This window comes from Shewanella aestuarii, assembly GCF_011765625.1.
In the GTDB taxonomy this organism is placed as follows: domain Bacteria; phylum Pseudomonadota; class Gammaproteobacteria; order Enterobacterales; family Shewanellaceae; genus Shewanella; species Shewanella aestuarii_A.
The window spans coordinates 3,296,759-3,758,131 of the sequence record NZ_CP050313.1 but is presented as its reverse complement, the minus strand read 5'-3'; the positions used below and the strand labels follow the sequence as shown (position 1 = coordinate 3,758,131).

The following is a 461,373-nucleotide window of genomic DNA, read 5'->3' as shown; positions in this document are numbered from 1 at the left end:
AATGAAAAACCAAGTAATGGTGAAGATTTTGATGTCGTAAAAGAAGAAAACTTCAAAGATAACTGGCGCTATGCTGTGGGTACCACTTATAGCATTAATCATGATTGGTTATTGCGTGCAGGTGTTGCACTTGATCAAACGGCCGTCAATGATAAAGACCGTACTACCACCATTCCTGATACTAACCGTTTATGGTTTAGTGTTGGTGCTGGTTACCAAGCGACAGAAAAATTAACAGTTGATTTTGCCCTAACTTATATAAAAATGTCTGGTGATGCACCGATTAATGAAACGCAAAATTTACTCAATTTAGCGCAAATTAATTTTAATGGCGACGCAACCGGTGATGTTTGGTTAGCGGGCGTGCAGTTTAGCTACAAGATGTAATGTCAGTTTTAGCCAACAAAAAATCCAGTGATGTTTATCACTGGATTTTTTTACTCAAGATATCATACCAATCGTCATAAATAACTGATCATTCTCGCTTATGAAATACCTGATAACTGTGTTAGATTTTTTGATTGTGAATAACTACTTATCAAAAAAATTGTCTTGTTATCACGCATTTTTTCTACGCTATTTCTGGCCACTTATTTACTGTGATTGGTATCAGATAGTAAGGCGACTAATTTTCAGCGCTTGCTTAATTGCTGTTTGTCATTGAGTTTTGTCTATACTCAGCTTCGATAGCTTGCAGAATATCTAGGAAATCTTTTAGGTGCCGATACATGGCTTTTTCTGCACCCTCGCCATCATTATTAATGACTGCTTGAACCAATTTTGAATGCATTCCTGGTGGATGAATATCATCGGTAGGCGGCTGAAATTTTTGGGTTATATTGCCTACAAGTTCTATTAGCGATTTGCTAATCGCCATCAGGTAGCGGTTTTCACACATTTCAGCAAGAATGAAATGGACTTTACGACGTAAATAAATCGTTTCTGGATAGGCTAATGTACTACTTTCTTGCTCGCAAGCTGCGATAAGTTTTTTAGCGTATTCAGGGTTACAATTTTCTGCCGCTAGCCGGGCAATAATAGGTTCGATTTCAAGCCTAGCTTTACAGATTTCGGTAAAAGACATTTGATTCATAAAAAACAAGTCTTCAGTCGCTGTCGTTAGACGTTCAAAGGTCATTTGTTTAACAAAAGCACCACCCATTGCGCCTTGTTTAATGACAACTAAGTCACTGGCTTCTAAGGCTTTAAGCGACTCTCTGACTACAGTTCTGCTTACTTGAAAGTTTTCAATCAGCTCACGCTCTGAGGGCAATTTATCACCTGCGACAAACTGTCCGTCAAAAATAGCAGCTTTTAGTTGTTGAAAAACTTCTTCAGAAGCTTTTACTTGTTTAATCGGTTTAAAGTTATTCAAGATAAATCCTCAAGTGAACGCCTGCAGATTGTAGCATAGTGATATAAATTATTAGTAGCTCCACGCTATCTGAACTCGTGTTTATTGATTGAGTTCCTCTTATATTATGAACATTCATTTTACGGTTATTTTGTTTTAATACTGTACATCAATCTGTGGGTTACTATTTTTAAAAGGTGTGACAAATTGACTGGCTGAGATGACAGCAAAACAATTGCAAGGTAAAGTATGATAAATCACATAAAAGGACTGGTGATTGATTAGCCATGTTAATGTTACACAATCACATAAAATTAATAATAAAGAGATAGTTACATGCAATCTAAAAAATACATTGTTGCATTAGATCAAGGAACAACTAGCTCCCGCGCTATTGTGTTTAACCATCAAGCCGACATTGTGGCGGTATCTCAACGAGAATTTCGACAACATTATCCGCAAGCGGGTTGGGTTGAGCATGACCCTATGGAAATTTGGTCTTCACAAAGTTCATCATTAGTTGAAGTATTAACCCGAGCAGGGATCAGTCGTCATGATGTGGCTGCCATCGGCATTACCAATCAGCGTGAAACCACAATTGTGTGGAATAAGCACACTGGTAAGCCGATTTATAATGCTATTGTTTGGCAATGTCGCCGCAGTCAATCAATTTGTCAGCAGCTCAAAGCGCAGGGGGCTGAGTTATTAATCTCCAAGAAAACAGGGTTAGTATTGGACCCTTATTTTTCTGCTTCAAAAATTAAATGGATTTTGGACAATATTGATGGTGCGCGTGAGCAAGCGCTAGCAGGAGATTTATTATTTGGCACGGTTGATACGTGGTTAGTGTGGAAGCTGACTCAGGGGAAAGTACATGTTACCGAGCCAACGAATGCCTGTCGAACCATGTTATTTAATATTCACACCCAAGAGTGGGACGATGAATTGTTAAATTTATTTGGTATTCCGCGTTCGATGCTGCCTGAGGTTAAATCATCATGTGAAGTTTATGGTTATACCGAATTGGCTGGCGGTAATGGTATTCCTGTAGCAGGAATGGCTGGAGATCAGCAGTCGGCGCTTTTTGGTCAGTTATGTTTACAGCCGGGGATGGTTAAAAATACTTATGGCACAGGCTGTTTTCTGTTAATGAATACCGGTGATAAAGCCGTAGAGTCTACACATGGTTTATTAACTACTGTAGCGATTGGCGATAAAGGCCAAGCTTGTTATGCGCTTGAAGGTTCAGTTTTCATGGGCGGGGCCATTATTCAATGGCTACGAGATGAGTTAGGGATCATTCAAGATGCTTGTGATACTCAGTATTATGCTGACAAGGTAAGCGATACGAATGGTGTGTATGTCGTCCCTGCGTTTGTTGGTTTAGGCGCGCCTTATTGGGATGCTGATGCAAGAGGTGCAATATTAGGCCTAACACGTGGAGCGAATCGGAATCATATTATTCGTGCTGCACTTGAATCTATTGCTTATCAGTCTCGTGATTTATTGGATGCGATGATTAAAGACTCTGGCGTTGAATTAAAACAAATTCGTGTTGATGGTGGTGCAGTAGCAAATGACTTCCTTATGCAATTTCAGTCAGATATTACCAATGTTAATGTGCTTAGACCGCAAGTGACTGAAACAACTGCTATGGGAGCGGCATTTCTTGCAGGTCTTGCTGTTGGTGTGTGGGAGTCGACTGAAGAACTACAATTTATGTTAGCCACTGACAAAGTGTTCAGTGCTAACATGGCTGATGAGCAAAGGGATAAGTTATATCAAGGCTGGCAGCGTGCAGTGAAACAAGTCAGTACTCATTAATTCATCTGTGTTGATTACACTTCCACATCAATATGTTTAATCAATGATTTGCCCTGCTTAGGGAGTGGGGCATCATCGTCGGTAATATCGTTAGCATCAATGGCATCTACTTTGTCAATTGATTGATCAATGTGAGCTTTTTTATTTAGCAAAGGTGGCAATTGTGATTGAGGCGCTTCGTGGCTGTCGGGATTTATCGCACTGCAAACATCAACTTGTTTAACATTGCGCTTGTTAGTGCTCACTAAGCGTATTGGTGTTGCTAACATTGAATATATACTGTCTAAACTCATGGTGCTCTCCTTAATCATGCTGCTTATCGTCCTGATAAGCAGTGTTTATTGATTTACTATATCATTTGAATACTCTTTTACCTTGACTCACATCTTGATATCGGCCGGATGTGGAGAAAATTTAATCATAAACAGGTGTTTTATTTATTTTGTTTGATCGCGAGCGAATCCCAAATCACCGCATAAACAGCAATACAAACGGGTAAATTTTTAATGACAGTTAACTGAGTCATGTGGATTTATTGATGATTTGCTCACTAAATTATCGTTTCACGGCTTCAATTGTGACTTGATAATGTGGTTAACGTCGGCACAACTTGTTCATCTATGCTTTCATTGCAGATCAAAACTGCTTAAATAATCTCCTATATGTGTCTGGTTTCATTCATTAACTGTTCGTTAATACCCTTTTATTCAGCTTTTTTTTACTGCATTTCTAGTCAGTTGAAAATTCGCTGCCAACCCGCTTGGTGTCTGGATTTATTAAATGGTCACATCCCTTGACAACCCTTGTGTACTATCCCTAAACTTAGCTTTGGTGGGAAAAAGTGGATCATAGTGGATCAAAATAGAAAAATAGGGATTAAATAGACGTGTTTCGAGGTGCCAGTGCAATCAATATGGACGCAAAAGGACGGATCGCAATACCTGCGAGATACCGTGATGCGTTACGTAATGGCCATGAAGGTACACTTGTATTAACCGTTGATACTAACTCTCCTTGTTTATTGATCTATCCGCTACATGAATGGGAAGTCATTGAGAGCAAATTATTGTTGCTGTCAGACATAGATCCTACGGAACGTTCCTTTAAACGAAAACTATTGGGCTATGCCCAAGAATGTGAACTAGATGGCCATGGACGTATAGTGGTTCCACCGCTACTGAGAAGCTTTGCTAATTTGGAAAAGAAAACCATGTTAGCTGGCCAATTAAATAAATTTGAGTTGTGGGAAGAAGGTGCTTGGCAGCAGAGAATGGCTGATGACCATGAGCTAATTAGCGGTCAAAACTTAGCTAATCATCCAAGATTATCCTCGTTTACCCTGTAACGTAATGAAAAGAAGACCCTAATGAGTCAAGAGTTTGCTCACTTAACTGTATTACTAAAAGAGACCGTAGAGGGTCTTAATATCCACCCTGATGGCATCTATATAGATGGCACATTTGGTCGTGGTGGGCACTCAAGATTGGTGATGAGTCATTTAGGGCCAAATGGCCGTTTAATTGCCATCGACCGTGATCCACAAGCAATAGAAGCGGCTAAGCAATTTGCTGATGATCCACGCTTTCAAATTGTTCATGGCGGTTTTGGTCAACTTGCTGATTATATTGAAGACTTAGGTCTAGTGGGCAAAGTTAATGGGGTGCTTTTAGATTTAGGCGTGTCTTCACCACAACTTGATGATGCCGAGCGTGGCTTTAGCTTTTTACGTGACGGCCCATTAGATATGCGTATGGATAACAGCCAAGGCCAAACAGCTGCGCAGTGGTTAGCTCGTGCCGAAATTGAAGATATGGCTTGGGTATTTAAAACCTATGGTGAAGAGAAAAACGCCCGTCATATCGCCCGTTGTATTGCCGCTGATCGTGATGAAAAGCCGTTTTTACGCACCAAAGATTTGGCCGATTTAATTGCGCGGATCACTAAGAATAAAGAGCGTAACAAGCATCCCGCTACTCGAGTTTTTCAGGCAATTAGAATTTATATTAACAGTGAACTTGAGCAAATCGATCAAGCTCTGGAAGGGGCATTAAAAGTGTTAGCGCCTGAAGGGCGTCTATCAGTGATTAGCTTTCATTCATTAGAGGATCGCATGGTGAAGCGTTTCATTCGTCGCCATAGTCAAGGAGAGAGTGTGCCACATGGGCTGCCGATTACCGAAGCGGAAATCAATAAATCGCGCACTTTAAAAGCTGTCGGTAAGGCGATGAAACCATCAGATGAAGAAATTGAGCAAAACCCTCGTTCACGCAGTTCAGTATTGCGTGTCGCAGAGCGTTTGCCTTACTAAGGTTAGTGATTGTGAGTCAGTCACCACTCAATTTACCTCGGATTATATTGCAAGATATTTGGCAACATAAATGGTTGTTGCTGTTAAGTATTATTGTGATGATAAATGCAGTAGGCGTGGTTTATACCAGTCATATTAGCCGTAAATTGACCTCAAAATGGGATCAACTTTTACAAGAACAAGATCGCCTTGATATTGAATGGCGAAATTTATTATTAGAAGAGCAATCACTGTCAGAGCACAGCCGTGTAACACGTATTGCCACTAAAAATTTGAATATGGCTCGTCCACTTCCTAAAGAGGAAGTGGTTGTTAGGGCTCAATGAGCATAGGGAATATGTCTAGACAAGCAAAACGTAAGCAAAACCCGACCTTAATTCCATGGCGTTTATACGTTGTGGTGGGCTTTGTGTTTGTGCTTTTTGCCAGTTTAATCGCCAGAGCGGCTTACATTCAGATTATAGAGCCAGACAAATTGCGCCATGAAAGTGATATGCGCACCTTACGCACCACAAGCAATCAAGTACAACGTGGACATATCACTGACAGAAATGGTGACATGTTAGCTGTGAGTGTACCTGTGAGGGCGGTATGGGCCGATCCCAAACATGCTCATGATCAAAATGCTTTTGAAGACATGCGCCGCTGGCAGGCTCTTGCCGATGTATTGCAAGAACCAGTTGATAAGCTAGTGAATAAAGTTAAGCGTGATCCAAAAAAACGTTTTGTTTATTTAAAACGTCAAGTCACACCTGCTGTTGCTGAATATATTGAGAAACTCAAAATAGGCGGTATTTACCTGAAAGCAGAGTCACGTCGTTATTACCCTGCCGGTGAAATTGCTGCGCAGCTGATCGGTATCACTAATATCGATGATGTGGGGATTGAAGGCATTGAAAATACCTACAATACTTGGTTAACCGGCACACCATCAAAGCAAAAGGTGCGTAAATCTCGCGACGGTCGAGTCGTTGAGCGCCTAGACATTGTTCAAGAGGGTGAGAATTCGAATGATATCGTGTTGAGTATTGATCAACGTATTCAACAATTAGCTTATCGAGAGTTAAAACGCGCCACTGAAATGTATCAAGCCACTTCTGGCTCTGTTGTGGTGATTGATGTGCATACTGGCGAAGTGTTGGCGATGGCTAATACACCTTCTTATAACCCCAATTCACGTGATAATTTACAATCGCACCGCATGCGTAATCGTGCATTAACGGATACCTTTGAGCCGGGCTCCACCGTTAAGCCATTTGTGGTCGCCGCGGCACTCGAAGCGGGAACCGTTAAAAGTAATGAGCTGATACCTACCTCGCCTGGTTGGATGCGAATTGGGGGGCGACAAGTGCGCGACTCCAATAACTATGGCGATATGTCACTTGCAAAAATTTTAGTTAAGTCCTCTAACGTAGGCATTAGTAAATTAGCCTTATCTATGCCTGTGCAGCAATTACTCGGCACTTATCAGTCAATGGGATTAGGGAATTACTCCGGCATTAATTTAACCGGAGAAAGCGCTGGATTAATTCATGACCGTCGTCGTTGGTCTGACTTTGAGCGAGCCACCTTATCTTTTGGTTATGGTTTCACGGCTACACCACTTCAGTTAGCGCGAATGTATGCAACCTTGGGCAGTGGTGGCGTATTATATCCAGTTTCGATTTTAAAGTTACGTGAACCGCCTCAAGGTCAACAGGTGTTATCAGAGCAAGTGGCAAAAGATGTCATGCAAATGTTGGTTGGTGTCACGGAGGCCGGTGGTACGGCAAGACAGGCCCACATCGAAGGTTATCCTATTGCAGGAAAAACCGGTACCAGTCGTAAAGCGGTTGCTGGCGGATATGGTGATGACTATGTGGCATTGTTTGCCGGAGTTGCACCGGTACATAATCCGCGATTAGCCATTTCTGTGGTGATTAACGAGCCTAAAGGCGACAAATATTACGGTGGCGATGTGGCAGGGCCAGCATTTGCGAAAATTATGTCTGGTGCACTGCAAATGCTAAATGTTGAACCCATAAGTGAACGCGAAGCCGTCAAGCTCGCGTCTGCGCCAAGGAGCGCAGAATGATGTTACTAAGAGATTTACTTGCGCCCTGGTTTCATTATGCCGGGGCTGAGTCCATTAATGGGTTGACATTAGACAGCCGACATATTAGTGCTGGAATGGTGTTTGTGGCATTACCAGGTTACCAAGTTGATGGTCGCCAGTACATAAATGCTGCCATTTTGCAGGGTGCAACAGCGGTGTTAGCACATACCGATGAACCAAAGCAGCATGCTCAAGTGGATTATGTTGGCGCAGTGCCTGTGATTCATTTTTGTCAGCTTGTGCGCCAGTTATCTGCGGTAGCCGCACAATGTTATCCAATTGCTCAACCATTGAAAGTGATTGGTGTAACAGGCACAAATGGTAAAACCTCAGTTAGCCAAATCATTGCCCAGCTTGTAACCCTATATCATCAAAAAGCGGCTGTAATGGGAACCTTAGGTAATGGATTATGGGGGCAGCTAGTTGATAGTGGCAATACCACCGCCGATGCTATTACTGTGATACGTCAATTAGCGGATTATGCTCAACAAGGTGCAGATGTATGTGCTATGGAAGTGTCGAGTCATGGTTTGGTGCAAGGGCGTGTTGAGGCTGTGCCTTTTAAAACGGCAGTGTTCACCAATTTAAGTCGAGATCACCTTGATTATCATGGTGATATGTCATCATATTCAGCGGCTAAAAAGCGTTTGTTTCAGTTTGCTTCTTTAGAAAATGGCCTGATTAATATTGATGATCCTGTTGGGGCAGCTTGGTTGGTAGAGTTAAACAATTCAACCCTAAAATCTTTCAGTATTGATAACCCAATCGCTGACTTCTATTGCCAAAACACCATTTATGATGATGCGGGTATTCACACCACCTTGGTTGTTAATCATCCGCAAGGTAGCAAGAGCTTCCCATTAAGTGCTTCTCTTTTGGGAAAATTTAACCTTGCAAACTTAATTGCCGCATTAGCTGCCTTATCGTTACAGGGCTTTTCTATGGTTGAATTGGTTAAGTTGGCTGCCAAAGTTCAGCCAGTTGCTGGTCGTATGGAGCGATTTTCGGTCCCGAACAAGCCAACTTTAGTGGTTGACTATGCCCATACCCCCGATGCAATAGAGCAAGTATTACAGGCCTTACGTGTGCATTGTAAAGGTCAGTTATGGTGTGTATTTGGCTGCGGTGGTGACCGTGACAAAGGTAAGCGTCCTTTAATGGCACAGGCGGCAGAAAAGTTTGCCGATAAAGTCATGGTAACCAGTGATAATGCCCGTAGTGAGCAGCCTCAACGCATTATTGATGATGTGATGGCGGGGTTAATGCATCCGCAAAATGCCTTGTGTGAAATTGATCGCGTAACGGCGATTAAGCAGGTTGTGTCATTGGCTCAGGCAAACGACATCGTATTGTTAGCGGGTAAAGGCCATGAAACTTATCAAGAAATTGCTGGAAAACGTCTGCAATATGATGAACGAGCTTTGGCCCAAAAATTAATGGAGGAGCAGGCATGATCACTCTTTCATTGCAGCAAATTACCACTGCATTACAAGGTAAATTGATTAATTCCAATGACACTTCGATTGGTTCCGTGAGTACTGATAGTCGTCAATTTGAGGACTGCGGCTTATTTATTGCCTTAAAAGGCGAACGTTTTGATGCCCATGATTTTGCTCAAGCTGCAGTGAATAATGGCGCCAAAGCCTTACTGGTTGAGCGTGAACTTGCCATTAATATTCCGCAAATTATCGTTGCAAATACGCATAAGGCTCTTGGGCAGTTGGGGGCGTTTGTTCGTCAACAGGTTAAGCCCATAGCGCTTGCGTTAACGGGGTCAAACGGTAAAACCAGCGTCAAAGAAATGGTGGCAACAATTTTATCGCAGCAGTTTCAGGTGCTATTTACTGCGGGTAATTTTAATAATGATATTGGCGTACCATTAACCTTATTACGTTTATCAATGGGCGATCAATATGGCGTGTTCGAGCTGGGTGCAAACCATAAAGGTGAAATTGATTACACCAGTAAGCTAGTGCAGCCTAAAGTTGCACTGGTGAATAATATTGGCAGTGCTCACCTTGAAGGTTTTGGGTCAATTGAAGGCATTGCTCAGGCCAAATCTGAAATTTTTAATCATCTTCAGGCTGACGGCGTAGCGGTAATTAATGCTGACGATAAATTTGCAGCATTTATGATGCAAAAAACGTCAGCCTTCAAGCAACTGCTTTTTTCACGCCAAGCTCATACCCAAGCTGATATTTGTGCAAGTCATTTGATTGCCAATGCACAAGGATGCTACAGCTTTAGGATTAATTATCAAGAGCAGCAAGTTGATGTGCAATTGCCATTAGCGGGTGAGCATCAAGTCAGTAATGCTCTGGCTGCAAGCGCTATGTGTCTTGCTCTAGGGCTCGATTTACGCTTTATTGCACAAGGGTTAAGTCTGCTTGGACCGGTAAAAGGCCGTATGCAGCCGAAAACTTTGGGGCGCTTTTTAGTGGTGGATGACAGTTACAACGCCAACCCAAGCTCAGTCAGCGCTGCTATTAATTGGTTGCAACAACGTGATGAATATCGGTGTTTAGTGCTGGGAGATTTGGGCGAATTAGGCGACAATGCTGCCCTTTTGCATGCAGAGGTGGGTCAACAGGCAAAATCTGCAGCGATTAATGCTTTGTATTGCTGTGGCACTTTGTCCAAACATGCCAGTGATGCTTATGGTTGTGAACATTATCAAGATGTAGAGCAGTTATCTAAGGCATTGATAATAAAATTAAATGACTTGTCAGGCAGCGTGACAGTGTTAGTAAAGGGTTCTCGAAGCGCAGCGATGGAGCGTGTGGTCGATTTGTTAGTAGATGCCTTCGGGTGTGGGGAGTTAGTGTAGATGCTGGTTTATCTGGCCGAGTATTTAACCCAGTTTTATAGCGGGTTTAACGTATTTTCTTATGTAACGTTTCGAGCCATTTTAGGCTTGTTGACGGCATTAGTGTTTAGCTTGTGGTGGGGACCAAAACTGATCGAGCGTTTGCAATTATTGCAAATCGGTCAGGTTGTGCGTAATGACGGCCCAGAATCGCATTTTAGCAAGCGTGGCACGCCAACAATGGGTGGCCTATTAATTCTTGCTGGCATTTTTATCAGCGTTTTGTTGTGGGGCGACTTATCAAGCCGTTACGTGTTGGTTATGTTGTTTGTATTAGGCACTTTTGGTGGCATTGGTTTTTTAGATGATTACTTAAAAGTGGTTAAGAAAAACTCCAAAGGGTTAATTGCCCGTTGGAAATATGCCGGGCAGTCGATTGCTGCATTAGTGGTGGCGTTTTATTTATATGCTTCTTCTGCGATACCTGGAGAAACCCAGCTGGTTGTTCCGTTTTTTAAAGATGTCATGCCGCAACTTGGCGTACTGTTTATCTTTTTAGCGTATTTTACCATTGTCGGTGCGAGTAATGCGGTGAACCTAACCGATGGTTTAGATGGTTTAGCCATCATGCCTACTGTGATGGTTGCAGGGGCATTTGCACTTATCGCTTACCTTTCTGGCCATGCACAATTTGCTAATTACTTACACATTCCTCATTTACCTGAAGCGGGTGAGTTAGTGATTGTGTGTACCGCTATAGTGGGTGCTGGTTTAGGCTTTTTATGGTTTAACACCTATCCAGCGCAAGTTTTTATGGGTGATGTTGGTTCATTAGCTCTGGGCGCGGCCTTGGGAACGATTGCTGTGTTAGTACGCCAAGAAATCCTGTTGATCATCATGGGTGGCGTGTTTGTGATGGAGACGGTATCGGTGATATTGCAAGTGGGATCATACAAGCTACGTGGGCAACGTATTTTCCGCATGGCACCAATTCATCATCACTACGAATTGAAGGGCTGGCCAGAACCTCGCGTTATTGTGCGTTTTTGGATTATTTCACTGTTCCTTGTGTTACTTGGTCTTGCGACCTTGAAGTTAAGGTAAAACATTATGCAATCAGCAAATTCGCACATCGTTTTAGGGCTAGGTGCAACAGGCCTCTCAGTTGTGCGTTACCTCGTATCCAAAGGGATTACACCATTGGTGATGGATAGTCGTCGTCATCCTCCTGGTGAAGATGTGTTAGCTAAAGAATTTGCTGATGTTGAGTTAATCGCAGGCGGATTTGATTGCAGGTACTTAGTGCAGGCAAGTCAAATCATTATTAGCCCTGGTATTGCGGTCGATACACCAGAGGTTCAAGCTGCGCGCGATATGGGCATTGAAGTGATTGGCGATATAGAGCTATTTGCCCGTGAAATTGCCGATCGTAAACCCTGTGTTATCGGCATTACGGGGTCAAACGGTAAGTCAACGGTAACCACGTTAGTGTACGAGATAATGTTTGCCTCAGGATTGAATGTGGTTATGGGTGGCAATATTGGTATTCCTGCACTCGATTTGCTTGCGTTGAACGCTGACTACTATGTGCTGGAATTGTCTAGTTTTCAATTAGAAACCACTTATTCGCTTAATTGTATTGCTGCAACTTGTCTTAATATCAGTGAAGATCATATGGACAGATATTGCAGCATAGCGAGTTATCGTGAGGCCAAGCTCAAGCTGTATCCACAAAGTCGGTTTGTGATGTATAACCGCGATGATCCGTTAACCTTCCCATTTGAACCGATGAACCAAAATACCTTTGGTTTAGGTATGCCTGAAGAGGACGATTGGGGGATCAGTGATGGCAAGATTTTTCATGGTGACAGCGAGATCATGAATCTTAATGATGTCAGCTTAATTGGCTCTCATAATCATGCCAATGTCTTGGCGGCGATGGCATTGGTTGATGCTTGTGGTGTAGATAAAGAATATATGATTCAAGTTGCGAGCATTTTCAAGGGATTAAGCCATCGTTGTGAGTTGGTTGCGGTTGTTGATGGGGTGACTTACATCAATGATTCAAAAGCCACCAATGTAGGTGCGACAGTCGCTGCGTTAGATGGATTAAATACCCATCTTGGCGAAATATTTCTGATAGCCGGTGGCGATGGTAAAGGCGCTGATTTTAGCCCGTTATCCCCTGCATTAGAGCATGTGGCTAAGGTGATTACCTTGGGTAAAGATGGCGATAAAATTGCTCGTCTTAAAGACGATAGTATTCAAGTTGCAACCATGAAGGAAGCTGTTGATACCGCAGCTCAGTTAGCGTTTTCGGGTGATATAGTCTTGTTGTCACCAGCTTGTGCCAGTTTAGATATGTATAAAAGCTTTATGGCGCGTGGAGATGACTTCAAACAATGCGTGGAGCAATTAGATGGCCAATAACGAGCAGCAATTAAGCTTGTTTAAGCAAGGCCTATCTTGGTCTTGGCCATCACTGTTGAGCGATAGAAACTCGTCTAGCATCGAGCTGTATGATCGCAGCTTTATTGTGGCAATTATTGCCTTAATGTGTTTTGGCTTTGTCATGGTGATGTCTTCTTCAATGCCAGAGGCGGAAAAACTAACCGGCAACCCATTTCATTTTATCAGCCGCCACGTGTTGTATTTAATTGGCTGTGTAGTGATTACTTTTTCGGTGCTAAGAGTTGAAGTGTCTTACTGGGAAAAGCACAGTGGTATGTTGATGCTGGCCGTTTTGTTACTTCTAATTGCCGTGTTGTTTGTTGGTACATCCGTTAATGGAGCAAGGCGCTGGTTATCAATTGGCCCGGTTCGTATTCAGGTAGCGGAAATCGCTAAGTTTGTCTTTATCGTTTACATGGCGGGGTATTTGGTGCGTCGCCACGGTGAGCTTAGAGAAAACCGCAAAGGCTTCTATAAACCGATTGCTGTGTATGGTTTATTTGCATTATTGATTTTATTGCAACCCGATTTGGGCACAGTGGTGGTGTTGTTTGTGTGTACGGTTAGCTTGCTTTTTTTAGCCGGTGCAAGACTAACAGATTTTATGGTGTTGATATTATTGGGTGTGGGTACTTTTGTATTGTTAGTGCTATTTGAGCCCTATCGCATGCGACGAGTGACTTCCTTTATGGACCCATGGGAAGACCCTTTTGGTAGCGGTTATCAGTTAACCCAATCATTAATGGCCTATGGGCGCGGTGATTGGTTAGGGCAAGGTTTAGGTAACAGTATTCAAAAATTAGCTTATTTACCAGAAGCACATACGGACTTTATTTTTGCAGTAATAGGTGAAGAGCTCGGTTTTGTTGGGATTGTCATGGTATTAGTCATGCTTTTTTTTATTGCATTAAGGGCTATTCGATTGGGCAATTTATGTTTGCAAATGCAGCGCCCGTTTGAAAGTTATGTGGCTTATGGCGTGGGTATTTGGATTTGTTTTCAAACGGTGGTTAACGTGGGTGCCAGTATTGGTATGCTACCAACAAAAGGGCTAACGCTACCGTTTATCAGTTATGGTGGCAGTAGCTTATGGGTAATGACAGCTGCCGTTATGTTATTGGTGCGCATTGATCATGAAAGGCGTTTAAGTTTGGTTCAAGCAATTCAAGGGAGGGCTAAATAATGGTTGCAACAACTCGCGCTGTGGCAACTAGCCCTTCTCCAAAATTATTAGTGATGGCCGGTGGTACCGGTGGTCATGTGTTTCCTGCTTTAGCGGTGGCCAAATACTTAGCGGCAAAAGGTTGGCAGGTTCGCTGGTTAGGAACTGCGGATCGCATGGAAGCTCGTTTAGTCCCACAACATGGTTTTGATATTGAGTTTATCGATATCAAGGGGGTTCGGGGGAACGGATTAATGCGTAAGCTTGCTGCGCCTTTTAAGGTCATTCGTTCGATCTTTCAAGCAAAAGCTGTGATTGATGACTTTAAACCTAATGTTGTATTAGGTATGGGCGGCTTTGCCAGCGGTCCTGGTGGGGTTGCAGCGAAATTGGCGGGCATTCCGGTGGTATTGCACGAGCAAAATGCGATACCGGGTTTAACCAATAAGTTGTTATCAAAAATTGCGACAAAAGTGCTTTGTGCGTTTGCTAATACCTTTAGTGTCGATGTTAAGAATGTTGAGGTAGTGGGTAACCCTATTCGTCAAGAGTTAATTGCACTTGGGGCAGGCGATAAAGTGGTTAATGCTGAGGCTTTAAAAGTGTTAGTGGTAGGCGGCAGTTTAGGTGCCAAAGTGTTAAACGATACTTTGCCGCAGGTTGTTGCAAGTTTAAGTAAACAGCATTCAATAACAGTATGGCATCAAGTGGGTAAAAATAATTCAGACACGGTTAAATCAGCGTATCAGCAAGTGAATCAACTTGATTCGGTTAACGTTGCGGAATTTATCGATGATATGGAAGCTGCCTATCGTTGGGCTGATGTTGTGGTTTGTCGCTCAGGAGCATTAACCGTATCTGAGCTGGCCGCCGTTGGTTTACCAAGTATTTTAGTGCCTTACCCACATGCGGTGGACGATCATCAAACAATTAATGCATCCGTGTTAGTGGATGCAGGGGCGGGATTTTTATTGCCTCAAACGCTTTTAAACGCAAAGTTGCTCGAAGAAAAGCTGCAACTACTTGCAAGTGACAGACAAACATTGCTTCTTATGGGGCAAAAAGCACGCGGCGTTGCTGTTTTAGATGCAACACAACGGGTCGCCGATATATGCGCCGCGGTAGCGAAGAAGGGTTAACATGACAAAGACAGAAAAATACGCACAACTACGCAGCATGATCCCTGAAATGAGACGGATCAAGCGCATTCATTTTGTTGGCATCGGTGGTGCTGGCATGGGGGGAATTGCGGAAGTATTAGTTAACGAAGGTTATCAAATTAGTGGTTCTGATATCGCAGTCAATAGTGTCACCGAACGTTTGGCTGGCTTAGGGGCCAAAATTATTATTGGCCACCTAAGTAGCAATGTGGATGCGGTTGATGTCGTGGTGGTTTCTACAGCCATTGATAAACAAAATCCTGAAATTCTTGCTGCGCAAGAAAGCCGTATTCCGATTGTACGCCGTGCTGAGATGCTTGCCGAACTAATGCGCTATCGGCATGGTGTTGCTATTGCTGGTACCCATGGCAAAACCACGACCACGAGTTTAATTGCTAGCGTTTATGGTGAAGCTGAGCGAGACCCAACGTTTGTGATCGGCGGATTATTAAATAGCGCAGGTACCAATGCTCGTTTAGGTAAAAGTCGTTATTTAATTGCTGAAGCGGATGAGAGCGACGCGAGTTTTTTACACTTGCAACCTATGGTTAGCGTGATAACCAACATTGAAGCCGATCACATGGATACCTATGGTGGTGACTTTGAGGTATTGAAAACCACTTTTGTGGATTTTTTACATAATTTGCCATTTTATGGTGTAGCAGTGATGTGCGTTGATGACCCTGTCGTAAAAGACATTTTGCCTCGTGTTGGTCGTCAAATTGTCACTTATGGTTTTAGTGAAGAAGCTGATGTGCGTGCCAGCAATTTTGTCCAACAAGGACACCAAAGCCGTTTTAGTGTGCACCGTAAAGATAAAGCAGATTTAGATATAGTGTTAAATCTGCCAGGTCAACACAATGTGTTAAATGCATTGGCCGCTATTGCCGTGGCGACAGAAGATGAAATTGATGATCAATCGATTATCAAGGCGTTAGTGAAGTTTGAAGGTATTGGTCGTCGCTTCCAGCATTTGGGCGAATTTACCACACCAAATGGCAAGGTGATGCTGGTTGATGATTATGGTCATCACCCAAGTGAAGTGTTAGCAACCATCAAAGCGGCTCGAGCAGGTTGGCCAGATAAGCGTTTGGTGATGGCTTATCAGCCTCATCGTTATACTCGAACACGCGATTTATATGAAGATTTTGTTGATGTGTTGTCACAAGTAGATTGTTTATTGTTGTTAGATGTATATGCTGCTGGAGAGAATCCGATCCCGGGGGCAGATGGCCGGGCATTGTGTCGCTCAATTCGAGTTCGGGGACAGGTTGATCCTATCTTTATTGCCGGGCCTGAGCAGCTTGCTAGCGTATTGCCTGATGTACTCAAAGAAGGTGATTTAATGTTAACTCAAGGTGCTGGCAATATTGGCGCATTATCAAAAGAGTTAGCTGCAACTCAGTTGGGGTTTGTTATGAACGATACGAGCGCGTCTGTAGAGTAGTTTTTGTACAGCTATACGGTTGAAAAATCGTACTTTTATACGGTCATGAAGCGCTATATAATGACCAGTTTGTTGCAGGATCAAAATCGGCAATTTTCGGGAGTAATTATCGGTGTCGTGGGGTGATAAAGGACGCCAGTTAAAACACAAACTAATGCAAGTTGATTGGTATTTGTATTTTGGTTTGTTGTTTTTACTCAGTGTGTTGGCAACCATTACATGGAGCGGTTTGAAGCTACATGAAATATTAAATGATGCTGATGCTTTGCCGATTGAAGCGATTGCAATAAAAGGTGATAGGCAATTCACCTCTGATGAAGAAATTCAGCAGGCCTTGCAGTCTTTAATGCAGCGTAGTTTTTTTAACGCTGATGTATTAACTGTTCAACAAGCATTAGAAAATTTGCCATGGGTTTATAAAGCGTCTGTTCGACGTGAGTGGCCGGCAAAGTTTAAAGTGACATTGCAAGAGCAGCAGGCCGTAGCGCACTGGAATGGTGAAGCATGGCTTAATGTCCATGGTGAGGTATTTAACGCTCTTGCCAAGCCAGAGGTAGCTAGTTTGCCTATGTTATCTGGTCCAGATGATATGGCAGAAGAAGTATTAACCAACTTTATTCAGTTGGATGAGTTATTAAAAATAAACGGCTTTCAATTAGCCAGTTTGCATTTGAGTCCACGTCATGCGTGGCAAGCCGAATTAGCTAACGGCATTAAAATTGAGCTAGGGCGAGAAGATAAAATGTCAAGAATGCAGCGCTTCATTAATGTGTATCCCACATTAATACAAAGCGAAAAAACACTGGCCCGAGTGGATTTACGTTATGACACAGGTGTTGCTGTGGGCTGGGATGATACCAATAAGAGAACGGACAATAAATGACCAAGAATCAGGAAAGAAACCTCATTGTAGGACTAGATATAGGGACATCAAAAGTCGCCGTGATCATTGGTGAGGTTTTACCCGATGGTGAAATTAGCGTTATCGGTCTAGGTAATCATCCTTCACGCGGTATGGACAAAGGCGGCGTGAATGATCTTGATTCTATTGTTCGTAGTGTGCAGCGCGCTTTAGACCAAGCGGAATTAATGGCTGATTGTCAAGTTGCTTCAGTTTATTTAAGTATTTCGGGCAAGCACATCGCTTGCCAAAATGAAAACGGCATGGTGTCGATTAATGATGAAGAAGTGACTCAAGAAGACGTTGATAACGTGATCCATACTGCGCGTTCGGTAAAAATACCGACAGAACGTAGGATTTTACATGTTATCCCACAAGAGTTTTCAATCGACGTGCAAGATGGCATTAAAAGTCCAATCGGTATGTCGGGTATGCGCATGGAAGCTAAAGCGCATATCGTCACTTGTGCCAACGATATGGCCAAAAATATCACTAAAAGTGTTGAGCGCTGTGGTTTAAAAGTCGATGACTTAGTTTTCTCTGGTATCGCATCTGCTGACTCTGTGCTCACAAATGATGAAAAAGACTTAGGGGTTTGTATTGTCGATATTGGTGGCGGCACAACTGATATTGCGGTTTATACCAATGGTGCATTGCGCCACTGCGCAGTTATACCGGTAGCGGGTAATCAGGTGACCAGTGATATCGCAAAGATATTTCGCACACCATTAACCCACGCAGAACAAATCAAAGTGCAATTTGCTAGCGCGCGCAGCTCAATGGTTAGTCGAGAGGATAGCATTGAAGTACCTTCTGTTGGTGGTAGACCATCAAGAAGCATGTCGCGCCATACCTTGGCTGAAGTTGTAGAGCCAAGATACCAAGAATTATTTGAGTTAATACTGAAGCAACTACAAGATAGCGGCTTAGAAGATCAAATTGCTGCTGGCATAGTATTAACTGGTGGAACATCGTCCATTTCTGGTGCGGTTGATATCGCAGAGGCAACTTTTGGTATGCCGGTACGCGTGGCATCGCCATTACCAGTAAAAGGATTATATGAATACGTAGAGCAACCGATTTACTCAACAGGGATAGGGTTGCTTCACTATGGGGCAAGAAGGGTAATAGAGCGTCAGTTCGAACGACCCGACCGCCAAGGGGTGACTAGCTTTTTGAATCGGGTGAAAAGCTGGTTTAAGGGTGAATTTTAAATAACGCAGACGAAACGGAGATCAGATAATGTTTGAGATCATGGATACACATTCAGACGAAGCGGTGATCAAGGTCATCGGTGTCGGTGGTGGCGGCGGAAACGCGGTCGAACATATGGTTAAGCATAGCATCGAAGGAGTTGAGTTTATCGTAACTAACACAGATGCGCAGGCATTACGTAAATCAGGTGCGGGTTCTACTATCCAGCTTGGACGAGATGTCACTAAAGGGCTTGGTGCTGGCGCTAACCCTGATGTGGGTCGTCAAGCCGCAGAAGAAGATCGTGAAAATATTCGTGCCGCAATTAAAGGATCTGACATGATCTTTATCGCAGCAGGCATGGGTGGCGGTACAGGTACAGGTGCTGCGCCAGTGGTTGCTGAAATTGCCCGTGAAGAAGGTATTTTAACGGTTGCTGTGGTTACCAAACCTTTCCCGTTTGAAGGTAAAAAGCGTATGGCTTATGCTGAGCAAGGTATTGCTGAGTTAGCCAAACATGTTGATTCATTAATCACCATTCCTAACGAAAAATTACTAAAAGTGTTAGGTCGGGGAACTACATTATTGGATGCTTTTGCAGCAGCTAACAATGTATTACTAGGTGCTGTTCAAGGTATTGCTGAGTTAATTACTCGCCCAGGTTTAATTAACGTCGATTTTGCCGATGTTAAAACCGTGATGTCTGAAATGGGCAATGCAATGATGGGCACGGGTGTGGCAACAGGCGATGATCGCGCAGAAGAGGCCGCTGAGGCCGCTGTTGCAAGTCCATTACTAGAGGATATTGACCTAGCGGGCGCACGCGGCGTATTAGTTAATATCACAGCAGGCATGGACATTAGCATTGAAGAGCTAGAAACTGTGGGGAACCACGTTAAGGCTTACGCTTCTGATAACGCAACCGTGGTAGTCGGTGCCGTCATTGACCCTGAGATGAGCGAAGAGCTTCGTGTAACGGTTGTTGCAACCGGTATTGGGGCAGAGAAAAAACCTGATATTCAATTAGTTCAAAAGCATGCGACCCATCGTCCTGAGCCAGTTGCGATTGAACCTCGCCCGGAGCCAGTTGAAGAACCAGCAATTGCTCAGCCAACTTACAGCGCACCAAAAGGAAATGCCGTTCCAAAACCTGCACAACAGCCTCGTGCTGATGCAGATTACTTGGATATTCCTGCGTTTTTACGTAAGCAAGCTGATTAACTCAAAAGGATAACTACGGACTAGACAAGTATATATTCGCAGATGTTAACAAAATAGTGCACGTGTAATAGCCAGTAATGATGTTGCTGCTGTATATTGGAGGTTATTCACATTTTTTTGTGAATGGCAAAAGATATGCTAAGATGTCGTACCAGCTATGCATGGTATTTTTAGTTTGTTTTTTAAGCTTATGTTTTTATTGTTATTTACGGGTAAATGAATGATTTTTCAAAGAACTGTTCAAAAAATGGTGAAGAGTACTGGTGTTGGATTGCATTCCGGCAACAAGGTGACTCTGTGCATTATGCCCGCACCAGTTAATACAGGGATTGTACTGAAACGTACCGATCTGACTCCTGCAGTGTCTATACCTGCGAGAGCCGATTTAGTGCGTGAAACCACTATGTGTACAGCCCTTGTAAATGATGCCGGTGTTCGTATTTCAACAATTGAGCATTTATTTGCGGCTCTCGCTGGTCTTGGCATTGATAACGCAGTTATCGAAGTTGACGCACCAGAAATCCCGATTATGGATGGCAGTGCAAGCCCGTTTGTGTTTTTACTGCAAAGTGCAGGCATAAAAGAACAAGCGGCGCCTAAAAAATACCTGAAAATTACCAAACCAATTCGTGTTGAAGACGGTGATAAATGGGCAGAGTTAACGCCATTTAAAGGCTTTAGAGTTAATTTCAAAATTGACTTCGCTCATCCTGAAATTGCTCGTAGCCAACAACATATGGTGATGGACTTTTCGACATCCGCGTTTGTAAAAGATATTAGCCGTGCAAGAACTTTTGGGTTTATGCGTGATATTGAGTACCTTCGTGCTAATAATTTAGCATTGGGTGGCAGTATGGAAAATGCTGTAGTGCTTGATGAATACCGCGTCCTCAACCCTGATGGTCTGCGTTATGATGACGAGTTCGTAAAGCATAAAATTCTAGATGCATTTGGAGACCTCTATGTAGCAGGTCATGCCATTGTTGGTGAATTTACAGCGTTTAAAACCGGTCATGCATTGAATAATCAACTCGTCAGAGCATTACTTGCCCAGCAGGATGCTTGGGAGTTGGTTAGCTTTGACAAGGAAGCAGACGTCCCCGTTAGCTTTATGGTTCCAGGTAATGCCGCACTTGCTTAGTTGTTAGATTGCCTATTACGGCTGGCCAATGCAGCCAGCCGTTTTAGTTTTTCACCCAATGATCCCTCAATATGTTCCGCCAACGCCTCAATATGTTGAGCCGCTGTAGGACTAATATGTTTTGGATTTGTTTGGGGTATATTCGTTCTCATTGCTAACGCTGGGTTGACTTTAACCTCAATTGCAGTGAGCATGGGTAACGTTTCAGCCTGAAGTTCTCTTAGTAGTTTAGGCTTTTGAAAATTAATTCGTGCAGCCCAAGCTGCCGATGTTGTTTCAATAACAAGAACACCCTGGCGTAAATTGGCAACTTTAAGTTGTTCCGCCACAGGACCATCGATAATTTGTTTTACATAGTGATTCAAATTGTTGAGCAGTTCTGCTTTCTCAGCAAGTTCAGGTAGTTTACCTGCGCCGTGTAATAAGTTGCTGAGATCCTGAGGGGACTTTTTCATATGATAATAAGATGGCTGAGTTAGGCTATGAGTGTAACAGTTTTTATTCAAGGTCGGAATGGCGTCACTCGCTGGCAACCCAGTAAGCGTTGGTTCCTTTTACCTATAATGTTGGTTGTCACGGGCACCGCACTATATCAATATAGTGAAACCCGCTTTGCTCATCAGCAAGCTAAAGTTGATGAAAACCAACAACTGCGTGAGCAACAAAAGCAGCAAGTCATTGAGCTCAAAAATGCAACCGAAGTCCAATTGGCAACTCTAGTAACGCATGTTGCTAAAATGCAAGCCAAAATCACCCGTCTTGAGGCCTTAGGTCAGCAAGTCGCCCAAAATAATCTATTAGATGATCAGTTTGATTTCAGTGCCGAAGTCGGTATGGGGGGATTGAGTGATTTGGGCACAGGTATCGAATTAAGCCAGCTTATTAATGATATGGATAAGCTGGCATCAAGAATTGATAATAATTATCTTCAGTTGTCACTACTTGAAACTGTGTCAACAAATCTCCATATAGATGAAGAGCGTTATATATCAGGGCGGCCAATCGATAAAGGTTGGTTATCTTCGCCCTATGGTTTACGCAATGACCCTTTTAATGGTCGTAGAACAATGCACAAAGGTATTGATTTCGCGGGTCGAGAAGGGGCCGATGTTATTGCAACTGCAGCAGGTGTAGTAACTTGGTCAGGAAGTATGTTTGGTTATGGCGAGTTAGTGGAAATTGATCATGGAAATGGTCTTCGTACTCGCTATGGGCACAATAAATCTCTGTCAGTAAACGTAGGTGACGTCGTTGCCAAAGGCGATACTATCGCCAAAATGGGAAGCACAGGTCGTTCAACCGGCCCTCATGTGCATTACGAAGTGCTTCGCGGTGGTCAGCAAATCGATCCACAAAAATATGTCTACCGCAAAGCAAGTTAATAATATTAACGGTTAATGCGCTCCGAAGAGCCAAACCTACAAGAGATAAGTGATTAAGATGTTAGGTAAATTACTGACAAAAGTATTTGGAAGCCGAAACGACCGAACCTTGAAAAGCCTTGGCAAAGTCGTTACTAAAATTAATGCCTTAGAAGCTGAGTATGAAAAGCTCACTGATGAAGAATTAAAACAAAAAACTGCAGAGTTTCGTCAGCGTATTGAGTCTGGTGAAACCTTAGATGGCATCATGGCTGAAGCCTTTGCAACAGTGCGTGAAGCGTCAAAGCGTGTGTTTGAAATGCGCCACTTCGACGTGCAGCTCCTTGGTGGTATGGTGTTAGACAGTAATCGAATTGCAGAAATGCGTACCGGTGAAGGTAAAACATTAACCGCAACCTTGCCGGCATATTTGAATGGTTTAACAGGCAAAGGTGTTCACGTTATTACAGTGAATGACTACCTTGCGCGTCGAGATGCTGAATTCAACCGTCCACTTTTTGAATTTTTAGGTTTGACCGTTGGCATTAACGTAGCTGGTTTAGGTCAAATTGAAAAGAAAGCTGCTTACAATGCTGATATAACATACGGTACCAACAACGAGTTTGGTTTCGACTATCTTCGTGACAACATGGCGTTCTCTCCACAAGAGCGTGTTCAGCGCCCATTGCATTACGCGTTAATAGATGAAGTCGATTCAATTTTAATTGATGAAGCTCGTACCCCGTTAATCATTTCGGGTGCAGCCGAAGATAGCTCAGAACTATATATCAAAGTTAACCTACTCATCCCAAGTCTTATTCGTCAAGATAAAGAAGATACCGAAGAGTATGTTGGCGAAGGCGATTTTACTATTGATGAAAAAGCCAAACAGGTTCATTTAACAGAGCGTGGGCAAGAGAAGGTTGAACAACTTTTAACTGAAAAAGGCATGCTAGCAGAAGGCGATTCACTGTACTCTGCTGCCAATATTTCACTGCTTCACCATATCTATGCTGCTTTACGTGCGCATACATTATTTGAGCGAGACGTCGATTATATCGTGCAAGATGGTGATGTCGTTATTGTTGATGAGCACACCGGTCGAACCATGCCAGGACGTCGTTGGTCTGAGGGTTTACATCAAGCTGTTGAGGCGAAAGAAGGTGTTAACATTCAAAATGAAAACCAGACCCTAGCTTCCATTACCTTCCAGAACTACTTCCGCCAATATGAAAAATTAGCAGGTATGACAGGTACGGCAGATACAGAAGCGTTTGAATTCCAGCATATCTACGGCCTAGATACCGTTGTTGTGCCAACAAACCGTCCTATGGTTCGTAATGATATGCCTGACTTGGTCTATCTAACGGCTAAAGAAAAATACGATGCCATTGTTAAAGATATTCAAGGTTGTCGTGAACGTGGTCAACCTGTCTTGGTTGGTACTGTTTCAATTGAACAATCTGAAATTCTTCATGGTTTATTAAAGAAAGCCAAAATACCACATAGCGTACTTAATGCTAAATTCCATGAAAAAGAAGCAGAAATTGTTGCTCAAGCAGGTAGTTTAGGTGCAGTAACCATTGCAACTAACATGGCTGGCCGTGGTACAGATATCGTATTAGGCGGTAACTGGCACATGGAAGTTGAGGCATTAACAAACCCAACAGATGAACAAAAGAAAAAAATTAAAGCAGATTGGCAAGTGCGTCATGATGCAGTGTTAGCCGCAGGCGGTTTACACATTTTAGGTACCGAACGTCATGAGTCTCGCCGCATTGATAATCAGCTGCGAGGTCGTGCGGGACGTCAAGGCGATGCGGGTTCTTCACGTTTCTACTTGTCTATGGAAGATAGCTTAATGCGCATCTTCGCTTCAGATCGTGTATCAGGCATGATGAAAAAGCTAGGTATGGAAGAAGGTGAAGCAATTGAGCATCCATGGGTATCGCGTGCAATTGAAAACGCTCAGCGTAAAGTAGAAGCTAGAAACTTCGATATTCGTAAACAATTACTTGAATATGATGATGTAGCAAACGATCAACGCCAAGTTGTCTATTCGCAACGTAATGAGTTGATGGATGCTGACAGTATTGAAGATACCATCCGAAATATCGAGCAAGACGTAATATCGGGTGTGATTGATCAATATATTCCGCCTCAATCTCTAGAAGAGTTATGGGATGTTGCAGGACTTGAACAGCGTCTAGCAAATGAGTTTGCTTTGAAACTCCCAATCCAAGAGTGGTTAGATAAAGAAGACGATTTACATGAAGAAACATTACGTGAGCGTATTGTGAAAACATGGACAGATTCTTATAAAGCGAAAGAAGAAATGGTAGGCCCGCAGGTTTTACGTCAATTTGAAAAAGCCGTAATGCTGCAAACATTAGATGGTTTATGGAAAGAGCACTTAGCAGCCATGGATCATTTGCGCCAAGGTATTCATTTACGTGGTTATGCACAAAAGAATCCTAAACAAGAATATAAACGTGAATCGTTTGAACTCTTCCAGCAAATGTTGGAAACGTTAAAACATGATGTAATTAGCGTTTTATCTAAGGTTCAAGTGCAAGCTCAGTCCGATGTAGATGAAATGGAACAGCGTCGCCGTGAAGAAGAAGCCAAAATTCAACGTGACTATCAACATGCATCAGCACAAGCGTTAGGTGACAGTGAAAAAGCAGCTGCGCCAGCCAAACCTCAAACAGTTATACGTGAAGGTGAGAAAGTTGGCCGAAATGATCCTTGTCCTTGTGGCTCAGGCCAAAAGTATAAACAGTGCCATGGAAAATTAACCTAAGAGCTAAAATGCCATAATTGCATTTGCCTGATAAAAGCAGCTAAATAGTAGCTGCTTTTTTTATGTCAAAAGCCCTGATTGATGGTTTGGAAGTGACAAATGTGGATAACTTTGGGGGTAAGCGGTGCGCAAAATGTATGTAAGTGGATAAATTTAAAAAAGATCGAAAAAACACAAACTTTTTGCACAAAAGCCCTTGCGCTAAAATCTTATCTGCCTATAATGCGCATCCACTGACACGGCAGACAGCAATAGCCAACACCGAGCCAGCTTGATTTGATTAGCAAATAGGCAATCAAATTAAGGCGAAAAGAAAGTTTGAAAAAACACTTGACGCCACAACGGGAATGCGTAAAATACGCAGCCCTGACCGGTTGAAACGGTCAACGCTCTTTAACAATTTATCAAGTAATCTGTGTGGACATTCACAGGTATTGAGTTATTCGAAATTGCTTCTTAGGAAGCAATCAAAAATTTAAATCTCAATAGAATGTTCATACTAGACAAGTTAACTCTTTAAATAGAGTTAGCGCATGACAGTAGAATTCATTGAGTCGAACTTAGTTCGAAAAAACTTTTAATTGAAGAGTTTGATCATGGCTCAGATTGAACGCTGGCGGCAGGCCTAACACATGCAAGTCGAGCGGCAGCGGGAAGATAGCTTGCTATCTTTGCCGGCGAGCGGCGGACGGGTGAGTAATGCCTAGGGATCTGCCCAGTCGAGGGGGATAACAGTTGGAAACGACTGCTAATACCGCATACGCCCTACGGGGGAAAGGAGGGGACCTTCGGGCCTTCCGCGATTGGATGAACCTAGGTGGGATTAGCTAGTTGGTGAGGTAATGGCTCACCAAGGCGACGATCCCTAGCTGTTCTGAGAGGATGATCAGCCACACTGGGACTGAGACACGGCCCAGACTCCTACGGGAGGCAGCAGTGGGGAATATTGCACAATGGGCGAAAGCCTGATGCAGCCATGCCGCGTGTGTGAAGAAGGCCTTCGGGTTGTAAAGCACTTTCAGTAGGGAGGAAAGGTTAGCAATTAATACTTGTTAGCTGTGACGTTACCTACAGAAGAAGGACCGGCTAACTCCGTGCCAGCAGCCGCGGTAATACGGAGGGTCCGAGCGTTAATCGGAATTACTGGGCGTAAAGCGTGCGCAGGCGGTTATTTAAGCCAGATGTGAAAGCCCCGGGCTCAACCTGGGAATTGCATTTGGAACTGAGTAACTAGAGTCTTGTAGAGGGGGGTAGAATTTCAGGTGTAGCGGTGAAATGCGTAGAGATCTGAAGGAATACCGGTGGCGAAGGCGGCCCCCTGGACAAAGACTGACGCTCATGCACGAAAGCGTGGGGAGCAAACAGGATTAGATACCCTGGTAGTCCACGCCGTAAACGATGTCTACTCGGAGTTTGGTGTCTTGAACACTGGGCTCTCAAGCTAACGCATTAAGTAGACCGCCTGGGGAGTACGGCCGCAAGGTTAAAACTCAAATGAATTGACGGGGGCCCGCACAAGCGGTGGAGCATGTGGTTTAATTCGATGCAACGCGAAGAACCTTACCTACTCTTGACATCCAGAGAACTTTCCAGAGATGGATTGGTGCCTTCGGGAACTCTGAGACAGGTGCTGCATGGCTGTCGTCAGCTCGTGTTGTGAAATGTTGGGTTAAGTCCCGCAACGAGCGCAACCCCTATCCTTATTTGCCAGCACGTAATGGTGGGAACTTTAGGGAGACTGCCGGTGATAAACCGGAGGAAGGTGGGGACGACGTCAAGTCATCATGGCCCTTACGAGTAGGGCTACACACGTGCTACAATGGCGAGTACAGAGGGTTGCAAAGCCGCGAGGTGGAGCTAATCTCACAAAGCTCGTCGTAGTCCGGATTGGAGTCTGCAACTCGACTCCATGAAGTCGGAATCGCTAGTAATCGTAGATCAGAATGCTACGGTGAATACGTTCCCGGGCCTTGTACACACCGCCCGTCACACCATGGGAGTGGGCTGCAAAAGAAGTGGGTAGTTTAACCTTCGGGAGAACGCTCACCACTTTGTGGTTCATGACTGGGGTGAAGTCGTAACAAGGTAGCCCTAGGGGAACCTGGGGCTGGATCACCTCCTTACCTATACGACTAACTCAATATTTGCTGAGTGTTCACACAGATTACTTGATAGAAGAAAAGAGAAATTACGTTGGGTCTGTAGCTCAGCTGGTTAGAGCGCACCCCTGATAAGGGTGAGGTCGGTGGTTCAAGTCCACTCTGACCCACCAAAATCTTTCCTATTCTGCGTTGGCTGATAAGTCGTTTAGTAAACTAAATGTCGTCATCAACCGCCTTGATTAGAAATGATTTGGTAATAACGTAAACGTAATTCTCAACTGCATGTAAATGGGGCTATAGCTCAGCTGGGAGAGCGCCTGCCTTGCACGCAGGAGGTCTGCGGTTCGATCCCGCATAGCTCCACCATTTACACTGTATATGGATAGAGATGCCAAAGATAAATGAGAAATTTATCTTTGGCTTTTTTAAGCCCGTTCTTTAACAATTTGGAAAGCTGATAGTATTTAATTACATGAGTCTGTCATGTGATTACTTACAAATCGTTTAATACGATAAGTATTAAACATTGAGTTCTCAAAACACTGTTTAAGTGTCTTGAATATTCTAAAACTAAGGCGATTTCGTGTGCGAAAGTGCATGAATTATCAAAGTAAAAACCAGCTAGTTGCAATACAGCTCAAGTGAAACTCATTTGGGTTGTATGGTTAAGTGACTAAGCGTATACGGTGGATGCCTTGGCAGTCAGAGGCGATGAAGGACGTAGTAACTTGCGAAAAGCGTTGGCGAGCTAGTAACAAGCATTTGAGCTAACGATGTCCGAATGGGGAAACCCAGTTGCATAAGCAACTATCCTGCAGTGAATACATAGCTGTAGGAGGCAAACCCGGGGAACTGAAACATCTAAGTACCCGGAGGAAAAGAAATCAACCGAGATTCCCCTAGTAGCGGCGAGCGAACGGGGATTAGCCCTTAAGTCAGTGGGGTGTTAGTGGAATGTGTTGGAAAGCACAGCGGCACAGGGTGATAGCCCCGTACACGAAAACTAACCATTGATGAAAACGAGTAAGGCGGGACACGTGATATCCTGTTTGAATATGGGGGGACCATCCTCCAAGGCTAAATACTCCTGACTGACCGATAGTGAACCAGTACCGTGAGGGAAAGGCGAAAAGAACCCCTGTGAGGGGAGTGAAATAGAACCTGAAACCGTATACGTACAAGCAGTGGGAGCGGTTCTTGAGACCGTGACTGCGTACCTTTTGTATAATGGGTCAGCGACTTACGTTTTGTAGCGAGGTTAAGCGAATAGCGGAGCCGTAGGGAAACCGAGTGTTAACTGCGCGTTTAGTTGCAAGGCGTAGACCCGAAACCCGGTGATCTAGCCATGGGCAGGTTGAAGGTTGAGTAACATCAACTGGAGGACCGAACCGACTTATGTTGAAAAATGAGCGGATGACTTGTGGCTGGGGGTGAAAGGCCAATCAAACCGGGAGATATCTGGTTCTCCTCGAAAGCTATTTAGGTAGCGCCTCGAGCGAATACCATTGGGGGTAGAGCACTGTTAAGGCTAGGGGGTCATCCCGACTTACCAACCCTTTGCAAACTCCGAATACCAATGAGTACTACTCGGGAGACAGACGGCGGGTGCTAACGTCCGTCGTCAAAAGGGAAACAACCCAGACCGTCAGCTAAGGTCCCAAAGTTATTGCTAAGTGGGAAACGATGTGGGAAGGCTTAGACAGCTAGGATGTTGGCTTAGAAGCAGCCATCATTTAAAGAAAGCGTAATAGCTCACTAGTCGAGTCGGCCTGCGCGGAAGATGTAACGGGGCTAAGCAATACACCGAAGCTACGGGTTTGCACTTAGGTGCAAGCGGTAGAGGAGCGTTCTGTAAGCCGTTGAAGGTGAAGGGGTAACCCACGCTGGAGGTATCAGAAGTGCGAATGCTGACATGAGTAACGATAAAGGGAGTGAAAAACTCCCTCGCCGAAAGACCAAGGGTTCCTGTCCAACGTTAATCGGGGCAGGGTGAGTCGACCCCTAAGGTGAGGCCGAAAGGCGTAATCGATGGGAAACAGATTAATATTTCTGTACTTCCGCTAACTGCGATGGAGAGACGGAGAAGGCTAGGCTAGCGCGGCGTTGGTAGTCCGCGTTTAAGGTAGTAGGCGGTGTTCTTAGGCAAATCCGGGAACACATAACGCTGAGAGCTGATGACGAGTCACTAAGGTGATGAAGTAGTTGATGCCATGCTTCCAGGAAAATCTTCTAAGCTTCAGGTTAGCGGGAATCGTACCCCAAACCGACACAGGTGGTCGGGTAGAGAATACCAAGGCGCTTGAGAGAACTCGGCTGAAGGAACTAGGCAAAATGGTACCGTAACTTCGGGAGAAGGTACGCTCCTGGTGGTGATGAGACTTGCTCTCTAAGCTGCTGGGAGTCGCAGATACCAGGTGGCTGCAACTGTTTATCAAAAACACAGCACTGTGCAAAATCGCAAGATGACGTATACGGTGTGACGCCTGCCCGGTGCCGGAAGGTTAATTGATTGGGTTATCGCAAGAGAAGCTCATGATCGAAGCCCCGGTAAACGGCGGCCGTAACTATAACGGTCCTAAGGTAGCGAAATTCCTTGTCGGGTAAGTTCCGACCTGCACGAATGGCGTAATGATGGCCACGCTGTCTCCAGCCGAGACTCAGTGAAGTTGAAATTGCGGTGAAGATGCCGTATACCCGCGGCTAGACGGAAAGACCCCGTGAACCTTTACTATAGCTTGGCACTGAACATTGACCCTACATGTGTAGGATAGGTGGGAGACTTTGAAGCATGAACGCTAGTTTGTGTGGAGTCGTCCTTGAAATACCACCCTTGTAGTGTTGATGTTCTAACTCTGGCCCCTAATCGGGGTTGAGGACAGTGCCTGGTGGGTAGTTTGACTGGGGCGGTCTCCTCCCAAAGAGTAACGGAGGAGCACGAAGGTTGGCTAAGTACGGTCGGACATCGTACGGTTAGTGCAATGGCATAAGCCAGCTTAACTGCGAGACATACACGTCGAGCAGGTACGAAAGTAGGTCATAGTGATCCGGTGGTTCTGAATGGAAGGGCCATCGCTCAACGGATAAAAGGTACTCCGGGGATAACAGGCTGATACCGCCCAAGAGTTCATATCGACGGCGGTGTTTGGCACCTCGATGTCGGCTCATCACATCCTGGGGCTGAAGTCGGTCCCAAGGGTATGGCTGTTCGCCATTTAAAGTGGTACGCGAGCTGGGTTCAGAACGTCGTGAGACAGTTCGGTCCCTATCTGCCGTGGGCGTTGGATGATTGAAGGGAGCTGCTCCTAGTACGAGAGGACCGGAGTGGACGAACCGCTGGTGTTCGGGTTGTTATGCCAATAGCATTGCCCGGTAGCTACGTTCGGAATCGATAACCGCTGAAAGCATCTAAGCGGGAAGCGAGCCCTAAGATGAGTCATCCCTAGGTCTTTAAGACCTCTAAAGAGCCGTTCGAGACTAGGACGTTGATAGGCATGGTGTGTAAGCGTTGTGAGGCGTTGAGCTAACATGTACTAATGACTCGTGAGGCTTAACCATACAACCCAGATGGGTTTTACTTAAAACGTTCCAGACGTTTAAAGCACTTCCTCCTTCCGTGGAGGTCGTACTGATACTTAGTATTAGGATAAAGCACTTAAGCAGTGTGAACTCAAATCAGCTTTCCGAATTATTATTTAATGCCAAGGCGTTAAATAGACAAATTTGTCTGGAAACCATAGAGCTGTGGTCCCACCTGATCCCATTCCGAACTCAGAAGTGAAACACAGTATCGCCGATGGTAGTGTGGGGTCTCCCCATGTGAGAGTAGGTCATTTCCAGATGCCAATTAAAGCCAAAAAGCCCGTTACTAGCGTAACGGGCTTTTTGCATTTTGATTTTTCATATCGAATAGTACTTATTAGTAACGTAACCGTCTAGCGAACCACACCTCGCATCGATAATCTGACTATTTTAAAATACCTGCTCAATGATAAATTTGGAGCAGGTGATGAAAACACACAGAACAGCTGCACAGTGGTTAGAGCTACTTCAGCAGCGCAACAATTTTAAAGGCACCAATATTGAATTCTGCCAACACCATAATGTCGCTATTACCACTTACTATAAACGTAAGATTCTGGGCAACTATGTCCATGTGAGTGAAGGTTATTTCAGGAACTAAATAATAAAAGGTTATGGTGTTTGTCTGCAGCATATTCTTTTTAGCTTTGAGCTCCCACTGGCATTAATTTTAAAGGCATCCTCACCATGCTTTGTCAGCTTAATTCTTTTGTTACCCTTATATTACTGATTGATCTCATCAGTAAAAACTTCCTATGTAGACTATATTTACCCTCGTACTAGCTGAATATATTGATTAATGATTTTTATGCATGAGCTGTATGTGAAAAATGCACTTTAGTGATATATATAAATCGCTTATGATCGTTTTATCAAAGTAAATAGGAATCCATTATGTTTAATGCACTTGTTCTGACCCAAGAAGATAAACAGACTTTAGCGCAAGTAAGTCAAATTTCTGAAACCGATTTGCCTGAAGGTGAAGTTTTAGTTGATGTAGCTTGCTCATCATTAAACTATAAGGATGGTTTGGCCGTAACTGGTGTGGGTAAAATTATTCGCAATTTCCCTATGGTTCCAGGGATAGATTTTGCCGGAACGGTTTTGGAGTCAAGTGACCAGCGCTACAAAGCAGGTGACCAAGTTATTTTGACCGGTTGGGGTGTCGGTGAGAACCACTGGGGTGGTTTAGCAGAAAAAGCGCGTGTTAAAGCGGATTGGTTAGTGCCGATGCCAAGTAATTGTGATGCAGTAAAAGCGATGCAAATTGGCACTGCAGGTTTAACTGCAATGCTTTGTGTGCAGGCTTTACAGAAAGCTGGTGTTAAACCCAGCGATGGTGAAGTTTTGGTCACAGGCGCAAGCGGCGGTGTAGGTAGTGTGGCTGTTACCTTGTTGGCTCAGCTTGGTTATGAGGTAGTCGCCAGTTCAGGACGTGTTGAAGAAAATGCTCCGCTATTAATCAAGTTAGGCGCTAAAGAAGTGATTGAGCGTAGCGAACTTGATATAGATGCTACACCATTAGAAAGACAGCGTTGGGCTGGTGTAGTCGATACTGTTGGTAATAAAGTGCTTGCGACAGCATTGGCACAAATGAACTATGGTGGCGCTGCTGCTATTTGTGGTTTAGCTGGCGGTTTTGCTTTACCTACAACGGTAATGCCTTTTATTTTACGTGGTGTTAATTTGCTTGGTATTGATTCAGTTGCTTGCCCATTTGAAAAACGTCAATCTGCATGGCAAGAGGTGATAAAACTATTACCTGAAAGCTACTATCAGCAAGCTTGTCAGAGTATTTCTCTTGCACAAGTTCCTGATTTTTCGCAGCAGATTATTAAAGGTCAAGTTACAGGCAGAGTACTAGTAAAGCTTTAATCACTCGCTCGATTTTTTAACTTATTACATTTCTAATTTAGTAAGCGTTTATGGGTGGCGACAATAATTTCTTGTCGCAGCCACTTTTGTGCTTTGTCTTGTTCGCATCTAGAGTGCCAAAATAAGTGATAATCTAAATTAGGTATTTTAAATGGCAAAGGTTTCACCTTTAGCTGATGCCTATGAGCTACAATTTCTGCCATCCCTTCAGGTAAGGTGATGATCAGAGGGTGATGTGTTGTATGGCTAGGGCGCTATCAATATGGGGCGTTCTAAGTAATTCTGTTCTTGATGGGTATTGGCTTATAGCATTATCAAGCATAGCTTTTACCCCATCACTTATGGCAATGGTAGCGTGAGGATAATGTAAATAATCTTCTAAGCTAATCTCATGATTTGCTAATGGATGATTAGCTGAGAGTAAGCAGCTGACACCGACCTTTCCAAGAAATTCACTTTGTAAATTCATTGTTTGATCGATGGCACGACAAATCGCCATGTCTGCCCCTTTTATACTTAACTGAGCCTGTAATTCTTTGTGTTGTACGGGTAGCACTTCTAACCTGATTTTTGGCGCTTTTTGATAAATCTCTGGCAAAATAAAGGGGACTAATGCTTGCATGGCATAATCGGTTGCAGCAATGGCAAACTGCTGTTGACATTCTGCTGGGTTGAATGTTTTAGGTGATAATATTTCAATTAATTGACCGGTGGGCTGGTGTAATTTTTGATAACATTCAAGTGCAAAGTCAGTTGGTAATAATTGCTGACCTACTCGGGTAAATAATGGATCATTCAACATATCCCTTAATCGAGCAAGGATACGGCTTGTGGCAGATTGACTTAAATGTAAACGCTTTGCGGCTAGGGTAACACTGCGCTCTTCCACTAATACTTGCAGTGCAATTAACAGGTTAAGATCTCGGCGATATATCTCTTCTAATTCCAGCATATTATTAAAAACTCAAATGATTAAGCGCTGTAAAGCCTTATTCTAATACTTGACTGACTATGGCAAGTAAACCAATAACAAATACAAATGCTAGGATGACTCCCATGATGATAAAGGGTAGAGGTGATTGCTGCTGGAAATCTCGATGACGATTTTGCTCTGTTTGGACACCAAAAAAAGCGGCAACGGTACTGCTAAATACTCGCCAAATAGACAAGACTATAATTGCTCGGGTTTACTAGGGGTGGGAATATCGCTTAACGGCTTGTCTTTATGCCCATATAGAAGTTCGATCAAATCGATAAAATGAAACTGACCAGAGCGACTATTGCCCGTAATCCAGTTCTTCCAGCTTACATCATGTTGTTGAGTTGCGCAGCGATTCGTAGGGTGATTGCTAGGCAAGCTTGTATTATATGTCGTATCACTTTTACAAACGCAAGCTTGTGTTGCGTTAGAGTGAGTTGAAGTAGGTAATGCAAAACTGCTAATCATCAGTAATGAGGTGGTGGCCAATAACACGGATACAGACTTCATCGGCTTAGTGCGAAAGCGAGTTAACAAACGATGTGGGCGCTGTTCCATGTTAGGGATCCTTTCCATTGAATGACTAAGATTGTTAAATGATATATTTAGTTAAATGTTAAATTTTGTTATCTCAACTGCTTATATACATTCTCTATTACGATCTTGAAGCATAGTACCAATCAGACAAAATTAGATATCTCAAATGCTATTTTAAAATTGTATACAACTTCGCAAGATTATAACAAATTAGTACAGATTATGTACATTTATCAGCTGATAATTTTAAAAATCAAACTTGTTGTGCCGCGTTGGTAGCGTTTTTTTGTTGTTTAACTAGAGCCTAGCAACGCCACAGGGTAAACTATCGCCAAATTTACTCAGCTGTGAGACCAAGATGCAACCATATTTAATCGCTCCTTCAATCTTATCTGCCGATTTTGCTCGCCTAGGTGACGATGTTCAAGCTGTACTTGAAGCCGGTGCCGATGTTGTACATTTTGACGTAATGGATAATCACTACGTACCAAACTTAACCATTGGCCCAATGGTTTGTACGGCGTTACGTAATTATGGGATCACAGCTGATATTGATGTGCATCTAATGGTTAAACCCGTTGATCGTATTATTCCTGATTTTGCTAAAGCCGGTGCTTCCATTATTACTTTTCACCCAGAAGCGTCTGAGCATATTGATCGTACATTACAGCTAATTAAGGAATCGGGCTGCAAAGCTGGTCTAGTGTTTAACCCAGCGACTCCCTTACACTATCTAGATCATGTTATGGATAAGCTAGATGTTATTTTATTAATGTCGGTAAACCCAGGTTTTGGTGGTCAATCCTTTATCCCTTCAACGTTAGATAAATTACGTCAAGTGCGTGAGCGCATTGACGCCAGCGGTTATGATATTCGTCTGCAAGTTGATGGCGGTGTTAAAGTGGATAATATCGCTGAAATTGCTGCCGCAGGTGCTGATATGTTTGTTGCTGGCTCAGCCATTTTTGGCAAGCCAGATTACAAAGCTGTAATTGATCAGATGCGTGATGAGTTAGCTAAGGTTTAGTTTTGGCCAAAAATTGTTGATTTATATGACAGATTTTCAAAAGATAACCGCGATAGCCTTTGATTTAGATGGTACGTTAATCGACAGCGTGCCTGATTTAGCCGCGGCGACTAATGCGACTTTGGCTGAGTTGGGGTTGCCTTTAGCGACTGAATTGCAGGTGCGTAGTTGGGTTGGTAATGGCGCTAAAGTATTAATGACTCGCGCATTAACCTATGCCCTTGGTCAGACAGTCAGTGAGCAACAGCTGCTGCAAACCATGCCAATATTTATGCACCACTATGGTTTGAATCTTGAAAAGCATAGTAACTTGTATCCTAAAGTGTTAACAACGCTAAAAGCATTAAAAAATGCTGGATACCATTTAGCTATTGTTACTAACAAACCCTACGAGTTTACTATTCCGTTGCTTAAGGCCTTTGAGTTAACTGAGTTGTTTGATTACGTGCTTGGTGGTGATTCGTTAGCTAAGATGAAACCAGATCCCATGCCTTTAATGCATCTAATAAGGCAGTGGGATATTCAACCTGAGCAGTTATTGATGGTTGGGGATTCAAAGAATGATATTTTAGCCGCTAAGTCTGCCAATGTGGCCGTTATTGGGTTAACCTACGGCTACAACTACGGTGAGCCTATTAGTGCCAGTAATCCTAATCTGGTTTGCGATGATTTTGGCCAAATTGGTCAATGTTTACTTTCTAAATAATTTTTTAAATACAGTAATTGGAGCATATACACCCATGACTAAACCCATTGTTTTCAGCGGCGCTCAACCTTCTGGTGAGCTTAGTATTGGTAATTACATGGGCGCGTTACGTCAATGGGTTGGTATGCAAGATAGCCATGATTGTATTTATTGCGTAGTAGATTTACACGCAATTACCGTTAGACAAGATCCAGCCAAATTGCGTGAAGCCTGTTTAGATACCCTAGCTATTTATTTAGCCTGTGGTATAGATCCTAAAAAAAGCACTGTATTTTTACAATCTCAAGTACCTCAGCACACACAGTTAAGCTGGGCATTAAACTGTTATACCCAAATGGGTGAGCTTAGCCGCATGACACAGTTTAAAGATAAGTCGCAAAAACATGCTAACAACATCAATGTGGGTTTGTTTGATTACCCCGTGCTTATGGCTGCTGATATCTTACTTTACCAAGCTAATGAAGTGCCGGTTGGCCAGGATCAAAAACAACATTTAGAGTTAACCCGTGATATTGCGACCCGTTTTAATAATGCTTACGGTGAGACCTTTGTTGTACCAGAGCCATTTATTCCAACAACAGGTGCTAAGGTCATGTCACTGCAAGAGCCGACAAAGAAAATGTCAAAGTCGGATGAAAACCGTAACAACGTGATTGGTTTACTTGATGATCCAAAAGCAATTATGAAGAAAGTCAAAAAAGCCATGACGGATAGCCAAGAGCCTCCGGTGGTGCGTTTTGATGTGGATGAAAAGCCAGGTGTATCCAACCTGCTAAGCTTGATGTCAGGTTGTAATGGCCAGTCTATCGCTTCTATTGAGAAAGAGTTTGAAGGCAAGATGTATGGCCATTTAAAGGTCGCAACTGGTGAAGCCGTTGTCGCCATGCTTGAGCCATTACAAGCGCGTTTTCATGAGTTTAGGGCTGACCAAGCTTATTTGGATGAAGTGTTAAAATCAGGAGCGGAAAAGGCCCGTGCTCGTGCTGAAGTTACTCTTAAGAATGTGTATGAAAAAATCGGTATGATTGTTTAATTTAAGGTTATTTTTCAGCTAAAAAAGCCTCAATCAAGAGGCTTTTTTATTGGTTAGTGATTGAAGTCGTATTTTTCAATGTTTATTTATCATCACTGGGCTGCACATACTCAAACACTTTAATCACTTTGCGTACGCCAGCGGTATTACGGGCAATATCAACGGCTAAATCAGCTTGTTCGCGCTCAATTAATCCAAGTAAAAATACTTCACCATTTTCAGTAATTACTTTAACGCGAGTCACGTCTAAGTTTTTCTCGTTTAGCATACGACCTTTAACTTTGGTCGTTACCCAAGTGTCATTACTGCGTGTAGTAAATGACGTTGGATTGCCAATGCGAATTTGATTGTGTATTTTACCGCCAATTTCAAGACCTTGTACAATCTTAATTGCTTTGTCACGCAGCATTGAATTAGGCGCTTGGCCTATCATCAATACATTCCCGTTCATTACTACACCGGTAATATTGGTTTGTTTATAGATATCCTCTTGCTTGGACAAGGCGCTGGCAATCTCAAAGTCTGCGTTAGTATCGCTGATCTGAGTAGACAGGCTACGATTATCGTTCACCATTTTTGCGCCGCCAACAGCACCAACCATTACCGCACCAGCACAGCCTTGCAATAAGGTGATGACTGACATGATAATTACAAGCTTGATCATGCTTGATCGTCCTGCGGGAATAAGGTGCGGTCGATGTTGTCACATAAGCAATGAATAACTAATAAGTGAACTTCTTGAATACGCGCAGTCACATTAGAAGGAACACGGATCTCAACATCGCCTACGCTCATAAGCCCAGCCATCGCACCACCGTCTTTACCAGTTAACGCAACAATGGTCATATCACGGCTTAGAGCCGCTTCCATAGCTTTAATGACATTGCCTGAATTACCACTGGTTGAAATGGCCAGTAAAATATCACCAGGTTGACCTAAGGCTAAAATTTGCTTAGAGAAAATTTCATCATAACTGTAGTCGTTAGCAATGGCGGTAATGGTTGATGTGTCACAGCTTAAGGCAATTGCAGGTAAAGGTGGGCGTTCAATTTCATAGCGGTTAAGTAACTCAGCAGAAAAATGCTGTGCATCACCCGCACTACCACCATTACCACAAGACAGAATTTTATTGCCGCCAAGTAAGCATTGCACCATCATCTCAGCTGCTTTTTCAATTGACTCAGGTAAGGCTTCTGCAGCATCAATTTTAGTTTGAATTGATTCTGTGAAGCTATCTTTAATACGTTCTAGCATGCAACAATCCTTACGATAAAAAATTTCTACTAAAGCCAGATAGGTTTGAGTTTATTGACCTAAGTAATCTGCCGCTATAATGCCATAAATCAATGCGCTGGTAACTATTGAAGGCTAAAAACATCCTTTAATCCAATCAATTTGGTTGTGATTAATGGCGACCAGATCGAATCGACAAGGGGGATTAATCGCTTGTTGTTGTAAATAGGCATTGGCGCTTAAGCGAATACGTTTTATTTGTTTGGCACTGATGGCATTAATCGCGCCACCAAAAGCCGTTGATTGGCGATATTTAACTTCAACAAACACCAAAGATTGTTGATCTTGCATCACTAAATCAATTTCACCGAAAGGAAAACGGACATTTGAAGCCACAAAGCTTAACCCTTGGCGCTGCAAATACTCACGAGCTTGTTGCTCTGCAAGTTGCCCAGAGTTTGTCTTTTTCCCTGATATCATAGTGGCGTAAGTCTGCCTTGCTGATATTTACCCCATGTTAATTTACGTTCGATTACGCCATTAGGTTGAACCGATAATGCACCACTGCGGCCATTGTATTGATAACCGGGGAAAGCATGCATTTGTGCTAAACGATTAACTAAATCCAGTGCATCAAAGCCCATTGCATATAAGCGTTTTTGGCTATTGTTCCAATTGGACCATAATGTTTCTACCATGCGTGTTTCATCATTAGCTTGTAATAACCATGGAATATCACTAATCATGACTTTATTAAGCTCTTGTGCCGATTGGTTTGACTCATTTTCTAGTCGGCCACGGCTTGAGGTATAAAGGGCGACAGGCTCAGCAAAAACACTAAAGTTAACATCTAAAAACGCTTTTAATAGGGTTAAGTTTTGTGATTGTGACACCATGTAAATGGCATCAATATCTTGGCGAGAGCGGAAGTCTGCTTCAAGCTTACTGCCCAATAGCTCTTTCATGCGAGCAATACGAGCTTGGCTATTTTTAACCCCTAATGCTTCTTGCACTGTTAGCTTCATTTGATCACCGGGATCAAAATAGTGTACCTCTGCGGTCGACTCACTCAAGCTTTGCCAGGCTTGGTTGAAGCTTTCTGCCATACGCTTGCCAATGGCATCATTACTGACAAGCAAAAGGGGTAATTCAACGCCATCAGCAAACAGCTTTTTAGCGGCATCACTGGCTTCCTGAGCGGGAGATAATGAAAAATAAAATTGGTTATCAATGGCGGTAAATTGCTCTGTTTGGTTCAAATACAACTGCGGAATTAACGGTTGTTTGTTTTGGTTTATGCGTTGAAGTTCTTCAACTTCATTGGGTAATAAAGGGCCAATAACAAAGTCGGCTCCTTTATCCAGAGCTTGTTGGTAAGCGAGTTCGATACCCGCTTGAGTATCAATAAAATGCAAGGTGACCTTGCTATCAAACTCATTCATATAACTGGCCATGATGCCCATTCTAATCGGCTCGGCTACCGAGGCTCTAGGGCCTGATAAAGGCAATAAAATGGCAATGTTTTGTGGCTTAAATGGTTTTGCATTCAGTGCTTGTTCTAAATCGGATGGCAGTTTGAGTGCCCCAGGATGTTCAGGGTTATTACGTTGCCATTCTCCTAAGTATTTCACCAACTGCGTCGGTTCTACCGCATAATGCTTAGCGATATAAGTTAATTGTAACCAACCAGAAAACGTGGGGTTAGAGGCTTCTTGCATAAAGGTTTTAATCGTTTCTTCATGCAAAGGTTGTAACACCTGCCAGATGACGTCATTGACTTGAGTCATTTCGGTTTTCGGCAGGTAATTACTTAACATGCTCAGCTGCCTAACTTGATCAATCGGTTGCTTAGTTTCTCGGTAAAGCCGTGCTTTAAATTGGTGGTATGTTGCCATTTGCCAACGAGGTAACTGCCAATGAGCTGGATATTGTAGCTTTGCTAGTGCGGCCTCAGGCGTCACGGTTTTTTCAGTGATACGTGCGGTTAAATAAACGTGCTCAGCTAAAATGGTTGGCTCTTTTACCATCAACTTTTGCATTGATGTAAGAATATTGGCAGCTGCGCTATAGTTACCGTCATTAATATAAGCATGCGCGGCTAACAATAAATAGCGATCACGTTTTTCATCTAAGGTGCTTTTGGTTGCCTCAGATAAATATACGCTAGCAGGTTGCTCAACCGATACTAGTGATGAGTTAATCAGCGTTTGCTGTTCTTTGGTAACCGTACAGCCAGCTACTAATAAGGCAACAGTGGCGGCAGATATAAATTTAATTGAAATCAGTCTTTTTAACACAGGGCTTCACTCTGGTAAGATACTGGCTTTAGTTTAACCTGCTCTTTGGCTTGGCGAAAGTCTTGCTGACGGAGTTTATTGAGGTAGTTATGGATCAAACCGCAGCACTTTATATTGTTCCCACACCCATCGGCAATTATGCAGATATCACTAGCCGTGCAATTGAGGTGTTAAATCAAGTGAGTTTGATTGCCTGTGAAGATACCCGTCACAGCGGAAAATTATTAAGTCATTTTGGAATATCGACTCGCAAAACCGCGATTCATGATCACAATGAGCGTGACCGCGCCCAGTGGATTGTTGAGCAACTAGCTACAGGGCAATCAGTCGCATTAATTTCTGATGCAGGTACGCCATTAATTTCAGACCCTGGCTATCACTTAGTGAAGCACGTGCGTGAAGCGGGTTATAAAGTGGTGCCCTTACCAGGAGCTTGTGCAGCCATCACTGCGTTGAGTGCATCTGGCTTACCTTCAGACCGATTCAGTTTTGAAGGTTTTTTGCCCGCCAAAGAAAAAGGCCGCTTAGATAAATTATCTGCCTTGCAGCAAGACCCTCGAACATTGATTTTTTATGAGTCGCCACATCGAATAGTACAAAGTCTTGAATCTATCGTGAAGGCCCTAGGTGAAGACCGACAAATTGTGATGGCACGCGAAGTGACTAAAACATTTGAAACTTTTTTGTCGGGCACTGCTGCAGAAGTATTGGCGATGGTGATGGCGGATGATAATCAGCAAAAAGGCGAAATTGTGCTGATGTGCCATGGTTTTATTCAACAGCAAGATGAGGACGCTGTGCCTAAAGTCGCGATTGAAACGTTAACTTTGTTGGCGGCAGAATTGCCGCTTAAAAAAGCTGCGGCGATTGCGGCGCAGATACATGGGCTAAAGAAAAATGCCTTATATAAGCTAGGATTAGAGTTAGACCTCTAGTTAACAGCCAATATACATTGGCTTGAGACGAACCTTGCGCTATAATCCGCGCCGAGTTGGCTAGACAGTTGCCGCGTACTTAGGTGCGGGGAGGAAAGTCCGGGCTTCAAAGAGCAGGGTACCAGGTAACGCCTGGGCGGTGTGAACCGACGACAAGTGCAACAGAGAGAAGACCGCCAACTTAGGTTGGTAAGGGTGAAAGGGTGCGGTAAGAGCGCACCGTGCGGCTAGCAATAGTCCGTAGCAAGGTAAACTCTACCCGAAGCAAGACCAAATAGGGTTCCGTATGGCGCTGCTCGCGTTGGAACCGGGTAGGTCGCTTGAGCCTGCGAGTGATTGCAGGCCTAGATGAATAACTGTCCACGACAGGACCCGGCTTATCGGCCAACTCGACCTTTCTATGTAGAAGGCCTCACAGTAATGTGAGGCCTTTTATGTTTCTGCCTGTGCTACAAACTGTGCTACAAAATGGTACACCTAAAATCCCCTATACCTTCCAGCGCAACGGGGTCTATTACTTGAGGGTTCGCATACCCAAAATTATTCGAGAGAACACTCATCCTCCGCCTATCATAAGGCAAAGCCTACAAACGAAATCCTCAACAATAGCTATTACGCTGGTTAATAAATTAAATGTAAGATACCAATCGTAATAAATAACTGAGTATTCTAGTTTGTGCAAAACCTGATAACGGCATTTTTCTATGCTATTTCTCCACTTATTTATTGTGATTAAACCCGAACTACAGCTGATGTTTAAGTTTGGATATCACCATAGCAAACTATCTGATCTCGTCCATGTTGTTTAGCGTGGTACATGGCTGCATCTGCTTGTTTTAGTATATTATTTTCGGTTGCTGAATCTGTTGGAAATATAGTGATGCCGATGGACAGTGAAAGGTTAGGTAATGTTTTACCTTTGAATTGTAATGATGTATTCCTTGTCACTCGGCGCAGCCGTTTTGCGATCTCTATGCTGTCTTGTTGTGATGTTTGAGGCAGTAAAATAACAAATTCTTCGCCACCATAGCGGCAAGCAATATCTTCACTGCGGAGGATTTCAAGGATACTTTTTGATAATGCTTGCAGCACATAATCTCCTGCATCATGTCCATGAATATCGTTGTAGCGTTTGAAGTGATCGGCATCAATCATCATGGTGGCTAGTTGAGTGTTGTTACGCTTGGCGGGGCTTACCTCTGATTTTAGAGCCTCATCTAAGTGTCGACGATTGAATAGTCCCGTTAAAGGATCGTGTAATGCTTGAGTTCTGAGTTCGTCGAGTAAAATTAAGCCAGCTAATGCAAGGCTTAGGTTTTCTCCTAAGGTGGATAGGGTTGTGCGATTTAATTCTAAATAGTTATGTTCATCGCTATAAAGCTGTAACAAACCGAGAGTCTCTCCCCTAGCGGTTAAAGGAATACAAAGTTGGTTTGCTGCTAACTGATGGTCGGTATTATGGGCGCAGCCGATAGCATTGATTTTCTTATAGTAGGGCCTACCTACTTTTAAGGCCCAGCAAGAGTCGTGGGAGAATGTATGATGTGTTGTGCTGTTATTTAAATTCCATGACGTTACATTGGTAAACAGTGCTTTAGAGGAGTGGTATATGGCTAATGCGCCACTTGCTTTGGGAAATAACTGCTGACATGATGATGTCAGTATCAGGTAAAGCTCTTCGTAATCTGTACATGCACTAAATAACGCACTGATATCATTAAGTGCGGATATTTCTTGGGTTCTTTCTTGGACTTTACGTTCCAGAACTTGATGCTCCTCTTCAATACGTCGGTTGATGTATTTGGCGATTAACAAGCCTGTGCCTGTCACTATCAGTAATGCAATGGTGCCCGAAATATAAAAAAGCGTACGATAAATAGAAAGGTTTTGGTAAACCTCGGTTTGCGGCATCGCCACACGAAGTAATAACGTGGAATTGTTAATTTGTAGGCTTTTGGTTGTATATAACAGATTCGTTTTTAAAGTGTTGCTATAACGCCAGGAAATACCAATGCTGTTTAGGTTTTGTATCACACTGAGTACTTCCGGTCGTTGGCCATGGTTTTCTAAGGCTTCAGCCTCTTCTTGTTTTAAGGCGCTATCTGCTAGCACTTCACCTTGAAGATTAATTAACGTCAGGCGTTTACCCGTTATTTGGCTAATTGTGTTGATTTGTTGGATGATGTTAGCGGTGGTGCCATGATTTTCAAGATAGTGAACAGCATGGTTAAGTGTGAGTAGTTGATCTTCTTGATGAGAAAATCTGGCGTATTCTTCTAACTGCCTGCTCATCAAATAACTGGAGTAAATAATAAGTAAAATGACAATGATGACAGGAAGGGCAATCAGCTGTTTGTAGCTTAGTTGGTTCATTTATAGCCCTATTTTACTAAAATTTTATAACAATCCTTCTTATTATGAGTGTTTCCTTAGGATGGCAGGCATTATTTAGTGTAGATAATCCTTAGTAAAATGCCATTGCTGATCAACATTTCACTTTAATGACAATAATAAAAATCGACAGGAAGATGGCATTAACCTTTTATGCTAAACACCAAGTACTGAATGAAGTGAAACGGCCGTGACATTGATCAAGTTAAGATATTGATTAATGTGATTCAGATAACGCTAACTAGACTTTAGTCTAATGCATGTTTGCTTGACCTCTGAAGGTAAGTCGATGACACTCCAGTCTACCCTTTGATGGGCTTGAGCTTTTTGTTTCCCTTAGATTAAGCCACATCATTTCATTATAATGAGACTGGATATCCGACATGCTGATTTTCTTTATCTGTATCGCCTTGCTCGTCCTCGCCTATAAGTTCTATAGCCCTTTTGTAGAACGTCAAGCTGGGATCGATCCAACGGCCAAAACCCCGCAAACACGCTTTAATGATGGTGTGGATTATGTTGAAGTTCATCCTGTAAAAGCGTATTTAATTCAATTTTTAAATGTGGCTGGTGTAGGTCCAATTTTTGGACCAATTTTAGGGGCGCTATATGGTCCTGTTGCACTGGTTTGGATTGTTATTGGTAATATTCTTGGTGGTGCAGTACACGATTATTTTTCTGGTGTGCTGAGTATTAAAGAAGACGGTAAAAGTTTACCTGAAATCGCAGGCCATTATTTTAACGTGTTTTTTAAAGGCGTGATGTTAGTGTTCACCGCTATGCTGCTGTTTTTTGTTGGCGTAGTGTTTATTATGAGTCCTGCTGGATTACTCAGTAACCTCTCCTATTTTGAAGGTACTTTTTTAAGTGGTAACACCTTTTGGGTGTTGGTCATTCTAGGTTACTACTTTTTAGCCACCTTGCTGCCAATTGACAAAATCATTACCAAATTATACCCAGTATTTGGCTTGTTAATGATTGTGATGACACTCTCTTTAGCCGTGGCATTATTAATGAATGCGCCTCATTTACCCATAGCGGAAGACTTTTTGGCTTATTTTGATCATAGCCATTACAACAATGACTTATTAGAGCCAAATCCAAATGGATTGCCAGTTTGGCCATTATTATTTGTCACTATTACTTGTGGTGCTATTAGTGGTTTTCACTCAACACAAGCACCGATAATGGCACGCTGCTTAACCAACGAAAAATATGTTCGCCCAGTTTATTATGGCGCAATGATGTCTGAAGGTATTGTGGCTTGTGTATGGGCTACGGCGGGTATTGCTGCTTTCCCTGGTGGCTATGTTGAACTTAAGCAAATACTTGATCAAGGCGGCCCTGGTTTAGTGGTTAACCAAGTTGCAACCAGTTATTTAGGCGTAATGGGCGGTATTATGGCGATTATTGCCGTGGCGATTTTCCCTATAACATCGGGTGACACAGCCTTTAGATCGCTGCGTCTGACAATTATTGATGCGTTTAATATTCCACAAAGTATGCGTAACCGTTTATTGCTTGCGGTACCCATTTTGGTGATAGCTTACTTTATGACTAAAATCGATTTCTCATTAATTTGGCGCTACTTTGCTTTCTCTAATATGCTGCTTTCAACAAGTGTGTTGTGGTTAGCTACAAAGTATCTATTTGATCGCGGTACTTTCCATTGGATTGTGAGTATTCCAGCCATTATTGGTACAAGCGTTACCGTGTCGTACATTATGACTGCTGGGATTGGTTTAGGTATGCCGATTGAGCTTAGCAAGCCGATTGGTGCTGCTGTCGGTGTTGTAGTGCTAATCGCGCTGATTATCGCCCATCAAAAGCGTAAAGCTGTGCCAGCTTAATTAAATAATTGATAACCTTTGCTCTAATGTAGAGTAGAGGCGCCATAATAAAAACCTTGCTGCAGTATCGTGCAGCAAGGTTTTTTATTTGGGTAAAATGAGGTGTTCTAACGCTTTAAAAGTGACTCTTAATTTGGAAGCGCCACTCCCAACTATTCACCTCTGCGCCACTGGTAAATGGTTTGGCTATGTCGATGTGGGCGATGTTGCCATAACTGGATTTTGAGGAGTAAATCCGCGCACCAATACCAATACTGCCGATGATGCCGCTAACTTCATTAAGCTCATCAGGCCCGCCAAAAGCTTGGCCTACATCGCTAAATATAGCCCATCCTAGTTCAGCTAGTTGGTATAAATTAATGTTGGGGTAATTACGCAGTTCTGCGGTAAATAGCCACTGGTTGTCACCATATTGGTAATCGTTAGGGTAGCCTCGAATGCCTGTTTCATCGCCAAGTGCAAATGGGCGGTCTAAGTAGTTGTTGGCCGATGTTGAAATTCTGGCTTTGCTGTAGGCTGTCCATTTAGGGGAAATCAGATAAAAATATTCGGCGGTTAAGCCAATATTATAAAAGTCTTTTTTGCTGGTTTGTATGTCGGCTTGACCAGCTAGATTTAAGATGAGCAATTGATTATCCGTTTGCCAACCGCGCTGACTTGATAAGTTTATGTGGTAGCCAAGTGATGCACCATCGGCGATATCATTCGTTTCAAAGCCGATAGAGACTTTATGGTGCCAGCCTAAATTGATATCTTCATTGGTGTGAATTAAATAAACGTTGTTAAATACTTTATAATCATCTTGCAAATATTCGTAACCAATCCATGGATAGATAAAGTCACGATTATAAGGCAGTGTCATATCGGGATAATCATTGAGATTTTCAAATTCATGTTTATCTTGCACTAGGCCAAAAGTGATTCGGCTTAAATCGTTGACGGTTTTGTCGAGTAAATAACCATAACTCACTGACGTATAATTGATTTGATGGGCAAAAAAGGCGATGTCTTCCCCATTTTGGCTAATCGTATCGTTGCGTAACTCATCAGTCCAATACGCCCCGTATGAATGCTGAGTATCTAAGCTATAAAAAGGTTTATTAAATGATAATTGAGTCGCTTGACCATCGCTATTATCGTAAAAGTTGGCTGATATATTACTGTGTTTGATAAAGGTAAGCGGCATATCAAATGCAAATTTATAGCCAGTGCGATCTTTATCTACTTTATATTTAACGTCAGTTTTGATCCCTAAACCCATCAAGTTGTCTTCTTTTACACCAAAAGAATATTTAGTATTACCACCACTTTTACTATAACTAACCGTGGGTAATAACGACCAGTTATCCCAAGTTTCAACCAATACAGTGTCGCCTTCATCTTCGGTGGCATGGGGATCTTTTTCAGTTCGGGTAATTTGGGCATCACGAATGTAAGGCTCTCTGCGCAGTAATCGTTGTGCTTCGGCTAGCTCTCTGTCGGAAACCAGTTCCCCTTCAGCGAAGGGAAGGTTATTTAGAATGGTGTGCTCAGTCGTATTAGTATGGAGATAGTTGGCCCAGCGATGAATAAAAAAACTATCGGGTTTTGATTCATCGAAAATAGGGTTGCTCGACACGACAATTTTGGCGACTTTTTTCGGCTCATGGTGAGAGGCTGATGCTAAATTAGCGTCAGTATTTGTTGCATTGACGAGTTTGCTCACGGGCTGTGAGGGTTGCTTGTCTTCCCCAAGGTTCGAGTCATAATGACGGGGCTCATCGGTCGTTAACATTGTGGGTGTGCTGGCATAAACTTGAGTAGACAAGCAAGCGGATATCAGACACCTTCCCCAAGCTTTTAGCATTATACACCCTCAATTATTTGGGTTATTGTTTTACTTATAATAGTTCAATATCAGCCTTTTAGTGGATGTCGGTCAAGTATTGTTTTTTCTTATTTATTACAGTGAGCGTCTTGGCGGAACCACCACATTAGCAAAGATGAGCCCCGCAATAAGTGACATAAAAATCAAGAACACTTGTGAGCCAATATGGGCCTGATTGAGCATGGTTTCACCTGAAATAAGTGCATTTAAGCCAATGTAGGTTTTACTGCCTGGGACTAAGATAACAATGCCTTGAAGTAGCGCAATGGATACGGGGGCTTTCATCCAGCGAGCATATAAATTGGAGTAAACCCCAACAGCCAACGCTCCCACAAAAATACCAATAGATTCACCTAAGTAAATACCACCTAACATTGCGGAGAAAAATGCCACAATGCCAGCAAAAATTCCCCAAGGAGAATCCTTCAATCGTGCTTTAAAGATAATCACCAATGACATAGACAGCAAAGGAACTGCTGACCAAATGGCCCAGCGTGGCAATGCTGCAGGCTCAACATAAGTTGCCTCGCCGAAAATGGCTTTACCTATGGTCATGCCAAGCACAGCGCCAAAGTAAAGCTTAAACAACTGCATAACGGCATCCATGATCCTTGCCGTGCCTGAGATCAAATCGCGCGCTGCGAGCTCAGCCAATCCAAGGGTGAGTGCCAAGCCGGGAATAAAGATAATGATCCCTGAAAGAATCGATACTGGGAGGTTAATACTTGAATCGAATTGCGCAATACCGCAGGCAATAATGGCACACACTACCGCTGCTAGCGGCTCAAGCATTTCTGCAACACGTTTTGAATGCTCAGCCCAAAATACTAGCCCATAAATGATGAGGCCCAACATACCTGACCAAAATACGTCATGCCAACCTGTTCCCATCAACATAGCAAATGCCCCGCACTGGTACCAAAAGCCAGCATGGTTAATGCGTGTCCGTAGGGGTTAGGTTTGTTGGCTATTTCTTCTAAACGTTCGAGCGCCTCTTTTAAGGTGCGCTGACCTGAACTGAGTTCTTCAACCAATTCGAATGTTCTGGCAAGCGATCCTAAATCTAAGTCTCCCGGTTTTACTCGTGCCACATGATTATATTCTTGTTCAGTATCATGCTGTAAGACGAAAGTCATCGAGGTTGGCGAAATTAAAAAATAACCATCAATGCCCAAGGTGCTTGAAACGGTTTGTAAGTGCGATTCTAAGCGATATGCAGGGGTACCAAATTTATGTAATGCTTTACCTAACTTTATGATAAATCTACGCTTCTCTAAAAAGTCTGCATTGTCCAATTGCTGTGTCCGTTTAGGTGAAATCTCAGGGTGCATGTAAACGAGCGCATCTTAACCTAACTTGTGCCTAAAAGGTTAAAAACCGACAATTTTTTTACAGATAAAAGAGGAGACTTTTTTGCTAAAAAAGGAGACCAACTCCAAGGAAGAATGCGATTAAACCGTATTTAATCGCATTCTTATGAGGTTAATGGTTAAGAGTGACTATCTTCGATGATAGTTGAAGAGGCTTTAAATAAGTGGAATGCTGCCCAAATTAAGATGATCATTGAAATGCTTAGTGCGTATCTTAATGATTCCTCTCCAAATTGTGGTACTAAGATGTCACTAATCATGCCGACCACTAGCGGGCCGCAGCCTTGTCCTAAAATGGCCATAGTTAGCATAGTCAACGCGACGGCAACCGCTTTCATCTTCGGGCCTGCGATGGTTTGCAATGCCGCAAATGATGGTCCCGTGCCTGATGATAAGGTAAACACACCTATAAACAATAAGCCAAGTGCCAGTGTTGAGCTATCGACTAAAAAACAACCGATAAACAATGGAATAACAACTATGGAGCAGCATGCCATCCATTTAACTTCCCAGCGTTGATCTTTGGCAATCAATTTAGGTGCTAAAAATGCGCCTGCTAATGTACCAAATAGGGTTCCAAAACCCATAACTGAACCATAAAGCACTCCTACTTCTTCTAGGCTCATACCATGAGTGCGGATAAGAAACGAGGGTAACCATTGTACAATACCGTAATTGCCAAACGCGCCCAGAGAAAGCCCAAGCATAAGATTGCGATACGTTCTTTGTTTGAGAAGGTATTTAATGGTTTCTACAAAATTGAGTTTATCGTCTGTAATAGTCGAAATGGGATTAAGCGTTCTATGTGTATCTTTAACCGTCAACCAAAGCCAAAATCCTACAAGAACTCCGGGTAGGCCGATAATGATAAAGGTCATTTGCCAACCTACACTATTGGCAAGCACCCCTCCTAGGATTAGCCCTGCTAAAATGCCAACAGTGCCACCGGCTTGAAAAATGCCAATAGCAAAAGCTTTTTCTTTACCCGGGAATAAATCTCCTAGTATTGCATGACTGGCTGGAATGCAGCCTGCTTCACCAACCCCCACTCCGATCCGGGATAAAAGCAGTTGGATGAAATTCACTGACATTCCGCACGCAACTGTCATTAAGCTCCAAAACCCGACACTGATTGAAATTATCAGTGGACGATTGGATTTATCAGCAAGCCTAGCAATGGGGATACCGAATACTGCGTAGAAAAAAGCGAAAGCGAATCCTGTTAATAAGCCAATTTGTGTATCTGAAAGGTTTAAATCATCCTTTATCGGTTCAATTAATACCGATAATACAAAGCGATCCATATAAGCGAGTGCGCATACAAGAGCTAGCATGAACAGTACGTAATAACGGTTGGTTGGGCTCTCTATAGGAGGGGCTAACTTATTTTCTACACTTAACCCGCTCGCATCAATGGTGCTGTTGTTGCTTTTCATAAATTATCCTTTGTTCTTATTGTTCTACTTTAGCCATGTCAAAGGTGTTGTTTACATGTACAACATGGTTAGTACTGTTGCCCCGTTATTTTTTAACTCTCATTAATAGGGCATTTAATTAGGTAAATAGTCTGCAAGGGTATTGGTTTGTTTTGTTCGTTAGATAAACCTGATGCGACTGTTGAACGAACAACGCTTGTTGTTAATTTGTTATCTAAATGTTTGTTGGTAACGTAAAGGGTTAGTTGCTTGATAAACTATCAATTGCATTACATTTCTTTGAAATACTTTTATTAATTGATACTTGTCAGTCCAGCTGTGCCTCGCTTATTGATTTGGGAGAGTTATATTTACCATGGTGTCACACAAAATAAACAAGTTTGTAACCTAGGTGACAGATTTGACTTGGCTAGTTTGATACCCATATAAGGAAGAAAAAATAAATGCGTTGGGGCGCATTGTTTGCAAACAAGAACACTCTGGTGAACATAAATTCAACAATAAAGGTGCGACGATGAAAAGAACAAAATTAGGTATCGCAATAAGCGTAGTGTTATTGGGAATTACGACCCCTACACTTGCTCAAGAAAATGAAGCAGAACAGCAAACAGAGAAACAAGCTGAATCAAAAGGCATTGAAGTTATTGAAGTGACTGCCCAAAAGCGTGTGCAAAACTCACAAGAAGTGCCTATTGCTATGACAGCGGTAAGTGCTGCAGACATGGAGCGCATGGGCGCTACAGAAATCAAAGATATTCAATTTTCCACCCCTAATTTAACGATTACTGGTGGTAACCCTAATCAGCAGAGTTACGGTATTCGCGGTATCTCGGACAGATCGCGCAACCCAGGTTATGATCAACGTTTGGGGGTGTATGTAGATGGTGTTTGGGTTGGTAAGGGGGCGGCGTCAAATCAGTCTGCGCTCGATATAGAATCCGTTGAGGTTCTTCGTGGTCCTCAAGGTACATTGTTTGGTAAAAATACGGTTGCAGGCGCTATCAATATTAATACCAAAAGACCTTATGATGAACTTGGTGGCACTCTTTCCGTCGATGCTGGCAATTATAATTACACCAATATCACTGGCTCTATTAATATTCCAATTGCCGAGAATGTAGCGGCTAAGTTTTCAGTTAATAAAATTGATCGAGACGGTTATATAGACAACCTTTTTGAACAAGCGAAGTATAAAGATTTCAACAATTTGGATTCAATGGCAGCTCGTGCTCAGTTGTTGTGGAATGTTAGTGATGCTACAGAGGTGTACATCACCGCAGATCACTTTCAATCTGATTTCAGAAATGTTGGCTCAGAGCAGACCCCTGAAGCGGACCCATTTGCGCCGAAACCTTATGAAGTTAGCTTGAATACAGCTAATAACTTCGAGGTAGAAGGCGTTGGCGGTGTCAGTGTGACAGTTGATCATACTTTTGAAAATGACTTTAACCTTACTTCAATTAGTGCGTATCGTTACGAAAAATCAAATTATGATGATGTTGATCAAGACTTTTTGCCACTCGATATCGCTACTTCTTATTTGGATGACGATTCTAAACACTTCAGTCAAGAACTTCGTTTGGCGTCACCTGATGAGGGAGATTTCAACTATTTGGTCGGCTTGTACTATCTTAAGCAAGATATTGACGGTTTAGGTGGCTCTAGTTTAATGAGTGCTTTCTTTGTAGATTGGAATGCCGAAGTGAACAATCAATCATGGGCTGCATTTTTCCACACTAACTATGATCTGACAGAAACTTTACAGTTAACAGCGGGCGTTCGCTATACGCAAGAAACCAAAGAAATTGACTATTTTCAAAAGGATAGTACTGGTTTTTTCCTATCACCACAGACAGGGCTTGAGGTTTCTGAATCTTTTGCCGACGATAGAAAGGCGACAGATGTATCACCTAAAATCAGTTTAAACTGGTTTATTAACGATGACACTATGCTTTACGGTGGTTATTCAAAGGCTTATAAGAGTGGCGGTTATAACGCTGACTGGATTGTTACAACAGAAGGAATTGAATTTGATGATGAGCAAGTGGATGCTTATGAGTTAGGTATAAAAAGTACCTTATTTGATAATAGCTTACGTCTTAATGCCGCGCTTTTCTATTCAGACAACAGCGATTATCAGGTTCAGGCAATGACGCCACTTGCCTCTGGAGGCTCGATTCTTACCATTACCAACGCTGGTGAGTTAACAAGTCAAGGTGTTGAGTTAGACTTTCAGTACATTGCGACAGACTGGCTGCGCGCATGGGGTAGCTTTGGCTACACAGATGTTGAGTTCGACAAATTTGAGGGCTGTACAAGAGGTGGATTAGCTAACCAAGATTGTTCTGGTAATCGTCCTGCTGAAGCGCCTAAGCTAAACTATAACCTTGGAGCAGAAAGCTTCTTTGAAGTAGGAAGTGGCGAGATTTTTGCTAATTTGCAGTATTTTTGGCGTGATGAGATGTACTCAAACCCTAGCAACGACTTAAACACGCTAAACGAATCATACGGTGAGTTAAGCGGTCGTGTTGGTTGGAGATCAAACTCTAATGCTTGGTCTGTGTCACTTTGGGCGAAAAACCTAACAGGTGAAGAGAAACAAATCTTCAACGTACCATCGTTCCTTCAAGCTGATACAGCCGTCTACAACGTGCCACGCACCTACGGTTTATCACTTAAATGGAACTTTGGTAGCTAACTGCCATCGGACATCTACAGATAGATCGCATCTAATTTGTATGATGGCCACAATTAGCCCTTTGTTGCATAACAAAGGGCTAATTTAAAATTGACAAACATGCTTAATCTGGGAACCAATTAATGATGCTTTGAGGATTAATAGTTTAGTATTGTTCAAAGGTTTTAAACGTTCACAACATCTTAAGATAATGACTTACCGAGTAAAAGTGACCTATAACTTCTAACAAAAAATATTCAATTAGCGTTGATAGACACGGATAGTCTAACTTTGAAGCAGATTTTGAGCCCCAATCAGAATCTGCTTTTTTTTTCGTCGAGTACAAATTTAAATGCGTGATATTTTTTTTAGTTTCTCAATATCTAAAATCTGAATTTTACCGTAATGGTATTCAATGATGCTGTCGTCGGCCCAGTCCTTAAGCAATTTATTAATTGCTTGTCTGGTTGCACCGACTAAAGAGGCCAGCATCTCTTGAGTCAAATCAAGCTTATTGGTTTCTGTTGTTTGATTGTCAGAATGACTTTTACTTAATGCGAAAGGCAACAATAATAAAATTTGATTCGCTAAACGGCGCTCTAAATTGAAAAATAATCCGTATTCATACAGGTGAAAAATCTCTCTTAATCGAGTAGAGATATTTTGAATCACATATTTGTAAATAATGGGGTATTTTTCAGCAAGTACGTCAAAATCTTTGGCAGTTAATCTGGCTAATGTCGTGTCACCAACAGCAACAACATCATTGGGGCGTTCCCCTTTATCAATGACGGATAAATAACCAAAACAGTTATCAGGTCCGTATATCATCATAGTGGCTTCTTTACCGTTATCAGCGATAATTCTAAATCTGACAGACCCACTTACCACTTGGTATTGATGAGTGCAGGTATCTCCTTTGCGATAAACATATTCACCATCTTTAAAGGTTTGTAGTTTACATTTTGCTTTAACTTCGTCTTGAATCTCTTGAGGTAGTAATGCAATCCAATTAGTCTGCGTTGCCATATCAATGATTACCTTTTATTTTTCTTTTAGTTATTCAAACTGAAAGCTGTTCACATCAGCTAGGGTATACAACAGTTTACTTCATACCATGTTCAGCAGAGGGTTCAAAGTGAAATTCAACATTGTTAATTTTTGTCACAAATGAAATCTCTTACAAATTTTGATTCAACTTCTTAAATGTCACCTCAATTACAGTATTAGGCAAGTAAACAAATCTATAATAAAGCTCAATTTAACTTTATTACTACAAGTTGTTAAAAGGTCGCTAAAATGACGAAGCAAGTATTAGGCAAGAATCCATTAGGTTTACCTTTCTCTCCTGCTGTATCAGCAGGCGGTTTTATTTTTTTGTCTGGCCAGATGGCCTTTGATGCACAAAATAAATTGGTTGATGGCGATATAACTGAGCAAACCAAGCAAGTTTTAACCAATATAAAAAACTTATTAGCTGAATTAGACCTTGGTATGGATGCTATCGTAAAAAATACCATTTGGTTAACGCATGTTGAAGATTTTGCTGCATTTAATCAGGCATATGCCGAATTTTTTCCTAATAATCCACCTGCACGCGCTACCGTTAGATCTGACTTATTAATCCCAGGTGCACGTATTGAAATTGAAGCATTAGCAATAAAAAGCTAGTCCCTCATTTCTTCTTCAATTCTTGAGGGGTAGATATGAATGTCATTATAGTCGGCAGCGGGTTGCTAGGTGTGAGTACGGCTTATCATCTGCATCGGCAGGGCCATAACGTTACCGTGATTGATAGGCGTGAAAGTGCTGGGCTTGAAACCAGCTTTGCCAATGGCGGCTTACTGACGCCCAGTTTATCAGACCCTTGGAATGCTCCGGGTGTATTTTTTAATATGCTCAAAATGATTGGTAAAGAAGACTCACCATTATTATTAAGGCCTAAAGCACTACCTTCATTAGCATTTTGGGGGTTGTCATTTCTGAAAAACTCTAGCCGTAAAACATACGAGCAAAGCATTTTTCGTAATACACGCATGGCCAAATATACCCTAGACGTGCTTGATAGCATGACGACAGAAATGGGCTTGTCTGATCTTGGCGGCGGTAATGGTACTCTAAAAGTATGCCGTCATAATGAAGAGTTGGATGAAGTGCTCGCCATGGCAGAGTTTTTAAAGCCAGAAGCGGTAAAGTTTTCAATGTTAACCCGTGAAGAAACTTTCGAGTTAGAGCCTTCATTAGCTCCTTTAAACGATAAGCTGGCAGGCAGTATATATTTTCCCGAAGATCGTTTTGGGGATGCCCACCAATATTGTGTTGAAGTGTCAAAATACCTTGAAAACGCAGGAGTAAGGTTTTTGTACAGCACAACTGTTAACGATATCCATAAACAAAACGGTAAAATAACCCACCTTGATACCAGTCAGGGCCAGTTAGATGCTGATGCATTTGTATTGGCAGCAGGGAGTTATTCGCCGCTATTAGCCAGTAAAGTGGGCATTAATTTACCCGTGAAGCCCTGTAAAGGCTATTCATTAACCCTTGAATTAGATGGTTGGCAAGGCGGACCTAAAGTGCCAGTCATTGACCATTCATTACACGCCGCTGTGGTACCTATTGGTAATCGCATACGGGTTGCTGGTACCGCAGAGTTTAATGGCTATGATAAAGACCTCAATGCTGGGCGTTTACAGAACCTTTATGATCTTCTTCATGCTATTTATCCAGAATCAACCCCCTTTGTTAGCCCTGAAACCACCAAACACTGGACAGGGCTAAGGCCGGTTTCTGCATCTGGCGTGCCATTAATTGGCCGCTCAAAAATTGGTAACTTGTATATAAATACTGGTCATGGGCATTTAGGTTGGACTATGTCCGCAGGTTCGGGCAAGGCGCTGGCTGATTTAATGAGTGGTATAACACCAGAAATCACATTGGATGATTATGCGGTGAACTAACTAGGGATTTAGTCACAATAAATAAGCGTGGTAAATCAGAGTGGTTTTCCACGCTTTTTGCTATTTATTGGTTAGTTGCAAAGACATTTATAACGAATTTTGATTAACAAATTCATTATTTGGCATATAGTGCTCTTTTACATCATTTAAAAGGACAGCAAATGAGTGCAAGTATTTCGGGTTTATACATTGGCTTAACTGCCATTATGGCTATTTATTTTAGTTTACGCGTGGTAAAGCTTAGACGAGGGCTAAAAATTGGTATCGGAAATGGAGGAAATCAAGACTTAATTCTAGCCGACCGAGTGCATAAAAACCTAATAGAGTACGCACCTTTTGCTATGCTGTTAATGTTGCTTGCTGAGCTAAATGGTTTATCAGCACCCATACTGCATGTGTGTGGTGGTTTGTGGTTATTTGCTCGTTTATTACATGCCATTGGATTAACCCAAGGTAAAGGCGGATACCATTTTGGTCGCTTTTGGGGAATTTTAATTTCATGGATTGTCATTATTGGTTTAGCGGTGATTAATATCGGTTTCTTTTTTGGCTTATAACTTGAGTGGTTGATTAGGTGGGAGTTTTACAATTCCCACTGTATTTATAAGGTTTTTTGTTATTGTTCCTCAGTAAAAATATTTCACATCTGCTGATTTTTTAGTCACACTTACTCTTTGCCAACTGGTATACTCCGCGACCGTTTATCGACGTATCCATCAATATTTAGGTTACACGCATGCAAGTTGAGTCAACATTATTTAATTATCCAAAGTTTTGGGCTGAATGTTACGGAACCGCGCCGTTTTTGCCTATGTCTCGTAAAGAGATGGACAAGCTGGGCTGGGATAGTTGCGACATCATTATTGTCACCGGTGACGCCTATGTTGATCATCCTAGCTTTGGGATGGCAGTGATTGGCCGCATGCTTGAAGCGCAGGGGTTTCGGGTGGGGATTATTTCTCAGCCAGACTGGTCAAGCAAACAAGACTTTATGCAGCTTGGCAAGCCGAATCTATTTTTTGGTGTGACCGCTGGTAACATGGACTCGATGATAAACCGTTATACGGCAGACAGAAAGTTACGTCATGATGATGCTTATACCCCAGGAAATATCGGTGGCAAACGACCTGATCGTGCGGTGACCGTTTACACCCAGCGCTGTAAAGAAGCCTTTAAAGAGGTGCCCGTGGTGATTGGCGGTATTGAAGCCAGTTTACGCCGAATTGCGCATTATGATTATTGGTCAGATAAAGTGCGTCGCAGTGTCATTTTTGATGCCAAAGCTGACATTCTAATTTATGGCAATGCTGAGCGACCGCTGGTGGAAGTTGCCCACCGTTTAGCCAAAGGCGAAGCGATTAATCAAATTGATGATGTTCGCGGCACCGCGGTAATGCGAAAAGAGCCCATGCCCGGTTGGCGTGGCATGGACTCACGTAAAATTGATCAGCTTCATAAAATCGACCCTATCCCTAATCCCTATGGGGCAGATGATGTTGGCTGTGAAAAACTGTCAGGCCCATCAGATAAAAAAATCTTTGATAACGATGCTCCTAAAGCGATTAGTATTCAGCCACCACGCCCAAAACCATGGGATAAAACATACGTATTGTTACCCGCCTATGACAAAGTTGCGGCTGATAAATATTTATATGCCCATGCATCACGTATTTTACATCAAGAGCAAAACCCTGGTTGTGCACGGGCATTATTCCAACCCCATGACGCACACCGTGGCGTGTGGGTTAATCCGCCCGCATGGCCATTAAATACCGACGAAATGGATGCGGTATTTGATTTGCCTTACCAGCGTGTTCCGCACCCAATATATGGCAAAGAAAAAATCCCTGCCTACGATATGATCAAAACCTCAATTAACATCATGCGAGGGTGTTTTGGCGGCTGTTCATTCTGTTCAATTACCGAACACGAAGGACGTATTATTCAAAGTCGCTCACAAGAATCAATTATTAAAGAAATCAAAGATATTCAACAAAAAGTACCCGGGTTTACAGGGGTGATTTCTGATTTGGGAGGCCCAACGGCCAACATGTATCGTTTAGGTTGCACCAGCGAAAAAGCTGAAAAAACCTGCCGAAGATTGTCATGTGTCTACCCCTCAATATGTGGCCATTTAGGCACAGATCATAAACATACTATCGATTTATACCGCGCGGCTCGCGATGTGCCGGGGATTAAAAAGGTATTAATTGCCTCCGGTGTGCGATATGACTTGGCCATTGAAGACCCAAGCTACATTAAAGAGTTGGCTAAGTATCATGTGGGTGGCTATTTAAAAATTGCTCCAGAACATACCGAAGAAGGCCCGCTGAGAAAAATGATGAAGCCGGGCATGGGTACTTACGATAAGTTTAAAGAGCTATTTGATAAGTTCTCTAAAGAAGCGGGCAAAGAGCAATTTTTAATTCCGTATTTTATTTCTGCTCATCCAGGCACTACTGATGAAGATATGGTGAATTTGGCATTGTGGCTAAAAGGGCAAAAGTTCAAGCTTGACCAAGTGCAAAACTTTTATCCATCACCCATGGCCAATGCTACGACCATTTATCACACTGAGCTGAACTCACTTAAAAATGTAAAGCACACCAGCGAGCAAGTCAGCGTACCCAAAAAAGGCCGTCAACGCCGTTTACATAAGTCGTTATTGCGTTATCACGATCCTGCAGGCTGGCCATTGATCCGTGAGGCACTACTTGCCATGGGTAAAGCCCATTTAATTGGCAACGGCCCGAATCATTTAGTGCCGCCAGAAACACGTAACGAGCAAAGCCGTACTAAATGGGGGCAAAAACCGGCAAACAGTAAAGCCAATCAAGGCGGTCAAAAAGCAATGACACGATTCTCCGCAAATCAGTTTGAGGATCGTAAATCTGGCGCAATCGCTGATGCAAAACCTAAAGGTAAGTCAAAACCAACGGCTAAGGAAGGTCAGGGTAAAGCTGCAACGGGTAAAGCGGCCGGCAAATCAGGGGCAACTAACGGTTGGGCAACCCCTTCAAAGCATAAACGAATCCCATCTGCGGCTAAAGCAAGCAATAAGCGTTAACTGCCAGCGCACAATATCAAGCTGCTTAGGAAACTAGCAGCTTTTTTATTGACCAAATATCAGTGGTTTCCTTCAGGTTAAATTAAATAAACCCTGCTAGTGTGGGGGGCAATAATTATTCTTAAATAGGCACAATAATGACAACAACACCTATCACAAAAGCATTGGCTTTTTCTATTGCAACCTCAGCAGTTTTTTCATCAGCTGTCATTGCGGCAGATAGTACTCAAAACCAGTATTTTGATGCCATAGCAGCTCATTGCGGCAAAGCCTTTGCGGGTGAAGTGACCGCGGGTAATAGTGCAGATGATGCCTTTACCGGTAAAAAACTTATCATGCATGTGCGTGAGTGCAGCGATACCGAATTAAAAATCCCTTTTCATGTGGGTGATGATCATTCACGCACTTGGGTTATTACCAAAACCGCCAGTGGTTTACGCTTAAAGCATGATCATCGCCATGAAGATGGCACTGAAGATAAAGTCACTATGTATGGTGGTGATACAGCGTATTCGGGTAGTGCTACCCAGCAGTCATTTCCTGTGGATGCAGAATCAATCGCCAACTTTAATGAAAATGGTTTAACTGCATCAGTGACTAACGTGTGGCACATGTATATCGAGCCAAGTGTATTCACTTATCGTTTAACACGAGAAAATCGTGATTTTAGAGTAGATTTTGATTTAACCAAGCCAGTGGCGCTGCCGCCAGTGCCTTGGGGCATGAGTAATGTTGTTTTAACCATAAGTCTGCATAAATTACCGTGCACTGCTTCGTTAAATGATTTGATCCTAATGTCATGGATCTTCGCCCAAACCAAAGGGCAAAGCGCTTGAGTCTTGCTTGATGGACCATATAATTTTTCATCATCACAGCGCATAAAAATGGCGACCATTAAGTCGCCGTTTTTATTTAACCCTTTAGGCTTAAAGTGATTATTTAGCATCAAAAGTAAATGATTGACCCGCTAAGGCGGCTTCATACATTAGGCCGCCTTTGGCTGCGGTGAAGATCGCCATGCCATTCATATAGCTGGCTGCTGCGGTGTGGTTACTGCCGCCTTGACCTGCACTAGCTGAATTTCCTGTCGTACCTACTTGGGCACTTGCACCTAAGTTAATCGCAACTGCCGAAGCTTGTGCGGTAAATTCAAAACTGCCACTGGTGAAATCATTATAAGCTTTGGCATCTTTAAAAAAGATGATTTCACTGTAGGCTTGCCCCCCAATTTGAAAGCCTACAGATAGCTGACTTAAGCTTGAATTACCTGTGTGCATGCCACCTTTGTAAACTCTGCCTTTGCCGTAGGCTGCGCCAATGCCAAAGCCACCTTTACCCACAGTGGGGAAAATGGCATAGCCATAAGCTGTGTTAAAAAATGCTTGTGTTTCTGCCGCTTTTTGAAAGTTGGTAATAGCTTCTGTGTAGCTATCATCTTTTGCGAAACTGCTAGGGCTAAAGATTAGCGTTGCACTGATTAGGGCCATAGTGAAAAAAGCGTATAAACGTGTCATAAACACCTCAAATTAAGTAACGATAAAGCGTGTTGATAAGTTATCACATCTATCTAATGTAAGAGTGGTTTTATTCTATCTTATGCCAATACTCAGAGCAGCATGCTAGTGGGTGTAAAGAGAGCAATAATTGATTATTTGTTGATGTGAGTGTCAGGATTGTTATGAATGACATCTTGAATAAATGCTTTTTCGGTATCATCTAGAATTTGCTGGCTCGACAGGTTGCCATGAGTTATGGGTACAGCTTGGCCTGATACACCACGCAAATAGGCTGCGCGGGTAATTTGATGGAGCCCATAAAAAGCGAACACATATACTGTGACTAACATGCTTAATCGTGTGGTGGCTTGAGCAAGTAACGATAATGAATCACCAATAACAAACGGTAAATACACCAGCGACAAGCGAATAATCCAATTAACTAAGATGCCAATTACCAGTAGGCAAATCCAACGAAAACGGATATCGCTAAGGCATAGGCCATTATTGCTTACTAGTTGCTTACGAAACTTGGAGAGGAGTTGATAAATTAACACAAAGTAAATAATGGTTTGTGCGACCAATAAAAGAGGCAAAATAATTGCCAACATATTGATTTGGCTGAGGTCAGCAAGGGATTGAATCGCATTATCGCTTATTTTGGGATTTATTCCGACTCGAAATAACATCGCCGAACTGGTCATTAATGCAGCCATTAATGTTATAGAAAAGTGTTTGGCGTAACTCGGGTGGTAGTGATTGCCGTATAAACTTTGTTTGCTGTAGATATAAAGCAGCGGCATTAAGATAAAATAAACAGGGATAATAAGCGTTAACATTAAATGGATAGGAATGGGGGTTGTTTCACGGGTAATGAGTCCGGTGAAAAAATAAAACCCAATCAAAGCAAATATCATGGCTAGCGCTTTGTGGCTATTGTTATGGCTGTGGTAAATGTAACGGATATAAAAAGCTACACCGATGCAGTGAATACCGCCCAGTAATGAAAGCCACCAATATGCTTGAAAAAATATCTGTTGATTATTCATTGCGACTTAACAGGATGAAAAGCAAATCATACCTTAATTTTAGGTATATTAAGTATACTAGCTAAGGTAAGCGTTAACCTAATTTACGTAAATGCCGGTTACTTAGTCCAGCAGGGGGCTTTCCTGGTGCGGGTTGTCGCTCTGCTAGTAAATGTTTTATTGCCATAATGGGATGCGGCAGTAGCATTCTTGGGCCTGCATATATCATTATTTCACGTACTTTCTGTTTCATTTCCGGTTTATAGCAATGTACAGGGCATTTGTTGCAGGTGGGCTTTTGTTGGCCATATGGGCAGCGATCTAAACGCGTTTCAGCATAACTTAGAATTTCACAACAGGAGTCGCATAAGCCTTTAGCAGGTTTGAGTGGGTGATGTGCTTTGCAATAAATTTCAACCATTGCCCCAATGGTGCGAAATTCAAAAAGTAATTTACCAGAAAGTACTGCTGAAACTGTCATGAAATAACCTAGCAATTTGCTCAACTAATAAAAGTGTAATCTGCAGTTTAATCCTAAACAACTTATTCACTTTACAGCGTGAGCTAGAGCATAGATTTGCCAAAATTGATTAACTGATCATGTTAATTATCCCATTTGGGTTTTAATCAATGCTTTGTTACAGATAATTTGCATAAATACTTGATATTATGGTGTTGATTGGATTATTAATAACAATGACTGCTTAAAAAAGCAGCGGTGAGTTTATGCCACAGCCCTCAGGGCAAGCTTGGTATATCCAGTCGCCTTAATTAATCCGCGCAATTCGCGTGCAGCAGGATGATATCGAATGAAATTTATTGTAATCATTATTCTAATTGCGATTGGAGTATATTTATATAATCGTGCCAAAAATAGAGCACAAGAAGAACAAGCTGAACAGAAGCCATCAGCACCATTGAATCGTGCTGATGCTGAAATTGATGCAATAGACGAGCAAGGCACGCCTGAAGTCGAGCCAAAGCTTGTTGACCCTGTAATAAGCGAAGTGGTTGATAGCGTGCCAGAGCCAGAGCCAGAGCCAGAGCCAGAGCCAGAGCCAGAGCCAGAGCCAGAGCCAGAGCCAGAGCCAGAGCCAGAGCCAGAGCCAGAGCCAGAGCCAGAGCCAGAGCCAGAGCCAGAGCTAGAGCCAGGGCCAGTTAAAAGCGGCTTAGCCTCAACGGGGAGTTGGGCAAGTGATGTCTTTAACAAAATTGTGCAAACCGCAAATGAGGCCGACAATCCACAACGTGAGTTTGATGCATTAGTGGCGGTTATAGGCCACAGCTATAAAATGCGCAAGCAGGCTGATTACTGCCAGTATGGCGCCAATTTAAAAGCGGATTATCTGGCTGTTTTTGAAGTATTATATCAACAAGATAAAGCAACTTTTGCCGATGCTAAAGCACCTGCTCATATGCAGTTAGCTACTCTATTAAATGATGTTGGTGAGTTTGATCAAGCAATAGCGGTTTGTCAGCATGCGCTTAAGCATCAGCTGTCAGATGGTACGGTGACTGGATTTGAAGGCCGTATTACTCGCATTGAAAAAGCGAAATTAAAGGCATTATCTTGATCTGTCGTTAGCGATATCAGGTATGATATTGCTAACTGATTATATTATACCAATCGTATTAAATAACTGATCATTCTAGCTTGTGAAAATACCTGATAACTACGTTAGATTTTTTGATTGTAGAATAACTACTTATCAAAAAAATCTGCCTTGTTATCCCGCATTTTTCCTACGCTATTTCTGGCCACTTATTTACTGTGATTGGTATTAAAGCGGACTCAGTCCGCTTTTTTTATGCTAAAAATTTCTCAAGGAATTCCATATGGCTAAAATCCGTCAGCTTATTTCAGCTCAATTTATTAAACGCAGCAGTTTGTTGGTGGTTGCTATTATGCTATTAACCGGCTGTATTCGCAGCCCTGAATGGACGCTCTTTTACTTTGCAGACGAAACCTTGGCGGTGTCGCAGCCTGCTCAACATCAATACATAAAAGGTTACTATGACACCTTAGAGCAATGTCAGGCCAAAGGGGCAGGGCTGCTACGAATTAATGGAATATCAGGTAATGAGAAGGTCGATTTTGTTTGTGGTCAGCAATGTGAAACCCATGACGATAATCGTATTTCGTGTTTGCAATTAATTAGCGACCAAACGTTTTTACAGCAGTTGCAATAGGAACACAGCATGCGCTTTAAACAGGATTTTTTTGAAAAGCTGGAAGGATTTTATAGCCAAGTTTATCCGCAACCCATATCCAATCCACATTGGCTTGGGTGGAGTGACAAAGCCGCTGAGCTGATTGGTTTAACCAAGCCTAATGACGAGTTGCTCATGCAGCTGTCTGCGCATCATGCTGCTGACGGTGCAACTTATTATGCTCAAGTTTATAGTGGCCATCAATTTGGCGGCTATACCCCCAAGTTGGGTGATGGACGTTCGATTATTTTGGGTGAGGCCATAGGGCCAAATGGTGCTTGGGATGTGGCACTAAAAGGCGGCGGGCCGACACCTTATTCACGTATGGGTGATGGTCGGGCCGTTATGCGTTCTGCGGTACGTGAGTTTATGATTTCAGAAGCTCTTGCTGCGCTTAATGTTCCTACTACTCGAGCATTAGCAGTGATAGGCTCTGATTTACCGGTTTGGCGTGAAGGTCAAGAAACCGCAGCTATCACAGTAAGACTGGCAAAATCACATATCCGATTTGGGCATTTTGAATATTTTAGTTACACCGAAAAAGCGGAAAAAACCAAATTAACTCAGCTGGTGGACTTCACCATTACACAACATTTTCCGCACCTATCCACTGATAAAGCAGGCTATATAGAGTGGTTTAACGAGGTAGTGGCATCGACGGCCAAAATGATTGCTCACTGGCAAAGTATTGGTTTTGCGCATGGAGTGATGAATACCGACAATATGTCGATTTTAGGTGATAGCTTCGATTTTGGGCCATTTTCATTTTTAGATACATTTAAAGAAGACTTTATTTGTAATCATTCTGATCATCAAGGTCGCTACGCTTTTGGTCAGCAGCCCGCAGTCGGCTTTTGGAATTTGCAGCGCTTGGCTCAAGCATTAACACCTATTATTGAGTCAGATGATTTGATTCACGCCCTTAACCAATATCAACGTCATTTGGTTGATTATTATCTTAGTTTTATGGGGCAAAAAATGGGCCTGCCGACATTTGATTTTGTTGATAATCAAGTTAAAGAGGCTGCTAGAAAAGAGCAGCAACAGCAAGATTTACACTTAATTGGTGAGTTCACTACAATGCTGGAGCAAAACCAGCTTGATTATACAAACAGCTTACGCCGCTTTGGTGAGCTCGACCCAAACAGCCAACATAGCTCGTTGCGTGATGACTTTGTTGATTTAGCTAAATTTGATACTTGGTATCAAGCCTATCAACAGCGGGTTGCTCAAGTCGCTGATATTGATGCTTGGCAACAACAACGAAATGCCGTGAACCCCAAATATATTTTGCGTAATTATTTAGCGCAAGAGGCGATTATTGCCATTGAAGAGCAAGGTGATAATAGTAAATTAATACAATTGCAGCAGTTATTAGAAAACCCTTTTGATGAGCAACCTGATATGCAAGATTTTGCCAAACGCCCACCGGATTGGGGGCAAGGGCTTATCATGTCTTGTAGCAGTTAATTAGGGCATGTTCCTTATACCTTTAGATAAGCTTATTTTAGATCTAAACCTTTTAGTAGTAACAATCATGAAAATATATTCCACCAGTCTTGATAAAGATAATTTAAGTTTGCTTATTTGTGCCAAGGTCGATTTTGAGCAATTTGAACAGTTTGCCGAGCCCTTAGCGCAGGCGTTAGATTGCCAAATACGTGAGCGTCAATGGGGGGCTGACCGTCATCAATGGCTGCTTGACTTTGAAGGAAGTCAATTATGGCTTCATTATGAGTTTTATGGCGACATCTGCTGGTTGAGTACCGAGCGAGCAGATGAGTTTGATGTATTGGTATACTTGCAAACCTTATTGAAGCCGTTAATTTTAGACCCTAGCCAACCTTAGAGCGTGAAGCTCTACCACTGCATAAATTAGGTAACCAGATGACAGATAACCAGCAAGGCGAGTTTCACTTTCAAGCCTTAACACCTGATTTAATTTTAGATGCCGTTGAAAGTGTCGGTATATACCCTGAGACCGGTTTGCTAGCCTTAAACAGCTATGAAAATAGGGTTTATCAATTTAGATGTGATCAGGGGAAACGCTATGTGGTGAAGTTTTACCGCCCGCAGCGTTGGTCAAACGAACAAATACAAGAAGAGCATCATTACGCTCTTGCCCTTGCTGAAAACGAGGTGCCCATCGCAGTGCCTTTAATCATTAATGGCCAAACGCTACATCATTATCAGGGGTATCGAATGGCCTTGTTTCCCTCAATGGGCGGGCGCGCGTTTGAGGTGGATAATTTAGAACAACTAGAAGTGGTTGGTCGCTTTATTGGTCGTATCCATCAATACGCCAAAAAAGAGCAGTTTACTTATCGTGAGCCATTAACACTTGCTTTATTAGGTCATGAACCATTGGCATATTTACGTCAATCCGGCATGGTTTCCTCTGCAATGGCCAATGCTTTTTTTACTGTGTGTGAGCAAGTGCTAACTAAGGCGGAAGCGATTTGGAAAACCGTGCCATTTGATAGTATTAGGCTACATGGTGACTTGCACCCGGGTAATATTCTTTGGACACCAGATGGCCCGGGATTTGTGGATTTAGATGATGCTCGCCAAGGGCCTGCTGTTCAAGATATTTGGATGATGTTAACGGGCGACAGGCAACAGCAGACGTTGCAATTGGATATTTTACTTGATAGCTATCAAGAGTTTGCTGATTTTGATATGCGCCAATTAGCGTTGATAGAACCACTACGGGCGTTAAGAATGATCCATTACAATGCATGGCTGGCCAAACGATGGCAGGACCCTGCTTTTCCAATGAACTTCCCATGGTTTGGTGATGTCAAATATTGGGAGCAACAAACGCTTGCGTTTAAAGAGCAACTATCGGCGTTAGATGAGCCGCCATTAAGTTTGTACCAATCGTCATAAATAGCAGATCATTCTCGCTTGTGAAAATACCTAATAACTGCGTTAGGTTTTTTGATTGATGGTATTTTGTTCGAGCTAGACATGTTTTCACTGACAGATTGGATTGACGTCTCGTCATTGCCGACAATGTCATAAAATTTCAACCTCAAAATTAAATTACTTTAATCTACAGTGGTGACTGTAATTTGTTACAAATACAATCAATTTAGTTTCGACATCATCTTGTGATTTTATTGGGTGCTGCATACTATGGCGTCACTCAATTGCGATAAAGACCTAATTATAGGCAATTCAATAAAGGAATTAACATGAAAAAAGCATTACTAATGGCAGCTGCACTTCTATTTGCTCCAATGGCAGCGATGGCGGCTGATTATCAAGAAGGTGTTCATTACACTGTGATCAACGATGGCCCAGGTTCTGCTAAGCCAGAAATCACCGAGTTTTTCTCTTTCTTTTGCGGCCACTGTTATAACTTCTCAAAAACAGTATTACCAAAAATTGAAAAAACCTTACCAGAAGGTGTTGCGTTTAATCAGGCGCATGTGGAATTTATTGGTCGTGAAATGGGCGTAGAAATGTCTCGTGCATTTGCTATTGCACATCAATTAAAAGTTGAAAAGAAAATTGAAGCCGCTATTTTTGAAGCTATTCATGACAAAAAACAGCGTTTTACCAACCTAAACGATATTCGTTTACTATTCATTGCTAACGGTGTTGAGGGTAAAGATTTTGATGCGGCAGCGAAATCATTTATGGTGAATGCACAAATGTCAAAAATGAAGCGCGATACAACTAACGCTAAAATTTCAGGTGTACCATCATTAGTTGTTAATGGTAAATATCGTGTTGAGACGGGGGCGATTAAGTCATATGACGAGCTTCTCGACATTGCTTATTACTTGGCGACCAATAAGCCTTAATCATACTTGTTGTTAAAAAGGAGCTTAGGCTCCTTTTTTATTACCTAGCGTTTCAGAACCTGTTGAAGCCATTGACAAAAATAAGGCAAAAAAAACCGTACGTTTAAAAAACAGTACGGTGTTGAGCTAAATAGCTCGTTTTACCCTGAGTAACGAAACAAATAATATCGGAGCGTCAAAAAATTGGCAAGCGACATTTTTCTGTCGTTACGTGTTTTTTATATATTAGATTATCAGGGCTTAGTGCGGAAACAGTGAATGAATAACAGCTTGTAACCATTAAAACTATTTTAGGTCATTATTGAGCCGCTTTTATGCAACTATTTTGCAACGCTGATGTCGAAGAGAAATAGGATGTAAATCCCAATCATGAATAAATTATTTGTTGAAGTCATTTAAGGTGATGTGGATTAAGGTAAAACTCAGAAAATGCCAATAAAGTAGCCATATACCATTGTGAGATCACTCTTAACTTGAAATTGGAGGATGTATGAGAATATTTCCTGTTTATGCACCTAAGCTGATTGCTAAGCACGCGATCGTTTTTTTCAAGGGTGTGGTTTGGGTGAAAGATCTTGGGCGATTAGAGTTTAATCAAGGTAGGTTTGTTACCCCTAAAAAAAGCCTGCCACATGTTAAGCAGGCTATTTCTGAATTAAATAAACTGATTGAGTCACAACATCCGCAATCAGCTTAATATCATTAATTATCGCTATTCAATAAACCAACAAGGCTGTTGACCTTATCACTCCATGAGTTAAGGTCTTGCTGCAATTGTTGGTTTTTTTCTGTTAGCTCAATATTCTTTTGCTTCTCTTCTTCAAGCTCCATTTTTAGTAGCTCAGCATTTTCTAGAGTTGCCTGGATTTTGGTTTCCAGTTGGGACAATAATTCAAGGCTCATGGGGAGTCCTATTGGTTTCTGGATGGAACCTTGATTCTAGCAGTGACAAGGCCTTGTAGAACAGTCTTTATCGCTAAGTGACCAAAAAATAGACTTAAAATAGTACTTTTTTGTATTTGCATGTGATTGTTACTCATTGGGGTACTGCGATTGTTCAAATCATGGTATTTTTTAACCATCCATTCTTAGTTAATTTTTGTTAAGAGCGCAGTATGATCAACCGAATCGATGTTCACCAACGCATGAGCAGTATTGTTATCCATAACCAAACGGTTTATTTGTGTGGCCAAGTTGCTACTGATAAATTTGCCGATATCACGACTCAAACCACAACAATGTTAAAAGAAGTCGATAAATTGCTGCTACAAGCCGGTAGTCAGCGAGATCATATTTTATCAGCCACTATTTATTTAAAAGATATGCAAGATTATGATGCAATGAATAAAGTGTGGGATAGCTGGTTGCCAGAGGGGCATGCACCAGCAAGAGCTTGTGTGCAAGCGGCTATCGCCGAGCCAGAGTACTTAGTGGAAGTCTCAGTTATCGCTGCAATCGTTTAAATTGAAAAAATATACTGATGCTTGTTACGTTGAATTGACGTAATCTTCGCTACGATATCCAGGCTTTTAGCTGTGATTACTTGACTTTGTTATCCGGCATCCATAGTCTGCAAGCTCAGTTTTTAAGGTGGTATGCAATGGACATAAAATATAATTTAAAACCCGCTTCAGAGCGCCGCACTGAGCAGTTTACTCCAGAAGGTAATGTTGGCTTTGGTAAGCTACGTACTGACCATATGTTTTTAATGGATTACCGTGATGGGCAGTGGTGTGATCCGCGTATTGTGCCTTATGGACCATTCGAAATGGCACCCGGTGCAATGTCTTTGCATTATGGGCAATCCATTTTTGAGGGCGCTAAAGCCTTTATGCATGATGATGGTGAGATTTATACGTTTCGCTTGAACAAAAATGCTGAGCGAATGAACAATTCTGCAAATATTGTTTGTATTCCAAATATTGATGAGGCAATGCAGTTAAAAGCCATTAATGCATTAATTGATGTAGAGCGCTTATGGTTTCCAATGCAAGAAGGGGCATGTTTATATATTCGTCCTTTTATCTTTGCCACTGAAGACCGTTTATCTGTTAGTCCTAGTCAACAATACACCTTTTGCGTCATGTTAAGCCCATCGGGTGCATATTATGCCGCAGGTGTGAATGACGGTATTCGTTTGCTAATTACCACAAAGTTTCACCGAGCTGTATCGGGTGGAACTGGAGCATCAAAAGCCGCAGGTAATTATGCTGCTTCGCTGCGTGCTGGTAAGGCTGCTGCAGAGTATGGCGCAGCGCAAGTCTTGTATCTAGATGCCACTAATCAACAAATTGAAGAAGTGGGCGCAATGAACCATTTCCATATTCTGAAAGATGGTACCGTGATTATTCCCAAGTTTACTGACACCATTTTGAAGTCGATTACCTCGCAATCCATTATGGATATGAGTGAGATGCTAGGTTGTCAAGTTCGTCAAGAAACTGTCATGTTAGATAAGTTTATTGCGGATATCGAGTCTGGTGAAATTATCGAGGCCGGTGGCTTTGGCACTGCGGCGGTGGTTTCACCTGTGACGTCATATATTTTTGAAGATAACCGTATATTAACGGTTGGTGACGGTAAAGTTGGTAAGCATATTAAAAAGATTTATCAAGTCTTTACTGATATGCAAAAAGGCAAAATAGCTGGCCCAGACGGTTGGGTAAAACGTGTTGAGCGTGTTGAACCTTAATTGTTAAGCACATTCAAAAAAGGCTCTTTGGAGCCTTTTTTGTTGTGAGTGAGTTTATCTGACTTAATTGAAACAGCATGGCCTAGGTAAACTTATGATTGTTCTTGTTGTAATCGAGCTAAGCAGTCATCAGCAGCTAATGGCTTGCTCAGTAAGAAACCTTGGACTTGATCACAGCCCCCTTTGCGTAAAAAAGCCAATTGTTCATTGGTTTCTACTCCTTCAGCAACTACATTCAATTCTAAGCTGTGAGCTAAGGTGATAATTGCACTGGTAATCGCTGCGTCATCTGGGTCTTCGATGATATCCCTGACAAACTCCCGATCAATTTTTAATGTGTCGATAGGAAAGCGTTTTAAGTAACTTAAACTTGAGTAGCCTGTACCAAAGTCATCGATAGATATGGTTAAACCGATCGCTTTGAGCTGGTTTAAAATTTTAACTGAATCTTGTGGATTACCCATGATCATTGATTCAGTTAACTCTAACTCCAGAGCGCTTGCTGGTAAGCCTGATACGGCAAGTGCGACCTCAATGGTCGGAATGATGTCGGCTCTTAATTGTCTTGCCGATAAGTTAACAGCAACTGAAATATGTTCAAACCCATGTTGATGCCATTTAGCAAGTTGGCTACAGGCTTGATTTATTGCCCAGTGGCCAATTTCATTTATCATACCTGTTTCTTCTGCTAAAGGAATAAACTCTGCCGGGGAGATAAATCCGAGTTCTTTACTATGCCAGCGAAGCAGGGCTTCTAAGCCAATTATTTTTTCAGTTTTAACATCAAATTTAGGCTGGTAAACCAAAGATAACTCTTTTAGCTCAATTGCCTGTTTTAGACCCGCTTCGAGTTCAACATGGCGAGTGGCGTATTGGTTTAACTGAGATGTATAAAACTGGAAGTTATTTCGTCCAAGTGATTTAGCATGGTACATGGCCGTATCTGCAAACTTAATTAGCGAAGTTGTCTCAGTCGCATCGTCAGGGTATAGACTGATGCCTATGGAAGGCGAAATGGTAAGGGTTTTATCGTCTAATAAAAAAGGCTGTTCAAATGCTTGTAGTACTTTGTCGGCAATAATGGTTACAGCTTCAGATTTTTTAACTCCTTCCAAAATAAGGGTAAATTCATCCCCGCCAAGTCTTGCCACTGTGTCTCCCTCGCGAACCGCATTTTGTAATCGGCTTGACACGGCTTTTAATAATAAATCGCCTATGTGATGTCCCATAGAATCATTGATAAGTTTAAAGCGATCTAAATCTAAAAACAGCAATGCCACAATTTGCTGATTACGATGTGCTTTGGTGATGGCGTGATTCAGCCTGTCTTGAAACAAGGTGCGATTTGGTAAGCCTGTCAAGGGGTCAAAATTGGCTAGCACTCGTAAATCTTCTTCAGCCTTTTTACGTGAAGTAATATCTGTAAATACAGCAACAAAGTGGCTGGTTTCCCCTTTATTATCGATAACTTGGTTGATCTCTAACCAAGCTAAAATGCCTTTGCGATTTTGGGTGCGAATAAGAATTTCGCCAGCCCAATGCTTATGGCGAAGTAATTGAGCTTCAACACTTAGATAAAAATCTCGGGTTTGTTTGCCTAGCGCCAAATATAAGAAGTGTTTGCCTGCAACTTGTTTATGACTAAAACCGGTAATACGGCTAAAAGCGGGATTGACGGAGCGAATACGATAATCCAACTCGCCAACTACCACAGCTTCGTTCATGCTAAATAGCACTTGCGATGACAGTTTTAATTCATTTTCAGTTTCTTTTCGACTGGTGATGTCTTTATGGGTGCCAGCCATGCGGATGGGTTCATTTTTGTTGTTGCGTTCAACCACTTGACCTCGGTCCAATAACCATGACCATTTACCCGGTTCGGATTGTACGCGGTATTCCGCTTCAAAAAATTCGCTGTGCCCTTCTAAATGGTCTTGTAATAGTTTTTCGACTCTAGGTTTGTCTTCCTGGTGAATATTGTCAATGAGCGATTTTTGCATAGACTCTTGACTAACATTTGGCACCACATTGGTACGATAGACTTTATTTTCTTTAATGTTCCAGTCCCACATGCCATCACCAGAAGCCCAAAGTGCTAATTTTAAGCGTTCTTCTGATGCTTGAATGCTTTGTTCGAATTCTCGTTGCTTTTCTAGCTTGTTATGGCGCGAATACATCATATAGCCAAGTAAACAAAGTCCGATAACCCCGTATAGTAAGTAGGCCAAATGACTCATGTAAAAAGGTGGAACAACAGCAAGTTGAACCGTTAATGCGTATTCATCAAATGCGTTACCCCCTAAAGCGTGACGCACGATTAACTCGTAATTCCCTGGAGGCAGATTTGTGTAAGTAATATTATTATTGGATAAGTCATGCCAAGCGGAGTCAAAACCACTTAAAAAATAACTGAAACGATGTAAGTTGTTATAGCTAAAGTTGAGAGCGGAAACTTCAAAGGTGATGAGTTGTTTCTCGTAAGGCATTTCAATTTTTGGGGCATGGCTTAAATCTAAGATCGGGTAGCGAGTATCACCTATGGTGTATTTGGTTAAGGCAAGTTTTACCGGTTGTCGTGCTTTGGGAATATTATTGGGCTCAAAATAGTTTAAGCCATTAATTCCGCCAAACCACATGCTACCATCTTGCTCTTTGAAGCGAGATTCGCCATTAAATTCGTTAGCCTGTAAGCCTTCATAAATATTAAAAGTAGTAAACTTTTGAGTTGTTGGGTTGTAACGTGAAATACCTGAGTTGGTGCTTAACCAGATATTTTGTTCATTATCTTCCAATAATCCATAAACTGTGTTGCTGGCTAAATCACCGTTTACATCTAAACGTTGAAATTTAAAAATACCATAATCTGTGGTGAGTTTGTCTATACCACTATGAGTCGCTACCCAAAAGTCACCATTTTTAGTGCGTAAAAAGTCTCGCACACGGTTGTCACTTAAACTAAAAGGATTGTCGGGTTCGTTGCTGACAAAGACTAATTGTTTTTCTTCTGGTTTTAATCTGACTAGCCCTCCCATTGTTCCTATCCAAAGATAACCTTCACTGGCATGGAGGGTGATGATTTGATATTGATATGGAGAGTATTCTTTTTGGAAACCAAAGTTATAAGGCAACATTTGTTGCTTTGTTCGAGAAATAAAATATAAGCCGAGATCACTTGCAATCCACACGCGTTTTTTATCATCTATTGCTAAACTGCGAAAGTGGGTGTCGTTATGTAAACTGGGATCTTTGGGTTTGATTTGAATGAGGGTGTCTTGTGGATCTAATGTAAATACCCCCATGTTGGTTGCGATCCATAGGGTTTTAGCATCATCTTCTAAGATATCGGTAATATGTAGGTTAAGTTCAGGTTCTGGAATATTCAATAACTCTGAAAATTGTTTGTTTAGGTACACATATTGTAAATCTGTGTTCAAGTATTTAAGACCTGCACCATCTGTGCCTATCCATAAACGTTGTTTATGATCTCGATAGATAGTCCGGATCATATTACCGACGCGAGGGTTTACATCTGTTGCGTCATACAAATGACTAAAGTATTGATGATTTAAATTCAGTTTATCAATACCTGAGTAGCTGGTGCCTAACCATAAAATGCCGTTAGGGTCTAACATCAAAGTTTGTAGAGTGTTTTCACTGAGCGTGTTGCGCTTATTTGGTTGATATTTATGGTGGGTGCTTTGCCAATGTTTGCCATCAAAACCTAATTGAATTAAACCAGAGTTATCACCTATCGCCCAAATTTGATTTGAATTATTAACAATAAAGTCATTGATACTATTTAATTGACCTGAGCTTGGTCGCTGCCAAATAAGCTCTTTTTGGTGGGTATCTAAATTGTAGCGCCAGATTTGGTTCTCGATAGCCAGCCAAACTGCAAAGATTGATGTTGCCCTAATGCGATTAACTTGCATATCACTGGGAATATCTAAACGGTTAATCGTATTACTATCAATAGCGTAGGTCCCACCCATTTTTGTACCTACGATAAGAAATTTATCATCCACATTAGCTAAACTGGTGATTTGAGGCTCTAATTGGCTACCTAGGCTAATTGGGTTAGTTTTAAAGGTCTTTAATGACATGGAGTATAACCCAAGACGGGTACCAATCCATAGGCTGTCACCAATCACAGCAAGCTGGGTAATTTGACGATTCTTTGTACTATTGCCTAAGTTGAAGCGGGTAAATTTACCTGTTTTGAGATCTAAGCGGTTAAGGCCATTGTTAAATGTTCCTATCCATAAACTACCATCAGGGGATTGCAAAATATCAGTAATATAGTTATCTGAGATAGTGTCAGGGTCATCTGAACGCTTGAGGTACAAAGTAAAATCAACGCCATTATAACTATGCAAGCCATCTTGAGTGCCTATCCACAACATGCCAGCGCTGTCCATAAATAGCTTAGTTATGGTGTTTTGGTTGAGGCCTAGTTGGGGATTAAAACGTTCAAATTTGATTTCACTAATACTGTCATATTTACCCTGTGACTGAGCCATACTAGGCGACGCTAATACAAGTGTAAGCAGCATTATGTTGGAACAGATAGTTGCAAGTATTCGTGAAATCAAACGACACCTTTGGTTTATATTTTTTATCTTTGCTAAATTTTCAATACTATTTTTAGAAGCATTGAAAATTCAATTATTAATCAATCGACGACATACAAATGTGATCATGAGCTAGCTGACTCAGATTATAGTTCAGATTATTAATGGTGCTGTGTGTTTTTTGTGTCTGATTGTGCCATTTTCTCATTGGTGTATTGCAGCATAATACTTTGGATTTGTTTATCTTTCTCTAACCAAAGATCATTTAACCAGCGTTGAAAGTCTACTCGGTAATCGGCTTGAGAGAAATAAGCTTTAGCGTCAACCTGTGGTACAGGCAAAACTTCAACTTTCATTACGACTTTTCTCACCCGCCCGTTCATGACACCAAACAACACATCTTCGTCAGGGGTTGAGTCAGGGTAAACTAGGGTGATGTTCAGTAGGTTGGTAAATTGCTCACCCATTGCAGACAAGGTAAATGCGATACCGCCAGCTTTAGCGCGTAATAAATGTTGGTAAGGTGATTGTTGGCGTTGCTGCTTTTCTTGAGTAAAGCGGCTACCTTCTACATAGTTAATGATAGAGGTGGGCAAGTGCTTAAAGCGTTCGCATGCTTTACGTGTTGTGGCCAAATCTTTGCCCTTTAACTTGGGGTTTTTCTTTAATTTAGCAGGGCTAGTGCGATGCATAAAGGGCATGTCTAGCGCCCAGCAGCCAAGTCCCATAATAGGAACATATAACAGTTCTTTTTTTAGAAAAAACTTTAGCATTGGGATATGGTTTCGAAGTAAATAGGTTTGTGCAGCAATGTCAAAACCACTGATATGATTGCTAATTAATAAGTACCAACCATTTTTGTCTAGCTGTTCTAAACCTTCAACGTCCCATTCCATTTTTGAAATTAGCGCTAAAATCCCACCATTACAAACAGCCCAGCACCACATGAATCGGTTCATGATATGCGATAATCCAAGTCGCACCGTTTTAATGGGAAGTAGTAGTTTAATGATGCCGCCAATCGTCAGCAATGAGCCCCATATAGTGGTATTTATAATGAGTAATGTCAGGCTAATAGTAAATAATATTGGGCCTGGTAAAAACGATAGCATCGACTTTATCCTTTTTGCTTTGCTTGAGTGCTTTTTGAAACCTTAACTATATCGATAGCAGAGCTTTGTTTAAATTGAGTTAATTGCTGATCTTTTTGCTGCCAGATTTGATTTAATTGTTCCTGAAAATCAATTTTAAATTGGCGATCATTAATATAATCTCCGCGCATCCTTGTTGGAATGTCACTGATTTGAATATCAACTTTAATATGCTTGGTTTGACCGCATAAGTATTCCCAAAAAGATGGCACTTTTTCGGGATAGTAAATAGTAACATTGACTAACTTATTAATATGTTCACCCATGGCGGATAAAGCGAAAGCCATCCCCCCAGCTTTGGGTTTTAATAAATGTTGATATGGCGAATCTTGTTTTTGATGCTTAGTAGGGTTTATTCGAGTGCCTTCGACAAAGTTCATAACGCTTACTGGCTTTGTTTTGAATTTTTCGCAGGCTTTGCGGGTTATTTCAATATCTTTGCCTTTTAGTTTTGGGTTTTTTCGCAGTTTTGCGTTGCTGTAACGGCGCATAAATGGAAAATCAAGCGCCCACCAAGCTAACCCGAGCACTGGCACATATAACAATTGCTGTTTGAGAAAGAACTTTAGGAACGGAATTTTTCCATTGAGTAGGCGTTGTAAGACTAAAATATCAACCCATGATTGATGATTAGCAATTACCATATACCATTGCTTTTTATCAAAGTCGTTAGAGCCAGTCACTTCAAATTTTACGGGATGAAACAGCTTTTCAGTCAAGGTGTTAACACTTATCCATGCCGAGGCACAATGGTCGACCACGTAACTACAAACCTTATCAATCCAATTCAAAGGAATAAGCTTTATTATTCCAAAAGTTAAGATAGGAATAACCCAAAAGAGTGTATTAATGACATAGCATAAGAATGCTAAAGATCCTTTTATTTGCGAAAACAACGACATTTACCCCTCCTATAAATGGAGACCTATGTTACTCGTAGATGGGCATTTGCTCAATCGGTAGTGGTTTTAATTTTGCTATTGTCGACTTAAACTTGCTAGTAGCCTGTCCATGGCGCGATAACCTAATGCTTGAGCGATATGACTACGGTCAGTATTCACGCTGTTTTGTAAATCAGCAATGCTACGAGCAACGCGCTGGATCCGATGAAAGCTGCGTACTGATAAGCCTAATTTCACAACACTTTGTTCTAGAAATGCTAAGTCGTTTTGGCTGATCCCACTGTGTTGTTTTAATTGTTTTGGGCTTAATTCACTATTTAACACGCCACTTCGCTGTAATTGCAGATCTCGGGCAAGTTGTACTCGTTTGGCAATGGTCGCGCTGGTTTCAGTTGCTGTGTGATTTTGAGTTAACGAACCCGCCGGCAATTTGGGTACATCAATGGTTAAATCAAAGCGATCTAAAAAAGGTCCTGACAAGCGCGATAAATAACGCATAATTTGATCCGGGGTGGCTCTGGCATGTTCGGTGTCGCCGCAAGGACTAGGGTTCATTGCGGCAATTAATTGAAAGCGGCTTGAAAAAGTTAGCTTTGCTGCCGCCCTTGATATAACGACTTCGCCGGTTTCCATTGGCTCACGTAAACAGTCGAGTACTTTTCTTGGAAATTCGGCTATTTCATCTAAAAAAAGAATCCCGCGATGTGCTAGCGATATCTCGCCGGGTTTGGGGTGGCTTCCTCCGCCCACTAACGATATTGATGAGCAAGTATGATGTGGTGCACGAAACGGTCGATTTAAAAAATTGTGCGGTTTAATTGTTAATGCCGCAACCGAATGAATGGCGGCCACTTCAATGGCTTCTTCATAAGATAACTTGGGCATTAAAGGGATAATACGATTGGCTAACATGGACTTACCTGTACCTGGCGGACCCAGCATTAACATATTGTGGCCACCGGCGGCTGCAATTTCTAGTGCATGCTTGGCTTGATGCTGGCCAATCACTTCGCTCATACAGAGATAGCGATCATCTTCGGGTTCATCCTCAATCCATTGCGGTAAATTATCTAATCTAGGTAACTCCGATTGGCCATGCATAAAAGCGGCTAGATGTTGTAAATGACTGACAAAATAGCAGTGCTGATAGCCTACTAATTCGGCTTCATAGCGATTATCCAATGGCATAAACAAGTGATGGTGCTGACTTTTAGCCGCTATAATTGCCGGCAAAATACCAGCGCAGGGCCTAATTTGGCCTGATAAGGCAAGCTCTCCAATAAATTCATATTGATTGAGGTGTTGACTAGGAATTTGTCCTGAGGCGGCTAAAATACCAATAGCAATGGGTAAATCGTATCGTCCCCCTTGTTTTGGTAAATCAGCAGGCGCAAGGTTGATGGTAATTCGTCGCTGTGGCATTTCAAATCCGGCATTGATCAATGCACTGCGAACTCTTTCTTTTGCTTCTCTGACAGACGTTTCGGGCAGTCCCACTAAATTAAAAGCGGGTAATCCATTGCTCAGATGAACCTCAACGGTGACTTTGGGGGCTTCTACGCCACAACAGGCGCGGGTGTTTACGCAGGCAATTGCCATTAACAAATCCTTTTGTTTATATCCTGATCCTGAGGATGTTTTAATTTGCTGGTGAGTGACTTGATTTATCGGTATCGATAAATGCCTGTCTAAGTGTAGCCTAATATTTTTTAATTGGTGTGTTTGGGGTTATTAGGCGTGTTAGTGAGTAAATATGTTAGGCCAACCTTAACTGTTAAATTTAGTCGAGCATACTCATCATTATGCTTTAACTTTACTGCACGGATTGATGCTTTCGCCTTCAGGTTTACTCTAAAGGCGATTTATTGGTCGAGGTTATATTACCTGTAAAAAAGCATTGATTAGCGGATCATCAGTGCGTTTCTCTTTACAGCAACAACCTAAAATAAATCCGGGGATTTCAATGGGCGAGGCTATAAGTTGGATGCGTCCACGCACAGGACTGTTTTGAATGACGACTTCAGGGCTAATACCCACGCCACAACCTAACGCGACCATTGAGGCAATGGCTTCTTGCCCAGACACTTGAGCATAGATATTAGGCTTAAATCCCATTTGCTTAAACCAGTTATCCACACGGCGACGCCCTGGTCCATGGTCAGGAATAATAAACGGTAGTGCCTCCCAGTTAATGTTTTCTTGGTTAACCATTTGCTGAACTTGGCAAGGCATGGTCGGTGCAATAATCGATAATGGAACATGGTCTATTTTACTAAAGTGTAAGGTGGGCGCTAAGGTTTCGGGTAAGGCCATAATGGCAATATCGGCACGGTTTTGTTGTACTTCGTTAATTGAGTTAGCTGGGTCACCGGTGGTTAGAGTGATTTCTACATGGGGATGTTCACGACGGAATCTATCTAGCAAGCTAGGTAAATGACTATATGCTGCGGTAACAGAGCAAAATAAATTCAGCCTGCCGCGCAACACATTTTGCTGTGGATCAATTCGCTGTTTGAGCTGTGTCCATTCCGATAAGGTTTGTTCCGCAAAGCGTTTAAATTCAGTGCCAGCATGGGTGAGGCTAACACTGCGATTATCCCGTTCCAGTAATTTACTGCCCACTTCTTCTTCAAGACGCTGCATAGCCCGGCTTAATGTTGATGGGCTGACATGGGTTTGCTCGGCTGTTTTGGCAAAATGCAAACTATTGCATAAATGCAGATAAAGTTTTAGCGATCGAATATCCATAGCACCTCATATAGCAGCTTAATATTTATGTTGTTTGCTACAGCAAACTATACCATTTCACATATTGCAATAACAAATGTCAAATATATCATTTTAAGCAATCTAAAGCTTGCGCTATAGTGATTTCAATCACAACTTTTGATGGTCTGAATCGTCAAAATGTTGAGTGTCAAATTTCTGAATTGTATAGGTGGTATATCAGATGGCTAACTATTTTAACTCTTTGAATTTACGTCAGCAATTAGCCCAATTAGCTCAATGCCGCTTTATGGACCGCAGTGAATTTTTAGACGGCTGCAATTATATTAAAGATTGGAACATTGTGATTTTAGGTTGTGGTGCGCAAGGCCTTAACCAAGGTCTAAATATGCGTGACTCAGGCTTACAGATTTCTTTTGCATTACGCCCTCAAGCCATTGCAGAAAAACGTGCATCTTGGCAAAAAGCCACCGATAACGGTTTTAAGGTGGGCACCTTTGAAGAGCTGATTCCAGCTGCAGATTTAGTATTAAACCTAACGCCAGATAAGCAACATACCGACGTAGTAAACACAGTTATGCCGCTAATGAAGCAAGGTGCGACATTATCTTACTCGCACGGTTTTAATATTGTTGAAGAAGGCATGCAAGTTCGCCCTGATATTACCGTTATCATGGTTGCGCCTAAGTGCCCTGGCACGGAAGTGCGTGAAGAATATAAGCGTGGTTTTGGTGTGCCAACACTGATTGCTGTTCACCCTGAAAATGATCCTAACGGTGACGGATTAGACATTGCAAAAGCTTATGCTAGTGCTACCGGTGGTGATAGAGCTGGAGTGTTATTGTCATCATTCATTGCTGAAGTGAAGTCTGACTTAATGGGTGAGCAAACTATTTTATGTGGCATGTTACAAACAGGTGCTATTTTAGGTTACGAAAAAATGGTTGCCGATGGAGTTGAGCCAGGCTATGCCGCTAAGCTAATCCAGCAAGGTTGGGAAACCGTCACTGAAGCATTGAAGCATGGTGGTATCACTAACATGATGGACCGCTTATCAAACCCAGCTAAAATTAAAGCCTTTGATATGGCTGAAGAATTGAAAGAGATTTTAGCGCCATTATTTGAAAAGCACATGGACGACATTATCAGTGGTGAGTTTTCTCGCACTATGATGGCTGACTGGGCAAATGATGATGCCAATCTATTACGCTGGCGTGCTGAAACTAACGAAACCGCATTTGAAAATGCCCCCGTTTCGGATGTGCATATTGATGAGCAAGAATACTTCGATAAGGGTATTTTCTTAGTTGCGATGATCAAAGCCGGTGTTGAATTAGCCTTCGATACTATGGTGGCTGCAGGTATTGTTGAAGAGTCAGCTTACTATGAGTCTTTACATGAAACACCATTGATTGCTAACACGATTGCCCGTAAACGTTTATACGAAATGAACGTGGTAATTTCAGATACCGCTGAATATGGTTGTTACTTATTTAATCATGCCGCAGTACCGCTGTTGACTGATTATGTAAAAGCCATGTCACCAGAGTTTTTAGGTGCAGGCTTATCATCTACTTCAAATGGTGTTGATAATCGTCGTTTAATTGAAGTGAATGAGGCTATTCGCAATACAGATGTAGAGTTTGTTGGCGCTGAGCTTCGTGGCTACATGACAGATATGAAGCGTATTGTTGAAGCTAGCTAGTTTGTTGGCTGTCTATTTAAAAAGTTTTTGTAAAAATGTACTGATGTAGTACCTGTTCAGTTTAGGTTAAAAGATTAACCATGAGTTGTCGGACAGGCATCAATGAGGGTGGTATTTTCAGGTATATCACCCAAACAAATTTTTCTAGGTTGTTGATTGTTGCTATTTATGAACAGCCCTAGATGTTTAGTTTGTTGTTTGCATTGTCTCGGCAGGGAAGCTGAATTTTTTTTACAAAACCGATTTTTGCTTGTGTTAAGTAAACTATCTATGTTATCACTTGTTGCACAGTTGAAATTCAACAACACTTTTAGGAAATCAGTTCGATTATGTTTAACCAAACAGCCCTACTCATTATTGCAATTATTACCGTGGTGATTATTAAATCACAGCGGGGGCTGCATTTGGCAAAACGACTGACCTAATCGTCATCAAAATACCAAAACCCCCGCTCTGAAAGGACCGGGGGTTTTTTTGTTTTATGGTGTGATGAAAATCAATTCAAGGGATTACATTTTTTAATTGCGATAAGTAGAGATAACGATATGGAAGCAGGGCAGAAAATCAGAGGCGCAGATGCCGTCATCAAAGTGTTAGCCGCGCATGGTGCCACCACGGTATTTGGTTACCCAGGTGGCGCAATTATGCCAATTTATGATGCCCTCTATGGCAGCCCTGTTGAGCATTTGCTTAGTCGTCATGAGCAAGGGGCTGCATTTGCCGCATTAGGTTATGCCAGAGCCAGTGGCAAAACAGGCGTTTGTTTTGCAACCTCAGGCCCTGGTGCCACCAATTTAATTACCTCTCTTGCTGACGCACTATTAGATTCTGTGCCATTAGTAGCAATAACCGGTCAGGTATCAACGGCGGTGATTGGCACAGACGCATTTCAAGAAATCGATGTGTTGGGTATGTCGCTTTCATGTACCAAGCACAGTTTTATGGTGACTGATGTCAATGAGCTTATTCCTACTTTATATCGCGCCTTTGAAATTGCTGCCTCTGGTCGCCCAGGTCCTGTATTAGTCGATATTCCTAAAGATATACAACTGGCTGAGCTTGATTACAAAACGCCTTTACAGTCAGTAGAACTTGAGCCTGCTTTTAACTCAGCCGATATTCATGCCGCTGCTGAGTTAATCAAAAACGCTAAAAAGCCCATGCTGTATGTGGGAGGCGGTGTGGGTATGGCTGGCGCTGTGGGTCATTTACGTCAATTTATCGACCAAACCCAGATACCTTCAGTGGCTACTCTGAAAGGGCTTGGCAGTATAGCTCACGGCACTGATGGTTACCTTGGTATGTTGGGGATGCATGGTGGCAAAGCGGCAAACCTGGCTGTACAAGAATGTGATGCATTAATTGTGGTTGGCGCTCGTTTTGATGATCGGGTGACAGGGCGCTTAGCTAGCTTTGCCAGTCATGCCAAAGTGGTGCATTTAGATATTGACGCCGCTGAACTAGGCAAATTACGTCACGCAGACGTCGCGATAAGCGCAGAGTTGCGCCAAGTATTACCGGCATTGGCAGACGCGTTAGTCGACCAGATGAGTATTGAACCTTGGCGTAAGACTGTTTCCGACATGTCACGCGAACATCAATGGGACTACAATCACCCTGGGGAGCTGATATACGCCCCTGCCATGCTTAGGCGATTAGCCAATAAACTACCAGAAGACAGTGTTGTTAGTTGTGATGTGGGTCAGCATCAGATGTGGGTCGCTCAGCATATGTGGTTCCGTCGTCCCGAAGATCATTTATCCAGCGCTGGTCTTGGGACAATGGGCTTTGGTTTGCCTGCTGCTATTGGCGCTCAGGTTGCCCGCCCTGATGCGACAGTCGTAACGGTATCGGGCGACGGTTCATTTATGATGAATGTGCAAGAGTTAACGACCATTAAACGTCGTCAATTACCGGTTAAAATTTTACTTATCGATAATCAAAAGCTGGGTATGGTTAAGCAATGGCAACAGCTGTTTTTTGAAGAGCGTTACAGCGAAACCGACTTATCCGACAACCCTAATTTTGTCTTAATGGCATCAGCATTTGATATTCCGGGCCGAACCATTACCCGTGCCGAACAAGTTGAGCAAGCTTTAGATGACATGCTTAATAGCGAAGGCCCTTATATGCTGCATGTGGCGATTGACGACAGCTTTAATGTGTGGCCTTTAGTCCCGCCTGGGGCAAGTAATTGTGAGATGATGGACCAAATGGAGAAGCAAACATGATGATGCATAACCTAGAACTCACCGTGCAACAACGTCCTGAAGTGATTGAGCGCGTTTTACGTGTTACACGTCATCGCGGCTTTAAAATTACGCAAATGCAAATGCACACTAATGAAGATAGCAGCTTAGCGATTGAGCTGTGGGTTGAAGCAGAACGTGCGATTGAATTATTAAGCAATCAGTTAGATAAACTGATTGATGTGACTCAGTGTAAAGTGTCAACTATCGCGTCGTTAGATAAAACTGTTAACGCATAACCGAATTGTAAAATGATGCGCCTCGAAACAAATGGCGCACGACAAATCAACAATGAAAAGGAACTTATCAATGCCAAAATTACGCTCAGCAACCAGTACCGAAGGTCGTAACATGGCTGGCGCCCGTGCGCTATGGCGTGCAACCGGCGTGAAAGAAACCGATTTTGGTAAGCCTATTATTGCAATTGCCAACTCTTTTACCCAGTTTGTACCGGGTCATGTGCATTTAAAAGATATGGGCCAATTAGTGGCTGGCGCGATTGAAGAGGCCGGCGGGATTGCTAAAGAATTTAATACCATAGCCGTGGATGATGGTATTGCCATGGGACATGGGGGCATGCTTTATAGCTTGCCATCGCGCGAACTTATTGCTGACAGTGTTGAATACATGGTCAATGCCCACTGTGCAGATGCACTCGTGTGTATTTCTAACTGCGATAAAATCACTCCAGGCATGTTAATGGCGGCACTTAGATTAAATATCCCAGTGGTGTTTGTGTCTGGCGGCCCAATGGAAGCCGGAAAAACTAAGCTATCAGATAAAATCATCAAGCTTGATTTGGTTGATGCTATGGTCGCCGGTGCGGATACCAATGTTAGCGATGCCGACAGCAAACAAATTGAGCGGAGTGCTTGTCCAACTTGTGGCTCATGTTCTGGCATGTTTACCGCTAACTCAATGAACTGCTTAACCGAAGCATTAGGTTTATCACTGCCGGGTAATGGTTCGTTATTAGCGACCCATGCAGCGCGTCGAGAGCTATTTTTAGAAGCAGGTCGCCGAGTTATGGATCTGGCTACCCGTTATTATCGTGATGACGATGCCAGTGTATTGCCTCGTAGTATTGCCTCATTTAAAGCTTTTGAAAACGCCATGGCGCTAGATATCGCTATGGGTGGATCATCTAATACCGTATTGCACTTAATTGCTGCGGCCATAGAAGGCGAAGTCGATTTCACTATGGCTGATATCGATAGAATGTCACGTCAAGTGCCGCATCTTTGTAAAGTTGCGCCATCAACACCTAAATATCACATGGAAGATGTGCATCGAGCCGGAGGGGTCATGGGAATTCTAGGTGAGCTTGATAGAGCTGGTTTACTGCATACCGATGTATCGCACGTTGCAGCAGATAACGGCGGTAATTTAAAGTCGGTATTAGCCAAGTATGACATTGCCCAAACGCAAGATGAAGCGGTACGACGTTTTTACAGCGCCGGTCCAGCAGGCATTCCAACACAAACGGCTTTTAGTCAAGATTGCTATTGGGACAGTGTTGATGATGACCGTAAAGAAGGTTGTATTCGCACTCGTGAAAACGCCTTTAGCCAAGAAGGTGGTTTAGCTGTGCTGTCAGGTAATGTGGCTGAAAACGGCTGTATTGTAAAAACGGCTGGCGTTGATGAAGAAAACCTAACATTTGTGGGCACAGCAAGGATCTATGAAAGCCAAGATGACGCTGTAAAAGGAATTTTAGGTGGTGAGGTTGTTGCTGGTGATGTGGTGGTTATTCGCTATGAAGGCCCTAAAGGTGGCCCTGGTATGCAAGAAATGCTGTATCCAACGACTTACCTTAAGTCTCGTGGTTTAGGCAAAGCTTGCGCCTTGATCACTGATGGTCGTTTCTCTGGCGGTACTTCAGGGTTATCTATTGGTCATATTTCACCTGAAGCAGCATCTGGTGGCACCATTGCCTTGATAGAAAATGGCGATACCATTGAAATTGATATTCCTTCACGCTCAATCAAATTAGTTGTTTCAGATAGCGAGCTGGCTCGTCGTCGCCAAGCTATGGAGGCGAAAGGTCCATTAGCATGGAAACCGCTATCACGTGAGCGTTATGTTTCCTTGGCACTTAAGGCTTATGCTTTATTAGCCACCAGTGCTGATAAAGGCGCGGTACGTGATCGCAGTAAATTGGAAGGTTAATCTATGCAATCTGTGGCAACCGCAACACAACTGGAGTTATCGCCCATGCCCTTAGCTCAACAATATTTGCAGAAAATTTTGTTATCGTCAGTGTATGACGTTGCCAAGGTGACCCCGCTATCAAGCATGAAAAAACTATCAACTAGGTTTGGTTGTGATGTGTACTTAAAGCGGGAAGATATGCAGCCTGTACACTCGTTTAAATTACGTGGTGCCTATAACCGGATAGCACAACTTACCGCAGAACAAGCTGCTTGCGGCGTTGTGTGTGCCTCAGCGGGAAATCATGCTCAAGGGGTTGCAATGTCGGCAGCCAGTATTGGCATTAATGCGGTGATTGTAATGCCAACCACGACACCCGACATAAAAATTGATGCAGTAAAACGCTTAGGTGGCACAGTCGTGCTGCATGGGCAGGCTTTTGATCAAGCTAATGATTACGCCAAAGCGTTATCTGAAACCGAAGGTCGCGTGTATATTGCCCCTTTTGACGATGAAGCCGTGATCGCAGGTCAAGGCACTGTCGCTCAAGAAATGCTACAACAGCAACGTGATATTGATGTGGTATTTGTACCTGTGGGCGGTGGTGGCTTAATTGCGGGTATTGCGGCTTATTATAAGGCTGTGATGCCACGGGTTAAAATTATTGGCGTGGAACCCGAGGATGCAGCTTGTTTAAAAGCGGCCATGGATGCCGGTGAACCAGTCACACTGAGTCAGGTGGGGCTATTTGCCGATGGCGTTGCGGTTAAACGTATTGGAGAAGAGCCATTTAGAGTCGCTAAAGACTATGTTGACGATGTGATTACCGTTACTTCAGATGAAATTTGTGCAGCAGTCAAAGATATTTTTGAGGATACTCGCGCTATTGCAGAGCCTGCTGGGGCGTTATCTACTGCTGGGATGAAAAAGTACCTGCAACACTTAGTCAATGAGGCAGATAAACCATTGAAGGTCGCCTCAATTTTGTCGGGTGCGAATGTTAACTTTCATAGCTTGCGTTATGTGTCTGAACGTTGCGAATTGGGCGAGCAAAAAGAAGCGGTACTGGCTGTCAAAGTGCCTGAAAAACCAGGCAGCTTTTTACGCTTTTGTGAGCTGCTAGATAAACGCGCCATGACCGAGTTCAACTATCGCTTTAGTAGCCGTGATATGGCTGTGGTATTTGCGGGGATCAGGTTAAGTGGTGGTCAAGCCGAGTTAACGGATATTATTGCCAAGCTGACATTGGAAGGCTTTGACGTGCAAGATTTATCGAATGATGAAACGGCAAAGCTGCATGTGCGCTATATGGTGGGTGGCCATCCCCCAGAACCCCTTGAGGAACGCCTATTTAGTTTTGAATTTCCTGAACATCCAGGTGCACTACTAAAATTTTTAACCACCTTGCAAAGTAAATGGAATATTAGTTTATTTCATTACCGTAATCATGGCGCCGCTTATGGTCGTGTATTAGCGGGCTTTGAAGTACCGGCATCGGATGATCTGGCTTTTGCTCGATTTCTAACTGACTTAGGCTTTGTGTACCAAGAAGAAACCCAAAGTCTTGCTTACCAATTATTTTTAAATTCCAAAAGTAAATAATCCATAGTAACTGGCACCTTTATTGATGCCAGTATGCTATCTTGCAAGACCTGCTGGAAATGACATATCACAGCATATTAACTAAAACGAGAAGATACTCGTTGGTTTTAACATTTTATGTAGGGTAATTTTTTTCGACTAATACTGCTCAAATAATAGAGTAGTGGCACCTAGTTAAGGAGACCTTGATGTTGCCCGTAGCACAAATTTCTGCGTTTAATCCACCCCGTCGTATTTTAATGGGCCCAGGCCCTTCTGATGTTTATCCCGAAGTATTAGCCGCGCAAGCTCGGCCAACCATAGGCCATTTAGATCCATTGTTTGTCAGCATGATGGATGAGCTAAAGCAATTAATTCAATATGCGTTTCAAACTAAAAATGAAATGACGTTAGCCGTTTCAGCCCCTGGCAGTGCAGGCATGGAAACCTGTTTTGTCAACCTTGTCGAGCCTGGCGAAAAAGTCATCGTGTGCCGTAATGGTGTGTTTGGTGAACGTATGCGTCAAAATGTGGAGCGTGTCGGCGCGATTGCAGTGGTAGTTGATAATGAATGGGGTGAACCTGTTAGTGTGCCTGCCGTTGAAGCTGCACTGCAAGCAAACCCAGACGCCAAGTTTTTAGCTTTTGTTCATGCTGAAACCTCAACTGGCGCATTGTCAGATGCCAAAAGCTTATGTGCTCTAGCACAACAATATGGCTGTTTGAGCATAGTGGATGCGGTAACCTCACTAGGCGGTGTCGAGCTATTGGTTGATGAATGGGGAATTGATGCCATTTATTCTGGTAGCCAAAAGTGTCTATCTTGTGTACCTGGTTTGTCGCCAGTGTCTTTTTCAGCTAAAGCGGTGGAAAAATTAAAAAACCGCAAAACACCAGTACAAAGTTGGTTTTTAGATCAAACTTTAGTGATGGGCTATTGGGGCAATGCCAATGGCGGTAAGCGAAGTTATCATCATACTGCGCCTGTGAATGCCCTTTATGCCCTACATGAGTCATTACGATTACTGGCAAACGAAGGCCTAGAAAACGCATGGGCTCGTCATCAAGCGATGCATTTAAGTTTACGGGCAGGACTTGAACAGCTTGGACTTAAATTTGTGGTGGATGAGGCTTATCGTCTACCACAATTAAACGCAGTTTATATTCCGCAAGGCATTGATGATGCGGCTGTGCGTAAACAGTTGCTTGAAGTTTATAACCTTGAGATTGGTGCAGGTTTAGGGGCGTTGGCTGGCAAAGCTTGGCGTATCGGTTTGATGGGCTTTGGCGCACGAGCTGAAAATGTTGCTCTATGCTTAAAAGCATTAGAAAGTGCATTAAAATAAACTGTTATTTTTGATAAGCGCCTTGATGGCGCTTTTTTATTGTTTTTATTTTGCCAAGCGGTTTAAAAAAACGCTATGCTCAACAATTAACAAAACAATAACAATAATCAGAGCCAGTCAATGCGCAGTATTAGGTCTATCTTTGCTATTTTTGTCGGTTATATCAGTATATCTGTATATGCAGTGGCAAATAATGACAGTCAAAGCCATCACGCTTTACAACCGCAAACTGTTACTATTGCTTCAGCGATGTTTCGTCCACCATATATTTTACCGGATGAGCGCTCGGGTTATGAGTTAGATATCATTCGTGCTGCATTTGCTGATCAGCATATCAAAGTGTTGTTTCAATTCTCATCTCGTAATCGGCAAATGCTTCATTTTGAGCAAAAGAAAGTCGATGCCATCATGACGGTGAATAAGCATACTGGAGTGAGTGGTTTTTTATCTGATGAATATATTCAATATAAAAATGTGGCGATTAGTTTGGCCAAAAAAAATATTCAATTAACGGGTATCGCTGATCTGGCAAATTATAGCGTGGTGGCGTTTTTGAATGCGCGCAATGTATTAGGTCAGGTCTTTCATGATATGGCTGAACAAAATCGAGCATATCTCGAGGTATCACCGCAAATAAAGCAAAACAAAATGTTGTATTTGAATCGGGTAGATGTGGTGATTGCTGATGGGTATGTGTTTCAAGAGCTTAATCAGCAAATTAGAAGGGATGTGGATATTTCACAACCTTTGCACTTTCATAGGCTGTTTGATGGTCCAAATTATTCGATGAGTTTTCATGACCCAGAATTAAGGGATAGTTTTAATTTGGGGCTAGCCAATATTCGCGCTAATGGGCAATACCAGCAAATCAAATTACATTATTTACAAGATTACCAACATTAAAAAAGCCTCCAACGAGGCTTTTTAATGTATTGTTTAGGCTGAGTTTAAGCTGAGTCTAATCAGCTAAACGCTTTTCTAATTCAGCGACTTGTGCTTGCAATGCTTCTAATTTTTCTCGGGTTTTTAACAGCACATGCTGTTGAACTTCAAACTCTTCTCTTGATACGACGTCTAGCTTCATCAATTGGCTTTGTAAAACTTGCTTACTGCGCTCTTCAAACTCAGCGGCAAATTGTTTTACGCCAGTCGGTAAGTTCTCACTAAGTTGTTTAGCGAGTTCTTCAATTTTTTTGGGATTGATCATGCTTTATATTCCTTCACCGATATTGCTGCCATTGTAGCTTAGCTAGCTAAGAACACCAAAACTTGCTAGGTAAAATGTTAACTCGTGGGCGATATCTGCTATGATCTGCCCTCGATTATTCTTCTAAGGAACCCAATATTAATGAAACTCAATCCCGGACAAAACGATGCGGTGCATTATGTATCAGGTCCTTGCCTTGTGCTTGCTGGTGCAGGCAGTGGTAAAACACGGGTTATCATTAATAAAATTGCTTACTTAGTCGAAAAGTGTGGTTATCAAGCGCGTAATATTGCCGCGGTGACTTTTACCAATAAAGCTGCTCGCGAGATGAAAGAGCGTGTTGCTCAATCAATGGGGCGTAAAGAAGCCCGAGGTCTGTGGATTTCAACTTTCCATACACTCGGGTTAGAAATCATCAAGCGTGAACATAAAGTGGTTGGTTTAAAAGCCGGTTTTTCATTGTTTGATGACCAAGATACCTTCGCATTATTAAAAGAGCTCACCGAGAATGAGCTGGACGAAGACAAGGATTTAATCAAAGCGCTGGCAAGCGCCATTTCCAATTGGAAAGGCGATTTAGTCGTGCCTGAACAAGCGATTAAGCGCGGTGGTGATGAGCGCACTCAGTTATTTGCTAAGTTGTATCAGCGCTATGCCCAGCATATGAAATCCTATAACGCGCTTGATTTTGACGATTTAATCCTCTTGCCGACCTTGTTACTACGACACAATGAGGAAGTGCGTACTCGCTGGCAAACACGGATTCAATACTTGCTGGTGGACGAGTATCAAGACACCAATACTAGTCAATATGAACTGGTGAAACTACTGGTTGGCGAGCGAGCCAGATTTACCGTTGTTGGTGATGATGATCAGTCTATTTATTCTTGGCGTGGCGCTAAACCGCAAAACTTAGTATTACTGGGAACCGACTTTCCTAAATTGCGATTGATTAAGCTTGAGCAAAATTACCGTTCTAGCCAGCGTATTTTACGGGCAGCAAACATATTGATTGCCAATAATCCCCATGTTTACGAAAAATCCTTATTCAGTGAATTGGCTTATGGTGAGCCATTAAGAGTCTTGTTTGCGGCTAACGAAGAGCAAGAGGCCGAACGCGTCGTGGCTGAAATTATTCGGCATAAGTTTGTTGGACGCACGCAATTTGGCGATTATGCCATTTTATATCGTGGCAACCATCAGTCGCGATTGTTAGAGCGTGCGCTAATGACCAACCGTATTCCATATAAGCTCAGTGGAGGCACTTCGTTTTTTGCCCGAGCAGAAATTAAAGACATCATGGCGTACCTCAGGCTTGTGGTAAATCCAGATGATGATAATGCATTCTTACGTGTGGTGAATTTGCCTAAACGCGGTATTGGTCCTGCCACACTTGAGCGCTTGGGTAACTATGCCAACCAAAAACATATTTCGCTATTTGAAGCCATTTTTGACGCTGAGCTTAATCACCATCTTGCTCCAGCGGCCATGGCGTCCTTGTATCAATTTGGAAAATTTATTGTCGATACTGGTGAAATAGCCAAGCGTGGAGAGTCTGTTGATGCCATTAAGCAGCTGATCCGCAGTATTAATTACGAAGATTATTTGTACGAAACCAGCACCAGTGCAAAAGCCGCTGAAATGCGGATGAAAAATATTTCTGAACTTTATCGCTGGGTGACAGAAATGCTTGAAGGTGATGAACTTGATGAACCTATGACCTTACCTGAAGTGGTCACTCGGTTAACTTTGCGTGACATGATGGAGCGTAATCAAGAAGACGAAGGTGGCGATCAAGTGCAGTTAATGACACTCCATGCCTCAAAAGGCTTAGAGTATCCTTATGTGTTTATGGTGGGCGTTGAAGAGCGTATTTTGCCGCATCAGTCCAGTATTGATGAAGACAACGTTGATGAAGAGCGCCGGTTAGCCTATGTGGGAATTACTCGGGCACAAAAAGAGTTGTGGTTTACCCTGTGTAGAGAACGGCGTCAGTTTGGTGAAACCATGCGCTGCGAACCGAGCCGTTTTTTAATGGAATTACCCCAAGATGACTTAATTTGGGAAAATCGCAAGCCCAAACAAACCGAACAGCAAAGAGTAGAAACCGGTAAAGCCAATATTGCTAATTTACGGGATATGTTTAAGAAATAAGTTTGCAAGGCTCAGCAAGTGCTAGCGCCCGACCTTGGCCTAAACGGTAACCGAGTTGCTTAAATTGATGTACTTGTTGTTGGGTGTCGATTGCCGTTGCAATAATTTTTATATTTAATGCGCTTGCTGCGAGTTGATATGCTTTTACTAACTTTAACTGTTGCATATTGATTAGGTGTTTGCTGATCTCTGGGGCAAGCTTAAGCATAGTAATAGGCAGAAAGCTTAAGCTACTGAGTGAGCTGTAACCTGTTCCATAATTATCAATACCAATATTCACACCAAGTTGATGAATAATTTCAAAGGCGTTGATATGGTTTTCAGTATTTTTTACAAATGATTTTTCATCAAAAAATATAGTCAATTTAGTTAAATTGATTGCGCTAGATTTTAAGGTGTTTTTCAGTCCTCTAATGGCATATTTATGTTTAACATGTTGACTTGAAATAACCATGTGCAACTCAGTTTTTTCACCGTATTGCGCTTTTAGTGCTGCGTAATCTTGATTGAGTTTTTGGAAAATATAATCATCTAATATCACTGCTAGCTGCGAATTGAATGCCAGTTGACATAATTGATGATGATTTTTGATACCGTGAACGTTATGAGTCCAACGGGTTTGCGGTTCGATTGCAATAATGTTTTTTTGGTCAATATCGTAAACAGGGCTATATTCCACTGTGATTTGACCTTGTTCTATCGCGGCTTTAAACTGCTCAATTAAATCATTTTGCTGTTCATTCTGCTGGCTTAGCTGGCTATCAAATATGACGTAACAGCCTTTACCATTAGATTTTGCTTGATACATTGCGCGATCAGCATCGCGTAACAGTGATTCGGTGGTATCTAGCGCATTATTGTTCGAGAAGACAATACCGATACTCGCACCCGAGATAAATTTTTGTTTAGCGAGCAAATAAGGTTGTGAAATTTGATGCAAAATACGCTCGCTAACTTCTATTGCATCTTGCGAGCCGTGAATAGAGTCTAATAACACCACAAACTCATCACCGCCCATGCGCGCAAGCGTGTCGTTGTCCCTAATACAAGATTTTAAGCGATGCGCTGTTTCGATTAAAAAGCGATCGCCTTCTAAATGACCAAAGGTATCATTAATCGCTTTAAAGCGGTCTAAATCTATAAACAATAAGGCGAATTGTTCTTTGTTATGACGTCTTATATGCTTGATAGCTTGTGATAATCGTTCAATTAAATAACTGCGATTAGGTAAACCTGTTAAACCGTCATGTTGCGCATCATGTAACAGTTGCGCTTCCATTTTTCGGCGTTGATTAATTTCGACTTGTAGGTCGGTATTTACCTTGGCCAATGCCTTTGTTCTTTGTTGAACTTTCTCTTCTAAAAGCTCATAGCTGTGCTTCAAAGATTCAACAGCTTGCTTCCGCTCCATTGCATTAGCGATGTGCTGTGATACAAATGTGAGTAGCTCTACGTCTTTTGTTTGGTAGGTTTGATCTGAATCTAAACTATAAATAGTTAATGCGCCTACCACTTTGCCATGGATTCGAAGTGGGATACCAATCCATTGTTGCATATAATGGGTTCTATTAAGCTCAGGTGATTTTGCATAAATCACGCCTTGCTCAATCATTAAGCGAATATCTGTTGCAGTAAATAAACAAGGTTTTTTCACCTGTAAAATGTATTCGGTTAACCCATCTTGCATTGGTCGTTTGGATGGATATTTAGAATCCATCTGAGAAACATAAAAAGGGAATGACAGCATGTTGTCATCGACTAATGAGATAAAGCAATTTTTAGCAGGTAATAGCTGACTTATAATCTGATGAATGCGTGTATAAAAGTCTTGATGAGGAACATTTGACGCTGATAAATCGGCAATTTCGAATAATGATTTTTGCAGTTTTTCAGCTTTTACACGTTCGGTTACCTCTAACTTTAAACTGTTATAAGCCTGGCTTAGTTCTTTTGTGCGTTCTTGAATGGCTTGTTCTAGTTGTTCATGGTGCAGTAAACGCTCCATGACCCCTGAAATGTGATGACTAATAAACCCCATTAACTCTAGTTCAAGATCACCGTAGGTAATAAGTTCATTATAACTTTGAACAACCAGTACCCCATGCACTAAACCGTTATTTTTGATCGGTACACCAAGCCATTGATGACAAGGTGATCCCATACCTTGAATTTCGCCCATTTCAATTAAGTGATCAAATCCTGCGTTATCGCAGAGTAGAGGCTCTCCTTGCCTTAATACATAGCCGGTAATGCCACGCTTTAAAATGGCGGAAATTTCTTCATCAGGGTAAAGTTCACAGGGATGAGGATCTTTTTCATCAGCAAAAAAGGGTAAACTAATTAAACCCGTTTTTGGGTTAAGCGATGCAATAAAAAAATTGTCTGCAGGAACAAGTTTTTGTAAGTGTTGATGCACACCAGCATAAAAATCATCTAAAGAGGCGGCTTTGGTGGCAATGTTGGATATACCCAAAAGTGCATGTTGAATGATTTCAGAGCGTTTATATTTTGCAGCTAAGCGTTTTAAGCGAGCGACCTTGCGTTGTAGTAGATCAATATCGCCGGCTGTTTTTTGGCAAATAATATCCTTATTCATTTAAATTGCCACGCTACCCTATAAATGTTAAATAAAATCAAAAAAATAGTAAAACATATTTTTAACACAGATATTAGTGTGATCCAAGTAATATTCTTGGCCGTAGAAACACTTACAAAGGTCCAGATTAGTCAAAACTTAAGCACTCAGTTAAAAAAAGTAAATCAGAGCTAGACGTAGAGCTAAATTATCCCTACTATATGCGTCGCTAACCAAGGCGAGCGCCCATAGCTCAGCTGGATAGAGCGTACCCCTCCGGAGGGTAAGGCCGAAGGTTCGAATCCTTCTGGGCGCACCATTCGGTAATATGCTTTATAATTAGCATAACCGAAGAGGTTTTGCTTTAGGTTAGTAAGATTGAAATCAGTGGTGATTGTAGCTCAGTTGGTAGAGTCCCGGATTGTGATTCCGGTTGTCGTGGGTTCGAGCCCCATCAGTCACCCCATTCAATTTGTTGTTTTATTTATATCTCGGTGATTAGCGCAGCCCGGTAGCGCATCACGGCTCTTTGTAAGAGCGGAGCAGAGGGTTTACCCTCATAATATTTGCTCAAATACTTGGACAATTTCTCGGTGATTAGCGCAGCCCGGTAGCGCATCTGCTTTGGGAGCAGAGGGTCAGAGGTTCGAATCCTCTATCACCGACCACCTTCACGTTTTTGGTAACGACTTTAGCTTTTCGGCTAGATAAATATCAGACTTGTTAGCAAGTAAAATATCGGTGATTAGCGCAGCCAGGTAGCGCATCACGGCTCTTTGTAAGAGCGGAGCAGAGGGTTTACCCTCATAATATTTGCTCAAATACTTGGACAATTTCTCGGTGATTAGCGCAGCCCGGTAGCGCATCACGGCTCTTTGTAAGAGCGGAGCAGAGGGTTTACCCTCGTAATATTTGCTCAAATACTTGGACAATTTCTCGGTGATTAGCGCAGCCCGGTAGCGCATCTGCTTTGGGAGCAGAGGGTCAGAGGTTCGAATCCTCTATCACCGACCACATTACATAGAAATCCCTATCAGCTTGCTGGTAGGGATTTTTTTATGTCTGAATTAATTTGAAATGCTATAAAATCAAGTAGTAAAACCATTGCTTATGGACGTTCAGGTTTATCTAATGGGGACTTGGAAAGCGGATTTTTGCTCATTTTGTCATGACAGCATTAGTGAGTAATCTGTTAGATTCATTACTTTAGTTAACTGTGATGCAACTTGTGTTGTCTTGTTTGTATCGGTAGAGGACAGAACGTTGCAACATATAATAATAAAGCACTGGACGTTTTCACGTGCAGTGCTTTGTTAATTGCGCCTAATTCGATGTAGACGCAATAACTATTAACTAATGATTAAGCTGCTTTTAACTGACTCGCTTGCACATCATCATTTACCGCATCTGCGATTACTTTGTTTAATTCGCCAATAGGTAAAATAGTACGGCCGTATTCGGCATTTAAAACCTGTGCCATAGCAAAGTAAATTGCGCTTGCGCCACAGAAAATACCTTCGATACCTGCAATTGTGCCAATCAATTCTGAGCCAGTAAAATCGCGCGCTGCAAGCAAGAAAAATAATATCGTTAATGACCCAAATACAATTTGTTTTGCACGCGGGTAGCGTAAAGAGCCAACAAACATAAAGGCGGTAAAGACGCCCCATAAACCAAGATACCATCCCATAAAGCTTGCTGGGCTTGCTTGTGAAATACCCATTTGAGGCATAATCATTAAGCCAACTAATGTTAACCAGAAAAGACCGTATGAGGTAAATGCTGTGGTACCAAAAGTGTCACCACATTTGAAGCACATCATGCCTACAATCACTTGGCCAATACCACCATAAAAGATACCCATTGCTAAGATCATCGCGTCAATTGGGAAAAATCCAGCGTTGTGGATGTTGAGTAAAATGGTAGTCATACCAAATCCCATTAAACCTAATGGTGCTGGATTGGCAAATTGTGTCGACATGGAAGCTCCTAAGAGATGTGTAATGCTTTGCTAATCATATTTAGCAAAACATAGGAAGTTGTAAAAATTCGAGCGCATTCTATGTGAGGAAGTTGAGTCAGGCAAATTATGCCTTATCCAAGGTAGACGTAGTTGATATGATTGCTTTAAAGTGGATAGACATTGTTGATTGTGATATTAATAATTAATAATCAATATTATCAATTGCTTGTTGCTTATTTGCTTGGCTGTTTCTGATGGTGAGTCGACCTACTTTGTGTAAGCATGGTTGACTTTGTTACGACAATCTTGAATTGAGACCTTGATCACGAGTTGCTGCTTAGTGTGACTATTGCAGCAAAAACTGCCGTTTTATGACTTTTATAGCCGCAGTTTACAAACCATAACTTGCTGTTTTTTTGGTCAGGATCACAGTCTAAAATAATAGTTAGTTAAAGATGATTTTATTTTTCATCGAGCCTTTTATGTAAAAAGTTTGTTGTTATTTTAGGGGTGTTTGTTATGGCTGCTGAGTGGGTTCACCACGCCAGAAGTATAAGAGCTGCTTTATACATCAAGCGTGGCATAGTTAAAGGATTAATCTTCGACGCGAACACCCCATACATCATGCTCGTCAGCATGAATGATTTGCACCCAAATTTGATCACCTGGCTTCACATCAAATTCATCCGTTAGGTAAACTTTGCCATCCACTTCTGGCGCATCCATGTATGAACGTCCAATGGCGCCTTCAGTATTAACTTCGTCAATTAGAACTAAGTACTCTTGCCCAATACGCGCTTGCAGCTTTTCGGCACTAATTTTGGCTTGAACAGCCATAAAGCGTTGTAACCTGTCTTCCATCACTTCTTCAGGAACATGATCTGGCAATTCGTTTGCTTTAGCACCTTCTACTGGCGAGTACTTAAAGCAGCCTACTCTGTCTAATTGTGCTTGCTCTAAAAACTCGAGTAACTCTTGAAACTCTTCTTCTGTTTCACCAGGAAAGCCAACAATAAAGGTTGAGCGAATCACTAGTTCTGGACAGATTTCACGCCATTTTTTAATCCGCTCTAATACTCTATCTGAGCTGCCTGGGCGCTTCATTAACTTCAGAATACGTTTATTGGCATGTTGGAATGGAATATCGAGGTAAGGGAGTATTTTACCTTCTGCCATTAACGGAATAATATCGTCTACATGAGGATAGGGATAAACATAGTGTAAGCGTACCCAAACGCCTTGCTTAGCCAATTGCTCGCACAGTTGTTGCATATGAGTTTTAACTGGCATGCCATCCCAAAATGCAGTTTTATGTTTTACATCAACGCCATATGCTGAGGTATCTTGTGAAATGACCAATAGTTCTTTCACTCCAGCATTGGCCAAGCGTTGTGCTTCGCCCAATACATCACCAATAGGGCGGGAGTCCAAATCACCTCGCATTGAGGGGATAATGCAGAAGGTGCAGCGATGATTACAGCCTTCAGATATTTTCAAATAGGCATAATGCTTGGGGGTTAGCTTAATGCCATGATCAGGCACTAAATCAATTAAAGGATTATGTTGTGGCTTTGCAATATGTTGATGAACTTGTTTGAGTACCTCATCATATGCGTGAGGCCCTGTTACACCCAAAACGTTCGGGTGTAATTCAATAATTTCATCTTTTTTAGCCCCTAAACATCCGGTCACTAATACCTTGCCGTTAGCGGCTAACGCTTCACCAATGGTGTCGAGAGATTCTTGAACCGCGGCATCTATAAAGCCGCAAGTATTAACAATGACCATATCTGCATCTTCATAGGTTGAGACAACATCATAACCTTCGGTGCGTAATTGGGTCAGAATACGTTCAGAGTCAACAAGGTTTTTGGGGCAACCGAGGCTAACAAAGCCTATCTTTGCAGCGCTAGCTGAAATAGGTTGTTCATTAGTGTTAATGGCTTGCTCTGCTATGACCTTTTTTGGGGTATTAAGAGTGGTGGTTTGTTTGGGGTCATAGTGGTTAACAGTCATGTTGCCTCTTTATGAATTGACAAGTCGAAATGAATAAATAATGGTCAAGTTTAAGAGGCGAGATTATACATAAGTATTTAAGGGAATACAGCTAGGCACAAGGGAAGAAATAATAAGATTATCCTGACCTGCAAGCTGTTTATTCCGTTGCAGGGCAAGGTTATTTATTGAGTGACTTGACTTAAGCCCTGACGGTTTTGCTTTGCTTGTTGTTGTGTTTTTCGACGTTGCAAGTACAAATACAGCCCCGTAAATGCAAGGAAGACAGGCATTAAGCCTAGAATACACCAAATAATACGCGTAAATAAGCCGCCAAAATAGCCGAAGTGAAGCTTGCGGAAGCTATCAAGAAATACCAATAAGAAACCAGCTTCTCGAATATCTTGTTTTGAAATTAATTCACCTGTTGATTTATCAAAACTCACAATACTGCTGTATTCACTATTGAGAGGGTTTGCTGTTTCAACTGAGCCGTAAAACGTAATATCTCTATCTGGTTCGTGTGGCATGGCTAAATAACCGGCTTGAAAGGAGGCTATTTCTTTAGTTGACTGTCGTCTGAGAGCTTCAAATGAAATATCAGGACTATGCAATGGTGCGGTTATATAAAGGTGTTTACCATCTCCGTGCTCAGTCACTTCATGGATGATACCGCTGATATTCCAATAAGCGCCGGTAAAGGCCAGAATAATTAATATAGGCGAGCTGATAATACCAATCATTTTGTGAATGTCGCTGTATAGAATGCGCTTTACCGCATTAAGACGCAGAGTAAACAGCTTGGCCCAAAATCGGCGATAAATGATGATGCCGCTAATACCTAAAAATAGCATGATGAGTGCCATAACAAAGGCGACAGAAGCCCCTTTTACGTGCAGTAAAAATGAATAGTGCAGTTCTAATAACCAGTCGGTTATATAGTGATCCATTGGTTGTGGTGTTGACAGTAATTTATTTTGGTATTGGTTAACGTAGACCTTATACCAGTCTTCTGTTCCACGCTTGATTAGGTATGCAGCATCAGAACGAGATTTATCATCAAATAATTCCCAACCACCTAGTTCATAGTCTGGGTTATTGCCAAGTACTGAGGTCATTAGTGTATCTAAAGACTGCCTATTGCTCGATTCCGACTCATTGACAGACATGTGAGTAGGACGAAGTAAGGTGTCTATTTCTACTTTAAAAACCAATATACTGCCTGTTATAGACATGATCAGAATCGGTAGCATGGCGATTAATGCACCATATGAGTGCCATTTAAAAAGGGTCTTTCTCATGTTGTCCTTCAATACATCACATTTGGTTAATATATTTGGGCACTGTTCAGGAAACCCCAAACAGTGGCTTATTATGGGTAAATGGACTATTATCGGTCACCGTTTCCAAGTCATATTCGTTACAGTTTCCAGCTGATAGTTGCGCTATAGTTAGCTGGTGCACCATAAAATCCCTGAGCCCAATAAAGACTGGTTAGATATTTTTCATCGGTGACGTTATTGGCATTAACGGCAATGTTTAAGTTGTCAGTAATGTCATATTTAGCCATTAAGTCCACAATGGAGTAGGCTTTTTGTTCAGTAATAATTTCTTCACCTGCATTTTCAAATCCATCTCCGACAACACCTTGTGAGCGATAAATGTCATCTTGCCAACGCATGTTTATCCCCAGTGACAAGCCGTCTATAAAAGCAACATCATAGGTTGCCGCTAACTTAAACATTTTACTGGGTGTATAAGCTGCTACATTGTCGTCACCTTTAATATCAAAGTCGGTGTAGCCAATGCTGGCATTTAGACCAGGATAAATTTCTCCGGCAATATCAATCTCAAAACCACGACTACTAATGCCATCGGCACCAATGTAACGTTGTTCAGTTGGTGGAAGGTCAATGGTGCGTGGGTCAAGTGTGGCTAAGTTAGTTTGCTGAATATCGAAGTAGGCTAACGTTGTGATGAGGTTGCCATTAAACAATTCGCTTTTTAAACCAATTTCTTGGCTTTCACCTGTGACGGGGGCAAGGGTATTGTCGTTAACGTCTAGTTCACGTTGTGCAGTAAATGTTTCGGTGTAGCTTGCATAGGCTAACAGCTCTGGAATAAAGCGATAAGTTAAGCCTAAATAAGGAATAAATTGCGCATCTTCAACATCTTGAATATTACCATATGATTCGCCTTCTGCTTTCCAGTCGTTGTATCGCCCGCCAGCAATTAAGTGAAAGTCTTCAAGTAGATTGAACCTGCCGGTAAAGTAAGCGGCTTTTTGAGTTGCGCTAACATCGCTGCCGCGTAAACCATCAGCAAAGGTGGGTTTAGGGGTATTGCCATCCCAAGTATTTAAGTCAGGCATTGCTGGAAAACCATTGCCAGTGGTGTAGTCGTAAAGTGAGCTGTCCGTGTAATCTAATTTTGCATAATTGACGCCAAATACAAGCTGATGTTCGCGGCCAAATAAGCTGAAGTCGCCGTCAATATATAAGTCTGCTAAGTTGTGTTTATCGTCTAGGTCGTACTCACTGCCATAACCGGTTAAACCTAGTTCAGTGTTTTTGTCTGGGGTTCCATATACATAAAACAGCTCGGTATCTTCGTCTGTAGTTTTATATGAGTAGGTTGCACGTAATCGCCAGTTATCAGAAAAATAATGGCTAAGCTCAAGTACGGTATTTTGCTTTTCTACTTGCCAATTTGACCAATCAGCAGAGGTGTTGGTTGAACGATCATAATGGGTGGCACTGCCATCGGTATAAAATAAAGGGAGTGCGCCCCAGTTGTTGCCATTGGCATCATTGTCAATATAACTGTGGCTTAATGATAGATTGGTGTCATCACTAATCTTTGCTTCAATAAAGGCATACAGCACAGTTTTATCAGTTTGGTAGCGGTCTAAATATGAGTCTTTGGTTTGTTTTACTGCAACCACTCTAGCGGCGAAAGTATCATTCAAGTTACCACTTGCATCGGCTTTAAGGCGCAAGTTGTCCCAGCTACCGTAACTTGCAGATAAATTAACTTGGTTGTCTGCCGTTGGGCGTTTACGGATGAAGTTAACGGTAGCAGAAGGGTTACCCACACCTGTCATTAAACCGTTGGCGCCACGGATAACCTCTACACGATCATAAATAGCGGTATCTTCATCTGCATGATTGTTGCCAGAGGTAAGCGGCAGGCCGACACCGTCAATTTGAAAGTTGGTTACATCAAAACCACGTGCGGTGTAGTAGGTGCGGTCGGTTTCAATTCTTTCTACGTTAATACCTGTTGCGGTATCTAAAGCTGAATTAATATCATTTAATTGGAAGTCACGTATTTGTGCTCCGGTAATGACAGATACTGATTGCGGAATGTCACTAATCGCTAAGTCTAATCGTGAAGCTCCACTTGCTGAATGGGCATTGTAACCCTTAATATAACGACCTTTTACTTCGATAACTTCCAGTGGTTGTTGACTGGCACTTTCCTGTGCACTTGGTGAAGCTTCTTGAGGTTCTGATACTTGAGTGTTGTCGTTAGCGTTGGCTAACGTACTGAATATATAAAGTAGAGATAAATATACCGGACTGAATTTCATATTTTTCATCTTAGGTTGTAACCATTAGGGCGTTATGTTGAGTACCCTTGTAAAGGTTGTAAGTCTTTTGTGTGAAAAATAGTACATGAAATCGTGCCAGATTCAAATGATAATCATTATCATTTACATTCGTGGGAGTTTGTAAAGGCTGGTGGCGAAATGGCTTATTTAAATCAGTTCTGTGATTGGTTTTATTAGGGCTTTAGTTGGTGGATGGAAGTAAACGTTGCATAAAAAAACACCGGCTTGAATATTGCCGGTGTTAAGTATGAGGGATGTTGATTTGCGAATGGTGGGCTATTTCTAAGTTAGTCTTAACCTGTGTTAAGAATAATCAATCAAGTTATACTGAGCGCGTAATACTTCAATAATATCCGCTTTGGGGTTACTAGAAAGCTCAATTTTACTGCCGGTGACTTTTTCTGCTACGCCGGTATATGTTTCAGACACCATCATCATGGCTGATAAGGGTAAATCGTTATCACGAGCCAAAACTTCACGTTCTGGCATTCTGTCTTTGTTCAGTAAAATGTCTGCATCGTCAAAGTGATTTAACAGGAATTGACGGAAGCCTTCTTTAGAGTTTTCAACAATTTTACCGTCACGATAAGCTGGGCCATCCCATATACGTGATGAATCAGGGGTGCCAACTTCATCCATGTAGATTAATTTTGAGTTACCGTTTTTGTCTGTCACGTAGCCGAACTCAAATTTAGTATCAACAAACACTTGATCGAGTTTAGCTAACGCATCAGAGATCACTCCAAAGCCTTGCTTTAAAAGCTTTTCGTATAGATCAATATCTTCAGGCTTTTCAAAACCGAATGCAGCGTAGTTCGCTTCAATATCGCTGCGACTTATATTGACGTCGTCTTGAGCTGGTACACCAGGAATACCCGTTAAAATGCCTTTTGTTGATGGCGTGATTAACAATTCAGGTAGTTTTTGATCTTTGGTTAAGCCTTCGGGTAAGGTTATGCCGCAAAATACACGCTCACCTTTCGCATAAGCGCGCCACATGGAACCAGTAATGTATTGGCGGCAAATTGCTTCAACCTTAATTGGGCGCGCTTTTTGGACAATCCATACAAATGGGTGTGGAATATCAAGAATATGGCTATCTGCTAAACCATTTTCAGCAAATAGTTTAAACCAGTGGTTTGAAATGGCGTTCAGTGCTGCGCCTTTACCTGGAATACCTTGTAAATTACCTTCTCCATGAAAAATACAGTCAAAGGCTGAAATTCGATCGCTAATAACCATAATGGCTAATGGGGTATCTTCTGGGACATCGTAGCCTTTATCACGGATTAAGCGGCGACTGTCGGCATCGGTTAACCAATAGACACTGCGTACTTTTCCGCTGTGTACCGGTTTGTCGGTGCGAATGGGTAAATCGTTGTTAACGGCGAGTACAGAATCAGCAAGACTCATGACGAGTATTCCTCAGATTTGAGTGTAGGGGGTATTTTTATGGAGGCTATTTTACCTGTATTCCTCAGTTTTGCCACGTAAAAAGGCATCGTATAAATAGGCTTTTTTTATAGGAGAACAATCGCAAGGGACGCCAGATTTGTAGCTGACTTTATGCAGAAATTAAGGCAGTATTCATGCTTTAAATTTACTGGTTACTATTGTGGGCCAACCTCAAGCTGAAAACACAGCCAAACTTGGGCTGATTTTTGTATCAATCGCGGTATTTTTTTGGGGGATTTTACCTATCGCCCTAAAGCTATCTGGACAATTTATTGATGCTATTACCTTAACTTGGTTTCGGTTTTTAATGGCGTTTGTCGTCACATTACTTATTCAATGGCGTTTTGGTAATTTACGCCAATTTACTGCGCTCTCTAAAAGTCAGTGGCTAAAGCTCTGCTTGGCTGGCATTTTGTTGATGTTTAACTATGTGTCATTTGTATACTCGCTTGACTATTTAGCTCCGGGTGCCGCGCAATTAAATTTTCAAACTTCGCCGTTTTTTTTAGCATTTGGTGGGGTGTTATTTTTTAAAGAGAAAATCAGTGCGGTGCAGTTGAGCTGTTTTGCCACCTTAGCACTGGGCATGTTGTTATTTTTTCATCCTCATTTGAGTTTTACTGACACTGATAATCATCAGGTCATGATTGGCGTGATGATAGTGCAGTTTTCGGTAATGTCGTGGACGAGTTATGCTTTGTTGCAAAAGTCATTAGCTAGTCAGTTATCCCCGAGTAATATTTTGCTCTTTATCTATTTTCTGGGAATTGGCGTGATGGCTCCGTTTAGTAGTTTTGGTCATTTCAATCAAATGAACACTGAACAGTGGGGCGTTGCTATATTTTGTGGCGCCAACACTTTGATTGCTTATGGATGCTTTGCTCAAGCCATGAAATATTGGCCTACAGCACAGGTCAGTGCCATGATTGCCTTGACACCAGTATTGAGCTTTAGCGCCACGGCTCTTGTTGTTAGTTTTGGCTGGTGGGTCGATGTGTTTAGCGCTGATAATATTGATGCTTTATCGTTATTAGGCATAGTGTTGATTATTGCATCAGTATTTGCCGTGCAAATTTGGCCGTTGATGGTCAAACGTCAGCATGTTAAAGCAGGTATTCAGTAGCTTTGTGACCGTCTGTGTTGTGATGCCGCTTACCAGAGTGGAAAAGGTTTTATCTGGTAAGCTTGGCAAAACATTAGCGGTTAAAACTTAGGTTTATATTCAAAAGCGGCTTGGGCTTTGCTGTCGCTAAATATCTCTATAGTCTGTTTTTTATTAAAAAATCCATTAACGATATTATTGGGAAACGACTGAATGCAAGCGTTAAAGTTAGCCACATTTTGGTTAAAAATACGCACTGCAGCACCGACGTTGTCTTCTTGTTCAGTAATCTCATACATAAATTTAGCGAATGAGTCAGAGGCTTTTAGCTCGGGGTAAGCTTCGACAGCAACATGGATGCCTTTGATAAGTTCTTGTGATGTTTGATCAACATGATTTTGTAACTTGGTATCAATGTTATTGTTTTGGAGGGCATTGATACCTTGGCGCAGAGCAGTAATTTTTGGCAATAACTCTTTTTCATAATCTTGGTGTTGTTGCAGTACTCGCTCAAGCTCAGGAATAATGCGACTACGCTGCCTTTCTTGAGTAATCACATCAGCCCAGCCTCGTTGCACAGCGTTGTGTTCTTTCACAATGATATTGTAGATACTGAACACGGCTATCGCGAGCACAACTAAGATAGCCATCATAATCAAAAATGCATTCATAATTTTCCTTATTTTAAAGGGCTGGCACTGTGTTTGATAATTTGGTTAACAAAGCCAAATATACTATTTACTGTGGACAATGATGTCTCATTTAGCAATTCTTGTTTAAATTTTTCTGGTTGGCTAATGTCATAATCCATTGCTGGTTCGAGCAAATTGGTATGCTTTTGATTGATCAATAAGCTGCCATCGTAAGCAAATTCAATGGTTAAATCATTTAGTTCATTGGCTAATTGCTCACAGGCGATGACCACCACGGGTTCTAAAAATTTTGCGGCATTAAATTCTGATTCAGCTTGTACCCGAAACCTTTTTTCAAACTCTCTGGAAGCGGGCATGAAGTTTTGCTGCCACTTTTTTGTTAGCCGAGATTGGCTAATAACTAAATGGCTGGTGTTATTGATTATGGGGAAAATAACCCCTTGACGATAATAGTGATCATACACGGTTCTGGTGCGCGTTCTGGTGCCACCTTTGCCATCTGACACTTGATAAGTTTCTGTTCTTTTGTCGACATAATGATGGTAAACCACACTGGCACGTATTAGGCCGAGGTCAGAGTGAAAATCAATTTCTTTACCCCACTCTAGGCGTTGTGAGTAGTTACCACGCTGAAAATCAACAAATTTATGCGTCATGGCATTTAAATAGTTGGCATCGCAATCGGTCATATTATAAAGATGCTTTAAGGTTTCATCTCGCAATAAGTTAGATAGTTTACTCAAGCTATTTTTACGGCGAATCAGCTTAAAAATTGCAATGATGACGCCAATAGCGCATAAGCCAAAAACGAACAGATCAGTACCAGTAAAAGCGCCTTGTTTACTTTGTCCTGCAAGGTAAAGCCAATAACCTATGCCGGTTAATAACGATATCAATCCACCAAGGTACAAGCGATTGTTATTAAATTTAAGCTGATGAGGATAAGCAATGGCTTGGTTTAAACAGTCTTTAACCACATCGATAGACTCTGAATGTGACACACTGACCGTTAGTTTTTTAATAAACTTTGCTAGAGCTTGGTTGTTGATGGATTTACCGTTCATTTTTGTCGATGGTGTTGCTGACATGGTAAATCCTTGTGTTTATTCATAAGGATATATTACAAGTAGAATCGTATCTGTAAAGTGGTGGGCGTTTAACTTTGAGTTGTTGTGGATTGAATTAGGGGGGGGCTTTAAGCAATGCTGGTTATAAAAAATGGAGCTCAAAGGCTCCATTTTTTATTCAGACAACTGAATGATTAGCTATTATCACGTGGCTTGCGTGGACGACGGTCGCCAGAGGGACGGTCACCGCGTGGGCGATCGCTACGTGGGCGACGTGGCGCACCACGGCCTGAATCAACAAAAGTTTCATCACCGGCTTCGCGAATGTTTAATGGGCGACCACAAACACGCACTTTACGTAAGTGAGTTAATACTTCTTTTGGCATGCCATCTGGTAAGTCAACGGTTGTCACTTGATCGTATAACTGAATTTGACCAATATAACGACTGTCGATGTTAGCTTCGTTAGCAATCGCACCAACAATGTTACCTACACCAACGCCATTTTCACGACCTACATCGATAACATAACGGTTCATTTTAACATCTGGATTGTCTTTAAGGCCTTCAGGCGAGCCAAAGCTTGTTGGCGATGAAGGACGACTTCCACGCTCACGACGACCACCACGATCTTCACGAGGAGCACGTTCATCACGTGAGTCACGTTGACGCTCTTGGATAGGCGGCAATTGAAGAGGACGTTCTTGCTGAACTTGTTGAAGTAGTGCAGCAGCTAATAAGTCTGTATCAACTTCAAGTTGAGAACATAACTCTGCAACCGCATTTTTCATGAAATCTAAGTCACCATTTAAGGTTTCTTGAATTTGCTCACCTAAACGCGATAAACGACGCTCTGCAACCGTTTCTGGGCTAGGGATCTTCATTGGCGAAATGCGGCTGTTAGTTGCTCGTTCGATAGTGCGTAGCATACGCATTTCACGATGAGTAACAAAAAGAATCGCCATACCTGTACGACCAGCACGGCCAGTACGACCAATACGGTGAACATAAGCTTCAGAATCGTATGGAATATCGTAGTTGACAACGTGACCAATACGCTCAACGTCAAGACCACGAGCCGCAACGTCAGTTGCAATTAGAATGTCTAATTTGCCACGTTTTAGCTGCTCAACAGCACGTTCACGCGCTTGTTGGTTCATATCACCGTGAAGTGGTGAAGAGGCATAACCGCGAGCTTCAAGTTTTTCAGCCAATTCAACACAGCTATTACGTGTACGGACGAAAATGATAATACCTTCAGTATTTTCAACTTCTAAAACACGTACCAATGCTTCTAGTTTATTGTGTTGCGATACTTGAACAAAACACTGCTCGATTGACTCAACCGTAGTGTGGCTAGCGGCAATGCTAATATTAACTGGATTGTTTAAATGCTTGTTAGCAACACGCTTAATTTGCTCAGGCATAGTTGCTGAGAACAACGCAAGTTGGCTATTAGCTGGCTTATGCTCTAATACCCATTCGATATCATCGATAAAGCCCATTTTTAACATTTCATCAGCTTCATCAAGTACCAATGCTTTTAACGCATCTAACTTTAATGTGCCACGACGCATGTGATCCATTACGCGACCAGGGGTACCCACAATGACTTGTGGACCACGTTTAAGGGCGCTTAATTGTTGATGCATGCTTTGACCACCATAAATAGGTAGTACGTGGAAGCCTTTCATGTGTTTTGCATAACTACCAAACGCTTCAGCAACCTGAACGGCTAGCTCGCGTGTTGGCGCTAATACTAAAATTTGTGGTGCATTTAGACGGATGTCTACTTTGTTTAGTAGAGGCAGTGCAAATGCGCCTGTTTTACCAGTACCGGTTTGCGCTTGGCCTATAATATCTTTACCTTCCATAAGAGGGTCGATACTAGCCGATTGGATTGGTGTTGGTTTTTCGTAACCTAGCTCATCAAGAGCACGCAACAAATTCTCAGACAGGCCGAGTTCGCGGAAAGTTCTTTCATTGGATGACATTGGGTGTAGCCTTGTGGATGTGCACGAAATTCGGATGTTCGCGCTATGTTTCACAGACAGAAAATCAACCCCGTGTCGATTTCCCGCGCCGATAAGGGGCGATATTATAGCAAGGATTTACCAATTTGACTAATAAAATATCTATTCAATTTTAAAATTGGCCTGATTCTTGATTTTTCGCACCTATCACATCGTTTTTAATCAGTTGCAATTAAGCTATTTTGCTGACTGATAAAACTGTAGGCCATTTCAGTAACACTTGCCAAAAAATTCAAATCCAGCGTGTCTATCGTATCGTCAGTTGTATGGTATTGCGAGTGAGGCGGGACACCAAAATATATCCAAGCAATACCGGCTTTATGGAACGGGTAATGGTCAGAGGCTTTTAACCAGTTCATACGCTGGATGCCAGAGCCTGCAAGTTTTGCATAGCTTAAGCGAATGCATAAACTATGTTTTTGGCTTAATTGATCTTTTATTTGTGCAAAATGGACAAAATTTTGCTCTCCCTCAATATAAATCGCTCGCGGCCGAGAAGGGTGGCCAATCATATCAAGATTCATCGCAAGTTCTATTTGCATATTTTTAGTTTCCGTTAGTTGTTTGACTAACGCGTAACTGCCATATAATCCTTGCTCTTCCGCATCGGTGGCGACCAGCATTAAATTAACATCTTTTGGTCGGTGTAAATGCCAGTGTTTAGCAATGGCCAATAAGCCTGCCACCCCTGAGGCATTGTCATCTGCGCCATGAAACACCTTGCTGCCTTGTTGGCCTAAATGATCATAATGTGCGGTGATCACCCGCCATTTATTGCTGCTGATTTTGCTTGGTATTATGCCAATAACATTGATTCCTTGCCGAGATGAAAATTGGTAGTCGTATTCAAATGGCACTCTATAATCTTGCCCCCAAGGTACTAAGCCAATTTCTGCAAAGCGTTGGCTAATATAGCTTTGGCTAAGCAGTGAACCTTGTGTATTGGTTTTACGCCCAGCAAATTCAACGGAGGATAGCACTGTTATATCTTGGGTCATTTCCTCAATATTGGCCCATTGTGGGGCAAGGGGGAGGTTGCAGGACATTGAGGTATTGCTACACGCCGTTAATGATAACAAGGTGCACGTTAATAAACTGATGATTGATGTTTTAATTGCGGGGCTGTTGCTGGAACTATTTAATAGAGAACCCAAGTTGAACATCAATGCCATCTGGGGTTCTCCTTAAATATTGATTATTTGGCTGTTTTTACCGTAGCAGCTTTTACTTTAGTTGCTTTAGTTGCTTTAGGCTTGCTTGGTTTAACTTTATCTGTTGATGCGTTTGCCGATCGCTGCTTATGTAAGGCTAGCATAGATTTTAAAAAACGCGCCGTATGTGAAGTCGGGTGCTCAGCAACCTCTTCAGGGCTACCTGCGATTAAAATTGTGCCACCGCCAGAACCGCCTTCTGGGCCTAAGTCAATAATCCAATCTGCGGTTTGAATCACATCTAAGTTGTGTTCAATGACCACAATGGTATTGCCGTGCGATTTCAAACGATGCAGTACATCTAGTAGTAATTGAATGTCTGCAAAATGCAAACCTGTAGTCGGTTCATCTAAAATGTACAGTGTTTTACCTGTATCGCGTTTTGATAATTCTTTAGCTAGTTTTACCCGCTGCGCCTCACCTCCGGAAAGGGTTGTCGCACTTTGTCCTAAACGAATATAAGACAAACCGACATCCATTAAGGTTTGCAATTTACGCGCAATCGCAGGGATCGCATCAAAGAAAATACGGGCTTCTTCAATGGTCATTTGCAACACTTCGTGAATGTTTTTACCTTTGTATTTTACTTCTAAGGTTTCGCGGTTGTAACGCTTACCTTTACAAGAATCACATGGCACGTAAACATCAGGCAAAAAGTGCATTTCTACTTTTATTAAGCCATCGCCTTGGCAGGCTTCACAGCGACCACCTTTAACATTAAATGAGAAACGGCCGATTTGATAACCTCGAGTTCTAGCTTCTTGAGTGCCGGCAAAAATTTCTCTGACAGGCGTAAAAATACCTGTGTATGTGGCAGGGTTTGAGCGCGGTGTGCGACCAATAGGGCTTTGATCAATATCCACAACCTTGTCGCAATGCTCCATCCCTTTAATGCTTTTGTAAGGTGCAGGCTCATCAACCGTGGCGCCATTAAGCATCCTGTGAGCAATTTTAAAGAAGGTGTCGTTAATTAAGGTAGATTTACCTGAACCTGACACACCGGTGACGCAAGTAAATAAACCCACCGGAATGGTTAAATCTACATTTTTTAAGTTGTTACCTGTTGCCCCTAATAGCTCAATAACATTGTTAGGATCGATTGGTGTGCGCTGTTCACTGATATGAATCTGCTTTTTACCTGAAAGATATTGGCCTGTGACAGATTCACTGCAATTGATAATCTCTTTGAGTGTGCCTTGAGCGATAATTTCACCCCCATGAACACCGGCTCCAGGGCCAATATCAATAACATGATCCGCCATACGAATAGCATCTTCATCATGTTCAACCACAATGACAGTGTTACCTAAATCACGTAGGTGGATAAGCGTGTTAAGCAGTCTTTCGTTATCTCGCTGATGTAAACCAATGGAGGGTTCGTCGAGTACGTACATCACGCCGACTAAACCGGCACCAATTTGGCTAGCCAAGCGAATACGTTGTGCCTCGCCACCTGATAAGGTGTCTGCCGAGCGAGATAGGCTTAAATAGTTAAGGCCGACATTGACTAAAAAGCCCAATCGCTCGCCAATTTCCTTTAAAATTTTATCGGCAATTTGGGCGCGCTGGCCGCTAAATTCTAATGACTCAAAATATGCTTTTGCTTCACCAATTGACCAAGTGGTTAATGCCGGTAGATTTAACTCGCCAATAAAAACATGACGCGCCTCTTCACGTAACCGAGAACCACCACAGCTATTACAAGGTTGCATATTGATGAACTTGGATAGCTCGTCGCGTACTGAGTTGCTTTCAGTTTCACGATAACGGCGATCCATATTATTTAAAATGCCTTCAAAGGGGTGGTTGCGAACCACAACGTCGCCGCGGTCATTAATGTATTTAAAGGCGATATTTTGCTTACCTGAACCATATAAGACGATTTTTTTTACTTTATCGGTTAATTGCTCAAATGGCGCTTCAACATCAAAATCAAAATGTTCTGCTAGTGAGCTGAGCATTTGGAAGTAATAGAAATTACGACGATCCCAACCACGAATTGCTCCGCCCGCAAGGGATAACTCACTGTTGGTAATGACTCTGTCTGGATCAAAAAATTGTTGAACACCAAGGCCATCACAAGTTTGGCAAGCGCCAGCTGGGTTGTTAAACGAGAAAATCCGCGGCTCAAGCTCAGCCATTGAATATCCACAATGTGGACAGGCAAAGTTGGCTGAAAAAATGAGCTCTTCAGCACTACTGTCTTCCATTGATGCAATTTTTGCGATACCACCTGAAAGCTCTAAAGCGGTTTCGAATGACTCTGCTAAACGCTGCTTTAGATCTTCCCGAACTTTAAAGCGGTCAACAACTACTTCAATCGTATGTTTGACATGTAAATCCAACGTTGGCGGGTCGGTTAAGTCACATACTTCGCCATCAATACGTGCTCGAATATATCCTTGGGCTGATAAGCTTTCGAGTAACTTTACATGCTCACCTTTACGATCGTTCACCACAGGTGCTAACAACATTTGGCGACTGTTTTCAGGTAAGGCGAGTACTTTATCAACCATTTGACTGACAGTTTGTGCTGATAATGGCTGGTTGTGAGTTGGACAGCGAGGCTCGCCTACTCGGGCAAATAACAAGCGTAGATAATCATAAATCTCGGTAACTGTGCCAACTGTTGAACGTGGGTTGTGCGAGGTGGATTTTTGCTCAATAGAGATAGCTGGGCTCAAGCCTTCAATGTGGTCGACATCAGGTTTTTCCATCAAGCTTAAAAATTGGCGAGCGTAAGCGGATAAAGATTCAACATAACGACGCTGCCCCTCAGCGTATAAAGTGTCAAATGCAAGAGATGATTTTCCTGAGCCAGATAACCCTGTGATAACAATCAACTTATCCCTTGGAATTGTCAGATTGATGTTTTTTAAATTGTGGGTTCGGGCACCGCGGATTTCAATATTTTCCATCGACTCGCTCTATTTTAGCTAAGGGGATAAATGAGGTTTAGTATCGCACATTACCTTTCATTAGAGAAAGATGCATGGCGATTGCTTGCTAAGCCTATACGTATATTCAGGAGACATGGATTTAATTAAGTAAACTGTGATTTCCTTTTGAGCATGTGATTCAGGCTATGGTAATATGCGCGATTGTTAAAAATTGTCAAAAGGGTGTATGAATGGCCAGTAATGGATTGTCGGGCATGGAGAAAAAGGTCGCGTTTTCGCTAGCCAGTGTATTTGGTTTGCGAATGATGGGCTTGTTTATGATCATGCCAGTATTTGCGTTATATGGGCAACATCTTGAAGGTTTCTCACCGTTATGGGTCGGTATTGCGATTGGTGCATATGGTCTGACTCAAGCTATTTTACAAATTCCTATGGGCATACTGTCTGATAAGTATGGGCGTAAGCCTATCATTATGGCTGGATTGGTATTGTTTGCTATAGGTAGCTTGATTGCTGCTTCGTCAGATCATATTTACGGGGTGGTATTTGGGCGTGCTGTGCAAGGGATGGGTGCTATTGCAGCTGCGGTGTTAGCATTAGCTGCTGACTTAACCCGTGATGAACAGCGTACTAAGGTGATGGCTGTGATTGGCATGTGTATTGGCTTTTCATTTGCACTGTCACTACTTGTTGGCCCTATTGTGGCGCAAAGTGTAGGCTTAACTGGCTTGTTTTTGTTGACCAGTGTGTTGGCGGTTGTCGGGATTATTATTGTGCAGTTTTTTGTTCCCAATCCAATAAGCCAAGCTCCTAAGGGCGATACTCTCGCAACGCCAGCTAAGCTTAAGAAGATGCTGTTTGACCCGCAATTATTCCGTCTTGATGCCGGTATATTTATCTTGCATTTAGTGCTAACCGCAGTGTTTGTTGCCTTGCCTTTAGATTTAGTTGATGCAGGCTTGGTAAAAGAAAAACACTGGATGCTTTATTTCCCTGCATTTATCGGTGCGTTCTTTTTAATGGTGCCGTTAATCATTATTGGTGTTAAGAAAAACAACACTAAAACCATGTTCCAGTTGTCGTTGTTAATTATGATGGCAGCCTTGGCAGCAATGGGCTTATTTGCTGACAATTTATGGGTATTAAGCATAGCTGTTGTTTTATTCTTTACAGGCTTCAACTATCTTGAAGCGTCATTGCCTAGTTTGATTGCTAAATTTTGCCCTGTTGGTGAAAAAGGGTCTGCCATGGGCGTGTATTCAACTAGCCAATTTTTAGGTGCGTTTTGTGGTGGCATGTTAGGCGGTGGTGCTTATCAGTTGTTGGGGGCTTCAGGGGTGTTTTTTGTTGCGCTTGCGCTGATGTTTTTATGGCTATTATTAACCTTTGGTATGGCTAAACCCGTGTTATTAAAGAGCTACACATTACAGGCGGCTATTAAAGACAAACCTCATGCTCAAACTATGGCGGCGCAATTATCGCAGTTAACAGGTGTTGCAGAGGCGATAGTTGTATTAGAAGATAAAGTTGCTTATTTGAAAGTGAATGACGATTTCAATTTAAGCGAAGCTAGAGCTGTGTTAGGCTCTGTCAATTAGATCAATTTTGATCAGAACGAATAGTAATATAGAGATAATCGCAGGAGATTTCGATGGCCAGTCGTGGTGTGAATAAAGTCATTTTGGTGGGTAACTTAGGTAAAGATCCTGAGGTACGTTACATGCCAAACGGTAATGCCGTTGCCAATTTTACTGTAGCGACTAGCGAGTCGTGGAAAGACCAACAAGGTCAAGTACAAGAGCGTACTGAGTGGCATAACATTGTTATGTATCGTCGTTTAGCTGAAATTGCTGGAGAGTACCTAAAGAAAGGCTCGAAAGTGTATTTAGAAGGCAAATTGCAAACCAGTAAATGGCAAGACCAAACGACAGGTCAAGACCGTTACAAGACTGAAATTAATGCGATGGAAATGCAAATGCTTGATAGCCGTAACAGCGGTTCAGGCATGGATAATAATCAAGGTTATAATCAAGCCCCAGCACAGCCACGCCCAGCACCACAGCCTCGTCAAAATGCGCCACAACAGCCGCAGCAGTCTGGTCAATATAATCAAGCGCCAGCAGGCAGTTATCAGCAGCCAGCAGGTGGTTATGGTCAGCAGTCTGCACCACAAGTGGCGCCACAACAAACTTATGCACCAAAGCCTCAAGCGCCTCAAGGTAACTTCCAGCAAGCTGCGCCACAGCAAGCTCCTGCTCAGCGCCCTGCACCGCAGCCAGCACAAAACTTTACTCCAGATTTAGATGAAGGCTGGGATGACGATATTCCGTTCTGACCAAAGACAAAAATATAAATGATTGATAAAAGGATCTGCTTTGCAGGTCCTTTTTTGCTTCTAGCGTTGTTCTTTGAGTTATGTACTTTTAAATGATTAACCATCGCGATTTTAGTCGTTATGAGGTGCTCTAATCCTGGTGTATAGTCAATTGCATGTACTTAAAAAGTAATGCAGTAGGGGTTGCAATGATTGATTCTCAAACAATAAACCAAGTTGTATTTGACGCGCCCGGTGAGGCTGATGTGATGCATTTCATGCAAGCTCAGATTAGCCCTTTGCTTGCAGGCCAGGTTCGGATTCAGGTGTATGCAGCAGGCGTTAATGGTCCTGATATTAAACAACGTATGGGAGCTTATCCACCGCCTGTTGATGCTAGTCCTATTTTAGGATTAGAAGTGGCAGGGGTCATTTCAGCCGTAGCCGATGATGTGACGATATGGCAAGTTGGGGATAGTGTTTGTGCGTTGGTGCCAGGTGGTGGTTACGCTGAGCAGGTAAATACTTATGCGTTGCATTGTTTACCTATTCCAAGTGGTCTGAGCTACACCGATGCGGCAGCATTGCCAGAGACCTGCTTTACGGTTTGGGGAAATATGTTTATGCGCGCCGGATTAAAGGCGGGTGAGTCGGTGCTTATTCATGGTGGTTCTGGCGGTATTGGCACCACAGCGATTCAAATGGCAAGCCAGTTAGGTGCTAGGGTTTTTGTGACCTCAGGCAGTGATGATAAGTGTCAGTTTTGTTTAGCTCAAGGAGCTGAGCATGCCATTAATTACAATCAGCAGCATTTTGTCGAGCCAATATTGGCGCTCACGGATCAGCAAGGTGTGGATGTGGTAGTTGATATTGCTGGCGGTGATTTTATTAATGATAATTTAAAAGTGTTAGCCATGGATGGGCGGATGGTGTCGATTGCAATGCAACGAGGCCCAAGAGCTACCGTGGATATTTTCAGGTTAATGGCCAAGCGCATAGTGTGGACCGGTTCTACTTTACGACCGCAAAGTGTGACTGCTAAGGCTGAAATTGCAGCAGGATTATTGGCAAATGTATGGCCATTAATTGAAAAGGGTAAGTTGCAGATCCCTGTTGATAAGGTATATGATTTTAAAGAGGTTGTTGAGGCGCATCACTATATGGAATCAGGCCGCCACAAGGGAAAAATTGTATTACAGATGATTTAGCCTTTTTGCTTCATTTAAAATAAAAATACTGAAAAACTTGATGCAAGGAATATTTGGGCTAATCTCGAGTTATCAAAATGGTTGCCTATTTTTTAATAGGGGAATTTTGAGAAAAGACAGTCGCAAGGTGTAGATGTTTGTTATTGAAAAGATGATTCTGTAAAAAGGCTTTTTTAGTAATCAGTAGATGCAATTTGAACTTAAAAGGGTTTTTGGCAAATTTTCTCTATAAATGTGAAAATTTCATCTCAATAGGCATTGATTCTCTGCATTTTTCTGTTTAAATACCCTCATTATTAAAGCATTAATAATGTGATGCTAAGTAGCGTTAGCGCTTAGTGGTTTCTTTGAGTATATGTGTTGATTTAAGGGCGTTAGCATATATGTATAACACAGCAAAAAAACAACTTTGGGTTGGAGAATTAAGAACGGCAAGAGGAAATACCATTGTCTTTCAAGATAGCCAACTTCCAGAAGCGTCAACAGGGCGAGTCTACTTATATAATACGGTACGTAAAACAATTGTTGAGTATGTGGAAGATATCGTAAAAGTTAACTTGCACGATTTAGATGATGCACAAGTTAAAGCGGCTTTAGAACAGTTTGGCGATGAGTGGAAAGAGGCTAGAGCAGCGTTTATGGCTAAGCATCAATCTCGAATTGATTTGTCTAAAGTACCTGATACTGCGCCACCTAAAAAGGTTAAGCCTACTCCAGAGCCTGATGAAATCGTTGCAGATGACGACATTGATGACTTTGATGATAGCGATGATGCTGACGATGATTATGATGAAATGGGCGACAACCTAGACGATTAATCAACAAAAAAACCAGTAGTTTAGGCTACTGGTTTTTTGTTTGTTACTGTAAAAGATGGGTTGTTACAGTTTTAAGTCAACTGGCGGAGCGATAAAGCCTTGATGAGCATCTAGGCGCAAGTCGGTAAAGCGATTTAATTGCTCAGTTTGTTGTATGCCGGTAACAATGACTTGGATATCCAGTCCTTTAGCAACATTGACTAATGCGCGGCAAAGTTCGCTGTTATGCTGACTTTCTTCGATATATGCAAAGGACTGATCCAGTTTGACATAACTTGGTCGCAGGTTTTGTAAATACGTCATAGAGCCAAATTGGCGACCAAAGTGGTCGATGCCAAAGTGGGCTCCGCAATCACGAATAATCTCGCACAAGTGCTCGCAAGACGCTAAGTCGCTGTATACGCTTGCCTCGGGGATCTCAAAGCAAATACGTTCAGGAGATTTATGCCCGCGTAAAAATTGTTTAATCCAGCGATGAAATTCACGATCACTGATACTTTGATTCGTTAAGTTAATGGCTACGGGTTCAAAATTTCGGTCAAAAATCTTATGGTCGTTTAAGGTTTCTATTAAACTACGATCCAATGAGGTTCCTAACGATAAAATTTCAATGAAAGGCATAAATTGGCCTGCGTGCAGCAGGTTTTCGCCAATTTGTAATTGGCAATAAATTTCTCGCTGACACACTTCGTTATTGCTGTTGAGCTGAATAGGCTGCCAGCGAAATTGGAAACGATTCTGGCTAATGGCTTTAGACAGGTTATTACGCCACTCATCACGGGTATATAGTTGCTGGTGGCTATTTTCGTACCAATGGAATACTTTGTGTTCTTGAATTGATTTTTGTAGTGCATTATCGGCTTGAGCCAAAATATCACTCACAGTCATTTGTCCTAATCTTTCCGCAATACCAATATTAAATTGCTCATTAGGTTTGCATCCCGCTTTAGAGATTTCTTTATTAATCGTGCGGATCAGGCATTGCAAGTATTTGGTTAGCTGTTCATGTTCGTTGTCTTCAATTAAAAAGGCAAATTCATATGCTGCAATTCGTGCGATCACCGATGGACTGACTTCATCGAGATTATGCTGTAATTTTTGCGCCAACAATTTGATGGTTTCGTCTCTAACCTGATAACCATATTGACTATGGACCTCTTCCAACCAGTCCATTTTTACTAAAAATAATGCACCTGAACTTGGCTCATTTAACCAGCCGTTAATGCGGCTCACAATGTATTGGCGATTGGGTAAGTCAGAGACTTGGTCGACTAAGTTTTTTTTACGTAATGCAGACACTTCTTCATCAAGCGAGTTAAATACCTGCTTTAACTGTGCCGACATACTGTTGAAAGCTTGTACCAGCTCTTTGAGTTCGGTGGTTTTGGGTGTGGGCATATCTGGGCCAAATTGACGATTTGCAATTTTTTTGGCGTGTTCTTGTAAGTGGTGAAGTGGCTTTAAGATCATGCTTAAGCCTACTCGAGCAAAGACTATTGCAACTAAGAATAAAATGGCAAATACAATAATAATGTTAGAAATAATGCGCCATAGCTCATGGTAGCCAAACCCGGGATGTGCGGTGATTTCAAGTTTTGCCAGCTGTAACCAGCCGGAGGTAATGATATTTTCTTTAGAGATAGGCGTAAAAATATCTAAATCGATAAACCACTGTGGAACATCTTTAACCCTAATAGCGTTATTCCAAACTTGTTGTTTGCCATCAACAAGCCAAGTTAACTTGATTTGTTGATAGTAACCACCTTCAAATAACACATTGACCATGGTTTCAGTTGCAGCAGGATCGCTCGCTTCCAAGGCGGGAACTAGCATTAACCCTAAAGAATGGCTCGCATTATTGAGATCCGACTCCATTTGCTTGGTTAAAAAGCTCTGCGTTTCTGTAAATTGCACATATGCCAAACTAGTTATCGTTAGCAAGAAAAGTACAAAAAGTAACGCATAAATCTGCCTGAACAGGGTCATGTGATCACTACTCCATGTTGAGTTTAGGTTGACGTAGACGATCAACGCCTAACCGGTGTGTTAAATCATTCCATTTTTCTAATCGAGATGATGAACCTGCAAGCTCACCTCGACCTTTTTCTTTATTCAGCCATAACTGTTTACCGTTAAAGCTGTACACAGGCAGTAAATCTACGCGTTGTGTTGCAGGTTTAATTTTTTTATCTAAGTTATCGAGTACCAATGGAATTGAACTGGGTGTTTCATAATAGGCCAACACCATATGGTACTGGTTTAATGTTGTTGCCTTTACCATGGTGATACGCAGCTTGTCTTCAGGAATGCCTAATTGAAGCAGGGTAAAGTATTTGGCGATTGAAAAGTCCTCACAATCACCGCCATTCACACCAATAAACTCCATAGGGGTGGCCCAATAGTTTGATTCTCCCCATAACGCTTTGTCACTGACAAAGCGGAATAGGTTAAAAAACTGGTTGACGTTTTCTAGCTGCTGTTTTTCAGGTAATGATTGTGAGTTATTGACGATATCAAACCAAGCTTTTGCTCTCAGTCCTGCTCGCTCACCGTATCGATTAACGAGCGTGGTGGTGATTTTTTTTTCGTCCAGTTTTTTAGGCGCTGCAGCATATAAAGACGATAAAATACAACAGGCTGCGAGTAATAATATACTGCAGCCTTTGACTGTCATCGATATACAATGCGTTGTAGCATTTCCCAAAAGACCATTACCTTAATTCTGAGTTAGGCGTTATTCGATTTGCTCATCAACCGTATAAATGTGCCACTTCATATTTGCCATTGTGTCTTCACCAGTCACTTCTGCCACAACCCTGCGATTACGCATTTCGGCTTCTGGTGTGCCACTGGTATCAACTGGTTTATCAAAACTATAGCCAATAGCTGTCAGTCTACTTGACTCAATACCAAAACGTTCCTCTAATATTTTAGTAACAGCATTCGCTCGGTTTTGTGACAAGGCTAAGTTGAGTTCATAGCTACCGCGGTTGCTACAGTGACCTTCGATTACAGCTCTAGTTTGTGGATACTGTTTTAAGAGTTTCGCAACGCGCTCGATTTTGTCGTAGTATTTGGGCTCAATAACATCAGAGTTATTGGCAAATAATATTTCTAAATCTTGACGATCATTCACCGCCTTTATTGCACCGCAGCCATAGTTATCGATATCAGCCCCAGTTAGTGTGCCTGCGCACCTTTCTCGAGCTTCAATCACACCATCACCATCTTGATCATTTAAATTGAAGCCTTGCTTAGTTGGCGTATCCATGGTGACAATGTCATTCATTGAACAAGCTGAAGTCGTTGCGATAACGAGTAATAGAATAAAATAACGCATTATTTAACGCCTCCTTCGTATTTATTTTCACCCATCCATACATCAGGACGTGTCACTCTTAATGAGTCAAGTAATCTACCTGTTGAATTGAGCACACGATATTGGGCGATAATTTCATCATACTCTGTTTGTAAGTAGTCTTTACGCGCTTCGAATAATTCATTCTCCGTATCTAATAGGTCCAATAGCGAGCGTTGGCCTAAATTAAATTGCTGTGCATATGCTACTTGAGTTTGTTTTGCGGCGATGACGTGCTCACGAATAAATTGCTTTTGTGGCGCTAACATTTCAAAGGCATTCCATGCTAATGTTGCACCTTCAACAACTTGGCGATGTGCACGCTGTTGGATTTCTTTTGCCTCATTAATTTTGTATGCAGCCTCTTTGTCACGTGCTAAATCTTTTCCGCCTGCAAATAAGTTATAGCGCATTCTTACCATGGCGACTAAATCATTACTGTGACCATTAACGTTTTGGCTGGCGATAGTGCTGTAGCCATCTTCGCCGTTAACGTCATTGTTCCAGTTCCCACTTAATTCTAGATTGAATTTTGGATAGTAATTAGATTTAGCTGAGCTACGTTCTTGTTGAGCTGCATTTATATCACTTTGAGACGATTTTAAAATTGGATGACTAGATGATGCTAGTTTGACACTGTCATTTAAGCTAGTCGGCAGCATATCTGCATCCGGCACAGGTAATATTAAGTTTTGTGGTTCTAACTCAACAATGCGCATGTATTGTGCTTTAGTATCATGAAGGTTGTTTTTAGCTGAAATAACATTGGCATTAGCTCGCGCTAAACGACCAGTAATTTGTGAAAAGTCGGCAATTGATCCTAACCCAGAATCTGTTCGTTGCTTTATTTGATCATAAATTTCTTTATGACTGGCTAAGTTTCTTTCAGATAAAATGAGCACCTGTTGGGCGCGAATATAGTTCAAATAGGCTTTTGCAACATCTAAAGCCATATCTTCTGCGGCAGCAAACAGCGCCCACTGCTCAGCGCTAGCTTCATATGAGTAGCGATCTACTTCGCTGCTGGTATAAAAGCCATCAAACAGCATTTGTTTGATACTAAATCCAGCTTCACCGCGCTCAAGCTCCATTACACCATCATCCAAATTATCATTAGCTGGCTGGACTTTGCGGCGAGTAGAAGGGCTGTCAGTTTGCTCCCACCCATAACCTGCGGTGATATCTACCGTTGGCATATAGCCTGATTGCGCTTGATTAACTTGTTCTTCACGTGCTTTAAAACGGTTAAAAACAATGCGTAATTCAGGATTGGTATCCAAAGTATGTGCGACCGCTTGTTCTAGCGTTTGGCTGAATGCGGTTGGTGCTATCAGTATCGATAAAGCCAGTGATAAAGCACTGTACTTTAAGTGTCGATTAGTCGTCTTGCTCATTTAAAAAACCCTCCTGGTTCTTTAGCGCTCTCGAAGAGCGGTATCTTTCGCCCTTAATATGGGATTTAAAATGTACTCAAGTATGGATCTTTTCCCAGTAATAACGTCCACCGAAGTGAGCATGCCGGGAATAATTGGCATCTGCGTGCCATCAGCTTTTTGTAAATTCGATTCTTCAGTTCTAACACGTATAGTATAAAAACTATTGCCTTCTTCATCTTGTGAAGTGTCGGCGCTAATATGTTCTACTGTGCCTTTTAGGCCTCCATAGCGGGTAAAGTCATAGGCTGTCACCTTAACGATTGCCGGTAAGCCGGGGTGTAAGAAGGCGATGTCCTTAGGTGCAATTTTAGTTTCGATTAGCAGTTTATCTTCCGATGGCACAATTTCAATAATTTCTTCACCAGGCTGAATAACTCCACCTAATGTATTGATGTGTATAGACTTAATGGTTCCGGTGACAGGCGAGGTAATGACGGCTTTGCTCACTTTATCAAAGGCACCAACTTGGGCTTCGTTCATCCGAGAATAACGGGTTTGCATTTCATTTAATTGCGCACGTAAATCTGCAGCATACACAAAAACTGCCTCACGGCGCTTTAAAATAGATTCATCCATTGAGGCTTTAACTTTTGGCCTTAATAATCTTAAGCTTTGTAATTCACCTTTAATATCGTTAACCGTGCGTTCAAGCTTTAACAGTTCAACCTCTGGCACAATTCCTTTTTGGGCTAGGGGTCTTGTGAGTTCTAATTCTCTGGAAACCAATTGAAAACTGGTGGTTAATGTCGATATTTTAGAGGCAAGCTCTTCGGTTTCCTGTTGGCGCTGCTGAATTTGGCGCGCTAAGATTTCAAGTTGATTGCTTAAGTTATCCAATCGACCTGAATACTCTTCTTGCTGACGTAAAACTAATGCCGGCTCTTTTTCTATTAGCGTGTCTGGAAAGACTAAATTCTGCTTTGTTATTTTGACTTGTTCACGCCAGTCTGATGACATATCAGAAATAACAATGCTGTCTAATTCTGTGCGCATTCTGATGATATTGGTTTGCAAGCCAAACACTTCTTGTTCTTGTTGAGCAAAATCAGAACGAAAGCGAGTATCGTCAATTCTGACAAGAGGTTGGCCTTTGGTCACAAGTACACCTTCTTGGACAAACACCTCTTGTAAAATACCGCCATCTAAACTCTCAATAATTTGGACCTGCGATGACGGTATAACCTTACCCTGACCAGTGGTGACCTGATCTAACTCAGAAAAGAATGCCCAAACAAAAAAGCAAAATAGCATGGCTGCTAATGACCAAATAATCAAACGATGCCCCGATGGTGCATCGGTCATCATGGCGCCATAAACGTCGTCTACCATTTCTAAATCTTCAGTGGTGAGGTTTTTGCTCATTAGCTTTTACCTCCCGCTAACATGCCGTTGTTGAGTTTTTCAAGCACTTCAGCTTTAGGGCCGTCGGCAACAATATGCCCACGTTCAAGCACGATAATTCTGTCAACTAGATTAAGTAAATGCATTTTATGGGTGATGAGTAATAAGGTTCGATGCATACTCACTTGTGCCATTGAACGGATAAATTGCTTCTCAGCGCGAGCATCTAAACTGGCTGTTGGCTCATCCATTAATAAAACTGGTGGATCATTGAGTGTGGCTCTTGCGAGTGCCACAGTCTGGCGTTGTCCACGGCTTAACGATAAGCCGCCTTCGCCTACTTGTTGATTTAAGCCTTCCGATTCTAGGTTGGTGAATTGACTCACCCCTGATAATTGTACTGCACGAATTAATTGATGCTCGCTGACTTGACGAGATCCAAATAAGATATTGTCGCGAATACTGCCATGAAATAAGGTGACATCTTGGGGTAAATAGCCAAAGTTGCGGCGTAAATCTGAAGGGTGAATTTGCCCTGAATCGATTCCATCATAACGTAAACTGCCTTGGGTGGGTTTATAAAGCCCCAGCAATAATTTGGCTAAAGTACTTTTACCTGAGCCATTGCGGCCGATAATGGCAATGCGCTCCCCTGGTTCAATCCGGATTGACATAGGATAAAGGATAGGTTTTTCAGCTTCAGGAAAACTAAAGCTAATGTTATCAGCCGCAATTTTACCATTAAGACGTTCTACGCTAACAAGGTGGCCTTTATTTTCAAACTCATCTTCTTGTTCCATTATCTGGTCAAGCTGGCGCAATGAGCTGACCGTGTGGTTACCACGGGTAATTAATGCAGCCAGTTGAGCCATGGGGGAAACCGCTCGGCTTGATAACATTACTGCAGCAATAATTCCACCCATAGATATTTCATTTTCTGCAAGTCGGTACACGCCAACAATGACCACAAATATAACACTTATTTGTACGGTGAAATTGGCAAAGTTAGATACAAAATTGGTGAGTTTTTTGGTTTTTAATGACCAATTTGCTGTGTGCCCAATCATTTGCTGCCAACTTTTTTGCACTATGCCCTCTGCGCCGTTGGCTTTAATGGATTCGATGGCGGTTAAACTTTCGATTAAGTGACCATGTTTTAAGCTAGCAAAGCGGTTGCTTTCTTCTATGGCCGCTTTGAGTTTTGGTTGAGCGTAAATTGTAACGGCGATAATTAATAAGCCTGCAATAACAGGGATTGCAGCCAAATCGCCGGCAACAATATAGATGATAATGACAAATAACAGTGCAAAAGGTAAATCCACTAACGAAGTAATGGTTGCTGATGCTAAAAAGTCACGAATACTTTCAAACTCGCCTAGTTGTCGAGCCATTCCGCCGACACTGGGAGATCGTTTGGATAGTGGAATGCCAATGGCTTTTGCAAATAGTTTTGAAGAGACAATGATGTCTACTTTTTTACCTGCAACATCAATTAAATAGCTTCTTAATTGGCGCATAACAAAGTCGAATATAAACGCAATGCCAGCGCCTATCGCGAGTACCCATAGTGATTCAAATGCTAAGTTTGGCACCACTTTGTCATACACATTCATAATGAATAGTGGGGATACAAGGGCGAACAGGTTAACCAATACCGATGCGATGAGCGCATCTCGATAGATAGGGGCTGAGTCAACAATGCTCTGTTTTAACCAATGTACGCTGTTGTCATGGATGTGGACATCAACGTGTTTATCGCCTCGATATTGTTGTTTAATTAAGAATAAATAACCTACATAAAGGCTTTCTAACTCTTCTATTGTCAGCGTTTCTTCGCCACCGGTTTCAGGTAGTTGGATTAACGCTCGGTCTTGTTTAATATCAATTTCACGTAAAATACAGGCTTTTTTATCTTTTAACAGTAATATGCAGGGTAAAAGTATTGGGGTGATTTGAGTTAAATCTTTACGTGATAACTTTGCCGACAATCCAGCACGATTTGCCGCTTGCGGTAGTAAATCAGGTGATAGCACAGCTCCGCTCAATGGTAAGCCTGCAGCAAGTGATTCACTCGAGCATGGGCTACCAAAATGTTCGGTTAGTAAAACAAGCGAATCCAGTAGCGGATCGACTGTCACGCGTTGTGATGCCGATATGGTCCACTGTTCTTGCAGGTTTTTAGAAGCTGATTGCGCCAAAAACTTATCCTTAAGTGCTTATTATTGTTATTTTTATCGATGCAAAAATACCTTACGCCGTATATTACTATAAGACGTAAGGTAATTGCTTATCTTTAAGGGATTATATTGCCACTATTGTCATCAAGTGGCGGTAATCCATAAGCGTTAACTGCAGCAGAGTTACTGCTATCGGTATCCACGATCAGTGCGCCATCGTTCAGCAAGCCATTAATCACTTCACCATTGTCAGTTGTATTGTAAACAGCTGATAAATCAATACCGTCAAGAATAATGGTTTGATCGATAACACCATTATTGTCAGCATCGATTTCAATTGTAGTACTGCCACCGTTAAAGCTTATTGTTAAGAAGTTTTCTAGGTTATTGACCGTTTCACCTTGTAGTAGATCGCTTAGGTCTAACTTATCATGATTGATTTCAAAATCTTTGATTGTATCGGTGCCTGTATCATCTTGTGTCCATACAAAAATATCATCACCTAAACCACCGATCAAAGTATCATCTCCAATCCCACCGATAATGATGTCATTACCTGACTGACCATCTAAGAAATCATTACCATCTCCTCCTAATAATTCAGAGCTCTCTGAACCTCCACGGATTGAGATGGATGTATCGATACCATCTTGTATAACAATTTCAAGACGTGGCTCGAAACCTTCGGGTAGTGCAACTTTTGTTTGTACAATCCAATTATCTAAATTGAATTGCCCATCCAATTCTGAAAATGCAGTTGGACTTATGCTCCAGGTGCCGTCGCCATTATCTGTGAATTCAATTTGTGAATCACCATCTCCTTCATAAACTATAGCCTGAGCATCTGCGGGAAACCCTGATAATGTAATACTCTGAATACTTTCGCTTCCATCGGCATCGGTAAAACTATAGTTGACATTTAGAGGGTAAACATATGCAGTTTGAGTGACACCTTCAGTAGTTATTCCCACTAATGTGGAGCCATTGCCTCCATTAGATTCACCAGAAACAACAAAACTAAAAGAGTTAAATGCTATACTACTTTGTAAGGTCATATTACTTATATCATTTGCATCTTGAGGGAATGTGTAGGTTTGTACAGTGGTAGTGCCATCAATGTTATGCATAGTGAAAGTTAGCGTCTGACCCGATGCGTTTTTGAATGCGAGTGATATATCCGTTAAGTAACTAGGTAAATCTATTTTTAGATAATCATCATTGTTTATTCTAAAATCGCCCCCGACTCCAACACCGATACCTTGACCTTGACTAATTTGTAAATATTGTCCAGTTTCGGTTGTAATAGTTGTTCCGTCTTCGTATATGATGGATGTGATATTGCTATTACTAGGATTTCCATCAGATGAGTATGTTTGTGCACCACTACCAGTACCAATATTGACATAGGAAACTTCACCCACTGAAGCTCCTAAGTTATCTCCAGCTATATCGGCAATTGGTGTTATCGTTCCTGTTACTGTTGCTGTAGATTCTTCTCCATCTATATCTTTGATTATATAATCGAAGCTTACTGTTCCACTATAGTTAGCTTCTGGTGTGAAACTAATTACGCCACTGTCACTGATATTAATTGTTCCATGTTCGACATTGATAACCTGTTCCCTTCCAGTTAATTCAATGCCGTTTATAGATTTAATACTAATATCATCGCCTTTATCATTTAATAAAAGTTCTAACGGGCTAAAGACATGATCTTCTTCAACTGTAAAAAAGTCTGCATTAGCAGTTGCAATTACTTCGTTGAGGTTGTTTTCAGATAAGGTGATAGTGGCATTTGTGGTACCACCGGCGCCATCAGTCATCGTCACTAAGTAGCTACCCGAGTTCGGGTTTTGCTCAAAGTCGTTGACGGCAGAGGCTGCGCCCAATGCGGTAATGGTGATCACCCCATTGCTGTCAATGCTGTAGAAGCCATCTTGACTGGTACTGTGTAAGGAGCCATCAGTATATTGGAACTGATAGTTAACCACGCCGTCAGCATCACTGCCAGCCAGTGTCGCTACCGTTGCGCCTGCCACCTGATTTTCATTGTAGCTGAAGCTTTGATTGTTAAAGCTGCCATCTTCGTTGAGGTTGTTTTCAGATAAGGTGATAGTGGCATTTGTGGTACCACCGGCGCCATCAGTCATCGTCACTAAGTAGCTACCCGAGTTCGGGTTTTGCTCAAAGTCGTTGACGGCAGAGGCTGCGCCCAATGCGGTAATGGTGATCACCCCATTGCTGTCAATGCTGTAGAAGCCATCTTGACTGGTACTGTGTAAGGAGCCATCAGTATATTGGAACTGATAGTTAACCACGCCGTCAGCATCACTGCCAGCCAGTGTCGCTACCGTTGCGCCTGCCACCTGATTTTCATTGTAGCTGAAGCTTTGATTGTTAAAGCTGCCATCTTCGTTGAGGTTGTTTTCAGATAAGGTGATAGTGGCATTTGTGGTACCACCGGCGCCATCAGTCATCGTCACTAAGTAGCTACCCGAGTTCGGGTTTTGCTCAAAGTCGTTGACGGCAGAGGCTGCGCCCAATGCGGTAATGGTGATCACCCCATTGCTGTCAATGCTGTAGAAGCCATCTTGACTGGTACTGTGTAAGGAGCCATCAGTATATTGGAACTGATAGTTAACCACGCCGTCAGCATCACTGCCAGCCAGTGTCGCTACCGTTGCGCCCGCCACCTGATTTTCATTGTAGCTGAAGCTTTGATTGTTAAAGCTGCCATCTTCGTTGAGGTTGTTTTCAGATAAGGTGATAGTGGCATTTGTGGTACCACCGGCGCCATCAGTCATCGTCACTAAGTAGCTACCCGAGTTCGGGTTTTGCTCAAAGTCGTTGACGGCAGAGGCCGCGCCCAATGCGGTAATGGTGATCACCCCATTGCTGTCAATGCTGTAGAAGCCATCTTGACTGGTACTGTGTAAGGAGCCATCAGTATATTGGAACTGATAGTTAACCACGCCGTCAGCATCACTGCCAGCCAGTGTCGCTACCGTTGCGCCTGCCACCTGATTTTCATTGTAGCTGAAGCTTTGATTGTTAAAGCTGCCATCTTCGTTGAGGTTGTTTTCAGATAAGGTGATAGTGGCATTTGTGGTACCACCGGCGCCATCAGTCATCGTCACTAAGTAGCTACCCGAGTTCGGGTTTTGCTCAAAGTCGTTGACGGCAGAGGCTGCGCCCAATGCGGTAATGGTGATCACCCCATTGCTGTCAATGCTGTAGAAGCCATCTTGACTGGTACTGTGTAAGGAGCCATCAGTATATTGGAACTGATAGTTAACCACGCCGTCAGCATCACTGCCAGCCAGTGTCGCTACCGTTGCGCCTGCCACCTGATTTTCATTGTAGCTGAAGCTTTGATTGTTAAAGCTGCCATCTTCGTTGAGGTTGTTTTCAGATAAGGTGATAGTGGCATTTGTGGTACCACCGGCGCCATCAGTCATCGTCACTAAGTAGCTACCCGAGTTCGGGTTTTGCTCAAAGTCGTTGACGGCAGAGGCTGCGCCCAATGCGGTAATGGTGATCACCCCATTGCTGTCAATGCTGTAGAAGCCATCTTGACTGGTACTGTGTAAGGAGCCATCAGTATATTGGAACTGATAGTTAACCACGCCGTCAGCATCACTGCCAGCCAGTGTCGCTACCGTTGCGCCCGCCACCTGATTTTCATTGTAGCTGAAGCTTTGATTGTTAAAGCTGCCATCTTCGTTGAGGTTGTTTTCAGATAAGGTGATAGTGGCATTTGTGGTACCACCGGCGCCATCAGTCATCGTCACTAAGTAGCTACCCGAGTTCGGGTTTTGCTCAAAGTCGTTGACGGCAGAGGCCGCGCCCAATGCGGTAATGGTGATCACCCCATTGCTGTCAATGCTGTAGAAGCCATCTTGACTGGTACTGTGTAAGGAGCCATCAGTATATTGGAACTGATAGTTAACCACGCCGTCAGCATCACTGCCAGCCAGTGTCGCTACCGTTGCGCCCGCCACCTGATTTTCATTGTAGCTGAAGCTTTGATTGTTAAAGCTGCCATCTTCGTTGAGGTTGTTTTCAGATAAGGTGATAGTGGCATTTGTGGTACCACCGGCGTCATCAGTCATCGTCACTAAGTAGCTACCCGAGTTCGGGTTTTGCTCAAAGTCGTTGACGGCAGAGGCTGCGCCCAATGCGGTAATGGTGATCACCCCATTGCTGTCAATGCTGTAGAAGCCATCTTGACTGGTACTGTGTAAGGAGCCATCAGTATATTGGAACTGATAGTTAACCACGCCGTCAGCATCACTGCCAGCCAGTGTCGCTACCGTTGCGCCCGCCACCTGATTTTCATTGTAGCTGAAGCTTTGATTGTTAAAGCTGCCATCTTCGTTGAGGTTGTTTTCAGATAAGGTGATAGTGGCATTTGTGGTACCACCGGCGCCATCAGTCATCGTCACTAAGTAGCTACCCGAGTTCGGGTTTTGCTCAAAGTCGTTGACGGCAGAGGCTGCGCCCAATGCGGTAATGGTGATCACCCCATTGCTGTCAATGCTGTAGAAGCCATCTTGACTGGTACTGTGTAAGGAGCCATCAGTATATTGGAACTGATAGTTAACCACGCCGTCAGCATCACTGCCAGCCAGTGTCGCTACCGTTGCGCCCGCCACCTGATTTTCATTGTAGCTGAAGCTTTGATTGTTAAAGCTGCCATCTTCGTTGAGGTTGTTTTCAGATAAGGTGATAGTGGCATTTGTGGTACCACCGGCGCCATCAGTCATCGTCACTAAGTAGCTACCCGAGTTCGGGTTTTGCTCAAAGTCGTTGACGGCAGAGGCTGCGCCCAATGCGGTAATGGTGATCACCCCATTGCTGTCAATGCTGTAGAAGCCATCTTGACTGGTACTGTGTAAGGAGCCATCAGTATATTGGAACTGATAGTTAACCACGCCGTCAGCATCACTGCCAGCCAGTGTCGCTACCGTTGCGCCCGCCACCTGATTTTCATTGTAGCTGAAGCTTTGATTGTTAAAGCTGCCATCTTCGTTGAGGTTGTTTTCAGATAAGGTGATAGTGGCATTTGTGGTACCACCGGCGCCATCAGTCATCGTCACTAAGTAGCTACCCGAGTTCGGGTTTTGCTCAAAGTCGTTGACGGCAGAGGCCGCGCCCAATGCGGTAATGGTGATCACCCCATTGCTGTCAATGCTGTAGAAGCCATCTTGACTGGTACTGTGTAAGGAGCCATCAGTATATTGGAACTGATAGTTAACCACGCCGTCAGCATCACTGCCAGCCAGTGTCGCTACCGTTGCGCCTGCCACCTGATTTTCATTGTAGCTGAAGCTTTGATTGTTAAAGCTGCCATCTTCGTTGAGGTTGTTTTCAGATAAGGTGATAGTGGCATTTGTGGTACCACCGGCGCCATCAGTCATCGTCACTAAGTAGCTACCCGAGTTCGGGTTTTGCTCAAAGTCGTTGACGGCAGAGGCTGCGCCCAATGCGGTAATGGTGATCACCCCATTGCTGTCAATGCTGTAGAAGCCATCTTGACTGGTACTGTGTAAGGAGCCATCAGTATATTGGAACTGATAGTTAACCACGCCGTCAGCATCACTGCCAGCCAGTGTCGCTACCGTTGCGCCTGCCACCTGATTTTCATTGTAGCTGAAGCTTTGATTGTTAAAGCTGCCATCTTCGTTGAGGTTGTTTTCAGATAAGGTGATAGTGGCATTTGTGGTACCACCGGCGCCATCAGTCATCGTCACTAAGTAGCTACCCGAGTTCGGGTTTTGCTCAAAGTCGTTGACGGCAGAGGCTGCGCCCAATGCGGTAATGGTGATCACCCCATTGCTGTCAATGCTGTAGAAGCCATCTTGACTGGTACTGTGTAAGGAGCCATCAGTATATTGGAACTGATAGTTAACCACGCCGTCAGCATCACTGCCAGCCAGTGTCGCTACCGTTGCGCCTGCCACCTGATTTTCATTGTAGCTGAAGCTTTGATTGTTAAAGCTGCCATCTTCGTTGAGGTTGTTTTCAGATAAGGTGATAGTGGCATTTGTGGTATCACCGGCGCCATCAGTCATCGTCACTAAGTAGCTACCCGAGTTCGGGTTTTGCTCAAAGTCGTTGACGGCAGAGGCCGCGCCCAATGCGGTAATGGTGATCACCCCATTGCTGTCAATGCTGTAGAAGCCATCTTGACTGGTACTGTGTAAGGAGCCATCAGTATATTGGAACTGATAGTTAACCACGCCGTCAGCATCACTGCCAGCCAGTGTCGCTACCGTTGCGCCTGCCACCTGATTTTCATTGTAGCTGAAGCTTTGATTGTTAAAGCTGCCATCTTCGTTGAGGTTGTTTTCAGATAAGGTGATAGTGGCATTTGTGGTACCACCGGCGCCATCAGTCATCGTCACTAAGTAGCTACCCGAGTTCGGGTTTTGCTCAAAGTCGTTGACGGCAGAGGCTGCGCCCAATGCGGTAATGGTGATCACCCCATTGCTGTCAATGCTGTAGAAGCCATCTTGACTGGTACTGTGTAAGGAGCCATCAGTATATTGGAACTGATAGTTAACCACGCCGTCAGCATCACTGCCAGCCAGTGTCGCTACCGTTGCGCCTGCCACCTGATTTTCATTGTAGCTGAAGCTTTGATTGTTAAAGCTGCCATCTTCGTTGAGGTTGTTTTCAGATAAGGTGATAGTGGCATTTGTGGTACCACCGGCGCCATCAGTCATCGTCACTAAGTAGCTACCCGAGTTCGGGTTTTGCTCAAAGTCGTTGACGGCAGAGGCTGCGCCCAATGCGGTAATGGTGATCACCCCATTGCTGTCAATGCTGTAGAAGCCATCTTGACTGGTACTGTGTAAGGAGCCATCAGTATATTGGAACTGATAGTTAACCACGCCGTCAGCATCACTGCCAGCCAGTGTCGCTACCGTTGCGCCTGCCACCTGATTTTCATTGTAGCTGAAGCTTTGATTGTTAAAGCTGCCATCTTCGTTGAGGTTGTTTTCAGATAAGGTGATAGTGGCATTTGTGGTACCACCGGCGCCATCAGTCATCGTCACTAAGTAGCTACCCGAGTTCGGGTTTTGCTCAAAGTCGTTGACGGCAGAGGCTGCGCCCAATGCGGTAATGGTGATCACCCCATTGCTGTCAATGCTGTAGAAGCCATCTTGACTGGTACTGTGTAAGGAGCCATCAGTATATTGGAACTGATAGTTAACCATGCCGTCAGCATCACTGCCAGCCAGTGTCGCTACCGTTGCGCCCGCCACCTGATTTTCATTGTAGCTGAAGCTTTGATTGTTAAAGCTGCCATCTTCGTTGAGGTTGTTTTCAGATAAGGTGATAGTGGCATTTGTGGTACCACCGGCGCCATCAGTCATCGTCACTAAGTAGCTACCCGAGTTCGGGTTTTGCTCAAAGTCGTTGACGGCAGAGGCCGCGCCCAATGCGGTAATGGTGATCACCCCATTGCTGTCAATGCTGTAGAAGCCATCTTGACTGGTACTGTGTAAGGAGCCATCAGTATATTGGAACTGATAGTTAACCACGCCGTCAGCATCACTGCCAGCCAGTGTCGCTACCGTTGCGCCTGCCACCTGATTTTCATTGTAGCTGAAGCTTTGATTGTTAAAGCTGCCATCTTCGTTGAGGTTGTTTTCAGATAAGGTGATAGTGGCATTTGTGGTACCACCGGCGCCATCAGTCATCGTCACTAAGTAGCTACCCGAGTTCGGGTTTTGCTCAAAGTCGTTGACGGCAGAGGCTGCGCCCAATGCGGTAATGGTGATCACCCCATTGCTGTCAATGCTGTAGAAGCCATCTTGACTGGTACTGTGTAAGGAGCCATCAGTATATTGGAACTGATAGTTAACCACGCCGTCAGCATCACTGCCAGCCAGTGTCGCTACCGTTGCGCCTGCCACCTGATTTTCATTGTAGCTGAAGCTTTGATTGTTAAAGCTGCCATCTTCGTTGAGGTTGTTTTCAGATAAGGTGATAGTGGCATTTGTGGTACCACCGGCGCCATCAGTCATCGTCACTAAGTAGCTACCCGAGTTCGGGTTTTGCTCAAAGTCGTTGACGGCAGAGGCTGCGCCCAATGCGGTAATGGTGATCACCCCATTGCTGTCAATGCTGTAGAAGCCATCTTGACTGGTACTGTGTAAGGAGCCATCAGTATATTGGAACTGATAGTTAACCACGCCGTCAGCATCACTGCCAGCCAGTGTCGCTACCGTTGCGCCTGCCACCTGATTTTCATTGTAGCTGAAGCTTTGATTGTTAAAGCTGCCATCTTCGTTGAGGTTGTTTTCAGATAAGGTGATAGTGGCATTTGTGGTACCACCGGCGCCATCAGTCATCGTCACTAAGTAGCTACCCGAGTTCGGGTTTTGCTCAAAGTCGTTGACGGCAGAGGCTGCGCCCAATGCGGTAATGGTGATCACCCCATTGCTGTCAATGCTGTAGAAGCCATCTTGACTGGTACTGTGTAAGGAGCCATCAGTATATTGGAACTGATAGTTAACCACGCCGTCAGCATCACTGCCAGCCAGTGTCGCTACCGTTGCGCCCGCCACCTGATTTTCATTGTAGCTGAAGCTTTGATTGTTAAAGCTGCCATCTTCGTTGAGGTTGTTTTCAGATAAGGTGATAGTGGCATTTGTGGTACCACCGGCGCCATCAGTCATCGTCACTAAGTAGCTACCCGAGTTCGGGTTTTGCTCAAAGTCGTTGACGGCAGAGGCCGCGCCCAATGCGGTAATGGTGATCACCCCATTGCTGTCAATGCTGTAGAAGCCATCTTGACTGGTACTGTGTAAGGAGCCATCAGTATATTGGAACTGATAGTTAACCACGCCGTCAGCATCACTGCCAGCCAGTGTCGCTACCGTTGCGCCCGCCACCTGATTTTCATTGTAGCTGAAGCTTTGATTGTTAAAGCTGCCATCTTCGTTGAGGTTGTTTTCAGATAAGGTGATAGTGGCATTTGTGGTACCACCGGCGCCATCAGTCATCGTCACTAAGTAGCTACCCGAGTTCGGGTTTTGCTCAAAGTCGTTGACGGCAGAGGCCGCGCCCAATGCGGTAATGGTGATCACCCCATTGCTGTCAATGCTGTAGAAGCCATCTTGACTGGTACTGTGTAAGGAGCCATCAGTATATTGGAACTGATAGTTAACCACGCCGTCAGCATCACTGCCAGCCAGTGTCGCTACCGTTGCGCCTGCCACCTGATTTTCATTGTAGCTGAAGCTTTGATTGTTAAAGCTGCCATCTTCGTTGAGGTTGTTTTCAGATAAGGTGATAGTGGCATTTGTGGTACCACCGGCGCCATCAGTCATCGTCACTAAGTAGCTACCCGAGTTCGGGTTTTGCTCAAAGTCGTTGACGGCAGAGGCTGCGCCCAATGCGGTAATGGTGATCACCCCATTGCTGTCAATGCTGTAGAAGCCATCTTGACTGGTACTGTGTAAGGAGCCATCAGTATATTGGAACTGATAGTTAACCACGCCGTCAGCATCACTGCCAGCCAGTGTCGCTACCGTTGCGCCTGCCACCTGATTTTCATTGTAGCTGAAGCTTTGATTGTTAAAGCTGCCATCTTCGTTGAGGTTGTTTTCAGATAAGGTGATAGTGGCATTTGTGGTACCACCGGCGTCATCAGTCATCGTCACTAAGTAGCTACCCGAGTTCGGGTTTTGCTCAAAGTCGTTGACGGCAGAGGCTGCGCCCAATGCGGTAATGGTGATCACCCCATTGCTGTCAATGCTGTAGAAGCCATCTTGACTGGTACTGTGTAAGGAGCCATCAGTATATTGGAACTGATAGTTAACCACGCCGTCAGCATCACTGCCAGCCAGTGTCGCTACCGTTGCGCCCGCCACCTGATTTTCATTGTAGCTGAAGCTTTGATTGTTAAAGCTGCCAAGATCATTTACCGGCGTCACTTCAATGGTCAAGGTGGCGGTACTGCCGGTGTTGGTCGTGTAGGTAATGACGGGGACTTCACCATTCCAGTTGGCATTTGGGGTAAAGGTATACGAGCCATCTTGATTGATAACCAGTACGCCACCATCAAGAGTCACTTCTGAATCCGCAGGATATTCAACCCCGCCGACTTCAAACGACACCACAGACAAATCATTATCAATATCGCTGTCGTTATCTAGCACATTGCCTGTTGCAGCCGTGTCTTCTGCGACTGTATTGGTATCATTTTCAACAACAGTTGCATCATTGACCGGCGTCACTTCAATGGTCAAGGTGGCGGTACTGCCGGTGTTGGTCGTGTAGGTAATGACGGGGACTTCACCATTCCAGTTGGCATTTGGGGTAAAGGTGTACGAGCCATCTTGATTGATAACCAGTACGCCACCATCAAGAGTCACTTCTGAATCCGCAGGATATTCAACCCCGCCGACTTCAAACGACACCACAGACAAATCATTATCAATATCGCTGTCGTTATCTAGCACATTGCCTGTTGCAGCCGTGTCTTCTGCGACTGTATTGGTATCATTTTCAACAACAGTTGCATCATTTACCGGCGTCACTTCAATGGTCAAGGTGGCGGTACTGCCGGTGTTGGTCGTGTAGGTAATGACGGGGACTTCACCATTCCAGTTGGCATTTGGGGTAAAGGTATACGAGCCATCTTGATTGATAACCAGTACGCCACCATCAAGAGTCACTTCTGAATCCGCAGGATATTCAACCCCGCCGACTTCAAACGACACCACAGACAAATCATTATCGATATCGCTGTCGTTATCTAGCACATTGCCTGTTGCAGCCGTGTCTTCTGCGACTGTATTGGTATCATTTTCAACAACAGTTGCATCATTTACCGGCGTCACTTCAATGGTCAAGGTGGCGGTACTGCCGGTGTTGGTCGTGTAGGTAATGACGGGGACTTCACCATTCCAGTTGGCATTTGGGGTAAAGGTATACGAGCCATCTTGATTGATAACCAGTACGCCACCATCAAGAGTCACTTCTGAATCCGCAGGATATTCAACCCCGCCGACTTCAAACGACACCACAGACAAATCATTATCGATATCGCTGTCGTTATCTAGCACATTGCCTGTTGCAGCCGTGTCTTCTGCGACTGTATTGGTATCATTTTCAACAACAGTTGCATCATTGACCGGCGTCACTTCAATGGTCAAGGTGGCGGTACTGCCGGTGTTGGTCGTGTAGGTAATGACGGGGACTTCACCATTCCAGTTGGCATTTGGGGTAAAGGTATACGAGCCATCTTGATTGATAACCAGTACGCCACCATCAAGAGTCACTTCTGAATCCGCAGGATATTCAACCCCGCCGACTTCAAACGACACCACAGACAAATCATTATCGATATCGCTGTCGTTATCTAGCACATTGCCTGTTGCAGCCGTGTCTTCTGCGACTGTATTGGTATCATTTTCAACAACAGTTGCATCATTGACCGGCGTCACTTCAATGGTCAAGGTGGCGGTACTGCCGGTGTTGGTCGTGTAGGTAATGACGGGGACTTCACCATTCCAGTTGGCATTTGGGGTAAAGGTATACGAGCCATCTTGATTGATAACCAGTACGCCACCATCAAGAGTCACTTCTGAATCCGCAGGATATTCAACCCCGCCGACTTCAAACGACACCACAGACAAATCATTATCGATATCGCTGTCGTTATCTAGCACATTGCCTGTTGCAGCCGTGTCTTCTGCGACTGTATTGGTATCATTTTCAACAACAGTTGCATCATTGACCGGCGTCACTTCAATGGTCAAGGTGGCGGTACTGCCGGTGTTGGTCGTGTAGGTAATGACGGGGACTTCACCATTCCAGTTGGCATTTGGGGTAAAGGTATACGAGCCATCTTGATTGATAACCAGTACGCCACCATCAAGAGTCACTTCTGAATCCGCAGGATATTCAACCCCGCCGACTTCAAACGACACCACAGACAAATCATTATCGATATCGCTGTCGTTATCTAGCACATTGCCTGTTGCAGCCGTGTCTTCTGCGACTGTATTGGTATCATTTTCAACAACAGTTGCATCATTTACCGGCGTCACTTCAATGGTCAAGGTGGCGGTACTGCCGGTGTTGGTCGTGTAGGTAATGACGGGGACTTCACCATTCCAGTTGGCATTTGGGGTAAAGGTATACGAGCCATCTTGATTGATAACCAGTACGCCACCATCAAGAGTCACTTCTGAATCCGCAGGATATTCAACCCCGCCGACTTCAAACGACACCACAGACAAATCATTATCGATATCGCTGTCGTTATCTAGCACATTGCCTGTTGCAGCCGTGTCTTCTGCGACTGTATTGGTATCATTTTCAACAACAGTTGCATCATTTACCGGCGTCACTTCAATGGTCAAGGTGGCGGTACTGCCGGTGTTGGTCGTGTAGGTAATGACGGGGACTTCACCATTCCAGTTGGCATTTGGGGTAAAGGTATACGAGCCATCTTGATTGATAACCAGTACGCCACCATCAAGAGTCACTTCTGAATCCGCAGGATATTCAACCCCGCCGACTTCAAACGACACCACAGACAAATCATTATCGATATCGCTGTCGTTATCTAGCACATTGCCTGTTGCAGCCGTGTCTTCTGCGACTGTATTGGTATCATTTTCAACAACAGTTGAATCATTGACCGGCGTCACTTCAATGGTCAAGGTGGCGGTACTGCCGGTGTTGGTCGTGTAGGTAATGACGGGGACTTCACCATTCCAGTTGGCATTTGGGGTAAAGGTATACGAGCCATCTTGATTGATAACCAGTACGCCACCATCAAGAGTCACTTCTGAATCCGCAGGATATTCAACCCCGCCGACTTCAAACGACACCACAGACAAATCATTATCGATATCGCTGTCGTTATCTAGCACATTGCCTGTTGCAGCCGTGTCTTCTGCGACTGTATTGGTATCATTTTCAACAACAGTTGCATCATTTACCGGCGTCACTTCAATGGTCAAGGTGGCGGTACTGCCGGTGTTGGTCGTGTAGGTAATGACGGGGACTTCACCATTCCAGTTGGCATTTGGGGTAAAGGTATACGAGCCATCTTGATTGATAACCAGTACGCCACCATCAAGAGTCACTTCTGAATCCGCAGGATATTCAACCCCGCCGACTTCAAACGACACCACAGACAAATCATTATCAATATCGCTGTCGTTATCTAGCACATTGCCTGTTGCAGCCGTGTCTTCTGCGACTGTATTGGTATCGTTGATCAGGGTGCTTGGAGTATCAATTGGCGTCTCAGTAAGAGTTTCAAAGCTGGTAATGAATGGGCTAGTCGTCACTGCATTAGTATCGAAGCCTGCTTCAGCTTGGGTTTCTGAAGCGGTTCGTTCTAATGCAACATACCCTGAATCGCCTAGGTTTTCAGGTGTATTGCCTGCAGCGGTTTCCGGTAATTCTGCTGTTGGGTCTTCACCAGAAGCGATTAATGCCTGTAACGCTTCAATTTCCGCTAAAGCATCGGCATCCGCTGCAAATTCATCTTCAGTAGTGATGTCTGTTGCTTGTAATGCAGGGACTAATTCGGGTGAATCATAATCACTATTGAACACTGTGCCATCTTCAAAAGTGATGATTACTGTTTTGCCTTCAGGAATTGATAACTCAACACCTGCAGGAATAGACTCACCAGCTGATAATGTTTTAATTTGATTATATAAGATGTAAGTCACATCACCTTCAGCAGAAGAAAGTGTTGCGTTCTTTGTGATTATCATTTTGTCCATTCCTAGCTCCCAACAGCCAAACTCACCAAAATTTTAAAAAAAATCATGCGGTTAAAAAATTTTTGTGCATGTATTTTAAAATCGATACCTTTTACACCTGATTAACAATTATAGTCCATTTTCTTATCGTTGGTCAATTTTTTGACACGTTTTATTGGTTTTGTAAGTTGTTGAATATATGTGATAAAATTAAATCCATTACAATAGTTAAGTTGACATGGCGGTATTTGGTATGTGGATAAAAATTAAGTAGTCTCGAGTTACTAGCTAGCTTTATGATTTGTTTGATTTTTTATTATTTTTTACTTTGGTAATGTAGGATTGATAAAAAAAGCCTGCGCGATGGGCAGGCTTGTGAAGTTAAATTAAGTAGCGAAAATTAATCAATAGAGTGTGCTGCATGACGATAGCTTTGCATTGCCATGATGTTATCACCAAGCTGTTCTTGGGTTTGCGCTAACGCTAGCCAGTTAGCTCGTGACGGGGCTATGCGGCAAGCATTAGACCAATGCGTTTTGGCAAGTTGCATATCACGGGTTTGTTGTGCCAACTTTGCCATACAAATCTGATAGTTAACATTATCCTGATGAGATTGTTCAAATTTACCCAGTAACTTTCGAATATCAGCATCATGAGCTGTGGTTATTTGTGGCACAGCATCAAATAAATAGTCAACTGGGTTAGTCTTAATATTTTTATATAATATTTTTAGCGCATCATGGCTACGCTGATGTTGACACAGTCCCAATAAGTAACTGACTAAGGTTGTTGGGTTTTGTCGCTCTGATTTACTTAACCAGCCCCAAGTTTTCTCTAATTCTTCATTAGATTGCTCTGCAGCTTGTTGAAGCAAAATATTATTTGCTTGTTCAGTAAGCTGAGTTAGTTTTTCATCGGTTAGTATCTTGCGCTTAGCAAGCAAAGGCAATATGAGTTTCACCGCTGACCAATCTTGTTGAGCCTGGTAAAGGTCTAACGCAATTTTTAGGACAGGATCTTTGCTTTTACTGGTCGGATTAAGCTGGTTTAACAGCTCTCGTGCTTTGTCAAGTTCACCTTCTTGCAGTAAATAGCGAGTACGGGTTGTCAGTGCCGCTACTTTAGCTAAGGGGTCGGCTTCTGCTTTGGCTAAATAATTATCTCGTTCTGTGATTTTATGCTGATGCTGTGCAGCGCGAGCGGCAGCAAAGTAATTCAGTGCGGGTAATTCACCACTGGCTGCGCCTTTGATCATAGCTTTTTCAGCGGATGGCCAATCTTCTTCGGCAAGCGCCAGCGCCCCTATTAAAGTTTGTTTTTTTGCTTTTTTTACGCGCCAACGCTCTGGTAGGTAACGGCTACTTAATGCCAAGGTTAACAGCCACATTATCAGCTTTTTACTGACTTCTAAGGTAATAAACAAAGCGATTAAGGCAAATAAACCAAAGATAATGCTGGTTTCAATTTGATAGTCCCAAATGGCAATATAAATATAACCTTTAGCTTCTAAAATGTAGGGGGTTACACATAAGCCAACCAAGATGATAATGACATAAGCTAAGATCTTTATCATAAGCTTGGCTCCTCAGTTGGCATCATATCGCCATAGCTAACAAGCTGTTGAATTAGTGGGGTCGACTTAAATTGGTAGCCATGAATTGATTCAATTTTTAACTGCGAAACTTGCTCTAATTGTTTAATCACGTGTTGGGTATTGCTGTCGCTATTATCGAAATATTGCTTGGTCCAATTCAGTGCATAATTTACTGAATTTTGATAAGCCTTTTGATCATAGTTGTATAAGGCCATTTGAGATTGAAGAAGCTTATGACGCACATTTTCAACTAAGTACCAGTGTTGCTCTACAGGCAGTAATGGCTCTAAGTCTGTGGTGCGTTCACGAATGGTAATAAAGCCATCCATAAACTGCTTAAATGATTTGGCTAAATTGGTTTGCCAGTCATCAATTGAGTCGGTAATTGGCGCTGCCAATGGGTCTGGCTGGATCTCAGTATCTACTTGATTTAGCGGCAAGCGGCTAATTTGTTCGATTAACGCATCAATTTTATAGACTGCACCACTAATATCAGTCGTTTTAATCGCTTTAGTTGCGGCAATATCTTGCGCTAAGGCTTTGCGAAGTTGATGTAAAGCAGGATCTTTCATGGCTTCAATGCGGTTATCTGCGGTTTGCAGTAAAAGAGATGCGGTTTGTGGATCCTTTTCAAGCCACAACTTACGTCCGGCCATCCCGATTAGATATTCAGCTTCCGCAGCCATCCAATGGTTTGGACTGCGCTGGGCAACAATTGCGATACGTTGCTGCAATTGTTGTTGAGCTTGTTTTAATTCGGCCAGTTGTTGGTATGCCTTGGTATAATCGCTCTGTTGGCGCTCTAATTGCTCAATACGTCGGGTTGGCGTAATTAATGCTTGTTTTATTTCAAGGGTTAACGCTTGTTCTTGTTGGGTTAGCGTGGCTAGTTCAGCGTTTATCATTTGTTGTTGTGCTTGTTGAACATCAAGTTGCATATAGAGCCAATAACAACCACTGATGGCCGCACCAGCAGCAAGCCAACTAATAAAAATACTTAATCGTACCCACCACGAACTGCTATGTCTGCGATGGCGACTAGAAGGCCTTGGGGAGCGTTTGACGGCGGCACTTTTTTGAGAGTCGTCTTTTGCGGGCTCTGCAGATGATGAGTTTTTATGATCTGCGGGCATTGATTCGGGGGTGTTATTTTCCATGAACTGTCCTTGAAAGCAAAATACGACAAATTAATAGCGATAATCATGGCTATTTTTAACCTAGTGGCGGCAATTGACTTAGTTTTGTTGACTTAGCTTGGCAAGCTCAAAGCCCTGAGTATAGCTTGAGTATTTGCTCCATTTGCATTGGTTATATTGCTTAAACCGTACGCATTTGCCTGTAATTCCACGCGATTACTCGGCACTATGATATGACATGAACGCAGCCATGCAAATAATTCTTTTGGCATAAGCGCAATTAAGTTGGCTAATATCTCACCGCTAGTAACAACAATGGTATCGATTCCAAACGCCTGCCATTGTTGGCAAATGGCTTGGTTGTTATAGTGCGGTAGGGTTCGCTGATAGACTTCCCAGTAATCAACCTGCGCACCTCTAAGCCGTAATTGTTCCGCGAGTGTTTCTCTACCGCCATTACCTCTGACGATAATAAATGATTTTTTATCAACATTTTGTAGTTGAACTAGCGATAATAAGCCTTCACTATCTTGGCTAGATTCTGGCGCGGTAAATATTGACAAACCGAGTTTTGTCAGCGCATCAGCAGTAGCTTGGCCAACAGCAAAGTATCGTGCTTGCTTGGGGAAGTGCTGCTGTAGTTTTTCAGCGGCATAAGTTACAGCATTCGTGCTGATAAAAATGAAATTATCAGTGCTGTAAAATTGCTTTGGGACAGGGGATTGAGTTGCTTCAACCCCCAAAAGAGGGGTGACTAAATGAGCAACTTGACGGGTTTCAAGTTGCTCAATCATTTCTTGATTACGACCATCGGGTCGCGTCAACAAGACTTTCATCGCAAAGTTTACTTGGCGTAAACCGCATCAAGAATTGGTTTTGCACCGCGACTTAATAGATCATCCGCTAATGCTTGACCTAACTCAATGGCTTGAGTTTTATTACCAGTCACTTGGCCGGTAATAATTTGGCTTCCATCTGGGTTACCCACTAAACCGCGTAATGTCATAACATCACCTTCGATTTCAGCATACGCGCCAATTGGAACTTGGCAACCACCTTCTAAACGAGTATTCATTGCTCGTTCAGCAAGAACGCGGTAACGAGTTTCTAAATGCTCAAGGGGCGCTAATAATGCTTTAACACGCTCATCATCGGTGCGACACTCAATACCTACAGCTCCTTGACCATTAGCCGGTAAAGACTCTTCAGAAGAAATAAAGCCCGCGATACGCTGCTCTAATTTTAGGCGGATTAAACCTGCAGCAGCAAGAATAATGGCATCATAATCACCACTATCAAGTTTCGCTAAGCGGGTTCCAACATTGCCGCGTAAGTCTTTTATCACCAGATCTGGACGAGCTGCGCGAATTTGACATTGGCGACGTAAGCTTGAGGTGCCAACGACTGCACCTTGTGGTAATTCTGATAAACTCTTGTAAGTGTTTGATACAAAAGCATCACGTGGGTCTTCACGTTCACAAATAACCTGCAAACCTAAGCCTTCAGGAAAGTCGACTGGAACGTCTTTCATCGAGTGCACAGCAATATCGGCACGGCCTTCAAGCATGGCGACTTCCAACTCTTTAACAAATAAGCCTTTACCACCGACTTTAGCAAGTGGTGTGTCTAAAATCACATCACCTTTTGTGCTCATTGGCAGCAACTCAACCACTAAACCTGGGTGAATGCGCTCTAATTCAGCTTTAACAAACTCAGCTTGCCACATGGCCAGTGGACTTTTACGAGTAGCGATACGAATAGTGTTTTCAGACATAGCAAAATTTATCCATCAGATAACATTAATTGCGTTAATGCTAACATTTGATTGCGGAATTTGTCATAACCGGATGTAAATTGTTTGAAGTCCCACTGCATTTTTTGCTGACTGAGGTCATTCAATCAGTAAAAACATTGATTTCATATTGAGCTGAATGCTAGTTGAAATGATAAGTAACAATATAACGCCTTTGTCACAATAATCAGCTATATTTGAACCGCGTCACATTTATGCCGTAGAATGTACGGCCAGCTACGTAATACCTAAAGGCTTAATTAAGGCCTGAAAAATATCACCATTGAATGGAATCTTATCGTTAATATGTCGCAATGCTATGAACTTCAACAGGTTAATAAGCTTAATTCGTTAAGAATGCAACGAGTGAACCAAGTGTTGTCGTTAACACAGCAGCAGTTATTTTTACTTATTCCTTATTTATTCCATCACAACTCCAGCTTGCTTCCCGGTTTTATCAATCCACTTACCGCCAGTGGTATTGCAAGCTTTAGCAATAGCGGCGCCGTGAGAGCCGCATGTCATTATGTTGAAATTGATTATATTGAACTTGATTCAAACCAGCCTTATGCCTTTGAAGGTATTTATGCCATGGGCAGTTCCGCCAGTTTTGGTCAGCATGCTAATAGTGATGTCGACGTATGGTTGGTTTACCAGTCAGGTCTGAGTCAAATTGACCTTGATTTAATTACCCAAAAAGCCACAGCCATTACCCAATGGTTCGCCAGTTTTGATTTTGAAGTTAACTTCTACACCATTCATCCCTTTCAATTTCGAGAATGTGGTCTTTATGATAACTGCTTACCCGTGGGTGAAGATAACAGTGGCTCAGTTCAGCATTGGTTGCTATTAGAAGAGTTTTATCGCTCGCATATTAAACTGGCAGGTAAAACCATTGCTTGGTGGCCAGAGGCATCGGGTGATGAATTATTAAATTTGGGAGAGCTTGCGAATATTCCTGCTAGTGAATATTTTGGCGCCTCCTTGTGGCAGTTATACAAAGGATTACATAAACCTCATAAAGCCTTACTAAAAGTATTACTACTTGAAGTTTATGCCAGTGAATACCCTGCGAATAACATGATTTCTAAGCAAATTTGGCAAGCTTGCCTTGCTGATGACTTTAGCGATGAAAACGATGCATATTTAAAACTATACTACCGCATTGAAGATTATTTAATGGGTCGACGAGAAGTTAGACGCTTAGAAATTATGCGTCGTTGCTTTTATCTTAAATGTGGTGTGGCATTGTCAGACCCGCAAAAAAGTCGTCATGATTGGCGTTTTAAAAAGCTGTCGCAATTGGTGACTGATTGGCGTTGGCCAAGCAGTTTGTTAGTGACTTTAGATAACGCCTCCAGCTGGCATTCGGGCCAATTACAGTGGTTTAATCAGCAACTAAACGAGCTAATGCTTATTAGTTATAAAAACTTACTTCAGTTTGCTTCTAAGTATGAGTTAAGTGACCGCATGAGAGTGGAAGAGCTTGGTTTACTTGCACGCAAGTTGCATAGCTTTTTTAATGATGAAACACATCTACTGCAACCCTTAAATCGTTTATGGAGCCAAGGGATTGCTGAGCAGTATTTAGCGGTATTGTTTTCTAAAAAAGATGCTCGCTATCACTTATATCGCGGGGTAAGCCAGCAAAAGCAACTTATCGGTCAGCAAGCACTATTTTCAGCTGACACTGTCACTGATTTAGTTGCTTGGGCTGTGATGAATGGACTGGCTGTGAAAAAGACACAATGGATAGCATTTGAATGTAGTAAAAATTATGCCCTTAAGCTGAGTTATCTAGCTTTTAAGTTAACCACTGAATTAACCTTAGCAACAGATGTCACCAAGCGTGATTTATGCCAGCCTTGGTTTTATCGGCGCATTATATTTGTTGCCAATGTTGATAATGATTTAACGGCCAATTGGCACGGCCAAGAAATTATGGCTGATTACATGAATGGTGATATTTTCTCGTTCGGTCGAGGTAAACTCAATATGCTGTCCAGTGTTGATATTGTCTGTTTAAACAGTTGGGGAGAGTGGCATAGTCATCGATTCAGCGGTGAAACCGCGTTACTCGAAGCGATTTCATTTATTGCACTGGGTTTAAGGCGAGCTAGCGATAATACTCATTTATCAGTGATTAGTTGTGCGGCAAAACTCTCCAAACAATTACGTGATCAACTTAAGCAGCTATTATTGCAGTGTTATCACATGATCCAAAGAGTCACCGATAGCCAAACCCTAATGTTAGAAATGCATTTAGGGGATAATAAATACGGATTGTACTTTAACTCCCTTGAGATGATGTATCGTCTTTTGGATAAGCCCTCTGAACTATTTCATAAAAATGTGAGTCGACCGATTGTGTCATTGCCACGTCCAGAATTACCCGAGGAGCCTTATTCAAAAGTGCCGGCAATTATTCAAAATTATCTTGCTAAAGGCTCAATTCAGATATTTTTACGCCAGTTGAATAAGCAGTTAGAAGTGATTCAAGCTGATGAAGATAACCAATTACGTCAGTTTGTGATTGATAGCGTATCACTGCAAAGCTATGTGACTCAGCAGAGTATACGTTTTGTAAAAAATCATCATAAAGAGCAGCAAACCTATTTTAATATGCCGCAGTTTTATCAACTAGTCAGGATAAATGGCCAGCTTAAAGTGGTACCATTTGGGGTGAAAGAGGATGAAATGGGCTCTGCTTTTTAAACACAGCCCATTTGTCATTCAAGCTAGATTTGCTTTAGATATTGATGACAATGCCGCCTTGTTTGGCAATGGCATCCAGTACAAAAGGAATAAAAGCAAGGTTGTTGCGGGTATCTAACCATTGGCCATCTTGGTAAGTGAAGTGATATCCGCCTGTTCTTGTCGCTAACCAAATCTCGTGCAATGGTTCCTGTTTATTTATCACTATTTGCGAACCATCTTCAAAGGTTAACTGCACCACGTTGCCGCTATAATTAACATCAACATCCGCATCTTGTTCATCAATCGCTTTGTCAATGGCGCTATCAATGGCGCTGAAAATTTCATCAGCCAATTGGTGAAACTCTGTATCTGTGATTGCCATGCATTTCTATCCTTTGCTTTCTGCGTTATGAATGCGATTATAAGGCCATAATTGATTAGATGCATAGATGTTGAGAAAAATGAGACTGCTTTTATTACTTTTGCTTGCTAGCCTAGTCGTCACTGCATGTGGCCAAAAAGGGGCGTTATATAAAACTCCCGCTTCAGAAGTGAATCAAACTTCTGAACCCGCTGTTGAAGCAAATGCGACAAAAGAGCCGGCAGAAATACCTAACAACACAGAACAACCGCATTAATAAAGGAAGCGCATTGTGGATTTTTTTACCTACCAAAATAATAAATTATTTGCTGAAGATTGTAATGTAGATGCGCTCGCTAAAAAACATGGCACGCCGCTTTATATTTATTCTCGTGCCACATTAGAGCGTCACTGGCACGCATTCGATAAAGCGGTTGCTGACCACCCTCATTTAATTTGTTATGCGGTTAAGGCTAATTCAAACCTTGGTGTATTAAATGCTTTGGCGCGTTTAGGCAGTGGTTTTGATATTGTGTCCGGCGGTGAGTTATCTCGGGTCATTCAAGCTGGCGGCGATCCTCAAAAAGTGGTGTTTTCAGGGGTGGGTAAAACCGTTGCTGAAATGGAGTTAGCCTTAAACTTGGGCATTTATTGTTTTAATGTTGAATCAAGCGCTGAGCTTGAGCAACTAAACGAAGTGGCCGGTAGAATAAATAAAGTTGCCCCAGTATCGCTACGTATTAATCCTGATGTCGATGCTGGTACTCATCCTTATATTTCAACCGGACTGAAAGAAAATAAGTTTGGTATTGCGATGGACGAAGCGGAGCAAGTGTTTGCTCGTGCTGCACAATTAGCGCATTTACAAGTTAAAGGGGTCGATTGTCACATTGGTTCGCAGCTAACTGAAATAAAACCCTTTTTAGATGCTATGGATCGCATGCTAGCCTTGATTGATAGGCTGGCTGAGCAAGGTATTGTGATTGAGCATTTCGATGTAGGTGGTGGTTTAGGCGTACCTTACAATGATGAAACGCCTCCACATCCTGATGCGTATGCAGCGGCTTTAGTTGAGCGTTTGGGCAACAGACCATTAAAACTCATTTTTGAACCTGGTCGTGCCATTGCTGCTAATGCGGGTATCTTTGTGACCGAAGTTTTATACCTTAAAGAAAACAGCGATAAGCGCTTTGCGATTGTTGATGGAGCAATGAATGACCTTATTCGACCATCACTTTATAGCGCATGGCAAAATATTATTCCGGTACAGCAAACTGACGGGCAAACCTATGCCTACGATGTGGTTGGCCCTGTGTGTGAAACCGGTGACTTTTTAGGAAAAGATCGCCAGTTGTCGGTCAAAAAAGGTGACTTGCTTGCTGTACGTTCAAGTGGCGCGTATGGCTTTGTTATGTCATCAAACTATAACTCTCGTCCTCGTGTGGCAGAGGTTATGGTTGACGGTGACAAAGATGTGTTAGTTCGAGAGCGTGAAACACTTGCACAGTTGTGGCAAGGTGAACACTTACTCCCTTAAAATACCTCAAAAACTGGTACAAGCCTCTGTGGTAAGTTTACTCAATATCACAGAGGATATAATAAGTTTGATAAGGAAATTCCCTTGATTCAATTTACAAAAATGCATGGGCTAGGCAACGACTTTATGGTGGTTGATGGCGTGACTCAAAATGTATTTTTTTCGCCGGACCAAATCCGTCGTTTGGCCGACCGTAACTTTGGTATTGGTTTTGACCAATTATTGTTGGTGGAGCCGCCTTACAATCCAGACTTAGATTTTCATTATCGTATTTTTAATGCTGACGGCACTGAGGTTGAGCAGTGCGGCAATGGCGCACGTTGCTTTGCTCGATTTGTCCGTAATAAAGGCTTAACCAATAAAAATAAAATCCGCGTTAGTACCAGTTCGGGCAAAATTACTTTACGGGTAGAGCGTGACGGCAATGTTACGGTGAACATGGGCGTGCCTATTACTGAGCCATCCCAAATTCCGTTTAAAGCTAAAAAGAGTGAAAAAACCTATTTATTGCAAACGCCAATACAGACATTTTTATGCGGTGCGATTTCTATGGGGAATCCTCATTGTGTGTTGGAAGTGGAAGATGTTGATTTTGCGGCAGTTGAAGAGATAGGTTCAATGTTGACCAATCACGAACGTTTCCCTAAAGGGGTTAACGTTGGTTTTATGCAAGTTGTCAGCTCAAGCCACATTAAGCTAAGAGTATACGAGCGTGGCGCTGCAGAAACCTTAGCCTGTGGCACAGGCGCCTGCGCAGCAGCAGCGGTTGGTCAGTTGCAAAATAAGCTTGAAAAACAAGTGCGAGTAGACCTTCCTGGTGGCACATTAATCATTAATTGGGAAGGCGAAGGCAAACCGCTATGGATGACAGGCCCGGCAGAACATGTATATGATGGTCAAATTCAACTGTAATTTTCACTAACAGACGATAAGTAGTTTTTATGAGCGATATAACCTCGGTAACCGATGCAGTCTTAACTAATGACATGATGACTGTTGAACATGGTTCAAGTATGGATGCCCTTGGCAGTGATTTAAGTGCTGAAATGTTAGCGCATCTTAGTCATCAAGTGCTTGATGAATCATTAGTCAGAGATTACCTGTTAGATAATCCAGAGTTTTTTAATCGTCATCCTGAATTACTTGTCGCAATGCGAATGAGTCATCATGAACGCGGTACTGTATCTTTAGTTGAGCGTCGCCAAGAAATTCTGCGTCAGCGGGTAAGCCAGTTAGAAGAAGAAATTACTGCATTAATGAATGTCGCTAAACAAAATGAGCGGATATTTTTATTTAACAATGAGTTATCATTCAAACTGCTTGCTTGCCAAGAGTTAGGTGAAGCACGCCAATTGCTTTCAGAAGGGTTAAAGTCTGAATTTGGCTTTACTCATGTCCGATTAATTACGGTACATGACATTGATAACGAATTAGCCAACATTTGGCGCAATCGTATTCATAGCGGTTATTATTTTGGTCGTTTAACTCAATCAGAATCTAAGCGATTATTTGGTAGTGAGGTGGGCTCTGTGGCGCTGACCCGATTATCAGATGATAACGGTCAGGTGATTTTTGCCATTGCCAGTGCCGATCCCGCCCATTTTCATCCGGGGATGGATTCGTTGTTGTTTAGTCAATTACAACGGCTACTCGATCATATATTACCGAAGTTTTAAACGCCTTTTCATGTCACAGTAGGAGTTGTCACGATGGCAAAAACGGATTGGGTTGCCGCGTTTATACAATACCTTACTTCAGAACGGCAATTATCAGCTTACACTACTCGTAATTATGTGTTTGAGCTCAATCGTGCTCAAGCCCTGTTGCATAATGATGTTTTGTTGCAAGACGCTAGCCGTGAGCAACTGCAAGCTGTGTTGGCTAAATTGCACCGCCAAGGGCTTAGCCCTCGAAGTATTTCCTTATGTTTATCAGCCTTAAAGCAGTTTTATGCATTTTTATTGCGGGGTAACAACATAACGATTAATCCCGCAAAAAATCTGAGTGCACCTAAGCAAAATAAACCCCTACCTAAAAATATGGATGTAGATGCAGTTAGTCATTTACTCGATATTGATATAAATGATCCCTTAGCCGTGCGTGATAAAGCGATTATGGAGCTGTTTTATTCTAGCGGTTTACGTTTAGCTGAGCTTGCAGGGCTAAATTGTGCAGATATTCAGTTAGACAATGCTGAAGTTAAAGTGCTGGGTAAAGGGGATAAGCAGCGTGTGGTACCGATTGGGAAACTTGCAATGCAAGCCTTAGCGCAGTGGCTTAAAGCTCGGCAACAAATGTCAACCCTTGATGCTGGTGATGCGTTATTTGTCAGTAATCAGGGTAAGCGATTATCCCATCGCAGTATTCAAGCGCGGATGAATAAATGGGGGCAGCAACAGGCATTATCAGTAAAAGTGCATCCGCATAAATTAAGACATTCATTTGCAACCCATATGCTGGAATCAAGTGCAGATTTACGTGCAGTACAAGAATTATTGGGCCATGCTAACTTATCAACCACCCAAATTTATACCAGCTTAGACTTTCAGCATTTAGCGAAAGTGTATGATGGTGCTCACCCAAGGGCCAAAAAAGGCAAGGAGAATGGATGATGCAAACCAGTCATTATCAAGCTGCAAGATTAGTCCAATATCAAAGGTTAAAGCCATTTAAAGCCATAAGTTTTGATTTAGATGACACGCTTTATAATAATCGTCCTATTATCGAAAATGCGGTTGCCGCATCGTTTGCATTACTTAATCAAGCATATCCCAAAACCTTAAGTTGGAGTGCCCATGATTGGCAGACTTGTAAATTGGAACTATGTCAGCAGATGCCCGAGCTGAATCATGATACCAGCGCTGCGCGTTATGCCACGTTACGACAAGGTTTAGTGCAATTAGGTTACTGTGAGATTGAAGCCAGTAAAGGTGCCCAATTGGCGATGGAATGCTTTCAGTTTCATCGCAGCGATTTTAGTATTGATGCTGAAGTGCTAGCGGTGCTTGAAAAGCTCGGTGCTCACTATCCGCTAATTGGCATTACCAATGGCAATGTGGATGCAAGTCGCATTGGTTTAGATAAGCTGATGAAATTTGTGTTGCATCCGGGGCACGGCATAAAAATGAAGCCCGCTCAAGATATGTTTAAGTTAGCCTGTCGACAATTAGATATTGATGCTTCGCAGTTATTGCATATAGGCGATCATCCAGTATCGGATATTGTTGGAGCGAAAATGGCGGGTTGTCAAACCGTTTGGTTAAATCCATGCCAGCAAGATAGGTTTAAAGAGGTCTCCTCATTATTGCCTTGTGTGGAGATTTCCAAGTTAAATCAGTTAGAAAGCTTTTGTTGTGGTAATGTTGATTAACGTTAATTGTTGTGATTTAATCAATATTGTAAATGCTAGGAAAATCAAATAATTCAAGGAAGATACATGAAAACAAAATTTAAATTTAGCATGTTAATGATTTTATCTATTTTAAGTTTATCAGCATGTTCAATTAAACAGAAAATTGATCCTATAGAAGTGACAAGTTCTACAGAAGTTTGCATTGTTGAAAACAAAGATGTAAGACAAGGGTTTTTAGAAGAGTTTAAAAAGGTGCTCCAGCAGAAAAAAATAAAGTATCGTTTAATTCAGGAGTTGGATGCGCAAAATGGTTGCGAGTGGACAGCTACATATACTGCAAATTGGGCTTGGGATTTAGCGCTGTATATGGTGTATGCTGAAATAAAAGTTTTTCATCAAGGTCGGTTGGATGGTGAAGCTATATATGACGCTCGTATGGGTGGTGCAAATATGAATAAGTTTATCGATGCAGAGCCAAAGATTAGAGAGCTTGTTGAGCAGTTGATGCAGCAAAAACAAGTAAGTAATAAACTAGATGGTGTGAGTCCATTTAATCAATATAAGATTGCGATTTAAGATTTAGATTATTTAGAATGTCAGTAAGTCGTTAAAGGTTTACTGACATCTTCTTTTGGTTTAATTAAGATTTATTCTTAGGTTTGAGCAGTAATCCTGCTCGCTTGTTCATATTATCAACCTGTTCTTTACTTGCTCGCATATCAGCATCACCGACTCTGAAGTAGGTGCCTGTGTAGGGATCTGGGCCGATGAAAATGGGTCTGAGTTTGACATCCACTTCGGGTACATGAATACGAATAAGCTTTTTATTCAATATTTCAATAATTTGTACATCGGTGGGTGACAATATGTTGTGACTCACCTTTTGTGGGTCGTGTAATATTTTCCAGATATCACTCAGCATTGGAATGGGGTTTACTATGCCTTCAATGGTAAACTCACCCTGGTGTTCTTTTACCCCTAAAATGATTTCACCGCCTAAGGTATTGGCAAAGGCGCTGTAGGTTTCCCACATATCCTCTGGTATTTTGCCATTCCCATCACGGCCACTGGCCAGTTTAAACTCAACTTGAGCCGATTCACGTAAATTGGCAATATCATCTAATGCGAATGTGGGGTAATGATGTGTTGTCATATTGGTTAAGCACAATAAGTGGGTCTTTTAAGGGTAAGAAACAATGGCATAAAAAGAAAGCGGGTGAGTTGTATTTCACAATGAAACTCATCCGCCATCGTCGATGCTGAGATAGACTTTGTGCTTATCGTTAGCGCTGACTTAAGGCTCTTGCGCAAAACATACCTACTAGCATGGCCACAACAAAGCCAATGAATTTAGCGTCTACGCTGACTAAGTTTACAATCGCTGGGCCAGGGCAAATACCCACGAATCCCCAACCTAAACCAAATAAACATGCACCCGTAATCAGTTTTTTATCAATATGTTTTTTAGTAGGCAAAAAGAAACTTTCGTCAAAAAGAGGTTTAGATTTAGGTTTAACTAACAAAGCAAAACCAATACCAAATACGCCAAGACCGCCGCCCATTACTAAGGCTAGACTTGGATCCCACTGACCAAAAAAATCTAAAAAATTAAGTACTTTATTGGTGTCTACCATTTGTGACACTATTAGCCCTAAACCAAATAAACTACCTGAAATAAAAGCCACTAACCCATGTAATGAGAGCAATTGTTTTTTCATCTTAAGCTCCCACTATATGACGGCTAACAAACACCACAATCGTGGCAACTAACATAAAGATCAGCGTAGCCACTATTGAGCGAAGCGATAATCGACCTATTCCACAAATACCATGACCACTGGTACAACCCGCGCCAATATACGTGCCAAAACCTACTAAAAAACCGCCAATTAACGTGAGCGGCCAGCTTGCAGTTAACATTGTTGGCATCGACAAATTAAGCCAAGGGGCAATTAAGCCGCTGAGAATTAAACCGCCAATAAATGCCCAGCGCCAAAATGCATTTTGTCCTGTACTCATAACACCGCTAATAATACCGGATATACCAGCCAACCGGCCGTTTAATATCAATAGTAACAATGCGGCAAAACCTAATATTGCGCCGCCGATAAGGGCGCTAATGGGAGTGAATTCGGTCATAATTTCCACAAATTTGATTTGAAATAATAAAGGCAAACACAATAACCACAGTTTACCATAAGCTTATATAAATGAAGATTAATGTGTGTTTAACTTGATGCAGTTATACTAGCGAAAAATTATTTAGAGATACTGAGTAAGGTAAATGAAATTAGTACAGGTTGATAAAGTTCAATATCGCAAGATGACCAATCAAGTGCAGTTTGGCTTAATTGCCATTTTGGCAGTTTCGTCGCTTGCATTTGGGCAGCTATTAATTGCATTTTTAGGGGCTCCGCCGGTTGCTAGTGGTGAGTCTACAGGTAATTTTTACCTAAACTTTGGCGGCGTCATCTTGGGTTTGATGCTGTGTACTTTAGTGGTAAAGCATGGGCGTAAAAAGCCGCAATTTGCTGATGTTTATTATGTTTGGCAGTTAAAACAACTGCAAAATAAAATTTATCGTAAACTTAATGCGGTGCAGCAAGCGGCCAGTGATAATGATACAAAGGCTGTGACTATTTTATTGTTTTATTACCAAAGTCTCGCCTTAGTGTACCAACTAGACAACAATACCCTGACCCTATCAGATGTAAACCGTGAGTTAGCTAAATTAAATCAGCAAATTGAAACCAACGGCCTAGTTTGTGATATTGATGATTTTCGTAGTGACTGGCTAACAGAATATTAATATTGATGTTTATACAAAAAACGCCAAACAGCATTGTTTGGCGTTTTTTTTATTAAATTTGACTGCCATTAACCGTTAGTTGCACATCGATATTCCCGCGTACCGCATTTGAATAAGGACACACTTGATGAGCCGTTTTTACTAACTGCTCAGCATCTGCTTGAGGTAAATCAAGCTTCACAGCTAGTGCAACTGTTAATGCAAAACCGCCCGATGTATTTGGGCCAATTCCTACCGTTGCCGTGGTGGGAGCAGACTTAATCGCTACTTTTCCTTGTTGGGCAACGTGTAAAATCGCATTCGAAAAACAGGCCGCGTAACCTGCAGCAAATAATTGCTCTGGGTTTGTGTGTTCACCACTGCCGCCCATTTCTTTTGGGTAACTTAACCCCAAATCTAATTTTTTGTCATCTGTCGTCACTTGGCCATTACGACCAGCTAAAGCCGTTGCAGATGTTTTGTATAGTGTTGTCATAAGAACCTCATAATAAGAAATTAATTTAAGTTGTACACAATCTAATTGGGTGCACTTTACCCTGTGCTATATTTAAATGCAACTAAGTTGTACGCAATTTAATTTGTTGTTGATGCGGCATCATGTGAAATCTGCTCGGCAGACTTCACTTAATATGGTTAAAAAGAGAGGTAAAAAGTGAGTTAGGCAATTTGCATATTGGCAGGGGTCAGCTCATTAACAGATTGAGCGCGCTGCATTAAAAAACTGATAAAAGTCTGTAGTGACTGACTTTGTGCTTTATCAGCTAAGCTAACAATGCTAAATCTGGCATTAAGTTTTGGCATCAGTTGCGGACTAAGTTGTACTAAGGTGCCAGCATTTAACTCATCGCGTACAGCGATTTCAGGGGTGAGGGCAACCAGTTCGGAATTGCAGATAGAATCCTTTATGGCATGGAACTGTTCAAAACGCACCAAACCAGCAAAATCTTCACGGTGCAATTCAAATAAGTCGTCAAATTGGTTCGCAATATTGATGGGTAGATGTCTTGGAATAGCGAGTGGGTAGTCGCGAAATGTTGTCAGATAAAGTCTTGGAAGTTTGGTCAGCGGGTGATCAGGGCGGCAACAGAAGATGACTGGAAAAGGTGGTAACTCAATAATATTGAAGTTTAGGTTGCTATCAAGGTCTGTTAAGCGAGATTCAGCTACAAATACGTCAAGTTCGCCCTCTAATAATTGCTCTGATAATGATTGCCAGCCAGCGACTTTTAAATCTAATGTCATATTCGGTTTAGCTCGAATGTACTCTCCCAATACGGGGCCGACTAAACTGTTTGATGGAATAGGGCTAGCGCCTATTTTTATTTCAAGTTCATTGTCACCATGAAAACAGGCTAGCTGTTGTAGTAATTTGTCGTGCTCGTTGAGAATGGCTTGGCAATGTTTAAGAGTCATCATGCCTAAAGGCGTAATAGCCATATTTTTTGAATCACGATCAAATAACTTACCGCCAACTATAGATTCTAATTTTTGAATGCTTCTAGACAGTGATGGCTGAGTGATATTTAATTTTTTGGCGGCACGATTGAAGTGTTGAAATTCAGCTAGGGTTACAAAATGCTTAATGTTACGTAATTCCATATTTTCTCATGCCTTACTTAATCAGTTTTTATTTGTTCCAATTTGGGAACAATTGTTATTATTTTTTCAAAACAAAACTGTTTTTCTGTCGTTAATTGCACCAAAAACTGGTTTTATATTGTTAAATCAAGGTGCCTGATAGTGTCGTCCAGTATTATTGTTGACATGTTTCATTTTGTAACTCAGACCCTTGATTGTAAACGCATCCAGCCATTATTAATCTCTTATATTGATTATTTTTATATCTAATAAAAATCAAGTCTCTGTTTTGTATTGTTATTTTGTTTTTGCGGTTTGTTGCAGTATAGGTGGTGTATACGTATTAGCTATAGTTCGATGCATTAAATGAATTAGCCCTTATGCCCAATAAGCGTTACATATGGGTGTGACAAATTTGTTAACAGTTTGTGCATTCAGACATTGATTATAAGGCAAGACAATGAAACTAAAAAAAGTACATATAATGACCCTGGCGGCCATTTATGCCGGTGCTGCAGGAGCAAGTGCTGTCAGTACAGATACAGGTAATTCATACTCCGCAAATATAAAGCCAATCGTGATCACCGATGCGATAAAAAAATACAACGATAATAAGCACAAAGATCGTGTGTCAGGTGAAGTAATAGCTGAATCTCGAAATAGTAACGGCCGTAACGTTCATCGTGCTATTTCAAGTGCTGACAGAAAAGTTCCTTTTGTTTATGAAGATAATATTGTCGGTGAGCAAACTTACATTATTCAATTATCGGACAAACCTGTTTCTTTATATAAAGGTGGTGTCGCAGGATTAAATGCAACTTCACCTAGAGTAAATAAACTTCCGGCTGCTTTAAGCCCACAACTGCATGATAAAGTTGATTTAAACAGCAGTGACGTGCGTTCTTATCGTAGTTATCTTGCTGACAAACAAGCCGGTATTACCTCTCAAATTTCTAGCTTAGTCGGCAACGCTAAAACCATCGCGAACTATCAACTTGCTTTTAACGGTATGTCGATGCGTATGACCCAAGAACAAGCTGCTCGTGTTGCTGACTTGGATGGTGTGGTTAGCGTAACTCGGGAAATCATTTATCAACTACAAACTGATGTAGGCCCGCAACATATTGGGGCTGACAAGTTTTGGACTGGTGAAGTAACTGGTGAAGCCTTCACTGGTAAAGGGATTGTTGTTGGTGTGCTAGATACTGGTATTAACTCTGACCACGTCTCATTTGCGGCTCAAGGTGATGATGGTTATGTGCATCAATTACCATCACGTTATACAGGCTACATAGGTGACTGCGAACTTGAAGAGTTTGCCGGCATGTGTAATGACAAGTTAATCGGTGTACGTTCTTATCCAGTGATTACCGACACTTATAGTGATGCAAGTTTTCAGCCTGATAAGGGGTGGTGGGAAATCGATGGACCGCTAAGACCTGCAAACGGCGAAGATTATAACGGCCATGGGTCGCACACCGCTTCTACTGCTGCTGGTAATATATTATTAGATCGTACATACATGGTGCCAGATGTTGGCGTAACCAGTGACGGTAAAGAAACCAATTTAGTACTGCCGCGTATGTCAGGTGTCGCACCACATGCTAACGTGATCATGTATCAAGTTTGTCATCCAGGGGATGGTAGCTTTAATAACTTTACAGGTTGTCCTGGTTCTGCACTACTTGCCGGTATTGAAGATGCCATTGCTGACGGTGTTGATGTTGTTAACTATTCAATTGGAACAGCTTACGGTGCTTTCCCTTGGGAAGACCCAATGGAAATGGCATTTTTAGCTGCACGTGAAGCCGGTATTTCGGTATCTGCATCTGCGGGTAACTCGTTTGACCCATCGCAAGCTGCTCAACGTCGTGGTGCTATTGACCATCTATCGCCTTGGGTGACCTCTGTTGCGGCAACCACTCATACTCGTGAATTCAGTGTAGAAGGCAAGATGCTAACTGGCGCAACTGGCGGTGAGCAGGAGCTACCAGAGCTTGTTGGTGGCGGTATCTCAGAAGGCTATACAGGTCCTGTGGTTGAGGCTAAAGCATACGGCTGGCAATATGAGAAGTGTAATGATCCATTCCCAGCTGGATTTTTCGATAACTCTCCAGAGGGTATACCTTACGACACCGCGCCTATCGTAGTGTGTAAGCGTGGCGACATTGCCCGTGTTCAAAAAGCCATTAACGTTGCTGAAGGTGGCGCTGGTGGTTTCATTTTACGTAATGCGAGTGCAAACGAGTCGGTTAATAATGATCCTTATGTGATACCAGGTATTCACTTGCCTTACAGTGGTTACTACGGTGATGCATCAACCAACTGGTTTGGTTTATCACGTTGGTTATCTAGAGGGACCGACCATCAACTAACCATCACCCCATCAAATGTGGTGACCAAAGAGCGTGTTGCTAATACTTTGGCTGACTTCTCATCACGTGGCCATAACTTCGATAACCCAGAAGTGATGTCACCTAATCTTGCTGCGCCTGGCGTTGATATTTATGCGGCATGGGCTGATGATATGCCATTTTCTGGCGTAGGTGTGCCAGGCGATTTTAACAGTATCAGCGGTACTTCTATGGCTGCGCCACATGTTGCTGGTGCTATGGCATTGTTAAAGCAAGCTCAGCCAAGCTGGACCCCTGCACAAATTCAGTCGGCATTAATGATGACGGCTAATTTAAGCGACGTGACTCGCACAGTCGAAACCTACCCATTTGTTGACATAGAGCCAGCAGGCTTTAGCGATGCAGGTAGTGGTGTGATTAACGTTGCACGAGCTTATAAAGCCGGCTTAGTGATGGATGAAACCGGTGATAACTATCGTGCGGCTAACCCTAAAAATGGTGGCACAGTTAATACCCTAAACGTACCGTATTTTTACAATGAAAGCTGTAGTGGCACTTGTACCATGATGCGTACCTTCACGGCCACAGCTGATGGTAGCTGGACAGTTGATGCACAGTCATTAGCGATGGACGGTGCAGACATGTTATCGCTTGAAGTATCACCCAAGACATTTAGTCTTCGTAAAGGTGAAACTCAGGCCATCATGCTGACAGCTAAAGTATTAGAAGTACAAGCGCCAGGTGCTGATTCATCATCATTACGCTTATTAGGTGATGTGGTTATCACTCCTGACAACGCAGATATGCCAATGCAGCACTTACCTGTAAGCATTCGCTATAGCGGAACAAGTATGCCTGAAAACGTGATGGGTAAAATCCATCGTCAGCAAGGTCATATTTTAACGCCTGAAATTCACAGTGAAGAAATTCAAACCTTCAACAGCCGTGTCAATGGGTTAGTTAAAGCTGAATTGTTTAATGTGAACATGCAACGAAGTGACGTGCGTAACCTCGATAGTACAGCTCAATCACGTATCGATGATGGCCAAGTGGTTAACTTTTTTGAAGTACCAGAAGGCACTAAGCGTATTGTGTGGGAAGTGATTAAAGCTGACTATAATGCTTACGCATCAATTGATATTGGCATGGACGTTAATAACGATGGTGACATCCAATGGGATGAGGAAGCCATTTGTTACTCACGCATTGATAACAATGATTACTGTGCTATCAATAATCCAACGCCAGGCACCTACTGGGTTTATGGTTCAAACTATAAATATACCTATGAAGATGAGGCTAATTTAGCCGATAACATGGTTTTTGCATTAGCCATTATTGGTGATGATAACTCTGGTAATCTAACAGCGGTTGGTCCTGATTCTTCAAATGGTATTGATCCATATCGTGTGCAACTCAATTATGATTTAGCCGATGCGCAGGAAGGCGATGTTTACTATGGTTACGTGGGTATTGGTAGCGATAGCTATAACGATGATAATCTGGGGTATATTCCAGTTCAGCTTGTTCATAGCGGAGCAGATACCACCATTGAAGCAAGCCAAACAAGTGCTAAAACTGGCGATATAGTTAACTTCGAAGTGTCTTTAGCGCCTAATTTATTGGGTGGTGAGCGTCAACTAACCTTAAACACTGAACTCGCTTCAGGGTTCCAGTTGCTAGAAGACAGCATTAAAGTTGCCGGCTTACCTCAATACGCTGAAGATATGACAATTGACGGTAACACTATCAGCTTTAATACAATGCAGCCATCGTCAGCGGATGTGCGTCGTCATTATGTATTTACTACCAGTGTGGAAGATGCGACGTGTCGTATTCCTGCACAGATGCAAGAAGGTAGTGACACTTATGTCGATATTCCTTCACAGTATGGTTTTGGAGACTTAGGTTTAACAGGTTGGTCTAATCAATATCTGAGTATCCCAATGTCATCTAATGGCTTACCTCATGTGCCTTTATATGGTGCAGAGCAAGATATGCTGCATGACTTGTTAGAAATTTCACCATTTGGTTATGTGAAGTTTGATGAAATGCCAGATTTCTACAACTATCACTTTGAATTTAATGATGAATTTCAAAACTTCCCTGACACCATCGTTGCCCCATTATGGCGTGGTGATGTCATGATGCCAGAAGTGGCATTCCGTGAAGATATTGGTGCGGTAACCAACCGAGTATATGGCGCGGTAATTGATGACTACTACGTGTTCCAGTGGAAAGGCGGTCAAGAACTTTATAACCGTTTTACTGGTAACCGTAACCCAGACCCATCAGCTTACTTTGATGTTGAAACCATTATCTCAACTAAGCTAGATTTTGCACCAGGTGCCCATGAAATCATGTTTGGTTATCAAGCAATTAAAACAGCTAACGCACACTTTGGTTCAATTGGTCTCCACGGTTATTACGGTGAACGTGGTACCTTTGGCCCTGTTGAAGGTTGGTTGAATGATGGCTTTGCATATAACAATGTCGATGAAAAAGTAGCGGAAGGCATGCTAGTTTGTGCTGACTATCAAGGTCCTGAAAGTTCAGGCTTAACCTTAAGTTTCTCTGCTCGTGTATCTGCAGCGGCAGTTGGTGTTGATAATGCGGTCACTGTTACTAGCCAATATGCTGACTCTGAGTTAGTGACGGTAAGTCAAAGCGTATTATCGCCAAGTAACATTCAAGTGGCAGGTTTTGCTGATCAAACTATGAATGAGAACACTTCTATTACTTTAGATGTTGTTTATTCAGACCTTAAAGCAACTGTTAACGGCATTATGGTTGCAGGTGATAACATCTCAGCCGCCGTTGAAGGTAATAGCATTACTATTACTCCAGATGCTGATTGGTATGGTGAAACCATGGTAACGGTTACTGTGCATGATATGGCTTACCCATCTGATCAAGCGTCAACTACCTTCTTGTTAACGGTAGCGTCAGATGGTATCGAAAATGGTTGTACTGATCCAAGTGCGACTAACTATGATGCAAACGCCAATACTGATGATGGGTCATGTACCTTCCCGCCAGAAGTGGTTGAAAAGAAAAAGTCTACAAGTGGTGGTAGCTTAGGCTTCCTAGCATTAGGTGTATTAGGATTGATGGCAGGACGTCGTCGTAAAGTTCACTAATTACTAAGCATGTTAAGTAAATAACACCTATAAGAAGGCCCTCATCCGAGGGCCTTCTTTTTTGTGACAATTATTATTAATCGATGGTTAACGCGACAATTTTTAATGGATGATTTTCATCAAATGCAGGAAAGTCTTGATGACAATCTAACCATTCAAAATGGGTCACATCACGGCCTTGTTTTTTAACACATCTGACTAAGCTATCAAACCAAGTTTGTCGTTCAACTTTAGCCACATTATTACAGCACACTATGGTGCCACCAGCTTTAGTGGCTAACATGGCAGGTTTAAATAGACCTTGATAATCGTTAATTAAATCTACTGTGCCAAAAGCGCTTTTGGCAAACCGAGGTGGGTCTAGAAACACCATATCAAACTGGTTTTTTGCTAACTTGGGGTATTTAGGTAATTTTTGATTACGACGCCCACCCACTGGTAAGCCTGCTAATTGCCTGACTGCGGGAAAAGCATCGCTTTGGATAAATTCACACACTGCGCCTACTTGATTCAAAATAGCATTTTTTTTACCCGCATCTAATGCAAATGATGAAAAGTCGATATTCATTACCCTTGACGCACCACCGACCGCAGCAGCTGTACCAATCCCGCAAGTATATGAAAACAAATTGAGAACGGTTTTATCCTGGCTATGTTTTTTGATGTACTCACGGCCAATACGCATATCTAAAAATAGCAGAGGGTCTTGCCCTTCATGACGAAGTTTTGAGGTAAATGCAATGCCATTTTCATGAAAAACTTGCTCAGATTCCGCAAAGGCTTGAGTGTCATCTTCAAGTAAATTTACTACTCGTGAGTTTTTATGTGAACGATCGTTGTACACCATTGGGAAATCAGCATGTTTAGAAAGTTCTGTGCGAATCTCAGCTAATTGTTCGGTTGATAAAGCGTGATGGAAAGTTTGCACCAACCAGGCGTCACCATAGCGATCAATATTGAGTCCGGTTTCACCTTCAACTGTGCCGTGAAATACTCGATAACAATCTGTTTGATCGCGCTTGGCTTGTTTAAAAAATTCAGCGCGTTGCTTGAACGCATTCGCGAGAGAGGACTGTAATGACATAATGGTGCTCGTTAGCATTTGAAGGGAGAAGCGAGATTATATCAAGCTTTAGCTGTTTTGTGGGTATTGGTTGCTCATTCCTATTTAGCAGAAACCTTTAAATTATTTAAAATAATAGACTCAGACAATTAGAGCTTTGAGTCATCAGTATCAAATTTTTGGCCATCGAACTTAACATGATGCGACAGCGTCCACATATCCCGTCCCCGCAACAAGTAGATGACAACACAAAATTATTATCACCTAGACCGTTCAACAGATTTGCATGGCTGTAAAACGTCAGTTGGCCCAAACCTTCTTATAGGACAATGCTGTTTTATCGAATCTGTCGAGAAAACCCGGTGATCCGAGCGAAGCGAAAGTCGCGGGGATGAATCGATAAATTAAACTTTCTCTTGGATATATTTTCGAATTGTATCAACGGAAATATTGCCTACTGAGCAAACGAAATATCCGTCAGACCAGAAAGAGTTATCTGTCCAACTGCTTTACAAATTCTCCGGCATCACTCTAAGAAGTTATTTTCAATATTTAACGACTAAAATCAAATGTAGAGTGATTAGATACTTACAATGTGAGTTGGTTTGGTATTCCACTTGATAACCCCTGTTTACACAGTAGTCTATACAGTATCCTGCGCAGTGGTATATACAGTGTATGAAAAAAACACTCAGATACAACTTTAGGCTTAAGCCGACAGTAGAGCAAGAAGCCAAACTCGCTGAGTTTGGGGCATACGCCCGTGGCGTATGGAACTTGTTGTTATCTGAAAATGTGCGTCGATATCGATATGATAAAACGTTTTTGTTTTACGACGAAATGGCTGGGCTGCTCCGTGACTTGAAAAAGTTCGATGAGTTTTCATGGCTTAAAGCTTTTGATTCTGCGGCTTCTCAGCAGGTAGCTCGTGACCTTGATACAGCACTAAAAAATTCCTCTAACAAAGGCCGAGCTCAGCAATTTCCGACTTTCAAAATTAGCTTTAAACTGAAAAGACTTCACGACGATAGCTTTCGATGTGTCAATAATAACGACTGCATCCGCATTGAAAAAGGCGCGATTAGCATTCCGAAAGTTGGCAAAATACCAATTGTTTTACACCGAAAATTAGCCAGCAAAATTAAGACGGCAACTGTCAAAATGCGCCACGGAAACTGGTATGTATCACTGACTCAAGAAGTTGAGTGTAAGAGCGCAAAACAAGTTTTATCAACGCTTGTGGGATATGACATTAATAGCCAATACACTGTTGTTGGCTCAAATGGTTGGTACGTTAAAAACCCGAAAGCTTTCAAGAAAGCATCCTCAAAATTAAAACAAATTCAAGTCCAGTTGAGTCGCCGAACGAAAGGCTCAAATCGCTGGCAAAAAAGCAAATCTCGTTTAAATAAACTTCACGGAAAAATCTCTCGCCAGCGCTTAGCGTTTGCTCACGAAGTATCATGTTCGATAGCCAAGAGCAGTGATATTATAGTGTTTGAGGATTTGAACGTGAAAGGAATGCAGCAATTTAACGGTCAGATGGTTAACGATAATGTGATGGGGTTAATCACGGAGTTAACCAAATACAAGGCTGAATTGAATGGCGCTGTTTACCATGAAATAGGTCGATACGTGAAATCGTCAGGCATTTGTAGCGAATGTGGACACGAACATAAATTCGATTTAAGTGTGCGAGAATTTTCCTGTGAAAGATGCAAAGCAATGCAGTGCAGAGATTTGGCCGCTGCTAAATCTGTTGCAGATACAGGCGAAAAAGATTTAATGGCGAGTGGGATACTTGTCAGGGCGCTGCCCAAATCTCAGCAGAAATCACCTCCTAAAACGAAAGTCTTTGAGTGATCAGAGTTTGGTGTGGGAACTGAGAAAAAAGAAGCAACCTAGTCGTCAAAAAACTAGATTGCAGAAGCCCCGTGATCAAAGCGAAGCGATGTCGCGGGGTTGTTCACTGTTGAAGATGCTTTAACGCTGCTTGCATGGCGAACTGATAACCTTGTGCACCTAAACCGCAAATCACGCCTACGGCTTTATCTGATAAAAATGAGTGATGACGGAATGGCTCGCGAGCATGCACATTAGATAAATGTACTTCAATAAAGGGAATGGCTACGCCTAATAATGCATCGCGAATGGCAACACTGGTGTGGGTAAAGGCGGCAGGATTGATAATAATAAACTGTGCGTCAGTGGCATGAATAGCGTTAATAATTTCAAATTCAGCATTGGATTGAATATGTTCAAAATCAATTCCCGCATTTTGTGCTATTTGCTGCACATCATCTACGATAGTCGCTAATGTTTGATGACCATAAAGCCCTGGCTCTCGACGGCCGAGTAAATTTAAGTTAGGTCCATTAATTAATAATACTTTGACAGCTTGGCTCATGGGCGTCTCTTTTTGAAGAATAATGTTTTATTGAGTTTTAACGTAACTTGCTGATTGAGTAAACCTCAATCTATTCATTTTAACATTAATAAAATAGCGGATTAGTCAAAGCTAGGCTTACCTTGACGCAGTGCTTTGGTGGCTCCACGTTTCGTTTTGGCGTCAACGCGGCGACGTTGGCTCGCTTTGGTTGCTTTTGTTGCAATCCGTTTTTTGGCCACAATGGTGACGCTTTTGACCAGCTCTATAAATTGTTCCAGTGCTTGCTGGCGATTAAAATCTTGACTACGTGATTGCTGACATTTAATGATGATTTTACCGCTTTGGGTAATACGATGATCAGCCTTCACTAACAATTTTTGTTTATAAAAATCAGGCAAAGATGATTGATGGATATCGAAAATTAACTGAGCCGCAGTCGACACTTTATTAATGTGTTGTCCACCGGCACCACTTGAGCGAACAAATTGCCACTCAATTTCTTTATCTTCGATACTGACGCTGTGAGAAATTTTAATCATAGCTTGTAGTATAACTTTTTTAGATTAAAAATAGTTATATATTGCAGATGGACATTTTTGTTATGCTTTACGCTAATGCCGTATCAACGCTGTGCAAGCGCAGCGATAAAGCTGGAGTTGTCTATGCTTTGCCAAATTTCCGATATCACCAAAGGGGTTATAAGTCTGTTTGTGAGTGGCCGTATTTCTGCAGAAGATTACCGCATCCGTTTGCAGCCAGCGATTGAATCTTACCGTAAAGATTGGGGGAAAGTGTGTTTATACATTGAGGCCGATGTGTTACTTGAAGGGTGGGAATTCGGTTCATTGGCGGGGAGTGGTGAAGTACAATTTCCTCAATTTGATGCACTCGTGTTTGTGGGTGGCCCTGATTGGGTGGGAAATTCGGTCAGATTACTGGGCCCCTTTATGCAGGGTGAAATAGCATGGTTTCCATTATTAGAAAAACATGATGCAATTAGTTGGATTATTAAGCACTCACAGCAATAATAGTTTGCTCATCATTAAGGTTTCATCAATAATTTGTTTGTTAGCTCGTCACTTAAAGCAAGGAAGTATTATGTTATTAAAAAAATTATTAGCCACATCAGTCGTTTGCATATTTGCATTAGGTATTACCGCTTGCTCCCCTGAAGTAGGTAGTGAAGCCTGGTGTAAAAAAATGGAAGACAAGCCAAAAGGTGATTGGTCAGCCAATGAAGCCGCTGATTATACCAAGCACTGTGTGTTTTAATAAAACTTAAAACAAAATCTTTTAAGCCCAATCTCTGGATTGGGCTTTTTTTGCTTTTAGTATTAATACCTTACTTAATTCAAGGTTATTCATCGTTGAGTCGCCTTAAGCATTTAAATGTCGATAAAATTAAAATCGATCGATCATTTTTAAATGACGCAGATACAGATCCTAAAAGTGTTGGCATTTATCAAAATATTGTGGCGTTAGCCCAAAGGTTGGATATTGATGTGGTTGCTGAAGGAGTTGAAACGCTTGAATAACTGCAGTTTTTACATCAATTTGGCCCGATATATATGCAAGGGTATTTATTTCAAAAACCGCATATAAAATCAGAACAACTAACAGCTCACGCTATTAAAAATATTGTTTTACAAAACCATTAACGCCTTTGTCATCCAAAGGCCTGTAACTTAGGCAATTGTTACACAAGTGATGATCTTTTATTGATCAATAGCATCGTTTATTCGTTCACGGCGTGCTTGCTCTTCTTCATATGCCGCTTGGATTTCATCTAATATTGAGTCAACGTCAGCGCTGTGGGTGTCTTCTGCAAATAGACCTGTCAGCTCTGTTTCAGGTAATAAGTCACCTTTTTCGTATAGGTGCCACATTTCCTTGGCGTATTGAGTATGTTTTAACTGCGGAGCAAATTGCGAATAGTAACGTGTCATGTTGTTTACATCACGGGCGTGCATTGCTTTGGCATTGTTATTGGCTGAAGCGTCAATCGCTTGTGGTAGGTCGATAATCACTGGGCCTTGTGCATCTAGCAATACATTAAATTCGGATAAGTCACCATGGACAATGCCTGCACAAAGCATACGGGTGATGTAGTTCATCATGGTGGCATGATCGCGACAAGCCTGCGCTTCAGTAAGAATGACATCATTTAAACGTGGGGCGACATCACCTTGAGCATCAGTGATTAGCTCCATCAATAACACACCCTCAAAGCAGCCATAAGGTGTCGGCACTCTGACGCCTGCTTCATCGCATTTGTATAATGCATCGACTTCAGCGGTTTGCCAGGCCTGCTCTTGTTGCTCACGTCCATAGCTTGAACCTTTTTCCATAGCTCTGCTACGGCGGCTGTTACGAGACTTACGGCCTTCTTGATATTGCGCGGCTTTTTTAAAGCTGCGTTTAATGGCTTCTTTATAGACTTTCGCGCAGCGGATATTCGTACCACTGCGGACCATATAAACTGTTGCTTCTTTACCACTCATTAACTGGCTGATGACTTCATCAATTAAACCATCGTTAATGAGTGGTTGTATTCGTTGGGGAGTTTTCATTGCGCCGTTATACCTTAGTTCGGCACTGGTTGGAATCTCTTGGTGGGTAAATATTTCTCTGGTTATTTATATTTAGCCCTTATTCCGAACAAGTTGAGCGAGATTTAGGTAAGAAAACTTACTGATACTCATAGTGTTTTAACAATATCTCGCCATCCGTCTTAGCTGAATCGCTGTGAGTGATAACCTTTCAGCTTGTAAGGCTAATTTCTCTATGTGCTTGAGATCACATTTTATGAGGTTATACTTGAAGAGTATTTGTTAAAAAAGGAGGCGTTAATGTACGAGATAGGACTTTCAGATGAAGTGGTGAAATCAACTTATGCCACGATTCAAAAAGGGGCATTTCGCGCCGATGGTAAGTTGTGGATTGCAGATGATCAACTACATTTTTCACCGTTTGATAAAGACTTAGGTTATGGCCCTTATCATATTCCTTTGGCAGACATTAAAGGGGTAAGCAAAACGTGGGGAAAAGGAGCGGGCGTTATTCCTGTTACCTCAAACGCGATAAAAGTCGATTTGGTTGATGGTAAAGATTTAAGCTTTATTCTTGCATCACCTAAAGAGTGGATCAAGCAGCTCAGTTAGCGGTTAAGTCCATTGGGGCGCTTAATTGATTGATAGAGTCAAAAAAGGCCGAACCTTATTTTAATCTAAGAGTTCAGCCTCATTTTATACCAAACTGGTTAACTGTTTAGGTAATTGCTTTGTGTCATTAAGCAAATGCATCTTGCAATGCTGGTACTACTTGCTTTTTACGGCTTAACACGCCATCTAACCATACACGGCCATCAACAGTTGCTTTGCCATAGGCTTTTTGGGTTAGCTCGGCATCATCAGATACCACTAACATTTCAGAGCCTTCTTTCATGATATCGGTAAGCAGTAGCAATACGCTATGGCGATTACCTTCAACTTTTAGTGCTGCAATATCGGCTTCTAAATCAGCTTTAATGGCATCAAATACTGATAAGTCGATAACTTCTAACTGGCCAATACCTACTAAGTTACCGTTCATATTGAAGTCTTTAAAATCACGCATCACTAAATCACGTGCTGGCGTACCCTCAACGGCTGATTTGACTTTGAACATTTCCATGCCCAAGGCTTTAAAATCTTCAATGCCGGCGATTTCAGCTAATACTTCAACGCAGCGAATATCTGCGGTGGTGCAGGTGGGGGATTTAAAGATAACCGTGTCACTTAAAATGGCGCACATCATGATACCTGCGATGTTTGCTGGGATTTCCACTTGGTAGAAATCGTACATCATCTTGATCACTGTGTTACTACAACCCACAGGACGGATCCAGCATTCCAATGGTGTTGATGTGGTTAAATCACCGAGTTTGTGGTGATCAACAATCCCTACGATAGTCGCCTCGGCAATATCATCCGGTGCTTGGGTAATTTCAGAATGGTCAACAATATAAACATTTTCACCCGCGTAGCTTGTTTTGAACTCTGGTGCATCAAAACCAAACTTGTCTAAAATGAACGCGGTTTCGGGTGATAATTCACCTAAACGTGCAGCAATTGCTGGCTCGCCAATTTGATTTTTTAAGTAAGCTAATGCGATTGCACCGCAAATTGAATCTGAATCAGGGATCTTGTGACCCACTACATACATTGACATGGTTAAGGCTCCTATAAATTTGCGCCGATTTTAGCAAGATTTATTAGCTTGACCAATCCTTAGACGAAAAAAAGCCCTAGGCGGAGAGTCCTAGGGCTGTTGAGCTTAACTGTGTTTGTCCACGAAAAGGTGTTTTGAGCCTACATTTTATCTTTAAGCGGCTTGAACTGCGGCCTTTACAGGTGTGCCACTTAATGCGTAACCACCTTTTAAGTGGGCGATATGTGTAAAGCCAAGGCGCTGCATGGCTTGTGCAGCGGCCAATGAGCGACTACCACTGCGACACACTAATACCCATTCAAACTTATTGTCAGCTTGATGTTGTTGCATAAATTGCACTAACCGGGTTAAAGGGACGTTTTCGCAAGACTGCATAGACGGCTGTAACACGTATTCGTGGGGCTCACGTATATCAATCAATTTAACTTTAGCAGCGTTTAGGGCTAGGTCTAAGGTCTCGCGGTTATATTCAGTAATTGGACTGAGCTTGCTTGCACATTGGCTTTGAAGGGCGCCACAAATAATTTCACTGCCCACATTATCATTTAGCTGGCTGTCTAGAATCTGTTTTTGCGCGACAAATTCGTCAACAGAGACCACGCCTTGAATCACTTGCTGTAATAACGGGTTACGTTGGCATTCTGCCATCATATGGGTGGCAAACTCATTATGATAATCATGACTTGGGCAAATCAGGGTTTGTGGTGCTAATAGTGAGCTAAGTAATTGAATACTTTGATACATGGATTCACTGCAGCTATTGGTAAAATTAGTGCGGCCCAAGGTATTCATTAAAATAGTGTCACCACAGAAGGCAAATAGGGTGTTTTGTGCCAAAGTGTCGTGCTTTCGCAATGGCGTACATAGTAATAAGCTAATGCTGTCATTTGTGTGGCCTGGGGTTGGCACTTTCACTAACCATTTATCTGCTACTTCAATATATTCAAATTGTTGTTTGTTATCACGCAATCTCAACGGGGTTTGTGGCCAGCCGAGTTGATCACATTGATGATCATTAAGATGTTGTGCGCCTAGCAAGGTTCGCCCGGAAACATGGTCGGCATGTCCATGGGTGTCTAGTATGGCTTTCACTGTGAGTTGTTGGCATTGGAGTAACGTGTCTATACGCTGAGTTAGTTCAGGTAACGGGTCGATAATCAATGCCTGTTTTGCTTTGGCATCGGCATAAATCCAAGTACAACTGGCTCCAGAACGCAACTGCACTAGTCCTTGTAGCGGCGTTTTATGGTTAAGTGCATCATTGAGATTGGTATCATCTAGCACCATGCAACTTTGGCTGAGTGCTTTGGCGGCAAATAAGATGCGCTCACAAGCTTGGTTGATTTGCTTCTGTGTCATGGCTGGGCCAAATGACAGTCTAATCGCTGATTCACTTTGCCATGCAGGCAGCCCCATTGCATCAAGGACAAAGCTGCGTGTGACTTTTGATGAGCAGGCTGAACCTGAGCTAACACGAATATTGGCAGCATCAAACAAATCCATGATTTCTTTACTACTAAAACCTTTAATCGCAAAGTTAAGGGTGGTCGGCACGCTGTTAGCAAAGCTGTGATTAAACACAATTTGCGGAAAGGCTTGTTGTAGTGTATCTGCTAACTGTTGGCGATATTGATGTAAAGTGTTCTGGGGAGCGAAGCTAGAATCTGCTTGAAGCAATTGCTCAAAAATCACTTTAAAGGCAGCCATGCCCGGTAGGTTTTCTGTACCTGAACGCAAACCGCTTTCTTGGCCACCTCCTGCAATAAAAGGGGTGAATGGGGTGTTTTGACGGATATATACAAAGCCAATGCCTTTAGGTGCATACAATTTATGGCCGCTAAATGGCGCGTAATCAATGCTGGTGTGCTCAAGATTGAGCGCCGTTTTACCTAATGCCTGCACGCAATCTACCATCCAAAATGTGCTTAGACTGGCTTGACGTATGGTTTTTTCTAATTGTTTAAGGTCTTGAAATACCCCTGTTTCATTATTGACCGCCATGGTGCATATCATCAGCGACTTGGCAGCATGTTGGGCAATAAATGATAAATCTAAATTACCTAGACTATCTACAGGAATAGCAACGACTTTGGCGTTAATGTCAAGAATGTGATTCCAGTGTTTAAGTGATTCCGGCACGGCTTTATGTTCAGTCGCACCGTAAAGTAAATAATAGTTTTCACCAGTTTGATTATTTGCTTTTAGCTGAGTACGGGCAGCGACTAATGCTGAAATAATCGCAGTTTGTATTCCTTCTGTTGCACCGCTGGTAAAAATGAGTTTACCGTTACCGGCCCCGATGACTTGTTTGGCTTTTTGACGAGTTTGCTCCATTAGGTCTTTGGCTTGTAAGCCTGTGATATGGCTCGAACTTGGGTTACCAAATTGATGTTCCATGGCTTGCAATGCCGCTTGGGCAGCTTGAGGTAATACCTGTGTAGTGGCATTTGCATCTAAGTAAATCAGACTTAAGTTGTTGTTATTCATTGTTTACTAATCCATTTGTTTATTATTGTTGTTATAGGCGAACACTATATTTCTTTTTGTTATAAGTAATTTCGCGTGGTTATAATAGCGGTTTTTTACATGGATTCAACATTTAAAATGTAAGGTTAATCGCGAGACTAGATGTTGGTAATGGCTTAGGTGCCGTGATTTGTGGTGAGACAAGAATATCGAGGATGATAAGTAGGATGATTTTGAATTAAAGAAATATCTTATTCAGGCATATTTCAAAAGCAACAATGTAATTTTTACATCAAGATAGTCGTTCATTAGCATTAATTAATCTGTGTTGAGTGGTTGAAAAATGAACCGCTGCTAAACTTAATTCATACCAATGCGATTAAGCATTAAGTGAATTCTCACTTTCGAGTGTGGGAGGCGACTATGCAAACCCGTGAAATGGCCTTATTAATTCAGGATGCGGTGTTATTGCCAGCGGGAAGGCTTGAAATTCGAGTGGCATTACCTGCTGAGCTGGCAATGGTTGTTATGGTTCTAAAAGGGCAATGTGGCTTAGCGTTTGGTGCGCAAAAGTCCAATGATACTTTGCCCTGTTATGCCACGGTCACCGAATGTGACATCATTGATTTTAATCAACTTGAAGACAATACATTGAGCATTGTACTTGAAGGAAGGCAGCGGCTTAAAGTGTTATCAGCAGCGATGCGAAGTGATGGTATTTGGATAGCGAGAACCTTACCTTGTCAAAATTGGCGTGATGAACCTATTGTGGGGGAATTTGAAATAATCAGTGCTGCATTAGAGCAGTTTTATGAGGTTAATCCCGATTTGCTTGAACTTTATACCCAGGTGCATTTAGAAGATGCGACATGGGTTAGTCAGCGCTGGTTAGAAGTCTTGCCTATGTACAATCGTGATAAATTGTTATTGGTTGAGCAACCTGATTGCCATAAAACCATGGACTTTGTACTGCAATTATTGCGATCCCATGTGGATGTTTAGCATATTCGAGTAAGGTGGATGGGGATAACCTGTTAAACTGACAGCACTTCAAAAATACTGTTATCAATTGTATGTCGTATAAACCTTCTGACACTAAACGAGCCAATGCAGGCTGCGCTACCTCCAAAGACGCTAATGACAAGGTATCCAATCGTTGCGGCGCTATTGCTGCGCAGCCGTCTTTTGTCGTGTTACCTCAACAACAAAACCCACAACATCACACAGTGATGGATTTTCTGATTGCTAAATTTCCGCAGATTGCTGCAAAGGTATGGCTAGATAGAGTCACCAGTGGCAAAGTCCATTGGCTAAATGGTGAGTTGATTTCTGTCTCAACTGCTTATGTGCCTAGTGCTAGAGTTTATTATTATCGTGAAGTGGAAGCGGAAACTCAGGTGCCGTTTTCAGAGGTTATTTTGCATCAAGACGAGCATAAAATGATCGTCTATAAGCCGCATTTTTTACCCGTTACCCCCGGAGGTAATTACGTTAATGAATGTTTAGTGCATCGGCTACGTAAGCGCACGGGGATTGATACCATTGCTCCTGCTCATCGTTTAGATAAAGACACTGCAGGGGTGATGTTAATGACAGTGAATCCTGATACTCGTCATGCGTATCATCAATTATTTGTTGATGGCGCAATTCAAAAGCATTATCAGGCATTAGCGATGTTGACAGCAGATATCTTGAAACAATATCAGCAAGGTCAGCTAAAACTCCCGCATATGTGGACGGTTAAAAATCGTATTGAACCAGCCGATCCCAGTTTTATTATGCAAATCACGCCAGGCGAGGTGAATAGCCATTCACAAATCAGTCTGGTAGCCATTCATAACAATATTGGTTTGTTTGAGCTCAGTCCGATCACGGGCAAAACCCATCAATTACGAGTGCACATGCAAAGCCTTGGTATGCCATTGATTAACGACAGGTTTTATCCTGTGCTTCAGCCCAAAGGGCCTGATAACTTTGCTAAACCATTAAAGTTATTGGCACAGCGATTGCAATTTATTGATCCAATTAGTCAACAGCATAATGATTGGTGCTGTGAAGGGCTTGATTTATCATTAATTTAAATATTTACACTACCTTAACATCCACAGGCAGGCTATATTGAAGATAACTTGCTGGATTTAGGTGGTTTCATGGAACGAATTAAGTATGGTTTAATCTTTTTAATTACGCTGCTTCTGAGCGTTGCATTATTACGTTTTACTGACCATATATTAGCCAAGCAGCTGATTGGTCGTGACGCAGCCATGTTAACCGATAAGTTTGAGCGTTTAATTAAAACAAGTGCTGCACAGTTAAATGCTTTACCTGATATTACATTTGACTCATTTGAGTGTAATGACGAGGTTGAAGCACAGTTAAAGCGTACCGTGTTTGATGCTAGTTTTATTCGTTGGGTAGGAGTAGCCAAAGGGCTAAATATTTATTGTGAGTCTAACGAAGTCATCCGCGAAGTTCACAAAGTAAAACACCATCAAATTAGTGAAACATATAGTTTAGGGGTATTGGAGTCTATAACAGGGCAGCATCTTGAGCTGATACTGATCCGCAATATGGGCGATATTTTTTATGTGGCTAGTTTGATCCCTTTAGAGCCTCGCTATTTTGTGCCCATGAGCTGTGAACACTGTTTAGAATATAAAATATCTTTTGATTCGAGTCCTTTTTTAACATTTGGTTTTGAAAGTTTTGATGGTGATTATTTTATTAGTGAAGAGGTTGTTTTAGCTTCGTCCTATTTTGAAGCAAAGTTTCAGTTATCTGGCAATCGTGAGTTTTATGAGCAATATACCTACTTTTCTTGGTGGATGATTTTACTCATTGCTGGCATTGTTGCCTCCTGGGTGACATATGTAGCAAGTTTATGGTTTAACCATGCTCAATCTATTCATAATCAAATTATTCAAGGGATTAAGCGGTCTGAGTTTATTCCTTTTTATCAACCTATTGTGGACTCCCGCAACCAAAAAGTGATTGGTGCCGAAGTGCTGATGCGTTGGCAACGTCAAGATGGTAGCTTAATGCCACCGAATCAGTTTATTCCCTACGCAGAAGCTAATGGTTTAATCGTGCATATGACCAAGGGGTTGCTCGGGCATGTGTTTAATGATGTAAAACAACTTGCCAGTAAACGAGATGCCTTATTTTTTAGCGTTAATATTGTGCCTGAGCATTTGGATAATGATGATTTGTATCAGATGCTAAAAGGCGTGGTTGAATCAGGTGAATTGCAACAGCATAGTATTTCATTAGAAATTACTGAGCGCTTACCTATAAAAGATTTAGTTGCTGCGCGTAAAATGTTAGATAAGTTTTACGCGATAGGTATTGATTTAAAATTAGATGATGCTGGTACCGGTTACGGTGGTTTTAGCTATGTGCAACATTTAGGGATCAGTACCCTAAAAATTGACAAGATGTTTGTTGATACCATAGGTCGTCAAGACAATTTTAATACTAAAACCATTGAAGCAATTATTTCATTTGCACAAAAATCCAATTTAAATATGATTGCTGAAGGGGTAGAAGATGATAAGCAAGTTGCTTATCTAAGTGAGCAGGGTGTTTATTTTATTCAAGGTTATGTTTACTCAAAACCGCTGCCGGCAAAACAGTTTTTTCATTAATGCTTATAAACACTAAAATATAAAATGCCTTATCAACTTGATAAGGCATTTTTCGTTGCTAGTTGCTAGTTGCTAGTTGCTAGTTGCTAATTGCTAATTGCTAATTGCTAATTGCTAATTGATTGATATTGAACAAGCCTTTCTAATTAGACTGTTTGGTTGAATGACCAAATCTTATTTAGCATGTTTTGGGCCTTGCTTGTTTTTCATTGGGTCACCCTTATAACCAAGCGCTTGCCAATCTAAACGAGTCCCCTTGTTGTGGCAGTCATTACATTGAAGAGCCTGCTCTTTAGGTGAAACCATATGGTTGATGCGCCACCACATTTCAGTTTCAACAAAGTCATGCTCGCCACTGTAACTTAAGCCTTTTTCAATCATGGTGGTGTTCGCTTCCATGCCTAGCTTGGATGCTAAATCCCAATCAAATTTATCCCAATAGCCATTTTCACCAAACACTTTAGGGGTAATTAATATATTCAATTTGGTGTCATATATTTGCTTACCTGTATGTACTTTGAATGGATAAATTTTGGCTTTGCTGTCGTTAATGTTGCCAAGTGGGTAGGCCAATTTGATGGTTTGACTTGGGTCAATTTTATCGCCAGCCATATACGCATCGGCTTTACCATTAAACCAAGCATATTGTGGTGGTACCATTTTTTGCCAAATAAAGCTGCCTTTCTTATTCATAAAGGTTTTTTTGCCATTTTCGTCTTTAACTTCAGCTAATTCTTGGCCAGCGGTAGACCAGTCCCAACGCATTTTTGTCGGTTCATTTTTGGCAAAGAACGGAATGTGGCATGTTTGACAGGCAACCGTTGCTGTATGAGTATTGAGCTTTTTGCTGTCATGTGGCGCACTGTCATGGCAGTTTTCGCAACCGATAGGGTTTTCTCCGCCCGGTGATACGCCCATGGCATTGCCTGATATTTGATGGCTTGCTGTGGTGTGGCAAGTTTGGCATTGAAAATCATTACCGTCGGTATCCATGTGGACATCTGTGTCTTTTTCTGGGTAAGACATAGAAGAGTCGAGATCGCCATGCTTAACCGCATCACCACCACCGCCATAGAAGTGACAAGTGCCGCAATTATCACGCACAGGTTGACCGACATTTTGGGCAACACGGGTTAAGTCAACCTTGGCCATTGGCTCACCCGCACCTGCTGGTTCTTTGATATAGGTTCCGGTAGTGTCGTGACACACTAAACAATCCACCTTGGTCATATCGGTAAAATCAAAACTGTTATCTTTCCAGCCGTAACCTGCGTGGCAGCTAGTGCAGCGTGGTTCATTACCAGCAATTGAGACACAAAAGTTATTAATACTATTCTTTTTGCCACGCATTACGGTGCGATCGGGCAACTCTTGCTTTAATTCCCAAGTCCAATGGGAAGATTTCATAAACTCTTTTGCATGATCTTCATGACATTCAATACATTGCGTGGTGACTTCAGTGCCTTGTGTAAATGGCCCTTTAAGTACTTCTTTATGATCAAATGCTGCGTGAGTGGCGCTACTGGCTAACAGTAACATCCAAGCCATTGATATTTTTTTCATGATTTAAATCCTTACCCTGAGGGGCGAGGCCCCCGGGAAGTGCAATTAAAAGTTAACAGTCAAAGAGGCGTTTACATCGTAAGCGGTATCCACTACAGGCAGCATGGAGTAGGCGGTACCAGCAATGACATCATCCACTTTTTGAGGTGCGCCAACCGGGGTGCCGCTGCCTGTGTATTCAAAGTCGTAATACAAGCCTGCTAACTTGATAAACATTCTTGGGTTGATATCAAAAATGTAATAGGCTTCAGCGACATGGCCTCGAGTAGCTAATTTGCTACCAATGGGGTCATCTTGGGCTTGGGTAAATGGGGTCCAATATTCTGAACCATAGTTGTACTCTAGACCGAATTTACCGCCCGGAGCGGGCATTTGCATCCCGATATAAACGCCGTAACCATCTTTGGTATCCGTATCGACAGTTTCTTTTGGTACCATAATGATTTCAGTACCCGTGCTATTTAGCTCCGCTTCAAACACAGCATCATTTAACATGCCGCCAAATAAACCGGCATTGCCATTAGGTTCTGCACGCGTCCAACCGATAGAAGCAAACCATTTGTAATCATTTTCAGTTTCTCTAGCATAACCTAAGCCACCTAAGAACATGTCACCAATAACACCACTAGGCTGAACACGGGTGACAAAGTTGAAGTTTTCAAACTTTTGCATGTCTTGATACATAGTCGGAGCAAATATTCCCGCTAATTGGGTGGGAAATGCCATGGTGCCCTTGAAGCCATCGTTGATATCTTTAGCGCCAAATAAGGTCATTTGCAGGAAGTTAGTGCCGTCATTAATCACATCAATATTGAAGCCACCTAAGTGGGTATCTTTAGTGATAATGTCGCCAAACATCTCGCCATTACCAAACTGAGACTCAAATCCTTGGCCATAACAAAAACGTACGACTTGGCCTTCAATACCGGTGATTTCACCTAAGTTATAACCCAATGTTGCACCATCAAAATTAAAGTTAACTAAGTGCCCAGATGGCGTGCCGCCGCGCATTTCATTTTCACGATAATGACTCGGTGGGCCATAGGTTGAAGGGCGACGTCCAATAGAGAGGTAAGTATTGCTACCGTTAATATTTTTCCAATCAAAATAAGCGCGCTCTACTCGTAACCAATCGCCACTGGTGTTGCCACTACTGGTGCCATCCATGGTAAATGAGTTCCATGAATCAAATACCTTAACCCCGGTAGAGTCGCCCCAGTTTTTATACATGCTGAGTCGGCCTGCAAAACTGACGTTATCCCATACTTTTGCTTTGAGATCTAAACGTAAGCGAGTGGTGTAAAGTATGTCGTTATCGATATCTTGTTGGGTTTGAGGGGCAAGAACATAGGGCATTACGCCTTGTAACATGCCACTTTGAAATGCCGCAGCTAACTCCGGGTTTGCGGCCATCATTTTACCTAGCGGTGAAGTAGCACTGCTAGGGTCGCCAAACGCACCAGACATGGCTTTAGCGCCAAAATCTGAAAAGTTAACTTTCATTGCTGGATTCCAAGTGACATTTTGAAAGTGCAATGAATGCGCTTTGGTCCGAAAATCACCTGTAATTTGAATTCTATCTAAAGCGGTGTGGCGTTCGGTTTTATCTACCCGCGAATTGAGATCATCAAGTTCTTCGGTAATGTCTGCTAGTTGCTGTTTAAGATCGGCGATTTTTTGGGCGTCGATATCTGCTGTAAAACCAGCCCCGCTAAAAAGCAGTGCATTAGCCACTAATATTGAAATGAGAGTACGCATAATATTGCTCCCTAAAATTTGGTTGTTTTTTGTGCTTTCAACCAAATTTTGATTGTCAGAGTCCCTGAGGCTAAGCCCCAATATTTTTTGATTTCAAGATGTAATCTGTGCCTATTACGACACCTTGTTTAACCCTAAGTGGCTATTAACCGCAGGTTTGTGGCTGATCTGAATCCGCAGCGTGGTCATATAAAAACTGCTGAATATCTTTCAAATCTTTCTCTGATAAGGCTTTAAATACTTCAGGTTTGGCTTTGTGTTGATCGCGTTTGAAAAAGCGATCCCATTGACTCATGGTTTTTGCCATCGGGGTTAACTCTGGTCCTTCTGTGCCGACACTATGACAAGCTTTACATTCTTTTTTATAAAGGTGTTTACCTTTTTTCGGATTGCCACCCTCAGCCGCCATTGCTTGACTACCAAGTGATAAAAACAGAGCCATTGCAATGGCAACTTTTAGATTGATTTTCATTGTTCACATCCTCATCTAGGGTATGGGGTTCACCCCAATTACTTTTAATTTAAAACCGTGTCCTTGTTGTTAAGAATGTTACCTAAAAGTAGGTAGTGTTAATTTGAAGTAGATCAAGTTAATGAGAAAAATCTAATTGATAAAAATTTAATTGAAAAAAATCTAATAGACTGGGTGTGATCAAGCTCATAGGAGATGATTAAGTTTAGTGATAGGCGGATATAGCGAGTATGGCTGTGTTAAATATGGGGCATTTAAGCTAATGCATAGATAGATTTTATGGTTAGCACTAAAGCACTTAATGTGCACAGGATCAGCGTTGCGGTGCGGGTTTTATTTTTATCCACTTTGCCAACAAGCCGCCCTGCAACGAAATAACCCGCAACGACAGAGGGAATTAACATCACAGATAGCCACATATGCTTCCATTCAACCAAGCCGACCAAAACTAAAATAAGCAGTGCAATTACCGAGCTAAAAACAAAATAGGCAGACAATGCCGCCCTAAATTGACTGGCATCTTTACCCGACAATAAAATCGCCAGTGGTGGACCGCCAATCGCCGCAATATTGCCAAAAATACCCGATACCACACCTGCAATAAACAAGGTAAGTCGATTTACCGGCGCTGAAAACTTAAACACACTTAACAAAACCGCGGTAAACACAATGCCAGCGATGGCCAAGCCTAATACCGCTTGCTGGGCGAACAGTAATAATGCGGCGCCTAGAAATCCCCCAGGAATTCGACCGATAAGCGCATATTGCAATCCGTTGAAGGCTAAGTGAGCTCGCTCTCTATATAAGGTCATTAATGAAATAACAAATCCCATCACAATTATCGGTATAGGCACGAGTTGTGGGTCAACAATATACAGGAGTGGACTGGCAACCACGGCTAAGCCAAAACCAATTAAGCTTTGGGTTAATGCACCGCAAAAAATAATCACTGACGCTAAAATCAATGTGGTGGGATCAATAAATGACATAAAATGGAACTCGTTATAAGCGTCTGATTGAGTATGGGTTACAAAACGGAACATACAGAATTAAGAAAGGCGTAAAAACAACATTCCACCAAGATAACTATCCTACACATAGGATAGTTATCTTGGTGGAATGTGATTGAAGAGTTTGGGTAATTCTAATTTGCAGAAATTACTCTAAGTCTTCCCATTCAATACCCATTTGATCCATTAATGCTTTCGCTTCACGCGGGATGCTATCTGGCTCATCTTTTGATAAATCATTATCATCAGGCAATGGTTGACCTGTGTAGGCATGCAAAAATGCTTCACAAAGTAATTCGCTATTTGTCGCGTGGCGCAAATTATTCACTTGGCGACGGGTGCGCTCATCGGTCAATACTTTCAATACTTTTAAAGGAATTGATACGGTGATTTTTTTTACTTGTTCATTCTTCTTGCCGTGCTCGGCATATGGGCTAATATAGTCGCCATTCCACTCAGTCATTAACTCACCCTTTACTATAAATTCGCTGCAGATTTTAAACCCTTACAATCTCTAGTCAAATTATTGCTGTGTTTTAGTGCACATTGCAAATAGATTTCTTGATGTTTAGACGTCTAAACGGCTATTTTTGTTGACCTGAGTAGTTCTGTTAGGTAAATTTAGCCATCTAGACATCTCTTTTGTGTGTTCATCGTGTTAGGAGTCAACCATGACCAAGTCTTGTAAACAACATAACAGTGCTACCGTCGCCGTGCGTCAGGGCATTGAGAGTGACACACAATATGGTGCTGTTGTTCCGCCAATTTATTTATCGACCAATTATTCATTTGATGGCCATAAAAATCCGCGCGAATTTGACTATAGTCGCTCAGGTAATCCTACTCGTTGCATTTTAGGTGAGGCTATTGCCAAGTTAGAGCATGGCGCAACGGGGGTGGTGACTTGCACTGGTATGGCTGCTATTACCCTAGTAACCAGCTTATTAGGTCCAAATGATTTACTTGTTGTTCCGCATGATTGCTATGGTGGCAGTTACCGTTTATTTACCAACTTAGCTAAAAAAGGCCAATTTAAACTGGCGGTGGTCGATCAAACCAACGAACAAGCTTTGGCTGAGGCTATTGCTAGAAAGCCCAAAATGGTCTGGTTAGAAACGCCATCTAACCCACTACTACGTGTTGTCGATATCGCTGAAATCGCTAAAGCGGCTAAACAAGTCGGTGCATTAGTAGCAGTAGACAACACCTTTTTGTCTCCTATTTTGCAACAGCCACTTAATTTAGGCGCAGATATTGTGATTCACTCAACCACTAAATATATCAATGGGCACAGTGATGTTGTCGGTGGTGCTGTGGTGGCAAAAGATGCCGAGTTGGGAGAGCTACTACATTGGTGGTCGAATACTTTAGGGTTAACAGGCTCAGCGTTTGATAGCTATTTAACCTTACGCGGTATTCGTACGCTTGCGGTGCGTATTCGCGAACATCAAGTCAATGCCCAGCGTATTGTTGCGCTGTTAAGTCAAAGTGATGTTGTTGCAAAAGTGTATTATCCGGGGTTAAAAGACCATCCAGGTCACGAAATTGCGGCGAAACAACAACAAGGCTTTGGTGCTATGTTAAGTTTTGAACTCAATGGCGGTGAAGCAGAAGTGGTTGCCTTTTTATCTGCATTAACTTTGTTCAGTGTTGCTGAAAGTTTAGGCGGGGTGGAAAGTTTAGTGGCCGTTCCTGCCACCATGACGCACAGAGCAATGGAGCCAGAGGCTCGCTATGAGGCCGGTGTTAAAGATACATTATTAAGGTTGTCTGTTGGTATTGAAGATGGCGATGATTTAGTGGCAGATATTCAAGCCGCATTAGCTGCAGTCGCAGCGTTGTAGTGGGTGCTTAAGGAGTTACAAATGGCGCGTGGTCATTTACATAAATTTGGTGGTTCAAGTCTTGCTGACGCCGATTGTTATCGACGTGTCGCTCATATTTTACTGACTCATGGTAACAGTGATGACTTAATTGTGGTGTCAGCCGCTGGCAAAAGTACCAATTTTTTATACAAGTTACTCAATTTGCGTGAAAGCGGTCAGTTGTGGCAAGAAGAGCTACAAGTGCTGATTAGTTATCAGCAAACCTTGATCGAACAGTTATTGTCTAATGAGCAAGCGCGCGATTTACGCGAGCGTTTATCAACGGATAAATCTCAATTAATTAGTTTGCTATCGCTTGAGCAGCGTAATGAGTACCAGCTTAATCAAGTTGTCAGTTTTGGTGAACGTTGGTCTGCTAGACTCATGGCGGCCTTGTTACGTGAATCAGGTGTGGCGTCTTCTCATGTTGATGCTTGCTCTATTTTAGTCGCCGATGAAGGCTCTGTGCCTAATATTCGTGTTGATGAATCGCGTGCCAAGGTGCAAGCATTATTAGCCGCTCACCCGAATGAAAGATTAGTGATCACCGGCTTTATTTGTGCCAATGGTCAAGGTGATACCTTATTATTGGGGCGTAATGGTTCTGATTTTAGTGCGACTTTAATTGCCAGTTTAGCTGACATTGGCCGTGTCACCATTTGGACGGATGTTGAAGGAGTATTTAATGCTGACCCGAATAAAATCAACGATGCCAAACTATTAAAAAGCATGTCGCTTGCTGAAGCCGATCGTTTAGCACGACTTGGCTCGCCGGTGTTACATTCACGTACTTTGCAGCCATTGTTTGATACCTCGGTCAGCTTGGCTGTGCGCTCAAGCTATGCTTCGCATACCGATTTCACCTTAATAGCCCCACAAAGCTCATCTGCAAGTGCCCCAGTAGTAACAAACCTCAATGAGGTGGTGTTATTTAGCTTTAAATCTAGTGCCAGTATTGAGCCATTATTAGCTATTTTTGCCCAAGCGGGTTTAACCCCACTGGCACATTGGGTGTTGGCTCAGCAAAAGCTAGAGTTAGCCTTTACGCTTGAAAGCCAAAAGCAAGTTCAGTCATTATTGGCCAGCTTTGCAGCTGAGTTTGTGATTGAAGATTTGCAAATACACAGCGATTTAGGTTTGGTGGCCTTGGTGAGTGCTGACGCTGAGTTATACCGTAGAAGCTTTGCGCGTTTGCTCAGCCGTGATGCTAAACCTATCTATCAAGATGGCTTAAGTTTGGTTACTTTAGTGCCACAAGCACAAGTGAACTTATTAACTCAAAAAGTGCACCGCCGCTGCGCTGGCCCTAGAATGCGCATAGGGGTATTGCTACTGGGCGTGGGTAATATTGGTGAAGCTTGGATTGATTTATTTAAACGTGCGCGCTTTGGTTTAAATAAAGAGCTGGAAGCCACGGTAGAATTGGTTGGTTTAGTGAGTTCTCAAAAAGCCTTGATTGATAACGCAGGTGTGGACTTAGACAACTGGCAGCAACAATATGAGCAACAAGCACAACCATGGAATTATGATGGTTTATTTGAGCAAATTGAGCAGCTATCTTGTGATGAAGTTGTTGCATTAGATATCAGTGCCAGCGCCTCATTAACCTTGCAGTACCCTGAGTTATTTGCCAGAGGTATTCATGTGGTTAGTGCTAATAAATTAGCCGGTTCTGGGCCATTACCTTTTTATCGTGAATTGAAACTGCAATTAGGTAATCGTCGTTTATTTTGGCGCTACAATGCCAGTTGTGGTGCCGGTTTGCCTATTCAGCATGCGCTTAATGATTTACGCAACAGTGGTGACACCATTGAAGCTGTAGGCGGTATATTTTCAGGTACATTATGTTGGTTATTTGAAAATTACGATGGCAGTAAGCCATTTTCAGAATTAGTCACCCAAGCAAAAAGCTTAGGGATCACTGAACCTGATCCTCGCGATGATTTATCTGGACGAGATATGCAGCGCAAATTGCTTATTTTGGCGCGTGAGATTGGTTTGGCAATTGAACTGGAAGACATTACCTTAAACTCATTAGTGCCAGCCCATTTAGCTGAGTTAACCTTGAATGAGTTTATGGCGCGCATTACTGAGCTTGATGATGACTTGCTACAGCAATTTAGTGCGGCTGCCGAGCAAGATAAGGTGCTGCGTTATGTCGCATCACTTGATAAAGCCGAAGGTAAATTGAAAGCTGAAGTAGGAATTCAATGGGTTGATCGCAATCACCCCTATGCCAATTTAACTCCTGGTGATAACGTATTTGTTATTCGCAGCGCATTTTATCAAGGTAATCCATTGATTATTCGCGGCCCGGGTGCAGGTAGGGAAGTTACCGCAGCAGCAGTGCAATCAGATTTAGTGCAAATCTGTCGAGATCTATTGCAAGAGTAAAGCCTATTTGCCAAGAGGTTATCTACTTAAAAGCAAGGCTGGTTAGCGGTCTTGCTTTTTTTTCATCGTTATCTTGCTAAATTGTCACTGTGGTTCAAATCATTCTATGTACTTTTATTCTTGACATCAGAGTCAGTTAAATTACTATGTAGACATGTAGACGTCTAAACGTCCGTTTAAACAAACCGAGAATTACACCCATCGATGCCACCATCGAAGCAGTTGAAGGAATAGAACATGGCTTTTCATCATGCCCAACACTCACAGTCGTTAAATCAGAGCTTATCTGAGCTAAGCGATATCAATGTGTCATTTGAGTTTTTTCCGCCTTCAACACCAGAGATGGAAACCATTTTATGGAACTCAATTCGTCGTTTAGAGCCGCTTAACCCTAAGTTTGTCTCGGTTACTTACGGCGCTAACTCTGGGGTGCGGGATCGCACCCATAGTGTGATTGAGCGTATTCAAAAAGAAACTAACTTATTAGCGGCACCGCACCTCACTTTAGTTGACGCCAGTGATGAAGAGTTAATTGAGTTAGCTAAGCATTACTGGAACTCTGGTATTAAAGATATTGTCGCGTTGCGCGGTGATTTACCTGAAGGCAGCCCAAAACCAACTCGATTTGCCAATGATCTTGTTAGTTTATTGCGCTCGGTCGCTGACTTTGATATTTCAGTTGCGGCCTATCCTGAAGTTCATCCAGATGCCCGTAACGCCCAAGCTGATTTAATCCATTTGAAAAAGAAAATTGATGCGGGTGCAAATCGTGCTATCACCCAGTTTTTCTTTGACGTTGAATCTTATTTACGCTTTCGCGATCGCTGTGTCACGGCGGGTATTGATGTCGAAATCGTCCCTGGGATTTTACCTGTCACTAACTTTAAGCAAACCAAACGCTTTGCCGATATGACCAATGTTGCCATTCCGCAATGGTTAAGCCGTCAATTTGAAGGATTAGACAACGACCCTGGTACTCGCCAATTGGTTGGTGCTAACGTGGCGATTGATATGGTCAAAGTGTTAGCTCGTGAAGGCGTGAAAGATTTCCACTTTTATACCCTGAATCGTGCAGAATTAACCTATGCGATTTGCCACACCTTGGGTGTTCGTCCTAAACCTTAGATGTTCGCACTAAACTTTAGGTATTTATCCTAAAAGTGGGTTCAAAAGCATCAATTAATTTTTATCGCCTCAGTTGTATTGCGACTGAGGTTTTTTGTATCTGAATTCTGTCACTATTATTAATATGCTGCTTGTTTGAAAATTCATCTATAGTGAAGTGACATTAACAAAGATGGATTTTGAAAAGGCATAACCATGAATAAATCGTTAATCGCTGCCACGTTTGTATGCAGTGTCGTTAGCCTACCAGTGAATGCATCTGTCCCCGCGACAGTGCAAGTGTGTGTGAGTTGCCATGGCGCTCAAGGCCAGGGATTAGAGGGTGTAGGGCCAAAGCTAGCTGGGTTATCTTCAGCTTACATGGCAGCTCAAATTAAGTTATTTCAGTCTGGCAGTCGCCAAAACCCATTAATGCAACCAATGGCAATGATGCTTCAAGGTGACAATATACAGGTTGCCGCCGATTATTTTGCATCTCAGCCAGTTGGCGACATCAGCTTACTTTATCGTGGTGACAAAGTCGCGATTACCGATCCTGCCGAGAAACTGGCATATCAAGGGGATTGGTCACGGGATCTACCTGCTTGTTTCTCGTGTCATGGTTCATCTGCCATTGGCGCAGAACAGTTTCCTCGTTTAGCTGGCCAACAAGCGAGTTATATTAAAAGCCAGCTTGAAGCTTGGCAAAAGGGCACTCGTAAGGGGGATGCCGATAATATGATGGCCAATGTCGCTGGCAAATTAACCGCTGCCGAAATTGACCAACTTGCGCAATATCTTGCCTCGCTGAAGTAAGGATACATTATGAAGTTTCGAGCAAAATATATTTTAAGTGCAGCGGCATTAGTGGGATTCAATATTAATGTTATTGCCGAGGAACTGCCTGATCGCCAGCAAGCTTTACCTTCAATGCCCAAACAAGCTGATCATTTATATCTTGAATCAGCGCCTTTAACCGATATTCCCGAAGGTGAGTTTGGTGATAAAGTCCGTTTGGGCTACCAATTATTTGTGAATACTCAATTATTGCGTGATAAAAATGTGGGTAACGATCTTAATTGTGTCAATTGTCACTTAAATGCAGGTAATAAGGCCAATGCGTCTCCTTTGTGGGGCGCTTATTTTGCGTATCCCGCCTATCGCAAAAAAAATGACAAAGTGAATAGTTATGAAGAGCGTCTGCAAGGCTGTTTTACGTATTCAATGAATGGCAAAGCACCAGAATCAGGCAGTAAAGAGCTAGTGGCATTGTCTGCTTATTCGTATTGGTTGGGGATGTCTGGGTTAATGCGTCAGCACAATGTTGCAGGCCCTGTGCCTGAGTTAAGCGATAGTGAATTAGTCAAAGGCGCCAAGCGCGATGATTTTATTTTACCCGAGCTCATCTCAAGTAAAATGGACCCAAATGCCTTAGCACAACTTCCTGGACGAGGTTATCCTGCTGTCCCAAAAGCTGAACTCGCTTATTCGCCAGAGCGCGGTGCAGAAGTTTATCAAGCCCATTGTCAATCTTGTCATGGCCAAGATGGTCAAGGACAAATGATTGCTGGCATTGCTGCTTTACCACCGTTATGGGGAGCGCAGAGTTACAACTGGGGGGCAGGTATGCATCGAATTGGCACCGCAGCAGATTTTATTTATGAAAATATGCCGTTAGGTAAAAGTGTCCAATTAACACCTCAACAGGCTTGGGATGTTTCATCCTATATTAACTCGCAAGAGCGTCCTCAAGATCCGCGTTTTAAAGGTCAGGTGAGTGACACTCAAAAGCAATATCATCAGCATGATGGCTATTACGGTAAAACAGTTGCAGATCAGGTTTTAGGGAGTGCTTCTTCAGCTAATTTTCCTAAAAAGTAATCGAGTTACTGCTTCGTATCTACTCAATAACGCCCTAGAAATAATTTTATTACTAGGGCGTTTAAGTGTTTAACCATTAATTGGAGCCCTTTTTTGTCAGATAAAAATTGTCCAATTTGCCAGCAAAGTAACCAGTGCATGATGGCAAATGGTGGAGATGTTTCAACCTGTTGGTGCTTGACTACAGATTTTTCTGCTGTCGATTTGATTGAGCAATATCAGCAACAGCATCCCCAAATTCTCCTCGATAAACAGCAATGCGTATGTCAGTCTTGTTTAGATAACATCGCCTCTGCTCAGCACCTCTCCAAAGCCAGTGTTCAAATTTTTACCCCATAATTGTATTTTCTAATGTTAGCTATTGATGGTTAAGTAGATCCTAGGAGAGGATTTGCAGTAAGGTTTAGATACTTATAAGGCGATATGAAAAATACCTGCAGATCACCTTTACTATAAATGTTCTGGATAAACTTGTTTAGTTAATGGTTTAGGTACTGCAATTTAAAACAGGGGATTGTTGCAAAAAATACGCTAATCAAGGTACTCTAAAAAATTGCTGAAAATAGACCTTAATTTTAATTTTCGCAGCAAGCAATAATCATAAATAACAATAAACATAATAATTAGCTCATCACGAGGTTTTTAATGGAAGCGGTCACAAGTATTGTAAATTGGATCAACGGCATTGTATGGGGTATTCCCATGCTGGTGATGATTTTAGGTGTTGGGTTATTTTTATCTATCGGTTTAAAACTGATGCCTATTTTAAAATTAGGCACAGGCTTTAAGTTACTTTGGTCAGGGCGTACCACTGATGATAGTGAAAAAGGTGATGTGAGCCCTTTTAACGCCTTAATGACCTCACTTTCTGCCACCATTGGTACTGGTAATATTGCAGGGGTGGCAACGGCTATTTTTATTGGTGGTCCAGGGGCACTTTTTTGGATGTGGTGTACTGCGCTGGTTGGTATGGCAACTAAGTTTTCAGAAGCCGTACTAGCGGTTAAGTATCGAGAAACCGATGCCAATGGTGACCATGTTGGCGGTCCTATGTATTACATCAAAAATGGCTTAGGCAAAAAATGGGCATGGCTAGGAAGCGCCTTTGCCTTCTTTGGTATGTTTGCAGGCTTTGGTATTGGCAATACAGTGCAATCAAATTCGGTAGCAGATGCGCTTAGCAGCAACTTCAGCGTACCAAGTTGGGTTACAGGTTTAGTATTAATGGTGCTTGTTGGTGCGGTTTTGATGGGAGGAATTAAACGTATTGCCGAAGTTGCAGGTAAGTTAGTGCCATTAATGACTGTATTCTACATTACTGCAGGTTTGGCGGTTTTAGTGGTGTATATAGACCAAATTCCTGCTGCGTTCGAGCTCATTATTCACAGTGCATTTAATCCCGTGGCCGCACAAGGTGGCTTTGCTGGTGCCGCTGTTTGGGCTGCAATTCGCTTTGGTGTGGCGCGTGGTGTGTTTTCAAATGAAGCTGGTTTAGGTAGTGCACCTATTGCTCACGCTGCGGCGAAAACTAATAACCCCGTAAAACAAGGGTTAGTAGCTATGTTAGGTACCTTTATTGATACCATCATAGTATGTTCAATTACCGGTTTAGCCATTATTGTATCAGGTGCATGGACATCAGGTGAAAATGGTGCAGCGTTAACCTCTTATGCTTTTTCCCATGCTTTACCTTTAGGTAATTATATTGTCGCAATAGCTTTAGCTATTTTTGCCTTTACCACCATTTTAGGCTGGAGTTTTTACAGTGAAAAGTGTGTGCAATATCTGTTTGGTGAGAAAGCGGTTAAACCGTTCCGCTTAATCTTTACGCTTGTTGTCCCTATTGGTGCAATGAGCTCATTAGAATTTATTTGGCTGTTGGCGGATACCTTAAATGCCATGATGGCATTACCAAACTTAGTGGCGTTAGTGTTACTTAGCCCTGTGGTATTTGGCTTAACCCGTGAGTATTTTTTAAAGCAACGTGAGTTAAAAGCTAAAGCGTAATTGATTGACAATAGATAAAAACGGCATACCTTGGAGTGTGCCGTTTTTATTTGGTTTATTTGAGCTGGTTATAAAAACGTAACTGCATGATTTAATGTAGCTAACAGTAATCAAGCGGGTTAATCCGAGTTGTTATCAAACTCCGCATCTTCGAATAATTCAGCTTCTTGAGTATTAATGGTTACTTTACTGAATGAGCGAGCAAAGTGACGTTGTACCCCTTTCAAATCAATATTTCCAATACCTGATGCAAATCCAAACCATGCATATAAACCGCTAATGTCTTTAAACATGGGAGGTAAATATTTGGGCTGGGCAATTAACCCATTCTGATAGGCTTCAAATAGCACTGGAATATCTTCGATAGCAAGCTTGCCTAAAAATAGCATTGGGATGAGTTCGGGTAAGCCGCTACTGATGGCGCTACGAATAAAGTTGATATTTTCAACGTAGCCGCGAACATAAGAAATATCTTTAGTAAAAAAGCTGCCGCCTTGCACCATGCCGCCACGAAAAACACGTTGCGTAACACGGTAACTGTCCTTTGAGCTTAAATGCTGGTTTCTAAAATAGCGATAGACCTCGATAAAGTCTGCACCTTGTTCGGCCATGTCTACCGCAGAAACACGGTCGCTGATCCGTCTTGCCCTGCCTGGGTTTGAGCTTAGGGTTAGCATTTCCATTAACACAGCTAACCCTTCTTGTGAGGCCGTAACTCGTGGTGAGCCAACACTGAGCCATGTGGCGTGGGGCTGAGCGCGTCCATTGAGTGTGGTGCCGACGTGTACCCAGCCTTCATGTACTTCATATACATTCATGTCAGATTCACTAAACATTGCGCGGGTATTTATTTTGACCGTATCTCCACCAACTGCAGCATCCGATACAATACCGTCACTCAGCTTGACGTGGATTTGATCATCATGAAAGTAATTCACTAAACGTTGGCTGAGATGATCAACTGCTTGTGGGGCTGTGATGATTTTTGGGTGTTGTTTACTCATGTGTCTTGCTGCGGGCAGCGAAAAAATATGACTTAGGCGATCGCCAAGCTGACGTAAAGTGTTTCTATCGCCATGCAGCTTATGGCTAGCACTTCCATAAAGTTCTTGGCTAAGTTTGCCAAAAGTAGGCTTGCCACGGTTGTTGAGCATGTCGATCACAATCAGGTATTGTTCAACGTTGGCGATTAAAATTTTGCCCAGCTTATCTTGTTTACCCAGTCTTTTGATGATCGCTGTGCGTAACTGTTTTAGTTCTTGCTGCGTGTTGTCGGTATTGAATGAAAGTGGCACATTGTCATAAAAATTAGCTTCGATTTTTGGCAAAGATTTGGTTTGTTGGGATAAAAAATGATCTTCAACATGACGCGGCCATTTAATGGTATCAAGAATTTTAATAGGTGCCTGAATTCGAATGAGCTCATCTGAAAAACGCCGAATATCTTGTTGGTAACGAATTTTAGTCTCTGTCATTTCCCAGCCTTTGGCGATAAATAAAATTTTATATAGGGTGGGATAATCTCACTAAATGCTGCTAAGTAGCTATTGAAAATTTACAAATTATCGATAAGTTAGTGGTATTTGTTGGTGAATATTATTCAATACTGAGTGGCTGTGTAGCTATGGTGTTGATGTTAATTAAGCTGAGGTTGAGGCTGCAGGAAATACGAAAGTTGGCTGGTGTCGTCGTGATAACTTTGGGGCGAAAAAATGTAAACCACCGTGTAAACGGTGGTTTATTTAGCTAATCTAGTTAAAAAAAGTCATCATCACCTATGGCTTTGCGCAGTTGCGCTTGTTCTAAATAGTCTTCCAAGCGGCGTTTCACTTCCCGTTTATGGCGTAAGTTTTCAGCTGATTTTGGATTACGTGGTGAAGTCATTGCTTCAATTTCTGTATCATCTGGAACTCTTTCACTAAGATTAGCCATAACAAAACCCTCATAACTAATATAAAGCTAAGTGCTAAATCAATAAGCACTTTCTAACGAAAAAACTCTCTGCAGAAAAGCAAAATATATTGCTCGTATTGAACAGTTTTTTTTACCTTCACATTTTAGCTTAGCAGCTATTTTCACGCTTGCTAATCTTGCCTTGAATTGTTGAACAAATGAGAACAACAATGCCACCCTATGGTGGCATTGTCAGTATTGAGCTAGCGCTCATAGAATTAGCGTCTATTGTTGATAGGTTTACATTTCAAAGCCATATGAATAGCCAAGAACCACTTTGGCATCATCGTCCTCAAGATCAGTATCAGATACCATAAATGAGATGGTGCCAAAATCAGTTTCAGTGCTGACGCTGAGGTTGTAATCAGAGTATGCGCTGCCGTCAAACAGGTCTTTAACCACATCACCATGTGAGTAACCATAGTGAAGACCAAGGCTTACTTTCTCGGTTAATGGGAAGGTTAAGTTGACTTGTGCATAACCCCAATCTGTTTCACTGTCTGCGCCTGAAACATCAGATTGAGCATTAACCACTCTTGAATACCCTACATCTAACCATTCCCATGCTAATGCAAAAGAGACTTCACCAAAGTTGTAACTGCTATCTGCATCTGGATAGGCATAGTAAAGATAGCTTAGGTCATAAGTGACATCCTCACCTATGCTACCGCCATAACCGAGGTATAAATCAAACTCGTAGGTAGCAGCGTCACCAAAATCAACATTTGATGCCCAACCACCGGCATAAAATCCTGATTCATGAGCGTAATCAATACCACCTTGAACGGCGACTGAATCATCAGTTTGAGTCACACCACGCCACAAGTAGTTAGATGTAGCGCCAATATTACCTGACACTTCAGCTAATGCTGAACTGCTGACAAACACTGTGCTTGATAAGATAACTGCTGTTAATAGTGATTTTTTCATCTTCTTCCCTCAAAGTTTTATTGTTCATTTAGTGCTTTGTTTTTAAGTCCAGAGTACTAAATGTTTGATTATCTGATTTATTTGAAAGCGAAGGTTGTGCCACTTTTGAATTTCGTTTTATTTCAATAGCTTATATTGCACCGCATCATTATGTTGCATACTTGTTGCTTTGTAATGGTGCGCCATTGCACATGAGTTGTGCAAAATTGAGGCATTAAAAAACCTCCATTAAGGAGGTTTTTAGATTGAGGGCTAAATTAATTAACACTGTCTTTCAGTGTTTTGCCTGCTTTAAACTTAGGAACAGTTGCCGCTGCAATTTGAATTTCTTTACCCGTTTGTGGGTTGCGGCCTGTACGTGCAGCGCGCTGTGAGGTTTCAAATGAACCAAAACCAACGATAGAAATTTTGTCGCCATTTTTCATTGCTTCAGTCACGGCTTCTTCAAAAGATTTTAAGGCGCGGCCAGCTTCAGCTTTAGTTAGATCTGCATTTTCAGCAATTTTTGCAATTAATTCGCTTTTGTTCATATTGATATTCTCTGCTTTCCATAGAATTGTATTTTTAAAACGTTATTAACATGCCATAAGCATTGTGGCTTTAAAAGTCTTTTGTCTGATAAAAAACAAAAAGAGTGCTAAATGTGCGCTCTATCTATTCTTCTAGCAATTTAAACAGGATGCGTTTGACTAAGTTAGGCTCAAATGGTTTGTCACAAAGCGCATTAACCCCAGCGCTTGATACATTAGTTAAGTGAGCATCATTGGCTTCTGATGACACCATTAAAATAGGAATGTGTGATTGTTGGCTTTCATTGCGGATATATTGAGTAAGTGCTAATCCATCTACACTGGGCATGTTGTAATCAGTGATTACTAAATCATACATGTTGTTTTGCATCAAATTGATAGCCTGTGCACCATCTTCAGCCTCGGTAATAATTTGAATACCTAAATTACCAATAGTGCGTTTGATCACATTACGCGCTAAGCGGCTGTCATCCACTACAAGCACTCTGAGGTTATGAACATCAAAATGGGTTAAATCCAGTTCGTCATGGCTGATTAAGTCAATGGTTGAATTTAATGCGGTTGCTAAATGATCGGCACTAAAAGGTTTTGGTAAAATTGCCACAACGCCAGACTGACGAAATATTTCTAACTGCTCTCGGCGACACTCGCTAGAGACCAGCATAAATTGAATATCTTCTAGCGCTGGCGTCTGTTTGATGTGTTGAAGCAAGTCGGTTGCTTCTCCATCGCTAAAATGTAACGCACTGGCGACAAGATCAGGCTTATGGCGCATGATCATCTCCTTGGCCTCGGCTAAGTTGGTGGCGGTTTGAATACTAGAAACACCTTCTTGCTGCAACTTCGACATAATTATTTTTCGTTGTGTGTCGGAAGGTTCTAGCAATAAAATTGATAACTCACTTGGAGATAAACTGTGCATTTTTAAGACTCTTTATAATGTGTATCACTTTGCGGACTATACCACAGGTTATTTTTAGCTTACCTAGGAAGTATTAAGCTTGGGTGTTAATCGATGAACGATTAAAAAACTGTCGACTTTTTGAACTTAGTCCCGCCCACCATTGAACAACTAGCAAACTGATTGCGCTGCTCACTACTAACCAAATAGGAATAATTTGCCCTGCAAACTCTACTTTTACGTCTTCAGGGGTAATTTGATAAGCAATAAATGCCGTTGTGGCTAAGGCTGCAAATATTAAAGTTTGTAGCCCGAGATGAACCCAAAGTACCACCTTAGCCCATTTGGCTTGTAACAATAATCCAGCAAGAACTGGAAAACCGCCCAAGGTGACAATATCAAAGGCTGCTAATTGAGTGGCGCGCCATAAAGCAAATAAGGTCATCACAGTATAGATAAGGATAAGCACAATAATGCTTAATGGCGGTTTTATCGCGGATTTAATCATATCTAGCCTTTAATTTTATTGTTAGTCAGCCTAACGAGAATGATTTTGCGATAGAATAACGTAATTCGACTGAATATGGGAAAGATAGATGACTGAGCAACAATTTTGGCAACTGGTAACTCGTGATTATGCCGAGCAGTCTTCTGAGCAAATAGTGCATCAACTAGAGCAATCACTAACCTTGCTCGATAATGATAGCCTAAAAGCGTTTGATAAAATGTTTGGGCAACAACTGCGCCGCAGTTACACTTGGTCAATTTGGGGCGCGGCATACATTATTACAGGCTGTGATTCAGACTATGCCTTTGCTGAGTTTCGTTGTTTTATCTTGTCCCTTGGCAAAGACTGGTATGACAAAATTGTTGCAGATCCAGATAGTCTAGGTGAGTTGACGGATTGGCCAACTAAAGATAACTACGCTTATCCCTTTATTGAAGATTTTGATTTAATTGCAGGTAAGCTGTATGAAGATCGCAGCGGGCAAGAATTACCTTTTGTGCCTTCAGGCACGAAAACCCCTGCGGGAAAGAAATTTTCGACTAAACCCAAAGTGTTAAAGCAAACCTATCCTAAGCTTAGTGCAAGGTTTCCTTTTTAGCCTATGTTTTTAAACAACAAAGCCCTGAAGTATTCAGGGCTTTGTATCATATCGATAAGTTATCGTTTGCAGGCATAGCTTTCTTGGTCGTATGCGAATCCAAATTTATCACAGATTTTTGCCACATGTTTATCTTCAGCTTTCGCTAATTGATTCGATAACATCTGCTCTTGTTTTTGTTCATAGACATTTTCAGATTGTAATGTTTGCTGATTTAGCTGAACAGTTTGAATCTGTAATGCTGCACTGGTGACATTGTGGCTTAATGGCTCTGCATGGCCTGTTGTCGCGACAGCAATACCCACAATGAAAGTGGCTAGCATGGCTGCATAGGAAATACGTTGAATAGTTGGCGAAAGTGTTTTCATTATCTATAACTCCGTAGAAAGATATTAATCAGTCACGATGTTAGATCCTTGAACAATCGTAAGTTGTTAGTCATGTTTCCCTTGGCGGGTTAACTTGATTGCCATAATAACGTGAGCAAGTTGAATGTAAGCTGAACAGAGTAATATTTATGTAATTTGTGTTTATAAACCAATAGCCTCTAGGTGAAACTTGGAGGTCAACTCAAACTCGTTAATGTGTATTTTGTTAAGCAACTATTCAGGTTCGTTTTGCTACCGTTAATGCAACAAAGGTTAATGACATTTTTAATGAAGATTTTGGAGTCTGATCATGAACATGAAATATCTACTAATTGCCGGTGCATTAATGAGTCATATTGTAATGGCTGAAGAGGCGGAAATTGCTAATCCTGTTACTGAAAACGGTGTGGTCAAAATTGAATGGCAAGATCCGAAGTCTTATCGTGATTTAAAAACTTCAAACGAGATACAGTCGCGTTTTGAAAATCGCTTTTTTGAAACCATCACTAAAAATCTTAATAAAGAAGCAGAGAAAACCTTAAAGCCAAATCAAAAGTTGATTATGCAAGTTTCTGATGTGGATTTAGCTGGGGATATGCGCCCTACTTTTGGTGCTACCATGGGTGACTTACGTGTGGTTAAAGATTTATACCCACCTCGAATGACATTTACTTACCAAATACTAGAGGGTGAGCAAGTGGTGATAGCCGGTGACGAAAAACTAATGGACATGAATTTTATGAGTAATATAAGACGCATTAATGAGCGTCCATTTGATGCCGAAACCAACATGCTTAAGCATTGGCTGAAAAAAACGGTTGAGCCACAACTTTTGGCCCCCGTATCTCAGTAATATCGAATCACTTTATGATATGGCGTAAGCTGTAAAAAACGATAAAGCTCAGTATTTACTGAGCTTTTTTGCATTTAAATCTAGCAACAAACTAAATCGAAATGGCTTATTTACTTTGCTGTTTAAAGGCTTGTATGGTTTGCAATAAGCTGGCAAGTTTTTTGACAAACGCTTCCAAGGTTTCTGGCGCGATGTGAGTACTCGATTGCATCTGCTCAAACTCATTAGCTAACTCTTGCACATAAGGTAAAAAGCGATTGCTTTTTTGGCTAAAGCCTTGTTCTTCTGTAAAAATTGCAACAAATTTTCCATGACCCGCTTTGCGTAATTCATCTAAACGGTTATCGCAGTCAATTGCTTGTCTGTATGCGATTTGCAGGTTTTCTTTTAACTGTTGAATGACTTTGGTGTATGGCATAAGAGCCTCTGATTTTAACGGCACATTTTGTAAATTATAAGGTTCAGCTATGGATGCAACAAGGAAAAGTCTTGTAAAGTAGCTAATTCAAAGATCTCCTAAATCACCTAGAGGCTATTTAGTCATGGAACCGTCTATTTTTATGCAGCAATTTGTCGCGCCTTGTGGTTATTTATCAAAATTAAGGGTGATGTTCACTCATACATTAAGCATCAGCTTATTTGCCTTCATGGGTATCTTCTATAGTGGTCATGCATTTGCTGCAAAAGAGGATAAACCACCATTCTATAAAGTGACTTGGCAAGGGCAGCACGCTTTCTTACTTGGCTCTATCCATGTGGGAAAAGCAGATTTTTATCCTTTGGCAAATCAAATTGAGCAGGCCTTTGAACAATCAGATGTGTTAGTGGTCGAGGCCGATGTGGCAAAGGCTGATACCATGAGTTTGCTGCAACAATTTGGTTCGGCTGATGAGGTTTTGTTAACTCAAGCTCAAGCCATCAGTGCCGAATTTTGTCAACAAGCACAGCAGTTATGCCGCGGTTTGGAGCAATTTGCGCCTTGGCTGCAAGCTGCGCAAATTAGCTTAGTTCGTTTTGGCGCGTTAGGTTATAGCGCTGACGAAGGTGTCGATGCCAGATTTGTCGCGAGTAGGCAAAACAAACCTTTGCTTGAACTGGAAAGTGTGGCGTTTCAATTTGAGCTGATTTCCTCCTTTAGTGATAACACACAAATTCAAATGTTAGATGAGGCCATTAATGCCAGTGATGATGAGATGTTAGCGCTTATTTCAGCTTGGCGCGACGGGGATGAAGCTAAATTGGCGGCCATTATGGAATATCAAGCCGGCGAGTCTGACGAGCTCATATCCAAATTATTGTGGCAGCGAAATCATTCAATGAGCACAACTATGTTGACATATATGGAGCAACATTTAACTCAGCAGCTGTTCTTTATTGTAGGGGCGGGGCACTTGGTGGGGCAGCAAAATATTCCTGACTTACTTAGCCAAAAAGGCGCTGTTGTCACCGCGTGTTGGCGACAAAATTGCCAATAACCTTTGGTTTAAAATAAAGCTTCTGGAGCCGGTGGCTTGCGTATTTATTTTCACTAATGCGCAAGCTAAATAGGCTTAAGTTAAATCTGGGCTTTGGCGGGGGACGTTGCCAAAAAGTGCACATATCGACCTAAAGAGATATAAGGTTCTCGTTGAGAGTAAAATAATTCCATTTCGATTAATTGTTGTTTATCAAAATTTTCGGGTAATTTGTGTTTTAAGTAATCGTTGATCACCCTGACACCGGATTGTTGTAACATAGTCAATTGCCATTGACTAAACCATTGGCGCACATCCTCAATATACAATGGGTGGGTTGGTGTTAAGCCGACTTTCTTCTTCACTTTCATGTCGCGTTTAACATAGTCAAAGTTGCCCGATACTAGGCTGTGAAATCGCATTGCTTCTTTGTTATAAAACATCAGCGAAAACAAACCTTCAGGTTTAAGAAGGTCTAATAAGCCTGCCAAAGTTGATTGGGCATCAACAAGCCATTCTGCTACGGCGTGACATAGAATGACATCAAATTGGCCATATTCCTCTGCCTTAAGAGCTTGTATTGGGCTATGTACTAAGGTGATATCAAGCGGTGTTGGTGAGGCGTCTATTTGTGATTGCGCCTGTGCCAGCATTTGCTGAGAAATATCACAAAGCACAATTTTATGCCCTAGTGCGGCGAGTTTTTGGCTAAAAAAGCCAAAACCACCACCGGCATCTAATATGCGTAAAGGTTGTTGGCTTCTTGTTTGTATTTCGGGTGCTAAGTCTCGCCATAATACCGCCGAACGAATTTCACCTTTGGTGGTGCCGTATATGTTTTTGGTAAATTTTAGACTGAGCTTGTCAAAGTTCTTATCTTGCACGAGATGGCTTATCACGATAAATGGGGCAGATATTTTGCTACGACAAGATAATTGGGTAAAGGGCTTTTGTTGGCAGCCAAGATAAAAATCAATAAATTGTCGCTGACTGATGTTAATTGACGATATAATAACGGGCTGTGGCGCAGGTCGCGTTGTTTTTTAGGATATGACACTTTGACTTTTGATTACCAAGCCGACTTAAAAGCGATGCCATCGCTTTTATCTTTATACCGAAAAATATTTTTCAGTCGCAAACCTGGGTGGGATCAAAAACCACTTCCTACCATTGCAGTGAATGCGAAAAATGTCACATTGCAAGCGGATAAAATTCGTCAGTATGCCAATGTGTGTGGCTTTGATTATGATGGTAATGTCATACCACCAACCTACTTATACGTGTTGGCATTTCGCTTACATGCGGTGATTTTTACCCATAAAGCAATCACTTTCCCATTGCTTGGTATGATCCACCTCAAAAACCGCATCAGCCTGTTTAGACCGACTAAAAGCGATGAAGTTTTTAATGTTCAATGCAATCTACTGAGTAGTACCACAACTGATGCCGGTCTTGAGTTTGAACTCGAGTCTAACATTTATGTGGGTGATGAACTGGTGTGGCAAGCGCAATCTACCTATTTGTATCGTATTGAATCGGGTAAGCGTCGACCTCGTCCACCACGTGCATCTGATATGGCATGGCAAGATGTGCAGCAATGGCGATTAACCGAAGATTTGGGCCGGAATTACGCAAAAGCATCAGGTGATTATAATTTAATTCATTTACATCCTTTGTTGTCAAAACGCTTTGGTTTTGAGCGTGTGTTAGCCCATGGTATGTGGTCTAAAGCTCGCTGTATGGCGCATTTAATGCAATTTGTTGGTGATAGACCGTTTAACATAGATGTTGAATTTAAGCTTCCGGTATTTATGCCTTCTGAAGTGACCTTTGCTTATGAACCACTTGAAAACGGTAAGCGTTTTGAGATGCGAGATGTTAAAGGTAAGCGTCCACATTTATACGGCACAATGACTTATTTAGATTAATGCTATCGCGATAATCATCTGGACATAAAAAACATCAGCCAATGCTGATGTTTTTTGTTCTAGCGTTGAAAATCATTATCTAGACTTCCATGTCCGAGTTCGATAATTGATAGTTATTTTTGATAAATATGCACATCGCGTTGCGGGAACGGGATGCTAATACCTTCGGCATCAAAGCGCATTTTCACTTCACGGGTGACATCCCAATACACATCCCAATAGTCGTTAGGGTTTACCCAAGGGCGAACAACAAAATCAACTGACGAATCGCCTAAGGTATGTAATTTTACAATGGGTTCAGGCTCACTTTGCACTTTAGGATGCTTAGCTACGATGTCTTTTAGAATGGTTTCAGCATGTTCAATATTGTCGCTATAGCTGATGCCAAATACCATATCGACTCGACGTTGATGCTCGGCAGTAATGTTGTTAATGGTGTCACCCCAAATTTTATTGTTTGGAATGATGAGTCTCTGGTTATCAAGTGTTTTTATGGTTGTCGAAACCAAGCTCATATGGCTTACTCGGCCAGTTACTCCAGCGGCATTAATTAAATCGCCAACATCATACGGCCGATAAACTAAAATCATCATCCCAGAGGCAAAGTTAGATAACGTATCTTGTAAAGCAAAACCAATAATCACACCAGCGATACCAAAGCCAGCCAATAATGGGCCGAGTTCAAATCCAAGTTGCGATAGCGCCACCAATAAGCCAATAGCAAAAACCGCTTTATGCGACAGCGATATAAAGAAGTCCTGTAACAATTTGCTAAAGTTAAGCTTAGAGGCGCTAACTGCTTTAGAAACTACTTGGGTTACGATTCGACCAATTAGGCTTGCTAAAAATAAGATCAAACAGAACACTATAACTTTAAAGGTAACGCTTGGGCCATTATCAAGAGCTTGATGCTTGGCAATGGTTAGCCATTCTTCTATTAGGTTAGAGGCAACATTAAAGTTGAGTACATCTTGGGTAATGTCACCAGAGACACTAAATAAGGTTTGTTTGATCTTTGCAGTATCCTTACCTAACGCATCAAGTAAATCTGCTGCTGTGGATAAACTGGTGCTGTTTTGATCCAGACGTTCTTTTAAATTAATAACTCGTGTTTTTTGCTCTGCTGAAATATCAGCTCCCGCTTGTGCCGCTTCATCAACAGCTTTTTTGAGTTCGGTTTGAGTGTAAGACACTAGGCTTTCAAATCGGTCAGCGCGTTGGATGACATTTTCTGTAAATCTTGTTTTAGCCTCTCCAACATCTAACGATAGTGATTCAGCCCAATTTAAGGTTTGTAATTCAGCTTTTAGGTAATGGTCTCTTTCAAATTCTCGACCAGAAATTTTTAATAAAAGCGTATCATCAAGGCTAGTGCCATCAAGCTGATTTCGAAGTGTAGTAATATCTTTATCTAAGTAAATACTGACGTTTTGCAGAAAATCTAATTGCTGATTAATTAAAGGAATCAAAAAAGCACGATCAACTTGTGGGGCATTGGTAAGGTTGTTAATTAAGCTTCTTAATTCAAGGGTTTTATTTTTAATGCGATATTCGGTAATCGCCCTAATTTCTCCCTTAGTTTGTGGCAATATTTGAATATCGCTTTGAATTAAGGTTTGCAGTTTGGCAATTTGTTGCTGGGTATCAGTATCAACGCGGTAGGTTGTTACCTCTTCGACTGCTGCGGTATCTGCCCATGATGTCATTGAGGGGAAAACGCTTAAGCTGAGAAGCCCAATTAGCGCTAAATGTCTTAGCATAATGTCAATCCTGTGAAAGTTAGCAAAAAAATTTACATAATTGTAGTTCAAACAGGCTTATAGAAGAACGAGTTATATGAGTTTTAGCAGTTATATTTAAATTTTTATTTTGAACTGGCCGATATTACCAATCTAGTTGCTATAATCTCGCCCAACGTTTGTGGTAGCAATGATAAATCAATTCACCACCAACATCTTTCACATTAATTAGGGCTCGAACAAGATTGATCCGCGAAAGATCAGCCCGCCAAGACAAGCAGTATTAGCTGCTTTTAAAGTCATAATCTCGAGGATTTTTCATGCAACTTCAGTGTGCTTTATGCCATAAGAATTTTTCCATTACTCATGTGGTTCACAATCGAGGTAAAGGTCTGTCGGCTCAAATTCAATGTCCGCACTGTAATGCTTGGCTTGGAAGAAATAGATTATTGACTACAGGTAAAATTGTTGGATTTTATACTGCAGTTGGTGCCGGAATAGCAGGATATATGATGGGTGATGTAAATCATATTGTTACCCCAATCATTATTTTGTCACTTATATTAGTTGGGGTAACACATATTATGGATCACTTGTTATTGATCGAGGCACCTGAAAAAAATGATGCGACTAATGACTAGTCAATAACTTGAACTTGGCCTTCTAAAGACGCTTCTACCCAGTAAATACCACCAAGAACGACGATGCCAATAATGGCCATGGTGATGATAAGGCCAAAGTTTTCACGTAAGAATTTTGTCATGATGAGTTCCTATGTTTTGCAACAAAATAATGAATGTTCATAGTAAAGAGGGCAGCTTAAGTTTATCTTAATTTATCTTGTGCTATGTTCTAACTGGCTATGACAGCACATTATGATTAGATAAAGTGATTTGTAACAATCTAAAGGTTGCAATTATATTATGCTCTCTTAAAATTACTTTCCGATTTAACAATGATTTTGAAGGAACTGTTTGTGAGATTTAACGCAAAGTTTAAGCAAAATATCGCAATTTGGCTAAGTGCCATTTTGTTGGTGTTGGCTTTTGTTGCGTCAAAGCACAGCGTTGAAGATCACGATCATGGTGTTAATAATCACCACTGTACCTTGTGTTTTCATAAGTACCAGCTCAACAAAGTTGTTCATTCAAGTTCCTTTGAGCTTGAGGTTCAAAAACAACATTTCCATATTGTTATAGTCCTATTCCTATCCGTTTTAACGACTACTACCACTCAGTACCATAGCCGCGCGCCTCCTGTTTATTCATAAATCCATAATATCAAAATTTTAAAAATATATTTTTCACATGGTTAATTGACTATGTGAGTGTGAATTTATGGCTTTAACGTAACCAATTACGTTGGGGCGATTGGGAGATCGTATGTCTGTTTTAAAAACACCTTTATCATTAGTTTCTGTTGGCTGTGCAATGGTTTCAGCTTCTGTATTCGCTCAAGATTCAAGTTTAACTAATCCAAATATTAGTGCAGTGCTTGATGGTTATTATCAAAACGGTGATAGAGGCCTAGGTGGTCGCAGTGAAGGTTTTGGACTTGGGGAAACTGAGTTAGCTATTAGTGCTAATATTGATGATATGTTTTATGGCAAAATGACCGCTATTTTTGCTGTTCATGATGATGAAACAGAGCTCGAGTTAGAAGAGGCCTTTATTCAAACAATGGGAATGGGTGCAGGTTTTGATGTTCGTGCGGGTCGTTTTTTATCTGATGTAGGTTACTTGAACAACCAACACCCACATTCGGATGCCTTTGTTGATCGTCCAGGTGCTTACCGTGCCTTTATGGGGGCCATTACTTTGATGATGGTGTTCGCTTAACCTATGTTGCACCAACAGAATTATTTTGGACCATGGGCGTAGAGGTATTTAAAGGGAAGAAGATGCGCGCTGCTGAGGTGAGTGAAGAGCATGATGAACATAGTTTAGAAGAAGAGCATGCTGAGCGTGATTACAAAACAATTGGTGTCTATTCGGCCTTTACCAAGTTAGGTGGTGATATTGGTGCATCTAGCTCTTGGCAAGTAGGTTTAAGTTATTTACGTAACGAGAATGGGATGGGCTTCATTGAAGAAGAGCATGATGACCTACATACTGAAGCAGAGGAAGAACACCGCGGTCATAGCCATAATGCCGTTTTCACCGGTGAAAATACCTATATTGCTGACTTTGTATACAAGTGGGCTCCAGATGGTAATTACAAATATCAACATTTAACATTAAGTGGTGAATATTTCCGTGTTACTGATATTTTCTCATTTGAAGAACACGACCACGATATTTTGAGCACTGAAAAGAGTGATGATTATCATGAAGGTTGGTATGTCAGTGGTGTTTATCAATTTACACCTCATTGGTCTGCCGGCATACGTTATGGCGAAGTTGATACTTATGAAGCTCATGATGGTCACTTAGATAAACAAAACCTCAAAGAAACTGAATTGAGTCTTGCGTGGCATCACAGTCATTTCTCTACTGTTCGTTTACAGTATACTAACCAGAAAGGAACTAACTTTGATGGTTTCGAAGATGACAACATCATCACTCTACAATATGTAATGGCATTAGGAGCTCACGGTGCGCATCAATTCTAAACTGATAAAGGCAGCCGCAGGATTTGCAGTATTAGTTTGCTCAACTGCGGCCCATGCCGAGTTAAACGTGTTTGCCTGTGAGCCAGAGTATGCCTCATTAGTCAAAACATTAGCACCAGATGCTGATGTTTATTCAGCAACAACAGCAATGCAAGATCCGCATCAAGTGCAAGCTCGCCCAAGTTTGATTGCTAAAATGCGTCAAGCCGATTTGGTGGTTTGTGCAGGTGCTGATTTAGAGATTGGTTGGCTGCCAATGCTGCAAATGAAAGCATCAAATAGCAAGGTTCGTTCAACAGATGAAGGACTATTTTATGCTGCTGAACATACTGAAACTTTAGATCAACTTGACAATGTTGATAGGTCAATGGGGATGTACACAGCAAAGGTAATCCCCATTTACATTTTGACCCAATAAAAATGCTTGAGGTTGCCAAAGGTCTATCGGAAAAATTAATCCAATTAGACCCGCAAAATAAAAACCAGTATGAAATGGCTTTCACTGATTTTAGCGAGCAGTGGCAAGCTAAAATACCTCAATGGCAAGCGCTAGCTAAACCATTAAAAGGCAAAAAGGTGATTGGCTACCATTCCAGTTTTCGTTACTTGTATAACTGGACAGGAATTGAACAAGTAGCTGATTTAGAACCAAAGCCGGGTTTAGCACCTACCAGCAGCCATTTAGCAACGCTATTGGCTCGAGCTGAAAAAGGTGATGTTATGGCAATTGTGGTGGCTTCTTATCATGACGAAAGAGGGGCGAAGTGGTTAGGCGAGCGTGCTGATTTACCCGTGCTAGTTTTACCAATGTCTGTTGGCGGTAACGAGCAGAGTACTGATTTGATCAGCCTCTATGATAGTGTGTTAGCACTATTAAATGAGGCTAATTAACTTATGTTTAATGGCGAGCTCGTCTCCATTCTAATTCCCGCTTTTGTGGCGGGTTTATTAGTGTTATCTACCCATGTGGTACTAGGGCAACAAGTGTTAAAGCGTGGCATTATCTTTATTGATTTAGCCATTGCTCAAGTCGCGGCCTTAGGGCTATTGTGTCGCATATTGATCATGATATCGAGCAGTTGCCGTTTTCACACGTCTGGATGCCAGCGTTATTTGCGTTATTGGGTGCTGGCATTATTGCTTGGCTGGCACGCAAATTTGAAGATGAGCTTGAAGCCTTTATTGGTTGTTTTTATGTGTTAAGCGCTGTGGGGGCAATGTTGCTTTTAGCCAATGACCCTCATGGTGCTGAGTTATTAAAGCAGTTGATGTCAGGGCAAATATTGTGGGTTAGTTGGTCGCAACTGGTATTGCCTGCGATAGTTTCAGCACTAATTCTGGCGGCTATTACGCTTAAACCAAGGCTGCTTGATGGTGCGGGTTTTTACTTTATTTTTGCGATTGTGATTACCTTGTCAGTCGAACTTGTCGGGGTTTATTTGGTATTTAGTACCCTTATTTTACCCGCTTTAGCGCTAAATAAGTACTTGGGTAAAGCCAAACTGGTTTTAGCATATACTGTGGGTATTATTGGTTATGTCAGTGGCTTATGGTTGTCTGCTAGTTATGATTTACCTAGTGGTGCAGCCATTGTTGCCACATTAGCGGTGAGCGGTTTGTTATTTAGAGCTGTTATCGCTAAGTCAAATCAATCAGTCGAGTCATCCTAGCTTTCATCAGATTTAACTTTGTGGCGTAGTGGAAATAAACTTATCACTACGCCTTTTCAGCGTACACTTGTATGCAAAATTTATTGAGTCAGCTTACAGCGATCGTTATACTGTCGGCAATTCATCTGCAGGAGTATGTTGTGCTGCTAATTGTCCGTTCGTTAATTCTTGCCATAATGTTGTTGCTAGCTTTTGTTTTTGCAATATTTTTATGCATTCTTCGTCCTATGCACCGTGATAACGTGCATGTGTTAGCTAAAGTATTTGCTTCAGTGTCACCTATTTTGGGCATTAAAGTGATCACCCGTCATGTACAACCTGATGTGGTTAAGCAGCAAAATATCTATTTAGGCAATCATCAAAATAATTTCGATTTATTCACACAAACCTCAGCTGTACCCAAAGCGACTGTGAGTTTAGGTAAAAAAAGTTTGGCTTGGATGCCACTATTTGGCCAAATTTATTGGTTATCGGGCAATATATTAATTGACCGTAAAAATCGCTCTAGTGCTTTTGATACCATGGCTAAAACCGTTAAAAAAATGCAGCAAAAGTTGCTATCAGTGTGGATTTTTCCTGAAGGAACTCGTTCTCGCGGTCGCGGTTTATTACCGTTTAAAGTAGGGGCATTCCATACGGCTATTGCCGCACAAGTGCCTGTAGTACCTGTGTTGGCTACCTGCCAAAACCATATTAAATTAAATAAGTGGGACAATGGCGTGGTTATTGTTGAAATGATGGCTCCTATCGCTACTCAAGGCCTGGAAAAATCTGATGTGAAGGCATTTGCGGCAAAGGTGCATAATGTCATGTCTGCTCGTTTGGCTGAATTAAATCAAGAGGCCGCGCAATTAATGGTTAAACCTGTTGCGCAAGATAACGTATAATTGTCGGATTAATGAAAGATTACCTCTTTTCAATTTGAGTTTTACGGAGTTGTCCATGTCTATCGATCGTCAGTTAAAAGAGCAGTTTGCCGAAAATCGCGATATTGTAGAAGCCCTCGTTGCTGATGGTTCTGATCCTGATGCGGAATATACCATTGAGCATCACTTTTCTAGCACTAACTTTGATCGCTTAGAAAAAGCTGCAGTTGATGCTTTTAAGTTAGGCTTTGAAGTTAATGACGCAGAAGAGATGGAGCTTGAAGATGGTTCGGTTATTTTTTGTTTTGATGCGATTGCATACCACAAATTAGAAATAACTTTACTTGATAAGGCCTGTGAGCAGTTACTGGCTTTAGCTGTTAAGCAAAAAGTTGATTACGATGGTTGGGGTACTTACTTTGTTGGCGACGTTGATGAAGATGACGAAGAGTACGATGAAGATGATGCTCAAATGCATTAATTTTTGCGATTAGCTCATTAAAAAACCACTCAAACTTCTATAAAGCTGAGTGGTTTTTTATTGGGTTTAGTGTTTAGTTTGCCTACAGATCGGGCATTGAGGGGTTAAACAATACGCTTTGATTTCTACCACCTTCTTTAGCTTGATATAGGGCTTTATCTGCCCCTGATAACCAGCTCGAGCTGTTCTCCCCACTATTAGCAATATCATTTATCCCTAGACTCACCGTGACTTTAATGATGCGATTATCAAAAGTCACTTCAGACTCTTCAATTCGTTTGCGTAAACGCTCAGTAAAGCCTAGTGCATCAGCAGCATTGGTTTTAGCCAATACCACTGCAAACTCTTCACCGCCATAACGGCCTGCACAATCGGTTTCGCGTAAAGATTGTTTCAATAGGTGGGCAATATGTTGAATGACTTTGTCACCAGCTGGATGTCCGTATTTATCGTTTATTTGTTTAAAGTGATCGATATCTATCATCACCAAAGAAGCTTCATCATGATAGCGAGCATTACGCTCAAACTCGCGTTCCATACATTGTTGCCAATAGCGACGATTATGAAGCTGAGTCAATCCATCGGTTTGGCTAAGTTGTTCTAGTTGCTCGTTGACTGCTTTGAGTTGTAATTTGTTGATTGCAATATCGGAGACATCATAAATAATAATACTAATATGCGTAATTTGACCCGTTAATGATGCTAGTGGTAACAGAGTAATGTTTTGGTACATGTGATCTGCACGACCTGTGATTGGGCGATAATTTTTAAATTTAAATACGTACGGTCGTTGTTCCCAGCTGATAAAAGTACGGTTTTTTAATAAAAACACCGACTCCATTTTTTGTTTTAACCACTTTGCTGGTAGTTCTGGAAAACGCTCAAACAAGTTTTGGCCTTTAATGGAATTGGGCGATACTCCACTATGGTTTTCCATAAAACCATTCCACAATTGGATGTTATAACTGCTATCAAGAACAACTAAGCCAACTTCGATAGTTTGTACCATATCGATTAGCCAGTGGAGTTCATTCATCGCACTTTGATCATTTGACATATTAACGAAATCCAACCTTAGTCGAGAAGATAGCCGAGCTTGAAGTTTAGCGTCGGGATAGAGTCTTCGGTAAATAACAGCAATAAGTCGCATTGAATATTGTAATCTTCAATGCGGTAATTAATTTCCATAGCAAGGGTGCGGCGCCATTTGTCTGAGCTGGCATGTATTAAATCGTTTACCGTGCAATGACGACCAAGTACCACAGGATGACTTTGGCTGAACTTCATATCTAGTTGTTCAGAAATACCGCTAAGAAAGGCACCAATCAGAACATTACCGGTATCGATTAATACTTCGGTTTCATCTTCTGAGCTTAAATTCATCAGCTTTGCCATATCTTCAAAGCTGGCATCATGAAACAGTAACAGTGCTTCTCCGGCCACACCAGCTCCAATAAAGCCTTGGCATAATGCTGATATGGTTGATGATTCTTCTGTGGCTTTTAACGCCATAGTCAGTTCGCTAACTTCAAGTACGTTAACATTGGGGATAGGAAGAACCACAAATACATCAAGTAGTTTGGCAAGTAGGTCGGCAGCACGTCCCATGGCAACGTTAGCGATTTCTTGACAAGCGTCGCGTAAATCAACTTCCATCATCGGATGCATGTCGGCTGATGCACCTTGGGTTAAGGTTAAAATTCCGTATTCTTGTAAAATATGACTGATGGCATCTGCACTGACTGGTTTTTGAATAAAGTCTAATGCGCCTAACGCTTTAACGCGTTCATGTGCTTTAATTTGAATATCGCCAGACACAACAATAATTAATGCTGGTAAATCTTGTTGTTGAACAGTTTGAAGTACTTCATAACCATCCATAACGGGCATATTAAGGTCTAAAAAAACAATCTCACCCTTACCTGCACGAATAGCATCAAGACCTTCTGCCCCATTGGTTGCAAAAGTGACTTCGATATCCCAATCTTTTGGAAGTGTTCTCGCCATTTGTTTTCTGGCTAGAGCAGAGTCATCGCATATTAATACAGGAATGGTCATTTTACTGCGTGTCCTTTTGGCCCTGAATGATTCATTGTGCTGGGTTAAGCTAATGCACGGCTATCTGGGCTTTCATTATTATTATAAGACGTTGATCACTTATTTTTATTCTAGATTACCTTACTAATACATGTGACATTATCTGTTAAATTTATTCGTTTACAGATGATATATGGGGTATTTATGTGTCTTTCACTAGCTTGTAGATAAATATATCTTCACATTCAATGGTGTAAGGTATCTCTTGTCATTAGTTCTAATGTTTACCAACAGCCTATGACCCATCATGATGGTAGTCATAAATTTGACTTTATTCATAAGATTGACATGGTATAACTATTCGTTTGATACAACAAACATGTTACCATTAAAACTGGCCTGACCAGTAAGGGAATGTTTCATGACAACGGAATTAGTGACTTTAGAGATTAAACAACAGATTGCTTATGTTTGTCTTAACCGTCCTGATAAAATGAATGCACTTAACTTCGATATGTTTGTCGCTATCGATAAAATGATTAAAAAGATTGCCAAAAATAGGTCAATTAATGCGGTCATTGTTTATGGTGCTGAGGGTAATTTTAGTTCAGGACTGGATGTAAAAAGCTTGAGTAAACAGCCCTCAAAAGCAGTGTCTTTGTTATTTAAATTTCTGCCAGGTAATGCCAATTTAGCGCAACGGGTGTCTATAGGTTGGCAGCGTTTACCTGTTCCTGTCATTGCAGTTTTGCAGGGTTGCTGTTTTGGCGGTGGGGTACAAATTGCACTGGGTGCTGATATGCGTATTGCTGAGCCTAGTGCAAAGTTATCGATAATGGAGGCGAAGTGGGGCTTGGTGCCTGATATGGCTGGGCTTGCCAGTTTAAGGCAGCTAATGAGTAAAGATAAAGCATTGCAGTTAACCTATAGTGCGCAGATATTGACGGCTGAGCAAGCACTAAACTATGGTTTAGTGTCTGAGGTGTGTGATACTCCTATGGCCCGAGCTGAGCAATTGGCTGCGCAATTTTTACAAACATCACCCGATGCCATTGCTGCGATTAAACACAGCATTAACCGCAGTTGGTCTGCATCAATTCGGCAATTACTCAGTCGCGAGTCACTGAGTCAAGTTGCATTATTGGTCGGTAAAAATTGCAAGATAGCGGCAATAAGGCAAACGTCAAAACCTGATAAAGCATATATTGCACGGCAACGCTGGTGGTAATGCATGAAAGCAGCACAAGCTAAATAATGAGCTACGCATAATAACTGACTGCTTTGAGGTTATTTTTAGTGATAACGGTATTTTAATTTTAAGCTTTTATCTAGAGTGATGATTTACTTTGTCTAGCAGTGTTATCGACCGATAACACTTCTCGAAAACCCTTCAATTTTCTGCATTGCTTCTTGCCATCCTCCAGGATGGTTTAAATCTAAATCCAGATGATATTGGCGATAATATTTAATCGGTTTGACCTGATTGTATTGTTTACGAAGGGTTGCGTCTTTTAATGCTAAAGGGTGTCCATTGGTGGAAATAATATCTAAAATCGGTATCGACATAACCACAAGCTGTTCGGCAATAGGCTTACGCTGACTAGGCTCGTCGATAAGCTGCTCATATTCGCGATAGGGATTAATCAGAACCAGTAAATCGGGGATTGGGATTTTTTTCTCCGAGAGTAAATGGGTGATCATGCCAGCAGTGTCATCAAAGGCGATCAGCATTCGAGCGCCAGGAAATGCTTGTCCGAGCGGTGTTAGTTGATTGAAAGCTTCCGTTAAACTAGCTTGTTGGAAGTTTCTTAATTCAAGTAATTGTGCTGAATCATACTTAGGTATGGGCGAATTGGATTTTACCCTGAGCTGCGCTTCTCCTGATTTATTTATCTCTTGCGGATCAGTTGTAAAATTGGGTCGGTATAAGCCCTTTGGTGGCGGTAAACTAATGGTGGCCCAGCCCTTAGGGTTTAATTCGTACCGTAAAAAACCAGCCAGCCCCATGCTTTCTGCTTGGCTGTCAGAAGCACCAATGATCACGGCTGCCCCAAACTGATTTTTACCACTCCAAGGGCGAACGAGTACATCAGCCGTTTGACCATCAACAGTGATTTGTTTTATTTCTGATGATTCTATTGGGCTAAAAAGTGGCTTCGCTTGAGAATGAGATAACAAAGCTAACACGCCCACGAAACAAAGAGGCTTGAGCAATAAAAAAGGGGACAAGGTAACCTCAATTGGAATTTATCATGTCAACATAGCTTAATTCATTTAATAAAAAAGCACATACCTTTTGAGTATGTGCTTTTTAAAGCAGTGGTCAATTACCTAATTAAACGTGACTGACTAATACCATTCTGACAGCATCTAACTGCAACTGGCTGTGATTGATATAGTCATTCAGTTCAGTCATTTGATTACGAATATAATCGAGCTCAGTTTCACGGATGTTAGGGTTAACGGCTTTAAGTGCCTCAAGGCGGCTTAACTCGTTACCTAACTGTTGTGACATTTTATCTCGAGCGGCGGCCATTAACTTTTCTAATGCCGCTTGTGCGTGTGTATCACCATGGGCAAATAACGGATGCAATAACGGTTGAGATGCATTCACTAACTTACTGGCAATATGGCGGTTAACTGGGCTTAGCTGTTTATCAAAGCTTTGATAATCGACTTTATCAGCCATGTTATTGCCGTTTTTATCCAACAACACACGGATTGGTGTTGGTGGCATATAACGATATAGTTGCGTCGATTTCGGCGCAGAGGCATCAGCCATGTAGATAAGTTCTAAAAATAGCGTGCCAGCGGGTAAAGCTTTGTTTTTTAATACTGCAACACTAGTGGTACCCGTTTCTGAGCCTGTAATAAGGTCTAAACCCGTTTGCACTAATGGATGTTCTTCAGTGATAAAAGCAATGTCATCACGTGATAGTGCGGTATCGCGATCAAAGGTGACTGAAATACCGTCTTCATGAAGCCCTGGATAAGTAGGGAACATCATGTGTTCACTTGGACGTAAGATAATCGAGTTTTCGCCTCTATCTTCTTGGTCAACTCCAATAATGTCCCACAACCGAATAACACTGCCGACTAAGTCGGTGTTGTTATCTTTTTCCGCTAAACGTTGAATTAATGCATTGGCGCGCTCGCCGCCATGGGAGTTTATTTCAAGTAGTTTATCGCGCCCCTGTTCCATGGCTTGTTTTAACTGCTTGTATTGTTGCTGGGTATGATGTAGCAATTGGGTTAAGGCATCAGGGTCATCATTGCCAAGCATGCTAATGAGTTCATCGGCAAACTGGTTAAACAACACATGACCACTTGGGCAAGTTAATTCAAATGCGTTTAAGCCCTCATGATACCAACGCATCAAGCGCTCTTGCGCAGTATCTTGTAAATACGGCAAGTGAATTTGAATATCATTTTTTTGGCCTATACGGTCCAAGCGACCAATACGCTGCTCAAGTAAGTCTGGGTTGAGTGGCAAATCAAACAATACTAAATGGCTGGCAAATTGGAAGTTACGTCCTTCTGAGCCAATTTCTGAGCAGATCAGAGCCTGTGCTCCGCCTTCTTCTTGAGCAAAGTAAGCACCGGCTTTATCGCGTTCAATAATCGACATGCCTTCATGGAAGACGGTGGCTTGAATCCCTTCTCGGGTGCGTAAGGCTTCTTCAAGGCTTAAGGCGGTTTCAGCTAGGCTGGCAATAATCAGCACTTTTTTGCTGCGATGACTTTTTAAGAAGTCGATCAGCCAATCCACTCGAGGATCAAACTTCCACCACGAGCTGTCATTCTCAAAGGCTTGGTATAATTTTTCAGGGCTTAATGCTTGCATGGCTTTGGCTTGTGCTGTTTTCGCACCGCCCATCATGTCATTCACTCGCTGTGCGGTAACATATTGCTCAGGCAAGGTTTGTGGGTAAGCATTAAAGTGGCGTTGCGGGAACCCTTTTACTGAGGCTCGGCTGTTGCGGTATAACACACGGCCTGTACCGTGGCGATCTAACAACTCTTGTAGTAATTCGTCACGCGCGGCTTGCTGTTGCTCAGCATCTACATCTTTTGCTTGAATCAAGCGAATGCTTGGCTCAATGTCTTTCTCTGATAAAAGCTCAGTTAAGCTGTTAATCGCTGAGTTAGGTAAATGGGCATTAGAGGCTAAAGCCTCAGCAGCTAAGGCGACATCTTTATAGCTGTTTTCTTCCGCTAAGAAGGCGTCATAATCATAAAATCTATCAGGATCTAACAAGCGCAAACGGGCAAAATGGCTTTGGTGGCCCAATTGATCTGGTGTTGCCGTTAACAGTAAAACCCCAGGTACTACTTCACTCAATGCTTCAACAATTTGATAAGCGCGGCTTGGTGCTTCTTCTGACCACTCTAAGTGATGGGCTTCATCGACGACTAATAAATCCCAGTCGGCATCAATGGCTTGTTCTAAACGTTTCTTTTTACGTAGTAGTTCAAGTGAACAAATGATTAATTGCTCAGTATAAAAGGGGTTGTCGTTATCAGCGTAGGCTTCAACGCAGCGATCTTCATCAAAAACTGAGAAACGCAAATTAAAGCGACGGAGCATTTCAACTAACCATTGATGACGTAAAGTATCAGGCACAATAACTAAAATACGTTCAGCGCGACCTGTAAGTAACTGCTGATGAATAATTAAACCGGCTTCAATGGTTTTACCTAAACCTACTTCATCGGCTAATAATACCCTTGGTGCATAACGACGACCTACTTCATGGGCAATCCATTGTTGGTGAGCAATTAAGCCGACTCGGGGCCTTGCAAGCCTAAAAGATCTGAGGTAGCGAGTTTATGACGCAGCAATTGGCTTTGATAACGCACACCAAAACGGTCTAAACGGTCAATTTGCCCAGCAAACAGACGGTCTTGAGGCTTATTAAAACGAATATTATGACTGAGCAAGGTTTCACGCAGACTGACTTTTTCTTGGGTTTCAGTGTTGATCCCATGATAAGTAATCAGTTGGTTTTTCTCTTCTGTCTCTTCAACGGTTAAAGACCAACCTTCGCCGCTTTCAACTGTGTCGCCGGGGTTGAACATAACTCTTGTTAATGGAGCATCTTGACGGGAGAACATACGGTTCTCTCCGGTAGCCGGAAATAACAAGGTGACCATACGGCCTTCGACTTGCACAACTGTGCCTAATCCTAGTTCTGATTCGGTATCACTGATCCAGCGTTGACCTAAAGCAAACGGCATCTTTAATTCTCATGTTTGAAGCGGGAAACAAAAAGGGGGCGTATGGTAAACCAAAGCAGCCCAGATTTAAATTCTAGCAGTTAATTAATTTGTTAGCCGAAACACTGAATCATCATGTTTGAAGAATTGGTTACAACAAGCGATTACAACCTAAATTAGTGTTAATTGAGTAGAGTTTACTTTGTCATAAAAGAGTTGAATAAATCCTTATGACGGTTAGGTAAATGATTGAATTTTTGAAATCATGCTGCCATAGTTGAATTATTAGTTGAAAAAATGAAGCTGCCATAACAAAAGAGATAACAAGATTGTCTCAGTTTCATCAGTGGCTTGTATCTATTTTTATGAGGAATTTTATTGATAGCGATTTACATTTAATCAGCACCTTGGAGGCGCCATGGAACAAACCGACAGAAAGTTGTTTGTATTGGATACCAACGTGTTACTGCATGAACCTTTAGCGATATATTCGTTTAAAGAGCATGACGTAATCATTCCTATGACTGTGTTAGAAGAGCTAGATAGTATTAAGGATAGAAAGCGCGATGTCAGCCGAGATGCCCGAGTTGCTATAAGGGCATTGGAAGATATTTTAGGTGGTTCAACGACCCCTGAGCAAATTATAAAAGGCGTGCCACTACCGACCCGAGAAGGCCATTTAGAGGCTAGTGGTAGTTTATCCATATTCCCCGATCATCAAATCGATTTCACCATGGGCGCTTTGCCTGGCGATAATAACGATAACCGCATTATTAACACCGCGCTTCATCTGCAAAAGCAACATCATCCACGCACAGTGGTGTTAGTCACCAAAGACATTAATATGCGCTTAAAGGCCAAAGGTGCTGGTATTGAGCGGGTTGAAGACTATCGTACTGATCAATTAATTGATGATATTCGCTTTTTGGCCAAAGGTTTTTATGAGTTTGAAGGTGATTTTTGGCAAAAAGTCGACGATGTTTCAACCGCAAGACAAGGACGGAATACTGTGCACCAAGTGTCACTTGAGCATCTTGGAAAAGAGCCCTTTTACATCAATCAATATCTGATTGACCAAGAATCTGATTTTTGTGGTCGAGTCGCGGCCAAAACCGATACCTATATGGACATAATTGATCGCGGCCGAGAAAGATTAATGCACCACGAAGCGTGGGGCATTAAGCCGAAAAATATATATCAGGGAATGGCGCTTGATGCTTTGCTTGACCCAGATATTGAGCTGATTATTTTAACTGGACCAGCGGGATGCGGTAAAACCTTGCTAGCGATGGCATCGGCACTTGAATTAGTGGTAGAAAAAAAGCGTTATGACAAAATTATTGTCACCCGTAACACCCCTGAAATAGCCGAATCAATCGGCTTTTTACCCGGCACCGAAGAAGAGAAAATGGCACCTTGGCTGGCAGCCATAACCGATACACTCGAAGTGCTACATAAAAATGATGTTAACCCCAGTGGTAGTGTTAATTACATCATGGAAAAAGCCAATATTCAGTTTAAGTCGATAAACTTTATGCGTGGGCGATCGATTCAAAACGCGGTTGTACTGCTAGATGAATGTCAAAATTTAACCGCATCCCAAATTAAAACCATGATCACTCGAATGGGCGAGGGCACTAAGTTAATTTGCAGTGGTAACTTGGCGCAAATCGATTCGACCTACCTAACAGCAGTTACATCAGGGTTAACCTATATGGTGGAACGCTTTAAAGACTTTGAAGGCAGTGCTAACGTGTATTTAAATGGTGTAGTTCGTTCGCGTCTTGCTGAATTTGCTGAGGAGCATTTGTAATACTTGAGTTGTTCAACAAGTTTGAGTGCTGAGCACCTAGCGATGCAATTAATTAAGGCTACACTTGGTAGCCTTAATATTGGTTTTTTAGAAAATTCGATTTCAATCAATATTAACTTTGAAGTAAGGCTGGTGGTGCGCAAATCTGTTGTCTATGTAGTGTGAGTCGCAACTCTTACACGATAAACTCATTTATTCGTGTGAATAGCACTATCATCCTGATAATATGCCAAATGTCTTGATTATTGCGTGCGTAATAGCCTTACTTTTATATTGCGCCGATAGCTGTGTAATGCATTACACTGTCGCAAAGGTTTTAGAATGAATTCAACAGAGCAAGATTTACAATTAAAATCTCCCATTCAACGCAATTATAACCGTGCGGTTTTTTATACCTATATTGGCGTAATTGTGATGTCATTGATCACTGCTGCAATTTTTTATGAACGCCAAAAAGAAGTCCAAATCGAACAGCGTGAAGAGCAAGTTGCTCGTCACGTGCTACAAATCGATTTATTACTTGAGTCGAGCATTCGAGCTGTAAAAAGTTTACGTGATGTCGCGGTTGATCATCTGCGTTTAGGTGAATTGGTGCGAAAAGATCGCTTACCTCAGTATGAAAAATTCAATGCCGACGGACAGTTTTTTAGCCTTGAACCCAGTTATGTAAAAAGCGGTGAGCCCTTTACCAATATGGGCCGCATTACCGGTATGGGCTCATTAGATGGCCGCAGTGAGCAGTTTTATCAAGAGCTCGAAATGCTATTCGAGCTATCGTTATCTTTTCCTGTTGCCAAAGAGGCTGCCCCCAAAGCGTCATCCATCTACTATGTATCCAAGCGAAAAATGATGTCTTATTTCCCGTGGACTAATTCAGAACAGCGCTTTCGGGAAGAACAGTTAAATAAGCAACAATTTCAACTTGCCACCCCAAAATATAATCCTCAGCGTAATGCGTTTTGGAGCCCAGCTTACGTAGATGGCGCTGATCAAGGCTTGTTAACAACCCTAGGTTTACCGGTTTATTTAGAAGATGAATTTATTGGCACCATTAATTTAGACATGACCTTAGCTTCGTTAGCGAAGCAAATTCGTACCTACTTTAAAATGCCGGGAACCGTGATTTTGCTTGATCAGCAAAATAATATTCTGTCGCACAGTGATTTTGATTCCAGTGAAATGAATCGGGTTTACCACATCAGCCAGCGTATTCCAGCAGAGCTGCATTCGTTATCTGAGTCTGAGCTATTTGATGCCCACGAGGGGATTTTACGCAATAACCATTATATTCACTCGGTGGCTTTGCATAATGCACCATGGCGTTTGTTATATATTCAGCCAGAAGGGGCATTATTTAAAGACTCATGGGAAAAGCTCCAACTGACGTTCATTATGGTGGTTTTAGCCTTATCGGTTTTAGTGACTATAGTGCATTGGCAAACCCGCCGCGCATTCGTAAGCCCAGCTTCACGCTTATTAACCCATTTAGAGGCCTGTTCGCAATCGCCACTACCACCACCTAAAAAAATGAGTCAAGGCTGGGAACCTTGGTTTTTCTTGGTAAGCCGTATTTTTGAAGAAAACCAGCAGTATACTCGTAACCTTGCAGAGCAGAATAAGCGTCTAGATAACCTTGTTGCCAGTCGAACTCAGCGTTTAAGAGATACTACTGAACGTCGCGAACGCGAGTTTGCCTTATTACGCTCCCTGATTGACTCTATCCCTGAGGCGATTGTATTTAAAGATAAAGAAGGTAAATTTTTAGGCTGTAATAAATCGGCTGAGCGTATGCTTGGTGTGAATGAAAGTGACATCATAGGGTTAACCACTATCGATATTACGAATCCTGAACAAGGCCAACGTATTCTTAAAGAAGACAAGCAAGTTCTTAGAGATAGAAACTCGTTACGTTATAACGAACGTGCTGAAATTGCTGGTAAACCTGTGTTATTAGACGTGTTCAAGTTACCGTTTTATAACCGCCGCAATGAATTATTAGGCTTGATTTCTATTTGGCGTGACATTACCCGTGAAAATGAGTCCGCTGAGCAACTGCGCTTGTCTGAAGAGCGTTACCATATGGCAATGGATGCGGTAGAAGATGGCCTGTGGGATTGGTATATCGATTCAGAGCAAATTATTTGTAACCCAGCTTTCTATTCAATGCTTGGCTATGCTCCGAATGAGTTTCCGGCGTTATTGTCATCCATTGATGGCTTAACCCACCCCGACGACCGTGACCGAGTGCAAGAGTATCGCAGCCAGTATTTGCTAGACCCAACTGAAGCGTATGAGATTGAATTTCGAATGAAAGGCAAGTCGGGTGATTACCACTGGTTATTGTCACGTGGCCGTGCGGTTGAGTTTTCTGAGTCGGGACAAACTAAGCGTATGTTGGGGACTCACAAAGATATTACTCGTCAAAAGAGTAACGAAGTAGCCTTGTTAGAAGCCAAGCAAGATGCAGAATTGGCCAACATGTATAAAAGTGAGTTTTTGGCCAATATGAGTCATGAAATCCGCACTCCCATGAATGCCATTATTGGTATGTTACAGTTGGCGCAGCGGACTAACTTAACGCCGCAGCAAGAAGATTATCTCAATAAAGCGGGGTTCTCAGCGCAATCATTATTACGCATCATTAATGACATTCTTGATTTCTCAAAAATTGAAGCGGGTAAATTAGAGCTTGAACGAGTAGCGTTCCCGCTGGATAAAGTGCTTGACCATGTGCTGGATATGAACGCCATAAAAGCGCAAGAAAAAGGCGTTGAATTACTATTGTATGCGCCAGTGACAGCAGGGTTAATTTTAAATGGGGACCCACTGCGCTTAGGACAAATTTTAATTAACTTATTGTCTAACGCAGTTAAATTTACCCAGCAGGGTGAAATTGAATTGGGCTGTGAAGATGTTGGTGAGCGCGACCACCGTATAACCATGAAGTTTTGGGTGCGCGACACAGGTATTGGTATTAGTAAAGAACAACAAAGTAAGTTATTTGATGCCTTCGCTCAAGCTGATGGTTCTACAACCCGTAAGTATGGTGGTACAGGACTGGGCTTATCAATCAGTAAGCATTTAGTGTCTATGATGGGGGGCACAATGCAGGTTGAGTCTGAACCCAATCAAGGCAGTACCTTCAGTTTTACTATCAGTTTTGAAATAGCCGAAGAAAACGTAGTAGAGCCATTAGTGGTGCCAGAGCAGTTAAATAATTTGACCACATTAGTGGTCGATGATAACCCGAGCGCCCTCGAGATTTACTCGTCATTAATGAAAGACTTTAGCTTTGGGGTGCATAATGCTTCTAGCGGCCAACAAGCGCTAGATTGTTTAAGTAAACAGCCGGTTGATTTACTGCTGCTTGATTGGATGATGCCCAATATGGGCGGTGCAGAAGTATTGGCACAACTTGATGAAATGGTTGCCGATGGCCGCATTGCGAAACGCCCAGTGGTGATTATTATGACCGCCTATAGTGCAGACCCTCTCTCCGATGATTTAGCTGAGCGGAACATTCACGCCATACTGCAAAAGCCGTTTAAAGCATCCGCCTTATTTGATGAAATCATCAGTGCATTTGCCAAAGAACCTAAGTTAAATGTACAGGCGGTACCTAAGGAAGATGTACAAGAACAACAATCTGGTTTAGTGCTGCTGGTTGAAGATAACTTTATCAACCAACAAGTGGCATCAGAATTACTTAAAAGCGCGGGTTATGAAGTTGTCATGGCAGATAATGGAAAAATTGCGCTCGATTTGATTGACACTAAGCCGTTTGATGCAGTTCTGATGGATATTCAAATGCCAGTGATGGATGGGTTAACTGCGGCCGCAGAACTGCGTAAACGCTACACTGCAGAGCAAATGCCGATCATCGCGATGACAGCCCATGCCATGTCGGGTGATAGAGAGAAAAGTTTAGCCGCAGGAATGAACGCTCATATTACCAAACCTATTGTATTGAATGAGTTGTTTGATACTCTATCTTACTGGATAGCCTATAAAAACGACAATAAGACGTAATTTGATGTGAATAACTGGCCGATTGGCATGATGCATGGAATTGCGCAATAAAAAACTAAAGGAAATGATCATGACCCTTCGCCATCTTAGTGCAGCGTTAATGCTGGCAATGTCGCCAACATTAACGCTGTTGTCAGCTCCCTCAGTGCAAGCAGCAACGTCTTCTGACACCATTATCAAGCAAAGTCAGGCCGCAAAGGGCTTTCTGAATCTTTACTTTGACCAGAAACAAGGTCAACTGTACCTTCAAGCTGATAAGCTTAATCAACCATTTTTGATGTTAACCAGCTTACCGCATGGGGTGGGTTCAAACGATATTGGCTTAGACCGAGGCCAGTTAGGCCGTACTCGAATGGTACAATTTGAGCAACATGGCCCGTATATCATCCTTAAGCAATTAAATACCTATTTTAGAGCTACAAGCGACAATGTTGCCGAACAGCAATCCGTTAAACAAGCCTTTGCGGAATCAATTTTGTGGCGTGGTAAGTTGGTTGAAGGCAAAAAGGCGCTAGTGGCAATTACCGATCTAGTGATCAATGATTTACATGGTGTCACGGATGTATTGGCCGCCACCAATCAAGGCAGCTATTCCCTTGATAGCCAGCGTTCGGTAATTTTGCCTGAGCAAGTAAAGTCATTTGAAAAAAATGCTGATGTGGATGTTAACTTAACCTTTAAAGCCCAAGTGCCTGGTCAACAAGTTGCTGAAGTGACACCTGATGGTAAATTGATGTCAGTCACTATGCGTTATTCATTTATTCAATTGCCCGATGAGGGTTATCAAGTTCGCGATTACCATCCAATGAGTGGTTATTTATCTGATGAGTATGTCGACTTTTCAACAGACATAGATAAGCCAATGGTAAAGCGTCATTTGCTGCGCCATCGTCTAGAAAAGCTGACCCCAGGTGATGCGCCCAGCGAAGTTGTAAAACCTATTATCTATTATTTAGACCCTGGTGTGCCTGAGCCGGTCAGAACTGCTTTATTAGAAGGCGGTCGCTGGTGGGAGCAAGCATTTGAAGCGGCTGGTTTTATCAATGGCTTTAAAGTCGAAATGCTACCCGAAGGCGCTGATCCACAAGATGTTCGTTATAACATGATCCAATGGGTACATAGGGCAACACGTGGTTGGTCTTATGGTTCGGCAATTACCGATCCGCGCACCGGCGAAATTATTAAAGGCCATGTCACTTTGGGCAGTAAACGCGTAAGGCAAGATCATTTAATTGCCCGTGGTTTAACCGCAAGTTGGCCAGAAAGAGAAGCCGCGGAGCAAGCATCAATGGCGTTGTCTTTGGCGCGAATTAGACAGCTTTCAGCTCATGAGATAGGTCATACCTTGGGGCTTGACCATAACTTTGCTGCGTCAAGTCAGGATAATGCCTCTGTGATGGATTATCCTCACCCTTATGCTTATTTAGCCAATGACCATATTAATATCGATAAGCCTTATTCTGAGGGAATAGGCATTTGGGATAAGTATACGATTAGCTTTGGTTATGGTTCAGCGTCACAACAACAAGCACTTTTGAATCAAGCATTAATTGAAGGCTATCGGTATATTGGCGAGTCTGACTCGCGTGGGCAAGGTGCCAGCCATGTCTATGCGAGTTTATGGGATAACGGCAGTGATGCTGTGCTAGAGCTTGCGCGCTTAGAAACTGTACGACGTCATGCCATTGACAACTTTAACGGGGATGCGTTACTGCAAGGCGAGCCAAAAGGCGAGTTGGCGGATGTGTTTGTGCCAATCTACTTGTTAACTCGTTATCAAATTGAGGCTGCAGCCAAATGGATTGGTGGTACTGAATATAGCTATCAGCAGTTAGGCTCTGGCGTCCGTTGGCATTTTGCTGCCCCGTCAAAGCAACAAGAAGCATTGACTGTGTTAATTAATAGCTTGTCGGCTGACAGCTTACTTGTACCTGATGATGTACTGCAATCTTTGGTTCCCAAAGCCGGTAATTATTATAAAACCCGTGAAAGCTTTAACGGTAATATTGGCGTGGTAACTGATCCATTAGGCATGGCTGAGGTACTGAGTCGCCATATTGTGCAGCAAATATTGGCACCACAAAGATTAAATCGCGTGTTTCAAGCTTATATGGAAGATGCTGAACAATTATCTGTGGTTAGTTTGTTAGATAAATTGATTGCTGCAACCTTATATCAAGATTTGTCACGAGGAAAAGCCTTAGGCATTAATATGCGTGTTAATGCTGTGGTGGTGGATGAACTTTTGGCAACTTATCACCACCAAGATACCAGTGGCGAAGTTAAAGCTCAGTTATTGGCTAAGCTAGACTTTACCATTAAGCAACTAAAACGCCGCTCGACACGTGCCACAGAATATCAAGCTGCGCATTATGATTGGCTCTATCAAGGTATTGAGAAAAGTTTGCAAGATCCTGAGTTTAAATTAATTGCTCAGCCTCTTAAAATGCCTCCTGGTTCACCTATTTAAGGGTAAATTAGGTGGAAATGATTCAATGGAGCAAGCCGGTCACAGGGTTTGCTCCATTTTTTATGCTTTTTTACTACGACTAATAAGAATTTCTTTCGGGTTTTTAGGGTAGAAAAAATCCGCTTTTCTGTCTAAAGATGAAAATCGACGAGTATTTTTATAAGGCAGTTTCATAAAACCGCTAATGCCATGACCTTGGATTTTACTGGCATGGGCAATAATGCGATCTAGGCTTGCTCTAAAAGCAGCTTGTTTACGTGGGTTGAGTAAGCGTAAATAGCTATGAATTTTCAGATGGTTGGGTAAAGCTTCAAAGATAATACAGCCCGTATGGTGAATTTGGTTAAGCCAGCCCAACTCTGTCATAATTTCAGGCGGCAATTCCAAGTTTTCATCGGGATCTTTGCCATCTTCAAAGTAGGAATGCAGTCGAGATTTATCTTCAAGTAAGGGGACATCACCTACTTCAAAAGGTAATTGTAGATCACCTGAAACTTCGAAGGGTTTGTCTGCACTTTCTCGTTCAATGTGTAGGGTGTCTTTAGCATTAAAAAAGCAGGCTTTAAACACCCCAATTCGTTTAATACCGCGGGCTAATGTCACCATATTGTTGACTGCTAGAATTAATGCTGATTTGTGGGCAGGGTCGTATGTGGCAAGATTAGAGTCGATATACACTCCATTAGTCTGCCAATGAATAGCCAACCCCCCGACAATTGGGTATTGAGCTAAACGTCCGACTGCGGCAATAAAGCCTTTTTCTGTGTCGCCCATGCCAACCATAAAATTGCGATAGTATTTATCAACTTGCACATCATCTATGTTGGCTATGGGGTCGTGACTGTTGTGCTCTTTTAAAAATGATTTACGCGAACTATAGCTTACCGTCTCAACGGTTTTAGACCGTGGCTGAACCCACACTGGGATTTCTGCTTTAAGCGAAGATGCATGTATATTGGGTAAATGCATTTTATGGCTATGACGCATACTTTTTAAAAAGTAATCACCGGCTTTGTTTCTTAGCTCAGGATCGTCACTTAACATACCATCTAAGGTTTTTGCCAATTCAATCGGCAAGCCCACGCTAGTCGCAGGGATCACTTTGGTGCCAAAGCGGCTACTTTGGCCTGATGCTAATGCATAGAGGGTCGCAGCCACACCTTGTTCATCAAAGCGAGCTGTTGAAAGTGCTCCATTTAATTGATCTTCACCAATAAAATACACATCACCCATGCGAGCATTAGTATGCTGTTGATCGCTCGACATTAATGACATCACGTTGTCATCAACGGGTCGGTTATATTCATCTCGCTGCGCAAAAACGGCAGAGCCCCAATCAATCAGCGAAAGATGATCATTTTCAATATCATAAACTAGGTTAGAAGGCTTAATATCACCGTGCACTAAAGGCTTACCTTTGCGTAAGTAATATAAAATATTGGCTAACTGGCGCGCGATGCTAACAATCATTGAAACGGGCAGTGCGCCGAAGCGTTGGCAAATTTTATCGAGATCTTCACCTTTGGCCCGCTCCATCACCAAAATCCCTTGCTTGCCCACGCGCTCAAATTTTATTGCCGCGGGTACATTAGGGTGTTTTACTTGACTAAGCATGTAGGCTTCTTCTTCCAGCCTATCTTGAATACTTTGCGGTAAAGTTAATCGAGAAAACTTAAAAACATGAGCATCGCCAATGCTATTAACACCTGCAAATACAAAACCATAAGCCCCTTTACCGATAAATTCTATATCGGCATAGCCTAGTTTGCTCAGTTGCTGTTTACATAAGCGAACCCAAGCTCTGTGTTTGCGAGCGTCGTCGGCCTTGAGCAAATAAATGGATTGTTCTTCGTTTATATAAAATTGCTGTAACTGTGGTGTTTGCACAACGAATCCTCTTAGGCTGCTTATGCCATTAAAACCTTATCTGTGTTGTGCTTCAAGTGCTTCCTAGCGAAATTTATGGCTTGAGTAAACCTTGACCTATATCAAGTTACTTTTAGCACTAAATCGGTAGTATTAAATTAAGCTTTAGCAAACGCTTTTATAGGGAGATACCCATGACCAATATCAATAAAGCAGATTTAATTCAATTGTTTGAATTCCCAAGAAAGCGGATTTTACAATCGATGGAAGTGACTCACTGTCCACATGCTGTGTTTTTTAATCATTCAGATGAGCAGTGTGTAACTTGTCATCAGGGGGAAGAATGTTTGTGGATTAATCATAATGATGAAATGGTCGCGATGGAGAAGAAATCTATTGAAGATTTAAAGCAACAGTTACTCGTGGCTGTGGATTTTGTTGACTCAAGCTTGTCTCCGCATCATTTGTCACGCCGTAATTGTGAATGTGAAAACTGCTCTTGGTTACGTCAAGTGCAACAAGCCCTTAAAGGCAATTAACGCTAGAGTTTGCATATCAAGTATCAAGCTTATAAAGTGAGCCCATATTATCATGGTGCAGTAACTTAAGAGGGCAGGTATGCAACCCCAGTTTTGGCATGAAAAGTGGCAACTACAACAAATTGGCTTTCATCAACCGCAAGTTAATCCGTTTTTAATTCGTTATTGGCATGAGCTTCGTTTAGCGCCAAATGCAGAGGTGTTTGTCCCGCTTTGTGGTAAGTCGTTGGATATGTGTTATCTGGCAGAGCTTGGTCATCATGTTTTGGGTTGCGAATTAAGCCAAACCGCCGTCGAGCAATTTTTTACTGAGAATCAGCTCAGCTATTCTCTTAAGCCACAAGGCGTACATCAGTATTACTCAACTGAGCAAGTCAGTTTGATCCAAGGCGATATATTCTCGCTGCCAACAAATGCCACTGAGCATATTCAAGGCTTTTATGATCGCGCGGCGTTAATTGCTTTTCCAGAAGAGATGCGTCAACAGTATGCATTAGCGTTAGCCAAATTGATCCCTAGTGGCGTGACAGGATTATTGATCACCTTAGATTATCCTCAAGATACCCTCAGCGGTCCTCCATTTGCAGTTAGTCCTGATTGGATTGAGCAATATTTAGCACCATATTTTGATATCAGTTTATTATCCTGTGAAGATGTGCTCGCCGATAACCCACGTTTTGTTAATAAGCAGGTACCTTGGTTAAATGAGGCCGCGTATAAGCTAACACGCAAAGCTTAGTTTCAATCTGTTAAATGCGGCACAGCAAAAAGGCGACCTATGGTCGCCTTAGCTTTATATTGATTTTTGCATGAAGTTTAAATATGCATTTTTAGATGAAAACTCAATATTTAGAAGTCGTAACGTACACCAACACTGAATACACTATCGTCTTCTAGGTCAGTTTTAGCGCCCGCAACTTTATAATCACCTTCATACATTGCATAGTGGCCAAAGACTAAAGTTGATTTAGAAATGCGGTAATCGGCACCAACAACAAAGTTAGTTACATTGATATCATCTGCACCTGCTGCACCACCTGAGTTTTTGTAGTAATTACCAAAACCTGCTTCATCTACACCATACTCAGCTTTCAAGTTTACCCCATTAATGTTGTAAACTAGGTTAACTAAATAAGTGTTGCCTTCTTGATCTGAACTGGTGCTTTCAGCATTTTGGAATAAACCGCCAATTGTGAAATCACCCACTTTAAATTGACCGACAGCACGATAAGCGTCAATACCGCCAATTGCTTTGTTGTATGCACCAGCTACATAGTAATTGTGCTTTTTAAAACCTTTGTCACCAAATGTGACGTTGACTGCATACTGTGAATCATCCGAAGATTGGTTATCTTCCATTAAGTATGTAGCGTTAATGGCGAAGATGTCTGCGATAACAGGAGAGTAATACCAGAAACCATCGGCGCTACGAACCTGACCTCCAACTAAGCGATCGATATCGGCGTTGGTGTTACCAAACGCATCAAATCCACCTTCTGCGGCTTTAAATACGGTGTCATTACGACCCACTAATAGCGTACCAGCTGTACCTTTAAGGCCTAAGTATGTGTTACGCGCTTTAAATACATCACCCGTTCCAGAAGTATTTTCGACTTGGAACTCCATTTGGTAAACCACTTCTAAACCATCGGCAACTTTTTCTGTGCCTTTAACGCCTAACCAAGAGAAGTTATTTTCAATGTAAGTGCCACTTTCACCCACTTTTGCACCTTTGGTGCCACTTTGAAGCGTTGAACTGTTGTCTGAGTTTGTTACCGATAAATCTAAACGACCATAAAAATTAGGGCCTTCAGCTAATGCGCCAAATGACGTTAGCGTGATAACAGATGCAATTGATGCAGATAGTAGAGTCTTTTTCATCTTTCATGCTCCCAAGAACCTAGGTTCTTATTGATTCCATTTTTGTAATGGTTGTAATAATGATGAGTAGTCTTTAAACGACTATTTAACAATCTGGTGCTGAATTTTACATATATTGAAGTGTGTTAATGTGGTTAAGATCAAAGTTTTTGCTTTTTGCGATGTAGGTTTGTTTCATCTATGTGATGAAATCGCTGTTTTGTTAAATTCGTTGTTTTTTTACGCTTTGGTTACTTGATTAATCGCTAATGTAGGGCTACTTCAAGGATTTGTGGGGGATCGCGCTAGTTTTTTCAATGACTCGTTTTTCAAATTCTGCTCATCAACTGAAAATATTGCTTTATTGTATTAAGTTTTAAGCAATCTGCTTTTGGATATGATGGGTTTGATCCTCTATAAAGGTTTTTGGCTTTGATAAGCAAAGGGCTAACATTCAGGTAATTTAATTGATTAGCCTTTTAAGTTGAAAGTCACAGCTTTCAAATAAAAGGCACTATAGGAATTATCATGAAAAAATCTTTACTCGCAGCAGCGCTTTTGTTCACCGCATTTAATGTTTCAGCTAATGTTACCCCAGCAAAGGATATTCAAGAGATAGACCAAGTGATGAGTCAACTGGTTACTGTGCATGATGATGTTGAAGTGATTATCACCAGCAGCGAAACAGAAAATTTTGAGTATATTGAGATTGATACGTTTGTGCATGAAAGTTTGAGTGAGATATATGTGTCGCATGATCAAGCTAAAGAGTTACAGCTAGAAAAAAACCGCCACTTCTATTTGTACTCTGCGGATAGTTTAGAAAAGATGGCTGAAAAATTAGTTGAAAGAATACAAAAAGATGATCCTAAGTATTTCTCTGTGCATTTGTTTCGTAAGCCAGTGGGATATGGTCGCAATTTTGAGTATGTTGCAAAAGTAGTGGAATATAAATAAATAGTGAAAAGCCATTCATAAAAATGAATGGCTCTATAAAGCGTTTAATTTCAGCTTGAACGCCTAATTTAGCTGGGCTATGTTTAGTCTCCCAGCTAAAACATCTTCATTATGCTTAGAAGTCGTAACGTAAACCGATTGTTACTATGTCGTCTTTGAAACTGTCGCTAGCTTGGTTTAATACCATGTCGCCATCGTATTTAGTGTAGTGACCATATACTAAAGTGCTTGGGCTTACGCGGTAATCTGCTCCAATGCTGTATTGACTGATTTCAAAATCACTCATGTTTTCTAGGTTGCTAGAGCCCACTAAACGGCTAGCGTACTTACCTAAACCTGAATCATCGTAGCTGTAGCCCGCTTTAATTTTTACGTTGCCTAATAAGTAAGCAAGGTTCACCGAGTAGCTATCACCTTCAAGGTGTGCTAATTCAGCTTTTTGGCTTTCACTGTTCTGGTACAAACCGCCCACAATGAAATTACCAAACTTAGCCTGTGCAACTGCACGGTAAGCTTCTATGTCGCTGATACCATCTTGGTATGCTGCAGCAACATAAAAGTTATGGGTTTTAAGTGCTTTATCACCAATGGTTGCACTTAAAGCATACATTGAACTGCTTTTTGAATCATGATTATCATCAACAAGATAAGTTGCATTTAGCGTAAGCATGTCAGCAATTTTTGGTGAGTAGTAGCTTACACCATCAGCTTCACGATTTTGACCTGAAAATAATAAATCGATATCAGAGTTAGTGTTACCAAATAAATCAAATCCACCTTCAGCGGCTTTAAATACGGTGTCGTTACGACCGACTAATGCCGTACCAGCGACGGTTTTGATACCTAAAAAGCTGTTACGTGCATTAAATGTAGCGCCTGAATTGTCGAAGTTTGTTACTCCAAACTCCATTTGATATAGGATCTCAACGTTATCACTGATCTTTTCAGCGCCTTTAACACCTAACCATGAGAAATTGTTTTCAATTACCGCACCATCTTTTTGGTTTTGAGAAGCAACGCCTGCGTCAGAGTGAGTCAGCGCTAGATCGATGCGGCCATAAAAGTCAGGGCCAGCAGCAAGAGCACTAAAAGAGGTTAACGCAGCACAAGATAAAATAGCGCTTGTAATTAGGTTTTTTTTCATCATCATCATCCTTCATTGAGGTATTGATTATTTGGCGCTTAATTGCGCCTTTTGGGGGAATCGCTAATACTTGAAGTGTGCCCAAAAGAAGAGCGCTAAATTGTGATTTAGATCTAAAATTTATATTTATCAGTGATTTACGGGGTTTTTGTTAACTTGTTGCCATTGTTTTGGTAACAATGTTTCTTGTAGGTTTGTTTGTGTTATTAACGTTGCTACCAAGCTGTTTTACATGTTACCTATTGCTATAACTTTGCTATCGGTGGGTTGATATTTGTATCTGCTCTGATACAGCTAATTGGCAATGATCAATCAGTATTTTAATTCAAACCCTGTAGAAGCAACTTTGTTTGTTTTTACACCGCTTTAACCAAAAACAAGGTCACCACTTTGAGATAAATGAAGCTAAGCATTTAGCTTTAATATTGACTCAGTTAAAATACACCCTATGTTATCCAGTTTATTTTATTAAGAATAAGGCCAAGCATGTTGTCAGAAGCATATTTAAATCGTTTTGCAGGTATAGGTCGTTTGTATGGTCAAGCGGCGTTAACTGCATTTGCTGATGCACATGTGGTTGTGGTCGGTGTTGGCGGTGTTGGCACTTGGGTTGCAGAATCATTAGTGCGAAGTGGCATAGGCCAAATTAGCTTGATTGACCTTGATGATATTTGTGTGACCAATACGAATCGACAAATTCATGCTATTGCGCAAACCATTGGCCAATCAAAAGTTGAGGTGATGGCAAAGCGAATAAGAGATATCAACCCTGAATGCCAGGTCAATGAAATTGAAGACTTTGTGACATTAGATAACCTAAACGAGCACTTTCCTCGTACAGACAATGGCTCGGTTACTCATATTGATTATGTGGTTGATTGTATTGATGCTGTTAAACAAAAAGCAGCATTAATTGCCCATTGTAAGCGTAATAAGTTGCCTTTAATTACAATTGGTGGCGCTGGGGGGCAAACTGATCCTAGCCAAATTCAAATAACCGATTTAGCTAAAACCATTCAAGACCCACTATTGGCGAAAGTGCGCAGTATTTTACGAAAAGATTATGGCTTTAGTAAAAATACTCAGCGGCGGTTTGCCATCGATGCAGTATTTTCAACTCAGCATTTAGTTTATCCTCAAGCGGATGGTAGTGTGTGTAATACAAAAGCAACGGCCGATGGCAGTATGCGTATGGATTGCGCATCGGGTTTTGGTGCTGTCACTATGGTAACTGGAACCTTTGGTTTTATGGCTGCGAGTCGAGTACTGGCTAAACTGGCATTAAAAGCTAAAAGCTAAAAGCTATTTGAGGAGCGCTTTTATCAATTCTTATGCCGGTTCAATTTCAGCCTGATAAGGGAAGCTCACGACAAACATAGGCCCTCCTAGTGATGAAATAGGTGTATAGCTAATAGTGCCGTGAATGAGTGTCGCGGCATTAAATGCGGCCGCCAACCCCAATCCTATACCGCCTTTATTCCTTGCAGTTGTAAAGAAAGGTTCAAACATATGTTCTGCGACATCACACGGAATATTTAAGCCATTATTTTGCACTTCAATATTTATCTGCTCAGCTTCATGCTTCACATTGATTAAAATACGACTGTACTCAACGCCTTTAAAACCATGGATATAAGCGTTTGACATAATATTACCGATAATTTGATTGAGTAGGCTGGCGTTACTTTTTACCATAAGATGTGAATCAACGTTTAACTCAACATCCACATGCTGAGGCGAGAACATGATTTGGGTGGCATCGATAATATCTTCTAGCAGCTGTTTGAGATTAAATTGAGTGTCTTTTTCATACCTTTGCTCAGCGGCGACTGTTTTAAATTTTTGAATCAAAGTGCTAGCACGGGTGATGTTATTGACAATCAATTGGCAGCTTTGTTGGTACTCTTCTAAAATGCTGTTGATTTCTTCTAAGGTGGCATTATCACTGTGAATGAGCGCGATGAGCTCTTCAACATGTGATAACTGTGAGCTAGCGGCTGTTAAACAAATGCCAATGGGTGTGTTAATTTCATGGGCCAAGCCTGAGACCAAACCGCCCAAAGCTGCCATTTTTTCTTTCTCAACCAGAACTTGCTGCGCACGTTTTAAGATAAGTAATGATTGCTCTAATTCTTTGGTTTGTTCTTTTACTTGACGTGCCAGTTCATCTTTATAGCTACGTTCTAATTCAAGTAATCTCTCTCTGTCTTCAAGGGCGGTTTGCAACTCCTGCTTAGATTGTCGTACATCGTCGAATGAAGCTCTAACTTGCTGTTGCATGCTGTTAATGGCATTGGCAACCAGTGTAAATTCATCTTGAGCGGCATTGCGGTCGAATTTCAATGGTTCAAAGACTTTATCAAGGCTAATTTTTTCGCAATATTGGCTTAATTTTAAAAGATGTTGCGTAATATTGAGCCAGACTAAAAATAAAATGAAGCCAGCAACTAGAAAGGTTTTAACGGCATTAGAAAGTAAAATTAAAATCGCTTTATCATACAGTCTGTCGTAAATAATGTTTAAATCAGCCTGTACCAGTAAAGTGCCAACTTTTATGTCTTCTGAGTTGCTATAAATCAGGTCGAATTGTTTTTCGATAATTGAAGTGTTTTGGTATTCCCCAGCTTGCCACTCTTGGCCGCTATCGTCTTGAATTAAGATGTAAGTAATGTCAGGTAATTGGCTTAAACCGTCAAGTTGAGTGTTAATCAACCGCTCATCAATAACCCAAATGCTAGCAGCCAGTACTTCTAAGTTAACTTTTTCAATGCTAGAAAACGCCCGATCAATTCGATTGACATCACTGTTGTAGTCTTTAAATAACTGATAAACCGTGGTCAATAGCGTAATTAAGGAGCTAAACAGCACAATCGACAGCATAAGCTTGCGACCGATAGGGCTACTTAACAATTGTCTTGAAAATCTTAGCATGGCATTTATTCAATTATTATAATTGCTTACTCATTAAGTTAGAGCATAAATAGTGCAAATGCCACTCAATATTGTTAACTAAAAGTGAGATAAATAGCCAACATCTTATAGCGAGCCCAGTCCTCATTATTTTATCTAAGTGAATTATTTTATTGGCATTGTTTTTGCTTTGAGTGTTTAGGAGTTCAAAATTCTGACACTGCAGGTGAGATATGAGAAAGATGACATTAGAAGCGATTAATTGGAGCAATATCAAACGAGCCTTTATGGGGGCCATGCTGTGGTTAGTGGTTGCATGTGTAACATTATTATTTGCCCCTGTGAGTTTACTTACCGACATCGCCTTAGCTGACTTTGTGCGACAGAATAATCACTTTATTGGCTTGGGTTTAATTATAGGGATTGCCTATTTTCTCAGTCAGTTAGTGAGTTTTGTGGCTGATGAGTTAATCCAACAGTTACGTCAAAAACGTGCAGTGGAAACCATTGAGGCTAAGGTGAAACTGCTTGATCCTGCTGAGCGCGCTTTACTGAGGGAGTTTTTTTTACAAGGCGCCACCATTTTGGCTTTACCGCAAAATGAGCTAGCAGTAAAAAGTTTAGTGGCGACTAATATTCTAGAGAAGCTAGGCAATGAAAGGCATTATGCTATTCAAGGGCCGACAGCTGAATATAAGATAGCCATGCAAGCGCGAATTTATTTAAATCGTGATGTGCTCAGGTTACCAGCAGGCGAACCAACTCAAGAAGAGCTGACGTATTTATTAAAAACCCGACCGCATTTCATTAATGGTTTGGTGCAGCCACGAAAACATGCAGCATAGATAAATCTACAGGATGCTTAAGCTGAAAGTGACGGTTTTAGAAACCTGTACATAAAAAAGGGGCTAAATGTTAGCCCCAAAAATTTATAATATTTGCAAGATAAAAACAAAAATAACGATGAAACCTAAATAATGTTAGTCATTATTTGTGGGAGCTGACTTCACAATAAACATCCACATCATGTAAGAAATAATGCCAAAAGTAGAGAAAATTACAATCATTGAAAGTAATCCAATTGGGTTTCCAAACATTAAGTCAAGCCAAAATGCCATGATGCGATCCTTGTTAATTGTGAAGACCTAGTTATCATAATGCTCAAATTGGTTAATAAAACTGATCTTGATCAATAACATGCAAAGTTTGTAATCCTATGGTCAGTTTAGTTGTGATGTAAGTAGCCGTTACCCGTTAATTTTACCTTTGTCGTTGCTAAATTAAGCACTTGTTCGTTTTTGTTAACTTAGACGAGTTAAAGGGCTTGCCATTGTCATCTGCATGGGTATAATTCCGTTCACTTAATTGCAAGTTTAGCGTTTAAGTATGCAGTGCCAGTGTGGTGAAATTGGTATACACAGGGGATTCAAAATCCCCGCCTTTAAAAGCGTGTCGGTTCGAGTCCGACCACTGGTACCATCTCTCTTATGAGAGAACAATAACCGACTTAGTGTCGGTTTTTTTGTCTCTAAATTTTAGCCATCATAACGATTTTTATCGTCGTTTAAATTAAATCATTCATTGATTAACCTATTCTCTCTTCGATTGAATGAACACCCTTAAATGATGGGTTTAAAATGATTTTTAACTCAGAAAAACTTTATATTTCAATAAAATCCTTAATTTATTGAGTTTTGCGCTGATGGAGCGCATCATCTATATTCTCTTCCATTAAAACACATACAGCTCACTTAATGAAACAATCAAACGATGTGACTTCTACTGAACAAGTTGATAAAACTGTTTATACCCAAATGTCATCAGTAAATAAGGTATTTCCTATTATCGGTATTGGTTCTTCTGCTGGTGGGCTTGAAGCCCTGGAACAGTTTTTATCAAACATTCCGGGTGATTGTGGGATGGCTTTTATTGTCGTGCAGCATTTAGATCCAAATCATAAAGATATGATGAGTGAGTTATTGCAGCGGGGAACATCTCTAAAGGTGCTGCAAATTACTGACCATTTGCCAGTGAAACCCAATCATGTTTATGTGATCCCACCTGCTTATGACTTAACCATTTTAAATGATGTATTACTATTATTGCCTCGCATAGATACTAAGGGGCTGCATTTACCTATAGATGATTTTTTTGCCTCTTTGGCGCTTGATAAAAAGGAGCATTCAATTGGGGTGATTCTTTCCGGTATGGGGTCAGATGGCAGTTTAGGGGTGATTAAAATAAAGCAACAAGGCGGGGCAGTATTTGTACAAAGTGTTGATACTGCAAAGTATGAAGGGATGCCAATAAGTGCAATAGATACTGGCCAAGTTGATGCTCAGGCCCCTGCGGAGGAATTAATTGATAAAATTATGGCTCATATTGAGAAGACCGGTCAAACGGCTAAGTCAATTGACTCTCATAAAAAAGAGTGCTGCGAGATTGAAAAAGTGATAGCGCTGATGCGTGCCAATACAGGTCATGATTTCTCTCTTTATAAAAAAAGCACTATTCTTCGACGTATTGAACGACGTATGGAGTTACATCAACTTGCTAAAGTCGCCGACTATGTAAGGTATCTGCGTGCCAATCCACAAGAGACTGACTTGTTGTTTAGTGAAGTATTAATTGGGGTGACTAACTTCTTTCGTGATAAATGTGTTTGGCAAAAATTAGAAAGTGAAGTGATATCTGTTTTATTGTCCCAATATCCTGATGGTGGAACATTGCGTGCATGGGTTCCTGCTTGCTCAACGGGCGAAGAGGCTTACACTCTAGCAATAGTATTTCAGGAGGCGATTCGCAAAGTTAATTCACATCAGCATTTTGATTTACAAATTTTTGCCACAGATCTTGATAATGAATCGGTTAAAAAAGCAAGAAAAGCGATTTATCCAAATAGTATTACCGAGAACGTTTCGCCAACGATACTAGAACGATATTTTGTGCCGATAAAGGAAGGGTACAAAATAAGTAAGAGTTTGAGGCAAAAGGTTATTTTTTCTCAACAAAGTTTAATAATGGATCCGCCGTTTACCAAGCTTGATCTTATTAGCTGTCGAAATTTGTTTATTTACCTCGAAGCCGAACTACAGCAAAAACTCATCGCTTTATTTCATTATAGTTTGAACTCTGTTGGTTTTTTGATTTTAGGAATGTCAGAAACAATTGGTGAGGCCGATCAATTGTTTCTAGCACTAGAAGGTAAGCAGCGAATTTATAAGCGGCGCAATAGTCTGCAGCCAGTTAATTTAACGACTTTTCCAACCCAAGCTATAGCCAGTAAGTTAGATGAGCTTACCTTAGAAAACTTTGCCCCTGTAAAACCTGAGAATACACACATTTTGAACTTAGAAAATTTGGCCAATTCTTTATTACACGACTATTTTGCGCCGTCAGCCGTACTCACCACCAAGCAGGCTGATATTGTTTATATTAGTGGCAAAACGGGAAAATATTTAGAACCTGCGGTTGGTAAGGTTAATCACAATTTATTTGCGATGGCTCGGCAGGGGCTGTCTGCGCCATTGAATGAAGTCTTCTATCGTGCGCTACGGCAAAATAAAAAGTTAGAGCTCAGAAACATTGAAATTGGGACTCTGGATGAGACTCTGCAAGTAGATGTGAGCGTACAACCTGTACTTTCTCCTGCTGGATTAAGTGGCATGGTGTTGGTTATTTTTTCTATTTCAGCTGTACAGCTTGCTTCGGCCAAGATTAATCGTAAAAGGAATGCCTCGCAAAAACATAACGATGAAATTGAAACGTTACAGCAAGTTTTACAGCTGGCAAGGGAAGAGCTGCGGATGACCACCAGTGAAATGCAGTTCATTCAAGAAAACCTAAAATCAGCAAATGAAGAATTAAAAAGTACTAATGAAGAGTTGCAAAGCACTAATGAGGAGCTCACCACCTCTAAAGAAGAAATGCAGTCGATGAATGAAGAGCTACAAACAGTTAATCATGAGCTCAATACTAAGGTATCTGAACTTTCAGAAGCCAGTGATGATATGGAAAATCTGCTAAATAGCACCAATATAGCGACGCTTTTTTTAGATAAAAATCTTAAAGTTCGGCGATTTACCACTGAAATTTTAAATATATTTAAACTGATTTCTAGTGATGTCGGTCGTCCTATTACTGACTTAGTAAGCTCGCTAATTTACCCTGAATTAGTCAACGACTGCCATGAAGTTTTGCGCAGTTTGATTTTCCATGAAGAGGAAGTGACTACTCATGATGGACGTTGGTACATTGTGCGAATTATGCCCTATCGAACGCAGGAAAGCTTGATTGATGGTGTAGTGATTACTTTTAGTGATAATACGGTAAACAGAAAAGCCAATATTGCGATGACTAAATCAGAGTCTCGCTTTAGGTTATTGTTTGAAAACTCAGTTAATGCCGTTGCCTATAAGCGTATCATACTTAAAGATGGTAAAGCGGTAGATTTCAATTACCTTGAAGTTAACAATGCATATGTTGAGATCACTAACTTGTATGGTGTAGTCGGCAAAAATGGCAGTGTTGTTATTCCTAATATTTTACAATCTAACCCTGACTTTATGGCTGTGTGTGGACGGGTGGCAAAGTCTGGGATATCTGAAAAAATTGAATATTACGTCGAAGAAAGTAAGCAATGGTTTGTCTGTTCAATGCATTCTGAAGTACAAGAGTTGTTTGTGTGTGTAACGGAAAATATTACCGATAAAAAAAAGAATATTTCAACCTTAGCAGATATTAAGCAAATGTTAGAGCAAGGATCTCAGGCATCAAAATTTGAGTTGCAACAAATAATTCACAATGTGCAAGCTAAGCTGAATAACCTGCTAATATTAGATGAGTAGGGCATTTGCTTTACAATTATAGCCTTGTTGCTAAGGACAAAATTTGGCGTCTAAAAAGCAAAACTCACTAAAAGCAGAAGCCATTTTACGTTTGCAAAAAAAAGGCTTTAGTTTACCTGCGCCAAACACCCAATCAGAGCGTCTTTTGCATGAATTGCAAGTGCATCAAATAGAGTTAGAGTTGCAACAACAAGAGCTCATCGCAGCCAGAGACTTAGCCGAATCATCATCAGCAAGTTATCAAGCCCTTTACGACTTCGCACCTGTCGGTTATGCAGTCTTAACCGTAAAGGTGAGATTACTCAAATTAATTTAACTGCGGCTACCATGTTGGGGATGGCTAGAACAAAACTAATTGGCAAAAGGTTAGCCGCATATTTAACCCAGAGCGCTTTGCCGCAATTCAATACTTATCTTTCAAAAACGTTTGCAGGGAGTTATCAGCCTGCTTGCGAGATACAACTATCCGCTAAGAATAAACTCAATATCATTCAACTGAAGTGTACGATGAGTAGCGATGACAGGGAGTGCCTTGCTGCACTAACAGATATTACCGCATACAAAAATGCTGAAGTGAAATTAAAGCTTGCGGCTAGTGTATTTAGTCAAGCACAGGAAGGGATCATGATCACTGATGTTGACGGTAATATCATAGAGGTTAACGATACTTTTTCTAAGATCAGCGGCTATAGTCGACAAGAAGTTGTCGGTCAAAACTCAAGGATTTTTACATCAGGTCGTCAAACTGCAAGTTATTATGAGGATAAGTGGAAAACGCTAAAGGACCATGGTTATTGGCGTGCTGAAATATTTAGCCGACGTAAAAATGGTGATATTTATCCGCAAATGCAATCAGTTACCTCGTTGCGAGATACTAGTGGCAATATCACTCACTATATATCAATGTTCACAGATATCACGAAAGAAAAGGCACATCAAAAGCAACTCGAGCACATTGCTCACCATGATTCGTTAACAGGCCTACCTAATAGAGCTTTATTGGCTGACAAGCTTAATCAGGCAATCAAACAAAACCAACGTCATGGTAAAATAATGGCGTTGGCCTATCTTGATTTAGATGGCTTTAAAACAATTAATGATACCTATGGCCACAGTATTGGCGATCAATTCTTAATTTCTATTTCCAAAGAGCTTAAGCTTGCATTGCGTGCAGGTGATTTTTTATCGCGGATTGGTGGTGATGAGTTTGTCGCTGTATTAAGCGATTTTGATCAAGCAAGTGATTGTGAGCCGGTGCTTGAGCGGATGTTAATCGCAGCTGCTAAAGATATTATCTGCAACGGTGAAATACTACAGGCTTCAACCAGTATTGGAGTAACACTTTATCCGCAAAACGGCACCGATCCAGATTTACTGCTTAGACAGGCTGATCAAGCTATGTATCAAGCTAAAGATAAGGGGAAACATTGTTACCAATTTTTTGATATTGACTCTGCAGAGGCGGCAAAATCAAGACGAGATAGCCTTGAGGCTATTGCAAATGCGATCGATAACAAAGAATTTGTTTTATATTACCAGCCAAAAGTAAATATAAAGACTGGTGTCGTAGTCGGTGCTGAAGCGTTAATTCGTTGGCAGCATCCTACTCGAGGACTTTTACTACCAAGCGTTTTTTTACCCACTATTGAAGAGCATGAAATGAGTATTACTCTCGGTGAATGGGTCATTGAAAGTGTCCTTGAGCAGATGAGCATTTGGCAAGCGCAAGAGTTAACAATACCTGTCAGTGTTAATATTGGCGCCAGCCAGTTACAAGGTAATAAGTTTATTGCGCATATAGCAGACGCTTTAGCGACTTACCCTGCCATTGCGCCTGAGCTACTTGATTTAGAGATTTTGGAAACTAGCGCATTAGAGGATATTAGTAGGATTAGCGATCTAATGAATGCTTGTATACAGATGGGATTAAAGTTTTCTTTAGATGACTTTGGTACTGGTTATTCATCGTTAACTTATTTGAAGAGGTTACCAGCTGCACTGTTAAAAATTGATCAAACCTTTGTGCGAGATATGCTGGTGGATAGCTCAGATCTTGCTATTGTTAAAGCAGTGATTGGTTTGGCTGAAATTTTTGACCGTGGAGTGATAGCTGAAGGTGTAGAGACTAAAGCTCATGGTGATAAACTATTGTCACTTAATTGTCATATTGTTCAGGGGTATGGTATTGCGCGACCAATGCCAGCTGATGAGTTGCCTGCCTGGGTTGTGCAGTGGCATCTTAATCCGACTTGGACAGCGTAATTGATCATTGTATAGATTGATTTTAGGAGTAAACAATAAGAAGGGTGTTACCGTTTTGTTACTTTAACTTTGTGACTTTAGCTTGGTGCAGGTAAAATGACGCCAGAGAATGGATATAGTTAAGGGAAATAATGAAAACAATACTTATGTTGGCATCAGTCGTTGCGATTGGTGGCTGCAGTGTTGAAAGCTCTCAAAAAGCACCTGTCAATCTCAACAATCAAGTCAGCTCCGAGTCTGAAAAGTACAATGCTATCGCTCCATTAGCAAATGTACCTCAGCAGGAACCCTCAGATAAAGCTATCACAAAGCAAAAACTAAATCGTGTAAAGCCTAATCAGCAGCTCTCTGTACAGCAAGGTAAATCATCTTCCTATTCTTTAGCAATTAATCAGCAAAAGTTTACTAGTAGTAGTCCTATCGTTAAGGCTGGTCAGTCGCTGTTCAACGTGCAGATGCAAAATTTGGGTGTGGTAAAAAGCAGCTTTGTGGTGATTTCAGACCGTCAACCTCAGTGGCTAAGCAGTGATTTTTCTATTAATGAAATCGCTAAGCAAACCTTTAGGCTCCAAAGTAAATCTTTAGATGCTAATTTATACCAGTGGTATAAACGGTTAGCTCAAGATAAGCGCTTTAGTACAGTGGAATTAGAGATTGATTATAGCGGTAAAGCTTATGTGCCTGAGTTTTAAGTGAGCACTTAATATATTGAATTTTATCAATACTAGGTTAATCTAAGACCAATTTGTCCACACAATGAACCTATAAAAAAGCCACAACACGATGTTGTGGCTTTTGAGTATTAATTAACGCTTATTTGCGACGACGAAGCGCAGCAATTGGTAGTAATAACAAACCTAACCAGCCCATAGAACCACCGCTTGATGATTTAGCTTTAGGCGGCTCAACCACTGCTGCAGGAATATCACTTACTGTAACAGCTACTGATGTGACCACATCTGCAACGCCGTCGTTTACTGTTAAAGTAAACTCGAGTGTTTCAGAGCCAGATGCGATTAACGGCGCAGTAAAGGTTAATTCAGCGGTATCTGTTGTCGTTAATGTTGCTGCTGTGCCAGAGGTTTGTGCCCATGTATAGGTTAAGGTATCAGCGGCATTGGCATCAATTGCCGTAGCGGTAAAGATCACTTCTTCACCTTCATTAACTTCAGCCGCATTTGCCATGATAGACACACTTGGTAAGCGGTTTTCACAAGCGTAGGTGTCACCTGCTACAACATCAGAGAAAATGCTGGTTTCTGTATTAGTGAAGGTAATGTCATCAATATACCAACCTGCAGGGAAGCCAAATACAGGATCAGGCACAACGGCAGAGTCGGTAGCCACGCGGAATCTAAATTGTACTTGGTTACCATTTAAGGTTTCACCAAAGTTAATTGTTTCCATGCCGTAGTTCACACCAGAGAACATAGCGCGATCTGCAATGGCTGCTTCTGTGTATTCAAGGCCGGTATCGGTATAACCGTCGCCTTCAAATATACCACCCACTTCAGTCACATCTACCCAGTCGCCACCGTTGACACTTACTTCTACAACCGCACCATCAAAACCTTCTTCTAGGTTATATAAATGCCAGAAACTAACTGTATAATCGCCAGCAAAGCCAACCGTAGTAGGGCGAGTCTCGTAAGCTACATCAGATGTAAAGCTATTACCTGTTGCAGAAATAAGTCCATCCATTTCATCCCACTGATCTAAGCCGAATGTCCCTTTGGCCATATCGCCACCAGCCATTACATTCTCAGTAAAGTCTTTTAGGCGAGAAAGCGTGTTGAGATCTTCATATTGGGTGGTGCCCGTTAACTCACGCTCTTCAAAGTCGACGTTAACGATTGTTGAAAGCATGTATTCTGCCGTTTCAACGCCATCCATTTCATCAGCAACAAATTTAAGGACGAGTTCATCCCCAGTGCCTGCATCATTTAGGGTGAATTCGACAGGGGCGCTGGTTGCCGTGCCAAATAGCGCTAATTCGCCAAAGCTGACTTTGCCATCGTTAGCAAAGGTAACATCGTGATCGCTTTCAACAACAACTTGTCCAGTTAAGCCACTTAGTGCTTCACTGCCATTATTTTGGATGGTAAAGCTAACAGTGCCGGTCTCACCTTTATCGATAATGCTATCTTTTGAACAGTAACCAGACATTAAGCCTTCATAGTTGGCATTCATGTCATGCGCTGTTACTGAGAAAGCAGAAAGTTCGGTTTCATAAGACTCGACAACACCAGCATGGTCTGTTGAGAAACGACTTGGTGATTGTGCGCCTAAGCCCATACCGCGGCGAGCAAATGCACCTAAGATGACCTTGTAGTCTTCAACGTCATTTGCATAAGCTGCAGCAAGCAGTGCATCACGGCCTTCTGTAAAGGTTGGTGCCATTGGCATCATTTTATAACCGGCCACTAAGTAGTCTTTCATTAGGCTCTTAGCTTCGTCGAAGGTGTGGCGTTCATCGTTAACTAAACCGATAAATGCATCCCATAACATGGCAGCATAAACAGAACCAGAAGCATGAACTTGAGGGTTAGCTCCTACATAAGCAAATGTAGATGGGTTAATGTCCATATTGGTTGAGTAAGGGTATGCACGGATACCTGTCACAAAGCTGGCTACATAAGTGGTATCACCGTAACCTCCGGCGTAATTTTCGTTACCAACAACTAAATTATCTGCAGCATCTGAGCCAAATAATAGTGCGTGGAAGTCACCGAAGCCTTCACCCATAGAGCGTGCTTGGTTGCTGCTTAAACCAGAGCCATTACCTACTAAACGGTTACTGATGTAGTGTCCCCATTCGTGGGCAACAATGGCGTTATCCCAAGAGCTGTCTTTAAACTTGCGAGTAAGATCATTCTTAAACATATCAATAGAGACGGTTTCATTAGCATCGAGTAATGCATAAATCGCTGCACCGTCACTAAAGTTAATCCCCATGCTTGGGATAGTGACTGTATCGTCAGCTCCACCCATAGGGGCTGGGGTACCATCATCATTGTTATTGGCGATAATAACCGCAATCGCACCAACATCTTGAGCATGTTTCACTTTGGCAGTGAAGTTACATGCACCACGGTCAATAATGGCAATTTTACCGGCGAGCTCAGCACCATTCATTGCGGGTTCACAACCATTGGTGACAGGGGCTACACCATCGTCAATGCGGACTAAATCACCAGAAATATCATAAACATCTGCACCAAAGCTGGCAAATTGGACAACGTCTAATAAACCGATATCTGCGTGTGAAGTGATGGTTAAACCATAATCAACGCCATTTTCAGCTTGAGTGGTTTCCCATAAGTACATTTGCATGCGAGGTGAGGCACCGTCGGCTGGGGTCGACATGTTGGCATTATTAAATCCAGAGTTGTCTTGTACCTCTACATTTAATGGGTCACCCTCAACACCACCACGGTCGTAGTTAAATGCTTGGGCGTTACCTGCTGCCTCATCAAAACCATGATCATAATAATCATTGTGTAAATAGTTGTTCATGTAGAACAAGTTGACAATAGCGGCTTTGCGGTTATTTATCGAATATTCAGGCTCATTGACATTGTATACATAATCAAATGTGTTAGCGCTGGTGATCTCTGCTTGGTAATCGCCATTGGTGAAGCCCTGAGGAGCAACAGCATCAACATAAGCATTCACGTTGTTACCCGAGGTTGTGGTTGCATCGTCTGCTAACCAAGGGTCCATCGTGCTAATTGGTCCATGACTTAAGCCAACCAATGGTGCATCTAAATAAGGTGCAGTTAGATAAGCATCGACATCGCTGCCTTCTGGTGCTGGCATGACGTTGCCATGTGGGCTATCCCATGGCTTACCATCGGCATCAGCGTAAACACGGTAGTCAAACTCAGCTGCATGGCTGGTTAGATTGTTTTTAAATAAGATTTCGCCAGTTTTAGCGGAAATGACGTAGCTATAGTATTCCGAATCTTGAGAATCTAAAGAACCGGTTTCAATTTCAACATAGTGGGCAGCTACCAACTTGTTTTTATGTTCAAAAAACACTTTCTTGGCGCGAGGTTCGCCTACTAACACTTTATCGGTACCTGTGTTGGTCACCGCAAATGTTTCATACTGGCCTTTAGTAGACTTAGGGGCAATGGTAATGGCACTTTTGTTGCCACCCATCGCTTTGAATGCGGTGCTGACTGAATTTGAAGCATCGCCAAATGCGGCATCAATATCTTTAAAAGCGGCAGAAATTGATTTATCGCTATTTGTGGATGTGAAGTAACCAGAAGATGCGACCAGATTTAACTCTCTGTCCATCATAATATTATATTCACGATTAAATACTTCAACACCAGCAATGGCTTGCTTGTATTTAGCAATAATAGGGCCGCGACCCATGTCGTGAGTGTTGGCTAATACAGCTTGTGTTAAGCCACGTTTAGCTGATGAAAACCCGGTTAATTTAGACAGATAAAAATCAGCAGCATAAGCCACTTTTTGATCAGATTTTATCGCGCCTAAATTAGGTTTTGCGTGGTTAGTTCCTGCCCATTGAAAAGTCGTTTTACCCAGCTCAGCGTCAAACTGATTTCTCATGCCGCTTTTGGTCGCAACATTTTCAAGGCTGTTATATTTTTTAGCCAGTTGAGCTTTATCAAATGATTTATAGTTGGGGGCTTGTGTAAGATCAGCGCTCAATGCACTGAACGACATGGTTGAAAGGGTAGCGCCTGATAAAAGCGCCGCTGAGATAGCGAGTGATAGTTTTGTCTTCACAACTTCTTCCTTGTTTAAAACACCCTCATAACCGGAATTTAATTTAATAAACACACTAAATTAGATAAGCCGAACGGGGTGGAATTGGAATATTCTTATAATGTACTCAGCGCATTGTTTAATACGCTGAGTACACTTTTATCACAACTCGATAACAAATGTAATGTGAAATAGGAAAAAACTATTCTTTTAAATTATACGGTATTTTGTGCTGTTTTGATGTCGGTAGCCGTGTCTGAACTATGGCTTCACAGCCCGTACAATAGGGTTTTGTAAGCTAATCAAGGTTTCAGTTGATTGAATTTCATCAATAGATTGAATTTTGTTAATTAACACATGCTGTAAGCCATCGATTGATTGACACATAACTTTAACAAATATGCTGTAGTTGCCCGTGGTGTAATAGGCTTCAACCACTTCATCAAGCGCGTTTAATTTATTGATGGCAGCAGGGTAATCGCCGGCACTTTTAAGGTTGATGCCAATAAAACAGCATACATCGTAACCCAAGGCTTTTGGATTAACGGTAATTTGCGCACCGGTAATAATGCCTGCTTGCTTCATTTTTTCAACTCGTACGTGAATTGTGCCAGCACTCACGCTAAATCGCTTAGCTAGTTCAGCAAATGGTGTTCTGGCATCTTCCATTAAAGCGGATAAAATTTGGTTGTCTAATTGATCACGTTGAAATGAACTATCCACAGCGTTTAACTCACTTTTTGTTTGAATGAAGATTAATTTACGATTATTGATGAATAATTACTATATAAAAAGCAATTTATTTAGTAATAATTAACCTCCCTAAAAACTATGTTAGTGGCCAGGTTATTGGTTATTCTCTGGCAGAATAAATGGTGCCTGCGCGATAAAGTGCATTGGGGTATGCGAATAGGGATGCTTAATCGATAACTCAGAGGCATGTAACAGCAACCGTGATGCTAGGCTTTTCGCGAGTGGGTCTGCGTAAAACCCATCACCTAAAATGGGGTGGCCTAAGGCCATCATATGCACCCGTAATTGATGCGAACGTCCACTGATAGGGGTGAGTTTTACTAAGGTAGAACGCTTAGCATAACTTACAACTTCAACTAAGGTGGTTGAAGGTTTTCCAAGTTGATGGTCAACTTTTTGTTTAGGACGATTTGGCCAATCACAAATAAGTGGCAGATTCACCTCAGTAACAGATTGGCTCACATGACCCGCCACTCGCGCATAATACACTTTGTGGGTTTCACGTTCGCGAAACTGACGCTTTAACTCCCGCTCTGCATTTTTCCTCAACGCTAACACCATCACTCCAGATGTCGCCATATCTAAGCGATGCACAATCTGTGAGTTAGGATGCTCAGCTAATACTCGGCTAAAAATGCTGTCATGGTATTGTGGTTCGCGGCCAGGAACTGACAACAAGCCAGAAGGCTTATTGATGACAATAATGTCTTTATCTTGATGGATAATGTCTAACCAAGGATCGGTGGGGGGATTGTAGATAAAGTCAGCCATGGGAACTCTCAAAAGCATTGGGGCGGCTAAGATACTGATTGTGATTATTTAGCACAAGTACTATGACTGGATTTTTTATGTGGTTAAGAAAATGCATTGCCATTGACATGCATGATAGTGAAGGTCCAAACCACAAAGGCTAAGGGGATATGCACTAAGGCATAAAAGCATTGATCAAGACGGCTCATGCCTGGTGCTTGCCATATTAAATAGCCATGGCTCATTATCACTAACGGGAAAAGCAAGAAGAGTGGGTAAAGCGCAAAAGGACTGGCATCTGCAAAAATGCTATGGCTTAGTAATGCCCAAAACACCATAAAGACAGTGGCAATTGGCGGCGTTGCTGTGCGGTATTGATCTGGATAAGGGAACATCCTGTGTCCTGTTTTTAGATTAACCTTTAATCTCTTTTTTACCATGGATCACTTTACGATGCACGATAGAATAATGCCTCAGACCTGCCGGACCATGTGACACTATCACTGACAGTGCAATTAAACAGATAATTATCTCTACCTGCCAGTGAGCCAAGGGCACAAGCAAACCGACCAGAGCTAATTTAGCGACAGTTAACACACCTTTTAATTGGATCAGCCAACGCCAATCTCGTACCATTTCCCATAGCATTAATAATAGCCCAGACGACATGGTAATGACCCAATAGGTTAACCACTGACTTTTATCGATGTGCAATAAAATGCCACCTCCTGCGCCCACCACGCCAATAATATGCAGCGCTCGTAAGCTGGTTTTGGTTAAACGCTCAAACCAGAAACGTTTTTCGGATAAAGGCTGTGAACCATCGTGACTCTTTTTCATATAAACCAATCAAGATAAACAGTGCGTTTGTTGATGTTATACCCAAGCAAACTCAATATGCAAAGTGCAGAGCCTCTCATTACGTTCAGTTCTAGGCGAAAAGTCGACGTAATGGCGTTCCCTTTCTAGGCTTTTCAACAAAGAAATGGACGTAATGAGTGGTTCCCAAAGGGCGAGTTTGATTGGCTTTCATGCTTTGTTGCTGATTATCAACGTAGAGCAACTATGTATCAAATCAGCGCCGCGCCTGAAAGCCAATCAATTCTGGCTGAACTCGCATCTTGAGGTTGTTTGGGTATATCAATATCATTCCTGATAAACAGCAAACATTTAAGCTATTTTTGTGCTCAAAACTCATATGGTTATCAAATAACAATGCTGATCACAGTTCATCAAGCCTCAATTCGACAGTTAACGACAAATTCACCCTATTGAATTACACTGCAGTTAAGTTTGATTTTGCTCGCTACGCCATATTAATGGTTGATGGTAGGGCCTTTATAAAGATGGAAATGTTATGAGAATTGGATTTTTTAGCGCAAAACCGTACGACATTCGTCATTTTAATCGCACCAATGAAGCCTTTGGCGCTGAAATAGAATACTTCGATTACCGCTTATGCATGCAAAACGTCAAATTAGCCGAAGGTTATGAAGTGGTTTGTGCATTTGTGAATGATTCATTATGTGAAGAAGTGTTAGTTGAGTTAGCAAAAGGCGGTACAAAAATTATCGCCATGCGTTGTGCTGGTTTTAACAATGTTGATTTGGTTGCGGCTAAAAAATTAGGCATGGAAGTGGTTAATGTACCCGCTTACTCACCTGAATCTGTGGCTGAGCACACTGTGGCACTGATGCTGACCTTAAACCGCAAAATTCACAAAGCTTATCAACGCACCCGTGATGCAAACTTTGCCCTTGCTGGATTAGTAGGTTTTAACATGTTTGGGAAAACCGTTGGGGTAATTGGCACAGGTAAAATTGGTTTAGCGACTATTAAAATTTTACAAGGCTTTGGTTGTAAGGTGTTGGCTTTTGACCCATATCCAAATCCAGCGGTTATCGAGCTTGGAATAGACTATGTTGATCTACCTACTATCTATAGAGACAGTGATATTATCAGCTTGCATTGTCCATTAACCGCTGAAAATCATCATTTATTAAACAAAGACAGCTTTAATCAAATGAAGCCCGGTGTGATGGTGATTAATACCAGTCGTGGTGGATTATTAAATGCCATTGATGCAATGGAAGCCTTAAAAGAAGGCCAGTTGGGGTCATTAGGCCTAGACGTGTATGAGAACGAAAAAGGCCTGTTCTTTGAAGATAAATCCAGCGAAATCATTCAAGACGATGTGTTCCGTCGTTTATCGGCTTGCCATAATGTGATTTTTACGGGTCATCAAGCGTTTTTAACTCAAGAAGCGCTCAATGCCATTGCGTTAACCACATTAACCAATGTACAAGCCATATTGTCAGGCGAGAAATCTGGCAACGAGCTTTGCTAAAGATTTAAACTTATCGCAATACTTGTTAGATTGGAGCCTTAGGGCTCCAATTTTTTTCGAGGCAATATGATTATCACACAGGAAGTTCACGACATCGCCACCCCTTCAGGTTTAATGCGCACCACGGTTTATCGTCCAGACCAAGCCGGTCAGTTTGCCAGCGTGATTTTTTATTCAGAAATTTTCCAACTAACCGCTCCAATTGCAAGGGCTGCAGCAATACTTGCTGGGCACGGTTTTGTTGTATTAGTGCCAGAGGTTTTTCATGAGTTAAACCCAATTGGCACAGTGTTGGCGTACGATGATGCAGGCAAAGACAAGGGCAACCAAGATAAATTTACTAAGCCTTTAGAACAGCATGACACAGACACTCAAGCGTTAATTGATTTTGCCCGTTCGCAAACCTATTGCAGCGATCGAGTGGGAGCCATGGGGGTGTGTATTGGTGGACACCTTGCCTTTAGAGCCGCACTAAACCCAGATATTAAAGGCGCTTTTTGCTTATATGCAACAGACATTCATTCAAATACTTTGCCTTGCCAAACTAATAATGACTCATTAAGCCGTGCTGGTGATATTAAAGGTGAATTAGTAATGGTGTTTGGTAAACAAGACCCTCATGTGTCTAGTGAAGGGCGTAAGTTGGTTTATCAACAACTTGAAAAAGTGAGTGCTAATTTTAGTTGGTTAGAAGTGAATGCCCAGCATGCCTTTATGCGCGATGAAGGAGATAGATACGATCCAGCTCTCGCGCTACAAATGTACTTGCAAGCGGTGGCGTTTTTTCAGCGAGTATTAAACTGATTAAGCCGTTAATTATTTGTGCGCATGTAACGGCTACTCGCATTAAGGCGCAAATATTCGTGCCTTAATGCGGTGTCAGCGTTAATCATTTTATTTAATGATTACGTTTAGGGATCACCCTTTTGTTGGTGTTTTTCTTGGTTGTCATTGCTTTTTGATCGGGCAGTTTTATCACCCCTTTTTGCAGCATTAGACTGTTGGGGTAAGTCATTAAATCACCGCTATCGCGTTTAATTAAAATGTGAAACAAGCTGATTTCAACAATCACTCCGCTCATATCTTCATCTTTATCCACTATTTTGATGCGATCGCCAATCCGATAAGGAAACACAAAAAAGATCAACACGCCGGCCGTGATATTGCTTAAAATTGACCATTGCGCAAATAGCGCCACACCCAGTACCGCAAAAGCAGATGAAACAAATAACGACACCTCTTGGTAACCCAAGCCAAGTGAAATAGCAATGACAGATAAGGTAATGAAAAACATTAAGTAAGAGATAAGTCTTGTGACTAAGCGGCTTCTGACTTCATTGACTTGTTTTTTTATTGCTTGGGCTTTAATCCACTTTTTTAGCTGACTTTGAGCAAATAAAAATATCCCTAAATATGCGATTACCATCAGTATTTGATTCAGCATAAAACATCCTATTTATTGAGCGCGCTTAATGTGCCTATATTTCGGGTATAATAATGCCTTTATTGCATTTTTGCTCACACATTTATGAGCAAAATAACCCGTTGAGAATTTATGTCTGATTATAAAGTGCTTCACACTGGCGCAGATGAGTTTGGTGATATTTTTGTGCTAGATGATGGCCACTTTAGGGTGTTGTCTTTTGGGGATAATGACGAACAGAGCAAAATGGATAAGGCTGCTCCCCACGTGCCACAGCATACTTATGTACAGGCTATGTTAGCGGTGTTAATGGTGAAACAACCTAAAAATGTCATTATTTTAGGTTTAGGTGGTGGCGCTTTAGTCCATGCCTTACGTCATTATAATGCGGCCATTAAAATCACTGCCGTTGAGCTACGTGAGCAAGTGCTGCATATTGCTAAGCGATTTTTTCAATTACCTGTGGGTAAAAAATTAACCTTGATCCATCAAGATGCTTATCGGTTTTTATTGGCGGCAGATTTTAAAAAAACCGATATTATGTTTGTTGATATTTACAGTGAAAAAGGTGTTGATCCGCAGTTATTATCTGCAAACTTTATGACCCAATGTGCAGCTGGATTAAAAACTGATGGGGTATTGGTACTGAACTGCTGGAAAGAGCATAAAAATAACCAGGCTTTATTGGCCAACCTTCAGCAGCACTTTACTGCGGTTTATGGGTGTTTAACGGGGGCGGCAACTGGGTGATATTTGCCAGTAATCAAGCTCAAGGACTTGATACCATCAGCCAAAAAGCACAACAGCAAACAATTTCACAAGCGTTAGACTTTACTATTTCTCGAGTGCTAAGCCGATTTGATCGCTGGCAGTAAATTGTTATGTAGATTATCGATTTAGCCTAAACGCTAAAATCGATACTAAAATAGTTTAAATCAAAAAACCGATTAAGATAATAGTTTTTATCCGTTATACATAATTACTTTAGTTGCGTATTCTAGCTTCATCGAATGACGGCACAGATTTTAAAGGCCATATTCATTCATCACTTAGTTAGTAAACACAACGGAGTTAATCATGACACAATCAATCATCAACAGCACAATCAAGCCATTCAAAGCCACTGCATTTCATAACGGCGCATTTGTTGACGTTACTGAGCAAGATTTACTAGGCAAATGGTCTGTTGTGTTTTTCTACCCAGCTGACTTTACCTTTGTATGTCCTACAGAATTAGGTGACATGGCTGACCATTATGAAAAGTTACAATCTATGGGGGTAGAAGTTTACTCAGTATCAACTGACACACACTTTACTCACAAAGCATGGCACGCAAGCTCTGATACGATCAGCAAAATCAACTATCCAATGATTGGCGACCCAACAGGTACTATCACGCGTAACTTTGGTGTAATGATTGAAGAAGATGGTTTGGCGCTACGTGGTACCTTTGTGGTTAATCCAGAAGGTCAAATTAAAGTTGCTGAAATCCATGACTTAGGAATTGGTCGTAGCGCATCTGAATTAGTTCGTAAAATTCAAGCTGCTCAGTATGTTGCTAGCCACGATGGTGAAGTTTGTCCAGCTAAATGGCAACCAGGTGAAGAGACACTAGCGCCATCTATCGACCTAGTGGGTAAAATCTAATTTAGGTTCGATTCATCATCTCTCGCCGACGTTCATTCCCCTGATGTTCGTCGGCACCCAAAATCATTTACTCCCTTTATTATATTTGAAACGCATTCTTAGGAGTTGTTATGTTAGATGCCAATGTCAAAAATCAACTGAAGACCTATTTGCAGAACTTAAAACACCCAGTTGAACTTGTGGTGTCTGCAGATGACTCTAAAAAATCGAATGAAATTAAAAGTTTAACCCAAGATATTGTTGACTGTTCATCCTTAGTAACCAGCAGTGAAAAGCAAGATAAACGCACGCCGAGTTTACGGGTTATCAACCCACAATTAGGCACTAACATTACCTTTGCTGGTTTGCCAATGGGGCATGAATTTACTTCTTTAGTATTGGCGCTGTTACACAGTGGTGGCCACCCAATTAAGTTAGCGGATGATGTGATTGAGCAAATTCGCGATTTACCCGGTGAATATCATTTTGAGACCTATGTATCGCTGAGCTGCCAAACCTGTCCTGAAGTTATTCAAGCTTTAAACATGATGGCGGCAATTAATCCAAATATTACCAATGTCATGATTGATGGTGCGTTATTTCAACAAGAAGTTGAAAGTCGCAATATTATGTCGGTGCCATCTGTCTATTTGAACGGTGAGCCATTCTCAGTGGGTGCTATTAGCGTTGCTGAAATTTTAAATAAATTAGATAAAAACTCGGCTAGTCGAAAAGCTGAGCAATTAAACGCGAAATCAGTATTTGATGTGCTAGTTGTAGGTGGCGGTCCAGCCGGAGCTTCAGCAGCGATTTACGCCGCTCGGAAAGGATTAAACACGGGCATTGTTGCTGATAAATTTGGTGGCCAAGTTGCAGAAACCGTTGGCATTGAAAACTTTATTTCTGTGTCAAAAACAGAAGGCCCTAAGTTAGTTGCTAACCTAGAAAACCATGTCCATGATTATGATGTTGATGTGATGGATAACCAGCGTGCAGTAAAGCTTACGGCCAATAGATTGTTTGATTTAGAGCTTGAGAATGGTGCCAAATTACAAGGCAAAACTGTACTGTTAGCAACAGGTGCTCGCTGGCGTGAAATGAACGTGCCGGGTGAAAAAGAATACCGTGGAAAAGGTGTGGCATATTGTCCGCATTGTGACGGTCCATTATTTAAAGGTAAACGCGTTGCCGTTATTGGTGGGGGGAACTCAGGCATTGAGGCAGCTATTGATTTAGCGGGTATTGTTGAACATGTCACCGTACTTGAATTTGATAGTAAATTGCGTGCCGATGAGGTGTTACAGCGCAAAGCCAAATCAATGGGTAACATCACGATTATTACCCAAGCTCAAACCACTCAGGTTACTGGTGATGGTCAACGAGTTACCGGTTTAACTTACACCAATCGTCAGACAGGTGACAGTCATCAAGTTGAATTAGCGGGTATTTTCGTACAAATTGGTTTAGTGCCTAATACCGAGTGGCTAAAAGGTGTGGTTGAGTTAACCCCACGGGGTGAAATTATTGTCGATGAGCGTGGGCAAACTTCAATCCCAGGTGTTTTCGCCGCAGGTGACGTGACAAATACGCCTTATAAGCAGATTATTATCGCAATGGGCAGTGGTGCAACCGCATCACTTGGCGCTTTTGATTACTTAATTCGTCATTCTGATGAGCAAGGCGAACAGGCAGCCTAATTCTTTATAACGGAATAAGCTTTAACCAATTCGCTGTTAAACATCAACACACCAAACTGTTTGAGTTTGGTGTGTTTTTGTTTTTAGTGTTCAACATGACCCGTTCAGCGTTAGCGGTATAAAATTCTAGGTGGGCTATTAATATGGTTACCAATGAGCACTATTTTGTTCTATAACTTATTAAAATATCGATATTTATAGGTTAAGTTTATATAGCAACAGTCGATAAAGTGTTAATTAGCATTTACCTTGAAACTATTTGCACAATAATACTAGAAATTATCTATAGTTGACCTAAGCATGCTTTTTAGTCTGGAATCTTATCTACGTTAACTGTTTAGTGAGATTGTGCAGAATGAAGGTGATACCTCAGGGATCGAGTTCAGGCTGTATGTTAGAAAAATAACAATTTCTATTGTGTGTAGACAAATATCGCTTGGGGGCGAAGTATGAATTGGTTTAATAACATGCCGATTTTTAAAAAAGTTGGCTTAATCTTTGTGTTATCCGTAGTGATTTTTGCAGTGAACTTAGCCATTAGCATTGTTGCGATGAACAAGAATCGTGACACCTTGGATTTTATGCAACATAAAGTCACTGAACGTGTTGAGCTTGCTAATCAAAATGTGATTTTTATTCAACGTCTTGATGAGTTATATACTCAGGCGGTATCTTTTGCTGATGAAGATTTATTAGAAAATGCGTCTAAGGTGTATCAATCACTTGATAATAACCTCGCAAAACTAATCAGTATTGATGCAAACCAATCTCAGTCCTTATCTGAGCTGTCTCGTGGCTTGAAAGAATACAACTCGATGACCTCTGATCTTGCTTCAAGCATGCTTGATGGCAGCATTGATATGAGTCAGGTTGGCCAAATTAGCCAGAAAAAATCGCAAGTTTTTGAGCGCCTAACAGCCGGTATTTCTCAATATAAAGCCGATAAGGTTGATGAGTTTTCTTCAACCGTTGCAGAAGCGAGCGATCGCTCAGAACAAAGCCTTTATCTTTCTGTTGGGATAGGTATCGCGTTATTACTACTTATGATTGTTGCCACAATTGCGATTGCGCGTTCAATTAGTAGCTCAGCAGGTGATGTCGCTAATTCCTTAGGTGAACTTGCTGACGGTAAAGGGGATTTACGTCATCAGCTTAAGGTGGCAGGAACCGATGAATTAGGCCAGGTTTCAAGTAACTTCAACCGTTTTTTACACTTACTTGCCGAATCAATTCAGGGGGTTGTTAATGTCACTAATCCCTTATTATCGAGTGCTAAATCTTTAAAAGAAAAGATGTCTTTGGCTACTCAAGCTACTCAACAGCAAAGCCAAGATGCGCGAATTGTACAAGTTTCAATGGAAGAAATGCGTCACTCTGTGAACGATATTTCACTTAGTGCACAGCAAGCCGCTCAAGCTGCACAAGAGGCTGAGCGAGAAGCCACTGAGGGCTTAGCGGTAGTGCAACGCACTATTGATATTTCACAAGATTTAAATAGGGGCATTGAACTGGCTTCTAAATCAATTAATGAGCTAGCCCGAGATACTGAAAGTGTAGGCTCTATTCTTAACGTGATTACTTCTATTGCCGAACAAACAAATTTATTAGCTTTAAATGCGGCAATTGAAGCCGCTCGAGCAGGTGAGCAAGGACGTGGTTTTGCGGTGGTTGCTGATGAAGTCAGAGCATTGGCGTCGAAAACTGCCGATGCAACCAAAGAAATTCGAGGCGTATTAGAACGCCTTAAAAGTGCGGCTGTGTCTTCTGTAACAACTATGGACTCGGCCATTACTAAGTCATCAGATAATGAGCGCTATGCTAAAGATACTGGCGATGTGTTGAAATCAATTCAAACAAAAATTGTCAGTATTAACAGTATGAACACTCATATAGCATCAGCAACGGATCAGCAATCTGTGGTGGCTGAGCAGGTGGGTGGCAATGTGATTGAAATGAACGAGTCGTTTGAAAGCTCGTTAAATATTTTGGCCGATGTGCATAATATTTCGCAAGGTTTAGATGATTTTGCGGTGCAGCTAAAAAATGCCACTTCACAGTTTAAACTATAGTTTTTAAACTGATATTCAATTCAGTTTTTGCAATTTGTTAAGGGTATGATGTTTAAGCCTTTAATATAAAAATGGCGCTCATTGAGCGCCATTTTTGTGGTCGATTAAAGCAAATTATTAATCATCATTACGCACTAAATTTAGCTCTTTAATTAAATTATCTGCGTGATCAACTTGGTCCATCATCCACAGGATATAGCGAATATCCACATGCACAGCACGGGTGATAGTGGGGTTAAAAAACCAATCTTTGGTAATGGCTTCGTAGGTTGAATCAAAGTTTAAGCCTACCAATTCGCCTTTGCCGTTAAATACTGGTGACCCAGAATTACCGCCCGTGGTATCAACACTGGATAAGAAGTTAACCGGCACTGAATTGAAGTCATTCTTAGGCTCAACACAAGAGACTAACTTACATAACCATGATTGCGGATCGTTATAAACAGACGCTATGGTATGTTTGCCGTAGTCTTTGGTGGCAATGGCTTTGAGCAGTTTTTCAGGTGCATTAAAAGGTTCTACACCGGTATGTTTAGCTGCAATGCCTTCTAAACGGGTAAAAGGTTGCTTATATAACGCATCTTTTGATTGATAACCATCAACCATACCATAGGTGATCCGCAGCGTGCGGTTGGCGTCTGGATATACCGGCCAATTGTTCGCTTGGTAATAAGCAATAATGGCTTTCATATATTCAGGACGAGCTTGGGTTAATTTGCCGTCTAAGGTTTTAGTGGCTTTTTCAAGCTTTAGATTGGTTTCAAAAAGATCAACTGCTAAGCGAATGAAGGGATCGCTGCTGCTTTCAAAATCAGCCACGCTTTTGTCCATCCATGCCAAACGTTTGGCTTGATCTGTAAGTTCAGTTAACGCATAAAAACCATCAATTTTGGCAATTAAGTCATCATGATCGGTTGCATTTTTCAATGCGTTGTCGAAGGTTTCAACTTTTAAAGGTTGTGCAATATAAGCATCTAAATCTTGTAGCCATAAGGTTTTATCGACTTCAACAGTGAAACTGCTGTCTATACGTTTTAGGTTAGCCTTGAACATTTTTAGGTCACGTTCTTGGTAGCCTGATTCTCGTTCAGCATCTGGTTTTTGTTTTTCTTTTGCTAAACGATATAGATTTTTAGCGGCAGATAACAAGGTGCTAGATTGAGCATTTTCAAAAAAGTAATTGGTTTGAACTTGAGTGTGTTCGTCGGCCAATATTGCTTCTAAATTTTTAATCAAGTTTGCGTTAGCTTGCTTATCTTTTTTTAACCAAGCTAAAAAATTGTTTTCGCGGGTTTGTTTAATACCAATAATGTCAGTCGCTTTAAAACCATCTAACAAGCCATTCAGCTTTTTCATCCGGTTTGCCATTGAGGCAAGTGTACCGGCATATTTTATGGCGACTTCTTTATCTGCATCGCCCATTTGGTTAATGGTGTCGATTTGTAATTGATAACGCTTAGCATAGGTTGGATAGAGCCAATCACTGGCAAACTTAAGCTCACTGGTTAAGTTGTAACGGCTTGTTGAACCGGGGTAACCCGCAACAAACACACCATCACCGGCTTTAACGCCATCAGCATTCACTTTTAAATAGCTTTTTGGCTTAAAGGGAACGTTATCAGGTGAATAGGTTGCCGGTTTTCCGTCTTTCCCTACATAGGCGCGCAAGAAGGTAAAGTCACCAGAATGACGTGGGTATTCATAGTTATCAATGTCACCACCATAGCCGCCAACACTCTCTGGTGGCGCATAAACTAAGCGAACATCTCGAATGATAAGCTGTTTAATCAGATAATATTCTAAACCATGATGATAACTGGTGACTGAGCAGCGATAGTTGTCATCCACTTCGCAGTCTTTAATTTGAGCTTTTTTGTTGGTTTGGATCTGCTCATATCGCTCAAGTGGATCTTCACTTAAATTGGCGGTAATTGCTGCGGTGACATCGGTGACTTTTTCAGTGATGTATAAACGCTCATTTGGTCCCGCAGATGGCTCATCCGCCATATTGGATGCTAAAAAACCGTCGGCTAAATAATTATGTTCTTTTTTGCTGTTATATTGAATGCCACGGTAGGCACAGTGATGGTTTGTGACAACTAACCCTTGGGGAGAGACAAAACTGGCGGTACAATAGCCCAAGCTAACAACAGCATTCATGGGATATTGGCTTAAATCCGCAAGTTGTTTTGCAGGAATTTGTATACCGCGCTCAGTTAATTTGTCAGCGATTGATGGCATTTGATAGGGTTGCCATTGGCCTTCATCGGCATAGGCTAATCCAGATGACAGCATCAGAGCTGCAATCAGTGTCATACGCATGTTTATTCCTTAATATATTTATTGTTTTCCGTATTTTTGAAAACTCCGCTGGGTTAACATAGCGGCAGAAAAATTGACCCCGGTGTTATACCATATTTTTTAAAGTCGTTGGAATTTGGGAGTGTTAATGGCACAGCAACCAAACATATTTAAAGCTCGAAATCGACAAAAAGACGTCGAAGTCAATGCATTAAAATTACCGCCTCATTCAATTGAGGCGGAACAGTCTGTGCTCGGTGGCTTGATGCTAGATGCTGATGCATGGGATAGGGTTGCTGAAGCCGTGGTTGCTGAGGATTTCTATTCACGCTCACATCGGATGATTTTTAACGCCATGCAGCGGTTAATGGAGCATGGCCAACCTATCGATTTGATTACAGTGTCTGAGCAATTAGAGATTGAAAATCAGTTAGAGGACGCTGGCGGCTTTGCCTACTTAGGTGAAATAGCTAAAAATACCCCAAGTGCCGGTAACATTTTATCTTATGCCGATATTGTCCGTGAACGTGCAGTTGTGCGTGACATGATTGGCGTGGCCCATGAAATTGCCGATGCAGGTTATAATCCTGAAGGACGTGATTCCAGTGAATTATTAGATTTAGCTGAAAGCAAAGTGTTCAAAATTGCTGAGTCTAGAGCGAATTCAAGTGAAGGTCCTGAAGGCATTAAATCCATTCTTGAAAAAACCGTTGATAAAATTGAGCAGCTTTATAATAACCCGCATAACGGTGTGACAGGGGTTTCTAGTGGTTTTACTGATCTTGATCGTATGACAGCAGGTTTCCAATCTGGCGACTTAATTATTGTGGCGGCCCGTCCATCTATGGGTAAAACAACCTTTGCGATGAACTTGTGTGAACAAGCAGCCATGAACGAAGAAAAGCCGGTGCTTATTTTCAGTCTTGAGATGCCTTCAGAACAGATTATGATGCGTATGTTGGCCTCCCTTGGACGGGTAGATCAAACTAAAATTCGTACTGGTCAGCTAGATGATGAAGATTGGGCAAGGGTGTCATCTACTATGGGCATTATGCTTGAGCAGGGCAAAATGTACATTGATGATAGTTCGGGCTTAACACCAACCGAAGTCCGTAGTCGTGCCCGCCGTATTGCTCGTGAATATGGCGGTTTGTCGATGATCATGATCGATTACCTTCAATTAATGCAAGTGCCAGCGTTAAAAGATAATCGTACCTTAGAAATTGCCGAGATTTCTCGCTCACTTAAGGCGTTAGCCAAAGAGTTAGAGATCCCTGTTATTGCATTATCGCAGCTTAACCGATCGCTGGAGCAACGTTCTGATAAACGCCCGGTAAACTCTGACTTACGTGAATCAGGCTCTATCGAGCAGGATGCAGATTTGATCATGTTTATTTACCGTGATGAGGTTTATCATGATGACTCTGAAGATAAAGGCACTGCAGAAATTATCATAGGTAAGCAGCGTAACGGCCCTATTGGGCGTGTGAGGCTCACTTTCCAAGGCCATTGGTCTCGGTTTGATAATTATGCAGGTCCTCAATTCGAAGAAGACTAAATCGTGAGTTAACCTGAGTTATACTTAAACGATACTGATATTTAGATAAAGACCATAATGATGGCTTAGCTTTGCGGCCATCATCTGTTTTATAAGGCCATTTTTTGAAACCTTTCCCTCGCGCTGAAATTAGTCGTCAAGCCCTACAGCACAATCTTGCTAGATTGCGCCAAATAGCTCCTCACAGCCAAGTTATGGCGGTGGTTAAAGCTAACGGTTATGGCCATGGTTTACTCAACGTGGCTCATTGTGTGGCTAACTATCAAGGCGGTGCAGATGGCTTTGGATTGGCGCGTTTTGAGGAAGCTTTAGAGTTACGTGCTGGTGGTATCACTGGGCGTTTATTGCTGCTGGAAGGTTTTTTTAGAGCCAGTGATTTACCGTTAATTGTTGAACATGATATTGAAACAGTGATCCATCATGAATCTCAATTAGACATGCTTGAGCAAACGAGCCTTAAAAAGCCATTAAAAGTGTGGCTTAAAATTGATTCTGGTATGCATCGACTTGGTTTTAGTATCGAGCAGTTCTCTGGCATTTATCAACGTTTAATGGCTTGCCCGTATGTGGCCAAACCTATCAACTTAATGACTCATTTTGCTTGTGCAGATGAACCAGATAATGACTTAACTCAAACCCAAATTAATGCTTTTGAAGCCCTAACGGTAAATTTAGGTGGTGAGCGCACTTTAGCTAACTCGGCAGGTACCTTGTTTTGGCCTCAAAGCCAAGCTGATTGGATCCGCCCCGGTATTGCTCTTTATGGTGTCTCGCCAGTGGTGGGCGATAAAGGCACTAATCATCAACTCATACCCGCCATGGAGCTTGTCTCCAATTTGATTGCGGTGCGCGCCCATAAGGCCGGTGATAGCGTGGGGTATGGTGCTTATTGGCAAGCAAAACAAGATACTTTATTAGGTGTGGTTGCGATTGGCTATGGAGATGGCTACCCTCGAAATGCACCAGAAGGCACACCTGTATGGCTAAATGGACGCCGGGTGCCGATTGTTGGTCGCGTATCGATGGATATGTTAACTGTTGATTTGGGCATTAATGCCACTGATAAAGTAGGTGATAGCGTACAGTTATGGGGGCAGGCTTTAGCAGTTGAGGAAGTTGCTGAGCACATTGGTACCATCGCTTATGAGCTAGTCACCAAGTTAACTCCACGTGTCACAGTTGAACTGTTACCTTAGAGGTTTTTAAAAAATGTTACGCCTGATGTTTGCATTATTATCAATTAGCCTCATTGCTTTCCCCTGTCGGGCAGAAACGTTAGCCTCGAACCTTATTGCGAATGCTCAGCAAGGTGAGAGCTTGTCGCAAGATCAAAAGGTGCTCGATACCACAGATAGCCAACAAAATGCGAATGAGTCAAAGGATAAAGCAGAGTTTGTTGCGGTACCTTTTATATTCTCAACAGAAACTCTTGGGTTAACTGGAGGTGGTGCGGGTGTCGTCAAACATGCAGGGCAAAAGCAAGCAGTTGCATTAGGCATTGGCCTATATAGTGACAATCACAGTTGGATTGGCTATTTAGGGCTGTTTAATTATCAAATCCCTTCATTCGACCGCTGGTTATTTTCCGCTGAAACCTATCGTGGTCATTACACTCAAGGCATTTATTTTTTGAATCAGGGTGAGACTCAAGTAGTTGCCCCAACCCGTGTAATAGCTGAGGGGATGAAGGCTTTACCCGCCTGCATGTGAAGTATGTCCTTCCCATTGCAGATGGTAAAAATGGTGACGTGGATTATTTATATCAAAAACGTCCCGTTTCTAGCTGGAACCCCTTAAAATCAGGCGTTACAAGTATTGAATTGTCGCCTTTTTCGCACTTTCGCGAACTTGATGTAATGCAGCCGTTACCGACTCGCGCCATAGGAACCGACGTCTTACTCAAATGGGATAATCGAGATTCAGCCAATAACAGCACTAAGGGCGGTCAAACAAGTTTTAAATGGACTCAGGGTTTTGCTGTGGATGACGTTGCCAATTGGTCTAAATGGGAATTTGAACAAAGTGCATTTTTTTCTTTAGGAAGTAATAAAATATTTGATGAGCAAGTTATTGCTAGCAATGTATTTATTGCTGATACGCCCACTTGGAATGACTACGACCGTAGTACCAAAGATTATCAGCGTCCGCCTTCGTTTGTAGGGGTTTTCTTAGGTGGTTTTAACCGTTCTAGAGGGTACTCATCAAAAGAATATACTGGGCGCAGCGCAATTAACTACGCCCTCGAATATCGGGTTAAGCCTAAATGGCAGCCATTACAAGATTGGCCATTGTTCAACTTATACCAAGTGCCTTGGTGGCAATGGACTGTATTTGCAGAGGCTGGGCAAGTTAGCGACGAGTTTAATTTACAATCATTACACCAAGATATGCTATTTACTGTTGGTGCAGGTGTTCGTTTTGAAATCGAACAAATGGTAGTAAGAGCAGATTTTGCTAAAGGTTCTGAGCAAAGCCAATTTTGGGTGATGGTTAACCAAACCTTTTAACTTAATTAATGCACATCTTCAAAACAGATTTCAATATAGGCATGACCGCACTCATGGCTAAATGGCATTAAGATTTTTTTACCTTTCGATTTATGCGATATGGTGTGATTTTTACCCGATACAACAGCAGGGGTAGCCATATCGAACTCATAGCCCTTTTCACTGAGTAGATTTTTGGCACCACCTGTGACCATATTGGTGATTTCACCGACTAAATCTGTCACCTCTTCATTAATGGTAGTGTGTTTTTCACCTAACATTCTATCCATGATTTCCAGTATTAACGGCTCTTCAAAGGTAATCGATAATGATCCTTTGGTTTTTGGGCCCACCATACCAATAAGTCCTGACACATCACCCTTAGCCAAATCGTGGTTTTTTAACTGTGGTTTACCCGGTTTAAGATCCATTGTTGCCATGGTTGAGACAACATTAATCAGCGATACAAGAAAAGGGTTTATAAATTCAACATTCATACCAAGCATGATCCTTTCTAGGTAAATACAGCAATTGAAAGAAATAAATTATCGAGGCTATAGGTTGATACCTTCCTTTTACTATATGACGGGAATAGCTCACTGTACAGAAGCAAGTTTGCTTTACACGATCGGATTTGATGACTGTTGTCGAAAAAATGTATTAAAAAATTGAGCGATTGATTGACCATTTGCAGACTCTTTACTTCATTCATACGAAGACAATGGGTTTTCCTGCATTTGACATGGAACAGGTAACTTAGTGAGAGAGCAATGTTATGTTGAATACTTACATACCAGCTCTGTAGAGGAGGTCACGATGCAGATACAGGGCTGCTAAGTGTGGATGGTCATTTAACACTACGTTTCTTCAATCTCTTTAGTATTATTTTCTAAAACAGGGTATCGCCATGGTTTATTAGTCTTCTTTACAGACTTTGACTTTCAACTGTTTCACCGGTCGTATTTCAAAGGTATTTTTCTGATATAATCGCCAATCTTAAAATTGCCGCCTAGCTTCAAGTTATGCTTAGTGGCCTTTAGTTGATTGTTAACTCTATATTGGTTTTTTATGAAAGCATTCCCAACTAGCCGTTTCAGCATAGCTCCAATGCTTGATTGGACTGATCGTCATTACCGTTATTTTGCTCGTGTGATGTCAGAGAATACGCTACTTTACACTGAGATGGTCACCACTGGCGCCATTATTTATGGCAAAGGCGATTACCTTGCTTATAACGATGAAGAGCATCCATTAGCCTTGCAATTGGGCGGTTCAAACCCTAAAGACTTAGCCCATTGCGCTAAGCTTGCTGCTGAGCGTGGTTATGATGAAGTGAACATCAACGTGGGGTGTCCTTCTGATAGAGTGCAAAATGGTCGCTTTGGTGCCTGCTTAATGGCTGAGCCAGATTTAGTTGCTGAGTGCGTTGATGCCATGAAGCAAGTGGTTGATATTCCGGTAACCGTCAAAACCCGTATTGGAATTGATGAGCAAGATAGTTATGAATTTTTAACCAAGTTTATCGACACCGTTTCAGCTAAAGGCTGCAGCGAATTTACTATTCATGCCCGTAAAGCTTGGTTGCAAGGCTTGAGCCCCAAAGAGAATCGTGAAATTCCGCCATTAGATTATGATCGTGTTTACCAGCTAAAGCGTGATTATCCGCATTTGAACATTGCCATTAATGGCGGTATTACCAGCCTTGAGCAAGCAAAAGTGCATTTAGCGCAGCTTGATGGCGTGATGGTTGGCCGTGAAGCTTATCAAAACCCTTATATGCTGGCAGAAGTTGACCAACAGCTGTTTGGCAGCTCTGGGCCTATTTTGAGTCGCGATGAGGTCATTGAAAAAATGGTGCCTTATATCGAGCGTCATATTCAACAGGGTGGGCGTTTAAATCATATTACCCGTCACATGATTGGTTTGTTTCAAGGTCTACCTGGTTCTCGTAGCTGGCGTCGCCATTTAAGTGAAAATGCCCATAAAACTGGTGCTGGTATTGAAGTTGTCCGTGACGCTGTTGCGTCGATGTATGAAAATGCACCGAAAGATTGATAGAATGTGATGGTAAAAAAGCGCTCATTGAGCGCTTTTTTTATGGCTAATTTTAGCAATGGTGAAAATAACTAACTCACTGGTGAAATTGACCACTTGTTTGTTTTTTGCTCTTTTGTTGTTTGTGTTCATCTTGTTATTTTTATTTTATATTCATTTAAAACAATGGTTTACTTTGTTTTGTTAAAGTTGGCACGTCCTTTGTAATACCTAGTATGTAACCGGTTAGTTAGTTTGCTAACCACAATACTTTAGAAAAGGAAGCCATCATGTCTACATTAAATTTAAAAAATCGTTTAGTTCATATCGTCGGTGTTAGTGCCGTTGCTATATTAATGTCAACCAACAGTTTTGCTGCTGAAGTTAACTCATCAATATTTCAAGATACCGTGACTGTTGTAGAGCAAAACATAGCTAAAGCGAGCCAAGAATTATTAACTAATGCCAAGCAAGAATTCATATTATCGCTACAAACGCAAATTGCTGAGCAGGTTTTTGATATGAGTTCAGAGGCGCAAACTGAAACGATTACTCAGCAAGCAACTCAGCGCTCATTAGTTACTGCTGCGGGTCAAAAGTAATGATGCTTATTGGATACTTAGGTTTGGTAAAACCGTTGCTGACAATACTAATCTTGCCGTTACTGAGTTTTATGGGTTGCGCTATTTTAGCTAATTTGATCAGTAAGTTGCAAAGCCAAACCTGAGTTATAGTTTGCAATAAATACTCACAAGCATAATTGAAACGTTGGGGGTTAAAGTGGAAAAGTTGATTGAAAAACTGACTTATAAGTCAAAAATAATGTGTGGTGTATGTCGTTACTTGGCCAAGCAATTTGGGTGGTCAGTGATGTGGACTCGGGTGATTAGCGTGTTCATTCTTATCGCTAACCCAGTGGTCACTTTATTAGCCTATATTGTGATGGCGATGATGGTGTCGCAAAAGCATTCACAATATTAATCGCTCTCTATTTCAGGTACTTATTTGTCCAAATAAGTATGTGCGCTGAAGAACACTGAAATAGAGTGCCAAGCGATAACTACTTTTTATTTAAAAAATCTTGGAAACGCTTTTTAGCTTCATCACTATGTAAACGTTGATCAAACTGTACCAGTTCTAATTGCATCTGTTGTCTCACTTGTTGCTGATTGTAACGAAGTAATTGACGGGATGCTTGTAATGATTCAGGTGGTTGGCTAGCTAATTTTTTGGCTTTTGATAGCGCGAGTTCAATAACATCTTCATTCACGACTTGATTGATTAAGTTTAATTTTTCCGCCGTTTCTGCGTCAAAAGCCTCACCCAATAAAATAAGTTCTGCCGCCTTTTGTTGGCCAACAATCAAGGGCAATAATAAGCTTGATGCCGCTTCAGGGACTAGCGCAAGATTGACAAAAGGCATTTGAAACCTAGCACTGCTGTCGGCATAAACAAGGTCACAGTGCATTAATAATGTAGTACCAATACCAACTGCGGGCCCAGATACCGCTGCCACTAAAGGTTTTTGTAGATCAAGTAAGCAAAACAGAAATTTAACGGTAGGGTGATGCTCATCTAGCTTGCCACTTTGTAAAAAATCGGCAATATCATTACCGGCGGTAAAACAGTTTCCTTCACCATGAAGCATAAAGGCGCGAATGTCATTGTCGCTATCACCTTCGATAAGGTATTCTGTTAACTGTTGATACATATCTAGATTAAAGGCATTTCGCTTTTCTGGACGATTAAAGCTAATGATGCGTACGCCTTGCTCATCGCGCATTGTAATATGATTCACTCGTTGTTTCCTTTATAAACAGGATCAGGGACTAACCGGAGTTTATGACATTGAAAGCAATATTCAAACATGTGTTTAATTCTTTAATGCTGGCATCATTATCATTTGCCGCTTCTGCTAACGTTGTTTTAGTTGATGGTTATGTGCGCGCCATGCCAGCTTCAGTGCCTAATACAGCGGCATACCTCACGTTAGAAAATCATACTGAAGATGCAGTGAAATTAGTGGCTGTTAAAACCGATATCGCTAAAGAAGCCCAACTGCACACCATTATTGAAGATAATGGCATTGTTAAAATGCGCCAAGTTGATGGGTTTGATATCGCCTCCCATAGTGCTTTACAGCTTAAACCGTCAGGCGACCATATCATGCTATTATCATTACTCAAGCCGTTAACGATAGATACTAAGGTTACCTTAACCTTAGTGTTTGATAATGAACAGCAACTTGACGTTGAGTTACCCGTATTAAAGCAAATGAGTCAAACTGAGCAAGATCATAGTATGCATCATCACCAACATTAAGGAGTTGTATCAATGCAAATCACACGGAATAAAATTGTTGCCGTTGCCGCATTTGTTGGCCTAATTGGTTATTTTGTAAGTGTCTGGTGGAGTATCGAACCAGATGTTATTGAGCCTGAAACAGCACAATCTGAGCAAGGTCAACAAGTGATTGGCTATGCAACTACAAATTCATTAATTGCGACGATGGAAGCTTTGTTAGACAAACCAGGTGGTTGGTTATCTAATGATGTGATGCCACCCTCTTTATTCATGGATAACATGCCGGCCTTTGAATTTGGCGCATTAGAGCAAGCGCGAGATTTAGCCTTAATTATGCGTAAAGAGTTTAGTCGCTCGCAATCGCAATCTTCAGCTGACAGTGATTTATTAGCTGCTCACTCAAAGCTGAATATCGAGCACACTAGTTGGTTAGTGCCTAGCGCCGAAAGTGAATATCGCGACGCCGTAAAATTATTAAAACTGTATCGCGCTAAAATTAGTGACCCTAACAATAGCAATGCTCAGTTTTATGCTCGCGCGGATAACTTAAATGAGTGGCTAAAAGAAGTGCAAAAACGCTTAGGTAATATGTCACAACAATTATCTGCCAGCGTAGGCCAAGACCGCTTAAATACCGATTTAGCCGGTGAAACAGGTGCTAGACAGTCAACGCCAACCGCAATGAGCGCTGAAATTAAAACCAGCTGGTGGAAGATTGACGACGTACTATACGAAAGTCGCGGCAGTGCTTGGGCCTTATTGAACTTCATGAAAGCCATTGAAGTAGATTTTGCTGACGTACTAAAAAAGAAAAATGCTGAAGTTAGCTTACGCCAAATTATTCGCGAACTTGAAGCAACTCAACAAACCGTTTGGAGCCCAATGGTATTAAATGGTGACGGCTTCGGCTTAGTGGCTAATCACTCATTAGTCATGGCCAATTATATTTCACGTGCCAATGCAGCCGTGATTGATTTAACTAATTTACTTTCTCAGGGATAAAAATGAACAAAACTCTTGTAGCAGCAAGCTTGTTAAGTTTGCTAAGTGTTTCTTCTGTACAAGCTGCAACTGTACTTGGTTTTAAAGTGGGTGGCGATTATTGGCAAGCTGATACTAGCGGTACCTTTAATGCCGACAGCAACCTTGGTGGCGGAACCGGCCCTGCTCAATCTTTTAATTATGACTCAAAGTCGCAAGGTAGTGTTTGGATTGCCATTGAACATCCAATTCCATTTGTGCCAAACATTAAAATCCGTGAAAATCAGTTAGAAGGCAAAGGCAAACAAACCGACAGCGATTTTTATTTTAACGGAGTAGATTTTTTCGGTAAGTCAACGGCCTATAACGACTTAAGCAATACTGACTTTGTGCTTTACTACGAGATTTTAGATAACGATTTAGTTGCGCTAGATCTCGGTGCTGCCTACAAAAAAATGCATGGTTCATTACGTATTGATGGTTATGCTGGCGAAGAGTTAACCCGCACCGCCACTCAGCGCGATATCGATAGCGGTGTTGTCATGGCCTACGCCAACGCTGAAGTGGGTATTCCTGGAATAGGGTTATATGTATTTGCTGACGTATTATTAGGCATTGATGAAACCAGCGTGCATGATTACAGCGCTGGTTTAGGTTGGAACTTTGAAGGTACAGCGTTAGATACAAAAGTTCGTGTGGGCTACCGTGACTTTGGTTTTGATGTGACTCGTTTCTCGGGTTCCACGCAAGACACGCAGTTTAAAGGTGCCTTTGCAGGTATTGAATTAGTGTTCTAGGTTATTATATTTGTGATAAAACACCGAATTATGCTTATCGCTAATTCGGTGTTTTTGTTTAAAGCATATCGTAAATCCCGCACAGTGTTTTTGATATGTCAGCCTGTCAATCAATATGCCTTTAAGGCACAATAGCCGGCAAAAATGGGCATATAGCCTTGACGTTGCTGAGCTTAGGTTCAGAGCCGGAAAGTGAAAAATAGGACAGATCATGACGCAAATTACTATCACCACACCTGATGATTGGCACTTACATTTTCGCGATGGCGACATGCTGCAAGAAACAGTTCCAGCCACCGCACGATTATTCCAACGTGCGATTGTAATGCCAAATCTAGTGCCGCCAGTGACATCTGCTCAAATGGTGATTGACTACCGTGAGCGCATTTTAGCAGCGCGTCCAGCGGCTAGCCATTTTGAACCGTTAATGACCTTATTTTTAACCAACAACACTACAGCGCAAGATATTATCGACGCCAAAGCGGCTGGTGTTGTGGCTGCCAAGTTATACCCAGCGGGCGCCACCACTAACTCAGACGCGGCAGTTAAAGCGCTTGATGGATTATTCCCTATTTTTGAAGTAATGGCTGAGCAAGGCATGTTGCTGTTAGTTCATGGCGAAGTGACAGAATCACATATTGATATTTTTGATCGTGAAAAACTGTTTATTGAGCGTTATTTATCACGGATTGTCACCGCAATGCCAACTCTTAAAGTGGTATTTGAACACATCACCACTAAAGAGGCTGCAGAGTTTGTTGCTGCAGCGCCAAGCAATGTGGCAGCAACCATTACCCCGCAACATTTATTGCTAAACCGTAATGACTTATTAGTTGGTGGCGTGCGTCCACATAATTTTTGTTTACCAGTGCTAAAGCGCAATATTCACCAACAAGCATTGCAAGCTGCTGTTGCAACCGGCTCAAGTAAGTTCTTTTTAGGCACAGATTCAGCTCCGCACGAAAAACACCGCAAAGAGTCAGCTTGTGGCTGTGCTGGATGTTACAGCGCATGGAGCGCATTAGAGTTGTATGCTCAAGTATTTGATGACTTAGGTGCATTAGACAAATTAGAAGGCTTTGCCAGCTTACACGGCGCTGACTTTTATGGCTTGCCTCGTAACACAGGGACAGTGACCTTGGTGAAAGAGCAATGGACAGTACCAACAGAAATTATTCTGCCAAACGGTAACCCCATAGTGCCATTTTTTGCTGGCGAAACCGTTAACTGGAAAGTGAAAACAACATAAGATTCTTTGCTTATCTAATCAAAAAACCAGCAGAATTGCTGGTTTTTTTATGTTTGTTTATTAGGAATGCTATAAAAGTAACATTATAGATTTTTTAGTGCTTTTTACCCATTTAATCATCTTTTATCTAGCGGTTTACCTGATAAGGTTATTTTTTAGAAATGAGTTTTGACTAACCAAAGCATCTCTTTATTAACTAACATACTAATTTATTTAATATCCTACGCTTATTTGTTGAAAAATTTAAGTTTGCTTAAATATTTATTAAATAAACTAAGCCGCTAAAAATTAAAATGGCGACTCAATTGGTGGATAATCATCAAAAATGTTAATGGTACGATGTTAATTGTAATGATATTAATGTGAGCGCTTATAAAGAGAATGACAAGGTTGGAATCAAAATGACAATGGAAACTAAAACCATGGACAAAGCGCCTGGTTTTTTAGGTAAAGCATTAGATGGTATTGAGCGAGTCGGTAATAAGCTCCCAGATCCCGCAATGCTGTTTTTAATATTGATGTTTACAGTGTGGGCTATTTCAGCCTTGCTATCAGGCGTGAGTTTTGAGGCCATCGATCCACGCACCAATAGCCCTATTGTGGTGAACAATTTACTCAGCGCACAAGCTTTAACTCACTTTTTAACTTCTATGGTATCCACCTTTACTGCGTTTGCACCATTAGGTGTGGTGTTAGTGGCAATGCTGGGTGTAGGGGTAGCTGAGCAGTCTGGCTTTATCAATACCGCCCTAAAACAAATGCTAAAAGTGACACCCGCAAAACTGTTAACTCCGGCTGTTGTCATTGTGGGAATTATTTCTCATACCGCAACCGATGCAGGCTATGTTGTGGTGATCCCATTAGCTGGGGTGATATTTTTTACTGTAGGACGTCACCCATTAGCGGGTATTGCTGCAGCATTTGCGGGCGTGTCAGGGGATTTTGCGCTAATTTTATACCATCAGGTATTGACCCTCTGTTACAAAGCTTTACGCAATCAGCGGCGCAAATTGTTGATCCTGATATCCAAGTTAATCCATTAAATAATTGGTTTTTTGCGGCATCATCTTGTATTCCTATCACCCTGACAATTTGGTATTTAACCGATAAAGTGCTTGAGCCAAGGCTCAACCGTAGCCATAAAGTAAAGCGTGAAGACGTTGATTTGCCTGCAATGGAAGCGGTCAGTACCAAAGAGCTAAAAGCTTTTAGAGTGGCATCAGCTGTCATGTTAGCGGCGATTGTGGGCTTTTTCTCATTAACTATTCCTGAGACCTCGACACTAAGAGACGCTAACGGTTCGCTCACGAGCTTTAGTGCCCCGCTTATGCAGTCAATTGTGCCGTTAATTTTCATCTTCTTTGTGCTGCCAGGTTTAGTATATGGCTTTATGACAGGCAGCTTTAAAAACTCTGGCGATGTGGTTCAGGCCATGTCAAAGTCGATGAGTGGCATGGCACATTACATTGTGATGGCATTCTTTTGTGCTCAATTTGTTGCCGCTTTTTCTGCTTCAAATTTAGGTGCATTAATTGCTGTAGAGGGCGCAGGCGGCCTTAAAGCGATGAACTTACCTGCTGAAGTGACTGTTATCGGCATGGTGATTTTAGTGGGTTTTGTGAATTTGTTTGTTGGTTCATCTTCGGCTAAGTGGGCGTTAATTGGGCCAGTGTTAGTGCCTATGTTGATGCAATTAAACATTAGTCCTGATTTATCGCAAGCGGCTTATCGTGTTGGTGATTCGAGCTCAAATATTATCACACCGTTAATGCCGTATTTTCCATTGGTGGTTGTTTACTGTCAGCGATATATAAAAGACATTGGCATTGGTACCTTGATTTCAATGATGTTGCCATTTAGCTTGGCATTATTAACGATTTGGAGTGCTTGGTTATTGGTCTATTGGTCTATCGGTTTACCTTTAGGCTTGGGTGCGAGTTATACTTATGGCTAGTTAAATTATTAATATTAATGACATCAAGGACTGCAATTGCAGTCCTTATTTTTTTTCCACAGCTGGCTAGCTGTAATCTTCTATAGATAACCCTTAATTACCTCATTACTGTTTAATCCAAATTCTGGTTATTGAGTCAAGTAAATACAGATTACTCATACCATAGTAAAAAAATATGATTTAAACAGTTCAAATTGAATTTTTAATCTCACTTTTTTAAGGAATTCTTAGCGGTATTTTCTGTTATATCCCCCCTTTAATACCTAATATTACCTAATCCATCATACATATATTTATTATAAAAATTAGTATCTTATCTTATTTTGTTGGTGCGCTTGTTTAAATAACAACCTTTTTAATATTTTTTTATCAGTATGTCGTCCAGTGTTCAAGTTGGCTATTGCATATAACATATTTAAATCAATGGTTTAGATTTGTTTTCTTGTCGTGGTTGTTGGTTTTGAATGGTTTAACCCATCAAATGAGATTAACTTGAATGTCACCCCGACGATATTATCGCTTCCAAGACAAAGAGAGGCACTTGCATCATAACTGTGTCATCAACTTACTGATTACCTTATGTGGTTTCTCACTTTGTATCTTTTATCTCGCGATGTTCCATAAATACTTCGCTTCTAATTTAGTTAACAATGAAGGCCGCTTTTATTATGAGTATTATCAGCAATCTTTTTGCTATTTCGCCCTACATTGCACTGTTTATTACACTCGCACTAGGGTACCTAGTCGGTAAAATTACCATAGGACGTTTTGTTCTTGGTGGTGTTGCCGGAACCTTGTTGATGGGTGTACTAATCGGTCAATTTGGAGTGCAAATAGACCCTGGTGTCAAAACCATCTTTTTCGCTTTATTTATCTACGCAGTAGGTTATCAAGGCGGCCCACAGTTCTTCCGAGCATTAAACTTTAAAACGATTAATATCCTGCTTTCAGCCGTAGTAATGACAGTTACTGGGTTACTTTGTGTACTTGCTGCAGCAATGATATTTGATCTAGATACTGGTACTGCAGCAGGTCTTGCTGCTGGTGGTTTAACACAGTCTGCCATTATTGGTACAGCCGGTGATGCTATCTCTAAACTGGGTGGTATGACGGAAGAAGCCCAAAGCTTGATGCAAACCAATGTAGCTGTCGGTTACGCTGTTACGTATATTTTTGGCTCGTTAGGTCCTATTTTAATGGTGTCTTGGTTAATTCCATCCTTCATGAAGTGGGATATTCGCGAGGAAGCATTAAAACTGGCTGAAAAAATGTCAGACGGTAAACCAGAGCTGGCTCCTGGTGAATTTAATGCGATGACAGATCTCGTATCTCGTGCTTATAAAATACCTGCAGACAGCAAGTTAATTGGTCAAAATATTCAAGATGTTAACCGTGAGCTTATTGATACAGCTATCGAAATGATATCAAGAGATGGTCAAAGCATTGAGATTGATAAATCAGTTGTGATTAAAGCTGGCGACATTTTAGTGGTAACCGGACTTCGTCAAGCTATTGCTGGCCATATTGAGTCCGCCAAGCATGAAGTCGCACTACCACGTGGAATGGTTTTGATAGAAGAGAATCGTCAACTTGTTGCTAATGACAAACGGTTAATCGGTAAAACACTGGCACAGATCAAAGCTGAAACTAACGCTGATACACTACGAGGTGTCTATGTTACCAACGTGATCCGTGGTGGTAACTCACAAAATATTTCTGCAGATTTTATTGTTAAAAAAGATGACATTATTCAAGTTACCGGCTCACCAAAAGATATTAACCGTATCGAAAAAGGCATTGGTAAACGTTTAGTTTCATTATTTTCAACTGACTACGTACTGTTTGGTTTAGGTATGGTAGGCGGCTTATTAATTGGTTTGATTAACTTCAAAATAGCCGGTATTCCAGTCACGATTGGTTCAGGTGCAGGTTGTTTGGTATCAGGTCTATTCGTAGGTTGGTTGCGTAGCCGTAAACCTAATATGGCATCACTACCATTGGGTGCTTCTAACTTCTTACGTGATTTTGGTTTGGCGGTATTCGTCGGGATTGTGGGTTTACAAGCAGGGCCACAAGCTATCGATATGGTTAAAGAGAACGGGTTAACCTTATTGTTCCTAGGCGTAGCGGTAACCATTATTCCACAAATCGTGTCGTTCTTTATTTCGTACTATGTACTCAAGATTAAAAATCCGATTGAAGCGTTAGCGTGTGTGGCCGGTGGTCGAAGTGCTAACCCTGGTTTTGCAGCCCTACTTGAAAAAGCAGGTAATGCGACACCGGTATTTGCTTTCACTGTGACATATGCCATCGCCAATGTATTACTCACCCTCTGGGGACCAATCATTGTCGGCATTATTTCAAGCCAATAATTACCCTAAATAGTCGATGAGAGTGACGTCTTTCCTTGTCGACTACTTCCCAAATTAACCATTTAAGAATTGATAAATAGGTAAAATATTATGACTACAGTAAACACTCAAGCGGCACCAGTAATTGATTTCACTAAGTTTGCAAACTTAAGCCCATTTGAACTAAAAGATAAATTGATTGAAGTAGCTCAAGCCGTCCCAGATCGTATTTTATTAGATGCGGGTCGTGGTAACCCAAATTTCTTAGCGACCTTACCGCGCAAAGCATTCTTACGTTTAGGTGATTTTGCAATCGAAGAATCTGAGCGCAGCTATTCATACTTGAATGAAGGTTTTGGCGGTATTCCTGATGGTGTCGGTGTTGTAGAACGCTTTGATACCTTCGCTAAAGCAAATCTAAACAGAGATGGTGTTAAGTTTTTACAAAAAGCAATCAGCTATGCTAATGACCGTTTAGGTATTGATAAAAAAGATTTTTTACACGAATTTGTAAACGCATTTTTAGCCTGTAACTACCCAGTTCCTTCACGTATGTTAACCAACATTGAAAAAGTGGTTAAGCAGTACATAGGTGAAGAAATGTATGGTCCAATGCCAATGACTACAGACTTTGACTTGTTTGCTACTGAAGGTGGCACTGCCTCAATGGCTTATACATTTGCATCAATGTTTAACAATGGATTACTCAAAAAAGGGGACAAAGTAGCATTAGTTACCCCTATCTTTACGCCTTATTTAGAAATTCCAGAGCTAGCAGAATATGAGTTAGAAATTGTTGAATTACGTTTAGATGAAAAAAACTGGCAGTTACCACAATCTGAAATTGAGAAATTAGCCGATACTGGCATTAAGCTATTGTGTGTGGTTAACCCTGCAAACCCTGCATCGGTTAAGTTTTCAAACGATACGTTAGACCGTTTAACAGACTTTGTTAACACACAACGTAAAAACTTGTTCATCATTACAGATGACGTATATGGCACGTTTGCAGACAACTTTATTTCGCTATTTGCCAAATTGCCATATAACACGTTATGTGTGTATTCATTCTCAAAATACTTTGGGGCAACAGGCTGGCGTTTAGGGACTATCGGTATCCACTATAAAAACGTATTTGATGATGCAATGCGCGCATTACCAGAAGCACACCAATTACAGTTAGATAACCGTTATAAAACGCTAACGCCAGAACCAAGAGCCATTAAGTTTATTGATCGTATCGTAGCTGACAGTCGTGCTGTAGCACTAAACCACACTGCTGGTTTAGCATTACCACAACAGGTGCAAATGGCATTGTTTTCATTAAGTTGTTTAATGGACTTAGAAGATAACTACAAAGCCGCCTGTAAACGTATCATTCGTGAGCGTTATACTACATTGTATAAAAACATGGGCGTTGAAATTGAAGAAAACGCAGATCGTGTTGATTACTACACCTTACTCGAGTTAGACACATTAGGTGGCAAACTTTACGGTGAAGACTTTGTGCAATGGTTTAAAGACAACGATAAAGGTAAAGACTTCCTATTTGTGTTAGCGCACAAAACTGGGGTGATTTTACTTCCAGGAAAAGGATTTGATGTTGTTCATGCTTCAGCGCGCGTATCACTAGCTAACTTAACTCACCATGATTATGAGAGAATAGGCCGTGAAACAAGAGCTGTCCTTGATGGTTATTTTGCAGAGTATCAAGCAAGTTAATCAACATTGTAGTTAATTGGTTATATTAACTACTAACCTTCTGATAAATGCCAATCTTTTGATTGGCATTTTTTATAGGCTTGTTTGAAATAGACCCGCTATCGACGCACAATTTGCCTTGTTCTAAGTGAAAGTTGCGTTCTAAAATCAGATATTAAGTCAATATTGACTCAATTAGCATGTAAGCTAATGTCGATGGACAGCTTAGATAGAATAAAAAGTATCAGATTTTTAAACAAAGTGGCTAAGTAAGATGTAGCGAGTGGTATGCTTAACTTAATTAATTAGTGCGCTAAATGATGGCCGGTGACTTAAGGGAATATGAAATGGTATCTTCTAAATTAAATCCTATTGCTGTGGGATTGTTGGGGATGATGTTAACCCCAGCAGCTGTTTTTGCTGACAATGATAATACGGCCAATGCCAGTAAGATACAGCAAAGCGCTGTAGCTGAAAGCGCAACGAATGAACAAAGTTCATTAGTGCCTAATTTAAAAGAAAACCAAGCACCTCTAACGGTTAATAAAGGAAACTTTGTTGCTGCGCCTATCCCTTTTTCAAACCCCACTATCGATTCTGGTTTAGCGGGTCTTGTTGGCTATTTTTACCCACAAACAAACGAACAAAAAGCCATTCAACCTCCTTCTGTTACCGGTGTAGCAGGTTTTTATTCTAGCAATGATAGCTGGGGAGCCGCTGTGGGGCATGCCAGTTATTGGGATAACAATAACTGGCATTTAAAAGGCGGAATAGCCTATGCCGATTTAAAGTTGCCGTTAGTGTCCACTGAGTTTATTGGTTTGCCCATCGCTGTTGACTGGGACATTACCGGTTATGGTGCGTTGTTAGAGTTAGAACGGCGTATTAGCGGTAATTGGTTTGTTGGCATAAATGGAATATTTATTGATTTTGAACAAGATTTTAATGTTGATATTAGTTCAATTCATTTTGATTTAAATAATGAAATTGTGTCAGCAGGATTAGGCGCGGGGATCATTTACGACTCTCGGGATGTGCCAACTAACCCCTATGAGGGTTACTACTTTAAGCTAAATGGCACTGTTTTTAATGATGCAATTGGCAGTGACAATAATTTTGAATCTTATTCGTTGGAATTTGATGGTTACTTCCCTGTGCATGAATCTGTCACTGTTGCATACAAATTAAAAGGCTGTATGAAAGAGGGTGACGTGCCGTTATGGGCCGCGTGTCGCTTAGGTTTGCGTGGTTTTTCGTCAACTGAATATATGGCGTTAGGTTCGATAGAAACTGAAGCTGAAGCGCGGTGGCGTTTTCATAAACGTTGGGGATTAGTTGGCTTTGTTGGTGCAGGCAAGTTGGACGATGTGAATCATACTGATAAATCCAACGATATCATTCCTTCATACGGTATTGGTTTGCGTTTTATGCTGCAACCCGCCGAGCGAATTAATTTACGTTTAGATTATGCTCGCTCATCCAATAATAATAGTGCGATTTATTTTTCTGTCGGAGAAGCGTTTTAGTTGACCTGATTCAAAAGGAGTTAGCATAATTATCTATGTAGCATCTTTTATGATTTTAAGTGATTGATTTTTATATTTAAAATGTCAGGTTTAGCTGGTTTGAGTCATGAGCAATAGATGGATTTAACTCAATATTGGGCAGTATGTTTTGTCCTATGGTTTGTTTTAATTGATTGTAAAGTGCCAAGGCTTGTTCTGGCGCTTGAAAATTATCAGGTGTGTGAATAAATACGTAAGGCTGTTTTCCCTCGTGAATCCATTGGCACAGCTTGGTCACCCATTTAGTAAAGTATTGTTGATTAATAGCTAGATCATGCTGGCCAATAAAGCGCACCACAGGTTGATCCGCTGTCGCAATAGGGTGAACAGGCACATTAGGCTTTTTTTGTTGCGCATCAATAATCGCTGGATTATCCGGTAGGGCGGAAAATATTGGACGAGTATCGATAATAATTCGATTACAGTTATGAGCCTGCAATAAACGGTTGAATTGTCGCTCGGTTTCACCTTTATTAAAAAATGCGGGGTGTCTTACTTCAACACCATAGGTTAATTGCTGGGGTAATTGGTTTAAAAACTGCGCTAAGGTGGGTAAACTACTTGGGCCAAACTGAGGCGGTAATTGAATTTTCCATATGCCTGTTTTAGATAACAATGGCTCCATTAAATCAAAAAATTGCTTAATCGCGGCTTGAGCCCCTTGAAGTTTAAGTTCATGGGTGATCTGTTTTGGCAGCTTAAAAGTGAACCTAAAATTATCATCTGTAGCATCGCGCCAATTTTTAACCGTACTGGACTGAGGTGAGGCATAAAAGGTAGTGTTACCTTCAACGGTATTAAATATTTGTGCATATTTCTCTAACCGCTGTGTGGTTTTTGCGTGACCATACACGCTTTGCTGCCATTGTGGTTGCGACCACATAGCTAACCCTAATCTTAAACGCGGCGGTAATGGTTGCACGTTATCCCTCTGTTAATTTTAATGGCTTTTATTTAATACTTATCTTTTTAGTATTTGTTTGCTTAACGCAATTATATCTTGGTTTTCAGCGGTCGCTATCTATCTTATATGTGCTGGCATCTGATAAAATTAGCTCGTTTGCTATACTGGGTTTTAGTATAGGCTTAACAGTCGGTTTTAATAGTGACATATTGATGTCAAAGCAGTTTAAAGACCTGTTTTCAACGGAGTGATTGTGTCGAGTCCCAATCCTGATAGTCAGTTTGAACTTTCTCAGCTTCACCCAACAATGCCTAAGCGAGCTTCAAGAACCAAGCTTATCTTGGTTATTTTATTGCTGATGATTGTGCTTGGAGTCTTTATAGCCTACGAGGTTAAAACCTCTCATTACCAAGCTAAAATTTTGAACTGGTATGCAAAACAGCTTACCTATCAACTAGTGCCATTTGAAACCAATAAGGTTATCTATCCCCATTATGGCCCATTTGATAAGCGTCATGGCTACACTGAACTTCCTAAACATATTGAAAACCTAAAAAACAATGGTTTTATTGTGCAGCAACAAGCTCACTTTTCGCCTATGTTGCAAGACTATACTCAATATGGTTTTTTTCCGCCTTATCATGAAAAAGCCCAATCAGGGTTAACTATTCAAGATTGTCGTCATCAAGTGGTGTTTGATTCGGTTTACCCAAAGCGGGTTTATCAAGATAGCGATATGATCCCAAGTGAAGTGATTAATACCTTACTGTTTATTGAAAACCGTGAAATGTGGAACCCTGAGCCAAACTATAACCCTGTTATTGATTGGCCCGATTTGTCATCGCGGCAAGTAGCCAAGTGGCCGCTAAAGTGGGCCTGCAAATGTCTAAAGCTGGTGGCAGCACTTTGGCGACACAAATTGAAAAGTTTCGTCATTCTCAATATGGCTTAACATTAAGTATTGAAGACAAGCTGTTGCAGTTAGGTTCAGCGATGATCCGCGTATATCAGCAAGGTGAAAATACCCTTGCCGCGAGGCAGCGTATCGTACAAGATTATTTAAATACTGTGCCACTCTCTTCGGCCCCGGGTTTTGGCGAGGTCAACGGTTTAGGTGACGGCTTGTGGGCTTGGTTTAAAACCGATTTTAAACGTGCCAATCAACTATTAATGTCACCTCATACGGCTGAAAACGCCGCTGAACGTGGGCAAGTATTTCGGCAAATTGTAGCGTTAATGATTGCGCAGCGTCGCCCGTCTTATTACTTGTTACAGGGGCATGACGACCTTGAAAGCTTGGTTGATAGCCATTTACGTCTACTGGTAAGTGAGTCATTAATTGAACCTAATTTAATGACTTCCGCCATGCAGCAGCGTTTAGTGTTTGATGGCCGCAAAGTGATAAATGATAACCCGAACAATAAAGCGATCAATGCGGTGCGCATACGTACGGCCAGCATATTATCCAGTAGCTTGTATGATTTAGACCGCTTTGATTTAGCTATTACTAGTTCATTTCATGGTGATTTGCAGCAACAGATCAGCCGGTATTTACGCAGCTTATCTAATGAAGATGTAGCCGAAAATGCGGGACTAATCGGAGAGCGATTACTGACCAAAGCGCAATTACCTAAGGTAATTTACAGCTTCACCCTGTATGAAAAAGCCAATAATGCCAATCGGGTTCGGATACAAACAGACAGCACAGATCAACCTTTTGATATTAATGAAGGCAGTAAGCTTGAGCTAGGTTCAACCGCTAAGTTACGGGTGCTTGCCACTTATTTGGATATTATTGCTGAGTTACAGCAACGTTTTTCCGACATGACAGTGGCCGATTTACGCCGCTTAGATGTGGAAGCCAAAGATCATATTACTCGTTGGGTGGTTGATTATTTAATTGAAACCCGTGATAGAAACCTAGCGCGAATGCTCGATGCCGCGCTACAGCGAACCTATTCAGCCTCGCCTAACGAGCGTTTTTTTACCGGTGGTGGCTTGCATGTATTTAGTAACTTTAACCGTAAAGAAGACCGTCTCACGCCCACCTTGTATGAGGCCTTGCAAGATTCAGTGAACTTGCCCTTTGTTCGTTTAATGCAAGATATTGTTAACTACAGCAGCAGTTACAACAGTGAAGGTAGCATGGCGCAATTGCTACGTAATGATAAAGACCCGCGCCGCGAAGAGTACCTTAAAGCCTATGCAACCCGTGAGGGGAGTTCGTTTGTAAGACGCTTTTACCGTAAGTATCAGTCGCTCACGCCTGAAGAGCGACTTGATCGATTTTTTGATGGCGTGAGTGCGCAAAAAGATAAACTCGCTGCCACTTTTCGCTATTTGCATCCCAATAATGATGGCAAACAGTTGAAACAGTTTTTAGCTGAGCGCCTGCCTGATAAGTCATTTACCGACCGTGAAATCAATGCCTTGTATAACAAGTACGGCAAAGATAAGTTTAATTTGGCTGACCAAGGTTATATTGCCCGAGTCCATCCATTGGAGTTATGGGTTCTGAGTTATTTAACTGACTCGCCACAAGCCTCATTAACCCAAGTGCTACAAGACAGTCAACCAAGGCTGCAAGAAGTCTATCGTTGGTTATTTAAAACTCGCCATCAAAATGCCCGCGATGTCCGCATTCAAGTGATGCTAGAGGTTGAAGCGTTTTTAAGTATTCACCAACGCTGGCAGCGTATGGGTTATCCCTTTGATTATATTGTGCCGTCATTAGGCTCCGCGTTGGGAAGCTCGGGCGATCGCCCCGCAGCGTTAGCAGAGCTTATGGGAATTATTCAAAATGACGGATATCGTGTGCCTACCATCAGAGTGAACGAGTTACACTTTGCGGCTAACACGCCATACGAAGTTAAATTGGCGCAAAGCGAGCCTAAAATTATTCGCGCACTGCATGCGGATGTGGCCGCAGCGCTTAAAAAGGCGCTGGCTAATGTGGTTGAAAAGGGAACGGCAAGGCGATTAAATGGCGTATTGGTTGATTATCAAGGCCAATTGCTGCAAGTGGGCGGCAAAACTGGCACCGGAGATAACCGCCTAGCCACTGAAATTCGTAATGGCCGTAAAGTGGCCTCAATTGCCACCAACCGTACCGCCACGTTTGCGTTTTATTTAGGCGATAACTACTTTGGTACGTTAACGGCATTTGTGCCCGGTGAAAAAGCAGATGATTTTAGCTTTACCTCAGCGCTCCCCTTGCAAGTACTTAAAGGGATGATGCCCATCCTGGCACCGCAATTATTTGCAACAGAGCCGATTTGTCAGGACTAATTTAGGTAAAGCCCTTTTTATTCACGCTACGCTGTTAGCAATATTCAAATCAATGTTAAAATTGCGCCTTACCATTAAAGTGAGGCGCACATGTCGTTTGAATCATTAGGGCTAAAGCAACCATTATTATCTTGTCTCGCTGAGCTCAATTACGCTCAGGCGACACCTATTCAAACTCAAGCTATTCCGATCATTTTACAAGGCCAAGATGTTATGGCAGGTGCTCAAACTGGCACAGGTAAAACCGCCGCATTTTGTTTGCCGTTAATCCAAATGATCTTGGCTAAAAAGCATAATTTGGCTAAGCAATCGGCCAAGAATAACCTCGCAAATGAGCAAGTGAATAGCGCATCAGTAACCTCAGCGTCAAGCGCCACAGCCTTTATGTCGAGCATGTTAGTGCTTACTCCTACTCGCGAGCTTGCGCAGCAGGTATTTGATAATGTGTGCCGTTATACCCGTGGTTCCAATATTCAAAGCGCATTGTTATACGGGGGGGTCAGTAGCCAATCGCAAATAAAGCAGTTAACTGCTGGGGTCGATATTATTGTAGCCACCCCAGGGCGACTATTAGATTTAGTACGTCAGCGAGCTACCAGCCTAAGCCAGATTAACCATTTGGTGATTGATGAAGCCGACCGAATGCTAGATATGGGCTTTAAAGATGAAATTATTGATGTGTTAAAACGCGTGCCCAAACAGCGTCAAACCTTGCTGTTTTCGGCCACTTTAGATGACAGAATGTTTTCCTTTAGTAAGCGATTACTCACCTCACCGAAAGTGATTGAAGTTAGCCAGCGTAATACCACCGCAGCCACCATTGTTGAGCGGGTGTTTAATGTTGACGCCAACAATAAACCCGCACTTCTGGCTAAGTTAATTAAGCAAGAAAATTGGCAGCAGGTATTGGTATTTAGTCGAACACGACAAGGTGCCGATGCCTTAGCGACCACTATGGCTAAATTGAAGGTCAATGCCGCAGCGTTGCATGCCGACATGTCACAGGCCCAGCGTGAGCAAGTGCTTAGTGATTTTAAAGCTAATAAACTGACGGCATTAATTGCCACCGATGTTGCCGCCCGAGGACTGGATATTGCAAAGCTTAATTATGTGGTCAATATGGAACTGCCCTTTAAGCTAGAAGATTATGTGCATCGCATTGGTCGCACCGGCCGAGCAGGGCAAGAGGGTCAAGCCATCACCTTACTGAGTATTGATGATGAGCCATTATTGATTAAGCTTGAAACCTATTTAGATAGGCGTTTGCCGCAACAGTGGTATCCGGGTTTTGAACCAGATTTAACCCAAGTGGCACCGGTTACGCGCAAAACCAAAAAAGGCTCGTTGAAACAACAAGCACGTCAAAAAGCCTTAGCACAATCAAAGCGAAAATAGCCTATTAAATGCGGCTTTGGTTATATGTGGCAGTGCTTAAGTGCTACTAAAGTTAAGTGCCGCTATAATTCAATGCCGCTATAGTTAAGTGCGCTTAGCGAGCCTAACGGCCATCAATCCTCAATCTTCAATCTTCAAGCCTAAAGGATCTAAAACTCAGCGCTTGGGCTTTCATGGTTTTGACATAAAACCGCCATCGGCTTGTCATCTTGATTGCACCAATTTGTCATAAACTCAGCTTATCTTTAGCTCACGAATTTATTCCGCTAATTAAACCGTGAGCATACTTAAGGAAAGTTTATGAGCAAGGCAACCTTCGACCCAACTAAGTACAATCAAAGTAATAATTTGCCCTTTGCGCAAGTGATGGAAAAGCATTTGTCGCGTCGTAATTTTGTTAAACGTGGCCTAGGGCTCAGCGCCATGACCGCCTTTGCGGGTGTTGGCTTAAGCGCATGCGGCTCAGATAACAACGCAAGTACAACAACGCCACCAACCACCACGCCACCAACGACAACACCGCCTGCCAAAAGCTCTGCTGTATTAGGTTTTGATTCTATCGCGGGTTCCAAAACTGATGCGGTTGCGATTCCTGCGGGATACTCGGCCTATGTGTTAGCGCCTTGGGGCACGCCGCTCAATAGCAAAGCCAATGCTTGGCAAGCGGATGGCTCCAACACCGCAGAAGATCAAGCCAATGCCGTAGGCATGCATCATGATGGCATGCACTTTTTCCCGTTAAATGATGCCGCCGATGATGGCTTGTTGTGTATTAATCATGAATATATTGATCAAAATGCGCTGCACCCAATGGGCCCAACCGCTGATGCAAACGGCAAGCGCACAGTTATTGATGAAATTCGTAAAGAGATCAACGCTCATGGTGTTTCCGTGGTACGGATTCAATTAAAAGATGGCATGTGGCAAGTGGTAGAAAACGATCCTCATAACCGCCGCTTTACTGGGGCAACGGTAATGGATATCGCTGGTCCATTAGCTTATACATCGTATTTAGAAACCCGTTACTCGCCAGATGGTAGTCAAGCCCGTGGCACATTGAACAACTGCGGTAACGGCTACACACCTTGGGGCACTTACTTAACCTGTGAAGAAAACTGGCCGGGGTATTTTGTCAATAAAGGCGAGTTAACTGACGATCAACGTCGTATTGGTATTTCAACATCTGACACCCGTTATGGCTGGAACCATTTAGCAGGAGATAACGACGAGCGTTTAGATGAGTTTGCTCGCTTTGATATCACTGCAAGTGGATCAAGTGCGCAAAGTGATTACCGCAACGAGGCCAATGGCCACGGTTATATTGTTGAAATTGACCCCTACAACCCTAACTCTCGTGCTGTTAAGCGAACGGCATTGGGACGTTTTCGTCATGAAGGCTGCACCTTTGGCAAGTTAGAAGCGGGTAAGCCGATTACCTTCTACTCAGGTCATGACTCACGCTTTGAATATTTATATAAGTTTGTGTCTGATGCGCTGTGGGATGAAGCCGATGCCAATAGCTCAAACCGCATCGCCATGGGCGATAAGTACATGAATGCCGGTACTTTATATGTGGCTAAGTTTAGTGAAGATGGGGTAGGTGAGTGGTTGCCATTAACCTTAGATAGCATCACCACGCAAGGGAATACCCTAGCGGATAGCTTTGATTCAGTTGCCGCGATTATTTTAAACACTGCGGGAGCGGCTGACTTAGTTGGCGCAACACCAATGGATCGCCCTGAATGGGCCGCAGTTGATCCTTTTACTGGCAGTGTTTATTTAACTCTAACCAACAACACCAAGCGCACCACTGACACAAATCCTGCCAATCCTAGATTAAACAACAGCTTTGGTCATGTTATCCGTTGGGATGAAGGTGACAAAGCCACTGAATTTAGCTGGGATATTTTTGTCTTTGGTGCACCGACTAGCGCTGACGAAGCGACGAATCGCTCAGGCTTAAATGATTTAAATCAGTTTGCAAGCCCTGACGGTTTAGCCTTTGATAAGCGCGGGATTTTGTGGGTACAAACTGATAATGGCGCTGATGAAGTCACAGAGTACACTAACGATCAAATGCTAGCCATTGTACCATCAACCTTGGTTGATGCTGATGACAAACAGCAAGTTGTGTCAGCTGAAACTCAGGCTCAGTTGAAGCGCTTTTTTGTGGGCCCAAATGGCTGCGAAGTGACTGGTTTTGCTATTTCGCCAGACTACAGCACGGTATTTGCTAATATTCAGCATCCGGATAATTGGCCATATTCAGACAATGCTGCCGAGCCAACGCCCGCAGGGACAACAATTCGCCCTCGTGCGGCCACTGTTGTCATTCGCAAAAATGATGGCGGTGAAGTCGGCGTGTAATCGTCATTATCTGCAGAATTGATTAGCGATAACTTAAATCACAAAACCCTGATAGACTTAATCTGTAATACGATTGTTATATCAGGGTTTTGCTTTGAGGACGGTTATGCTGAAAGGAATACATCACGCGGCGATAATTTGTCAAGATTATCAACTATCAAAACAGTTTTATACCCAAGTGCTTGGACTCAAAGTGATAGCAGAAAACTATCGCCAAGCAAGAGACTCCTACAAGCTTGATTTAGCCTTGCCAGATGGCACACAAATCGAGCTATTCTCATTTCCTAACCCCCCAATAAGACCTAGCTACCCTGAAGCTCAAGGCTTACGTCATCTGGCATTTTGTGTTGATGATATTAGTCATGCAGTGGCACAGTTGCAGCAACATGGCATTGCAATCGAGCCCATACGAGTGGATGAATATACCGGAAAAAAATACACCTTTTTTAGCGATCCCGATGGCTTACCGTTAGAGCTGTATCAAAGCTAGAGCACCATCCCTGCTTATTGATTTAATGGACTAACTTATGGCAAATGAATTTAATAAGTACAATGTGTTAGTGGTTGAAAGTGTTGACAATATGCGCGCAACCATTGCCAGAATGTTATTGCAAATGGGCTTTAAAAATGTGTATCAAGCTAAGGATGGGGTAGAGGCGATCAGTTATCTTGGCTCTCACCATATCGACTTGGTGGTGTCAGAGCTAACATTGACTCGACTTGATGGGTTGACCTTACTTAGTCATATTCAGGCCGATTTAGATGTACGCCCCATTCCATTTGTGATTATCTCTAGCATTGTTGAACACTCCTTGGTGAAGCAGGCCATTGAGGCCGGGATCTCGCAATACATAGTTAAACCTTTCACTTTTCTTATTTTTAAAGAGCGGATCAGTCGCGCACTCAATCAACCCTTTGCAATTCATCGTCAGCCAAGTGCGGTCAATGCCGTAGCGAATGTGAGCGATAATCAGCCGGAAGCATTTTCTATTTTGGTGGTGGATGATGATGCTGTTGTGCGTCAATCGCTAAATGATTTACTGCGCCCCAATTATCAAGTGACTCTTGCTCGCTCAGGAGTAGAAGCATTCAGTATTTGCCAGCGCGATCCAGTACCAGACTTAATTTTATTGGATATTGTTATGCCAGAGTTAGATGGGATTAGCTTACTGACTAAGTTAAAAGATCATCCAGAAACCAGCCATATCGATGTGATTTTTTTAAGTGGTGAAGACAGTACCCACAGCATTGTTAAAGGCTTTGAACTGGGAGCGGTGGATTACCTCGTTAAGCCTATTTTACCGCTAGAACTGGCTGTCAGGGTGAAAAACCATGTTGAGAATATTCAGGCTCGTCGTCAAGCAAACCAGCAAATTGATCAGATATATCAAACCATTAAAATGAAAAGAGATTATGCTGAGTTATTGCAAAATCACCTGAAAAACCAACTCACCTTAATTGCCGAATCGGCCACCATGATCAAAAAAAATGTTCATCATAAAACTCAGGTAGAAACCATCAGTTCTATTATTGCTGATGGCAGTAAAAGAATGAAACAGCTAATAGATGTGATTTTAACCCTGCATACAGTGGAGGATGATATTTATCCATGCAAACCACAAAAATTCAATATTGTTGAATTAATTGAAGAGGTTATGCGGGTTAATTTGGTTAGCCTGAATCAACGCAATTTAGAAACTTTACAGGTATTTGATGATACCGACATTAAGGTGTTTGCTGAACTTGATTTGAGCCGCTCAATGTTCAATGTGATGTTTCAATACTTTATTCACACATCGCCAAGGGGCGCGGCGGTTAAAGTTATTATTCAACGAACCGATGATGCGGTTGTGTGCATGTTTGCAAATAACAGTGCAATACTCGAGTCAGAATGTCGCCTTGCTTTTGAGCGCAACACCACCGAAAGTGCCATAGGCAATGTCCGATATGGTTTGTATTTAGCCAGTAAAATAGCTGAAATACAGCAGTTGAGCATTCACCTGCAATCAGACTCTATTGAGGGAACGCGCCTTTGGGTGTCAATGCCCACTAGCTGATCATTATTCATTATTTCACAATCGTTTAAGACTGCTTTGCTAGGCTCTGTCGCCCAAAATTTAGCGGCGTGTTTATGGAGCGTTTAGGTTATGCAAGTCTCAGAGTTATTGTCGTTATTTAAACGAGTCGATCGAAGCAAAACCTTTCAAGGTTTTGTCATCTTTGTCATTGTGGTTTCTGCATTGTCGATAGGTGCGCATACTTACCATTTGCCAGCTTGGCTGGAGCAAAGCTTACTGGTACTTGATGTTGCGATTACGGTGTTTTTTTCTATTGAATTAATTATTCGTTATCTTGCTAGTGATGGCGCAAAAGCATTTTTTTCCAAAGGCTGGAACATTTTCGACACCATTATTGTGATTGGCAGCCTAGTGCCGCTAGGAGGCTCGACCATTTTGTTGGCGCGCTTATTACGGATTTTCCGCGTGCTGCGGTTAGTTTCTATGGTGCCAGAACTGCGAATGCTGATAAACGCACTGCTTAAAGCCATTCCTCGCATGGGCTATATTGCGCTCCTTATGTTTGTGATTTTTTATATTTACGGTGCAGTAGGCAGCATGTTATTTGCTGATATTAATGACTTTTTGTGGGGCGATGTGTCAATTGCTATGTTGACATTATTTCGTATTTCTACCTTTGAGTCATGGACTTCCATCATGTACGAAACCATGGCGGTTCATCCATTAAGTTGGCTGTATTATCTTACCTTTATCTTTTTAACCACCTTTGTATTTTTAAATATGATGGTTGGCGCTGTGCTAGATGTGATGGGGGAAGAGACTCAAATAATGCGCGACCATCAAGCCAAAAAACAGCTAGATGAAACAGATGACGCGCAAACTGCAATCCTTGCCACTGCCGATGATACAGCGTTAGAAATTCAAAAACTGCATGCCAAAATTGATCAGTTAACGGCGATGTTAACGGCAAATACCACTAAAGCGCAGCGTTAGCGAACCAACTTGTTATTGCTCATTTAAAAGGCTTGAACTGGTTATCAGTTCAAGCCTCTTTCATTTAAAGGCCATTTAAAGCTTCGTATAAGAGATTAGCTCAGGGTATTCAGTGCGTTATCTTAGTTAACCCAGTAAACGACACAGCTATATTTTGTTCGACCAATTGATTAGGCACTTCCGCCATTGCTTGTTGCTCACCATGTTGCCAATAACTAATTTTAAGTTGGCTAACATGAAGCGGATCAGGTATCCCAATGGTGTTGAGCTTTATTCTATCCCCTAAAAGCATACTATCGAGGTGACTGATGTGAGCCGTTTGGTTATTTAAGCGGAACAGTCCCAAATACCAAAAATTGCCTGAACCTTGGTTCGATACTGCAAAGGGCGCAGCAAATAGCATTTCCTGCTCAGGATTGCCTAAATTGATGGGGGTGATTTTGCTGTAATCGAGCGCAACCGAACCAGAGTCGAATGCATCTTGATAATGACCAATCGCTAAATGTATGTTATCGGCTCGCTTTAACTCAGTCAGTGGCACAAATATAGGCTTGTTGGCTGGCGACTCTGGCAGTTGTATTTGCCATTGCTTGTCGGTTTGAAAGCTAAATAAGGCGAGCATTACATCATCTAAGTTAACTAACTGGGTATTAGCAGAATGTGCTGATTCATCGGTTTGGCTGATGGCTTGATGATTTATTGAAGCGGGCATAAACCCATAGCCAATCAATAGCGCAAATATGAATACCACAGAGATGATGATATACATGGATTTATTCATCAGTAATACCAATCACAGTAAATAAGTGGACAGAAATAGCGTAGCAAAAATGGGTGATAACAAGACAGATTTTTTTGATAAGGAATTATTTTTTAATCAAAAATCTAACGCGGTTATCAGGAGTTTTCACAAGCTAGAATGATCAGTTACTTAATACAATGCACTTAATACCTTAAATGCATTATAAACGTCATAAAGTTAACCTATGCTAGCCTGAATTGGTAGCTTAGGGTGACTCATTCAGTCGTCGCTTTAATGATGACCATTAGCAACCTGTATTGTGAATATTAATGAATCCATTTGCCGATTAACATCGTAATCAGTAGCAACACTAGGTAGAACTTGGTTAACTCTATCGCTTTTATTAACCTATAACTAATGCTGTTGTTAACGCCTTTTAATATGCTAAGGTGATGAAAAATAACAACTCTATCTTGATAAATAAGAGATGTATATGAATAAAACCGTATTGATTACAGGCGTAGGAAAACGCATTGGTTATGGGCTTGCAAAGCATTTTTTAGCCCAGGGGTATCAGGTGATTGGCACCTATCGCAGTCATTACGACAGCATTGAGCAGTTACGCAAATTAGATGCGACCCTTATCCAAAGTGATTTAACCGACAGCGATTCAATCCAGCGGTTAATCAGCCAAGTACAGCAATGCCCAAGACTGGATTGCATTATTCATAATGCCTCAGACTGGCTACCCGACAACAGTGGGATCAGCCCGAGTGACACCATTACACGCATGATGCAAGTGCATGTGAATGCGCCTTATGAAATTAACTTAGCCTTAGGCGATTTACTTAGCCGTAGCGCCATTGAAAATGCGCCAAATACTGACAGTGCAATTGGTGGCAGTAACATTATTCATATTACAGATTATGTTGCAGAAAAAGGCAGTAAAAAACATATTGCCTACGCTGCCAGTAAAGCGGCTTTGCACAACTTAACTTTATCGTTTGCGGCCAAATTAGCTCCCCATGTCAAAGTGAACTCCATTGCCCCAGCAATGATTTTATTCAATGAGCACGACGATGATGCATACAAGGTGAAAGCGCTTGCTAAGGCTATTTTGCCTAAAGAGGCGGGTAATGCTGAAATTATCTCGCTGGTGGAGTATCTCATTAAAAGTCATTACGTTACCGGTAGAAGTTACCCCGTTGATGGTGGGCGGCATCTAGTGTAAACCTTACCTAAATCAACTCAAAGGCGCACAAGCGCCTTTTTTAATGGGTATTAATTTTTGAATAGACATCTAGACGTCTTATTGCTAGTGTGGAGTCTTGCTGGATGATGATTGTTTTTTATTCGGTAACTTATCCGGCAACGCCCATTTGATTGATGACACAATTTAAATCTCTAAGGTAAAGGAAGGCATTATGACGGCAGCAAACATGAAACTGGAATCACTGGCATTACATTATGGCTACGAATCAGAAGCCACAACCAAAGCCGCGGCAGTGCCGATTTATCAAACCACTTCCTATACCTTTGATGATACCCAGCATGGCGCAGATTTATTCGATTTAAAAGTTGCCGGTAACATCTATACCCGCATTATGAACCCAACCACTCACGTACTTGAGCAGCGCCTTACAGCTATTGAAGGCGGTATTGGTGCCTTAGCGGTTGCATCAGGTATGGCTGCTATCACCTATGCGATCCAAGCGTTAACTCAGGTGGGTGACAACATTGTCAGCACGAGTCAGTTATATGGTGGTACTTATAATTTATTTGCCCATACTTTGCCGCGCCAAGGCGTTGATGTGCGCATGGCCGCCTATGATGACTACGCTGGCCTAGAAACATTAATTGACGATAAAACCAAAGCGCTATTTTGTGAATCCATTGGTAACCCCGCGGGAAACGTGGTCGATTTACAACGTTTAGCCGACATTGCCCACAAGCATGGCGTGCCGTTAATTGTTGATAATACCGTCGCTACACCAGTGCTTTGCCGCGCTTTTGATCATGGCGCAGACATAGTGATCCATTCACTAACCAAATACATAGGTGGTCATGGCACGACCATTGGCGGGGTGATTATTGACTCGGGTAAATTTGATTGGGTGGCCAATAAAGATCGCTTTGCGGTTTTAAATCAACCCGATCCTTCCTATCACGGTGTGGTTTATACCGAGGCGTTTGGGCCAGCAGCGTTTATTGGTCGTTGTCGCGTTGTGCCATTACGTAATACAGGGGCGGCATTATCACCACAAAGTGCCTTCTTATTACTACAAGGATTAGAAACCTTAAGTCTGCGTATGGAACGCCATTGCAGTAATGCCCTCGCACTCGCGCAGTATTTACAGCAACATCCCAATGTAAGTTGGGTAAACTATGCGGCATTGCCTGATAGCCCATTCAATGCGACTTGTAAAAAAATCACCAATGGTAAAGCGTCTGGCATCATCAGCTTTGGCATAAAAGCCGCTGATGCGCAGGCGGGTAAAATTGCCGGTGGTAAGTTTATTGATGCGCTTCAAATGGTACTACGCTTGGTCAATATTGGTGATGCTAAATCATTGGCTTGTCATCCTGCCAGTACCACGCACCGTCAATTAGACAGCGCAGAATTGGCTAAAGCTGGAGTGTCTGAAGACTTAGTACGGATCTCGGTTGGCATTGAGCATATCGATGACATTATTGCCGATGTGAGTCAGGCATTAGATAAAGCGGTGAGTTAACGACAAAAGCAGTCCAATGATTGAGATGTAAATTGTTAAAAAATTAAACCCCATCAATATTTGTCATGATGGGGTTTTATGTCATTTACTGACAGGCAAATCGTCTTGTTGGGGTAATGATCACCGGTAATGGCACGTCCCAATATTCGATGGGGAGTTGACTAACTTGCTGACAATCATGTGCAAACCCGACTGCCAATGGCTTTCCATCAACCACTTGGCATAAGGTGCGATCATAATAGCCACCGCCCATCCCCATACGATTTCCCTTGTCATCAAAAGCAACCAGTGGTGTGACAATCATATCGAGTTTGTTTACCGGGATAATAGCTTGTACCGACAGCGCTGGCTCAGCAATACCGTACTGATTGATAACCATTTTTGAATTTGCATGATAATGCAAAAACAGCAAGTTACCTTTGCTAAATGGGTGAATGATCGGCAAGTAGGTTTTAATGCCTTCTTCCCATAATGCTTCAATTAATTTTTGGGTTGCAAGTTCGCCATCGTGAGTAAGGTATATGGCCACATGTTGGGCATTGTGTGCTTGCACTTCTGCTAATAAATGCCGACTCGCTATTAATGCAAATTGATGTTGTTCTTCTGCTGATAAGCTGTTGCGTTCTTGTCTGACATGGCGACGAATGTTGTCACGACTCATACCTGAACTATCAAACAAGGGGTCTGGGTTTTCAAGCGGAGTAGCAAAATGTGTGATTTTAATGGTGGCTTGCAAGGTGGGTGCATTAGTTGCACCAGATTCCATAAAGCGGGTGATGGTCATAAATTAGGATGCTCCCCAGAATACCGTAGCCGGTGTAAGCCCTTGAACCGTAGGTTCAAGGCGGGTAAATGTTTATATCCTAAGGCTTCTCGGTACTAGCCGAGCATGCGCAATGTCAATAAAAGCATTCACCCTGGGTTTGTAAATATCGGCACAGGGACATTACCAACTACGCATATCCCAGGGAGCAAAACAGGTTAGATAATTGCTTCAAAGCAGTTAAAGCCATTATTCTTAGTTTAGTCGTCCTTGCGGCTTCGTTCAATCAACGAATTTTCAAGTGTTGCTTGCAACAATGAAATACGCTCGTCCATTTGCGCCATATAATGTTTGTTTTTTTGCCTTTCTTCGTACAATTCATTACCAATATTCAAGGCTGCCATAATGGCGAGTTCTTCACGACTTAAATTATTGGTACGTGTTTTGAGGTTAGTTAACTGCCCCTCAACTTCACTGGCAACTGCACGTAAGGCTTCCTCGCGTCCCTTGGGACAAGCGATAGAGTAGGTGCGCCCTAAAAGGGTAATTTCAACTGCACTAGCACTCATAATGTCGCAACGAGATCCTTTTCGAAAAAAAGCATGTTTGTTTAAGCCGAACTATATAGGGCTGAATTTAAAAGAGCAAGGCAACCCTGCGCCTTTTTGCTCATTTGCTGTTTGTCTGAGCAAATCGATAGTTTTATCGCATACCAAGAGGCAAGTATTTGGCGCAAATAGCTAACTCTGCTAGCATTGGGAAAGTTATTGCACTTTAGGACAGCACCATGGCAACCCCACCTTCATTATGTATCGAAAACCTTAAAAAAGCCTTAGATGCGGCCGAAATTGGTCAGCATCCCGTTGAAGTTCATGGCGCATTGGTCGGGCTGATCTGTGGGGGAGTTGATCAGCAAAATCATGCTTGGGTCGCACCTTTAATTGATTTAATGAACGATGGCCAACAACTTGATGCTGAGTTATTAAAACTCATCAATGAGCTTTATCAAGACACGGTTACCCGATTAACTGATTTTGAGTTTGGTTTTACCTTATTGTTGCCAGAAGAAGAGGTTTCGCTTTCTCACCGTGTTGAAGCATTATCGCTGTGGACTCAAAGCTTTTTAACTGGTATTGCCATTATTCAACCAAAGTTGAATCAGGCTTCTGAAGATGTGCGTGAAGTGATTAAAGATCTGGCCGAAATTGCTCAAGTTGAATTTGACGTTGTCGATGATGATGAATCAGAATCAGCCTACATTGAGCTGCAAGAGTTTGTGCGCATGTCCGCCATTTTGTGTTATTCAGAATTTGGCCCCGAGCCAGAAATGGATAACGCAGACGATCCCCAAACCATGCACTAATCGATCATTGTATTTCATCCGTATGAACTGTTGTTATTCACTTTGAGCTAAATTCATCTAATTATGAGTAAAACGCCAGCAGCACTGCAGCAATTTGATATCGTGATTATTGGTGGCGCCATGGCTGGCGCTTCATTGGCATTAGGGTTAGCCAAACTAAATCAACAGCGTAAATTGCAACATCTACCTTGTTTATCGGTCGCGTTAATTGAAGCTCATCAAGCCGATGATAGTCATCCCGGCTTTGATGCTCGCTCAATTGCAATTGCCCATGGGTCTATTTTTGAATTAACCCGTTTGGGTATTTGGCCTAAATTGGCACATTTAGGCACTGCCATTAGTGATATTCATGTGTCTGATCGCGGTCATTTTGGTATGACCGAGCTAAACGCCGAACCATTAGGTTTATCAGCATTGGGTCAGGTCGTTGAGCTGGCCAAAGTTGGCCAAGTATTATTTAGTGAATTACAACAAGCTGATATTAGCTTGTTTTGCCCAGCCAAATTAGCCTCGCTGACAGCCAAAGCCGATGGTCATTATCTTGAGCTTGATGATGGTAGCCAATTAAGTGCTAAATTGCTGGTGGCCGCAGATGGGGCTAATTCAGTTGTGCGCCAACAGCTTAAATTAGCCGCGGAGCAAATCGATTTTGGCCAAAGCGCTATTGTGGCTAATGTTGAAACCGACAAGCCACATCAGCACTGGGCATACGAGCGCTTTACTGAAACCGGCCCCATTGCATTGTTACCCATGGCAAATATGGCCAGCTCAAACCCGTCTAGTTCAAATAAGGCCCGCTTATCTTTGGTGTGGGCTGTGTCTCCAGATAAAGCAGAGCAGCTAAAAAACATCAGTGAGAATGACTTTTTACAGCAGTTACAGCTTGCCTTTGGCAATCGTGCTGGGCGCTTTATGGCAGTCGGGCAGCGGGTAACGTATCCACTCACCTTAACCCGAATGACGCAGCCGATTTATCATCGCTGCGTGTTTGTGGGTAATGCGGCGCAAACCTTACACCCAATTGCAGGCCAAGGGTTTAACTTGGGGCTGCGAGATGTGGTGAGTCTTATTGAGGTAATTGAGCAGCAGTTAGCCCAACATCTTCATGGCGATGTCAAAGCCGATGTAGGCAACAGCCAAGTGGTGCACCAATATTTAGCCAGCCGCCAACAAGATAGAACCCGTACCATGAATAATATTGAATTTTTAGTGCGCGGCTTCTCAAATCAGCACTGGCCATTAGTGGCTGGGCGCAATATCGGATTAAGATTATTGTCATGGCTGCCGCCACTTAAACGCCCTGTTGCACAAGTTGCTATGGGGTGGCGTTAATCACCGTTTATGCCGCCCATAATGCTAATGCGATAGTTGTTAATCACTTTTTATTACTCAGTTTTGTAAGGAACACACCATGTATACAAGCCAAACCTATGATGTAGCTATTATTGGCGGTGGTATGGTGGGCTTAGCAACAGCCATTGGTTTAGCCGAAGCCGATTTAAACGTGGTGGTGATTGACGCAGGTAGCACAGCCCAAGTTACGGGCGAGCCTAAATTACGGGTAAGCGCCATTAATAAAGCCAGTCAGCAGCTTTTAATCAATTTAGGTGCGTGGCCATATCTAGATCATGACCGCGTAAGTCCATATCAAAAAATGGCCGTATGGGACAAAGACGGCATGGGCAAGATTAACTTTGATGCCCACGATATTAGCGAAGCTTATTTAGGCTCGATAATTGAAAACGACGCCATTAGTTATGCCCTCGCCAAACGTGCCAGCGAACTGAGCAACATTACTCATATTGAACAGCAGCGATTATCTCGCGTTGCCTTTGGTGAGCGTGAGGCATGGTTAACTCTTGAAAATGGTGACAACTTATCAGCGGCATTAGTGGTTGGCGCTGATGGTGCCAACTCATGGGTACGTCAGCAGTGCAATATTCCCCTTACTTTTTGGGATTATGGCCATCATGCCATAGTGGCCACAGTGCGCACGACCGAGCTGCATCACGCTACCGCGCGTCAGGTATTTTTACCCAATGGTCCCTTAGCTATGCTGCCATTATACGAAGACAACTTATGCTCGATTGTTTGGTCAACCTCACCGCAGCAGGCTCAGCAGCTATTGGCAGTAGATGCCAGCGAATTTGGCAAAGCACTCACCGCAGCCCTTGATGGCCGCTTAGGTGTGTGTGAGCTGGTTAGCGAGCGCCAAGCATTTCCTTTGCGTATGCGTTATGCCCGCCACTTTGCCCGTCACCGCATGATATTAGCTGGCGATGCAGCACATACAATTCACCCGTTAGCAGGCCAAGGCGTTAACCTTGGATTTTTAGATGCTGCCAGTATTATTGAAACGGTTGTTGAGCTTCATGAACAGGGTAAAGATATTGGCGAATATAGCCATTTACGCAGTGTTGAGCGTTGGCGTAAAGCTGAAGCCATGGAAATGATCGCCACCATGGAAGGCTTTAAACGTTTATTTGCAGGCGACAATCCCGTCAAAAAAGCCATTCGCGACATTGGATTATCGCTAGTTGATAATGTTGCTGGGCTAAAAACAGTGTTCATCAGACAGGCCATAGGCAATAAGATGACATTACCTAAACTGTGCCGTGATCCAAATACACCTTCTTAAGATGTAAAATCGCTTATATATCAGGTGATCCAGCGCCATTGATGTTTTTAATCTAAACAGTGTGAAATTTTGTTACAGATTTCACATTAGCATAACTAATGGGTTGGCTGTCGGATTAGAAAATTTTCTTGTATACAATCATTAACTGCCGAGTATAATTTCGCCGCATTTTATCAAATACCTAGGTCATGCTGCGGCGTGATACTACCCACAATAAGGGATAAGAATGGCCAGCAAAACAGTACTCTTCAATAAGCATTTAGAATCAAACGCCAAGATGGTGGATTTTCATGGTTGGGAAATGCCAATCAACTATGGTTCGCAAATCGAAGAGCATCACGCTGTTCGTCAAGATGCAGGTATGTTTGACGTGTCACACATGACCGTTGTAGACGTGACCGGCACAGACGCATGTGCATTTTTACGCAAGCTACTTGCCAATGATGTTGCCAAACTTACCGTACCGGGCAAAGCCTTATACGGCGGCATGTTAGATGAAAACGCCGGTATCATCGACGACCTTATCACTTACTACCTAAGCGATACCCATTACCGCGTTGTGGTTAACTCAGCCACCCGTGAAAAAGACTTAGCATGGATCAACAAACAAGCTGCCGCCTTTGATGTCACCATCACTGAGCGCCCAGAACTCGCCATGATCGCTGTACAAGGCCCTAACGCTAAAGCTAAAGCGGCCACAGTATTTACCCCTGAGCAAAATGCTGCCGTTGAAGGCATGAAGCCATTTTTTGGGGTGCAATCCGATAGCTTATTTATCGCCACCACAGGTTACACCGGTGAAGCAGGCTACGAACTCATTGTTCCAGAAGCGGAAGCTGAAGCTTTATGGCAAGCTTTATTAGATGCAGGCGTACGCCCATGTGGTTTAGGCGCGCGTGACACCCTACGCTTAGAAGCGGGTATGAACCTATACGGTTTAGACATGGACGAAAGTATTAATCCATTAGCCGCAAACATGGGGTGGACTGTGGCATGGGAGCCAAGTGACCGCGATTTTATTGGCCGCGCTGCATTAACTGAATTAAAAGCGGCAGGAACTGACAAATTAGTCGGTTTAGTCATGGAAGAAAAAGGCGTTTTACGCCATGATATGCCAGTGTTTTTTACCGATGAAAACGGTGTAGAACATCAAGGTGCGATCACCAGCGGGACTTTCTCGCCAACTTTAGGCTATTCTATTGCCATGGCTCGTGTGCCAAACGGTATTGGTGCTACAGCTGAAGTTGAAATGCGTAAAAAACGCGTTACGGTAAAAGTGATTGCCCCAAGCTTTGTGCGTAACGGTAAACAAGCATTCTAGTTTATGCGTTTTGCTTGCACCTACATTTATGGTGTGAGCAAAACGACAGATTTGACTAAGACATTAGAACAACAGATTAAAGAACCAAATTAAAGGATAACGACAATGAGCAACATTCCAGCAGATTTGAAATATGCTTCTTCACACGAGTGGATCCGTTTAGAAACCGATGGCAGCTACACTGTAGGTATCACTGATCACGCACAAGAGCTATTAGGTGACATGGTATTTGTTGAGTTACCAGAAGTTGGCGACACAGTAACAGCGGGCGACGATTGCGCTGTAGCTGAATCAGTTAAAGCGGCATCAGACATTTATGCACCTATTTCAGGTGAAGTGATTGCCATTAACGAAGCATTAGAAGATTCGCCAGAATTAGTAAACAGCGACGCATTTGGTGACGGTTGGTTCTTCCGTGTTATGCCATCTGACGCCTCTGAAGCTGACGCACTATTAGATGCTGAAGGCTACCAAGAAGTGATTGACGAAGAGTAATTTTTGTCGCCGCTGAGAAGCTCCCTCGGGAGCTTCTTTGCTATGTGTTAAAGCGTAAAAAATAACAGGTTTATTTGCCTGAACATTGTTGAAAGTGCGCCTTTACAACAATGTAAACGTACTATACCCATCTACACACTCCCCAGTTTTTGTGCCCTACAGCTTAAAACTGGCAAATTGGAACAGCTTAATCATGACCAAGCAAACCCTTACACAATTAGAACAGCACGAATTATTTTTAACTCGTCACATTGGGCCAAACCTAGCGCAACAACAAGAAATGTTGAACTTTGTTGGTGCTGAGTCGTTAGAAGACTTAACCGCTCAAACTGTGCCGGGCAAAATTCGTTTACCACAGGAATTAACCATTGGTGATTCATGTGGCGAAGCTGAAGGCACAGCTTATATCCGAAATATTGCTGATAAAAACAAAGTATTTAAAAGCTATATCGGAATGGGCTACTACGGCGTACAAGTGCCGAATGTCATCTTGCGTAATGTGTTTGAAAACCCAGGTTGGTACACAGCCTATACTCCTTATCAACCAGAAATCGCACAAGGCCGTTTAGAAGCGATTTTAAACTTCCAACAAATGTCGATGGACTTAACTGGTCTTGATTTAGCATCAGCCTCATTACTTGATGAAGCCACCGCCGCCGCTGAAGCTATGGCATTAGCCAAGCGTGTGTCTAAAGCCAAAAAAGCCAATACTTTCTTCGTTGCTGACGACGTATTCCCACAAACATTAGACGTGGTAAAAACGCGTGCAGAATGTTTTGGTTTTGAAGTGGTTGTTGGCCCAGCACATGAAGCCGTTAACTACGAGCTATTTGGTGCGTTGTTCCAATACACTAACCGTCACGGCCAAATTAATGATTACACCGAGCTATTTGCTACTTTGCGTGAAAGCAAAGCCATTATTACCGTAGCGGCTGACATTATGTCGTTAGTGTTACTGAAATCACCCGGCGCAATGGGCGCAGACGTGGTATTTGGTAGCGCGCAACGCTTTGGCGTACCAATGGGATACGGCGGGCCACACGCTGCATTCTTTGTTGCCCGTGATGAGCACAAGCGTTCAATGCCGGGTCGTATCATTGGTGTGTCAAAAGACAGCCGTGGTAATCAAGCACTGCGTATGGCAATGCAAACGCGCGAACAACATATTCGCCGAGAAAAAGCCAACTCAAACATTTGTACAGCGCAAATCTTACTTGCCAACATGGCATCGTTTTACGCGGTATTCCACGGTCCACAGGGTTTAAAAACCATTGCATCACGCATTAATCGTTTTGGAGATATTTTAGCTGCAGGTTTGCAAGCTAAAGGGTTAAGCCTAGTTAACAACACTTGGTTTGACACCATCAGCGTTCAAGGCGCAGATGTGGCAGCCATTAACGCTCGCGCACTTGCCGCTGAAATTAACCTGCGTATTGATGCCGATGGTGTGTTTGGTATCAGCTTAGATGAAACCACCACTCGTGCTGACGTGGCGGTATTATTTGATGTAATTTTAGGTGCAGGCCATGGCTTAGATGTGGCTGCATTAGATGCGCAAATTGTGGCAAATGGTAGCCAATCTATTCCGGCTGCCCTTGTTCGCCAAGACGCAGTATTAACCCATCCAACATTCAATCGCTACCAAAGCGAAACTGAAATGATGCGTTATATCAAGCGTTTAGAAAACAAAGATTTAGCGTTAAACCACTCAATGATCTCGTTAGGCTCATGCACCATGAAGCTAAACGCAGCCGTTGAAATGCTACCCGTTAGCTGGCCAGAATTTGCCAACATGCACCCATTCTGCCCGCTAGATCAAGCACAAGGTTATACCCAATTAATTAACGAGTTATCTGACTTTTTAGTTAACATCACAGGTTACGACGCCGTGTGTATTCAGCCAAACTCTGGCGCACAAGGCGAGTACGCTGGCTTATTAGCCATTAAAAAGTACCACGAGTCACGCGGCGACGCGCACCGTGATATTTGCTTAATTCCACAATCTGCCCACGGCACTAACCCTGCGTCAGCGCAACTTGCGGGTATGAAGGTAGTGGTAACGGCCTGTGACAAACAAGGTAACGTTGATTTAGAAGACTTACGCGCTAAAGCAAGCGAGCTTGCTGATCGTTTATCGTGCATTATGATCACCTACCCATCTACCCACGGTGTGTATGAAGAATCTATCCGTGAAGTATGCGACATTGTTCACCAGTACGGTGGCCAAGTGTACCTAGACGGTGCCAACATGAACGCGCAAGTAGGTTTAACATCGCCTGGCTTTATTGGCGCAGACGTATCACACTTAAACCTACACAAAACCTTTGCTATTCCGCACGGCGGTGGTGGTCCTGGTATGGGCCCAATTGGTGTTAAAGCTCATTTAGCGCCATTTGTAGCGGGTCATAAAGTGGTTAAGCCGGGTCGTGAAAGCGACAACAATGGCGCTGTTTCTGCCGCACCTTATGGCAGTGCAAGCATTTTACCTATCAGCTGGATGTACATTAAGCTGTTAGGCACTAAAGGTGTGACGCAATCAACTCAAATGGCATTGCTAAACGCTAACTACGTGATGAAAAAGCTATCTGCACATTACCCAGTATTATTTACTGGCCGTAATGACCGCGTAGCCCACGAATGTATTATCGACTTACGCCCAATTAAAGAAGCGTCAGGCGTGACTGAAATGGACATTGCTAAGCGTCTAAACGACTATGGTTTCCACGCGCCAACCATGAGCTTCCCAGTTGCGGGTACGCTAATGATTGAGCCAACAGAATCAGAATCAAAAGTTGAACTAGACCGCTTTATTGAAGCCATGATTTCTATTCGTGGCGAAATAGCCAAAGTAGAAGCAGGCGAGTGGCCAGCCGACAACAACCCATTGCACAATGCACCACACACCATGGCAGATATTATGGACCCAGAGTTTGATACTCGTCCATACAGCCGCGAAGTGGCCGTGTTCCCAAGTGCATCAGTTAAGGCCAACAAGTTCTGGCCAACGGTTAACCGTATTGATGATGTTTATGGGGATAGGAATTTGATGTGTAGTTGTGCACCAATGGAAGATTATCAGTAAATGATACTGGCTACTTGGCCTCGATAATACGGCTTCAGTTTAAGGTTTTCGCTGCTCATTGACACCAGTCAACTCCGCGGCGAAAACCTCAAACTTCTTTGTCTTATCATCGGCAGTAACGCCATTATCGTGGTAGTAGACTTCATTGAAATTTAGATCTTAAAAAAGCGAACCGTTTGGTTCGCTTTTTTATTTAAACCATCTTATGCACAAGTACCTTGCTGCCCCCACTTATTTAAAACATGTAAAACAATACTAAAAGCATGGTGGTGATCCTTAATATTTGTCGCTACTTACATTTAATATGGTACTTTAGCTGTCATCTTATGTCAGTTTAGGTTGTGTGTGTGACTTTTTTTGGCTGGCAATTTCTGTCAGCGGTGGTATTATTTTCACATGGTAAAATATGTTTTTACTAACTGGGGGCTGTATGGCTGCTTTAGATGCAAAAGTAAAATCAAGAAATGATGTATCTTCATTGGTGAGGAACTATGTCTATCATTTGCAGTTTGGAAAAGCATTTACAACTAAACAAATTTTGAAAAAGAAAAAGTTGGGCGATGATCAGAGTGATGCAATAGCAAGTGCTCTAAGTCGCATGACGAAGAGAAAGGAAATTATTCGAATTTCAAATGGCGTTTACTACAGACCAAAACAAAGTCGTTTTGGGCGTTTACCTATCGAGACAAAAGAACTTGTAGCAGCTATTGCTAAAAACAAAGATGCGACTATTGCCCCAGCTGGTGTCACAGCGGTCAATGCTCTTGGCTTGGATACACAGCTTTCGATGGTGAAGAGTTTTATCATTTCAGAGCGTGTACGTGCGAAAATAGATGTTAAAAACGTTAAATTTGAATATAAAGAGTCTTTTAAATTTTTTGTTTCTCATTTTAATGTGAAAGAAGAAAATACGAAAAATAAAGCTCTGATTTTATGGAGTGCATTTTCGTATTTAGATAAGTCGGGATTTAAACTCTATGAAGATGAATTAAAGCTTAAGTTTAGATCAATGCTAGAACCAAAAGTACAAACCAAATTCATTAGCGCTCTACCTCGTTCAATGAAATGGATTTCTGAATCTCTCGAAAGGAAAGAAGTGGATGAGCGAGTTTCTAAATCTTGATTTTGAAGCAAGAAGAGAAGCGCTACTTGCTGCTCAAGAACAACACGCAAGTAATTTACCTGCTTACATTATTGAAAAGGATTATTGGGTAACAATTACTCTGAAGGTACTGTATTTAGCAATAGCACCTAAACTATCGGGTAGGTCTCCTAACCCCTTTGTTTTTAAAGGCGGAACGTCATTATCAAAATGTTTTAATGTGATAAACAGAATGTCTGAAGATATAGATTTATCTCTCTCTTTGGATCTGCTTGGTCACAATGCTGTAATTAAACAAGAAGGAATCAGTCGAAAAAAATTACAGCAGGCAGCTAATCAAATACAAGATACGGCTAAAAAGTTTGTTGCTGAGACGTTGTTTGACGAAGTGTCCCAAGAGTTAAAAAAGTTTGATTCTTCAATTAGTCTCAAGATCGAAGATAATGGTCTTGATATCGGTATTTATTACCCCTTAGCGCTTGGGGAAGGTGAATACGGTACTGGCGTGTTACCAAGGGTTCTCCTTGAAACAGGAGGTTTGTCCGACGACAATCCAACAGAGACTGTTCAAATCCAACATATGTTGGGAGAGTCGATAGACAGCTTATATGATGAGCCGTTTGAGGTGGTAGCGTTAGCTCCTGTTAGAACGATGCTTGAAAAAATGTTTGGTGTGCATACCAATTTGACTCAAAAAAAGATTCAGGATAAGTACGCTCGGCATTTATTTGATATTGTTCAGCTTAGTTCAGCCTATCCCAATTGGCATCAACAAAGTGCTCTCTTTTTTAATCATGTTGATTTCTCTGACGCTAATTATAAAACTCATCAAGAATCATGTGACACTGCTCGTCAGGGGCCACTGAAATTGTGTCCTGATTGTGAAGACATGGATTCTCACTACCGAAGTGACTGGGAAAAAATGAGTGATATGTTCCCCGGAGGAGCGTTGCCTCATACCTATGAAAAATTAATTGAACAAGTAAAGGTTATCGAAGTTCATGCAAACAAAACATTCTTTGTTTGATACTTAGTTAACCAAAAATAATAAGACAGCCATCATTAATCAATAACATAAGACCTTTGCCGTGCACGCAAGCGAACTCACCTGACTGAGCGGTTGTTGGATTGTGGGAGTACATTGAGTTAGTAAGAACTGATGGTATTTCGGTGTATTCAGCTCATATTTGCCGTTATTAAGCCATTACAAATCAGTCCATGCTTGAATGCTGGAGGAATGATTAGATTATTCGATTTGCTTGGTTGATATCGCTGTTGATATAGGCTCAGAAGAACCTGTTAAACATACCCATTTATTGAAAATACTGGCAGCTTGTGGCGAAGTGCCGTCGCCGCTTTTGTAAATGCTCACAGTATTGTGTTAGCTCTTGCAGTGAACCTACTGGGCCATGAAATAGCTGACCAAATTCGGTTGTGAGTTTTAGCTAATCACTAAGCACCCTGTTAACAATCACAATAGCTGTCTATGTTTTCTAACGCCCTTGTTTATCAAATGCACTCCCTAAGGGTTCAAAATAAGCCATGATGGCTTGGTAAATGGCGGCGCAATGGGTTGCGTCAGGGTAAGCGCCCAATTTTGCTAAGGGTGAATTAATGGTGCTGTTAACCAAATATGGGTTGGCGATAGCGGCATGTGTTTGCGAGTACATTTCAATACTGGCTTCAAAGGCGCGGGCCATCATTTCAGTGGGTTTGGCAAAGTATAAGCTTTGTTGCTGTTTATCAAGTGCAATGGCGCAGCGCACATAATCGCTGGGGTGTTGGCTGTTGTTGCTGAGTAAAGTAACCTCAAACAACTTCGATAATTGCTGATTAAGCGGATGGTTTATCATTGGTTTATCTGCTAACCAATGGTCACTGGCGCACACGTAGGGGTTAAGGTGATAAGGATCGAGTAGGCTGTCGTTGTGATACATTTTGTCGGCAATGTAATGGTCAAACGCATGCCAAAACTCATGGGCTAGTGCGCCAGCGCCTGCATTTTTGGCTAACGCTAATTCTCGGTAAGCTGGTGAGTAATGTGCCTGTACGCCTTTTTGCCCACCATGCCCAAACGCAAAGCGTAAGCTACCACGAAGACCAATTAACTCTGGTGGCACACGTAAAATATTGGCTAAGTCTGCCAATGCATCAAATATTAAATTAGCAGCTAAGGCCGATTCGGTGCGATTAACCCATTTGCCTACGCGAATATGCTTCAGGCCAAAGGTGTGTTTAATATCTAAAAAGCTCACTGACTCACCCTGACGGTAATCAGGGCCAATGCGTTCAAAATGACGTTGGTGATGCAATAATGAATGCCGTGTAGCCAAATGTACCTCTTGATAAATCAGATAGTGGGTGAGTACAGCATATACGTGTTCATAAATCTGTTAGAACAAAATTTAACTCAAAAGGTTAGCAGTATAGGTTGTTGAAGGATAATTGGGGGCGGGTTTAACAAGTCCCCACAAAAGATAAATAAAAATCATGAATAGGTGAAAAATGAGGAATATTCATGACTCATTTATTCCTTTTATTGCAAGTTAGGCAATTAATTTATGTGCCGATGTAAGTGTATAAGCTTACATCGGCCATTTATTACTAGTGGTGTTTATGGTGGGCTGATGCTTCTTGGTGAGTTACTGTTGGAGTGGTTTCATTCATTGCCACTAGCTGCATGGTAGTGATGCAAGTACGGCTATTTAAATTGGTTGTTAATACTTCTTTCGCTTCGCGCCATACTCCGTTTTTGTCACCGTGGTGGAAAGTGAACTCCAGTTTGCGATTACGAGGTACCCAGAAATCGATAAAACCATCATGTTGAAGGGTTACCATTTGATTCATCAGTTCTTCGCCTGTTTCAACATCCACAGCTGACATATGCATTTCTTCGCCGATGAGCTCACCAGTGCAACCCGTTGGAACATGATTGCCACATGGGTGGGTGTAGGTTATCCAAGGGGCGATTGATAGAAGAAACTTATCTTCTGGAATGGCAACATCAGCTTGCTTACCATTGGCGAAAGTTGCAGTGACTTTATCAGGATGAACGCGTACAACAATGCCTTGGTCATTTTTGTACCATTTATGCCCTTGTAAAACGGCTTGTTTGTGGTCAAGTTGACTAAACGCTTTGGCTTGAATATCGGTGTCGTTGACCTGTGAGCAGGCTGTCATAAAAAATAAAATAAGGCTGCTAAATAATACTTTTTTAAACATGGTAATTCCTAAAATTAATTTGCTATTTAGTGATATGGCTTTGGCATTAATAAGAGGCTAATAAGCTGAAAAACATATCAATTTTTAATAAATATAAGATGATTTTATGCAGTGGTGACGACCAAAGCATTTTTGAAAATGAACCGTAAGGTATATTTATGCGGTTGGAGGTGGTGTGGGTACACTTTTAATGTATGAATTGAATGTGACTAAATCTGTCGACATAGCCGAACTTGTAATTAAGGTATCAAAAATGAAAGCTGAAACTAATCCTATGATTGATGATGAGCTAGGAAGTTGACATTGGCCACAGCAATCGCAATTTTCTGACTTGTCATTGATTGGATTGATTGATGCCAAGTGATTACTTTGGCTGCAGCAAGAGTGAGATGCGTTCAAGTGTGTTTCAGGTTTTTCATGTTTGTGACAATCTGATTTGGCTACAAGAGTATCAGACATAAGGTTTTGCGAGGTATGGCTTAAAGGTTGTGCAAAAGCCCCCTGCATAAGCAAGGCGAAAACGACGAAGATATGAATAATGTTTCGCAAGTCTTTACTATTCCATTTGGTTAACAAAATAGAGTTTATCACGGCAATGAGTTACAGCAATTTATGTTGGGTATATTGTGATATAAACCGCTAATTTACTAAATTCGCTTGTTGAGGCATATATCTATAATTAGGGCGGGAGTCTTAAGATGTTTTGCAAAAAATGATAATAAATTACGCTAAATTCTTGAGAGGGGGGGATGGTAATTGGTGATCAAATTCATCGTTTAACAAAAATTACCACGAGTAATTGTCATCAATGTGAAACACGTTTTACCAAATACCGCTTAATTATCGTCGCTGTAATGATAAGTGGGGAGCTCAGACTTTATCTCTATTTATCTTCGTATTTTTTATCGCGTTACCCCATCATAAAATAAAGACAGGCGACAACCACTTGCATCCCCTATAATGAACTAATTGATGTAATTGTTTTTTATTTCGACAATGCGTCTTTTTCTTATCCCATTACCTGAGGCCTTACAATGAACAAAATTATTGCATTTTCACTGTTCGCAGCATCTATGCTGTCATTTTCTACATCGGCTGACATTCTTAGCGATTCTGCATCTCTAGGGGTAAATGCGGGAACCATGAAATACTGCTCAACGCATTTCGCAACCAAAGAAAATAAAGATAATTATAATTTTCTTAGCGTATTACTTTTCAGAGAGTTGAATAATTTAGAATCAGGCAAAATAAAAGCGATTGCAATCAGTAAAGGTATTGAAGATACCGGTACCTACTTAGGTAAGCCGTTAACGGCAAAGCGATGCGAAAGTTTAAGAAAAGTATTGGCTCTTAGGTATTTAAATTAACTGATGAGTAACTAGGCTAACTCAGATCGGCGTATTTCTGAATTCTGAGTCAGCCTAATCGTGTTAGTTTGATATCAGGGGTACAGTATGCCCTTATGACCGAGTGACCTAGCTAGTCAATATAAACTACTGTGGTGTAGACTTTGGCGGCTAGTTTAGCGTTGAGCCAAATTTTCTCTGTCCTAAATCGTTTTCTATCAAGTAATATTTCAAAAGGTGTCATTTAGCAACTTTATGATTATCAATCTAGCCTATTTACCAGTGTCGTTAGTAAACAGGCTAGCTTGGAACATGATTAATCTGGCTATTTCACAAAGCCAATAAAAAGATACGTTGCCAAAATAACCGCCACCCAAAGCACCATATTGCCAGAGGGGTAGTCGCTAGAAATAAAGCTACCGCCTCCTTTGTATTGGCGTGCTAAAAACGCCTGACATTGGCTAAGTTTGCCACGTATTGATTGACGAACCTCTCCGTCGACTCGCCAAATTACGCTAAACATACGCTGCAAAGCATTCGGCACTAAGCGTCTATACACCCAATCTACATCAAGGTGGGTTGAGCGTAGTTCTGGTGGGTATTTACCTTTAAGGTTTAACCACACAAAGGCCAGTGCTGAGAATAATAACAGCTGTGTTTGAGCAAGTACGTGGGTCGCATCATAAGGATTGTAACCAGTGTCATATGGCAGCAATGAATAAAGTGCAGCAGGGTAGATACCAATACCGATACATAGGCAGGCCGCAATGAACATGGCAAATAACATATTGTTTGGCGGATCATTGGCCTTAATGCCTGAGTCATGGGCAAAAAACGCAAAATAAGGGATCTTGATGCCTGCGTGATGGAATACCCCTGCCGAGGCAAACAATAGCATTAACCAAACCCAGTCATGGCCGGTTTCAATGGCGGCAGTCATTACCATCGATTTACTGACAAAACCGCTAAACAGTGGGAATGCTGAGATAGAGGCCGCACCGACAATACACAATATAGTGGTTTTAGGCATGGTTTTATAAAGGCCGCCAAGATCGGAGCCATTTATTCGCCCCGTCATATGCAATACCGCACCCATGCTCATAAATAGTAAGCCTTTAAAGATGACATCGTTAAAGGCATGGGACACCGCCCCATTTAATGCCAGCGAAGTGCCGATACCAATGCCAACCACCATAAAGCCCACTTGGTTAATTAGGCTGTATGCCAGTACCCGTCGTAAGTCGTTTTCAATAACGGCAAAAAAGATGGGGAAGCAGGTCATGGCTGCGCCAATATAAATTAATAGCTCTGTGCCGGGGTAGGCTCGAGCCAGTGCATAAACGGCCACTTTAGTGGTAAAAGCACTGAGAATAACAGTGCCAGTTGGTGTGGCTTCAGGGTAGGCGTCGGTAAGCCAAGTGTGTGCAAAAGGAAAGGCGCATTTAATGCCAAAGGCAATAAATATAAGCCAACCCGCAATGCCTTCTAATCCGATAAAATCAAAACTGACACTGCCAGTTTCTGCGATATGAAACAGCGCACCTACCAGCAAAATAACTCCCGAAAGTACTTGCATGATGAGGTAGCGCATACCAGCACTGTAAGCACGAGAAGTTCGACGAGCCCAAATCAAAAAGACTGAAGTAAATGCCAGTAGCTCCCAAAACACAAATAACGTCAGCAAGTCACCAGCAAACACTGCGCCAATAGCGCTGCCCGCGTAAAACATGGTCGCCACTTGCTGAACGGTATCTTTAACGTGCAAAGAATAAATAATGCCGATTAATGCCGCAATATGAAAAATGTAGCCAAACATTAGGCTTAATTTGTCTGCTCGGTAGGGAATCAGTTCATAGTCTAAAAACGTTAACTGTAGGTGGATTCCCTCCGGTACGGTCCACAGGTGCAACCCGCTGATAACAATAATGGCTATCATTAATGCTCCGCGCAGTTTTCCACGGGTTGTTGCAGCAATCAATCCGCCAATTAAAAACAGGACAAAGGGCGGTAACTCAAGCATCCACATTGCGATCACCTATATTGTTATTGTTAGCTTCTTCGGTGTGGCCATTACTGACGTCTACTCTTTCAATCTTGCTGTCATCAGGTTGTTCTACGGGGCCATAATAGTCTTCAGGACGTATCATAAAGGTTCGCATCCAGCTTGCGACAAGTACCAAAATAACGCAGCCAACAAAGCCATAGAGAGGATAAAAAATAGGTAAGTTTTCCCAGCTATGAGCAACATGACGATGAATCACAAAATCAAGCACCACAACCAGTGCGCAGCAGGCGTATAACAGATATAAAACACGCTGAATATTTTTAGGGTTATCAAAGAGGTATTGCTTTTTATTGTCCATGGCTAACTCCAGATACAGTCAGGATAGCTTGCGCCAATTCATAAACGGGCTGTGGGTAGATGAACATGATCAAGCAGCCGAATGTGGTGATAGTTAATGCAATCAAAGAGGGTAATGGGGCTTCTTTGATTGCACTATTGGCTGGTTTTGCGTCTTTACCGGGGAAGAATGCGTGATAAGGAATCGGCAGTAGATAAGCAATATTAAGCAAAGAACTGAGCATTAAGGTGACCATTACGACCCAATAGCCTGTTTCTACGGTCGCCATCAATAGGAACCATTTACTCCAGGTTCCGCCCGCAGGTGGTACACCGATAATACTCAGGCTGCCAATGAAAAAAGCGCCCATGGTAATTGGCATGGTATAACCTAAGCCGCGCATCTCGCTGATGTTAGATTTATGACTGGCAACTAAAATAGCCCCCGCACAAAAGAACAGCGTGATTTTGCCAAAGGCGTGAGAGGCGATATGCATTGAGCTACCGATAACCCCAGATGAGGTGGCAAGCAGCGCGCCAATGGTGATGTAGCCCAATTGACTGACGGTAGAGTAGGCCAGTCTGGCTTTTAAGTTGTCTTGTCGCATTGCCACGATAGAGGCGACTAAAACTGAGAAGGTTGCTAAATAAAGTAAAAATTCAGTGGTAGGTAATTGAGGTAGCAGGTCGAGTCCAAAAATAAAAATACACACCTTCAGTACCGTAAATACTCCCGCTTTTACTACTGCAACAGCATGCAACAGGGCACTGACCGGTGTAGGGGCAACCATTGCCGCAGGTAGCCAGCGATGAAACGGCATGATAGCGGCCTTACCAATACCAAATATAAACAGGACTAAAATAGCGCCTGCGATGGTGGTATCAATATTGTCGTCAAATACGCCACCTGCGGTAAACTCAAGAGTGCCGCTAATTAACCTAGTTAATACAATAGCTAATAGGAAAAAGACCACTGACGTGCTGAGTAAAATGCCAAGATAGACACGACCACCTTGTTTGGCTTTGTCAGTCCCTGCATGGGTAACGAGTGGGTAAGTTGATAAAGTAAGTACTTCGTAGAAGATAAACAGTGAAAATAGGTTAGCGGAAAAGGCTAGCCCCATAACGGCACTGATGGCTAAAGCAAAACAGATGTAAAAGCGGGTTTGATTTTCCTCGTGATGACCACGCATGTAGCCGATGGCATAAATGGTGGTGATTAACCACAGAAAACTGGCAATCAGCGCAAACAGCATACCAAGAGGCTCAATAACAAAGCTTATATCTAAGCCTGGCATAAGCTCCCACCATGACACCTCAATGCTTGCACCTGTCTTGAGCGCTTGGTAGAGATTGATGACGCAGTAAAGAACCGCAAGACTGATAATAATGGTGACAGACTCACGAAGGTTAGGTTGCTTGCCCGTCACTGCAATTGCAAAGGTTGCCAGCAGAGGCAATAAGATAGTTAGCTGTAACATCAGCGCCAAAGATGGGGTCATGGGGTTATTCCAAACAAACTTTGAGAAGCCGCCTGTGCAACTTGTACACTCAGGCGAGTATCGATACCAAAATAGATATTAGCCACTACAAGGGCCCAAATTGGCGCAAGGAATGACCAAGGCGCCTCTTTGACTGTTTCTCGCCCAGGTAGTGGGGGCCTAAAGTAGGCCATTTCTACAATGCGCCAGATATAAACAATCGCCAGTAATGAACCCAATAAGATAAGTACGGCAACCGGCCACATACCGGCTTCAACACTGGCGATAAGCAGATACCATTTGCTGATAAAACCGACGGTTAATGGCACACCAATCAAACTTAGTCCGCCAACGACAATCGCCGCCATGGTGAATGGCATTTGTTTGCCTAAGCCTTGAAATTGATTCAGTTTGACGCTACCAATGCGATACATGACGGCGCCTAATGCTAAAAATAGCGCGCTTTTCATTAAGGCGTGGTTAAACAGATGCAGTAATGTTGCCATAATACCTGTGCTGGTATTGATGGAGTAACCAATGATCATATAGCCCACTTGCGCAATACTTGAGTAGGCTAAGATATGTTTAACATTTTGCTGATATATCGCGGTGATAGAAGCAACAAAAACACCAGCAAGACCCAGCACCATTAAAATGCTTTGTAGCGGCAGCGTGGTAAACGAGAAACTGATACCTAAAACGGTAAAAGTAAAGCGGATCAGTAGGTACACCGCAACCTTGGTAGAGGTGGCAGCCAAAAACGCTGTTACAATTGATGGCGCATAGGCATAAGCATTAGGCAACCAAAGATGAAGTGGGAATAAGGCTAACTTTAAGCAGATGCCGACAATTAAAAAGGCGAACGCTGCAAACACGGTGCGGGTGTGGCCAACATCCGCTAACCGAATCGCAAGGTCGCTCATATTCAGAGTGCCGGTCATTTGATAGAGCATGCCGATACCAATCAAAATAAAGGTAGCCCCTATGGTTCCCATTATCAGATATTGAAAAGCAGCCCAAAGTGCGCGTCTGTCATTTCCTAAGGCGATTAATGCGTAGGCCGATAATGAGGATATCTCTAAAAATACAAATACATTAAATGCATCGCCGGTAGCCACAATGCCGTACATGCCCGTCAGCGATAACAGATAAAGGCTATAAAATAGGGTATGGCGGTCAGCGCTTAATTCTTTTTGAATGCTGGTGTTTGCGGCAAACATGACCACAGTGGCAATGCTTGAGATAATCAGCAGTAAAAAAGCATTAAGTTTATCAATGCGATACTCAATCCCCCAAGGTGCTTCCCATCCACCAAGTTCATAGATGATGGTGCCTGATTTCATCACTTCTATCAGCAATAGTATGCTGTTAACACAGGTGGCAGCGCAGACCAATAAGGCAAATATCCACACCAATTTTGAACGGTTTAAGAACCAGCATAATGGAGCCGCCATTAGCGGCACCACGACTTGTAAAATAGGCAGGTGAGCTAACACTATGATTGCTCCTCGTTTAGCTGATCTTGTTTTTGGATTTCATTTTCTTCTACACTGCCATAGGCTTCTTTTATTCGTATGACCAGCGCCAGCCCAAGAGCTGTGGTTGCAATACCAACCACAATAGCGGTAAGAATTAACACATGGGGGAGAGGATTAGAGTAGTCGCTAACTCCAGCGGCTAAAATGGGCGCGCTGCCACGTTCAACCACGCCTACGCTGATATAAAAGATAAACACTGAGGTTTGAAAAATGGTCAGTCCAACTAACTTCTTAACCAAGTTGGCATGGGCGATAACGATATAAAATCCAATCATCATCAGTAGAATTGCGATCCAATAGTTATAGAGTCCGAGAAACATCCTGCTCCCCTTTTGGTTTTTTGTTGTTATGAAGGGCTTGTCTGCGGGCATCAAAATTAAAAAAGATACTCAGCATGACTGATGCAACTGTGATACCAACGCCAAGCTCAATCAACAAAATTCCTATGTGTTGACCATCCAGTGAGGTATCGGCTAATACGTTATAATCCAAGAAGTTTGCTCCATTGATAATGGAAACAACCCCGACCGATGCGTATAGCAACAGTCCCACAGCTGCAAGTAGTTGAACAAGTGATGGGTTAAAAACCTTTTGAGCCGTTTCTAAGCCAAATAACATGGTGTAAAGGATTATCGCAGCAGCAAAAATTACCCCAGCTTGGAAACCACCCCCTGGGCCAAAATCGCCGTGGAATTGCACGTAAAGAGCAAACAGCAAGATGAAAGGGATCAGTGTTTTACTGACAATGCGCACCACCATATGACGTTCGTGCATTTGTGCTTCAGTCGCTTCATTTGATGCAGGTTTTTTGCTTAGTCGCGGTAATCTGAGTAATGACAGCACCCCAATACCTGCTGTAAAAATAACCGCCACTTCACCTAAGGTATCAAACGCACGGTAACTTCCTAGCACTGAGGTCACAATATTAGGAATGCCAACTTCTTGCATTGAATCATGAATATAGCGAGGTGCGACATGCTGGTGGACAGGGGCATCAGCTGCGCCAAAGTATGGCATATCCATGGTGCCGTATATCAGCATGCCACCTGTTACTAACACCACAAATAATGCGAGGAAGGGCTTATGACGCTTTGGCGCTTCTTTTCGGCCTGTCATGGTAATGGCTGCTAACATGAGTAGGCCTGAAATTCCCGCACCAACAGATGCCTCGGTAAAGGCCACATCAACGGCATCAAGCACCACAAAGAAACAGGCAGATAATAAGCCATAAATACCGCTTAACATGACAACGGCTAACAGGTCTGTCATGCGAACGATTGCAATGGCAATGACCACTAAAAATACTAATAGTATGATATCAACTAAAGCTTCGATGGCTTGTTCCCTCCCTCAGTTGCGCGCTTAGCTTCTTTTGGTATTAGGCCATTATGTAGCGCAGCTTTTGCTAATGCATGACTGGCAGATGGGTTGATGAATAGCGTGCAAGCTAAAATTAATATCAGCTTAATTAACACCATACCGCTAGGGCTTTGAAGCATTAATCCAATGAGTATTAAGCCAGCACCTAAGGTGTCAGTAACACTTGCGGCATGCATGCGGGTGTAGAAGTCTGGAAAACGTATAATGCCAATTCCACCAGAAAAGCATAAAAAGCTACCAATTAACAGGCAGATACCACTGCTAATTTCGAGTAATAAGTTCATTCTTTACTATCCTTGCTTGCATGGTCGTCATAAGGGCTGACTTTGAACTCAGCAGAATCTGAATAACGCAAAATTCCGATGACACTAATAAAGTTAATGAGGGCATAGACAAGGGCAATGTCAAGAAACTCTGGGCGCCCCATTAAAAAGCCTAAAACGGAAATCAATAGAATGGCTTTAGTGCCAAAAAAGTTGAAGGCTAATATTCGATCGTAAAGTGTGGGACCAACGACGCAGCGTATGATTGCAAGTAACATTACAACTAGAATGGCGATAGTGGCAGCAGCTAACATTATTTTTCAAGCTCCTTTACCCGACGATCCATTTCCCCTGCTTTAAGTATGTCGATATCAGAGTGATCCAAAGCATGAACTGTGAGTTGATTGTCAATTAAGTCTATCGCCACAGTTCCAGGTGTTAGGGTGATGGAGTTGGCGTAGATGACTTTATTAATATCTGAACATTGTTGGGTGTTTATAGTGGTTAGTACGGGGGTGATACTTTTGTTACCCATCCAAATATGTTTTACCACACTGATATTCGACAAAATCACCTGTTTAACTAACCAAAATGCATAATTTATCATGCTGGTGTTAAGGCGAATGGGATGAGTTTCTTGGTCGATAACATCCATTTTTTGGGCAATATAAAGCACCAGCATGATTGACCCTGCACCCAATGACAATAAAAGAGGGTTACTGTAATTTGAGTTAATCCACCAAAATAAAGCCAGTGTTAAAAACAGTACCAGCCTGTGGTTTGGAACAACGCTGCTTTTATTTTCTTGTGTCATATTGATTCATACTTCTTCTAGTTAAGAGCTTAAACCTAGTCTGTCATTGGTTGTTACTTTTAGGGGGATTAACCCGTTAGTTATTTGGTTCGCATGACGACTCTTTAGTTAATGCTTCATAAATTTGGCTGTGTAGCCCTTGCAAAGAATCAGTCGAGGGTGACAGTTCGTTAATCGTTCTATCTACAATTTTTTTTAGCAGCTGATCACGGGTAACATTTGCTGGTATACATAATTCAGTCTGTACTATTTTTGATGTCAGAGTACCTACTCGAGTGCGGTAAGCTCGGTCGGCAAACCCTTCTGAACCTTTTCTCAGCTCAAACTGTTGAGTGTTGTTGAATGTGCCTGCAAGAAAACCATGAATATAGAAAGCGCAGAGTTTAGTTGAAGTGGCTGGTGAATCTTTGTTTAGCGACATGCAAGATGATAGAACCTGTTGGTCTTCATTTTTAGAGATATCAGACAATGCAGATGGCGAAAAAATAAGAGTGAATGTTAGTAGTGTTAAGAGTTGGATGAGCCTCATATAAACTTCCTTATTTTTATTATTCTGTTTATTGCAAATTCATCTATTGAGATGTATCTGCGCAGTTTTCATTTGATACCTTATTAAGCCTGTAAAGTTAATATCTGCAAGTTGTTAGGTATCAATATACCTAACCGTTCAAACCAATAAAGTGACCGCAGAATCATAAATAGAGCGCTAGGTGAATCATTGATCAACATTTTATTGTCTGTTGAGTAACAGCTTTCTATCTTTTATAGCACAAATGGTTTTAATTTAAACACTAAGTAAGTGAAAACTTAATATTTTTAGTTATGTTGAGAATATTTAAGTTGTGTCGCCAAGCGCTAATTCGGGTGAGCTAATAGTATTATGTCTTGAATCGATGTGAGGCGTTATTGAGTTTTGAATGGAATAAAATCGGGCCACTTAGTGCTACAGGTCATGTAAAATCAGGGCGTGAAGATACTTTGCTTGTTCAGTATTAAAAAGCCTGCGAAATGCAGGCTTTTTAATTTAACTGACAATGAACCGATTAATGAATCACGTACATTGCTCGACTGGTCGCTAACATCATTTGGGTTTGTCCCTCAGAAGTTAAGCGCACTTTTAAGCTGTGTTTACTTGGTTCGCCAATCAAACGTGGGCTACGCCAAATGGTATGTCCAGCGGCATTATGTTTTTCTAATAAGTAGCGGTTATTGTCATTCCAAAAGCTGTCATTACCCTGTTGTGTTGTGAGATAAAATGCTTGCTCATTTTGGGTTGATGGGTCAACGGCAACATCAATAATTTTATTTTGAGTAATAAGTGTCGATATTTAGCGCTGGCTCATTGTATTTGGCCGTCAATGACTAAGCAATCTGAATTCAACAAACTTGCAACAAATATTCAGTGTCGTTATCGGCTTGCCAGAATGACGACTGAGTTTATTTGAAGATTAGCCTTCAGTATCAGCCGCTTGGTTTTTAGGCGAAGAGTGAGCATAGCTAGCTTGTTGTCAAATTGTGGTGTGAATGGCTTACTTGCTAATACCTATTGTTGCGAGATGGTTTGGATGTTTTGGCGAGTTTGTGTTTTTGCTAAAAGAGTGCATGTATTTATTTTTATTTTAGTTTTTAAAGTAAATGAGCAGAAATTAAGCGTGCTTTGATCAAAATAAATCACTTTCAATACGACAGAAAATAAAGTGTATCAACCAAGGTGTTCTTTAGAGTAATAACTTAAATTAGAGAGTGCGATTATAGCTTGGGTTGTACTTGGCTAAGGTTATTATTTTTAATGCAATTTTTTAAGTTTTGTTGTCACTGTTTTGGTAGTGAATCATCCCATTTTGAAACAGTTGTAAATGACGTTGTTGTTTACAATTTATTGCCATTTAATTTTATTACATAACGCACTTATTATCCCAGGATAAAAGCTTTAAATTATTGTTAAATAAGGATTGTTTGTCTTTTTGTTAACCTTTACTTGCTTTGAGGTTTTATTTATTTTGCACGGCGATTAGTGAGTGAACTTACTCATAAACACTATTTCTAGTTATTGAGTACCTGGTTTAAATACTTAATAGCACAAAGTAAATGATCTCTTTGGAGTAAATATGAAGTTAACTGCGACAAAGCTACTATTGGCAAGCAGTATTGCCATGATTTTGACTGGTTGTAACAACTCATCTGATGATAAATCTGATAACAAAACTATCAGCATGAAGTTACGTTTAATGGAAACCACTGACATTCACACCAATGTGATGCCATATAACTACTTTGTCAGCCAAGAGCAAAATGAAACTAACCTGCCAGAGTGGGGGTTAGCGCGTACTTCTTTAGTCATTCAAAATACGCGTGACGAATTAACCAATAGCATGTTGTTTGATAACGGTGACTTAATTCAAGGTAGTCCGATGGGCGACTACATGGCAGCACTTGGTGTTGATCACCTAAAAGATGAAAAACACCCTGTTTATAAAGCCATGAACCACCTTCAGTATGATGCAGCTAACCTAGGTAATCATGAGTTTAACTATGGCCTTGATTACTTAGATGAAGCGCTTAAAGGTTCAAATTTTCCTTACGTGAGTGCCAACGTATGGAAGAACGATACTGAATTAGAAAAAGTCAGCGCCAACGCCGAAGAGTGTGAAGTGCGCATTACCGAAGACTTTTACGATAAAGCTGAGCACATGTATGACCCATACGTGATTCTAGATCGCGAGTTTGTTGCTGAAAATGGCAAATCTTACACAGTAAAAGTGGGTGTTATTGGTTTTACACCGCCACAAATTATGGGGTGGGATGCGTCGCATTTAGTGTGTAATGTGCTGGTTTCTGATATTAAGAAAACCGCTGAACATTATGTGCCGCTAATGAAAGAAGCCGGAGCAGATGTGATTGTGGCTATTCCACACACGGGCTTAAATGATAACAATGATGAATTTGCTGAAAATGCAGCACTGCATTTAGGTTATGTCGCGGGTGTTGACGCCATTATGTTTGGACATGATCATCGCGAATTCCCAAATAGCACCGGTGAGTATGGCCATATTGCCAATGTTGACCCAGCATTAGGCTTAATTAATGGGGTTCCTGCGGTTATGCCTGGTTTTTGGGGCGCTAAGCTTGGGGTGATTGACTTACAGCTAGAATCAAAAGATGGTGGTGAGTCTTGGCAGGCTGCACATCAGTATTCAACCACTGAGTTACGTAGCTTAGTTCCTAATTCATCCGATGAAATCATTGAAGATTTAGTGGCTGATGAACATCAAGGTACTGTTGAGTATATGGCTGAAACCATTGCTGAAATTGATGTGAACATGAACAGTTTCTTCCCGCAAGTCGTACCAGATTTATCCATTCAGGTGGTTAACCAGGCGCAATTGCATCAGTTATTAAAGTGGAAACAAAGTGGTGAGTTTGCCAATGCCGCTGATGATGCCTTGTTCTTATCTGTGTCTGCGCCATTTAAATCTGGTCGTAATGGCCCTGCGGATTACACAAACATCCAAGAAGGTGAGTTAACCAACGCATCGATTGCTGATATTTATGTGTTTGACAATAATACCCCTGCGGTATTGAAAATGACCGGTGCAGATATGAAGCGCTGGATCGAGTGGGTTAATTCAAATGCGTATAACAGTTTACCATTAGCAGAGGGTGAAACTTTCTTGGTTGAAACCTTCCCAGGTTATAACTTTGATGCATTCTTTGGTGGCTTTAATGCGCAAGGTGAAGGTCGCTTACGCTATGTTATCAACCTTGAGAATGAGTCAAAATTCACCGACATTAATGGTAAGGACTTTGTTGAAACGGACAACCAGCAATTAGTTGAGCTAACCTTTGATGGTGAAGCCATTGCCGATGATGCTGAAATTTACGTTATTACTAATAACTACCGTGCCTCAAACAAAGATATGCCAGGCGTGGATAAAGCTGAAATAGTTAAAGAAGAAGGTGCGTTTACTAACCGTAACTTAGTGCAATATTACTTAGCGGATCGTTTAGCTGAGCAAGATGGCGATACTAAACTTGCCTTCCCGAATGCTAAAGTATTTGAGCTGATTGCACCTAACACCAATAGCGTGTCTTTTGCTTCTGCAAAACTTGAAGAAGCTTCACGTTGTGCCTCAAATCAAATTACTGGGCTTTCAACAGTTAATGAGGAAGGTGATAAAAATAACACACCAGGTTTTACCATTTATCATTTTGACTTTGATTACAGTGGTGAGTTTAACTGTTTAGTTAAGTAATAGTGTAATGAGTTATCCGTTTCATTTGGGATAACATTGAGACAAAACGGCTTTCAGATTGAAAGCCGTTTTTATTGCGCGTGGGTTTAACCTGGAGTAGCAAAACCGCTATTTATATTGAAGGGTAACACTGATTTCTGCCATTTTGTTTAGCGAGGTACAAGTGCTTGTCTGCCCGCATATACAGTTTTTCCATGGTTGGGTTGTCATCATTTAATTCTGCCACGCCAATACTCAGTTGCATATCAATGCGAATGTCATCCATTACTATAGGCTGATTTGCGATATTTAAGCGTATTTTTTCTGCTATTAATTTTGCGCCATCAAGTGATGTATTGGGGAGCAAGATGGCAAACTCCTCACCGCCCACTCGGGCCAAAATGTCACTTTTACGCATTAATGCCTGTATGTTTTGCGAGACACTGATTAAAGCTTGATCGCCAGCTTGATGACCGTAGGTGTCATTAATTTTTTTAAAATGGTCTATATCAAGCATGAGTAACGCAACCGGCTGGTTTTCTCTATTCGCCATCAACAGAATGTTTACGGCATTTTCGAAAAAATAGCGTCTGTTATATAAATTGGTCAAATTATCAGTGAAGGATTGTTTTCTGAATGCTTGCGCTGTGCGCTCGAGCTCTTCATGGGCTTTAATGTTGGATAGTTGGCTATTAAGAATCGACTTTGACAATAAAAGAGTCGCCGGGATGTAAATAACAGAAAATATAACCATGGCAATATGTTGATGTTCACCATAATAAAACATGATGGCAATTTGCGGGATCATCATGCCCAAAATGAACACTAAGTACACTCGAAAAAGCGATGACATGGTGAGTGTTGCTGCGGTGATAATACCAATTGTGACAACAAAACTGACTAACTCGAAAGGTTGGGGGGCGTAAATGATGAGTAAAATTGATGAGGCTGTCCATGTAGCGGCTTGATAGACATTTAGTAAGATAAAAAACCATTCATTGCTGACTAATCCTTTTTCATCTTCAGCGGTTAAACATTTTTTGAACAATAAAGCATTTGAAATTCGCAGGGCTGCTAACAGTAATTGGCAGCCAAACCAAATCGCTAATACGGTTAATGGGATATATCGGCTAAAAATAACAATAAACGCAATAGAAACAACCAGCATACCAAGCATTGCCATCGGGGTTTGATTAATTGCGCTTTTAATTAATTTAGGGTGGACCGCGGTCATGTATATCCCCAATGGTGACGCTTTTAGGTCTAATAGCTTTGTACTTACTTTACAAAGTTTAGCAATGAATGACACTCTGTTTTTATGGGTATGCTATTGCATGCTTAGGCACAAAATATGGTTGCACTTTAATCGTGCCACTTAAATTTAATTTGTGGATGGAGTTTAATTATACGATTTATAGCGTTTTTTTGTTGGGTTAAATTATTAGCCCTTAGCTATTCAGATAAGGATTTATTGACTAATATTTAACTATAATTTTGTTGCTCTTTTGCGGTTAAATTTCTCGAAAAAGCGTTTTAATTGCTAAAAAGCCAGTAAAAAATCCACATGGGCTACCAATCAGCAAAGGATTAATGCGATGAACGTATGCGATATCATGACCCCAAACCCCGTCTGTATTAGTGATGAAGCCAGTCTTAAAGATGCACATCAGTTAATGCAAAGCCGAAATGTGCGCCATTTGCCCGTTATATCTGAAGTGACAGGTCAACTTGTCGGATTACTGACCCATAAAAAGATGATTGCCAGCGTGATGAGTATATTGAATAAATACGGCCAAGGGGCATTAGATAGAAAAGAGCGCCATACCCCTATTGCGGGTATCATGGAAACTCATGTGGATAAATTAACCCTAGATGAGCCGTTAACCATTGTGGTGCAATACTTTATCGACAATAAACTGGGGTGTTTACCGGTAGTGGATGACCAAAACAAGGTGCTAGGTATTGTGACATCGTCAGATTTTGTCAAACTTTGTCAGCGTTTATTGCGCGATTCAACCTTATTGACTAACCAAAATGAAGCTTATTAAAAATACTCATCATAGTGCAATTAACTGTTATTCATGTTTGAACCTATTTGGTTACTTTTTCATATAGTATTTTTGATGCTGTGTAAGTTAATTTGTAATCTTATTGGAGCTCAAAATTATGGTTAATGTGAATAAACTGTTAGGCTCAATTTTAAGTAGTGGTGCTGCAACGGGGTTTATCGGTGGTCTTGCTGGCGGTATGGCCAGCAACATGGTTAAAGGTAAAACGGTAAAAAAAATAGGAGCTAATGCATTAAAAGTCGGGGGTGTTGCCGCAGTTGGTGCGCTTGCTTATACCGCATATAAACGCTATAGCGACAATCAAACTTCAGCCACACCTCAACATCAGGACGTTAACCCTAACGAGCTATCCTTACCACCTGAAGGCTCTGCCTTTTTACCCAGTAAAAACGACACTGTAGCAACTGATGAACTAGGATTAGTATTGGTGCGTGCAATGATCGCAGCAGCAAGATCCGATGGGCGATTAGATGCACAGGAGAGCCAAGCGATTTTTCAAAGGATTGAAACATTGGGACTCGATAGTGAAAGCCAAAACCTACTCGTGCAAGAGATGGGGCATCCAGTAGATATGGACAGCATAGTAAATAGTGCTAGCAGTCCAGAAGTGGCTGCCGAGATATATATTGCTTCGCTACTTGCTATCGATATTGATACCACAGCAGAAAAGGCTTATTTAGCGATGCTTGCCGCGCGCTTACAATTGCCGCCACCTTTGGTTTTAGAGCTTGAACAACAAGTTAGTGCACACAAGCAGGTTGCTTAATCGATGCGGTTTTGCGCTAAAATTTTCATGGGAAAAACTAAGAAATCATATCTCTGTATATAAAGGTGGTAAGAGGTTAACCAAGCAAAGCTGAAGGTTTGTTTTGGCGGTGTTTGAAAGATGTTTATTTGAGAGGGCTTATTATGTGGCCCATATGGATTAGAACAGCACTTATCAGATTACCTTTCTGACAATAAAGCCATATGAATAATGGACTCTATGGTTGAGGTTTGATTTGAGTCAAACTCACCACCAAATTCTACTCCTCTAAAATAGGGTTTTAGATTACAGATTTTACAGGTCACGCTTAATAAAGTGTTTTTATTATTCTCGTCGGCATTCATGGTGATCGTCACTATTGATGATGTTTCTAACAAGCCTATCCCACCATCAATAATGTTGATATGACAACCTGACAAAGACACATCTGTCATAGTGGCAGCCAGTTCTTGGTCTTCAAATTTTATAGTGCAGGGTAGTTCGGTTAATACTCTTTTGGCTGAACGGAGTTTATGGATAACCATGGTTTGAGGAAAGTCCAGCACTAACATTTTTACCGGGATACTTAGGGTATGTTTTATCGTGGTTTGAAAAGCAATCACTGAGGCTTCATGGCCTTCAATTAAACCACGCACAGTAACAGCCGTTCCTTTAACAAAAAATTGGCCAAACTTACCAATTTTATCTGAGTTGGGATATTGAATGAACAGATATTGCTGAGGCAAATAACCAATAAAAGTGGTTTTGAATCTACCCAACTCGCCTGCAGGAGTGGTGATATCGATATTAACTGAGGTGCCAGCGAGTAAAAAAGTAAACTGACTAGATAAGCTATTCTGTTTGGTAGTAATCTTTTTTGTTGTCATATCAATGTCATCTATTATCTCGATATTTAATAGACTAATCCTAACAGAACATGCAAAAAGAGGTTAACAACCACGACAAAAACAACGCAAGAATATTTGTTTTTCCTACCTGTTGAATAACCGCTGCTGTGCATTAATTCCTCAATGGTGGCAACATTTATAACGATCTTAATCTAACATTAGTGTAATTAAATTACGCTTAATGGTGTTTTGCGCTATTGATCACGACATGTTCATTATTAAAATAGTAGTTTTATAACATAAAGTGAAATTTAAAGTTATGGGAATGCTGCTGAGAGTTGTTAATTAAAATATTTTAGTTAACAATTTTTGAGGAACTTACTATGACAGTCACCAATACCGAACAACTCGATTTACTGGTTGAACGCGTTGCCAAAGCGCAAAAAGAATTTGCGACCTTTGATCAACAACAAGTCGATAAAATTTTTCGCGCCGCAGCACTTGCAGCAACCGATGCAAGGATTTCGTTAGCCAAAATGGCGGCTGCGGAAACCAATATGGGTTTGTTGGAAGATAAAGTGATTAAAAACCACTTTGCCTCTGAATATATTTATAACAAATATAAAGATGACAAAACCTGCGGCATTATTGACGAAGATATCACCTTTGGCACCATCACTATCGCCGAACCTGTTGGGATTATTTGCGGCATTGTGCCTACCACCAACCCTACCTCAACCGCAATTTTTAAAGCGCTGATTAGCCTTAAAACCCGTAACGGCATTATTTTTTCGCCGCATCCAAGAGCAAAACAATCAACCACTACCGCTGCGCGTATTGTGTTAGAAGCCGCTATTGCTGCTGGTGCGCCAAAAGATATTATTGGTTGGATTGATGAGCCAAGCGTGGCGCTTTCAAACCAGTTAATGACCCATAAGAAAATTAACCTTATTTTGGCCACTGGTGGCCCAGGTATGGTGAAAGCTGCTTACTCTTCTGGTAAACCCGCAATTGGTGTTGGGGCAGGTAATACGCCGATTGTGATAGATGAAACGGCAGATATAAAACGCGCTGTAAGCTCAATTTTAATGTCAAAAACATTTGATTACGGTGTGGTCTGTGCTTCAGAGCAAGCGGTGATTGTGGTTGAAAGTATTTACGAGCAAGTTAAACAACGCTTTGCAAGTCATGGTGGCTATATATTGTCGGTTGCCGAAACCGCTGCCATGCAAGATGTCATTCTTAAAAATGGCGGGTTAAATGCGGATATTGTTGGTCAAAGCGCGGCAACCATTGCCCAAATGGCGGGTATTGAGGTACCTAGCTGGACCAAGGTGTTAATTGGTGAAGTGACTGATATCAGCGATGCTGAAGCCTTTGCCCATGAAAAGCTGTCACCCCTTTTAGGTATGTATCGCGCCACTGACTTTAATGATGCCATGGACAAAGCTGAAGCCTTAGTTACCTTAGGCGGTATAGGCCACACCTCAGGTTTATATACTGATCAAGACGGTCAGGCGCAGCGCATTAAAGAATTCGGTTTTAGAATGAAAACCGCACGTATTTTGATCAATACGCCCGCATCACAAGGTGGGATTGGTGATCTATATAACTTCAAGTTAGCGCCATCACTAACCTTAGGTTGTGGCTCATGGGGCGGCAACTCAATTTCAGAAAACGTTGGACCAAGCCATTTAATCAATAAGAAAACTGTCGCGAAAAGGGCTGAAAATATGTTGTGGCATAAACTTCCATCTTCAATTTATTTCCGCCGTGGCAGCTTACCTATTGCGTTGGAAGAGCTTTCAGGTAAAAAGCGTGCACTTATCGTTACCGATAAGTTTTTATTTAATAATGGCTACTGCGACGAAACCATTAAAATATTAAAAGCACAGGGTCTTGAAACTGAAGTGTTTTATGAGGTGGAAGCCGATCCTACATTAGCGATTGTTAAGCAAGGCGCTAAAGTGGCGCAAAGCTTTCAACCGGATGTGATTATTGCATTAGGTGGTGGCTCACCAATGGATGCCGCTAAAATTATTTGGGTATTATACGAGCATCCCGATGTTGATTTTGCCGACTTAGCCTTACGCTTTATGGATATCCGTAAACGTATTTATAAATTCCCTAAATTAGGTGTTAAGGCACAAATGGTCGCGATTCCAACGACCTCGGGTACGGGTTCGGAAGTGACGCCATTTGCGGTAGTTACCGATGAAGTGAGCGGTATGAAATACCCGATTGCCGATTATCAACTAACCCCGAATATGGCCATTGTTGACCCTAACTTAGTGATGGACATGCCAAAATCACTCACTGCATTTGGTGGCATTGATGCAGTCACCCATGCTTTAGAAGCGTATGTAAGCGTGATGGCCAATGAGTTTAGTGATGGCCAAGCCTTACAGGCATTGGAATTATTGTGTGAACATTTACCTGCGGCTTATGAATTAGGTGCGAAGGCGCCTATTGCCAGAGAAAAAGTACATAACGGTGCCACCATTGCGGGTATTGCATTTGCCAACGCCTTTTTAGGTATTTGTCACTCAATGGCCCATAAGCTTGGGGCTGAGTTTCATTTAGCTCATGGTTTAGCCAACGCCCTGTTAATCAGTAATGTTATTCGGTTTAACGCGACCGATATGCCAACTAAGCAAGCTTCGTTTAGTCAGTACGATAGACCAAAAGCCTTGTGTCGTTATGCCAACATCGCTCAAACCCTTAAGCTTGAAGGGATTGAAAATGCGACTAGCGACCTTGATAAAGTTGAGTTACTGATTGCTAAAATTGATAAGTTAAAAGCGGTTGTTGGTATACCTGCATCCATTCAAGAAGCGGGCGTTAATGAAGCAGACTTTTTGGCAAAATTAGATGAACTGGCTGAGCATGCTTTTGACGACCAATGTACAGGCGCAAACCCACGTTTCCCATTGATTAGCGAGTTAAAGCAAATATTACTTGATAGCTTCTATGGTAAAGCTTATCAAGACCAATAACCGCTAACTTAACAGACAATGTGAAGCATTTTTTGATGTTATCTTGCAAATAAGGGTAATAAAAAGCACTGAAAGTTAATACTTTCAGTGCTTTGGTTGCCAGAACACTTCCCCCAAATACCACAACAGCATTTGATTATGACTGGCTATTTTGATGATGAAACTGTTTAAGCTTTGTCGCCTATATCAATTTAGGCGTGTTTATTTGATCGCAAACTTGTAATAAAAGTAGAAGCGCGTGTCGGTTAAATCATCACCGCTTTCATAGTTTACAATTGCGTGACGCGCTCTCACGCTGAGGCCGTCAACAAACTTGGCTAAGTCATAAATCACTGAAAAGTCTGTTTCATCAATATCTTTGCTTGAGTCACCGTCAATCTGATAACTGGCGTAATTCACATAAGCACTGACGCCACTTAATGCTGAGTCAGGAGCAAAGTTATAAGCTAACTGAGCGGCATAGCCATCTTCATTAGCACGAGATGATTGCACCACTTGCTGAATGATGACCTTGTCATCACCAAATGGCGCCACAATATCACCATCGCCGGTTTTTACGTACTTCACCGTTGCATCAAATCCATTCCACTGCATACCAAGGTGGAAACCGGCTTGATAGGTGTCGAACTGAGCGATAGATTGATCTAATAAGCCAGTAGAATCTTGCTTCAAGTAAGAAGGTTTGAAGTACCAGTTCGTCGCGCCCAAGTTACCGCTGATGTCAAACTTAATATGGAATTGGTTATAAACGTCTTCCATGCTGTAATACCAAAAGCTGGATTTGGTTTTGACTGACTCGAATGGCAGCGTGTAGTCCACCCCTATGGCTAGCATTGGGTTATCTTCTACATCTACCATCATACCTTTACGGGCAAACTCGCCTTTTACCCCTTGAGCAACGCTTTTAAAGCCTTCTTCTGTCCAGCCCATGTAATCAGTGATATACAGCGCTTGAATAGATAGGTTTTCTATTGAAGTGTTTTTAATACTTGCACCGCGATAGGTAAACGGAATTGCGCGTAATGGGAATGGATTCATCATTGGCGTGCGCAGTTCTTGAGCGCCAACAGTGATTTTAGTGTCATACCAATTACCGCTGATAAAATATTCTTGCAGGCGGTTAACTGATTGACGTTCAGCCATTGAGCCCGGTGCTCCACCACCCACTAGGCCATAAATACCATCGCTATTTGAATCCCAAATAGGGTTGGCTGAGGCAAAAGACGTTCCGAAGCTAATACCATTGGCTTCTCCTGATTTTAGGTAAAATAGACCACCGAAAGAGGTATCATGTCTGTCTGTGGTTTCACCATCAAAGTCGCGTTGAAAATCAAATAGTTGAAGTTGGCCTGTTAAACTTCCTTCATTGAACAGATTACCGATAGGATCCGCTGCGAAAGCGGGACTGGCAACTAAACATGCAGCTACCAATGGCAGTAATTTTGTTTTCATCTTTCTCATCCTTAAATGTAAATTTGTTTTACTTGATATATTCAGGCGTAACAGAATCGGCTAAGGGACAACAAAGTCGAAACGTACATGGCAACCACTACAGTAATTTTCTGACTTTTCATGCACTTTATGGCAGTTAGCACAGTCTGTTTCGGTACCGAAGTGACGGTTGTCATGTGGGTTAGTTGGTTTAAAATCTTTGGTTTGTTTAGCCAGTTTTTCAGTGTTGTGACATTTGACACATTTCATCATTGTCACTGGCTCACGGGTTTCAGCTTTACCATGACAGCTTGCACATTTAACGCCTTTAGCGGCATGGGTTTGATCAAGTAAGCTTGTGCTGTCAGCCGTTGCAGTATTAGCGAAAAAGCCCAATGCAAGAGTCAGCATGATGTGGCGTAGTGTTAATTTCTTCATTGTTTTATTCCATTATTTCATTTGCAAAGGTGCCCAAACTGCGGGCATCCATCGTTAATTTTTTGGCCTATAGCTTGGCAACGTATTTTCCGGCTAAGTAACCAAAGGTGTAACAACGACCAAGGGATAGCCCGAATACTGTTAATGGATAATCAACACCGCCATAGAAACCACCACCTAAGTTACCGATAACAAACAGACCACCAATCTTGTTGCCGTCAGCATCCAATGCTTGATGGTTTTTATCGACTAACATGCCTGAGCATAAGGTTGAGATACGCATGCGACGGTGAATGCCGTAGAAAGGCGGTTTAATGACAGGTACCATTCTTGATGATGGCTTACCAAAGTCGTCATCTTTACCGGTTTTGCAAAGCTCGTTGTAGCGCTTAACACTGGCCACAAATGTTTTTGGATCACATTCCAGTTTTACTGCTAGCTCTTCGAGTGTGTTAGCCGAGTAAGTGTTGGTTTGTGAAGGGTAAACGCCTTTTTTAGGGGTAGGATCTTCAGGCATATAAACTTTCAACTCTTCAGGAGAATAAAGTTTGCCTGGCCAGTCTTTAGCTTGAGTCATATAGTCTGAATCGAACACTTGTGAGTAATGACCCGCATTTTGCTCATCACGCAAGTAGTTGTTCATTAGCGACATGGCAACGGTTTCGTTGACAAAGCGTTCACCTTTACGGTTTACCGCTAAAAATGGCATGTCACACATTGATGCCGGACCTGCGTCAAAATCGTGAAGCATTTTAGTGTGACCAACAGGTTCAATAACCCCCCCAGCCCAGTAAGCCATTGAGAAACCGTCGCCAGTACGATCCATTTGCTTACGTTCAAAGTTTTTCAAATCAGGGATGAAGAAGTTACACATAGCTTCGTTATTTTGATAATCACCCGCAGATAAGATCACGCCTTTGTTAGCCATGTATTTGTGGTATTTGCCATCACGGTCTTTAGCAATAACCCCAATAACCTTACCTGTAGCATCTTGAACCAATTGCTCAGCAGGCATATTAAAGAAGAACTTAACTCCCGCTTTTTCAGCTGTTTTAGCTAAAGCGCGCATACCGTCACCCGAGGTATATGGCTTTGGACCAAAATAAGAGGTAACAAAGTTAAGTTTGTGCTCTGTCACTCCACGAATACCGTGTTGTGGTTTAGTGCCTTGGTCGACAACTTGTGCGCCGCCTTTTTTAGCGCGATCAATGACCCAGCTTACGGCTTCGCCAGAGTTATAAGCCCATTCTCTTAATAATTCAGGGTGACAACGATGAGCGCTGTCTGACATCAAGCGAGCAACCATTGCCTCAACCCCTGCTTTGTCGCAGTTGGGTAAATCAAGCCCTGAGCCGGTGTTACCTTGAGATACCACAATTGATTGCTTTTGCAGTACGGCAACTTTAGCGCCGTTTTCTGCCGCAGAAAGCGCCGCAGGAACACCTGAAGCACCAGCACCCACAACCACCACATCAAAAGTTTGTGTGGAGACAATATCTCTATCTGCAACGGGTTTGGGTTTTGGCATAAATTCTAAGCTGGCACCACCATCAGAACTTTTAGCATATGCTTGGCTTTTTTCTGATGTTGCTGCGCTAGCAAGACCACCAGTCAAACCTGTTAGTGCTACTGCTCCAGTCCCCATTGCCGCTCGTGTCATAAAGCTACGACGAGAGATACCATTTCGAAGGACCCCGGCAGTGTATTCGTTGATTTCTTTATCTTTACTCATTTTTATACTCCATTTGCCCTTGGGGTTTATGGTCGATGCCCCATCGTTAACGCCGACATTGGCACCGTGCAAAATCCCATTAGGCTACTAGCTTCAGAAAGAATGGTTCGCAGTAGCGAGATAGTTTAAGAAGGGGAAGAGTGATTACGTTTTGGCGCTCGACTCTATACGTCCTACCTCTTTATGTTTAATGTATGACATATAACCTTTAACAAAAAGAATTTGATGTTACATATTTGAGTTCGCTCTCAAAAAAAAGTTATTTTGTGACGGGATGAGTAAATGGATTGTGAATAGCTAATATTTTGAACGTTAATTAAGCCATGCGTCTTACAATGACTGCTGAATGCAATTTGCTGAAGTTGTGTTTAATTATGTAATTAATAACAATCACTTATAATTTCTAGTTGCGCTTTAAGATAAACTTGGAACCACTCGGTGCTAATCGGTTTGTGATTAATTTGTTGTTTTGCTGTTGGTTTTATGGTGCCAGCGCAGTTGGCTTGGCAGTATTTTTATTGGATGAAATTAACTTCTTCCAGCGAGGCGATGGTGTATTTCAACGGTCTTGTTGCGGGGCAATTAACAGTAAGGCTACTACTTTAGGTGTATATGCTGTTGTTGTCTCTTGAAGATTAGCAAAGCAGCCAAGGGTGTTTGCCTGCTCAGAAGATGCATCCTGCGGGGAGCAATAGCAGACATTTGTGATTGTCCCTATTGAGCAAAGCGCTGCTATTGCCTACAATGGCGCACGCTTTTTTTTACTCAAGATAAAGACCATGACTGATACAAAATCACTGCCTGCTTTACCCGATCGTTTATCTGTAAATCCTCGTAGCCCACATCATGTGGCTGAATTTTTTGAAAACGAGATTGGTATTAAACTGAATGATAAAGAACGTTTTGACGTTGAAGAATATTGTATCAGTGAAGGGTGGGTTAAAGTCCCTTCTCACAAAGCGTTAGATCGTCGCGGTCAACCTTTGCTGATGACGATGAAAGGTAAAGTGGAAGTATTCTATAAGTAACCTAGAAATCGATTAAAAAAGGCTAAATACGGTAATTGCCGTATTTAGCCTTTTTATTAGCCGGTGCATTAATACACACTTATGCTCAGCTGTGATTAATGTACCAAACCACGACGTTTCAACAGCGCATCAGTTGATGGTTTTCTTCCGGTAAAGTCGATGTAGCTTTGCATTAAGTCTTGGCTATTACCTTTTGACAAAATTCCATCGCGATACTTTTGGCCATTCTCTATGGTTAAGCCACCGTTTTCCATTTGATACGCAAAGGTATCTGCAGCAAACACTTCAGTCCATAAGTAGGCGTAGTAACCCGCAGCGTAACCACCACCAAAGCTGTGGCTAAAGTAAGTGGTTTTGTAACGTGGCGGAACTGGGTTGTAATCTAAGCCATGTTTAGCGAGTGCTTGTTTTTCAAATGTCGCAACATCAGTGATGTCAGTATCTGCGCTGATTGAGTGCCATTCCATATCCAGTAATGCTGCCGCTAAGTACTCAACTGTGCCAAAACCTTGGTTGAAGGTGTGCGACTTTAATACTTTTGCTAACAATTCCGCTGGAATTGGCTCGCCAGTTTGATAGTGCTTAGCGTAATTGGCTAACACTTGTGGGTCGATACTCCAGTCTTCGTTAGCTTGTGATGGAAACTCAACAAAGTCGCGCGCAGTTGACGTCCCCGCAAGGCTAGGATAGTTAACTTGTGAGTAAAGTCCGTGAATGGCATGGCCAAACTCATGGAAAAGGGTGCTGACTTCATCAAAGGTCATCAGTGTTGGTTGGCCTTCAGCTGGCTTAGGAATATTAAGTGCGTTGTAAACCACGGGCTTTGTTTGTTGTAAGAATGATTGGCTGACTAGCTCACTCATCCATGCGCCGCCACGTTTGCCTTGGCGTGCATATAAGTCTAGGTAGAACAATCCAACAGAGCTGCCATCTTGATTAAAGATTTCGTAAGCCGTCACATCCGGATGCCATACGGGTAAGTCATTGCGCGGTTTTACCGTAATGCCGTATAGCTTGTTCATGGCGAAAAACATGCCGTCATTTAACACGCTGTTTAGCTCAAAATAGGGCTTTACTTGGTTGTCGTCTAAATCGTATTTATCTTTACGCACTTTTTCGGCGTAGTAAGCCCAATCCCATGGCTGTAGTTCAAAGTCTTGGCCATCTTTTTTAATTTCGGCTTGAATATCAGCCGCTTCAACTTTGGCCTTAACTAATGCTTGAGGTGCTAAATCGTCAAGAATGCCATAAACCGCTTCAGGGGTTTTAGCCATTTGATCACCAAGGCTATAAGCTGCCCATGTTGGGTAACCCAATAGTTTTGCTTTTTGGGCACGCAGTTTAGCAATTTGAATATTAATTGGCGCGTTACTGTCCATGGCACGATAGGCCGAGGTTTCCCAAAGCTGTTTACGAAGCTCACGGTTTTCAAGGCTAGACAGCAGTGGCTGGGTTGTCGTGTTAACTAAGGTGATCATGTAACCGGTTTTGCCAGCATCTTTTGCTGCCGCAGCGAGTGAGGCAATGGTGCTGTCTGATAAACCTGCTAGTTGGGCTTTATCTTCCACCACAATGACATCATCTTTGTAAGACTTTAATAAGTTTTGCGAAAAGCTGGTTTGTAGTTTGGCTAACTCGCCGTTTAGCTCGCGCATTTTGGCTTTATCGTCAGCAGATAACTGAGCGCCTGCACGAACAAAACGCTCGTAATAGACTTCAAGTAAGCGTAAATCTTCGCCTGTTAATGCGGCTTTGTTTTGGTAAATAGTTTGGATGCGGGCAAATAGTTTGTCATCAAGGTAAATGTTGTCTTGATGGGCAGTGAGCTGCGGCACAATTTGTTCTTCAACGCTAATAAAGTTGTCGTCTGAAATTAGCCCTGACAGGTTAAAGAATACCCGAGAGGTGCGATCAAGAATCTCACCTGTGTTCTCTAATGCCACTATGGTGTTTTCAAAGGTCGCTGGTTCACTATTGTTAGTAATTGCAGCTAGTTGCGTTTTGTGTTGCTGCATGCCTTGTTCAAATGCTGGCAAGTAGTCGCTTGGTTTTACTTTGTCGAACTGCGGTGCCATGTATTGTAAAGGGCTTGGGCTGAGCAGTACGTTATCGACAGTCGCGGCAACAGGGCTAACATCGATTTGTGCATCGCCAGTTTGTTTCATAGCAACAGTATCAGCAGTGGCTTTGGTCATGTCAGTGTTGCTGGATTGATCTTGGCAGCCGCTAAGCATAAGTGCTGTGCTAACTGCAATTGTGGTAAGGGTTTTTCGCATTGTTGTTTCCTTAAAAGGGGGGGGGCACTTTTAGCTATTTTTATGCTATCTGTTATCTCAAGCTGACTCAGATTAAGATGAAATAGTTTGTGGTGCTAAATAGTGGTAACAAAAAAGTAAATTTTTAGCCTCGATACCATAACAAGCTATGGCTTTTTCGTATAGCGAATCATGTTAACAAGTGTTTCATTTTGTAAGTGTTAGGGGTGAAAAAAGATCCAAAATAAGGTTTGATGCTAAATTGACATAAATGTCGTGTCTATTTGTGCTTATTCACGTAGTTTGTGTTGCATATAAACCCGATTAAGGATGACAAATGAAAGCCGGTAAACATGATACAAAATTGCTTAAATTGGCGATGGAAATTGGTGTGGGTTATGCCCAAAAACGCGGCTTTAGTGACTTTGGTAAAGGGATTTCGCCAAAAGACAAAGTGGAATGTATTTATCGGTTATTGGTGCAAGACAAATTAATTCAACCTTTAGCTGAAGACAAAGATGATGGCCCGAACCGTAAACATAAATTGATTTTGTGGATCAGTAAACAACTGCCCAAAGACCATGAACTGTTAAATTAGGTCGCGTTAGATTGATTGAGGTTAACTCTGAGAAATCAGCCTTATTCTTGCCAATCTTTAAAGTGTGTCAGTAAATAATCTATCGCCAAACGCGCTCGCATAGGTAAAAATCGGCGGTTTTGATACACAATCCAACTGGTCAAGCCGCTGCTCCAGAAGGGGTGCAATATCGGCACTAAAGTGCCTTTTTCTAGTGAATGAATAAAGCTGCTTTTGGGCAAATAGGCAACGCCTAAATGTTGTTCGCAGGCTGCGATAACCGCCGGTACGTTATTGCTGCGCCAGCGGCCTTGTACCTTGACGCTGATTTCTTGCTCCTTGGCGTCAGTGCCATGAAATAGCCAATGATCATTATTGGAGATAATACAGCTGTGGTGTTTTAGATCTCGCGGATGATTGGGCGTGCCATGCTGGGCTAAATACGCAGGGCTGGCGACCGCCATCATATTACGATTAGCCAGTTTGCGGGCCACCAAGCCAGAGTCTTGCAGGGCACCAAAACGGATTGAGAAGTCGATGCCGTCTTCAACAAAATTGACCATACGGCTATTGAAATCCATATCGATGGTTAACTTTGGGTGGGCGCAGGCAAATTTGATCAAGGCTGGTGCTATATATTGCTCAGCAAACGCGCCGGCTGCGCTGACCCTTAATGTGCCGCTTAATTCCAGTTGTTGATGGCTAACTTGCTCGTTAGCTTGCTTTAAGCCCACCAGTAAATTTTTACATTGTTGATAATAGCGCTGACCCGCTTGAGTTAAGTTAACACTGCGAGTGGTGCGGGCAAATAAGGCGCAGCCTAGACGGTTTTCAAGTCGAGCAATTTGGCGACTAACATGGCTGGTGGAACTGCCGAGTTGGCGTGCTGCGGCAGAAAATCCATGAGTTTCTGCAACGCTGATAAACTCAATAATGCCATCAAAGCTGTCCATTTTCTTATCCAATTAATTGATGTTCTGTTTGTTTATTGTTGCTGCATAGCAATAGTTATTTGTCACTTTAGTGGATTATCATGCTATACAGCAACAATTACAATGGCTTTACTTTCAACAAACAAGCAGATTAAAAATGAAAAAAGTACTTATTCTATTAACTAACCACGCAACACTTGGCACAACAGATGAAGCGAATGGTACATTTGCTCCTGAATTAACTCATGCATTACACCCAATGTTAGCTGCGGGTTTAGATTATGATTTAGTGTCAATTCAAGGCGGTAAAGCACCACTTTATGGCACAGATATGGAAGGTGATGAGGTTAACAGCGAAATGTTAGCCAATGAAGTATTCCAAACCCGTGTGAACAACACCATTCCGGCATCACAAATTAATATTGAAGATTACGCCGCTATCTACTATCCAGGCGGATTCGGCTTGTTGTCTGACTTAGCCACGAACGAATTTGTGGCACAGCTTAGTGCTACTCATTATGAAGCGGGTGGGGTGATTGGTGCGGTATGTCATGGTCCAGCGGGTTTGTTACCAATTACTTTAAGCAATGGTCAAAAGCTGATTGCAGATAAATCGGTTACTGGTTTTACTCGTGAAGAAGAAGTGGATTACGGCACCATTGATAAGATTCCATTTTTACTGGAAGAAGCCTTAACTCGCACCGCTGCACGTTATAACAAGGTGCAACCTTGGCATGAATTGGTGATTGAAGATAATCGAGTGATCACAGGGCAAAACTCAGCGAGTGCCGGTGCTGTCGGTAAAGCAATTGTTGCACATATAGTGTAAAGCTATGTACCTCTTGAGGTATTAAGGCTTTGGGTTAATTGAGATAAATAACTTAATCAACCAAGTCTTAAAGTGCGGTGTTATTCATCTGAAGCAACTGTTTTGTTGGCTTCAGATGAATGAGCCTTTTATATCAATGTTCATTAATAACCATGTCGATTAGCAATATTGGTGAGTTGTTCAATAAGCTGGCTTTCTGCTTCAATCATGGTAATGCTTTGCTGTGCATCTTGCGCTTGCATGATATCTTTCTTGGCATCTAAGGCGGCACTTTGTGAGTTGCTTGATAGGGTGGTTAGCTCGTTGCTAAATACTTTAGTCCTTGTTTCAATATCGCCTAGTAAAGTGTCAATGTTGTCTATTCCTTGGGTGATATTATTGATCGACTCGGCTACCTTAATGATGGTGTCTCCGGTTTCTTCCACACTTGGCCTAGCTCATTCAAAGGCAATAAAAAACTAGTCGTCCATTAACGCTTGTGGATCCGGAGCACGCATACGTTGCCACCATTGCTCATCGGCCACTATTTGTCCTTGGTCATCAATCGCAGGATATGGGATTTGTTTTCTTCGACATGCTTTCGCATAAACAGGATGACCTTGTTCAAACAACATGGTTTGGCAGTAGGCGTGATCAAGTTGGCGGGTGCCATACATGTTGGCGGCTTGGCGTTGTCGCTGTGCTTCATACATGATTAGCGCCGCTGCAACAGATACATTCAGTGACTGGACCATGCCAATCATCGGAATAATAATATGTTGATCAGCGGCTTCAATGGCTTCTTTGCTGACACCATCACGTTCGTTGCCCATAATGATAGCGGTAGGGCGAGTGTAGTCTACGGCACGAAAATCAACGGCTGTGTCAGAAAAGGTTGTGGCTAGCACTTGCATGTTCTTCGCTTTAAATGCTTGATTTGCCTGCTCAAAATTTTGGTGTCGAATGGTTTTCACCCATTGCTGACTCCCTGATGCTGTATTTCCCGACACCCACATCGCATTGTCTGGCCACACGGCATGAATTTGGTGGATGCCTACGCTGTCTGCTGTGCGAAGCACTGCTGCAATATTTTGGGTTTTATGTACCACATCAAGACACACGGTTAAGTCAACTTGGCGATGATCAAGCATATGGTTTATGCGGGCAAAACGTTCTGGGCTCATGCTGTTTTCTACTATTTTTAATTTATACCAATTAAATAAAAAAGGCGCTGATGCGCCTTAAGGTCTTTAATGAAGTGAGTCGAATTATAGCGTTAAAACAGCTTAGATAAAATACCAGCTACTTCATGCTAAGGATGAAGTTATGCTCATCTTTTTTAGCTGATTTATAGCGGTTTGTAGGCCTGTTACATCAGGTTAGGCCTTGAAATTGATAGGCCATTAACACAGTTAACATAACCCACAAAGGTTTAGGCCGATATGGTGGCTGCTGCGAGGTAAAGCATATAACCCGTGAAGCTCACTAAACACAGTGCGCCAGCCGTGCGGCCAAAGGTATAGCTTTTATCCGCCGCGGCGACTTTTCTTTGCTTGTAATATGTAAACATAAATGCGACAACCACAATAGCTGTGAGTAATAGCATCATTGGATAGTCGCGTTCTAATAACAATGACGGTAATGGTTTATTGTCTCCCAACAAGGCTGGAAAGGCGATGACGCCAAGAATATTAAAAATATTCGAGCCAATAACCGTTGCAAATACCATGTCATGCATACCACGACGCACTCCAGCGACTGCCGCAGCTAACTCAGGTAAACTTGTGCCAAAGGCAATCACGGTTAAGCCAATGACTAACTCGCTAACCCCGGCGGCTTTGGCTAATTCTACAGCGCCCCAAACCATCAATTGAGAAGCGCCAAGCAGAACAGCTAGCATTAAGACGGTTTCTACTGCTGAGCGGATTTTAGAGATGTCTAAAAACTCAACTTCTTCAGCGTCTGCTTCTCCTTTCGTCACTAGAAAGGCGAGGTAACCGCAATAGGCTGCTAATCCCAGAAGCAGTAATAAACCGTCTTTAAAGTCTAAATGACCATCGGCCATCAATAGACCGCAAAATAAGATGGATATGACCAAGATGGGTAAATCGCGACGAATAAAATGCGCTTTAACGGTTAATGGAACCAAAAAAGCACAAATCCCCAATACTAAACCAACATTGACGATATTTGAGCCAATACCATTACCAATTGCCAGTTCGCCTGCGCCGTTAATTGCTGCGATGGACGAGACCAGTAATTCTGGAGCCGAGGTACCAAAGGCGACAACCGTCATGCCAATAAAAGACATAGATACGTTGCAATGTTTAGCTAAGGTGGCAGAACTGGCAATGAGGCGATCTGCGCTGATAGATAAAGCGATAAGACCGACAGCAAGTGCAAGAATAGGACAAACGATTGAAAGCATATAACAACTCAAAGTAAGGGCTGGTTATGTAAAAGACACGAAAAACCCACGCCCAGCCCTAGCTTATTGCGTGTGGTTATTCGAGTCTCGTCAGGCGCTTAATCTTAAGCGTTGATTGCACCATGGTCTTCGACCAATTATGTTGACACAACCTTCTACCAAAAATGGTAGAACGACTACTCCCTCAAATTTAGGGGGCAAGTTTAATCAGTTGAGCCTTTCGCTTCAAGTCTGTTTTTCTAAAAATAGAAGAATTTGTGATGAATAAATGACAGTTGCTGGTGATAGTTGCTGTGGTTGACTGGTGGCAGCAGTGTTTTAGCTGATAATCATACCTTTGAGGCGATTGTTTAATACTGTGCTATAAGGTTGTTAACCACAAAGTATTTTATTTCGACCATCTGATTTTGCTTGGTTCAAGTATTTATCGGCTATTTGCATCATTTGTTCGAACGAGCTAATTTGCGTCGTGCTTTCTAATAAGCCTATTGAGGTGGTGAAGGTTAAGGTTTGATCTTCAAATTTTATTTGTAGGGAATGTATTGCTTGCCTAATACGTTCAGCAATTTTTGTCGCAAGGGTTATGTCTGTTGCAGGGAGTAAAATGGCAAATTCTTCACCGCCTATCCGGGCAAAGGTGTCATAATCTCTTAATAATCCCCCACGGTACAGGCAAAGGTTTGCAGTACTAGGTCACCAGCATTGTGGCCATAAGAATCATTAATACCTTTAAATTTATCGAGATCTAGCATTAATACCGATAGCTTAGTGGCTTCTCTTTGACTGCGGCTAAATTCTACTTTTGCTGTTTCATAAAAATAACGGCGATTATAAATACCGGTTAAATAATCGGTTGTTGCCAGTTTTTGCAACTCTTGAGACATGAGAGTGAGCTTTTGCTCGTTTTGTTTTTTTTCAGTTATGTCAGTGATATACAAGTACAAAAAGTGCTGTTGAACAATTTGTTCAGTGACAATGAAATGCTTACCTTCAACTGTGTCAGTTTCAAATGTTCTGTAGTCGCAGCTTCTTCTTTTTGTGAGTGCTGCACTAATCCAAGTATCAAAACAGTCTGCTTCAATATTGATGCCTGTTTTGGTGGTAAAAGACCTAAAGCATAGCGCTGAAAAAGTTTGGTTGAGTGCCTTTTCTGCGGGAATGCCAAGTAGCATTTCTAGGGCTTCATTACAAAACACCAGCCTATCGTCAGCATCAAAAATGCCTACACCATCTTTGGTTAACAATAGTGAATCAATAATGACTTGCTCAATTTTATGATCTAACAAATTTTGATTCTCACTAGTCCTGTGTTTCAGGTGATGTGTGGTTAAGTTGAATTTTCATCACTGTCTCGGGGTATTGTTATCTAAGTCATTGTAGACGTTTAATGATTGATGAACATTGTATTAGTACACAAAAATATGACAAAAACCGCTTGAATTTGGCTTTTAGTTTGTTCAGGCATCATAACATTACCAATTATTTTTTTGGGGTTAATATTTATTGTGAGTCTTGTCTAACCATTCAGTTTGCGGCTTTGTAGGTTTGCAGATTTGCTAAGATGACCTCGGCGGTACTTACAAAGGCGGCAATTTCTACAGCGCTTAGGTGTTGCTGCATGTGTTGATGTACCTCATTTTGGGTTGAGCTGATGAGCTCAGCCAATGCTATTCCTTCCTTGGTTAATGATAAAATTTGGCTTCTTTTATCGTCAGGATTGGCGCTTTTGGTTAGCCATTGATTGTCGATCATTTCCTTGATTAAGCGGGCTACTTGGGCTTTATCTCTGCCAAAATAATTGACGATATCGTTAGCTGTGCACTGTCGGCTTTTGTTGATAAAAGTCAGGCATTTTACGTGCATGGCGTTTAAGCCAATTTCATTGGCTTTTAATGTCGACCGCATAGCGAGCCGATAGGCCGTCATAATGCTAAATATTGAATCGGTTATAGCGCTTTTATCCATTATGTTACCCTTTGTTATTTGGTTGACAATATCAACCAACCTCAATGTGGTAGACTTTATCAACTTAATCATTTGAGTTCAAGTAATGAGGCCAATAGATGAAACCAATTAAGCAGAAAATGAGAGTCGCATATGTTTCTCAAATCATTGATTTGTCGACTCACTTGCGTCGAATTATTGTTTGTGGTGACAGCTTGGAAGACTTCCCTGTATGGCTTGAGGGCGCTCATGTAAAAGTGGTTTTGCCCACTTATATCGAGACTGAGCGTACTATGCGTTCATATACTATTCGCTTTTTTAATCATAAAACTAAAGCGTTAGCGTTAGATTTTGTGGTTAACCGTCATCAAGGGCCAGCTACCTGTTGGGCTAGCGGTGCTAAAGTGGGTGACAGTATCGGTATTGCGGGTCCTGGGCAGATCAAACTAACTGACTTTAACCATCACAGCTATTTGTTGATAGGGGATTTGACGTCAGTTAACGCAATCAATGGTTTTGTGCCTCGTTTTAATGACCAAGCTGATATTCGAGTGATTATTGCTGTGCCGACTCGTGCAGATATTATTGCAATGGATTATGACGACTCAAACAATACCTGTTGGTATATTGAAGATGAAGCAAAGCTTTCGTTAACTGAGCAAGTTATGGCTTCAGCCAAAGGGCTGGCTGTTGATGCGCGTGTATTTATGGGGCTTGAGGCGGGTCATATTCGCGCCCTAAGGCCGGTGTTACAAGAGGATTTAGGCTTAAACAGAGTAAATATATTTGCAGTGGGCTATTGGAAGCAGGGGGTCGATGCCGATCGTTTTGGGGCACAGAAAAAAGCTAATCCATTGTAATATAAAGTCAACGTTAACAATCAGTATCTATCCATTGTTCTAAAGCAGTTATTTATAACGGTATGGTTTTGTAAAACCGTTATCAAAAGATATAGCGGCTAGTATTAGCCGCTATATCTGCATGACATTAAAGGTAATATTGGATTATTGGCAGCTATTAGGCGCTGCTGCAATAATATTATTTTTCCCTTCACTGTAGCTCGACAACCAAGGCGTTTTAGCGCCTTTACCTGCAGTGGCCATCACGTAGTTACGCAAGTCTGTACCTACGCTTAGCTTATTACTATTAATTGCATTTTTAGATGCTGAATTATAATCAGCTAGCATATTGGGCACACTGCCTTGAGCCATATCCAGCGATGCGGAATTACCAGAGGTGCTGCAAGTTGAATCAGATTCAAATACGTAGCTGTTATTGATTTCTAATGACCCATCTTGAATAGCATCATCAAATAACGATAAAGCCCAATCCGCTAAATCATCACCTTTTGAGTTATTAACTGGATTCATAAACAAGTTGTCATCCAGCAATGCTCTAGCGCCAACCCGTAAGCTCATAACGTCTTTACGATAGCCGTAAAAGACATTGTTGAACATATGCGTTTGACCACGGCGCAGTAAGGGGACGCGACGTAAGGTGTTATATGAGCTAGACCCGAAGTTATCATCCGTGGTAACAAACAAGTTATTATGTATGGTGGTAGTGATCTGTTGGTTTATCGGGCGACTATCGCTTGAGCCATGTAAAGCTGCACGCTTAACGTTAATCAGCTTATTAAATGATACTGTGATGTCGTGTGCTCCAACTTTAACATCAAAGGCTGAATCGCCTGTGGTGTCAAAGGTATTTTGGTGGATCCAAATATCATGAGACTCACCGGTCGAGCGGATCATGTCAGGGTCAAGATTGTGATCTTCTGTATGACCTACACCGATAAATTTATTATTGGTGATGATGACATTTTCTGACTGATGGGTTGAAGCACCACTACTATCAGCGCCGATTTTAAAGCCGTTAAAGGTAAATGTGGCTTTTGCACCGCGCCCATCAATGGTGGTATTACTATTGATTAAGTAGTTACGAACCGGCAGGCTGCTGTCATTTAATTCGTCATTAAAAAAAGTGACTAGACAATTTGAGCTAGATACGCCTTTAGCTGCACACCAAGCATAGGGATCGCGACAGGTTGCTTCATTGACACCCAGTGCCGATTGCATTGAGCTACTGGCGCAATATGGGCGATACATCATAATTGCGGTTTCGTTTGCAAAGTCATCTTTGTCAAACACAATCCAATTGTGATCGCTTGATGAAATTGCCGCTAAAATTTGATCTTCCGGTTTATTATTGGTGATGATAACCAACTTACTGCCGCCATTAGGGTTGTAACCTCCAGTGGCTTTTTCACCATATCCCACTGGTTTACCTAATGATTCAGCTAGACATTGAATGATTTGCTGATCAGATTGTAATGATGATTCACGCCAGTTGATTGAATCATTATTAATTAAATCAGCACAGTCAGCATTAGGGTATACAGGATCAGTAGGATCGACAGGATCAACCGGTGGCTCAATAATTACTCCACCGCCATTACAGTCACCTGCCGTTGGGGCAACGCCAGTGACCGCTAAGCTATCAATATTGGCTAACCCACTGCTGCCAGTTGCTTGCAAGCGTACAAGATTATTGCCCGCACGAAGCTGAACGCTTATCTCGTTAGTGGATGTAAATGCACTCCATGCTCCAGTGCCGGTAAATGCGAAGCTGGCTGCTAAAGTGTCATTAATTAATAAGGCTGCTGGGCGATCACTTGCGCCATTGGCATAACGGAACGAAATGCGATAGTTACCCGCTGATGGAACTGATATCGCGTAATCCACGCCTTTACCTGATTCATTATCCGTGTTGGCATAGCCGACACCATAATAACCAGAGTGATCGTTTTCTATTGCACCATCAACTGAGCAGAAGCCATTGGCATTCTCTTCAAATGTTTCAGTGACACTAGAACTGGTTTGTACATTAGCGGCCACTGCCGATGAGTTGTATTTGGTGCCGTCATCACCAGTTATTTTCACCGAGTAATAGTAATTGCCATCTGCCACATTGTAATCAGTGAAACTATTGCCTGTTAGCCCTGCCGCAATTTATCAACATTCACCATCCGTTTTACTTACCTTAAAAAAATCAGGAATACGTTCCGTACACGATCTTATTGGCAAAAAATTGATGCTAGCCAACAAGGATCAAGATGCAGACTTTTTGACTATGTTGGTCAATGAAGGCATTACCATCTCTCAACTTGATATTATGCCTAGCAGCTACCAACTGGATGATTTAATCACAGGTAAGGTTGATGCATTTAACTCCTATATGACTAACGAGCCTTATGTGCTTCAGCAACTTGGTATTCCATATAATATCATTGACCCAGTGGCTTACCGTGTTGATTTTTATAGCGATATTCTTTTTACTTCTGAAGCGGAACTGAATGATAACCCTAAACGAGTAGAAGCCATGCGCCGTGCTACCCTCAAAGGGTGGCGTTATGCGATGGATAACCCAGAAGAAATTATTGATGTTATTTTAACTAAATACCAAGTCGATAAAACCCGTGAGCATTTAGAGTTTGAAGCGACTGAAATACGTAAATTGATCGTGCCTGAGTTAATCCAAATTGGTCATATGAACCCTGATCGTTGGCAGCATATGAGGGACACTTTCATTAAAGCGAATTTAATCGATGATGGAAGATATTTTGATGGTTTTATTTATGATACTAGCACAACAAAAATACCTTATTGGGTATTCCCCACACTGAGTTTTGCCTTTGTCATAGTGTTGATAACCACGTTAATTATCATTTACTTACAACGTTTTAATCGGAAGCTGGCTGAAAATAAGCAAACATTACAAGAGAGCGAAGCGCGCTTTAAAGCATTAAGTGAGGCCACTTATGGTGGGCTTATGATTCATGATCAAGGCCGAATTCTCGAATGTAATTATGGCTTGTCTGAGATAACGGGGTTTGATTATTCTGAATTGATAGGTATGAATGGCCTAGAGTTAATTCTGCCAGAAGATCTCGAAATTGTTTTACAAAATATGCGCGATGACTATACCCATAGTTATGAAGTGACAGGGGTTAGAAAAGATGGCTCTACCTATGCACTCGCCATAAAAGGTAAAAATATTGTTTATAAGGGACGTAACGCGCGGGTGGTGGAGTTTGTTGATATCACCAATAAAAAGCAAATAGAAGATAAATTAAAACTGGCAGCCAGTGTGTTTACCCATGCCCGTGAAGGCATCATGATCACCGACCCGAATGGGAACATTATTGACGTCAACGATACCTTTTGCCATATCACGGGTTATAGCCGAGATGAGTCACTAGGGCAAAATCCGAGGTTTCTTAATTCGGGACGACATAGTCAGGCATTTTTCAAAGCCATGTGGGCTTCATTGATAGAAGATAAGCAGTGGTCTGGCGAAATTTGGAATAAGCGTAAAAGTGGTGAGTTGTATGTTGGATTGATCACCATTAGTGCGGTAACAGACAAGCAAGAAAAGACTAAAAACTATGTTGCACTATTTTCTGACATCACGAGAATGAAACAGCATCAGCAGCAATTAGAGCGTATTGCGCATTATGATACGCTAACTAACTTACCGAACCGGGTGATGTTAGCAGACCGTTTGAAGCGAGCCATGACACAAAGTGTACGTCGACAGCAGTTTTTAGCTGTTGCTTACCTTGATCTTGATGGTTTTAAAATGGTCAATGATACTTATGGCCATAACATGGGTGATCAACTGCTGATAGAGTTATCAAAATATATGAGTGACAGCCTTCGCGAAGGCGACACCATAGCGCGAATTGGTGGTGATGAGTTTATTGTATTACTGGTCGATTTAGACTCAATGGATGATTGTGAGCGAGTATTAGATCGCTTACTGCAAGCGGCTACTCGACCGGTTACATCAGGTAGTATTACGGCACAGGTTTCTACCAGTATTGGTGTTACCTTGTTTCCGCAAGATGACGTGAGTGCTGATCAGTTAATTCGCCATGCAGATCAAGCTATGTATATTGCTAAGCAAACAGGCAAAAATCATTACCATTTTTTTGATATTCATCAAGATAAAAGCATCCAGAGCCAACATGTCATTATTGAACATATTCAACAAGGGCTGGAGCAAGGTGAGTTTTTCTTACATTACCAACCCAAAGTGAATATGAGAACCGGTGAGGTTGTTGGCGTTGAGGCGTTAATCCGCTGGCAACATCCAGAACGAGGCTTGTTATTACCCAGTGATTTTTTACCAATGATAGAGAATCATCCTATCAGCCTGGTTGTGGGCGATTGGGTTATCGCGACTGCGTTATCACAAATGGCAACATGGCAAAAATTAGGTTTAGTCATGCCGGTAAGTGTTAATGTTGATGCCTTTCAATTACAGCAAGAGGATTTTATTGCCAAATTATCAATTGCCTTGGCGCACCATCCCAAAATAAAACCAAGTTTACTAGAGCTTGAAATACTCGAAACCAGTGCGCTTGGCGATATCATGAAGGTCATGGCAACGATGGAAGCTTGTATCGGGTTAGGGGTCAATTTTGCACTAGATGATTTTGGTACTGGGTTCTCATCATTAACTTATCTAAAGCGCTTACCCGCTCATTTATTAAAAATTGATCAAAGTTTTGTGAGAGATATGCTGGTGGATATTGAAGATCGCTCTATTGTAATGGGGGTGATAAGTTTGGCTAAAGCGTTTAATCGTCAAGTGATTGCTGAAGGGGTAGAAACCATTGCCCATGGTTCACAGTTACTTGCCATGGGATGTGAATTGGCGCAGGGTTATGGCATTGCAATGCCAATGCATGCTGATAAATTACCCACTTGGTTAGCACAATGGCAGCCAGATCCTGCATGGGATCATGTTTAATTCCAATCGTCATACATCACTGGTTATTCAAGCTTGTTAAAACACCTGATAGCAGCATTAATCGCTTGATAAAATGCCATCGAAATGACTTTCGATGGCATCAGTTTTATCTCTATGGCGCTAAATTATATAGCGCAGATCTGGTGACTTAAACATTCATCGATTCCACAGGCTGACAGACCTTTTCGACCTTGACTGCGCATACCTTAAATTCAGGAATTTTTGCCACGGGATCAAGTACGTTATTGGTGAGTTTATTGGCAGCGGCCTCAGCAAAATGGAAGGGTAAGAACAACACTCCAGCTTGGGCGCGCTTAGTCACAAATGCGGCAATATTAATACTGCCTCGTCGGGTAGATAATGTCAGCATATCACCATTAGTAATGGCTAATTGGTCCGCATCGAAAGCCGATATCATGACTTTTGGCGTGGCTAACTCATTTAAACCTTCGGTTTTACGGGTGAGAGTACCGGTATGGAATTGCTCCAGCAAACGGCCAGTAGACAATACAAATGGATACTCATTACATGGCATTTCAGCGGGTAAACGGTAGCTTACTGGCTTCATTTTGCCTTTGCCGTGGGTAAATTGATCCACATGCAAAATAGGCGTACCCAAATGGCCTTCTGTTGGGCAAGGCCACTGCACACCAAGTCGACCTTCTTTGGTTTGAGCATCCACACGTTGCCAGCTAATACCACGGTATTGTGGTGTGACTTGAGTGACTTCATGCCAAATTTGTCGTTCATCTTGATAGTGCCAATTCGCGGCCATTTTATTCGCAATATCCATAATGATTTGCCAATCAAGACGTGCCTTACCCGGTGAGGCTATTGCAGGTTGTAACTGCTGTACGCGGCGTTCAGTATTGGTAAAGTGACCTTGCTTTTCAGCAAAACTGGCAGCGGGTAAAACCACATCAGCAAGCTGAGCGGTTTCGGTCATAAAGATGTCTTGTACCACTAACAGCTCAGCGGCTGCTAGGCCTTTGAGTACATGGGCTTGATCTGGATCGCTCAGTACTGGGTTTTCACCCATCACATACAAGGCTTTTAATTGACCATGAGCCAAAGCATGCATCATTTCGGTAGCGGCAAGACCAATGGTTGGCGATAAGTTGGGGTGTTGCCAAGCTTGCGAGAATCGCTGCTGCACACCTATGTCATCCACTTTTTGATAACCGCTGTAATAGTTTGGTAATGCCCCCATATCGCAAGCACCTTGTACATTACTTTGGCCTCGTAGTGGGTTAATGCCCGCGCCTTCAATTCCGATATTGCCGCACAGTAACTGCAAGTTAGCAATGGCGGTAACGTTATCGTGGCCTGAAGTGTGTTGGGTGATTCCCATCGCATAATAAATCGCGGTTTTTTCTGCGGTGCCGATAAGCTCAGCTAACTGTTTTATCTTATCAGCAGCAACCCCAGTAATTAGCGCAGCATTTTCAAGGCTGTAATCTGGTTTCATGACTTCTGCGGACAACTGGTTAAAGCCTTCCACGCGCTGCTGAATGTAATCTTTATCGTGCCAATTATGAATAATAATTTGCTGCATGATGGCGTTAAGCAACATGACATCTGTACCGGGGCGATGGCATAAATAGAGTTGGGCATCATCCGCTATGGCGACTTTTTTCGGATCAGCCACCACTAACCTTGCGCCATGTTGATGTACGGCCTGTTTAATTTTAGAGGCAATGATAGGGTGAGCCACACTGGTATCAGAGCCTAAAATAAAGATTAAGTCAGATGATTTAATTGAGGGAATATTGTTGGTCATGGCACCGCTGCCAAGAGACTCTCGCAGTGCCGTAACCGTTGATGCATGACATAAACGCGCGCAGTGATCGATATTATTGGTACCAATGACCGTTCTGAAAAACTTTTGAAATAGGTAGTTATCTTCATTGGTCGCTTTAGCAGATGCTAGCCCCGCAATGGCGTTACTACCATGTTCAGCGCGAATGCTGATGAGTTTGTTGGCAATAAACTGCGTGGCTTCATCCCAACTGACTTCGACCAATTGCCCATTTTTACGCAATAGTGGTGATGTAAGTCGCTGTTGGCTGTTAATAAAATCAAAGCCATAACGCCCTTTGACACACAGCATGCCATCGTTTACTGGCGAGTGATTGTCAGCGCTAACATGCATAATGTGATTATTGACAGGATCAGTATGCAATGTGACACGACAACCAATGCCACAATAGGTGCAAATGGTTGAGGTTTGTTTTAGTTGTGTTTTACGACCTTGGGCTTTATCGCGAGCATCTGTTAACGCACCTGTTGGACAAACTTGGACGCAGTTGCCACATTGAACGCATTGGCTGTCAGCCATAGAGGCGCTAAAACCAACTCGCGGTGCTTGACGTAAAGTGTCAGCTGTGGCGCCTTGTGGTAATGCTAGGTAACTGTCGGCTTCAAAACAAATGGCATTATGGCCGGCTTGCTGGTGGCACATGGCGACACAAGCCCCGCAACTGATACAGCGGTTGGGGTCAAAGGTAATAAAGGGCGAACTGCTATCTTGCACAAATGCTCGATGCTGCTGACCATCAATGGCTTTTCCGTCAACATGATACTGGCTGGCGTAGTCTCTTAACTGGCAATCAGTATTGGCCTGACAGCCGCACTCAAGACAACGGGCGGCTTCAGCCAATGCGATTTCATCTTTGAAGCCTAATTCAATTTCATCAAAACTGGCACTTCTTGCATTCATGGCCAGCTCAGGCATTTTAGCTTTGGCTTGATGAAGCCGTGTTGGAAAGTGACTCAAATCTAACGCCTTATGTTGACGTTTTTCTGAGTTAAATGGCTTGGCTATTAAGTCACAGCTTAGCTCGCCATCGAGCAGTTTTTGAATGGCATCAGCGGCTTTTTTGCCATCCGCTACGGCTGCAACAGCGGTGGCGGGGCCAGTGCGAGAATCCCCTAAAACAAATAGCTTTTCAATGCCAGATGACATGGTGTATTCACAGCCTGAAAAGGTATTCCAGCGCGTTAATGCTAATTCACCATTGGTAAGGCAACTGGCTGGATCGCTTAAAAATGACATATCAGGCGTTTGCGATACCGCAGGAATAACAGTATCAAAAGCTTCAACAAAGGTTTCACCTGTAGCTTTGGGTGAGCGTCGGCCAGATGCATCCGGTTCGCCTAATGCCATCTTTTCAAAAGTCACCGCATTAATACGGCCAGCACTGTCGGCATGGTTTTCAATAGGATTGGTTAGAAAATAAAAACGGATCCCTTCATGTTCTGCTTCTTCAATTTCGTAATCTTCTGCAGGCATTTCATCGCGGGTGCGGCGATAAACTAAGGTGACTTCTGCGCCTTCGCGAAGTGCGGTACGAGCGCAATCAATGGCGGTATTGCCACCGCCGATCACCGCGACTTTTCTACCTGTGGTATAACGTTTCTCGGTGCAATGATCTTTCAGGTAATCTACCCCAAGGTAGCAGCCGTCAAGTTCGACTCCAGGGTAATTCATTGGCACTGCTTTTTGCGCGCCTATGGCTAAACACACTGCATCAAAGGACTCCACTAAGTCATTCAGGTGAATATCTGTGCCTAAACGGGTATTGGTTTGAATTTTCATGCCATTTTTACACAATAAATCAATTTCTTGATCGAGAATCGCTTTAGGCAAACGGTACTCAGGAATACCGTATCTTAACCAGCCACCGGCTTTTGGCATTGACTCATAAATTGTGACTTCATGTCCGGCATTCGATAGATAAAAACCGGCACTAATACCCGCAGGCCCGCTACCAATAATGGCAATTTTTTTACCTGTGTTAGCAAGCTTAGTCGGAACATAGCTATCGCCTTGTAAATCAATATCAGCCGCATGGCGTTTTAATTGCCTAATGGCTAATGGCTCGTCTAATTCACCACGTCGACAAGCTGACTCACAAAACGCAGGACATACGCGACCGATAGACAAGGGAAGCGGTAAGGTTTGCTTAATAATTTTTACGGCTTCACGATGATTTCCCTGTGCGATTTGATAAAGATAAGATTGCACATCAACACCAGCGGGGCAGGCTTGCTGGCAAGGCGCTTCGCAATCGGCAAAGTGATCGCTTAACAGGTTTTTGAGTGATGCTTGGCGTATTTTGCTTAAGGCAACAGAGTGTGTGACGACTGTGATGGTTTCGGTGATAGCGGTTTCGCACGCTTTTACTGTGCTTCGATTGCCACTGTTATCGGTTAACTCAACATAGCACAGTCCGCAGCTTTGTTTGTCTTGTAAGCTGTGAGTTGATTGATTAGTTGCAGACTGAGTGTGATGACACAAATGGGGAATCGCAACGCCAGCATTGATGGCGCAGGTGAGCAGGTTTTCACCTGGTGCTGCTGTAGCGGTTTTACCGTCGAAACTGAGCTTTATCATAACGTAGGGACCTTTGTTTGAAACATTGACTATGCTCGGCAATCCTTCACCTACAATTAGTACATTTTTGATTAGGTTTTACTGTTTTACTTGAGTATACCTAGTGGCGATTTAACAACAGGTCTTAGAAGTCTTTATTTGTGTTGATTTTGTGAGCGGCTTCTCGATGTCTTAGGTGATTGAGAACTTGGTCGGCTATATAGTGGCTTAAGTGTGATGACAGTCTTAATATGGATGACATCAAATGTCATGGCGTATAGAAATTAACTTTCGACTGATATTTTTTGAGTGGCTAAATGGTTTTATTAAATCTAAGCATTATTAAGTGATGATTATTAAGGCTATTTTTGCATTTATTACTGGCGTAATCCCTTGAGGGTGACGACATGATATTAAGTGTTATTTTTATTTTAAAAATAAAGCCTTTACAATTCTCAATACTCCTGTAACATCCACCTCGCTCTGAAATTCAGAGTTATTAATGAACATCAAGTAAAAGTAAAGCCTCAGAATTCCGCGTTAACGTTGCATCCTGTGTTTCCCTTAGCTTCATAGTCACATTAAATAATTCAAGCACTCAGCGCATCGCAATATCGCGATAGATTTTTTTAATTTTTAATTTATAAGGGACACATCATGTCTAAAACAACTGGCGTAGTAAAATGGTTTAACGAAGACAAAGGTTTTGGCTTCATTACTCAAGACAATGGCGGCGCTGACGTATTTGTACATTTCCGTTCAATCGCTTCAGAAGGTTTCAAAACTTTAGCTGAAGGCCAAAAAGTTTCTTTCGAAGTAGAACAAGGCCAAAAAGGCCCACAAGCAGCTAACGTAGTTGCTGTCTAATTTGAAAGATTACGTTAAAGGCGTATGCCAATTGACGTAACTTCAAATAATTGATGACATTGTAAACTCTTAGTTAGTTTTCCAAAATGTGAATCAATTATCCAAAAAGCGAACCTTAGGTTCGCTTTTTTGCTTTGTGCGCTGCACTAAAAACATTCAAACTGCCATTATGAGTTACCGCATGCTAAGTTATTATTTAGTGTGTACTGGTCAACTCACACTAAACACTTTTGATTGAGATGTTTGCGAGCGTAATCATGACAGATAGCAAGCTGATTTTAATTTTAAAAACCTGCATTAGTATTGGTATATGCTTAATTTTATTAGGTATCTATTTGCATAACTTTAGTGAAACCATCGAAAATATGGGGGTTAATGGGATCGTTATTAGCGCGATATGTGTTGCCGTTGGCATGGTACTTTCTTTGCCAACCAAAATGTATCTGACCTTTGTTTTGGTTAAACGAGAAACCGATAAGCAAGTTTAACCACTGATGCGCTTGTGCGGCAAACGTGTTTTATTTACCGCCTTTCCCCATGATACTGCCCAATATTCCTCTGACAATTTGCTTGCCAAGCTTGTTACCAACAGTCCGTGCGGCTTGTTTGGAAAAGGTTTGCACTAACCCTTGGCGGCGTTTGGTGCCAAATAACCATTCGCTAAACCAATTACCTTGCTCGTCATCATCGGAAGAGTGAGCTGATGATGCTGTTGATTGTGCTTCCGCTTCCGCTTGGTTGATTTGATTTAAGCGTTCATAGGCTGATTCACGGTTGATGAGTTGATCATAATGGTTCCCAATAGGGCTTTGTGCTCGACAGTTATCACGCTCATTTAGCGTTAATGGTCCCATGCGGCACCGAGGAGGGGCGATAAGGGTTTGCTCAACCATACTGGGGATCCCTTTATCTTGCAGGGTAGATACCAATGCCTCACCGACCGCTAAACTAGAAATGACTTGGTTGAGATCAAGTTTAGGGTTCGGGACAAAAGTTTGTGCGGCTGCGCGGACCTTCTTTTGATCTCTTGGGGTGAAGGTGCGTAATGCGTGTTGAATGCGGTTACCCAGTTGTCCTAAGATGGCATCGGGGATGTCGTCTGGAAATTGTGAGCAAAAATAAACGCCAACCTCTTTTGAGCGAATGAGGCGCATAATTTGCTCGATACGTTTGAGTAAATGATCAGGACTGTCATCAAACAAAAGATGTGCTTCATCGATAAACAATGCCAATTTAGGTTTAGCCCCATCGCCAACTTCTGGTAGATTTTCATAGAGCTCTGATAAAAGCCAAAGCATAAAGCTCGCGTACAGATTTGGCGAAAGCACCAGTTTATCGGCACTTAAAATGCTCATTATACCTCGGCCTTGAGCATCGGTTAGCATAATATCTTTCAGTTCAAGTGCTGGTTCACCAAAGAAAATATCACCACCATCACGATTTAGGTTGATCAGTGATCTTTGAATAGCAGCCAGTGATTGTGCGCTAATTAAACCATACTGAGCACTGATTATTTTGCGTTCTTCAGCTACCAAGGTGAGCAAGGCTTTTAGATCGTCCAAATCCAGTAACAATAATCCACGACTGTCCGCTAAGGTAAAAACGATATCTAAAATACTACTTTGAGTGGCATTTAACCCTAACATTTTGCTTAATAAAGTTGGCCCCATTTCGCTTACTGTCGTTCGAATAGGATGACCTTGTTGTCCAAATAAATCCCAAAAAATGCACGGATTGGCTTGAGGGCTAAAATCAGTAATGCCAATTTTGTCAGCGCGAGCTAATAGTTTTTCAGAAGCAGTACCCGCAGCGGCTAAACCGGAAATATCCCCTTTAATATCGGTGACAAAAACCGGAACACCTAGGCGAGAAAAGTTTTCTGCTAGCATCATTAGCGACACGGTTTTCCCGGTTCCTGTTGCCCCTGCAATTAACCCGTGTCGATTACCATAGCGCAGCAGTAACTCAACTTGTGTATCGCCTTTGCCTATGACTAGATTGTTCATCGCTTCGCTGTTCATTTTGCTTCCTTACAAGTCATAACCTTCGGAGTTAATCGGGTTAATAATGCTGAATATGACTGCAAGTATAGGTCAAAAAATATTCATTAGTGGGGGGGCGATTTGATGCGTATTTAAACCCATTGATAGGGGGGATTTATGGGAGCATGAATGGTTAGGTCAATAGCCATTTATTTGTTCCACTATCGTTTTGTTCATGTGCCATAAAAGTGTGGGGTGATTAATAGGCTATATTCTGATGACGATAAAATGTATTATATTTTAATAGTTTATGAATTGGTTTGTGATAGGTTGTCGTGTTTTGCGACATATATTGTGTCACCTTTTGAGGTTATGTTATGGGTTTTGCTCGAAAATTATTCCTTGTGTCGATAATGTTGTTTGCTTTGCCGAGTTGTTCATTGTTAGAGGTTAAGCTAGAGAGTGGTATTGAACCTTTACCCCAAGAACAGCTAAATATGCGTGTGTTTAGTCGTGACTTTAGCCACACTTTTTACAGTGAGGTTGAAAACAGCGCAGATCAAATAGCATTGCTTGCGAGCAATTCTGGCATGGAGTCTGCCGTTGGAGCTGATTTTATCACCCTCAAATCCCGCACTTTAATGTGGAAAATTAATAGTGAGCAAGCGCTACAAAGAACCATATTTCAGGCATCACCCTTGGCCGCTATGATTGATACTTGGGTGCTTAGTGCGCAAATGAATGACTTTTTTACTAATGGTAATGGGCGTCAGTTATTTGGTGAGCACCAAGCGATTGCTATTGAGGCGAGTGAGCGCCTACAGGCGAATTTTGAGCGCACCATTAAAGGCTTTGTTAAACCAAAAGAGTTTACTCAATACCAAGCATTTATTGCGAAATATGTGACTGAATATCCAATAATGGATATAACTTTTACTCGTAGATCAGCGTTTAATGATTGGTTAGCTTTTAGAAATATCAGTGAGTTTGAGGCAGTGACCACTTTTGGGACTGTGCCTGAGGTAATGAGTGATATTTCTGATCGTATGGCGATGATTGCTGATCAAATGCCGAAAATACTGACCTGGAAGGCTGAGCTATATGCATTGCATTCCAATATCAATGCAGATGAACTGCAAAAAACCTTGGCTAGCATAAGCGATACTTCTGCGCGCTTTCAAACTCTTATGGCTAAAAGTCCTGAAATGATGGCCAGTTTGGCCGTTGATTTACGCAAAGAGTTAACACCATTATTAACCCAATTAAGTGAGTCTACGGATGACAAGTTGGCGAAATTATCTATTGAGCGTCAAGCCTTGGAGCAAATGGTGAAAAATGAACGACTAGCCTTAGAAGAAATGGTGGCTCGCGAGCGTGTTGCTGCCGCGGCTAATTTAGATGATATTTCAAAACATACTGTTGAAGTGGTATTTAAAGAGCTTACCAACACCTTAAAAAGCCTAATATTATATTTCGTGCTTTTCCTTGGAGTAATATTTTTTGCCCCCTTGGGCTTAGGAGTTTGGCTTGGTAAACGTATGGCTCTAAAACGCGCGGCGTAACGCCATGATGATGTGAATTAGCACCACTTAAGGGGGAAGTTACATTCCCCTTTTATCAAACTGTCTATTTGATTTTGATTGATTAATAAATTGATTAATAAGCTTACTAAAATCATTAATTGTGCTGATTTTATCGGTTTGTAAATCCAATTCATGCAACTCTAATTCGATACCAAATTGAGCAATTTGCAAGTTGGCTTCTAACATTGCAGCGTCAAGCTTGATGTATTGTTCTGTTAATATTAAAAAGTCATCACCAAACACTCTAAATATTGCTGCGTCATTGATAGCTTGGGTTAATTTACGGGCAATATTACAAAGCAAGTTATCACCTGCTAGCCAGCTATTTTGTTGATTGTATTGGCCGAAATTTAATAAGTTGATGAAATAGCAACAAGCATAGTGTTTACCAAAAAGTTCTTCATTGAATGAAATAATGTGCTCCAAATATCGATAATTATACAGGCCTGTCAATGGGTCTTTGTAGTAATAAGCCAATCTTGCCTCTTCAAACTCATCTTTTAGATAATTATGATCAACCGGAATAATATCCATTGCCTCTAAAACGGGGATCGCTGCTTTTACGGTCTCAGGACAAAATTGCTTGCCTGAAAGGGCTTTTATATCCTGCATTTGGGTGAATAGCATTAACCCATACATAGGTGTCAGGGTTTTGTAGTTTGTAAACTCTAACAACAAATGAGGTTATTCGCTCTTTTGCCGCAGTAATAATGGATTATTCGTCGATTAATACTTGCAAAGTTGATTTAGCTTCTGATTTTATGGACCTTAATGTTTCAACGTATTAAAGCAACTTGTTAACGACTGTCATCGCTAGGCAATATATTTATGTTTAACCATCACGACGAATACCGCTCTTAGCCAAAACATACATAGCGAGTTTAGTAAGCTTTTAATAAAATAAATTTATCATATTGAGTATTTTTGATAATTGTTAATTGTTTTGGGTTTTACTTAAAATGGCTTTATTGATTTGATACAGGCGCCATTGACTGAGTTGATATGGCTCTGTCAATAACAGCTAAAATTTCGCTAAGCTTTAAGAGGTAATGATGCAATTTCTACACACAATGATCAGAGTCGGTGACCTAGAAAAGTCGATTAAATTTTACACTGAAGTGTTAGGTATGAGCGTGTTAGATAGAACTGACAACATAGAATATCGTTACACTTTAGTATTTGTGGGTTACCCAGACCAAGTTGGTAGCACCAGTATAGAATTAACTTATAACTGGGATACAGCTCAATATGATATGGGGAATGCCTTTGGTCATTTAGCTTTAGGTGTTGATGACATTTATGCGGCATGCGACAAAATTAAAGCATTAGGTGGACATGTAACCCGAGAGCCCGGCCCAGTCAAAGGCGGCCAAACCCATATTGCCTTTATTACCGACCCTGACAGCTATCAAATTGAACTTATACAATTAGGTTAATTGATTAAGTATTTTTTGAGCACGGCTAACAACCTTATCAATAACAGACGAGGTTAGCTTTGCTTAATGACCCATTTTTGAGGAAAACCTCCAATGAAAGAATCACTATTTCAACCTATTCAATTAGGGCGTAATACCTTAACTAACCGCATTGTTATGCCGCCGATGACTCGCTCTCGTGCTTCACAGCCCGGAAACGTAGCAAATGAGATGATGGCAAAATATTATGCTCAGCGAGCACAAGCAGGCTTGATTGTCGCAGAGGGCACGCAGATATCACCTATGGGGCAAGGCTATGCGTGGACACCAGGCATTTACAGCCCAGAACAAATTGCCGGTTGGAAGCTTACTACTGATGCTGTGCATAACAATGGCGGTGTGATTTTTGCTCAGCTTTGGCATGTAGGTCGAGTGACCCACCCTGATAATATCGGTGGTCAGCAACCGATTTCATCTTCAGCCCTTAAAGCTGAAAACGTCAAAGTGTTTATTGATAACGGCACCCAAGAGCCGGGTTTTGTTGATGTGGTTGAGCCACGCGCCATGACCAAAGAAGATATTAAAGCTGTGATTGAAGAATATCGTCAAGCGGCATTGAATGCGATTGAAGCTGGTTTTGATGGCATTGAATTACATGCGGCTAACGGTTACTTAATTAATCAGTTTATCGATTCGCAGGCCAATAACCGCACCGATGAATACGGTGGCTCAGTAGAAAACCGTTTACGTTTTTTAAGTGAAGTGGTTGCTGCTTTGGTGGAGGCAATTGGTGCAGACAGAGTGGGTGTGCGCTTAGCGCCATTTACCTCATTAAACGGCACGGTTGATGCCAACCCAGTTGAAACCTACACCGCTGCTGCAGCATTATTAGATACCCACAAAATAGTGTATTTGCACATTGCTGAAGTGGATTGGGATGATGCACCACAAACGCCAGCAGGGTTTAAGCAAGCTGTGCGTGAAGCCTTTAAAGGGGTGTTAATTTATGCAGGCAAGTATACGCCTGACACAGCTGAGCAAGCGGTAAAAGATGGTTTAGTGGACATGGTTGGTTTTGGGCGGCCGTTTGTCGCTAATCCTGATTTACCTAACCGTATTAAACATGGTTACCCATTAGCTGTGCATGATCCTGCAACCTTGTTTGGTGGTGACGAGAAAGGATTAACTGATTATTGTGAGTTTGCTCGCTAACACTTGAACGCCAATGTGTATTAAAATTAAACAGCAACTTTGCACCTGCAAACGTTGCTGTTTTTATATGGGCTTGTTTTTAATTCAATCTATTAACTTCAATACTCTGTTTTACCCCCAAGAAGTATATCTGTAACCTGTTGTTACTTAAGTAATAACAGGTTTATTGGCGTTTGTTTTGATTAGCTAGAGAGTGATAATGCGCGGACCGTTATATTTATTAATTGCCACCTTATTGGCTGCCCTTGGTTGGGTTGCCTCTAAGCTAGTGGTTGAGCAAATGCCTGGCGAGGTGTTTATTGCCAGCCGTTTTTTACTCGCGAGTTTGTTTTTATTGCCTTTTTGCTATAAAAGTCTGTGGCGATTAAGGGCGAAAAAAATCATCTTAGCCAGTGGTACAGGGAGTATTTTAGCTATTGGGTTACTGATTTGGGTGTATGCGGTTTCGATCAGCAATAGCTTATCTGAAGGCGCATTCATCATGAGCGTAGCGGTCATTATCGCCCCGATGACCGCATGGATAATGTTTAAAGTTAAGCCTCACAAAGCATTTTGGGTCGCCCTGCCGATAAGTGTTATCGGCATGATGTTACTGAGTTTAAGTCATGGCTGGGAAGTTGAAACCAGCCAAGGGTATTTTTTATTGGCTTCAGCCTTAATGTCAGTGCATTTTGTGCTAAATAAAAAACTAAGTAGTAAGCTAAAACCTCTAGATTCCATATGTTTGCAGTTATTTGTTGTTGGTATCGTGGCGGGTATCTACTCTGCGGTTACACATCAAGTGAGTTTTGAATGGAATGACAATTTGCTATTTTGGTTTGCTATTTCAACGCTTATTGCAACTTCAGTTCGCTATTTATTACAGACCATTGGCCAGCATCAAGCCAAAATGGAAACCGCTGCATTGATTATGATTTTAGAACCCATTTGGACCATGATACTGAGTGTGTCATTTTTAGATGAGACGGTTTCTGTACAAAAGATTATTGGTGGTGCAATGATTTTTATCTCGCTATTTTTGTATATTAAGCTCTCAAAACCTGCTGTTAAAGCAGCTAGTTAGTATAGATTTGTCGGTTAATCCCATATTTTTTTAATTTGGATGATAGTGTTGTTGGTTTTAAGTTGAGCAGCTCAGCAGCGCCACTTTGACCATAGACTTTGCCTTTAGTGCGCACTAATGCATTGATTAGGTTAGTGCGTTCGATATCTTTTTGTTGTTGGGCGCTGATCAGCTCAGGATGCGCATTGTTAAGTTGAATTTCTGCCATGGGTAAATCTTGATTTAAGCACTCAAAACTGAGCTTATTGCCTTTTGCGAGAATGATTTGGCGTTCAATAATATTTTCTAATTCACGAATATTTCCTGGCCAGCTATAGCGAGACAAATACTGCATTTGCGCCATTGACACTTTGGCAGCTGCCAGATTTGATCGTAAACAGATTTTGTTAATAAAGTGATTAACGAGTAATGGTAAGTCTTCTATTCTGTCTCTCAATGCGGGTGAGTGAATTGGAAATACGTTCAGCCTGAAATACAAATCCTCGCGAAATTTATTTTGTTCTACTAAAGCCTTTAAATTTTGATTAGTGGCACAAATCACCCTCACATCAACGGTGCGAGTTTTTGATTCACCGACTCGCTCAAATTGAAACTCTTGCAGTACGCGCAGTAACTTGCCTTGTAATTGCAGAGGAATTTCGCCCACTTCATCTAAAAAGAGGGTAGCGTCATTGGCGAGCTCAAATCGACCAACACGGTCGCTTATCGCGCCTGAAAACGCACCTTTCACATGGCCAAAAAACTCACTTTCAAATAGCTCCGCTGGAATGGCTGCGCAATTTACGCGAATAAATGAGCGATTTTTGCGATGGCTAGCGTCATGAATCGCGCGGGCAATGAGCTCTTTACCTGTTCCTGATTCACCAGTAATTAATACGTTGGCATCGGTCGGAGCCACCAACTCTATTTGATGCACCATATGTTTAACCGATTCACTTTGACCAATAATTTGTTGATGGTTGAAATCAGCATTAATCTCTTCTTGCAGGTAGGCATTTTCCATTTCTAAACGCTGCTTTAATGAGTCGACTTGTTGTAATGCGTTTAATAGTTTTTGCTCTGTTTCTTTGCGTTTACTGATGTCCCTAAAAACCACTACGGCGCCAATTAACTCTCCGTTATCTTTTAAGGGCGTGCTGGTATATTCCACTGGAATGGCTTTCCCTGACTTTGACCAGAATACTTCCTCGTCCATACTGTGAACTTCGCCATCATTAAAGGCGGCAAAAATAGGGCAGTGGTTAACGGCATAATGGCTGCCATCTGCATGGGAATGATGGATCATATGATGTATATTTTTGCCGATTAATTCAGATTTTTTCCAACCGATAATCTTAATTGCCGCTTCATTGACAAAAGTTGCGTTGCCTTTTTTATCTACTCCATAAATACCGTCACCAACAGCGGTGAGTAGCATTTGATTTTGGCGCTCAATTTCTTGGTAAATGGTTTCGCTTTTAGACCAATGTAATAGACCTGATTGGTAATTAGATTCTGCTAACGATTGGTAGTAGTGCTGAAAACAAACGCTGGCAAGTTGACAACTGAGCAATACGCCTTCATCAAGAGTGATAGCATTTATATCTAAAGTGATTGATTGCTGGTTTATGCTGATACTTAAATCATTTGACCAAGCTGAGCCGTGTTCAAATACTTGCTGTGTAAACAGCATGAGCTTATCAAGGCAGTCAGGAAAAAACTGGCTAACGGTATAGGATCCAAGTTTTTCTGCATCGAGTGAAAACAGTGCTTGAGCCTGTAAATTTGCTTGTAGTATCTGATTATTTACCGGGTCGATAAATATCATTGCAACTGGTGCTTGTTTAAATAGATGGCTCAACATCTTGTTTCTCCCTACCTGACGATTCCTTAAAAATGTTTTCACGTCGCTGTGCAGCATCACTGGCTATTCAAGTATTACGCCAACCACGAAATATCGTGCAAATGAGCACGAAAGTTCGTTGGCAACGAAATATCGTGGCAAGTTGTCAACTGAGTTCTTATGTATTTCCCTTATTTATCAACAAGATGTTTTTAACTGCTTTTTGGCACAGTTCTCGCAATATCTAAAGTACCAAGTGTTATCAACAATAAAGCACATATGTGGTGCAGTCTGACTAAACAAGTTTTGCACTATTTTTGAACATTTTGGTTTGTAGCAGCCTGATGAGGCATATCAACATTGTGGGGTAAAAGATGAAAAAAATAGATGTGACAGAAGCCATATTTGCCATCAAAAAAGAGCGCGAGTTGACTTGGGAGTCAATAGCTGAAGCGGTGGGCATGTCAACGGTATGGACGACTTCAGCATGCTTAGGCATGAACAGCTGTTCGGCACAAACTGCAGATAAATTAGTGAGTTTTTTAGGCTTACCTCCCCAAGCGGCCAAAGTGTTAATAGAGTATCCAACTAAAGTGTGGGATCAAGCTTTGCCACAAGACCCATTAATTTATCGTTTATATGAGGTCGTTGGCGTGTATGGCGACACGTTAAAGGAAGTCATTCAAGAAAAATTTGGCGACGGGATTATGAGTGCTATTGATTTTTCAATGGATGTGGAAAAGCAAGCCGACCCTAAGGGCGATCGGGTTGTTCTTACGTTAAATGGTAAGTTTTTACCATATAAGTCTTGGTAATAGATTCACATTTTACATATTCAACAATAACAGTTTTAAATGATAAAGAGAGGTAGAACATGGCTTATATTGAACCGAGTGAATTTGTCACTAAGATGGTCGATTCCGGTGAACAAAAAGTATATATGTCCACCAAGGACACGATTATCAGAGCATTTATGGCTGGTGCAATTTTAGGGCTAGCGGCTATTTTTGCCATTACTGTGACAATAAAAACTGGTAGCCCTTTAGTTGGAGCTGTATTGTTTCCGGTCGGCTTTATTATGCTGTATTTAATGAAGTTTGATTTACTTACCGGAGTATTTACCTTAGTGCCTTTGGCGTTAATCGATAAGCGACCAGGGGTGACTTTTAGTGGGGTAATGCGAAATTGGGGGCTCGTGTTTGTCGGCAACTTTGCCGGTGCCTTAACTACTGCTTTCTTTATGTCCTTTATTTTAACCTATGGCTACTCTGTTGATGGTGGTGCGATAGCCGCCAAAGTGAGCGCCATTGGTGAATCGAGAACTGTTGGTTACCAGGAACACGGCGCCGCTGGTTGGATGACGATTTTTATTCGTGGCATGTTATGTAACTGGATGGTGTCTATGGGCGTTGTCGGAGCCATGATTTCAACCTCTGCTGGTGCTAAAATGGCGGCAATGTGGATGCCGGTTATGTTGTTCTTTTTTATGGGTTTTGAACATTCGATTGTGAATATGTTCTTGTTTCCATTTTCGATGATCATGGGTGGGGACTTTACCGTGATGGATTACCTTATTTGGAATGAAATTCCTACCGCACTGGGTAATCTTGTCGGCGGCTTTATGCTAGTCGGCCTACCTTTATATTTAACTCATGTTCGGACTTCGCCTGAACGTCAATTATCTTAAGTATTAGTTGGTAAACAAATCTAAAAGCGTTGCCTATGTGTGCAACGCTTTTAGGTTTTATTGAAAGGGAAACAGCATGAGCCAAGCATTGGTTGTGAGTATCGGTGGCGCAACTGATAAAGGGGTAAAAACAGTTAATCAAGATGCGATTGGCTGGTTGCATCCTGAAGAGCCGCAGCTAAGTACTAAAGGGGTGGCTTTAGCCATTGCTGACGGTATAAGTTCAAGTAAGGTGAGCCAAATTGCCAGCGAAGCGGCGGTGTCGAGTTTTTTGGCCGATTATTACTGCACAAGTGAGTCATGGTCTGTAAAGCGCTCTGGGCGAGCAGTGATCAAGTCGATAAATTATTGGTTATGCGCTCAAACGCGTAATAGCCCTTATCGATTTAACAAAGACAAAGGTTATGTATGTACTTTCAGTGGGTTAGTTTTTAAATCAAACACGGCGCATATTTTTCATTGCGGTGATAGTCGGGTTTATCGATTGCATGGAAATGCCTTAGAGCAATTGACTACGGATCATCGCCGTGTGGTGTCATCTGAGGTAAGTTATTTAAGTCGTGCTTTAGGGATTGACCAACTTTGTGATATTGATTATCACAGTTATGGTATTGAGCAAGATGATGTTTTTCTGTTGTCTACTGATGGTTTACATGAGTTTGTTAGTGGTAAGGATATTTATAATGCCATACAAAACTCTACGCATTTAGAACAAGCTGCAAAGTGTATTATTAAGCAAGCGATTGATAATGGCAGTGATGATAACCTTAGCGTTCAACTTGCGCGTATTGAGCAACTTCCTTCTTATCAATTAAATGAAATCCACCAACTGACCCAATTACCCCTGCCAACCAATATTGGCCCTAGAATGCAGTTAGATGGTTTTGAAATATTGCGTCAAATCTATATTAGTAGCCGCAGCCATGTTTATCTTGCCCGTGATCTTGAAACCCAGAAAACCGTGGTGATTAAAACGCCTTCAACTGAGATGCGCAGCGATCCACAATACCTTGAGCGTTTTATGCTGGAAGAATGGATTGCTAAACGAATGAATAACCCCCATGTAGCCAAAGCGATACCATTAACTCGTAAGCGTAGTTATTTGTATTTAGTTGTGGAATATATTGAAGGGGTGTCATTGCACCAATGGATGGCCGATAACCCTAATCCTAACCTTGAGCAAGTGCGAATGATTGTTGAGCAAATTGCCAAAGGCTTGCAGGCTTTTCATCGTCAAGACATGCTTCATCAAGATTTACGGCCAAATAACATTATGATTGATCATACTAATACGGTGAAAATTATCGATTTTGGTTCAGTATTTATTGCTGGTGTTACTGATATTAAAAACGAAGAAAGTGTCCGGGGGACTATTCGATATTCTGCTCCTGAACATTTTTTAGGGCAACAAGGAACCGTGCAATCGGACTTATATTCATTGGCCGTCATAACTTATCAAATGTTATCGACAAAGTTTCCCTATAGCGCAGCAATAGCGCAAGCTTCAACCCCTGTTAAACAACGCCGTTTAGTCTACAACTCGATTTTATTGTCCTCGCCACATGTTCCGCCCTGGATTGATGAAACCTTAAAAAAAGCCTTGAGTATTCATCCGCAAAAACGCTATGCCACATTATCTGAGTTTATTGCCGATTTATGTAAACCTAACCAAGCTTACATACAAAAGACTAAACCCCCTTTAATGCAACGTAACCCTGTTCAATTTTGGCAGGGGGTCAGTATTATTTTGTTGATTATTGTTGTTATTCAAGCGATGAATTAGTTGGAATCGATAACATTGATTCATCGTGTTATGTGAATCCTCTAATCGCATCGTTTAACAATAAAATAGTGCCATAACAAGCAAGGATATGCTTTTAAAGCAGAATCTTCTGCGCAGATTTACTGGGGTGGTTTATTTCTCTTATTTATCTTGTTAATTAATTGTTAACAGTGTTCCGCTGTGCTACTTTTTACTGAGTTACGCGTAATAACCTTGCCATAGCAAGTGGGTTTATTAATAGCGACAGGCCACCATCAAAAAAGAGAACAATTATGAAATTATCAACCCTTACAAATGCAATGCTGGCAATTTCTCTTTCAGCCGGTATTTCATCACATGCAACAGCAGAACGCTTTGTTATTCAAGTCGATCATCAACATCAAGGTGTAGTTAAAGCGCTAGCGAAGCAGCTGGGTGGGCAAGTCCATGTTGATGGTGAAGGATTTATTGCGGCTACATTTTTAGGAAAAGACTTACAGCAAGTTAAAGGGTTACTGAATAATCCGCATGTTAAGTTGGTTGAGGTTGATCAACCGCGTCAGTTAATGTCAGCCTTCGCTGATAGCAGTGGTAATCCAATGGTTGAGCAGGTGACGCCTTATGCTGTGGTTCAATCTAATGCCGATAAAGTGACGTTTAATCCAAATGCTGGTATCAAGGTGTGTATTATCGATTCCGGATTAGATCGCAGTAATGCTGATTTTGATTGGAATCGTATTGACGGAGATGACGATTCTGGTACTGGCCGTTGGGATGTAAATGGTGGTCCTCATGGCACTCATGTTGCTGGCACCATTGCTGCAGCAGATAACAATATGGGCGTTATCGGCATGGCGCCGGGTGTCGATTTACATATTATCAAAGTGTTTAATGCCGAGGGCTGGGGTTATTCTTCTGACTTAGCGCATGCTGCTAATTTGTGTAGCGCCGCTGGGGCAAATATTATCAGTATGAGCTTAGGTGGTGGTGGCAGTAACTCCACAGAATCTAATGCATTTAAAGCCTTTACCGATGCGGGAGGTTTAGTGGTTGCTGCAGCGGGTAATGATGGTAACAGTGTGCGTTCCTATCCGGCAGGTTATCCATCGGTAATGATGGTTGGTGCTAATGACGCTGACAATAATATTGCTGATTTTTCTCAGTTCCCAAGTTGTACCACAGGAAAAGGACCACGAGCGACCACAGATGAAACCATTTGTGTTGAAGTGACAGCGGGAGGGGTTGATACTTTATCGACTTATCCTGCTGGAATGGCTACTGCCGCAACTTTAACTGCAGATGGTGGCTTTATTAGCTCATCTTCGATGGAGAATTCTGGCAGTGTGTCAGGCACAGCTTATTATATGGGGACGGCTGAAACGCTTGATGGTGGTGCCAATGGTAATGTGTGTGTTATTGACCGTGGGGTAATTTCTTTCCATGACAAAGTGGCTAATTGTGAAGCGTCCGGAGGCATAGGTGCTGTCATTATTAATAATGTTGCTGGCATGCTTTATGGCACGTTAGGTGAACCCAATTCCACAACCATTCCTGCTGTAGGGGCTGCGTTTGAAGATGGTAGTGTTTTACGTTCAGCAGCGAATATAAGTATTAATATTGGCACATCTGACTATGGCTTTATGAGCGGTACGTCAATGGCAACCCCCGCTGTATCTGGAATCGCTGCGTTAGTATGGTCAAATCACAGTGAGTGCACAGGTACGGAAATACGAGATGCGTTAAAAGCCACGGCAAAAACAGGGCCTAATGGTAAAGATGACTATTTTGGTTATGGCATTGTTGATGCACAAGCTGCGGATGCTTATTTAACGGCTAATGGTTGTGAAGGTGGTGTTACGCCACCGCCTTCCGGAGGGGATATTACCCTTAGTCTTGCTGGTGTTAAGGTTAAACGAGATAAATTTGTTGAGTTATCATTTGCTGGTTTAACGAGTACTAACGTGGATGTGTATCGCGACAATAATTTTTTAGTCACCACGGAAAATGATGGAGTTTATCTTGATGCGTTGAGTGCTAAATCTGCGTTAACTTATACTTATAAAGTGTGTGAGGCCGGCACGTCGACGTGCAGTGCTGAGCAGTCGATTACTTTTTAAAACCATAATTTATTTCGTTTAAGCGTATTATGCTGAGTTAACTAAAAGCCAGGAAACTGGCTTTTTTATTGTCATTTATCCGCGTGTGACCATCGTTTATATGACATTAATTCTTATTGCTAGCTATACTAATAAAGTCTTAGCTGAAAATAATAAAAAGGTAGTATATGAAATTTTCAAAATCAGTAATCTGCTTAGCATTACTAAGCACCTTAACAGCTTGTGGTGGCAGTGATGATTCAAAGCCTGCACCTGAAATGGGCGTTTTTAGTTTAGGGGTGTCAGATAACCCAGCCGACGCCCAAATTGTCAACATTGCTTTTAAGCAAGTCGTATTAAAACCCACTAATGGCTCTCCTTCACTGTCTTTTGATGTGTCTGAAAATGGTGAACTCAAGCATGTAGATCTATTGACAGTACAAGGCCAAGATACCGAAACCTTAGTTCCTAGCGAATCTGTTCTTGTAGGTGAATACCAGATGTGTATTTATATGCAAAACAGTTTAGTGGCAGATACCAATAGCTCATATGTTCAAACCCTTGATGGGGTTGATGCAGGCCTAGTCACCAATAGCAACGGCAGTTGTGGTGGGGAAGGTGCAGAAGAGGACGGTACTGGGCGATTATTCTTTAATAAGGCCTTTACCATAGCTGCCGGTACGAATAGTTTTGTTGCAGAATTTAATCTTGCCAAAGGCTTACAAGCACCTAAAGGTGGTAAAAGTTATTGGACCTTAAAGCCGACCTCAGTGCAATTGGTTAATGAAGCTGAAGTGGGAGCGATTAGTGGCCAAATTAGTGATAGCGTGATGTCAGCATGTGAAGTCGCAGCGGGTGGCTCAGAATTTAGTCCTGCTGTATATCTGTACCCAAGCGATACCATATTGGCCAATATGGCTGATTTTCGGGAAACCGATTTGGTTGAGCCACTAGTTGCGCCTATTGCTTCTGCTCGGGTTAATCCAATTGTTGATGAGAGTGAGACAGTTACAGGCTATGAGTATGAGTTTGGTTTTGTTAGTGCCGCCAGTTACAGTTTAGGTTATACCTGTGTAGCTAATAGGGATGATCCTGATTTGGTTAATACACCCGATGATGAACTTGAACCGTTTTTTATTCATGTTGATGAGCAAGCGGTTGAGGTCACAGAGGGGAATACGACTGAGCGTCACTTTCCGTTAGATTTTGCACCAGCGAGTTAACGTTTGAGATGTTGATGAAATACCCCTGCTAATTAACGGATTAGCAGGGGAAATATTAAAAAGCCTAAGACTCGTTTTAGGCTTTTTTGCTTATCCAGCTCGACATAGGTTTAGCCGTTAAACCATGGGCAATTAAGCTTAAAAATACCGTACAGAAAACGGTCATGGCAATGAAGTTTCCGTGAGGTAAGTTGTGATCAAGCATAATGACAACAAACACGATAGAGGCTAAGCCTCTAGGACCAAACCAACCTAAAAACAACTTAGCTGGCAAAGCCTCTCCGGTACGCTCCAAACATAATAAAATGGGCAGCATTCTAACGATGGTTAAACTTAATAGGGCATAAATTACCATTTGCCAGGTGAATTCGTGCCAAGCATCACCAATGACGATTGCCCCAAATAACATCCATGTGAGTAATGCCATGATTTCACCTAGCCCCTCGGTTGGTAGAATGATTTTATGTTTGTGCTCTTTGAGCAAGTGTCCAAATAACAAGCCACCAGAAAAAGCGGCTATGTAGCCACTGCCTTCCATTTCTTGCGCAATAGCAAAGCAAGCAAACGCGATACACAGCACAATATTTTGACTCCAAGCATCGGTTATCCAACCTTTTCGATGACTAAACTTAAGGAGTTTGGCGGCCATAAAGCTAATGCTTAACCCCACCATCAGGCCTATCCCTAACTCTTCAACTAGGTATGACATTGCTAGCTTAGGAATGTCACTATCGGCGACATTTCCTGCAGCAAGGGCTAAAAATACGAATAAAATGGGAACAGATAACCCATCATTTAAGCCACTTTCAATGTTTAAGCCTTCTCTTAAGCGGGCGGGTACAATGGTGCTGGATACTACGGCTTTGCCTAATGCCGCATCGGTTGCTGCTAGCATTGCTGCCATTGCGGCAATTTCAAATAAGCTAAGGTTTGGGAACAACAAGTAACCTGTAAAAAAACCGAGTATGACGGCACCTGGCAGCCCATAAAGCAACATGCGGGTTGGTATATTGATATGGCGTTTTAACACAGTTAAATTACTATTTGAGGCATCGCAAAACAGCACAATTGCCAGTGTTAAATCAGCAAATATGCGTAAGCCATTTACGCCTATATCATTTCCTAACCAGCCAATATTTGATGGGCCAAGAATAAAGCCTAATACTACAAATATCATGGGCCCGGAGATCATTGACTTTTCTACCTTGCCCGCAATTAGACTATAGCCGAAAGCCAAAACAGCTAATATTGCTAGCTCAAAATACATTGTATTGTTCCATTTATGTCAGGTAGTAAATATACAAATAAACCCAGATGACTCTGGGTTTATCGGATGCAATATAACGATATTATTTAAGGCATGGTCTTTTGCCAAAGTGTCTTACTTAATACTTTATCATAGCCATTTTGATATAAGGCCTGCATGTATTGTTGATCAAACATTTGTTTAGTCGCCTTTTGTGCATCAAATTCATGATCAATGTACGTAAATGATAAGTCGTATTGATTTAGTTCACTAAAATAAAGCATACGGTATAAATCGCCACGGGTTTGTTGCACCAACATGGTTTTCAAGCTACGGCCTAATAATTCAGTTCCTTTGTCTTTTAAAGGGGCATAAGGGATTTTAAGGACACCGTTGCGAATAACATGAATGTTTGGTTTTTGCTGTTTACCAAGGGCTTTATTGACTAAGCTGTAATTAAAATTACCTGGGTCAACAAACATTTGCGTGTTCATCCCACCATCAACGTGTAATTCTTCTTTGACTTCACCATTGACTTCTACCTGAATAAACTGTGGTGGAAATACGCCTGGTATAGAAGAACTTGCCGCTAATATTTGGTGGATCAAGTGGTTTTTATTAGGTAAATCACTGGCAGCAATAGCGCCCACATTCCAAACCACTAATTCACCAGAATCAAATTGAGTGGTACCAATAAATAATCTCCGGCCATTGTTATGCTGTTGACCAATTTGCTCGATCATCTCTGCATTATAAAGCTGCTCCACCAATTCGAATAAATTATTACCGTTGGTAAAAGCATCTTTAATAAGGGTATTTAAAAAATTCTTGCTACCTAAAATGGCCTTGTCATTTATACCCAGCATGGCTTCTTTTAAGCGTGGAATGTGCTCTCCACCCACAAAGGCAAATGGTGCAATCATTGATCCTGCACTAATTCCTGTGACAATTGAGTATTCAGGTAGTTGATTTGTATCATAAAGTGCATTAATTACCCCTGTACCGTAAGCGCCATTGGCACCACCACCAGACAAAACGAGAATATTTAAACGCTCGCCAGCACTTACAAGTGGGGTTGTGTTTGTGGCCGCATCAAATAAAAAGGCGGGCTGCTCATCTCCCCAAAAACGGTAGGGCTCGTCTGCTTTATTGGTTATGGGGGCGACTTGAGCACTTTTGTAATTATCTTCATCAACACGTAAATCAAGTTCGTGGTGGGTGCTACAGGCGGTAATAAATAAAGTAATAAACATGAACTTGGCCAAGTTATTAAATTTCTTCATTAAGTTATCTCCAGCTAAAAAATTTTAAATTAGATAAAGCTCACGACTTAAATACTTTAAATACGTGTTTATATGGTCATGTTAACGCTAGGTGTGTTGGTTGTTAAATCGCATTTGATGGATTAACCCCACACTTTATATAAATTAGCAGAAAATTTGAGTGTTTTTAGATGATTTGAAATGTTGAATGATGCAATTCAATTATCTTGGCTCAATTAATTTTCATCTGTAGATATTAGTTGATAGTAGTTGATTTTACAGTCAATAAATTACATTTTATTTTTATCCTTAAAACTAAATTTTTATTAAGCAGTATGATTATTCCGTCACGTTATTTTGATGGAAACAATCCTACATAAGAGATTAATCAGAATAATAATTAGTGGTTACTATACTTCCTATTCACAAGCTCGATACAAGGCTGAGCTTCAGTTTTTTACATTAGTCAGCATTATCCAATTGGCTGAAGTTTAAGTTTTAATACAAATGGAGTAATTTTATGACCACCTTTTACCGTTCAACTATCGCTGTGCTCATCTCGTTATCACTTGCAGCATGTGGCAGTAGTGATGATAAGAAGGCTCCAGTAGAACCAGAGATCCCTGTTGTTGAGCCGTTACCTCCAGAGCAAATCACAGTTCAAATTGGTGATAGCACAGTAAAAGCACTAAAAGAGTCTGTGGTCATCAATAACCTTGAAGGTGAGCGAACTCGTGTTGAACTTGAAGCATTTAAAGGTATTCCTTACGCGACGGCTGCACGATTTGAGCACAGTGCGCTTGCCGACATCACTGAGCTAACCGATACCACAGCGTTTGGTGATGCTTGTCCTCAATTAGCATTAACCAAGCAATCTCAATCTGAAGATTGTCTGAATCTTAATATTTGGCGCCCAGAAAATACCGTAGCATCAGCAGATTTACCTGTTTATGTGTTTATTCACGGTGGCGATTTTGAATTTGGTTCTGGGGCTGATCCTGTGGTTCAAGCTGACAATGTTGTTGCCCAAGGAGCTAATGATGGTCAGCCTTTTATTGCGGTAAGTTTCAATTATCGCCTAGGTATTTTAGGTAGCTATTGGCTGGATGGTTCAAAAAAACCACAAGGGGGTAACTTTGGTTTAGGCGATCAAAAGCGTGCTCTTGAGTGGGTGCACAACAATATTAGCGCTTTTGGTGGTGACCCAGCCAAAGTGACGCTTATTGGCCAAGGTGCGGGGGCGATGTCTGTTGGTATTTTGCAGCAAACAGAAACCGATGAGGTTATCAGTGGTGAATACTTTCAGCGCGCTATTATGCAATCAAACCCTTATGGTTTTGATTATAAATCTTATAACCAAGCCAAAACCTATCAAAGTAAGTTACAAGCATACGGTGATGAGTTATTTGGCAATTCTGCTGGTGTTTCACTCAATGAATTAACTCTTGAGCAAATTATGCAAGTGCAAGAAAAAGCGCTTAATCCATTAACCAAAATTGGCGCATGGTCAGGTCTTGATTGTATTGATCTTGATAATTTAGTGGGCAGCGGCTTGTGTTTTACTTCAAAATTAAGTGCAGAAATAACGCCACTTTCTAATATCCGGCCTTTTGCCCCTTATATGGACTATCGTCCCAGAGGTGGGATTTTTGAACCAGAAGTCAGTGGGTATCATTTAAAAGCGCAGCCAGCATTAACCGAGCTCAATGTACCAACTGTACTAGGGTTTAACACAAATGACTCCAGAACCGTGGCTTTCTTACCAAGCTTAACGTCACTGATCCCCACTATCATTGAGTTAATTAAGGAGCAAAATAATGCCCCAGAAGATCCTGATGCTGCAGCGGCTGATATTGAGGCTTGGTTAGCATCACAAGATAACTTGGAATTAGTAAAACAAGAGTTAATGGCGTTGACGGCTGACGATGTTGAAGCACAAATTGAGTTAGGTGATATTTTACCTAGCAGTGCTTATGACGCCATTACTCGATTTTTCTTTGGCTTAGGTAATAGTCAGTTGATTGATGATGTATTTGCATTAACCGATTTCTTTCCCAATTCAGAAAATGAATTAACAGGCGCTACCGGCAATATGGCGCAATTTAATTTGTTAACCAATGACATGTTATATAGCGGCCCAGCACGTGTAAAAGCCAAGCAAACTAGTGATATGGCAACCCAATCAGTCACTTTATATAACTTTGATTACCAACCAAGCTTTAATGTGTGGAGCACAAGTAATGATGCTACCAGCATAGATCTTATGGCAATGATTAAGTCGATTAGTTGTTTGGGGAAAATTTGTGATGGTGCTGAGTTACCGTTTGTATTTAATAAGCCTTACACAGTAACCTGCAACAAAATTAACCCAAGTGATGCAGATATTGCTTTGATGGATAAGCTATCGCGTTTATGGTTTAGTGATGCGTTGTTTGATAATTATCAGTTTAATACCGCTGATGACAACGTGTTGGTGGTTAATGGTGAAACCATTCAGCTTGAAACGGATTGGGATAAAAGAAAGCAAGCTGGTGTTGACCCTGAATTAAGAGGTGGTCGCTTATCGGGGCTAGAAAACTTAGGCTTAATACTAGGCTACTTTGATTAAGTTAATTATTTTCAGCGTTAAACGACGGCTAACAAATGCTAGCCGTCGTTATACTCCCTCATAATTGTAAGGAAGATAATGATTTTTCATACTTTTAGTAAATGGCTAACAGCCACATTTTTGGCAACTTCTATTTTAGTATTGACAGGCTGTGCTGCATCCTATCCAGACGTGGAGGCAGACTTTGAAGCTGACTACAGCACGCCAAAATACCCGGCACAAGTGTATTTGATCCCTGCGGCTAACGAAGCGGTTGCACGTCGAATTCAACTTGTTCAGCAGGCGAAAACCTTTATTGATATGACCTACTTTTCATGGAATAAAGACACCTCAGGTTTAATGCTGTTTGCTGAAATTAAAGCTGCGGCAGACAGAGGAGTGAACGTCAGAATTACTCTTGACGATTTATTGGTGTTTAATGAAAAGTGGATGGCTGAATTAGCACATCATCAAAATATTGATATTCGCATTTTTAACCCTTTTAATTCACGAAGTATGGGGTGGATAGGGCGAGCAATGGATTTTCAAATTCATCAAGCACAACTCGATAATCGTCTACATGAGAAATACTTCAATGCAGATGGCCATACTATGATATTAGGTGGCAGAAACATTGGAGACGATTATTTTGGGTATAGCACAGATGCTAACTTTTTTGATTTTGATGTGATGTTTAAGGGGGAGGTTATTACAGCCTTTGAAAGTAATTTCAATGTGTTATGGGGCTCCAAGCATTTAGTGCCAATTGAAATGTTAGTCGAAGTAAAGCAGGCTGGAGAATATAGTGTATTTGATGCCACTTATGAAGAACAGGTTGGCGAGCAACCTGATGTGTTTAATGCCATTAGCAATAAGGTTAGCAGTTTATCGGCGATAAACTACACGCCCGCTTTGGTGATGCCGGTATTTGATTCTTTAGCTAAAATGCAAGACAGTAAGCCCTATTTTAGACGCCGAGTAGAAAATATTATGCGCGAGCCGATAAATAATGCAAAAAAAGCATTAATTTCAACGCCATATTTAATTCCTACTGATGGTAAATTTGCGGTTCTTGAAACATTAACAGCACATAATGCAGAGGTTACTGTTATCACTAACTCATCGGCATCAAATGACTCTGGTTTTATTCCGGCTTATTTTGAAAAGCATCGCCCAGTATTGTTAGATATGGGCATTAATCTTTATGAGTACAAAGCTGGCGCGATTCATGATGATCATTTTTATCATGCTGATACGTATTTCCATAACAAAACCTTTGTGTTTGATGATTTGTATTCTTATATTGGCTCATCAAATTTTGATCCGCGCTCTGACTTTATTAATATCGAATTTGGGGTATTAATTAAAAGCCCTGAATTTGCAAAGACTTTAGAGAGTTATTTGCTTAGCCATAAAGATGATCTTTATTGGCATGTTACCAAGCAAGCTGATGGCAGTATTCAATGGCAATCAGGTGATGAGGTATACGATGCTTCACCTGGCTATAGTAGATGGCATAAGCTTCCTGATTGGTTTATCAGGACGTTAAATATCGAATATGAGCTGTAAATATTCTGCCTTCTTCACAGCCACAAATGACGCATTAAGCATTTGTGGTTGTGTTCTAGCTTTAGCCTAGTCATCTCCAACCCTAAGGTTACCTCATTTGAACTTGATTTTTGCCGTCATTGATTATGATTATCGGCATTGTATCCTGCGCTTTATCACTCATCTTTATTCTCAAAAATACTAGCTTCAAAAAAGTGCGTGACGCTCAACTTTGCGCAATTTTGGTGCAAGCTGCAATTACCATATCACTCTAAAGCCTATGGCTTGGTATTTGCTGGTTTGGAGCAATCTTTGCTTTGTTGTTTGTGTACTTCAATCTGAATGATTTAATCGTCAAGTGTTGAGCTGACTCAATCAGTGTCATCGGCGTAGATATCACATCAGAACAAGTGGCTAATAACATTTAAAAAAGGAGGCCGATGTATGAGTGCTACCTTATACCATCAAGCTTATATTGCTTTAATTTCGACACTTATTGTTATTGGCTTATTCATCGGCTGGGTAAAATATCAGCAGCGGAAACAACTTACCAAACAATTAGCGGGTATCGCATTAATTAAAGGTCTTAAAAAACTGATTGTGTTGTTGCAAAAGCATCGCGGGATCACTGCTGGCATTGTCAGTGGTGATAAAAGTATGCAACTTTTACTGGGTGATGTGAGGAGTACGATTCGTCAACAAATGAATGATTTGCAATTAGTGTCAGGCTTGATACAGCATGAACGTTGGTTGATTTTTTTGGAGCACTGGCAAAAACTGCAGCCAAAATCATTGATAATATCAGTGGATAACGCTTATAAGCAGCACACGCTAATGATATCTAATCTACTGTTTTTAATAGAGGATAAATCGAATGAACACTTATTGAGTGCTGATTATTTATCTGATTTCCCCCACATTGATTTAGTTTGGCGAGAGCTATTGCATGCCGCTGAATGTATCGGACAGGCAAGGGCGTTAGGGACCTCGGCAGCCGCAGCCAATCATTGCACAAGCTTGGTTCAAGTGAGGCTTAATTTTTTATATCAGAAAATTGAAAACTCACAATTGCTCATTTTTGAGCGGGTTGCGCAATCTCGCTATACCCTTGATATGGCGTTGCAATCACAGTTGGGTGAGGCACAAGAGCGTGTAAGTGATTTAACTCGCATGATTAAACAACACATATTAACGCAAGCAAAGATAGTGATCCCGCCACAAGCTTTTTATGACTTAGCGAGCGATGCTTTAGACGCATTTATAGCCGTTTTTGATGCTCAGGTGGCGAGGTTAGAACAGACGCTTAAGGTTAAACAATAGCTTATTGTTGCAGTTTGGCGGCATCTAATAGAGGTTGGCACTTGGGATTCACAAATACCCCAACGTCTGCTTCTAATAAGCTGCTATCTGAAAATTGAAATTGAGCTTGCTCTGCTAGGGGGAGTGAGTCTAGGTAAGCATTTTTTTGGCTACTAAACACTAAATCAACTCGTTCATATGAGAGCATTTTTAACCCTTGCTCAATAGAGCTTACGGGGACAATGGTTAATCCTGCTTGAGTTAATAAATTATGGAGCATGCCTTTTTGGCGATAACGTAAAACAGCGACAGATTGCCCTTTTAGCTCAGTAAGATCTGACCATAAAAAGGGAGCATCTTGCTTTACACGGTAAAACCCTAAGTTTACCTTCTCAGGGCTGAGTTTAATAAATGAATAAGCTTTGGGGTCTGCAGGAGGATAAAAACTTAAACACCAATCGCCCTCAGCAATGGTTTGCTGTGCTCTTGCGGATGGTAAAATCTGTGGTTGAATTGTGAGTTGGTATTGTTCTTTAAAGTAATCTCTTAGCTGAACAAAGTTAATACCATTATCGGGTTCATGTGTGGTGGTAAAAGGGGGGAATTCAACCGCTATAACGTCAATGCTTTTGGCATGCAATTGACTAATTGAGATAACAAAATAACTAAATAGCATTAATAAACGGGCGATTGGCATAATGCTTCCTCTAGTTAGTTATTGAACCTTAAGCTAGTTTTGATGTGAATTCTATTTCAACTCCTATGACGATGTTAGTGTAGTGCAGACCAATGATTAAATCTAATAACGGCCTATTCGCTATGGCATTAGGTGTACAGTTTGTAACTAATTAGTGTGTAACTAATTAGACTTAAAACTGTCAGACTCAATTTGAGTTGAGGTCATCGAGACTCTTTATTTCGAGAACCCGTGAGCTTGGCATGGATGCCAAGCTAGCTTTCGTTAGGCCACGGTCACTCTTTGGTATCTCTACCACGGTGACATTTGTAAATCCATTTACTTCAGACGCCTATCGGAAGCGTTAGGGGGATTTTGTATTACCTGACAATGACCGAAGTTAGCAACAAGCGAAGTTAAAAGCTGAAGACATCCCCATCGAAAAAATGCGTTTTTCAGCATTTTTCGTCTGGGGCGCTGAGGGTTCCAAAGGGCTTCTTTTGTAAAAAAAGCGTGCGTTTTGCCCCTTTGCTCTGGAGTTGGCGAAGCGCCACGAGGTTTGGGGCGGCAGGGCCTAATTCTTACATCAAAAGTAAAGAGGGTATTGCTGTTGAAACTCTTTTGGCTGGTGCAGGATGGAATCTTGCTATGTTAATCCAAACGGAGTTTGGAAAAACTTATCTACATAGCCTAATGCGATGAGCTTGCTGCTTTCTCAAAAAAATAAATAATTCCCAATATTACAAATAGTTGAATTAACATGTTTAAAGATGTATCTATTGTGTAAGTTGGCGTTAAGTGTAATGCGCCCATAGTAAACATAACTAAGTAATTTCCACCTAGCACCTTATACAGAGCACGTTGAGGGGCTGAGCATATTTTCCAAAGCGCAAATATATTAATGAAGTAAAAAGCCACTAGCTGCCAGAGTTCTGTAAAGTACGGCATAATAAATATAAACTGAAGCATATAAAATGCACTTAAAATAAGCGTGGTTAATACAACATGCTTTAATAATCCCTTAGGCATTGTGATTATTGTGATAGGCAAAATAGCGGCTAATAATGGAAACATAATTCCTTCATTAATAGGGACATAAATCCATAAAATTAAGCCAGTTGCGCTTGTTATCATAACCATAGCAGCATCAATTAAGCGGTTTTTTAATGGTACTTGAACGATAAGTTTATTTAACTCATGCCACTGGCGGCTGATGGGGAGGCCACAGTTTGTGACTCATCGCTTTTAACTGCCAATTTAAGTATGGTGAGCTGTTGTGTAATTTGTGCTAAATCAGTTTCACGTTTAGTTAAGTCAGTTTGAGTATTAGTCAGTTGATCAGCAATTTCAGTTAATTTTAGTGTTATTTCATAGCTTGATATTGTAATCGTTCGCCATTTTTCGAGTTGATGCTTCAGTTGATGGCTACCGTTAAGAGGAAGATCAAGTATTGTCTTCATTTTAGCGATTTGAGGAATAACCTGCTGGAGTTCATCACTGATTTTTAAGACATCTTCTGCACTCATTTTTTGGCTTAATTGGCTTGCTTTTTCTTCCAGGCAATTAAGTATCTTGTTCTGTAGAGCAAAAAAATGACCTTGAGTCGTGTCTGGCCAAATTAAGCCAAATACTAACGAATAAACAATCACACCTAAAAAGGTTTCTTGTAATCGAAGTATGATTAAATTAATCGAGGAGATATCATCAAACGCACCCATAGCACAAACCAGAGCGCAAACATAAAATGAAATTCTAACTGTATAGCCATACCTTTGATTAAAAGACATAAAGGTCGCCAGACCAGCGAACAATATCAAAGTGGTGAGAAATAAAAATCGCTCTTGGGCAAAAAAACTCACCAAAACCACAGCTGCAAAAGCGCCTGCCATAGTACCGGCTAAGCGATCTGAGGCAAGCTTAATTGAATGGCCATAAGTTTCATTGGCAGACATTGCTATAATAGTGATGGCTGACCACCAAGGTTTTTCCCAACCCAGAAGAAAAGTCAACGAAATAGCTATGGTTAAACTAAGCCCTATCTTGATAGCTTCTTTAGTTGAATGCAGCAGCATCTTTTTTACCTATAGCTTAATGGTTAGCTGTTTTTTCAATCTTGACTGATGCCGTTGTGCCAACTCGCAATTGGATATTCTCAGGTAAGCTTTCTAATTTAAACTTGACCGGAATACGTTGAGCTAAACGAATCCATTGAAAATTGGGGTTAACGTTTGGTAATAACGTATTGCCAGTACTGCCATCGCTTTTAGCAATACCGTAACCGATACTGTCTACTTTGGCATGCAGTGGAGCATCTGGGTACATCATTAATGTGACTAAGGCGTTATCGCCACTTTCTACACCTTGTAAATCAGTCTCTTTGAAAAAGCCTTCTATCCAAAAGCTATTTTCATCAATCAGTGCCACAAGTGGGTTATTCGCCACAACTTGTGCGCCTTCACGTAGGTTTAGGTTGGTGATAAAGCCATCTGTGGGTGCATAAATTTTAGTAAATGCCAGGTTTAATTGTGCTTCTTCGGTCACAGCTTTTGCTGAGGCTAGATTGGCTTTGGCGGTTTGTACTGCATTGTCAAAGTTGTTTAAATCTAACACTGAAACCGTGCCCTGCTTGCGTTTTTCAAGTTCAGTTGCACGATTATTCTCGTTTACTGCTTTATCCAGCATAGCTTGGGCTTGCTGTTGTTTTGCAAGGGCATTATCTAATGCAACTTGATACAGGCTAGGATCAATTTCAAACAATAAATCGCCTTTGGTGACACGGCTATTATCATCAATATTAATATTGACTACCGGGCCTGTGACGCGTGGGGTGATTTGAATAATATGCGCACGCACTTGACCGTCACGGGTCCATGGGTTTTCAGTGTAATGTTGGTATTGAGTATAAATACCTACTGCAGCAATGATGGCAATAATCGTCGTGATAATGTATCGAAACATGTCAACATGTCCTATTAGATAATGTTTGTGTTACGGCGTAAAAGTATGTTTTTAGAGGTTATTGATTTTGGTTTTGGCTGTTATTGAGCTCATCCATAATTCAAGTAAACGCAATAAACCGACCTAATACAACCGTGAAAATGGCGACTAGACTCAGTTCAACGATTGCAGGTGCTGCAAACCATTTGTACCAGCCCAATTTGGTTGCAATCTGGGTAACCATTAGCATTAAAAGGTATGCAAGGGTTACGACAGCTAGAAGTGGAGGCCCGTAAATTTCTCCAAAAGCTATTTCATGAGGCATCGTATTTACCATCTATTCATTAATGAGTTTTTCAAAAGTATGGGTGCTGATAAGGCTGTAATCGTAAGTCAAAACTTAAATAGTTTTATTTGATTTAATCATTCTAGTAGAGAAATAGATTTATTGATTATCGCATTTGATGTATTCAGCCCTACATAACGAATAAATACCATGTCCCTTATTGTAAGCTTCTGATTAATAATTTCTTTTTTGGGTCTGTGTGGTGGCACTCTAGCGAAGCGTAATGATGTGTTTGATCATTAATTATAATGATAATATTGGACTGATTTGTCATTATGTTCTTGCTATTAATACTGTTTATTATATTGATATCAGATACACTTACTTTGTTGTGGGTCAGTTGTATGTTTAAAGCTGGACTGGTTTGTCATTTATTGTTTGGGAGTTAACAAATGAACTTTAGTTTGGAGCAACTGCGTAGCTTTGTTGCGGTTTATGAGCAACGCTCGTTTAGTAAAGCTGCGGTGAAACTGGAAAAGCACCGAACAACTATTGGACAAGTCATTACCAATTTGGAAGATCAGGTCGCTGTACAACTTTTTGAGCGAATTGGTAGAAGCGTAGAGCCCACAACTGATGGGACATTACTTTACCACTACGCCAAGCAGGCTGTTGAGCAAGCTCATACGTTTGATCAAGTTGCGTTAAGTTTGTCATATGGCCAATTAGAATCGATTAATATTGCTTATTGTAGCTTCATACCCCATAGCGTTTTGGCACATATCCGTAAAAATTTACAAGTTCAATTTCCACTGATGAAAGTCAATTTTTTTGTTAGGACTAAAGAAGAAGTTGAAGATGGCATAAAAGATGGCACTATTCACTTTGCCATTGTTAATAGCTACAAAAGTATTGCCATTAAAAGTATCGACGCGACATTTTTTCGCAATGTGCGCTTTAGTATTTTTGTGAGTAGAAATGACCCTTTAGCAAGTTTGCCGTCTGATTTAACTTTTGGAGCGCTAAGGTCTGGCCGACAATTGGTACTAGCATCGTTGATTGAAGACGATATCGCTGAAAAAGTAATTTTGTCTGCCGAGTATGAAGTCATCGATCAGTTATCATTGATTATAAAGTTTTTGCAACAAGGTTTAGGTTGGTCAATCTTACCTCAGGTAATCAAATCTTCTGAATACGTATCAGAGAATTTGGTTGAAATAACCTGTGATGAAATGCGTGAACATTTTCAAATTCCAATTGCCTTGTGGTGTAAACCATCAAAGCAATCGCAAGTGATTAAGAAAAGTATTATTGATTCTATCTTTGATTTTTTAGAAAACACTAAGTGATGGCTATCATAGACAGTGTTAAAGGATGCTTCGGCATCCTTTTTTTTAGCTTCATCTTTTTGCCAGAGGCGGCACTATAAGCTGATAGCTGCATTTGGGTTTAGTGATGTTTGTATGATGAGATCCATCTTATGCGATTAATTAAATACTTTTATTGCCGTTAAGCTTGGCGATTAACCGTATCAGGTTATCACCATGACTTATTAATTTTTAGTCTGTGATGATAAGTATGAACCTATTTGCTTTGATGTGAATTAAGTCGTCTGGATATAAGGTTCATTTGTGGGGGATCTATCATTGTCTGTGTTATTTCGAGTGGTTAACCTGCCTTTAAAGATTAGGCATCACTTTAGTTTTTTTCGACGAATTTTACCTAAAAAACGCGCGAGTGTTCAAACGGTTATCGATAAAATAGAACATATCAGCCATCATCTTGATGACTCGGCTGAGCATACTGCTGTTGCAAATAAAACCAAAGTTGAGCAGCCTCATCATCATTAGCAATAAGCTATCGATAATATTGGCTATGTTTCTGGCTGGAGTTTTATGATGATCTTTTCAGTATAATTTGTTGGTTTGCGAATATCGTCATTCAGACAAGAAGATGGGTGAGATATACTTGTTAGTCGTTAATGCAGAATAGTTGCTTTGATATAGCTGATAATTAATGAGAATATTTTATGAAAGGTGTCATTTCCATTCAATCCCATGTTGTTTATGGCCATGCTGGTAATAGCTCAGCTGTATTTCCATTACAGCGAATGGGATTAGAAGTTTGGCCGATTCATACGGTACAGTTTTCAAATCATACCCAATACCCACAAGGTTGGACAGGACGTGCCTTTTCAGCTGACGATATTAACCAGCTTATCAATGGGATCAGCCAAATTGGCAAGCTGGAAGATTGTTTTGCGGTGTTATCTGGTTATCAAGGCAGTGCAGAGCAATGCCAAGCCATTATTCAAACAGTTAATAAAGTAAAAGCTGCTAATCCTGCTGCAATTTATGTATGCGATCCCGTGATGGGTGACCCTGAAAAAGGTTGTATTTTAGCTGAGGGCATTACAGAACAATTGATTAATAATGTGATGCCGCTTGCTGATGTGATTGTGCCTAATCAGTTTGAACTGAGCGAATTTACTCGCATGCCAATTACTAATCTTGAGCAGGCCAAGGCAGCTTGCCAAAAAGCTCGTGAACTTGGGCCCAATATAGTATTGGTAAAACACTTACATAGTCTTGCAGATGAGACATTTTCAATGATGTTAGCAACAGAGCAGGGTTGTTTTTTAATTCAACGACCTCAGTTGGAATTTAACAAACAACCTGTGGGCGTTGGCGATTTAATTTCGGCACTATTTACCGCAGGGTTAGTTAAAGGTGTTGAACCATTAGCGGCTTTTGAGCATGCTACTAATGCTAGTTATGGAGTGTTAAAAGTGACTCAAGCCGCACAACAGTGGGAATTACAAACCATTGCCGCGCAGCAAGAATTGGTTACGCCAACTGAGTGTTTTAAAGCGGTATTAGTGTAACTTTACTGGTTCAATTTGCTGTAGGTGCTCAAGGTTAAAACTAAGCTAAATCTAAGCGAAAAATAAGCTCAAGCAAGCGCACAATAACACCACGCTGACATACATCTGCGCGGTGTTTTATTGTCGAGTGCAATGACCATTATCAACATATATCAAATTGCTTTATATCGTTTTTTATGTTTTTTTGCTCATTACTAGGTCAATGTCCGCAGCACTGTGGCGTTTAGGTACTTGCTCCCATTCTTCACCCCAAGAACGGTTAACTATTACCCCACGTTTTACTGCTTCACGTTGGGCTATCTCTTTTGCCCAACGTACCACATGCGTATAGCTAGCTACATCTAAAAACTCAGCCGCATCATAGCCATTATTGATAATTAAGTTACCGTACCATGGCCAAATGGCAATATCGGCAATGGTATATTCATCACCTGCGATATATTTATGATTAGCTAATTGCTTATCAAGCACGTCTAACTGACGCTTGGCTTCCATGGCAAACCGGTTTATTGGATATTCAAATTTCTCAGGGGCATAAGCATAAAAATGACCGAAACCACCCCCGAGATAGGGCGCTGAACCTTGTAACCAGAATAGCCAGTTCATTGCCTCAGTGCGTTTTGCGATATCTTTGGGTAAAAAGTGGCCAAACTTTTCTGCTAAGTAGAGTAAAATTGCCCCTGACTCAAAGACGCGGATTGGTGTGTCGCCTGAGCGATCGAGTAACGCTGGGATTTTAGAATTAGGGTTTATCTCAACAAAGCCAGAAGAAAACTGCTCACCATCACCAATGTTGATGATATAGGCATCATATTCCGCTGCGCTGATCCCAAGAGCAAGTAACTCTTCTAGTAATATGGTGACCTTTTGGCCATTCGGTGTCGCTAACGAGTGTAATTGTAATGGATGCGTGCCGACATCTAGCACCTTTTCATATCTAGCACCTGCTGTAGGGCGGTTGATATTGGCAAATTTGCCACCATTTTCACCGTCCATTACCCATACTTTTGGCGGGATATATTGGTTTGTCATGTTAATTTCCTTATTGGGTTAATTGTTTTAGCCTGTGTGGTAATTATACCAATCGTAATAAATAACTGATCACCCTAGCTTGTTAAAACACTTGATAACAGCGTTAGATTTTTGATTGTAGAATAACTACTTATCGAAAACATCAGCCTTGTTCTCAAGCGTTTTTTCTACGCTATTTTTGATCACTTACTTATCGTGATTGGTATTAGATAAAATATGCAGCCATTTGCTCAAATTAATAGCCCATAATGACAATTAATTTATGCTTAGGTTTGAAGCTAACAAAAATGCCAGTACTTAACTGGCATTTGTTTAATGGTATTTATAAATATTTTGGACCGTTTAATTAAAGGTTACCAAATACGTACGCGCTCATCTTCAGCAAGATAGAGCTTGTCACCCGGTTTGACATCAAAGGCTTTGTACCAAGCGTCATGGTTGCGTGGTGCTAAAGCACGGTAGCGTCCTGGAGAGTGAGTACCGCCACGAAGTTGATTGAGCATGCTTTCTTCGGTGCGCTTTTCTTTCCACACTTGAGCCCAAGCCAGGAAGAAACGCTGATCACCGGTTGTGCCATCAATGATAGGCGCTTCTTTACCGTTTAAGCTGAGTTGATAAGCATGGTAAGCCATGGCTAAACCGCCGACATCACCAATGTTTTCACCTAGGCTATTACGGCCATTTACGAAGTTATCAGGTAGTGGCTCATATAAACTGTATTGCTCAACAAGTTTTTGCGTTCTGGCTTCAAAGGCAGCGCGATCAGCGTCAGTCCACCAGTTTTGTTGAATGCCATTCGCATCGGATTTTGAGCCTTGATCATCAAAACCATGGCCCATTTCATGCCCAATGACTGCACCAATGCCTCCGTAGTTTACGGCTGGGTCGGCATTAGGATCAAAAAATGGCGGCTGTAAAATGGCGGCTGGGAAAACGATTTCGTTAAATGAGCTGTTGTAATAAGCATTCACATATTGTGGTGTCATGCCCCAACGATTGCGGTCGGTTTTTTGCAGTTCTTTTGCCACACTATCAGCATGGAAGAACTGACGTAGATTGGCGATATTACCCACTAAATCGTTATTGGATAATTGAACGCCATCAAACTCTTGCCATACATCGGGATAACCAATTTTAGGCGTGAATGCGGCAAGTTTAGCTCTTGCGTTCACTTTGGTTTCTTCGCTCATCCAGTCCAAACCATCGATGCGTTGACCTAATGCGGTACGTAAGTTTTCAACCAGTACTGACATTTGTTGCTTAGATGATTCAGGGAAATAGCGAGCAACATACACTTTACCAATGGCAAAACCCAGTGATTGTGTGTCTGACATTTCGGTTACTGCACGTTTCCAGCGCGGGCGTGGCTCTTGCTGACCATTTAAGGTTTTGCCGTAAAATTCAAAGTTGGTTTCGAAAATATCTTCCGATAAATAATCAGCATTGCCTTTGATCGTGTGGTAAGTCAGATAATCTTGCCACACATTAAGAGGCTGGCTATTCACTAGCTCAATCATTGCCTTAATCGGTTCGGGTTGAGACATATTCAATTGCGGTACTTGGTAGCCTGTTTGGGCAAAAAATAAGTCCCAATTAAAATCTGGGTAGGCTTGGGCTAATTCAGTACGCTTGATTTGATTTAAGGTTAAATCGCGATCGCGGCGCTTTTCACGTGGCCAGTGGCCTTGGGCGATTTTAGTTTCTAAATCAACAATGGCTTGTGCGCGTGCTTGACCATCTTTAATGCCCGCAAAAGCTAACATTTGCGCAATGTGCTCAACGTAGGCGGTACGAATATTAACGAAGCGTTCGCTATCTTCAAGATAGTATGAACGGTCTGGTAAGCCTAAGCCGCCAGCACCAAGTGACATTTCATATTGATTTGGGTCTAAGCGGTTAAACCACATTCCTCCCCAAATTGGCGAGGTGGTTCCTGTTAACCATGCTGAACCAAAAATTTTAGTTAAATCATCGGTAGAACTCGCTTGAGCTATGCTGTCTAAAGTGCTTTGGATAGGTTTGATGCCTAATTTGTTAATGGTTGAGACATCCATGTATGACTGATAAAAATCAGCAATGAGTTGTTCATCAGCATTGAGGTTTGAACGGCTAGTAATGTCGTCAATAATCTCTTTTACTTGCACTTCACTACGCTCTGCTAATGCGGTAAAAGCACCATAGCGGGTTTTATCTGCTGGCATTTCAAAATTGTCATACCAAGTGCCACTGGCATACATGAAAAAGTCATCGCCAGGTTTTATGTTTTCATTGCGAGCGGTTAAATCGATTCCAAAATTGCCTAACTCAGCCTTAGCCGCTGGGGCGGTTATCGTGGTGTTCGCATCAGCATTGTTTACATCTGATGAGCCGCAAGCTGATAAGAAAGTGGATGCCATCGCGATGGCGATTAAAGACTTTTTCATTGTTGTTTGCTTCCTTAGCGATTGCTTCATTCAATTATGAAGTGGGTAAAAGTAGTGCTGCTTTTGAGTTTTTAATTTATTCCGCTCTTATAGTCTAAGATTGACAGTAAATGTCAAATATACAATTGTTAGCAAAAGTTGACACTTCTACGTATTGAGAAGATTTTTGGCTCAAATGGAGTTGTTAGTCGCGTGTATTTCAACGCCAAGGCGATGGCATTAATTATCTTTAGATTGCCGATTTGCTAAGCGCTGCTAGCATCCTTGCAGGTTGTGCAGGTTGTGCAGGTTGTGCAGGTTGTGCAGGTTGTGCAGGTTGTGCAGGTTGGCCTAGAGCTGAGTGGTCTAATATTGAATATTAAAGCGAGCAAAACGAGTGAGTGCTCTGATCATCGGGGCTTTGCTTTTTCTGTCGATAAAAAGTTGTTTTTGGGTCGAGAATTTTTTGAAGTGATTAATGTCTTCAGCAATATGCACAGGTCGACATTTAAACTCTTTGGCCAAAGCTACTAGGGTTTTTTCATCAAATGAAAATGATTGCTCCATTTTATTTGAGATATCATTTTTTCTGGCTGCTTTTAGCATCGACTTTTGATAATTATGGCTTTTAATGAGATCTTTAACGCGTTGTTTATGATACTGCCAAGTTTCCTTATTCGATAAGGTTTTCATATCACTAACGATATCATTTTTTGTACAGTTAAATTTAGTGGCTAGTTGGTCGATGGCGGCTTGACTGGTAATGTCAAAGCTTTGTATTGCTAGATAAAAAAGATAGTCACGGCGATTATTGGTTTTTTCAATTAATTCATCATCGACGCTTAAATCGATGTTTGCTTGAGTTTCTGTTTTTTCAACTGACTCCAGCATTTCGGCAAGTGAGAAGGTTTCTGCCTCTACATCGGCATACACTTTGCTGTCGTTAACTCCAAACTTCATTGAGACCTACTTAATACAAGTGAACACTATATTGATTAGCCGTCTAGCTAAATGGGTAACCTAGACCCATGCTAGTGGGGTATTTTAACCTAGATTTTTTGATTTGTGGCACAAGATAACTCGCCCCCAAATTAATTTTCATTTATTAAACTAGCTGTTGTTTATTGCGTTAATGTGTTGATGTTCGTTTTGGCTAGTAGGTGCTAGTAGGTGCTAGTAGGTGCTAGTTGAGCAATGAATTATATTGTGATTTTTCTTCACCATCATCAATAAATGGCTACAATTGTTCACTTAGCTTTTGATTGGATACTTCAAATGAAAACCATGCCTTTATCAACTTATTTATCTAATGTCAGCTCTCTGGTTTATGGCTGCATGGGGTTGGGTGGCGGCTGGAATGCCAATGCCATTACCGCCGCAGACGTTAATCAAGCGAATATGGCGATTGATAGTGCTTTAGAAAATAATATTAACTATTTTGACCATGCTGATATTTATACATTAGGTAAGGCTGAGCAAGTGTTTGGTCACATACTTCGCGAGCGAAAATCAATACGTGAGCAGATGTACATTCAAACTAAATGCGGTATTCGCTTTGAGGACGAATTAGGCCCCAAACGATATGATTTTTCGACTCAGTGGATGACTCACTCTGTGAATAAAAGTTTGCTGCAGCTAAATTGTGATTATCTTGATGTGTTGGTTTTACATCGCCCCGATCCACTGATGGAAGCCCATGAGGTAGCTGATACCTTTCATGCTTTACGGGACGCAGGTAAGGTGCGTTTTTTAGGTGTGTCGAATATGCAGCAGTATCAAATCGCTGAGCTGCAACAAGTTTTGGATACCCCTTTGGTGGTTAACCAAGTCGAGATGAGTTTACATAAGCATGATTGGCTGGATGAGACAGTTTATGCAGGCAATACCGATGGTAAAGACATAAATTTTACACCTGGTTTGTTACAGTATTGCCGTCAAAACCAGATACAAATTCAAGCCTGGGGAAGTTTATGCCAAGGTTTGTATTCTGGTGTGGATGTGTCAACTAAAGCGCCTCAAGTGCAACAAACCCAGCGTTTAGTTGCCAAACTTGCCGGAGAATACGGTGTTTCTGCTGAGTCGATAGTGTTGGGATGGTTGATGCGTCATCCGGCAATGATCCAACCGGTTATTGGTACAACCAATCCTTTGCGCATTAAAGCCTGTAGTCAAGTGAGTGAGGTTGAGTTGTCTCGTGAGCATTGGTATGCGTTATATATCAGTGCTAAAGGGCAAGAATTACCTTAGGGGATATAAGCTAAACAAAAGAAAATGAATGCCAAAATGCATTCATTTTCTTGTTACTTCAGCTGTTTATAACGGCTTTAATTTACCTTTTGCATCAGCTAGCTCACGGTAGCCTTTGGCTTGCATAAAATCACTCAACTCTTGCTCAATACGGGCGAAGCAATCCGGCCCTTGTTTTTCAAAACAGGTGGCAATTTGCACAGCATCTGCACCAGCTAATAAGTATTCAAATGCATCTATTCCTGTTTTAATCCCGCCAACGCCAATGATTTGTACATTGTCATCTAACAGTTGTCTAAAGGCGCGAACATTGGCAAGCCCGATAGGTTTAATGTCATCACCACATAAACCGCCAAATCCACCTCTAGGTTTAATAATGGGTTGCTCAGTATGCGGATCGATAACCAATGTATTACCAATGGAGTTAATGCAGGTGATGAACTGGACGGGGTATTTTTTAATAATATTGGCAACTGCAATAAAGTGGGACATATCAAAATATGGCGCTAACTTAATGCCAATGGGTTTATTGCCTAGTTGACAAATTGCCGCCAATGCTTGGCTATCTAGGAGTATTAACTAACGCCGATTGAGCCTATATTTAGACTCAGTCGACAAATTTAGTAAGTGGGTTTGATCGCTTGAGGTTAGCCTTCAAATTGTTGTATGCGTAATACTAACGAATCTTTTAGTGCCATGCGTTGTTGTTTTAACTGATGCAAGGTTTCATCTGACACTGGACTGCCAGCTAATTCAAGCTCACGAATTTCTTTGTCAAGATTGTCGTATTCTTTAAGCTCAGCCGCAAAGTTTGTGTCGTTGTTATTGAGGGATGTGATGGTGTCTAAATGATCTGGAAATTCAACTCGTAATGCGTGGTTTTCGCCTAACATAGTGCCTCCAAAGCTTGGTAGTTTATGGTGGATAATAATCCGTTAAGCTTGTTTAATAGCGATTATTATCTGAGTTCAGTATAGAGCATAGTTGCTGTTCTTTTAAGCTCTTTAGCTTGGATAGAATTACCTGTCTAATCATTAACTTTCAGTGTGTAATCGCACAGTTATCAGCTTGGATATAAACCTGTAAATGCTTATTCTTCAAGGGGTATAGCCATGGTTACATGGGAGTGACGCGAGATAAATAAATCATTCAAAACCGAGTTGAGCTTGTCGTTGTAAAAAATCCCCTACAAACTTTCTGTCTAATATGTGATATCTATCAATATTATGCATGGCGAGCAACCCAATGCGTAACTGGTGATTCTGACCGTTAATCGTTAATCCATTGTATAAAGTAATTAGTTAACCTAAGTTAGTTATGCTTATACATTTTATCGGATGTCTTATGTGGAAATTATTTCGTGTTTATCGCTCTTCACTGATTTTATTATCAGCTTTACTTCTAGGCAGTGTGTTGGGCTTATGGTTACCTGATGTTGCTATCAAGCTAAAACCGATTGGGCAAATTTTTCTTAACTTGTTGTTTATGATTATTGTTCCGCTGGTGGCAGTTAGTGTGATGTCATCTATTGCCCGCATGACCGATTTAAAAAAATTAGGAGCTATTTTAATTTCTATCATGGCTGTATCTGTTGTGATGGCGGTGATCCCATCTGTTGCTATGGTGTTTTTAGCTCAAGCTTTTGATCCTGCCCAAGGGGTAACATTAGATCTGACTCAGTCGGTAGACAATGTGGCGGGAAATATGGATTTTGTTAGCTTGCTGACCACAAATGACTTTGTAGGGCTGCTATCTAAATCGAATATTTTAGCGTTAATTATTATGTCTGTGATCAGCGGAATTGCTATTGGCCAATCGGGTGTTGACGGTATCAAAGTTGCGGATTTGCTGGATAGTCTGAACACTGTGATCATGAAGATTATTGGTATCTTAATGTATTTAGCGCCTGTTGGATTAGGGGCATATTTTGCGGCGACCATGGCTAGCCAAGATGCGCAGTTAATGACAACATTTGCTCGTGCTGTGGGGCTATTTTTCATTGCTACAGCCATTTATTTAACCTTAGGGTCGACCTTTTATGCCTGGCTTGGAGGTGGCAACAAAGGAGTGAAAGTATTTTGGCAACATATGTTAGTGCCTGCTGTGACAGCTTTGGGGACCAGTTCGTCATTAGCCACTTTACCGGTGACGATTCAAAGTGCTAATAAAATGGGCTTAAAAGAACAAATTGCTGAAATCAGTTTGCCATTATTGGTGAATTTAAATAAAGGCGGGGCAGCGATGATCACCGCGTTAAAAATCGTTTTTATCTACTCTTTGCTTGGCCTAGAATTTAGCGCTGATGTCTTTATGATCACGATTCTTATTTCAGTATTGTCTGCATTTGTGATTGGCGGTGTTCCCGGCGGTGCCTTTTTAGGTGAAATATTTATTGTGACCACCTTAGGTTTACCTATGGAGGTGATCCCTATTTTAGTGGTGCTGGGAGCGTTAACTGATGCCGCATCAACTGTCATTAATGTGGTGCATGATTTAACCGCAACGCAAATTGTTGAGCGAATTAACGGTAAACATTATCAACAGACTGCACAATGATTGATAACTTGAACTGCGAATAATGGCTTGAGCGCTTGTGTCACAGATGGTTTGAACTGAGTGCATATCAAGCAGAGACTTTTGAAACTGAGAATGTATGACAACCAATATAGGGCGTTTGGGTTCATACTGTAATAGTGTTAAAAGGGCATAAGAATCATCTTATGCCCTTTGTTTTATATCGAGTATATATGGACTTTTGTATCGCCAACTGATTTAGGGATTCACCGCTGCGCTTTTGGTTAAGTCGCATGGCGATTCACCGGGACCCGTTAACAGGGAAGGGTCGATATTGGTATTACATTTCCAATTAATAAACCCGCCATTAGTCGTCACGCTCGGGATAAAGGTGAGCTCTGAGTCTTCGCCAAATGACGAGGCGAGTTTAACAATCACATTGCTTTGTTCCGATAGGTAAATATCTTTAATCAATGGATGGGCCTTTAAATCATTCACAGGTAATGGAATATTATCTGCTGGCTTAGGCAGTCTTGCTTCAAAACCATAAAATTGATTTACCGACATTTTTGCCAGTTGCGACAGGTCAACAATCGAGTTTAGTTGCAGCTTTAAGTTAAGCCCATTAAAACCTACAGGTTGAACGGCTGGCTGTTGAATTACTGGTTGTTGAATTGGTGCTTGCTGAGCGGCAATAATTTTTTCAGTGACCTCATCAATAGCATCATCTGAATCGAGTGTGATACGAGTGACTTGAGTCGTGCTTTTGTCTGTGATGATTTCAGTTGCAACGGTTACAGGTTCATCTGTAGGACTAGGCGTTTTAGTGGTCAACGCTTGCGGCTCAGGTTCGGTAGAAATGGGCTGAGCAAGGCCAACGGTAAGTATTGCCTCTTCTGGTGTAACTTTTTCTGTGATGGCAATTTCGGCATCTGCTTCAGTGGCAATGCTCTCTATTGTATTGTCTTGAGGTTCCACTATCTTAACTAACTCTTCCGCTTGTGGTGTCGATTCGGGGGCAGTTGATATTGGGGCTGAGTTACCTACTGTTAAACCTTCATCATGAGTGACTATATGTGGTTCAATCAGTCCTGCAGATGTTTCAACCTGTAATATTGCATCTTCATTGCTTATATCCGACTCGAGTATTTCACTTGTCTCAACGGTTTGAGTGACTAATTCTGACTCTAGCTCACCAATTGAGCTCGCAGCTTCGGCTGGTAAAGGTGACGATGCCACTTCTATTGCTGTGGTTTCAACTGTCTTAATGGGAGCGGCTACAGTGGTCTCGAGTTCATTGATTGCGGTTTTTGAAACTGTTTGAGCCTTTTGTGCATTTGTTGATTGGCTAGCGACATGTGTTTCAACCTCAGAGCTCATGATGCTGGCCACAAACGCATTAAACTTATTTCTAACTGTGTCGAACAATCCTGCTTCAGCTTTAGATTGGCTGTCTATCGCTTGGAGCGATTGCGATTGATCTTGTTGAGCAAGTATTGCAGCTGTTTTTTCCGCTTGTTTAGTTTCCTCGAGGCTCGATTTATCAAGGGGATGACTAGCTGTTGTGGTTATTGTTGTTGAAGCTACGTCTGTCGATGTCACTTGTGCATCGGTGACATGTGCAAGGTTAACGTCTTTAACCACTTCAGCAACTTCGACCGTTACAGGCACTTCCGTCGCTGCACTTACATCAGCAACTTCGACCGTTGCAGGCACTTCAGTCACTTCACTTGCATCAGCAACTTCGACAGTTGCAGGCACTTCCTTCGCTGCACTTACATCAGCAATTTTGACCGTTGTAGGCACTTTACTTACATCTGCAACTTCAACCTTTGCAGGCACTTCAGTCACTTCACTTACGTCAGCAACTTCGACCGTTGCAGGCACTTCAGTCACTTCACTTACATCAGCAACTTCGACCGTTGCAGGCTCTTCAGTCACTTCACTTACATCAGCAACTTCGACCGTTGCAGGCACTTCAGTCACTTCACTTACATCAGCAACTTCAACCGTTGCAGGCACTTCAGTCACTTCACTTACGTCAGCAACTTCGACCGTTGCAGGCACTTCAGTCACTTCACTTACATCAGCAACGTCGACCGTTGCAGGCACTTCAGTCACTTCAGTCACATCCGCAACGTCAATCACTTCAACAACTGCATCATCAATCAGAGCGGCTTTGCTTAACCTCTGATCTTGTAGCGTCTGTGCATCATTGTGCTCAGTTATCTGATTAACATCAGCGTCTTGGCTAATTTGTTCTGTCGCGACAACATTGATATTTTTTGCCGGGAGATTTGCTTGAGTCATGGCAAACTCAATCGCTGCTATTTCTTCGACTGTTTGATTCTCTGAAACATCTGGCGTTAATGATTCAGTAACGGTATTGGCAAGCTTTATGTCAGCACTCGCTTGTTGTGACGATTCGGTTTGCTCTGGGAGCAATTGGCTTGGTGATTCTTCAACGAATAGATCTTGCGTTGAGGTGACAATTGCGGAATAAGTTTCTGCTGCGGCTTGTTCTACATCGTTATAGCTAAAAGGTAAATCTGCTAATGAGTCACGAGTGGGTATGACGGCTTGTGCCGCTTGAATTACACTTGCAAATGTATCGCTAATATCATCACCAAATGCACTAAAATCTGTGGTGGCCACTTTGGTTGCAAATGTTTTTTCATGCGGATCTTTGGGGCTGCCATCGTCCAAAAACACAACTTGCACAACGACCACGCCAATTAATAGTAATGAAATATTAATTAACCAGTGGTTGAGATCGCGCTCTTTGGTTTTTTGGCGTTTTTGCGGCACATAGCGAGTGATGTTCTTATGTTTTGCAATAACATCACGGGCAATATCTTCAATCTCTTCACGATCAATCTGAGTTATCTCATCTAACGCTGATACATAATCTAGCGGTAAGTCGATTTCTTGGGGATGTTTTGTGCCATTACGAAGCGCGTCTATTTCTAGAACACGATTTTTAATTTCTTCAATAATGGTGTTTTGTTGGCTAGGTAGACTAGCTGCATTCATTGTTATTCACCCTTGCAAAGCATTATTCGATAATTTGGTTATATCAATATGTTGCATAATGTTGTGGCATCAAAAAGTGATTACCAAAAACGACATTATTATTGATGATTTATTGCAGCTGAGACATCAAGTGCCGCAGCGAAACAAAAATTGGCAGGAAACTGATTTACAGGGGGATGCATCCAACAATATTGCTATTTAATACTTGCAAAACCTTCTTAAATTCTTCCATGAAAATTAGTTCATTTCACATTACCTTTGACCCGGTTGATAATGAAAAAGCCTAATTTGCATGTGCGCGCTTCCTTCGCCGAGAACAAGATAACTCAAACTATGCTGAAGATTCAAATTTTTTAACAAATCGTTAGCATTTTAAGCTTGATAAGCGTCAAATAATTGCTATTTAAGCCTATTTGTTCATTTTTTTGTTGAGTGACGGCATGGTAGCCACGGAATTAATCACCCAAAAATGTACTTGTTCGCTATAGTGTGATGTGACGAGTTTTGTGTCAGTTTGTAATTTAAAGGTGAGTGAATGATTTTAATTATGGGAGCAAGTAGTGGCCTTGGTGCGGCAATTGCAAAACAATACAGCGCAGATCATCAGCCTATTTTTATCAGTGGGCGTAATCCAGAGCGTTTAGCCGATACCGCAAGTGCATGTCATCAGCAGTATTTACTTGGTAGTAAAAGTGTTGATTTATCAAATGCACAGTCTGTTTCATTGCTGTTTGATGAGCTACCTATAACACCCACTTGTATTATATTTTCTGCAGGCAGTGGGTGTTTTGGCCCTTTAGATACTCAGAAACCAGATGATATAGCAGCCGTTATTGAAAATAATTTATTGTCTGCCTGTTTATTTTTACGTGAAGTGGTGAAGCGGTATCAAGATTTAGCTATCAATGTGGTAGTGGTCATGTCGACGGCGGCACAAGTACCCAAACCAGAAGAATCAACCTATTGTGCAGTAAAGTGGGGAGTAAAAGGTTTGCTTGAGTCACTGCGATTAGAGTTAAAAGCTAAGCCTATTCGATTTACTGCGGTATACCCAGGAGGAATGGATACCGCATTTTGGATAAATAGCGCTAAAACCATAGATACGTCCAGCTTTATGACGGCTGACGAAGCGGCAAGCATGCTAAAAGGGGCCCTTATGCAAACAGAGCATGGCTGTATTTCTGATATCACTATCAATAGGCGTTAGCAATAAATGTTAATAAAGTGTAAATACTAGTTTTCAGTGGTATCCTGTTTAGGATAATGAAGACCAAAAAGCGCTGAATATTGCTTTTTTATGTATCATTTTTGACTAGCTATACATTTGATACAAAGTGTTACCTATTTAAAGTTGTTCTATTATAAATAGTTACCCTAATTTGTATCATTTGCAGTCTGACAGCCTAATGGTTTTTAAGTAAAGTTTATTTATGATGTATCTCTAAAATAATAATAGTTTGTTAGGTGAGGGTTGATGGAGTCAGTTCAGTATCAAATAGGGCCTTGTGTATTAGATTGCAGCATCATGACATTAAGTTGTGATGATAAGACGGTAAAATTGTCGGCCAAAGTATTTGAATTACTGAAGTTGTTCATTGACAGTCCTGATCATATTGTTTCTCGCCAAACGGCAATTGATGTCATTTGGGATGGAAATCAAGGTGTTGGCGAAAAGGGCTTTACTAACTCGGTTTGGCTTATTCGCAAGTCATTTAAAGATCTCAATATTGAAGATGAGTTATTACTCACTTTACCTAAATTAGGTTATCAATTGGTTCTTCCTATTGAAACGATTACTGCTCAAACCAGCAATCCTAATCAAGCAAATCAAATTCAGCCTGCTAATACCTACTCTCGATGGATGGTGAAGGTGTTTAGTTTGATGTTTATTCTGTTATTGAGCTATTCAGGTTACCATTTTTTCAAAACGAACTTTCAAACCGAACCCGCCACATCAAATCTATCAACTATTAAGAATAAAGTGACTAATTTTGAAGGGGTTGAGGAGCACATTGCCGTTTCTAATAGCGGTGAACTACTGGCATTGCAGTGGCGAAGTGGTGACTTACTAGGAAAAATATACTTAAAAGATCTACGTAATAATGACTCGCCGTTAAAATTAATCTCTTTTGGTGAGTATGAAGAAGCTTCACCTGCTTGGTCGGCAACTGATGAGAAGTTAGCCTATATCAGATTATCTTCTGCCGGTGCTTGTGAAGTTAGAGTCAGAAATTTATTGCAAAACACAGACGAGTTAGTCACCGAAGGCTGCTTTTACCTTCCCTATAAGCGGGTGCTAACTTGGTCCAATAGCGATGATGACACGCTGATTTTTGCTAAGCAATTAAGTGATCGCGTTGCCTTGTTTTCATATTCTATAGGTACCCAAAAAATGGCTCAGTTAACCGAGCCAGGTAAAAATGAAATTGATTTCTCACCCCATGAATTAGCAAATAATCAAGGGGTTGCCTTTATTCGTGAAAAAAGCTCCTCGTTACAAATGAGTTTGCTTATTCAAAATGCGGCAGGCCAGCTAACCGATGTGATAGCTAATAAAGTGGCGATTGTTGATTTTGATTACAGTACAAAAGATAACCTGTTTTTTGTTAACCATATTGATGCAGCAACGCTAGCGATATCGAAAGTAGACTTAAAAGGGCAAATTATTTCGACAGTCAGTCATGAAGGCTTGCCAAGTAGTGTCAGTTTTTCCAATGCGACCAATACGCTTTATATCAGTGAACATATCTCTAAAGAATATATTGCGCAGATTAATTATGATGATCAAAAAGTTGTCAGAACAATATCTTCTTCGTCTCGTGATCTGTATGCGCGATATTCAAAAACCACTGATGATATCTTGTTTTTGTCTAATCGGTCTCAATTATGGTCTATTTGGAAAAATAATCAGATAAGCAGTAAGAACCTAACCAGAAATATGGGTAATGCAGGTGTCGCCGCTACATCACCTACCAGTCAAATGTTTGCTGTTACGATTAATTCTGATGATAAACAAACCTTATTTTTGGGTAATACGGAATCAGAATTATTTGAAAGCGTTGATATTGGTGACCTAGCGGCTGAAAACATTAGTTGGTCTAAAGATGGGCAAGCGATTTATTTCAAGGGTACTGAGAATGAGCAAAGTGCAATTTATCGTTATTCTCTAAATCATCAATTACAGCCGATTAAGTTTGGTAGAGGTAATTATGCTGTTGAGGGCGAAACAGCTAACATTTTGTATATGTCTCGCTTTAATTTAAACGGCATCTGGCGTTTTGATGCGTCAACTAATGAGAGCATACAAATTACCGATCGCTTAGCTAAGTATGATTTTGGCTCTTTTTATTACGAAAATGGCTTTGTTTATTTTATTGAACGCACTAATCAAGAAGACAAAATTCAACGCATTAATGCCGACTTAGAAACCGAAACAATAATGTCGTTTCCAGCGAACACCATCCGCAAATTTTTTGGGTTATCGAGTGCAAATGAACAGTCATTATTACTCACTTTGAAGGTGGCTAATGAGGCTGACATCACAAGTTATCAATTAAACAATTAGCGTTAAATACCTGTTTTTAAATAAAATAGACCTTTAAAAGATATCAAAAAGATAACTAGAGATATAAATTTGAGTATTAAGTGAGTCGTGTCTTGTTGTGAGAACAATCTCAGCACGTTATTAATTGGTTAAAGCCCTGTAAAGGGGTTCATAACAATAAATAACATGAAGGAATGGACATGAACTTTAAAAAAGGCACACTCGCTTTATGCGTTTCTACCGCCATCTTATCGGGGGCTTTACACGCTGAAATTCAAACCGAATCAGTATCAGCATTTAATGCCACCCAGCAACAAGAACGCACAACCTATGCATTGTATTTAAATACTGCCGCCGCTATTGAGCTTCAAGGCAATAAGCAAAACTACAAACAACGTTTAGCCGAAGTCGCTTCATTCCAAGACCAAGTCTTCAATGCTATTAAGGCTATTGACCCTCAAGCAAAATTAGTCGCTCGCTCAAGTTTAGTGGCTAGCATGATTAATGTAGAGCTACAAACTAGCGCGATTGAGCAAGTAAAGGCACTGGAAGCGGTGCAGCAAGTGTTTAATGCCAACAACAGCTCAACGGTTAAGTTGACAGAAGGTGTGAAAAGCCTTGACCAAAACGTTACCGTAATGGCAGATGAAGAGGTGGCTTTGCTACCTCCATATACCGGCAATGAATCTGCGGGCGCAGGTGTTAGCGTAGCAATTATTTCTACCGGTATCGATTACACTTTACCGATATTTGGTGGTTCAGGTGTCTATGGTGAAAATAACGATCCTGAAACACCACCGCCAGCAGGCAGCTACTTAGAAGCTCTAGAAAATGGTGCTATTGAATACAGCGGTTTTCCAACTGAAGTTGTTGCAGGTGGCTGGGATTTCTCAAGTGAAAACTACGGTAATGATGCTAACCCAATTGATCAAAACCTAAGTTATGTATCTTGGAATGGCTGGGAGTACCCTACTGGTATGGGTACTGAGCTTGCCAGTATTGTTCACCAATTAGCGCCCGGTGCTAAGCTGCATGCTTATAAAGTGTCTAACGTTTCAGGCGCAAGCTGGGATCCATCATACATCACAGCCGCTGGTCCTACCCTTGATAAAATTATCAGTGCATTCGAACATGCCCTTGATCCAAACCAAGATGGTGACATTAGCGACCGCATCGATATTGCCTTACTAGAAGCCTCAGGTGCTGGCGCCTTCTTTGATATCGACGGCAATGCGTCTGTTAACTTACTTCAAATATTAATAGAGCGAGTGTCTGCGCAAGGTATTACCGTTGTTACGCATGCGGGTGATCTTGCTGAGTATTCAATCTATGGTCAGGCAGAAGCTAAGCACCGCAACTGGATTTCAGCAGAAGGTAGTGCAACATCTGCAATCACTGTTGGCGCTGTTAACTATGCTGACGATGGTGAAACATTAGTTGTTCCTGAGTGGGCGGCAATGGGCCCTGTTCGTGGCTCACAAACGCTAAAACCAGAAATTGTCACTATGACTGATAATCAGCCGGTTGCAAAAATTTCTAATCCTGATGAAACTGCGCCTAAATATGGCGTGCGCTCTAGCCCTATGGCCGGTGTAGCCAGAATTGCTGCCGCTGCTGCCGTGATTAAGAGCCAATTCCCAAGCTTTGGTCCTGCAGAAATTAAAGCGGTATTAGCTAACACCGCGGATATTAATAGCATTCTTGAAAGTGATGGTATTACACCTGCAGAGATTTATTCTATCGGACACGGTGTTGAAAACATTGATGCAGCAATTAACTCGCCATTGGTTGCTTGGGAATCAGATAGTAATCAGCCTTATGTTCAGTTTGGCATGCATGAAGTTGCTGGCAGTGCTACGGTTCAAAAAAATATTACTTTACGTAACGTTTCTGATACCGCACAAACTTACAGCTTATCGTTCAAAATGGTTGGCGATAAAGCCGCTCATGCTGCGCTTACGCTTAGCCTACCTGAGTCTGTTAGCATTCCGGCTAACTCAAGCGTGGTGATCCCTGTCACTATGATGGTTGATGGTACTAAGTTACCTCAGTGGCCATTGATGATGACCACAGATCATGTTGATGAAAAACTTAAAGCGACTGAGTTAAATGGTTATATCAGCCTTGCGTCAGAAGGTAATCCTGAACTGAATTTAGGTTGGATGGTTAAAGCTCGTCCAAGCACAACGATCACTAAGCGTCCTAATGCGACTGAGTTTCCTACCTATTTAGGTTGGAACCCTGATACTTTTGAAACTGAATGGAGTCACCTTGCTTGGGGACGTGAATTGTATCCTGATGACATGGTTGGTAATGCCGGTTATCAAGCTTATACGGCTACATTTGTTAATGATTCAACCTCTGAAACTACCTTTCATGCTTACCCGTTAATTTTGCAAAATCGCACGATTAAACCGGAACTTGAGAATATCAAAGGCCACAAGATTAGAGCTGTTGGTGGTGGTATTTATGATGAACCTATGTGTTCAAGTGGTAAAAAGTTAAACATCGCGGTGAGCTTATTTGACCGTGCTGATACTACACTTGCTAACTACCAAGATAGAGGTGAGCAACTATTTGCTTATGATTTGTTTTATGAATCAATTGTCTTAGAAAATGGCTGGAATGAGAGTTTTTCTGACGGTTATATTTGGGATGATGCACAGAAAGTTAACCAGCCACGTGTTTCATTAAATACCAAGGGCCAGCCTGTAACTTATGTGATTGATTACAACATTCCTTATGATTGGAGTAACCCTAATGGCCGCATGAAAGAATCAAAGCTGCCTACCTATTTTGCCAACAATGGCAAGAATGTGATATCGCAAATTTGTCTTGAAGAAATGTACCACCATGATCTTGATAGCGTGGAAGATTTTGACCAAAACTTTGGTTTTCACATTCAAACAGACCGCCACACGGGTAAAGAACAATATGAGCCAATTGCGCAGTTCAATCCAATCCGTGGTGGTCGGTATTCAGTTGAGCAGCAATGTTTCTTTGATTGGTTTACCGGTGGAGAAGTTTGTAATGATGTAGCTAACGATCGCACGATACACGTTGGTTTTGCGGCTATGTCTGAAGATGTTGCAGTGGGGGATCTTGAATTTTCACCCATTTATACCGCACAACCAGGTGAAGAGGTTTATATAGCCTCGGTAGCTGCTACTGCTCAAGGCGGCATTGGTATGGCGTCAGCCCCTGCAGAGTTCATGGTGATGAGCGTAAACGATGACTTCATGCAAATTGGTAACAACTCATTACTAGATGATGACGGTGCTATTGCAGCTAAAGCGAAGGCTGGTCAAGTCTTCCACGTTGAGGAGAATGTATCAGTTGGCACGGTAGTTGGTAAAATCGAGCTAGATACTCAAGGTTTCTTCAGCTACGGCTCGACAGACTTTGAACCATTTTTACTACACATCACTAATACCCTTGTAGGAACGCCTTTTGCGATTAATCAAGAGACTCACGAATTATATGTCGTGAATCCTGAAGCAATTGATTATGAGAACAATAAAGAGTTTGAAATTAAGGTGACATCTCAAAAAGGTAACAGTGTTGGTGAAACCGAAACCATTAAAGTGATGGTTACTGATGTCAATGACGTTGCTCCTATTGTGAATGAAGAAGTTGCGGCTGCTTTACCTACGCCACAGTTGACCTTCAAAAAAGGCAAATCTGGTAGTTTCACGTTAGATATCGCAGGGCTATTTATTGAGGCTGAAGGTAATGCCTTAAGCTACATAGTAATGGGTTCAGGCTTTAGTGCACTGGCTATCAATGGTACTGAAATTTCAGGCGAGCTTGAAACTGAAGGTACTCATGAGTTCACTGTCATTGCCTCTGATGGCGTCAATGAAGCGAGCCATACGCTAACAGTTGAATCAACGTTTAAAAAAGACAGTGGTGGTAGCTTAGGTATGCTTTCACTTTTGTTTGCCGGATTAATCGCACTTCGTCGTCGTTTTTAACGGCTTATTGCAAGTTTGATGTAATCCTCATCAGGGAAAGCCTAGCCAATAGGCTTTCCCTCTATTAGCAAGTAAGGTAATCAAATGAAATTAAGTAGTAAATATTTGGTTCTTAGTGCAGTTAGCTCAGTATTGGCGTTTTCAAGCCATGCTGATTCAGGCAAGCCACTTAACACCATAAATCCTGGCCAAGAAAAACTAAAACTAGAAAGAGCCAATAAAGTACGTAATGACGGCATGTATTTTGTCCGTTTTAAAGACAGCGCATTAGCAAGTTACGATGGATCTGTTACAGGCTATTCAGCAACCAGCATTAAAGCTAATCAAGCCAATAAAACTGCCGCAGGTGTATTAAACATTCATTCTCCAGCCAGCGTAAGTTACAAGCGTTATCTTGAAAACAAGCAAAGCCAGATTACACAAAGATTAAGCAGCAAAATTAACCGCACACTTAAGCCAATTCAGCAATATCAAATTGTTGCTAACGCCTTAGCGGTTAAGTTGAATGAGGCTGAAGCAAACAGCATTTTAAAAGATCCTGACGTGGTAACGGTTGAGCCTGTAGGGATGCATTATATTCATACTTCGACTGGCCCAGAATTCATTGGTTCGAAAAAAGTATGGGCAGGTGTGAACGATATTCCTGGCACTAAAGGTGAAGGTGTTGTTGTAGGCATTATGGATACCGGTATCAATGCCAGTCATCCATCGTTTAAAGCTATTGGTGATGATGGCTACGAGCATACTAACCCACTGGGTGAAAACCAGTATTACGGTGACTGTGTTCAATACCCTAAATTCTGTAACAATAAATTGATTGGTATTATCAGCTATCCAGAGTTAGTGGATTTTCGTGCAAGCGTTGCTGATAACCTTGATGACCCAAGTTATTCAGATTTAGCCGATAAAGCTAAAGTTGGCTATGATTTCCACGGACATGGTACACACGTAGCTTCGACCGCTGCGGGTAATGTGGTTAAAAACGTCAACTATTATCTTGAAGTTGAAGAAGAAGACGGTACGGTTATTAATGAAAAAAGTGCTTTTGAGTTTGATGACATCAGCGGCGTAGCGCCTCATGCAAACATAGTTTCTTATCAGGTTTGTGATGATAGCGGTTCTTGTTACCCTGAGTTTACTATTCAAGCTCTTGAGCATGCGATTGAAAACGGTATTCAAGTGCTTAACTACTCTGTTGGTGGTGCGGCTGCTGATCCTTGGAGTTCTGTGAGTTCAGAAGCATTTCTTAACGCGCGTGAAGCCGGTATTCATGTTGCTACAGCGGCAGGTAATGCTGGTCCAACAGCAAGCACGATTGGCGCTCCTGGCAATACACCATGGGTGACAACGGTTGCTGCTTATACCCATAACCTTAGCTTCGATGAAAAAAGCATTAACTTTACTGGTGGTGAAACAGACCTAGCAGAGTTTACTGGTCGTGGTATTACCAAAGGTTTTACTGGCAATGTGGTACAGGCAAGAGATTTTGACGAATCTAACGCTATGTGTACTGAGCCATTTGCTGAAAACACATTTAAATCCGATCAAATTGTTGTGTGCGAGCGTGGCCAAAATGCCCGTGTGCGTAAGGGTATCATTGTCAGAGACGCTGGTGCGGGTGGCATGATCCTGATTAACTTAGAAGGTGGGGCTGATACTGTTAATGATGATAATCACGTACTACCAGCAATCCATTTAAATGATGCTGATGGCAAATTACTGACCGAATGGTTAGCCAGTGGTAGTAATCATCAAGCGACAATAGCGCCGAGTGTTGCGGGTACCGATGATGAGCTTGGTGATATTGCTGGTGTGTTTACCTCTCGAGGTCCTAACCTACCGTATCCTAATGTTTTCTCACCAGATATTGCAGCACCAGGTGTTGATATTTATGCCGCAAATGCTGAAGATCGTGTCTTTAGTGGACAGACTGGCCATATTCCTTATGTGAAGTTCTCTGGTACTTCAATGGCTAGCCCGCATGTTGCAGGTGCATTAGCCTTGATTGCAGCTTCTCACCCTGATTGGTCACCTGCTCAAGCACAGTCAGCGATGATGTCTACTGCGCAAAGAACAACCTATCAAGATGATGATTTCGATGGCATTAAAGAGCGAGCAGATTTCTTCGTTCAAGGTGCAGGTAGTTTACGTATTAATGATGCATTAAAAGCAGGTTTGTTACTGGATATCACTAAAGAAGAGTATCTTGCGGTTAATCCTTCGATGGGCGGTAACCCTGGCGATTTAAATACTTCTTCTATGGTCAACAGTGACTGTATTTCTAACTGTAGTTGGACCAGAACAGTCACTGCGACGAAAGGTAGTAGCTGGACTGCGGAATATGAATATTTAAATGATGGCTTTACCTTAGAGGTTGTCCCATCACAATTTTCATTAAATGCGGGCGAATCGATTGAGTTAACCATTAAAGCCACAGCGAACGTCAACCTTGTTGATGAGTGGGTGCATGGCTATATCAATTTGAAAAATGCTGATACCAGCATGAGTGATACTCATTTGCAGGCTACCATTGGATTTAAAGCAGGCCAAATCGTTGATAGTGTGTCAGCTAAGCTCAATAACCTTGATAACACGATTGTCATTAAAGATATCGTGACTTCGGGTAGTAATGAGCTTCAAGTTAAAGGTTTTGGTTTATTCAAGTCAAAAAGCTTTAGCGGCACAGCGATTGGCGCATCTAATGATGTTGAGCGCAATAGCCCAACCTTCAACCAAGATGTGTTATTTACCACTGCGATTGTTGTTAAGCCTTACACTAAGCGTTTAGTCGTTGAAATTACTGACACAACCTCACCCGATATGGACTTGTATGTAGGTATCGATGAGGACAATGACGGTAAAGCGAATGCTTATGAAATGTTTTACTCGTTAGTTTGTGCTAGCGGTGAAGAAGACTCAAATGAAAAGTGCGTTGTTGAAACACCGGTTTCTGGTAACTATTGGATATTGGCGCATAACTATCGTGGCACTGTAGAAGATGAAGCTGATGATGTGACGGTTCGTGTCACCCAAGTTAATTACAGCAGTCAAGCTAGTTTTGATATTGAAGCGCCAACAAGTGTTGCTCAAGATGAAGTATTTGATGTAACCATGAAGGTAAATGGCTACTTAGATGCAAGTCAAACATTGCAGCCATTAGAAGAGGGTGAGGTTTATTACGGCTTATTTGAGCTTGGAACAACACCCAATCTGATTCGAAATGTAGGTGGCACATTAATTAAAGTTGAAGGCTTAGCACCTGTAGACGTGCCAGTAAATACTGCGCCTACTGTAGCTAACCCGCTTAGCAATGTAGAAACTCAGCTAACTGAATCTGGCAGCATCGAATTCAGTGTTGATTTAACTGATGTGTTTGCAGACGCCGAAGGTGATGAACTGACTTATAGCGTTTCTGGCCTTGATGCATTAAGCATAGATGGTGCGATGTTATCTGGCACCTTAACCCAAGCCGGTACCTTTGAAGTGATTGTTACTGCCAGTGATGCTGAGTTTTCGGTAAGTAGTGCATTTACATTAACAGTTGCTGCGGCGCCGGTGGTTGTTCCCCCTGTGGTTGAAGAGCCAAGCAAAAGCAGCGGTGGTGCAATGAGCATGGCATGGTTATTAATGTTACTTGTTGCGGCTTCACGTCAACGTAAGTGGGTTAAATAACCATAAGGCTACTCTAATTGGGTAGCCTAAAAAGTATTCGATAATTATAAGTTCCATCAACGATTAAGTGTTTAGCGAGGCTTAATTGTTTTAGGCTGACAAGGTTGTCAGCCTTTTTTTATGTCTGCCGCAACACAGTTTTGATTGCTATTTAATGTACAATACTGATTCTTATCAAAGAGGAGATGTTTGTGCTGACCAAAATTTTGATTACATTACTGGTGATAATTGGTGCCTCTTTTTATCTGCGCAAAGGGCGAAAGGTAAGTAAAACTGAGCAGGCTATAGCTGACCAGGGCCGGTTTGGCGGTTCACAAAACCCTTTTTTTAATCGAGTACTGGTTTATGGTTTGATTGCAGTCTCTATGCTTGCGACTGCCGCTTATTGGGGCTGGAATTGGTACGATGAAAACCAAGTGGTTACAGTGCAAATATCCTCACCGATAGCAGCAATGTCAGCAACGTATCAGGTACGTAAAAAAGATATTCATGCCAGCAAAATTACCACACTTGATGGTATCGAAATCCGTTTATCTAACCAAGAGCGGGTAACCATTTCCCGTGAGCCCGTCAATTAAATTCAATAAAAAATGGAAGCACAGGGCTTCCATTTTTTTGCTAGCAGATCCCAAACGCATTCAGCTATTTATTGTTAAGTTTTAACTTCGCATTGGCGTAAGGATCGACTTTTGGCGATGCTGTACCAGCTTTTGCTTTATGGCTTGGCTTAGAAAAAGGTTTAGCTGTATTGGGTTTAGCGGCATTTGGATTAGCCGAGTTTTGCTTATTAGTCGCCTTAGTTGGATTACCTTTAGCAGCATCATCTTGGCGTCGTGGGGCAGGCTTTTTGCTTTTGTTGGCAGGCTTTTCGCGACGAGGCTCACCCCTGCTCGTGTTGCCAGTATTATTTTGAGCCGTGTTATCTTTAGCATTTCTGCTTTGTGCGCGGCTATGGATGACCTTTTTGGGTTGGCTAGACTGGCTTAAGTTAGTATCGGCAAAGCTAAAGCTTGCTTCAAACCCGACTAATATTTGGCGAGGTATCGCGCGTTTAATCAGTTTTTCAATTTCACGTAAAAGTTTTGCTTCTTCAAGGCTAACTAATGATACGGCCTGACCTGAAGCGCCTGCGCGACCTGTGCGACCAATACGGTGAACATAATCTTCTGGCACATGGGGCAAGTCAAAGTTCACTACGTAAGGTAGTTGGTCAATATCAATGCCGCGGGCGGCAATGTCGGTCGCAACCATCACCTGCGCTGCGCCGCGTTTAAAGTCTGCTAATGCATTGGTCCGAGCGGTCTGGCTTTTATTACCATGAATCGCTACTGCAGAAATACCAGCAGCGTCTAAACTTTTGGCTAAACGATTCGCGCCATGTTTAGTCCGTGAGAACACCAACACCTGATGCCACTTTTGAGTTTTGATTAATTCAATTAAGGCCGCTGACTTTCTGGTTTTATCAATTGCGTAAATACTTTGCTCAACGCTATTGGCTGTGCTGTTGCGTGGCGTCACCGAGATTTCAACGGGGTTATTCACTAAGCCTTTAGCCAGTTCACGAATTTCATCTGAAAAAGTAGCTGAAAACATTAAGTTTTGTCTTTTGGTCGGTAAGAACGCCAAAATCTTTTTGATATCACGAATAAAGCCCATGTCTAGCATGCGATCGGCTTCATCTAGCACTAAGATCTCAAGTTGATCAAAGTTAATGGCTTTTTGCTGATATAAATCTAATAAACGCCCAGGGGTGGCCACTAAAATATCGACACCTTGTTTCAGCGCTGCTAGCTGCGGCTGAATTGAGACCCCACCGAACACCACAGCCGATTTTAAGCTTAAATGCTTACCATAAGTGGCCACGCTATCTTGTACTTGTGCCGCTAATTCGCGGGTTGGAGTTAATACCAAGGTACGAACATGATGACGCTTAGCTGGCTGACCTTGAGAAAGTAGTTCGAGAATCGGTAGCGTAAAGCCAGCTGTTTTTCCTGTGCCGGTTTGTGCGGCTGCCATGACATCTTGGCGTTTTAGTACTGCGGGGATCGCTTGGGCTTGAATCGGGGATGGGGTATCGTAACCTTGTTTGGCAACTGCTTTTAAAATAGCAGCACTTAGACCTAGGTTTTCAAAACTCATAGATTACATCTCGTTTAACCACTAGCGCAGTTAAATTTTTAAGGTAGCCAAAATCGGCGGGGATGCAGCTTACCTGAAAACCCCAAATAGTGCTATATAAACGACCATAAGACTTTGGTGAAAAAGTCTTCATCTTGAGTGCTAATTAGTGAAATATTACATACAATGAGATACTTGGTGTTATTTTAACAAAGCAAGCTAAGCTGAATCGTTAATACAGCTTATGGGGTCTTCATGGATTTTAATGCATAGAATGACAAGGAAATCGATGAACCATAAATCAGCCGCACAAACACATATTGAAAAGATCGCCTTAACACTGCGCGATCCTGCCCATGCTTTGATTAAAAATGTGTTGATGATGTCAAATATTCCTACGCCACAATTACATCAAGCTATGCGTCAGTTGACCCGCCATGGACGGGTAGCGGTTCACTTTCACCCTGACAGAATAGACAGCCGTGGTATGACGGTTGTGGCGGGTTTAATCAAAGATGGCTTTTACAAAAGTCAGTTTGAAACCCACATATCAAATGGGCAATTGTCTCCTGAGCTGGGTGGCCCGCGCGATCATTGGGAAAACCAATTATTTGGCCATCACTATTCGGGTATTAAACATCGCCCTAAATACGGTGCGCTAGATTTAGGCTTGTGTCCTCATGGGCCTGCGCCACGTTTTGGTAGTTGCTATTTATTAACTAAGCCACAACTACTGTCACGTTGTACTTTTAGTTATATGGACTCATATCGCTTACCTAAAGAAAAGGGCACAATCAGTTGCTTTGATGGGGTGCTAGCGGCACTGTTAAGTGAAAGCTTTGAGCGTCATTATGCATTAGGTGTAACGGGTTTTAAGCCAGCTAAATTGGTTGCTTATTTGGCTAATGAGTTGGCTGATAGCCTTGTTAGTCGATTTAGTCGCCAACAAAGTGGCAATTTAGATCATTATATCGAAGCACAAATTCATGGTGATCTGTCGTTACATAGTGATATTGATATGCTGGTTGCTGATCCGAGCTTTAAAGGCACCGCCATCGGTGATGCGTTACAACAATTATGTGAGCTTTATCAGTTTGAATTAGTATGGCATTGCGGTAATCAGCTAGCGGTTATGGATGTGCCAAGTGATTTTCGTGGTGCTAATATGCCCACTTTAGCGCAAAGTATTGCTGAAAGAGGTGTGATTAATGCCGAAATTATTGGCCGGGCAGCCTGTGAGCTTGGTAAGCAGCACACTAGCTGGTGCGAGCGAGGAGCCTATGCCAATAAAGCTCAAGATCTAAAGTTGTTATGGCAGGTGTTAGTTAAATTTGGTCATCCTTTTTCCACTCATGATTAATGCTGCTGTAACTGTGCACTAGTTAACATTATTACTTTGTCGACTGTAATAGGTAAGCCGTTACTGCGATACTGCCGCCTCTTTCAATCTAACTCATCAAGCTGATTTTTTCAGTTCCACCTGGGTCTTTATGATCAACTGTATTTACGATGGCGAATAATAGGGTGTAGTAGGATGAATATTGTGGAGAACCATGGATAAGTCGTTAGAAAAATCACTGGTCAAGTGGCTTAAAGCTCAGCAATCAGCTTGTGGAATATTTCTTAAATTAGCTATTTTTTGTGGCTTTTTAAATGGGCTTGCCATTATCGGCCAAGCTTATTGTATTGCTACCATCTTGCACTATGTCATTATGCTGGACACCCCAGTTAATGAATTATCTACAACCTTTATCACACTTACGTTGTTGCTGATTATACGCGCAGGTTTAGCCTTTGCGCGGGAGCGATTAAGCTTTGAAGCCGGCAAACTGCTTCGCCAAGATATTCGTCAAGCTGTGTTGAATAAACTCATCACTTTAGGGCCAGCCTTTATTAAGGGTAAGCCAGCAGGGGCGTGGGTGAGCATCGTACTTGAGCAAGTTGAAGATTTACATGATTTTTATAGTAAATATGTGCCGCAAATGATGTTAGCGGCATTTATCCCGTTATGTATTTTAGTGGTGGTATTTCCACTGAATTGGGCTGCGGGCATAGTACTGCTAGGCACAGCACCACTGATCCCCTTATTTATGATTTTAGTGGGCATGGGCGCCGCAGATGCGAACCGAAAAAACTTCAGCGCATTATCACGTTTAAGCGGTCACTTTATGGATCGCTTAAAAGGTTTAAGTACTTTGAAGCTTTTTTATCGCGCGGAAGCTGAAATTAACCAAATTCATGATGCATCTGAAGATTTTAGAAGCAGAACCATGTCGGTATTAAGGTTAGCTTTTTTAAGCTCGGCGGTATTGGAGTTTTTTGCGGCGTTATCCATTGCAGTATTAGCCGTGTATTTTGGTTTTAGCTATCTGGATCATTTAGATTTTGGTCATTATGGATTGGGGATCAGCTTATTCACTGGTATGTTTGTGTTGATTTTAGCGCCAGAGTTTTATCAGCCGCTACGTGATTTAGGCACCCATTATCATGCCAAAGCTCAAGCCATTGGTGCAGCTGAGTCGCTAGTAGAATTACTCGACTACCCAGTTGTTCAGCCTCTTGAAGCAAAGGCTAGCCAATCTCATTTTGCACATGCTGATGAAACGGTGAAATCCCTTGAGATGGATTTATCGACCATCAGCATTAAGGCGTCAAATCTGCAAGTGATGAGCCTTGATGGTAAATGTTTATTAGGACCAATTTCGTTTGAGTTAACTTCTGGGCAGCATTTGGCGGTGGTAGGAGCAAGCGGTACAGGTAAAACCAGTTTACTTCAGGCCTTACTTGGTTTTTTACCTTATCAAGGTGAGCTACTAATTAACGATCAGCCTTTTGCATCAATACCTATTCGTCAATGGCGAAAACAACTTGCATGGCTTGGGCAAGATCCGCAGTTGTTCCATGGCACCATTGCTGACAATGTCTCTTTGGGCGCGCCAGAATTAACCGATGCACAAATCATGGCGTTACTTGAACAAGCACAAATTGCCGATTTTGTTGAACAGCATCCTCAGGGCTAGCCACGCAAATTAGCGACCAGGCTGCAGGTGTTTCTGTTGGACAGGCGCAGCGGATTGCCTTAGCAAGAGCTCTTGCTCAGCATGCCAGCTTATTTATTTTAGATGAGCCAACCGCCAGTTTGGATGAAGCCAGTGCCATTGCGGTAATGGACACCTTATACAAGGCCATGGCGGGACATAGTGCATTACTGGTTACTCATAAGTTAGATGATTTATATCGGGTTGATCATATCATTGTGCTGGATAAAGGCAGCTTGGTTGAGCAAGGTTCATACCAGCAATTGCTTAACGCCAAGGGGCATTTTTATCAGTTGATCCAGCAAGAGGAAGTTAACTCATGAAAGTCTTGCTACCTTTTTTAAGGTTATTTAAACGCCAATGGTTAATGATGATGTTGGGGCTATTGCTCAGTGTTATCACACTATTAGCAGGTGTAGGGCTGTTGTCATTATCAGGCTGGTTTTTATCTGCCACCGCTGTCGCAGGGTTAACAGTTGCCACCGCCCAAGCATTTAACTTTTTTACCCCTGCAGGCGGGGTTCGATTTTTATCCATTGCCCGCACCGCAAGCCGTTATGGTGAACGCTTAACTACCCATGAAGCAACATTTAAATTACTCACTGAACTTAGAGTATGGGCTTGGCGCCGTTTATTGCCGTTAAGCGCGGAAAATTTATCAGGGCTTCGCCGTGGCGATTTGCTTAACCGTTTAGTGGCCGACATTGATACCTTAGATCATTTGTATTTACGCCTGTTAATCCCAATCAGTGCTTCATTATTGTTGATTGCTGCGCTGTACGGGTTTATCGCTTGGTTTGATGCGTCCCTTGCCTTGAGTTTATGTGCCTTTTTGTTAATGGTATGGCTAGTGTTACCGGTGGTTTTTTATCGTTTAGGTAAAGCGCCAGGTGAACAATTGATTGAAACCAAACAGGCATTTAGAGTGCAATTACTTGATTTTATTCAAGGGCAAGCCGAGTTGAGTCTCTTTGGTGCGAATCAGCGCTTTATGGATAAACTTCATACACAACAATTGGCTTTTTTTAGTAGCCAAACAGCCATGGCCAATATCACCGCCTTAAGTCAAGCCATGTTAATTTTAGCCAATGGGTTTGCGGTACTTATGATGCTGTTTTTAGCAGCGAGTGGTGTGGGTGACACGGCGCCGCCAGGGCCACTATTTGCCATGATTGTATTCGCCACCATGGCAAGTCTTGAAATGATGATGCCAATAGCGGGGGCTTTTCAGCATTTATCGAGCACAGTATTGGCGGCTACCAGAGTCAGTGCGATCACTGAGCAAACTCCTGCCATTGTTTTTGATCCTAACAGTCAATTACAAGCCAACAGCGGCGCGATTGAAATCAGCGGACTGAATTTTTGTTATCGAGCGCAGCAACCTATTTTACAAGAGCTTAGTTTATCGATTAAAGCTGGTGAGAAGGTTGCTATTGTGGGTAAAACCGGTTGTGGAAAATCAAGTTTATTAGGGCTTATTACCCGTGAATGGCAGGCGCAGTCAGGCAACATTTTACTTGATGGTAAACCAATTCAAGATTATAGCGAAGCCAATTTACGCGCTGCCATGACAGTGGTTAGTCAAAGAGTGCATCTATTTAGTGGAACTTTACGTGACAACTTACGAATTGCTTTGCCTTATGTAGCAGGTGAAAAACGCAAAGCACACGATGAACGTTTATGTGAAGTGATTGAGCAAGTTGGCTTAGGTACTTTATTACAAGACAAAGATCCGCTTGATGCATGGATTGGTGAAGGTGGCAGACAGCTATCTGGGGGCGAGCAGCGTCGTATTGGTGTTGCAAGAGCATTATTGCGAGATGCGCCATTGTTGCTATTAGATGAACCGACAGAAGGGTTAGATAAGCGCACCGAACGTGATATTTTAGCGACCATTTTTGCCCACTCAAGTAATAAAACTATCTTAATGATCAGCCACCGTACTGCAGGTTTATCGGCAATAGATAGGTGTTTTAGTTTAAACCATGGTCAGTTACTTGAGGTTGATTTACAGCGTTAAATTGGACTAAGCAGGCCAAAACTGACCAAGAGATTTGACTGCTAATTTAGTGTTAACTTGTTCAGCAATAAATTGTAGTAAAAATAACATAATTTTGTGAATCACAGAAAGTGACTTGATGTTCGTCACACTTTGGTGCGGAATTCCTGTTTTAAAATTACAGAATTGCTCATAACTGTGATCTTTGCTGGTATATTAGCATTAACAAAGTTTTAAAATTGATTATCGATTTTATAAGGGTGGTGATGCTTATGGCAGGGGTTACAAACCAAACAATTACCATCAAACGCGGCTTGGATATACCTATTTTAGGTGTGCCAGTTCAGCAAGTGTTTGATGGTGACAAAGTCACTCAGGTTGCATTATTGGGTGAAGAATACGTTGGCTTAAAGCCAACTATGTTAGTTGATGTGGGCGATCATGTTTTAAAAGGACAAGCACTTTTTGAAGACAAGAAAACCCCAGGCGTTAAATTTACTGCACCAGCGAGTGGCGTCATTAAGGCGGTAGAACGTGGTGAAAAGCGGGTTTTACAAGCGGTTATCATCGACTGCGACGAGCAACAACAAGCGATTGAGTTTGCCAAGTATGCAGATTTAAGTGCGCTTACTCGCCAACAGGTAGTTGATAATCTGGTTGATAGCGGCTTATGGACGGCAATGCGTACCCGGCCATTTTCTCGTGTGCCTCAGTTAGATGCAGAACCTGCCGGTATCTTTGTGACTGCCATTGACACGAATCCGCTCGCAGCCGATCCTCGCATTATGATCGCCGAATACCAAAGCGATTTTGAAGCCGGATTACAGGTTTTATCTTATTTGACTCAAGGCAAAGTCTATTTGTGTCAAGATGATCAAGCACCTTTGATTAGCCAAGACGTCGCTGCAAAGTTAAGCCAAGTCTCTATTCATCATTTTAACGGTGTCCACCCTGCTGGGCTTGTTGGAACACATATTCACTTCTTATTACCTGCCAGTATCGAACGTCAAGTGTGGCATTTGAATTACCAAGATGTGATTGCTTACGGCAAGTTGTTTTTAACAGGTGACTTATTTACCCAACGTATTGTGGCGTTTGCAGGGCCAAATGTACTGAACCCACGCTTAATTCGTACTCAACTTGGCGCTAAATTAAGCCCTATTGTTGAAGGGCAGATTAAAGATACTCATTCACGAGTAGTATCTGGCAATGTGTTAAATGGCCATACTGCCGAAGGTGTATATGACTATTTGGGGCGCTTTCACCGTCAAATTTGTGTGTTAACCGAAGATGAAAAGCATGAGCTATTACCTTGGGTTCGCAAAGACAAAGACAAATTTAGTTTAACAGGCATCATGATGTCGGGCTTTAGCAAGACGAAGAAGTTATTTGATTTTACGACTCATGCTGGCGGCTCTGCCCGCGCAATGATGGCGTTTGGTCAATTAGCCCGTGTAATGCCACTAGATATTTTACCTACCTTGCTTATCCGTGACTTAGTGGTGCGAGACACCGATGAGGCACAGCTTCTTGGCGCGCTTGAGTTAGATGAAGAAGATTTAGCACTGTGTACATTTGTGTGTCCTGGAAAGTACGACTTTGGTAAAGAGTTACGCGCTTGCCTAGATATCATCGAGAGGGAAGGTTAATGAGTAAGCCAGATAAGAAACCATCAACTCAGGATAAATACTACGAGCACGGTACGTCCATGCGTAGTTATTTACGCTCGCTGTGGATCGCTCATGGTCGTAGTACCAAAGGCCAAGTGCATGTGCGTGATGCCATCGATGTGAAACGTACCATGCATATTGTGGGTATGTGTTTATTACCTGCGGTATTTTTTGGTATGTACAACATTGGGTTGCAAGCACAACTTGCCATTATTGCAGGTGCAACGCAGCCAGTTAACTGGGAATTAGCTATTTTTAATTTGCTATTCTCAGGTTTGAACGCTGAATCAGGAATATTGAGCCTATTCGCTTATGGTGCAAGTTACTATATTCCGTTTTACTTAACGGCGCTTATAGTCTGCCTGTTTTGGGAAGTGATTTTTGCCAGAATGCGTGGTCATGAACTGCATGAAGGCTTCTTTATTACCGCCTTGTTGTTCTCATTGATTTTACCTGTGTCGACCCCTTTGTGGATTATGGCTATTGGTATTAGCTTCGGGGTGATTGTGGCCAAAGAGATGTTTGGCGGCATGGGATATAACTTTTTAAATCCTGCACTTGCTGGTTATGCCTTTATTTATTTTGCCTATCCAACAGAAGTGGCTGCCATTAGCCAGTTTGTCGCGGCAGACGGTTATTCAGGGGCAACAACCTTAACCTTAGCGGCAAGTAATAAACTGAACTTTGCAGACGTTAGCTGGATTGGCGCATTAAGCGATCCACTTTGGTGGGATGCCTTCTTTGGCTTTACCGTGGGTGCCATTGGTGAAACCAGTGCTTTAGCAATTTTACTTGGTGGCGGCATTTTGTTAATGACCCGCGTTGCAGATTGGCGTGTGGTTGCTGGTGTGATGCTTGGCATGATAGTCACCGCCCTTATCTTTAACTACTTTGGCCCGGCTAAAAATGCCATGGCAACTATGCCGTGGACCTGGCACTTGGTCACTGGTGGTTTTGCAATGGGTATGATGTTTATGGCAACCGACCCGGTTACTGCTTCTTATACCCGCAATGCAAAATATGCTTATGGGGCTTTGATCGGCTTTATGACAGTGCTGATCCGTGTGCTAAACGTTAAGTTACCTGAAGGCATCATGCTTGCTATTTTGTTTGCCAATTTATGGGCACCGTTGTTCGACTACATGGTAGCGCGAGCCAACATCAAGCGGAGACTAAAACGCCATGGCCTTTAAAAAAGATTCAGTGATGGGGACCATGGTTTTCATCATCAGCTTGAGTTTAGTGTGTTCGTTTATGATCACAGGTACCGCTGAGATTTTAAAAGAACGTAAGTTAGTGAAAAAGCGCGATGAAGTGCAGCAGTTTGTATTAAAAGCTGCCGATATTGCTATTGATACTGATTTTCGTGAGGTATTTGCTGCCCGCGTACAACCTAAAATTGTCAACATTGAAAGCGGTGAGTTTGTTGAGCAAGAGAATATTTTAGATTTTGATGAACGCATGGCGGCGATTAATCCCGATACTTCTCGTAAGCCTAAAAAAGACACAGCCAAAATCAAAACCCGTGCTGACATTGTCCGTATTTTTGAGGTGTTTGATGAAAGCGGCAAGCTAACCAGTGTGGTTATGCCTATTTATGGTAAAGGCTTATGGTCAATGATTTATGGCTATTTAGCGGTAGAACCAGACTTGAACACGATCAAAAATATCGTGTTTTATGAGCATGGTGAAACACCTGGTATTGCTGATTTTGTGACGGATCCTGAATGGAACGCTTTATGGCAAGGTAAAAAGCTGTTTGATGAGCAAGGTAAGATTGCCATCAAAGTGGTGAAAGGCGGTGCTAAAGCCGGTGACATACATGGTATTGATGGCGTCAGTGGTGCAACGCGTACTGGTTTAGGTATTCAAAAAGCGGTTGAGTTTTGGTTTGGTGTTGAAGGATATCAAACATTCTTAAATCGATTTGCAGCGGAGGCGAAGTAAATGAGCCAGACGACTTCAACAAAACAGATATTAACCTCGCCCATATTTGCTAATAACCCTGTGGCGATGCAGGTGCTAGGTGTGTGTTCTGCGCTTGCGGTAAGTAACTCAATGCAAACCGCATTAGTCATGACCTTAGCCGTAACCTTTGTTTTGGTTTTTTCCAATCTGATTATTTCCACTATTCGGAACTTTATTCCCAATAGTGTGCGGATTATTGCCCAAATGACGGTTATTGCTTCTTTGGTGATTATCGTTGATATGGTGCTGCAAGATGTGGCTTATGAACTATCAAAACAGTTGTCTGTATTTGTTAGTTTGATCATCACTAACTGTATCATTATGGGCCGTGCTGAAGCATTTGCGATGAAATATCCACCGCATTTAGCTTTTGTCGATGCGGTGGGCAATGCCATGGGTTATGGCGTTATTTTATTAGGTGTGGCATTTGTGCGTGAACTTCTTGGCCGTGGGTCATTATTTGGTCACGAAATTTTTACCACTATCGCCAATGATGGTTGGTATTTACCCAATGAAATGTTCACCTTACCGCCAAGTGCATTCTTCCTTATCGGAGTGATGATTTGGGCTATCAACGTTGTACAGCGTAAGAGAGGATAATCATGGAACATTATTTTAACCTATTTATCCAAGCTGCGTTTATCGACAACATGGCGCTGTCCTTTTTCTTGGGTATGTGTACGTTTTTAGCGGTTTCAAAAAAGGTGTCAACCGCCTTTGGTTTAGGTATCGCGGTCATCGTAGTAATGATGCTGGCTGTGCCTTTAAACCAGCTTATTTACGTTAATGTATTAGCGCCCGGCGCATTAGCTTGGGCGGGAATGGCTGATTTAAATATTAGTTATTTGCAACTGATCACCTTCATTGGGGTTATTGCGGCATTAGTGCAAATTTTGGAAATGTTTTTAGAGCGTTACATACCTACTTTGTATCAAAGCTTAGGGATTTTCTTACCGCTATTAACCGTTAACTGCGCGATTTTTGCTGGCGTGATCTTTATGGCAAACCGTGACTATAACCTAGGCGAATCAGTGGTGTTTGCTGGTGGCAGTGCGGTGGGTTGGGCAATGGCCATTGTGTTATTGGCTGGCTTGCGTGAGCGGATGAAGTTCAATGCTATACCTGAAGGATTGCAAGGTATTGGTATTACCTTCATTACCACGGGTTTAATGGCGTTAGGTTTTATGTCTTTCGCTGGCATTTCGCTGTAAGGCATTGCAATGCAAAGCTTAATTTTATTGCAGCACAATGACAGATTAATGAGAAGGTGCATTTAATGGAAATGGCAATCGGAATTGGCATGTTTACTATCGTAGTATGCTTGCTAGTTATGGTGATTTTAGTCGCCAAAAGTAAATTGGTGAACACAGGTGATGTCACCATTAGTATTAATGACGATCCAGATAAAGCGGTTCGTACTCCAGCCGGTGATAAGTTATTGGGCGCTTTAGCGGGCCACAATATCTTTATTCCATCGGCCTGTGGTGGCGGTGGTACTTGTGGGCAATGCCGCGTGAAGGTGAAGTCGGGTGGTGGTGATATTTTAGCCACAGAACTTGAGCACATTAGCAAAAAAGAAGCGAAAGAAGGCTGTCGTTTAGCTTGTCAGGTTGCGGTAAGAACTGACATGGATTTAGAAGTTGAAGAAGAAATCTTTGGTGTTAAAAAGTGGCAGTGTGAAGTTATTTCTAACAATAACCAAGCCACCTTTATTAAAGAATTATTACTGAAAATTCCTGACGGTGAAGACGTTCGTTTTAAAGCAGGGGGCTATATTCAAATTGAGGCGCCTGCACATGAAGTGCGGTATGCGGATTTTGATATTCCTGATGAGTACCGTGATGACTGGGATAAATACGACTTATTCAAGTTAGTCTCAAAAGTGGATGAAGACGTATTACGTGCTTATTCTATGGCGAACTATCCTGATGAGAAAGGCCGTATTATGCTTAATGTGCGTATTGCTACGCCGCCAGCTGAAGGTTTGCCACCGGGTAAAATGTCATCGTATATCTTTAATTTAAAAGCTGGTGACAAGGTGACGATTTCAGGACCGTTTGGTGAGTTCTTTGTTAAAGAGACGGATGCTGAAATGGTATTTGTGGGTGGTGGAGCTGGTATGGCGCCAATGCGTTCGCACATTTTTAATCAGCTAAAAAGCGTGAAAACCAAACGTAAAATGAGCTTCTGGTACGGTGCGCGCTCAGTGCGTGAGATCTTCTATAAAGAGGATTTTGATACCTTAGCGGCTGAAAATGAAAACTTTGAATGGCATGTCGCATTATCTGATCCTTTGCCGGAAGATAACTGGACTGGCTACACAGGTTTTATTCATAACGTGTTATTTGAAAACTATCTGAAAAATCACAAGTCGCCTGAAGATTGTGAGTTTTATATGTGTGGCCCACCAATCATGAACTCTTCAGTGATTGGTATGCTAGAAAGCTTAGGGGTTGAGTCAGAGAATATCTTATTAGATGACTTTGGTGACTAGTCTGTAAGTACTACAGCTAAATAAAACGGGGAGAGCAGATGTTTTCCCCGTTTTTTTGCGTACAGTACATTGTTAGGTAGCGTTATCCGCCTAAGCGTTTTGAAAAATCTAAGTAGCGCATCACTTCCGCTTCTGAAAAACTCAATTCGTCCCCATTTTGTTCGCTCGTTAACAGGTTTTCTCTGGCATAACGTTTAATGGTTGTTGGGCTTTTGTCTAAAATTTTACAAACTTCATCTAAAGTTAATAATTTATCCATCATTATTGCCTCCACGGTCTTGTTGTGGTTGAGTTTGCCGGATACTCAAATAAAGGAATGCAACATTCCAATACTGAGTTGAATATGAACCAATAAACATTATCCAACTAATTTTAAGCAAGAAGCAGTCGCTTAGGTTATGGAGCGACTTTCTCCTCGTTTGCCTTGCTGCGTCTTTAAGCATCACCAACGTTATTCAATAACGGGTTGGTTCACTTCTGAAGTAAGCACAAGTTGATGCGTTATTGTTAGGTGCATACCTATTTAGCACAGTGAACCATTGCTTATGGTTGACTATTTTGTGGCAACCATTTCCCTTGGTAATAACGTTCAATGATCCCATCATCTGACCAGCGCAATAAGTATAGCCATTGGTTATCAATTAAAGCACGAACATTGTCATGTTTAGCGGTAATTTGCTCGATTGGTTCTCTAGGTGCGGCTATGTAAACACTTAATCGCAGTGGTTGGTGCATCCATTTTTGGCCATCATGTAATGACTGTAGCGATAACCCATTGCGTAAATCTCCGCCATTACCTTCAAATACCCCAATATGGCCCGCCACAGCATTGTGGAGTAATTTATTGCCACATCCATATTTATGATTGTCTGTCGTCGATGCATTGTATTGCATGTTAATCCAGTTGGTGACCACCATGGGGGCGGTCATAATTAATTCCAACACTGAAAATCCACTATCATTTTGCCATTGATAATCATGCAAAAAGCAGCGGCCTTGTAGATTAACATTGCGCGTCCGACTTCTCGGGCTAACAATAAAGGCTGCATTATTGGCAAGCCCCCATTCTGGGCGTACTTGTGACCAATCTAGGCTGAGTTTACGATAGAATTTGTCCAATGAAGCTTTATTGCTACTGGCCATTTGTGGAGCAATATTCACAATGCGTTCGCGCTGTGCTTGTGTTGTTGCCGCTTTTAGCCATGCCGTAATCTCGTCATTCAGCTGAGGCTCAAAATAATCAATATGATCTGTGGTGGTGTTATGTAAGGCTGCTACAAAATGGGTGTCTGGCGTAATATTAATGCCTAAATGGGTTAACTCGGCACGAACATCTTTATCATTAAGCAATTGGGCTAACACTCGCACATTAACTTCACCGGTTTGTCCACCACATGCACCACAATCTAACCCTGCGGCGTGAAGATTATTGGTGGTATGACTTCCATGACCTATCAGTAGCACTGTTGGTGCAAATTGGGTTAATCCCATTGCGTTTAAAATGCCCTGAGCTAGCTCAGCTTTATCCTTGATGGTTAAAGGTTGCTGCTGTTTTTCTAGCTGCCAATTGTTTGCATGGGTAAAGCGATTAATAGGGTGCTCTACTTTGGTTGCAAAAAATGACTTTTTTAACATTTTAAACGCATAGAGCCAGCCCATTGACTCAACCATCGAAAACGCTGATGGTGCAGCTTGTGTCCATGCTTGCCAACGTGCTTTAGCATTCATTTGATGATGGCTCTGTGGCGTTTTAGTCACTTGTGACACCTTGATTACCGGCTTTAGCAAGCCCGGTAATTGTGGCCGAGACAAACCGTGATTGTGAGGTTGATACTCAATTGGTAATCCAAAAAAACCAGCAAAGCCTAGGGTTTGAATATGCTCACTTTGTGCTTCTAGTGCCCGTCTAATCACTTCTGAACGAACATCAATACAAAAGGCCGCTTGTAATTTGGGGGAGGTAACAATTTGCTTGTGGGCATTTAACAATTGGCTGTTCAATTGATGTTGATAGCTGAGTTCGGCGGCTTGTGCCCAAATCCACAGTGGTTTTTGTGCCTGTTCATGTCGTTTAAACACACTGGCAAGTTGATTTTTTTCACGTATCCAGTGGTTTGATAATTGAGCAAAGTTATGTTTTTGCTCGTCTTTTAGGTAACGCCAAATAACCAGTTCCCATGCCATTCTAATCGCCAATAGCTGTAACATTTGGTCATTAGCTTTGGCGTACAAATGACCTTGCCAGCGTAAATATGCAACCCAAGATGCCCAACCATTGATATCAAGTAATAACGCGTGGCCGTAGTGTTCTATCATTGCGCCGTCGATACTGAGTTCATCAAGTGCTTGTGCTAGTAAGGCTTCTGCCTCATTAGGTAACTGATAAAAATAATCATGTAACTTGGGTTCATCCATAATAATGCTCAAGCCTTTGTCATGGCGGCTAACCTCAAGCCAGTGTTGATATAAGCAAGCGTGTGGGGTATTTTTTGCCCCAGAGTAAATAGGATTTGATTGCTGATAATGGGCTGCACAAAATTGACTGATTTGCTGAATAATTTCATCACACCATGCCATCTTATGTTCATCTCGCTGGGCATCGAGTAGGTCGGCAATATTATGCCAATGACTTAGCTCATCGGTTTGCTGTAAACATGCTTCTAATTGGTTTATCGACAGTTCACTTCGCTGATCCTTGGCGGCTAATTGCAACGCCGTTTGGCTAATGTGGCCTTGGCGGTATAAATCGGCATAATACTGGCGAGGCATAAAGCAGTGAATGTTATTCAACGAAGATAGCCGATTAAAAACCTGTTCGATTGGCAGATGACGCATTTGCCAAAATGGGTTAACTGCAATCATTTGATCAAGTGGCCAAGTGGGCGCAATATGATGTGTTGCATTCTGCAAATGTGTTTTTTGCTCTAGATTGAGTAGCACTGGTGGGGCAATCGCCATGCTATTTGTAACCAGATTTGCTGCGAGATTCATGTTACTTATTCCTCTACTTGGCTGATGGGTGTTAGGCGGAGCACTTTACTATTGCGCTGGGGAGGCAACCGAATAGGCCACAGTTTTAACGTTAATCGAGTTAACCATTCGTCTAAATATAATCCAGCAAATAAGGCAATATACAAACGCTGCACTATGGGTTTATGTGGTTGATAAAGCAGAATTAAGTTTATTGTGAATAAGCTAAAAAATAACACCGTTGCTGCAATATCCACCAAGCTAAATGGTGCGGCTTTTAGTGCTGGTAGCTGGGGCAGTAACATGCTAAATATCCCTTTAAATAGGCTGTAACTCACCACTAAACTGATAGTGAGTAGCAATACTGGCATAACGCGACTGCAAGGTTGTTGGCTAAGACGCTGAGCAACGAGCATGGTTAGTGCGAGTATCAAGAGTATCCAAACACTTAATACCCCTTGATAATCCATTACCCATAACGCCATGCTCACCAAGGTAGTGCAAAAGCCAGCTGCTAGCAGCCAATCGGTAAACTTAGGCAACGCAGCCGGAGCTAAGCGGGCGTGTATATCCTCAAAAACCGCATTGCCTGAGTGTAAAAACGCATAGGCTTTATAAACTGAGTGGGCTAATAAATGAAGCAAGGCTAGCTCAAATAAACCGAGTGCGCATTCAAGTAGCATCAAGCCCATCTGGGCACTAGTTGACCAAGCGAGGCGAACTTTGACACTAATTCGCGTGGTCATGATCAATGCGGCCATGACGGTAGTAAAACCTGCAACTAGGATGACAAACCATTGGGCTACGGCAGACTGAATAAATAACGGTGCAAATAAAATCAGTAAAAAACCGCCTAAATTAATGACCCCTGCGTGAAGCAAGGCGCTAACGGGTGTTGGGGCTTCAACCACTTGAATTAACCAGCCATGAATAGGTAATTGGGCACATTTTATTAGAGCTGTTAAAGCGATCAGCATGGCGGCAATATGATCAAGTGTGGTTAACTGAGCGGTTTCATCATTTGCTACAAGGGTAAAGTGATGGACGATCTCACTGATAAAAAAAGTACCCTGTTGTAAATAAAGCAAACCAATGGCAGCTAACAATGACAATTCAGCGGTACGAGCCAGTAAGAATTTTTTATGTGCGGCAAGTACTGCCCGCGGCCTATGTGGATAAAACATTAATAGTTTATGTAAGGCTAAACTAATTGATACCCACCCCAGCCAGAATAAAATCAAGTGATTACTCATCACCACGAATGATACAGCGGCAAGGGTGTTAAACAGCCAAAACCAATAGCGCTGATGGTGAGGCTCACCGGCCATATAATTGCCAGAAAATGCAATTAAAATAACACTCATAAATATAACTAAAGCCAGCATTACCATGCTGAGATTGGACTGGCTGATGTAATGAGCAGCAGTATCAAGGCTCGGTGACGCGAACTTGCAAAGCATCGCACCGATAAACAACAGCACAATCAAGTAGCTCAAGTTGAGTCGCCAAGCGCCAGAGCCCGTTTGCTGGGCTGTACTGCATGCACTCATGAATAGAAAGATGATTGGAATCGTCAGTAACAAAATTGATGATAATTCTGGATACATATCTCGCCCCTTTTTTTAGTTTCACGAGTATGTCAGAGCTATTTAATTAATAAAAATATATATAAACTATAATATCGTTCTATTTTAGTTAACTAACAATGAGCCGACTCAATTATCATCATCTTTATTATTTTTGGCGCATAGCGGTTGTAGGCAATTTAACCCAAGTAGCTAAAGACCTGCACATTTCACAATCAGCATTGTCAGCTCAGTTGAAACAATTTGAGCACAATATGAATGTAGAATTATTTGAGCGTAAAGGACGTCGACTAAATCTGACCGTGCATGGCAATCGGGTATTAGCTTATGCGGATGACATTTTTAGCAAAGGTGAAGAGTTAGAATCATTCTTACGAAATGGTTGTATCAATGAAAAGCAGCATTTATCCATAGGCGTATTAACCACCTTGTCTCGTAATTTTATTGAAAGTTTTATCAGTCCATTATTGGCTAATCCTCAAGTGAGCTTTACTTTAACCGCCCAAGGAATTAGTCACTTACTTAACGGTTTGGCTAACCATGAATTTGATTTAGTGTTAACCAACCAAGCTGTTAATTCTGTCCAAAGCGATCCGTTATGGCAATCTCAGCAAGTGTCTCGTCAACCTTTGGCTATTATTGGTCCTAAGGAGAAAATGATTAACCAAGTTTTCCCCCACGGCTATCAAAACCTTCGCTGGGTTTTACCCAGTAAAAATACTGAAATCAGAGCCGCTTTTGATGAGTTATGTGCCACTTATCAATACCAGGCCGATGTACAAGCGGAAGCTGATGATATGGCAATGCTACGATTATTAGCCAGAGACAGTGGTGCTCTTGCTGTGTTACCCGCTGTGGTTGTTAAAGATGAAATAGAGCAAGGTGTGCTTGAGGTTTATCAGCATTTACCAGATGTTTATGAGTATTTTTATGCGATTACCGCGCAGCGAAAGTTTGTACCGCAAGTGTTAATTGATCTATTGGAACAACACATTGAGTTGGCTGATTGACGCAGTTTCAGGCCTATGGTTTTAGGCCGTATCACCATTAAGCGCTTTGTTATCTTAAGGTCATTGTTTCGATATTGAAATTGAAAGTTTAATTAGATAATTGAAAATTCTTGAGGTAGACAGAGTTCAATATAGCGACTACTCTTTTATGGGGCAAAAAAAATTACTACTTATAATTCAGATGATTATATTCAGGTGATTGTGTTCAGAGGGTAATACTGTTTCTTCATTTTCGTGATAATGAATACCAGAGAGGTTAATAATGCATTACCGCTTTTTCGCCTCACTTATCGTTCAAGTTATCGTTTTAGCTGGCATGTATTTTATATTGGGGATTGCTGGGTTAGAACTTGCAGTGCCGCCTGGTTATGCCACCGCTATATTTCCTGCTGCAGGCCTTGCTGTGGCAGCCATTATATATGGTGGGATCAGATTACTTCCTGGGGTTTGGTTAGGCTCATTCGCAATCAATCTTTGGGTAACAGGAAGTCTTGATGCATTGACTATGCAGCATGTTTGGATTGCATTGTTAATTGCCATAGGTTCAAGCATTCAAGCGTTAATAGCTTCCCATCTTGTTACCTTTTCACAAATAAAATGGCAGGAGTTAACAACACTTTCTGACATCGCATTATTTTTAATCTTAACCTCTCCGCTAGCCTGCTTGGTCTCATCTACTTGGGGCAATTTTACGCTATATGTATTTGGTATTATAAGTAGTGATCAGCTAGCATCAAACTGGTTAAATTGGTGGGTTGGTGATGCCACTGGCGTCCTGCTTTTTGCTCCTATAACACTGCTGTTGCTCTTGCGGGATCAGACGTTTGGAAAATACCGATTAAAAACCGTAGCAATCCCTACACTGATCACGCTCACCATTGCTGTTATAGTATTTTTCCACGTCTCTCGCAATGAGCACCAGCAAATTAGTAGCCAACTACAAAATCGGGGAACGCTGCTTAACCATCACATTAGTACAAAGCTAGAAGGAGTTGTTGCAACCGTCACATCCGTTGCGAACTTGATGCGGGTTGCTCCTGATATTAGTTTTGATAAATTTCAAGAATTTACTCAAAATTTTTACGCGATACACCCTGATTTACATGGGTTAAGCTGGAACCCATATGTTGTTGATGCAGACAGAGAAGGTTTTGAGGCGAACCTTACCAGGCGCCTTAGCCAGCCAAGTTTTGACATTACCCAAAGGAATGCGCAAAGTAAAATAGTGAGGGCCGAACAACGTGCTTATTATGTGCCGGTTAGCTACATTACCCCATTTGAAATAAATAAGGGGGCATTAGGTTTCGACATTGCTTCTGAGCCTATTCGACTTGATGCGATTAAAAGATCATTAAAAACGAGACGTCTTGCAACTACATCTCCCATTAATCTTGTTCAAGAAACAGAATCAAGCGCTGCAACATTACTGATATCACCTATCTATAGAAATACCAATTCCATTGAGCTTGCTAATGATTCATCTGACGAGATCTTAGGTTTTGCAGTGGCTGTGGTGCGTATTGAAAATATGATGCAACATTTATTTTCCGAAGGGCTAATGGAAGGTATTGATGTATTACTTGAAGATAAACATGTCTCGAATAACCAAGCAACGCTTTTTAAAACAAATCAAATTGCGGCATTTTCTGCAAATAGATACTTATGGCAAGCCGATATTGAAGTGGGCGGCCGAACGTGGCAATTAACCATCATTCCAAGCGCTCATTATTTCGACTCTCATTTAAGCTTGATGGCATGGGAAATATTACTCATTGGCTTAGTTTTTACGGGTTTATTACAAATATTATTGCTTAGCCTTACAGGGCAACATTATCTTGCTAAAACGGCATTGGAACAAAGTGAGTCTAGCTTGCGGTCAATTTTAGATAATGCCCCGTTCTTAATATGGCAAAAAGACATCCATGGACGCTACTTAAACATCAATAAAAAGTATGCCGATATACTTAAGTTGACAGACATAAGCCAGATTAAGGGAAAGACCGATTTTGATATTTGGCCAAAAGAGATAGCCGAAGGCTACCTAGTTGATGATGCAGAGGTGTTATCATCTCAAACAACAAAACATATTGAAGAAGAGCCAATAATAGATGGCCAGCAAATTCGATATACAGAAACATTTAAAAGTCCGCTATTAGATCCGTTGGGCAAGTTGATTGGCACAATTGGTTTTTCCCATGACATAAGTGAAAAGAAGCAAGCCCGTGAAGCACTAAAAGCAAAAGATGCTAGCTTTCAAGCAATGATAGAAACCATTCCTATGGCTATTTATGTGTCTGCTGACGAGGAGCAAGTGGCAAGCTATATCAACCCAACTTTTACAAAACTGTTTGGTTACACCATCAATGAAGTATCAAGTGCTGCAGATTGGTGGCCTTTAGCCTATCCTGATGAAGCTTATCGCGAGCAAGTTAGTGCAGAGTGGCAACTCAAGGTGAAGAAGGCAATTGAAACTCATTCAGAAATAGAGCCTATGGAGACGATTGTCACTTGCCAAGATGGATCGAGGAAAAACATTTTATGGGGATTTACAACCCTTGACGATTTGAACTACGCCTTTGGTCTTAATCTGACTGAGCTTAGAGAAGCTGAAAGTATACTGTTTGAAAGTGAAGCAAAATTAAAATCTCTCATTCTCAACATGAACGAAGGGCTAGCTTTGCATGAGTTGATTTATGACGACAATAACCAGCCAATAGACTATCGCATACTTGAGGTAACCCCTGCTTTTGAAGCACTGACAGGCATAAAATCAAACCTTGCAAAAGGCGGCTTAGCTACTGAAATATATGGAGTTAATTCAGCCCCTTACATAGATGATTATGCTCGGGTAGTCAAAACGGGTAAACCTTATCATTTTGACGTTTACTTTGAACCTCTAGATCGGCATTTTAATATTTCGGTTTTCTCACCTATGGAAAACCAATTTGCCACAGTATTTACGGATATTACCGAGCGTGAAAAAATTCATCAGCAGTTAGAAGACAGTGAGTCACGTTTTAGGGAGTTATTTGAGCATACTCCAATAGCATATCAATCATTAAATTCAGAAGGTGAGTTTATTGATGTTAATCAACAGCTCTGTGATATGTTGGGGTATACGCAAGAAGATATTTTACATACAAAATTTCACCAACTTTGGATGGATGACAAAAGATCTGAATGCGCAACGAGATTTAATCAATTTAAAAATGATGGTTATATAAGCACTGAATTAACCCTAAAAAAGAAAGATGGTCAGCTCATCACGGTATTATTAAATGGTCGCGTGCAAAAAGATGCAAAAGGCGATTTTGTGAAAACCCATTGTGTTCTCGCCGATATCACTGAACATCAAAAAATTGCCCAAGAAATGCGTATCGCAGCCATTGCATTTGAGTCCCAAGAGGGCATGTTTGTGACAGATGCAAATGGTAATATTCTTAGGGCTAATCAGGCTTTTACAGAGGTAACAGGCTACAGCATTGATGAGATGATTGGTAAAAACCCGCGTTTGTTAAGCTCAAACGTTCATGACGCTCGGTTCTATTCTATGATGTGGCAAACAATACATAACAAAGGGGCGTGGAAAGGTGAAATTTGGAACAAACGCAAAAATGGTCAAATTTATCCTGAGCAACTGACGATTACGGCTGTAAAAGATGATCTTCAACAAATTACCCATTATGTAGCAACTTTAACCGATATTACGGCCAACAAAGCCGCCGAAAAAGAAATCCACTCATTGGCTTTTTATGATCCATTGACCAAATTGCCTAATCGGCGCTTGTTTATGGATCGCCTAAGTCAAGCATTAGCATCAAGTGCACGAACAAAATCTAAAGGTGCTTTGCTTTTTCTCGATATCGATCATTTTAAAACCCTTAACGATACCCTTGGCCATGAACAAGGTGATCAATTATTAAAGCAAATTGCTAACCGCTTACAAGATATGGTGAGAGAGCATGATACTGTTGCCCGCTTTGGAGGGGATGAGTTTATTGTTTTACTTGAAAATTTAAGTAATGAGCAAGACGTTGCCATTGTCGATGCAAAAAGTGTGGCAAGCAAAATTTTATCTAGCCTCAATCAAACCTATCAACTTTCAGATCATGAATACCATACCAGTACAAGCATAGGTGTTATCATTTTTAATGACCATGATGTGTCACCGGAAACATTAATTAGGCATGCTGATATTGCTATGTATCAGGCCAAACATAATGGCCGCAATGCAATATGTATTTTTGATCCTCAAATGCAAGCCGATATTAATACTCGTTCAACACTTGAGCGTGAACTGCGTCTTGCCGTCAATGAGCAACAATTCCAATTGTATTATCAGGTGCAAGTGGATAATGCTAACCAGCCATTAGGGGCAGAAGTGTTGATCCGTTGGTTTCACCCTGATCGAGGCTTGATTTCTCCGATGGAATTTATTCCTATTGCTGAAGAAACGGGTCTTATTTTAGCGATTGGTGAATGGGTGCTTAACTCTGCTTGCGCCCAATTAAAATTATGGCAACAACAAGAATGCATGAGTCATTTAGTTTTGTCTGTTAATGTGAGCGCGAGACAATTCCATCAAGCCGACTTTGTGCAAAAAGTGACATCGGCTATTGAGCATTATGCTATCAATCCACAATTACTGAAGCTTGAGCTCACTGAAAGTATGTTGCTACAAAATATTGATGCCACAATTGCGACTATGCTGTCCCTAAAAAAACTTGGCGTGCAATTTTCATTAGATGACTTTGGTACTGGGTACTCATCACTTCAATATTTAAAGCGGCTTCCACTTGATCAGCTTAAAATAGATCAATCATTTGTGAGAGATGTGGTGATTGATGAGAATGATCGCACTATCGTCCGGACAATTATCGCCATGGCAGATAATTTGGCCCTAGAGATCATTGCTGAAGGCGTAGAAACTGAAGAGCAGCGTGATATCTTGCTAATGGAAGGTTGTGCTCACTATCAAGGTTACTTATTTAGCAAACCCCTCCCTATTGATGAGTTTGAAACTTGGTTCAAAAGTCATATAGATTCGCACGCTGATTCTGATGTTTGAATTAGTCGAATGGGCTAAACAGCCAATATATTTTAACTTTGTTCGAGATCAATAAAGTGTTCGTTAAGTGGTTCTCGTTAACTGACTTCTTGAGTTAACAAATGAATTTGCGTGTTATCAAAAATGCTAACGGCAGCGGTTGCCGATGAAGCGCTATCAAACATCACTTGCGCAACCGCTGTGGCTTTGATTGGTTGATACTTTTTTAATGGACCAATGAACGTCGCTGCTGTGATGCCAAATAACCACTGGGCTATATCTTCAAGCGGACGGTGCTCATCCCGATGTCCTAGCAATAAACTTGGCTGGAATATTTGCAAGTGAGGTAGTGCTAATTGCTGCAAAGCTTGTTCGGTTTCGCCCTTTACCCGGCTGTAAAATAATGATGATTCAGCATTGGCATTAGATGCACTAATCATCTGGAATACCAACTTAGAATGGCGTTGATTTTTTAGTAATTGGGCAAAGGCAATAACAGCGACTTTATCGACATCAATAAATGCTTGTTGGCTACCGGCTTTTTGAATGGTGGTGCCTAAACAACAAAAACCATGGTCGATCGTGTCAGTTAATGTGATCTCATGAATTTCATCAAGTTGGCATTGAATAAAGTGCAGCTTTTCTTCGCCATAGTGATGCGCAGCAAGTTGTGGTTGTGAACGCCCAATGACAATGACTTTATGATAGCGGTCACTGTCTAATAACATCTCTAGCAATGCCTTTCCGACTAACCCTGTCGCCCCAACAATAGCTGCAATCATGACAATATCCCAACGATAAATAAGTTTAAGTTATAGCCAATGTAGCGAGCTATACGCAGAGTTTCAATGTGTTATCTCGCTTTGTATATAAATAAATTGGTTTATGATGGTGGCTAGCAAAGCAATGATGCCTGATGATTATTTCTTGCATAAAAAAGTCAGTAAATGCGGTAGGTTTTCGACAATAATGTCGGCTAAATGTTGATAGCTTTTGGGTTTGCCATGATTAATAAAACACGCAAGCATGCCAGCGTTTTTAGCCGCTTGTATATCGTATAGGTAATCACCAACGTAGACGATGTGTTTCGGTGGAATGTTCCATTGCTTTGCAATGGCAAGTAAGGCATCGGGGGCAGGTTTAGCGGGGTAACATTCGCGGGTTAACACTAATGCTATATCAATATTATTTTGCTGCAGTTTTTGCTCAGTAGCGGCTTTACTGTTGCGAGTAACAATAGCGCTTGGCAAGTTAATTTTATCAATATGACTCAGTAGCTCATCAAGGCCTGTGAGTGATTTTGCATATTGAGCATCTCGATTTTCATGTTCAAAAACAATGCTGTTAGCTTGTTTCTTTTGTTGTTCACAATCAAGATCGTCAATAAATGTCAGTAGGTCTACATCATGGGGGCAGCCAATTTGGTCGCGAATTAAGGTAAAGTCTAGGCTGGATTCGACTAAGGTCCCGTCTAAGTCAAAAATAATGCCTTGAATGTTTGATAGCGCCAATTTGCCATTTCCTTATGTTTATTCATTCAGGGTGATTGATTGCAGTAAGATAGTGAAATCACCTTGCTGCTTATTGGCAATTAATATTCCGATACGATCGACTTGATTAATATTAAGCTTAGGGGCATTGTAAACATCTCGTCCTCGAAAACCTACCCTAAAATCGTTGATGGTAAAATCATGCTGAGTTTCTATCCCCGCTTGCGTGTCAAACTCTGCGATGTAGGCTTCGCCATAATTTAACCATGGGGTTTTTAAGCGCAGTTGATAGCGATTGCCGTCTCCTGTAACGATTAAGGTTATGCTTGATAATGGTGGAGTATTATTCAGTTTTTGTGTGAGAAGATATTCAATTGAAGCAAAGCCGCCATTGTTGGCCAATGACACTTCGCCTTGATAAATAACCCCTTTGTCTGTCACTGTTTGCCTGCTTTGCGAAAGGCCTCCCATGACACCATCATTACTTATCTTCCATTCATTAAAATGTTCAGTTTGATTAAATTGTAATTGCATGGTATTTCCCTGTAATGAATAAAACAACAACACTGATATTAAAAGAACCTTGCGCCTGATCTGCATACTTTCAACCTCAATAAGTCATTTAAGTATTACAAAAAAAACGACTTATCATCAGGGGAGTGATAAGCCGTTAAAGGTTTTGCAGGTGATGAGATGATGTCCGTTAGAACAATATCAACTTACATTACGGTGAAGTCATCAAGTAGGATCACATTAAATGGTGCGCCTCCTCCAACATTATCCACTGCGGCTACGCCGTACACGCCGGCAGCCTCTAAAGTCACTTCTAGTGGGCCGATTGCAACATCTTTAGTATTCGCAACCGTTACACTAATGGTGTAGGTTCCCGGCGCAACGCTTAGGCTGCCTGATGATGCTTTAAACGGCACATCTTCAAGAGCTGGTGTTGCCTCACTAATATCAGCGGTTGCTGTAAGATAAATATCTACCTCGGGTGCAGAGTAAGCTGCGTGAGTAACTGTTAGTTTAGCTTCGGTTGCGACTCTACGTGTTTTTTCTGTCAGTACTAGAGGCTCAATCATACCATCTGATAATGACCCGATAGCCAGTGCGCTGTAACTCATGCCAAGCATTAATTCGACAGGGGCTTTGTCTATTACCACTACTGAATTGTCAGCATCAGCTGCCACAGTAACGGTATGCTGGCCTTCAGCTACATTGACGTAACCTGCTATTTTTCCAAATTCAAGCATATCAATTGCTGGCGTTGTAGCCTCATCTAAAAACACATCAACAGCTGGTGCGTCCGCTACCGCATGAACGACTCGAATATCAGCACCGCTATTAATATCATTTAGAATGACTTGCCCTTCAGGTAAGGCGACATGTAATGCAACTGGCGAGTCTCCAGACCAAGTATTTGGAATTGCGCTGATAAAATAGTCCATCATGTCGCCCAGTGCGACTGTGCCCGAGTCAAAAACGACTTCTTTAGAGTTTGAGCCTGTGATACGGATTTGATAGTCGCCTACAGGTACCTCAAGCTGAGTGCTGTTGTCCATATAGTTGGCTGATAGAGTTGGTGCAATAGCACTAATATCATCGCCAGGGGCGGTGACATAGACATCAACCAAACCTACAGATGGCGTGGCGTGCAGCACTTGTACCCTTGCGTATCCAGCGGCGATCTCAGCGGTTGGGTTTGCAATCAATTTAAGCATTAAGCTTTCATCGGCAACCGTGCCCAGCGCAACCGCAGTGTATTCTGTGTTGGCTTCGGTTGCTAAATTAGCTTCCAGTACTGTTAACGTGGTGCCGTCTGCTAGTAATGCATCAACATCAATATCATAGGTGGCTGATGTGACTTCGAGTAAACCACTGGACATGGCGTAATCAACATCGCTTAATAATGCTGCTCCGTTGGCCATAACATTAACCATTGGGGCATCACTACCCGCATGGATGACTCTAACATGTGAATATTCAACTTCTGGCGTGTCTGGTGTGACAACTTTATCATCGTCATCATCAGAACAAGCGGTTAGACCAACTAGCGAGATACATAATGCAAATGGATAAATCCGTTTCATTTTAGTGATTCCTCATAGAGTGATTTGACGGATTTCTATACGCTGATAAATTTTATGTGGTTCAAATTTACCTAAAAAATGTTGCTAAATTGTTTGCTTACGGCTTACTGTATTGATTTTTAAGGATTAAACTTGTTATGGCAAGGCTGGCGCTGTCATTGTTATCTGTTGCTATTAAGCCTATGATTAACGCCAATGCAAAAATGATGTTTGAGAAGCCTTTGTCTGCACCTGTTAATCAAAACAACAATAAATCTTTAAGCATTGCTCGTCATGTTGATGCCGGTGACGTTCAAAAAAATGTTTTAGTCGCGTTAAATTACAGTGTTATGAGCATTAATCTGTTTAATTTTATTGAGCCACCCAATGCGTATTATGATTTTGAAAATATTTACACTGATCAGCAATGGCAAAAAAAATGCCATTGGCTGAAACAGTTTATTGCTAAACATCAACCGGATATTATTGGCTTTCAAGAGGTGTTTAGCCCTGATGCGCTAGCGGAGTTAGTTAATGAATTAGGTTATGTGCATTTTGCGGTGTTAGATAAACCTGAAGTACAAAATGACTATGTTTATCGTCATCCTGTGGTCGCATTAGCGAGTCGTTATCCCATAGTTGACATGGCGAATGTGGCGGTCGATAAGGCCGCAACGACTGTGCTGGGGTTAGCCGATTTTAACTTTAGTCGTATGCCGTTAAGGGCAACGGTTGAGTTGCCGCAGTTTGGCCGCTGCGATTGTTATGTCATTCATTTGAAATCGAAGCGCAGCGGATTAGATAAAATTGATTTTGCTGATTCTGGTGCGACCGGCGCCGCCGATTTTGTTGTCAGGCAAGTTTTAGGCCGTTGGGCATCCAGTATTCAGCGGGGTAATGAAGCGACCCTACTTTGTCAGCAAATGTTGTTAAGGCGTCACAGCAAAGGCTATCCGTTTATATTAATGGGTGATTTTAATGATCATTTACGCAGTGATTTATTTGCGGCATTTAATCAACACTTACGAGTTTATCGCAGTGATATAGACGATGGGCACTTAAAAGGCTTGAGTGAAAGCCAGTTAATGGCAGAGCTTAATCAATTTTTGATTTATGACAGCTATGAATTATACAAAACCGCCAGTAAAAATAATGTCACTTTAGCCTTTGATGAGTTTGAGTCGGTTTCATACAACAATGCGCCAACTGAGTCTCCAAGACCTGCCACACACTATTACGGCAGTACTGGGTCGGTATTAGATTATATTTTAGTGTCCAGTGAGTTTGATCCTAAGCAGCTCAAAAATTTAGCCCATATTGATGAGTACCAAACTTTTGATAGGCATCTTGTGCGTCCTGATTACGACCGAGACAGTGACAGCACAGACCATGCCCCTGTTATGATGCGATTTAGTTTACGATAAAAAATACCCAGCAACTCGCTGGGTATTTTGTTTTTATATCGATAGATTAGTGCGTGATTTTAAATTTGATATTCACACAGCGCTGTTCATACTGACGGGTTTCAAGTAATGCTCGCCGGGTCAGTTTAGATAAGCCAGTTTGGCTATTTAAGACGTTATCTAGCAACTCGATATTGTCTTGCGAGCAAGCTTGTGGAATCAACGCTTGGGTGTAGCTGCGCATAAACACTGGACCTTGTTTATCTAATTCAATCAGATCCGTTAAACGTTCTTCAGCCGTCGCAGCACTTAATAACTTTTGCTCTGCGGGATACAGGTTAAACATCGCTACCCGTTTTTTTGAAAATGGCATGCTGTGATTGTGCTCAATATCATGTAACCACTGTCTTTTTAGCACGGCTTGCGGCCTGATCACTTGTGCTGCAATTGCCGCTTTTTGACCTGAATCTGAGCTATCTTTGGCTTTTTCTGCCATTAATAACTGGTAAGCATTGCCATAATCAAAGCGATTTAATTGCTTTAACAACGCCCAGCGTAAATCTTGATCCAATGTCAGGCCGCGAATGTGGCTTTTACCTAGTAGTAACTGTTGAATATGTGACAGTGAATCTGCTTGGGTAGAAAAATGAATGTAGGCTGCAAACCAGCGACGTTGAAAATCACTATTTTGATGGTGCTCCATGACCATGCGCAGACTCATTTGGCTTATGGCTCGCGTGACTTTGGTGGCGTAGTCTTGATGCATTGGTGCCATTAAATCGAGCATCTTTTGGGCGCGATATAAATTGTCAATCACTTGACCTAAAATCGTATAGTCGTGTTCGTTTGGGGCATTAATTAACACAACATTGATGAAATCATTTAATGGTGCTTGACCGTCAATAACACTGTCCCACAAGCTTTGCCATAACATTGAACGAAGCAGTGGGTCATGCACCAAGCTAAGGGATTGTTTAGCCGTTTTTAATGAGCGCTCATCCAAATCGACTTTAACAAAGCCCCAATCATCTAAATTTGGGTAAACTAAATCAGGACATTGCTCGCCTACTAGTTGCTTTACGTCAGTCAGTTTGCCTTGATAAGTTACTGCAACTTTACGGTGTTTTGATAATTCAGAGCGATATTTGTAAAACAATCCAATTTGAACTTTTTGCTGTCTAAGTGTTGGAAACTCATCATTAACGGCGGTTTGTTCAAGAGTAAATTCACTGATAGTGTCATTTTCACAAATATAATTGGCTTTAATACGGTTAACACCCGCTTGATATAGCCATTGCTGCGTCCATTGGCTTAAATCTCGGTTACTGGCCTTAGCTAAACTCTCGATAAAATCATCAAGTTCTGCATTTTGATAGCTGAAATCTTTCAGATATTGGCTAACACCTTGACGAAAGGTTTCTGCCCCTAATAAGTGGCGTAATTGTTTGAGGGCCGATGCTCCTTTTTGATAGGTGATGGCATCGATATTATCAAATGCATTTTGGGTTGTGGCGACGGGGACTTCAATTGGGTGAGTGGTTACTAGGCTGTCTAACTGGAAGGCGCGTTGTTTTCCTGAAGCGTAAAAGGTGCGCCAAGCATGACTAAACTCAGTGGCTTCGCTGGTGGCTAGTGTACCCATAAATGCGGCAAAGCTCTCATTTAGCCATAAGCCATTCCACCATTTCATGGTGACTAAATTACCAAACCATTGATGGGCCATTTCGTGCATGATCACGCCAGCTAAACGCTCTTTTTGTGAGGCGTTCATTTTGGCATTAAATAAAAATCTGTCTTCGGAAAAGGTAATGGCGGCGGCGTTTTCCATGGCGCCATATAAAAAGTCGGGTACTAATATTTGGTCATACTTTTTAAACGGATAAGGGATGCCAAAATAATCATTAAAAAACCTTAAGCCTTGTTTTGTATAGGTAAACCAATCTTCGGCAGTCACTTGCTCGATAACAGATTGGCGGGCAAATAAGCGCATTGGGTATGTGGTGCTGTTGTCTTGCCATACGTGGTAAGGCCCTGCATGCATTGAAAAATTATAAGGGCTTAATTTGGGCGAGGCTGGAAATTGCCATAGATTTGTTTCACCTTGGTCGGTCACACTGGTTTCACGCATGGCACTGATCACTTGCCAATCTTTTGGTGCATTTACAGTGAGTTGAAAAGTCGCTTTTAAATCCGGTTGGTCGAATACTGCAAACATTTGCTGCGCAGCTGCAGGTTCAAAGTGAGAGTACAAGTATACTTTGCCGTCAACGGGGTCAACAAAACGGTGTAGCCCTTCTCCATTGGTACTGTGTTGGCGAGTAAACTCGACTTCAATACTGTTTTGACCGCTATTAAGTAAACTGGGGTTGATGATGATGTAACTGCCGTTGTAGTTAGGATAAATCCGTTTACCGTTAATCAACATGGATTGAATATTGGCTTGGTTCAAATCTAAGCTGAGGTTTTTGCTTTTGCCTTGGTAATTGAAATTAACCACGGATTTCGCTTTAAACTCGCTTTGTTCGCTTAAAAAGAAGGTGAGTTGATAATCTACATCGCTGATCACTCGCGAACGCTCACTGGCTTGTTGCTGGCTAATAAAAGGTGAGTTATCGCGTAAGGACAGATTGGGCGCAGTGGCTGCGCACCCGAACAACATAATGGCTAAAAGACTAATACAACTTAATTTAATGATTTTAGAGTGTTGCAGTTTCACTTAAGTTTTCCCTAACGTAGGTTGATTGTGGTTGATTCAAGCTACTTTTATTATTGGTTTTTATTAAAAAGCCGACACGAGTGCCGGCTTTAAGGTGTGTACTGTTGGCCTACATGCCTAAGAAAGACTTAGATTTGGTTTTGCGGATTTCTTTTTCGTCTGACCACTCAATCAAACCGGTTTCTAAATCCATTAAGCGCATTGTCATTTTATAATAAACATCTTTAGTGCTGCCATCTTGCTTAACAATGCTCGACAGATTGCCGTATAGCATGTACTGAGCACCAATTTGACGACCAAATTTAATCGCAGTAGTAGGGTCAACCATACCGGCATTGTTTTGGTAGTCTAACTGTTTGCGAACCGAATCGACTCTTGTCATATCAATGAATCTAAATTTGCCTGAACGAAGCAATTTATTGCTGATGGTGTCTGTGACTGATTCTGTGTCAATGTGTTCCGAAGTCTTGTTTTTGATGCTATCAACAAAAATAATAGGGCGGTCATTTTGAGTCATTACAATGACGGGAGGAAAGGTTAGCATGCTATCAACCATTTTTGCGGCAATCGCTTGCAGATCGGTTGAGCCAAAGTTTTCATTGACGGTTTCAACTTCAGTTGCATCGCCATATTCTACTTTAGATTGACAGGCTGCTAGGCCTATTACTGCGGCTAATACAAAAATCAGTTTCATTGGTTTCATAATCAATTCCATAATGTGATAGTGCAATTAAAGGATTATTGAATAAAAACGGGTACGATTACCAGTATCAATCATCCAAATTAATGTTGTTCTATTGGGTTTTACTTCAATTTGTGTATTACTGTTTGGGTTTAAGCTTAATTGATAATTGCCCGGTTCGACATAACGACGACCGATTTGGGCTTGTCTGGGTAAGGTTAACCAACTACGGCGATCAGCTTGTTCAGTGATGACATTAAATATTTGCATGGCGATTGCGCCAGCATCCATTTCATTACGGCGGCGTTTGCTGTCACTGCTAACACTGCTGGCTAACTCGGCCTTGGCATAAACCCGTAACGCTTGACGCACCAGCGCTGCGGGTAAATCTTCTTTTAACGCATTAATGGCTAATGCATCTATATTGGCAATAGGGGCGGTATTTAATACGCTGCCTAAACCTTGAATTTGCGCCGCAGGCAGTAAATTATTTACCGGCGAATAGGTGGCAAGCGAAACTGTTTGCCAGTTGCCGTCTATGGTAAAAGGGACGGTTAAGCTTTGTTTTTCTGGCACAAAGCTGCGTTCAAGCATGATAACCACTTGACCTTGATTCGCTTTTGGCAATTTAGCCTCACCCCAGCGTTTTTTAAAATCACTGTACTGCGGCATTGCTAATTGTTTCGCAAGGCGAACTAAATCTTGTTGCAGATAGGGATTATTGGGCGTGATTTGGGCGGCTTTTCGATAATCAATAAAGGCATCATTAGGTTCACCGAGTAATTCATGTAATAAGCCTGTGGTGTAATAACTGTATGCATTTAAAAACGAGCTGGTGGTAGTGCCTGCCGATTTGCCCAGTTTATTCATTTCAGCGTCAATGGTGCCATTGGCCATGGCTTGAACGGACTTTTGTGATGCTTGATAACGGGCTTGTTCACTGCTTTGAAGTTCATTACTGCGCCTTACTTCCACTAATGCGCCTTGAGCATCACCACTAAATAAATAATTTAATGCCTGATATTGATGTAGCATTATGCGCTCATAGCCGGGGCCGCGATACGGAATTGCATTATCATTTAATAATAAGCTGCTGGCTTTGGCGCCCATATCAGACATGCTAATTTTGGCTTTGTCATCAAAAAGTTGATAAGCAGCAATGGCTTGTTGATAGTAGGTTTTACTTTGATCAAAGTTGCCATTAATTTGGGCTATGCGGCCTGCTTCTTGGGCATAGAGTAAGCCATCATTTGAGTCAATCGCATTGACTAATGGCTCAATGTTGACCATTGAAATAGGGCCATTAAGTTGTTGTTTATAAGGGGCTATTTGCGAAGGGTAACTGATAAATAGACTGTTAAGTGAGCAGCCAGAAAGTGTCACACTCAATAGTAGACTGCTTAATAAGTAGCGCGATGTTCGCAAGGCTTTGACTTTCATGTCAATCTTAGTGCTCCCTATGTCACTATTAAACTTACATTAGCATAACAGTTTGTTCTGGCATTTGGCTGCGTTCAAGTAATGTTATCCCTTGCAGATGATCATATTCATGTTGAAAAATTCTAGCCACAAAACCATCAAGTGCTTGATGGATGACTTTACCAGCAATATTCTGATACTGAACAGTAATTTGTTGATGACGCCAAATTGAAAGGCGTTTGCTAGGGATTGATAAGCAGCCTTCTTCAGCACACTCCATGTGTTCTGATGTGTTAATTATTCGTGGGTTGACGACTACCACAGGCTCCATTCTAGGCGCTAAGGGGTATCTAGCATTGGGCTTAGAAGCCATAATAAACATGGCTAAAGGGCTGAAAACCTGTGGCGCAGCAATCCCGACACCATTTGCTGTTGTCATGGTGAGCATCATTTTTTCGGCAAGTTTAGCGAGCTCATCGTCAAAAACCGTTACCGCGATTGCCGCTTTAGTTAAAATCGCATCCCCAGTGGTTGCGATAGGCATCAAGCCTGAATTTGACATAACGCCTATGTCCTTTTAAAAAATTGATGGTACTGATGTTTAGTAATGCGGCGGTGGTGTTTCTTCTGCTTGAGTAGCCATGTTACTAGGTTCCATAGCTTGCATTTTATTCACCATCAACATGATTTGGTGCTGCTGACGAGACACCAAATCATTAAGTTTAATCACCTCTTGATTCAACTCTTCTAAAGTGAGTTCTTGAAATGAAATCTTAGTTTCTAAGTCATCAATTTTTGCTAACAGCTGTTCCATCAAAACCTCTTAACGCTATTCTACATGCCAAGTTTCAATTAAGCCTTGGCTACTAACACTGACAATACTGCCATTGCTTGGTTGGGCGACAGAGTATACTACAGCGCCACGATTTTGGCTGTTTTTCGTTACCTGAACTTGCCATCGCTGAAGACGCTTGCCTGAGTCAACTTGCCACAAAAACACTTCTTTTGACGGGGTGCCGGTCAGCAGTTGTTGGTCTTGTTGAATAAAACGCGCGGATGAAAAGGTCATTTGGCGGCGCTTTATATCAAGACTAGATACTTTTAGACCATCATTTGACTGCCAAATACTGGCATTGCCAGCAATGTCGCTGGCAAAACTGAGTAACCCACTTGGGCTAAGTAATACTTTAGTTATGCGTGATTCTAATTGCCATTGCTGCAAGGGGTGCCCAGTTGTTGCTTGCCACAAGATGATCAAACCATCATTGCCGCCACTCAGTGCGAATTGGCCATCATCAGAAATTGACACACTGTTAATTTTTTCTTTATGACCTAAAAATTGTATTAAACCTTGGTTACTCGGTAATAAAGACATGACAGAGCCATCCACTAGTCCAATTAAAGCATGACCATTGTTAGCTAGGGCAATGCTTTGAGCATAAGCGGGTAATGCCCACCAACCGATAGATTCACCGCTTTGCATATTCCAAATCGCAACCGAATCACTGGCTAATGTTGCTGCGTAAAGATTGTTATTAGAAATAGCAGTATCAAATACATTACTGGTGTTTTTGGCTCCATGTACCCATTGATATTTGAGCTGTTTATTGGCGAGTGACCACAGCTGAACGCCATTACTAGCAGTACTAATTAATGCATGTTGACCATCTTGAGACAAGGTTGCACTGTAACTTGCATCGGTTGTGACAGCAAAAGTGTCATCAGCCACTGGTTGGCAAGCTGTGATAAAAAATGTGCAAAAAAACAGCATTGGAACGCGTAACATGAACTTGCTCCTTAAAAAGTTGTCCATAAAGACTCAACCCAATGGTATATCAGAAATAGTTAGTATAAAGTGGCCAACTAATATTAGTCTAATCATCTCATTATGAGCGTGATGAGCTTATTGTAACCACTAAAGGATGCTGAGGAAGCCTTAATGAAATCAATTTACAAATTATCGTTAGTTGCATTAGCTGTTGTCGGTTTGTCTGCGTGTAACCAAGAACAAGCCGTTGCTGAAGCTAAAAAAGTTGATCTAACAGCTGAAGCAAGTAAAGAAGCTTATAGCGTAGGTGCATCTATTGGTAAGTACATGTCTGGTCACATCAAAGAGCAAGAAGAATTAGGCTTTGCCGTTGATCGCGCATTAATCATCAAAGGTTTCAGCGATGGTTTAGGTGATACTGCTGAGTTAACTGAAGAAGAAATGCAAACTGTATTGCAAGGTCTAGATAAAAAGCTAAATGACAAGCGTTTAGAGCAAGCTGAAGCGTTGGCTGCTAAGTCAGTGGCTGAAGGTCAAAAGTTCTTAGAAGAAAACAAAGCTAAAGAAGGTGTTGTTACTACGGAATCAGGTTTACAGTATGAAGTATTAACTGCTGGCGAAGGTGATAAGCCTGCTGCAGAAGATACAGTTGAAGTTCATTACCGTGGTACATTAATCGACGGCACTGAGTTTGATAGTTCATATGCTCGTGGTGAAACCGCGAAGTTTCCACTTAATCGCGTGATCCCTGGTTGGACTGAAGGTGTTCAGCTGATGCCTGTAGGTTCAAAATACAAGTTCGTTATCCCTGCTGAATTAGCTTATGGCGATCGTGACACTGGCACTATCCCTGCGAATTCAACATTGGTATTTGATGTTGAATTGATCTCAATTGAGAAAGCAGCCGTACCTGCAGAGCAATAAATCCAAACGGTTTTAATGCGATAAGATATTGATAAAAAGGACGCTTCAGCGTCCTTTTTGCCATTTATTCACCGCAGGCTAAAGCCACTTTAAGCGGTAAAATATCAACATTTGAATCGCAATTAAACCTAATAGCCCACCACAAAACGCTGCAAATGCCCAATCTGTATCCGCACCTGGAATACCAGCAATATTGACACCAAGTAAACCTGTTAAAAATCCTAACGGTAAAAATATCGCTGAAATAAGCGATAGAAAATACAGGCGTTTGTTAACTTGCTCAGATTGATGCGATTGCAACTCTTCTTGGGTTACTCCGGCCCGATCGCGAATGGCGTCTAAGTCCTCAATCACTCTGACGATGGTTTCATGAATTTCACGGATCCTGAGTTTGTCATGCTCATCAAATAAGTCGCTTTGTTCATTCATCATCCGAGAGACTGCTTCACGCTGTGGGGCAAGGTAACGCCTCAAAATAACGGTTTGCCTACGAAGATCGGCAATATCGATGCGCAAGTTTTTATCACTATTAGTCACCACGGCTTCTTCTAACTCATCCATAGTTTCATCGAGTTTACGAATAAACTCCACTTTGCGCTGAGTTAATTGTTCTGTAACAGCCATGATAAATGCTGCAGTGTCTTTTGGGCCTTTGCCTTCGATTATGGCATCGGCAACATCAATGACTGATTGCAGTTGGCGCTCGCAGGTTGAAATAATACGATGCTCTTGAGCAAAAATCCGAATCGCCACCATGTCTTCAGGATCGGCATTGGGGTTGAGGTTTACCCCTCTCAGAGCCATGAGAATCGCTTTTTCAGAACTAACTACTCTTGGCCGAGTGTCAGAAGCTAGCAGGGTATCTGTGTCTGTTTTAGGTAGACCACAGTGCAATATCCATTTACGTACAGCAGGCTCTTTATAGCGTAAGTGCATCCACAGCAAACCATCTTCAGGTTTCCATTGGGCTACTTCTTGCGGGCTTAGCTGTTTACCTGCTTGAGGACCATTTAATAACAGACTGTAAATAAATCCATTTCTCATGACATATTGCCTTTAGGCTAAGTTGATCTTGTATCTTTGCACTTTACGATACTTTAGTGACATTCCAAAATAAGATTTATGCCATTGTGTTTAAACAAATAATAGTCATATACCTCAAGGTAGGGTAAAGAACCTCCTCAAAGATAGAGGCAAAATGATTGGTGTAAGTTACACTATAAATAGTAGGTTTTTCGATATAGTTGGATGAACGATGGAATACGAATTTCGACGCAACCGCCTAGATGGGACGGTTTTTGCAAACTTTAGTATGGAACATGAAGTCTTTGGTCGTTGGTTTGCTGAAGAGCTGGGCGACGATGCTGCTAGGGCTAAGTCAATATTAACTGATATTGCGCAATTGGTGTCTAAGCAGAGAAGTCAATGGCGTGATATTGGCCAAGATTTAACGATTGATGCTGATAACGAGCAAGTCCGTATTTTTGTTAATGCCATTGATTTTGAAGAAGAACATGATTTTGAAGAGGGTATGGGACTTTATGATGCTGAGTCTGAGGGTTTTTGCGGCTTAGAAGATTTTGAAACAGCATTAACAAGTTGGCTGAAGTTTATACAGGAATAAATGAATGCAAACATGTATTTGATTTGTGTTGCGGAGTGAATAAAAAACACGATTTCTACACCAAAGTGATAGCCATCGTGTTTTATTATTAAATTTGACCAATATTGGTTAAATTTATCTAGCGTGATACCGTTTAAATTATTTATTGATTCAAGTATCTAACCGCCATCTCTGTGCGAGATTTTGCATTGGCCTTACGTAGTAAGTTTTTCACATGCACTTTTACCGTGCCTTCACTAATGTGTAAATCTTCAGATATCACTCGGTTGCTTTTTCCTTCAGCCAGTTCTTGCAGAATTTGCAGTTCACGTGGGGTCAAGCTAGCAATCCACTCGTTATCATCAGCAGCTTCTTTCAGTTCATACAGGTAATCTTCAACTTCTTTACTAAGTACTCGGTGGCCTAACATGGCGTTTTTGAGCTGTTCTAGCAAAATTTCCGGCTCGGTATCTTTTAATAGATAACCATCTGCTCCAGCGCGTAATAAGCGAATCACATCTTGTTTGGCATCTGATACAGTTAAAATGACTATTCTAGCTGTGACCCCTTCTTGGCGCATAGCATTTAAGGTATCTAAGCCTGACATACCTTTCATATTTAAATCTAATAAAATGATGTCAGGTTCGCTATTGTTTAATGCGGTTAACGCATCTAAACCGGTTCCGGCTTCACCAAATAAAGTGAAATCACCATCTGAGGTAATAAGTTGGCAAATCCCACGACGAAGTAAAGGGTGGTCATCGACAACGAGTACAGAATATGGTTTACCCATTTAAAGGCTCCTGCTGTGGTGGAAAACTAAGTGTGACTGTGGTGCCGCCATTATGATTCGAATCAAAGGACAGCTGGCCATTTAATTTAGTGGCTCGTTCATACATGATGCCGATACCAAAGTGTTGATCGCGCTCTTTTAAATGCGAAACCCCCATGCCATCATCGGCAATACAAATGTTGATTAAACCCGTATCATCCGCTAATTGACAATTTATCATGATATGTTGTGCTTGGGCGTGTTTTATTGCATTTAAAGTTGCCTCGCGGGTGAGATGCAAAATATGAATATGTTGCTTTGCTTCTAATAGGTGTGCAGGCAAGTTGTAGTTTAGCTGTAATTGGATTTCGGTTTGTGGCCTTAATTGATCTAACATGACTTCTAATGCTTGATGTAAATTGGGTTCTTTTATACTTAAGCGGAACGTTGAAAGTAGTTCTCGTAATTGGGCGTAGGCATAGTTTACTCCATCATTGATTTCAGTTATTTGCAGATCTACATCAGCACAGCGGCATTGCTCTGGGAGTTTTTTGCGCAGTAAACTGACTTGGATTTTTAAAAATGATAACAACTGCCCTATAGAGTCATGTAACTCTCTGGCGATTACCGCTCTCTCCTCCATTAACGCCAACTGCTGGCGCTGTTCAGAAGCATTGTGGATGGTAATTGAGCGAGCAAGCATCAGAGCAAAGTTAATAAATAATGGTCGATTGATTTTCTCTGTTGAAATGACTTCTAAATAACCTTGGCTAATCTGCTCAAGTTGTAAAGGGAATTTAACGCTTATCATTTGTTCTGCAGGCCAGCCTTTATCTGCTTCAATAACATCCTGTGAGTTATCTTCATGTTGGATGACTAAGCGTAAGTAATCTAATTTTTCATAGCCTTGCAACTGATTCAAAGCGGATTTCAATGCTTTGTAATCCAGCTTTTCAGAGTTCAGCATGATCAAGTTGTCATACAGAAAATTCAATTCGTTATTGGCCTTTGTTAACGCGATGGTTTTCTCGAAGACTTGTCCTTCTAGATCTTCATACAAGGTTGATAGTTCGGTGGCGGTTTTTTTCAAAGCATTGCTGAGGGCCGTTAATTCAATAAACTCAGTTTTAGGCATATCAACGTTAAAATTGCCTTGCGAAATGGTGATGGCACTATCCATAAGCAGTTGCAAAGGTTTAACTACGCGCTTACGCGTATATATTACTGCCACAGCGGCCAAAATAAGCATTAATACTAAACCAATCGCTTGGCTGAAAACCAGTAATCTTAATTTGAACACCGCAAAGTGTTCCATTTCTAATACCAGTAAATCAATCGTATCAACAAAGTCTTTCAAGGCAGCGTTATACAGTGTTGAATTGCCACTTTCAGCGTATTCGCGCATCACCTGCCATTTATCAATAACCAACAAATACTGGCCTGATAGAGATGTTGGGGTGTACCAATCTAATGAGCGTTTTAATACATCTGAATTGAGAGTGTTTTCAAATTCAATAATTTTATCTTTGACTTTATTGATATCAGAATTGGCAAAAAATTGCAGACGATAACTCTGCATGCGTAAAGAACCTGAAGCATTAATGGCGCGCGCGTCTCCAATACTAAAAGATAAATTAATAATCGCGTAAATTGCTAGGCTCGATGAAAGCAAAATGAGTACTAACATTAGCCCGAAGATGGTGGACGTTAGGCTGCCACGTTTTAACATTTACATTCCATTTTTGTTTGATTGTTGTTAATTAAATCTATCTGCACAAGGTTTAACAAGTTGAACTAAACGCTAGAGAAATAGCAGGTTTCACATTTGCTTGCGTTTGGTTGGTTAACAAAATTGCAAAAACGTGAACTGCAACACGTTTACATTTTGATCTGGCGCAAACTTCGTCGGTTATACCTCATAAGGGGTATATTTAATTTCGCTTAATGCAGCTAATTTTGTTGCTGGAATACGTGCTTATGAAATTAAAACATAATGTAACACGGAGAATGAAGGTGATGAAGATGAACTTAAAAACAACGGCGCTAAGTGCAGTAATTGCTGCAAGCTTTTTAGCTTCAGGGGTAATGGCAAGCGATAAAACCGAACCAAGAAATGAAGTATTTAAAGATAAATACTCTGCTCAATATGAAACTTGGCACGATACCGCAGAAAGCAAAGAAATTGTTGATATGCTCGAAGAAGTACCGAGCTTGGTCGTTTTATGGGCGGGATATGGTTTTGCCAAAGATTACAATGCACCACGTGGCCATATGTATGCATTAACTGATGTTAGAAATACACTTCGTACAGGTGCCCCAACCAGTGCGGAAGATGGCCCAATGCCAATGGCGTGTTGGAGCTGTAAAAGCCCTGATGTACCACGTGTAATAGAAGAGCAAGGTGAGAATGGTTATTTTGCTGGCAAGTGGGCAAAAGGTGGTCCTGAGATTGTCAATACTATTGGTTGTGCTGACTGTCATGAAAAAGGTTCAGCTAAACTTCGCATGTCTCGTCCTTTTGCAGCTCGCGCAATGGAAGCAATTGGTACCCCATTTGATAAAGCCTCGCGTAAAGACAAGCAGTCAATGGTTTGTGGCCAGTGTCACGTTGAATATTATTTTGAGAAAACAGCAGATCGCCCCGGTTTTGTGAAATTCCCTTGGGATATGGGAACTACAGTTGAGCAAATGGAAGTTTACTATGACAACATGGAGTTCTCTGATTGGACTCATGCAGTATCTAAAACACCAATGCTAAAAGCACAGCACCCAGGTTATGAAACTTGGAAACTCGGCGTACACGGTAAGAACAATGTAACTTGTACTGATTGTCATATGCCTAAAGTAGCTAAAGAAAACGGTAAAGGTAAGTTCACTGATCATAAAGTAGGTAATCCATTTGATCGCTTCGACGACACTTGTGCAACTTGTCATAATCAAAGCAAAGAGTTCATGGTTAATTTAACTGAAGAACGTAAGCATAAAGTGGCTGACTTAAAAGCGCGTGCTGAAGAGCAATTGGTAAAAGCTCACTTTGAAGCCAAAGCTGCATGGGATGCAGGTGCGACTGAAGCAGAAATGAAGCCTATCTTAATGGATATTCGTCATTCACAGTGGCGCTGGGATTATGCAACGGCATCACACGGTGTAGCAGCACATGCCGCAGATGAAGCTTTACGCATATTAGGTACCGCAGTTGATAAAGCGGCTGATGCGCGTGTTAAACTTGCTCAGTTATTAGCGGCTAAAGGTGTTAAACAGCCAATTGCTTACCCTGATACATCAACTAAAGCTAAAGCACAAGCTGCACTAGGTATGGACATGAAGAAAATGAATGCTGATAAAGAAGCGTTCAAAAACAACATGGTACCTAAATGGGATGCTGAAGCTAAAAAGCGTGAAGCAACATATAAATAAGCGAGCCTAGGCTATAAACGAAATCTAACGATACGTTATCGAGATAAGTTAACTTGTCAGATTGGTAGTCGATCAAAGCCCTCAACATTGAGGGCTTTTTACTTAGCAATATTTTATTTTTTTACCTGCGCCAAAATTGTACACCCCTGAAATTCTGCTGCACCAAGATCATGCATTGCCATTTTATTATGCACAGGCATGGTGCTTTATTTGTTGCATCATGCAGCAAATAAACTTTAGATCCTTTTAAAAACAATACCTTAAAAAAATGGCCTAATGATTGAATTAGTTAGTTATACAAATTTATAACAACTTAACAATTCTTTTTATTTTAGGAGGTCGGGATGAAACTCGTCAGCGCAATCATCAAACCGTTCAAATTGGATGATGTCCGTGAAGCTATTGCAGGAATGGGCATTGAAGGTATGACGGTAACAGAAGTTAAAGGCTTTGGCCGTCAAAAAGGTCACACTGAGTTGTATCGTGGCGCCGAATATCAAGTGGATTTTTTACCAAAAGTAAAACTAGAAATTGCCACTAAAGCTGAAAATTTAGACATGTTAATTGAAGCTATTACCGCAGCGGCCCATACCGGCAAAATTGGTGATGGCAAGATTTTTGTGACTGACTTAGAGCAAGCCATCCGCATTCGTACGGGTGAAGTAGATAACGAAGCATTATAAAGGGTGATGATAATGGAAGAATTAGCAAAACTAGGTGTCACGGTTAGCGAGTTACGCTTTGCGTTAGATACATTTTACTTTTTAATTTCTGGCGCATTAGTAATGTGGATGGCAGCAGGTTTTGCCATGCTTGAAGCGGGTTTAGTGCGTTCTAAAAATACCACAGAAATTTTAACCAAAAACGTTTGTCTTTATTCTATTGCCTGCATCATGTACCTCCTAGTAGGTTACAACATCATGTATGTCGATAATGCTGAAGGCGGAATTATCCCATCATTTGCAGCCTTAATTGGTTCACAAGCATCAGATGCAGATCATGCATTAGAGTCTGACTTCTTTTTCCAAGTTGTGTTCGTAGCCACTGCGATGTCAATTGTATCTGGCGCAGTAGCAGAACGTATGAAGCTTTGGGCTTTCTTAGTGTTTTCTGTTGTGATGACGGCTGTTATCTACCCAGTTGAAGGTTATTGGACTTGGGGTGGTGGATTTGTATCAGAAGCCGGTTTTGTTGACTTTGCTGGTAGTGGTATTGTCCACATGGCTGGTGCTGCTGCCGCTATCTCTGGAGTGTTATTACTTGGCGCTCGTAAAGGTAAATATGGAGTAAATGGCCAAGTTAACCCAATTCCTGGCTCAAACTTACCTATGGCTACATTAGGTATGTTTATTCTATGGATGGGTTGGTTTGGCTTTAACGGTGGTTCACAGTTATTAGTATCAGATGCTGAGAATGCTTCAGCAGTTGCAAAAATCTTTGTTAATACTAACTCAGCTGCAGCGTTCGGCGCCGTATCGGCATTGATTGTGTGTAAAATGGTTTGGGGTAAAGCTGATTTAACTATGATTTTAAATGGTGCACTAGCGGGCTTAGTCGCTATTACTGCTGATCCATTATCACCTTCACTCGTGATGGCTGGTGTGATTGGCTTGGTTGCTGGTGGCGTTGTTATCTTCTCAATCATTGGCTTTGACCGCATCAAGATTGACGACCCAGTTGGTGCCATTTCAGTTCATGGTGTAGCGGGTTTCTTAGGTTTGATGTTAGTGCCGTTATCAAATGCTGATGCTAGCTTCGGTTCTCAGTTATTCGGCGCAGCAGTTATCTTTGGTTGGGTATTCGCTGCTTCATTAGCGGTATGGTTTGTGCTGAAAGTAACTATGGGGATCCGTGTAACAGAAGAAGAGGAATACAATGGTATGGATGCTTCTGACTGTGGTATTGATGCTTACCCTGAGTTTGTAAGTGTTAAGTCTGCTAGTTAATTATCTGATTTAATTTATGTTAATCAAAAGAGCCCGCTAAGGGCTCTTTTTGTATCTATATAAAAGAACCTTTGTGCTAAATTAAAGAGTAGCGATTGAACTTGAAGGTCTGATGATGAAAATATTTGCGTTAGTATTGATTGGATTTACATTTGCAGCTAGTCAGGTTTTTGCTGGGCAGGTTGTTGTGCGAAAGTCTTCTGAGCCTTTTGATGCTTTTGCTGTAAGGGATCAAGTTGCTAAAGATCATCAATGGCGTGAAGCTTTAAGAATGCAGCAGCAAATCCAGATTTTACAAGCCTTACCACTTGGGTGTTTACCCGTTGTAAAACCTTATCATTACTATCGTTGTAATGGGCTGTCGTACCGCCCTTATCAACATAAAAATCAAGAGCTTTTTATACAAATAGACCCTCCTCAAACCGAGGAATAGCCATATATCAATGTTGGTTTAGGTATTCACTTTATTTAATCTCCACTTTTTAGGCGATTTTTTAGTCAAATCTTTATCGTTTGACTAAACTTAGCTTAGCGTCTGTGGATTTAGGAGGGTGAGCCATGCTGACCATACAGAGTCATTGGATATATGAGCTGGCGATAAACCTTGCGTCAATTGCAGTTAGAGAAGCCAAGGTTGCTGTCTTTTTACTGTCATTTTTACTGCTATCTGGCTGCCAAACTACCCCTGAAACTACACAAAATCTTAATACTGACGCCTTGTTTTATGATGAGCTGTTTACGCCTGTAGCAATACAATCTCCTGAAGAAATTTTCGCACTACCACAAGAAGTGATCATAGAAGTTAAACAAGCCTATTTGAAAGATAAGTCGATCCGCAGTAAAAATTTAGCGGTACATGATTGGTTAGCTCAGTATATTGGTGCACAGCAAGGTGGCTTTGAATATCGCGATCATTACACTCGAAATGCCCAAGAAACCGCATTGAGTAGAATGGGCAACTGTATGTCATTAGTGGTACTTTCAGCCGCATTGGCTGATGTTTTTAATATACCTGTTGAGTTCCAAGATATTGACGTTGAGCCTGTTTGGGATAAGCGAGGAGGATTTTATTTAGTCAATGGTCATGTCAACCTACTGTTCTCTCCTGTTGCAGAATCTAATACCTACTTTGTACGTGGAAGTAAGGTGTTAATTGATTTTCTGCCAGAGCGGGCTATAAGAGGTTACAGTAAAAAAACAGTTAATAAGCAAACACTTACAGCAATGTATTATAACAACGTTGCTGCAGAGGCGCTAGTCAGTCAACAACTTGACTTAGCTTACGCCTTAGTTAAAAAAAGTATTCAACTAGACCCTTACTATGTATCAAGTATTAATACATTAGCGGTTATTTATCGTCGCAAGGGAGATGATAAAAAAGCTGAGCAAGCCTATCGAGCTGCGTTAAGTGTCGACTCGCATGATGTCACAACCTTATTTAATTTAGCTTTGATTTTAGGCGAACAAGATAGATTAGAGGAGTGGGCTGAAGTCCATAAAATATTGGAGTTAGCTCGTATAAATAATCCGTTTTATTACTATGATATGGCGCAACATGCGTATTTTGAGAAACAATATCAAGAAGCCTTGGTATGGTATAAGCGTGCCGTTGAGAAAGCCGATTATCGTCATGAGTTTTATTTTGGTTTGTCTCGCGCTTATTGGGCAACAGGCGACCAGACATTAGCGAAAAAGAATATGGAAAAAGCCCTTACGTTAACCGGCGACCTAAACAATAAACGTCGTTACCAAAGTAAGTTACAAGCAATGAAAAGTTGGTAGACTAGTGGTTTTGAGTGACTTTAAATGTGAGTCTAGTACGTTGGTTACAGTTAATCATTGGTAGTGGGCTTTTTCTGCATCCAGCAATATTTTTTGATAAACAGTACTGTGTTTTAAGCTTGAAATCGCTTTATCAATGGCCTTTGCCGTATCAGGACTATGGCAAGCAATATGGCGCTGAGCAGGGGCAAATAAAACCACTTCAGTGATCTCTTGATCAGTATTAACCTTGTGTTTCACTTGGTTTCGATAATAATTAAAAATTCTTCTTTCTAAAACAATCGCTTGTGTATGCCCTTCAAACAACATTAATACCTGGCTTTTTTGGTTGCTCATTTCATTATAATCTTGATGCTTGAAGGTCATTTGTTTAAATTCTTCGCCTAAATATTGATTGGCATTTTGAAAACCGATTAAAGATATACGTAATAAGTCTTCCAACTTATTGATGTTTAAGTTGTTTTTTGACAAATAAAATACATTGTTTTGGTACTCAATTAAGCTTTGAGTCAGGTAAAGTTTGTCTAGATTTGCTGGTGCATTAATGATGCAATCTACGGCTTTGGTACTCACTAACCGAGAGGCTCGAAGGTTGGAAGCAAAAGTAATATTGGCAATTTCTAAATCATGCATCTTTAGCGCAGCGTTTAATAACTCGTATTGCACTCCACCATTTTTATGGATAAAAAAATAAGGTTCAATGCTATGGCTTGTTGCGAAACTAATTTTTTTCGGCGAAGAATTGGCTAACGCTGTAGCACTACACAATAAACAGCATATTATTAATCCGCAGTATGTAAAAATGAGGTTTAATGTGTTTTGTTTAGTGTAATTAGATTGATCCAAAATATCCTACCTAAAAATGGCCACATTAACGGTATTTTCACCATCACATCAGTGTTTGCTTAATTATAACAATAGTTTTTCATTGTTGCTGAATATATATCGCTTAGGTCATTCATTTACTCGTGCTTGATGAGGGAAAAGTTATTTTTAGAAATTACTAATCCATTTAAATACAGATGCTTAGTTGTGAATATTGGGTTTGGGTAATCATTGGTTGATTTGTTAGGTGATAGTAAGTAAATTTACTAATCAAACAATTTAAAATAGCATGGTTAGCCACGAATAGAATTGGGGTTGGCTAATATTTAATCGCCGGAGTTGTAAATTATTATGAGTTATAAAAATGATGATGTTCGTATCAATGAAGTAAAAGAACTATTGCCACCGGTTGCTATTTTAGAACGATTTCCGGCGTCTGAAAAAGCTTCAGAAACGGTTTTTAATGCGCGACACAGTATTCATCAAATTCTAGCAAGAAAAGATGACCGTTTACTTGTCATCATAGGCCCATGCTCTATACATGATCCAAAAGCAGCACTTGAATATGGCCAGCGATTAGTTTCAATGAGGCAGAAATATGCCGGTGAGTTAGAAGTGGTTATGCGTGTTTACTTTGAAAAACCACGTACAACAGTCGGTTGGAAAGGCCTGATTAATGACCCTTATATGGATAACAGTTTTCAATTAAATGATGGTTTACGCACAGCACGTAAATTATTGGTTGATTTAAATGATCTTGGTGTGCCAACCGCTGGTGAATATCTGGATATGATTACACCGCAATATTTGGCGGATATGATGTGTTGGGGAGCGATTGGCGCTCGTACGACAGAGTCTCAAGTGCATCGAGAGTTGGCTTCAGGTCTCTCGTGTCCAGTGGGGTTTAAAAATGGTACTGATGGCACCATAAAGGTGGCAATTGATGCGATTGGTGCAGCGAGTGCACCGCATCATTTCTTATCAGTGACTAAATATGGTCATTCTGCGATTGTGTCGACCAAAGGTAATTTAGACTGCCATATTATTTTACGCGGCGGTAAAACGCCTAATTACAGCGAACAAGACGTTAAAAACATACAATCTCAATTATTAGCAGCAAAGTTACTAGACAATGTAATGATTGATTTTAGCCATGCTAATAGTGCTAAAGATTTTAAACGACAAATGCTTGTTGCAGACGATGTTGCAGGTCAAATTGCAGCTGGTAATGAAGGAATTTTTGGGGTAATGGTTGAAAGCCATTTAGTAGAAGGCCGCCAAGATATCATTGATGGTAAAGTGGCATGCTATGGTCAGAGTGTGACAGATGCATGTATTGGTTGGCAAGATACTGAATCATTACTTGCGACCCTGAGTGAAAGTGTGATTAGGCGTCGCGGCTAACGCAGAGGTAAGGTAATTAAATAAGGCGTTAATAACGCCTTATTTTTTTGCATTTTCAGTAAGGTACTCATTGGCTTTGGCTAATGAACCAAATGCAGAGATGAGATTGTTACGGCCCTTATCTTGCAGCTCTGGATTTCCTGATTCAATCATCATCCAAACCCATGTTTGGATTAATTGTAGTGGAGGATATTTAACGTTTGCATTGTCCAGCATAAAGCATCCTAGATATTGTTTACTACTATCAAAAACTGCCTTTACCACCCATATTCGGCAGTTAATAACATCGAAGTAAAGGGTAACAAATTCTGATCTTTGACATAACTATTTTTCATCAAAATTTACATTAATTAGCTAAATAAATCTTCAAATTTAGTTCTTTTTAATTATTAATGTTCATTTTTGTAAGTCTAAAGTTGTACTGGCATTGTTGCAAGGTTCTATTGTGCTTCTTTTTATTGATGTTTACGCCTAGTTTGCGATGTCGCTATCGCCAAGTGGTATGATACAAAGGCGTATAAGTAACATTTTTATCCGCATGTTTTTCATGAAATCTAAATGGTAATTTGGAGTATTAAATGCGTCCATCGGCTTATTTTGAAGGCCCTGTTGGTAAACTTAATTGGCAAGTGTTAAAAATGCTACGTCCTTATCTTCTTGAATTTAAAGGTCGTATCGCTTTAGCTATGTTTTGTTTAATCATAGCTAAACTAGCCAGTGTGGGTTTACCGTTTATTTTAAAAGAGTTGGTTGACACTTTAACCCTTGTTGACAGTCAAGCTGTGGTTAAAACATTAGTTGCTGTTCCTGTGGCTCTTGTTTTGGCTTATGGTGGGGTGCGCTTTTTAAATGTGGTCATAGGTGAAATTCGTGACACATTATTTGGGCGAGTAACAGAAAGAGCGATGCGCCGTTTAGGATTGGCAGTATTTACTCATTTGCATCAATTAGATTTAGATTATCATTTAGACCGCAGAACAGGCGGTTTATCTCGTGATATCGAGCGCGGAACCAGTGGCGTAAGTTTTTTAATGCGTTTTATGGTGTTCAATATTGTGCCAACCTTACTCGAGATTGCCTTGGTAGTAGGTATTTTCTTTTATCAATATGGGATTAGCTTTGCGCTGATAACCTTAGTTTCAGTCGTTGCTTATGTTGGCTACTCAGTGATGGCAACCGAGTGGCGAACAGAGTTTGTTCGCGAGGCAGCAAAGGCTGATTCACTGTCCAATACCCGTGCTATCGATAGTCTGTTAAATTACGAAACGGTCAAATATTTCAATAATGAGTCATATGAAGCGTCTCGTTATGACAATGCACTTTGCGACTGGGAAGCGGCCAAACGTAAAAATCGTTTATCGTTATTTGCTTTAAATGCAGGACAAGCGCTCATTATTGCTTTGGCTATGACTGCAATGATGGGGTTAGCAGCCTATGAAGTAACAGAATCAACCATGACCATCGGTGATTTTGTGTTAATTAACGCCTTTATGATGCAGTTATTTATACCGCTAAATTTCTTGGGTTTTGTTTATCGAGAAATCCGCGGCGCATTGGCCAATATTGAGCGCATGTTTACTATTTTAGATAAGGTGCCCAAAGTAGTTGATTCGCCCAACGCCAGTGGAAAATCGCCAACAATTGGTGCGCTGCAATTCAAACAAGTGAGTTTTCAGTATGATGAGAGAACGGTGTTAAAGGACATCAGTTTTGATGTGCCGGTTGGTCAAAAAATAGCGGTTGTGGGCGATAGCGGTGCAGGCAAATCAACGTTAATAAAATTGCTGTTTCGATTTTATGATGTTAATCAAGGCCAAATATTAATTGATGGCATAGATATAAAAGACTTAACTCAACAGGCGTTGCGCCAAGCGATAGCCATTGTGCCGCAAGATACTGTGCTTTTTAATGATAGTCTTTATGAGAATATTCGCTATGGTCGTTTAGATGCAACTCAAGCTGAAATAGAGCAGGCTGTTGAGTTAGCGCATTTAACAGACTTTATTGAGTCTTTACCCGATAAATGGCAAACCAAAGTCGGTGAGCGAGGCTTGAAGCTATCAGGTGGGGAAAAACAACGAGTCTCTATTGCAAGGGCAATTTTAAAATCAACCCCTATTTTAGTGTTCGATGAAGCCACATCCTCTCTAGATAGTCGTTCTGAAAAAGCGATTTTGAATGCATTAAGGGATGCTGCAAAGGGTCATACAAGCCTAGTTGTTGCTCATAGATTATCGACTATTATAGATGCTGATAATATTATTGTATTAAGTCAGGGGAAAGTTGTAGAGTCTGGAACTCATAATCAGTTAATTAATGCTCAGGGCTTATATGCTCATTTATGGCAAATTCAAAATGAGCGCGCATAAGTGCGACTGGTGTTTTATAAACGGGTTTGAGTATAATTAACTGAATCGTTTTAGATCATGTGTTGCGTTTGCTTGAGTATCATCTCTAGCCAGCGTTAAATTGTTAACTTACGAGTACATTTAGTGCCAATAACATACGGAGGTGGCTGATGCAGAATATTCCTTTAATAGCAGCCTTAGAAGGCACACAACATAAAGTGAATACAGACTGGTTTGCTATTATGGCGATGCTAAAATCAAAAGAAATGTCAGATGAAGATGTTCAAAATGTTTATAACGAACTTTGCGCAGGATTACGCGTAACGACTCGTGGGGTCACTTTATCTAAAATGAATAACAATAATAATAACGAACAAATCATTAAATCTTCAGGAGATAAAGACCTGTTTATTTAAATAGATAATTTCTAATCCTGCTAGGCAGGGAAATAATTGTCGATCAGATAGTTACTTTTTCTGCCAGCCGATACAAACAAGTTTGATTAAGGAGTGATTAGGCTCTATGGGTAACAGTCTAGTGATACGTCCTTGTTGATAACACACCATCTCGCCTTCAATCTCAGTTAAGCGATCACAGCTTTTGCAGCTGTTGCTTATTTCTTTTTGCTCGATAACTGATTTTCTGCCATTTAATTCCACTTAAATCACCTCGCTTATCTTGGAGAACCAAACTGTTCGAGTATCGCCATAAAGTATGACCTACTTTGCATAATGCTCGAAAGTGTGATCTGAGTACTGATTAGTTTAGCTTATTATGAAATAGCGATAAAGGTATACTTTAGGTGTATTTAACCTCAATCGGCTTATACTCAACAGATAACAAGATTACGAGGGCTGTGTGATGGAGGGGTAAGGTATGCGGATAAATAAGGCTTTAGTCTCCAGCATTTTAGTCGATACTATAATAAGGTCTATTTTTTAGGTGTACGGTTATGGATATTAAACCTTTACGTGATTATTCCACTATTAGAGCAACTGAGCCTAAAAAGCTTGATGATACTTCAGTAACTCCCTCAAATTCAAAAGCTATACTGAACTCGCAGCTGGAAAACAAGCCGAGCATGTCTGTTAATCAAATCACTAAAAGATTAATGAATGGGCAAATTTTAGCAGCCCAAGAGAAGGTGACGTTAGCATCTGGTAATCAATCAATGGCACTATTATATCGCAGTGCCATTGATGCGATAGATGAAGAGCTTGATTTAGTTTTAGGTGAGAATAATGTCAACAAACCCTTAGGCGGTGAGATTGATTACAGCCCTCAAGCAACGGCGGATCGTATTGTAACCTTTGCGACTGGTTATTTTGGGCTGCATCAACAGCAAAATGTTGAGCTTGATTTTGATGAGCAACTTAACAGTTTTATGGATAAGATTTCTGGCGCGATTGAAAAGGGTTTTAATGAAGCAATAGCCATTTTAGACGGCCTTAAGGTGTTGGAGGGAGACATTGCTATAGGGGTAGAACAAACTTATCAAAATGTCCAAAGCGGATTAGCCAAATTTAAACAAGACATGCTACATTTTAAGGACAAAACCTCAGAATAAGGGATGTATATGTGGGTAACTGGCGAAGTCATTGAGAGAAAGGATTGGAACGATAAACTTTTCTCATTAAAAATAAAAGCAGACGTTGAACCTTATATTGCCGGCCAGTTTATTAAGTTAAGTCAAATACGTGACGATAAACGAATAGCCAGAGCCTATTCGATAGTGAACCCACCCGGCAATGATTTTGTTGAAGTGTTAGCCGTTGCAGTGGAAGAAGGGCAATTATCTCCTGATCTTCAATCACTTAATCCTGGTGATAAGATTGAAGTTACCGCTAAAGCAACAGGATTTATGACTTTAGATGAAATACCTCATGGTGAATTACAAGGTCAGCACCTTTGGTTATTAGCAACAGGTACCGCGGTTGGGCCATTCATTGCCATGTTACTTACCGATGAACCATGGCAAAGGTTCAATAAGGTTGTATTGGTTTATGGTGTTCGCTTGGCTGCTGACTTAGCTTACCTAGATACCATTAAGCAGTTGTCATTAAAGTATCCAGAGCAATTTATTTTTGTGCCGATTGTGACTCGCGAAGACTTTGCTGGAGCATTGACTTGCCGTATCCCGGAAGCGATCACTAGCGGTTTGCTGGAGCAAAAAGTTGGGATTGCCCTTAGTGAAGAAGACTCTCAAGTCATGATTTGTGGTAACCCGGGGATGATAAGTGATGCTCAAAACGCCTTACTTGAATTAGGTCTCACTAAAAATCTACGCAGAACACCTGGGCAAATTACTGTCGAAAAATATTGGTAGCCACATAGTTGGCTTCCCTTGCCTCGAATGATTGAAAAAATCATAACCAACACTTGCCTACCTCTAGATGATCATTTACTCTTGACGCGATTGATAATAATTATCATTGCGGTGATGTCTAACCTGTGTTCAAGTTAAATTTTATCGCAAATACAAAGCGATTTATGCAAATGGAGAAGGTAAGCATGAGAGTGGTAAAAGGTGCAGCAGTATTAGGATTAGCCTGTTTAGCAAGTTCGGCTATGGTGAGCCCCGTTTGGGCTGATGATGCATTAACTGTTTATTCATATCGACAAGCATTTTTAGTTGAGCCTATTCTAGAGAAATTCACGGAAGACACCGGTATTAAAGTGAACCTTGTGTTTGCCAAAGACGGTATTGCAGAGCGTATGGCTCGCGAAGGTCGCTTATCTCCCGCAGATGTTGTGTTAACTTCAGATTTCTCACGCTTAATGGAGTTAGTTGATAAACAATTGGTTGCACCGGTTAACAATGAGGTGATTAATACTAATATTCCTGAATTATATCGTTCACCACAAAACGATTGGTATGCACTAACGATGCGAGTGCGCAATGTGTATTCTTCAAAAGAGCGTACTGGAAAAATCGATATAGATTACGAAGACTTAGCTAAACCTGAGTACAAAGGTAAAATTTGTACACGCAGTGGTAAGCACCCTTACAATGTGGCATTAGTGGCATCAATGATCGCCCATCATGGCCAAGCTGAAACAAAAACCTGGTTAGAAGGGGTAAAAGCTAACCTTGCGCGTAAGCCGCAAGGTAATGACCGCGATCAAGTATTGGCGGTAAAAGAGGGGATGTGTGACGTTGCCATAGGTAATAGTTATTACTACGGCAACATGATGATGGATCAAAAACAAAAAAGCTGGGCGGAAGCTGTTTATATCAACTTCCCGAATCAAGCTAATCGTGGATCCCATATTAATGTGTCAGGAATGGCGTTAGCAAAGTTTGCACCTAACAAGGATAACGCGATAAAATTAATGGCATTTTTAACTTCAGATGTTGCTCAAAAAGCGTACGCAGAAGTCAATATGGAATATCCGGTTAAAGCGGATGTTAAACCGTCTGCAATGGTTGCCTCATGGGGAGACTTTAAAGCGGATTCATTACCCATATATAAGCTGGCAGAAAATCACCAAGCAGCGGTTAAGCTTCTTGATGAGGTCAAATTTGATTTGTAACACCTAATTAGTTTTTTAGGTTTCAAGCCAGTTTAGCTTTTTATTCAATACGGTGCCGAGGATGGTGCCGTATTGGTTTAACTGGATAGTTTATATGATTTTAGGCCTAAACAGAGGCTGGTCTCTTGCAAGTTATTCAATTGCAACAATATTAATATTGCCACTGATTGCATTAATTGTGCAGTCAACTCTTCCCGATGAAGCTGTTTTTAGTCATCTTTTTGATACAGTGTTGCCTGCTTACATCGTCAATAGTTTATCGCTAATGGTGTTTGTTGGTCTAGGTTCATTGATACTTGCAATCCCATGCGCTTGGTTTGTTGCTCGTTGCGAGTTTCCAGGTAGGCGATATTTTCAATGGTTATTGCTATTGCCGTTAGCCATGCCTGCTTATATTGTTGCCTATGTTTATACCGATTTGTTGGATTATGCAGGGCCGGTACAACGTGCTTTAAGAAGTACATTTGAATGGAGTTCGCCGCAAGATTATTATTTTCCACCTATTCGCAGTCTCAGCGGGGCTGCTATTATGTTGTCGCTAGTATTGTTTCCCTATATTTATTTGTTGGCACGCACTGCCTTTATGGAGCAATCATCTAGTTTATTGCATGCTTCAAGGGTAATGGGATGCAGCCCTTGGCAAAGCTTCTGGCGATTAGCGTTACCTTTGGCACGTCCAGCTTTAGCAGTGGGTGTTGCATTGGTGGCGATGGAAACCGCAGCAGACTATGCCACCGTGAGTTATTTTGCTGTGCCGACATTAACCACAGCAGTTTATGATACTTGGTTAGGTTATGGCAGCTTAACTGCGGCAGCGAAATTGTCAGCGATGATATTATTAGTGATTTTTGTCATGATAGGCGTAGAGCGTTTTGCTCGACGCAAACAAGAATTATTTCAAAAGCAAAGTGCGTTATTGGAAAGTGATCGTTATCAATTGATCGGTTTGCGGGCTTTTGGAGCTTGGGCTTATTGCGCCATACTTTTAATTTTGGCCTTTCTATTGCCGTTTGGTATTCTCGTTGGATATGCCATCGACTATTTTGAGCAAAGCTGGGACGATAGGTTTTGGCAATATAGTTGGAATAGTTTGTATATTGCAGCTCTTGTCAGTGGTATTTGTATTTTAATGGCATTATTACTGATGTTTGTTCGTCGCGTTAGCCCTCGCAATTCCGATAACCTCCCTTCAAGATTAAGCAGTACTGGTTATGCCTTACCGGGTACAGTACTCGCCATTGGTGTATTGGTGCCACTAACTTATCTTGATTTTGCGATTAATGATGTTTACGACTGGTTTGGTGCAAGGGGACCTGGATTGCTGTTTACTGGGAGTGTGTTTGCACTCATTTTTGCATTTTGTGTGCGTTTTATTGCCATTGCTATTGGCAGTTTAGAGAACAGTTATAAACGCATTTCACCTTCTTTGGATATGGCCAGCATTACCATGGGACAAAAACCAAGACAACTAATGATGCGGATCCACTTACCTTTGTTACGCAAAGGGATATTTGCTGGGGCGTTATTAGTATTTATTGAAAGCATGAAAGAGCTCCCCGCAGCGTTATTATTACGGCCTATTGGTTTTGAAAACTTAGCTACTTACGTATTCCAATTTGTGTCAGACGAAAAATTAGAGCATGGGGCACTCGCTGCAATTGTGATTGTTTTTGTTGGTTTAATCCCGTTAATTTATTTAAACCGTTCGTTGGAGCATACCAGTTAATATGTCTACTTTATCTATTGAAAATGTGTTCAGCGATTATCAAGGACAAGTGATTTTACAAGATTTAAATTTGACCTTACAGCAAGGAGAAATAGTAGCACTTTTAGGCCCTAGTGGCTGTGGTAAAACCACATTATTAAGAGCTATCGCAGGGTTACAGCCTATTACTCAGGGGAGTATCTGCATTAACGGTACTTGTTTAAGTGGTGATCATGTTTTTATTCCCAGCGATAAACGGGGTGTGGGAATGATTTTTCAAGATTATGCGTTATTCCCGCACTTAACGGTGGCTGATAATATTTTATTTGGTGTGAAGGGGTTAGATAAAGAGCAACGGCAAGCTCGTTTAGATGAAATGCTTGAGCTGGTGAAGTTGACCGGGCTTGGTAAACGTTATCCGCATGAGCTATCCGGTGGCCAGCAGCAACGAGTTTCTATTGCTAGGGCATTGGCTTATGAGCCTGAATTATTATTGCTAGATGAACCCTTCTCTAATATTGACTCTCAAGTGCGTAACGAGATGATGTTAGAAATTCGCCATATCTTAAAGCAACGTGATGTCAGCGCAGTATTTGTTACCCATAGTAAAGATGAAGCATTTGTCTTTGCCGATCAATTAGCTTTGTTTAAGCAGGGCGCTATTGCGCAGCATGGTTTAGCAGAAGATTTATACGCTAAGCCAAATGATAGGTATGTGGCTGACTTTTTAGGTGCGGGAAACTATTTACCTATTTCAGTAAAAAATAGCCATGAAGTTCACTCACCTATTGGTGTATTGCAAAGCAGTCATGTAATCAATTACCCTGTTGATTACCAAGGTGAAATGTTGTTAAGGCCACAGCAAATCGAACTTGTTGCTAATGAGCAAGGTAAAGCTATGATCATTGAACGCCGTTTTTTAGGTACAGTTTGTCATTATTGGGTTAAAGTGGGCGAGCATCGAATAGAAGTAAAAAGCCAAGCTTTACAATTATCTATTGGACAAAAAGTCGATTTATTTGCGCCAGTGCACCCCTTGGTTATTTTTTAATTGTGTCTTAATCAAAAGCAATCTACATTTATTCTTCTTATTTTTGAACAAATGTAGCTTGATTTTGGTATTTAATATCAAGCTTGACAATTCAGTACAAACAACAATCTAGGTGGTATGTTTCAACATGGATAATCAAATTATGCCCCGCGAGCAACTAGGGATTTGCGCAGAAGGTAACTTACACAGTGTTTATTTGATGTTTAACGCTAACGATGGCGTTGAAGATCAACTTCGCCCATCGATTGCCAGTGTTGCACAATATATCTATGAACTGACAGACCAATATGCCGACAGTGCATTCAATGGTTTTGTTGCAATCGGAGCTAATTTTTGGGATACCTACTACCCAAATGCTCGTCCAGCGTTATTAAAGCCTTTCCCTGCGATGAATGAGGGTAATCGCGATGCTCCGGCAATCGAATACGATTTATTTGTTCATATACGCTGTGATCGGTTTGATATTTTGCATCTTGTTGCCAATGAAATTAACCAAATGTTTGAAGATTTAGTGGAATTGGTAGATGAAGAGCGCGGCTTCCGCTTTATGGATAATCGCGATTTAACCGGTTTTGTTGATGGTACAGAAAACCCTAAAGGACGCAATCGCCAACAAGTTGCATTAGTGAGCGATGAAGATCCTGAGTTTAAAGGTGGTAGTTATATCCACGTGCAAAAATATGCGCATAATCTTAGTAAGTGGCATAGATTACCTGTTAAAAAACAAGAAGACATTATTGGTCGCACAAAGCAAGATGATATTGAATATGCGTCAGAAGATAAACCGCTCACTAGCCACATCAAGCGAGTAAATTTGAAAGATAGTGCGGGTAATTCAATGGAGATTTTACGTCAGAGCATGCCTTATGGTTCGATTAAAGAGCAAGGTTTGATGTTTATTTCTAGTTGTAAAACCCCCGATAACTTCGAGCAAATGCTGCGCAGCATGATATTTGGTGATGGTCATGGTAATCATGACCACTTGATGCAGTTTACTAAAGCGTTAACTGGCTCGTCATTTTTTGCACCTTCGTTAGATTTTTTAACTCAGTGGGATGAAGGTTGAGTTAGCTGATTTGAGATTAGGCAGTAAAAAAGCAATGCGAACTGCATTGCTTTTTTATGATTGCCAATGACAGGCAGGATAAAATGCTGCTACTAGCTACTCTGCGTAGTTAAATAGTGACTTTACGGTTTCTAGAGTGTCGTCAATGGTTTTAATGCTTGATGGACAGATAAAGATAGTGTCATCACCGGCAATCGTGCCTAAAATTCCTTCAGGTTTGCCGATTGAGTCAAGTAAACGTGCAATTAATTGCGCGGCACCAGGACTGGTTCTAACCACAATCATGGCTTGATTATGATCAACATCCAAGACCAGGTTTTTTAATGGACTTCCAGCAGTAGGTACGCCTAATTCAGCGGGTAAACAATACACCATTTCTTGTTTGGCATTACGCGTTCGCACCGCGCCAAATTTACTGAGCATGCGCGAAACTTTTGATTGGTTAATATTGCCGAATCCTTCAGTTTGCAAGGCATTAACAATTTCGCTTTGACTGCCAAAACGCTCTTCTTTAAGAATCGCTTTAAATGTTTTGATCAAATCATCCTGACTTTTATTGGTTGGCATAAAGTATTTTCATCTTATAGTTGTTATTCATAAAAACGCTTTATTTTGAATATAAGTAGCTTAACTGTCAAGAAAAACTCATTTTTGATGAATAAAAATTCACTGCGCAATTAGTTGTATTGGCGCGAATTGTTTACTTGGTGCTTGCCACCCCAGTTAACACCATAATGGTGTTACCGCTTTGGTCTAATAAATGAAGTTGCTTGTTTATCATTTGTATTTGGTTGACTAAAGGCAATGTTTGCAAGACTTGTTGCTCTTGTTGCATTAACGCCTCAATACAAGCTTTGCGAGTTAACCCATCTGAAGTTAATGTCAGTTGCTTGCCTGTTATTTGGTATTGGCCAAAAAAGCCATTACAACTGGTATTGCCAGTTAATTTACCATTTTCTGCAAATATTAATTTGGCTGAACTGTAATCGGTCACAGTGTTAGATTGGACTGAATCGACTCGCCACTCGCCGATAATATTATATTCGGGCTCGATATTGCTGGTGGTTTGACAGGCGCTTAAAGACAAAATAACTGCTACAGCACCAATGAAATGTTTTATCATGGGATATTCACTGAAAAGACTTTAATTAGCGCTATTCTACTACTAGGCACAATACTGTGTAAAAGTGTGATCTACTGTTCAGTGCTTTTATTAGGAAAATTTAATGATCAAATGGTTAAAAGTCCTGCATTATATCGGCTCGTTGATGATGTTGTTTGGTGGGTACTTACTTTTATTTACCCAAACCAGTCAGCAAATTGATGGCATGATGGTTGTTGCATCATTAATAGGCTTAGGATTATTGATGATGGCGCCATATCCTGTCGCATTAGTCATTGAGTGGTCTCATCGTCAGCAAAAGCAACAACAAATAACCATCAAGAAAACTCAAACCAACACGTTAGACAAAGTACAACCTAATGAATCGCAGGATAAGTAGTTGATTATTTACCGACTCGCCACTCTTACTGATGTTGCCCAACTTCATGAACTAGAGACTTTACATGTGAATGCTGAACTTAGCAGCTACGATCCCAGCCTACAAGCTCAGGGTTTATCACGTGGGCAGCTTGAGTCGCTCATCGAGCAACATTGGATCATGCTGGCATTAAACGAGCAGACAATTATTGGTTATGTGATTGCGGCTAAATGGTCATTTTTTGCGAAGCAGTCTTTGTATCAAAAAATGATTGCTCTATTGCCGAACATTAATATCAGTCAAGGTCAGTTTCCGGTAAAGGTAACCATTGCTAACAGTTGCCAGTACGGTCCAATATGGATTGATCAACAATATCGTGGACAAGGGATATTTGCTAAATTGGTTGATGGGTTAGCAAGTAAAGTTAAAATAAATGTCAGGTTTTTAGTGGCTTATATTGCTGAAGATAACGAACGCTCATTTAAGGCTCATACTCAATATGCGGATATGCAGGTTGTCGATTATTTTAGTTTTCAGCAGCGTGACTTTTATTTATTAATCAAAGCGGTTTAATGGCATTTTTAAGGTGCTTGGGTGGATTGTATGTCTGTTGAAGCAAAATTTAACACTTTGTTTGGGGCTTTTAAGGATTTGCAACTAAGTGCA

360 protein-coding genes, 7 tRNA genes, 3 rRNA genes, 2 other RNA genes and 12 pseudogenes (2 of these 384 only partly in view) are annotated in these 461,373 nt (G+C 41.7%); 218 read left to right on the top strand and 166 right to left on the bottom strand.

Annotation, left to right across the window (positions count from 1 at the left end):
• Positions 1-387: the end of an outer membrane protein transport protein gene (locus HBH39_RS16330; RefSeq protein ID WP_167679711.1), read on the top strand. 963 nt of this gene lie to the left of the window's left edge; only the last 387 of its 1,350 coding nucleotides appear in the window; its start codon lies beyond the left edge, outside the window; its stop codon occupies positions 385-387.
• A gap of 256 nt (positions 388-643) precedes the next feature.
• Here HBH39_RS16330 and HBH39_RS16325 read toward each other — a convergent pair whose 3' ends face one another.
• Complete coding sequence (locus HBH39_RS16325) at positions 644-1,375, bottom strand: FadR/GntR family transcriptional regulator (RefSeq protein WP_167679710.1); 732 nt, start codon at positions 1,373-1,375, stop codon at positions 644-646.
• A 315-nt stretch (positions 1,376-1,690) separates the two neighbouring features.
• On the opposite strand from HBH39_RS16325, the gene glpK reads away from it, so the two are divergent.
• The gene (gene glpK / locus HBH39_RS16320) at positions 1,691-3,178 is read left to right on the top strand and encodes a glycerol kinase GlpK (protein ID WP_167679709.1); all 1,488 of its coding nucleotides are present in this window, start codon (positions 1,691-1,693) and stop codon (positions 3,176-3,178) included.
• Positions 3,179-3,192: 14 nt separating this feature from the next.
• Here glpK and HBH39_RS16315 read toward each other — a convergent pair whose 3' ends face one another.
• On the bottom strand, positions 3,193-3,471 hold the full coding sequence (locus HBH39_RS16315) for a hypothetical protein (protein ID WP_167679708.1): 279 nt from the start codon (positions 3,469-3,471) through the stop codon (positions 3,193-3,195).
• 593 nt (positions 3,472-4,064) lie between these two features.
• On the opposite strand from HBH39_RS16315, the gene mraZ reads away from it, so the two are divergent.
• The 15 genes from mraZ to lpxC all read left to right on the top strand — a co-directional run bounded on the left by mraZ (position 4,065) and on the right by lpxC (position 21,064).
• Positions 4,065-4,523 carry a division/cell wall cluster transcriptional repressor MraZ gene (mraZ, locus tag HBH39_RS16310; RefSeq protein WP_167679707.1) on the top strand — a complete coding sequence of 153 codons (459 nt, stop codon included), beginning with the start codon at positions 4,065-4,067 and terminating at the stop codon, positions 4,521-4,523.
• A 21-nt stretch (positions 4,524-4,544) separates the two neighbouring features.
• On the top strand, positions 4,545-5,486 hold the full coding sequence (gene rsmH / locus HBH39_RS16305) for a 16S rRNA (cytosine(1402)-N(4))-methyltransferase RsmH (RefSeq protein ID WP_167679706.1): 942 nt from the start codon (positions 4,545-4,547) through the stop codon (positions 5,484-5,486).
• 11 nt (positions 5,487-5,497) lie between these two features.
• Positions 5,498-5,812: a cell division protein FtsL gene (gene ftsL / locus HBH39_RS16300; protein WP_167679705.1), complete on the top strand. Its 315-nt coding sequence runs from the start codon at positions 5,498-5,500 to the stop codon at positions 5,810-5,812.
• An 11-nt stretch (positions 5,813-5,823) separates the two neighbouring features.
• Complete coding sequence (locus HBH39_RS16295) at positions 5,824-7,560, top strand: penicillin-binding transpeptidase domain-containing protein (RefSeq protein ID WP_167679704.1); 1,737 nt, start codon at positions 5,824-5,826, stop codon at positions 7,558-7,560.
• The gene (murE, locus tag HBH39_RS16290; protein WP_167679703.1) at positions 7,557-9,035 is read left to right on the top strand and encodes a UDP-N-acetylmuramoyl-L-alanyl-D-glutamate--2,6-diaminopimelate ligase; all 1,479 of its coding nucleotides are present in this window, start codon (positions 7,557-7,559) and stop codon (positions 9,033-9,035) included. Before HBH39_RS16295 ends, murE begins: the two co-directional genes overlap by 4 nt.
• Positions 9,032-10,408, top strand: a complete 1,377-nt coding sequence (locus HBH39_RS16285; RefSeq protein ID WP_167679702.1) for a UDP-N-acetylmuramoyl-tripeptide--D-alanyl-D-alanine ligase — start codon at positions 9,032-9,034, stop codon at positions 10,406-10,408. The genes murE and HBH39_RS16285 overlap by 4 nt, the downstream gene beginning before the upstream one ends.
• Positions 10,409-11,491 carry a phospho-N-acetylmuramoyl-pentapeptide-transferase gene (gene mraY / locus HBH39_RS16280; RefSeq protein WP_167679701.1) on the top strand — a complete coding sequence of 361 codons (1,083 nt, stop codon included), beginning with the start codon at positions 10,409-10,411 and terminating at the stop codon, positions 11,489-11,491.
• A gap of 6 nt (positions 11,492-11,497) precedes the next feature.
• Positions 11,498-12,817, top strand: a complete 1,320-nt coding sequence (gene murD / locus HBH39_RS16275; RefSeq protein WP_167679700.1) for a UDP-N-acetylmuramoyl-L-alanine--D-glutamate ligase — start codon at positions 11,498-11,500, stop codon at positions 12,815-12,817.
• Positions 12,807-14,021 carry a cell division protein FtsW gene (gene ftsW, locus HBH39_RS16270; protein ID WP_167679699.1) on the top strand — a complete coding sequence of 405 codons (1,215 nt, stop codon included), beginning with the start codon at positions 12,807-12,809 and terminating at the stop codon, positions 14,019-14,021. Before murD ends, ftsW begins: the two co-directional genes overlap by 11 nt.
• Complete coding sequence (gene murG, locus HBH39_RS16265; RefSeq protein ID WP_167679698.1) at positions 14,021-15,139, top strand: undecaprenyldiphospho-muramoylpentapeptide beta-N-acetylglucosaminyltransferase; 1,119 nt, start codon at positions 14,021-14,023, stop codon at positions 15,137-15,139. Before ftsW ends, murG begins: the two co-directional genes overlap by 1 nt.
• A gap of 1 nt (position 15,140) precedes the next feature.
• On the top strand, positions 15,141-16,607 hold the full coding sequence (gene murC / locus HBH39_RS16260) for a UDP-N-acetylmuramate--L-alanine ligase (RefSeq protein ID WP_167679697.1): 1,467 nt from the start codon (positions 15,141-15,143) through the stop codon (positions 16,605-16,607).
• Positions 16,608-16,719: 112 nt separating this feature from the next.
• Positions 16,720-17,490, top strand: coding sequence for a cell division protein FtsQ/DivIB (locus HBH39_RS16255; RefSeq protein ID WP_167679696.1), 771 nt, complete (start codon positions 16,720-16,722; stop codon positions 17,488-17,490).
• Positions 17,487-18,722, top strand: a complete 1,236-nt coding sequence (ftsA, locus tag HBH39_RS16250; RefSeq protein ID WP_167679695.1) for a cell division protein FtsA — start codon at positions 17,487-17,489, stop codon at positions 18,720-18,722. The genes HBH39_RS16255 and ftsA overlap by 4 nt, the downstream gene beginning before the upstream one ends.
• A gap of 28 nt (positions 18,723-18,750) precedes the next feature.
• Complete coding sequence (gene ftsZ / locus HBH39_RS16245; protein ID WP_167679694.1) at positions 18,751-19,923, top strand: cell division protein FtsZ; 1,173 nt, start codon at positions 18,751-18,753, stop codon at positions 19,921-19,923.
• 220 nt (positions 19,924-20,143) lie between these two features.
• Positions 20,144-21,064 carry a UDP-3-O-acyl-N-acetylglucosamine deacetylase gene (gene lpxC, locus HBH39_RS16240; protein ID WP_167679693.1) on the top strand — a complete coding sequence of 307 codons (921 nt, stop codon included), beginning with the start codon at positions 20,144-20,146 and terminating at the stop codon, positions 21,062-21,064.
• Here lpxC and HBH39_RS16235 read toward each other — a convergent pair.
• Positions 21,061-21,519 carry a DUF721 domain-containing protein gene (locus HBH39_RS16235; RefSeq protein WP_167679692.1) on the bottom strand — a complete coding sequence of 153 codons (459 nt, stop codon included), beginning with the start codon at positions 21,517-21,519 and terminating at the stop codon, positions 21,061-21,063. The two genes, lpxC and HBH39_RS16235, sit on opposite strands and share 4 nt — an antisense overlap.
• Positions 21,520-21,546: 27 nt before the next feature.
• On the opposite strand from HBH39_RS16235, the gene HBH39_RS16230 reads away from it, so the two are divergent.
• The 9 genes from HBH39_RS16230 (at position 21,547) to HBH39_RS16190 (ending at position 32,784) form a co-directional block, all read left to right on the top strand.
• On the top strand, positions 21,547-22,446 hold the full coding sequence (locus tag HBH39_RS16230; protein WP_167679691.1) for a M23 family metallopeptidase: 900 nt from the start codon (positions 21,547-21,549) through the stop codon (positions 22,444-22,446).
• 58 nt (positions 22,447-22,504) lie between these two features.
• Positions 22,505-25,228: a preprotein translocase subunit SecA gene (gene secA / locus HBH39_RS16225; protein ID WP_167679690.1), complete on the top strand. Its 2,724-nt coding sequence runs from the start codon at positions 22,505-22,507 to the stop codon at positions 25,226-25,228.
• A 578-nt stretch (positions 25,229-25,806) separates the two neighbouring features.
• Positions 25,807-27,351, top strand: a 16S ribosomal RNA gene (locus HBH39_RS16220).
• Positions 27,352-27,423: 72 nt separating this feature from the next.
• Positions 27,424-27,500, top strand: a tRNA-Ile gene (locus HBH39_RS16215).
• A 120-nt stretch (positions 27,501-27,620) separates the two neighbouring features.
• Positions 27,621-27,696, top strand: a tRNA-Ala gene (locus HBH39_RS16210).
• A gap of 297 nt (positions 27,697-27,993) precedes the next feature.
• Positions 27,994-30,885 (top strand): 23S ribosomal RNA (locus HBH39_RS16205).
• A gap of 168 nt (positions 30,886-31,053) precedes the next feature.
• Positions 31,054-31,169, top strand: a 5S ribosomal RNA gene (gene rrf / locus HBH39_RS16200).
• The 16S, 23S and 5S rRNA genes sit together here with 2 tRNA genes alongside, the layout of an rRNA operon.
• 167 nt (positions 31,170-31,336) lie before the next feature.
• Positions 31,337-31,510 carry a hypothetical protein gene (locus HBH39_RS16195; RefSeq protein ID WP_244325684.1) on the top strand — a complete coding sequence of 58 codons (174 nt, stop codon included), beginning with the start codon at positions 31,337-31,339 and terminating at the stop codon, positions 31,508-31,510.
• 293 nt (positions 31,511-31,803) lie between these two features.
• On the top strand, positions 31,804-32,784 hold the full coding sequence (locus HBH39_RS16190) for an MDR family oxidoreductase (RefSeq protein WP_167679689.1): 981 nt from the start codon (positions 31,804-31,806) through the stop codon (positions 32,782-32,784).
• A 223-nt stretch (positions 32,785-33,007) separates the two neighbouring features.
• Here the strand turns inward: HBH39_RS16190 and HBH39_RS16185 are convergent, their stop codons facing one another.
• Genes HBH39_RS16185 through HBH39_RS16175 form a run of 3 tightly spaced genes read right to left on the bottom strand, consistent with a single transcriptional unit; the run spans position 33,008 to position 34,321 of the window.
• Positions 33,008-33,736, bottom strand: a complete 729-nt coding sequence (locus HBH39_RS16185) for a LysR family transcriptional regulator (RefSeq protein ID WP_244325683.1) — start codon at positions 33,734-33,736, stop codon at positions 33,008-33,010.
• Positions 33,737-33,773: 37 nt separating this feature from the next.
• Positions 33,774-33,959 carry a DUF2970 domain-containing protein gene (locus HBH39_RS16180; RefSeq protein ID WP_167680122.1) on the bottom strand — a complete coding sequence of 62 codons (186 nt, stop codon included), beginning with the start codon at positions 33,957-33,959 and terminating at the stop codon, positions 33,774-33,776.
• Positions 33,956-34,321, bottom strand: a complete 366-nt coding sequence (locus tag HBH39_RS16175) for a hypothetical protein (protein WP_167679688.1) — start codon at positions 34,319-34,321, stop codon at positions 33,956-33,958. Before HBH39_RS16175 ends, HBH39_RS16180 begins: the two co-directional genes overlap by 4 nt.
• Positions 34,322-34,658: 337 nt before the next feature.
• Between HBH39_RS16175 and rpe the strand changes: the two genes are divergently transcribed.
• From rpe to trpS, 3 genes are read left to right on the top strand one after another with little or no spacing between them, the layout of a single operon-like run.
• Entirely contained in the window at positions 34,659-35,327 is a 669-nt protein-coding gene (gene rpe, locus HBH39_RS16170) for a ribulose-phosphate 3-epimerase (protein WP_167679687.1), read from the top strand.
• 25 nt (positions 35,328-35,352) lie between these two features.
• Positions 35,353-36,033, top strand: a complete 681-nt coding sequence (locus HBH39_RS16165; RefSeq protein WP_167679686.1) for a phosphoglycolate phosphatase — start codon at positions 35,353-35,355, stop codon at positions 36,031-36,033.
• A 34-nt stretch (positions 36,034-36,067) separates the two neighbouring features.
• Positions 36,068-37,066, top strand: coding sequence for a tryptophan--tRNA ligase (gene trpS / locus HBH39_RS16160; RefSeq protein WP_167679685.1), 999 nt, complete (start codon positions 36,068-36,070; stop codon positions 37,064-37,066).
• Positions 37,067-37,148: 82 nt separating this feature from the next.
• Here trpS and dolP read toward each other — a convergent pair whose 3' ends face one another.
• The 4 genes from dolP to HBH39_RS16140 all read right to left on the bottom strand — a co-directional run bounded on the left by dolP (position 37,149) and on the right by HBH39_RS16140 (position 40,596).
• The gene (gene dolP, locus HBH39_RS16155) at positions 37,149-37,730 is read right to left on the bottom strand and encodes a division/outer membrane stress-associated lipid-binding lipoprotein (RefSeq protein WP_167679684.1); all 582 of its coding nucleotides are present in this window, start codon (positions 37,728-37,730) and stop codon (positions 37,149-37,151) included.
• Complete coding sequence (locus HBH39_RS16150; protein ID WP_167679683.1) at positions 37,727-38,320, bottom strand: phosphoheptose isomerase; 594 nt, start codon at positions 38,318-38,320, stop codon at positions 37,727-37,729. Before HBH39_RS16150 ends, dolP begins: the two co-directional genes overlap by 4 nt.
• A gap of 114 nt (positions 38,321-38,434) precedes the next feature.
• On the bottom strand, positions 38,435-38,779 hold the full coding sequence (locus HBH39_RS16145; RefSeq protein WP_167679682.1) for a YraN family protein: 345 nt from the start codon (positions 38,777-38,779) through the stop codon (positions 38,435-38,437).
• Positions 38,776-40,596 carry a penicillin-binding protein activator gene (locus tag HBH39_RS16140; protein WP_167679681.1) on the bottom strand — a complete coding sequence of 607 codons (1,821 nt, stop codon included), beginning with the start codon at positions 40,594-40,596 and terminating at the stop codon, positions 38,776-38,778. The genes HBH39_RS16145 and HBH39_RS16140 overlap by 4 nt, the downstream gene beginning before the upstream one ends.
• Positions 40,597-40,685: 89 nt before the next feature.
• Between HBH39_RS16140 and rsmI the strand changes: the two genes are divergently transcribed.
• From rsmI to HBH39_RS20160, 3 genes are all read left to right on the top strand, one after another.
• Positions 40,686-41,531 carry a 16S rRNA (cytidine(1402)-2'-O)-methyltransferase gene (rsmI, locus tag HBH39_RS16135; protein WP_167679680.1) on the top strand — a complete coding sequence of 282 codons (846 nt, stop codon included), beginning with the start codon at positions 40,686-40,688 and terminating at the stop codon, positions 41,529-41,531.
• A gap of 52 nt (positions 41,532-41,583) precedes the next feature.
• An RNA gene (rnpB, locus tag HBH39_RS16130) (RNase P RNA component class A) lies at positions 41,584-41,927 on the top strand.
• Between the two features lie 38 nt (positions 41,928-41,965).
• Positions 41,966-42,184, top strand: coding sequence for a DUF6538 domain-containing protein (locus HBH39_RS20160; protein ID WP_432280126.1), 219 nt, complete (start codon positions 41,966-41,968; stop codon positions 42,182-42,184).
• Between the two features lie 103 nt (positions 42,185-42,287).
• On the opposite strand, the gene HBH39_RS16125 is transcribed toward HBH39_RS20160, so the two are convergent.
• Positions 42,288-43,904 carry a sensor domain-containing diguanylate cyclase gene (locus HBH39_RS16125; protein WP_167679679.1) on the bottom strand — a complete coding sequence of 539 codons (1,617 nt, stop codon included), beginning with the start codon at positions 43,902-43,904 and terminating at the stop codon, positions 42,288-42,290.
• A 401-nt stretch (positions 43,905-44,305) separates the two neighbouring features.
• On the opposite strand from HBH39_RS16125, the gene HBH39_RS16120 reads away from it, so the two are divergent.
• Positions 44,306-45,772, top strand: coding sequence for a carbon starvation CstA family protein (locus HBH39_RS16120; protein WP_167679678.1), 1,467 nt, complete (start codon positions 44,306-44,308; stop codon positions 45,770-45,772).
• Positions 45,773-45,887: 115 nt separating this feature from the next.
• On the opposite strand, the gene HBH39_RS16115 is transcribed toward HBH39_RS16120, so the two are convergent.
• The 4 genes and pseudogenes from HBH39_RS16115 to HBH39_RS16105 form a co-directional block, all read right to left on the bottom strand.
• Positions 45,888-47,618: a hypothetical protein gene (locus tag HBH39_RS16115; protein ID WP_244325682.1), complete on the bottom strand. Its 1,731-nt coding sequence runs from the start codon at positions 47,616-47,618 to the stop codon at positions 45,888-45,890.
• 96 nt (positions 47,619-47,714) lie between these two features.
• Positions 47,715-48,098 (bottom strand): threonine/serine exporter family protein, encoded by a 384-nt coding sequence (locus tag HBH39_RS19895; RefSeq protein ID WP_244325817.1) that lies wholly within the window; start codon positions 48,096-48,098, stop codon positions 47,715-47,717.
• A gap of 147 nt (positions 48,099-48,245) precedes the next feature.
• Positions 48,246-48,970, bottom strand: a pseudogene (locus tag HBH39_RS19890) (threonine/serine exporter family protein); the annotation flags it as partial.
• Between the two features lie 158 nt (positions 48,971-49,128).
• Positions 49,129-50,445 (bottom strand): spinster family MFS transporter, encoded by a 1,317-nt coding sequence (locus HBH39_RS16105; protein WP_167679677.1) that lies wholly within the window; start codon positions 50,443-50,445, stop codon positions 49,129-49,131.
• A gap of 514 nt (positions 50,446-50,959) precedes the next feature.
• Between HBH39_RS16105 and HBH39_RS16100 the strand changes: the two genes are divergently transcribed.
• Positions 50,960-53,143, top strand: a complete 2,184-nt coding sequence (locus HBH39_RS16100) for a TonB-dependent receptor (protein WP_167679676.1) — start codon at positions 50,960-50,962, stop codon at positions 53,141-53,143.
• A gap of 327 nt (positions 53,144-53,470) precedes the next feature.
• Here the strand turns inward: HBH39_RS16100 and HBH39_RS16095 are convergent, their stop codons facing one another.
• Positions 53,471-54,151 (bottom strand): Crp/Fnr family transcriptional regulator, encoded by a 681-nt coding sequence (locus tag HBH39_RS16095; RefSeq protein WP_167679675.1) that lies wholly within the window; start codon positions 54,149-54,151, stop codon positions 53,471-53,473.
• 270 nt (positions 54,152-54,421) lie between these two features.
• On the opposite strand from HBH39_RS16095, the gene HBH39_RS16090 reads away from it, so the two are divergent.
• From HBH39_RS16090 to HBH39_RS16070, 5 genes are all read left to right on the top strand, one after another.
• Entirely contained in the window at positions 54,422-54,793 is a 372-nt protein-coding gene (locus HBH39_RS16090; RefSeq protein WP_167679674.1) for a RidA family protein, read from the top strand.
• Between the two features lie 35 nt (positions 54,794-54,828).
• Positions 54,829-56,082 carry a D-amino acid dehydrogenase gene (locus HBH39_RS16085; RefSeq protein ID WP_167679673.1) on the top strand — a complete coding sequence of 418 codons (1,254 nt, stop codon included), beginning with the start codon at positions 54,829-54,831 and terminating at the stop codon, positions 56,080-56,082.
• A gap of 161 nt (positions 56,083-56,243) precedes the next feature.
• On the top strand, positions 56,244-56,639 hold the full coding sequence (locus HBH39_RS16080) for an MAPEG family protein (RefSeq protein ID WP_167679672.1): 396 nt from the start codon (positions 56,244-56,246) through the stop codon (positions 56,637-56,639).
• 179 nt (positions 56,640-56,818) lie between these two features.
• A complete protein-coding gene (locus HBH39_RS16075; protein WP_244325681.1) occupies positions 56,819-59,149 on the top strand; it encodes a YgiQ family radical SAM protein in 2,331 nt (776 codons plus the stop codon).
• A 137-nt stretch (positions 59,150-59,286) separates the two neighbouring features.
• Positions 59,287-59,985, top strand: a complete 699-nt coding sequence (locus HBH39_RS16070) for a hypothetical protein (RefSeq protein ID WP_244325680.1) — start codon at positions 59,287-59,289, stop codon at positions 59,983-59,985.
• Positions 59,986-60,084: 99 nt separating this feature from the next.
• Here HBH39_RS16070 and HBH39_RS16065 read toward each other — a convergent pair whose 3' ends face one another.
• The 3 genes from HBH39_RS16065 to HBH39_RS16055 all read right to left on the bottom strand — a co-directional run bounded on the left by HBH39_RS16065 (position 60,085) and on the right by HBH39_RS16055 (position 62,154).
• Positions 60,085-60,636, bottom strand: coding sequence for a YSC84-related protein (locus HBH39_RS16065; RefSeq protein WP_244325816.1), 552 nt, complete (start codon positions 60,634-60,636; stop codon positions 60,085-60,087).
• A 161-nt stretch (positions 60,637-60,797) separates the two neighbouring features.
• Positions 60,798-61,694, bottom strand: a complete 897-nt coding sequence (locus HBH39_RS16060; RefSeq protein WP_167679670.1) for a hypothetical protein — start codon at positions 61,692-61,694, stop codon at positions 60,798-60,800.
• A 73-nt stretch (positions 61,695-61,767) separates the two neighbouring features.
• Entirely contained in the window at positions 61,768-62,154 is a 387-nt protein-coding gene (locus tag HBH39_RS16055; protein WP_167679669.1) for a nitrous oxide-stimulated promoter family protein, read from the bottom strand.
• A 328-nt stretch (positions 62,155-62,482) separates the two neighbouring features.
• Here HBH39_RS16055 and HBH39_RS16050 point away from each other — a divergent pair, with 328 nt between their 5' ends.
• The 7 genes from HBH39_RS16050 (at position 62,483) to HBH39_RS16020 (ending at position 68,393) form a co-directional block, all read left to right on the top strand.
• The gene (locus HBH39_RS16050; RefSeq protein ID WP_167679668.1) at positions 62,483-63,247 is read left to right on the top strand and encodes a hypothetical protein; all 765 of its coding nucleotides are present in this window, start codon (positions 62,483-62,485) and stop codon (positions 63,245-63,247) included.
• Between the two features lie 262 nt (positions 63,248-63,509).
• Positions 63,510-63,863, top strand: a complete 354-nt coding sequence (locus tag HBH39_RS16045) for a hypothetical protein (protein WP_167679667.1) — start codon at positions 63,510-63,512, stop codon at positions 63,861-63,863.
• 9 nt (positions 63,864-63,872) lie between these two features.
• Positions 63,873-65,354 carry a protein adenylyltransferase SelO gene (locus HBH39_RS16040; protein ID WP_167679666.1) on the top strand — a complete coding sequence of 494 codons (1,482 nt, stop codon included), beginning with the start codon at positions 63,873-63,875 and terminating at the stop codon, positions 65,352-65,354.
• A gap of 67 nt (positions 65,355-65,421) precedes the next feature.
• Positions 65,422-65,733 carry a DUF3630 family protein gene (locus HBH39_RS16035; protein WP_167679665.1) on the top strand — a complete coding sequence of 104 codons (312 nt, stop codon included), beginning with the start codon at positions 65,422-65,424 and terminating at the stop codon, positions 65,731-65,733.
• A 38-nt stretch (positions 65,734-65,771) separates the two neighbouring features.
• Positions 65,772-66,773, top strand: a complete 1,002-nt coding sequence (locus HBH39_RS16030; protein WP_167679664.1) for a serine/threonine protein kinase — start codon at positions 65,772-65,774, stop codon at positions 66,771-66,773.
• A 308-nt stretch (positions 66,774-67,081) separates the two neighbouring features.
• Positions 67,082-67,696, top strand: a complete 615-nt coding sequence (locus HBH39_RS16025; protein WP_167679663.1) for a thiol:disulfide interchange protein DsbA/DsbL — start codon at positions 67,082-67,084, stop codon at positions 67,694-67,696.
• A gap of 490 nt (positions 67,697-68,186) precedes the next feature.
• Positions 68,187-68,393 (top strand): DUF1107 domain-containing protein, encoded by a 207-nt coding sequence (locus HBH39_RS16020; RefSeq protein WP_167679662.1) that lies wholly within the window; start codon positions 68,187-68,189, stop codon positions 68,391-68,393.
• Between the two features lie 5 nt (positions 68,394-68,398).
• Here HBH39_RS16020 and HBH39_RS16015 read toward each other — a convergent pair whose 3' ends face one another.
• Complete coding sequence (locus HBH39_RS16015; protein WP_167679661.1) at positions 68,399-68,599, bottom strand: cell division protein ZapB; 201 nt, start codon at positions 68,597-68,599, stop codon at positions 68,399-68,401.
• 212 nt (positions 68,600-68,811) lie between these two features.
• Here HBH39_RS16015 and HBH39_RS16010 point away from each other — a divergent pair, with 212 nt between their 5' ends.
• Positions 68,812-69,159, top strand: coding sequence for a RidA family protein (locus tag HBH39_RS16010; protein ID WP_167679660.1), 348 nt, complete (start codon positions 68,812-68,814; stop codon positions 69,157-69,159).
• Between the two features lie 137 nt (positions 69,160-69,296).
• A complete protein-coding gene (locus HBH39_RS16005; protein ID WP_167679659.1) occupies positions 69,297-70,388 on the top strand; it encodes a branched-chain amino acid aminotransferase in 1,092 nt (363 codons plus the stop codon).
• Between the two features lie 92 nt (positions 70,389-70,480).
• Here HBH39_RS16005 and HBH39_RS16000 read toward each other — a convergent pair whose 3' ends face one another.
• The 5 genes from HBH39_RS16000 to ilvY form a co-directional block, all read right to left on the bottom strand.
• A complete protein-coding gene (locus HBH39_RS16000) occupies positions 70,481-74,941 on the bottom strand; it encodes an EAL domain-containing protein (RefSeq protein ID WP_167679658.1) in 4,461 nt (1,486 codons plus the stop codon).
• A gap of 179 nt (positions 74,942-75,120) precedes the next feature.
• Entirely contained in the window at positions 75,121-76,071 is a 951-nt protein-coding gene (locus HBH39_RS15995) for an acyltransferase (RefSeq protein WP_167679657.1), read from the bottom strand.
• Between the two features lie 5 nt (positions 76,072-76,076).
• On the bottom strand, positions 76,077-77,012 hold the full coding sequence (locus HBH39_RS15990; protein ID WP_167679656.1) for an acyltransferase: 936 nt from the start codon (positions 77,010-77,012) through the stop codon (positions 76,077-76,079).
• A 75-nt stretch (positions 77,013-77,087) separates the two neighbouring features.
• A complete protein-coding gene (locus HBH39_RS15985; protein ID WP_167679655.1) occupies positions 77,088-78,611 on the bottom strand; it encodes a YifB family Mg chelatase-like AAA ATPase in 1,524 nt (507 codons plus the stop codon).
• A gap of 276 nt (positions 78,612-78,887) precedes the next feature.
• The gene (gene ilvY / locus HBH39_RS15980) at positions 78,888-79,760 is read right to left on the bottom strand and encodes an HTH-type transcriptional activator IlvY (protein ID WP_167679654.1); all 873 of its coding nucleotides are present in this window, start codon (positions 79,758-79,760) and stop codon (positions 78,888-78,890) included.
• 202 nt (positions 79,761-79,962) lie between these two features.
• Between ilvY and ilvC the strand changes: the two genes are divergently transcribed.
• From ilvC to HBH39_RS15945, 7 genes are all read left to right on the top strand, one after another.
• Entirely contained in the window at positions 79,963-81,444 is a 1,482-nt protein-coding gene (gene ilvC, locus HBH39_RS15975) for a ketol-acid reductoisomerase (protein WP_167679653.1), read from the top strand.
• 545 nt (positions 81,445-81,989) lie between these two features.
• Entirely contained in the window at positions 81,990-83,675 is a 1,686-nt protein-coding gene (ilvG, locus tag HBH39_RS15970; RefSeq protein ID WP_167679652.1) for an acetolactate synthase 2 catalytic subunit, read from the top strand.
• Entirely contained in the window at positions 83,675-83,932 is a 258-nt protein-coding gene (gene ilvM, locus HBH39_RS15965) for an acetolactate synthase 2 small subunit (RefSeq protein WP_167680120.1), read from the top strand. The genes ilvG and ilvM overlap by 1 nt, the downstream gene beginning before the upstream one ends.
• A gap of 70 nt (positions 83,933-84,002) precedes the next feature.
• A complete protein-coding gene (gene ilvD / locus HBH39_RS15960; protein ID WP_167679651.1) occupies positions 84,003-85,862 on the top strand; it encodes a dihydroxy-acid dehydratase in 1,860 nt (619 codons plus the stop codon).
• A gap of 3 nt (positions 85,863-85,865) precedes the next feature.
• The gene (gene ilvA / locus HBH39_RS15955) at positions 85,866-87,446 is read left to right on the top strand and encodes a threonine ammonia-lyase, biosynthetic (protein WP_167679650.1); all 1,581 of its coding nucleotides are present in this window, start codon (positions 85,866-85,868) and stop codon (positions 87,444-87,446) included.
• 188 nt (positions 87,447-87,634) lie between these two features.
• Positions 87,635-88,771 carry a pyridoxal-phosphate-dependent aminotransferase family protein gene (locus tag HBH39_RS15950; RefSeq protein ID WP_167679649.1) on the top strand — a complete coding sequence of 379 codons (1,137 nt, stop codon included), beginning with the start codon at positions 87,635-87,637 and terminating at the stop codon, positions 88,769-88,771.
• Positions 88,772-88,891: 120 nt separating this feature from the next.
• Positions 88,892-89,674 carry a substrate-binding periplasmic protein gene (locus HBH39_RS15945; protein WP_167679648.1) on the top strand — a complete coding sequence of 261 codons (783 nt, stop codon included), beginning with the start codon at positions 88,892-88,894 and terminating at the stop codon, positions 89,672-89,674.
• A 55-nt stretch (positions 89,675-89,729) separates the two neighbouring features.
• On the opposite strand, the gene ubiK is transcribed toward HBH39_RS15945, so the two are convergent.
• Positions 89,730-89,978 (bottom strand): ubiquinone biosynthesis accessory factor UbiK, encoded by a 249-nt coding sequence (gene ubiK / locus HBH39_RS15940; RefSeq protein WP_167679647.1) that lies wholly within the window; start codon positions 89,976-89,978, stop codon positions 89,730-89,732.
• Between the two features lie 141 nt (positions 89,979-90,119).
• Between ubiK and rep the strand changes: the two genes are divergently transcribed.
• Positions 90,120-92,132: a DNA helicase Rep gene (gene rep, locus HBH39_RS15935; RefSeq protein ID WP_167679646.1), complete on the top strand. Its 2,013-nt coding sequence runs from the start codon at positions 90,120-90,122 to the stop codon at positions 92,130-92,132.
• Here rep and HBH39_RS15930 read toward each other — a convergent pair.
• Positions 92,122-94,728: a sensor domain-containing diguanylate cyclase gene (locus HBH39_RS15930; protein WP_167679645.1), complete on the bottom strand. Its 2,607-nt coding sequence runs from the start codon at positions 94,726-94,728 to the stop codon at positions 92,122-92,124. The two genes, rep and HBH39_RS15930, sit on opposite strands and share 11 nt — an antisense overlap.
• Positions 94,729-94,949: 221 nt before the next feature.
• Here HBH39_RS15930 and HBH39_RS15925 point away from each other — a divergent pair.
• From HBH39_RS15925 to HBH39_RS15910, 4 genes are all read left to right on the top strand, one after another.
• A tRNA-Arg gene (locus tag HBH39_RS15925) sits at positions 94,950-95,026 on the top strand.
• A 71-nt stretch (positions 95,027-95,097) separates the two neighbouring features.
• Positions 95,098-95,173 (top strand) — tRNA-His (locus tag HBH39_RS15920).
• A 125-nt stretch (positions 95,174-95,298) separates the two neighbouring features.
• Positions 95,299-95,375, top strand: a tRNA-Pro gene (locus tag HBH39_RS15915).
• 269 nt (positions 95,376-95,644) lie between these two features.
• Positions 95,645-95,721: transfer RNA gene (locus HBH39_RS15910), tRNA-Pro, on the top strand.
• 346 nt (positions 95,722-96,067) lie between these two features.
• Here the strand turns inward: HBH39_RS15910 and HBH39_RS15905 are convergent.
• The 5 genes from HBH39_RS15905 to HBH39_RS15885 form a co-directional block, all read right to left on the bottom strand.
• Positions 96,068-96,688, bottom strand: a complete 621-nt coding sequence (locus HBH39_RS15905; RefSeq protein ID WP_167679644.1) for an acetate uptake transporter — start codon at positions 96,686-96,688, stop codon at positions 96,068-96,070.
• A gap of 576 nt (positions 96,689-97,264) precedes the next feature.
• Positions 97,265-98,686 carry a 30S ribosomal protein S12 methylthiotransferase RimO gene (rimO, locus tag HBH39_RS15900; RefSeq protein WP_167679643.1) on the bottom strand — a complete coding sequence of 474 codons (1,422 nt, stop codon included), beginning with the start codon at positions 98,684-98,686 and terminating at the stop codon, positions 97,265-97,267.
• Positions 98,687-98,850: 164 nt separating this feature from the next.
• Positions 98,851-99,966 (bottom strand): PepSY-associated TM helix domain-containing protein, encoded by a 1,116-nt coding sequence (locus HBH39_RS15895; protein ID WP_167679642.1) that lies wholly within the window; start codon positions 99,964-99,966, stop codon positions 98,851-98,853.
• Between the two features lie 119 nt (positions 99,967-100,085).
• Complete coding sequence (locus HBH39_RS15890) at positions 100,086-102,257, bottom strand: TonB-dependent siderophore receptor (protein WP_167679641.1); 2,172 nt, start codon at positions 102,255-102,257, stop codon at positions 100,086-100,088.
• Between the two features lie 324 nt (positions 102,258-102,581).
• Complete coding sequence (locus HBH39_RS15885) at positions 102,582-103,691, bottom strand: phosphoribosylaminoimidazolesuccinocarboxamide synthase (protein WP_167679640.1); 1,110 nt, start codon at positions 103,689-103,691, stop codon at positions 102,582-102,584.
• Between the two features lie 202 nt (positions 103,692-103,893).
• Between HBH39_RS15885 and HBH39_RS15880 the strand changes: the two genes are divergently transcribed.
• Complete coding sequence (locus HBH39_RS15880) at positions 103,894-104,856, top strand: DMT family transporter (RefSeq protein WP_244325678.1); 963 nt, start codon at positions 103,894-103,896, stop codon at positions 104,854-104,856.
• Between the two features lie 80 nt (positions 104,857-104,936).
• On the opposite strand, the gene HBH39_RS15875 is transcribed toward HBH39_RS15880, so the two are convergent.
• The 5 genes from HBH39_RS15875 to uvrA form a co-directional block, all read right to left on the bottom strand.
• Entirely contained in the window at positions 104,937-105,506 is a 570-nt protein-coding gene (locus tag HBH39_RS15875; RefSeq protein ID WP_167679639.1) for a LemA family protein, read from the bottom strand.
• An 8-nt stretch (positions 105,507-105,514) separates the two neighbouring features.
• Positions 105,515-106,576, bottom strand: a complete 1,062-nt coding sequence (locus tag HBH39_RS15870; RefSeq protein WP_167679638.1) for a DUF3137 domain-containing protein — start codon at positions 106,574-106,576, stop codon at positions 105,515-105,517.
• A 173-nt stretch (positions 106,577-106,749) separates the two neighbouring features.
• The gene (locus tag HBH39_RS15865; protein WP_167679637.1) at positions 106,750-108,549 is read right to left on the bottom strand and encodes a DEAD/DEAH box helicase; all 1,800 of its coding nucleotides are present in this window, start codon (positions 108,547-108,549) and stop codon (positions 106,750-106,752) included.
• 197 nt (positions 108,550-108,746) lie between these two features.
• Positions 108,747-109,760: a M20/M25/M40 family metallo-hydrolase gene (locus HBH39_RS15860; protein ID WP_244325677.1), complete on the bottom strand. Its 1,014-nt coding sequence runs from the start codon at positions 109,758-109,760 to the stop codon at positions 108,747-108,749.
• Between the two features lie 23 nt (positions 109,761-109,783).
• The gene (gene uvrA, locus HBH39_RS15855; RefSeq protein ID WP_167679636.1) at positions 109,784-112,717 is read right to left on the bottom strand and encodes an excinuclease ABC subunit UvrA; all 2,934 of its coding nucleotides are present in this window, start codon (positions 112,715-112,717) and stop codon (positions 109,784-109,786) included.
• A gap of 212 nt (positions 112,718-112,929) precedes the next feature.
• Between uvrA and HBH39_RS15850 the strand changes: the two genes are divergently transcribed.
• The 4 genes from HBH39_RS15850 to HBH39_RS15835 all read left to right on the top strand — a co-directional run bounded on the left by HBH39_RS15850 (position 112,930) and on the right by HBH39_RS15835 (position 117,039).
• Entirely contained in the window at positions 112,930-114,297 is a 1,368-nt protein-coding gene (locus HBH39_RS15850) for an MFS transporter (protein ID WP_167679635.1), read from the top strand.
• A gap of 53 nt (positions 114,298-114,350) precedes the next feature.
• Entirely contained in the window at positions 114,351-115,034 is a 684-nt protein-coding gene (gene ssb, locus HBH39_RS15845; protein WP_167679634.1) for a single-stranded DNA-binding protein, read from the top strand.
• 188 nt (positions 115,035-115,222) lie between these two features.
• Positions 115,223-116,221 carry an NAD(P)H-quinone oxidoreductase gene (locus HBH39_RS15840; RefSeq protein ID WP_167679633.1) on the top strand — a complete coding sequence of 333 codons (999 nt, stop codon included), beginning with the start codon at positions 115,223-115,225 and terminating at the stop codon, positions 116,219-116,221.
• A 383-nt stretch (positions 116,222-116,604) separates the two neighbouring features.
• The gene (locus HBH39_RS15835; protein WP_167679632.1) at positions 116,605-117,039 is read left to right on the top strand and encodes a hypothetical protein; all 435 of its coding nucleotides are present in this window, start codon (positions 116,605-116,607) and stop codon (positions 117,037-117,039) included.
• 63 nt (positions 117,040-117,102) lie between these two features.
• Here HBH39_RS15835 and HBH39_RS15830 read toward each other — a convergent pair whose 3' ends face one another.
• The 11 genes from HBH39_RS15830 to hemC form a co-directional block, all read right to left on the bottom strand.
• Positions 117,103-119,025: a bifunctional diguanylate cyclase/phosphodiesterase gene (locus HBH39_RS15830; RefSeq protein ID WP_167679631.1), complete on the bottom strand. Its 1,923-nt coding sequence runs from the start codon at positions 119,023-119,025 to the stop codon at positions 117,103-117,105.
• Between the two features lie 7 nt (positions 119,026-119,032).
• Positions 119,033-119,713: a transglutaminase-like cysteine peptidase gene (locus HBH39_RS15825; protein ID WP_167679630.1), complete on the bottom strand. Its 681-nt coding sequence runs from the start codon at positions 119,711-119,713 to the stop codon at positions 119,033-119,035.
• A 60-nt stretch (positions 119,714-119,773) separates the two neighbouring features.
• Positions 119,774-120,379 carry an OmpA family protein gene (locus HBH39_RS15820; RefSeq protein ID WP_167679629.1) on the bottom strand — a complete coding sequence of 202 codons (606 nt, stop codon included), beginning with the start codon at positions 120,377-120,379 and terminating at the stop codon, positions 119,774-119,776.
• Positions 120,379-121,791, bottom strand: coding sequence for a TolC family outer membrane protein (locus HBH39_RS15815; protein WP_167679628.1), 1,413 nt, complete (start codon positions 121,789-121,791; stop codon positions 120,379-120,381). Before HBH39_RS15815 ends, HBH39_RS15820 begins: the two co-directional genes overlap by 1 nt.
• A 21-nt stretch (positions 121,792-121,812) precedes the next feature.
• Positions 121,813-123,195: an HlyD family type I secretion periplasmic adaptor subunit gene (locus HBH39_RS15810; RefSeq protein ID WP_167679627.1), complete on the bottom strand. Its 1,383-nt coding sequence runs from the start codon at positions 123,193-123,195 to the stop codon at positions 121,813-121,815.
• On the bottom strand, positions 123,195-125,372 hold the full coding sequence (locus HBH39_RS15805) for a type I secretion system permease/ATPase (RefSeq protein WP_167679626.1): 2,178 nt from the start codon (positions 125,370-125,372) through the stop codon (positions 123,195-123,197). The genes HBH39_RS15810 and HBH39_RS15805 overlap by 1 nt, the downstream gene beginning before the upstream one ends.
• 95 nt (positions 125,373-125,467) lie before the next feature.
• Positions 125,468-139,111 (bottom strand): retention module-containing protein, encoded by a 13,644-nt coding sequence (locus tag HBH39_RS15800; RefSeq protein ID WP_167679625.1) that lies wholly within the window; start codon positions 139,109-139,111, stop codon positions 125,468-125,470.
• Between the two features lie 388 nt (positions 139,112-139,499).
• Positions 139,500-140,672 (bottom strand): heme biosynthesis HemY N-terminal domain-containing protein, encoded by a 1,173-nt coding sequence (locus HBH39_RS15795; protein ID WP_167679624.1) that lies wholly within the window; start codon positions 140,670-140,672, stop codon positions 139,500-139,502.
• Complete coding sequence (locus HBH39_RS15790) at positions 140,669-141,850, bottom strand: uroporphyrinogen-III C-methyltransferase (RefSeq protein WP_167679623.1); 1,182 nt, start codon at positions 141,848-141,850, stop codon at positions 140,669-140,671. Before HBH39_RS15790 ends, HBH39_RS15795 begins: the two co-directional genes overlap by 4 nt.
• A gap of 92 nt (positions 141,851-141,942) precedes the next feature.
• A complete protein-coding gene (locus HBH39_RS15785; RefSeq protein WP_167679622.1) occupies positions 141,943-142,665 on the bottom strand; it encodes a uroporphyrinogen-III synthase in 723 nt (240 codons plus the stop codon).
• 8 nt (positions 142,666-142,673) lie between these two features.
• Positions 142,674-143,603, bottom strand: coding sequence for a hydroxymethylbilane synthase (gene hemC, locus HBH39_RS15780; RefSeq protein ID WP_167679621.1), 930 nt, complete (start codon positions 143,601-143,603; stop codon positions 142,674-142,676).
• A gap of 324 nt (positions 143,604-143,927) precedes the next feature.
• Between hemC and HBH39_RS15775 the strand changes: the two genes are divergently transcribed.
• Positions 143,928-146,336 (top strand): class I adenylate cyclase, encoded by a 2,409-nt coding sequence (locus HBH39_RS15775; RefSeq protein ID WP_167679620.1) that lies wholly within the window; start codon positions 143,928-143,930, stop codon positions 146,334-146,336.
• A gap of 34 nt (positions 146,337-146,370) precedes the next feature.
• Here HBH39_RS15775 and cyaY read toward each other — a convergent pair whose 3' ends face one another.
• Positions 146,371-146,700: an iron donor protein CyaY gene (gene cyaY / locus HBH39_RS15770; RefSeq protein WP_167679619.1), complete on the bottom strand. Its 330-nt coding sequence runs from the start codon at positions 146,698-146,700 to the stop codon at positions 146,371-146,373.
• Between the two features lie 79 nt (positions 146,701-146,779).
• Between cyaY and lptM the strand changes: the two genes are divergently transcribed.
• The 7 genes from lptM (at position 146,780) to HBH39_RS15735 (ending at position 152,144) form a co-directional block, all read left to right on the top strand.
• Positions 146,780-146,956, top strand: coding sequence for an LPS translocon maturation chaperone LptM (gene lptM / locus HBH39_RS15765; RefSeq protein WP_244325676.1), 177 nt, complete (start codon positions 146,780-146,782; stop codon positions 146,954-146,956).
• A gap of 15 nt (positions 146,957-146,971) precedes the next feature.
• A complete protein-coding gene (lysA, locus tag HBH39_RS15760) occupies positions 146,972-148,216 on the top strand; it encodes a diaminopimelate decarboxylase (protein ID WP_167679617.1) in 1,245 nt (414 codons plus the stop codon).
• A gap of 84 nt (positions 148,217-148,300) precedes the next feature.
• Complete coding sequence (gene dapF, locus HBH39_RS15755; RefSeq protein WP_167679616.1) at positions 148,301-149,128, top strand: diaminopimelate epimerase; 828 nt, start codon at positions 148,301-148,303, stop codon at positions 149,126-149,128.
• A gap of 134 nt (positions 149,129-149,262) precedes the next feature.
• Positions 149,263-149,892, top strand: coding sequence for a DUF484 family protein (locus HBH39_RS15750; RefSeq protein ID WP_244325814.1), 630 nt, complete (start codon positions 149,263-149,265; stop codon positions 149,890-149,892).
• A 33-nt stretch (positions 149,893-149,925) separates the two neighbouring features.
• Entirely contained in the window at positions 149,926-150,828 is a 903-nt protein-coding gene (xerC, locus tag HBH39_RS15745) for a tyrosine recombinase XerC (protein WP_167679614.1), read from the top strand.
• Entirely contained in the window at positions 150,825-151,586 is a 762-nt protein-coding gene (locus HBH39_RS15740; RefSeq protein WP_432280125.1) for an HAD-IA family hydrolase, read from the top strand. Before xerC ends, HBH39_RS15740 begins: the two co-directional genes overlap by 4 nt.
• A gap of 66 nt (positions 151,587-151,652) precedes the next feature.
• Positions 151,653-152,144, top strand: coding sequence for an Sbal_3080 family lipoprotein (locus HBH39_RS15735; protein ID WP_244325675.1), 492 nt, complete (start codon positions 151,653-151,655; stop codon positions 152,142-152,144).
• A 64-nt stretch (positions 152,145-152,208) separates the two neighbouring features.
• Here the strand turns inward: HBH39_RS15735 and HBH39_RS15730 are convergent, their stop codons facing one another.
• The 3 genes from HBH39_RS15730 to HBH39_RS15720 form a co-directional block, all read right to left on the bottom strand.
• Positions 152,209-152,721, bottom strand: coding sequence for an AlbA family DNA-binding domain-containing protein (locus HBH39_RS15730; protein WP_167679613.1), 513 nt, complete (start codon positions 152,719-152,721; stop codon positions 152,209-152,211).
• A gap of 130 nt (positions 152,722-152,851) precedes the next feature.
• On the bottom strand, positions 152,852-153,286 hold the full coding sequence (locus tag HBH39_RS15725) for a DUF6691 family protein (RefSeq protein WP_167679612.1): 435 nt from the start codon (positions 153,284-153,286) through the stop codon (positions 152,852-152,854).
• A 1-nt stretch (position 153,287) separates the two neighbouring features.
• The gene (locus HBH39_RS15720; RefSeq protein WP_167679611.1) at positions 153,288-153,707 is read right to left on the bottom strand and encodes a YeeE/YedE family protein; all 420 of its coding nucleotides are present in this window, start codon (positions 153,705-153,707) and stop codon (positions 153,288-153,290) included.
• A gap of 145 nt (positions 153,708-153,852) precedes the next feature.
• On the opposite strand from HBH39_RS15720, the gene HBH39_RS15715 reads away from it, so the two are divergent.
• A complete protein-coding gene (locus HBH39_RS15715; RefSeq protein ID WP_167679610.1) occupies positions 153,853-154,377 on the top strand; it encodes a DUF3087 domain-containing protein in 525 nt (174 codons plus the stop codon).
• Positions 154,378-154,429: 52 nt separating this feature from the next.
• On the opposite strand, the gene HBH39_RS15710 is transcribed toward HBH39_RS15715, so the two are convergent.
• The gene (locus HBH39_RS15710) at positions 154,430-154,852 is read right to left on the bottom strand and encodes an organic hydroperoxide resistance protein (RefSeq protein WP_167679609.1); all 423 of its coding nucleotides are present in this window, start codon (positions 154,850-154,852) and stop codon (positions 154,430-154,432) included.
• Between the two features lie 182 nt (positions 154,853-155,034).
• Positions 155,035-155,976 (bottom strand): LysR family transcriptional regulator, encoded by a 942-nt coding sequence (locus HBH39_RS15705; protein ID WP_167679608.1) that lies wholly within the window; start codon positions 155,974-155,976, stop codon positions 155,035-155,037.
• A gap of 439 nt (positions 155,977-156,415) precedes the next feature.
• Between HBH39_RS15705 and HBH39_RS19995 the strand changes: the two genes are divergently transcribed.
• The gene (locus tag HBH39_RS19995; RefSeq protein ID WP_167679607.1) at positions 156,416-161,449 is read left to right on the top strand and encodes a S8 family serine peptidase; all 5,034 of its coding nucleotides are present in this window, start codon (positions 156,416-156,418) and stop codon (positions 161,447-161,449) included.
• Between the two features lie 76 nt (positions 161,450-161,525).
• On the opposite strand, the gene HBH39_RS15695 is transcribed toward HBH39_RS19995, so the two are convergent.
• Positions 161,526-162,533, bottom strand: coding sequence for a class I SAM-dependent rRNA methyltransferase (locus HBH39_RS15695; protein WP_167679606.1), 1,008 nt, complete (start codon positions 162,531-162,533; stop codon positions 161,526-161,528).
• 383 nt (positions 162,534-162,916) lie between these two features.
• Positions 162,917-163,000, bottom strand: a pseudogene (locus tag HBH39_RS20155) (transposase); the annotation flags it as partial.
• A 190-nt stretch (positions 163,001-163,190) separates the two neighbouring features.
• Between HBH39_RS20155 and HBH39_RS15685 the strand changes: the two are divergent.
• Complete coding sequence (locus HBH39_RS15685; protein WP_167679605.1) at positions 163,191-164,375, top strand: RNA-guided endonuclease InsQ/TnpB family protein; 1,185 nt, start codon at positions 163,191-163,193, stop codon at positions 164,373-164,375.
• 103 nt (positions 164,376-164,478) lie between these two features.
• On the opposite strand, the gene aroQ is transcribed toward HBH39_RS15685, so the two are convergent.
• Positions 164,479-164,919 carry a type II 3-dehydroquinate dehydratase gene (aroQ, locus tag HBH39_RS15680; protein WP_167679604.1) on the bottom strand — a complete coding sequence of 147 codons (441 nt, stop codon included), beginning with the start codon at positions 164,917-164,919 and terminating at the stop codon, positions 164,479-164,481.
• A 101-nt stretch (positions 164,920-165,020) separates the two neighbouring features.
• A complete protein-coding gene (arfB, locus tag HBH39_RS15675; RefSeq protein WP_167679603.1) occupies positions 165,021-165,440 on the bottom strand; it encodes an alternative ribosome rescue aminoacyl-tRNA hydrolase ArfB in 420 nt (139 codons plus the stop codon).
• Between the two features lie 123 nt (positions 165,441-165,563).
• Here arfB and HBH39_RS15670 point away from each other — a divergent pair, with 123 nt between their 5' ends.
• The 3 genes from HBH39_RS15670 to HBH39_RS15660 all read left to right on the top strand — a co-directional run bounded on the left by HBH39_RS15670 (position 165,564) and on the right by HBH39_RS15660 (position 166,436).
• Positions 165,564-165,929, top strand: coding sequence for an STAS/SEC14 domain-containing protein (locus HBH39_RS15670; protein ID WP_167679602.1), 366 nt, complete (start codon positions 165,564-165,566; stop codon positions 165,927-165,929).
• A gap of 70 nt (positions 165,930-165,999) precedes the next feature.
• Complete coding sequence (locus tag HBH39_RS15665) at positions 166,000-166,173, top strand: DUF3012 domain-containing protein (protein ID WP_167679601.1); 174 nt, start codon at positions 166,000-166,002, stop codon at positions 166,171-166,173.
• Positions 166,174-166,223: 50 nt separating this feature from the next.
• A complete protein-coding gene (locus tag HBH39_RS15660) occupies positions 166,224-166,436 on the top strand; it encodes an EAL domain-containing protein (RefSeq protein WP_167679600.1) in 213 nt (70 codons plus the stop codon).
• 180 nt (positions 166,437-166,616) lie between these two features.
• On the opposite strand, the gene HBH39_RS15655 is transcribed toward HBH39_RS15660, so the two are convergent.
• On the bottom strand, positions 166,617-167,471 hold the full coding sequence (locus HBH39_RS15655; RefSeq protein ID WP_167679599.1) for a PA4780 family RIO1-like protein kinase: 855 nt from the start codon (positions 167,469-167,471) through the stop codon (positions 166,617-166,619).
• Positions 167,472-167,750: 279 nt separating this feature from the next.
• Between HBH39_RS15655 and HBH39_RS15650 the strand changes: the two genes are divergently transcribed.
• Complete coding sequence (locus HBH39_RS15650) at positions 167,751-168,062, top strand: hypothetical protein (protein WP_167679598.1); 312 nt, start codon at positions 167,751-167,753, stop codon at positions 168,060-168,062.
• Positions 168,063-168,189: 127 nt separating this feature from the next.
• On the opposite strand, the gene HBH39_RS15645 is transcribed toward HBH39_RS15650, so the two are convergent.
• Both HBH39_RS15645 and HBH39_RS15640 read right to left on the bottom strand, forming a co-directional pair.
• A complete protein-coding gene (locus HBH39_RS15645; protein WP_167679597.1) occupies positions 168,190-169,110 on the bottom strand; it encodes a manganese-dependent inorganic pyrophosphatase in 921 nt (306 codons plus the stop codon).
• 153 nt (positions 169,111-169,263) lie between these two features.
• The gene (locus HBH39_RS15640) at positions 169,264-171,597 is read right to left on the bottom strand and encodes an aminotransferase class V-fold PLP-dependent enzyme (protein ID WP_167679596.1); all 2,334 of its coding nucleotides are present in this window, start codon (positions 171,595-171,597) and stop codon (positions 169,264-169,266) included.
• Positions 171,598-171,999: 402 nt separating this feature from the next.
• Here HBH39_RS15640 and HBH39_RS15635 point away from each other — a divergent pair, with 402 nt between their 5' ends.
• The 3 genes from HBH39_RS15635 to HBH39_RS15625 all read left to right on the top strand — a co-directional run bounded on the left by HBH39_RS15635 (position 172,000) and on the right by HBH39_RS15625 (position 175,220).
• Complete coding sequence (locus HBH39_RS15635; RefSeq protein ID WP_167679595.1) at positions 172,000-172,578, top strand: LON peptidase substrate-binding domain-containing protein; 579 nt, start codon at positions 172,000-172,002, stop codon at positions 172,576-172,578.
• A 71-nt stretch (positions 172,579-172,649) separates the two neighbouring features.
• Entirely contained in the window at positions 172,650-173,657 is a 1,008-nt protein-coding gene (locus HBH39_RS15630) for a pseudouridine synthase (RefSeq protein ID WP_167679594.1), read from the top strand.
• A 69-nt stretch (positions 173,658-173,726) separates the two neighbouring features.
• A complete protein-coding gene (locus tag HBH39_RS15625; protein WP_167679593.1) occupies positions 173,727-175,220 on the top strand; it encodes an EAL domain-containing protein in 1,494 nt (497 codons plus the stop codon).
• A 174-nt stretch (positions 175,221-175,394) separates the two neighbouring features.
• Here the strand turns inward: HBH39_RS15625 and HBH39_RS15620 are convergent, their stop codons facing one another.
• The 5 genes from HBH39_RS15620 to metJ form a co-directional block, all read right to left on the bottom strand.
• Positions 175,395-176,768, bottom strand: a complete 1,374-nt coding sequence (locus HBH39_RS15620; protein WP_167680115.1) for a tetrathionate reductase family octaheme c-type cytochrome — start codon at positions 176,766-176,768, stop codon at positions 175,395-175,397.
• A 60-nt stretch (positions 176,769-176,828) separates the two neighbouring features.
• Complete coding sequence (locus tag HBH39_RS15615) at positions 176,829-178,541, bottom strand: DUF3373 family protein (protein ID WP_167679592.1); 1,713 nt, start codon at positions 178,539-178,541, stop codon at positions 176,829-176,831.
• Positions 178,542-178,686: 145 nt separating this feature from the next.
• Entirely contained in the window at positions 178,687-179,013 is a 327-nt protein-coding gene (locus HBH39_RS15610; protein ID WP_167679591.1) for a c-type cytochrome, read from the bottom strand.
• Between the two features lie 254 nt (positions 179,014-179,267).
• Entirely contained in the window at positions 179,268-180,002 is a 735-nt protein-coding gene (locus tag HBH39_RS15605) for a sulfite exporter TauE/SafE family protein (protein WP_167679590.1), read from the bottom strand.
• A 169-nt stretch (positions 180,003-180,171) separates the two neighbouring features.
• On the bottom strand, positions 180,172-180,486 hold the full coding sequence (gene metJ / locus HBH39_RS15600) for a met regulon transcriptional regulator MetJ (RefSeq protein WP_167679589.1): 315 nt from the start codon (positions 180,484-180,486) through the stop codon (positions 180,172-180,174).
• A 208-nt stretch (positions 180,487-180,694) separates the two neighbouring features.
• Here metJ and metB point away from each other — a divergent pair, with 208 nt between their 5' ends.
• The 7 genes from metB (at position 180,695) to HBH39_RS15565 (ending at position 189,274) form a co-directional block, all read left to right on the top strand.
• Positions 180,695-181,867, top strand: coding sequence for a cystathionine gamma-synthase (gene metB / locus HBH39_RS15595; RefSeq protein WP_167679588.1), 1,173 nt, complete (start codon positions 180,695-180,697; stop codon positions 181,865-181,867).
• Positions 181,868-181,888: 21 nt separating this feature from the next.
• The gene (locus HBH39_RS15590) at positions 181,889-184,282 is read left to right on the top strand and encodes a bifunctional aspartate kinase/homoserine dehydrogenase II (RefSeq protein WP_167679587.1); all 2,394 of its coding nucleotides are present in this window, start codon (positions 181,889-181,891) and stop codon (positions 184,280-184,282) included.
• Positions 184,283-184,519: 237 nt separating this feature from the next.
• The gene (gene metF / locus HBH39_RS15585) at positions 184,520-185,407 is read left to right on the top strand and encodes a methylenetetrahydrofolate reductase (RefSeq protein ID WP_167679586.1); all 888 of its coding nucleotides are present in this window, start codon (positions 184,520-184,522) and stop codon (positions 185,405-185,407) included.
• 195 nt (positions 185,408-185,602) lie between these two features.
• Entirely contained in the window at positions 185,603-186,202 is a 600-nt protein-coding gene (locus HBH39_RS15580; RefSeq protein ID WP_167679585.1) for a c-type cytochrome, read from the top strand.
• 9 nt (positions 186,203-186,211) lie between these two features.
• Positions 186,212-187,267 carry a c-type cytochrome gene (locus HBH39_RS15575; RefSeq protein WP_167679584.1) on the top strand — a complete coding sequence of 352 codons (1,056 nt, stop codon included), beginning with the start codon at positions 186,212-186,214 and terminating at the stop codon, positions 187,265-187,267.
• Between the two features lie 93 nt (positions 187,268-187,360).
• Entirely contained in the window at positions 187,361-187,606 is a 246-nt protein-coding gene (locus HBH39_RS15570) for a cysteine-rich CWC family protein (protein WP_167679583.1), read from the top strand.
• 306 nt (positions 187,607-187,912) lie between these two features.
• Complete coding sequence (locus tag HBH39_RS15565) at positions 187,913-189,274, top strand: alanine/glycine:cation symporter family protein (protein ID WP_167679582.1); 1,362 nt, start codon at positions 187,913-187,915, stop codon at positions 189,272-189,274.
• 119 nt (positions 189,275-189,393) lie between these two features.
• Here the strand turns inward: HBH39_RS15565 and HBH39_RS15560 are convergent, their stop codons facing one another.
• The 6 genes from HBH39_RS15560 to HBH39_RS15535 form a co-directional block, all read right to left on the bottom strand.
• Entirely contained in the window at positions 189,394-190,749 is a 1,356-nt protein-coding gene (locus tag HBH39_RS15560; RefSeq protein WP_167679581.1) for a flavohemoglobin expression-modulating QEGLA motif protein, read from the bottom strand.
• A 280-nt stretch (positions 190,750-191,029) separates the two neighbouring features.
• A complete protein-coding gene (locus HBH39_RS15555; protein ID WP_167679580.1) occupies positions 191,030-191,206 on the bottom strand; it encodes a PA3496 family putative envelope integrity protein in 177 nt (58 codons plus the stop codon).
• A gap of 261 nt (positions 191,207-191,467) precedes the next feature.
• Positions 191,468-192,157: a TorF family putative porin gene (locus HBH39_RS15550; RefSeq protein ID WP_167679579.1), complete on the bottom strand. Its 690-nt coding sequence runs from the start codon at positions 192,155-192,157 to the stop codon at positions 191,468-191,470.
• A 257-nt stretch (positions 192,158-192,414) separates the two neighbouring features.
• Entirely contained in the window at positions 192,415-192,687 is a 273-nt protein-coding gene (locus HBH39_RS15545) for an HU family DNA-binding protein (RefSeq protein ID WP_167679578.1), read from the bottom strand.
• A 124-nt stretch (positions 192,688-192,811) separates the two neighbouring features.
• A complete protein-coding gene (locus HBH39_RS15540) occupies positions 192,812-193,609 on the bottom strand; it encodes a response regulator (RefSeq protein WP_167679577.1) in 798 nt (265 codons plus the stop codon).
• A 73-nt stretch (positions 193,610-193,682) separates the two neighbouring features.
• Positions 193,683-194,096 carry a hypothetical protein gene (locus tag HBH39_RS15535; protein WP_208764171.1) on the bottom strand — a complete coding sequence of 138 codons (414 nt, stop codon included), beginning with the start codon at positions 194,094-194,096 and terminating at the stop codon, positions 193,683-193,685.
• Between the two features lie 88 nt (positions 194,097-194,184).
• On the opposite strand from HBH39_RS15535, the gene HBH39_RS15530 reads away from it, so the two are divergent.
• A complete protein-coding gene (locus tag HBH39_RS15530) occupies positions 194,185-194,694 on the top strand; it encodes a DUF4240 domain-containing protein (RefSeq protein WP_167679576.1) in 510 nt (169 codons plus the stop codon).
• Between the two features lie 59 nt (positions 194,695-194,753).
• Here the strand turns inward: HBH39_RS15530 and HBH39_RS15525 are convergent, their stop codons facing one another.
• Complete coding sequence (locus tag HBH39_RS15525; protein WP_167679575.1) at positions 194,754-195,062, bottom strand: hypothetical protein; 309 nt, start codon at positions 195,060-195,062, stop codon at positions 194,754-194,756.
• A gap of 310 nt (positions 195,063-195,372) precedes the next feature.
• On the opposite strand from HBH39_RS15525, the gene HBH39_RS15520 reads away from it, so the two are divergent.
• Positions 195,373-195,915, top strand: coding sequence for a DUF3016 domain-containing protein (locus tag HBH39_RS15520; protein ID WP_167679574.1), 543 nt, complete (start codon positions 195,373-195,375; stop codon positions 195,913-195,915).
• Between the two features lie 106 nt (positions 195,916-196,021).
• Here HBH39_RS15520 and HBH39_RS15515 read toward each other — a convergent pair whose 3' ends face one another.
• Positions 196,022-196,333 carry a prephenate dehydrogenase gene (locus HBH39_RS15515; RefSeq protein ID WP_167679573.1) on the bottom strand — a complete coding sequence of 104 codons (312 nt, stop codon included), beginning with the start codon at positions 196,331-196,333 and terminating at the stop codon, positions 196,022-196,024.
• A gap of 124 nt (positions 196,334-196,457) precedes the next feature.
• On the opposite strand from HBH39_RS15515, the gene HBH39_RS15510 reads away from it, so the two are divergent.
• Complete coding sequence (locus HBH39_RS15510) at positions 196,458-197,390, top strand: TraB/GumN family protein (protein WP_167679572.1); 933 nt, start codon at positions 196,458-196,460, stop codon at positions 197,388-197,390.
• Between the two features lie 80 nt (positions 197,391-197,470).
• On the opposite strand, the gene HBH39_RS15505 is transcribed toward HBH39_RS15510, so the two are convergent.
• Positions 197,471-198,253, bottom strand: a complete 783-nt coding sequence (locus tag HBH39_RS15505; protein WP_167679571.1) for a methyltransferase domain-containing protein — start codon at positions 198,251-198,253, stop codon at positions 197,471-197,473.
• 207 nt (positions 198,254-198,460) lie between these two features.
• On the opposite strand from HBH39_RS15505, the gene HBH39_RS15500 reads away from it, so the two are divergent.
• Entirely contained in the window at positions 198,461-199,297 is an 837-nt protein-coding gene (locus tag HBH39_RS15500) for a MaoC family dehydratase (protein WP_167680114.1), read from the top strand.
• A 113-nt stretch (positions 199,298-199,410) separates the two neighbouring features.
• Here HBH39_RS15500 and HBH39_RS15495 read toward each other — a convergent pair whose 3' ends face one another.
• The gene (locus HBH39_RS15495) at positions 199,411-201,057 is read right to left on the bottom strand and encodes a mechanosensitive ion channel family protein (protein ID WP_167679570.1); all 1,647 of its coding nucleotides are present in this window, start codon (positions 201,055-201,057) and stop codon (positions 199,411-199,413) included.
• Between the two features lie 299 nt (positions 201,058-201,356).
• On the opposite strand from HBH39_RS15495, the gene HBH39_RS15490 reads away from it, so the two are divergent.
• Positions 201,357-201,677 (top strand): hypothetical protein, encoded by a 321-nt coding sequence (locus HBH39_RS15490; protein ID WP_167679569.1) that lies wholly within the window; start codon positions 201,357-201,359, stop codon positions 201,675-201,677.
• On the opposite strand, the gene HBH39_RS19990 is transcribed toward HBH39_RS15490, so the two are convergent.
• Positions 201,674-201,799, bottom strand: a complete 126-nt coding sequence (locus HBH39_RS19990) for a hypothetical protein (protein WP_280117334.1) — start codon at positions 201,797-201,799, stop codon at positions 201,674-201,676. The two genes, HBH39_RS15490 and HBH39_RS19990, sit on opposite strands and share 4 nt — an antisense overlap.
• Before the next feature lie 619 nt (positions 201,800-202,418).
• Between HBH39_RS19990 and HBH39_RS15485 the strand changes: the two are divergent.
• The 5 genes and pseudogenes from HBH39_RS15485 to rraB all read left to right on the top strand — a co-directional run bounded on the left by HBH39_RS15485 (position 202,419) and on the right by rraB (position 206,664).
• Positions 202,419-203,647 (top strand): annotated as a pseudogene (locus HBH39_RS15485) (hypothetical protein).
• Positions 203,631-204,538, top strand: a pseudogene (locus HBH39_RS15480) (metal ABC transporter solute-binding protein, Zn/Mn family). Before HBH39_RS15485 ends, HBH39_RS15480 begins: the two co-directional pseudogenes overlap by 17 nt.
• A 3-nt stretch (positions 204,539-204,541) precedes the next feature.
• Positions 204,542-205,317, top strand: a pseudogene (locus tag HBH39_RS15475) (metal ABC transporter permease).
• A 140-nt stretch (positions 205,318-205,457) separates the two neighbouring features.
• Complete coding sequence (locus tag HBH39_RS15470) at positions 205,458-206,204, top strand: 1-acylglycerol-3-phosphate O-acyltransferase (protein ID WP_167679568.1); 747 nt, start codon at positions 205,458-205,460, stop codon at positions 206,202-206,204.
• A 55-nt stretch (positions 206,205-206,259) separates the two neighbouring features.
• Entirely contained in the window at positions 206,260-206,664 is a 405-nt protein-coding gene (gene rraB, locus HBH39_RS15465) for a ribonuclease E inhibitor RraB (protein WP_167679567.1), read from the top strand.
• Between the two features lie 82 nt (positions 206,665-206,746).
• Here rraB and HBH39_RS15460 read toward each other — a convergent pair whose 3' ends face one another.
• Together HBH39_RS15460 and HBH39_RS15455 are read right to left on the bottom strand one after the other, a co-directional pair.
• Complete coding sequence (locus HBH39_RS15460; RefSeq protein ID WP_167679566.1) at positions 206,747-207,721, bottom strand: sensor domain-containing diguanylate cyclase; 975 nt, start codon at positions 207,719-207,721, stop codon at positions 206,747-206,749.
• A gap of 17 nt (positions 207,722-207,738) precedes the next feature.
• Entirely contained in the window at positions 207,739-208,722 is a 984-nt protein-coding gene (locus tag HBH39_RS15455; protein ID WP_167679565.1) for a response regulator, read from the bottom strand.
• Positions 208,723-209,122: 400 nt separating this feature from the next.
• On the opposite strand from HBH39_RS15455, the gene HBH39_RS15450 reads away from it, so the two are divergent.
• Positions 209,123-209,929 (top strand): crotonase/enoyl-CoA hydratase family protein, encoded by an 807-nt coding sequence (locus HBH39_RS15450; protein WP_167679564.1) that lies wholly within the window; start codon positions 209,123-209,125, stop codon positions 209,927-209,929.
• A 131-nt stretch (positions 209,930-210,060) separates the two neighbouring features.
• Here the strand turns inward: HBH39_RS15450 and HBH39_RS15445 are convergent, their stop codons facing one another.
• Entirely contained in the window at positions 210,061-210,888 is an 828-nt protein-coding gene (locus tag HBH39_RS15445) for a DUF3530 family protein (protein ID WP_432280162.1), read from the bottom strand.
• 148 nt (positions 210,889-211,036) lie between these two features.
• Positions 211,037-213,939 (bottom strand): annotated as a pseudogene (gene rapA, locus HBH39_RS15440) (RNA polymerase-associated protein RapA).
• 397 nt (positions 213,940-214,336) lie between these two features.
• Between rapA and HBH39_RS15435 the strand changes: the two are divergent.
• From HBH39_RS15435 to HBH39_RS15425, 3 genes are all read left to right on the top strand, one after another.
• Complete coding sequence (locus tag HBH39_RS15435) at positions 214,337-215,731, top strand: PhoH family protein (protein WP_167679562.1); 1,395 nt, start codon at positions 214,337-214,339, stop codon at positions 215,729-215,731.
• A 321-nt stretch (positions 215,732-216,052) separates the two neighbouring features.
• Complete coding sequence (locus HBH39_RS15430) at positions 216,053-219,760, top strand: response regulator (RefSeq protein ID WP_167679561.1); 3,708 nt, start codon at positions 216,053-216,055, stop codon at positions 219,758-219,760.
• Positions 219,761-219,830: 70 nt separating this feature from the next.
• A complete protein-coding gene (locus HBH39_RS15425) occupies positions 219,831-222,230 on the top strand; it encodes a zinc-dependent metalloprotease (protein WP_167679560.1) in 2,400 nt (799 codons plus the stop codon).
• A gap of 60 nt (positions 222,231-222,290) precedes the next feature.
• Here HBH39_RS15425 and HBH39_RS15420 read toward each other — a convergent pair whose 3' ends face one another.
• A complete protein-coding gene (locus HBH39_RS15420; protein ID WP_167679559.1) occupies positions 222,291-224,117 on the bottom strand; it encodes a protein kinase domain-containing protein in 1,827 nt (608 codons plus the stop codon).
• A 173-nt stretch (positions 224,118-224,290) separates the two neighbouring features.
• On the opposite strand from HBH39_RS15420, the gene HBH39_RS15415 reads away from it, so the two are divergent.
• Positions 224,291-224,635 (top strand): hypothetical protein, encoded by a 345-nt coding sequence (locus HBH39_RS15415; RefSeq protein WP_167679558.1) that lies wholly within the window; start codon positions 224,291-224,293, stop codon positions 224,633-224,635.
• A gap of 79 nt (positions 224,636-224,714) precedes the next feature.
• The gene (locus HBH39_RS15410; RefSeq protein ID WP_167679557.1) at positions 224,715-225,374 is read left to right on the top strand and encodes a thiopurine S-methyltransferase; all 660 of its coding nucleotides are present in this window, start codon (positions 224,715-224,717) and stop codon (positions 225,372-225,374) included.
• Positions 225,375-225,484: 110 nt separating this feature from the next.
• Here the strand turns inward: HBH39_RS15410 and HBH39_RS15405 are convergent, their stop codons facing one another.
• A complete protein-coding gene (locus HBH39_RS15405) occupies positions 225,485-226,516 on the bottom strand; it encodes a porin (protein ID WP_167679556.1) in 1,032 nt (343 codons plus the stop codon).
• 507 nt (positions 226,517-227,023) lie between these two features.
• Here HBH39_RS15405 and HBH39_RS15400 point away from each other — a divergent pair.
• A complete protein-coding gene (locus tag HBH39_RS15400) occupies positions 227,024-227,452 on the top strand; it encodes a hypothetical protein (RefSeq protein ID WP_167679555.1) in 429 nt (142 codons plus the stop codon).
• A 115-nt stretch (positions 227,453-227,567) separates the two neighbouring features.
• Here HBH39_RS15400 and HBH39_RS15395 read toward each other — a convergent pair whose 3' ends face one another.
• Entirely contained in the window at positions 227,568-228,596 is a 1,029-nt protein-coding gene (locus HBH39_RS15395) for a porin (RefSeq protein ID WP_167679554.1), read from the bottom strand.
• Between the two features lie 489 nt (positions 228,597-229,085).
• On the opposite strand from HBH39_RS15395, the gene tcdA reads away from it, so the two are divergent.
• Positions 229,086-229,895, top strand: coding sequence for a tRNA cyclic N6-threonylcarbamoyladenosine(37) synthase TcdA (tcdA, locus tag HBH39_RS15390; protein WP_167680113.1), 810 nt, complete (start codon positions 229,086-229,088; stop codon positions 229,893-229,895).
• 30 nt (positions 229,896-229,925) lie between these two features.
• On the opposite strand, the gene HBH39_RS15385 is transcribed toward tcdA, so the two are convergent.
• The gene (locus tag HBH39_RS15385) at positions 229,926-231,527 is read right to left on the bottom strand and encodes a sensor histidine kinase (RefSeq protein WP_167679553.1); all 1,602 of its coding nucleotides are present in this window, start codon (positions 231,525-231,527) and stop codon (positions 229,926-229,928) included.
• Between the two features lie 212 nt (positions 231,528-231,739).
• Here HBH39_RS15385 and HBH39_RS15380 point away from each other — a divergent pair, with 212 nt between their 5' ends.
• On the top strand, positions 231,740-232,351 hold the full coding sequence (locus tag HBH39_RS15380) for a superinfection exclusion B family protein (RefSeq protein ID WP_167679552.1): 612 nt from the start codon (positions 231,740-231,742) through the stop codon (positions 232,349-232,351).
• Positions 232,352-232,486: 135 nt separating this feature from the next.
• Here HBH39_RS15380 and HBH39_RS15375 read toward each other — a convergent pair whose 3' ends face one another.
• Positions 232,487-232,624, bottom strand: a complete 138-nt coding sequence (locus tag HBH39_RS15375) for a DUF3149 domain-containing protein (RefSeq protein ID WP_167679551.1) — start codon at positions 232,622-232,624, stop codon at positions 232,487-232,489.
• 275 nt (positions 232,625-232,899) lie between these two features.
• Between HBH39_RS15375 and HBH39_RS15370 the strand changes: the two genes are divergently transcribed.
• The 6 genes and pseudogenes from HBH39_RS15370 (at position 232,900) to HBH39_RS15350 (ending at position 239,307) form a co-directional block, all read left to right on the top strand.
• Positions 232,900-232,985, top strand: a tRNA-Leu gene (locus HBH39_RS15370).
• Between the two features lie 275 nt (positions 232,986-233,260).
• Positions 233,261-236,353 carry a chemotaxis protein CheB gene (locus tag HBH39_RS15365; protein WP_167679550.1) on the top strand — a complete coding sequence of 1,031 codons (3,093 nt, stop codon included), beginning with the start codon at positions 233,261-233,263 and terminating at the stop codon, positions 236,351-236,353.
• A gap of 43 nt (positions 236,354-236,396) precedes the next feature.
• Entirely contained in the window at positions 236,397-236,669 is a 273-nt protein-coding gene (locus HBH39_RS15360) for a hypothetical protein (protein WP_167679549.1), read from the top strand.
• Positions 236,670-236,680: 11 nt separating this feature from the next.
• A pseudogene (locus HBH39_RS20150) lies at positions 236,681-236,851 on the top strand (hypothetical protein); the annotation flags it as partial.
• 9 nt (positions 236,852-236,860) lie between these two features.
• A complete protein-coding gene (locus tag HBH39_RS15355) occupies positions 236,861-238,615 on the top strand; it encodes a putative bifunctional diguanylate cyclase/phosphodiesterase (RefSeq protein WP_167679548.1) in 1,755 nt (584 codons plus the stop codon).
• Positions 238,616-238,746: 131 nt separating this feature from the next.
• Entirely contained in the window at positions 238,747-239,307 is a 561-nt protein-coding gene (locus HBH39_RS15350; protein ID WP_167679547.1) for a hypothetical protein, read from the top strand.
• 121 nt (positions 239,308-239,428) lie between these two features.
• On the opposite strand, the gene HBH39_RS15345 is transcribed toward HBH39_RS15350, so the two are convergent.
• From HBH39_RS15345 to HBH39_RS15325, 5 genes are all read right to left on the bottom strand, one after another.
• Positions 239,429-243,379, bottom strand: a complete 3,951-nt coding sequence (locus HBH39_RS15345; RefSeq protein ID WP_167679546.1) for a rhombosortase-dependent M36 family metallopeptidase — start codon at positions 243,377-243,379, stop codon at positions 239,429-239,431.
• A gap of 240 nt (positions 243,380-243,619) precedes the next feature.
• Positions 243,620-244,081 (bottom strand): transcriptional regulator AsnC, encoded by a 462-nt coding sequence (asnC, locus tag HBH39_RS15340; RefSeq protein WP_167679545.1) that lies wholly within the window; start codon positions 244,079-244,081, stop codon positions 243,620-243,622.
• A 123-nt stretch (positions 244,082-244,204) separates the two neighbouring features.
• Positions 244,205-244,882: a bifunctional tRNA pseudouridine(32) synthase/23S rRNA pseudouridine(746) synthase RluA gene (rluA, locus tag HBH39_RS15335; protein WP_167679544.1), complete on the bottom strand. Its 678-nt coding sequence runs from the start codon at positions 244,880-244,882 to the stop codon at positions 244,205-244,207.
• Positions 244,883-244,965: 83 nt separating this feature from the next.
• Entirely contained in the window at positions 244,966-245,256 is a 291-nt protein-coding gene (locus HBH39_RS15330) for a hypothetical protein (protein WP_167679543.1), read from the bottom strand.
• 19 nt (positions 245,257-245,275) lie between these two features.
• A complete protein-coding gene (locus HBH39_RS15325) occupies positions 245,276-245,701 on the bottom strand; it encodes a hypothetical protein (protein ID WP_167679542.1) in 426 nt (141 codons plus the stop codon).
• Positions 245,702-246,218: 517 nt separating this feature from the next.
• Between HBH39_RS15325 and HBH39_RS15320 the strand changes: the two genes are divergently transcribed.
• Both HBH39_RS15320 and HBH39_RS15315 read left to right on the top strand, forming a co-directional pair.
• On the top strand, positions 246,219-247,208 hold the full coding sequence (locus HBH39_RS15320; RefSeq protein ID WP_167679541.1) for a 2-hydroxyacid dehydrogenase: 990 nt from the start codon (positions 246,219-246,221) through the stop codon (positions 247,206-247,208).
• A 66-nt stretch (positions 247,209-247,274) separates the two neighbouring features.
• Positions 247,275-248,012: a dienelactone hydrolase family protein gene (locus HBH39_RS15315; protein ID WP_167679540.1), complete on the top strand. Its 738-nt coding sequence runs from the start codon at positions 247,275-247,277 to the stop codon at positions 248,010-248,012.
• A 94-nt stretch (positions 248,013-248,106) separates the two neighbouring features.
• On the opposite strand, the gene HBH39_RS15310 is transcribed toward HBH39_RS15315, so the two are convergent.
• On the bottom strand, positions 248,107-248,652 hold the full coding sequence (locus HBH39_RS15310; RefSeq protein ID WP_167679539.1) for a mechanosensitive ion channel domain-containing protein: 546 nt from the start codon (positions 248,650-248,652) through the stop codon (positions 248,107-248,109).
• A gap of 111 nt (positions 248,653-248,763) precedes the next feature.
• Here HBH39_RS15310 and HBH39_RS15305 point away from each other — a divergent pair.
• From HBH39_RS15305 to HBH39_RS15290, 4 genes and pseudogenes are all read left to right on the top strand, one after another.
• Positions 248,764-249,506, top strand: a pseudogene (locus HBH39_RS15305) (spermidine synthase).
• A gap of 202 nt (positions 249,507-249,708) precedes the next feature.
• Entirely contained in the window at positions 249,709-250,278 is a 570-nt protein-coding gene (ahpC, locus tag HBH39_RS15300; RefSeq protein ID WP_167679538.1) for an alkyl hydroperoxide reductase subunit C, read from the top strand.
• Between the two features lie 110 nt (positions 250,279-250,388).
• On the top strand, positions 250,389-251,954 hold the full coding sequence (gene ahpF / locus HBH39_RS15295) for an alkyl hydroperoxide reductase subunit F (RefSeq protein WP_167679537.1): 1,566 nt from the start codon (positions 250,389-250,391) through the stop codon (positions 251,952-251,954).
• A gap of 449 nt (positions 251,955-252,403) precedes the next feature.
• Positions 252,404-254,023, top strand: coding sequence for a methyl-accepting chemotaxis protein (locus HBH39_RS15290; RefSeq protein WP_167679536.1), 1,620 nt, complete (start codon positions 252,404-252,406; stop codon positions 254,021-254,023).
• A 117-nt stretch (positions 254,024-254,140) separates the two neighbouring features.
• Here the strand turns inward: HBH39_RS15290 and HBH39_RS15285 are convergent, their stop codons facing one another.
• A complete protein-coding gene (locus HBH39_RS15285; RefSeq protein ID WP_167679535.1) occupies positions 254,141-256,345 on the bottom strand; it encodes a S46 family peptidase in 2,205 nt (734 codons plus the stop codon).
• Positions 256,346-256,472: 127 nt separating this feature from the next.
• Here HBH39_RS15285 and dnaB point away from each other — a divergent pair, with 127 nt between their 5' ends.
• The 4 genes from dnaB (at position 256,473) to HBH39_RS19865 (ending at position 260,389) form a co-directional block, all read left to right on the top strand.
• The gene (dnaB, locus tag HBH39_RS15280) at positions 256,473-257,882 is read left to right on the top strand and encodes a replicative DNA helicase (protein ID WP_167679534.1); all 1,410 of its coding nucleotides are present in this window, start codon (positions 256,473-256,475) and stop codon (positions 257,880-257,882) included.
• A 104-nt stretch (positions 257,883-257,986) separates the two neighbouring features.
• Entirely contained in the window at positions 257,987-259,078 is a 1,092-nt protein-coding gene (alr, locus tag HBH39_RS15275; RefSeq protein WP_167679533.1) for an alanine racemase, read from the top strand.
• Between the two features lie 25 nt (positions 259,079-259,103).
• Positions 259,104-259,592, top strand: coding sequence for a hypothetical protein (locus HBH39_RS19870; RefSeq protein WP_244325674.1), 489 nt, complete (start codon positions 259,104-259,106; stop codon positions 259,590-259,592).
• Positions 259,589-260,389: a hypothetical protein gene (locus HBH39_RS19865; protein ID WP_244325673.1), complete on the top strand. Its 801-nt coding sequence runs from the start codon at positions 259,589-259,591 to the stop codon at positions 260,387-260,389. Before HBH39_RS19870 ends, HBH39_RS19865 begins: the two co-directional genes overlap by 4 nt.
• A gap of 5 nt (positions 260,390-260,394) precedes the next feature.
• On the opposite strand, the gene HBH39_RS15265 is transcribed toward HBH39_RS19865, so the two are convergent.
• Entirely contained in the window at positions 260,395-260,865 is a 471-nt protein-coding gene (locus HBH39_RS15265; RefSeq protein ID WP_167679532.1) for a chemotaxis protein CheX, read from the bottom strand.
• A 571-nt stretch (positions 260,866-261,436) separates the two neighbouring features.
• Here HBH39_RS15265 and dusA point away from each other — a divergent pair.
• From dusA to HBH39_RS15250, 3 genes are all read left to right on the top strand, one after another.
• On the top strand, positions 261,437-262,423 hold the full coding sequence (dusA, locus tag HBH39_RS15260; protein WP_167679531.1) for a tRNA dihydrouridine(20/20a) synthase DusA: 987 nt from the start codon (positions 261,437-261,439) through the stop codon (positions 262,421-262,423).
• A 269-nt stretch (positions 262,424-262,692) separates the two neighbouring features.
• On the top strand, positions 262,693-263,004 hold the full coding sequence (locus tag HBH39_RS15255) for a hypothetical protein (protein WP_167679530.1): 312 nt from the start codon (positions 262,693-262,695) through the stop codon (positions 263,002-263,004).
• A 178-nt stretch (positions 263,005-263,182) separates the two neighbouring features.
• A complete protein-coding gene (locus HBH39_RS15250) occupies positions 263,183-263,383 on the top strand; it encodes a PspC domain-containing protein (RefSeq protein ID WP_167679529.1) in 201 nt (66 codons plus the stop codon).
• A 79-nt stretch (positions 263,384-263,462) separates the two neighbouring features.
• Here HBH39_RS15250 and HBH39_RS15245 read toward each other — a convergent pair whose 3' ends face one another.
• On the bottom strand, positions 263,463-264,200 hold the full coding sequence (locus HBH39_RS15245; protein ID WP_167679528.1) for an enoyl-CoA hydratase-related protein: 738 nt from the start codon (positions 264,198-264,200) through the stop codon (positions 263,463-263,465).
• A gap of 44 nt (positions 264,201-264,244) precedes the next feature.
• On the opposite strand from HBH39_RS15245, the gene HBH39_RS15240 reads away from it, so the two are divergent.
• The 8 genes and pseudogenes from HBH39_RS15240 (at position 264,245) to HBH39_RS15205 (ending at position 275,265) form a co-directional block, all read left to right on the top strand.
• Positions 264,245-264,724: a copper chaperone PCu(A)C gene (locus HBH39_RS15240; protein ID WP_167679527.1), complete on the top strand. Its 480-nt coding sequence runs from the start codon at positions 264,245-264,247 to the stop codon at positions 264,722-264,724.
• A 12-nt stretch (positions 264,725-264,736) separates the two neighbouring features.
• Complete coding sequence (locus HBH39_RS15235) at positions 264,737-265,708, top strand: DUF2333 family protein (protein WP_167679526.1); 972 nt, start codon at positions 264,737-264,739, stop codon at positions 265,706-265,708.
• A gap of 2 nt (positions 265,709-265,710) precedes the next feature.
• The gene (locus HBH39_RS15230; protein WP_167679525.1) at positions 265,711-266,484 is read left to right on the top strand and encodes a TIGR04219 family outer membrane beta-barrel protein; all 774 of its coding nucleotides are present in this window, start codon (positions 265,711-265,713) and stop codon (positions 266,482-266,484) included.
• Positions 266,485-266,695: 211 nt separating this feature from the next.
• Positions 266,696-267,733 (top strand): dihydroorotase, encoded by a 1,038-nt coding sequence (pyrC, locus tag HBH39_RS15225; protein WP_167679524.1) that lies wholly within the window; start codon positions 266,696-266,698, stop codon positions 267,731-267,733.
• Between the two features lie 401 nt (positions 267,734-268,134).
• Positions 268,135-269,687: pseudogene (locus HBH39_RS15220) on the top strand (AbgT family transporter).
• A 668-nt stretch (positions 269,688-270,355) separates the two neighbouring features.
• A complete protein-coding gene (aspT, locus tag HBH39_RS15215) occupies positions 270,356-272,059 on the top strand; it encodes an aspartate-alanine antiporter (RefSeq protein ID WP_167679523.1) in 1,704 nt (567 codons plus the stop codon).
• A gap of 90 nt (positions 272,060-272,149) precedes the next feature.
• On the top strand, positions 272,150-273,760 hold the full coding sequence (locus HBH39_RS15210) for a bifunctional aspartate transaminase/aspartate 4-decarboxylase (protein WP_167679522.1): 1,611 nt from the start codon (positions 272,150-272,152) through the stop codon (positions 273,758-273,760).
• A 326-nt stretch (positions 273,761-274,086) separates the two neighbouring features.
• The gene (locus HBH39_RS15205; protein WP_167679521.1) at positions 274,087-275,265 is read left to right on the top strand and encodes a BamA/TamA family outer membrane protein; all 1,179 of its coding nucleotides are present in this window, start codon (positions 274,087-274,089) and stop codon (positions 275,263-275,265) included.
• 76 nt (positions 275,266-275,341) lie between these two features.
• On the opposite strand, the gene HBH39_RS15200 is transcribed toward HBH39_RS15205, so the two are convergent.
• On the bottom strand, positions 275,342-276,187 hold the full coding sequence (locus HBH39_RS15200; protein ID WP_167679520.1) for a DUF72 domain-containing protein: 846 nt from the start codon (positions 276,185-276,187) through the stop codon (positions 275,342-275,344).
• 328 nt (positions 276,188-276,515) lie between these two features.
• Between HBH39_RS15200 and HBH39_RS15195 the strand changes: the two are divergent.
• From HBH39_RS15195 to HBH39_RS15170, 6 genes and pseudogenes are all read left to right on the top strand, one after another.
• A pseudogene (locus tag HBH39_RS15195) lies at positions 276,516-279,496 on the top strand (transglycosylase domain-containing protein).
• Between the two features lie 90 nt (positions 279,497-279,586).
• A complete protein-coding gene (locus tag HBH39_RS15190) occupies positions 279,587-280,891 on the top strand; it encodes a DEAD/DEAH box helicase (protein ID WP_167679519.1) in 1,305 nt (434 codons plus the stop codon).
• Positions 280,892-281,191: 300 nt separating this feature from the next.
• On the top strand, positions 281,192-283,258 hold the full coding sequence (locus HBH39_RS15185; protein ID WP_167679518.1) for a PhoX family protein: 2,067 nt from the start codon (positions 281,192-281,194) through the stop codon (positions 283,256-283,258).
• Between the two features lie 106 nt (positions 283,259-283,364).
• On the top strand, positions 283,365-283,748 hold the full coding sequence (gene gloA2 / locus HBH39_RS15180) for an SMU1112c/YaeR family gloxylase I-like metalloprotein (RefSeq protein ID WP_167679517.1): 384 nt from the start codon (positions 283,365-283,367) through the stop codon (positions 283,746-283,748).
• A 37-nt stretch (positions 283,749-283,785) separates the two neighbouring features.
• A complete protein-coding gene (locus HBH39_RS15175; RefSeq protein ID WP_167679516.1) occupies positions 283,786-285,315 on the top strand; it encodes an ATP-binding response regulator in 1,530 nt (509 codons plus the stop codon).
• A gap of 90 nt (positions 285,316-285,405) precedes the next feature.
• Positions 285,406-286,269, top strand: coding sequence for an ion transporter (locus HBH39_RS15170; RefSeq protein WP_167679515.1), 864 nt, complete (start codon positions 285,406-285,408; stop codon positions 286,267-286,269).
• 109 nt (positions 286,270-286,378) lie between these two features.
• Here HBH39_RS15170 and HBH39_RS15165 read toward each other — a convergent pair whose 3' ends face one another.
• On the bottom strand, positions 286,379-287,050 hold the full coding sequence (locus tag HBH39_RS15165) for a hypothetical protein (protein WP_167679514.1): 672 nt from the start codon (positions 287,048-287,050) through the stop codon (positions 286,379-286,381).
• A gap of 454 nt (positions 287,051-287,504) precedes the next feature.
• Between HBH39_RS15165 and folM the strand changes: the two genes are divergently transcribed.
• Both folM and HBH39_RS15155 read left to right on the top strand, forming a co-directional pair.
• On the top strand, positions 287,505-288,242 hold the full coding sequence (folM, locus tag HBH39_RS15160) for a dihydromonapterin reductase (RefSeq protein WP_167679513.1): 738 nt from the start codon (positions 287,505-287,507) through the stop codon (positions 288,240-288,242).
• A 208-nt stretch (positions 288,243-288,450) separates the two neighbouring features.
• Positions 288,451-289,743: an O-acetylhomoserine aminocarboxypropyltransferase/cysteine synthase family protein gene (locus HBH39_RS15155; protein WP_167680112.1), complete on the top strand. Its 1,293-nt coding sequence runs from the start codon at positions 288,451-288,453 to the stop codon at positions 289,741-289,743.
• An 85-nt stretch (positions 289,744-289,828) separates the two neighbouring features.
• Here the strand turns inward: HBH39_RS15155 and HBH39_RS15150 are convergent, their stop codons facing one another.
• The 3 genes from HBH39_RS15150 to zapA all read right to left on the bottom strand — a co-directional run bounded on the left by HBH39_RS15150 (position 289,829) and on the right by zapA (position 291,075).
• Positions 289,829-290,527, bottom strand: a complete 699-nt coding sequence (locus tag HBH39_RS15150) for a 5-formyltetrahydrofolate cyclo-ligase (protein ID WP_167679512.1) — start codon at positions 290,525-290,527, stop codon at positions 289,829-289,831.
• Positions 290,528-290,535: 8 nt separating this feature from the next.
• Positions 290,536-290,717, bottom strand: a non-coding RNA gene (ssrS, locus tag HBH39_RS15145) — 6S RNA.
• A gap of 49 nt (positions 290,718-290,766) precedes the next feature.
• The gene (gene zapA / locus HBH39_RS15140; protein WP_167679511.1) at positions 290,767-291,075 is read right to left on the bottom strand and encodes a cell division protein ZapA; all 309 of its coding nucleotides are present in this window, start codon (positions 291,073-291,075) and stop codon (positions 290,767-290,769) included.
• A 218-nt stretch (positions 291,076-291,293) separates the two neighbouring features.
• Between zapA and HBH39_RS15135 the strand changes: the two genes are divergently transcribed.
• From HBH39_RS15135 to HBH39_RS15100, 8 genes are all read left to right on the top strand, one after another.
• Positions 291,294-291,869 carry a UPF0149 family protein gene (locus tag HBH39_RS15135; RefSeq protein WP_167679510.1) on the top strand — a complete coding sequence of 192 codons (576 nt, stop codon included), beginning with the start codon at positions 291,294-291,296 and terminating at the stop codon, positions 291,867-291,869.
• A gap of 63 nt (positions 291,870-291,932) precedes the next feature.
• A complete protein-coding gene (gene ubiH / locus HBH39_RS15130) occupies positions 291,933-293,201 on the top strand; it encodes a 2-octaprenyl-6-methoxyphenyl hydroxylase (protein WP_167679509.1) in 1,269 nt (422 codons plus the stop codon).
• 79 nt (positions 293,202-293,280) lie between these two features.
• Positions 293,281-294,507: an FAD-dependent oxidoreductase gene (locus HBH39_RS15125; protein ID WP_167679508.1), complete on the top strand. Its 1,227-nt coding sequence runs from the start codon at positions 293,281-293,283 to the stop codon at positions 294,505-294,507.
• Between the two features lie 226 nt (positions 294,508-294,733).
• On the top strand, positions 294,734-295,828 hold the full coding sequence (gcvT, locus tag HBH39_RS15120; protein WP_167679507.1) for a glycine cleavage system aminomethyltransferase GcvT: 1,095 nt from the start codon (positions 294,734-294,736) through the stop codon (positions 295,826-295,828).
• 105 nt (positions 295,829-295,933) lie between these two features.
• Positions 295,934-296,323: a glycine cleavage system protein GcvH gene (gene gcvH / locus HBH39_RS15115; RefSeq protein ID WP_167679506.1), complete on the top strand. Its 390-nt coding sequence runs from the start codon at positions 295,934-295,936 to the stop codon at positions 296,321-296,323.
• Positions 296,324-296,516: 193 nt separating this feature from the next.
• Positions 296,517-299,405 (top strand): aminomethyl-transferring glycine dehydrogenase, encoded by a 2,889-nt coding sequence (gene gcvP, locus HBH39_RS15110; protein ID WP_167679505.1) that lies wholly within the window; start codon positions 296,517-296,519, stop codon positions 299,403-299,405.
• Positions 299,406-299,835: 430 nt separating this feature from the next.
• The gene (locus HBH39_RS15105; protein ID WP_167679504.1) at positions 299,836-300,528 is read left to right on the top strand and encodes a DUF6088 family protein; all 693 of its coding nucleotides are present in this window, start codon (positions 299,836-299,838) and stop codon (positions 300,526-300,528) included.
• A complete protein-coding gene (locus HBH39_RS15100) occupies positions 300,506-301,534 on the top strand; it encodes a nucleotidyl transferase AbiEii/AbiGii toxin family protein (RefSeq protein WP_167679503.1) in 1,029 nt (342 codons plus the stop codon). Before HBH39_RS15105 ends, HBH39_RS15100 begins: the two co-directional genes overlap by 23 nt.
• Before the next feature lie 286 nt (positions 301,535-301,820).
• Here HBH39_RS15100 and HBH39_RS19860 read toward each other — a convergent pair.
• From HBH39_RS19860 to HBH39_RS15090, 3 genes and pseudogenes are all read right to left on the bottom strand, one after another.
• A pseudogene (locus tag HBH39_RS19860) lies at positions 301,821-301,952 on the bottom strand (transposase); the annotation flags it as partial.
• 48 nt (positions 301,953-302,000) lie between these two features.
• Positions 302,001-302,840 carry a CLCA_X family protein gene (locus tag HBH39_RS15095; protein WP_432280124.1) on the bottom strand — a complete coding sequence of 280 codons (840 nt, stop codon included), beginning with the start codon at positions 302,838-302,840 and terminating at the stop codon, positions 302,001-302,003.
• 271 nt (positions 302,841-303,111) lie between these two features.
• Entirely contained in the window at positions 303,112-303,729 is a 618-nt protein-coding gene (locus tag HBH39_RS15090) for a CueP family metal-binding protein (protein ID WP_208764170.1), read from the bottom strand.
• A 1,034-nt stretch (positions 303,730-304,763) separates the two neighbouring features.
• On the opposite strand from HBH39_RS15090, the gene HBH39_RS15085 reads away from it, so the two are divergent.
• The gene (locus HBH39_RS15085) at positions 304,764-305,096 is read left to right on the top strand and encodes a hypothetical protein (protein WP_167679502.1); all 333 of its coding nucleotides are present in this window, start codon (positions 304,764-304,766) and stop codon (positions 305,094-305,096) included.
• Between the two features lie 304 nt (positions 305,097-305,400).
• Here HBH39_RS15085 and HBH39_RS15080 read toward each other — a convergent pair whose 3' ends face one another.
• The 10 genes from HBH39_RS15080 to HBH39_RS15035 all read right to left on the bottom strand — a co-directional run bounded on the left by HBH39_RS15080 (position 305,401) and on the right by HBH39_RS15035 (position 313,421).
• The gene (locus tag HBH39_RS15080) at positions 305,401-307,101 is read right to left on the bottom strand and encodes a Na(+)/H(+) antiporter subunit D (RefSeq protein ID WP_167679501.1); all 1,701 of its coding nucleotides are present in this window, start codon (positions 307,099-307,101) and stop codon (positions 305,401-305,403) included.
• Positions 307,088-307,438, bottom strand: coding sequence for a hypothetical protein (locus HBH39_RS15075; protein WP_167679500.1), 351 nt, complete (start codon positions 307,436-307,438; stop codon positions 307,088-307,090). The genes HBH39_RS15080 and HBH39_RS15075 overlap by 14 nt, the downstream gene beginning before the upstream one ends.
• Positions 307,428-308,918, bottom strand: coding sequence for a monovalent cation/H+ antiporter subunit D family protein (locus tag HBH39_RS15070; protein WP_167679499.1), 1,491 nt, complete (start codon positions 308,916-308,918; stop codon positions 307,428-307,430). The genes HBH39_RS15075 and HBH39_RS15070 overlap by 11 nt, the downstream gene beginning before the upstream one ends.
• Entirely contained in the window at positions 308,915-310,393 is a 1,479-nt protein-coding gene (locus tag HBH39_RS15065; RefSeq protein ID WP_167679498.1) for a monovalent cation/H+ antiporter subunit D family protein, read from the bottom strand. Before HBH39_RS15065 ends, HBH39_RS15070 begins: the two co-directional genes overlap by 4 nt.
• Positions 310,393-310,755 carry a cation:proton antiporter subunit C gene (locus HBH39_RS15060; RefSeq protein ID WP_167679497.1) on the bottom strand — a complete coding sequence of 121 codons (363 nt, stop codon included), beginning with the start codon at positions 310,753-310,755 and terminating at the stop codon, positions 310,393-310,395. Before HBH39_RS15060 ends, HBH39_RS15065 begins: the two co-directional genes overlap by 1 nt.
• Positions 310,736-311,731 carry a Na(+)/H(+) antiporter subunit B gene (locus tag HBH39_RS15055; protein ID WP_280117332.1) on the bottom strand — a complete coding sequence of 332 codons (996 nt, stop codon included), beginning with the start codon at positions 311,729-311,731 and terminating at the stop codon, positions 310,736-310,738. The genes HBH39_RS15060 and HBH39_RS15055 overlap by 20 nt, the downstream gene beginning before the upstream one ends.
• Positions 311,732-311,757: 26 nt before the next feature.
• Positions 311,758-312,099 carry a monovalent cation/H(+) antiporter subunit G gene (gene mnhG, locus HBH39_RS15050; protein ID WP_167679496.1) on the bottom strand — a complete coding sequence of 114 codons (342 nt, stop codon included), beginning with the start codon at positions 312,097-312,099 and terminating at the stop codon, positions 311,758-311,760.
• Positions 312,096-312,392, bottom strand: a complete 297-nt coding sequence (locus tag HBH39_RS15045; RefSeq protein WP_167679495.1) for a monovalent cation/H+ antiporter complex subunit F — start codon at positions 312,390-312,392, stop codon at positions 312,096-312,098. Before HBH39_RS15045 ends, mnhG begins: the two co-directional genes overlap by 4 nt.
• The gene (locus HBH39_RS15040; protein WP_167679494.1) at positions 312,392-312,892 is read right to left on the bottom strand and encodes a Na+/H+ antiporter subunit E; all 501 of its coding nucleotides are present in this window, start codon (positions 312,890-312,892) and stop codon (positions 312,392-312,394) included. The genes HBH39_RS15045 and HBH39_RS15040 overlap by 1 nt, the downstream gene beginning before the upstream one ends.
• A 76-nt stretch (positions 312,893-312,968) precedes the next feature.
• Complete coding sequence (locus tag HBH39_RS15035; protein ID WP_167679493.1) at positions 312,969-313,421, bottom strand: hypothetical protein; 453 nt, start codon at positions 313,419-313,421, stop codon at positions 312,969-312,971.
• Between the two features lie 1,579 nt (positions 313,422-315,000).
• Here HBH39_RS15035 and HBH39_RS15030 point away from each other — a divergent pair.
• Positions 315,001-317,145 carry a bifunctional 2',3'-cyclic-nucleotide 2'-phosphodiesterase/3'-nucleotidase gene (locus HBH39_RS15030; protein WP_167679492.1) on the top strand — a complete coding sequence of 715 codons (2,145 nt, stop codon included), beginning with the start codon at positions 315,001-315,003 and terminating at the stop codon, positions 317,143-317,145.
• A gap of 112 nt (positions 317,146-317,257) precedes the next feature.
• On the opposite strand, the gene HBH39_RS15025 is transcribed toward HBH39_RS15030, so the two are convergent.
• The gene (locus HBH39_RS15025) at positions 317,258-318,358 is read right to left on the bottom strand and encodes a GGDEF domain-containing protein (protein WP_167679491.1); all 1,101 of its coding nucleotides are present in this window, start codon (positions 318,356-318,358) and stop codon (positions 317,258-317,260) included.
• A gap of 361 nt (positions 318,359-318,719) precedes the next feature.
• On the opposite strand from HBH39_RS15025, the gene HBH39_RS15020 reads away from it, so the two are divergent.
• Together HBH39_RS15020 and HBH39_RS15015 are read left to right on the top strand one after the other, a co-directional pair.
• A complete protein-coding gene (locus HBH39_RS15020; protein ID WP_167679490.1) occupies positions 318,720-319,172 on the top strand; it encodes a CBS domain-containing protein in 453 nt (150 codons plus the stop codon).
• Between the two features lie 118 nt (positions 319,173-319,290).
• Positions 319,291-319,959, top strand: coding sequence for a tellurite resistance TerB family protein (locus HBH39_RS15015; protein ID WP_167679489.1), 669 nt, complete (start codon positions 319,291-319,293; stop codon positions 319,957-319,959).
• A 179-nt stretch (positions 319,960-320,138) separates the two neighbouring features.
• Here the strand turns inward: HBH39_RS15015 and HBH39_RS15010 are convergent, their stop codons facing one another.
• Positions 320,139-320,825: a flagellar brake domain-containing protein gene (locus HBH39_RS15010; RefSeq protein WP_167679488.1), complete on the bottom strand. Its 687-nt coding sequence runs from the start codon at positions 320,823-320,825 to the stop codon at positions 320,139-320,141.
• A 344-nt stretch (positions 320,826-321,169) separates the two neighbouring features.
• Here HBH39_RS15010 and adhE point away from each other — a divergent pair, with 344 nt between their 5' ends.
• Positions 321,170-323,782, top strand: a complete 2,613-nt coding sequence (gene adhE, locus HBH39_RS15005; RefSeq protein WP_167679487.1) for a bifunctional acetaldehyde-CoA/alcohol dehydrogenase — start codon at positions 321,170-321,172, stop codon at positions 323,780-323,782.
• 201 nt (positions 323,783-323,983) lie between these two features.
• Here adhE and HBH39_RS15000 read toward each other — a convergent pair whose 3' ends face one another.
• From HBH39_RS15000 to HBH39_RS14990, 3 genes are all read right to left on the bottom strand, one after another.
• On the bottom strand, positions 323,984-325,234 hold the full coding sequence (locus HBH39_RS15000) for an OprD family outer membrane porin (RefSeq protein WP_167679486.1): 1,251 nt from the start codon (positions 325,232-325,234) through the stop codon (positions 323,984-323,986).
• A gap of 60 nt (positions 325,235-325,294) precedes the next feature.
• Positions 325,295-325,651: a cytochrome c3 family protein gene (locus HBH39_RS14995; protein ID WP_167679485.1), complete on the bottom strand. Its 357-nt coding sequence runs from the start codon at positions 325,649-325,651 to the stop codon at positions 325,295-325,297.
• A 67-nt stretch (positions 325,652-325,718) separates the two neighbouring features.
• Positions 325,719-327,383 (bottom strand): FAD-binding protein, encoded by a 1,665-nt coding sequence (locus HBH39_RS14990; protein ID WP_167679484.1) that lies wholly within the window; start codon positions 327,381-327,383, stop codon positions 325,719-325,721.
• 779 nt (positions 327,384-328,162) lie between these two features.
• Between HBH39_RS14990 and HBH39_RS14985 the strand changes: the two genes are divergently transcribed.
• Complete coding sequence (locus HBH39_RS14985) at positions 328,163-328,411, top strand: DUF3297 family protein (RefSeq protein WP_167680109.1); 249 nt, start codon at positions 328,163-328,165, stop codon at positions 328,409-328,411.
• Between the two features lie 95 nt (positions 328,412-328,506).
• Here HBH39_RS14985 and HBH39_RS14980 read toward each other — a convergent pair whose 3' ends face one another.
• Positions 328,507-330,687 (bottom strand): M3 family metallopeptidase, encoded by a 2,181-nt coding sequence (locus tag HBH39_RS14980; RefSeq protein ID WP_167679483.1) that lies wholly within the window; start codon positions 330,685-330,687, stop codon positions 328,507-328,509.
• 316 nt (positions 330,688-331,003) lie between these two features.
• On the opposite strand from HBH39_RS14980, the gene HBH39_RS14975 reads away from it, so the two are divergent.
• Entirely contained in the window at positions 331,004-331,264 is a 261-nt protein-coding gene (locus HBH39_RS14975; RefSeq protein ID WP_167679482.1) for a DUF5062 family protein, read from the top strand.
• 41 nt (positions 331,265-331,305) lie between these two features.
• On the opposite strand, the gene HBH39_RS14970 is transcribed toward HBH39_RS14975, so the two are convergent.
• Positions 331,306-332,196, bottom strand: a complete 891-nt coding sequence (locus HBH39_RS14970; protein WP_167679481.1) for a LysR family transcriptional regulator — start codon at positions 332,194-332,196, stop codon at positions 331,306-331,308.
• Positions 332,197-332,332: 136 nt separating this feature from the next.
• Between HBH39_RS14970 and HBH39_RS14965 the strand changes: the two genes are divergently transcribed.
• Positions 332,333-333,004: a type 1 glutamine amidotransferase domain-containing protein gene (locus tag HBH39_RS14965; protein ID WP_167679480.1), complete on the top strand. Its 672-nt coding sequence runs from the start codon at positions 332,333-332,335 to the stop codon at positions 333,002-333,004.
• Between the two features lie 143 nt (positions 333,005-333,147).
• Here HBH39_RS14965 and HBH39_RS14960 read toward each other — a convergent pair whose 3' ends face one another.
• From HBH39_RS14960 to HBH39_RS14935, 6 genes are all read right to left on the bottom strand, one after another.
• Positions 333,148-333,429, bottom strand: a complete 282-nt coding sequence (locus HBH39_RS14960; RefSeq protein WP_167679479.1) for a hypothetical protein — start codon at positions 333,427-333,429, stop codon at positions 333,148-333,150.
• Positions 333,430-333,462: 33 nt separating this feature from the next.
• Positions 333,463-334,167: a tRNA (guanosine(18)-2'-O)-methyltransferase TrmH gene (trmH, locus tag HBH39_RS14955; protein ID WP_167679478.1), complete on the bottom strand. Its 705-nt coding sequence runs from the start codon at positions 334,165-334,167 to the stop codon at positions 333,463-333,465.
• 248 nt (positions 334,168-334,415) lie between these two features.
• On the bottom strand, positions 334,416-335,411 hold the full coding sequence (locus HBH39_RS14950; protein WP_167679477.1) for a calcium/sodium antiporter: 996 nt from the start codon (positions 335,409-335,411) through the stop codon (positions 334,416-334,418).
• A gap of 372 nt (positions 335,412-335,783) precedes the next feature.
• Entirely contained in the window at positions 335,784-336,017 is a 234-nt protein-coding gene (locus HBH39_RS20145; RefSeq protein ID WP_432280161.1) for a GGDEF domain-containing protein, read from the bottom strand.
• Between the two features lie 44 nt (positions 336,018-336,061).
• Positions 336,062-336,697, bottom strand: coding sequence for a sensor domain-containing diguanylate cyclase (locus HBH39_RS14940; RefSeq protein WP_167679476.1), 636 nt, complete (start codon positions 336,695-336,697; stop codon positions 336,062-336,064).
• 238 nt (positions 336,698-336,935) lie between these two features.
• Complete coding sequence (locus HBH39_RS14935; protein ID WP_167679475.1) at positions 336,936-337,376, bottom strand: MarR family winged helix-turn-helix transcriptional regulator; 441 nt, start codon at positions 337,374-337,376, stop codon at positions 336,936-336,938.
• A 98-nt stretch (positions 337,377-337,474) separates the two neighbouring features.
• On the opposite strand from HBH39_RS14935, the gene HBH39_RS14930 reads away from it, so the two are divergent.
• Positions 337,475-338,215, top strand: coding sequence for a siderophore-interacting protein (locus HBH39_RS14930; RefSeq protein ID WP_244325671.1), 741 nt, complete (start codon positions 337,475-337,477; stop codon positions 338,213-338,215).
• A gap of 144 nt (positions 338,216-338,359) precedes the next feature.
• Here the strand turns inward: HBH39_RS14930 and HBH39_RS14925 are convergent, their stop codons facing one another.
• A complete protein-coding gene (locus tag HBH39_RS14925; protein ID WP_244325670.1) occupies positions 338,360-340,324 on the bottom strand; it encodes a CBM35 domain-containing protein in 1,965 nt (654 codons plus the stop codon).
• A 10-nt stretch (positions 340,325-340,334) separates the two neighbouring features.
• Here HBH39_RS14925 and HBH39_RS14920 point away from each other — a divergent pair, with 10 nt between their 5' ends.
• A complete protein-coding gene (locus HBH39_RS14920; protein ID WP_208764169.1) occupies positions 340,335-343,172 on the top strand; it encodes an EAL domain-containing protein in 2,838 nt (945 codons plus the stop codon).
• A 148-nt stretch (positions 343,173-343,320) separates the two neighbouring features.
• On the opposite strand, the gene fdhF is transcribed toward HBH39_RS14920, so the two are convergent.
• Positions 343,321-347,568, bottom strand: coding sequence for a formate dehydrogenase subunit alpha (gene fdhF / locus HBH39_RS14915; protein WP_167679474.1), 4,248 nt, complete (start codon positions 347,566-347,568; stop codon positions 343,321-343,323).
• Between the two features lie 633 nt (positions 347,569-348,201).
• Between fdhF and cspE the strand changes: the two genes are divergently transcribed.
• On the top strand, positions 348,202-348,414 hold the full coding sequence (gene cspE, locus HBH39_RS14910; protein ID WP_280117348.1) for a transcription antiterminator/RNA stability regulator CspE: 213 nt from the start codon (positions 348,202-348,204) through the stop codon (positions 348,412-348,414).
• Positions 348,415-348,671: 257 nt separating this feature from the next.
• The gene (locus HBH39_RS14905) at positions 348,672-348,902 is read left to right on the top strand and encodes a hypothetical protein (protein WP_167679472.1); all 231 of its coding nucleotides are present in this window, start codon (positions 348,672-348,674) and stop codon (positions 348,900-348,902) included.
• 30 nt (positions 348,903-348,932) lie between these two features.
• On the opposite strand, the gene HBH39_RS14900 is transcribed toward HBH39_RS14905, so the two are convergent.
• Positions 348,933-350,420, bottom strand: coding sequence for a helicase HerA-like domain-containing protein (locus HBH39_RS14900; protein WP_167680104.1), 1,488 nt, complete (start codon positions 350,418-350,420; stop codon positions 348,933-348,935).
• A gap of 353 nt (positions 350,421-350,773) precedes the next feature.
• Here HBH39_RS14900 and HBH39_RS14895 point away from each other — a divergent pair, with 353 nt between their 5' ends.
• Positions 350,774-351,958: a chemotaxis protein gene (locus HBH39_RS14895; RefSeq protein ID WP_167679471.1), complete on the top strand. Its 1,185-nt coding sequence runs from the start codon at positions 350,774-350,776 to the stop codon at positions 351,956-351,958.
• A gap of 39 nt (positions 351,959-351,997) precedes the next feature.
• Here HBH39_RS14895 and HBH39_RS14890 read toward each other — a convergent pair whose 3' ends face one another.
• Complete coding sequence (locus HBH39_RS14890) at positions 351,998-352,591, bottom strand: GGDEF domain-containing protein (RefSeq protein ID WP_167679470.1); 594 nt, start codon at positions 352,589-352,591, stop codon at positions 351,998-352,000.
• Between the two features lie 440 nt (positions 352,592-353,031).
• Here HBH39_RS14890 and gloA point away from each other — a divergent pair, with 440 nt between their 5' ends.
• The 3 genes from gloA to HBH39_RS14875 all read left to right on the top strand — a co-directional run bounded on the left by gloA (position 353,032) and on the right by HBH39_RS14875 (position 355,669).
• On the top strand, positions 353,032-353,415 hold the full coding sequence (gloA, locus tag HBH39_RS14885) for a lactoylglutathione lyase (protein WP_167680103.1): 384 nt from the start codon (positions 353,032-353,034) through the stop codon (positions 353,413-353,415).
• 93 nt (positions 353,416-353,508) lie between these two features.
• Positions 353,509-354,606 (top strand): alkene reductase, encoded by a 1,098-nt coding sequence (locus HBH39_RS14880; protein ID WP_167679469.1) that lies wholly within the window; start codon positions 353,509-353,511, stop codon positions 354,604-354,606.
• 199 nt (positions 354,607-354,805) lie between these two features.
• A complete protein-coding gene (locus tag HBH39_RS14875; RefSeq protein WP_167679468.1) occupies positions 354,806-355,669 on the top strand; it encodes a DMT family transporter in 864 nt (287 codons plus the stop codon).
• Here HBH39_RS14875 and HBH39_RS14870 read toward each other — a convergent pair.
• Positions 355,662-357,512, bottom strand: coding sequence for a sigma 54-interacting transcriptional regulator (locus tag HBH39_RS14870; RefSeq protein WP_167679467.1), 1,851 nt, complete (start codon positions 357,510-357,512; stop codon positions 355,662-355,664). The two genes, HBH39_RS14875 and HBH39_RS14870, sit on opposite strands and share 8 nt — an antisense overlap.
• 353 nt (positions 357,513-357,865) lie before the next feature.
• Here HBH39_RS14870 and cynS point away from each other — a divergent pair, with 353 nt between their 5' ends.
• The 5 genes from cynS (at position 357,866) to HBH39_RS14845 (ending at position 364,259) form a co-directional block, all read left to right on the top strand.
• Complete coding sequence (cynS, locus tag HBH39_RS14865; protein ID WP_167679466.1) at positions 357,866-358,306, top strand: cyanase; 441 nt, start codon at positions 357,866-357,868, stop codon at positions 358,304-358,306.
• A gap of 59 nt (positions 358,307-358,365) precedes the next feature.
• Entirely contained in the window at positions 358,366-359,178 is an 813-nt protein-coding gene (locus HBH39_RS14860) for a formate/nitrite transporter family protein (protein ID WP_167679465.1), read from the top strand.
• A 76-nt stretch (positions 359,179-359,254) separates the two neighbouring features.
• Positions 359,255-360,961 carry a bifunctional protein-serine/threonine kinase/phosphatase gene (locus HBH39_RS14855; RefSeq protein ID WP_167679464.1) on the top strand — a complete coding sequence of 569 codons (1,707 nt, stop codon included), beginning with the start codon at positions 359,255-359,257 and terminating at the stop codon, positions 360,959-360,961.
• 272 nt (positions 360,962-361,233) lie between these two features.
• Positions 361,234-363,057, top strand: coding sequence for a S8 family serine peptidase (locus tag HBH39_RS14850; protein ID WP_167679463.1), 1,824 nt, complete (start codon positions 361,234-361,236; stop codon positions 363,055-363,057).
• 167 nt (positions 363,058-363,224) lie between these two features.
• The gene (locus HBH39_RS14845) at positions 363,225-364,259 is read left to right on the top strand and encodes a DUF4382 domain-containing protein (protein WP_167679462.1); all 1,035 of its coding nucleotides are present in this window, start codon (positions 363,225-363,227) and stop codon (positions 364,257-364,259) included.
• Between the two features lie 76 nt (positions 364,260-364,335).
• On the opposite strand, the gene HBH39_RS14840 is transcribed toward HBH39_RS14845, so the two are convergent.
• Together HBH39_RS14840 and HBH39_RS14835 are read right to left on the bottom strand one after the other, a co-directional pair.
• The gene (locus tag HBH39_RS14840) at positions 364,336-365,526 is read right to left on the bottom strand and encodes a cation:proton antiporter (RefSeq protein ID WP_167679461.1); all 1,191 of its coding nucleotides are present in this window, start codon (positions 365,524-365,526) and stop codon (positions 364,336-364,338) included.
• Positions 365,527-365,612: 86 nt separating this feature from the next.
• Positions 365,613-366,788 (bottom strand): patatin-like phospholipase family protein, encoded by a 1,176-nt coding sequence (locus HBH39_RS14835; protein ID WP_167679460.1) that lies wholly within the window; start codon positions 366,786-366,788, stop codon positions 365,613-365,615.
• A gap of 499 nt (positions 366,789-367,287) precedes the next feature.
• On the opposite strand from HBH39_RS14835, the gene HBH39_RS14830 reads away from it, so the two are divergent.
• From HBH39_RS14830 to HBH39_RS14820, 3 genes are all read left to right on the top strand, one after another.
• On the top strand, positions 367,288-369,375 hold the full coding sequence (locus HBH39_RS14830) for a carboxylesterase family protein (protein WP_167679459.1): 2,088 nt from the start codon (positions 367,288-367,290) through the stop codon (positions 369,373-369,375).
• 78 nt (positions 369,376-369,453) lie between these two features.
• Entirely contained in the window at positions 369,454-370,923 is a 1,470-nt protein-coding gene (locus tag HBH39_RS14825; protein ID WP_167679458.1) for a phospholipase D family protein, read from the top strand.
• A 423-nt stretch (positions 370,924-371,346) separates the two neighbouring features.
• Positions 371,347-372,222, top strand: coding sequence for a hypothetical protein (locus HBH39_RS14820; RefSeq protein ID WP_167679457.1), 876 nt, complete (start codon positions 371,347-371,349; stop codon positions 372,220-372,222).
• A 1-nt stretch (position 372,223) separates the two neighbouring features.
• Here HBH39_RS14820 and HBH39_RS14815 read toward each other — a convergent pair whose 3' ends face one another.
• From HBH39_RS14815 to HBH39_RS20140, 5 genes are all read right to left on the bottom strand, one after another.
• Positions 372,224-372,898 (bottom strand): hypothetical protein, encoded by a 675-nt coding sequence (locus HBH39_RS14815; RefSeq protein WP_167679456.1) that lies wholly within the window; start codon positions 372,896-372,898, stop codon positions 372,224-372,226.
• Between the two features lie 669 nt (positions 372,899-373,567).
• Positions 373,568-374,011, bottom strand: a complete 444-nt coding sequence (locus HBH39_RS14810) for a hypothetical protein (RefSeq protein WP_167679455.1) — start codon at positions 374,009-374,011, stop codon at positions 373,568-373,570.
• Positions 374,012-374,067: 56 nt separating this feature from the next.
• The gene (locus HBH39_RS14805; protein ID WP_167679454.1) at positions 374,068-374,949 is read right to left on the bottom strand and encodes an FUSC family protein; all 882 of its coding nucleotides are present in this window, start codon (positions 374,947-374,949) and stop codon (positions 374,068-374,070) included.
• A gap of 16 nt (positions 374,950-374,965) precedes the next feature.
• Complete coding sequence (locus HBH39_RS14800; RefSeq protein WP_167679453.1) at positions 374,966-375,835, bottom strand: efflux RND transporter periplasmic adaptor subunit; 870 nt, start codon at positions 375,833-375,835, stop codon at positions 374,966-374,968.
• Positions 375,836-375,935: 100 nt separating this feature from the next.
• Positions 375,936-376,139 (bottom strand): DUF1656 domain-containing protein, encoded by a 204-nt coding sequence (locus HBH39_RS20140; RefSeq protein WP_208764168.1) that lies wholly within the window; start codon positions 376,137-376,139, stop codon positions 375,936-375,938.
• Between the two features lie 413 nt (positions 376,140-376,552).
• On the opposite strand from HBH39_RS20140, the gene HBH39_RS14790 reads away from it, so the two are divergent.
• From HBH39_RS14790 to pdxY, 3 genes are all read left to right on the top strand, one after another.
• Positions 376,553-377,449 (top strand): LysR family transcriptional regulator, encoded by an 897-nt coding sequence (locus HBH39_RS14790; RefSeq protein ID WP_167679451.1) that lies wholly within the window; start codon positions 376,553-376,555, stop codon positions 377,447-377,449.
• A gap of 282 nt (positions 377,450-377,731) precedes the next feature.
• Positions 377,732-377,950 (top strand): hypothetical protein, encoded by a 219-nt coding sequence (locus HBH39_RS14785; RefSeq protein WP_167679450.1) that lies wholly within the window; start codon positions 377,732-377,734, stop codon positions 377,948-377,950.
• A 179-nt stretch (positions 377,951-378,129) separates the two neighbouring features.
• Positions 378,130-378,984: a pyridoxal kinase PdxY gene (pdxY, locus tag HBH39_RS14780; RefSeq protein WP_167679449.1), complete on the top strand. Its 855-nt coding sequence runs from the start codon at positions 378,130-378,132 to the stop codon at positions 378,982-378,984.
• A gap of 174 nt (positions 378,985-379,158) precedes the next feature.
• Here the strand turns inward: pdxY and yghU are convergent, their stop codons facing one another.
• The 3 genes from yghU to HBH39_RS14765 form a co-directional block, all read right to left on the bottom strand.
• Positions 379,159-380,016 carry a glutathione-dependent disulfide-bond oxidoreductase gene (gene yghU / locus HBH39_RS14775; RefSeq protein ID WP_167679448.1) on the bottom strand — a complete coding sequence of 286 codons (858 nt, stop codon included), beginning with the start codon at positions 380,014-380,016 and terminating at the stop codon, positions 379,159-379,161.
• Between the two features lie 353 nt (positions 380,017-380,369).
• Positions 380,370-382,439 carry a M13 family metallopeptidase gene (locus tag HBH39_RS14770; RefSeq protein WP_167679447.1) on the bottom strand — a complete coding sequence of 690 codons (2,070 nt, stop codon included), beginning with the start codon at positions 382,437-382,439 and terminating at the stop codon, positions 380,370-380,372.
• A 345-nt stretch (positions 382,440-382,784) separates the two neighbouring features.
• Complete coding sequence (locus tag HBH39_RS14765; protein ID WP_167679446.1) at positions 382,785-383,378, bottom strand: hypothetical protein; 594 nt, start codon at positions 383,376-383,378, stop codon at positions 382,785-382,787.
• A gap of 315 nt (positions 383,379-383,693) precedes the next feature.
• Here HBH39_RS14765 and HBH39_RS14760 point away from each other — a divergent pair, with 315 nt between their 5' ends.
• Positions 383,694-384,665 (top strand): aldo/keto reductase, encoded by a 972-nt coding sequence (locus HBH39_RS14760; protein ID WP_167679445.1) that lies wholly within the window; start codon positions 383,694-383,696, stop codon positions 384,663-384,665.
• A gap of 66 nt (positions 384,666-384,731) precedes the next feature.
• Here HBH39_RS14760 and HBH39_RS14755 read toward each other — a convergent pair whose 3' ends face one another.
• Both HBH39_RS14755 and HBH39_RS14750 read right to left on the bottom strand, forming a co-directional pair.
• Entirely contained in the window at positions 384,732-385,220 is a 489-nt protein-coding gene (locus HBH39_RS14755) for a hypothetical protein (RefSeq protein ID WP_244325669.1), read from the bottom strand.
• Between the two features lie 92 nt (positions 385,221-385,312).
• The gene (locus HBH39_RS14750; protein ID WP_167679444.1) at positions 385,313-385,558 is read right to left on the bottom strand and encodes a YdcH family protein; all 246 of its coding nucleotides are present in this window, start codon (positions 385,556-385,558) and stop codon (positions 385,313-385,315) included.
• 451 nt (positions 385,559-386,009) lie between these two features.
• Between HBH39_RS14750 and HBH39_RS14745 the strand changes: the two genes are divergently transcribed.
• The gene (locus HBH39_RS14745; RefSeq protein ID WP_167679443.1) at positions 386,010-387,221 is read left to right on the top strand and encodes a dicarboxylate/amino acid:cation symporter; all 1,212 of its coding nucleotides are present in this window, start codon (positions 386,010-386,012) and stop codon (positions 387,219-387,221) included.
• A 216-nt stretch (positions 387,222-387,437) separates the two neighbouring features.
• Here HBH39_RS14745 and HBH39_RS14740 read toward each other — a convergent pair whose 3' ends face one another.
• Positions 387,438-390,212, bottom strand: a complete 2,775-nt coding sequence (locus tag HBH39_RS14740) for a hypothetical protein (RefSeq protein WP_167679442.1) — start codon at positions 390,210-390,212, stop codon at positions 387,438-387,440.
• Positions 390,213-390,270: 58 nt separating this feature from the next.
• On the opposite strand from HBH39_RS14740, the gene HBH39_RS14735 reads away from it, so the two are divergent.
• The 6 genes from HBH39_RS14735 to HBH39_RS14710 all read left to right on the top strand — a co-directional run bounded on the left by HBH39_RS14735 (position 390,271) and on the right by HBH39_RS14710 (position 401,980).
• A complete protein-coding gene (locus HBH39_RS14735) occupies positions 390,271-390,414 on the top strand; it encodes a hypothetical protein (RefSeq protein ID WP_167679441.1) in 144 nt (47 codons plus the stop codon).
• Between the two features lie 333 nt (positions 390,415-390,747).
• Positions 390,748-391,419: an SDR family NAD(P)-dependent oxidoreductase gene (locus HBH39_RS14730; protein WP_167679440.1), complete on the top strand. Its 672-nt coding sequence runs from the start codon at positions 390,748-390,750 to the stop codon at positions 391,417-391,419.
• 267 nt (positions 391,420-391,686) lie between these two features.
• Positions 391,687-393,777, top strand: a complete 2,091-nt coding sequence (locus HBH39_RS14725) for a winged helix-turn-helix domain-containing protein (protein ID WP_167679439.1) — start codon at positions 391,687-391,689, stop codon at positions 393,775-393,777.
• Positions 393,778-393,956: 179 nt separating this feature from the next.
• On the top strand, positions 393,957-397,730 hold the full coding sequence (locus HBH39_RS14720; RefSeq protein WP_167679438.1) for a S8 family serine peptidase: 3,774 nt from the start codon (positions 393,957-393,959) through the stop codon (positions 397,728-397,730).
• Between the two features lie 84 nt (positions 397,731-397,814).
• Positions 397,815-401,402 carry a S8 family serine peptidase gene (locus tag HBH39_RS14715; RefSeq protein ID WP_167679437.1) on the top strand — a complete coding sequence of 1,196 codons (3,588 nt, stop codon included), beginning with the start codon at positions 397,815-397,817 and terminating at the stop codon, positions 401,400-401,402.
• A 185-nt stretch (positions 401,403-401,587) separates the two neighbouring features.
• Positions 401,588-401,980 carry a hypothetical protein gene (locus HBH39_RS14710; RefSeq protein WP_348272997.1) on the top strand — a complete coding sequence of 131 codons (393 nt, stop codon included), beginning with the start codon at positions 401,588-401,590 and terminating at the stop codon, positions 401,978-401,980.
• A 64-nt stretch (positions 401,981-402,044) separates the two neighbouring features.
• On the opposite strand, the gene HBH39_RS14705 is transcribed toward HBH39_RS14710, so the two are convergent.
• Positions 402,045-403,541, bottom strand: a complete 1,497-nt coding sequence (locus tag HBH39_RS14705; protein WP_167679435.1) for a DEAD/DEAH box helicase — start codon at positions 403,539-403,541, stop codon at positions 402,045-402,047.
• A 268-nt stretch (positions 403,542-403,809) separates the two neighbouring features.
• On the opposite strand from HBH39_RS14705, the gene HBH39_RS14700 reads away from it, so the two are divergent.
• The 9 genes and pseudogenes from HBH39_RS14700 (at position 403,810) to nqrF (ending at position 414,689) form a co-directional block, all read left to right on the top strand.
• On the top strand, positions 403,810-404,880 hold the full coding sequence (locus HBH39_RS14700) for a DUF3626 domain-containing protein (RefSeq protein WP_167679434.1): 1,071 nt from the start codon (positions 403,810-403,812) through the stop codon (positions 404,878-404,880).
• A gap of 193 nt (positions 404,881-405,073) precedes the next feature.
• Positions 405,074-406,881: pseudogene (cydD, locus tag HBH39_RS14695) on the top strand (heme ABC transporter permease/ATP-binding protein CydD).
• Complete coding sequence (gene cydC, locus HBH39_RS14690; RefSeq protein WP_167679433.1) at positions 406,878-408,578, top strand: heme ABC transporter ATP-binding protein/permease CydC; 1,701 nt, start codon at positions 406,878-406,880, stop codon at positions 408,576-408,578. The pseudogene cydD and the gene cydC overlap by 4 nt, the downstream one beginning before the upstream one ends.
• Positions 408,579-408,829: 251 nt before the next feature.
• Positions 408,830-410,206 carry a Na(+)-translocating NADH-quinone reductase subunit A gene (locus HBH39_RS14685; protein ID WP_167679432.1) on the top strand — a complete coding sequence of 459 codons (1,377 nt, stop codon included), beginning with the start codon at positions 408,830-408,832 and terminating at the stop codon, positions 410,204-410,206.
• Positions 410,206-411,420 carry an NADH:ubiquinone reductase (Na(+)-transporting) subunit B gene (locus tag HBH39_RS14680; RefSeq protein WP_167679431.1) on the top strand — a complete coding sequence of 405 codons (1,215 nt, stop codon included), beginning with the start codon at positions 410,206-410,208 and terminating at the stop codon, positions 411,418-411,420. Before HBH39_RS14685 ends, HBH39_RS14680 begins: the two co-directional genes overlap by 1 nt.
• On the top strand, positions 411,410-412,174 hold the full coding sequence (locus HBH39_RS14675; RefSeq protein WP_167679430.1) for a Na(+)-translocating NADH-quinone reductase subunit C: 765 nt from the start codon (positions 411,410-411,412) through the stop codon (positions 412,172-412,174). The genes HBH39_RS14680 and HBH39_RS14675 overlap by 11 nt, the downstream gene beginning before the upstream one ends.
• On the top strand, positions 412,175-412,795 hold the full coding sequence (locus HBH39_RS14670; protein WP_167679429.1) for an NADH:ubiquinone reductase (Na(+)-transporting) subunit D: 621 nt from the start codon (positions 412,175-412,177) through the stop codon (positions 412,793-412,795). It abuts the gene before it with no gap.
• A gap of 2 nt (positions 412,796-412,797) precedes the next feature.
• Positions 412,798-413,406, top strand: coding sequence for an NADH:ubiquinone reductase (Na(+)-transporting) subunit E (nqrE, locus tag HBH39_RS14665; RefSeq protein WP_167679428.1), 609 nt, complete (start codon positions 412,798-412,800; stop codon positions 413,404-413,406).
• Between the two features lie 65 nt (positions 413,407-413,471).
• Entirely contained in the window at positions 413,472-414,689 is a 1,218-nt protein-coding gene (gene nqrF, locus HBH39_RS14660) for an NADH:ubiquinone reductase (Na(+)-transporting) subunit F (protein ID WP_167679427.1), read from the top strand.
• 82 nt (positions 414,690-414,771) lie between these two features.
• Here nqrF and HBH39_RS14655 read toward each other — a convergent pair whose 3' ends face one another.
• From HBH39_RS14655 to HBH39_RS14645, 3 genes are all read right to left on the bottom strand, one after another.
• The gene (locus tag HBH39_RS14655) at positions 414,772-414,951 is read right to left on the bottom strand and encodes a helix-turn-helix domain-containing protein (protein WP_167679426.1); all 180 of its coding nucleotides are present in this window, start codon (positions 414,949-414,951) and stop codon (positions 414,772-414,774) included.
• A 281-nt stretch (positions 414,952-415,232) separates the two neighbouring features.
• The gene (locus HBH39_RS14650) at positions 415,233-417,680 is read right to left on the bottom strand and encodes a YbcC family protein (RefSeq protein ID WP_244325668.1); all 2,448 of its coding nucleotides are present in this window, start codon (positions 417,678-417,680) and stop codon (positions 415,233-415,235) included.
• 5 nt (positions 417,681-417,685) lie between these two features.
• Entirely contained in the window at positions 417,686-419,266 is a 1,581-nt protein-coding gene (locus HBH39_RS14645) for an NADH-quinone oxidoreductase subunit L (protein WP_167679425.1), read from the bottom strand.
• A gap of 98 nt (positions 419,267-419,364) precedes the next feature.
• Between HBH39_RS14645 and HBH39_RS14640 the strand changes: the two genes are divergently transcribed.
• Both HBH39_RS14640 and HBH39_RS14635 read left to right on the top strand, forming a co-directional pair.
• Positions 419,365-420,255, top strand: a complete 891-nt coding sequence (locus tag HBH39_RS14640; RefSeq protein WP_167679424.1) for a LysR family transcriptional regulator — start codon at positions 419,365-419,367, stop codon at positions 420,253-420,255.
• A 262-nt stretch (positions 420,256-420,517) separates the two neighbouring features.
• Positions 420,518-425,323, top strand: a complete 4,806-nt coding sequence (locus tag HBH39_RS14635; RefSeq protein ID WP_167679423.1) for an EAL domain-containing protein — start codon at positions 420,518-420,520, stop codon at positions 425,321-425,323.
• A 77-nt stretch (positions 425,324-425,400) separates the two neighbouring features.
• On the opposite strand, the gene HBH39_RS14630 is transcribed toward HBH39_RS14635, so the two are convergent.
• The 4 genes from HBH39_RS14630 to HBH39_RS14615 all read right to left on the bottom strand — a co-directional run bounded on the left by HBH39_RS14630 (position 425,401) and on the right by HBH39_RS14615 (position 428,882).
• Entirely contained in the window at positions 425,401-426,084 is a 684-nt protein-coding gene (locus HBH39_RS14630) for an NAD-dependent epimerase/dehydratase family protein (RefSeq protein WP_167679422.1), read from the bottom strand.
• A 138-nt stretch (positions 426,085-426,222) separates the two neighbouring features.
• On the bottom strand, positions 426,223-426,813 hold the full coding sequence (locus HBH39_RS14625) for an HAD family hydrolase (RefSeq protein WP_167679421.1): 591 nt from the start codon (positions 426,811-426,813) through the stop codon (positions 426,223-426,225).
• An 18-nt stretch (positions 426,814-426,831) separates the two neighbouring features.
• A complete protein-coding gene (locus HBH39_RS14620; protein ID WP_167679420.1) occupies positions 426,832-427,326 on the bottom strand; it encodes a CIA30 family protein in 495 nt (164 codons plus the stop codon).
• A gap of 185 nt (positions 427,327-427,511) precedes the next feature.
• Complete coding sequence (locus HBH39_RS14615; RefSeq protein WP_167679419.1) at positions 427,512-428,882, bottom strand: DUF4397 domain-containing protein; 1,371 nt, start codon at positions 428,880-428,882, stop codon at positions 427,512-427,514.
• Between the two features lie 137 nt (positions 428,883-429,019).
• Here HBH39_RS14615 and HBH39_RS14610 point away from each other — a divergent pair, with 137 nt between their 5' ends.
• Positions 429,020-430,285: an endonuclease/exonuclease/phosphatase family protein gene (locus HBH39_RS14610; RefSeq protein ID WP_244325667.1), complete on the top strand. Its 1,266-nt coding sequence runs from the start codon at positions 429,020-429,022 to the stop codon at positions 430,283-430,285.
• A gap of 46 nt (positions 430,286-430,331) precedes the next feature.
• On the opposite strand, the gene pepN is transcribed toward HBH39_RS14610, so the two are convergent.
• The 6 genes from pepN to HBH39_RS14580 form a co-directional block, all read right to left on the bottom strand.
• The gene (pepN, locus tag HBH39_RS14605; protein WP_167680099.1) at positions 430,332-432,923 is read right to left on the bottom strand and encodes an aminopeptidase N; all 2,592 of its coding nucleotides are present in this window, start codon (positions 432,921-432,923) and stop codon (positions 430,332-430,334) included.
• A gap of 166 nt (positions 432,924-433,089) precedes the next feature.
• Positions 433,090-433,683, bottom strand: a complete 594-nt coding sequence (gene lpoB, locus HBH39_RS14600) for a penicillin-binding protein activator LpoB (RefSeq protein ID WP_208764167.1) — start codon at positions 433,681-433,683, stop codon at positions 433,090-433,092.
• A gap of 27 nt (positions 433,684-433,710) precedes the next feature.
• Positions 433,711-435,102: a COG3014 family protein gene (locus HBH39_RS14595; protein ID WP_167679417.1), complete on the bottom strand. Its 1,392-nt coding sequence runs from the start codon at positions 435,100-435,102 to the stop codon at positions 433,711-433,713.
• Between the two features lie 34 nt (positions 435,103-435,136).
• Positions 435,137-435,643: a peptide deformylase gene (gene def / locus HBH39_RS14590; RefSeq protein WP_167679416.1), complete on the bottom strand. Its 507-nt coding sequence runs from the start codon at positions 435,641-435,643 to the stop codon at positions 435,137-435,139.
• A gap of 39 nt (positions 435,644-435,682) precedes the next feature.
• Positions 435,683-435,895, bottom strand: coding sequence for a SlyX family protein (locus HBH39_RS14585; RefSeq protein ID WP_167679415.1), 213 nt, complete (start codon positions 435,893-435,895; stop codon positions 435,683-435,685).
• A gap of 15 nt (positions 435,896-435,910) precedes the next feature.
• Positions 435,911-436,867 carry a WD40 repeat domain-containing protein gene (locus tag HBH39_RS14580; protein ID WP_167679414.1) on the bottom strand — a complete coding sequence of 319 codons (957 nt, stop codon included), beginning with the start codon at positions 436,865-436,867 and terminating at the stop codon, positions 435,911-435,913.
• Positions 436,868-437,020: 153 nt separating this feature from the next.
• Here HBH39_RS14580 and fkpA point away from each other — a divergent pair, with 153 nt between their 5' ends.
• On the top strand, positions 437,021-437,773 hold the full coding sequence (gene fkpA, locus HBH39_RS14575) for an FKBP-type peptidyl-prolyl cis-trans isomerase (RefSeq protein ID WP_167679413.1): 753 nt from the start codon (positions 437,021-437,023) through the stop codon (positions 437,771-437,773).
• Positions 437,774-437,851: 78 nt separating this feature from the next.
• Here the strand turns inward: fkpA and HBH39_RS14570 are convergent, their stop codons facing one another.
• Positions 437,852-438,817: a zinc transporter ZntB gene (locus HBH39_RS14570; RefSeq protein WP_167679412.1), complete on the bottom strand. Its 966-nt coding sequence runs from the start codon at positions 438,815-438,817 to the stop codon at positions 437,852-437,854.
• Positions 438,818-439,028: 211 nt separating this feature from the next.
• On the opposite strand from HBH39_RS14570, the gene HBH39_RS14565 reads away from it, so the two are divergent.
• Complete coding sequence (locus HBH39_RS14565; RefSeq protein WP_167679411.1) at positions 439,029-439,397, top strand: YacL family protein; 369 nt, start codon at positions 439,029-439,031, stop codon at positions 439,395-439,397.
• 142 nt (positions 439,398-439,539) lie between these two features.
• Here the strand turns inward: HBH39_RS14565 and HBH39_RS14560 are convergent, their stop codons facing one another.
• Both HBH39_RS14560 and narQ read right to left on the bottom strand, forming a co-directional pair.
• The gene (locus HBH39_RS14560; protein ID WP_167679410.1) at positions 439,540-440,169 is read right to left on the bottom strand and encodes a response regulator; all 630 of its coding nucleotides are present in this window, start codon (positions 440,167-440,169) and stop codon (positions 439,540-439,542) included.
• The gene (narQ, locus tag HBH39_RS14555) at positions 440,162-441,877 is read right to left on the bottom strand and encodes a nitrate/nitrite two-component system sensor histidine kinase NarQ (protein ID WP_167679409.1); all 1,716 of its coding nucleotides are present in this window, start codon (positions 441,875-441,877) and stop codon (positions 440,162-440,164) included. Before narQ ends, HBH39_RS14560 begins: the two co-directional genes overlap by 8 nt.
• A 287-nt stretch (positions 441,878-442,164) precedes the next feature.
• On the opposite strand from narQ, the gene nrfA reads away from it, so the two are divergent.
• The 5 genes from nrfA to HBH39_RS14530 all read left to right on the top strand — a co-directional run bounded on the left by nrfA (position 442,165) and on the right by HBH39_RS14530 (position 447,293).
• A complete protein-coding gene (nrfA, locus tag HBH39_RS14550; RefSeq protein WP_432280160.1) occupies positions 442,165-443,565 on the top strand; it encodes an ammonia-forming nitrite reductase cytochrome c552 subunit in 1,401 nt (466 codons plus the stop codon).
• A 344-nt stretch (positions 443,566-443,909) separates the two neighbouring features.
• A complete protein-coding gene (locus HBH39_RS14545; protein ID WP_167679408.1) occupies positions 443,910-444,248 on the top strand; it encodes a P-II family nitrogen regulator in 339 nt (112 codons plus the stop codon).
• 12 nt (positions 444,249-444,260) lie between these two features.
• On the top strand, positions 444,261-445,511 hold the full coding sequence (locus HBH39_RS14540; protein ID WP_167679407.1) for an ammonium transporter: 1,251 nt from the start codon (positions 444,261-444,263) through the stop codon (positions 445,509-445,511).
• Positions 445,512-445,623: 112 nt separating this feature from the next.
• Positions 445,624-445,944 (top strand): hypothetical protein, encoded by a 321-nt coding sequence (locus HBH39_RS14535; RefSeq protein ID WP_432280123.1) that lies wholly within the window; start codon positions 445,624-445,626, stop codon positions 445,942-445,944.
• Positions 445,945-446,069: 125 nt separating this feature from the next.
• A complete protein-coding gene (locus HBH39_RS14530; protein ID WP_167679406.1) occupies positions 446,070-447,293 on the top strand; it encodes a tetratricopeptide repeat protein in 1,224 nt (407 codons plus the stop codon).
• 54 nt (positions 447,294-447,347) lie between these two features.
• On the opposite strand, the gene HBH39_RS14525 is transcribed toward HBH39_RS14530, so the two are convergent.
• Positions 447,348-448,061, bottom strand: coding sequence for a substrate-binding periplasmic protein (locus HBH39_RS14525; protein ID WP_167679405.1), 714 nt, complete (start codon positions 448,059-448,061; stop codon positions 447,348-447,350).
• A 408-nt stretch (positions 448,062-448,469) separates the two neighbouring features.
• On the opposite strand from HBH39_RS14525, the gene aroG reads away from it, so the two are divergent.
• Entirely contained in the window at positions 448,470-449,522 is a 1,053-nt protein-coding gene (gene aroG / locus HBH39_RS14520) for a 3-deoxy-7-phosphoheptulonate synthase AroG (RefSeq protein WP_167679404.1), read from the top strand.
• Positions 449,523-449,561: 39 nt separating this feature from the next.
• Here aroG and HBH39_RS14515 read toward each other — a convergent pair whose 3' ends face one another.
• Positions 449,562-449,738 carry a hypothetical protein gene (locus HBH39_RS14515; protein WP_167679403.1) on the bottom strand — a complete coding sequence of 59 codons (177 nt, stop codon included), beginning with the start codon at positions 449,736-449,738 and terminating at the stop codon, positions 449,562-449,564.
• Between the two features lie 362 nt (positions 449,739-450,100).
• On the opposite strand from HBH39_RS14515, the gene HBH39_RS14510 reads away from it, so the two are divergent.
• A complete protein-coding gene (locus HBH39_RS14510; RefSeq protein WP_167679402.1) occupies positions 450,101-451,891 on the top strand; it encodes an ABCB family ABC transporter ATP-binding protein/permease in 1,791 nt (596 codons plus the stop codon).
• A gap of 149 nt (positions 451,892-452,040) precedes the next feature.
• A complete protein-coding gene (locus HBH39_RS14505) occupies positions 452,041-452,286 on the top strand; it encodes a hypothetical protein (protein WP_167679401.1) in 246 nt (81 codons plus the stop codon).
• Positions 452,287-452,337: 51 nt separating this feature from the next.
• Here HBH39_RS14505 and HBH39_RS14500 read toward each other — a convergent pair whose 3' ends face one another.
• Positions 452,338-452,529, bottom strand: a complete 192-nt coding sequence (locus tag HBH39_RS14500) for a hypothetical protein (protein WP_167679400.1) — start codon at positions 452,527-452,529, stop codon at positions 452,338-452,340.
• A gap of 293 nt (positions 452,530-452,822) precedes the next feature.
• Here HBH39_RS14500 and HBH39_RS14495 point away from each other — a divergent pair, with 293 nt between their 5' ends.
• The 6 genes from HBH39_RS14495 (at position 452,823) to HBH39_RS14470 (ending at position 459,226) form a co-directional block, all read left to right on the top strand.
• Complete coding sequence (locus tag HBH39_RS14495; protein ID WP_167679399.1) at positions 452,823-453,437, top strand: DUF5610 domain-containing protein; 615 nt, start codon at positions 452,823-452,825, stop codon at positions 453,435-453,437.
• Between the two features lie 9 nt (positions 453,438-453,446).
• Positions 453,447-454,196 carry a ferredoxin--NADP reductase gene (locus HBH39_RS14490; protein ID WP_167679398.1) on the top strand — a complete coding sequence of 250 codons (750 nt, stop codon included), beginning with the start codon at positions 453,447-453,449 and terminating at the stop codon, positions 454,194-454,196.
• Positions 454,197-454,381: 185 nt separating this feature from the next.
• The gene (locus HBH39_RS14485) at positions 454,382-455,404 is read left to right on the top strand and encodes a Fe(3+) ABC transporter substrate-binding protein (protein WP_167679397.1); all 1,023 of its coding nucleotides are present in this window, start codon (positions 454,382-454,384) and stop codon (positions 455,402-455,404) included.
• A 94-nt stretch (positions 455,405-455,498) separates the two neighbouring features.
• Positions 455,499-457,130, top strand: coding sequence for an ABC transporter permease (locus HBH39_RS14480; RefSeq protein ID WP_167679396.1), 1,632 nt, complete (start codon positions 455,499-455,501; stop codon positions 457,128-457,130).
• A gap of 1 nt (position 457,131) precedes the next feature.
• On the top strand, positions 457,132-458,160 hold the full coding sequence (locus HBH39_RS14475) for an ABC transporter ATP-binding protein (RefSeq protein ID WP_167679395.1): 1,029 nt from the start codon (positions 457,132-457,134) through the stop codon (positions 458,158-458,160).
• Between the two features lie 127 nt (positions 458,161-458,287).
• Complete coding sequence (locus tag HBH39_RS14470) at positions 458,288-459,226, top strand: Dyp-type peroxidase (protein WP_167679394.1); 939 nt, start codon at positions 458,288-458,290, stop codon at positions 459,224-459,226.
• 96 nt (positions 459,227-459,322) lie between these two features.
• Here HBH39_RS14470 and argR read toward each other — a convergent pair whose 3' ends face one another.
• Positions 459,323-459,793 (bottom strand): transcriptional regulator ArgR, encoded by a 471-nt coding sequence (gene argR / locus HBH39_RS14465; RefSeq protein WP_167679393.1) that lies wholly within the window; start codon positions 459,791-459,793, stop codon positions 459,323-459,325.
• A 133-nt stretch (positions 459,794-459,926) separates the two neighbouring features.
• Positions 459,927-460,349 (bottom strand): META domain-containing protein, encoded by a 423-nt coding sequence (locus HBH39_RS14460; RefSeq protein ID WP_167679392.1) that lies wholly within the window; start codon positions 460,347-460,349, stop codon positions 459,927-459,929.
• Positions 460,350-460,452: 103 nt separating this feature from the next.
• Between HBH39_RS14460 and HBH39_RS14455 the strand changes: the two genes are divergently transcribed.
• The 3 genes in view from HBH39_RS14455 to HBH39_RS19855 are tightly spaced (at most 30 nt apart) and all read left to right on the top strand, a layout consistent with a single transcriptional unit that may run on beyond the window.
• Positions 460,453-460,728, top strand: a complete 276-nt coding sequence (locus HBH39_RS14455) for a hypothetical protein (RefSeq protein ID WP_208764165.1) — start codon at positions 460,453-460,455, stop codon at positions 460,726-460,728.
• Positions 460,729-461,280 carry a GNAT family N-acetyltransferase gene (locus tag HBH39_RS14450; RefSeq protein WP_167679391.1) on the top strand — a complete coding sequence of 184 codons (552 nt, stop codon included), beginning with the start codon at positions 460,729-460,731 and terminating at the stop codon, positions 461,278-461,280.
• A gap of 30 nt (positions 461,281-461,310) precedes the next feature.
• Positions 461,311-461,373: the beginning of a hypothetical protein gene (locus tag HBH39_RS19855; RefSeq protein WP_244325666.1), read on the top strand. The gene runs 96 nt beyond the window's last position; only the first 63 of its 159 coding nucleotides appear in the window; its start codon is at positions 461,311-461,313; the stop codon falls past the right edge of the window.

What these genes read in the sequence shown, in the direction of transcription:
- glpK (WP_167679709.1), top strand. Translation starts at nt 1,691, where the DNA reads ATGCAATCTAAAAAATACATTGTTGCATTAGATCAAGGAACAACTAGC.
- HBH39_RS16315 (WP_167679708.1), bottom strand. Translation starts at nt 3,471, where the DNA reads ATGAGTTTAGACAGTATATATTCAATGTTAGCAACACCAATACGCTTA.
- rsmH (WP_167679706.1), top strand. Translation starts at nt 4,545, where the DNA reads ATGAGTCAAGAGTTTGCTCACTTAACTGTATTACTAAAAGAGACCGTA.
- HBH39_RS16295 (WP_167679704.1), top strand. Translation starts at nt 5,824, where the DNA reads ATGTCTAGACAAGCAAAACGTAAGCAAAACCCGACCTTAATTCCATGG.
- murE (WP_167679703.1), top strand. Translation starts at nt 7,557, where the DNA reads ATGATGTTACTAAGAGATTTACTTGCGCCCTGGTTTCATTATGCCGGG.
- HBH39_RS16285 (WP_167679702.1), top strand. Translation starts at nt 9,032, where the DNA reads ATGATCACTCTTTCATTGCAGCAAATTACCACTGCATTACAAGGTAAA.
- mraY (WP_167679701.1), top strand. Translation starts at nt 10,409, where the DNA reads ATGCTGGTTTATCTGGCCGAGTATTTAACCCAGTTTTATAGCGGGTTT.
- murD (WP_167679700.1), top strand. Translation starts at nt 11,498, where the DNA reads ATGCAATCAGCAAATTCGCACATCGTTTTAGGGCTAGGTGCAACAGGC.
- ftsW (WP_167679699.1), top strand. Translation starts at nt 12,807, where the DNA reads ATGGCCAATAACGAGCAGCAATTAAGCTTGTTTAAGCAAGGCCTATCT.
- murG (WP_167679698.1), top strand. Translation starts at nt 14,021, where the DNA reads ATGGTTGCAACAACTCGCGCTGTGGCAACTAGCCCTTCTCCAAAATTA.
- murC (WP_167679697.1), top strand. Translation starts at nt 15,141, where the DNA reads ATGACAAAGACAGAAAAATACGCACAACTACGCAGCATGATCCCTGAA.
- ftsA (WP_167679695.1), top strand. Translation starts at nt 17,487, where the DNA reads ATGACCAAGAATCAGGAAAGAAACCTCATTGTAGGACTAGATATAGGG.
- ftsZ (WP_167679694.1), top strand. Translation starts at nt 18,751, where the DNA reads ATGTTTGAGATCATGGATACACATTCAGACGAAGCGGTGATCAAGGTC.
- lpxC (WP_167679693.1), top strand. Translation starts at nt 20,144, where the DNA reads ATGATTTTTCAAAGAACTGTTCAAAAAATGGTGAAGAGTACTGGTGTT.
- HBH39_RS16235 (WP_167679692.1), bottom strand. Translation starts at nt 21,519, where the DNA reads ATGAAAAAGTCCCCTCAGGATCTCAGCAACTTATTACACGGCGCAGGT.
- HBH39_RS16230 (WP_167679691.1), top strand. Translation starts at nt 21,547, where the DNA reads ATGAGTGTAACAGTTTTTATTCAAGGTCGGAATGGCGTCACTCGCTGG.
- secA (WP_167679690.1), top strand. Translation starts at nt 22,505, where the DNA reads ATGTTAGGTAAATTACTGACAAAAGTATTTGGAAGCCGAAACGACCGA.
- HBH39_RS16195 (WP_244325684.1), top strand. Translation starts at nt 31,337, where the DNA reads ATGAAAACACACAGAACAGCTGCACAGTGGTTAGAGCTACTTCAGCAG.
- HBH39_RS16190 (WP_167679689.1), top strand. Translation starts at nt 31,804, where the DNA reads ATGTTTAATGCACTTGTTCTGACCCAAGAAGATAAACAGACTTTAGCG.
- HBH39_RS16185 (WP_244325683.1), bottom strand. Translation starts at nt 33,736, where the DNA reads ATGCTGGAATTAGAAGAGATATATCGCCGAGATCTTAACCTGTTAATT.
- HBH39_RS16175 (WP_167679688.1), bottom strand. Translation starts at nt 34,321, where the DNA reads ATGGAACAGCGCCCACATCGTTTGTTAACTCGCTTTCGCACTAAGCCG.
- rpe (WP_167679687.1), top strand. Translation starts at nt 34,659, where the DNA reads ATGCAACCATATTTAATCGCTCCTTCAATCTTATCTGCCGATTTTGCT.
- HBH39_RS16165 (WP_167679686.1), top strand. Translation starts at nt 35,353, where the DNA reads ATGACAGATTTTCAAAAGATAACCGCGATAGCCTTTGATTTAGATGGT.
- trpS (WP_167679685.1), top strand. Translation starts at nt 36,068, where the DNA reads ATGACTAAACCCATTGTTTTCAGCGGCGCTCAACCTTCTGGTGAGCTT.
- dolP (WP_167679684.1), bottom strand. Translation starts at nt 37,730, where the DNA reads ATGATCAAGCTTGTAATTATCATGTCAGTCATCACCTTATTGCAAGGC.
- HBH39_RS16150 (WP_167679683.1), bottom strand. Translation starts at nt 38,320, where the DNA reads ATGCTAGAACGTATTAAAGATAGCTTCACAGAATCAATTCAAACTAAA.
- HBH39_RS16145 (WP_167679682.1), bottom strand. Translation starts at nt 38,779, where the DNA reads ATGATATCAGGGAAAAAGACAAACTCTGGGCAACTTGCAGAGCAACAA.
- rsmI (WP_167679680.1), top strand. Translation starts at nt 40,686, where the DNA reads ATGGATCAAACCGCAGCACTTTATATTGTTCCCACACCCATCGGCAAT.
- HBH39_RS20160 (WP_432280126.1), top strand. Translation starts at nt 41,966, where the DNA reads ATGTTTCTGCCTGTGCTACAAACTGTGCTACAAAATGGTACACCTAAA.
- HBH39_RS16125 (WP_167679679.1), bottom strand. Translation starts at nt 43,904, where the DNA reads ATGAACCAACTAAGCTACAAACAGCTGATTGCCCTTCCTGTCATCATT.
- HBH39_RS16120 (WP_167679678.1), top strand. Translation starts at nt 44,306, where the DNA reads ATGCTGATTTTCTTTATCTGTATCGCCTTGCTCGTCCTCGCCTATAAG.
- HBH39_RS16115 (WP_244325682.1), bottom strand. Translation starts at nt 47,618, where the DNA reads ATGCTAAAAGCTTGGGGAAGGTGTCTGATATCCGCTTGCTTGTCTACT.
- HBH39_RS19895 (WP_244325817.1), bottom strand. Translation starts at nt 48,098, where the DNA reads ATGTCATTGGTGATTATCTTTAAAGCACGATTGAAGGATTCTCCTTGG.
- HBH39_RS16105 (WP_167679677.1), bottom strand. Translation starts at nt 50,445, where the DNA reads ATGAAAAGCAACAACAGCACCATTGATGCGAGCGGGTTAAGTGTAGAA.
- HBH39_RS16100 (WP_167679676.1), top strand. Translation starts at nt 50,960, where the DNA reads ATGAAAAGAACAAAATTAGGTATCGCAATAAGCGTAGTGTTATTGGGA.
- HBH39_RS16095 (WP_167679675.1), bottom strand. Translation starts at nt 54,151, where the DNA reads ATGGCAACGCAGACTAATTGGATTGCATTACTACCTCAAGAGATTCAA.
- HBH39_RS16090 (WP_167679674.1), top strand. Translation starts at nt 54,422, where the DNA reads ATGACGAAGCAAGTATTAGGCAAGAATCCATTAGGTTTACCTTTCTCT.
- HBH39_RS16085 (WP_167679673.1), top strand. Translation starts at nt 54,829, where the DNA reads ATGAATGTCATTATAGTCGGCAGCGGGTTGCTAGGTGTGAGTACGGCT.
- HBH39_RS16080 (WP_167679672.1), top strand. Translation starts at nt 56,244, where the DNA reads ATGAGTGCAAGTATTTCGGGTTTATACATTGGCTTAACTGCCATTATG.
- HBH39_RS16075 (WP_244325681.1), top strand. Translation starts at nt 56,819, where the DNA reads ATGCAAGTTGAGTCAACATTATTTAATTATCCAAAGTTTTGGGCTGAA.
- HBH39_RS16070 (WP_244325680.1), top strand. Translation starts at nt 59,287, where the DNA reads ATGACAACAACACCTATCACAAAAGCATTGGCTTTTTCTATTGCAACC.
- HBH39_RS16065 (WP_244325816.1), bottom strand. Translation starts at nt 60,636, where the DNA reads ATGGCCCTAATCAGTGCAACGCTAATCTTTAGCCCTAGCAGTTTCGCA.
- HBH39_RS16060 (WP_167679670.1), bottom strand. Translation starts at nt 61,694, where the DNA reads ATGAATAATCAACAGATATTTTTTCAAGCATATTGGTGGCTTTCATTA.
- HBH39_RS16055 (WP_167679669.1), bottom strand. Translation starts at nt 62,154, where the DNA reads ATGACAGTTTCAGCAGTACTTTCTGGTAAATTACTTTTTGAATTTCGC.
- HBH39_RS16050 (WP_167679668.1), top strand. Translation starts at nt 62,483, where the DNA reads ATGAAATTTATTGTAATCATTATTCTAATTGCGATTGGAGTATATTTA.
- HBH39_RS16045 (WP_167679667.1), top strand. Translation starts at nt 63,510, where the DNA reads ATGGCTAAAATCCGTCAGCTTATTTCAGCTCAATTTATTAAACGCAGC.
- HBH39_RS16040 (WP_167679666.1), top strand. Translation starts at nt 63,873, where the DNA reads ATGCGCTTTAAACAGGATTTTTTTGAAAAGCTGGAAGGATTTTATAGC.
- HBH39_RS16035 (WP_167679665.1), top strand. Translation starts at nt 65,422, where the DNA reads ATGAAAATATATTCCACCAGTCTTGATAAAGATAATTTAAGTTTGCTT.
- HBH39_RS16030 (WP_167679664.1), top strand. Translation starts at nt 65,772, where the DNA reads ATGACAGATAACCAGCAAGGCGAGTTTCACTTTCAAGCCTTAACACCT.
- HBH39_RS16025 (WP_167679663.1), top strand. Translation starts at nt 67,082, where the DNA reads ATGAAAAAAGCATTACTAATGGCAGCTGCACTTCTATTTGCTCCAATG.
- HBH39_RS16020 (WP_167679662.1), top strand. Translation starts at nt 68,187, where the DNA reads ATGAGAATATTTCCTGTTTATGCACCTAAGCTGATTGCTAAGCACGCG.
- HBH39_RS16015 (WP_167679661.1), bottom strand. Translation starts at nt 68,599, where the DNA reads ATGAGCCTTGAATTATTGTCCCAACTGGAAACCAAAATCCAGGCAACT.
- HBH39_RS16010 (WP_167679660.1), top strand. Translation starts at nt 68,812, where the DNA reads ATGATCAACCGAATCGATGTTCACCAACGCATGAGCAGTATTGTTATC.
- HBH39_RS16005 (WP_167679659.1), top strand. Translation starts at nt 69,297, where the DNA reads ATGGACATAAAATATAATTTAAAACCCGCTTCAGAGCGCCGCACTGAG.
- HBH39_RS16000 (WP_167679658.1), bottom strand. Translation starts at nt 74,941, where the DNA reads ATGCTGCTTACACTTGTATTAGCGTCGCCTAGTATGGCTCAGTCACAG.
- HBH39_RS15995 (WP_167679657.1), bottom strand. Translation starts at nt 76,071, where the DNA reads ATGCTATCGTTTTTACCAGGCCCAATATTATTTACTATTAGCCTGACA.
- HBH39_RS15990 (WP_167679656.1), bottom strand. Translation starts at nt 77,012, where the DNA reads ATGTCGTTGTTTTCGCAAATAAAAGGATCTTTAGCATTCTTATGCTAT.
- HBH39_RS15985 (WP_167679655.1), bottom strand. Translation starts at nt 78,611, where the DNA reads ATGGCAATTGCCTGCGTAAACACCCGCGCCTGTTGTGGCGTAGAAGCC.
- ilvY (WP_167679654.1), bottom strand. Translation starts at nt 79,760, where the DNA reads ATGGATATTCGATCGCTAAAACTTTATCTGCATTTATGCAATAGTTTG.
- ilvC (WP_167679653.1), top strand. Translation starts at nt 79,963, where the DNA reads ATGGCTAACTATTTTAACTCTTTGAATTTACGTCAGCAATTAGCCCAA.
- ilvG (WP_167679652.1), top strand. Translation starts at nt 81,990, where the DNA reads ATGGAAGCAGGGCAGAAAATCAGAGGCGCAGATGCCGTCATCAAAGTG.
- ilvM (WP_167680120.1), top strand. Translation starts at nt 83,675, where the DNA reads ATGATGCATAACCTAGAACTCACCGTGCAACAACGTCCTGAAGTGATT.
- ilvD (WP_167679651.1), top strand. Translation starts at nt 84,003, where the DNA reads ATGCCAAAATTACGCTCAGCAACCAGTACCGAAGGTCGTAACATGGCT.
- ilvA (WP_167679650.1), top strand. Translation starts at nt 85,866, where the DNA reads ATGCAATCTGTGGCAACCGCAACACAACTGGAGTTATCGCCCATGCCC.
- HBH39_RS15950 (WP_167679649.1), top strand. Translation starts at nt 87,635, where the DNA reads ATGTTGCCCGTAGCACAAATTTCTGCGTTTAATCCACCCCGTCGTATT.
- HBH39_RS15945 (WP_167679648.1), top strand. Translation starts at nt 88,892, where the DNA reads ATGCGCAGTATTAGGTCTATCTTTGCTATTTTTGTCGGTTATATCAGT.
- ubiK (WP_167679647.1), bottom strand. Translation starts at nt 89,978, where the DNA reads ATGATCAATCCCAAAAAAATTGAAGAACTCGCTAAACAACTTAGTGAG.
- rep (WP_167679646.1), top strand. Translation starts at nt 90,120, where the DNA reads ATGAAACTCAATCCCGGACAAAACGATGCGGTGCATTATGTATCAGGT.
- HBH39_RS15930 (WP_167679645.1), bottom strand. Translation starts at nt 94,728, where the DNA reads ATGAATAAGGATATTATTTGCCAAAAAACAGCCGGCGATATTGATCTA.
- HBH39_RS15905 (WP_167679644.1), bottom strand. Translation starts at nt 96,688, where the DNA reads ATGTCGACACAATTTGCCAATCCAGCACCATTAGGTTTAATGGGATTT.
- rimO (WP_167679643.1), bottom strand. Translation starts at nt 98,686, where the DNA reads ATGACTGTTAACCACTATGACCCCAAACAAACCACCACTCTTAATACC.
- HBH39_RS15895 (WP_167679642.1), bottom strand. Translation starts at nt 99,966, where the DNA reads ATGAGAAAGACCCTTTTTAAATGGCACTCATATGGTGCATTAATCGCC.
- HBH39_RS15890 (WP_167679641.1), bottom strand. Translation starts at nt 102,257, where the DNA reads ATGAAATTCAGTCCGGTATATTTATCTCTACTTTATATATTCAGTACG.
- HBH39_RS15885 (WP_167679640.1), bottom strand. Translation starts at nt 103,691, where the DNA reads ATGAGTCTTGCTGATTCTGTACTCGCCGTTAACAACGATTTACCCATT.
- HBH39_RS15875 (WP_167679639.1), bottom strand. Translation starts at nt 105,506, where the DNA reads ATGAATGCATTTTTGATTATGATGGCTATCTTAGTTGTGCTCGCGATA.
- HBH39_RS15870 (WP_167679638.1), bottom strand. Translation starts at nt 106,576, where the DNA reads ATGTCAGCAACACCATCGACAAAAATGAACGGTAAATCCATCAACAAC.
- HBH39_RS15865 (WP_167679637.1), bottom strand. Translation starts at nt 108,549, where the DNA reads ATGTCATCCAATGAAAGAACTTTCCGCGAACTCGGCCTGTCTGAGAAT.
- HBH39_RS15860 (WP_244325677.1), bottom strand. Translation starts at nt 109,760, where the DNA reads ATGGCATTGATGTTCAACTTGGGTTCTCTATTAAATAGTTCCAGCAAC.
- uvrA (WP_167679636.1), bottom strand. Translation starts at nt 112,717, where the DNA reads ATGGAAAATATTGAAATCCGCGGTGCCCGAACCCACAATTTAAAAAAC.
- HBH39_RS15850 (WP_167679635.1), top strand. Translation starts at nt 112,930, where the DNA reads ATGGCCAGTAATGGATTGTCGGGCATGGAGAAAAAGGTCGCGTTTTCG.
- ssb (WP_167679634.1), top strand. Translation starts at nt 114,351, where the DNA reads ATGGCCAGTCGTGGTGTGAATAAAGTCATTTTGGTGGGTAACTTAGGT.
- HBH39_RS15840 (WP_167679633.1), top strand. Translation starts at nt 115,223, where the DNA reads ATGATTGATTCTCAAACAATAAACCAAGTTGTATTTGACGCGCCCGGT.
- HBH39_RS15835 (WP_167679632.1), top strand. Translation starts at nt 116,605, where the DNA reads ATGTATAACACAGCAAAAAAACAACTTTGGGTTGGAGAATTAAGAACG.
- HBH39_RS15830 (WP_167679631.1), bottom strand. Translation starts at nt 119,025, where the DNA reads ATGACCCTGTTCAGGCAGATTTATGCGTTACTTTTTGTACTTTTCTTG.
- HBH39_RS15825 (WP_167679630.1), bottom strand. Translation starts at nt 119,713, where the DNA reads ATGACAGTCAAAGGCTGCAGTATATTATTACTCGCAGCCTGTTGTATT.
- HBH39_RS15820 (WP_167679629.1), bottom strand. Translation starts at nt 120,379, where the DNA reads ATGCGTTATTTTATTCTATTACTCGTTATCGCAACGACTTCAGCTTGT.
- HBH39_RS15815 (WP_167679628.1), bottom strand. Translation starts at nt 121,791, where the DNA reads ATGAGCAAGACGACTAATCGACACTTAAAGTACAGTGCTTTATCACTG.
- HBH39_RS15810 (WP_167679627.1), bottom strand. Translation starts at nt 123,195, where the DNA reads ATGAGCAAAAACCTCACCACTGAAGATTTAGAAATGGTAGACGACGTT.
- HBH39_RS15800 (WP_167679625.1), bottom strand. Translation starts at nt 139,111, where the DNA reads ATGATAATCACAAAGAACGCAACACTTTCTTCTGCTGAAGGTGATGTG.
- HBH39_RS15795 (WP_167679624.1), bottom strand. Translation starts at nt 140,672, where the DNA reads ATGATAAAGATCTTAGCTTATGTCATTATCATCTTGGTTGGCTTATGT.
- HBH39_RS15790 (WP_167679623.1), bottom strand. Translation starts at nt 141,850, where the DNA reads ATGGAAAATAACACCCCCGAATCAATGCCCGCAGATCATAAAAACTCA.
- HBH39_RS15785 (WP_167679622.1), bottom strand. Translation starts at nt 142,665, where the DNA reads ATGAAAGTCTTGTTGACGCGACCCGATGGTCGTAATCAAGAAATGATT.
- hemC (WP_167679621.1), bottom strand. Translation starts at nt 143,603, where the DNA reads ATGTCTGAAAACACTATTCGTATCGCTACTCGTAAAAGTCCACTGGCC.
- HBH39_RS15775 (WP_167679620.1), top strand. Translation starts at nt 143,928, where the DNA reads ATGTCGCAATGCTATGAACTTCAACAGGTTAATAAGCTTAATTCGTTA.
- cyaY (WP_167679619.1), bottom strand. Translation starts at nt 146,700, where the DNA reads ATGGCAATCACAGATACAGAGTTTCACCAATTGGCTGATGAAATTTTC.
- lptM (WP_244325676.1), top strand. Translation starts at nt 146,780, where the DNA reads ATGAGACTGCTTTTATTACTTTTGCTTGCTAGCCTAGTCGTCACTGCA.
- HBH39_RS15750 (WP_244325814.1), top strand. Translation starts at nt 149,263, where the DNA reads ATGTTAGCGCATCTTAGTCATCAAGTGCTTGATGAATCATTAGTCAGA.
- xerC (WP_167679614.1), top strand. Translation starts at nt 149,926, where the DNA reads ATGGCAAAAACGGATTGGGTTGCCGCGTTTATACAATACCTTACTTCA.
- HBH39_RS15740 (WP_432280125.1), top strand. Translation starts at nt 150,825, where the DNA reads ATGATGCAAACCAGTCATTATCAAGCTGCAAGATTAGTCCAATATCAA.
- HBH39_RS15735 (WP_244325675.1), top strand. Translation starts at nt 151,653, where the DNA reads ATGAAAACAAAATTTAAATTTAGCATGTTAATGATTTTATCTATTTTA.
- HBH39_RS15730 (WP_167679613.1), bottom strand. Translation starts at nt 152,721, where the DNA reads ATGACAACACATCATTACCCCACATTCGCATTAGATGATATTGCCAAT.
- HBH39_RS15725 (WP_167679612.1), bottom strand. Translation starts at nt 153,286, where the DNA reads ATGAAAAAACAATTGCTCTCATTACATGGGTTAGTGGCTTTTATTTCA.
- HBH39_RS15720 (WP_167679611.1), bottom strand. Translation starts at nt 153,707, where the DNA reads ATGACCGAATTCACTCCCATTAGCGCCCTTATCGGCGGCGCAATATTA.
- HBH39_RS15715 (WP_167679610.1), top strand. Translation starts at nt 153,853, where the DNA reads ATGAAATTAGTACAGGTTGATAAAGTTCAATATCGCAAGATGACCAAT.
- HBH39_RS15710 (WP_167679609.1), bottom strand. Translation starts at nt 154,852, where the DNA reads ATGACAACACTATACAAAACATCTGCAACGGCTTTAGCTGGTCGTAAT.
- HBH39_RS15705 (WP_167679608.1), bottom strand. Translation starts at nt 155,976, where the DNA reads ATGGAATTACGTAACATTAAGCATTTTGTAACCCTAGCTGAATTTCAA.
- HBH39_RS19995 (WP_167679607.1), top strand. Translation starts at nt 156,416, where the DNA reads ATGAAACTAAAAAAAGTACATATAATGACCCTGGCGGCCATTTATGCC.
- HBH39_RS15695 (WP_167679606.1), bottom strand. Translation starts at nt 162,533, where the DNA reads ATGTCATTACAGTCCTCTCTCGCGAATGCGTTCAAGCAACGCGCTGAA.
- HBH39_RS15685 (WP_167679605.1), top strand. Translation starts at nt 163,191, where the DNA reads ATGAAAAAAACACTCAGATACAACTTTAGGCTTAAGCCGACAGTAGAG.
- aroQ (WP_167679604.1), bottom strand. Translation starts at nt 164,919, where the DNA reads ATGAGCCAAGCTGTCAAAGTATTATTAATTAATGGACCTAACTTAAAT.
- arfB (WP_167679603.1), bottom strand. Translation starts at nt 165,440, where the DNA reads ATGATTAAAATTTCTCACAGCGTCAGTATCGAAGATAAAGAAATTGAG.
- HBH39_RS15670 (WP_167679602.1), top strand. Translation starts at nt 165,564, where the DNA reads ATGCTTTGCCAAATTTCCGATATCACCAAAGGGGTTATAAGTCTGTTT.
- HBH39_RS15665 (WP_167679601.1), top strand. Translation starts at nt 166,000, where the DNA reads ATGTTATTAAAAAAATTATTAGCCACATCAGTCGTTTGCATATTTGCA.
- HBH39_RS15655 (WP_167679599.1), bottom strand. Translation starts at nt 167,471, where the DNA reads ATGAAAACTCCCCAACGAATACAACCACTCATTAACGATGGTTTAATT.
- HBH39_RS15650 (WP_167679598.1), top strand. Translation starts at nt 167,751, where the DNA reads ATGTACGAGATAGGACTTTCAGATGAAGTGGTGAAATCAACTTATGCC.
- HBH39_RS15645 (WP_167679597.1), bottom strand. Translation starts at nt 169,110, where the DNA reads ATGTCAATGTATGTAGTGGGTCACAAGATCCCTGATTCAGATTCAATT.
- HBH39_RS15640 (WP_167679596.1), bottom strand. Translation starts at nt 171,597, where the DNA reads ATGAATAACAACAACTTAAGTCTGATTTACTTAGATGCAAATGCCACT.
- HBH39_RS15635 (WP_167679595.1), top strand. Translation starts at nt 172,000, where the DNA reads ATGCAAACCCGTGAAATGGCCTTATTAATTCAGGATGCGGTGTTATTG.
- HBH39_RS15630 (WP_167679594.1), top strand. Translation starts at nt 172,650, where the DNA reads ATGTCGTATAAACCTTCTGACACTAAACGAGCCAATGCAGGCTGCGCT.
- HBH39_RS15625 (WP_167679593.1), top strand. Translation starts at nt 173,727, where the DNA reads ATGGAACGAATTAAGTATGGTTTAATCTTTTTAATTACGCTGCTTCTG.
- HBH39_RS15620 (WP_167680115.1), bottom strand. Translation starts at nt 176,768, where the DNA reads ATGGCTTGGATGTTACTGTTAGCCAGTAGCGCCACTCACGCAGCATTT.
- HBH39_RS15615 (WP_167679592.1), bottom strand. Translation starts at nt 178,541, where the DNA reads ATGCGTACTCTCATTTCAATATTAGTGGCTAATGCACTGCTTTTTAGC.
- HBH39_RS15610 (WP_167679591.1), bottom strand. Translation starts at nt 179,013, where the DNA reads ATGAAAATCAATCTAAAAGTTGCCATTGCAATGGCTCTGTTTTTATCA.
- HBH39_RS15605 (WP_167679590.1), bottom strand. Translation starts at nt 180,002, where the DNA reads ATGTCATTTATTGATCCCACCACATTGATTTTAGCGTCAGTGATTATT.
- metJ (WP_167679589.1), bottom strand. Translation starts at nt 180,486, where the DNA reads ATGACTGAGTGGAATGGCGACTATATTAGCCCATATGCCGAGCACGGC.
- metB (WP_167679588.1), top strand. Translation starts at nt 180,695, where the DNA reads ATGACCAAGTCTTGTAAACAACATAACAGTGCTACCGTCGCCGTGCGT.
- HBH39_RS15590 (WP_167679587.1), top strand. Translation starts at nt 181,889, where the DNA reads ATGGCGCGTGGTCATTTACATAAATTTGGTGGTTCAAGTCTTGCTGAC.
- metF (WP_167679586.1), top strand. Translation starts at nt 184,520, where the DNA reads ATGGCTTTTCATCATGCCCAACACTCACAGTCGTTAAATCAGAGCTTA.
- HBH39_RS15580 (WP_167679585.1), top strand. Translation starts at nt 185,603, where the DNA reads ATGAATAAATCGTTAATCGCTGCCACGTTTGTATGCAGTGTCGTTAGC.
- HBH39_RS15575 (WP_167679584.1), top strand. Translation starts at nt 186,212, where the DNA reads ATGAAGTTTCGAGCAAAATATATTTTAAGTGCAGCGGCATTAGTGGGA.
- HBH39_RS15565 (WP_167679582.1), top strand. Translation starts at nt 187,913, where the DNA reads ATGGAAGCGGTCACAAGTATTGTAAATTGGATCAACGGCATTGTATGG.
- HBH39_RS15560 (WP_167679581.1), bottom strand. Translation starts at nt 190,749, where the DNA reads ATGACAGAGACTAAAATTCGTTACCAACAAGATATTCGGCGTTTTTCA.
- HBH39_RS15555 (WP_167679580.1), bottom strand. Translation starts at nt 191,206, where the DNA reads ATGGCTAATCTTAGTGAAAGAGTTCCAGATGATACAGAAATTGAAGCA.
- HBH39_RS15550 (WP_167679579.1), bottom strand. Translation starts at nt 192,157, where the DNA reads ATGAAAAAATCACTATTAACAGCAGTTATCTTATCAAGCACAGTGTTT.
- HBH39_RS15545 (WP_167679578.1), bottom strand. Translation starts at nt 192,687, where the DNA reads ATGAACAAAAGCGAATTAATTGCAAAAATTGCTGAAAATGCAGATCTA.
- HBH39_RS15540 (WP_167679577.1), bottom strand. Translation starts at nt 193,609, where the DNA reads ATGCACAGTTTATCTCCAAGTGAGTTATCAATTTTATTGCTAGAACCT.
- HBH39_RS15535 (WP_208764171.1), bottom strand. Translation starts at nt 194,096, where the DNA reads ATGATTAAATCCGCGATAAAACCGCCATTAAGCATTATTGTGCTTATC.
- HBH39_RS15530 (WP_167679576.1), top strand. Translation starts at nt 194,185, where the DNA reads ATGACTGAGCAACAATTTTGGCAACTGGTAACTCGTGATTATGCCGAG.
- HBH39_RS15525 (WP_167679575.1), bottom strand. Translation starts at nt 195,062, where the DNA reads ATGAAAACACTTTCGCCAACTATTCAACGTATTTCCTATGCAGCCATG.
- HBH39_RS15520 (WP_167679574.1), top strand. Translation starts at nt 195,373, where the DNA reads ATGAACATGAAATATCTACTAATTGCCGGTGCATTAATGAGTCATATT.
- HBH39_RS15515 (WP_167679573.1), bottom strand. Translation starts at nt 196,333, where the DNA reads ATGCCATACACCAAAGTCATTCAACAGTTAAAAGAAAACCTGCAAATC.
- HBH39_RS15510 (WP_167679572.1), top strand. Translation starts at nt 196,458, where the DNA reads ATGGAACCGTCTATTTTTATGCAGCAATTTGTCGCGCCTTGTGGTTAT.
- HBH39_RS15500 (WP_167680114.1), top strand. Translation starts at nt 198,461, where the DNA reads ATGCCATCGCTTTTATCTTTATACCGAAAAATATTTTTCAGTCGCAAA.
- HBH39_RS15495 (WP_167679570.1), bottom strand. Translation starts at nt 201,057, where the DNA reads ATGCTAAGACATTTAGCGCTAATTGGGCTTCTCAGCTTAAGCGTTTTC.
- HBH39_RS15490 (WP_167679569.1), top strand. Translation starts at nt 201,357, where the DNA reads ATGCAACTTCAGTGTGCTTTATGCCATAAGAATTTTTCCATTACTCAT.
- HBH39_RS19990 (WP_280117334.1), bottom strand. Translation starts at nt 201,799, where the DNA reads ATGACAAAATTCTTACGTGAAAACTTTGGCCTTATCATCACCATGGCC.
- rraB (WP_167679567.1), top strand. Translation starts at nt 206,260, where the DNA reads ATGTCTATCGATCGTCAGTTAAAAGAGCAGTTTGCCGAAAATCGCGAT.
- HBH39_RS15460 (WP_167679566.1), bottom strand. Translation starts at nt 207,721, where the DNA reads ATGTCAAATGATCAAAGTGCGATGAATGAACTCCACTGGCTAATCGAT.
- HBH39_RS15455 (WP_167679565.1), bottom strand. Translation starts at nt 208,722, where the DNA reads ATGACCATTCCTGTATTAATATGCGATGACTCTGCTCTAGCCAGAAAA.
- HBH39_RS15450 (WP_167679564.1), top strand. Translation starts at nt 209,123, where the DNA reads ATGACAACGGAATTAGTGACTTTAGAGATTAAACAACAGATTGCTTAT.
- HBH39_RS15435 (WP_167679562.1), top strand. Translation starts at nt 214,337, where the DNA reads ATGGAACAAACCGACAGAAAGTTGTTTGTATTGGATACCAACGTGTTA.
- HBH39_RS15430 (WP_167679561.1), top strand. Translation starts at nt 216,053, where the DNA reads ATGAATTCAACAGAGCAAGATTTACAATTAAAATCTCCCATTCAACGC.
- HBH39_RS15425 (WP_167679560.1), top strand. Translation starts at nt 219,831, where the DNA reads ATGACCCTTCGCCATCTTAGTGCAGCGTTAATGCTGGCAATGTCGCCA.
- HBH39_RS15415 (WP_167679558.1), top strand. Translation starts at nt 224,291, where the DNA reads ATGACCAATATCAATAAAGCAGATTTAATTCAATTGTTTGAATTCCCA.
- HBH39_RS15410 (WP_167679557.1), top strand. Translation starts at nt 224,715, where the DNA reads ATGCAACCCCAGTTTTGGCATGAAAAGTGGCAACTACAACAAATTGGC.
- HBH39_RS15405 (WP_167679556.1), bottom strand. Translation starts at nt 226,516, where the DNA reads ATGAAAAAGACTCTACTATCTGCATCAATTGCATCTGTTATCACGCTA.
- HBH39_RS15400 (WP_167679555.1), top strand. Translation starts at nt 227,024, where the DNA reads ATGAAAAAATCTTTACTCGCAGCAGCGCTTTTGTTCACCGCATTTAAT.
- HBH39_RS15395 (WP_167679554.1), bottom strand. Translation starts at nt 228,596, where the DNA reads ATGAAAAAAAACCTAATTACAAGCGCTATTTTATCTTGTGCTGCGTTA.
- HBH39_RS15385 (WP_167679553.1), bottom strand. Translation starts at nt 231,527, where the DNA reads ATGCTAAGATTTTCAAGACAATTGTTAAGTAGCCCTATCGGTCGCAAG.
- HBH39_RS15380 (WP_167679552.1), top strand. Translation starts at nt 231,740, where the DNA reads ATGAGAAAGATGACATTAGAAGCGATTAATTGGAGCAATATCAAACGA.
- HBH39_RS15375 (WP_167679551.1), bottom strand. Translation starts at nt 232,624, where the DNA reads ATGGCATTTTGGCTTGACTTAATGTTTGGAAACCCAATTGGATTACTT.
- HBH39_RS15365 (WP_167679550.1), top strand. Translation starts at nt 233,261, where the DNA reads ATGAAACAATCAAACGATGTGACTTCTACTGAACAAGTTGATAAAACT.
- HBH39_RS15355 (WP_167679548.1), top strand. Translation starts at nt 236,861, where the DNA reads ATGAGTAGCGATGACAGGGAGTGCCTTGCTGCACTAACAGATATTACC.
- HBH39_RS15350 (WP_167679547.1), top strand. Translation starts at nt 238,747, where the DNA reads ATGAAAACAATACTTATGTTGGCATCAGTCGTTGCGATTGGTGGCTGC.
- rluA (WP_167679544.1), bottom strand. Translation starts at nt 244,882, where the DNA reads ATGGCTGACTTTATCTACAATCCCCCCACCGATCCTTGGTTAGACATT.
- HBH39_RS15330 (WP_167679543.1), bottom strand. Translation starts at nt 245,256, where the DNA reads ATGTTCCCTTATCCAGATCAATACCGCACAGCAACGCCGCCAATTGCC.
- HBH39_RS15325 (WP_167679542.1), bottom strand. Translation starts at nt 245,701, where the DNA reads ATGAAAAAGAGTCACGATGGTTCACAGCCTTTATCCGAAAAACGTTTC.
- HBH39_RS15320 (WP_167679541.1), top strand. Translation starts at nt 246,219, where the DNA reads ATGAGAATTGGATTTTTTAGCGCAAAACCGTACGACATTCGTCATTTT.
- HBH39_RS15315 (WP_167679540.1), top strand. Translation starts at nt 247,275, where the DNA reads ATGATTATCACACAGGAAGTTCACGACATCGCCACCCCTTCAGGTTTA.
- HBH39_RS15310 (WP_167679539.1), bottom strand. Translation starts at nt 248,652, where the DNA reads ATGCTGAATCAAATACTGATGGTAATCGCATATTTAGGGATATTTTTA.
- ahpC (WP_167679538.1), top strand. Translation starts at nt 249,709, where the DNA reads ATGACACAATCAATCATCAACAGCACAATCAAGCCATTCAAAGCCACT.
- ahpF (WP_167679537.1), top strand. Translation starts at nt 250,389, where the DNA reads ATGTTAGATGCCAATGTCAAAAATCAACTGAAGACCTATTTGCAGAAC.
- HBH39_RS15290 (WP_167679536.1), top strand. Translation starts at nt 252,404, where the DNA reads ATGAATTGGTTTAATAACATGCCGATTTTTAAAAAAGTTGGCTTAATC.
- HBH39_RS15285 (WP_167679535.1), bottom strand. Translation starts at nt 256,345, where the DNA reads ATGCGTATGACACTGATTGCAGCTCTGATGCTGTCATCTGGATTAGCC.
- dnaB (WP_167679534.1), top strand. Translation starts at nt 256,473, where the DNA reads ATGGCACAGCAACCAAACATATTTAAAGCTCGAAATCGACAAAAAGAC.
- HBH39_RS19870 (WP_244325674.1), top strand. Translation starts at nt 259,104, where the DNA reads ATGTTTGCATTATTATCAATTAGCCTCATTGCTTTCCCCTGTCGGGCA.
- HBH39_RS15265 (WP_167679532.1), bottom strand. Translation starts at nt 260,865, where the DNA reads ATGAATGTTGAATTTATAAACCCTTTTCTTGTATCGCTGATTAATGTT.
- dusA (WP_167679531.1), top strand. Translation starts at nt 261,437, where the DNA reads ATGAAAGCATTCCCAACTAGCCGTTTCAGCATAGCTCCAATGCTTGAT.
- HBH39_RS15255 (WP_167679530.1), top strand. Translation starts at nt 262,693, where the DNA reads ATGTCTACATTAAATTTAAAAAATCGTTTAGTTCATATCGTCGGTGTT.
- HBH39_RS15240 (WP_167679527.1), top strand. Translation starts at nt 264,245, where the DNA reads ATGACATTGAAAGCAATATTCAAACATGTGTTTAATTCTTTAATGCTG.
- HBH39_RS15235 (WP_167679526.1), top strand. Translation starts at nt 264,737, where the DNA reads ATGCAAATCACACGGAATAAAATTGTTGCCGTTGCCGCATTTGTTGGC.
- HBH39_RS15230 (WP_167679525.1), top strand. Translation starts at nt 265,711, where the DNA reads ATGAACAAAACTCTTGTAGCAGCAAGCTTGTTAAGTTTGCTAAGTGTT.
- pyrC (WP_167679524.1), top strand. Translation starts at nt 266,696, where the DNA reads ATGACGCAAATTACTATCACCACACCTGATGATTGGCACTTACATTTT.
- aspT (WP_167679523.1), top strand. Translation starts at nt 270,356, where the DNA reads ATGAGTATTATCAGCAATCTTTTTGCTATTTCGCCCTACATTGCACTG.
- HBH39_RS15210 (WP_167679522.1), top strand. Translation starts at nt 272,150, where the DNA reads ATGACTACAGTAAACACTCAAGCGGCACCAGTAATTGATTTCACTAAG.
- HBH39_RS15205 (WP_167679521.1), top strand. Translation starts at nt 274,087, where the DNA reads ATGGTATCTTCTAAATTAAATCCTATTGCTGTGGGATTGTTGGGGATG.
- HBH39_RS15200 (WP_167679520.1), bottom strand. Translation starts at nt 276,187, where the DNA reads ATGTGGTCGCAACCACAATGGCAGCAAAGCGTGTATGGTCACGCAAAA.
- HBH39_RS15190 (WP_167679519.1), top strand. Translation starts at nt 279,587, where the DNA reads ATGTCGTTTGAATCATTAGGGCTAAAGCAACCATTATTATCTTGTCTC.
- HBH39_RS15185 (WP_167679518.1), top strand. Translation starts at nt 281,192, where the DNA reads ATGAGCAAGGCAACCTTCGACCCAACTAAGTACAATCAAAGTAATAAT.
- gloA2 (WP_167679517.1), top strand. Translation starts at nt 283,365, where the DNA reads ATGCTGAAAGGAATACATCACGCGGCGATAATTTGTCAAGATTATCAA.
- HBH39_RS15175 (WP_167679516.1), top strand. Translation starts at nt 283,786, where the DNA reads ATGGCAAATGAATTTAATAAGTACAATGTGTTAGTGGTTGAAAGTGTT.
- HBH39_RS15170 (WP_167679515.1), top strand. Translation starts at nt 285,406, where the DNA reads ATGCAAGTCTCAGAGTTATTGTCGTTATTTAAACGAGTCGATCGAAGC.
- HBH39_RS15165 (WP_167679514.1), bottom strand. Translation starts at nt 287,050, where the DNA reads ATGAATAAATCCATGTATATCATCATCTCTGTGGTATTCATATTTGCG.
- folM (WP_167679513.1), top strand. Translation starts at nt 287,505, where the DNA reads ATGAATAAAACCGTATTGATTACAGGCGTAGGAAAACGCATTGGTTAT.
- HBH39_RS15155 (WP_167680112.1), top strand. Translation starts at nt 288,451, where the DNA reads ATGAAACTGGAATCACTGGCATTACATTATGGCTACGAATCAGAAGCC.
- HBH39_RS15150 (WP_167679512.1), bottom strand. Translation starts at nt 290,527, where the DNA reads ATGACCATCACCCGCTTTATGGAATCTGGTGCAACTAATGCACCCACC.
- zapA (WP_167679511.1), bottom strand. Translation starts at nt 291,075, where the DNA reads ATGAGTGCTAGTGCAGTTGAAATTACCCTTTTAGGGCGCACCTACTCT.
- HBH39_RS15135 (WP_167679510.1), top strand. Translation starts at nt 291,294, where the DNA reads ATGGCAACCCCACCTTCATTATGTATCGAAAACCTTAAAAAAGCCTTA.
- ubiH (WP_167679509.1), top strand. Translation starts at nt 291,933, where the DNA reads ATGAGTAAAACGCCAGCAGCACTGCAGCAATTTGATATCGTGATTATT.
- HBH39_RS15125 (WP_167679508.1), top strand. Translation starts at nt 293,281, where the DNA reads ATGTATACAAGCCAAACCTATGATGTAGCTATTATTGGCGGTGGTATG.
- gcvT (WP_167679507.1), top strand. Translation starts at nt 294,734, where the DNA reads ATGGCCAGCAAAACAGTACTCTTCAATAAGCATTTAGAATCAAACGCC.
- gcvH (WP_167679506.1), top strand. Translation starts at nt 295,934, where the DNA reads ATGAGCAACATTCCAGCAGATTTGAAATATGCTTCTTCACACGAGTGG.
- gcvP (WP_167679505.1), top strand. Translation starts at nt 296,517, where the DNA reads ATGACCAAGCAAACCCTTACACAATTAGAACAGCACGAATTATTTTTA.
- HBH39_RS15105 (WP_167679504.1), top strand. Translation starts at nt 299,836, where the DNA reads ATGGCTGCTTTAGATGCAAAAGTAAAATCAAGAAATGATGTATCTTCA.
- HBH39_RS15100 (WP_167679503.1), top strand. Translation starts at nt 300,506, where the DNA reads ATGAGCGAGTTTCTAAATCTTGATTTTGAAGCAAGAAGAGAAGCGCTA.
- HBH39_RS15090 (WP_208764170.1), bottom strand. Translation starts at nt 303,729, where the DNA reads ATGTTTAAAAAAGTATTATTTAGCAGCCTTATTTTATTTTTTATGACA.
- HBH39_RS15085 (WP_167679502.1), top strand. Translation starts at nt 304,764, where the DNA reads ATGAACAAAATTATTGCATTTTCACTGTTCGCAGCATCTATGCTGTCA.
- HBH39_RS15080 (WP_167679501.1), bottom strand. Translation starts at nt 307,101, where the DNA reads ATGTGGATGCTTGAGTTACCGCCCTTTGTCCTGTTTTTAATTGGCGGA.
- HBH39_RS15075 (WP_167679500.1), bottom strand. Translation starts at nt 307,438, where the DNA reads ATGGACAATAAAAAGCAATACCTCTTTGATAACCCTAAAAATATTCAG.
- HBH39_RS15070 (WP_167679499.1), bottom strand. Translation starts at nt 308,918, where the DNA reads ATGACCCCATCTTTGGCGCTGATGTTACAGCTAACTATCTTATTGCCT.
- HBH39_RS15060 (WP_167679497.1), bottom strand. Translation starts at nt 310,755, where the DNA reads ATGTTTCTCGGACTCTATAACTATTGGATCGCAATTCTACTGATGATG.
- mnhG (WP_167679496.1), bottom strand. Translation starts at nt 312,099, where the DNA reads ATGAACTTATTACTCGAAATTAGCAGTGGTATCTGCCTGTTAATTGGT.
- HBH39_RS15045 (WP_167679495.1), bottom strand. Translation starts at nt 312,392, where the DNA reads ATGTTAGCTGCTGCCACTATCGCCATTCTAGTTGTAATGTTACTTGCA.
- HBH39_RS15040 (WP_167679494.1), bottom strand. Translation starts at nt 312,892, where the DNA reads ATGACACAAGAAAATAAAAGCAGCGTTGTTCCAAACCACAGGCTGGTA.
- HBH39_RS15035 (WP_167679493.1), bottom strand. Translation starts at nt 313,421, where the DNA reads ATGAGGCTCATCCAACTCTTAACACTACTAACATTCACTCTTATTTTT.
- HBH39_RS15030 (WP_167679492.1), top strand. Translation starts at nt 315,001, where the DNA reads ATGAAGTTAACTGCGACAAAGCTACTATTGGCAAGCAGTATTGCCATG.
- HBH39_RS15025 (WP_167679491.1), bottom strand. Translation starts at nt 318,358, where the DNA reads ATGACCGCGGTCCACCCTAAATTAATTAAAAGCGCAATTAATCAAACC.
- HBH39_RS15020 (WP_167679490.1), top strand. Translation starts at nt 318,720, where the DNA reads ATGAACGTATGCGATATCATGACCCCAAACCCCGTCTGTATTAGTGAT.
- HBH39_RS15015 (WP_167679489.1), top strand. Translation starts at nt 319,291, where the DNA reads ATGGTTAATGTGAATAAACTGTTAGGCTCAATTTTAAGTAGTGGTGCT.
- HBH39_RS15010 (WP_167679488.1), bottom strand. Translation starts at nt 320,825, where the DNA reads ATGACAACAAAAAAGATTACTACCAAACAGAATAGCTTATCTAGTCAG.
- adhE (WP_167679487.1), top strand. Translation starts at nt 321,170, where the DNA reads ATGACAGTCACCAATACCGAACAACTCGATTTACTGGTTGAACGCGTT.
- HBH39_RS15000 (WP_167679486.1), bottom strand. Translation starts at nt 325,234, where the DNA reads ATGAAAACAAAATTACTGCCATTGGTAGCTGCATGTTTAGTTGCCAGT.
- HBH39_RS14995 (WP_167679485.1), bottom strand. Translation starts at nt 325,651, where the DNA reads ATGAAGAAATTAACACTACGCCACATCATGCTGACTCTTGCATTGGGC.
- HBH39_RS14990 (WP_167679484.1), bottom strand. Translation starts at nt 327,383, where the DNA reads ATGAGTAAAGATAAAGAAATCAACGAATACACTGCCGGGGTCCTTCGA.
- HBH39_RS14985 (WP_167680109.1), top strand. Translation starts at nt 328,163, where the DNA reads ATGACTGATACAAAATCACTGCCTGCTTTACCCGATCGTTTATCTGTA.
- HBH39_RS14980 (WP_167679483.1), bottom strand. Translation starts at nt 330,687, where the DNA reads ATGCGAAAAACCCTTACCACAATTGCAGTTAGCACAGCACTTATGCTT.
- HBH39_RS14975 (WP_167679482.1), top strand. Translation starts at nt 331,004, where the DNA reads ATGAAAGCCGGTAAACATGATACAAAATTGCTTAAATTGGCGATGGAA.
- HBH39_RS14970 (WP_167679481.1), bottom strand. Translation starts at nt 332,196, where the DNA reads ATGGACAGCTTTGATGGCATTATTGAGTTTATCAGCGTTGCAGAAACT.
- HBH39_RS14965 (WP_167679480.1), top strand. Translation starts at nt 332,333, where the DNA reads ATGAAAAAAGTACTTATTCTATTAACTAACCACGCAACACTTGGCACA.
- trmH (WP_167679478.1), bottom strand. Translation starts at nt 334,167, where the DNA reads ATGAGCCCAGAACGTTTTGCCCGCATAAACCATATGCTTGATCATCGC.
- HBH39_RS14950 (WP_167679477.1), bottom strand. Translation starts at nt 335,411, where the DNA reads ATGCTTTCAATCGTTTGTCCTATTCTTGCACTTGCTGTCGGTCTTATC.
- HBH39_RS14935 (WP_167679475.1), bottom strand. Translation starts at nt 337,376, where the DNA reads ATGGATAAAAGCGCTATAACCGATTCAATATTTAGCATTATGACGGCC.
- HBH39_RS14930 (WP_244325671.1), top strand. Translation starts at nt 337,475, where the DNA reads ATGAAACCAATTAAGCAGAAAATGAGAGTCGCATATGTTTCTCAAATC.
- fdhF (WP_167679474.1), bottom strand. Translation starts at nt 347,568, where the DNA reads ATGATAAAGCTCAGTTTCGACGGTAAAACCGCTACAGCAGCACCAGGT.
- HBH39_RS14905 (WP_167679472.1), top strand. Translation starts at nt 348,672, where the DNA reads ATGACAGATAGCAAGCTGATTTTAATTTTAAAAACCTGCATTAGTATT.
- HBH39_RS14900 (WP_167680104.1), bottom strand. Translation starts at nt 350,420, where the DNA reads ATGAACAATCTAGTCATAGGCAAAGGCGATACACAAGTTGAGTTACTG.
- HBH39_RS14895 (WP_167679471.1), top strand. Translation starts at nt 350,774, where the DNA reads ATGGGTTTTGCTCGAAAATTATTCCTTGTGTCGATAATGTTGTTTGCT.
- HBH39_RS14890 (WP_167679470.1), bottom strand. Translation starts at nt 352,591, where the DNA reads ATGCAGGATATAAAAGCCCTTTCAGGCAAGCAATTTTGTCCTGAGACC.
- gloA (WP_167680103.1), top strand. Translation starts at nt 353,032, where the DNA reads ATGCAATTTCTACACACAATGATCAGAGTCGGTGACCTAGAAAAGTCG.
- HBH39_RS14880 (WP_167679469.1), top strand. Translation starts at nt 353,509, where the DNA reads ATGAAAGAATCACTATTTCAACCTATTCAATTAGGGCGTAATACCTTA.
- HBH39_RS14875 (WP_167679468.1), top strand. Translation starts at nt 354,806, where the DNA reads ATGCGCGGACCGTTATATTTATTAATTGCCACCTTATTGGCTGCCCTT.
- HBH39_RS14870 (WP_167679467.1), bottom strand. Translation starts at nt 357,512, where the DNA reads ATGTTGAGCCATCTATTTAAACAAGCACCAGTTGCAATGATATTTATC.
- cynS (WP_167679466.1), top strand. Translation starts at nt 357,866, where the DNA reads ATGAAAAAAATAGATGTGACAGAAGCCATATTTGCCATCAAAAAAGAG.
- HBH39_RS14860 (WP_167679465.1), top strand. Translation starts at nt 358,366, where the DNA reads ATGGCTTATATTGAACCGAGTGAATTTGTCACTAAGATGGTCGATTCC.
- HBH39_RS14855 (WP_167679464.1), top strand. Translation starts at nt 359,255, where the DNA reads ATGAGCCAAGCATTGGTTGTGAGTATCGGTGGCGCAACTGATAAAGGG.
- HBH39_RS14850 (WP_167679463.1), top strand. Translation starts at nt 361,234, where the DNA reads ATGAAATTATCAACCCTTACAAATGCAATGCTGGCAATTTCTCTTTCA.
- HBH39_RS14845 (WP_167679462.1), top strand. Translation starts at nt 363,225, where the DNA reads ATGAAATTTTCAAAATCAGTAATCTGCTTAGCATTACTAAGCACCTTA.
- HBH39_RS14840 (WP_167679461.1), bottom strand. Translation starts at nt 365,526, where the DNA reads ATGTATTTTGAGCTAGCAATATTAGCTGTTTTGGCTTTCGGCTATAGT.
- HBH39_RS14835 (WP_167679460.1), bottom strand. Translation starts at nt 366,788, where the DNA reads ATGAAGAAATTTAATAACTTGGCCAAGTTCATGTTTATTACTTTATTT.
- HBH39_RS14830 (WP_167679459.1), top strand. Translation starts at nt 367,288, where the DNA reads ATGACCACCTTTTACCGTTCAACTATCGCTGTGCTCATCTCGTTATCA.
- HBH39_RS14825 (WP_167679458.1), top strand. Translation starts at nt 369,454, where the DNA reads ATGATTTTTCATACTTTTAGTAAATGGCTAACAGCCACATTTTTGGCA.
- HBH39_RS14820 (WP_167679457.1), top strand. Translation starts at nt 371,347, where the DNA reads ATGAGTGCTACCTTATACCATCAAGCTTATATTGCTTTAATTTCGACA.
- HBH39_RS14815 (WP_167679456.1), bottom strand. Translation starts at nt 372,898, where the DNA reads ATGCCAATCGCCCGTTTATTAATGCTATTTAGTTATTTTGTTATCTCA.
- HBH39_RS14810 (WP_167679455.1), bottom strand. Translation starts at nt 374,011, where the DNA reads ATGATAACAAGCGCAACTGGCTTAATTTTATGGATTTATGTCCCTATT.
- HBH39_RS14805 (WP_167679454.1), bottom strand. Translation starts at nt 374,949, where the DNA reads ATGCTGCTGCATTCAACTAAAGAAGCTATCAAGATAGGGCTTAGTTTA.
- HBH39_RS14800 (WP_167679453.1), bottom strand. Translation starts at nt 375,835, where the DNA reads ATGTTTCGATACATTATCACGACGATTATTGCCATCATTGCTGCAGTA.
- HBH39_RS20140 (WP_208764168.1), bottom strand. Translation starts at nt 376,139, where the DNA reads ATGCCTCATGAAATAGCTTTTGGAGAAATTTACGGGCCTCCACTTCTA.
- HBH39_RS14790 (WP_167679451.1), top strand. Translation starts at nt 376,553, where the DNA reads ATGAACTTTAGTTTGGAGCAACTGCGTAGCTTTGTTGCGGTTTATGAG.
- pdxY (WP_167679449.1), top strand. Translation starts at nt 378,130, where the DNA reads ATGAAAGGTGTCATTTCCATTCAATCCCATGTTGTTTATGGCCATGCT.
- yghU (WP_167679448.1), bottom strand. Translation starts at nt 380,016, where the DNA reads ATGACAAACCAATATATCCCGCCAAAAGTATGGGTAATGGACGGTGAA.
- HBH39_RS14770 (WP_167679447.1), bottom strand. Translation starts at nt 382,439, where the DNA reads ATGAAAAAGTCTTTAATCGCCATCGCGATGGCATCCACTTTCTTATCA.
- HBH39_RS14765 (WP_167679446.1), bottom strand. Translation starts at nt 383,378, where the DNA reads ATGAAGTTTGGAGTTAACGACAGCAAAGTGTATGCCGATGTAGAGGCA.
- HBH39_RS14760 (WP_167679445.1), top strand. Translation starts at nt 383,694, where the DNA reads ATGAAAACCATGCCTTTATCAACTTATTTATCTAATGTCAGCTCTCTG.
- HBH39_RS14750 (WP_167679444.1), bottom strand. Translation starts at nt 385,558, where the DNA reads ATGTTAGGCGAAAACCACGCATTACGAGTTGAATTTCCAGATCATTTA.
- HBH39_RS14745 (WP_167679443.1), top strand. Translation starts at nt 386,010, where the DNA reads ATGTGGAAATTATTTCGTGTTTATCGCTCTTCACTGATTTTATTATCA.
- HBH39_RS14740 (WP_167679442.1), bottom strand. Translation starts at nt 390,212, where the DNA reads ATGAATGCAGCTAGTCTACCTAGCCAACAAAACACCATTATTGAAGAA.
- HBH39_RS14735 (WP_167679441.1), top strand. Translation starts at nt 390,271, where the DNA reads ATGTTGTGGCATCAAAAAGTGATTACCAAAAACGACATTATTATTGAT.
- HBH39_RS14730 (WP_167679440.1), top strand. Translation starts at nt 390,748, where the DNA reads ATGATTTTAATTATGGGAGCAAGTAGTGGCCTTGGTGCGGCAATTGCA.
- HBH39_RS14725 (WP_167679439.1), top strand. Translation starts at nt 391,687, where the DNA reads ATGGAGTCAGTTCAGTATCAAATAGGGCCTTGTGTATTAGATTGCAGC.
- HBH39_RS14720 (WP_167679438.1), top strand. Translation starts at nt 393,957, where the DNA reads ATGAACTTTAAAAAAGGCACACTCGCTTTATGCGTTTCTACCGCCATC.
- HBH39_RS14715 (WP_167679437.1), top strand. Translation starts at nt 397,815, where the DNA reads ATGAAATTAAGTAGTAAATATTTGGTTCTTAGTGCAGTTAGCTCAGTA.
- HBH39_RS14710 (WP_348272997.1), top strand. Translation starts at nt 401,588, where the DNA reads ATGTTTGTGCTGACCAAAATTTTGATTACATTACTGGTGATAATTGGT.
- HBH39_RS14705 (WP_167679435.1), bottom strand. Translation starts at nt 403,541, where the DNA reads ATGAGTTTTGAAAACCTAGGTCTAAGTGCTGCTATTTTAAAAGCAGTT.
- HBH39_RS14700 (WP_167679434.1), top strand. Translation starts at nt 403,810, where the DNA reads ATGAACCATAAATCAGCCGCACAAACACATATTGAAAAGATCGCCTTA.
- cydC (WP_167679433.1), top strand. Translation starts at nt 406,878, where the DNA reads ATGAAAGTCTTGCTACCTTTTTTAAGGTTATTTAAACGCCAATGGTTA.
- HBH39_RS14685 (WP_167679432.1), top strand. Translation starts at nt 408,830, where the DNA reads ATGGCAGGGGTTACAAACCAAACAATTACCATCAAACGCGGCTTGGAT.
- HBH39_RS14680 (WP_167679431.1), top strand. Translation starts at nt 410,206, where the DNA reads ATGAGTAAGCCAGATAAGAAACCATCAACTCAGGATAAATACTACGAG.
- HBH39_RS14675 (WP_167679430.1), top strand. Translation starts at nt 411,410, where the DNA reads ATGGCCTTTAAAAAAGATTCAGTGATGGGGACCATGGTTTTCATCATC.
- HBH39_RS14670 (WP_167679429.1), top strand. Translation starts at nt 412,175, where the DNA reads ATGAGCCAGACGACTTCAACAAAACAGATATTAACCTCGCCCATATTT.
- nqrE (WP_167679428.1), top strand. Translation starts at nt 412,798, where the DNA reads ATGGAACATTATTTTAACCTATTTATCCAAGCTGCGTTTATCGACAAC.
- nqrF (WP_167679427.1), top strand. Translation starts at nt 413,472, where the DNA reads ATGGAAATGGCAATCGGAATTGGCATGTTTACTATCGTAGTATGCTTG.
- HBH39_RS14655 (WP_167679426.1), bottom strand. Translation starts at nt 414,951, where the DNA reads ATGATGGATAAATTATTAACTTTAGATGAAGTTTGTAAAATTTTAGAC.
- HBH39_RS14650 (WP_244325668.1), bottom strand. Translation starts at nt 417,680, where the DNA reads ATGAATCTCGCAGCAAATCTGGTTACAAATAGCATGGCGATTGCCCCA.
- HBH39_RS14645 (WP_167679425.1), bottom strand. Translation starts at nt 419,266, where the DNA reads ATGTATCCAGAATTATCATCAATTTTGTTACTGACGATTCCAATCATC.
- HBH39_RS14640 (WP_167679424.1), top strand. Translation starts at nt 419,365, where the DNA reads ATGAGCCGACTCAATTATCATCATCTTTATTATTTTTGGCGCATAGCG.
- HBH39_RS14635 (WP_167679423.1), top strand. Translation starts at nt 420,518, where the DNA reads ATGCATTACCGCTTTTTCGCCTCACTTATCGTTCAAGTTATCGTTTTA.
- HBH39_RS14630 (WP_167679422.1), bottom strand. Translation starts at nt 426,084, where the DNA reads ATGATTGCAGCTATTGTTGGGGCGACAGGGTTAGTCGGAAAGGCATTG.
- HBH39_RS14620 (WP_167679420.1), bottom strand. Translation starts at nt 427,326, where the DNA reads ATGCAATTACAATTTAATCAAACTGAACATTTTAATGAATGGAAGATA.
- HBH39_RS14615 (WP_167679419.1), bottom strand. Translation starts at nt 428,882, where the DNA reads ATGAAACGGATTTATCCATTTGCATTATGTATCTCGCTAGTTGGTCTA.
- HBH39_RS14610 (WP_244325667.1), top strand. Translation starts at nt 429,020, where the DNA reads ATGGCAAGGCTGGCGCTGTCATTGTTATCTGTTGCTATTAAGCCTATG.
- pepN (WP_167680099.1), bottom strand. Translation starts at nt 432,923, where the DNA reads ATGTTGTTCGGGTGCGCAGCCACTGCGCCCAATCTGTCCTTACGCGAT.
- lpoB (WP_208764167.1), bottom strand. Translation starts at nt 433,683, where the DNA reads ATGAAACCAATGAAACTGATTTTTGTATTAGCCGCAGTAATAGGCCTA.
- HBH39_RS14595 (WP_167679417.1), bottom strand. Translation starts at nt 435,102, where the DNA reads ATGAAAGTCAAAGCCTTGCGAACATCGCGCTACTTATTAAGCAGTCTA.
- def (WP_167679416.1), bottom strand. Translation starts at nt 435,643, where the DNA reads ATGTCAAATTCAGGCTTGATGCCTATCGCAACCACTGGGGATGCGATT.
- HBH39_RS14585 (WP_167679415.1), bottom strand. Translation starts at nt 435,895, where the DNA reads ATGGAACAGCTGTTAGCAAAAATTGATGACTTAGAAACTAAGATTTCA.
- HBH39_RS14580 (WP_167679414.1), bottom strand. Translation starts at nt 436,867, where the DNA reads ATGTTACGCGTTCCAATGCTGTTTTTTTGCACATTTTTTATCACAGCT.
- fkpA (WP_167679413.1), top strand. Translation starts at nt 437,021, where the DNA reads ATGAAATCAATTTACAAATTATCGTTAGTTGCATTAGCTGTTGTCGGT.
- HBH39_RS14570 (WP_167679412.1), bottom strand. Translation starts at nt 438,817, where the DNA reads ATGAGAAATGGATTTATTTACAGTCTGTTATTAAATGGTCCTCAAGCA.
- HBH39_RS14565 (WP_167679411.1), top strand. Translation starts at nt 439,029, where the DNA reads ATGGAATACGAATTTCGACGCAACCGCCTAGATGGGACGGTTTTTGCA.
- HBH39_RS14560 (WP_167679410.1), bottom strand. Translation starts at nt 440,169, where the DNA reads ATGGGTAAACCATATTCTGTACTCGTTGTCGATGACCACCCTTTACTT.
- narQ (WP_167679409.1), bottom strand. Translation starts at nt 441,877, where the DNA reads ATGTTAAAACGTGGCAGCCTAACGTCCACCATCTTCGGGCTAATGTTA.
- nrfA (WP_432280160.1), top strand. Translation starts at nt 442,165, where the DNA reads ATGAAGATGAACTTAAAAACAACGGCGCTAAGTGCAGTAATTGCTGCA.
- HBH39_RS14545 (WP_167679408.1), top strand. Translation starts at nt 443,910, where the DNA reads ATGAAACTCGTCAGCGCAATCATCAAACCGTTCAAATTGGATGATGTC.
- HBH39_RS14540 (WP_167679407.1), top strand. Translation starts at nt 444,261, where the DNA reads ATGGAAGAATTAGCAAAACTAGGTGTCACGGTTAGCGAGTTACGCTTT.
- HBH39_RS14535 (WP_432280123.1), top strand. Translation starts at nt 445,624, where the DNA reads ATGATGAAAATATTTGCGTTAGTATTGATTGGATTTACATTTGCAGCT.
- HBH39_RS14530 (WP_167679406.1), top strand. Translation starts at nt 446,070, where the DNA reads ATGCTGACCATACAGAGTCATTGGATATATGAGCTGGCGATAAACCTT.
- aroG (WP_167679404.1), top strand. Translation starts at nt 448,470, where the DNA reads ATGAGTTATAAAAATGATGATGTTCGTATCAATGAAGTAAAAGAACTA.
- HBH39_RS14515 (WP_167679403.1), bottom strand. Translation starts at nt 449,738, where the DNA reads ATGCTGGACAATGCAAACGTTAAATATCCTCCACTACAATTAATCCAA.
- HBH39_RS14510 (WP_167679402.1), top strand. Translation starts at nt 450,101, where the DNA reads ATGCGTCCATCGGCTTATTTTGAAGGCCCTGTTGGTAAACTTAATTGG.
- HBH39_RS14505 (WP_167679401.1), top strand. Translation starts at nt 452,041, where the DNA reads ATGCAGAATATTCCTTTAATAGCAGCCTTAGAAGGCACACAACATAAA.
- HBH39_RS14495 (WP_167679399.1), top strand. Translation starts at nt 452,823, where the DNA reads ATGGATATTAAACCTTTACGTGATTATTCCACTATTAGAGCAACTGAG.
- HBH39_RS14490 (WP_167679398.1), top strand. Translation starts at nt 453,447, where the DNA reads ATGTGGGTAACTGGCGAAGTCATTGAGAGAAAGGATTGGAACGATAAA.
- HBH39_RS14485 (WP_167679397.1), top strand. Translation starts at nt 454,382, where the DNA reads ATGAGAGTGGTAAAAGGTGCAGCAGTATTAGGATTAGCCTGTTTAGCA.
- HBH39_RS14480 (WP_167679396.1), top strand. Translation starts at nt 455,499, where the DNA reads ATGATTTTAGGCCTAAACAGAGGCTGGTCTCTTGCAAGTTATTCAATT.
- HBH39_RS14475 (WP_167679395.1), top strand. Translation starts at nt 457,132, where the DNA reads ATGTCTACTTTATCTATTGAAAATGTGTTCAGCGATTATCAAGGACAA.
- HBH39_RS14470 (WP_167679394.1), top strand. Translation starts at nt 458,288, where the DNA reads ATGGATAATCAAATTATGCCCCGCGAGCAACTAGGGATTTGCGCAGAA.
- argR (WP_167679393.1), bottom strand. Translation starts at nt 459,793, where the DNA reads ATGCCAACCAATAAAAGTCAGGATGATTTGATCAAAACATTTAAAGCG.
- HBH39_RS14460 (WP_167679392.1), bottom strand. Translation starts at nt 460,349, where the DNA reads ATGATAAAACATTTCATTGGTGCTGTAGCAGTTATTTTGTCTTTAAGC.
- HBH39_RS14455 (WP_208764165.1), top strand. Translation starts at nt 460,453, where the DNA reads ATGATCAAATGGTTAAAAGTCCTGCATTATATCGGCTCGTTGATGATG.